This window comes from Janibacter sp. YB324 (genome assembly GCF_014217915.1).
In the GTDB taxonomy this organism is placed as follows: Bacteria; Actinomycetota; Actinomycetes; order Actinomycetales; family Dermatophilaceae; genus Janibacter; species Janibacter indicus.
The window spans coordinates 1,300,573-1,751,995 of record NZ_CP060120.1 but is presented as its reverse complement, the minus strand read 5'-3'; the positions used below and the strand labels follow the sequence as shown (position 1 = coordinate 1,751,995).

Below are 451,423 nucleotides of genomic sequence, written 5' to 3'. Positions count from 1 at the left end.
CGCCAAGAGCGCCACGCAGCCGATCGTCGGCGAGCTCGTCGAGGGCACTCCGCCCCCCACCAAGAAGGCGACGGCCAAGAAGAAGAGCGCTGCGAAGAAGGCCACAGCGACCAAGAAGAAGGCAGCCGCGGCGAAGACCCCAGCGAAGACGCCGGCGGCCAAGAAGGCGACGGTCTCGAGCAAGGCGACCGCAGCAGCCCGCCGCGCCAAGAAGGCCGGCTGACAGAGCGGGAAGGTGAGGAGGGGGTCGGCGCACATCAAGCCGAAGTCCGGCACGTCAACCCGCGCCTGCGGGGGAACGAAGGGACTTCGGCGGGCGCCGACCCCCTCCTCGCCGCCCCAGCCAAGGGAGCGGCGAGGAGGGAAGAGGATCAGTCCTCGCCGAGGTAGGCCTTGCGCACCTCGTCGGAGTGGAGCAGCTCGTGGCCGGTGCCCTGGGTGACGATCTTGCCCACCTCGAGCACATAGCCCTTGGTCGCGAGCTTGAGTGCCGCACGGGCATTTTGCTCGACGAGCAGGATCGTCGTGCCCTGGGACTGCAGGGTCTTCACCGTCGCCATGATCCGCTTCATCATGATCGGCGAGAGACCCATGGAGGGCTCGTCGAGCATGAGGAGCTTGGGACGCGAGAGCATCGCGCGGCCCATGGCGAGCATCTGCTGCTCGCCACCGGAGAACGTGCCGGCCGGCTGGTCCCGACGTTCTCCGAGGATCGGGAAGAGCTCGTAGGCGGCCTGGATGTCCTTGCCCACCTCCTTGTCCCGGCGACCGAAGGCACCCAGACGCAAATTCTCCTCAACGGTCATCCGAGGGAAGATCCGTCGACCCTCGGGGGAGTGGGCCAGGCCCATGCCCACGATCTGGTGCGCGGCGGTGTTGTCGATGCGCTCCCCGCGGAAGAGGATCTCGCCACCGCTCGGCCGGAGCAGCCCGGAGATCGTGCGCAGCGTCGTCGTCTTGCCGGCGCCGTTGGTGCCGATGAGGGTGACGACCTCGCCCTCGTCGACGCTGAATGAGATGCCCTTGACGGCGACGATCTTGCCGTAGGAGACCTCCAGGTCCTTGACCTCGAGCATTGCGCTCATCGGCCCTCCTCCTCGTCCGTGGCCGCGCTGAAGGTCGTCTCGACCTCGAGAGGGGCGACCTCTTCGTCCTCGTCCTCGGCCCCACCGATGTAGGCCTCGATGACCCGTGGGTCTGACTGGACCTCACCGGGGGTGCCCTGGACGAGGACCTCACCCCGCACCAGGCAGAGCACGCGGTCGCAGAGGTTGAAGATGAAGCGCATGTCGTGCTCGATGACGACGACCGCCAGGCCGGAGTCGCGGATCTTGAAGATCAGCTCCATGGCCTGCTCGGTCTCGCGCGGGTTCATGCCGGCGGTCGGCTCGTCGAGCAGCAGCACCTTGGGATCGGTCGCGAGGGCGCGGGCGATCTCGAGGCGGCGCTGGTCGCCGTAGGGCATGTTGCGAGCGAGCAGGTGAGCGCTGCTGCCCAGGCCGACGTACTTGAGCAGCTCGTGCGCCTTCTCGGTCGTCTCCCGCTCCTCGCGGCGGAACTTCGGACCCCGGATGATCGAGGTGAAGGCTCCGGACGAGGTGCGGCAGAAGCGCCCGACCATGACGTTCTCGAGGGCGGTCATGTTGCCGAAGAGACGGATGTTCTGGAAGGTACGCGCCATGCCGGCCCGGACCACGGCCCGAGGCTTCGGCGGGATCTGGGTGCCGAAGAGCGAGACCTGACCCTCGGTGGGCTTGTACATGCCCGTGAGGCAGTTGAAGAAGGTCGTCTTGCCGGCGCCGTTGGGGCCGATGAGGCCGACGATCTCGCCCTCGCGGACCTCCATCGACACGTCGCCCACGGCCACGAGACCACCGAAGCGCATGGTGACGTTGCGGGCATCGAGGATGACCCCGGCGTCCCCCTTCGCCGGCGGAGCGGTCGGGGTGTCGGTTGCGGTGCTCACTTGGCTGCCTCCAGCTCGTCGATGACCAGTGTCCCGGCCAGCTCCTCGTCGTCGTCGTGGAACTCCAGCTGTCGACGCTTGTTCGCGATGAGCCCCTCCGGGCGGAACCGCATCATGATGACGAGCACGAGCCCGAACATCAGCAGCCGGTACTCGTCGAGGTCACGCATCTTCTCGGGCAGGAACTTCAGGATCGCCGCGCCGATGAGGACGCCACCGACCGTGCCCATGCCGCCGAGGACGACGGCGGCGAGCAGGAAGGCGGACTCGAGGAAGATGTAGCTGTCCGGTGAGACCGCCTGGTCCATGTGGGCCTTGACCGTGCCGGCCATGCCCGCGAGCGAGGCACCACCGGCGAAGGCGAGCAGCTTGAGCCCGAAGACGTTGACGCCCATGGCCTCGGCGGCCCGCTCGTCCTCACGGATGGCCACCCACCCACGACCGATGCGCGAGTTGTTGAGGTGGGAGAAGACGACGATGACGAAGACGATGAGCGCGATGAGCACGAAGTAGTAGTTGCCCGCCCGCGGGATGTCGATGCCGAAGAACGTGTGCGTGTCGCCGAAGTTGAACCCGAAGAAGTTCAGGTCGGGGATGGCGTTGATGCCGTTGGACCCACGGGTGATCATCGGGCCCGACGTGCCGTCGAGGTTGAACATCGCCAACCGGAAAATCTCACCGAAGGCGAGGGTGACGATGGCGAGGTAGTCGCCCGAGACCCGCAGCGTCGGGGAGCCGATGATCAGGCCGAGGATGCTCGAGACGAGCCCACCGATGATCATGACGACGAGGAAGGGTGGCTTCCAGCCGATCGTCGCGAAGGCCGACATCGACATCGAGGCCCCGACGTAGGCACCGGCACCGAGGAAGGCGATGTAGCCCAGGTCGAGCAGGCCGGCCAGGCCGACGACGATGTTCAGACCCAACGCGGTGGCCGCGAAGATCAGGACATTGCCGGCGATCGTCAGGTTGGCCTCGGAGCCGCCTTGGGTGAAGGGGAAGGCGAGCGCCACGACGAAGGTTGCCAAGGTGAAGACCCGGCGGTGCCGCCCGGTGACCCCGCCGAGCCATGCCCCGAGGTTGGAGCGGGTGATCGTCAGGGTGGCGCCGATGAGGGCCAGGACGAGCAGCAGCAGGACCCACGGCTCAGGACGCTTGAGGGCGTACTGGGCGACGTAGAGGGCGGCACCGAGGAGCAGCGCGATGATGATGATCTCGAGCCAAGCCGGCAGCTCGACGACGGCCGGGTCGAGGACCTTGGTCTCCGCGCGCAGGTAGCCGCCCGCGGTGATGAGGAGCGAGGCGACCAGTGCGACCCAGACCCCTTCGTTGGCATTGATCAGGCCGGAGGTCTCGATGGTGATGGCCAGCAGGGACACGGCGGAGAAGGCGACGCCGGTGATGCCGAGCGTGCGCAGGCCGCGCGCGGGGTCGATGTACTCCGACCAGCTGCTGAGCGGCCCGGCGGCCACGAGCGCGAGCAGGAGCGCCAGGGCGCCCAGGAGCATCGCGTAGACCTGCAGCGTGACCGGCCAGAAGCGGATGGAGATGTCGCCGAAGATGGGCTCGTAGCTCCACGAGAGCAGCCCGGAGACGATGAGCAGGACTGAACCGACGACGGCGAGGATGCCGCCGAGCCGGGGATTGCGAGACAGCGTCGTCATGCGCGGTCCACCACCTTTGCGCCCATGATGCCCTGCGGTCGGAAGACGAGGACGAGGATGAGGATGGAGAAGGCCCAGATGTCCTTCCACGGCGAGCCGCCGGGCAGGTACTGGATGGCCATGGCCTCGAGGACACCGAGGACGAGGCCGCCGACGACGGCGCCCTGGATGTTGCCGATGCCGCCGAGGACGGCGGCGGTGAAGGCCTTGAGGCCGTAGATGAAGCCCATCTTGAAGTTGATGTTGGTCGTCTGCAGGCCGTAGGCGACGCCGGCGATCGCGGCCAGCGCGGCGCCCACGGCGAAGGCCGTGACGATCATCCGGTCGACGTTGATGCCCATGAGGCGAGCGGTGTCGGGATCCTGGGAGACGGCCTGCATCGCGCGGCCCGTGCGGGTGCGGTTGATGTAGTACCAGAGGCCGACGGCGCAGATCGCCAGGCAGGCGATGGTGAAGAGCGCCGGCCGCTGGAGCGTGACCCCGCCGAGGTTGAAGGCCTCACCGGAGATCCCGTCGACCCGGGGGAAGACGACCTTCTGCTTCGCCGACGGGAAGTCGAAGGGGTTGACGTCGGAGACGAAGAGGGTCGGGTCGTTGTAGCCGACCCGGACCAGCTCCTGCAGGAAGACGGAGATGCCGATGGCCGTGATGAGCGGGGCCAGTCGTGGCGCGCTGCGCAGCGGACGGTAGGCGACGCGTTCCATGACGACGGCCACGGTGACCGAGGCGGCGACGGCCCCGATGAGGATGAGCGGCAGCGTCCACAGGGCGGTGGTGCCCGGGAAGAGGATCAGCGAGGTCGACAGGGCGCCGAAGGCGCCGATCATGAAGATCTCGCCGTGCGCGAAGTTGATGAGCTGGATGATGCCGTAGACGACGGTGTAGCCGACGGCGATGAGTGCGTACAAAGACCCGATGGTCAGACCGTTGACGATCTGCTGGGCGACTTGTTCCACGTGTCCTCCTGGGCGTGGCCGCAGGTCGTGCGGCCACCACGGGGCGTCGAGGGGTGGGCGACGGATGGCGAAGGGGGCTGGCAGGGGTGGGGCGGGGTGCGTCAACACCCCGCCCCACCTGCGGTCAGACCGTGCAGGTCATGACCGCATCGATCACTTGAACTCCTCCGTGAGGACGTCCGTCCACTCGCCGTCCTTGACCTCGTAGGCGGTGAGGACTCGCGTGGTGTTGTCGCCGTACTCGTCGAAGGAGACCTTGCCGGTGACTCCGTCGAACTCGACGTCGGCCATCGCGTCGATCGTCGCCTGACGAGCGTCCTCGACGGTGTCGGCGTCCTTGAGCGAGACCTTCATCGCCTCGATGATGGACTGGCCGGCGTCGTAGGCGTAGGCACCGTAGGCCTCGGCCGGGTCGCTGTAGCCGGCAGCCTCGTAGTCCTCGAGGAACTTCTTGCCGGCGTCCAGGCTCTCCGTGGGAGCGCCGACCGAGGTGGCCAGGTCGCCGTCGGACCCGTCGCCCGCGAGCTTGATGAACTCGGGCGAGAAGATGCCGTCGCCACCCATGAGCGGCACCTTGAGGCCACCGGCCTTGAGCTGCTGGCTCAGCGGGGCGGCCTGCGGGTACTCACCGCCGTAGTAGACGGCCTTGGGGTCCTTGGCCTTGAGTGAGGAGACGACGGCGTCGTACTTGTCCTCGTCGGGGTTGATCGTCTCGGCGGCGACGACCTTGCCCCCGAGCTTCTTGTACTCCTTGGTGAAGGCGTCGACGAGGCCCTGGCCGTAGGTCTTCTTGTCGTGGACCGTCGCCAGCTCCTTGATGCCGGCCTCGTTGTAGAGGTAGCGAGCGGCGAAGGGGCCCTGGACGGTGTCGGTCGTGCACACGCGGTAGTAGCTGGCGTAGACGCGCTCGGGCGAGTCGTCCGGCTTGGCGCCCCGGGTGAGGGTCGGGTTGGTGTTGGCCGGCGAGACCATGGTGATCTTCGCCTTGTCGAGGATCGGCTGGACCGGGCCGGCCACCGAGCTGTTGAGGGTGCCGACGACACCGATGACCTCGTCGTCCGAGGCCAGCTGGGAGGCGGCGTTCTTGCCGACCTCGGGCTTGCCCTCGTCGTCCTGGGCGACGACCTCGATCTCCCAGTCACCGAGGTCACCGGACTCGTTGGCCTGCTCGGCCGCGAGCTCGACCGAGTGCTGGATGCCGAGACCGAGAGCGGACAGGTCGCCCGAGAGCGGCGAGATGACGCCGATCTTCACGACCTTCTTGTCGCCCCCGCCGTCGCCGTCTCCGGAACCGCCGCTGTCACCGCCGCGGGTCCCGCATGCGGACAGGGCCATGGTGGCGACGAGCATGGTCGCCCCCGTTGAGATGACGGAACGCCTGATCACGTGTCCTCCTGATGAAGAAGTGTGGCCCTTGGGCCGCGGCCGGCGACCTGGGTGTCGCGGGCTGTGGAGGGACAGTAATCCGGTCTGACTGTGTTCTGACCCACATTGGGGGCAGCCGTGTCCTGCTCGTTACCAAGTGGTCGCCCAGACGGGTTACCGGCGGGTCATGCATGGTGCATGCACAGGTGGCGGTGGGACGATCAGGTTCCGTTCACCCCTTCGACTCGAGGCCCGACATGACGACGACGCGACGCACCGCACTGACCATCGCCGCAGCAGGCGGCACCGTGGCCCTCTCGGCCTGCGGCGGGGACGAAGGGGGGAGCGGCGGCAGTGGCGCAGGAGGCTCGGCATCGTCCGGCGACAGCGTGAGCGTCGCGGCCGCCGACGTCCCCGAGGGCGGCGGTCTCGTCGAGGGCCAGGTCGTCGTCACCCAGCCGAGCGCGGGGGAGTTCAAGGCCTTCGACGGCACCTGCCCGCACCAGGGCTGCGCGGTGACCCGGGTGACGACCGAGGCGATCTTCTGCCCCTGCCACGGCAGCGAGTTCGACCTCACCGACGGGTCGGTCCTCAAGGGGCCGGCCACGGAGGGGCTCACCGCCAGGACCGCGACCGTCGACGGCGACCAGGTCACCGTCTCGTAGGGTCGGGGGGTGGCAGACCCCTCGACCTACCGCCCCGCTCCCGGGTCGATCCCGACCGACCCCGGCGTCTACCGCTTCCGTGACGAGCACGGGCGGGTCATCTACGTGGGCAAGGCCAAGTCGCTGCGCTCGCGGCTGTCCTCCTACTTCCAGGACATCTCGGCCCTGCACCCGCGCACCTCGCGGATGGTGCGCACCGGGGCCAGCGTCGAGTGGACCGTCGTCGCGACCGAGGTCGAGGCGCTGCAGCTGGAGTACGCGTGGATCAAGGAGTTCGACCCGCGCTTCAACGTCAAGTACCGCGACGACAAGTCCTACCCCTACCTCGCGGTGACCATGGGCGAGGACTACCCGCGCGCCCAGGTGCTGCGTGGGGCCAAGCGCAAGGGGACGCGCTACTTCGGCCCCTACACCCACGCCTGGGCGATCCGCGAGACCCTCGACCTGCTGCTGCGGGTCTTCCCCGTGCGCACCTGCAGCAAGGGCGTCTTCCGTCGGGCCGAGCAGTCCGGCCGCCCCTGCCTGCTCGGCTACATCGACAAGTGCTCCGCCCCCTGCGTCGGCCGGGTGAGCGCCGACGAGCACCGCGCCATCGCCCAAGAGCTGTGCGACTTCCTCGCCGGTGACACCGCCCGCTTCGTGCGCCGGCTGGAGCGGCAGATGAAGGCGGCTGCCGCGAACCTCGACTTCGAGCAGGCCGCCCGCCTGCGCGACGACGTCGCCGCCCTGACCAAGGCCCTGGAGAAGTCGGCCGTCGTCCTGCCCGACGGCACCGATGCCGACGTCTTCGCGCTCGCCGACGACGAGCTGGAGGTGGCCATCCAGGTCTTCCACGTGCGCGGTGGCCGCATCCGCGGCCAGCGGGGGTGGGTCGCGGAGAAGGACGCCGAGGACCTGCCCGAGCTCGTCGAGCACCTGCTCCAGCAGGTCTACGGCGGCGAAGGGGGTGAAGGCGTCCCCCGCGAGGTCCTCGTCCCGGTCCTGCCGGCCGACGCCGACGGCGTGGCCGCATGGCTGGGCGAGCGCCGGGGGAGCGCGATCAGCCTGCGGGTGCCGCAGCGCGGGGACAAGCGCTCGCTCATGGAGACCGTGGCGCGCAATGCCGAGCAGTCGCTGGCCCGGCACAAGGTCGCCCGAGCGGGTGACCTCACCGCGCGCAGCCAGGCCCTCCAGGAGCTGCAGGAGGCTCTCGGGCTGGACGATGCCCCCCTTCGCATCGAGGGTTACGACATCAGCCACGTGCAGGGCAGCGATGTCGTCGGGTCGATGGTCGTCTTCGAGGACGGACTCGTGCGCAAGCCCGAGTACCGGCGCTTCATCGTCCGCGGTGACGTCGACGGACGCACCGACGACACCGCCGCGATGCACGAGGTGCTCACCCGGCGCTTTCAGCGGCACCTCAAGGACCGCGAGCGCGATGCCACCGACCCCGAGACGGGCGAGGCGCGGCGCTTCGCCTACCCGCCCAACCTCGTCGTCGTCGACGGCGGTGCCCCGCAGGTCGCGGCGGCGCAGCAGGTGCTCGACGAGCTGGGGGTCGACGACGTCGCGGTCGTCGGCCTGGCCAAGCGGCTCGAGGAGGTCTGGGTTCCCGGCGACGACCACCCGGTGATCCTCGCCCGCAACAGCGAGGCGCTCTACCTGCTGCAGCGGCTGCGCGACGAGGCCCACCGCTTCGCCAACACCTTCCACCGCGAGCGGCGCAGCAAGTCGATGACCCGCAGCGCGCTCGACGGCATCCCGGGTCTGGGGGAGGCGCGACGCAAGGCCCTGCTGGCACGCTTCGGCTCGGTCAAGCGGGTGCGCGCCGCGACGGCGGACGAGCTTGCGGAGGTCCCCGGGATCGGACCTGCCCTCGCACAGCGAATTGCGGCAGAGTTGGCGGGGAGGACGACCGAGCCCGCCGTCAACCTCACCACGGGCGAGGTCCTCGACGAAGGAGAGCAGCAGTCGTGAGCGAAGCAGCCAGCATCCCACCCCAGGGCCAGGGGTGGGGCACCCCAGAGGTCGTCGTGGTCACGGGCATGAGCGGTGCCGGGCGGTCGACGGTGGGCAATGTCATGGAGGACCACGGCTGGTACGTCATCGACAACCTGCCGGTCACCCTCCTGCCGGACCTGCTGCGGCTGTCGTCGGAGCGGGCCCAGGACCTCGCCGCCTCCGGGCAGCCGGTCCGGGTCGGCATCGTCCTCGATGTGCGCGCCCAGGGCTTCGACACCCTGACCGCGGCCCTCGCGACGCTGCGCGATCGCGGCTGGCTCACCCACCTGCTCTTCCTCGAGGCGACCAACGAGTCGCTCGTGCGGCGCTTCGAGAGCGTGCGTCGCCCGCACCCGCTCCAGGGCACGGGCCGCCTCCTCGACGCCATCGTCAAGGAGCGGGAGGTCCTCGCCGACGTGCGGGCCACCGCCGAGACGGTCGTCGACACCTCGGGCCTCAACGTCCACCAGCTCAGCCGCAAGATCAGCCCGATCTTCCAGGGGGAGACGAGCGAGCGGCTGCGTCTGGCGGTGCTCTCCTTCGGCTTCAAGTACGGCGTGCCGCTGGACGCCGACTTCGTCTTCGACATGCGCTTCCTGCCCAACCCCTACTGGGTCCCGGAGCTGCGGGCGCACACCGGCCGTGAGACCCAGGTCTCGGAGTACGTCCTGTCGCAGCCGGGCGCCATGGAGTTCATCGAGAGCGTCGACGTCCTCCTCGCGCCCGTCATCGCCGGGTACCTCCGCGAAAACCGGCGCTACGTCACGCTCGCCGTCGGGTGCACCGGCGGCAAGCACCGCTCGGTGGCGGTGGCCGAGGCGCTCGCGACGCGGTTGGCGTCCTCCGACGTCGCGACCTTCGTCGTCCACCGCGACCTGGGGCAGGAGTGAGCGTGGCCGACCCCCTGCGCTCCGCCGATGTCGTCGCCCTCGGCGGCGGCCACGGGCTCGCGGCGAGCCTGTCCGCCCTTCGCCTCGTCTGCGAGCGGGTGACGGCCATCGTCACCGTCGCCGACAACGGCGGGTCCTCCGGACGACTGCGCGAGGACTTCGACGTGCTCCCGCCCGGTGACCTGCGGATGGCGCTGACCGCGCTGTGCGACGACGGCGAGTGGGGACAGACCTGGAGCGATGTGCTCCAGCACCGCTTCACCGGCGACGGGGACCTGGCCGGGCACGCCTTGGGCAACCTGCTCATCGTCGCGCTCTGGCAGCTGCACGATGACCCCGTGACAGGCCTCGACCTCGTGGGGCGACTGCTGAGTGCCCGCGGCCGGGTCCTGCCGATGGCGGCGGTGCCCCTGGAGCTCGTCGCCGAGGTCAGCGGTCTGGACGCCACGGACCCCGCCCGGCTGGAGACGGTGCGCGGTCAGGTGGCGATCGCGCGCACCACCGGGCTCGTCGAGTCCATCGCGCTCGTCCCCGACAACCCGCCCGCGCGGCCGGAGTCCGTCGCGGCCGTCGACGCGGCCGACCACATCATCCTCGGGCCCGGGTCGTGGTACACCTCCGTGCTCACCCACCTGCTCGTCCCGCAGCTGCGGGAGGCGCTGGTGCATGCGCGGGCGCGCAAGGTCCTCACCCTCAACCTCGAGATGCACACGGCCGAGACGCGCGGCTTCTCGGCCACCCGGCACATCGAGACCCTGCACGAGACCGCGCCGGACCTCACGGTCGACGCCGTCCTCGCGGACCCGCAGACGATCGACGACCGCGACCGTCTCACCCGGGCCTGCGCGAGCCTCGGCGCCGAGCTGGTCGTCGCCCCCCTGGCTCGCCTCGACCACCCGGGGCAGCACGATGCGCTGCGGCTCGCGGCCGCCTATCGTGACATCCTCTCGTGACCGCGCACCCGTGATCACGACAGGCACACCGGAAGGAACCCACCGATGGCGATGACCGACAAGGTCAAGGACGAGCTGAGCAGGTTCGAGGTGACCAAGACCTGCTGTCGCAAGGCCGAGGTCGCCAGCCTGCTGCGTTTCGCCGGCGGTCTGCACATCGTCAGCCGCAAGATCGTCGTCGAGGCCGAGCTGGACACGGCCCATGCAGCGCGCCGCCTGCGCAAGGACATCGCCGAGCTCTACGGCTACCCGTCGGAGCTGATGGTGCTGGCGGCGGGTGGCCTGCGCAAGGGCAGCCGCTATGTCGTCACCGTGGGCGAGCACGGACCGGCCCTCGCCCGGCAGACCGGCCTCGTCGACGCCGAGGGGCGTCCGGTCCGTGGCCTGCCACCCCGGGTCGTCGGGGGTTCGGTGTGCGACGCCGAGTCCGCCTGGCGCGGAGCCTTCCTCGCCCACGGCTCCCTCACCGAGCCCGGGCGCAGCTCGTCCCTCGAGATCACCTGCCCCGGCCCCGAGGCCGCCCTCGCGCTCGTGGGCGCGGCACGGCGGCTGGGCATCCCGAGCAAGGCCCGCGAGGTCCGCGGCGTCGACCGCGTGGTCATCCGCGACGGTGATGCGATCTCCGCGATGCTCACCAGGCTCGGCGCCCACGAGGCGGTCATGGCCTGGGAGGAGCGCCGGATGCGTCGGGAGGTGCGGGCCACGGCCAACCGGCTGGCCAACTTCGACGACGCCAACCTACGTCGCTCGGCGCGCGCGGCGGTGGCCGCCGGGGCGCGCGTCCAGCGGGCCATGGAGATCCTCGGCGACGACATCCCCGACCACCTGCGCGAGGCCGGTCAGCTGCGACTGGAGCACACCGGCGCCTCGCTGGAGGAGCTCGGCCAGCGGGCCGACCCCCCGATGACCAAGGACGCCGTGGCCGGGCGGATCCGCCGGCTCCTCGCCATGGCCGACAAGCGCGCCGAGGACGAGGGCATCCCCGGCACCGAGGCGTCGCTGACCTCGGACATGCTCGACGGCTGAGGCCTGGAGCTGACCGGGGGGGGGGCCACCGACGAGACGGTGTGACGCAGGCCATAGGGTGGGTGCTGACCGGGTCGCTCCGGCGACTGCACTCGCACCACTGACGTGGAGGTACCCAGCGTGACAGTTCGAGTTGGCATCAACGGATTCGGCCGGATCGGCCGCAACTTCTTCCGCGCCGCCAAGGCCTCCGGGGCGGACATCGAGGTCGTGGCCTTCAACGACCTGGGTGACGACGCGACCCAAGCCCACCTGCTCGCCTACGACTCGATCCTCGGACGCTACGACGGGAGTGTCTCGGTCGTCGACGGGGGCATCGAGGTCGACGGCACGGTCGTGACCTCGGTGGCCGAGCGGGACCCGGCCGCGCTGCCCTGGGGTGACCTCGGGGTCGACGTCGTCATCGAGTCGACCGGCTTCTTCACCGACGCGACGCAGGCACGCGCGCACATCGAGGGCGGGGCTCGCAAGGTCGTCATCTCGGCCCCGGCCAAGCACGAGGACATCACCATCGTCATGGGGGTCAACGACGGCCTCTACGACCCCGAGCAGCACACGATCATCTCCAATGCCTCGTGCACGACCAACTGCCTGGCGCCGATGGCCAAGGTGCTCAACGACGGGCTGGGCATCGAGCGGGGGCTGATGACGACGATCCACGCCTACACCGCCGACCAGAACCTCCAGGACGGCCCGCACAAGGACCTCCGGCGCGCCCGGGCGGCCGCGCTCAACATCGTCCCGACGTCCACCGGCGCCGCCAAGGCGGTCTCGCTCGTGCTGCCCGAGCTCAAGGGCAAGCTCGACGGCTACGCCCTTCGCGTCCCGACGCCGACCGGCTCGGCGACCGACCTGACCTTCCAGGCCAGCCGGGAGACGTCGGTCGAGGAGGTCAACGAGCTCATGCGCGCGGCGGCCGAGTCCGGACCGCTCGCCGGCAAGCTGGTCTACACGCAGGACCCGATCGTCTCCAAGGACATCGAGACCGACCCGGCCAGCTGCATCTTCGACTCCGGCCTGACCAAGGTCCTCGGCACCCAGGTCAAGGTCGTCGGCTGGTACGACAACGAGTGGGGCTACTCCAACCGCCTCGTGGACCTCGCGGCCCACGTCGGCGGCTCGCTCTGAGACGATGCCCCCACACCACCACCCGCATCGCCCGAAAGGCCACCGTGAAGACCACTGCTGACCTCGGGGACGTGCGCGGCAAGCGCGTCCTCGTCCGATCCGACCTCAACGTGCCGCTCGACGGCGAGACGATCACCGACGACGGGCGCATCCGTGCCTCCCTGCCGACGATCTCCGCCCTGGCGGACGCGGGCGCTCGGGTCGTCGTCTGCGCCCACCTCGGCCGCCCCAAGGGCGCGCCCGACCCGCAGTACTCGCTGGCTCCGGTGGCGTCGCGGCTCGGCGAGCTCCTCGGGGCGCCGGTGGCCTTCGCCACCGACACGGTCGGCGAGTCGGCTCGCGCGGTCGTCGATGGTCTGGCCGACGGTCAGGTCGCCCTCCTCGAAAACCTGCGGTTCAACGCGGGCGAGACGAGCAAGGACGAGGCCGAGCGCGGCGCCTTCGCCGACGAGCTGGCCGCACTGGCCGACGCCTACGTGTCCGACGGCTTCGGCGTGGTCCACCGGGCGCAGGCCTCGGTCTACGACATCGCGACCCGGCTGCCGGCGGCGATGGGCGGTCTGGTGCGGGCCGAGGTCGACGTCCTGCAGCGACTGACCCGCGACCCCGAGCGCCCCTACGCGGTCGTCCTCGGTGGCGCGAAGGTGAGCGACAAGCTCGGGGTGATCGACAACCTCCTCGGCACCGCGGACCGGCTGCTGATCGGTGGCGGCATGGTCTTCACCTTCCTCAAGGCCCAGGGCCGCGAGGTCGGCACGAGCCTGCTCGAGCAGGACCAGCTGGCCACGGTGAGCGAGTACCTCGAGCGCGCGCAGCGTGACGGGGTCGAGATCGTGCTGCCGACCGACGTCGTCGCGGCCACCGCCTTCTCCGCCGACGCCGACCACGAGGTCGTCGCGGCCGACGCGATTCCCGCTGACCGGATGGGACTGGACATCGGTCCCGAGTCCGCGCGGCTCTTCGCCGACAAGCTCGCCGACTGCCGCACCGTCTTCTGGAACGGCCCCATGGGGGCCTTCGAGATGGCGCCCTACGCCGCCGGCACCGAGGCCGTGGCCCGGGCGCTGGTCGAGGCGACGAAGGGGGGAGCCCTCACCGTCGTCGGTGGTGGTGACTCCGCTGCCGCGGTGCGTCAGCTCGGCTTCGCCGACGAGGACTTCGGGCACATCTCCACCGGTGGTGGCGCCAGCCTCGAGTACCTCGAGGGCAAGAGCCTGCCGGGCCTCGCCGTCTTCGACCAGGCCCAGGAGGGCTGACATGGCCACGTCGCGGACCCCGCTCATGGCGGGCAACTGGAAGATGAACCTTGACCACCTGCAGGGTACGCACCTGGTGCAGAAGCTCGACTGGACCCTGCGGGACGCCAAGCACGACTTCGGCGCCGTCGAGGTCGTCGTGGTCCCTCCCTTCACCGACCTGCGCTCGGTCCAGACGCTCGTCGAGGGTGACCGGCTCGCCCTTCGCTACGGGGCGCAGGACGTCAGCCCGCACGACTCCGGGGCCTACACCGGCGACATCTCCGCGGCCTTCCTCGCGAAGCTCGGCTGCGCCTACGTGGTCGTCGGGCACAGCGAGCGCCGCGACGGTCACGGCGAGACCGACGAGGTCGTGGCGAGCAAGGCGGTCGCCGCCTACCGGCACGGGCTCGTTCCGATCGTCTGCGTCGGCGAAGGCCTCGAGGTGCGTCAGGCCGGCGAGCACGTGGCCCACGTCCTGGCGCAGGTCGAGGGCAGCCTGACCGGCGTCACCGCAGAGCAGGCCGCGACGCTCGTCATCGCCTACGAGCCCGTCTGGGCCATCGGCACGGGCGAGGTCGCCACCCCCGAGGACGCCCAGGAGGTGTGCGCGGCCATCCGCGGCAAGCTCGCCGAACTCTATTCCGCCGAGACCGCTGACCGGGTCCGCATCCTCTACGGCGGCTCGGTGAAGTCGGGCAATGTCGCGAGCATCATGGCCGGCGCGGACGTCGACGGTGCACTCGTCGGAGGTGCTTCGCTCCAGGCCGAGGAGTTCGCCTCGATCTGCCGCTACCAGCAGCACCTCACCGCGTGATCGAGGGGGCCAAGCGCGGGGGACCGCGTGTCGCACCCCGGCCTGGCCCACCATCCATGTGACAGAGGTATCCTGACCCGGGCGTCAGCCGGTGACGCCGCACCCGAGACCCGACCGACAAGGACCTGATCGCGTGAACGCCGTCCGCATCGGACTGCAGGTGATCCTCGTGATCACCGGCCTGATCCTCACCCTGCTCATCCTCATGCACAAGGGGAAGGGCGGTGGCATGTCCGACATGTTCGGTGGCGGCATGTCCGCGTCGCTGGGCAGCTCGTCCGTCGCCGAGCGCAACCTCACGAGGTTCACGATCGTCATCGGCCTCGTCTGGTTCACGGCCGTCGTCGGCATCGGCCTCATCGACCGCTTCGACGCCTGACGCGTCACGCACCCACAGGAGCTTCGCATGGCAGGTGGAAACGCGATCCGCGGCAGCCGCATCGGCGCCGGTCCCATGGGCGAGGCCGAGCGCGGCGAGGCCGCCCCCCGGACCTTCGTCTCCTACTGGTGCGCCAACGGCCACGAGGTGACGCCCTCCTTCGCCGTCGAGGACGGCGTGGAGATCCCCGAGCAGTGGGAGTGCAAGCGCTGCGGCCTCCCCGCGGGCAAGGACAAGGACAACCCGCCGGCTCCGCCGACCGCCGAGGTCTACAAGACCCATCTGGCCTACGTCAAGGAGCGCCGCTCCGACAGCGAGGGCGAGGCGATCCTCGAGGAGCGCCTCGGCGAGCTGCGCGACCGCGGCCTGATTCGCTGAGCCACGGCCCCGACTCACCCCCGACCGGACAGACCTGAATCCGCATTGCCCTACGGCAATGCGGATTCAGGTCTGTCTGACGTGGCTCCGGTCCGACTGGACAGCGGGTCCGGGCGTCAGGTGAGCTGGGAGGCGGCGGCATCGTCGACGAGCCACAGCGTGCGCTCGAGCCCGTGGACCTGGGCGGCGCTGCTCTCTGCAGGCGAGGCGCCGGCGACCCCCTTCGCCACGGCCTCGGCCTTGTCCGCACCCGAGACGACGAACCACACCTCGCGCGACCTCGACAGGCAGCCCATCGTGAGCGAGACCCGGGTCGAGGGCGGCTTGGGCGAGTCGTGGACCGCGATGGCCAGGGCGTCGTCGCGCAGCTGCGCCGGGTGACCGGGGAAGAGCGAGGCCACGTGACCGTCGGGCCCGACCCCGAGGAGGACGACGTCCCACGCACCACCGCCCGAGACCCGCAGCGCCCGCTCGTAGGCGGCTGCCGCCGCTTCGGCTGACTCGGAGTCGCCGGGCCCGGGCACGTGGTGGACCTTCGCCGGGTCGAGCGGGAGCCGGGCGAGGCCGGCATCGGCGTTCTGGGTGTCGTTGCGGTCGACGTCACCCGAGGGCAGGTAGCGCTCGTCGCCCCACCACAGGTGCACGCGCGACCAGTCGACGACGGAGACCGCCGGGTGGTCGGCGAGAGCGGTGACGAGGGCGGAGCCCATGGATCCGCCGGTGAGCGCCACGTGCGCCGTACCGCGCAGGGCCAGGGCCTCCTGCACCGCGGCCAGCAACCGACCCGCGATCATCTGGGCCGTCGTCTCGGCGTCGGGGTGGACCAGGACGAGGGAGTCGGTCACGACGGCTCCTCCTCGAGACGGTCGCGCACCGCGCTCTTGACCGCCTCGGTGCTCCGGTCGGCATCCTCGGGCGATGCCTCGACCATCGCGCTGCGAATCGCGTCGCGGGAGGCCTCGGCGAGCTGCTCCGCCGTGCGGCGGGCATCGCTGGGGGAGGGCACGATGCCGTCCTCGACCGCGTCGGTCATCGTCATCCGGCGGCGGGTCACCTTGGGCAGGCCGCGCGTGAGCGCGTCCTCGTAGACCTCGTCGGGGTCGAGGCGACGCAGCTCGTCGGCCAGGCACTCGGCGTCCGACCGGGGCGCGAGCGCGATCGCACGACGCGGCTGCCCGGCCTGGTCGAGGGTCGCGGTGTCACCGGCAGGGGGACGCACGAGGTCGATGGGGCCGGAGGCGCGTTCCAGCCGCACGCTGACGATGCCGGTGCCGGTGCGGGACCTCACGATGGCCACGGGGCACCGCAGGCGGTGCTGGAGCCACCCCGCGAGAAGGTCGGCGGAGGGCGAGTCGGTGCCACCGACCACGGTCGCTGCGCTCACCTGCTCGAAGGGGGCACGGTCGAGCGTCGTGGCGAGCAGACCCCGCCACAGCGTGATCCGGCTCCATGCCAGGTCGGTGTCGCCGGGGGCGTAGGTCTTGGCCAGTCGCTTGAGGGTCGCCGAGGTGTTGTCGGCGGCGGCGCAGTCGGTGATCCGTCGCTGGGCCATCGCGCCCACGGGGTCCTGCGAGGCGTCCTTGGGAGCCTCGGTCGGCCACCACGCGACGACGGGTGCGTCGGGGAGCATCAGCGGCGTGACGACGCTGCGCGCGTGCCGGGTCAGCTCGCCGAAGAGCCGCAGGACGACGACCTCGGAGGCGCCGGCATCGCCGCCGACCCGGATCTGCGCGTCGAGCCGTGCCTTGCCGCGGGCATTGGCGAGGATGACGCAGATGATCCGCGCGGGGTGCTGGTGGCTCGCGGAGTTGGCGACCGCCAGGGCCTCCTCGGCGTCGTCCTCGGGGACGACGACCACGAGGGTGAGCACCCGGCTGAGCGCCATCGCGCCGACGTCCTCACGGATCTCGATGAGCCGCTGGCTGATCTTCGAGGTGCTGGCATTGGGCAGGTCGACGATCACGGCATCCTCCAGGTGCGTCCGTCACGCTGCATCATCTCGTCGGCGGCCGCCGGGCCCCAGGTCCCGGCCGGGTACTGCTCGACCGTGGCCCTGCTCCTGGCCCAGAAGCGCTCGATCGGGTCGAGGATCTTCCACGACAGCTCGACCTCCTCGTGGCGCGGGAAGAGCGGGGGGTCGCCGAGCAGGACGTCGAGGATGAGCCGCTCGTAGGCCTCCGGGCTGGACTCGGTGAAGGCGCGCCCGTAGCCGAAGTCCATCGTCACGTCGCGCACCTCCATCTGGTTGCCCGGGACCTTGGCGCCGAAGCGCATCGTGACGCCCTCGTCGGGCTGGACGCGGATGACGACAGCGTTCTGGCCCAGCTCCTCGGTCTCGGTGTCGGTGAAGGGCAGGTGTGGCGCCCGCTTGAAGACCACGGCGATCTCGGTGACGCGACGCCCCAGGCGCTTGCCGGTGCGCAGGTAGAAGGGCACCCCGGCCCATCGACGGGTGTCGACGTCGAGTCGCATCGCGGCATAGGTCTCGGTCGTCGAGTCGGCGGCGACGCCGTCCTCCTGCAGGTAGCCGATGACCTTGTCACCGCCCTGCCAGCCCGCGGCGTACTGCCCGCGGACGGTCGCGGACGCGAGGTCGTCGGGCACGCGGACGGCGGCGAGCACCTTCTCCTTCTCGGTGCGCAGGGCCGCGGCGTTGAAGCTCGTCGGCTCCTCCATGGCGGTCAGCGCGAGCAGCTGGAGCAGGTGGTTCTGGATGACGTCGCGGGCGGCGCCGATGCCGTCGTAGTAGCCGGCCCGGCCACCGATGCCGATGTCCTCGGCCATGGTGATCTGCACGTGGTCGACGTAGTGGCTGTTCCACACCGGCTCGAACATCTGGTTGGCGAAGCGCAGTGCGAGCAGATTTTGCACCGTCTCCTTGCCCAGGTAGTGGTCGATCCGGAAGATCGAGTCGGGCGGGAAGACCTGCTCGACGATGGCGTTGAGCTCCTGGGCGCTCTCGAGGTCGTGCCCGAAGGGCTTCTCGATGACCACGCGTCGCCACGAGTCGTCGGTCGGTGTTGCCAGGCCGGAGCGCTGCAGCTGCTCGCACACCGTGGAGAAGAACCCCGGCGGGATCGACAGGTAGAAGGCGTGGTTGCCGCCCGTGCCGCGGGCCTCGTCGAGCTCGTGCACGGTCTGCGCCAGCAGGTCGAAGGCCGCCGGATCGTCGAAGGTGCCCGGTACGAAGCGGAAGCCCTCGGACAGGCTGCGCCAGACCTCCTCGCGGAAGGGGGTGCGTGCGTGCTCGCGGACCGCGTCGTAGACGACCTTGCCGAAGTCCTGGTCGGCCCAGTCACGGCGAGCGAACCCCACGAGTGAGAACCCCGGCGGCAGCAGACCACGGTTGGCCAGGTCGTAGATCGCCGGCATGAGCTTCTTGCGGGCGAGGTCGCCCGTCACGCCGAAGAGGACCAGGCTGCAGGGCCCGGCGATGCGCGGCAGGCGCTTGTCGCGGGGGTCGCGCAGCGGGTTGCTGTCGGGCGTGACCCGTGCCGGGCTCATGCGCGGCCCCCCGCGAGGGCCCGGGTGACCCGTGCCAGACCCGCGTCGTGGTCGGTGAGGTGCAGGACCAGCACCGGACGACCGTGGTCGGCGAGGACCTGTGCGTCACCCCCGGCCTGGGCCGCGATGAACTCGCCCAGCGTGAAGTCCCGGCCCGGCACGGGCAGGTCCTCCCGCGGGGTGTCGGTGACCTGCAGGTAGACGCCGGTCGCCGGACCACCCTTGTGGTACTGGCCGGTCGAGTGCAGGAACCGCGGCCCCCAGCCGAAGGTCACCGGCCGTCCGACGCGCTCGGCCAGGGCGTCGGCCACCCGCGCGAAGGGGGCGTCGCCCTCCCGGTCGAGGTAGGCCATGACCGCGACGTAGCCGTGCTCGGGGTCGACCTGGGCGAGGAGGGCGGCGACCGCCGCGTCGACGTCGGTCGCGTCACCGAGCCAGTCACCACCGAGGTGGCGCACGCTGACCGGGCCGTCGGCGAAGTCATCGCTCACCTCGTCGCCGCCGGAGCCGGACATCAGGTCCCGGGCCGCCTGCTTGGCGCTCTCGACGTCGGGCTGGTCGAAGGGGTTGATCCCGAGGAGCCGTCCGGCGACGGCCGTGGCGACCTCCCACAGGAGGAACTGCGCGCCGAGGGAGCCCCCGACGTCGACGGTCGACGCCGCGACCGGGGCGCTGTCGTCGCCGTCGTCGGGCACGAGCCGCACGATCGTCGCGTCCGGGGGAGGGGTGCTCCCGCCGGGGCGGGCGAGGACGACCGGCAGCAGCCCGGTGCCGTCCTTGCCGGTGGACTCGGCGATGAGCTGCTCGGCCCAGGCGCCCAGCCCACGAGCCTCGGTGCCGTGGTCGACGAGGTAGAGCTTGTCGCGAAGGGGGGAGGTCCCGCCGATCGCGGACCCCAGCCGCAGTGCGGGGTTGGCCTCGTCGTCCTCGGCGAGCAGGTCGGCGACGGCCTCGGCGTCGTCGAGGAGGGCCTCGATGTCGGCCCCGGCCAGGCCCGAGGGCACGAGACCGAAGGCAGTGAGGGCCGAGTAGCGGCCGCCGACGTCGGGATCGGCGCCCACCACCCGGTAGCCGGCCTCGCGGGCCTGCTCGTCGAGCGGGCTGCCCGGGTCGGTGACGACGACGACCCGGCCGGCCGGGTCGATGCCAGCGTCGGTGAAGGCCTGCTCGAAGACCCGTCGCTGGGAGTCGGTCTCGACCGTGGAGCCGGACTTGCTCGACACGACGACCACGGTGCGCTCGAGCTCGCTGACCGCGGCGCGCACGACGTCGGGGTGGCTGGAGTCGAGGACCACGAGGGGGAGTCCCTCTGTCGCGCAGATGACCTCCGGCGCCAGCGAGGAGCCGCCCATGCCGCAGAGCACGACCCGGTCGACGCCCTGCTCGCGCAGCTCGTCGCGCAGGGCCGAGACCTCTCCGACGAGGTGGCGCGAGGTGCGTCCCAGGCCGACCCACGACAGGCGCTTGCCGGCCTCCTCCTCGGCGGCAGGCCCCCACAGCGTGGCGTCCTGCGCGAAGATGCGGCCCGCGACGCCGTCGGCGACGAGGGACGGGACGTGGGCGGTGACCGCGTCGGCCGCCGCCCCGGCCGCTGCGACGGAGAGGCTGGTCACTTCGAGGTCGCCTTCGCCAGCTCGGCGCTGACCCCGTCGAGCAGCTCGCCCCAGGCCTTCTCGAACTTGTCGACGCCCTCGACCTCGAGCTTGTCGGTGACCTCGGTGTAGCTGATGCCGAGGGCCTCGAGCCGGTCGAGCACCTCCTGGGCCTGCGCGTAGCCGCCGGTCACGGTGTCGCCCGTGACCTCGGCGTGGTCGATCGTCGCGTCCAGCGTCTTCTCCGGCATGGTGTTGACCGTGTCGGCCGCGACGAGCTCGGTGACGTAGAGCGTGTCGGGGTAGGCCGGGTCCTTGACCCCCGTCGACGCCCACAGCGGGCGCTGACGGCGCGCCCCTTCGGCCTCGAGGCGCTGCCACCGCGGCGTGGCGAAGACCTCCTCGTAGGCCTGGTAGGCCAGACGGGCGTTGGCGAGTGCCGCCTTGCCACGCAGGGCCTTGGCCTCGTCGGTGCCGATCTCGTCGAGCCGTGCGTCGATCTCGGTGTCGACGCGGGAGACGAAGAAGGAGGCCACCGAGTGGATCTTCGAGATGTCCTTGCCGGCGGCCAGGGCCTGCTCGAGGCCCTCGACGAAGGCGTTCATCACCGCGCGGTAGCGCTCGAGGCTGAAGATCAGCGTGACGTTGACGCTGATCCCCTCGGCCAGGGTGCGGGTGATCGCCGGCAGGCCGGCCTCGGTCGCCGGGATCTTGATGTGCACCTGCGGCCGGTCGACCGCCGCGGCGAGCTCCTGGGCGGAGGTGGCGGTGGCCTCGGGGTCGTGGGCCAGTCGCGGGTCGACCTCGAGGGACACCCGGCCGTCGACACCGTCGGTCGCCTCGAAGATCGGGGCGAAGAGGTCGCAGGCCTCGCGCACGTCGTCGGTCGTCAGCGCGAAGACGACCTCGTCGACATCCTTGCCCTCGGCCGCCAAGGCGTTGAGCTGCTCGGTGTAGGCGTCGCCGTCGGCCAGCGCTGCCTGGAAGATCGACGGATTGGTCGTCACGCCGACGATGCCGGTGGTGTCGATGAGCTCCTGGAGGTTGCCCGAGCGCAGCCGCTCACGGCTGAGGTCGTCGAGCCAGACGGAGACCCCGGCCTCGCGCAGCGAGGCGATCGGAGCGGGTGCGGTGGGGAGCTGGTTGGCCATGACGGTCATCCCTTCGCGTTCTTGATGGAGGCCTTGGCCGCCTTGACGACGGCGGCCGGGGTGATGCCGAACTTGTCGTAGAGGGTCGCCGCGTCGGCCGACGCGCCGAAGTGGTCGATGCCGACGATCTCGCCGGCATCACCGACGATCTCGCGCCAGCCGAAGGGAGTCGCGGCCTCGACCGAGACGCGGGCCCGGACGGTGGCCGGCAGGACCTTGTCCTGGTAGGCCTTCGTCTGGGCGTCGAACCACTCGCGGCACGGCATGGAGACCACGCGGGTTCCGATCTTCGCCTTCTCGAGGGTGGTGCGTGCCTCCATCGCGACGGCGACCTCGGTGCCGGTCGCGACGAGGATGACGTCGGGGACGTCGGTGCTCGACTCGGCGAGGACGTAGGCGCCCTTGGCCGCTCCCTTCGCCGAGGCGTACTCGCTGCGGTCGATGGTCGGCGTGCCCTGGCGGGAGAGCGCCAGCGCGGCGGTGGAGCGGTTCTTGAGCACCTGGCCCCAGCAGACGCTGACCTCGTTGGCGTCGCCCGGGCGGACGACGTCGAGGCCGGGCATGGCCCGCAGCGCGGCGAGGTGCTCGATCGGCTGGTGCGTCGGGCCGTCCTCGCCGAGGCCGATGCTGTCGTGCGTCCACACGTAGGTGACCGGCAGCTGCTGCAGCGCGGCCAGGCGGACGGCCGGACGCATGTAGTCGGAGAAGACGAGGAAGGTGCCGCCGTAGACGCGGGTCAGGCCCTCGAGGGCGATGCCGTTCATCGCCATGCCCATGCCGTTCTCACGGATGCCGAAGTGGAGCGTGCGGCCGTACTCGTCGCCCTTCCACGTGTCGGTCTGCTTGCTCCTCGGCGTGAAGGAGGGCTGACCGTCCATCGTCGTGTTGTTGGAGCCGGCGAGGTCTGCGGAACCGCCCCACAGCTCGGGCATGACGTCGGCCAGGGCGGTGAGCACCTTGCCCGAGGCGGCGCGAGTAGCCAGACCCTTGTCGGAGGCCTCGAAGGTCGGCAGCGCCTTGTCGAGGCCCGCCGGGACCTTGCCGGCGACGACCCGGTCGAGCAGCTCGGCCCGCTCGGGGTTGGCCTTGCGCCACGCGGCGAAGCTCTTGTCCCACTCCTTGTGGGCCGCCTTGCCGCGCTTCTTGACCTCGCGCGTGTGGTCGAGGACGGCCTTCTCGACGGCGAAGCTCTTCTTCGGGTCGAAGCCGAGGAGCTCCTTGGTCGCGGCCACCTCGTCCTCACCGAGCGCGGAGCCGTGCGAGGCGCCGGTGTCCTGCTTGGTCGGCGCGGGCCAGGCGATGATCGTGTGCAGCACGATGAGCGTCGGGGCCTTGGTGTTCTTCTTCGCCTGCTGGGTCGCGGCGAGCAGGGCGTCGATGTCCTCGACGTAGGTCGCGCCGTCACCGGTCTTGCGCCAGTCGACGTCGATGACCTCCCAGCCGTAGGCCCGGTAGCGCGCACCCACGTCCTCGCTGAAGGCGATGTCGGTGTCGTCCTCGATGGAGATCTGGTTGGCGTCGTAGATGACGTTGAGGTTGCCGAGCTCCTGGTGGCCGGCGAGCGAGCCGGCCTCCGCGGAGACGCCCTCCTGCATGTCGCCGTCGGAGGCGAGGCACCAGATCGTGTGGTCGAAGGGGGAGGTCCCGGCCTTGGCATCGGGGTCGAAGAGCCCGCGCTGGCGGCGCTGCGCCATCGCCATGCCCGTGGCGGAGGCCAGCCCCGACCCGAGGGGGCCGGTGGTGATCTCGACGCCCGCGGTGTGGTGGACCTCAGGGTGGCCCGGGGTGAGGGAGCCCCAGGTGCGCAGGGACTTCAGGTCGCTGAGCTCGAGCCCGTAGCCGGAGAGGAAGAGCTGGACGTACTGCGTCAGCGAGGAGTGCCCGACCGACAGGACGAAGCGGTCGCGGCCCAGCCACGCCGGGTCGGCCGGGTCGTGCGTCATGACCTGCTGGTAGAGCAGGTAGGCGACGGGGGAGAGGCTCATCGCGGTGCCGGGGTGGCCGCTGCCACACTCCTGGACCGCGTCGGCGGCGAGGAGTCGGCCGGTGTCGACGGCGCGGACGTCGAGGTCGGACCACTTCGCCTTCTTCGCCACCGGCAACGGGAGGTCCTTCGACCGGGACGACGTGCCCGCCGGACCGTCGGGGTTGGCCGAGGCCACGGTGCGGGTGGTGCCCTTCGGAGCAGCGCTACCGGCTGCCTTCCGTGCGGGAGCCTTGGGGGAGGTGGCGGTGTCCGTGCTCAACGGATGACCTTTCTGCTGCGGGAGCGTGCGTGCTGTCGCCCACACTAGTCCCGTCCCGGGGGGTGGTGACGAGTGCAACCCGGGGGCCGGAGCACCCTTCGACACGGGTAGACTCCCCAGAGGTCGCGGCCCCGCCCGACCATGTCCCACCCCCTTCGGCAAAGGCAGTCCGTGACCACTCTCGAGTCGACGCGCGAGCTGTCGCCGGCGACCCGTCCTTGGCGCCGCACCGTGGCCGCCTACGTGGCGCTCACCAAGCCGCGCATCATCGAGCTGCTCCTCGTGACGACGGTCCCGGTGATGTTCCTCGCCGAGCGTGGCGTCCCCTCGCTCGCCCTCATCGTGCTGACCCTCGTCGGCGGCAGCCTGAGCGCCGGTGCGGCCAACACCTTCAACATGGTCTATGACCGTGACATCGACGCCCAGATGGGCCGCACGCAGAACCGGCCGCTCGTCACCGGCGAGGTCACGCCCCGGGCGGCGCTGGTCTTCGGCCTGGTGCTCACCGCGCTGTCCACCGCCTGGCTGTGGCTGCTCGTCAACCCTCTCTCGGCAATGCTCTCGCTCGCCGCGATCGTGCTCTACGCCGTCGGCTACACGATGATCCTCAAGCGGCGCACCCCGCAGAACATCGTGTGGGGCGGCATCGCCGGCTGCATGCCGACCCTCATCGGGTGGTCGGCCGTGACCAACTCCGTCGGCTGGCCGGCGATCATCCTCTTCCTCGTCATCTTCTTCTGGACCCCGCCGCACTACTGGCCGCTGTCGATGAGCTTCACCGACGACTACGCCAAGGCCGGGGTGCCGATGCTGCCCGTCGTCGAGCAGATGACGACCGTCGCGCGCCAGATCGTCGCCTACTCCTGGGTGATGGTCCTCACCTCGCTGGCCCTCGTCCCGGTCGCCGACATGGGCTGGGTCTATCTCGTCGCCGCCCTCGTCTCCGGTGGGCTCTTCGTCGCCGAGGCCCACCGGCTGCTCGCGGCCGCCGGGCGTGGTGCCAAGCAGTCGGTGCTCAAGCCGATGCGGCTCTTCCACTTCTCGATCACCTACGTGACACTGCTCTTCCTCGGCGTCGCGATCGACCCCCTGCTGCACCTGCCGCTGCCCGGCCTCTCCTGACCCCCTTGGCCCCGCACGACCCGCGTGGTCGGGTCGTGCTGCTCTGGTCGCTGACGAAGGGAGCAGGTCGGCACTGGCCGACGTCCTTCGTCGTGGCGCGGTCCAGTTGTCGTGCTCGACTTCGGCGTGAGTCGCGCCGACCCACCCCTTCGTCAGCTGGGTCGAGGTGATCGCGTGTCGATGAGCCGGTCGGGGATACCTCTCCCCGCCTGCGCTCAGTCGGCCGGCAGGGGCTCCGTCGTGCGGGAGAGGACGATCGCGCGGGTGATGGCGACGACGAGGAGGCTGGCGCCGAGCATGTGGGCCAGCACGAGGACCTCGGGCAGTTTCGTCAGGTACTGGACGTAGCCGACGAGGCCCTGGGCGAGGGTGACCCACAGGACGACCCACCAGGCGCGGGCGGGACCGGCGGCCCGCTCGGTGAGCTTCGCGCCGAGCCAGACGGCGACGCAGATGCCGACGAAGAGCATCACGGCGTCCGCGTGCAGCCACGAGATGGTGCGCGGGTCGAAGCCGGTGCGGGCCGGCGTCTCGGCATCGCCGGAGTGCGGGCCGGAGCCGGTGACGACGGTGCCGAGCGCGAGCACCGCGACGGCGACGGCGACGAGCAGCCACTGCAGTCGGGTGACGAGCGGGTGGAGCAGCGAGTGCGTGCGGCCCGAGGGCTGCTGCTGGCGCCAGTAGAGCCAAGCCGAGACGGCGATGAGCACCATCGAGCACAGGAAGTGGAAGGCGACGATCCAGGGGTTGAGCCCGGTGCGGACCGTGATGCCCCCGACGATCGCCTGGGCTGCGATGCCGACCATGACGACCCAGGTGCCGGTGATCAGCTCGCGCCGGTCACGGGCCCAGCGGTAGAGCGCGATGAGCAGCGCGAGCGCCACGAAGCCGAGGAGCCCGGTGAGCGTGCGGTTGCCGAACTCGATGAGCTTGTGGATGCCCTCCTCCTGCTCGACCGTCGGCACGTAGGAGCCGGGGACGCACTCGGGCCAGGTCGGGCAGCCGAGCCCGGAGCCGGTGAGCCGCACCAGGCCGCCGGTGACGACGATGCCGATCTCGACGATCAGGTTGAGCAGGAGCAGGCGCGGCAGCCACGTGCGGGCGGTCTGGGAGAGGGTCTCGGGCACGCCACTACGGTATGTCGTAGCCGGGTGTGCTCCGACCACAGGGTCCGAAGGGGGTCAGTCCCGCCAGCGGAAGGTGCGCACGACGGCGAGGCTCAGCACGACCCCCCAGGCGACGAGCACGAGCCACGGCACGAGCGGGACGCCTGCACCGGTGAGACCGTCGCGGAAGGCGTCGCCGAGGGCACCCGACGGAAGCCACCGCACCACGGCGTCGAGACCGACGGTGTCGCCCGGCAGGAGCAGGCCGCCGGCACCGGCGAGCAGGACCCAGACGAGGTTGGCCACCGCCAGCACGGCCTCGGCCCGCAGGACCCCGGCCAGCAGCAGGGCGAGGGCGACGAAGACCCACACACCCAGCGCCGCGCTCACGGGGGTGATCAGCAGGCCCAGCGGGTCGGGCCGCCAGCCGGCGACCGCGGCGACCAACCCGAGCACGAGGAGCTGGCCGACGACGACCCCGGCCACCGCCAGGGCCTTGCCCGCGAGCAGGCCGTCGGTGCCGACGGGTGAGGTCGCGAGCATTCGCAGCACGCCGTAGCGGCGGTCGAAGCCGGTCTGGATCGCCTGGCCGGTGAAGGCCGTCGACACCACGGCGAGCGCGAGCACGCCGGGGGCGACGAGGGCGATGCGGGGTGCGGGCAGCTCCGGGTAGGGGCTCGCCAGGAGCGCGAGGAGGGCGAGCACGGGCAGCACGAGCGCGACGAGGATCTGCTCGCCGTTGCGCACGAGGATCTCGGCCTCGAAGCGCGCCTGGGCGCGCACCCGGCGGCCGCGCGGCTCTGCGGGGGAGAGGGACTCAGTTGCCACGCAGGCCTCCGGTCAGGGCGAAGTAGGCGTCCTCGAGCCGTCCGCCGGCGGCGATCGCCGCCGGGGTGTCGTCGGCGACGACCCGCCCGCGGTCGAGGATGACGACCCGGTCGGCCAGACGCTCGGCCTCCTCGAAGCCGTGCGTCGTCACCACGAGGGCGACCCCCTCGTCGCGTCGCTCGCGCAGGAGGTCCCACACGGCCAGTCGAGCGTGCGGGTCGAGCCCGGCGGTCGGCTCGTCGAGGAAGGCGACCTCGGGGTCGCTGAGGAGGGCGGCGGCCAGGGCCACCCGCTGGCGCTGGCCTCCGCTCAGGCGGCGGACCGGTGTCCGGGCGAAGGGGGCGATGTCGAGTCTCTCGACGAGCTCCGGACCGCGGTGGGTCCGGTAGAGCCGGCCGAGGTGGGCGAGCAGGCGGCTGGCCGGGACGCTCTGCGGCAGCCCGCCGTCCTGGAGCATGACGCCGACGCGGGCACGGTGGTCGGCGGAGGCCTGCCAAGGATCGGTGCCGAGGACGCGGCAGCGGCCGCCGTCGGGCTGCTGGAGGCCTTCGAGGCACTCGATGGTCGTCGTCTTGCCGGCACCGTTGGGCCCGAGGACGCAGGTGATCTGCCCCGTCGAGGCACCCCACGAGGCCCCGTCCAGGGCGACGGTGTCACCGAAGACGCGGCGCAGGTCCTCCACGACGACGGCACGATCCACGAGAGGGGAGTCTAGGCAGCCGGACCCCGGGTGTGGGGTGAGGCATACCTTTGTTGTGTCCACGGCCGAATTACATAACATGGATGTGTGGTTATTGCTCCGCGGGACCTGCGCGCGTCGGACACCGACGCGGCGACCCGCGATGCCCGCACCCGGGACCGTGTCCTGGCGACGATCAGCGAGCGCGGTCCCATCACCGCCGCCGACTTGGCCAGCCACCTCGGGCTGACCGCCACCGGCGTGCGGCGACACCTCGACCAGCTTGCCGAGTCCGGCGCCGTCACCAGCCGCGCACCCCACACCGGCAAGCGCGGCCGCGGGCGCCCCGCCCGCGAGTGGGTCGTCGGCGACACCGGCCACGACCGACTCCCCTCCGACTACGACGAGATCGCCGTCGACGCGATCCGCTTCGTGCGCGAGAGCATCGGACCCGACGGCGTGCGCGCCTTCGCCGACCAGCGCATGAGCGCGCTCGAGGCACGTTGCGCCGCACAGGTCAAGGCCGCGGGCGACGACCCCCGGGCTCGCACCGAGGCCCTCGTCACCGCCCTTCGCTCCGAGGGCTACGCTGCCAGCGCCCGCACGGTCGGCGACGACGTCGTCGTCGGCCTCCAGCTGTGCCAGGGCCACTGCCCGGTCCAGCACGTCGCCGCGCAGTTCCCGGAGCTGTGCGAGGCCGAGACCGATGCCTTCAGCCGACTCCTCGGCGTCCACGTCCAGCGCCTGGCCACCCTGGCCCAGGGCGATCACGTCTGCACCACCTTCGTCCCCACCGCGGGGGCGCGTCCCCACACAGAGAGGTCCACCCGATGAGCACCAACATCGAAGAGCTCAACCCAGGGCTCAAGGACATCGGCAAGTACGAGTTCGGCTGGGCCGATGCCGACACCGCCGGTGCCAGCGCCAAGCGTGGCCTCAACGAGGCCGTCGTGAGCGACATCTCCGACCGCAAGGGCGAGCCGCAGTGGATGCGTGACCTGCGCCTGAAGTCGCTGCGGCTGTTCGACAAGAAGCCCATGCCCAGCTGGGGCAGCGACCTCACCGGCATCGACTTCCAGAACATCAAGTACTTCGTGAAGTCCACCGAGAAGCAGGCGGCCTCCTGGGAGGACCTGCCCGAGGACATCAAGAACACCTACGACAAGCTCGGCATCCCCGAGGCGGAGAAGCAGCGCCTCGTCGCCGGTGTCGCGGCGCAGTACGAGTCGGAGGTCGTCTACCACCAGATCCGCGAGGACCTGGAGGAGAAGGGTGTCATCTTCGTCGACACCGACACCGGCCTGCGCGAGCACGAGGACCTCTTCCGCGAGTACTTCGGCACCGTCATCCCCGCCGGTGACAACAAGTTCTCCGCGCTCAACACCGCAGTCTGGTCCGGTGGCTCCTTCATCTACGTCCCGCCGGGCGTCCACGTCGACATCCCGCTGCAGGCCTACTTCCGGATCAACACCGAGAACATGGGCCAGTTCGAGCGGACGCTGATCATCGCCGACGAGGGCTCCTACGTGCACTACGTCGAGGGCTGCACCGCCCCGATCTACAAGACCGACTCGCTGCACAGCGCCGTCGTCGAGATCGTCGTGAAGAAGAACGCGCGAGTGCGCTACACGACGATCCAGAACTGGTCCAACAACGTCTACAACCTCGTCACCAAGCGCACCACGGTCGCCGAGGGCGGCACGATGGAGTGGGTCGACGGCAACATCGGCTCCAAGGTGACGATGAAGTACCCCGCGTGCTTCCTCCTCGGCGAGCACGCCAAGGGCGAGACGCTGTCGATCGCCTTCGCCGGCGAGGGCCAGCACCAGGACGCGGGGGCCAAGATGGTGCACGCGGCGCCCAACACCTCGAGCTCGATCGTCTCCAAGTCGGTCGCCCGCGGTGGCGGTCGCACCTCCTACCGGGGCCTGGTGCAGGTGCTCGAGGGAGCGACCAACAGCAAGTCCAACGTCGTCTGCGACGCCCTGCTCGTCGACACGATCAGCCGGTCCGACACCTACCCCTACGTCGACGTCCGCGAGGACGACGTGCAGATGGGTCACGAGGCGACCGTCTCCAAGGTCTCGGCCGACCAGCTCTTCTACCTCATGTCCCGCGGGCTGAGCGAGGAGGAGGCCATGGCGATGATCGTGCGCGGCTTCGTCGAGCCCATCGCGCGCGAGCTGCCGATGGAGTACGCCCTCGAACTCAACCGCCTCATCGAACTCCAGATGGAAGGAGCCGTCGGCTGATGAGCCTTCTGGCTGACTCGGGCCCCAAGGCCCACACCCACTCCGCCGACACCCTGGTCCCCGACCAGTCCCGCGCCGAGCGCACGCGCTCGTGGTCGGTGGCTGACTTCGAGCTGCCGACCGGCCGCGAGGAGGACTGGCGCTTCACCCCCGTCGGGCGCCTCACCGACCTGCTGGCGGACGCCGGCGGGTCCGCCGAGCTCGACGTGACCCACCACCTGCCGGAGGGCGTCACCCGCTCGGTCGTCCCCGCCGACGAGGCCCGCGCGCTCGGTGCGCCGGCCCCCGGTGACCGCGCCGCGGCGGTCGCCGCGGCCGGTGGTGACGTGACGATCATCGACATCCCGGCCGAGGCCGAGCTCACCGAGCCGGTGCGCATCTCGCTCACCGGCACCGGCGGTGACACCGTCCGCGCCCACCACGTGGTGCGTGTCGGGCACTTCGCCCGGGGCACGATCGTCGTCGAGCACTCCGGCACCGCCGACTACACCGAGCTGCTCTCGGTGCTCGCCGGCGACGGCTCGCAGCTGACGATCGTCTCCCTCCAGGACTGGGAGGACGACGCGCAGCACCTGGGCCAGCACGACGTGGTCGTCGGTCGTGACGCGAGCGTGCGGCACATCGCCGTGACGATCGGCGGTGGCATCGTGCGCCTCAACACCAACGCGACCTACGCCGGTCCGGGTGGCTCCTTCGAGGGCCTGGGCGTCTACTTCGCCGACGCCGGCCAGCACCTCGAGCACCGGCTCTTCGTCGACCACGAGGCGCCGCACTGCTCGAGCAATGTCGAGTACAAGGGCGCGCTGCAGGGCGAGACAGCCCACACCGTGTGGGTCGGCGACGTGCTGATCCGCGCGGCCGCCGAGGGCACCGAGACCTACGAGCTCAACCGCAACCTCGTCCTCACCGACGGCGCGCGGGCCGACTCCGTGCCCAACCTCGAGATCGAGACCGGCGAGATCGTCGGCGCCGGGCACGCCTCGACGACCGGGCGTTTCGACGACCAGCAGCTCTTCTACCTGCAGGCTCGCGGCATCCCCGAGGACGAGGCCCGTCGCCTCGTCGTGCGCGGCTTCTTCAACAGCATCGTCGCGCGCATCGGTGACGCGGAGATCAGCGACCGGATCATGGCCGCGATCGACGTCGAGCTCGAGGGCGGTGCGGCATGAGTGCCGTCGCCGAGCCCGACTACATCCGCGTCTGCAGCCTCGACGAGCTGACCCCGGGTGAGGCGGCCAAGGCCGACATCGGTGGCCGCCTCGTGGCGATCGTGCGCACCGACGACGGCACCGTGCACGCCGTCGACGACACCTGCACCCACGCCAACGTCTCGCTCTCCGAGGGCGAGGTCGACGGCTGCGCCATCGAGTGCTGGCTGCACGGCTCGCGCTTCGACCTGCGCACCGGCGCCCCCAGCCACCTGCCGGCGACCGTGCCCGTCGCCGTCCACACCGTCCAGGTCACCGAGGCCGGCGACGTGCTCGTCGCCCTCGCCGACTGACCTCCCCCCCTTCGACCGAAAGAACCGACATGGCAACGCTCCAGATCACCGACCTGCACGTCAGCGTCGAGACAGAAGACGGCCCCAAGGAGATCCTCAAGGGCGTCACCCTGACCATCCGGTCCGGCGAGACCCACGCGATCATGGGCCCCAACGGCTCCGGCAAGTCCACGCTCGCCTACTCGATCGCCGGCCACCCCAAGTACACCGTCACCTCCGGCGAGGTCACCCTCGACGGCGAGGACGTGCTGTCGATGTCCGTCGACGAGCGCGCCCGCGCGGGCCTCTTCCTCGCGATGCAGTACCCCGTCGAGGTCCCGGGCGTCACGGTGAGCAACTTCCTGCGCACCGCCAAGACCGCCATCGACGGCGAGGCCCCCAAGTTGCGCACCTGGGTCAAGGAGGTCCGCGGCACGATGGACGAGCTGCGCATGGACTCCTCCTTCGCCGACCGCAACGTCAACGAGGGCTTCTCCGGTGGTGAGAAGAAGCGCCACGAGATCCTCCAGATGGAGCTGCTCAAGCCGAAGTTCGCCGTCCTCGACGAGACCGACTCCGGCCTCGACGTCGACGCGCTGCGCGTGGTCTCCGAGGGCGTCAACCGCGCCAAGGAGTCGACCGACGCCGGTGTCCTGCTCATCACGCACTACACGCGGATCCTCCGCTACATCAAGCCCGAGTTCGTCCACGTCTTCGTCGACGGCAAGATCGCCGAGGAGGGCGGCCCGGAGCTGGCCGACCAGCTCGAGGCCGAGGGTTACGACCGCTTCATCGCGACGGGGGAGCCCGCCACGACCGCAGGGGCCTGACCATGACGCCGCAGCTGATCCCCGAGGGCGAGCTGGCCGCGATCCGCGGTCAGTTCCCGATCCTCGAGCGCACCGTGCGCGGGGGCAAGCCGCTGGTCTACCTCGACTCCGGTGCGACCTCGCAGAAGCCGCTCGCCGTCCTCGACGCCGAGCGCGACTTCCTCGTCACCGCCAACTCCGCGCCGCACCGTGGTGCCCACGCGCTGTCCGAGGAGGCCACCGAGGCCTACGAGAGCGCCAGGGCCGACATCGCCGGGCTCATCGGCGCCCAGCCGCGCGAGGTGGTCTTCACCAAGAACGCGACCGAGGCGCTCAACCTCGCCGCCTATGCCTTCTCCAACGCCGAGGCGGGGTCCCCCCTTCGTCTCGGTGAGGGCGACGAAGTGCTCATCACCGAGGCCGAGCACCACGCCAACCTCATCCCGTGGCAGGAGCTGTGCCGACGCACCGGCGCGACCCTGCGCTGGATCGGCGTGACGACCGAGGGCCGGCTCGACCTCGACCAGCTCGACGAGATGGTCACCGAGCGGACCAAGGTCGTGGCCTTCACGCACGCGTCCAACGTCCTCGGCGCCATCACCGACGTCCCGCGGGTCGTCGCCGCCGCCCGCGCCGTCGGAGCCATCACGGTCCTCGACGCGTGCCAGTCGGTGCCGCACCTGCCCGTCGACGTCACCGAGCTGGGTGTCGACCTGCTCGCCTTCTCCGGCCACAAGATGTACGGCCCGAGCGGCATCGGCGTGCTCTGGGGTCGCTACGACCTGCTCGAGCAGATGCCCGCCTTCCTCACCGGCGGCTCGATGATCGAGATCGTGCGCATGGAGGGCAGCACCTACGCCCCGCCGCCCACGCGCTTCGAGGCCGGTGTGCCGATGACCAGCCAGGCCATCGGTCTGGGCGCCGCCGTCCGCTGGATGCGTGACATCGGCGTCGAGCGCATTGCCCAGCACGAGCAGGCGCTCACCGCGCGGCTGCTCGACTCGCTCGCGCAGCGCCCGTGGGTGCGTCTCGTCGGCCCCGCCGACACCGACCACCGCGGCTCGGCCGTCTCCTTCGTCGTCGACGGGGTGCACGCCCACGACGTCGGCCAGGTCCTCGACGACCAGGGCGTCGCCGTGCGCGTCGGCCACCACTGCGCGTGGCCGCTGCACCGCAGCTTCGGCGTCGCGGCGACCACCCGCGCCTCGCTGGCCGTCTACAACACCCCCGCCGAGATCGACGCGCTCGTCGCGGCGCTCGACCGGGTGCCCGAGATCTTCGGCATCGATCGGGGGGCCGCCTGATGGACCTCTACCAGGAGCTCATCCTCGACCACTCCAAGCGCAAGGTCGGCCATGGCCTGCGTGAGGGGCACGTCGCCGAGGTGCACCACGTCAACCCGACCTGTGGCGACGAGGTGACGCTGCGCGTCCACCTCGACGGCACCGGCCCCGACGCCCACATCACCGACATCTCCTACGAGGCCATGGGCTGCTCGATCTCCATGGCGAGCACCTCGATCCTCGCCGAGGAGGTCACCGGTGAGGTGATCCATGACGCCATGGACGTCCACGCCGCGATGCGGCACATGCTGACCAGCCGTGGTCAGGACCCGGGCGACGAGGAGGTCATCGGCGACGGTGTCGCCCTGGCCGGTGTCGCCCAGTACCCGGCACGCGTCAAGTGCGCGCTGCTCGGCTGGATGGCCCTCACCGACGCCCTGGCCCAGGCCGGCGTCGACGTCCCCAGCACGACCGAAGGAGAGTCCGCATGACCGCCCAGGCACCGACCCCGAGCAATGTCGCCGATGTCGAGGAGGCCCTGCGCGACGTCGTCGACCCCGAGCTCGGCATCAACGTCGTCGACCTCGGTCTCGTCTACGGCATCACCGTCGACCCGCAGAACCACGCAGTCATCGACATGACCCTCACCTCCGCCGCCTGCCCGCTGACCGACGTCATCGAGGACCAGGTCGACGGGGCGCTGTCGGACATTGTCGCCGACGCCCGGATCAACTGGGTGTGGATGCCGCCGTGGGGCCCCGACAAGATCACCGACGACGGTCGCGAGCAGCTGCGCGCGCTCGGCTTCAACATCTGAGCCACTCCTCACGATGACCCGCACGGTCGAGGTCGACCGGGCTCGGCTCGACCGGTGGGTCGAGGGCTTCGGTGCCCGGCACGACGGCGTCACGCGCGCCGACGGGCCGGGCACCGTCGTGCTCACCGGCGGTGACGGCGCCACGGCGACGGGGGAGCGCTTCGAGCACCAGCGGATCGGTCTGGTCCTCGTGCGGCGCGGCGGGTACGCCGTGGGCCGTGACGAAGGGGGTGACCTCACCGCCCACACGTGCGGCACCGCCTACGTCCAGTCCCGGACGAAGAAGGGCGGGTGGAGCCAGCAGCGCTACGCCCGGCGTCGCGGCAACCAGGCCGACGGGGTGCTCGACAAGGTGCGGGAGATCTCCCTTCGTCATCTGGGGCGGGACGCGGTCGACGCCCTCGTCCTCGGAGGCGACCGGCGGATGGCCGAGCAGGTGCTCGAGGACCCGCGCCTGGCGCACCTGCGCGACCTGCCGCAGCGCACCCTGTGGGACCTGCCCGACCCGCGGCTTGTGGTGCTCCAGGAGGCCGCGCGACGATCCCGGTGCGTGCGGCTGCAGATCAGCGACTGAGCCTGCGCAGGGGAGCGCGTCGGCGGGTGTAATCTGCGCGCGTAGGCGAGGACGGGGAGAGCCTTGCCACATTCCTTCGGGGGAAGCACCGTGCGCTCTTCACGTACTGCCGTCATGTCCACCGTCGCCCTCGTGGCGGCCCTGCTGACGGGGACCGCCGCCGTGGCGGCACCACCGCCAGCGGCGACCACCGCGCCGCAGGCGCAGCAGGCACCGCCGGACCCCGTCCCGCCCGCCGCCAAGGGCACGCCGATGACCCAGCGCGCCACGGCCCAGCAGCAGCGGGTCGCCGACTCGGTGGCCGACGAGTCGCTCCAGACCGCCGAGCAGCCGGCGCAGCCCGTGGCGGCGGCGCCGGCCACGGCCGACTCGCTCGAGGCGCGCACGGTGCGGATGACCTCCAACGGCGCATGGACCTGGTACTCCGACCCGCGGGTCCTGCAGACCTCGCGTTACACCTACTTCGCCTACGTCACCAGGGCGGGCTCGGTCATGCTCACCTCGCTGAGCAAGGCCGACCAGCGGATGGCCACGACGACGCTGAGCCAGTACCAGCTGCGCGACGACCACAACGTCCCTGGCCTCGTCGAGACGGCTGACGGGCGGATCGCGGCCTTCTGGGGAGGCCACGGCAAGGCGCCGGTGCAGTACCGCGTGAGCAACACCGCGGGTGACGTCACGAAGATGTCGGCGGTGCGCAAGCTCAAGGGCTCGAGCATGGAAAATGCGAAGTCGACGTACGTCCAGGTCTTCCGGATGCGCGGCGTGAGCAACCAGTACCACGTGCTCACCCGTCGCTACTCCGACCAGAACTGGGTCGTCTCGACGAGCAAGGACCTCGTCAACTGGTCCGCTCCCGTCCAGCTCTTCAAGAACTCCGGGGGCGGGCTGCGCACCTGGCCCTACCTCGAGGCGGCCTCCTCGGGCTGGAAGCAGATGCATCTGGCCGTGAGCGACGGGCACCCGGCCCAGGACGTCAACAACTCGCTCTACCACTTTACCTACGACGCCGCGACCAAGAAGCTGGGTCGGACCAACGGCACGGCCGTCGCTCGCCCCGCCTACCCGCGCTCGGGCACCCAGATCTACGACGGACGCAGCCTCGACGGTCGGGTGCGCGTCTACGACTTCGGACTGCGCTCCGGTGGCTATCCCACGGTCGCCTTCACCACGACCGACCGGACCACCGGGAGCAGCGGCTACACCTACAAGTGGGCGACCACCGTGAGCGGCTCGTGGACCACCCGGACGGTCGCGCGGCAGGAGGAGTACCCCGAGGGCATCACGCTCGACGCGCGAAACGCCAACACGGCCTACGTCATCACCCGCGCGGGCGAGGAGACCCAGCTGTCCGAGCTGTCGACGAGCGACCGGGGCGCGTCGTGGCTCTCCCGGCCCATCGCCCTCCAGCGGGGCGTGCAGCGCACGCCTGCGGCGCCCGCGGGTGCGGTGGGGCCCTTCTCGGTCATGTGGATGACCGGCTCCTACACCGACTGGACCGACTACTCGACGGGCATCGTCGCCGAGACGACCGGGCGGACGCCGATCGAGCTGCGGGCCACGTGGCCGAAGACCTGGGCCACGGGTGGGGGCGTCTCCGCCCGGGTCAAGCAGGGCATTGGGGGGCCGGCTGCCAGCGGCATCAAGACCTGGCTGCTCGTCAAGAAGCCCGGCGAGCCGCAGCAGTACATCAAGTCGGCGCGGACCAGCTCGACCGGCTACGTGAAGTTCAGCATCAACCGCTACTACCCGAAGGGCACGACGGTGTGGGTCTTCGCCCCGACGGAGGGCCAGTGGGGCGCCGGCAAGTCGGAGGGCAGGAAGAAGTAGCTCGGGAGGCTCAGATGTTGTTGGGGTCGGCGACCTCGAAGGTGTCGCACGAGCCGACCGAGTCGGCCTTCATCCCGCGCAGCAGCCAGGCCTGACGGGCCTTGGCCGAGCCGTGGGTCCAGCCCTCGGGGTTGACTCCGCCACCGGACTTCTTCTGGATCTCGTCGTCGCCCACCGACTTGGCCGCGCCCATGGCATTGCGCACGTCGGCCTCGCTGATCTCGGTGATGAGGACCTCGCCGTTGGCGTCCTTGGTCTGCGTCGCGTGCTTCATCCACATGCCCGCGAAGCAGTCGGCCATGAGCTCGACGCGCACCGCGCCCGAGTCGGCGCCCTGCGGGTCCTTCTGCGACTCCTCGAGGACGCCGTAGACGTTCTGGATGTGGTGGCCGTACTCATGGGCGAGGACGTAGAGCTCGGCGAGGGTCCCGTCCTCGGCGCCGAGCTGGCTCTCCATGATGTCGAAGAAGTCGGTGTCGATGAAGATCTTTTCGTCCAGGGGGCAGTAGAAGGGACCGATCTGGTTGCTCGCCGTGCCGCACTGGGACTGCGTCTGCCCCTGGTAGACGACCGTCTGCTTGGGCCCGCGGAAGTCCTGACCCGCGTCGTCGAGGGCCTTGGCCAGGTCGGGCTGGTCGCTCCAGAAGTCGTAGAGGCTGTTCTCGCCGAGGACCATCAGGCAGCGGCGCTCCTTCTTGGCGTCGGCCCCGGTCTTGCAGTTGTCCTGCACCCAGGTGTCCTCGCCCGATGCGCTCTCCTGGGGTTGGCCTCCGACACCGAGGTCCGAGGGATTGGCGCCCATGAGCAGCGCGACGATGACGACGATGACACCGACGATGCCGCCACCCCCGGCGATGACCGGGCCACGGCCCCCGCCGCCACCCCCGCCGCCCATGCGCGAGGTGTCGAGCGAGGCGTTGTCGTTGATGCTCATGTACTGACCTCCATCAGGAGCGGGCCCGGACCGCCGCGACCAACCGATGCGGGAACGCGCGGTCGCGCGACTTACACTAGCCGCCGACCGAGCCCTCGCACGTGCAGGAGAACCACCCGTGATCACAGCCAGCGGCATCGAGCTGCGCGCCGGGTCCCGGATCCTCCTGGAGGGAGCGAACTTCCGGGTCGCCCCCGGCGACCGGGTCGGCCTCGTGGGACGCAACGGCGCCGGCAAGACCACCCTGACCAAGGTCCTGGCAGGGCAGGGTCAGCCGGCGGCCGGCAGCGTCACCGCGAGCGGCGGGATCGGCTACCTGCCGCAGGACACCCACGCACCGGGGACCTCACCGTCACGGCCCGGCAGCGCATCCTCTCGGCACGCGGGCTCGACCGGATCGTCACCGACCGCCGGACGGCCGAGCAGCGGATGGCCAGCGCCGACCCGGAGACGCTCGAGCGGGCGATGGCGCGGTTCGCCCGTCTGCAGGAGGAGTTCGAGTCGGCGGGTGGGTACGCCGCGGAGTCCGAGGCCGCGAGCATCGCCTCGGCGCTCGGCATCGACGAGGCCCGGCTCGACCAGAGCCTCGAGACCCTCTCGGGTGGTCAGCGCCGTCGGGTGGAGCTCGCCCGCATCCTCTTCTCCGGCAACGAGACCCTGCTGCTCGACGAGCCGACCAACCACCTCGACGCCGACTCGATCGCCTGGCTGCGCGACCACCTGAAGAACTACAAGGGCGGGCTGATCATCATCAGCCACGACGTCGACCTGCTCGAGGTCGTCGTCAACCGCGTCTTCCACCTCGATGCCAACCGGTGCGAGATCGATCAGTACAACATGGGCTGGAAGAACTACCTCCAGCAGCGCGAGACCGACGAGCGGCGGCGCAAGCGCGAGCTGCAGAACGCGCAGAAGAAGGCCGGCGCCCTGCTGGATCAGGCCGAGAAGATGCGGGCCAAGGCGACCAAGGCCACCGCGGCGCAGCAGATGATCAAGCGCGCCGAGCGCATGCTCGCCGGCGTCGAGGGGGAGCGGACCCAGGACCGCGTGGCCAAGTTGCGCTTCCCCGACCCCGCACCCTGCGGGCGGACCCCCCTTCGCGCCTCCGGCCTGTCCCGCTCCTACGGCAGTCTCGAGATCTTCACCGACGTCGACCTCGCGATCGACCGGGGGAGCAAGGTCGTCGTCCTCGGGCTCAACGGTGCCGGCAAGACGACGCTGCTGCGGATGCTCGCCGGGGTCGACGCACCGGACACCGGACAGGTCGAGCCGGGGCACGGGCTCAAGCTCGGCTACTACGCCCAGGAGCACGAAAATCTCGACGTCGACCGGTCGGTCCTGGCCAACATGAAGTCGGCCGCGCCGGACCTCGGTGAGACCGAGGTGCGCAAGGTGCTCGGCTCCTTCCTCTTCACCGGCGACGACGTCGACAAGCCGGCCGGCGTGCTCTCCGGCGGGGAGAAGACCCGGCTCTCGCTCGCCCTCCTCGTCGTCTCCAGCGCCAACGTCCTGCTCCTCGACGAGCCGACCAACAACCTCGACCCGGCCAGCCGCGAGGAGATCCTCGGGGCGCTGTCGACCTTCAAGGGCGCGGTCGTCCTCGTCACCCACGACGAGGGCGCCGTCGACGCCCTGCAGCCGGAGCGGATCCTGCTGCTGCCCGACGGTGTGGAGGACTTCTACAGCGCGGACTACCGCGATCTGGTGACGCTCGCCTGATCGCCCTCGTGCGGCCTGCTCCAGCAGGTGAGACGCATAACAGGCGGTTATGCAATCCATAAGGTGGCTCGTAGGATGGGCGGGTGACTGTGACGACCCGCCCCACCCGCACGAAGTCCACCGGCGCCTGGGCAGACGGCGACCGGACCCCGCTGAACCACAACGAGGAGTTCAAGCAGGAGGACGACGCGCTCAACGTGCGCGCCCGGATCGAGGACGTCTACGCGCAGGGCGGCTTCGCCTCGATCGCCCCGGACGACCTGTCCGGTCGCTTCCGCTGGTGGGGCCTCTACACCCAGCGCAAGCAGGGCCTCGACGGCACGCACACCGGCGAGGACGGCCTCGACGACGAGTACTTCATGATGCGCGTGCGCAGCGACGGCGGTCGGATGAGCACCGAGCAGCTGCGCACCGTTGCGGGGATCAGCACCGAGTTCGCCCGCGACACCGCCGACGTCTCCGACCGGCAGAACATCCAGCTGCACTGGGTGCGCATCGAGGACGTGCCGGAGATCTGGCGCCGCCTCGAGTCCGTGGGCCTGTCGACCACCGAGGCCTGCGGCGACTGCCCGCGCACGATGCTCGGCTCTCCGGTCGCCGGCATCGACAAGGCCGAGATCATCGACGGCACACCGGCCATGGAGATCATCAAGCGCGAGTACATCGGCAGCCCCGAGTTCTCCAACCTGCCGCGCAAGTACAAGACGGCGATCTCCGGCTCGCCGGTCCTCGACATCGCCCACGAGATCAACGACATCTCCTTCGTCGGCGTGGAGCACCCCGAGCACGGGCCGGGCTTCGATGTGTGGGTCGGTGGCGGCCTGTCCGTCAAGCCGATCTTCGCCCAGCGGCTCGGCGTGTGGGTGCCCGTCGAGGACGTGCCGGCCGTGTGGCACGGCGTCACGTCGATCTTCCGCGACCACGGCTACCGGCGCCTGCGCAACAAGGCCCGCCTGAAGTTCCTCATGGCCGACTGGGGCGCGGAGAAGTTCCGCCGGGTCCTCGAGGACGACTACCTCGGCCGCCGTCTCGTCGACGGGCCCGAGGCCGTCGCGCCGAAGGGGAGTCGCCGTGACCACGTCGGCATCCACGAGCAGGTCGACGGCCGCGTGTGGGTCGGCGCCGCGCCGATCGCCGGTCGCATGACGGGCACGAAGCTCACCCGTCTGGCGGATCTCGCCGAGGCGGCCGGCTCCCAGCGGATCCGCTTCACGCCGCACCAGAAGATCCTCGTCCTCGACGTCGAGCCCGACCGGGCCGACGCGCTGGCCACGGACCTCAAGGAGATCGACCTGGACGTCCACCCCAGCGAGTGGCGCCGCAATGTCCTCGCGTGCACGGGTCTGGAGTTCTGCAAGCTGGCCCTGACCGACACCAAGAACCGCGCCCGGTGGACCGTCGAGGAGCTCGAGAAGCGCCTGACCATCGACGTCCCCTTCAGCATCCACTTCAACGGCTGCCCCAACAGCTGCGCCCGCAGCCAGGTCGCCGACGTGGGCCTCAAGGGCATGCTCGACAAGCGCGAGGACGGCACCCACCAGGAGGTCTTCCAGGTCCACCTCGGCGGCGCCTTGGCCGAGGAGACCGCGCTGGCTCGCAAGACCCGCGCCCTCAAGGTCGTCGGCGACGACCTGCCCGACTACATCGAGCGCCTGGCGCGCACCTACCTCGCCCAGCGTGACGAAGGGGAGTCCTTCGCCCTGTGGGTGCGCCGGGCCGATGAGGAGGACATCCGATGACCACGCACCTCGAGACCGACCGCCTGCGCGACCTGGCCCGCGAGGGCGAGGAGCTCTTCACCGCACTCGAGGCCGAGCTGGGCGACACCCACGAGGGCCGAGTCGAGATCGGCCGACGGGCCCTGGCCTGGGCGCACGAGACCTTCGGTGACGGCCTGACGGTCGCCAGCTCGATGGGCGACGAGGTGCTCGTGCACCTCGTCGGCACCACCCTCGAGGGCGCCGACGTCTTCTTCCTCGACACCGGCTACCACTTCGCCGAGACCCTCGGCACGCGCGACGCCTACGAGGCGATGCTGCCGATCCGGCTGCGCACCATCTACCCCAGGCTCACCGTCGCCGAGCAGGACGCCGAGCACGGCCCCAGGCTGCACGACCGGGACCCCAACCTGTGCTGCGCCATGCGCAAGGTCGAGCCGCTCAACCGTGCCCTCGAGGACCACGACGCCTGGGTGACCGGCATGCGCCGCGAGGACGCCCCGACCCGCACCGACATCACCGTCGTCGGCTGGGACGAGCGTCGCGGCATGGTCAAGCTCAACCCGATCGCCGCCTGGACCCAGGACGACGTTGACCAGTACGCAGCCGAGCAGTCGGTCTTCCTCAACCCCCTGCGGCAGAGCGGCTACGCCTCGATCGGCTGCGCCCCGTGCACCCGGCCCGTCGCCGAGGGCGAGGACGCCCGGGCCGGCCGCTGGTCGGGCACGGACAAGGTCGAGTGCGGCCTGCACACGTGAGCGCGTGACGACGGTCCTGCTCGCGCACGGTTCGCCCGACGCGCGCCACTCGGCGACCCTGGAGCGGCTGCGCTCCCGGGTCGCCGAGCCCTTGGCGGCGGCCGGCCGGGGGAGCACCCACCTCGTCTACATCGAGAACGACCACCCACGACCGGAGGAGCTCGGGCCCCGGCTCGATGGCGACGTCACCGTCGTCCCGATGCTCATCACGCCGGCCTTCCACGCGCGGGTCGACGTGCCCGCTGCCGTCCGGGCGCTCGGCGTGACCGGAGCGAGAGCACAGGTCGTCGGTGCGCTCGGCGGTCACCCGCTGCTCCTGGACGCGGTCGACGAGCGGCTGCGCGCCGCGGGCCACGACGAAGGGAGCGCCACCCTGCTCGTCGCCGGCGGGTCCAGCTCCGGTCAGGCCGGTCAGAGCATCCGCACCCTCCTCGACGCCCACCCCCGGCCGGGGTGGCTGAGCATGACCCTCGCCGCACCCCGTGCCGGCGCGACGAGCGGGCGGGTCGTCGTGCCGGCGACCCTCGCGGAGGGCGTGCTCCACGACAAGGTCGCGGCTCTCGCCGAGGCGACGGGGTCCCCCTTCGTCCCGGGGGGACTCGCGGACACCGAGGCCGTGGCCCGGCTGGTGCTGCACCGCGTCCTGGGCTGACGGCCGACTTTGCGTGCACGGGAATCCCGTGTGCGGCACCGTGGTTGACGTCCCGGAAGGACGAGGAGACCACGACGATGATGACCAACAGTGCCTGGGGGCTCATGCAGTCCATGAGCTCGGGCGACAAGGCGCGCTCGACGCCCCTGCCCAAGGGCACCGCCCGACGCGTCCTCGGCTATGCCAGACCCTTCAAGGGCACCATCGCGGCCTTCCTCACGCTGGTCGCCATCGGCTCGATGACCGTCGTCGCGGTGCCGCTGCTGCTCCAGCGGCTCATCGACGACGGCGTCACCCCGCAGGACCGTGGGGTGGTCATCACGCTGGCCCTGCTCGTCGCGGCCATCGCGGTCGTCGAGGCCGTGACCAGCCTCGTGCAGCGCTGGATGTCCGCGCGCATCGGGGAGGGGCTGATCCACCACCTGCGCACCGAGGTCTTCGCGCACGTGCTGCGCCAGCCGATCGCCTTCTTCACCCGCGCGCAGACCGGCGCGCTCGTCACCCGGCTCAACAGCGATGTCATCGGGGCCCAGCAGGCCTTCACGACCGTGCTGTCGTCGGTCGTCAGCAATGTCATCTCGCTGGTGCTCATCCTCGGAGCGATGTTCGCCCTCTCGTGGCAGCTGACGCTGGCCTCGCTGGTCCTCGTGCCCTTCTTCGTCCTGCCGGCCAAGTGGATGGGTCGGCGCCTGGCCGGCCTGTCCGCCGAGCAGATGAACCTCAACGCCGACCTGGGCAACCAGATGACCGAGCGGTTCAACGTCGCCGGTGCGCTCCTCGTCAAGATCTTCGGCCAGCCGGCGCGCGAGATCGAGCAGTACGACGTGCGGGCGGCACGGGTGCGCGACATCGGGGTGCGCATCGCCGTCAACCGGGGCTTCTTCTTCGTCATGCTCACCGCGCTCGCCTCGCTGGCCACGGCGATGGTCTACGGGGTGGGGGGCCTCATGGCCGTCGAGGGCACGCTGACGGTCGGCACCCTGCTGGCGCTCGCGGCGCTGCTCGCCCGGCTCTACGGGCCGCTCACCGCGATCTCCAACGTCCACGTCGACGTCCTCACGGCGCTCGTCTCCTTCGCCCGGCTCTTCGAGCTGCTCGACATGCCCTCGAGCATCCGCGAGGCACCCGACGCGCAGCCGCTGCCCGAGGGCGAGGCCCTGTCCGTCGAGCTCGACGACGTCCACTTCACCTATCCCGGTGCCGACGCGATCTCGCTGCGCTCCCTCGAGGGCGCCACGACCGGCGACCGCGAGCAGGGTGGCCCGGTGCTGCAGGGCGTGACCCTGCGTGCCGAACCGGGGCAGCTCATCGCGCTCGTCGGGCCGAGTGGTGCCGGCAAGAGCACGATCACCTCGCTCGTGACCCGCTTCTACGATCCCACGAACGGGTCAGTGCGCATCGGCGGGCGCGACCTGCGCGAGGCCACGATCGAGTCGGTGAGCTCGACCGTCGGCATGGTGACCCAGGAGGCCCACCTCTTCCACGACACGATCCGGGCCAACCTCGCCTACGCCAAGCCCGAGGCGACCGAGGAGCAGATGTGGCAGGCGCTGCGGGCGGCACAGATCCACGCCCTCGTCGCGGCGCTGCCGGCCGGTCTCGACACCGTGGTCGGCGACCGTGGTCACCGCCTGTCCGGGGGAGAGAAGCAGCGCTTCGCCATCGCCCGCCTCCTGCTGAAGTCGCCCGCCGTGCTCATCCTCGACGAGGCGACCGCTCACCTCGACAGCGAGTCGGAGGTCGCCGTGCAGCGTGCCCTGGACACCGCCCTCGAGGGCCGGACGGCGATCGTCATCGCCCACCGGTTGTCGACGATCCGGGTCGCCGACCAGATCCTCGTCGTCGACGGTGGGCGGGTCGTCGAGCGCGGCACCCACGAGCAGCTGCTGTCTGCCCGCGGGATGTACGCGATGCTCCACGCCACGCAGTTCGACGGGGAGGCCGACCCGGTCGAGGTCGGGTGACGAGACGTCGGCCGATGCCGACATCGGGGGTGGCCTCAGCCGTCCTCCTCGTCCCAGATGCGCACCTTCTTGGGCCGGGGGGCGCGGCTGACGCCCTCCTGCGCCTCGCGTCGCAGGGCGAGAACGACGAAGACCCAGCCGGCCGGGATGACCAGCCACCACTGGATCGCATAGGCCATGTGGGGCCCGGTGTCGGTGTCGGGGACGGCGAGGGGGTCGGGTCGCTCGCTGAGGGGGTCCTCCGACTGGAGCGAGACGTAGCCGCCGAGGAGGTCGGTGCCGACCTCGTCGGAGACCTCCTCGAGGTTGATGCTGGCGACCTGCCCGCGCGGCATGTCGCGCTCAAGGCTCTTCTCGCCCAGGCGGATCCAGCCGGTGACGGTCACCTCGCCGGTGGGCGCGGCGGGGACCTCGGGGGCGACGTCCGCCCCCTTCGGGCTGTTGGGGACCCAGCCGCGGTCGACGAGGAGGGTGCCGCCGCCCTCGAGCCGAAGGGGGAGGAGCACCTCGTAGCCGTAGGTGCCGTCGAGCGGACGGTTGCGGACGAGGACCTGGTGACCGGTGTCGTAGGTGCCGGTCGCGCGCACCCGGGTCCACTCGTCGTCGATGGCGACCGGATCGTCGGTGAGGACCTCGGTGACGGGCACGGGGTCCGCCTCGTAGTGGCTCTCGATCCGCTCGGCACGCGCGGACCTGTCCTCGTAGCGGCCCCACTGCCACTGGCCGAGCCACAGGCACGCCAGGGACGCGAGGACGACGAGGAGGAACCACCCGAGCCACCTCGGGGTGAGGGCGAGACGAAGCATCAGCCGGCGTCGTCCGGGATCTCGTCGAGGGCGCAGGTCGTCACCGGGAAGCCGCGGATGGCGAGGTGCTCGCGCAGGACCTCCTCGTGCTCGGCGCAGGCGAGCCAGACCTTGCGACGCGACTCGTCGTGGATGCGGGGGTTGCGCCACAGCACGGCCCGGGTCGCGGCGTCGCGGCAGGCCTTGCGGCTGCACACCAGCTCGTCGGTCGGCATCAGGCGTCCAGCTGCCGGCGGTGGTCGGTCACGGGCTGGAAGGCCTCGTCGGCCACGCGGGGGCGCACGGCGTTGACGAGGACGACCGCGATGTAGGGCAGGACGACGGCGAGACCGACGCACACCCACCGCAGCCACCCCTCGAAGAAGTAGGCGCCGACGAAGCACGCCGTGCGCAGCGCCATCGTCGCGAGGTACTGGCGCATCCGACCGGCCTGCTCCTCCTGGAGCGAGATCGGTGCGGTGGTCACCGAGGGAACGGACGCGTGCGGCACGCCCCCAAGGGTACGCCGCGAGTCTGGACGTTCTGCGGACCGGTTCGGGCTACCCGACGGTAGTGCTCTAGCGTCGACGGTGCGTGATCTGACCCACACGCGGCCACCGACGAAGGAGAGACATGACATCGCGGCGAGTGCTCGTCACGGGAGGCAACCGAGGCATCGGGGAGGCGATCGCGCGACGGCTGGTCGCCGACGGTCACCGGGTCGTCGTGACGTCGCGATCGGGCGACCCGGTCGAGGGTCTGGACGTCGTCGCCTGCGAGATCACCGACACCGCGTCGGTCGACGCCGCCTTCACCGCGGCGAAGGAGAAGCTCGAGGGGGACGTCGAGGTGCTCGTCGCCAACGCGGGCATCACCAAGGACACCCTGCTCATGCGCATGACCGACGAGGAGTTCTCGTCAGTCGTGGACACCAACCTCCACGGGACCTTCCGGTGCGTGCGCCGCGCGGCCACGCCGATGGTCAAGGCCCGCTTCGGCCGGGTCATCCTGCTCTCCAGCGTCGTCGGCCTCTACGGGTCGCCCGGGCAGACCAACTACGCCGCGTCGAAGTCCGGCCTCGTCGGCATCGCCCGCTCGATGACGCGCGAGCTCGGTGCCCGCGGCATCACCGCCAATGTCGTCGCGCCCGGGTTCATCGAGACCGACATGACGGCCGAGCTGCCCGACAAGACCAAGGCCGAGTACCAGGCCGCCATCCCCGCCCGCCGCTACGGGCAGGCCGACGAGGTCGCCGCCGCGATCTCCTTCCTCGCCTCCGACGAGGCGTCCTACATCTCCGGCGCGGTCATCCCCGTCGACGGCGGCCTCGGCATGGGCCACTGAGCGCTTCGCCACCGCTCTCCTCGCACCCCCTTCGAAAGGCAGCTAGATGCTCACCGGCAAGACCTTCCTCATCACCGGCGTCCTCATGGAGTCCTCGATCGCCTTCCACGTCGCCAAGCTCGCCCAGGAGCAGGGTGCGCAGGTGATCCTCACCAGCTTCGGCCGGACGATGAAGATCACCAGGACGATCGCCAAGCGTCTCCCGCAGGAGGCTCCGGTCATCGAGCTCGACGTCACGAGCGAGGAGGACCTCGCCGCCCTGGCCGGCCGGATCGGTGAGCACACCGAGCGCCTCGACGGCGTACTCCACTCGATCGGCTTCGCGCCCGAGGGCGCCTTCACCTTCCTCGACGCGTCGTGGGAGGACGTGAGCACCGCGATCCACGTCTCGGCCTACTCGCTCAAGGCGCTCGGCGTCGCGGCGCTGCCGATGATGACCGAGGGCGGGTCGATCGTGGGTCTGACCTTCGACGCGAGCTTTGCCTGGCCGGTCTACGACTGGATGGGCGTGGCCAAGGCGGCCTTCGAGTCGACCAACCGCTACCTCGCCCGTGACCTCGGCCCGAAGGGGGTCCGCTGCAACCTCGTCGCCGCCGGCCCGATCCGCACGACCGCGGCGAAGTCGATCCCCGGCTTCGAGACCTTCGAGAACTCGTGGGACGACCGGGCGCCCGTCGGCTGGGACGTCAACGACCCGGTGCCCACGGCCAAGGCCTGCACGATGCTGCTGTCCGACTGGTTCCCCGCGACGACCGGCGAGATCCTGCACGTCGACGGTGGCGTGCACGCGATGGGGGTCTGACCCCCTCTTTCGGTCCCTGAGGAAGGCCGTCCGCGGCCGCCTCGAAGGGTCGGCTTCCGGACGAAGGGGGACGTCGGCACCCGCCGAAGTCCTTCGTTGTCGTGTGGCTGAGTTGTCGTGCTCGACTTCGGCTTGATGTGTGCCGACATCCCCCTTCGACCTCCCGCAGCGTGTCGCGCGGCAGTTCAGGCCCTCGGGGGGACCTGAGGCCCCGGACCTCGCTGCTCCCGACGCGAACTGCAGTCCGACACGCGGTCAGGCGAGGGGGTGGCCGCCCTCGTCGTCGGGCTGGGGGAGAGGGGTGATGCCGAGGAGGCCGAGGACCCGGCGGAGGTCGGGCTCGTCGATGGCGGCGTCGGCCTGCTCACGCACGGCGGGCTTGGCGCAGAAGGCGATGCCGAGCTGGGCGGCGGCCATCATGTCGAGGTCGTTGGCCCCGTCGCCGACCGCGACCGTGCGATCGCGCTCGATCCCCGCCGAGGCCGCGAGGCGGGTGAGGAAGTCTGCCTTGGCCGCACGGTCGACGACCTCGCCGAGGACCTTGCCCGTCAGGTGCCCGTCGACGATCTCGAGGGTGTTGGCCCGTGCCGTGGGGATGCCGAGCTCTCGGGCCAGGTCGTCGACGACCTCGGTGAACCCACCGCTGACGAGACCGACGGTGTGCCCTGCCTCGACGAGGGTCGTGACCAGCGTCCGCGCACCCGGCGTCAGTCGCACCGCCGCACGCACCCGGTCGAGGACCTCGACCGGCAGCCCGGCGAGGGTGGCCACCCGCGCGTGCAGGCTCCCGGCGAAGTCGAGCTCGCCGCGCATCGCGGCCTCGGTCACGGCGGCGACCTCGTCACGAGTGCCCGCGTGCTCGGCGATGAGCTCGATGACCTCGTCGCGGATCAGGGTGGAGTCGACGTCCATGACGAGCGCGAGCGGGCCCTCGCCCGGCAGCTCGACGGACGACGGGGAGTCGGTGCCGGGGCGGGAGGTCATGCGGCGCAGTCTAGGTCTCGTCGAAGACGTGTCCCTTGCCGACCACGGTGATGCCGGACTCGGTGACCTGCAGGCCGCGCGCCAGGTCCTGTTCGCGGTCGTGGCCGAGCCGGATCCCGGCGGGCAGCCGCACGCCCTTGTCGACGATCACCCGGTGCAGCTGGGCGTGCCGCCCGACGTCGACGCCGTCGAGCAGGACGCTGTCGATGACGTCGGAGTAGCTGTGCACGAAGACCCCGGGGGAGAGCACCGAGTTGTGGACGTGCCCGCCGGAGACGACGACGCCGGGTGAGACGACCGAGTTGGTCGCGCCGCCGGCTCGCTCGGTGTCGGCGTGGACGAACTTCGCGGGCGGGTAGGGCCCGTGGTGGGTGTTGATCGGCCAGCTGTAGTTGTAGAGGTTGAAGACCGGGTGGATCGACGTCAGGTCGAGGTGTGCGTCGAAGTAGCTGTCGATCGTCCCGACGTCGCGCCAGTAGCCGCGGTCGCGGTCGGTCGACCCCGGCACGGTGTTGTCGGCGAAGTCGTAGGCGTAGGCCGTGCCACGGGAGACGAGGTCGGGGACGATGTCGCCACCCATGTCGTGCCGGCTCTCGGTGTCGGCGTCACGGTTGACCGCGTCCATGAGCGCGTCGGCGGAGAAGACGTAGTTGCCCATCGACGCGTAGACCTCGTGGGGCGCGTCGGGCAGCCCGACCGGATCCGTCGGCTTCTCCCGGAAGGCGGTGATGCGGCGGCCGTCGTCGGCGACCTCCATGACGCCGAACTGGTCGGCCATGGCGATCGGCTGTCGGATCGCGGCGACAGTGCAGTCGGCGCCCGTCTCAAGGTGCTGCTCGACCATGTCGGAGAAGTCCATGCGGTAGACGTGGTCGGCACCGACCACGACGACGATGTCCGGGCGCTCGTCGGTGATCGCGTTGAGCGACTGGTAGATCGCGTCGGCGCTGCCCGTGTACCAGCTCTTGCCGCGTCGCTGCTGGGCGGGGATCGGGGCGACGTAGTGCCCGAGCGGGGAGGCGAGGCGCCAGGCCTGGCTGACGTGCCGGTCCAGGCTGTGCGACTTGTACTGCGTCAGCACGATGACCTTGGCGTAACCCGAGTTGACGACATTGCTCAGGGCGAAGTCGACGAGCCGGTAGATCCCACCGAAGGGGACGGCGGGCTTGGCCCGGTCGGCGGTGAGCGGCATGAGCCGTTTGCCCTCACCACCGGCGAGGACGATCGCCAGGACACTGGGCTGACCTCTGCGGACCATGGTCCAAACCTAGTGGCTACGGGGCGGGTCGTCCCCCCTTCGGCCCTAGGCTGGTCACGTGCGCGTCGACATCCTCAGCAAGGAGTACCCACCGGCCGTCTACGGCGGTGCCGGGGTCCACGTCGCCGAGCTGACGCGGGCGCTGCGCGAGCGGGGCGACACCGACGTGCGGGTCCGGTGCTTCGGCGAGCCCCGGGACGAAGGGGGGACCACCGGTTATCCGGATCCGCCGGGTCTGGCGGGGGCCAACCCCGCCCTGACGACGATGGGCGTCGATCTGGCGATGGCGGCCGACTGCGCTGGGGCCGACCTGGTCCACAGCCACACCTGGTACGCCAACTTCGCCGGCCACACCGCCGCACTGCTGCACGGGGTGCCGCACGTCGTCTCGGCGCACAGCCTCGAGCCGCTGCGCCCGTGGAAGGCCGAGCAGCTGGGCGGCGGCTACGCCCTGAGCTCGTGGGTCGAGCGCACCGCCTACGAGGGGGCGGCCGGCGTCATTGCCGTCAGCCACGGCATGCGCGCGGACATCCTGCGCAGCTACCCGTCCATCGACCCCGAGCGGGTGCACGTCGTCCACAACGGCATCGATGCCGGGCTGTGGCAGCCGGCACCCGACCCGGAGGTCGTGCGACGCCACGGCGTCGACCCCGACCGCCCGTCGGTCGTCTTCGTCGGGCGGATCACCCGGCAGAAGGGACTGCCCCACCTGCTGCGTGCCGCCCGCGAGCTGCCCCCGGAGGTGCAGCTCGTCCTGTGCGCCGGAGCCCCCGACACCCCCGAGATCCTCGCCGAGGTCGAGGACCTCGTCGCCGAGCTGCGAGCCACCCGTGACGGGGTCGTGTGGATCTCGCAGATGCTGCCGCGGGCCGAGGTCATCGCGCTGCTCACCGCCGGCACGGTCTTCGCCTGCCCCTCGGTCTACGAGCCGCTCGGCATCGTCAACCTCGAGGCGATGGCGTGCGAGCTGCCCGTGGTGGCCACGGCGACCGGCGGCATTCCCGAGGTCGTGGACGACGGCGTCACCGGGTGGCTCGTCCCCATCGAGCAGGTCGACGACGGCACGGGGGCGCCCGTCGACAGCGCGCGCTTCGAGGCCGATCTCGCGGCGGCCCTCGTGCAGGCCGTGGCCGACCCCGAGCGCGCGCGATCACGTGGGGTCGCCGGCCGCGAGCGGGCGGTCGAGCACTTCAGCTGGACGAGCATCGGCGACCGGACCATGGCGGTCTACGAGAGCGTGCTCGCCCAGTCCTGACGGGTCAGCTCGGCGACGACCTCGCCCAGCTCGGCGCCGGGCAGCGGCTCCTCCCACTCACGCACCTCGATGCGCACCTCCCGCATGCCCAGGCGCCGCATGACGCCGCGGGAGCCGGTGTTGACCACCATCGTCTCGGCGCGCACGACGTCGAGCCCTGGGTCGGTGAAGCCCTCTGCGACAACGGCCCTCGCGCCCTCGACCGCCAGGCCCTGTCGCCACCACGACCGGGCGAGGCGGTAGCCGAGCTCGGCCACGCCCCCTTCGCGCGGCCACAGGGACCACCACCCGACGGGACGCTCGTCGACGTGCCCCACCCACATGGGGCCGGGGACCAGCGGCGTCCAGAACTCCAGTGCCTCCTCATGGGTGCGGGCCCGGCCGATGATGTGCCGCAGAACCTCGGGGTCGGCATCGAGGTCGGCGAGGAAGGGGAGGTGCTCGCGGCCGACCGGGTCGAGGCGCAGCCGAGCGGTCCGCAGGACCCGCATCAGCGGCTCGGGACCCAGCCGGCCATCGTGGCGCACGCGGCATTGGTCGCGTCGGCGAGGCAGCGCTCGCTCTCGCGCCCCAGGGCACGAAGGGCGGTGGCGCGGGCCTCGTCGCCGGCGGCCGTGATCGCACCCGAGGCCTGCAGCCCCAGCTCGGTGGCGATGGAGACGGTGCCGGCCAACCCGATGACCTTGCGGGCGCGCTCGGGCAGGGCATCGGGGAGAGCCCAGTCGGCCCCGAGCCGGTCGTCGGCGAGGTCGCGTGCCAGGTCGTCGGCCCAGGGGGTGCCCCCGATGGCATCGAGCTCGTCGATCGCGGCGAGGAGGGTGCGTCGCAGGTGTCGCTCGAGCTGGGAGGGCGCGAGCGCCTCGATGCGGTGCGGAGGGATCGGATCGGCGTCGTGGGCCATCCAGTCGATGCGCACCCCCCGGGCGCCCTCGGAGCCGAAGGTCGACGTCGACGGCACGAGCAGCCCACCGAGGCCGGCGACGTAGAGGGCCTCACCCGCCTCCACGGCGGCGTCGGTGGCCACCGGTCCGCAGCGGGGCAGGCCGGCCAGGTCACCGGGGCCGGGGAGGGCGACGAGGACGGCTGCCTCGCCGAGGTCGCGCCACAGCCGCAGCTGCTCGACGAGACCCTCGGTGTGGTCGATGTCGGGCAGGGCCCGCTCGACCGCCTGGGTCAGGGTCACGCCACCGGCCCAGGCGTGCGTGACCCACGCGGCGACACGGACGGAGGCGGGCAGCTCGGGCATCTGACAGATGGTAATCCGCGACGGTTAGGGTCGGACCATGAGTGATGTCCTCGCCCTCGCCGGCGCCACCGTGGTCCGCGGGGAGTCGACCCTGCTCTCGGAGATCGACTGGGAGGTCGAGGAGGGGCAGCGCTGGGTCGTCCTGGGGCCCAACGGCGCGGGCAAGACGACGCTGCTGCAGCTGGCTGCCGCGCGCATGCACCCCACCCGAGGTGTCGTCGGTGTCCTCGGCGAGGTCCTCGGCGCGGTCGACGTCTTCGACCTGCGGCCGCGCATCGGTCTGGCCTCCGCGTCGCTGGCCGAGCGCATCCCGCCGCGCGAGCGGGTGTCCGACGTCGTCGTCACCGCCTCGTGGGGTGTCGTCGGTCGTTGGCGCGAGTCCTACGACGGACTCGACCACGCCCGCGCGGTCGAGCTGCTCGAGGCCCTGGGCGCCGGGCACCTCGCCGACCGGACCTACGGGACGCTCTCCGAGGGCGAGCGCAAGCGCGTGCAGATCGCCCGCGCCCTGATGACCGACCCCGAGCTGATGCTCCTCGACGAGCCGGCCGCTGGTCTCGACCTCGGCGGACGCGAGGACCTCGTCGGTCGCCTCGGTCAGATCGCGGGCGACCTCGAGGCGCCCGCCCTCGTCATGGTGACCCACCACGTCGAGGAGATCCCCCCGCACTTCACCGACGTGCTCCTCCTGCGCGAGGGCCAGGTCGTCGCGCAGGGCCCGATCGAGATCACGCTCACCGAGGCCAACCTCTCGCAGACCTTCGGTATCGACCTCGTGCTCGAGCAGCACGGTGACCGGTGGTCGGCGCGGGCGCGCACCTGACGCCCGCCGTCCGGGCTCGACCGGGACCGATCCCACCGGCCGCTCGGACACGCTGCGGTCACGGTGGGCGGGTCCCACCCCCCTTCGTCAGGAGCGGTTGACATGATGGGGGCCAGACACGAGACGGGGGCATGACGATGGAATGGCTCGGCGACAACCTCTGGCTGGCCTGGCTGGGGCTGGCCTTCGTGCTGATCGCGATCGAGGCGGCGACGGTCGACTTCGTCTTCGTCATGCTCTTCGGCGGCGCCCTCGTCGGAGCCCTGGCTGCCGCAGTCGGCGCGCCCGTGGTGCTGCAGATCGTCCTGGCCGTCGCCGTGGCCCTGCTGCTCATCGCGGTGGTGCGCCCGATCGTCAAGCGTCAGTTCAGCGACCCCGCGGCATCAGCCGACATCGGCTCGGCGGCCCTGGCCGGGCGCACCGCGCGGGTCCTCGAGACGGTCACCGAGACCGACGGCCGCGTGCGGCTGGCCGGTGAGACGTGGAGCGCGCGGGTGCCCGACGGCGCCGCGTCCTGCCTGCCCGGCGACGAGGTGCGCGTCGTCTCCATCGACGGCGCCACGGCGATCGTCACCAAGAGCCCCTGACCCGACCCTCCGTCTGAAAGGACCCCGCCCATGGAAGGCGCCGGTATCCTCATCTTCCTCGTCGCACTGCTGGTCTTCGCGCTCGTCATCCTCTTCAAGACGGTGCGCATCGTCCCGCAGCAGACCTCGCTGATCATCGAGCGGCTCGGCCGCTACTCGCGCACGCTCGAGGGCGGCATCCACATCCTCGTGCCCTTCGTCGACAAGGTGCGGGCGAGCATCGACCTGCGCGAGCAGGTCGTGAGCTTCCCGCCCCAGCCGGTGATCACCTCCGACAACCTCGTCGTCAACATCGACACGGTCATCTACTACACGGTCATCGACTCCAAGCGGGCCGTCTACGAGATCGCCAACTTCATCCAGGGCATCGAGCAGCTGACCGTCACCACCCTGCGTAACGTCATCGGCTCCCTCGACCTCGAGCAGACGCTCACCAGCCGCGACCAGATCAACGGCCAGCTGCGTGGGGCGCTCGACGAGGCGACCGGCCGCTGGGGCATCCGCGTCAACCGCGTCGAGCTCAAGGCGATCGACCCGCCGATGTCGATCCAGGAGTCGATGGAAAAGCAGATGAAGGCCGAGCGTGACCGTCGTGCGGCCATCCTCAACGCCGAGGGCGTCAAGCAGTCGCAGATCCTCACCGCCGAGGGCGAGAAGCAGTCGGCCATCCTGCGGGCCGAGGGCTCGGCCCAGGCCGCGGTCCTCGAGGCCCAGGGCCAGTCGCGCGCGATCAAGCAGGTCTTCGACGCGATCCACCGCGGCAAGCCGACGCAAAAGCTGCTCGCCTACCAGTACCTGCAGGTCCTGCCGCAGATCGCCACGGGCGACGCCAACAAGATGTGGATCATCCCGAGCGAGCTCACCGACGCCCTGCGGGGCATCGGTGGTGCCCTCGGTGGCGGCGACGGTGACGGGCCCAAGGGTGGACTCGACGCGGAGGAGTGGGTCGACCCCGGTCCGGAGGCCACCAACGTCTTCGACCAGACCGCGCTCGAGGACCCGGGCGAGGCCCTCGCCCAGGCGCGTGGTCAGGCGGGCCAGGCCAGCCGTGAGGCGAGCGAGCACGCGACGCCCGCCTCGCGGGTGCAGCCGGCCAAGGGGCCGGGTGTGCGGCTGCCCGAGGCGACCGACCCGCCGGAGGCGACGGCGGCCCCGGCCCCGGCCGAGCCGCAGCCGGAGGCGACCGACCAGCCCGACGAGGGGCCCGACGCGGCCCGCTGACCACACTGCGACCCCGCTCCACGACACCCGGTCCGCCCTCACTAGGGTTGGCCGGGTGTCGTGGCTGGAGATGGGTGCAGTGGTGCTCGCGGGGGTGTGGGCGGGAGCGATCAACACCCTCGTCGGGTCCGGGACCCTCGTGACCTTCCCCGTCCTGCTCGCGCTGGGGACACCAGCGGTCACGGCCAACGTCTCCAACTCCATCGGCCTGGTCGCCGGGGGAGTGAGCGGCACCATCGGATACCTCCCCGAGCTCAAGGGCATGGGCCGACGGGTCGCCCAGCTCGTGCCGATGTCCGTGCTCGGCGCGATCACCGGCGCCCTGCTGCTGCTGTGGTTGCCGCCCGAGGCCTTCGAGGCGATCGTGCCGGTGCTCATCGGCATCGGGATCCTGCTCGTCATCTTCGGCCCCCGCTTGCAGGCGTGGACGAAGTCGCGGCACGAGGAGGGCGGCTCGATGCCGACCAGCCACCTCGTCGCGCTCATGGCGGGCGTGCTCGTGGCCGGCGTCTACGGCGGCTACTTCGGCGCCGCACAGGGTGTCATCCTCATCGGCCTGCTGTCTGCCTTGTCGACCGAGCCGCTCCAGTCCCTCAACGGTCTGAAGAACGTGCTCGGCACCTTCGTCAACGCTGTCGGCTCGCTCGTCTTCATCATCACCGCGCCCGAGCTCATCGACTGGCGTATCGCCCTCCTCGTGGGCATCGGCGCGATCACCGGTGGCGTGCTGGGTGCGAGGTACGGTCGGCGGCTGCCCCCCAACGCCCTGCGGGCGGTCATCGTCGTCGTCGGCGTTGCGGGCCTGGTGAAGTTCGTCTTCTTCCCGTGACCGAGCTCCTGGACCCCACGCTCCTCGCCCTCGGTATCGTCGTCGCCATCGGGGCGATGGTGCAGTCGACGATCGGCTTCGGGATCGCGGTGGTCGCGGCCCCCGCCGTCGTCATGGTCCGGCCCGATCTCATGCCGGCCTCGCTCATCGTGTGCGTCTTCTTCCTTCCCCTGCTGCAGCTGCTCGGTGGTGACCGGGAGATCGCCTGGCGCCACCTGCGGTGGGCTCTGGGTGCCCGAGTCCTCGCCACACCGCTCGGGGTCGCCCTCGTCGCGGTGGCGTCAGCAGACGCCATCGCCCTCACCGTGGGCGTGCTCATCCTCGTGACCGTCGCCGCGTCGGTGTGGGCCGTGGACATCCGGCTGGACCCGCGCAACTCGGCCCTCGCCGGCGCGATCACCGGCGTCTCGGGGACCGCCGCCTCGATCGGTGGTCCCTTCTTCGCGCTCGTCCTGCGGCACGAGCGTCCGGAGCTGCTCCGCGGGACCCTGGCGGCCTTCTTCCTCGCCGGCACGGTCATCGGGATGACCGGTCTGGCCATCGGCGGGCAGGTCGACCGGGAGGACCTGCTCGCCGGGCTGGTCTGGGCTCCCTTCGTGCTCGTGGGGCACCTGCTGGCGGGGCCGGTGCGACGGCGGATCCGGCCCCAGGCGGTGCGCCGGGGCGTGCTCGTCTTCTGCGTCATCGCGAGCATCGGGGTCATCTCCCGTGCCCTGATCTAGCCTGCTCCCGTGCCGATCACCATCACCGATCCGTCCGACGAACGGTTGCGCGACTTCGTCGGGCTCACCGACGTCAAGCTGCGCCGTGTCCTGGAGCCGGCCGGCGGTCTCTACCTCGCCGAGAGCGAAAAGGTCATCCGCCGGGCGCTGGCCGCGGGCCACCGGCCGCGGGCGCTGCTCATGGGGGAGCGGTGGCTCACCGACCTGGCCGATGTCGTGGCGCAGGCCGAGGACGACGGCGTGCCGGTCTACACGGGGACGGCCGAGGTCATCGAGGGGATCACCGGCTACAACCTGCACCGGGGCGCTCTTGCCTCGATGCACCGGCCCGCGGTGCCCTCGGTGGAGTCGGTGCTCGACGGCGCCCGACGGGTGCTGATCATCGAGGACGTCGTCGACCACACCAACGTGGGTGCGATCTTCCGCTCGGCGGCCGCCCTCGGGACCGACGCGGTCCTCGTCACGCCACGATGCGCCGACCCCTTGTACCGCAGGGCGATCCGCGTCTCCATGGGCACGGTCTTCCAGGTGCCGTGGACCCGGATCGAGCCGTGGCCTGCCGGCATCGCGGACCTGCGGGAAGCTGGGTGGACCGTCGCGGCGCTGGCCCTGGACGACGACGCGGTCTCGCTCGACGAGCTGTCCGCCGACCCGCCGGAGCGACTCGTCCTCGTGCTGGGCACCGAGGGCGACGGGCTGGCCCGGCGTACCCTCGGGCACGTGGACGTGACCGTGACCATCCCGATGGCCGGGGGAGTCGACTCCCTCAACGTCGCGGCGGCGGGTGCCGTCGCCGCGTGGGAGCTGAGGGTCCGCGACTGACGACCGGCCCGGCTTACCCCGAGGACGGGTCGAGGTGATCTCGACCGTCTATCCGGTCGCATTCATCTCGACCCGCCGCGCAGCGTGGGGTGCGGCAGCGTCAGCTGCGGTACATGCCGGTGATGACGGCGCGCCCGATCGTGTGCTGGAGGTAGTTGAAGGCCGCCACGGTGCACGAGACGGAGTCGTCGATGCCCAGGTCGTCGGTGTCGAGCGCGTGGACGGCGAAGACGTAGCGGTGGGCGATGTCGCCCTGCGGCGGGGCCGCGCCGCCGAAGGCCTTGGTCCCGTAGTCGGTCGCGGTCATGAAGGCACCCTCGGGCAGCTGTGCTCCGCCCTCGACCCCCGCGCCCTCGGGCAGCGAGGTGGTGTCGGCCGGGAGGCCGACGACGGTCCAGTGCCAGAAGCCGGCGGGGGTCGGCGCATCCGGGTCGAAGCAGGAGACGGCGTAGCCCTGGGTCCCCTCCGGGGCACCCGACCAGCTGAGCTGGGGGCTGAGGTTGCCGCCGGAAAAGCCCCAGTCGTCGAAGACCTGGGCCTCGGGGAGGTCGCCGCCGTCGGTGAAGCTCTCGCTCGTCACCTCGAAGGTCGCGGTGGGCGGGAGCAGGTCGTAGGGAGCCGGTGCGGTCGGTCGCGTGAGGTCCATGTACCCGACCCTAGGGCGTCATGGGCCAGCGTCAAGACGACCGTCAGCGCACGAGGCGGTCGAGCAGTCGCTGCACTTCGGCCGCGGGGTCGTCCGTGAGGCCGCTGTGCACGGGACCGGGACGCACGACGGTCGAGCGGGGCGCGCTCAGCCAGCCGAAGCGTCGGCCGTCGTCGCCGAGACGGGGCAGGCCGCCCCCTTCGCGACCGGAGGCGACGTCGCAGACGGTCTGCAGCGCGGCGTCGAGCTCGTCGAGGTCGAGGTCCGGGGCGAGGGCCCGCACCCGGGCCGCGTCGACCGCGAAGGCGGCTTCGAGGTGCTCGGCGGCCTGGCTGCGCAGGACGATGCCGACGTTGACGAACTCCTCGCGCTCGGCGCGAGGGACGCAGCGCAGGACGACGTACTGGTACGGGACGCGGGTCACCGGTCACCTCCGGGGGAGCCAGGCAGCGGGGTGGTCGCGGCGGGCCATGAGGTGGGCCACGTAGGCCTGGCGGACGGACTGCGGCGAAGGGAGGTGCTCCCCGGTCTCGAGCCACGCGTCCGGGACGAGGTCGACGATGCCCGTGAGCACCTCGTCGGTCAGCAGGGCAGCGAGGGTCTCGTGGGCCGACGTCAGGTCGCCGACGAGGTCGCCGAGCACGTGGTCGCTCGCGTCGAAGGGCTGGGCGGAGAAGCGCTCGGCGTCGGGAGATCGGCGAGCCCAGGAGTGGTGGAAGTAGAGCGCGGCGCCGTGGTCGATGACCCAGGGGCGGCCGCCCCAGACGAGCAGGTTGGGGTTGGCCCACGTGCGGTCGATGTTGGCGGTGTAGGCGTCGAGCCAGACGATCGGCGCGGCCTGCTCTGCCGTCGCGGGACGGCTGCCGTCGTAGCCGAAGGAGCCCGGCAGGTAGTCGAGGCCCAGGTTGGTGCCCACGGAGGCGGTGAGCAGGTCCTGCACCTCCTCGTCGGCCTCGTAGCGGGCGATGTCACGCGGCAGGTCGACGACGGCCAGGCGGGGGACCGGGATGTCCAGGGCGCGGGCGATCCCGCCGACGAGCACCTCGGCCACGAGGACCTTGAGCCCCTGACCGGCGCCGCGGAACTTCACGACGTACATCCCGAGGTCGTCGGCCTCGACGAGACCGGGGAGGGAACCCCCTTCGCGCAGGGGGACCGCGAATCGGGTGGCGGTGACGGTCTCGAGCACGGGCCAAGCCTATGCACGGGTTGCCCTCGGCCCGACTTCAGGCAATGGTGGAAGGCATGCTTTCAGGACGTCGCCCACCCCACGACTACCTCGGCACCGTGATCGGTACGCCGGACCCCCGGGGTCTCGCGCGCTTCTACGCCGAGGTCCTCGGCTGGACGATCCACAGCGACGAAGAGGACTGGGCGACGATCGCGCCGGAGCGAGCCCACGTGTACCTGGGCTTCCAGCTGGAGCGCAACCACATCGAGCCGAAGTGGCCGGCGCTCGAGGGCGAGCAGCAGATGCAGATCCACCTCGACATCGAGGTGAGTGATCTCGAGGCGGCGGTCGCGGCCGCGCTGCGCCTCGGCGGGCGCCTGTCGGAGCACCAGCCCCAGGAGGAGGTGCGGGTCATCATCGATCCCGCCGGACACCCCTTCTGCCTCTACGTCGGCGCCCCCGAGGAGGCCGCCCAGACCCCGGTCTGACCCGCTGACCGGTGGTCGGCGAGGCCGTGGCGGAGCGGATTTCGCACTCACGACATCCGCGTGTAAAGTTTCACGTCGTTGCCCCGGTGGTTCCCAGACCGCCGGATGCACCACTCGTCCGGGTGGCGGAATTGGCAGACGCGCTAGCTTGAGGTGCTAGTGCCCGTATTAGGGCATGGGGGTTCAAGTCCCCCCTCGGACACAGATGAGGGGTTCGCCAAACTCGCGAACTTCCCTCACGAAACCCCAGTCAGATTGAGAATCTGGCTGGGGATTCGTGGTTCAGGGACCTATTTGGCTGGGGACCAGCTCTGCGCAGGACGAAGCGGCCCTGACCGGGTGGTCAGGGCCGCTTGGGACTGCTGCACCGATAGGTGACAGTGGGTAGTCACGCAGCCCGGTCGGCTGATGTGGTCATGGCTGTCTCGTATTCGATGGGCGTCAATCGGCCAAGGCGGTCTTGTCGTCGTCGGCGGCGGTAGGTGCGTTCGATCCAGGTGACGATCGCGATCCGCAACTCGTCGCGGGTGTCCCAGCGGCGTTGGTTCAGGACGTTCTTCTGCAGGAGCGCGAAGAAGGATTCCATGGCGGCGTTGTCGCCGCAGGCGCCGACTCGACCCATGGACCCCAGGAGCTGGTGGTGGCCCAGGCGGTGGACGTATCGGCGGCTTCGACATTGCGCGCCTGGGTCGCTGTGCACGATGCACCCGGCCACGTCGGCGCCGTCAGCGGCGCGGCGTAAGACGGCTGAGTTCAGCGCGGTGACAGCCAGGTGCGACGTCATGCGTGAGTCGATGCTGTAGCCCACGATTCGCCCGGAGCAGGCATCCTTGATCGCGCACAGGTACAGCTTGCCCTCGCCAGTCCAATGCTCAGTGGGGGCACCTCCCTGGACGCAGTGCTTGGCGGAATGTCGGTCAGCCACACCTGATTCGGTGCCGTCGTGCTGGTGAAGTCGTGGCGGACGCGGCCCGCCTCGCCCTCGACCGCGAGGCGGTCATCGTGCACCGGCAGTCCGGGCCTGGGCCGGGCTGAACAACTTCAGTACCCGGCACGTCACCGACACAGGCACCCGGATCCGGGCGCTCTTGTCGGCCAGCTCGCGGACGAGCGGGAACATCATTTTGGGGGCAGGTTCGCCTGCGACAGGTATGCCGCCGCGCGCCGCAGGACCTCGTTCTCTTGCTCCAGCAACCGGTTACGGCGCTTGAGCTCACGAAGCTCGCCCGCCTGCTCGCTTGTGATAGCCGACGCGTTCCCGTCCTCGACATCGGCACGCTTGAGCCAGTTCGTCAGGCACGACTGACTGATCCCGAAGTCAGCAGCGATCGGCGTCAACTGCTGACCCGGCTGACGATTCCTCGCGACCCGAACCACGTCATCGCGGAACTCTTTGGGGTAGGGCTTGGGCACGGTGTCCATCCTTCCAGCAGCGCCCCTCGACGCCACAGATCAGATGTCACCTATCGGCGCAGCAGTCCCAGACACGTCACATGGCCTGTGCTGCGGGCGTGTCGAGTGGGCCCTCCAGGGGCGACGCAGGAGCGTCGACGCGACGTGCTGAGAGGTGGTTCCAGTCGAGCACTAGCACACCGGCTACAGGCATGGCGATAGGTCAGGAACGGCGTCGCTCCCTACGCAGGAGGGAGCGCAGAGTCTCGGCGTTCGCGTAGCCGACTCGTAGCGCGATCTCGGCGGGGGTGAGGTCCGTGGTTGCTGAGAGGTGCCGAGCTCGTTCGATGCGAAGCCGTTGGACGAAGCCGAGCGGAGTGAGGTTGAGCGCCGCACGGACTCGTCGTTCGAGGGTGCGCCGGCTGGTGCCAAGTGACTGCGCGACGAAGGCGACGTTGAACGGTTCGTCCAGGCGGGCGCGCACGAAGCGTTCGAACTCGACGACGATCGGGTCCTCGTGCCGGAGATGTTCGTAGGCGACGAAGGCCGCCTGCGACGGGCGCTCGTCGATGATGAGGAGCTTGGCGACATGTTGGGCCAGGTCGGGGCTGATCGATCGCACGAGTGAGAGCGCGAGGTCGATGTGGGCGAAGGCGGCGCCGGCGGTGACGAGGTTCCCGTCGACCACGACCATGGTGTCGAGATCGAGGGCGACGGTCGGATAGCGCTTCAGGAACTCCGGCCCCAGGAACCAGCTGGTCGTCGCCCGCCGATGATCCATCCGTCCGGTCTCGGCGACGGCGAACACGCCGGTGCACGCCGCGGCGATCCGGGTGGTCGCGTCGTCGAGGCGCCCGAGCGAGGCGATGACCGAACGAACATCTCGGCTCTGTAGGGCGTCGTTGGTAGCGGCGGCAGTGAGGGTTCCAAGCGCAGGGACGACGACCACGTCGAACTCTGCGGACTCCGACAGCGGGTGGTCCACCGACAGGGTCATCGATGCCGTCGTGGTCACTGTCCGTTTCGGTCCGAGGATGGCGAGTTCGATCGGGTCGATCCGCGGGTCGACATCGCCGCGGGCTCCGTCGGCCACCCGCACGATGTCGATGACCGACGCGACAGCCGAACCGAAGCAGCCGTCGACCGCGATGAGTCCGATACGCATGGCGCAAACAATAGCAATACTGCCGTATACGCCACTCCCCATCGGCCCTCGCTCGTCATACGCTGAACTCGTCCCACGAAGAACCCCGATTTCAAGGAGAGTCCCTCATGTCCACACCCGCATCACTTCCGTATGCCTTCGTCGCCAAGATCGTCGCGGCCGATGGACAGCACGACGCGCTCGCCGATCTGCTCGCCGGCGCTGTCGCGCTCGCCAACGAAGAAGTAGGAACGATTGTCTGGTTCGCGGTCAGGACCCACGCCGACACTTTCTGGATCTTCGATGCATTCCCCGACGAGGCCGCTCGCGACGCCCACGCCAACGGCGCCATCGTCGCAGCCCTGACGGACAATCAGCACCTCCTCGGCGCAGCACCCGAGATCATGGCGGCCGACGTCCTCGCGTCCAAGCTCCCGTAGTCCGCCAACGCACGTCCGCAACGCGAACACAACACGAGCGCTGTCGGTCACAAACTCAACGGGCGGCTCTGGAGCGGCTCGAGCCACAAAGCGCACGCCACATTCGAAGGAGCAATTGATGCCATCTATTCCTACATTGTCGTTGGACGACGCCAAACGTGTCATCGCGGCAGCAGAAGCTGAATCCAGCACGCAGGGTCAGCCCAGTAACATCGCCGTCGTCGATGCCGGCGGCAACCTCGTCGCTCACGTACGGATGGACGGAGCGTGGCTGGGCAGCATCGACATCTCGATCAACAAAGCTTTCACGGCCCGAGCGTTCGACACAGCCACCAAAGACCTCGCCGACCTCGCCCAACCCGGTGAGCAGTTCTACGGCATCAACGCCTCCAACGACGGTCGGGTGATGATCTTCGCCGGTGGCATCCCGCTCGAGCGCGACGGCCAGGTCGTCGGCGCCGTCGGCGTCAGCGGAGGAACCGGCGTCCAAGACCAGGCCGTCGCCGAAGCCGCCGCCAGCGCCTTCTGAGGATCCGCACCGAACCTGGCCCCCGGCCGGCACGGGGCTGGATGCGTGCGTCGTCGACGTAGACGGTCACGGCTCGGACCTGACGGCCAACCAGCACCTCCTCGGCGCAGCACCCGAGATCATGGCGGCAGACGTCCTCGCGTCCAAGCTCCCGTAGCCGTCGGTGTCGGGCAGAGCCAATGAGGCCAGCGCATCGCGCGACCACCAGACCCGAACAGCCCCTGCCCTGCGTTTCCGCAGGTCAGGGGCTGTTCACCGGAGCCGCCTGTGGGAATCGAACCGACGACCTCATCACGTCGGCTTTGCGTCTATCGCTTGATGTGCCCACTGGGCGAACGAGCCGCTGACCTGCGCAAACGCCGAGCGTGGGGGACGCCGCCATCCGGTGGTGACCGACGACGACCGACCAGTACCGACCGCTTCACCGGAGCTTGCGGCGGCGTCGAAGTCGAGCAAGCTCCATTCCTTTGGCTCACCTAGCTCACCGCGCCCTCCTCCTCGCCGGTCCCGTCGTCGTCGAAGACGTTTCAGGGGTCGTCTCAGATGACGGTGTAGGTCGGCCGGGCGCGTCCGTCCGCAGATTGACGTCGAGGTCTCCTGGGCGGAGGTCGCCGAGATTCCCTTCACCGCGTTCACCTCGAGGAAGAAGGCCGAGCAGGTCGGTGGCCGGCTCGTGGTCCGCCGGATCCCGGACCTCAACCCGGCAGGCAAGGACGGACAGGAGACGCTGTTCGACACCTGGCGCTTCCACGCGTTCTTCACCACCACCGACCCGGGCGTGGCCAACACCGTGGCCGCGGACAAGACCCACCGCGGCCACGCGATGATCGAACAGGTCCACGCCGACCTCAAGAGCTCCGCGCTGGCACGCCTGCCGTCCGGGAAGTTCACCGCGAACGCAGCGTGGCTGGTGCTCACCGTGATGGCGTTCAACCTCACCCGCGCCGCCGCCACCCTCGCCGGACCAGGCCTCGCACGCGCGATTACCGCCACGATCCGCCGCAAGCTCATGGCCGTCCCGGCTCGGATCGCGTCCTCAGCCCGATGCGTGACCATGCATCTACCAACCGGCTGGCCATCGTGCTGTGGTCACGCTCTGCTGCGGTGGAAAGCGCAGTCTCGTGTCCGCGAATAACGCGCGTTCCGAGCGGCGAGCTCGCCCGCTGCCAGATCAAGCGTGAGGCTCCTCACCTATGCCGGTTGGAACAATAATGGGAGGCGGGAGTGCTGTAGGAGACATGGCTGATCTCTTCGAATCCCTGACCGTTGGCGCTTGGACGCTCCCGAACCGGCTCGTGATGGCACCGCTGACCCGCAACCGCGCCGAGGGCACTGTGCCGGGCGACCTCGCGGTGGAGTACTACTCCCAGCGCGCCTCGTCCGGCCTGATCATCACCGAGGGCAGCCAGCCCACCGCCGAGGGCTAGGGCTACTTGAACACGCCCGGCTTCCACACCGAGGAGCAGCTGGCCGGGTGGCGCCGAGTGGCCGACGGCGTACACGCAAACGGCGGCCGCATCGTCGCACAGCTGATGCACGTCGGTCGCATCTCCCACCCCGACAACACTGGCGGTGAGGAGATCATCGCGCCGAGCCCGGTGGCGGCTCCCGACGAGATGTTCACCGCCGACGGGATGAAGCCGTACCCGACCCCACGAGAGATCACCGTCGAGGAGATCCCCTCAATCGTCGAGGGCTACGTGCAGGCCGCCCGCAACGCGATCGACGCCGGGCTCGATGGCGTCGAGGTGCACGGGGCCAACGGCTACCTCATCCACCAGTTCCTCGCGCCCGGCTCCAACCATCGCACCGACCAGTACGGCGGATCGCCCGAGAACCGGGTTCGCTTCGCCCTCGAGGTCACGCGTGCGGTCGCCGACGCGATCGGCGCTGACCGGGTCGGCGTCCGCATCTCGCCGGCCCACAACATCCAGGGCGCCACCGAGGAGAATCCCGTCGACGTCGCCGCGACCTACCGGCTCCTGGTCGCGGGCCTGGCTCCGCTCGGCCTGGCCTACCTGAGCATTCTCGCCGACCCGAAGCAGGACCTGGTCCAAGAGCTGCGCCGCTCCTTCGGCGGCGTCGTCGTCGCCAACGACGGCTTCGGCAAGATCACCACGCGCGAGTCGGCGCAGGAGATCTTGGACAAGGGCCTCGCCGACGCGGTCGCAGTCGGGCGACCCTTCCTGGCCAACCCGGACCTGCCCGCCCGGTGGCGCACCGGCGCGGAGCTCAACGAGCCGAACCCCGACACCTTCTACGGCGGTGGCGCCGAGGGCTACACCGACTACCCGTTCCTCGACAGTTGATCTGACCCGAGCGGAACTTCCAGGTACCTCCGACCTTCGCCCCGACCTAGGTCATCGGCATTCGGAACGTCTCGACTCGCCGTCCGGGTGCACGATGACGTCAGCGACCTCGGCATAGAGCACCGCAGTCTCGCGCGAAAGCCGTGGGGTGTGGTCCGAGTGGGCCGAGCGGTTCGGTCTCGAGCTGGTCTCGCCGGATGGCGTGATCTCGGTGATGCGGCTGAGCCGGTACCGCAGTGTGTTGCGGTGGATCGAGAGCGTAGCTGCTGTGTCGTCGTACTGGCCTCCATGATCGAGATGCGCCGCCAGCGTGGGCGCGAGATCGGTGCCTTGCTGTCGTCGTAGCACAGCAGGTCGCCGAGCCAGTCGCTGATGACGCGTTCGCCCTCATCGGCGTTGCCGCCGAGGGCGAGGAGCCGGTCCACCCCCAGATCGGCAGAGGCGATGAAGCCGTACGGATCGCGGGACTGCTGACGAGCCCTGAGCGCTCGTTGGGCTTGCTCATAGGCTCGTGGGATCTCCTCCGGCGAGCTGGTCGGCTCCCCCATGGCGATCACACCGTTGGTGTCGCCGTACGCGCGCGACAAGTCGTCGAACAAGCGGCCGATGTCGACACCTTGGTGGGCGAGGACCACGACCAGACCCTGGTTCCGGACGACCAAGCAGGGCAGCCGCTGATGAGGCATGGCCGTCCGGAGATGATCGACGTCCCGGTCGTGACACCGGGGACCCGTGTCGAAGGACCACGCACACACGATCAGGTCGTGTGGAACGCCGAGGTCGTGGCCCTGGGCCGATGCTCGGTCTGCGGCAACGTCGGCCGGGATCCCTTCGAGGAGGTCGTCGAGGAGGTCTCGACTCAGTCGGTTCTCCATCTCATTCATCGCTGCGGCATGGGCCCTCAGCAGCCCCAGAGCGACGCTGGCGTACTGCAAAGCGAATGTTGCGTCGTCTCGCCCTTGGCCCGCACGCATCTCCAGTTCGATCGTGCCGAGTTCTGGGCGTCCGCCGATCACCGCCTCGAGCGAGGCTCGCTCGCCGACCGGGGGTAACTCACCGGCCGCCGTGGTTCGTGTCGTCTCGTGTGCGAAGCGGTCATGCAGGACGACGGTGGAATCTGTGAATCGGCTCAATGAGGTGGCCACGTCCAGCTCCGTTCGCGTCGCGGCGAGGCGGGTGAACTCCTCGTGCACCGCCTCCCGATGGTTCAGGGCGGCCACGCTGCGCGCCGTCTCGGTGTTGGCCGCGTCCAGTTCGAGGGCGCGGCGGCGGTCGCGTTCGTGCAGCTCCGCGTCCACGAGCGCCGCTCCGAGGAGGTGGCCTAACCGTGCGATGACGAACATCTGTTCGGCGTCGGGCTCAGTGGCGTGTCTCAGGACCAGCTGACCCGGTGAGCCGGACAACGCCGCGACGGCGGTCGTACACGTCCAATGGTCGCCGTGATTCTCGATGAACGCGCGTTCCCCGGGCCCCAGGCTCGACGTCGTCGGGTGCCCGGGGGCCAGGTGGTCCACTTCTGATGTCGTTGGAACGTGACGTGAACCAGCTGGCAGCCGGTCACCGACTCCACCGCGTGGGCCAGCACTTCGATGACCTCGTCCACGTCGTGACGGTCCAGCATCAGCATGGACATCACCAGGAGCAGGGTGTTCTCCAGTACGAGACCGGACAGCCAGATTCGGGGGTGCACCCTCATGGCCTCGAAGACGACGCCGGTGCCCACAGCGTCTATGTCGTAGAGGCACAGGATCGACTGGGGGTGCCGAGGGGCGAAGTCGTTGAGCCGGGCCTCGTAGGCGAGCAGGTCCGCGACCGAGGTTCCACCTCCACGTGATCCCTCGCTCCTCCGCGAAGGACAAGGACGGGTTGACCATCCCGTGGCAGCCCGGCGTGCCCGGTGATGCCGACGCGATCGCCGGGATCGGCGGTCGACTTGCTGTCGCTCTGCGGTAGGGGCTAGACGACTGGTCTAATACTTGGTAGGGTCGAGTCATGCTCGATGCCCGGGAGAACATCCTCGACGCCGGCCAGCGCGCCGTCGCACACAAGGGGTGGGCCGCCGTGGGGCTGACCGAGATCCTCGGCGCGGCCGGGGTGCCCAAGGGATCCTTCTACCACTGGTTCGCCTCCAAGGACGCCTTCGGTGAAGCGATGCTCCAGGCCTACTTCGCGACCTACCTGGCCGAGATGGACGCCACCTTCGCGCATGAGGACGAGACGGCGGTCGGCCGACTGATGAACTACTGGCAGGGCTGGCGCCGTACGCAGTCGCTGAACGACTGTGAAGGGAAGTGCCTGGCGGTCAAGCTGGGAGCAGAGGTCGCCGACCTCTCCGAGCCGATGCGCCGCGCCCTCGAGCAGGGCACGGGAGCGATCGTCGAGCGGATCGCCGCGATGCTCGAGGCGGGGGCCATCGACGGCTCGGTCGTCGCCTTCCGCGACTCCAAGGCCGTCGCGCAGTCGCTCTACGGCCTCTGGGTCGGCGCGAGCGTCCTGACGAAGATCCATCGTGAGCCGACGCCCATGGATGACGCGCTCGCGCACACAGAACGGGTGCTTCGCCCGGCATGAAGATCTTCTCGCGCGGACGACCGGCCGCGCGGGCCACAAGGAGACGACCGGTCTACTGGAGGAATCATGAAGGTGCTCATCGTCCTGACGTCGCACGACCAGCTCGGCGACACCGGCAAGAAGACCGGCTTCTGGCTGGAGGAGCTTGCCGCCCCCTACTACCGGTTCAAGGAGGCCGGGTACGACATCACGCTCGCCTCCCCCGGCGGCGGTGAGCCGCCGCTGGATCCGAAGAGCAACGAGCCCGAGTTCCAGACCGACGACACGCGGCGCTTCGAGGCCGACTCCGAAGCCGTCGCGGCGCTTGCGAGCACGGTTCGGCTCGCGTCGGTCTCGGCTGCCGACTTCGACACGGTGTTCTACGCCGGCGGTCACGGACCGCTCTGGGACCTCGCGGAGGACCAGGATTCGATCCGCCTGATCGAGACGGCACTACGGGCGGAGAAGCCGGTGGCCCTGGTCTGCCACGCCCCCGGCGTACTGCGGCACACCACCCACGAGGACGGCACACCCCTCGTGAGTGGCAAAAAGGTCACCGGCTTCACGAACTCCGAGGAGGTCGGGGTCGGGCTGGACAAGGTGGTGCCGTTCCTGGTCGAGGACGAGCTGGTCCGCCTGGGCGCCGACTACTCCAAGTCCGACGACTGGGCGCCGTACGTCGTCGAGGACGGGCTGCTCCTCACCGGGCAGAACCCGGCCTCGTCGGCCGCGACCGCGGACGCGCTGATCGCCAAGCTCGGCGCGTAGAGCGGCTCGAGAGCATTGAACACGAGTGCCTTGCCCCGGCGACTGTAGCGACGGAGTCCGCCATGCTGTCCCGTCCGGGTTCCCGGCGGCATTTCGACGTCCGTCGACCCCAGCGAGGGGAGCGTACTGGCCACTGGCGACGGGCTAAACGCGAAGGACGCGCAGAGGCTGTCCACTGCTCTCGACCGGGCACTGTGGCAGGGGGGCGTCGAGGAGCACCTGCGGCAGGATCGGCCCCTCGCTCTTCGGAGCGGGGGGCCGTCGTCGTGTCGTCGCGCCGTGGTGTGGCCGCTCTGGTAGGACGGACGATCACGCGAAGGGAGAGTGACGATGACCGACCCCCGCATCGAGCACGCGGCTGAGGTGGTCCGGCGTGCCGTGGCCGAGGTGACCTTCCTCGGGCTCGACGAGAGCCTGGCCGTGGCGGAGGCGCTGCGCGATGCCGGGTGCCTGCCCGACCCGGCGGTGGCCTGGGAGCAGGGCTTCGAGGCCGGCCGCGAGATGGCCCGGCAGTGGGGCGACGCGCAGTGGTGGACCCTCGGCGAGGAGCCGCCCAACCCGTACCTGGCCCCCTGAGGCCACGGTGCCCGGCACCCGGGCCGTAGGCCCGCACGTAGGGTGGCGACATGAGCGAGATTGAGGGTGGTGCCCCCACCGCGCCCGAGCAGGAGGTCGTCCGGATCTGCCGTGACCTGCTGCGGATCGACACGAGCAACTACGGTCCCGGCCAGGACGGCCCGGGCGAGCGGGAGGCGGCGGACTACGTCGTCGCGCAGCTGCGTGAGGTGGGCCTCGAGCCGCAGGTCTTCGAGTCCGAGCCGGGCCGCACGACGGTCTCCGTGCGCATCGCCGGAGCCGACCGCGACCGCGGAGCGCTGTGCATCCACGGCCACCTCGACGTCGTTCCGGCGCACGCCGAGGACTGGAGCGTTCCCCCCTTCGACGCCGTGGAGCGTGACGGGTGCCTCTGGGGCCGCGGCGCGGTCGACATGAAGGACATGGTCGCGATGATGCTCGCCTGCGTCCGCCACCTCGCCCGCACGGGGACGGTCCCGCCGCGCGACCTGCTCTTCGTCTTCTTCGCCGACGAGGAGGCCGGGGGAGTGCTCGGCAGCCAGTTCATGGTCCGGGAGCACCGCGAGGTCTTCGACGGCGTCACCGAGGCGATCAGCGAGGTCGGCGGCTACAGCGTCACCGTCGACGACGCGAAGGGAGAGCCCCGCCGGGCCTACCTCCTCCAGACCGCGGAGAAGGGCATCGCCTGGCTCAAGCTGGAGGCCAAGGGCACGGCCGGGCACGGGTCGGTCCCGACCTCGGACAACCCGATCGTCCACCTCGCCGAGGCCATCGCCCGGATCAACGCCCACAAGTGGCCCCGGGAGTTCATCGCCAGCGTCCGTGGGCTGCTCGACGGCCTGTCCGAGATCACCGGGGTCGGCTACAGCGACGAAGACGCCGAGGCGCTGCTCGAGCGCATCGGTCCGGCCGCGGGCTTCGTCCGCGGGGCCCTGCAGGACACGGCCAACATCACCATGCTCGACGCGGGGTACAAGCACAACGTCGTCCCGCAGACGGCGACCGCGGCCCTGGACTGCCGCTTCCTGCCGGGCCACGAGGAGGACCTCATGGTCACGATTCGTGACCTCGCCGGCGAGCACGTCGACGTCGTCGTCGAGCACCGCGACATCTCCCTGGACTCGCCCTTCGAGGGCGACCTCGTCGAGCGCATGCGGGCCGCGCTGCTCGCCGAGGACCCGGAGGCGACGATCCTGCCCTACTGCCTCTCGGGCGGCACCGACAACAAGGCCCTCGAGACGCTCGGGGTCACCGGCTACGGCTTCGCGCCGCTGCAGCTGCCGGCGGACCTGCCCTTCGCCCCGATGTTCCACGGGATCGACGAGCGGGTGCCGCTGGAGTCGCTGGAGTTCGGTGCCCGCGTGCTGTGGCGGCTCGTCGAGGACTGCTGAGCGGGGCGGGCGACGGCGGGGGCGCCGTCAGAGTGACGGCAGCCCCGGCGGGCGCGGCACGCGGATGATCTTGCGGCGCAACCACGCTCGCTGCTTGCCGCTCATGTAAACCACGGTGCGGTGCAGCTCCCACCTGCCGTACTCGGCATGGTCGGCCAGCTCCTGGCGGATCGCGGAGCGTGCGGCACCGCGGGGGAAGACGATCGTGCGGAACTCGTACTCGGGCATCGGTGCCATTGTCGCCCATGAAAGGTAGCGTCATGCCCATGAGCGACCCGCGCCCCGCCCTGAACCAGCTGATCGCCGCCTTCGAGCGCCACCTCGAGGCCTCGTCCCAGCGCCGTGGCGAGGACGACCCGACCGTCGTCGCCGCCTACGAGGACCTCGCCGACGCCTTCGAGGCCTACGACGACGCGCTCCACGACGCGACCGGCGAGATGACCCCGCTCGTCGTCGTCGACGAGCAGTTCATGGTCGATGACGACGACGAGTCCGATGACTACGACGACGACGAGGACGACCAGTCCTACTCGGGGCTCGACGACGAGGACTATGACGCCGACGACCGCTCCTGAGACCTCGTCGGGCGAGGCCTGACCTCAGAGCCAGCCGGAGCGCTTGAAGAGGCGGTAGAGCCCGAGGCAGATGAGCACCATCGCCAGCAGGGCCAGCGGGTAGCCGTAGTACACCTCACGCCCGGCGACCTCGATACTCGCCGACAGTTCGGGCATGCCCTCGAAGTTCATGCCGTAGATGCCGGCGACCATCGTCGGCAGGGCCGCCATCGCCGCCCACGCAGAGATCTTGCGCATGTCCTGGTTCTGCTGCACCCCGACCTGGGCGAGATGGGCGTTGAGCACGTCCGACAGCAGCCGGTCCTGGGACTCGGTGTTGTCGACGACGAGCGAGACGTGGTCGTAGACGTCGCGGAAGAGCAGGCGCAGCTCCTCCGTCGGCACCGGGGTACTCGGACCGACGAGCTGGGAGAGCGGTCGGGCGAGGGGGAGTGCGGCCCGCTTGAACTCGAGCACCTCGCGCTTGAGCGCGTAGATCTCCTCGGTGCCGACGACCCGGTCGGGTGAGAAGACCCGTGCCTCGATGTCGTCGAGGTCGATCTGCAGCTCGTCCTCGATGTCGAGGTACTGGTCGACGACGAAGTCGATGATCGCGTGGAAGACACCCCACGGGCCGTGCTGCAGGGCCTCGTGGTCGTGCTCCTCGAGCTGGCTGCGCAGCCCGGCGAGGGGGCTGGCCTCACCGCGGCGGATCGTCACGATGTAGCCGGGCCCGAGGAAGAGCATGATCTCGCCGGACTCGACGTCGGAGGTCTCCTCGACGTAGCGCAGCGGCCGCAGGACCACGAAGTGCCCGTCGCCGTAACGCTCGATCTTGGGACGCTGGTCGCCCGTGACCGAGTCCTCGATAGCCAGGGCATGCAGCCCGAGCTGCTCCGACACCTCGTCGAAGGTCTCGGCCGACGGGTCGCGCATGCCGATCCAGAGGTAGTCCTCGCTCGCCTCGGACCGGATCTCGTGGAGGGTCGCTCCGATGTCGGTGCACGGGAGTCTGCGCCCTGCGCTGTAGCGGGCCTGGTCGACGATCATCCGGGCATCGTCTCAGGGCCGGGGGCGCCGGGCCCTAGGGTGTGGGCGTGGCGTACTGCATCCTCATCCGGCACGGGCGGTCCACCGCCAACAGCCAGGGCATCCTCGCGGGCTGGACCCCGGGTGTCGCCCTGGACGAGACCGGGCGGGGGCAAGCCTCGGGCCTCGTCGACCGGCTGGGGGAGACCCCCTTCGTCCACCTGGCGACCTCACCGCTCCAGCGCTGCCGCGAGACGGCCGCTCCACTGCTCGAGGCCCACGGGCTCGAGGCGCAGGTGCACGACGGGCTGGGCGAGTGCCGCTACGGCGCGTGGACCGGCAGGAGGCTCAAGGAGCTCGCCGACGAGCCGCTGTGGCGGGTCGTCCAGGACACCCCGAGCCGGGCGACCTTCCCCCCGGGTGAGGACTTCTCCGGGGAGTCGATGCAGGCGATGTCCGACCGTGCCGTCGCCGCCGTCCGCGAGATCGACGCCGCGGTGACCGAGGAGCACGGCGCGCACGCCGTGTGGGCCGCGGTGAGCCACGGCGACGTCATCAAGGCGGTGCTCGCCGATGCCGTCGGCACACCGCTCGACGACTTCCAGCGGCTGCACGTCGACCCCGCCTCCATCTCGGTCGTCCACTACACCTCGACGCGGCCGATGGTGCTGCGCACCAACGACACCGGCTCCGCAGTGCTGCGTCCGCCGAAACCGACGCAGGACACCCCGGCGACGGGCGACGCGGCCGTCGGCGGCGGCGCAGGACTAGGGTCGACACCATGACCGTCGTCGAGTTCGATCCCCCGGAGCGCTTCATCCTGGGCACCGTCGGCCCCGCGGGCCAGCGGACCTTCTTCCTCCAGGCAAGCGATGCCACCCGTCGGGTGCAGGTCTCCCTCGAAAAGCTGCACGCCCAGGTCCTCGCCGAGCGCATCGGCGAGCTGCTCGATCAGGTCGCCGGCCTCGAGGCGACCGTCGCGGCGGCTGCGGAGGCCGCCGACAACGCACCGCTCGACACACCCATCGCGGAGGACTTCCGCGTCCAGGCGCTGGCCCTCTCGTGGGACGGGGAGCGTCACGTGGTCCTCATCGAGGCCCACGACCACGATCCGGACGAGATCGACGAGGGCGAGGCCACCCCCGCGCTCAACAGCCTGCGGGTCTCCCTCGGTCCCGCGCAGGCGCGAGCCTTCGCCCGCCGCTGCGAGACCGTCGTGCGCGCCGGTCGACCCGCCTGCCCCTTCTGCGGTGGCGCCGTCGACGCCGACGGGCACATCTGCCCGCGGGCCAACGGCTACAAGCGCTGACGGTGGCGGCGCCCCCTTCGCTCGTCGGCGGGGACCTGGTCGTCCTCGGCCGGCACCCCCTCGCGAGCAATGCCGTCTTCGTCGCCGAGGTGCGGGGCCCCGACCAGCCCACGGTGGCCGTCGCCTACAAGCCGGTGGACGGCGAGCGACCGCTGTGGGACTTCCCCGACGGCAGCCTCGCCGCACGTGAGGTCGCGGCGTCGCGGATCGATGCGCTCGGCGGCTTCGACCTGGTGCCGCCGACCGTCTGGCGCGACGGGCCGGCCGGCGCCGGTGCCGTGCAGCAGTGGATCGGCGAGATCACCAGCCTGTGCCCGACGCCCGTCACAGTGACGCGCCCCGACGAGGTGCCCGACGGCAACCTCGTGGTCCTCGAGGGCGAGGACGAAGGGGGCGCACCGGTCCTGCTGTCGCACCCGGACGACCCGCGCCTGCGCTCGATGGCCGTGCTCGACGCGGTCCTCAACAACTCCGACCGCAAGGGCGGTCACGTCCTCGACCACGGTGGGCGCCTGTGGGGCATCGACCACGGCGTGAGCCTGCACGAGGAGCCCAAGCTGCGCACGGTGCTGTGGGGATGGGCCGGTGAGCCCCTGCCCGACGGCGATCTCGCGCGTCTGGCCCGGCTCGACGCCGAGCTGGCGCGACCCGAGGTCGAGGCCGAGCTGGCCGGGCTGATCACGCCCACCGAATTCGACGCGCTCCGCCGCCGGGTGAACCGGTTGCTGGCCAGGCGCACCCACCCCGTGCCGCACGGTGACTGGCCGCCGATCCCGTGGCCGGCGCTGTGAGTGCCACCTCGTAGGCTGTCCGCGTGAGAGCCTGGCCTGCCCCCCACCTGCCCGTCGTCCCCGGAGAGCCGATCTCCCTTCGCCTGCACGACGTGGCACGCGACGAGGTGGCTCCCGTCGAGCCCGAGGGCGCGGCCCGCCTCTACGTGTGCGGTGTGACGCCCTACGACACCACCCACATGGGCCACGCGGCGACCTACGTGACCTTTGACCTCGTCGGGCGTGCGCTGCGTGACGGCGGACGTCCGGTGACCTACGTGCAAAACGTCACCGACGTCGACGACCCGCTCTTCGAGCGCGCCGCGCGCGACGGTGTCGACTGGCGCGATCTCGGCAGCGAGCAGATCGCGCTCTTCCTGGAGGACATGACGGCGCTCGGGGTCATCCCGCCCGATCACTTCATGGGCGTCATGGAGTCGATGCCCCAGATCATCGAGGCCGTGCAGCGCCTCGTGGACCGCGACGTGACCTACGAGGTCGTCGAGGACGGGGTGCGTGACACCTACCTCGACCTCACCGCCGCCGGCGGACTGGGCGAGCTCAGCCACCTCGACCGCGAGACGATGCTCGCCTTCTCCGCCGAGCGGGGCGGCGACCCGCAGCGCCCCGGCAAGCGTGATCCGCTCGATCCGATGCTCTGGCGCGGCGAGCGCGAGGGCGAGCCGGCCTGGGACGCAGGCGAGCTCGGGCGCGGCCGACCCGGTTGGCACATCGAGTGCACGGCCATCGCCATGGAGCACCTCGGCGACCACGTCGACGTCCAGGGCGGCGGGACCGACCTCGTCTTCCCGCACCACGAGATGTCGGTCGTCCAGGCCGAGGCCATCACGGGGGAGCGGCCCTTCGCCCGGCACACGGCGCACCAGGCGATGGTCGCCTACGACGGCGAGAAGATGAGCAAGTCCAAGGGCAACCTCGTGCGGGTCTCGACCCTGCGCTCAGAAGGCGTCGACCCGATGGCGATCCGGCTCGTCCTGCTGGCGCACCACTACCGCGGTGAGTGGGAGTGGACGGCGCAGGACCTCACGCAGGCCCAGGAGCGGCTCGAGCGCTGGCGTCGTGGACTGTCGACGGACGGCGGTCCCGATGCGACGGGGACGATCGCGCAGATCCGGGCCGCGGTGGCCGACGATCTCGACACCCCGGCCGCTCTGCGCGCCGTCGACACGTGGGTCGAGCAGTCGCTGGCGACGACCGGCGACGTGCGCTCCGCACCTGGTGAGCTGGCCCGGGCGATCGACGCCCTCCTGGGGATCCGTCTCTGACCCGACCGGCGAAGGGGGGTCAGCCCGGGTTGTCGGTGCCGTCGCCGCGGCGGCGAAGGTAGCGCTCGAACTCCTTGGCGATCGCGTCACCGCTCGCCTCCGGCAGCTGCGAGGTGTCCTGGGCGCTCTCGAGCGCGGAGACGTACTCGGCGACGTCCGCGTCGGTGCTCGCCAGCTCGTCGACACCCCGCTCCCAGGCGCGCGCCTCCTCCTCGAGGTCACCGTGGTCGATGACCGTGTCGAGGAGGTCCTCGAGCTGGACGAGCAGGGCGAGCGAGGCCTTGGGGCAGGGGACCTGCGAGGCGTAGTGGGGGATGCTCGCCCACGCCGAGATCGAGACCATCTCGGCCTGGTGGGCGCCGTCGGCCACGACCCCGGTGATCCCCGTGGGGCCTTCGTAGCTCGAGGGCTCGAGGTCGTGCTTGTAGACGACCGTCTCGTCCTCGCTGGAGCAGAAGACGGGGATCGGACGGGAGTGGGCCACGTCGGCGAGCAGGGCTCCGAGGGTGATGACGGTCGTCACGCCGTTGGCCGCAGCGAGGTCGAGCAGCTCCGTGGTGAAGGCCCGCCATCGGAAGGAGGGCTCGATGCCGGTGACGAGCAGGACGTCACGGCCCAGGCTGTCGGGGGAGGCGAGCATGACCCTCGTGGTGCTCCAGTGGATGCCTCGCCCCTGGCCCTGGTTGGTCACGCGGGGCCGGGTCACCTGGAAGTCGTAGTAGTCCTCGGGGTCGATCGCCGCGACCGTCTCGGCCTCCCAGAGCAGGCCCAGGTGCTCGACGACGCGGGAGGCGGCCTCGCCGGCGTCGTTCCAGCCCTCGAAGGCGCAGATCATCACCGGGTCGTGCAGCTCCGGCAGGTCCTCGATCTCGATCACGAGCACCACCCTACGACGCGTAGCCTTGGCCCCTGTGAGCACCGAGCCTGCTGCCCTGCCCGCCGCCGTCCTGTGGGACATGGACGGCACGCTCGTCGACACCGAGCCCTACTGGATCACCGCCGAGCACGAGCTCGTCGAGGAGTTCGGCGGCACGTGGACCCACGAGCTGGCCGTCCAGCTCGTCGGCAACCCGCTGCTCGTCTCGGCGCAGTTCATCCTCGACAACTCGCCCGTCGACCTGCCTGCCGAGGGGGTCGTCCACCGCCTGCAGTCCCGGGTCGTCGAGCAGATCGCGCAGGAGGTGCCCTGGCGCCCCGGGGCTCGTGAGCTGCTCGCGGCCTGCCGTGAGCTCGACATCCCCCAGGCGCTCGTGACGATGTCGTGGACCGAACTCGCCGGGGCCGTCGTCGACGCCACCGAGCCGGGCTCCTTCGGCCTCATGGTCACCGGGGACGTCGTCACCCACGGCAAGCCCCACCCCGAGCCCTATCTCACCGCCGCCGCGCAGCTGGGTGTGCACCCGGCCGCCTGCATCGCCATCGAGGACTCGCCGACCGGCGTGCGCTCCGCGACGGCCGCCGGTGTGCCGACGCTCGCCGTCCCGCACATCGTCGAGATCCCGGCCATCGAGGGCTCGGTGCACGTCGACAGCCTGGCGGGGCTGACCCCCTTCGACCTGGTGCCGCTCACCACCGGCGCCGAGGAGCACGCGCGCACCTGAGCCTGCATTGCCCTACGGCAATGCAGAGTCCTGGCCATCGCTCGCCGTGGCTTCGGGTGGTGCCGAAGGGGGATAGGGCGGCGGTGTCCCACCGAAGGCCGGGCACAGCGGCTTGAAGTCGCACCAGCTGCACAGGCGCGACGGGCTGGGCCGGAAGTCCCCGGTCGCACTGGCCTGCTGGATGGCGCTGGACACGGCGCGCACGTTGCGCTCCAGCGCGAGCAGGTCGGCCTCGTCGGGGGCATAGCGGATCACCTGGCCGTCGCGCAGGTAGACCAGCTGGAGCAGGTCCGGCACCCGACCCGTGGTGCGCCAGTGGACGAGGCCGTAGAACTTCATCTGGAACAGGGCCTTGCCCTCGAAGCGCTCCGAGGGGGAGCGGCCGGTCTTGTAGTCGACGATGCGCACCTCCCCGGTAGGTGCAACATCGACGCGGTCGATGATGCCCCGCAGGGTCAGCCCCTCGAGCTCGACCTCGACCTTGACCTCACGTCGAGACGGCTCGAGTCTCGACGGGTCCTCGAGGGTGAACCAGCGCTCGATGAGTGCGGCCGCCTCGGCAAACCACAAGTCCTCGGTGCGCGACTCGTCGTCCGCGATCATCTCGGCGAGCTCGGGCCGCTCCTGGACGAGAGCCTGCCAGCGCCCCGGCACGAGCCCGACCGCGGCCTGCGGGGTGCGCTCGGCGGCCGGCAGCTCGAAGAGCTCTTCGAGGACGGCGTGCACCAGCGTGCCGCGTGCGGCGGCCGGGGAGGGCGCCTCGTCGAGCCGGTCGATCGACCGGAAGCGGTACAGCAGCGGGCACTGCTTGAAGTCGGCCGCGCGCGACGGCGAGAGACTCGGGCTCACTCCGGGGCGTAGCCGAGGTTGGGTCCGAGCCAGCGCTCGGCTTCGGCCATCGTCCAGCCCTTGCGCCCGGCATAGCTCTCGACCTGGTCCTTGCCGAGGCGCCCCACGACGAAGTACTGGCTGTCCGGGTGACCGAAGTACCAGCCGGAGACCGAGGCGCCCGGCCACATGGCCATGCCCTCGGTGAGCTCGATGCCGATCTCGTCGACGTCGAGCAGCTGCCACAGGGTGCGCTTCTCGGTGTGGTCGGGGCAGGCGGGATAGCCCGGTGCCGGCCGGATGCCGTCGTACTGCTCCTTGATCAGCTGCTTGTTGTCGAGGTCCTCGTCGGGGGAGTATCCCCAGATCTCGGTGCGGATCCGCTCGTGCATCCGCTCGGCGAAGGCCTCGGCGAAGCGATCTGCCAGGGCCTCGAGGAGGATCGCGTTGTAGTCGTCGTTGTCGGCCTTGAACTGCGCGATGCGGTCCTGGACGCCGATCCCGCCGGTCACGGCGAAGGCACCGATCCAGTCCTTGATGCCGGTGTCGCGGGGTGCGACGAAGTCGGCGAGCGAGCGGTTGGGCACCCCCGGCCGGTGCTTGCCCTGCTGTCGCAGCATGTGCAGGGTGTGCGCGACCTCGGATCGCGACTCGTCGGTGTAGATCTCGATGTCGTCGCCGACGGAGTTGGCCGGGAAGAGGCCGATGACGCCCTTGGCCGTCAGCCACTGCTCGGCGATGATCCGGTCGAGCATCTCCTGGGCCTCGTCGTAGAGCTTGCGCGCCACCTCGCCCGTCGACGGGCTGTTGAGGATGTCGGGGAAGGACCCCTTGAGCTCCCAGGCGTTGAAGAAGGGCTGCCAGTCGAAGTACTCCCGAAGCTCCGCCAGGTCGTAGTCGGCGAAGACCTGGCGCGTCGGCGTGACCCCGGCCAGGTGCGGCTGCTCGGCCGACCAGTCGATCGGGGTGCGCGCCTCGAGCGCCTCGTCGTAGGAGAGCATCGGCCGGTCACCCTGCTTGGCGGCGTGCCGCTCGCGCAGCGAGGCGTAGTCGGCAGCGATCTCGCCGAGGAGCTTGTCCTTGCCGGTCTCGCTGAGCAGCTGGCTGACGACGGGCACCGAGCGCGAGGCGTCCTTGACCCACACGACCGGTCCTTCGTACTGTTGGTCGACCTTGACCGCCGTGTGCGCCTTGGAGGTCGTCGCCCCGCCGAGGAGGAGCGGGATGTCGAACCCCTGACGCTGCATCTCGGAGGCGACCCCGACCATCTCGTCGAGCGAGGGGGTGATCAGGCCGGACAGGCCGATGACGTCGGCGTCGTGCTCGCGGGCCGTCTCGAGGACCTTTTGCGTCGGGACCATCACCCCGAGGTCGATGACGTCGTAGTTGTTGCACTGCAGGACCACGCCGACGATGTTCTTGCCGATGTCGTGCACATCGCCCTTGACCGTGGCCATGACGATCAGACCCTTGGAGCGCGAGGCATCGCCCGGCTTCTTGGACGCCTCGATGTAGGGGATGAGGTGGGCGACGGCCTTCTTCATCACCCGGGCGGACTTGACCACCTGCGGCAGGAACATCTTGCCCTCGCCGAAGAGGTCGCCGACGACGCCCATGCCGTCCATGAGCGGCCCCTCGATGACCTCGAGGGGCTGGCCACCCTCGGCGTCGATCTCGACGCGCAGCGCCTCGGTGTCCTCGACGACGTGGGCGTCGATGCCCTTGACCAGCGAGTGTGTGATCCGCTCGCGAAGGGGGAGCGAGCGCCACTCGAGCGTCGCCTCCTCGGCCTTGGCGCCGGTGCCGCGGTGCTCCTCGGCGATCTCGAGGAGGCGTTCGGTCGAGTCCTCGCGCCGGTTGAGCACGACGTCCTCGATCCGCTCACGCAGCTGCGCGTCGAGGGTGTCGTAGGGGACGAGGGCGCCGGCGTTGACGATGCCCATGTCCATGCCCGCCTCGATGGCGTGGTAGAGGAAGACCGCGTGGATCGCCTCACGCACGGGGTTGTTGCCGCGGAAGCTGAAGGAGACGTTGGAGACACCGCCGGAGACCAGTGCGTGCGGCAGGTTGGCCTTGATCCACCGGGTCGCCTCGATGAAGTCGGTGCCGTACTCGGCGTGCTCCTCGATGCCCGTCGCCAGGGCGAAGATGTTGGGGTCGAAGACGATGTCCTCAGCAGGGAAGCCGACCTCCTCGGTGAGGATCGTGTAGGCCCGCTGCGCGATCTCCTTGCGACGCTCGAGGTTGTCCGCCTGGCCGTCCTCGTCGAAGCCCATGACGACGACCGCGGCGCCGTACTTGCGGCACAGCCGCGCCTGCTCCACGAAGGCCTCGACACCCTCCTTCATCGAGATCGAGTTGACGATGGGCTTGCCCTGGGTGCGCTTGAGCCCGGTCTCGATGACCTCCCACTTCGAGGAGTCGATCATCAGCGGCACGCGCGAGATGTCGGGCTCGGAGCCGACGAGGTTGACGAAGGTGCCCATGGCGGCGACGCCGTCGAGCATGCCCTCGTCCATGTTGATGTCGATGACCTGGGCGCCGCTCTCGACCTGCTGCTGCGCGACGGCGAGCGCCGCGGGGTAGTCGGCCGCCTCGATGAGCTTGCGGAACTTCGCCGACCCGGTGACGTTGGTCCGCTCGCCGACGTTGACGAAGAGCGAGTCGGCCGTGACGTTGAAGGGTTCGAGACCGGACAGGCGCAGCGCCGGCTCGACGTGGGCAGGGACGTGCGGCGTGGCACCGGCGGCCCCGCGGGCGATGGCCGCGATGTGCTCGGGGGAGGAGCCGCAGCAGCCGCCGAGGAGGTTGACCAACCCCGACGTGGCGAACTCCGCGACGAGCTCGGCCATGTACTCGGGCGACTGGTCGTACTCGCCGAAGGCATTGGGCAGGCCGGCATTGGGGTAGGCCGAGACGAAGGTGTCGGCGACCCGGCCGAGCTCGACGACGTACTGGCGCAGCTCCTCGGCGCCCAGGGCGCAGTTGAGCCCGATGGCCAGCGGCTGCGCGTGGCGCACGGAGTTCCAGAAGGCCTCGGTGGTCTGACCGGTGAGGGTGCGCCCGGAGGCGTCGGTGATCGTGCCGGAGATGATGACCGGCCAGCGGCGGCCGTGCTGCTCGAAGAGCGTCTCGAGCGCGAAGATCGCCGCCTTGGCGTTGAGCGTGTCGAAGATCGTCTCGACGATGAGCAGGTCGACCCCACCCTCGACGAGACCGCTCGCCTGCTCGAGATAGGCCTCGACGAGCTCGTCGAAGGTGATGTTGCGCAGGCCGGGGTCGTTGACGTCGGGCGAGATCGACGCGGTGCGGTTGGTCGGGCCGAGGGCGCCCATGACCCACCGGGGTCGCGTCGGGTCCGCGGCCATCGCCTCGTCGGCGGCACGGCGCGCCAGACGCGCGGCCTCGAGGTTGATCTCGTGCGCGAGGTCGGCCATGCCGTAGTCGGCCAGCGAGATGCGCTGCGCGTTGAAGGTGTTGGTCTCGACGAGGTCGGCGCCCGCGGCGAGGTACTGGTGGTGCAGGTCGACGATGAGCTCCGGCTGGGTGAGCACGAGCAGGTCGTTGTTGCCCTGAAGGTCGCTGCCCCAGTCGGCGAAGCGCTCGCCGCGGAATTCGGCCTCCGACAGCCCCTGCTGCTGGATCATCGTCCCCATCGCGCCGTCCATGATGAGGACGCGCTCGGTGAGCGCCTCCCGCAGCTCGGTGGTCGCGTCGGGGCGCAGGTCGGTGTCGGTCACCGGGTAGATCCTTGTCCGAAGGGGGTGGGTGGACCTGCCATTATCCCCATCCGGTCCTCTCGCCTAGGGTCGTGTCCATGGCGGCCCCCCACGACGACACTCCCCGCGGGATCCGCCTGGCGACGATCGGTGGTGTCCCGGTCTACCTGGGGTGGTCCTGGCTGATCATCGGTGGCCTCATCGTCTTCCTCATCGGCCCGGGCGTCGCCAGCACCCATGGCCCGGTCACCGGCTACGGCGTCGCCGTGGTCTACGCCCTGTCGCTGCTGCTGAGCGTGCTGGCCCACGAGGCGGCCCACGCCGTGACGGCGCGGTCCTTCGGGCACACCGTCCACCGCGTGGTGGCCGACCTTTGGGGCGGGCACACGGCCTTCGAGGCCTCGCGCGCGACCCCGGCCACCCAGGCGGCGGTCGCCGTGGTCGGTCCGTTGGCCAATGCCCTGCTCGCCCTCGCGTGCTTCCTCGCCTCGGCGGCCCTCGACACCGGGCTGGTGGCGTCCGTCCTCGGCGGGATCGCCTTCGTCAACGCCGCCCTGGCCGTGCTCAACATGCTGCCCGGCCTGCCGCTCGACGGCGGCCAGATCGTCGAGTCGCTCGTGTGGGGCGTCACCGGTGACCAGGGCCGGGCCCGGGTCGCCGCGGGTCTCCTCGGCCGGGCCATGGTCATCGTCATCGTCGTCGCGATCGTGGGTCTGCCGCTGCTGCGCGGGCAGCAGCCGTCGCTGTCGACGATGGTCTGGACGATGCTCATCGCCGCCTTCCTGTGGTCCGGCGCCAGCTCCGCCATCGCCCACGGCCGGGCGCTGGGCCAGCTCTCGGGCCTCGACGTCGCCGCGTTGATCGAGCCGGCCGCCGCGATCCGTGCCGACGCGTCGGTGGCCGAGCTGACCTCCCTTCGTGCCCTGCCCGTGGTCACCACGCCCGACGGGGTGCCGATCGGTCTCGTCGACCACGACGCGCTGCGGGCCGTGCCGCCGGCAGCCGTCGCGACGACCCCGGTCTCCGCCGTCGTGTCCACGGCCCCGGAGGGCTGGGCGGTCGACCTGCCCCCGGGCCGCGAGGCCGTCGAGCTCGTCCACGCCTTCCAGTCCTCACGCTCGCGGGTCGTCGCCGTGAGCGAAGGGGGAGTGCTCCGGGGCATCGTGCGCGTCGAGCGGGTCAACGCCGCCCTGTCGCGCAACTAGACTCGCCCACCATGACCGCCACCGGATCCGCCTACCGTCGCGGCCCCTTCCGTGAGGGTGACCGCGTGCAGCTGACCGACCCCAAGGGGCGGATGCACACGATCACCCTGACGCCGGGCAAGCAGTTCCACACCCACCGAGGGCACGTCAAGCACGACGACCTCATCGGGGCGCCCGACGGGTCGACGATCACCAACACGGCTGGCACCGAGTACCTCGTGCTGCGGCCGCTGCTGTCGGACTACGTCATGTCGATGCCGCGGGGCGCGGCCGTCGTCTACCCCAAGGACGCCGGCCAGATCGTCCAGATGGCCGATGTCTTCCCCGGCGCGACCGTCGTCGAGGCGGGCGTGGGCTCCGGTGCCCTGTCGATGTCGCTGCTGCGCGCGGTGGGCGACACCGGGCGGGTGCACTCCTTCGAGCGCCGGGCCGACTTCGCCGAGATCGCCCGGGCCAATGCGCGCGCCTTCTTCGGCGAGGACCACCCGGCGTGGACCGTGAGCGTCGGCGACCTCGTCGAAGAGCTGCCGGGCGCCGTCGAGCCGGGCAGCGTCGACCGGGTCGTGCTCGACATGCTCGCGCCCTGGGAGTGCCTCGAGGTCGTCGCCGAGGCCTTGGCGCCCGGTGGCGTGCTCATCTGCTACGTCGCGACGGCCACCCAGCTGAGCAAGGTCGCCGAGGCGATGCGCGACTTCGGCAACTTCACCGAGCCCGAGGCGTGGGAGTCGCTCGTGCGCGGCTGGCACCTCGAGGGACTGGCCGTGCGCCCGCAGCACCGCATGCACGGGCACACCGGCTTCCTCATCACCACCCGCCGGCTCGCCCCCGGGGTGACCCCGCCGATGCGCAAGCGCCGCCCGGGCAAGGGCTACGCCGCCCAGGAGGGCGACGAGACGACGACGCCGGCCGAGGTGCCGCCGGGCGCCGACGACGCCGAGTGGACCTCGGAGGCGCTGGGGGAGCGGGTCGCGTCGGAGAAGAAGATGCGCAAGCTCGCCCGAGGGGTGGTCCCCCCTTCGCCGCGGTGAGTCGACAGGGGAGACTGGAGCCGCGCCGACACGACCGGCCGAAGGGAGCACGACGATGACGACCGAGTTCACGCCCCAGGACCTGCGGGCCCTGCAGGACAAGCTGACCCAGCAGAAGTCCCAGATGGCCACCGTCGCCTCGCAGAACGAGCGCCTCGTGCGCACGCTCAAGGACGCCCGGCAGCAGATCGTCACCCTCCGCGAGGAGATCGAGCGGCTCGCCCAGCCCCCGTCGTCCTATGCCGTCGTCGTCGACGTCCACGAGCAGGACAACACCGTCGACGTGCTCTCCGGCGGGCGCAAGATGCACGTGGCCGTCTCGCCGGCCGTCGAGCCGGCCGAGCTCGGGGTCGGCCGGGAGGTGCGGCTCAACGAGGCGATGAACATCGTGTCCGTCCACCCGGAGGACGTCGCCGGCGAGGTCGTCGTCGTCAAGGAGGTCCTCGAGGACGACCGCCTGCTCGTGCTCATGCGCCAGGACGAGGAGCGGGTCGTGCGCAGCGGGGGTCGGGTCACCGGCAAGCAGGTGCGCGTCGGCGACGCCGTGCTCGTCGACCAGCGCAGCAACATCGCCGTCGAGAGGATCCCGCGGGCCGAGGTCGCCGACCTCGTCCTCGAGGAGGTCCCCGACCTCGACTACGACGACATCGGTGGCCTGAGCACGCAGATCGAGGCGATCCGCGATGCCGTCGAGCTGCCCTACCTGCACGCCGACCTTTACGAGCGGCACCAGCTCAAGGCACCCAAGGGGGTGCTCCTCTACGGACCGCCCGGCAACGGCAAGACGATGATCGCCAAGGCGGTCGCGGCCTCGCTGGCCCGCAAGGTCGCCGAGCGCACCGGGCAGGACAGCGCCACGGCCTACTTCCTCAACATCAAGGGGCCCGAGCTGCTCAACAAGTACGTCGGCGAGACCGAGCGCCACATCCGGCTGATCTTCCACCGGGCCCGCGAGAAGTCGAGTGACGGCACCCCGGTGGTCGTCTTCTTCGACGAGATGGACAGCCTCTTCCGCACCCGCGGCTCGGGCGTCTCCTCCGACGTCGAGACGACGATCGTCCCGCAGCTGCTCGCGGAGATCGACGGTGTCGAGGGCCTCGACAACGTCATCGTCATCGGCGCGACCAACCGCGAGGACATGATCGACCCGGCCATCCTGCGGCCCGGCCGCCTCGACGTGAAGATCAAGATCGAGCGCCCCGACGCCGAGGGCGCGCGCGACATCTTCAGCAAGTACCTCACCGCCGACCTGCCGCTGCACCCCGAGGACCTCGAGGAGCACGACGGCGACCGGCAGGCCACCGTCGAGGGGATGATCGAGGCGGTCGTCGAGCGCATGTACGCCGAGAGCGACGACAACCAGTTCCTCGAGGTGACCTACCAGGGCGGCGACAAGGAGATCCTCTACTTCAAGGACTTCAACTCCGGCGCGATGATCCAGAACATCGTCGACCGCGCCAAGAAGGCCGCGATCAAGGACCTCATCACCACCGGCGCCGAGGGCCTGCGGGTCGGGCACCTGCTCGACGCGTGCATCGCGGAGTTCAAGGAGAACGAGGACCTGCCCAACACGACCAACCCCGACGACTGGGCGAAGATCTCGGGCAAGAAGGGCGAGCGGATCGTCTACATCCGCACGCTCATCGGCGGCAAGTCCGGGGCCGCCGAGCCGGGCCGCTCGATCGACACCGGCTCGCGGACGGGGCAGTACCTCTAGTCACGGCAGGGCGACGAGCGTCGCCGCGAATACCAGGGCCAGCACGAGACCGCAGAGGGCGCACAGGGTGCCCAGCGCGGCGCCCCCGAGGCGTGGCAGCCAGCGGGCCCGGTCGACGACGAGCGCCACGACCGTCCCCAGCAGGACTGTCCCGACGCCGACGGGGGCGGCGAAGAAGGCCACGAGTGCGAGGGAGTCCTGCGGGGTAAGGGTGCATCCGAAGCCCAGCCCCTCGCACTGACCGCCGGCGTTGGCGTCGGGCGCGACGACCCAGGCGAAGCCTAGCCCTGCGGCCGAGGGTCCTCGGGCGTCCGCGGCTGCCGGATGTCGAGCTCTTCGGCGACCCGGTCCCGGTCGCCCGGCGGGACGACGCCGCGGCCCCGTGTCCGGTCGGACGGGCCGTGCAGGTCCTCGAGGCCGAGCGGGTCACCCACCCGGGTGTGCTCGACCGGCGGGCGGACGCGCCCGCGGCGCGGATCAGTCCTCCGCGTCGGCTCGGGTCGCCGTCGGTCCACGGCCCAGAGCACCAGCCGCCACCCGACGAGCGTGACGCCGAGGAAGACCGTGGCGACGATGACGAAGGGCAGGGCCGTGCCCTGACCGACCATGTCCCGCAGGGCCATCCCGCCGAAGACCGTGGCGATCCAGACGGTCAGGCCGTGCCACCAGCGGGTCGGCCAGGTCTGGCTCGAGGCGGCGACGACCACCCAGCCGACGGCCAGGCCAGCGAGGAAGGGCCAGGCGGTGTCCCACCACCCGGAAGGATCGAGGGGCTCGTCGTGGGTGCGTCGCCCGATGAGGGTGAAGACCGCGACGACGAGCGCGTCCAGCCCGGCCGCGAGTGCGGTCCGTCGACCGGGCGACATCAGGGGCTCGTCACGCTCACGCACCGGCGCTCCTCCCCACGAGGTGGCGACGGATCTCGGTGACGAGCTCGTGCCGTGCCTGGGCGCCGCTGCGTGCCACCCCGGGGAAGCTTGCGAAGCCGTGCGGCAGCCCGAGGTAGTTGGTGACCCGGACCTCGACCCCGGCAGCCCGCAGGGCCTCGGCGTAGCGCAGCCCGTCGTCGCGGATCGGGTCGAGGTCGGCGGTCTGGACCAGGGCCGGCGCCACCCCAGAGGCATCACCGAAGAGCGGCGAGACGATCGGGTCGTCGTGGGCGACGGCGTCGTCCGCCTCGCCGACGTAGTGCGCGCGGAAGGCGATGATCTTGGCCTCGGTGAGGATCGCGCCCTCGGAGTGCTCACGGATCGACGGGGAGGCCATCGTCAGGTCGGTGGCCGGGTAGATCAGCGCCTGGTGACGGATCACCGGCTCTTTCGACTCCGTCCGCAGATCACGAAGCTCCTGGGCGACGATCGCCGACAGGTTGCCCCCGGCGGAGTCGCCGCACAGGCCGATGCGGTCGCGGTCGACCGCGTGATCGGCGTGCTCGTGGAGCCAGCGGACGACGTCGATCGCGTCGTGGCTCGCCGTCGGTGCCCGGTGCTCGGGCGCCATCCGGTAGTCGACGCTCACGACGACGGCGTCGAGCTCGGCCGCGAGGTGTGTGCACAGCGGGTCGTACATCCGGGTCGACCCCTGCACCCAGCCACCACCGTGGAGGTAGACGAGGAGGGGGCGGTCCTCCCTTCGGCCGGCCGGGGTGTACCAGCGAAGGGGGATGCTCGCGCCGTCGCGGACCGGCGCGCTCCCGTCGTCGATGGTCACGTCCGCGTGCACCCGTCCGGTGATCCAGGCGAAGGGGGCCGACGTCGGGTAGACCTTGGCGCGGGCGTCCCGGATGTCCTCGAGCGTGGCGTCGACGATCGAGACCCGACCGATGTTGTCGAGGAAGGTCGTCAGGGCCGCGACGAGTGGGGGCAGGCCGGGGTAGGGACGCTTCATGGCCGCTCCTCGTGCAGGTGGTGGGCGACCTCGCCGATGAGCTCTTCGAGCGCCGGCTGTGCGGCCGGAGCCAGCCCCGGGAAGGTCTGGTAGCCGTGGGGCGCACCGCGATAAGTCGTGTGGCGGACCTCGACCCCGGCGTCGCGCAGCGCCTGCGCGTAGGCGTCGCCGTCGGGACGAAGGGGATCGACCTCCGCCGTCTGGACGAGAGCCGGCGGCAGCCCGGTGAGGTCGCCGAAGGCGGGGGAGACGATCGGGTCCCGGTCGTCACCCTCCTCGCCGAGGTAGAGGCTGCGGAAGGAGCGCATCATGTCGGGTGTGAGGACGGGGTAGCGCTGGGTGAGCAGCTGGAGGTCCTCGGTCTCGCGGTCGGAGAGGTCCGGCGCCGGGTAGACGAGGGCCTGGTGCCGCAGGCCGGTGAAGCCCTCGTCGCGCAGGGACTGGGCCACGACCGCGGCGAGGTTGCCGCCGGCCGAGTCGCCGGTGACCCCGACGGCGTCGGTGCGCGCGCCGATCTCGGCGGCGTGCTCGATCGCCCAGCGGGTGGCGTCGAGGCAGTCGTGCGCCGCCAGGGGAGCGCGGTGCTCGGGGGCCATGCGGTAGGCGACCGTGACGACGACGACCTGCGCCTGAGCGGCGATGCGCGTGCACAGCGGGTCGTAGACCCCCATGTGACCGAGGACGAAGCCGCCGCCGTGGAAGTGCATGAGCAGGGGCAGCGGGTCGTCGGCCTCGGGCCGGTGGACGCGGATCTTCAGCTGGTGGCCATCACGGGCGCTGATCCGTCGGGTCTGCGAGGTCACGCCGCGCTCGGGGCGACCGAAGAACCACGTGTAGGGCGCCCGCATCGGGATGTTGGCGCGCATCCGGGACAGCTGCGCCGCCGTCATCTCCTCGGCCGGGACCCCCTTGCGCGTCAACCAGCCCAGCACCCGCGTCCGCCACGGCATCCACGTCGAATTCACGGCCCCATTCCAACACCCTCGGTGGTCGAGGCGCGACTGGCCGGGAAAGGCGCTCATGACCGGGAAACCCGCGCATGGCCGGGAAACCCGGTGATGGCCGCGCAATTGCGCGGTCATCACCGGAGATCCCGGTCATCTCCGGGCATCCCGGCCACCCCGGGGAGCGCGGGCGCGCGGGCGAATGTCGGTGGTGCCCCCGAGCCCGCTGCACGAGCATGGCCGTCATGAGTCCGACGACCCCGACCCTGCACACCCCGACCCTGGTGACCGAGCGGCTGCGGCTGCGCCCGGTGGAGGACGAGGACGGCGACTTCCTCTGGGAGCTGATGTCGTCCCCCTTCGTGCTGCGCTACTGGGACGAGCCGCCGTGGACCGATCCGTCGCGGGCCCAGAGGTTCGTCGACCAGTCGCGGAGCGCTGCGTCCGAAGGGAGTGGCGCCCGGGTCATGGTCGAGAGGGTGGCGGACGGTGCCCGCCTGGGGTGGTGCGGGGTGAGCAGCTGGGACCCGACCTTCCGCAGCGCGGAGCTGACCCTGTGCTTCGGGGAGGCCTCCTGGGGCCACGGCTACGCGACCGAGGCTGCCTCGGCCCTGCTCGACTGGGCCTACGAGGTGCTCGACCTCAACCGGGTCCAGGCCATGGCGGACACCCGCAACACCGCCTGCGGCCGCGTCCTGCACAAGCTGGGCTTCGTCCACGAGGGCACGCTGCGGGAGGACTGCGTCGTCGAGGGCGTCGTCTCCGACTCGTGGGTCTTCGGGCTGCTCGCGAGGGACCGGACCTAGGGTGGGCCCATGAGCGTGCGGCGGATCATGGGCATCGAGACGGAGTACGGCATCGCGGTCCCGGGCCAGCCCTGGGCCAACCCCATGACCGCCTCGGGAGTCGTCGTGACCACCTATGCCCGCGCCCACGGGCTGCGGGCCGGACACGGGGCGTGGGACTACAGCGACGAGCACCCCCTCATCGACGCGCGCGGCTTCGAGATGCCACGCGCCCGCGCCGACATCTCCCAGCTGACCGATGCCGAGGACCCGACCCTGGCCAACGTCGTGCTCGCCAATGGCGCCCGGCTCTACGTCGACCACGCCCACCCCGAGTACTCCTCGCCGGAGGTCACCTCCCCCCGGGACGTCGTCGTCTGGGACCGGGCGGGCGAGCTCGTCATGCGTGAGGTCGTCGAGCGCCTCGCCGACAGCCCGCCGGGCATCAACCTCTACAAGAACAACACCGACGGCAAGGGGGCCTCCTACGGCACCCACGAGAACTACCTCGTGAGCCGGGCGACCCCCTTCGACCGGATCGTGGGCGGCCTGACGCCCTTCTTCGTCGCCCGCCAGGTGATGTGCGGCGCCGGGCGCGTCGGCATCGGCCAGGAGAGCGAGCGCACCGGCTACCAGATCTCTTCCCGCAGCGACTTCTTCGAGGCGGAGGTGGGGCTGGAGACGACCTTCAAGCGGCCGATCATCAACACCCGGGACGAACCCCACGCCGACCCCGACGTCTGGCGCCGACTGCACGTCATCATCGGCGACGCCAACCAGGCCGACGTGGCCAACCTCGTCAAGGTCGGCTCGACCTCCCTCGTGTTCCGGCTCATCGAGGCCGACGCGATCGACCGCGACCTCGCGCTGCTCCACCCGGTCACCGCGCTGCGCACGATCTCCCACGACCCGACGTGCCGGGCCACGGTCCGCCTGCGGGACGGTCGCGAGCTCACGGCGGTGCAGATCCTCACCGAGTACCTCGAGATGGCGAGCGCCTTCGTCGAGCGTGAGGGCAGCGACCCGGCCACCGCAGAGGTGCTCGGTCACTGGGAGCGGCTGCTCGGGCTCCTTGCCGGCGACCCGATGGACGCGGCCGCGGACATCGACTGGGTCGCCAAGCTCGCTCTCCTGCAGCGCTATCGCGACCGCGACGGCATGGAGTGGGGTGACCCGCGGCTCGCGGCCATCGACATCCAGTGGTCCGACGTTCGCCCGGCCAAGGGCATCTTCCACAAGCTCGAGGCGGCGGGGCGGATCACCCGCCTGACGACCGACGAGGAGGTGCGCCGGGCCGTGGCGGAGCCGCCCGAGGACACGCGGGCTTGGTTGCGGGGCCGGGTCGTCGAGCACTTCGGCGACGCGGTGGTCTCGGCGTCGTGGGACTCGCTCGTGCTGCGTCTGCCCCGCGCGGGGCGTGTGGCCCGGGTCCCGCTCCTCGACCCGCTGGCGCACGGCCGGTCCGCCACCGAAGACCTCGTGTCAGCAGGTGACGTGGACGACCTCGTGGCCGGTCTCGGGGCATAGGCTCGGGGCACGACCCGACGCGACAGGAGCAGACGATGGCGCAGGAGCAGATCCGACCCCAGAGCAGCGGCGGGGGCGACGACGCCCAGCCCGACGACGGCTTCGGTCAGGTGGGCGCGACCAACGCCGCCCGCGACGAGGACATCGACTCGGTGCTCGACGAGATCGACGGGGTGCTCGAGTCCAATGCCGAGGAGTTCGTCAAGGGCTTCGTGCAGAAGGGCGGCCAGTGAGCCGCGATGCCGCGCAGGGGCGCCTGCCCGCCGCTTACCTGGCGGCCGGCGGGTCCTCCTTCACGGACTTCGTCGCCCAGCACGACCCGCGCCTGCTCCCCGGAGCCGGCGCCGCTGGCGCCACGACGGGGCAGCCCCTCGAGGCGCCGCACGCCACGACGATCGTCACCCTCGCCTGGCAGGGCGGCGTGGTCATGGCGGGTGACCGCCGTGCGACGCTCGGCAGCCTCATCGCCAACCGCGACATGCGCAAGGTCTTCGCCGCCGACGAGCGCTCGCTCGTGGGCATCGCCGGTGCGGCCGGCGTCGCCGTGGAGATGGTGCGCCTGTTCCAGGTCGAGCTCGAGCACTACGAAAAGATCGAGGGCGTGGTCATGTCGCTCGAGGGCAAGGCCAACCGCCTCGCCGCGATGCTGCGTGGCAACCTCGGTCTGGCGATGCAGGGGCTGTCCGTCGTCCCCGTCCTCGGGGGCTTCGACGCCGAGCGCCGCGAGGGGCGCATCTTCTCCTACGACGTGACCGGTGGGTGCTACGAGGAGCAGGAGCACCACAGCGTGGGCTCCGGCTCCTTCTTCGCCCGTGGCGCGCTCAAGAAGCTCTGGCGGCCCGGCCTCGATCGCGCCGCGGCCGTCCGGGTCGCGCTCGAGGCCCTCTACGACGCAGCCGACGACGACTCGGCGACGGGCGGGCCCGACGTGCACCGCCGGATCTGGCCGGTCGTCGGCGTGGTCGACGCGGGCGGGGTCGACTTCGTCGACGAGGCCGAGAGCGAGCAGGTCGTCGAGACGATCCTCGCCGACCGTCGTGGTCAGGCGGGCCCGCGATGACCCAGCCTCCCTTCTACGTCTCGCCCGAGCAGGTCATGGCCGACCGGGCGGAGTTCGCGCGCGCCGGCATCGCCCGCGGCCGTTCGGTCGTCGTCCTCGGCTACGACGAGGGCATCCTCCTCGTCGCCGACAACCCGAGCAGCCGCTCACTCAACAAGCTCAGCGAGATCTACGACCGGATCGCCTTCGCCGCCGTCGGCAAGTACAACGAGTTCGAAAACCTGCGGGTGGCCGGCATCCGCTACGCCGACTTGCGGGGCTACTCCTACGACCGATCCGACGTCACCGCCCGAGCCCTGGCCAATGCCTACGCGCAGACGCTGGGCACCGTCTTCACCCAGGACCAGAAGCCCTACGAGGTGGAGATCGTCGTCGCCGAGGTGGGCCGGCTCCTCGCGGACGACCGGATCTACCGGCTGGCCTACGACGGCTCGGTGACCGACGAGCGCGGCTGGGTCGCCATCGGCGGCGACAGCGAGCGGCTCAACGACGCCCTCGGCTCCCGCTGGGTGCCCGGCATGGACCTGCACGATGCCTTCGACGTGGCCCGCGACGTCCTGTCGCTGCGGGACGAAGGGGGAGACCTCCTGCCCGACGCCGCCCTCGAGATCGCGGTGCTCGAGCGGACCGCGACGCGGCGCTGCTTCCGCCGGGTGAGCGCCCCCCTTCGCGCCGACGGTTAGCCTGCAGACGTGGAGCGACGCATCTTCGGGATCGAGACCGAGTTCGGCATCACGGCCGTCTCCGACGGCCAGCGGCGTCTGACGCCCGACGAGGTGGCGCGCTACCTCTTCCGCAAGGTCGTCACCTGGGGCCGCTCCAGCAATGTCTTCCTGCCCAACGGCTCCCGGCTCTACCTCGACGTCGGCAGCCACCCGGAGTACGCGACCGCCGAGTGCGACGACCTGCCCACCCTCCTCGCCCACGACCGGGCGGGGGAGCGCATCGTCCAGGACCTCGTCGACGACGCCCAAGGGCGCCTCGAGGAGGACGGGGTGGCGGGGGAGATCTACGTCTTCAAGAACAACGTCGACTCCGCCGGCAGCTCCTACGGCTGCCACGAGAACTTCCTCGTCGCGCGCACCTCCAACTTCTCGGCCGTGACCGACGGGCTGCTGCCCTTCCTCATCACCCGCCAGCTCGTCGCCGGCACGGGCAAGCTGATGTCGACCGGCCGGACCACGCAGTTCTCCGTCAGCCAGCGCGCCGACCACATCTGGGAGGGGGTCTCCTCCGCGACGACCCGCTCGCGCCCGATCATCAACACCCGCGACGAGCCGCACGCCGACGCCGAGCACTACCGCCGCATGCACGTGATCGTCGGCGACTCGACGATGACCGAGACGACGACGCTGCTCAAGGTCGGCTCCGCCCACCTCGTGCTGCGCATGCTCGAGGACGGCGTCGCGCTGCCCGACATGACCCTCGACAACCCGATCCGGGCGATCCGCGACATCAGCCTCGACCGCACCGGCCGGACCCCGGTGAAGCTCGCCGACGGCCGACGCATGAGCGCCCTGGAGATCCAGGGCGAGTACCTCGCCCGGGCCCTCGAGTACGCCGACCGCGAAGGCGTCGACGACCCGGTGAGCCGTCAGGTGCTCGACCTGTGGCAGCGCACCCTCGACGCCATCGCGGGCGATGACCTGTCCGCCGTGGCCACCGAGATCGACTGGGTCATCAAGTACCGCCTCCTCGACGCCTACGCCGCCAAGCACGGACTCGACATCTCCGACCCTCGGCTGGCGCAGCTCGACCTCGCCTACCACGACATCAACCCGCAGCGCGGAGTCCACCACCTGCTCCAGCGGGCCGGTCGCATCGCGCGCGTGGTGAGCAACGAGGCCATCGCCGAGGCTGTCGACACCCCGCCCCAGACCACCCGGGCCAAGCTGCGGGGCGACTTCGTGCGCGCCGCCCGCGAGCACGGCCGCGACGTCACCGTCGACTGGGTGCACCTGAAGATCAACGACGAGGCGCAGCGCACCGTGCTGTGCAAGGACCCCCTCTCAGCGGTCGACGCCCGCGTCGACAAGCTCATCGAGATCCTCTCCTCGCGGCCCACGCCGAGCGGACCCTGAGTCAGGCACCACCCAGACTCCGTGGTTAGGGTGAGCCAGATCGTTGTCCCCGACACATTGAGGTAGACCGTGCCGAAGGCTTCCCGCCTGACCACCGCCGTCGCGGCATCAGCCGCTGCCGTCCTCGCCCTGAGCGCCTGCGGAGGCGACTCCGACGACTCGTCGGACTCCGGCCAGGACGACAAGAAGTCCTCGGCCTCGTCCTCGCCGGGTGTGACCCTCGCCGAGCCCAAGGAGGAGGACTCCAAGGCTGTCGAGGCGATCGAGGTCACCGAGGCCAAGGGCAAGAAGGGCCCCTCGATCACGCTTGCCGACAAGCCGGTGAGCGTCTCCGAGACCACCCGTGACGTTCGCGAGGAGGGTGACGGCAAGGAGCTGTCCGACGACGCCTACGTCGAGGTCGACCTCGCGATGTTCTCCGGCAAGGACGGCAAGGTCATCGAGGGCTCCGAGACCTACACCAGCTCGCCGATCGTGCTCGACCTCGGCAACGCCGAGGCGCTGCCGGGCCTCGTCAAGTCGATCCAGGGGCAGAAGGTCGGCGCGAGCGGCGTCTCCGTCATGCCGCCCAAGGACCTCTTCGGGGACAAGGGCATGCCCGAGTACGGCGTCGACGGCAAGGACAACCTCGTCCTCGTCTACGACGTGCGCGGCCAGCTCCCCGACAAGGCAGAGGGCAAGCAGAAGTCCGTCGACAAGGACCTGCCCCAGGTGAAGTACAACGAGGGCAAGCCGGCCGACATCACGATCCCCAAGGGCGCGACGAAGCCGAAGAAGCTCGTCACCGAGACCCTCATCGAGGGCAAGGGCAAGACCGTCAAGAAGGGCGACACCGTCTACGTCAGCTACACCGGCGTCACCTGGGACGACGGCAAGGTCTTCGACTCCTCCCTCAAGGACGGTCGCGGTCCCTTCTCCTTCCCGGTCGGCCAGCAGAGCGTCATCCCCGGCTGGGACAAGGCCGTCGAGGGCGCCAAGGTCGGCGACCGCCTGCTCGTCGTGGTCCCGCCGGACCAGGGCTACGGCAAGGAGGGCACGCCCGACGGGTCGATCAAGCCCAACTCGACCCTCGTCTTCACCATCGACGTCCTCGGCGCACCCTGACCCGCTTCGAGACGCTCGGCCGCTGACGGCCTCGCTCCTCAGGGAACGAGCTGTACCTCCCACCCCACGACAAGGAGACCCACATGCCCTTCGACCCCACCACGACCAAGCCCGAGATCGACTTCCCCGAGGGCGAGGCGCCCACCGAACTCGTCGTCGAGGACATCACCGTCGGTGACGGTGCCGAGGTGACCGCCGGCTCGCCGATCCAGGCGCACTACGTCGGTGTCGCCTTCTCCACGGGCGAGGAGTTCGACGCCTCGTGGAACCGCGGCGCACCGCTGGCCTTCACCGCTGGCATCGGCCAGGTCATCAAGGGCTGGGACGACGGCCTGCTCGGCATGAAGGAGGGTGGCCGTCGCAAGATCGTCATCCCGCCGCACCTGGGCTACGGCGACCGCGGCGCCGGCGCCGCGATCAAGGGCGGCGAGACGCTGATCTTCGTCGTCGACCTCGTCAAGGTCGGCTGACCCGCCACTTCTCCACCCGAGAACCCTGCATTGCCCTACGGCAATGCAGGGTTCTCGTCGTCCGGAGGGGGACGGGAGTGGGCTAGGGCAGGAGGGCGGCGGCGTGGCGGCCGGCCAGGGCAGCCGTGGCGAAGGGGGTGACGTCCTGCGTCGCGCTCCGGCCCATGCTCGACAGCGGCACCGGGCTCGTCGCAAGGTCGTCGCTGACTCCCGCACTCGGGAGCGCCACGACCCGCGGCGTCCCGCTCGAGGCCGTGACGGCGGCGTCGAGCTGGGCCCGCACCTGCGGCCACGGTGCGGTGGCGTCGTCGGGCACGACGACGTCGGCGCTGCCGAGCAGGACCCGTGACAGGACCGTCGTGGTGTGGTGGGAGAGTCCGAGGTGGCGTTCCCGCGGGTCGCTGGCGGACACCCGCGGCACGACGACGGCCCGACCGCGCAGCACGTGCACGGCGTTGAGCACGTCACCCGTGGCCAGCCCCGACCAGCCCCACGTCGTCGACGAGCCGGCATTGCCGGGGCCCTGCGCGACGACCGCGACGTCGCAGCCGAGCACGTGCCTCGCGGCGAGCAGGGCCGAATGCACGGTGATCGCCTCGTGCTCCCCGCCGAAGGCCTGCCCCGCCGTGATCGTCGTGTCGAGCCAGGCGGCGTCGACGACCCCGGCCACGAGGTCGGACTGGGCGAAGGGGAGCGCTGCCGTGTCCGTCATGACGTAGGCCACGCGTGCGCCCGGCCGGGCAGACCGGAGGCCGGCGAGGACCGCCGGCAGGGCCGAGTGCAGCTCGGCGACGACGACCGGCATCCCCTGGAGGTCGCCGGCGGCGACGGCGGGGTGCTCGCGCATCGCCTCGTGGTGCGGCGACTCCTGCTCCTCGAGCGCCAGCACCATCTGCTGCAGCGGCGTGTAGCGGGCCTTGACGATGTGGCCGGGGGCCGGAGGAGGGTCGGCCGGGAGACGGGTCGCATTGGCGACGACGAGCGCGTGACCGCCCGTGCCCAGCCCGCGACGCAGCGCGGAGACGTTGAGCAGGACGGTGTCGCCGACCTCGGGGGTGCCCACGAGCTCCGGCAGGGCGAGGGCGGGTGTGTCGACGCCGTCGACCTCGACGGTCAGGCGCACCGCGCCACGCCGGGCGCGGCCGATCTCGCGGACCGCGCCGCTGCGCCAGTGGATCATGTGCGGCAGGTTAGCCTCAGGACGACGAAGGGAGCGACGTGGCAGCACCCAACACGCCCGCGGCCAAGACGGAGCGACTGCTCAACCTCACGATGACCCTGCTCTACGCGCGCATGCCGGCACCCAAGCAGCGCATCCGGCAGATGGTCGAGGCCTACCAAGCGATCGAGTCCGACGAGGCCTTCGACCGGATGTTCGAGCGTGACAAGGAGGACCTGCGGGCCATGGGCATCCCCCTGGTCACCGAGGACATCGGGGTCTTCGAGGACGAGCAGGGCTACCGCATCGACCGTCGCGACTACGCCCTGCCGCCCGTGGAGCTGGCCGCCGACGAGCGTGCCGTCGTCGGGCTGGCCAGCCGCGTGTGGGCGCACGCGACGATGGCCGGCACCGCCGCGACCGCCTGGCGCAAGGTGGCTGCGGGCGACGAGGTCGGGGAGGACCCCTTCGTCGGGCTGGAGCCGCAGCTCGGCGGGACCGAGCCGGCCTTCGAGCCGCTCAAGGACGCGGTGCTGTCGTCGACCGCCGTCCGCTTCGACTACGCACGTCCCGGCACAGGCGGCTCCCGGCCCCGTCGCGTCGAGCCGTGGTACCTCACGGCCTGGCACGGCCGCTGGTACCTCGTCGGGCACGACCTCGACCGTGAGGCCGCCCGCGTCTTCCGGCTCAGCCGCATCACCTCGTCGGTGACGACCACGGGTGACGCGCTCACCGTGCCCGTGCCGGACGACGTCGACCCGGTCCGGATGATCGCCGCCACCGACCCGAGCCCCGCCGAGACCGTCCCGGCGCGCCTGCGCGTGCGTGTCGGTACCGGTCACGGTCTGCGTCGTCGGGCCCATGAGGTCGTGCGCATCGACGACGACTGGGACCGTGTCGACGTCCCGGGTGCTGACCTCGACGGCTTCGTCAGCGAGGTCGTCAGCCACGGCGGCGATGTGGTCGTCGAGGAGCCGAGCGAGCTGCGCGAGGCGGTCGTCGCTCGCCTGCGCGCCGTCGCCACAGCCCACGAAGGGAGCGCCCGATGAGCCGTCCCAAGGTCGAGACCGCGACGAGCCGCGTCGAGCGGCTGCTCACCATGGTCCCGTGGCTCGTCGGCCGCCAGGGCATCGAGATCTCCCGGGCGGCCGAGGGCCTCGGCATCACCGAGGACCAGCTGAAGAAGGACCTCGACCTGCTCTTCATGTGCGGCTACGGCCCGATGACCGACGAGCTCATCGAGGTCAGCTACGAGGGCGGACGGGTCTTCGTCAGCAATGCCGACACCATCGCCCGGCCGCTGCGCCTGAGCGTCGACGAGGCGATCTCGCTCATCGTCGGGCTGCGCTCACTGTCTGACCTCGAGGCGGGGGAGTCCGGTGCCGTCGAGCGGGCCCTGGCGAAGCTCGAGGAGGTCGCCGGCTCGATCCCCGGCGTCGAGCGCGTCATGGTCGTCGACGACGACACCGAGGCCGGGCGCACCCGCTCGGTCCTCCAGGACGCGCTCTCGGCCGGTCGCCGACTCCACCTGACCTACCACGTGCCCAGCCGCGACGAGCGCAACGAGCGCGACGTCGACCCGATGCGCCTGGCCCGGGTCGAGGGGCACTGGTACCTCGAGGGGTGGTGCCACCGGGCGCAGGACGTGCGGCTCTTCCGCACCGACCGGATCGAGTCGGTCGAGGTGCTCGACGTGCCGTCCGAGCCACCCGCCGACGCCGTGCGACGCGACCTGAGCGCGGGCGCCTACCAGCGTGGAGAGGGCGACCTGCCCGTCACCCTGCGCCTGGCGCCGTCCGCCCACTGGGTCGCGGAGTACTACCCGGTGACATCTCGCGAAACGTCCGGTGAAGACCTCGTCGTCACCCTGCCGACGAGCAACGAGGGTTTCCTGCGCCGGCTCGTGCTGCGTCTGGGCGGCGCGGCCGAGGTCGTCGAGCCCGAGGCGCTGCGCACCGCGGTCACGGCACACGCGACGCAGGCTCTGGCCGCCTACGACGTCGGCTGAGCCCCGTCCGCAGGCCATGAGACCGACGCCGACCGTCCTACCGCAGCGCGTATGCTCGAGGGGAACGGCGAGATCAATCGAAGGGAACTGTCATGGGCTTTCTGCCCGGCGGCGCTGAGTGGATCCTCATCGCCCTCGTCATCCTCCTGCTCTTCGGCTTCAAGAAGCTGCCTGATGCCGCCCGCAGCATCGGCAAGTCGGCCCGCGTCTTCAAGTCCGAGGTCAACGAGATGAAGGAAGAGGACCGGCAGCGCGAGGAGGCCAAGAAGGCCCGGGACACCGGCCGCACTCCGACCGCTGACGGCAACGCCGTCATCGACGAGGCCAAGCCCCGGACGGACAACCAGTCCGGCCCGGTGTCCTGACCCCACCCCCTTCGCCCGCCACCCGCATGGCTCGTAGCCTCCGCACGCCCAAGGACCCCGAAGGGCGGATGCCGCTCAAGGAGCACCTCCTCGAGTTCCGCAACCGGCTGATGATTGCCGCCGCCGCGATCGTCGTCGGGGCGATCATCGGGTGGATCATCTACGACCCCGTGAAGATCGGGCCGTGGACGTACGGCGGGGTGTGGAAGCAGCTGACCTATCCCTTCGACGAGTACAAGGCGGCCAACCCCGAGAGCGTCGTCACGCTAAACTTCGGCAATGCCACGTCGGCCTTCTCCACCCAGCTCGGGCTGTCGATCTTCACCGGGGTCATCCTCTCCAGCCCCATCTGGCTCTGGCAGATCTGGGCCTTCATCCTCCCGGGGCTCACCAAGCGCGAGAAGCGCCTGTCGCTCGGCGTCTTCGGCACGGCCCTGCCGCTCTTCCTCGCGGGCTGCTTCTTCGCCTACCAGACCCTGCCCAAGGCGCTGCTCATCCTCTTCGGCTTCACCCCGGACGACGGCAAGTCGAGCAACATCCAGCAGGCGAGCGACTACTTCACCTTCATCACCCGCTTCATCCTCGCCTTCGGGCTGGCCTGGCTGCTGCCGGTCTTCCTCGTCGGCCTGTGCGCCATCGGCGTGCTGCCCGGCCGCACCCTCAAGAAGTCCTGGCGGATGGCGGTCCTGCTGATCTTCATCGCCTCGGCCGTCATCACCCCGACGCCGGACCCCTTCACGATGTTCCTGCTCGCGGGGCCGCTGTGCGTCCTGTACTTCATCGCCCTCGTGATCTGCCTCTGGATCGACAAGCGGCGCATCGAGCGGGGCGAGGAGCCCGACTGGTCGGACCTCCCGGACGACCAGGCCTCGCCGCTGACCTAGGGTCGGGTCCATGACCCGGGTGACCGCCGAACGCATCGGCCTGCTCGTCAACCCCACCGCCGGCAAGCACCGCGGGGAGCAGATCGGCACCCGTGTGGCCGACCTCCTCGAGGCCGGCGGGCGCGAGGTCGTCGACCTCACCGGTCTCGACGCCTCCCGGGCCGAGGCCAAGGCGCGGCAAGCCGTGGCCACGGGCGACATCGACATGCTCGTCGTCGCCGGCGGCGACGGGGCCGCCGGGCTCGGGGCCAACATCTGCGCCGACACCGACGTCCCGCTCGGCATCGTGGCGGTCGGCACCGGCAACGACAACGCCCGCGAGCTCGGCCTGCCGGTGCAGGACGTCGAGGCATCGGTCCAGCGAATCCTCCAGGGCTCGGTGCGGCGCATGGATCTGGGGCGGGTGAGCGGCCCCGACGGCGAGCCGATCCGCGACTACCTGGGCGTCCTGTCCTGCGGCTTCGATGCCGTGGTCAACGAGCGGGCCAACCGCATGTCCTGGCCCCGGGGTCCGCAGCGGTACAACCTCGCGATCCTGCGCGAGCTCCCGGTCTTCGGCGCCATCCACTACGACCTGACGATCGACGGTGTCGAGCGCGAGGTCGACGGGATGCTCGTGTGCATCGCCAACGGCCGGGCCTTCGGCGGCGGCATGAAGGTCGCCCCGGCAGCCGACATCGACGACGGTCTGCTCGACGTCGTCATCGTCCACGACATCCCCATCCCGACCTTCCTGTCGGTCTTCCCCAAGGTCTTCTCCGGTACCCACACGACGCACCCGGCCGTCGAGATCGTGCGGGGCGCGCGGGTGAGCATCGCGACCGAGCGGATCGTCAGCTACGCCGACGGCGAGCGCGTCGCACCCCTGCCGGCCACCGTCGAGGCGGCCCGCGGCGCGCTGTCGATCGTGCGCTGACGCGCTGGCATAGCGTGGGGTCATGTCCTCGCCCGCCGAACGCTATGCCGCCTCCCGACGCCGTCGCGAAGGGGAGCTGACCGACTTCGCCGAGGGGGTCGGGTTCGAGCTCGACACCTTCCAGCGCGAGGCCTGCGAGGCCGTCGAGGCCGGTCACGGCGTGCTCGTCGCGGCACCCACCGGCGCCGGCAAGACGATCGTCGGCGAGTTCGCCGTGCACCTGGCGCTCTCGCGCGGGCAGAAGGCCTTCTACACGACGCCGATCAAGGCCCTGAGCAACCAGAAGTACCACGAGCTCGCGGCCCGCCACGGCTACGACCGGGTCGGTCTGCTCACCGGTGACGTCTCGGTCAACGGCGAGGCCCCGGTCGTCGTCATGACGACCGAGGTCCTGCGCAACATGATCTACGCCGGCTCCTCGACCCTCGACACGCTGGCCTTCGTCGTCATGGACGAGGTGCACTACCTCGCCGACCGCTTCCGAGGCGCTGTGTGGGAGGAGGTCATCATCCACCTGCCCCGCTCGGTCCAGGTCGTCTCCCTCTCGGCGACCGTGAGCAACGCCGAGGAGTTCGGCGCCTGGCTCGCCGAGGTGCGCGGCGGCACCGAGATCATCGTCTCGGAGGAGCGTCCGGTCCCGCTGTGGCAGCACATGCAGGTGGGGCGCGAGGTGCACGACCTCTTCGTCGACGACGGGTCCGCCGGCACCCCGGCCAAGGTCAACCCCGAGCTGCTCGACGCGATCCGGGCCCGGGTCCGTGGCACCGACGACGACGGGCGCGGGCGAGGCGGACCGCGAGGTGGCCGCGACCGACGCGGCGGTCACCGCCGGGACGGCGGCCGGGGCAGGGGCGGTCACGGGCCGGGGCCACGTGGCGGTGGCGGACGCTTCGGCGGGGCCGCCTCGCGCACCGAGGTTATCCGGGAGCTCGATCGCGACGGGCTGCTGCCGGCGATCACCTTCATCTTCAGCCGGGCCGGGTGCGAGGGCGCCGTCGGTCAGCTGCTGGGCAACGACGTGCGTCTGGTGAGTGAGCGCGACGGCGAGCTCAACCGACGCACGGTCGAGGAGCGGGCTGCCGTCCTCGAGGGGGAGGACCTCGACGTCCTCGGGTACCACCAGTTCGTCGCGGGCATCTCCCGCGGCTTCGCCGCCCACCACGCCGGCATGCTCCCGCTCTTCCGCGAGATCGTCGAGGAGCTGTTCACCGCGGGACGCATCCGGGCGGTCTTCGCGACGGAGACGCTCGCCCTGGGGATCAACATGCCCGCGCGCACGGTGGTCCTGGAAAAGCTGGTGAAGTTCAACGGCGAGTCGCACGTCGAGATCACCCCGGCCGAGTACACCCAGCTCACCGGGCGGGCCGGCCGGCGGGGCATCGACGTGGAGGGGCATGCCCTCGTCGTGTGGTCACGGGGGCTGGACCCGATGTCCGTGGCCGGTCTGGCATCGACCCGGACCTACCCCCTTCGCTCCAGCTTCCGGCCGACCTACAACATGGCCGTCAACCTCGTCGCCCAGGTGGGCCGCCAGACGGCCAAGGAGGTGCTCGAGACCTCCTTCGCGCAGTTCCAGGCCGACCGCGCCGTCGTCGGGCTGGCGACCAAGGTGCGCGAGCAGCAGGAGTCGCTCGAGGCCTACAGCGAGGCCATGCACTGCCACCTGGGCGACTTCCGCGAGTACGCCGCGCTGCGGCGGCGCATCTCCGACGTCGAGAAGGAGGGCTCGCGCAAGCGCAATGCCAACCGTCGCGCCGAGATCGCCGTCTCGCTCGAGGCCCTGTCCGTCGGCGACATCGTCCGCATCGGGGGCCGCCGGTCGGGCATCGCGATCGTCGTCGCCCCGCCACGCTCCTACAAGGGCGAGCTGACGGCACCGACCGTGCTCACCGAGCACCAGCAGATCCGCCGGCTGACCGCCGCCGACCTCGACGGTCCGGTCACCCCCTTCGGGCGTCTGGCCGTCCCCAAGGGGTTCAACCCGAAGTCGGCGAAGCAGCGGTCCGACCTCGCCGCCACGTTGCGGATCAAGGCGCCCCACGAGGACGCCCCGAGTGTGCGGGCGCACGCCGTCGAGAGCGCGAAGGGGGAGGACGAGCGCCTCGAGCAGCTGCGCCGCGAGCTGAAGTCGCACCCCTGCCACCAGTGCCCGGAGCGCGAGGAGCACGCCCGCTGGGCGGCGCGCTGGTGGAAGCTCAAGCGGGAGACCTCCGCCCTGCAGCGCAAGGTCGAGCACCGGACCAACTCCGTGGCGCAGACCTTCGAGCGGATCTGCGTCGTGCTGACCCGCATGGGCTACCTCGGCGACGACGGCGAGAGCGTCACCGACCTCGGCACCCGTCTGCGCCGGCTCTACACGGAGAAGGACCTGCTCGCGGCCGAGTGCCTGCGCGGGGGAGCGTGGAAGCGCCTCGACCCCGCCGAGCTGGCGGCCGTCGTCTCGATGCTCGTCCACGAGCCCCGGCACGACGAGCACGACCCCTTCCCGAGGATGCCGACGGACAACGTCTCCGACGCGTGGCAGGACATGGTCCGCCGCTGGAGCGAGCTCGAGGACCTCGAGCAGGCCAATGCCCTGCCCGCGACCGGCGAGCCCGACGGGGGATTGGCCTGGGCGGTCCACCGGTGGGCCAGCGGGCGCCGGCTCGACGAGGTGCTGTCGGGGTCGGACCTCACCGCAGGTGACTTCGTGCGGCGGTGCAAGCAGGTCGTCGACCTGCTCGACCAGGTGGCCGACGCCGCGCCCGAGCCGCACCTGCGGGGCGTGGCCCGCACGGCCGTCGACAAGGTGATGCGCGGGGTCGTCGCCGCCGACCGGCTGGACTGACCTCCCCTTCGGCCTCAGCCCCGCAGGGCGGTCGCGATCCGGTCGAAGGGGGAGGTCAGGCCGTGGTCGACCGCGAGCCGGCTCATCGTGGCCGGGTCGGCGATGTCGGACGGCAGGCGCAGGTCGACGTCGGGGATCGGCACGTCGTGGGCCACCCGCACCACGAGCGGGGCGACGTCGAGGTAGTCGCTCGCGGCCTCGAGGTTGGCGCGGCGCGCCCCCTTGATCCGGGGGTCACCGGAGGCGACGGCCTCGCGCACCCCGGCGAGAGATCCGAAGTCCGCGATGAGCGCGGCCGCGGTCTTGTCGCCGATGCCCTTGACCCCCGGCAGCCCGTCGCTGGTGTCGCCGCGCAGCGCGGCCATGTCGGCGTAGGCGTCACCCGAGGCGACGGCGTACTTGTCCGCGAGGAAGGTCTGGGTCACGACGTCGGGGTCGCGCACCCCACCACGGGCGGTGTAGATGACCCGCGTGCCCGAGGCGTCGTCGACGAGCTGGAAGAGGTCGCGGTCGCCCGTGACGACGTCGACCGGCATCTGCCCGCGGTGCGCCATGGCGAGCGTGCCGATGACGTCGTCGGCCTCGTAGCCGGCGGCGCCGATGCGGGGGATGCCAATGGCAGCGAGGGCCTCGGCGATGACCGGCACCTGCGGGCTGAGCTCGTCGGGGACCTCCTCGCCCTCCGCGGGGTCGTCGGCGACGCGGTGCGCCTTGTAGGTCGGGATCGCGTCGACCCGCCACTGCGGCCGCCAGTCGTCGTCCCAGCACGCCACGACGTGGGTGGGGCGGTAGCGGGTGATGAGCGTGGCGATCATGTCGAGGAATCCGGCCACGGCATTGGTCGGGATGCCCGACGGCACCTCGGCCCTCGCCGGCACGCCGTAGAAGGCGCGGAAGTACAGGGAGGCGGAGTCGAGCAGGAGCAGGCGGGGCGCCGAGTCGGACATGCCCTGACCCTACGGCTCTCGCTTATGCTTCATCCATGGAAGCGGCGGATCGACGGATCATCGACCTCCTGCGCGAGGACGGACGCATGAGCTACACCGACCTGGGCAAGGCCATCGGGTTGTCGACCTCTGCCGTGCACCAGCGGGTGCGGCGCCTCGAGGAGCGCGGGGCCATCACCGGCTACGCGGCCGTCGTCGACCCCTCCGCCGTGGGCACGCCGCTCACCGCCTTCGTCTCGGTGACGCCTCTCGACCCGCGCGAGCCCGACGACATCCCCGACCGCCTGCGCGACATCCCCGAGATCGACGCGTGCTACTCGGTGGCCGGCGACGCCAACTACCTCCTGCGTGTGCGGGTGGGCACCCCGCAGGACCTCGAGGAGCTGCTGGCCACGGTCCGCAACCGCGGTGGCGTCTCGACCCGCACGACGGTCGTGCTCTCGACGCCGTGGGAGTGATCTCGCGGCTCCCGGTACGTCTGGCCCTGGCCCTCGTCGGGGGCCTGTGCCTGTGGCTCTCCTTCCCGGACCACGACCTGGCCCTCATGGCGGTCGTCGGGGTGGCGCTCATCGGCATCGCCATGTGGGACGTCACCGCGCGCGTGGGTGCGCTGCTCGGGCTCGTCGCGGGGCTCGGCTGCTTCGTCCCCACCCTCAGCTGGTCGGGCATCTTCGTCGGGACCTTCCCGTGGATGGCCCTGGCCGTCACCGAGTCCCTCTACGTCGCCGCGATGGGCGCGGTCCTCGCCGCGGTGCAGCGGCCCCTGCTGCGCCGCGGGCACCCGCTGCCGGCCGCGCTGCTCGTCCCCGTGATGTGGGTGCTCCAGGAGTGGGTGCGGGGCACGCTGCCCTACGGCGGCTTCCCGTGGGCCCGCATCGCCTTCAGCCAGGCGGACACTCCCTTCGCCCGGTGGGCCGCGGTCGGGGGAGCGCCGCTCATCACGCTCGCGGTCGCCCTCGTCGCGGTACCGCTCGTCCTCGTCGTCGTCACCCGCCGCCCGCCGTGGGTGGCCCTCGGGCTGGCCGTCGCGGCCACGGCCGGCGCCTTCGTCGTGCCCGTGCCGACGAGCGGCGACGCGAGTGCCCGGGTCGGGCTGGTCCAGGGCAACGTGCCGCGGACGGGCCTGGACTTCAACGCCGAGCGTCGCAAGGTCCTCGACAACCACGTCGTCGGGACCGAGCGCCTCGCCGAGCGGCACGACGACCTCGACCTGGTCATCTGGCCGGAGAACTCCTCCGACATCGACCCCCTGCGCAACCCCGACGCCGCAGCCCAGGTGCAGCGGGCTCTCGAGGCGGCCGGTGTACCGGTCATCGTCGGGGCGATCCTCGACGAGCCGGCCCCGGCGGTGTCCAATGCCTCGCTGTACTACCGGCCCGGGGGAGGGGAGCCGGAACGCTACGTCAAGCAGCACCCCGTCCCCTTCGCCGAGTACGTGCCCCACCGCGACTTCTACCGGCTCTTCAGCTCCAAGGTCGACCTCGTGCGGGTCGGCTTCGCGAAGGGAGACCGCAACGCCGCCTTCACCGTCCCCGGCCGCGATGGTGACTTCTCCGCCGTGCCGACGATCTGCTTCGAGGTGGCCTACGACGGTCTGATGCGTTCGGCCGTCAAGGACGCGGAGGCGAAGGGGGACCCCAGCCTCCTCGTCGTGCAGACCAACAACGCCACCTTCGGCTACACGGCCGAGTCCACGCAGCAGTACGCGATCTCCCGGATCCGGGCCATCGAGCACGGCCGCAGCGTCGCCCACGTGTCGACCGTCGGCGTCTCCGGGTTCGTCAACCCCGACGGCAGCACGACGCCGACCACCGAGCTCTTCACCGCCGCCCAGCCCGTCGACGACGTCGTGCTGCGCAGCGGCTTGACGCTCTCCGACCGGCTCGGGCCGTGGGTGGAGTGGGCCTGCGGCCTCGGCCTGCTCGTCGCGGTGGGGTGGCGGCTGCGCCACCGGGCGACGGGTAGTGTCGGAGGCGAGCCACGGACCGACCCGAGCCCGACCGAGCAGACCGAGGAAGCCACCACCGGTGCCTGACCAGCCCCACACCCAGCGACCGCCGATCGAGCGGGTCGCGGTGCTCATCCCGACCTACAACGAGCGCGACAACCTGCCGCTCATCGTCGAGCGGGTCCGCGAGTCGGTGCCTGCCGCCGATGTCGTCGTCCTCGACGACAACTCTCCCGACGGCACCGGCGAGGTCGCCGATGACATGGCCGCAGCCGACCCGCAGGTCATGGTGATCCACCGCCAGGGCAAGGAGGGCCTCGGTGCCGCCTACCTCGCCGGCTTCCGGTGGGCGCTCGAGCGCGGCTACGACGCCATCGTCGAGATGGACGCCGACGGCTCCCACCGCCCGGAGCACCTGTCGCACATGCTCGACGTCGCGGCCGACGCCGACCTGGTGATCGGCTCGCGCTACGTGCGCGGCGGCAAGATCGTCAACTGGCCCGCCGACCGCAAGGCCATCTCGATGGCCGGCAACCTGTACATCAAGCTCGTCCTGGGCATGCCGGTCAACGACGCGACCGCCGGCTACCGCGTCTACCGCGCCGAGACCCTGCGCACGATCGGCCTCGACGAGGTCGAGAGCGCCGGCTACGTCTTCCAGACCGACCTGACGGTCCGCACGGTGCGTGCCGGGCTGCGCGTGGTCGAGGTCCCGATCACCTTCGTCGAGCGAGAGATCGGCGACTCCAAGATGGACGGCGACGTCGTGCGCGAGTCGATGACCCGGATCACCCGCTGGGGCCTGGCCCACCGGTGCCAGCAGCTGCGCCGACTGGTCGATCGAGAGCCGACATGGCACCGGTTGTGATCTTCGGGTCCGGGCCGACGGGGCCCGGACCCGCACCGCGCCGCCGCCGTCGGGTGGCCTGGGTGCCGCTGGCCATCGTGCTGTGGCTCGTCGTCGAGGTGCTCGCGGTCTACGGCGTCGCTCGACTCATCGGCGTCGGCTGGACGCTCCTGCTCTTCGTCGCGCTGTCCGCGCTCGGCGTGTGGCTGCTGCGACGCGAGGGGCGCCGGACCTGGCAGTCCCTGCGGGTCGCCCTGCGCAGCGGCGAGATGCCCTCGCGCGAGATCGCCGACGCGATCCTCGTCTTCCTCGGGGGCGCGCTGCTCACCCTGCCCGGTTTCGTCTCCGACGTGCTGGGCCTCGTGCTCGTGCTGCCCTTCACCCGGCCGGTGGCCCGCATCGGGCTCGAGGCCGTCATCGCCCGGCGGCTGCTCGCCGCCGGGATGCCGGTGGCCCCGGGGGAGGCGCGGGTGCGTCGTCGGCGGCGCCACGACGGTGGGGACGACGACGTCGTCGAGGGCGAGATCGTCGACGACTGAGGGGTGCGCACGACATGACGAAGGGGGCGGCCCACCGTGATCGGTGGGCCGCCCCCTTCGAGGCTCGCTGGCGCTCGCTCCTCAGTGCGGCGCCTTCGTCGTGCTGGGACTCAGGCGCTGCGCTTGCGCGGCTTCTCGCCACGGGAGGCTCGCAGGAGCTCCAGACGCTCCTCGAGGAGCTCCTCGAGCTCGGGGATCGAGCGGCGCTCGAGCAGCATGTCCCAGTGGGTGCGGACGTGCTTGGCCGGCTTGAGCTCCGGCTCGGGGCCGTCGAGGAGCTTGCCGAGCTTGCCGCAGCGGCACTCCCAGGTGCCGGGGATGTCGGCCTCGACGGAGAAGGGCAGCTCGGTGCGGTGGCCGTCCTCACAGACGTAGGTCGTGATCTGACGGTCGCTCGGGACGACGTTGTCCGTCGTCTCCATGCTGAAGCTGACCATGCGCGTTCCGCGCAGCGTGCGCTCTGCCATGTTGCAAGTCTCCTGGTGTCTCTCGCGATGTCCGCGCCCCTGCCGCGCGGGCCCCTCGTCACATGACAACGCTCAATGAGCATCGTCTGTTCCGGCTGCTCGCGTCGTTGCGGTGCCGTGGCCCACGGCGGGCCTTCCGGATGGGCCCGATCTGGCGGTCGGCTCGCGGCGCAACCTGGGGCGACCCCACAGGATAGCGCCTCCCCACCGTGTCGCGCACATCGAGGCGCTCGGGGCGGTTAGCCTCGCCTCGTGACCGATGTGACGACACCCCCCGTGGAGCCGACGACCGCGCTGCGAGCCGAGCCGCAGGGCGGCTTCGGCCGGATCCTCGGCTGGGCGATGTGGGACTGGGGCTCGCAGCCCTTCAACACCGTCATCACCACTTTCGTCTTCTCCGTCTACCTGACCAGCTCGAGCTTCGGTCCGACCAACACCACGTCGACGGCGCTGGCGATCGCGACCGCCCTGTCCGGGCTGTTCGTGGCGCTCCTGGCACCGGTCCTGGGGCAGAACTCCGACCGGTCCGGTCGGACGGTGCGCAACCTGCGCGTGCAGACCTGGGTGCTCGCGGCCGTGTCGGCCGCGCTCTTCCTCGTCCAGCCGGACCCGAGCTTCCTCGTCCTCGGGCTGGTCCTGCTGGGCGCCGGCTCGATCATCTCCGAGATCGCGAGCGTCAACTACAACGCCTCGATCGAGCAGGTCGCCTCACCGAGCAACGTGGGTCGGGTCTCCGGCTTCGGCTGGGGGATGGGCTACCTCGGCGGCATCCTCGTGCTGCTCCTGCTGTACTTCGTCTTCATCCAGCCCGAGGTCGGGCTCTTCGGCGTCACCGACACCGACGGCCTGGACATCCGGGTCTCCATGGTCGTGTGCGGCCTGTGGATCCTGCTCTTCACCCTGCCGACCTTCTTCGTGCTCAAGGACAAGCCGCGGGAGAAGGCACCGCGGGTCGGGGTCGCCGAGTCCTACCGACTGGTGTGGGCCTCCCTTCGCAGCCTGTGGGCTCGCTCGCCGCACACCGTCTACTTCCTCGGTGCCTCGGCACTCTTCCGCGACGGCCTCGCGGGAGTCTTCGCCTTCGGCGCCGTGCTCGCCGCCGGGACCTTCGGTATGTCTGCCGGGGACGTCATCATCTTCGGCGCCGCCGCCAACATCGTCGCCGGCGTCGCCACGATGCTCTTCGGCCTCCTCGACGACGTCCTCGGGCCCAAGCGCGTCATCCTCATCTCGCTCGTGGCGCTCGTCGGGCTCGGGCTGGCGATCTTCGTGCTCCACGACGGTGGGGCCACGGTCTTCTGGACGCTCGGGCTGGCGATGACCGCCTTCGTCGGTCCGGCCCAGGCGGCCTCCCGCAGCTTCCTCGCCCGGGTCATCCCCGAGGGGCACTCCGGTGAGATCTTCGGCCTCTACGCGACGACCGGGCGCGTGGTGTCCTTCCTGTCGCCGGCCGCCTTCGCCCTCTTCATCTGGCTCGGTGCCGTCATCACCGGCGACGACAACACCCAGTACTGGGGGATCCTCGGGATCGCGGTCGTGCTCATGGCCGGCCTGGCAGTGCTCATCCCGGTCAAGACCCCGCAGGAGCAGGTCGGCTCGCACCAGGCCTGATCAGCCGGCGTACTCCCAGTGCCAGGGCTCGGGCAGCGAGCCGCCGGCGGCCGCCCACGACGGGTGGAACCACCCGTAGAGCGGCGCATTCTGCTGCATCCACGCATGGGCGGGGTGGCCGAAGGAGTTGACGCCACCACACAGGTCGAGCGCCTTGCCGAGACCGTGGTTGCTCCTGCCCGGTGTGGCCGCCCACCCGCCACGCTGCTGCTTGGTGACGACCTGCTCGGCGTAGGAGCGGTAGCTGTCGGTGATGCACAGCAGGTGGCCGGTGTCGCGTTGGTAGGCCTTGCTCATCGCGTTGAAGGCCGCGGCGGCATCGGGGCGCAGCGACTCGCCGGGCCCGCCGAGCAGCGGGCACAGCCCGCTCGGGGGGATCTGGCCGTTGGGGTAGGTGCCCATGTTGGTCGAGCAGGGCTTGGACCCCTCGAACTGGCTGACGTCCTGACCAAGCTCCTTGAGCGCGGAGGTCAGGCGGTCGCTCGCCCCCTGGGCGCGGTCGTCGGGCTGGCTGATCAGGGCGTTGACGATCGGGCCGGCCTCCTTGAGCTCCTCGGCGTGCTTGCGCCGCAGGGACTCCAGCTCGCTCTTGCGCTCCTTGAGCACCGCGTCGGCGCGCTCCTTGGCCCGGTCGGCACGTCGCTTGGCGCTCGCGGCCTTCTTGAGCGCCTTGTCCTTCTTCTTCGTCAACGACGCCTTGGTGACGGTGTCCTCGCGGACCAGGTCGACGGTGCGGATGCGCTCGTCGGTCAGATAGCTCAGGTCACCGGCCGAGTCGCCCGAGGTCTTCGAGCCGTCGGTCAGCGTGCCGATCATCGTCATCGTGTCGCTGTAGCCCCCGGCCTGGGTGTAGGTGTCGAAGGCCCAGCTGCGCAGGTCCTTGCGGCCCTTGGCCAGGCGGTTGCGGTACTTGTCGAGCTCGCGCTGCGCGGTGTCCGCCTCCGACTTCGCGGCGGTGTACTCGTCGCGGGCCTTGGCCTTCTTCTGCAACAGGCTGTTGGCCTTGGTCGAGTAGGACTTCAGCGACTTCACCGCAGCGGCGATGTCCTTGTTGTTCTTGACCAGGTCGGCGGTCAGGCGGTCGGCCTCGGCGATCTGGTCCTCGAGGTCCCCGGAGGAGAGCGGGGTGTCGTTGGCATCGCCCACGGGAGAGCTCTCGTCCACCGACCAGGCCGTGCTGGGATCGGCGGCCGTGCCGTCGTCGGTGGGCTCGGTCGTGGGAGCCGTGGTCGGCTCGACCGTCTCGGTCACGGGAGTCGTGGGGTCGACAGGCTCGGCCGACGCCGACGAGGCGGCAAGACCGGTGGCCAGACACAGCGCGATGGCCGCGCTGGTCGCGCCGCCGCGGCGGCGGATGCCAGATCGCATGAGTTCTCCTGGGAAGGGTCAGACCCGGGTCATCCTAGGCCCGCCGCGGCGTCACGTACACGTCCGCGTGACCGCGGCCTCGTCGAGCGGGCTCGCGGTCAGTCGGTGGACGCCGCCGACCTGCCCGAGGTGGTCTTCGTGGTCGTCGCCTTCTTCGCCGACCGGCTGGCGGGAGCGGTCTTGCGGGCGCGGGTGCGCAGACGCACCTGCCGCTGGGAGCCCTCGGCGCGGGTCTCGAGGTAGGGCTGCTCCTCGACGAGGCTGGAGAGCTTCTGGTGGCCGAAGGTCCGTGGGTCGAAGTCCGCGTGCGCCCGGCTGAGGTGCTGACCGACGAGTCCGAGCGCGCTCCAGCCGTCGTCGCCCGAGGTCGCGTTGATCGCCTTGGTCAGCGCGGACTGAAGGTTGATCGTCGTCTCGGGCTCGCCGCCGTCCTCGGCAGGGGAGGGGGACCTCCCTTCGTCCTGGCCGGAGTCGTCGTCACGGGCCTGCTCCTGCAGCAGCTCAAGGAAGATGAACTGGTCGACCGCACGCCGCAGCGACTCCGGGGTCTTGCGCAGACCGAGTCCGTAGACCCGCTTGCCGGACTCGCGCAGTCGCGTCGCCAGCCGGGTGAAGTCCGAGTCGGACGAGACGAGCGCGAAGGCCTCGACGTTGCCCTGCCACAGCAGGTCCATCGCGTCGATGATCAGCGCGCTGTCGGTGGAGTTCTTGCCGACGGTGTAGGCGAACTGCTGGACCGGCTGGATGGCATTGCGGTGCAGCTCAGGCTTCCACCCGCCGAGCTGCGAGGTCGTCCAGTCGCCGTAGGCCCGCTTGACGGTCGGGGTGCCGTACTTCGCAAGCTCCTCGAGCACCGCGGCGGTGTGCTTGGCGGAGACGTTGTCGCAGTCGATGAGGACGGCGATGCGGGTCGAGCTGCTGGGGTCGTCCATGCCCGCAACCTACCCTCTGGTGCAGGAGCGCGAAGGGGGACATACTGCAGCCGGACGACGGGCCCGGGGGAGTGACATCGGGCGCCAGATCCGCCACACCCACCTCTCTTCGCAGGAGTCCTGTCATGCGCCTGTCCCGACGCACCATCGCCCTCTCGTCCGCCATCGCTGCCGCCGCCGTCGCGACCGGTAGCGCCGTGTCCGCCGAAACCACCTCGACGCCGCCCCAGATGTCGACCATGACCTACGTCGGCATCTACGACGGGGCCTTCGCCGGCTTCCCGGGCACCACCCACCGGGTGTCCGTGCTGATGAAGCGCGGCACCACCGCCGACTTCGGCAAGAACCAGCAGAACTACGTCAACATCGAGTCCTTCCGCTGCGCCAGCGGGGTCGCCGTGCCCCCGACGGGTTCCGCCCCGGCCGGGTGCGAGCTGGCGGCGACGACCCCGATGCGCAACTCCGCCTCGTCGGCCTACGTCTCGAGCACGGGTCGCTCGGCCAACATGAGCGGGACCTTCGCCGCGCGCTCGGGCAAGGCGCGCACCCTGAAGAGCACGCTGCGCTTCTATGCCGCCGACCCCGGCGGTGAGCACTCCTTCGGCCCGGACCTGACCGTCCGCAACGGGTCCGGTCGGGTCACCGGGTTGCTCGGAGGGAAGACCCCGACGAGCGCGTCGGTCCTCGTGACGACCTTCGGGGCCTGAGCGAGGGCTGGGCCACCGGTCACGTCGAGTAGCGACCGGTGCCCCAGCCGAACTCACGCCTTGGTGCGGCGGCGCTGTCGGGGGACCGGGCGGACGACGAGCACCGGGCAGGGAGCGGTGCTCTGCACCCGCTGTGCCGTGCTGCCGATGAAGACCTTGTCGGTCAGTCCGCGGCTGCCACTGGCCACGACGATCAGCTCGATGCCCGACACCTTGGCCGCTCGGATGATCTCGGAGGAGGGCATGCCGCTGCGCACCCGGGTGCGCACCCTGGTCGTCTCCGACCAGTCGTCGAACTCCCCGGCGATGACCGCGACCGCTGCCTCCGCCTCCGCCTTGAAGGAGCTCCCCGTGAGTTGCCTGGGGGCCTTGGCGTCGGCCGAGATCTCGTCGACGAAGGAGACGCTCGCCAGAGGCCTGGTGACCGCCAGGACGAGGATCTGCTCGACCTTGCCCGGGTCCGCGAAGGACTTGAAGTGGCGGGCGGCCCGTAGGGACTGCCGGGAGCCGTCGGTGGCGATGAGCACGTGCATGTCAGCTCTCCAGATCGGTGGTGGGGGTGCCGCCGCCGAGCAGCCGCTCGGCGATGAAGAGGACGACGCCGACGCCGAGCAGCGCCGCGCAGTACAGGAGCGACCCGGGGTCGTCGTAGATGACGTAGCCGAGGATGAGGAAGTTGGCGACGACACCGATCGCGAGCAGGACCCGTGGCGCCCTGAAAGTCTCGTCGGTGCGGTCATGACGATCGAGCTTGACCGCCGAGACGATGACGAGGGCGTAGATCAGCAGCGTGAAGACGACCGTGACATTGGCCAGCTGGGCCAGGTCGGCTCCGGAGACGAGCAGCGCGGCGATGACGACGACGGAGAAGAGGATCGCCAGCCACGGCACCTGCCGACTGCTCACCGTGGCGAAGGGGGCGGGGACGACGTCCTCGCGCGCCATGCCGTAGAGGATGCGGGACTCCGTCACGAGGCAGACGAGGCAGGTGTTGGTGATCGCGACCATCGCGATGATCGCGAAGATGATCGTCAGCACGGCCACGGAGAGCGGCAGGATCCCCGTCTTGACGACCTCGAGCAGCGCGGCGTCGGACTCGGCGAGCTGCTGGATGGGGACGGTGACCGCGGCGGTGACGGCGATGAGGACGTAGAGGACGCCGGCGGTCGCCATGCCTCCGATGAGCGCTCGGGGGAAGTCGCGGCGAGGGTTGCGCGTCTCCTCGGCGAGATTGGCCGCGTTTTCGAAGCCCGTCATCGCGAAGAAGGCCAGGGCCACGCCCGCGAGCAGGCCGAGGGCAGGGTTGCTGTCGGTCGAGAACTCGGTGATCCGCCCGAACTCGACCTTGCCCTGGGCGGTCGCGACGACCCCGATGACGAGCACGATGATCAGGCCGGTGACCTCGACGAAGGTCATGATCATGTTGGCGACGACCGACTCGGTGATGCCGATGAAGTTGATGATCGCCAGTGCGACGATGAAGGCCAGGGCCACGACGAGCGCCGGCGCCGCCTCCCACACCTCGCCGAAGTACTGGGCGAACCCGGTAGCGAGGGAGCCAGCCGCCGCATAGCTCGCGGACAACATGCAGAAGGTGATGAAAAAGGTGAGGGTCTTGTTCTTGAAGGCCTTGTTGACGTAGAGGGCGGCTCCTGCGGCCTGCGGGTACTTCGTCACCAGCTCCGCGTAGGCGAGCCCGGTGATCGTGGCGACCGTGACCCCGACGGCGAAAGCGGCCCAGAAGGCGCCGCCCACCGCGCCGGCGACGAGGCCGATGAGGACGTAGATGCCGGATCCGAGGACGTCTCCGAGCACGTAGAAGTAAAGGAGGCGACCGCTGACCCCTTGCTTGAGCTCGGAGTCCTCGTTGACCGCTGGTGTGCCTTCCGGTCCGGTCGTGTCGACGGACATGCCTTGGCCTTCCTCGTGAGCGGCCACCGGTGCGGCGGCTTCGTCTGTGATCCACACCACAGCCGATGAGGCCCGCTGTCAAACGGAAGGTGTCCCCAGCGTGTCGTCAGTCGTCGCCGGACGGTCGTGAGCGGGCCCGCTTGATCTCGCCCCGCCGGGTCTTGGCTGCCAGCCGCCGCCGTTGCGACCCTCGGGTCGGTTTCGTGGCCCGACGCGAAGGGGGAGGAGGTGCCAGCGCCTCGCGCAGCAGCGCGGCCATCCGCTCACGTGCAGCACTGCGGTTGCGTCGCTGCGCACGGTGCTCCGACGCGTCGACGGTGAGGGTGGTACCCACGAGACGGGTCGACAGGCGCGCCAGCGCCCGCTCGCGCTGACGGTCGGTCAGCGCGCTCGTGGTGGCGAGGTCGAGGGAGAGCTGGACGCGCGAATCGGTCGTGTTGACCCCTTGGCCGCCGGGTCCGCCGGCCCTGCTGAACTGCTCGGTGAGGTCGCCCGCGGGCACGACGAGGCCGGCGGGGATCCCGGGCCCGGGGGGCACGCGCAGCTCGCTCACCCCACGAGGGTCTCATTCCGACCGGGTGTGCGGGTCACGCGCGAGCCGCACGAGGCCCTCGGTGCGCTGGTCCAGCGGCAGGTCGCGCTCGCGCTCTCGCACCAGCGGGATGACTTCACGGCTGAAGCGCTCCACCTCCTCGCGCACGCGGAGGAAGCCCGTGAGGACGAGGTCGATGCCGACCTTCTTGTGCTCGACGATGCGCTCGGCCACCTGCTCCGGCGTGCCGATGAGGCCGGTGCGGAGCGCCAGGCGGTTGCCGGAGGTGGACTGGGCCGTCGCGGCCAGCTTCGCGAGGATGTGCGGCGGCCACTGGCCGGGGTGGACGGCGGCGCCGTAGGCGGCGAAGTAGCGCACATGGGTCAGGGCGTAGTCGCAGCCGACCCGCTCAGTCGTGCGTGCCGTGTCGATGTTGTCGGCGGGCGAGTGGTCGGTGGGGTGCTCGATGTCGGAGACGACGAGGCCGCCGGACAGGGCTGGCACGCCCGTCGAGCTCGTGGCCAAGCGCGGATGACCCGCACCGACCGCCTACGGTGAGGCCATGCGCCTGACCGCGGCCGTGCGCGCCTCCGCACGCGACCCACTCCTGCAGGTCGCCAAGACCGCCCTGGCGACCATCGTCGCCTGGATCGTCTGCGACCTGCTGATCACCGACGGTCCACCGCCGGTCTTCGGGGCGATCGCCGCGATGCTCGTCGTGCAGCCGAGTCTCAACCAGTCCCTGACGAAGGGGGTCGAGCGCAGCGTCGGCGTGGTGGCCGGCGTCTTCCTGGCGACCGGCATGGGGGTCGTGCTCGGGACGTCGTCGTGGGTGGTGCTGCTCGCGGTGAGCGCGGCACTCGTGCTGTCGTGGGCGCTGCGGCTGACGAGCGGATCGGGGATCCAGATCGCGATCACCGCGCTGCTCGTCCTCACCCTCGGAGCATCGACACCGGACTACGCCACGATCCGCATCGTCGAGACGATGATCGGCGCCGTCATCGGCATCGTCGTGCACCTGCTGCTCGTCCCTCCGGTCGCGCTGGCGCCGGCGCGTACGGCGCTCGATCTGCTGGGGGAGGAGACGGCAGAAGCCCTCGAACGTCTGGCCGATGCGCTCGTCTCCCGCAAGACGCGACCTGGCCGCCTGCTCCTGCTCCACGACGCCCGACGGCTGCACCCCCTTCGCGACGAGGCGACGGAGGCCATCGACGCGGCGGAGGACTCGCTGCTGCTCAACCCGCGCGCCGCTCGCTACCGCGGAGAGCTCGGGGCGCTGCGCGACACGCTCGACATGCTCACCAGGGTCGGTACCCAGGTGCGGGGGATGACCCGGGCCTACGTCGACCACTACGACGAGGGCGTCCGGGAGGAACCCCTGGTCCTCGGCATCTCCGAGGAGCTGCAGCGGGCCGCGCACGACACCCGGCTGAAGCTGCGCCTGGCCGTGCCGCGGACGTCGGACGCGCTGGAGGACACCGCGCCCGCGCTGACCGAGCCGCTCGACACGAGTGCACCGCAGGGGATGCGGTGGGTGCTCGTGGGTTCGCTCATGGAGGACCTGCGGCGCATCCGGCACGAGCTGGGCGCCGACGGTCGTGGGGGGCAGGGCCACTCGAGCAGCTCCGACTGAACTGACATAATGTGGATTATCGGCGTTTGACACATAGTTCTTCGCCGAGTGGCGTCAATATCAACGACCCAAAGTACGGTCGCTGGTGGACGGCCACGCCCGGAGTCAGAGGACGCAGATGCATTTGAAGTACAGGAAGTACCACGGGTGCGGCAAGTGATCTTCCCCAAGCGACGCAGCGCCGGCGACTGGACAGAACTACGAGCCCGCTCCGAGAAGAAGGACCTGTGGGTCGAGCCTCAGTGGCGCGGCAAGCCCGAGCTGGGGCCTTGGGTGACCGGCGACGGGCAGCGCGTCGTTGACGTCATCGCAGATGGGCACTGCGACTCGCTGCCCTACGACGTCTGTTTCGAGCAGTCCCCCGACTGCGAGGGCACCCGGCGCGGGGACATCCTCTGGCTCGGGGGCTTGCCGATCGGCATCGTCTCCAGCCGGTTCATCCGCGAACTCCACAAGCTCGACGTCGCAGGGTGGTCCACCTACCCTGTGGCCATCAAGGACTCCGCCGGCCAAGAAATCGAGGGGTATCACGGGCTCGTGGCAGACGTCACGGGCAATAGTGAACTCGTCTCCGGGGCCTGGAAGGCGGGTCGGCAAGTGCCGGTGTACCTCGCCACAGACAGGGTCGTCGGCGCTCTACTAGCCGCGGGAGTAGACGGGTTGGACTTCTCCACGGCCACCAAGCGGCTCCCCCGCCGATAACCCAGTCGCGGCGGCCGCCTCCGGGTCTATTCGGCCGGGAAGCGCCCGCTGTCACGCGTGGGGTCAACGACTCGCCACTCCCTCTATACGCCGCTCAGCGCCAGCACTCCGCGCGGCATACCGATGCGTGTTCTAGGCATCGTGTCGACCAGCACCAGAAGCCATGCGGCTCGATCCACTCGCGTGTCTCGTCGATGACATGGTTGGGCTCGTCCTGCGTGAGCTCACTCCACGAACCGTGGCTGCACGATGACGGCACCACGCGGCCCCAACCGATCACGTGCCCGGAGCGCATTGGGCGGCCAGGCCTCGGTGACGACCAGCGCGACGGAAGGTCGCCGGCCTCGTCGATCACCTCTCCCCCGCCGGTGTCGATGTCGAGGGCCGAATCCGAAGCGGCGAGTGCAGCCTCGATCAATTTGACATAACTCCACGGCGGGCGCTCCTCGGTCGCCCGACCGTCGAGCCAGTCAAAACCCCAGCCCGTGACGTCGACGCCGACCGCTTCGGCGACCAGGTCGTCGAAGGAGTGCACCAGGCAGGATCAGTAGCCGTCAGGCGTGAAGTCGACCTGCGTCGGCGGGGCCAGCGCCTCCTTGGAGACCTTGCGTCGCGCGGCCGTGTAGAGGTTGATCACGGCCTCCGGGTCGTGGGTCCGACCCTGGGTGATGGCGGTGAGGATGCCGGCAGCTTCGGCCTCCATCGTGCGTCCGTGGCTGCGGGCCACCTCGCTCAGACGCGTCTCGACGTCGGAGCCGAGGTCGTGGATCTCGGGTGTCATCTGGATCACATCCCTTCCTCGACCACGGTACCGCCGCCTCTCGCGCCAGTCACGCGCGACACCACCCACGGGTGTCATGGTCGTCAGGCACCGTCCACGTCGAAGACCGACCAGCAGATCTCGTTGCGCCGCGTCATGTCGTCGAGCACCAGATCGCGGACCGCGTCGGGGAGTCGCTGGCGCTGCCACGAGCACTCGGCCAGCCGGGTCTCCTCTCCCCCACCCGGGGGCGCGTCGGCCACGACCGCCTTGATCGCGTAGGCGGCGGCCCCGAGGTCGTGCTCGGCGACATGGCCGACACAGGCCGCCTGCCCGGCGGCGTAGGCGGCGAAACGCGCGGCCCCCGTGAGCGGTCGCGCCGCCCCCATGGCATGGCCCCCGAGTGCCCGTGCGGTCATCATCGGCATCTCGCCCCTCGCCCAGGCCCTGGCTGCCTCGATCGCCTCACGTGGCCGATGGTCCTCGGGCGCCACGTCCTCGAAGAGCGGCAGGACGTGCTCGGCGCAGTCGGCGGCCCAGCGCGCGAGCAGCTGGTGGTGGTCGTCCGTGAGGGTCCCGCCACGACGGACGGTGATCATCCGCGGGTCACGGACCGGGGGCAGGATCACTGCTCGACCAGCCCTTCCTCACGAAGGGTGGCGAGCGCCGCGCGGACGTCGGCGCGACCCCCTTCGTCGAGAGGCATGACGGGACGGGGCAGGCAGGGGTGGGCCACGGCCCCGAGCTCCTCTGCGAGCGCGGCGACGACCCGATAGCTGCCGTGGGCACCGAAGAGTCGCCACAGCGGGTCGAGCTGCCCCGAGATCCGCTGGGCCTCCTGCGCGTCACCGGCGGACGTCGCGTCGACGATCGCGCGGCAGGGCCCCGGCAGGGTGCCGGCGAGGACGCTGTACCAGGCGTCGCAGCCCGCGACCAGCGCATCCGCGGCCACGGCGTCGCCACTGATGCCGATGGCCACCCCGGGCGCGACCGCGGAGCGAAGGGAGCCCACCCTCGCCCTGACCACGTCCACTCCCCCGGTGACCGGTGGGATCTTGATCGCCTCGACGTGCGGGAGCCGGCTGATGCGGGCGTGCAACTCGTCGCTGAAGCTCACGTGGGTCGTACCGGGATTGTCGTAGACGACGACGGGCACCGAGACGGCCGACGAGACGTCGGCGAAGAGCGTGAGGACCTCGTCGTCGGTCAGGGCCTGGTAGGTGACCGGCGCGAGCAGCAGCGCGGCGGCACCGGCGGCCTGCGCGTCGTCGGCGTGGCGCAGCACCTCGCGCGTGCGCACATGGCCGATGCCTGCGAGGACGGGAACCTCACCGGCCGCGGCCACCGCGAGCTCGACGGCCTGGCGGCGCTCGTCACGGTCGAGGTAGGCGTAGCTGCCGGTCGAGCCCAGCGCCGTGATGCTGTCGACGCCCGCCGTGGCGAGGCGCTCGACGATCCGGACGAAGGCCCGCTCGTCGACGGCGTCGTCGGCGATCGGCGTGAGCGGGAAGGCGCTGAGCCCGATGAGGAGGCGGGACGTGGTCATGCCCCAAGTCCACCATCGGGGTCCAGCCACGGCGACAGCACGGCCCGGATGGCTTGGCTGTCGTGGGCGCTGGCCCGCCAGGCCGCGCGCACCTCTCGGGTGGGTGCAGTGGCACGCCGGCGGACGACGACGCCGTCGGGACCTCGGGCCGCGCCAGCCGCGGGACGAGGGCCAGGACGTTGCTGGAGGCGACGAGTGCCAGCTGGGTCGAGAAGTCGTCGGCGACGTGCAACCGCACCTCGCCGCCTTCCGGGCCGGACGACTCGATGAGGCGCGCTCGATCAATGACGAACTGATGCCGCGCGCTCTCGGCCTCATGCGACCAAGACCGGGCGCAGCGACGGCGAAGGCCGCGCTGGCCCCGGCAGGGGTCATCTCATCGGCAGCGGCCCGGCTGCCGATGGTCGAGGAGCCGCCGCCCGGGGCCGTGCACCAGTGGCTCACCGCACGCCACTCCCCCGCTGCGTGAGCCCCTGGCAGGGTCTCGGTCAGCCGCGCAGGTCGACGACGGTGAGGCCGGTGACCGCTGCGATGTGCTCGAAGTCGGAGTCACGATGGGCGACGGCGATGTCGACGCGCAAGGCGATGGCAGCGATGAGGCAATCGTTGATCGACCGGATCGGGCGCCCGTCGGAACGGCAGGCGTGGAAGACGTCAACCGCACCGCGATGGTCGAGCGCGGGCTTCAGGCGCGCCCAGCTCTGGCTGAGGAGCAGCCGCTCGAGGCGAGCCGTCGACGCCCCATGACGAGCCCCGGCCAGCAGCTCCATGAGCACGGGCTCGGTGGTGAACAGGTCGCTGCCGAGACGCTCCCGCACATATCGGGTGGAGGGCGAGTCGGTGCCGCGCAGGTACTCGACCCACACGGAGGTGTCGACGAGCGTCACACCGGCTCCACCGGGTCGCCCCTCAGCTGATCGAGGTCGCCCTCCCAGCCGCTGCCCTCCATCGCCAGCATCTCCTCGCGGGTCATGACCGGCCCCACGAGACGTCGCAGGGCGAAGTCGACCGCCTCACGCTTGGTCGCCAGACCGTAGCGACGCATGGCCTCGGCGATGAGGTCGTCGTCGATCTCGATGTTGGTGCGACCCATACACCAAGGATACACCTCGATCATCTGCGGTCCCTGACCAGCCGCCGGACCTCGACCTCGTAGCGGCTGGCCGCCCCGGCCGGGGTGCGGAAGAAGCGGCGCCGCAGGCTCCCTTCGACCCGGACGCGATCACCGTCGGCCAGCCGCCGCGCCGCCCGACGCGTGCCGGCGGTCCAGCAGGCCAGGTCGATCGTGTCGACCGGCTCGCCCTCTCCCCGCGCGACGACGACCCGCCACGTCACCAGCTCGTCCCCGCTCGGCAGCTCGCGGATGCTCGCCTCACCACTCAGCCGCCCGGTCAGCGCGACCTCGTTGGTCTCCTCGATCGCCTCGGTCGTCGACCCGCTCATGGCACTCCCCTCGTCGTGTGTCCGTCCACCGTGGCCCAGCGAGCGGCCGACCGAGGTGTCGCACCCGGACCTGTGGACGGGCACAGACGTGCGTCGTCGTGTGGGGACGAGCGCAGGTCACGAAGGGATGACGACGACAACCACTCGGCGCGCCCAGACGTCTGACGAGGCATGGAGATCACACGCCGTACCGTCCTCGGCGCGGGGGCCGCGCTCCCCCTCGTCACCGCTCAGGGAGCGTCGGCCGGACCGAGCCCCGGTGACTGGGCAGACCTGAATGCGGCCCTCCGCGGGAGCGTGTCCCTGCCGGGCACCTCCGACTACCGCAGCCGCGCCCCGCTCTTCGACCCGCACTGGGACTTCCGGCGTCCAGCCGCCGTGGCCCGGGTGCTGTCCACCCGCGACGTCGCCACCTGCGTGGGCTTCGCCCGAGACCACGGGCTGCGGGTCACCGGTCGCTCCGGGGGGCACTCCTACGTCGGTGCCTCGGCCACGACCGGCGCCCTCGTCGTCGACACCCGCAGCCTGCGGTCGGTCGACCTCACACCGGACCGGACCCAGACGACCGTCGGGGCGGGCGCCGGCCTCTACTCCGTCCACGAGGCCCTTGCCGCACAAGGGCGCTCGATCCCCACCGGCACCTGCCCCACGGTCGGCACCGCCGGGCTCACCCTGGCGGGGGGGACTCGGCGTCGACAGCCGGCGCTACGGCCTGACCGCGGACCGCCTCGTCCGTGCCACCGTCGTCGACGGCCGCGGTCGGATCCGCACCGTCGACGCCTCCCACGACGCGGACCTCTACTGGGCGCTGCGCGGCGGCGGCTCCGGCGCGGCCCTCGTCACGTCCTTCACCTACCGGACCATCCCGGCGACATCGATGGGCTTCTTCTCGCTGAGCTTCCCCGCGTCGTCGGCCGCCACCGTGGTGCGCCGGTGGGCGGAGTGGGTCGCCGAGCAGCCGAGCGACACCTGGGCCAATGCACACGTCGACACCGCCGGGTCGTCGCTGTCCGTGCGGGTCTTCGGCGTCTGCCCCGCCGGACGGCAGGACTCCCGGGCGCTCTCCCTTCGCCGCGCCATCGGCATCACCCCCACCCGCACGAGTACGACGTCACGTGCCCACCTCGACGCCATCCGCTACCTCGGCGGCGGGTCGACGACGCCCCGCACCCGCTTCGTCGCCGGCTCCGACATCGTGCGGGTCATGACGAGCGGCACGGCTGAGGTCGTCGTCTCCGCCATGCGCTCGGCAGCCTCTCGGGGCCTGGCCGCCTCGGCGATCCTCGACCCGCTCGACGGCGCAGTGGGCTCACCGTGGGCGACGGCCACGCCCTTCCCGTGGCGCAACCACACCGCCAGCGTCCAGTGGTACGTCGGCCTGCCCACGAGCGCCACGTCGACCCACTACAGCCGCGCCCGCTCGTGGATCGCCCACGCCCACGACCTCATGGGAACACGCAGCTCGGGTGGCTACCTGGGCTATCTCGAGGCCGGCCGGCCCCAGCGGGAGTACCTCTCCGGCAACGCGACCCGGCACACGCAGGTCCGGGCCACCTACGACCCGGACGGCACGATCCTCTGACGCCCGATTTCGTCGTGGCGCTCTCCGCAGGTACTCTGCGACCGGCGAAGGGGAGTATCCCGGCACGCCACGATCGTCACTACGGAGCCTCGGCTCCCGGTCGTGGAGGCGCGCACAGCGCGGGAGAGACGTTCGCGGAGTTGTCCGCCGTCCCCAACCCCGAAGGGTTCTTCCGTGTCCGCATACCAGATCTTCGAGATCGCTTCGCTGACGGTGCTCAGCGCGATCCTGATCCTCGACCTGCTCCTGGTCATCAAGCGTCCCCACGTGCCGTCGATGAAGGAGTCGAGCGCTTGGGTCGCCGTCTACGTCTCCCTCGCCCTGGTCTTCGCCGGCGTGCTCTTCGCCATGGGCGACACCCAACGCTCCGGCGAGTTCCTCACCGGTTGGCTGCTGGAGTACTCGCTCTCGATCGACAACCTCTTCGTCTTCATCATCCTGCTGGGCAGCTTCGCGGTGCCGCACGCGCTCCAGCAGCGGGTGCTGATGATCGGCATCCTCATCGCCATCGTCCTGCGAGGCATCTTCATCCTCGTCGGCGTGCAGGTCATCGAGTCCTTCGCCTGGGTCTTCTACCTCTTCGGCGCCTACCTCGTGTACGTCGCCTGGAAGCAGGCCTTCGGCCACGACGACGAAGGGGGCGCCCCCGACAACCTCGCCATCCGCACCCTCAAGCGCCGCCTGAACTTCACCGACGAGTGGCACGGGGCCAAGGCCGTCGTGCGCAAGGACGGGGTGCGCTTCTTCACCCCCTTCGTCCTGGTGATCCTTGCGCTGGGCACCGTCGACCTCGTCTTCGCCATCGACTCGATCCCGGCGATCTTCTCGGTGACCACCGACCCCTTCCTCGTCTTCGCGTGCAACATCTTCGCGCTCATGGGTCTGCGCCAGCTGTACTTCCTCCTCGGCGGGCTGCTCGAGCGCCTCGTCTACCTCCACTACGGCATCGCCGCGATCCTGGGGTTCATCGGCGTCAAGCTCGTCCTGCACGCCATGGAGGCCAACGAGGTGAGCTGGATCAACGGCGGCGAGCCGATCACGTGGGTGCCGCACATCGAGACCTGGCACTCGCTCGTGGTCATCCTCGTGTCGATGGTCGTGGCCGTGGTCGCATCGCTGTGGCGGATGCGCTCGCTCGACCGGGCGGACGTCCGCGACGACGACCACGAGAAGGTCGACGTCTGAGCGTCGCGGCTGATCTCCCGCACCGGTGGCCCCCGGTGCGGGAGACTGCCGCTGTGACCCCTGCCAACCACCGCAAGAGCCCCCGCGCGAGCGACACCCCGCCCGTCGACACCGCCCCCGCCACGGGCCACCGCTGGCCGGCCGGGGCGGTGGTCACCGGGGCCGGGCGCGGTCTCGGCCGCCAGATCGCCACCATGCTCGTCGAGCGCGGCCACCACGTGCTCGTCACCGACGTCGACGACACTGCAGCGCAGCAGGCAGCGAGCGAGCTCGGCGAGCGGGCCACGGCCCTCGCCCTCGACGTGCGTGACGACGCGGCCGTGCGGGGCGCGCGCGACCGGATCATCGCCATCGCCGGTCGCCTGGACGTTTGGGTCAACAATGCCGGCGTGCTCTTCACCGGGCCCGCGTGGGAGCACGACGCACGGCAGCGCCGTCTGATGCTCGAGGTCAACGCGATCGGGACGATGAACGGCACCCTGGCCGCCATCGAGTCGATGCGGGCCAGCGGTGGCGGACAGGTCATCAACATCGCCTCGCTCGCCGGCCTGACCGCGGTGCCCGGCGAGGGGGTCTACGCCGCCTCGAAGCACGCGGTCATGGGGTTCAGCCTGAGCACCATGGCCGACCTGCGCGCAGCGAAGGTCAAGGACGTGCACATCTCGTGCATCTGCCCCGACGGCATCTGGACCCCGATGCTCCACGACCGGCTCGACGACCCCGGTGCCGCGCTCTCCTTCTCCGGCAAGCTCCTCCAGCCCCACGAGGTGGTGACCGCGGTGGGCAAGGTCCTCGACGAGCCGCGGCTCGTCACCGCCCTACCCGGGTGGCGAGGGGCCGTGGTCCGGTTCGGCGACCTCTTCCCGGCGCTCGGGCTGGCCCTGACCCCCTTCGTCGTCCGGCAGGGCGAGCGGACCCAGCGTCGGCTGCGCAAGCAGCAGCAGGGCCGCCGGCGGCTCGGCCGGCGCTGAGCCCGTCGGTGTCGGGGCGGAGCGTGACGCCCGATCACTTCGCCTTGGCGGCTGCCTTGGCGAGGTCGGGGGTGACCTCCTCGACGGCCAGGGCGATCTTCGACAGGCGGTCGAAGACCTTGTCGTCGCGCGCCGCGCGGACGTTGAGGATGAGGTCAGGCTCGATCTGCTCGATCTGCTCGTAGTTGGACGTCGTGCCTCACCTCCTCGCTCCCAGCGCCACCGGCCGGCGCTGAAGATGAGGCGGTCCTAACTCTCGTGACCCACGTAGGCCGCAAGGTGCGTTGCGGTGAGGGTCTCCCCCTTCGCCACGAGATCCGCAGGCGTGCCCTCGAAGACGACCCGGCCACCGTCGTGACCGGCACCGGGCCCGAGGTCGATGATCCAGTCGGCGTGCGCCATGACGGCCTGGTGGTGCTCGATGACGATGACCGACTTGCCGGAGTCGACGAGGCGGTCGAGCAGGGCGAGCAGGTTGTCGACGTCGGCGAGGTGGAGGCCGGTCGTCGGCTCGTCGAGGACGTAGACCTCGCCCTTGTCCCCCATGTGCACGGCGAGCTTGAGGCGCTGACGTTCGCCGCCGGACAGCGCCGTGAGCGGCTGGCCGAGGGTGAGATAGCCCAGACCCACGTCGACGAGACGGGTGAGGATCTTGTGCGCGGCCGGCAGGGCGGCCGGGCCCTCCTTGGCGAAGAAGGCCTCCGCCTCGCTCATCGACATCTCGAGGACGTCGGCGATGTTCTTGCCGGCGAGCTCGTACTCGAGCACCGCCTCCTGGAAGCGGCGCCCCTCGCAGTCCTCGCACGGTGACTCGACCGTGGCCATGACCCCGAGCTCGGTGAAGATCACGCCTGCGCCGTTGCACGTCGGGCAGGCGCCCTCGGAGTTGGAGCTGAAAAGCGCCGGCTTGACGCCGTTGGCCTTGGCGAAGGCCTTGCGCACCGGCTCGAGCAGCCCGGTGTAGGTCGCGGGGTTGCTCCGCCGCGAGCCCTTGATCGCCGACTGGTCGACGACGACCTCGTCGCGGTGGTCGAGACCGGAGTGGATCAGCGAGCTCTTGCCCGACCCGGCGACGCCCGTCACCGCGACGAGGACCCCGGTCGGGATGTCGACGTCGACGTCCCGAAGGTTGTGCGTGCTGGCACCCCGGATCGCGAGCGCCCCTGTGGCGGAGCGGACCTCGTCCTTGAGCGAGACCCGGTGGTCGAGGTGGCGCCCGGTGAGGGTGTCGCTGGCCCGCAGCTCCTCGACGCTCCCCTCGAAGACGATCTCTCCCCCCTTCGACCCCGCCATGGGGCCGAGGTCGACGGCATGGTCGGCGATGGCGATCGTCTCCGGCTTGTGCTCGACGACGAGCACGGTGTTGCCCTTGTCGCGCAGGCGCAGGAGCAGATCGTTCATCCGGTCGATGTCGTGCGGGTGGAGCCCGATCGTCGGCTCGTCGAAGACATAGGTGACGTCGGTGAGCGAGGACCCGAGGTGACGGATCATCTTCGCCCGCTGCGCCTCTCCCCCGGACAGGGTGCCGGCGGGACGGTCGAGGGAGAGGTAGCCCAGACCGATCTCGGTGAAGGAGTCGAGCAGGTGCTGCAGGCCGGCGAGCAGCGGCTCGAAGCCGGGCTCGTCGAGCTCACGCACCCAGGCCGCCAGGTCGTTGATCTGCATCGAGCACAGGTCGGCGATGCTCTTGCCGTTGATCTTCGACGCACGCGCCTCCGGCGTCAGGCGGGTGCCCTCGCACTCGGGGCAGGTCTGGAAGGTCACCGCCCGCTCGACGAAGCGGCGCACGTGCGGCTGCATCGCCTCCGGATCCTTGGAGAGCATCGACTTCTGGATCTTGGGGATGATCCCCTCGAAGGTGAGGTTGACGCCCTCGACCTTGATCTTCGTCGGCTCGCTCCACAGCATCGTCTCGAGCTGCTTCTTGGTGAAGTCCTTGATGGGCTTGTCCATCGGCAGGCCCATGCCGGCGAAGAGTCGGCCGTACCAGCCGTCCATCGAGTAGCCGGGGACGGTCAGCGCGCCGTCCTCGAGCGTCTTGGTGTCGTCGTAGAGGGCGGTGAGGTCGATGTCGCTCACCTGGCCCATGCCCTCGCAGCGCGGGCACATGCCGCCGAGGTACACCTGCTGCTTGACCGTCTTGCGCTCGGTGCGGGTGCCCTTGTCCGTCGTCATCGACCCGCTCGCCTTGCGCGTGGGGACGTTGAAGGAGAAGGCCGTCGGCGGGCCGACGTGGGGCTGGCCGAGGCGCGAGTAGAGGATGCGCAGCATGGCGTTGGCGTCGGTCGCCGTGCCGACGGTCGAGCGCGGGTTGGCCCCCATGCGCTCCTGGTCGACGATGATCGCCGTCGTCAGCCCCTCGAGGTGGTCGACGTCGGGCCGCGCCAACGAGGGCATGAAGCCCTGGAGGAAGGCGCTGTAGGTCTCGTCGATGAGCCGTCGCGACTCGGAGGCGATCGTCCCGAAGACGAGCGAGCTCTTGCCGGAGCCCGAGACGCCGGTGAAGACCGTCAGGCGCCGCTTGGGCAGGTCGACGCTCACGTCCTTGAGGTTGTTCTCCCTCGCTCCCTGCACCCGGATGAGGTCGTGGCGGTCGGCGGCGTGCGGCATGCGAGCTCCAGACGAAGGGGGTGGGTGGGCCACCTGTGATCCAACCAGATCGCCCGACGACGTCGTCGAAATCCGGTGGCGGCCCGCGACCTCACCCTGCTGTGCTGGTGCGATGACGAGCAGCGACGTGTGGACCGCCGAGCAGGCGCAGCGCTACGACGACCCGGCGGGTACCGGCATGTCCGCGCCGGCGGTGCTGGATCCCGTGGTGGACGCGCTCGCCGCACTCGCGGGTGGAGGGCCCGTGCTCGAGCTCGCGATCGGCACCGGTCGTGTCGCGGTCCCGCTGCTGGCGAAGGGGGTCCCGGTCACCGGGATCGAGCTGTCCGCCCCGATGGTCGACGTGCTGCGGACGAAGGTCTCTGCGGAGGACCTGCCGGTGGTCGTCGGTGACATGGCGACGGTGCGCGCCGACGGGGAGTTCACCCTGGTCTTCCTCGTCTTCAACACCATCGGCAACCTGCGGACGCAGGACGAGCAGGTCGAGTGCTTCCGCAACGCCGCACGTCACCTCTCCCCCGGAGGCCGGTTCGTCGTGGAGGTCGGCGTCCCTCCCCTGCGTCGGCTCGTCCCGGGCCAGGTGGCGGTCCCCTTCGACGTGTCCGACGGCCACGTCGGGTTCGACACCTTCGACCCGGTGACCCAGCAGGCAACCTCGCACCACCTGACCCAGCGGCCCGACGGCGGCTACCGCCGGGGCACCCACAACTACCGCTACGTCTGGCCCAGCGAGCTCGACCTCATGGCCCGCCTCGCTGGGCTCGAGCTCGAGAGCCGCCACGAGGACTGGAGCGGGACCCCCTTCGGCCCCGACAGCGAGTCCCATGTCAGCGTGTGGCGCCGCCCATGATGAGGTGGGCAGCATGTCCGGGCCGTCCTCGCTGGACCCCTCGTGCCGCACACGGGAGCAACGACCCCCACTCCTGAGCGTCAGACCTCGGCGAGGGCGACCTCGACGAGGTGGGCGGCGGTGCGCTCGCCGGCGGCGATGGCCCGCTCCTGGTCGCCGCGGAGCATGCCGGTGATGGCCCCGAGGTAGGCGACGACGACCTCGTCGGCCAGCCGCACCCCGCGCTCCCCCGGCACCACCTGGGCGGCGAGCGACTCGATCCGCTCGTGGAGGAGGGTGTCCTCGGCCGTGAGCATCTCGGCCACCGCCGGCGCCGGGTTACCCGTCGCGGCGGCCGTCCCACTGAAGGCGCACCACCGCTCGTCGAGGCGTTCGCGCTGGTAGGTCCGCAGCGCCGGGAAGATCGCGAGCAGCCGGTCGGTCGGCGTCTCGGCGGCGGCGACCGCGGCGTCCCAGACCTCGGTCCACTCCCCCAGCCGACGCTCGAGGGCCGCGGCGATGAGCCCGTCCTTGTTGCCGAAGTTGGCGTAGAGCGTGGCGGGAGAGGCACCGGCGCGACGCAGGATGACGTCGACGGGCGTCAGCACGACGCCCTCGACGAACATCAACTCGTCGGCTGCGGTGAGCAGCCGCTCCCGCGCCGGACGACGGCGCTCCGTGGTGGCCATGCCGCCAGCCTAAACGTAACGCGCGTTTCACATGGAACTGAAACGTACGTTACGGTCGGTGCCGACCCACGCCACCGACAGGGAGCCACCGATGACGACCTTGCACATCAACGGGCACTGGCGGACCGCCGCGTCCGGAGAGACCCGTGAGATCACCTGCCCCGCCGACGGATCCGTCGTCGCGACGGTCGACGAAGGGGGTGCCGCCGACGCCCTCGAGGCCGTCCGCGCCGCCCGGGAGGCCTTTGACTCCGGCCCTTGGCCGAGCACGCCGGCGCCCGAGCGCGCCGCCCTCCTGCACCGCCTCGCCGACCGACTCGAGAGCGAGCTCGAGGAGGTCGCCCGCCTCGAGGCCCTCGACACCGGCAAGCGCATGGTCGAGACCCGGATCGACATGCAGGACATCGTCGCGGTCTTCCGGCACTTCGCCGGCCTGGCCCAGGCCGAGGCCGGCCGGGTCGTCGACCCCGGCATGCCCGACGTCTCCTCAAGGGTCGTGAGCGAGCCCGTCGGTGTCTGCTCCCTCATCACCCCGTGGAACTTCCCGCTGCTGCAGACGGCGTGGAAGGTCGCTCCGGCTCTGGCCGCGGGCAACACCTTCGTCCTCAAGCCGAGCGAGCTGACGCCCCAGACCTCGATCTGGCTCGTGCGCACCCTCGCCGAGCTCGGTCTGCCCGACGGCGTCGCCAACCTCGTGCTCGGGCCCGGCGCCACCGTGGGCGCCGCGATGACCGAGGCCCCCGAGGTCGACCTCGTCTCCTTCACCGGCGGCCTGCACACCGGCCGCACGATCATGGCCGCGGCCGCCCCGACGGTGAAGAAGATCGCCCTCGAGCTCGGCGGCAAGAACCCCAACGTCATCTTCGCCGACGCCGACCTCGACGCCGCGATCGACAACGCGCTCACCGCGATCTTCCTCGACTCCGGCCAGGTCTGCTCCGCGGGCTCGCGCCTTGTCGTCGAGGAGTCGGTGCACGACGAGGTCGTCGACGAACTCGTCCGCCGCGCTCAGGCGATCCGCCTCGGCGGCCCCTTCGACGAGCGCGCCGAGACCGGCCCGCTCATCAGCGACGCCCACCGGGACAAGGTCGAGGCCTACGTCGCCGCGGGTCTGGCCGAGGGCGCGGTTCTGCGCTGCGGCGGCGAGCGCCCCGGTGGCGACCTCGCGGGTGGCAGCTACTACCCGCCGACGATCCTCGACGGCTGCACGAGCGAGATGACGTGCGTCCAGGACGAGTCCTTCGGGCCGGTCCTCACCGTCGAGACCTTCTCCGGCGAGACCCGCCAGGCGGCGGAGGACGCCGCGGTCGCGATCGCCAACGACACGATCTACGGCCTGGCCGGCGCGGTGTGGACCCAGGACGCCGGGCGCGCCGAGCGCGTCGCCCGCCGACTGCGCCACGGGACCATCTGGATCAACGACTTCCACCCCTACGTCCCAGCGGCGGAGTGGGGCGGCATGAAGCAGTCCGGCATCGGGCGCGAGCTCGGCCTGGCCGGCCTGCACGAGTACCAGGAGACCAAGCACATCTGGCACAACACCCGCCCGGCGCGCGCCGGGTGGTTCGACGACGCCACGACCGAGGGAGAGGACGCATGAGAGATCGCTACGACTACGTCATCGTCGGAGGTGGGTCCGCCGGATCCGCCCTCGCCAACCGCCTGAGCGCCGACGAGGGGACGAGCGTCCTCGTCCTCGAGGCCGGCCGCGCAGACTTCCTCGCCGACCCGCTGATCCACATGCCCGCCGCGCTGATGTTCCCCTCGGGCAACCCGCTCTACGACTGGGCCTACGAGACCGAGCCCGAGCCGCACATGGGCGGCCGCCGGGTCCCGCACGCCCGCGGCAAGGTGCTCGGCGGCAGCTCGAGCATCAACGGCATGATCTTCCAGCGCGGCAACCCCGGTGACTTCGACACCTGGGCCTCCTTCGACGGGATGGAGGCGTGGGACTACGCCCACTGCCTGCCCTACTTCAAGCGCATGGAGACGACGATCGCCGGCGCCGACGCGTGGCGCGGCGGAGCCGGCCCGCTCAAGCTCGAGCGCGGCCCGGCGGACTCGCCCCTCTTCCAGGCCTTCTTCGAGGCGACGACCCAGGCCGGCTTCGCCCGGACCGACGACGTCAACGGCTACCGCCAGGAGGGCTTCGCCCCCTTCGACCGCAATGTCTACAAGGGCAGCCGGATGTCGGCGTCACGCTCCTACCTGCGGCCGGTCCGTGATCGCAAGAACCTCGACGTCACGACGCTGGCCATGGTCACCGGGTTGCGCTGGCAGGGCACCCGCGTCACCGGCGTGGACTTCGTGCGCGGCGGCCGCAGCCGGCACTCGGTCGACGCCGGCGAGGTCATCCTGTGCGGTGGCGCCTTCAACTCACCGCAGCTGCTCCAGCTCTCCGGTGTCGGCAACCCCGACGTGCTCGGCGCCGCGGGTGTGCAGACCCGCGTCGAGCTGCCCGGCGTCGGCGAGAACCTGCAGGACCACCTCGAGGTCTACCTGCAGCACACGAGCTTGCAGCCGGTGTCCATCTCGCCGTGGCTGAAGAAGTGGAAGGCGCCCTACATCGGCGCCGAGTGGCTCTTCCTCAACCGCGGCGTCGGCGCCTCCAACCACTTCGAGGGCGGCGGCTTCATCCGCACCAACGACGAGGTCGCCTACCCCAACCTCATGTTCCACTTCCTGCCGATCGCCGTGCGCTACGACGGCACGGCTGCCGAGGGCAAGCACGGCTACCAGGTGCACATCGGGCCGATGAACTCCGACGTGCGCGGCCACGTCCACATCAAGAACGCCGACCCGCGGACCAAGCCGGCCATCCTCTTCAACTACCTGTCGACCGAGCGTGACCGCCGCGAGTGGGTCGAGGTCGTGCGCGCCGCGCGGCACATCCTCTCGCAGCCGGCCTTCGCCCCCTTCGACGGTGGCGAGATCTCGCCCGGGCCCGACGTGCAGACCGACCAGGAGATCATCGACTGGGTCGCCAAGGACGCCGAGACGGCGCTGCACCCGTCGTGCTCGGCCAAGATGGGCACCGACGAGATGGCGGTCGTCGACCCCGGCTCGATGCGGGTTCACGGGACGCAGGGGCTGCGCGTCGTCGACGCCTCCGTCTTCCCGACCATCACCAACGGCAACATCTACGCCCCCGTGATGATGGTCGCGGAAAAGGCGGCCGACCTCATCGCCGGCAACACGCCACTCGCGGCGGAGCACCCGCCGGTCTACCGCGCCAAGCAGGGCATGCCCCTCTACCCGCAGGGCGACCCGCGCAACGACGCCTGGGATGCGCGCACCGAGATCCCCAGCGCCCTGGCGGCAGTGCGTGATGCCCAGCCGAAGGGGGAGGCCCGATGAGCACGGTCATCGACCCCGAGCTGACACGGGACCGGGTGACGCAACCCCAAGCCAAGAAGTCGGTCCTCGTCGTCTCCGTCGTCGCGACGGTCGTCGTCGCCGCCTGGGCCCTCATCGCCCCGAGCAACGCCGAGGCCACCCTCGGCAGCGTCGTGGGATGGATCTCCAACTGGTTCGGCTGGTTCTACATCCTGCTGGCCACCGCGATCCTCGTCTTCGTCGTCTACGTCGGCATGCGCTACCGCCGGATCCGACTGGGCGACGACGACGACCGTCCCGAGTACTCGACCTTCGCGTGGGCCTCGATGCTCTTCGCGGCCGGCATCGGCACCGACGTGATGTTCTTCGCCGTGGCCGAGCCCGCGAGCCAGTACCTCGCTCCCCCGCAGGGTCAGGGCGAGACCGTCGACGCGGCCCGCGAGGCCACGGTGTGGACGCTCTTCCACTACGGCATCACCGGCTGGGGCATGTACGCGCTCATGGGTGTGGCGCTGGGCTACTTCGCCCACCGCAAGAAGCGGCCCCTCGCCGTGCGCTCTGCGCTCTACCCCCTCGTCGGCAAGCGGGTGCGCGGACCCATCGGCGACGCCGTCGACATCGCGACCGTGCTCGGGACGATCTTCGGCGTCGCGACCTCGCTCGGCATCGGCGTCGTCATGCTCAACGTCGGCCTCGGCGTGATGTTCGACGTGCCGCAGGGCATCCCCGCCCAGATCGGTCTCGTCGGCCTCGCCGTCGTCACCGCGACCGTGTCGGCGACCACCGGCGTCGACCGCGGCATCCGGCTGCTCAGCCAGCTCAACGTCCTGCTCGCGATCCTGCTCGCGCTGTGGATCCTCGTCACCGGCGAGACCGCCTTCCTGCTGCGCGCCATCACGATGAACGTCGGCGACTTCGTCTCGATGTTCCCCGGGATGACCCTGGACACGATGGCCTACGACCACCCGACCGAGTGGATGTCGCTGTGGACCCTCTTCTTCTGGGCCTGGTGGATCGCCTGGGCCTCCTTCGTCGGGATGTTCCTCGCGCGCATCTCCAAGGGCCGCACGATCGGGCAGTTCATGCTCGGCACGCTGACGATCCCCTTCAGCTACATCGTCATGTGGGTCTCGATCTTCGGCAACAGCGCGGTCAAGCAGATCGCCGACGGCGACGCGGCCTTCGGCGAGATGGCGGTGAACCAGCCGGAGCAGGGCTTCTACGCCCTCCTCCAGCAGTACCCCGGGGCGCTCTTCCTCGTCGGTCTGTCGACCTTCGTCGGGCTGCTCTTCTACGTCACCTCCGCCGACTCCGGCGCCCTCGTCATGGCCAACCTCAGTTCGGAGCTGCCGGACAGCGAGACCGACGCCCGCCCGTGGCTGCGGATCCTGTGGGCCGGTACCACTGGCGTGCTGACGATCGCCATGCTCGTCGTCGGCGGCATCGTGGCGCTGCAGTACGCGACGATCGTCATGGGACTGCCCTTCGCGATCGTCATGGTCCTGGTGATGATCGGCCTGCACCGGGCGCTCGAGGCCGAGCGCACCCAGACGACGGCCGCCCGCCTCTCGCTCGCCTCGCACCTCGTCGGTCGCGAGGGGGCGCACCAGGGGTCGTGGCGTCGCCGGGTCGCCAACACCTTCGGCACCGTGAGCCTCAAGCGCGCCAACCAGCGCCTGGCGAGCGTCGTCGTCCCGGCCCTGCAGGAGGTCGCCGACGCGATGACCGACGAAGGGAGGACCGCCACCGTCGAGGTGCACGACGGTGGCCCCGACCGGCCGGGGTCCGCCCGGCTCGTCGTCGGCGAGGGGGCCGCTCCCTTCGTCTGGTCCGTGCAGGTGCGCCAGGTGGCGGCGCCCAGCTTCGGCGCCCGGATGATCGAGGCCGACGACCGCACGGCGCGTCTCGAAGTCGCCCTGCCGACCGGTGGTGGCTACGACGTCTTCGCCTACGACCGCGAGGAGGTCTGCCACGACGTGCTCGACCACCTCGAGCGTTGGTCCGCCGCGGGGGTCCTCGCCGACCAGGTCTAGACGGACCCGCTCGCCACGAGAGGGCCGCGACACCACCCGGTGTCGCGGCCCTCTCGTCTGCCCGATTGCGTTACATAGGCTCCCTATGTAACGTGACGGGACGTGCCCGACGACTCCATCGACCAGACCGCGAGCGACCTCGTCACCTACGCCGCCCGTCTCGTCCGCGCCTCCCGCCAGCACATCCACCACACCCCGCCCGCCGGGATCCGGGTGCTCTCGCTCGTCGACGAGCACGGGCCCACCGGCATCGGACGACTGGCTGAGCTCGACCGCACCTCGCAGCCGACGATGTCCGGAGCCGTCGCGACACTCGTCGAGCGGGGCTGGGTGACCAAGGAGCCCGACCCGGCCGATGCCCGCGCCACGAGGGTCACCCTCACCGCCCCCGGACGCCGCGCGCTCGCCGTCGTCCGCGAGCGCAGCGCCGCCACCGTCTCCCGGGTCATCCGGGAGCACCCCACCCTGACCCCCGAGGACCTCGCGACCGCCGTCACGGTGCTGCGCGAGGTCATGGAGGCCAGCTCGTCCCAGCAGGAAGGTCAGCAGTGACAACCCCAGCAGCACCCGCCGAGGCCACCCCGTCGATGTGGCGGCAGCCACGCGCCGTGTGGGCCGTCGCCTTCGCGTGCGTCATCGCGTTCATGGGCATCGGCCTCGTCGACCCGATCCTCAAGCCGATCGCCGACGAGCTGGGCGCATCGCCCAGCGAGACCTCGCTGCTCTTCACGAGCTACATGGCGATCATGGGCGTCGCGATGCTCGTCGCCGGCTTCATCTCCTCGCGCATCGGCGCCAAGCGCACCCTCATCACCGGGCTGGCGCTCATCATCGTCTTCTCCGCGCTCGCCGGCATGTCCGACAGCATCGGCGCCATCGTCGGCTTCCGTGCCGGCTGGGGTCTGGGCAATGCGCTCTTCGTCGCGACCGCGCTGTCGACGATCGTCGTCGCCTCGGCCGGCAGCGTCGGCCAGGCGGTGATCTTCTTCGAGGCCGCGCTCGGCCTGGGCATCGCCGTCGGCCCGATCGTCGGCGGCCAGCTCGGCTCGATCTCGTGGCGGGCGCCCTTCTTCGGCGTCGCGGTCCTCATGGTCGTCGCCGTGGTCGTCACGTCCGTCCTCCTGCCGGCCACTCCCCCGTCCGGCGCCAAGACCTCGCTCGCGGCACCACTCAAGGCCCTGCGCCACCCGGGCCTGCTCACCGTGGCGCTCACCGCGCTCTTCTACAACATGGGCTTCTTCACCCTGCTGGCCTTCACCCCCTTCCCGCTCGACATGAGCGCCTCGCAGGTCGGCTGGGTCTTCTTCGGCTGGGGGCTGCTGCTCGCGATCACGTCGGTCAAGACCGCCCCGTGGCTCCAGCGGCGCTTCGGCACGATCCCCTCCATCACCGGGGCCCTGACGCTCTTCGCCCTCGACCTGGCGATGATGGCGCTCCTCAACGACTCCAGGGCCGCGCTCGTCGTCGGGGTCGTCCTCGCCGGCGCCTTCCTCGGGGTCAACAACACCCTCATCACCGAGGCCGTCATGGGCTCGGCGCCGGTCGAGCGCCCGGTCGCCTCGTCGGCCTACTCCTTCGTCCGCTTCTCCGGAGGTGCCGTGGCCCCGTGGGCGGCCGGCCGGCTGGGCGAGGAGGTCAGCCTCAGCGCCCCCTTCTGGATGGGCACCGTCGCCGTGCTCGTGGGCGTCGCGATCTTCACCTACGGCTCGCGCTTCCTGCGGGGCGAGGAGGCCCCGGCCACGCACAGCGACGCCGAGGGCGAGGCGGTGCTCGTCGGCGGCGCCGACTGAGGGGCCCTTCGAGACGGTCGCTGCGCGACCTCCTCAGGGACCGGGGAGGGCGTCCTACCGCAGGTCGAGGAACATCACGTGCAGTCCGACGGGACCGTGCTCCGGGTGGTCGAAGGCCCCGGCACGGTACCGATGACGTCGAAGCCCAGGGAGCGCCACAGCCCCACCGCGCGCTCATTGGTCTCCACGACGGCGTTGAACTGGATCCCGGAGTAGCCCTCGTCGCGGGACCACCCGATGACGTGCTCGCCGAGCGCCCGGCCCACGCCCCTGACGCCGACATCCGGGTCGACCATGAAGGACCCGGTCGCGATGTGCGACCCGCGACCCGGGCGGTTGGGGCCCATCTTGGCCGAGCCGGTCACACGGCCACCGACCTCTGCGACGACCGTGCGGCCGGGGGCCGGCTCCATCCACAGGCCGCGCGCCTCGTCCGACGACAGGTCGAGCGGGTAGGCGTAGGTCCTGCCCTCGGCCACGATGCGCGACCAGAAGGGGAAGATCTGCTCCCAGTCGTCGTCGGTCGCGGGTCGGATGGTCAGGTCGTGGCTCGTCACGTCGACAGCATCGCAGGCCCGGTCGTGGCAGGCTGCTCCGGTATCGCAACGACGCGACCGCAGGAGGTTCGACGCATGACCCAGCCCGCACTCCCTTCGTACTCGTCCGGCACCTCGGACACGCCCCTGCTCGGGGACACGATCGGCGACAACCTCGCCAGGACCGTGGCGCGGCACGGTGACCGCGAGGCCCTCGTGGACGTCCCGAGCGAGCGGCGCTGGACCTACCGGAAGCTGCTCGCCGACGTCGACGCCCTCGCCAAGGGCCTGCTGGCGCAGGGCGTCTCCGCCGGCGACCGGATCGGGATCTGGGCGCCCAACTGCGCCGAGTGGACACTGCTCCAGTACGCCACGGCGCGCGTCGGCGCGATCCTCGTCAACATCAACCCTGCCTACCGGGCCCACGAGCTGACCTACGTGGCGCGGCAGTCCGGCCTGCGGATGCTCGTGAGCGCCCAGCAGCACAAGACCTCCGACTACCGCGCCATGGTCGAGGAGGTGCGCGGCGAGCTGCCCGACCTGCGCGACGTGGTCTACATCGGCGACCCGTCGTGGGAGGAGCTCGTGGCCAGCGGGGCCGAGGTCCCCGACGAGGCCATCACCGAGCGTGGCGCGACCCTCACCCCCGACGACCCGATCAACATCCAGTACACCTCGGGCACGACCGGCTTCCCCAAGGGCGCGACGCTCAGCCACCACAACATCCTCAACAACGGCTACTTCGTCGGCGAGCTGATCCGCTACACCGAGGCCGACCGGATCTGCATCCCGGTGCCCTTCTACCACTGCTTCGGCATGGTCATGGGCAACCTCGCGGCGACTTCGCACGGCGCCTGCATGGTCATCCCCGCGCCGTCCTTCGAGCCGGCGGCCACGCTCCAGGCCGTCATCGATGAGCGGTGCACCTCCCTCTACGGCGTCCCCACGATGTTCATCGCCGAGCTCGGGCTCGCGGACTTCGCCGACTACGACCTGTCGAGCCTGCGCACCGGGATCATGGCCGGGTCGACCTGCCCCGTCGAGGTGATGAAGCGGGTCGTGGCCGAGATGAACATGGCCGAGGTGGCGATCAGCTACGGCATGACCGAGACCTCCCCGGTCTCGACGATGACCCGCGTCGACGACGACCTGGCCCGCCGCACCGAGACGGTGGGTCGGTCCATGCCGCACATCGAGTCCAAGGTGGTTGACCCGGTGACCGGCGTGACCCTCCCGCGCGGCGAGACCGGCGAGCTGTGCACCCGCGGCTACAGCGTCATGCTCGGCTACTGGGAGCAGCCGGACAAGACCGCCGAAGCCATCGACGCCGCCCGGTGGATGCACACCGGCGACCTCGCGACGATGGACGAGCACGGCTACGTCGAGATCGTCGGGCGGATCAAGGACCTCGTCATCCGCGGCGGCGAGAACGTCTACCCCCGCGAGGTCGAGGAGTTCCTCTACACGCACCCTTCCATCGCCGACGTGCAGGTCATCGGCGTGCCCGACGAGCGCTACGGCGAGGAGCTCATGGCCTGGGTCGTGCTCAGGGAGGGCGCCGAGTCCCTCACGGTCGACGAGGTGCGCGAGTTCGCCACCGGCAAGCTCGCGCACTACAAGATCCCGCGCTACGTGCACGTCACCGATGCCTTCCCCATGACCGTGACCGGCAAGGTGCGCAAGGTCGAGATGCGCGAGCAGGCGCGCCATCTCCTGCAGGACTGACCGACGACGAAGGGTGGCACCCCGGTCACCGGGGTACCACCCCTTCGAGACGGCGCTGGCGCGCCTCCTCAGGGCACCGCCTTCGTCATGGGTCGGGAGATCAGGCCTGCTGGTCACCCGACGAGGTGGGTCCCGACTGCGCCTCGGCCTTGGCCGAGAGCTTGTCGAGCGTGCGGGCCGCCGCGTCGCGACCACCGAGGCCGAAGGCCAGGGCCGCGGCCGCGGCGCCACCGACGACGAGCGCACCGAAGCCGAGCTCGATGATCGAGTCGGCGATGCCCATGTACTTCAGGCCCATTGCGACGAAGAGCACGATCGTCGCGTACTTGACGATCGTCGCGCCGACGCCGGTGAGCAGCTTCGCCAGGAGGTTGGCGATGAAGAGACCGGCCGCGATGATCGCCGCCCCGAAGATCACCTTGCCGCCGAGGCCGAGGACCTCGCTGAGGAAGGTCGTGATCTGCGGGAAGTCGAGCAGCTGGGCCGCCATGACCGCGAAGAAGAGCACGATCGCGATCTGGACGATCTTGGCGACGACCGGCGCGACCTTGGTCTCGGCCGGCAGGACGTCGAGCTCGGCGATCTGGCGGTCGAGGCCGACGCCGTCGAGGACCTGCTCGACGATGTCACCGGCGAAGCGGGCGATGAAGATGCCCAGGGCCAGCATGATGCCGGCGGCGATGATCACGGGGACGGCGTCGAAGATCGACTGGAGCATCTGCTCGGCCGGACGGGAGATCGACTCGATACCCAGGATCTGCAGCGAGGCGATGGTCACGACGATCATGATCAGCGCGTAGACGACCGTGGCCAGGGTGCGCGGGATCGACGCCGCGGGCCCCTGCCCACCGGACTGCTGGAACTGCTGGGTCTGCTGCTGCGGCGGAGCCGGCTGCCCCGGCGGCGGGGGCGGCGGGCCGGCCGGCGAGACCTGCGGCGCGCCGGGGAGCGAGCTCGTCGTCGAACCGGCCTTCTTCAGCCAGCGGTCGAAGGGCAGCGCGGAGAGCGCGGTCTGCACCAGCTGACGCACGACCTTGGCCAGCAACGCACCGACGAAGAAGACGACGCCGGCACCTATGAGGTTGGGCAGGAAACCCAGGACCCCGTCGGCCATGCCCTGGATCGGCGTGAGCACCTGGCTCAGACCGAGGACCTGCAGGATGGCGACGAGGCCGAGCATCCACACGACGAGCGACCCGATGGAGCCGAGGGTCGTGCCGACGGAGGCGCCGTCGGCACCCGCCCGCTGCAGCGCCGGGATCTTGCTGGAGAGCTTGGTGAAGAGCGACTTGACGATCATCGCGACGAGCCATGTGATGACGAGGATCGCCACGGCGGCCAGCGCCTTGCCGAGCAGCCCTGGCCAATCGACCCCGTCGAAGAAGCCGGAATCCATGATGTCCTCCCAGTTTGTCGAGACATTCAGGTGTATTGCCCTTCGACCGTACTAACCATCCGCCGTCGGTGCCGGATGAGAGACCTGACGATGCCGGATGGTTAGGTGAACCCCATGCGCTGCTCACACCACGAGGCCGGTGAGTGCCGCTCGTGCACCCTCATGGGCCTCCCTTACGAGCGGCAGGTCGTCGACCTCGAGCGCGAGATGCGCGAGCTCCTCACGGACGCCGTCCCCCCGGACGTGTGGCGGGCCCCCTTCGTCGGGCCGGAGTCGGCCTTCCGCAACAAGGCGAAGCTCGTCGTCGCCGGGACCCGCGACGCACCGACCTTCGGCATCCTCGATGCCGCCCAGCGGGGCGTCTCCCTGCCCGAGTGCGGGCTCTACGAGCCGCACCTCGCGGCTGCACTGGACCGGCTCGTGCCCGCCGTCGCCGAGCTGGGCCTGACCCCCTTCGACGTGCCGGGTCGCCAGGGCGAGCTGAAGCACCTCATCGTGACCGGCTCGCCCGACGGCGAGCTCATGGCGCGCTTTGTGCTGCGCTCACCCGGGCAGATCGGCCGGATCCGGCGAGGTCTGGAGGCGCTGCGCGCGGCGGCACCGGGCCTGCGGGTCGTCTCGGTCAACCTCCAGCCGGAGCACAAGGCGGTGCTCGAGGGCGAGCAGGAGATCGTCCTCACCGAGAAGGAGACCCTGCCGATGCGGTTGGACGACATCGTCTTCCACCTGCGGCCGCGCAGCTTCTTCCAGACCAACACCGTGGTCGCCGCCGGGCTGTACCGCCAGGCCCGGGCGTGGGTCGACGAGATCGCGCCACGCAGCGTCCTCGACCTCTACTGCGGGGTCGGCGGCTTCGCCCTCAACGCCGCGATGGCGAAGGGGGCGGACGCACGCCGTGTCGAGGGGGTCGAGGTGGCGCCCGACGCGGTCGCGAGCGCCCGCCGCTCGGCGACCGAGCTCGGCGTCGCCGCCGACTTCCGGGTCGGCGACGCCCGGGTGCTGGCGGAGGTCGACCACGAGCTCGTCGTCGTCAACCCGCCCCGTCGCGGGATCGGCCCCCAGCTGTGCGCCGCGATCGAGGCCGCCGCACCACGGCACGTGGTCTACTCCAGCTGCAACGCCCGCAGCCTGGCGCACGATCTCGCCGCGCTCCCGGGTCACCGGGTGGTCGAGGCGCGGCTGTTCGACATGTTTCCCCAGACCCGGCACCACGAGGTCATCGTGCTGCTGGAGCGGCGCTGATCCCGTCGGTCCGGACGACCCGGGCCGCTCCGTCCCGAGGTCGGCGAAGACTTCCTCGAGCACCAAGGGACCGGCCGGCAACAGGGCTGCGCGCCGTGGGTCAGGCTCCTGAGCCGGCGATGATGGCGAAGAGCCCGACGAAGTACACCCCGAAGCAGAGGAAGATCATCGCGAAGAGGGCCGTGCCGACGATGCCGAGGATCTTGCCGATGTTGGCGTGGTCGCGGTTGGACCAGCCCGCCTGCGGGTTGGCGTCGATCTCCTTGAGGGCCATGTGGCCGAGGATCCAGGCGACGATCCCCAGACCGGGCACGACGACGATGCCCAGGATCCCGAGGACCAGGGCGGCGGTCGCCGTGCCGTGCTGGCGCACGGGCTGGAAGGGGTAGGGCGGCGGCATCTGCGGGGGTGGCTGCGTCATGGTGACCCCACCGTAAGCGCGCCGCGCCGCGTCGGCCACGGGGAGCACTCCCCACAGCGAGGACGACGTGCGCGCCTGCGTCGCCGCCCGGGCCGAGGTCCTCGGCTCCTGACGGGTGGTCGCCCCCTTCGTCACTCGAAGGGGGTGGCGTCCCCCGCCCCGTAGCGGGCGATCTCGGCAGCGCCCGACGACAGGTCGACGACCGTCGTCGGCTCGGTGCTCACCTCGCCCGCGTCGATGACGATGTCGACCTGGTGGTCGAGCTCCTCCTTGACGTCCCAGCCGAAGGTCGGGGTCCGCGACTCCCCCGGCAGCAGGAGGGTCGAGATGAGCATCGGGTCGCCCAGCCCGGCGAGCAGCGCCTGCGAGAGCGGGTGGTCGGGGATGCGCACGCCGACGGTCTTCTTCTTCGCGTGGAGCAGTCGGCGGGGCACCTCCTTGGTCGCCGGCAGGATGAAGGTGTAGGGCCCGGGCGTGGCCGCCTTGACCGCGCGGAAGATCGCGTTGTCGACGTGCACGAGCTGCCCCAGCTGGGCGAAGTCGGCGCACAGCAGCGTGTAGTGGTGCTTGTCGTCGAGGCGGCGGATCTCGCCGATCCGGTCCTTGATCGCCTGGTCGTCGAGGCGGCCGCCGAGGGCATAGCCGGAGTCCGTGGGGAAGGCGACGAGCGCGCCCTCACGCAGTCGCTCGACGACCTTGCCGACGGTGCGGGGCTGGGGGTTGTCGGGGTGGACTTCGACGAAGGTGGCCATGGGTCCACCGTAGGCGTGACGAACCACGCCACGCGAGGGCCCCGACTCGCCCGGATCCGGGGCGTCTGCTGCGAGACTGGACGAGCCACAGGTCGTTGCTGCATTCTTCAACGACTTTTCCTTCGTCCCAGGGGAGCACATGACGGACAACGAGCTCGACCTCAACGGTCACTGGACCATCGACCCCGGCCACAGCCGCATCGGCTTCTCGGCCCGCCACGCGATGATCTCCACGGTCCGCGGCTCCTTCAACGACGTGACCGGCGACGTGCGCGTCGACGTCGACGACCTCGACGGCTCGACCGCCAAGGTCACCCTCAAGGCCGCGAGCGTCGACACCCGCAACGGCCAGCGCGACGACCACCTGCGCAGCCCCGACTTCTTCGACGTCGAGCGCTTCCCCGACATCACCTTCGTCAGCACCAACATCGAGGAGATCCGCGAGCGCGCCTACATCGTGAGCGGCGACCTGACGATCCGCGACGTCACCAAGCAGATCACCATCCCCCTCGAGCTCGGTGGCGTCATGGTCGACGCCTTCGGCGCCGTCCGTGCCGGCTTCGAGGGCTCGCGCCGGGTCAACCGCCGCGACTACGGGCTGGAGTGGAACATGCCGCTCGACAAGGGCGGCGTGCTCGTCTCCGAGAAGATCGACCTCGAGTTCGAGATCTCCCTGGTCAAGCAGGACCAGTAGTCACCCTCGCGCGCCGAGCTCCGTGGCGAGCTCGGCCGCGAGTGCCTTGGCCGTGCGTCCGACCCCGATGAGGGTTGCCGACGCCGGTCCGGTCCAGTCGCCATAGCCGACGAAGCAGACCCGCCCGTCGCGCACGGAGCGGTTGCCGCTGACCTCCGGGATGCCGGCGGAAGTGCGCAGCCGCAGCGAGCGCAGGTGGCGCAGTGCGGGCCGGAAGCCGGTGCACCAGATCACCGTGTCGACCTCGATCCGGTCGCGCCCGATGACGGCTCCCTCAGGGACCATCCGGTCGAACATCGCCCGCACGCGCAGCGCTCCCCGCTCCCGGGCGCGGCGCACCTGGGGCAGGACGACGATGTTGCCGACGAAGGCCGCCTCCGCGGCGTGCGGGTCGCGCAGCCGGGCGCTCGCCTCGTCGAAGAGGTGGCGACCGTCGACGTCGTCGGGCAGGAAGCGCAGCCGCCGTGCCGTGACGAGCGAGACCCGGTCGGCGGTCTCGACGAGGTCGGCGGTGATCTGCACCCCGGAGTTGCTGCCACCGACCACGGCGACGCGCTGCCCCGCGAAGTCCTCGGGACCGCGGTACTGCGCGCTGTGCAGCTGGCGCCCGGCAAAGGTGTGGGCCCCCTCGACCATGGGGACGAAGGGGGCCGCCCACGTCCCCGTGGCACTCACGACGTAGCGCGCCGCGACCTCGCCGTGGTCGGTCTCGACGAGGAGCCGGTCGGCGGTGCTCCGTACGTCGTCGACACGCACCGGTCGCTCCACGGGCAGTTCGTAGCGCGCCTCGTAGTCACGCAGGTACGCCCGCACGTGCTGCACGGGCGGGAAGGTGTCGGGGTGCGGTGGCATGGGCCAGCCGGGAAGGGAGGAGTAGGCCGACGGCGAGAAGAGGCGCAGGGACGGCCACGTCGAGGCCCAGGCTCCACCCGGATGGGCGCGATCATCGAGCACGACGTGGTCGATGCCGACGCGGCGCAAGTGGTAGGAGGTCGCCAGACCCGCCTGACCACCACCGAGGACGGCGACGTCGACCTGTCGGGGCATACGACCTCAGGCGTCCTCGGCCGTCATCTCCACGGGGACCCCGATCTGCACCGTCCGCGAGACGGTGCACAGCCGGTCGCGTGACTGGGCCACCGAGCGCGGGAAGGCCGACCGGGCGCGGTCTCCCCCTTCGCCCTCGGGGAAGCCCAGTCGGAAGGTGACGGCCAGGTCGCTCATGTGGTTGCCGTCCTCGGGGGTGGAGACCTTTTCGCCCTCGGCGACGACGTGGAAGGACTCGGGCTCGGCGCGGCGTGAGGTGATGTGGTCGACGTCGACGGAGCTGCACCCGGCGAGCGCGGCGAGGAGCAGCTCCACGGGCGTGAAGTCGTCGGAGGAGCCGTCGCCGATGGTGATCGTGCCGCCACGAGCATTGCGGATCTCGTAGCGCCCCAACCCGATTCGGGTCAGCTCGACACTGCGGTGGCCGGGGCCCGTCCCGCCCGTGGGCTCATCGCTCGTCATGGTCAGCCTCCAAGTGGTCGGTGCGGCCGCCGCTCACGGCCCGTGGGCCATCCTGACAGACCGGGCCGTCACTAGTCTGGGCCGCATGGCCTCCCCCACCCCCGCGTCCCCGCCCGCCGGTCGACTCGTGCTGCTGCGGCACGGCGAGACCGAGTGGAGCCGCGACGGACGGCACACGGGCAGCACCGACCTGCCCCTGACCGACGAGGGCCGGGCCCGCGCCACCCAGGCTGCCGCTCGGCTCGAGGAGCGCGGCATCCGACCGGTCCTGACCCTCACCTCCGACCTGCGGCGAGCGCGTGACACCGCAACCCTCGCCGGTCTCGGGGCCTCGGTCGACACGGACCTGCGCGAGTGGGACTACGGGGCCTACGAAGGTCGCTCGACGGCGCAGATCCGCGATGAGCTCGGCACCGACTGGGACGTCTTCCGCGACGGAGTGCTCCCGGGGGTCACGCCGGGCGAGACCGTCGAGGAGGTCGCGGCCCGGGCCTCTCGGGTGCTGGCCCGAGTGCGAGCGCACCTGCACGAGGGCGACGTCGTGCTCGTCGGCCACGGTCACACCTCGCGGATCCTGGCGACCGTGTGGCTGCGCACCTCTCCCAGGCTCGCGGCCCAGCTGACGCTCGACGCCTCCCGGCTGGCCGTGCTCGGCCACCACCGCGAGGACCCCTGCATCATCAGCTGGAACTGCTGACGACCTGCCGCATTGCCCTACGGCAATGCAGAGTCCCGGCCTGCGGTGGCTGCATTGCCGTAGGGCAATGCAGCCACAGGGGCTAGGGCAGGGGCCAGGTGTGCACCGGGGCGTTGGTGTGCATGTGCTCGGTGTAGAGCCCGGTCATCTCGGCCAGGGCGGCAGCCCGGTCCAGCCCGCCCTCCTCGAGTCGCCGCACGCACTCGCTCTGCCACACGGCGCCGTTGACGCCGGAGGTGCAGCGCCCCTCGATGACCGACAGGTAGCGGGTGATGACGCTCTCGGCCACACCCCAGTCCTCCAGGCCGCGTCGGGCCATCGGCAGCAGGTGGCGCAGGACGAGCTCGTCGGCTCCGAGCTCGCCGAGACCGGGCCAGTAGAGCCGGGCGTTGATGCCGTCGCGGGCCGCCGTCTCGAAGTTGGCCTCCGCGGCCGGGAAGGACATGCGCGTCCAGATGGGCCGGTCCTCGTTGGCCAGCGTGCGCACGCAGCCGTAGTAGAAGGCGGCATTGGCCAGGGTGTCGATGATCGTCGGGCCGGCGGGCAGGACCCGGTTCTCGACCCGGACGTGCGGGTGCCCCTTGCCGGGGTCGTAGATCGGGCGGTTCCACCGGTAGACGGTGCCGTTGTGCAGGTTGAGCTCGCCGAGCTCGGGGGTGCCCCCGGCGTCGAGCACGGCGACCGGGTCCTCCTCCGTCGCCTCGGCGAGCAGCGCAGGGAAGTAACGCACGTTTTCTTCGAAGAGGTCGAAGATCGAGGTGATCCACCGCTCGCCGAAGAAGACGCGCGGACGCACGCCCTGGTTCTTCAGCTCGATCGGCCGGGTGTCGGTCGCCTGGGCAAAGAGCGCGACCCGGGTCTCGGCGTGCAGCCGCCGTCCGAAGAAGAAGGGCGAGTTGGCGGCGAGCGCCAGCTGCGGCGCCGAGATGATCTGCGCAGCATTCCAGTGGTCGGCGAACTGCGTCGGACCGACCTGCAGGTGCAGCTGGACCGAGGTGCACGCCGACTCCGGGGCGATCGAGTCGGCGAAGGTGTGCAGCCGCTCCCCCGTGGGTCCCTCGATGTCGAGGACGATGTCCTCACCACGGGCGACGAAGATCGAGTCGTTGAGCGCCGTGTAGCGGTTGTTGTCGCTGATCCACTCGCCCTGGAAGTGCTCGGGCCGGATCGTCGGCAGGATCCCGATGGCGATGATCCGCGCCCCGGCCTCCTCGGCCTTGGACTCGGCGCGGTTGAGCGACTCGCGCAGGCTCTCCTCGAGCCGCAGGGCCGAGTCACCCGGCAGCGGCCGCGGCGCGACGTTGAGCTCGATGTTGAACTGCGCGAGCTCGGTCTGGTACTCGGGGTCGGCGATCGCCTCGAGCACCTCGTTGTTGACGAAGGCCGGCTGCTGCCCGTCGTCGATGAGGTTGAGCTCGATCTCCAGCCCGGTGAGCGGCACCTCCTCGTCGAAGGCGCGCTCGTTGAGCATCCGCTCGAAGACGTCGAGGTTCTGCTGGACCTTCTCCCGGTAGCGCTGACGCTCCTCGCGCGAGTAGCTCTGCGCGGCGACTTCCTTGCCCATGGGGTGCCCCTCCCGGTGTCGGCTGGTGCTGAATCTACCCACGGCACGCGTCGCGGGCGAGTATCAGACCACGGTCGGATGCGCCGCCCCCTCCGCCCTGCCTACGCTCGCCCGGTGACCACCGAGACGATCACCCCGAGGCGGGGCCCGACCGCGCGCGTGCGGTCGTGGTTCGCCGCGCACACCGGGCTCGTCGACCTCGTCATCGCCGGGTCCATGTGGGTCGTCACGTCCCTGGGCTACGCCATCTCCTACGCCGGCCTGCCGGTCGGCGCGGTCGAGATGCTCCTGCTCTTCGTCGTCGCATCGCTGCAGACGCTGCCCTTGGCGTGGCGACGCACCCGCCCGGAGCTCGGCTTCGGCCTCGTCGTCCTCGGCCATGTGGCCCAGCTCGTCGTGGCGGACTCACCGATGCCGTCGAACCTCTCGTCGCTCATGGCCGGCTACGCGGTGGCCGCCTACGCCCCGCGCCGGTGGGTGCGCCGCCTCGGCCTCGTGGCCGCCGTGGCCTCCGGGCCGCTGGCCGTGTGGGACTGGTACGCGTACGACGGGGCGAGCGTGCTGGCCCTGGTGCTCATGACGACCCTCTTCAGCGGGCTCGCGCTCGTGTGCTGGCTCTGGGGTGACCTCACCCGCAAGCGCCGCGAGCTCGTCGCCCGCCTCCAGGAGCAGAACCTCGCCCTGCGGCGCGACCGCGACCAGCGGGCCCGGATCGCCGCCCAGGACGAGCGCACCCGCATCGCCCGTGAGATGCACGACGTCGTCGCGCACTCGCTGAGCGTCGTCGTCGTCCAGGCCGACGGTGCCGCCTACGCGGCGGAGCACGGTGGGGGCTTCGACCGGGAGCAGGCCGTGCGCGCGCTCGAGACGATCGGGGCGACCGCCCGCGAGGCCCTCGCCGAGACCCGGCACCTCGTCGGGGTCCTGCGCACCACCGATGACGAAGGGAGCGCCCCGCACCCCGTCGAGTACGCCCCCACGGAGGGTCTCGGCGACCTGCCGGACCTCGTCGACCGGGTCGCCGCCACCGGCATCGACGTCGACCTGGACCTCGCGCCGGGGACGGCCGCGGTCCCCCGGGACGCCGGGCTCGCCGCGTACCGCATCGTCCAGGAGTCGCTGACCAATGTCATCAAGCACGCGGGCCCGGCCGCCCGCGTCGCGGTGCGCGTCACCACGGGCGACGTGCTGGGCGTCGAGGTGCGCGATGACGGCCGCGGCGCGGCGGCCACCGACGACGGGGACGGGCACGGCATCATCGGGATGCGGGAGCGCGCGACGAGCGTCGGCGGGTCGTTGACCGCCGGCCCGGTGCCCGGCGGTGGCTTCGCGGTCAGGGCGACACTCCCCCTTCGCCACGAGGAGGCACGATGACCGACGAGACCATCCGGCTCGTCCTCGTCGACGACCAGGCCCTGGTGCGTGCCGGGTTCCGCATGGTGCTCCACGCGCAGCCCGACATGGCCGTCGTCGGCGAGGCCGGTGACGGGCGCGCCGCGCTCGACCTGCTCGCCACGACCCCCGCCGACATCGTCCTCATGGACGTGCGCATGCCGCGCATGGACGGCGTGGCGGCCACCGAGGCGATCGGGGGCATGGACGAGGGGCCACGGGTCATCGTCCTCACGACCTTCGACCTCGACGAGTACGCGCACGCCGCGCTGCGGGCCGGTGCCAGCGGGTTCCTCCTCAAGGACGCCGGCCCCGAGGAGCTGCTCGCCGCGATCCGGGCCGTCGACCGCGGTGACTCGGTCATCGCCCCGAGCACGACCCGGCGGCTCATCGAGCGGTTCTCCCCCCACCTGCGCGGGGCGGGCTCGCCGGCGCCCGACCCGACCGCCGACCCCCGACTGGCCGAGCTGACCCCCCGCGAGCTCGAGGTGCTGAGGGCGGTCGCCCGGGGGCTCACCAATGCCGAGATCTCCGCCGAGCTCCACCTCGCCGAGGCGACCGTCAAGACGCACATCGGACGCATCCTCGCCAAGGCGCACCTGCGCGACCGGGTGCACATGGTGCTGCTCGCCCACGAGACCGGGCTCGTGGACGTACGACCACGGTCGTAGGCGGGGCCGGTCCGGCGGGCCGAGGTCCAGACCACGGACCGATGTGCCGGCAGCGTTGGCGCACAAGGCTGGTCACCATGACCACGACGCAGACACCCGCCCTCCACCCACGCCACGCGACCGAGGCCGTCGCGGCCCGCACGACGGGCCTGCGCAAGGTCTTCGGCCACGGCGACTCGGCCGTCACGGCCCTCGACGGCGTCGACGTCGACATCGCCGCCGATCGCCTCACCGCGATCATGGGACCCTCCGGGTCCGGCAAGTCGACGCTCATGCACTGCCTCGCCGGCCTCGAGCAGCCCACCTCCGGGCAGATCCACGTCGGCGACACCGACATCACCCGGCTGTCCGACCGGCAGCTGACGCTGCTGCGGCGCGACCGGATCGGCTTCGTCTTCCAGTCCTTCAACCTGCTGCCGATGCTCACCGCCCGGCAGAACGTCCTGCTCCCCCTCACCCTCGCGGGCCGGTCCGTCGACCGCGAGCGGCTCGAGCACGTCACCCGGGTCCTCGGCATCACCGACCGGCTCGAGCACCGGCCGAGCGAGCTCTCCGGCGGGCAGCAGCAGCGGGTCGCCGTGGCCCGCGCGCTCGTCACCGCGCCCGACGTCGTCTTCGCCGACGAGCCGACGGGAGCCCTGGACTCGCGGACCTCGGCGCACCTGCTCGCCTTCCTGCGCTCCAGCGTCCACGAGCTCGGGCAGACCGTCGTCATGGTGACCCACGACCCCCGGGCCGCGAGCTACGCCGACCGGGTGCTGCTCCTCGCCGACGGTCGCCTCGCCGGGTCCCTCGACGACCCGACCGAGGACCGGGTGCTCGCGGCCATGAAGGGTCTGGGTGAGTGACGTGCTCCAGCTGACCCTCGCCTCCCTTCGTCACCAGTCGCGACGGTTCCTCGCACCCGGCCTGGCCGTCGTGCTGGGTGTCGCCTTCATCGCCGCCACGCTCGTGCTCACCGGGACGCTCCAGAGCTCGATGCGCACCTCCGTGGCCGGTCACTACGCCCCCTACGCCAGCGTCGTCACGCCGAAGGGGGACGACGCGGACTCCCCGTCGCTCCCCGCGGGGATCGTCGACGAGGTCTCCGAGGTCGACGGCGTGACGTCGGTCGACGCCGTCCGCGAGTCGTGGACGATGGCGAGCACGCCCGCCGGCCAGCGGGGTGCCTTCGTGACGACCGGAACCTCCACCCACGCCCCCGGGGTCGTCGAGGGCCGCGCGGCCCGCGCCTCCGACGAGGTGACCCTCTCGACGGCGACGGCGAGCTCCTTCGGCAGCCGGGTCGGCGACGAGGTGACCTTCGCCTCCGGCGACGACGGATCGCCCGTGCGCGCCGAGGTCGTCGGCATCGTCGACGTCGCCGACCACCCGGTGTACGGCAGCGGGACCCCCGTCGTCTTCACGACGGCAGCCGGCGTCACCGACCTCACCGGGCTCACCGGGTGGACCGAGATCGACGTGCGCGGGGGCGACGAGGCCGCGACGACGCGGGCCCTGCGCGACGCCCTTCCCCTCGACGCCGACGTCGCGTCCACCACCGAGGCGTCGGACGACCTCGTGAGCCGGGTGACCGGCGGCACCGACGTGCTCGGGGTGCTGCTCACGGCCTTCGCCGCCATCGCCCTCTTCGTCTCGGCCATCGTCATCGGCAACACCTTCGGCATCCTCCTCGCCCGCCGGGCCCGCGAGACCGCACTGTTGCGGGCGGTCGGGTCGACGCGCGGGCAGGTCGTGCGCTCGGCCCTCGTCGAGGCGCTCGTCGTCGGGCTCGTCTTCTCCGCCGTCGGGGTGCTCGCCGGCATCGGCCTGGCGTCGGCGCTGGTGGCGGCGGGCAATGCCTGGGCCTCCAACTACTTCCCGACCCTCGTGCTCGACGTCCCGGCGAAGGCGGTCCTCCTCCCGGTCCTCGCCGGCGTCGTGGTCGTCGTGTGCGCGGCCCTGCGCCCGGTGCTGCGCTCCTCGCGGGTGGCGCCCCTCGCCGCGCTGCGACCCGATGCCGCGATCACGGCCCGCTCCCGGGCGGGTCGGCTGCGCGTCGCAAGCGGTGTGGTGCTGATCGTGCTCGGCGGCGGCGCGCTCGCGGCCGCGGCGGCGAGCCACCAGGTGCTGCCGGGGGTGCTCGGCGGGTTCCTCTCCTTCGCCGGGGTGCTGCTCGTCGGCAGCGTGCTCGTCCCGTGGCTCGTGCGACTCGTCGGGTCGGTGGCGGCGCGCCCCTTCGGCCCCGCGGGGCGGCTCGCGGTCGACAACGCCGTGCGCAACCCTGCGCGGGCGGCGGGCACGACGGCGGCCCTGCTCGTCGGCGTCACGCTCGTGTCGATGACGGCCGTCGGTGCCGCGACGGCGAAGTCCGCCCTCACCGAGGTCATCGACGCCCAGTACGCGGTCGACGTCGTCGTCCAGGGCGACGACGTCACCGACGCCCAGACATCACGCCTCGCCGGGGTGGAGGGCGTCGCCGGGGACGCCGCGGTCGAGACGACGACGGTGCGCGTCACCGGCGCGGGCGAGCGTCGCGACGTGCAGGTGGCTGCGCTGCCGCCGGGTATCGACGACGTCGTCCGCGACCCGTCGGCCGTGACCCACCCGGCCACCGACGAGGTCGTGCTGTCGGAGGAGCAGGCGCTCGAGGCCGGGATCGCGTCGGGCGACGAGGTGACTGTCAGCGGTCCGCGCGGCCGCGCGGAGCTCACCGTCGCGGTCGGGCAGGGCATGGGTGCCGGCTGGCTCGTGGACCCCACCGTCCTTCGCGAGCTCGACGACAGCCCCACGACCGGCGCGGTCTTCCTCCGGCTGGCCGACGATGCAGACGTCGACCGCACCGTCGAGGGGGTCCAGCAGGTCGCCACCCAGATCGAGGGCAGCGAGGTCGGTGGCGGGGCGCAGGTGCGCCAGACCCACACCGAGACGCTCGACCTCGCGCTGGCGATCGTGCTCGCCCTGCTCGCGATCTCGGTCGTCATCGCGGTCGTCGGCATCGCCAACACCCTGTCGCTCAGCGTCATCGAGCGCACCCGGGAGTCGGCCCTGCTCCGGGCGCTCGGCCTGACGCGGGGCCAGCTGCGGCGCATGCTGGCCGTCGAGGCGGTCCTCCTCGCCGTCGTCGGCACCCTGCTGGGCGCGGTCCTCGGGGCGGGCTACGCCTGGGTCGGCGTCACCGCGCTGCTCGGCGAGTTCACCGACGCGCCGCTCGTGCTGCCGTGGTCGCAGCTGCTCGCCGTGGGCGCCGGTGCAGTCATCGCCGGCCTGCTGGCCTCCGTGCTGCCCGCGCGCCGGGCCGCCCGCGTGGCACCCGCCGCGGCGCTCGCCGCGGACTGACCGTCGCGGTGACCGGGGGTGGGACCGCGCAGGGGGCGGTCCCACCCCCCTTCCAGGCTCGTGCCTCGCACCTCGGCACCGCCTTCGTCATGGCGAAGGGGGTGTCGCGCCACCGGGTTGTCGGCGGTGCCTCATAACGTGGCGGTCATGAAGCTGATCCACACCTCCGACTGGCACCTGGGGAGGGCCTTCCACGGCGCCGGCCTGCTGCCGGCACAGTCGGACTACGTGGACCACCTCGTCGAGACCGTGCGGAGCGAGGCGGTCGACGCCGTGCTCGTCTCGGGTGACGTCTACGACCGGGCACTCCCGCCGCCCGAGGCCGTCGAGCTGCTCTCCGAGGCGGTGACCCGACTCATCGACGCGGGCTCCCAAGTCGTGCTCTCCAGCGGCAACCACGACTCCGCGATCAGGTTGGGCTTCGCCGCCGACCTCCTGCAGCGGGCCGGGCTGCACATCCGCTCCGACGTGCGCTCGATCGGATCTCCCGTGCTCGTCGGCGACACGGCCGTCCACGCCATCCCCTACCTCGAGCCGACCGCCACGACCGTGACCGACGAGCTCGGCGTCGCCGAGCGCTCGCACACGGCCGTACTCACCGCCGCGATGAAGCGGGTGCGCGCAGATGTGGCGAGTCGGGGTCCCCGCACCGTCGTCATGGCCCACTGCTTCGCCAGCGGCGGCGCGGCGAGCGACTCGGAGCGCGACATCACGACCGGTGGCGTGGCGATGGTCCCCGCGAGCACCTTCGACGGGGTGGCCTACACCGCCCTCGGTCACCTCCACCGTCCCCAGCGGGTGGCCGAGACCGTCCGCTACAGCGGGTCGCCGGTGGCCATGTCCTTCAGCGAGGCCGGCCAGACCAAGGGGTCCCTGCTCGTGACGCTCGACGAGCGCGGAGCGACCACCGTCGAACAGGTTGCCGCGCCCGTCCACCGCGAGATCGCCCTCGTGCGCGGCACTCTCGACGAGGTGCTCACCGACGCGCGTCACGAGGCGGCGGAGCGGGCGTGGGTCCAGGTCACCCTCATCGACCCGATCCGTCCCGTCGGTGCCTACGACAGGCTGCGACGACGCTTCCCCCACCTGCTCCAGCTGGGCTTCGAACCCAGTGGTGACGTCGTGCCCGTGCACAGCTACGCCGCCCGGGTCCGGCGGCGCGAGCCGCTCGAGGTGTGCTGCGACTTCGTGAGCGACGTGCGGCGGGGAGCCACCGCCGACGACGAGGAGCGCCGGTTGCTCTCCGATGCCCTCGAGGCCGGCCGGCGCGACCGTGACCGGGCCGAGGAGCACGGGGCTCCTCGGCGTCGCCGGCGAGGCGTCGCGTGAGACTGCACCGCCTGCGGGCCAGCGCCTTCGGGCCCTTCGCCGGCACGATCGAGCTCGACCTCGAGACCATCGGGGCGGGCGGCCTCTACCTCATCCACGGCCCGACCGGCTCGGGCAAGACGAGCCTCCTCGACGCGATCTGCTTCGCGCTCTACGCGGGCGTGCCCGGCGACCGCCAGAGCACCTCGCTGCGCAGCCAGCACGCCGCAGCCGATGTCCCCACGGAGGTCGAGCTCGAGCTGACCTTGGGCGAGCGTCGGTTGCGGGTGGTCCGCCACCCCGCCCACGAGCGTCCCAAGCGCCGCGGCTCGGGCACGACCACGGAGCCCGCCGGAGTGCGCCTCGAGGAGCGGCGTGCTGCTGGCTGGCACACCGTGAGCACCCGCATCGACGAGACGGCCCAGGTGCTCGACGACCTGCTGGGCATGGGGCTCGAGCAGTTCCGTCGGGTCGTCATGCTGCCCCAGGGAGACTTCGCCGCCTTCCTGCGGGCCACCGACGAGCAACGTCGCGAGGTCCTCGAGCGGCTCTTCGACATCTCCGACTACGCCGGCGTCGAGGAGGAGCTGGTCCGACGCCGGCAGTCGGCCGAGGCGACGCTCAAGCAGTCACGGGCCCAGCTGTCGACCCACGTGACGCACCTCGTCGACGTGCTCTCGGCCGTCGAGGAGGAGCTGCCCGAGCCCGACGCCGCGTGGGCCGACCTCGACGCGATGCAGCTGCCGGAGGCGCTCAGCGCGGTCGGCGAGGCCTTCGAGCGGGTGGTCGCCGAGGCGATGACCCGTGTCGACCAGGCCGACACGGCCGCCGGGGCCGCGCGCGAGGCTCTTGATGCCGAGCGGCGACGCATCGACCTGCGGCGTCGTGGTGCTGCGGCCCGCAGCCAGGTGGCCGACCTCGAGGCGGTCGCCGACGCGCACGCCACCCGGCGACGCACCCTCGAGGAGGCGAGGGCGGCCGCCGCAGCTCTCCCCCACGTCGCGGCCATGGCGCGCGCGGAGTCCGCCCTCGCCGCGGCACGGCAGTCACGCGAGGAGGCCGTCGCCGCGCTGCCCGAGGGGCTGCGCACCCGGTGGGCCACGTGGATCGACGCGATCGACCTCCCGGAGCCCGACGAGGGGTCCGACGGGCCCGTGGACGGCGGCGAGGACGCCGGGGCGCTCGCCGAGGGCACTCTCTGCCTCGAGCGCGCGCGCCACGAGGCCGTCGCTCTGCGGCGCAGATCGGGGGAGCTGCCCATCCTCGCGGAGCGACTCTCCCGGTCTCGAGCCACGCTCTCGCGGACCGAGGAGCTCGTCACCCGGCTCACGGAGGAGGCCGAGGCCGACGACGTGGTGCGCGAGCGACTCCAGCACGACCGGGAGCGACTGACCGCGTCCGCTGCCGAGCTCGACCGGCTCGACGCGCTGATCGCGGCCCGCCGTGGGGCGAGGGCCGTCGAGTCGGACCTGCGCCGCGCGACCGACGAAGCCCTAGCGGCGCGCGAGCACGTCCAGGAGCTGCGCGCAGGCGTCCAGGAGCTCGTGGCGGCCCGTCTCGACAACATGGCGGGAGAGCTCGCGGGGCTGCTCTCCGAGGGCGACCCCTGCTCCGTCTGCGGGTCCACCGAGCACCCCCGGCTCGCGCGGTCGACCCGGGTCGTCACCCCGGAGGACATCGAGGCCGCGCGAGTGGTCGCCGGTGACGCCGAGGGGGTCCACGAGGCCGCCCGTCAGGCACGGGGAGAGGTGGCCGCGCAGCTGGAGGTCGCTCGCGCCGAGGTGCTCCGCCTCGCCGCGGTCGGCGCGTCCGAGTGCGGCGAGTCCGACGAGCCCGACTGCGAGTCCGCCGCGGCAGCGTCCGATGCACCGGCCGACCTCTTCGAGGTGTCGCCCGCCGAGCTCGCAGTCCGCGAGGAGCTCGCGACAGAGGTGTCCGAGCTGCGCACCTCGGTCAGTGGGGCCGCTGAGGTCGAGCGTCGCGTCGAGGAGCGGGCCGCCCGGCTGCTGCGTGCCCACGCATCCGGGCGTGAGGCCGCCGACGAGCTCGCCTCGCTGCGGGCCCGCCGCGACCAGCTCTGCGAGCAGCTGGCCGAGGCTGCCGACGCGATCGGCGCGGCCGTGGCGGAGCACGCGACCACCTGCGCCTGCGTCGACCCGGCCGACGCGGGCCTCGACGAGGTGAGCCGACCTCCCTTCGAGCGCGTGGACCGCCCGGACGAGGTCGAGGCGACCCGGCGATGGGTCGGTGACCTCGTGGACCATGTGCGACGGGTCGACCAGGTACACGCCCGGGCCGTGACGCATGCAGAGACCCTCGACGCGGCCACGATCGACGAGCGCCGGGCACGAGCAGGGGTGGCCCAGGCGGCTCGCCACCTGTCGGACGCCCTCGTGGAGCACGGCTTCGACGACGCTGACAGTGTGCGGGCAGCGGCTCGCCCGAGGACCGAGGTGGCTGAGCTCGACAGTCGTGTCCGATCGCACGAGCAGCAGCTGGCCGCGGCACACCAGGTCCTCGCCGAGCCGGACGTGGTGGCCGCGCTCGATGCCGAGCCTGCCGACGTCGATGAGCTGGCAGCCACTGCCGCGCGAGCCAAGCACGAGGCCGACGACGATCGCCGCCACCAGGCGAGCACGGCCACGGTGCACCGACAGCTCGTGCGTGTCTCCCAGCTCGTGATCGACGAGTGCGCGCTCATCGGACCCGCCGCCGCCGAGGCCGAGCTCGTGCGGCGGATGGCCGACCTCGTCACCGGGACGAGCGCCGACAACGACAAGCGCATGCGGCTGAGCACCTATGTCCTCGCCGCGCGACTGGAGCGCATCGTCGAGCTGGCCAACTCACGCCTGTCGGCGATGGCCGACGGTCGCTACGAGCTGGCGCACGACGACACGTCCGCCAGGGGCCAGCGGCGCGGGGGCCTGGGCCTCCTCGTCCGCGACCTGTGGACCGGTCAGGACCGGGCGACGGCGACCCTGTCCGGAGGTGAGTCCTTCACCGCCTCCCTCGCCCTGGCGCTCGGGCTCGCAGACGCGATCCGTGAGGAGTCGGGGGGGATCGAGTTCGGCACGCTCTTCGTCGACGAGGGCTTCGGCAGCCTCGACCAGGACAGCCTCGAGCAGGTGCTCGACGTCCTCGACGGCCTGCGCGACGGCGGTCGCAGCGTCGGCGTGGTGAGCCACGTCAGCGAGATGCGCACCCGCATCCCCACCCAGGTGCGCATCGACAAGTCGCACCACGGCTCGACCGTCACGATCACGGGCGTCCCGGGCGCAGCCTGACCCCTCCGCCCGGGTCGAGGTGGCCGCGACCGGATAGACGGTCCCCATCACCTCGACCCGCCCGCGAAGGGGGTCGACTCAGTCCTCGAAGGCCTCCGGCGACGGGCAGGAGCAGACGAGGTTGCGGTCACCGTAGGCACCGTCGATGCGGGCGACCGGGGGCCAGTACTTGTCTGCTGCGTCGACGCCGACGGGGAAGACGGCGGTGGACCGGTCGTAGGAGTGGGTCCACTCCCCCGCCAGCTCGGCCGCCGTGTGCGGAGCATTGCGCAGGACCGAGGCCTCGACGTCGCCGGAGGTACCCACCTCGTCGATCTCGCGGCGGATGGCGATCATCGCGTCGCAGAAGCGGTCGATCTCGCCCTTGTCCTCGGACTCGGTCGGCTCGACCATGAGCGTGCCCGCGACCGGGAAGCTCATCGTCGGCGCGTGGAAGCCGTAGTCGATGAGTCGCTTGGCGACGTCGTCGACGGTGACCCCGGTGTCCTTGGTCAGGCCACGCAGGTCGAGGATGCACTCGTGGGCCACGACGCCACCCGGGCCGCTGTAGAGCACGGGGTAGTGGTCGCCCAGACGTCGGGCGATGTAGTTGGCGTTGAGCACGGCCACCTGGGTCGCCCGCGACAGACCGTCACCTCCCATGAGCCGCACGTAGGCCCACGAGATCGGGAGGATGCCCGCGGACCCGTAGGGCGCCGCACTGATCGGGCCGACGCCGGTGGCCGGGCCCGCTGCCTCCGCCAGAGGGTGGTTGGGCAGGTAGGGCGAGAGGTGCTCGCGCACCGCCACCGGGCCCACGCCCGGACCGCCGCCGCCGTGCGGGATGCAGAAGGTCTTGTGCAGGTTGAGGTGGCTGACGTCCGCGCCGAAGCGCCCGGGCTGCGCGAGCCCGACGAGGGCGTTGAGGTTGGCCCCGTCGACGTAGACCTGACCGCCGGCGTCGTGCACCAGGGCGCACAGCTCGCTGATCGTGTCCTCGAAGACGCCGTGGGTGCTGGGGTAGGTCACCATGATCGCCGAGAGGTCGTCGCGGTGCTGCTCGACCTTGCTGCGCAGATCGTCCATGTCGATGTCACCGCCCTCGGCGGTCTTGACGACGACGACCTTCATGCCGGCCATGACCGCGGACGCGGCATTGGTGCCGTGGGCGCTGGCGGGGATGAGGCAGATGCGCCGCTCCGCCTGGCCGTTGGCCGCGTGATAGGCGCGGATCGCCAGCAGACCGGCGAGCTCTCCCTGCGAGCCGGCGTTGGGCTGCAGCGACACCGAGTGGTAGCCGGTGACCTCGCTGAGCCAGCCGCTCAGCTGCCCGACGAGCTCGCGGATGCCGACGGTCTGGTCGTCGGGAGCGAAGGGGTGCAGACCGGCGAACTCCGGCCAGGTGATGGCGACCATCTCGGTCGTGGCGTTGAGCTTCATCGTGCACGAGCCGAGCGGGATCATGCCGCGGTCCAGCGCGAAGTCCCGGTCGGACAGCCGCCGCAGGTAGCGCAGCATCGCCGTCTCACTGCGGTGGGAGTGGAAGACCGGGTGGGTCAGGTAGTCGCTCGTCCGCACCAACGCCGCGGGCCAGTCAGGGCTGACGCGGGGAGCGTGCGTGGAGTCGACCTCGTCGGCCACGGCACCGTCACCGGAAGCGCCGAGCGCGCCGGCCACCGCAGCGACCTCGCTCGGGTCGGTGGTCTCGTCGACGGAGACCAGGACGGTGTCGGCGTCGGCTTGCCAGATGTTGACCCCCGCGGAGAGCGCTGCCGCGACAGCGTCGGCGGCGCCGCCGGGGATGGTCACGCGCAGGGTGTCGAACCACGGACCCTCGGCCACGTCGACGCCCGCCTCGCGCAGCCGCGCCGCGAGCCCGACCGCGGTGCCGTGCACCCGCTCGGCGATCGCCCGCAGTCCGTCGGGGCCGTGGTAGACGGTATACATCGAGGCCATCACCGCGAGCAGGACCTGCGCGGTGCAGATGTTGCTCGTCGCCTTGTCGCGACGGATGTGCTGCTCACGCGTCTGGAGGGCGAGGCGGTATGCCGGACGGCCGGCGGCGTCCACGGAGACCCCGACAAGGCGACCGGGCAGGGTCCGCTCGAGGCCGGCCCGGACGGCCATGTAGCCGGCGTGGGGACCGCCGAAGGCCATCGGCACACCGAAGCGCTGGGTCGTGCCGACCGCGACGTCGGCGCCCCACTCCCCCGGTGCCGTGAGCAGCGTCAGGGCGAGCAGGTCGGCGGCGGCCGTGACGAGTGCCCCGACCTCGTGGGCCGCGGCCGTCAGGGCGCGCCAGTCGCCGATGATGCCGTCGGCGCCCGGGTACTGGACGAGGACGCCGAAGACGTCACGATCGCCGGCGGCCGCGCGCAGCGCGTCCACGGTGTCGACGCCGGTGAGGTCGGCGACGACCACGTCAATGCCCAGGGGCACCGCACGGGTGCTGATGACCGCCTGCGTCTGCGGGAAGGTGTTGGCGTCGACGAGGAGGACCGCGTCCTTGGCGGCCTTGCTCGAGCGTCGCATGACGGTCATCGCCTCGGCTGCGGCGGTGCCCTCGTCGAGCAGGGAGGAGCCCGAGGTCTGCAGCCCGGTGAGGTCGGCGACCATCGTCTGGAAGTTGAGCAGCGCCTCGAGCCGGCCCTGGCTGATCTCGGGCTGGTAGGGCGTGTAGGCGGTGTACCACGCGGGGTTCTCGAGGACATTGCGCTGGATGACCGACGGCGTCACCGTGCCGTAGTAGCCCAGGCCGATCATCGACGTGTGCACGGTGTTCTTGGCGGCGAGGGCGCGCAGCTCCTCGATGACCGCCAGCTCGCTCGGGGCCGCCTCGATGCCGAGCGCATCGGTCTGGCGGATCGCACCGGGGACGGCCGCATCGCAGAGCGCGTCGAGCGTGGGCTGGTCGATCAGGCCGAGCATCTGCTCGACGTCGTCCGCACGGGGGCCGACATGACGGCCGACGAACTCGGACAGGGGGGACGAGGCGCTCATGAGGCTCCCTTGGACGTGGGTGGACACGAAGTCAGCCTCCCCATCTGTCACGCGCAAGCGCTCCAGAGGTGCCTGATCCACGAGGTCCTGGCGCCTGAGAGGTTCCGGGGAGTTTGCCCCTTCGGCGCCCCGCAACCGACAGGTGCGAGGACTCTCCCCCGCGGGGTGAGCAGCGGCCACAGGCTATCAGCGGCCACGCTGAGGGGACGGCGTCAGGCGAGCTTGGCGCGGCGGCGTGCCGAGAGCTCATCGCCGGGCAGCTCGGTGGGCGCCTCGTCGTCGCCGCCCATGCGCTCGCTCGGGATCTCGAGCAGCGAACCCTCGACCTCGCGCCACACGCGGCCCACGGCGATGCCGAAGACCCCCTGGCCTCCCTGGACCAGGTCGATGACCTCGTCCGCGGACGTGCACTCGTAGACGCTCGCGCCGTCGCTCATCAGGGTGATCTGGGCCAGGTCCTCGACCCCGCGCTCACGCAGGTGCTGGATCGCGACACGGATCTGCTGGAGGGAGACACCGGTGTCGAGCAGTCGCTTGACCACCTTGAGCACCAAGATGTCGCGGAAGCCGTAGAGCCGCTGGCTGCCGGAGCCGGCGGCGCCGCGCACCGACGGCTCGACGAGCCCGGTGCGGGCCCAGTAGTCCAGCTGGCGGTAGGTGATGCCGGCGGCGCTGCACGCGGCGGGACCGCGGTAACCGATGTCCTCGGACAGCTCGGGCAGGTCGTCGTCGAAGAGCACGCCCTGGGCGCGAACCGGGGTCTTGCCCTCGTCCGTCGTGGCGTCCACTGCGCCCTCCTGCTTCACCGTCGGCCCGGCCGAAGCGACCGGGAATGACACCGGTGTGCTCCCGGTGATGTCTTCGACGCTACGGCGACCTCCCCCGGGGGTCAAACATCTCGCCCGTGAGGAGGGCGCGTGTCGGTAACGATCAGGTCGCGGAGCTAGTCCTCGCCCGGCGCCTCGAAGTCCTCCGGGGACACCTCGTCGAGGAACTCCTTGAACTTCGCCACCTCGTCCTCCTCCTCGTCGGACGACTCGATGCCGACCTCGTCGAGGACCTCGTCGGTGGTCACCACCTCGGCGCCGGTGCGCAGCGCGAGGGCGATCGCGTCCGAGCTGCGCGAGGAGATCTCCGTGCCGTCGTCGAGGACGAGGGTGGCGTGGAAGACCCCCTCGAGCACGGCGTCGATGCGCACCGTCGTCAGCTGGCGGTCCAGTGCGTCGATGACGTTGACGAGCAGGTCGTGGGTCAGTGGCCTCGGCGGCTCGACCCCCTCCTGGGCGTAGGCGATCGACGTGGCCTCCGCGGCCCCGATCCAGATCGGCACGTGACGACCGCCGTCACGCTCCCGCAGGAGCACGATGGGCTGGGAGGTGGGCATCTCCACGCGGACACCGAGGACGTCGAGCGGCTTCACCCCCCAACCGTATCCCTCCGGGTCAGGTGCCGTCCTCGAGGCCACGTCGCACCAGCGCGACGTGGAGCTCGAGGCAGTCCTCGACGACCTGTCGCTGCACGCTCTCGTCGTCGAGCCCGGCGGCGTCGGCGCCGCGGCCACGCAGGGCCTGCTGACCCAGGACGTGCTCGGAGAGACCGAGCTCCCGCTCGGCGGCGCTCTTGAAGGGACGCAGGTGGCGCACGTCGATGCCCGCGTCGACGAGTGCCCCGCAGGCGCGAGCCACCTCGAGGTCGGCGGCGTCGAAGTGGTCGCGGGACTTGGGCAGCAGCCCGTAGGCGATCAGCTCACGGAAGGTGCCGGTGTCGATGTCGGCGGCGTGCTGCAGCTCGGTGGCCGTCAGCCGAAGGGGGCGGCCACGGTCACGTGGACCGAGCCGCCCACCCGCGGGCTGGTCGTGTGTCGGCGCCACGACCGCCCCGTCGTCGGCGACGTCGAGACCCCGGTCGAGGGCGTCGAGACGCTCCCTGATGACCTTGAGCGGCCAGAAGCGGTCCCGCTGGGCCGTGAGGACGTAACGCAACCGGTCGACGTCGTCGGCTGAGTACTTGCGGTAGCCCGACGCCGTGCGGGCCGGCGTCACCAGGCCCTCGCTCTCGAGGAAACGCACCTTGCTGATCGTGATGTCGGGGAAGTCGCCCTCGAGCCGAGCGATCAGGGCCCCGATCCCGATGCGGTCGTCAGGCAATGTCAGCTGGCGGAGCTGGCGTAGTAGACGAGGCGGAACTTGCCGATCTGGACCTCGTCGCCGGTGCGCAGCGCAGCCTGGTCGATGCGCTCCTTGTTGACGTAGGTGCCGTTGAGCGAGCCCACGTCGCGCACCCCGAAGCCCTGCCCGTCGCGGGAGAAGACCGCATGCTTGCGCGAGACGGTCACGTCGTCGAGGAAGATGTCGCTCTCCGGGCCACGACCGGTGGTCACCTCGGCGTCGTCGAGCAGGAATCGCGCCCCGGTGTTGGGACCACGCAGCACGATGAGCAGCGCCGTGCCGGGGTTGAGCGCGTCGACCGTCGCCTGCTCGTCGCGGGTGAGGTGGTAGTCCGAGTCCGGCAGGTCAGCCGGCAGGCTGCTCCCCACGCCGGTGAACTGCTGGGTCGCCGGGTCCTGTCGTGCGGGCTGGTTGTCGTTGTTGCCGCTCATCCAGCGCTCCCTCCTGTCGTGTCCGTGGTCAAGCCTACGTGACCGGCCCCACGTCGGGCCGGTCACGGTCGTGCGCGTGCGTCAGCCGATCTCGGCCTGGTAGGCGGCCGCGTCGAGCAGACCGGAGGTGTCGGCACCGTCGCCGAGCTGCAGCTCGTACATCCAGCCCTCGCCGTAGGGGTCGGAGTTGACCAGCTCGGGGGTGGCGTCGAGGGCGTCGTTGACCGCCGTGACCGTGCCCGGGAGGGGCGCGTAGAGGTCGCTCACCGACTTCGTCGACTCGACCTCGCCGCAGGAGCCGCCGGACTCGACGGTGTCACCGACCGCAGGGAGGCTGACGTAGACGACGTCGCCGAGCGCCTCCTGCGCGTAGTGGGTGATGCCGACGCGCACCGTGCCGTCACCCGTCTCGCGCACCCACTCGTGGTCGGTCGTGTACCGCAGGTCCTCGGGGTAGGTCACGTCGCTCATCTCTCTCCTCGTCGAGCCCGGGTCAGTTCGAGCCGTCGGTCGGCTCCGGGACGGGCTGAGCGTAACGAGGCGACGAATCCGTGTGCAATGCCTCGACGTTGATCGACTCGTACTCCCGGATCGTCAGCTCTCCGCCCTTGCTGCGCACCGACTCCGACACGCCACCGGGAATCTCCATCGCCGAGCTCATCGTCTGCGGGTCACCGATGACCGTGAAGGTGTAGGGGTTGTCGAGCGTCTTGCCGTCGGCGATGACCCCGTCGTCGCCGTCGCGGAACCAGGTGCTGGCCACGATGCGCACGTCGCCCACCTGCATCGCCTCGGCTCCGGCGTCGCGCAGCTCCTGCACGGCGTCGAGCAGTGCGGCCGCGTCGACCGCACCGTCGGCGTCCTCGATCGTCAGGGTGATGCCCGGGCCGGTGGCGCGCTCGGTGCCCGCGAGGATGCCGAGGGTGTCGGCCCGCTGCTGCGCCGCCGCGATGGCCTCGGGCGAGTTGCCCTCGCTCGAGGCCAGCCCGTCGCGGGTCGTCTCGAGCTCGTTGATCTCGTCGTCGAGCCGGGTGCCGTTCTGCGTCACGTCGTCGAGGATGCGCACCAGCTCGTCCTGCCGCAGGTCCTCGAGGCCCTGCGACTGCGTCTGCCGCACCTGGGTGGCAATCGCGAAGCCGAGCAGGCAGGCGAGCAGCAGCGCGAAGGCATTGGCCCGCGTGGCCCTCGGCCGGGCCATGAGGTAGACCCGCCGCCAGGCGCTCGTCGACGCCACGGTCTCGTCGCCCTCGGGCTCGGGCGTCTCGGGTGTGGTGCTCATGCCTTGAAGAGGTGTCGTCGGATCGAGGCCACGTTGGAGAAGATCCGCACGCCGAGCACGACGACGACACCCGTCGACAGCTGCGAACCGACGCCGAGCTGGTCGCCGAGGAAGACGATGAAGGCGGCGACGACGACGTTGGACAGGAAGCTGACGACGAAGACCTTGTCGTCGAAGATGCCGTCCAGCGTCGCCCGCACGGCGCCGAAGACGGCGTCGAGGGCGGCGATGACCGCGATCGGCAGGTAGGGCTGCAGCCAGATCGGGACGTCCGGCTGCAGGACCAGGCCGAGGACGATCCCGACCACGAGTCCGAGGGCGGGGATCACGAGGTCTCCTTCTCGAGTGGAACCACCTTGGGCGGGGTGCGTCCCTCGGGGACGACCGTCGCCTCACGGGTGCTGACGTTGACGGCGCTGGGCAGGTGGAGCTCGTCCTGCGTCGTCAGGGAGGTCTGGATGCCGTAGTTGGACTCGAGGCCGGTGAGGTAGGACCCGGCGACGCTCTCGGCGAAGCGCGTCTGCATCTGGCCGGAGTCGCCGATCGCCTCGATCGTGTAGGGCCTGGTGAGCGGCCGAAAGTTGACGAGGATCGCCTCGCCTGCGAAGCGGATCGCGGTCCTGGAGGTGAGCCGCTGGCCGTTGATGCTGATGGCCTCGGCCCCGGCGTCCCACAGACCGTTGGTGATCAGCTGCATGTCCTTGGACTGGACCCGGCCCTCGTTGCTCACGTTGGTCCGGGGGTCCCCGTCGGCGCTCGTGCCCCCACCCGGCGCGTCGTCGAGGGTGATGCGCAGGCCAGGGCCCTGGACCGCCACGAGTCCGCTGGCGACCCGGCGCGCGTCGAGCTCCGCCTGGCGGGTGCCGACGAGGTCGGGGTCCAGCCGTGCGGTCGCGGCGTCGACCTCGCGTTGCAGGGTCCGCGCTCGACGGTCGCTCTTGTCGACCTCGGCCTGCTTGTCCTCGATCTGCTGGATGAGCTGGGCCCGGGCCTCGGAGCGGGCCCCGTCACGATCGCGAAGGGCGGCGGTGCTGATGCCGATGACCAGCCCGATGAGCAGCAGCCAGACGAGCAGCAGCGGCCGGCGGGTGCCGGTCGACGCCGGCAGCCCCTCGGCGCGGCGCTTGTCCGCGGCCGCGGCGTAGCCCGGGTCCAGGGGACGCTCGAGCATCGAGATGAGCAGGGTCATCGAGGCATCGCGGCGACGCTCGGGGTGGGCGACCCCCGACGCGTCGGCGTAGTCGACCTCGTCCTCGCCGAGGTCCTCCTCGTCCATCCGCTCGGGAGCAGGGCGCCGGCGGCCGCCGTCTGGTGCGTCAGGTCGCACGTGCTGCTCCTCTCGTCCGACGCGCAGTGGTGACCTCGAGACCGTAGATGGCGATCGAGATCCAGTACAGCCACACACCCCACCACGCGAAGGCCCAGCCGAGTGGGAGGGCGAGGTCCGCCAGCGTGCCGCGCCCGTCGGCGAGCAGCAGGAGGGGGAAGGCGTACAGGAGGTTGAACGTCGCCGCCTTGCCCACGAAGTGGACCGGGATCTGCGCCCGCACCTGCCGACCGGCAACGAGCAGCAGCACGGCCAGCACGGCGTCCCGGGCGACCAGCAGCACGACGAGCCACCACGGGATCACGTCGCGCCAGGCGAGTGCGACCACCGTGGTGAAGATGTAGAGCCGGTCCGCGAGGGGGTCGAGCAGGGCACCGACGCGGGAGGTCATGCCGAGGGCTCGCGCGAGCTTGCCGTCGAGGTAGTCGGTGATGCCCGAGGCCATGAGCGTGATCAGCGCCAGCCCGTCGCGCCCGGTGAGGATGGCCCACAGGAAGAGCGGGACACCGAGCAGCCGCAGCACCGACAGCGCATTGGGCAGGGTGAGGACCTCGTCGACCCGCCAGGGGCCCTCTCGCTCCTCGACCGCACCCACGTCGCCAGCGTAGGCGCTGCGGTCGATGCCAGAGTGGACCCATGGACCGCCGCGTGCTCACCCTCGACGAAGCCACCTGCCGGCGCCGCACGAGCATCAAGTGGCGGCTGCACCCCGAGGACGTCCTGCCCCTGTGGGTCGCCGAGATGGATGTCCTGCCGGCGCCCGGCATCGCCGACGAGCTCGCCCGGATCACGCGCGACGGCGATCTGGGCTACCCGGTCAACGAGCCCTACCTCGAGGCACTCGCGGACTTCTACCGCGAGTCCGGCGCCGACGTGGACCCGGGCCGCATGCGCCCGGTGGCGGACGTCATGTCGGGCATGAAGGCGGCGCTCGCGGTGATGACCGACCCGGGCGACCCGGTCTACATCACGGTTCCGGTCTACCCGCCCTTCCACACGGTCGTCGCCGAGCTCGGCCGCCGTCTCGTCACCGTCCCCCTGACCGAGGAAGGTCGCCTCGACGCCGCGGCCCTCGAGGAGGCCTTCGCCCGGGACGGGCGCGGGGCCCTGATGCTCGCCAACCCGCACAACCCGACGGGCGTGGTCCCGACCGCCGACGAGCTGCGCACGGTTGCCGAGGTCGCCGACCGCCACGGCGTCCGGGTGGTCAGTGACGAGGTCCATGCTCCGCTGGTCCTGCCGGGCGCCTCCTTCACCCCCGCTCTGGCGGTCCCCGAGGCGCAGGGGTGGCTGTCAGTGATCTCGGCGGCGAAGGGGTGGAACCTCGCCGCGGTCAAGGCGGCCGGCATCGCTGCGGGCACGGCCGCCGACGGCCTCCTCGCGGCACTGCCGGAGGGTCTTGGCTACACGACGAGCCACCTCGCCGTCCGGCTGCACACCGTGGCCCTCGAGCAGGACCGCTCGTGGCTGGTCGACCTCGTCACCGACCTCGATGCAAACCGCACCCTGCTGGCCCAGCTGCTCGAGCGTCACCTGCCGTCGGTGCGCTGGCGGCCCGTCGAGGCGACCTACCTGGCCTGGCTCGACCTGCGCGAGCTGGACCTCGGGGACGACCCTGCGGTCCGGCTGCGGCAGGACGCCCGGGTGGCCCTGATGTCCGGACCCCCCTTCGGCGCCGGCGAGGGTCACGCGCGGCTGAACTTCGCGACGTCACCGCAGATCCTCGAGGAGGCCGTGCTGCGGATCGCGGCCAGCCTCCAGTGACCGAAGGGAGGGGCCCGGCCACGCTCCCTTCGCGAAGGTCACGAGGTGGCCCGGATCACGATTCGACGAATACCGTTGCAGCGCAACGGAATTCGAGGCCCGTGCCGAACCCTGATTTGATCTGTCAGCAGGTCACGTTAAGTTGAAACAGGTGACCGCTGACGACGAGACGACCCTCCCGACCGACCAGCAGTCCCCCTTCGTGCTGCGCCGACCGACCCTCGAGGACGGTGGCGCGATGTGGCGCGTGGCGCGGGACTCCCAGACGCTCGACCTCAACTCCTCCTATGCCTACCTGCTGTGGGCGCGGGACTTCGCCGCGACCAGCGTCGTGGCCGAGCGCGACGGCGCGGTCGTCGGCTTCGTCAGCGGATACGTCCGCCCCGACTCCCCCGGCACCCTGATGGTGTGGCAGGTGGCCGTCGACGCCGACCAGCGGGGCCACGGCCTCGCCGGGGCGGATGCTCGACCACCTGGCAGCCGAGGTCCCCGGCGTGACGATGCTCGAGACGACCATCACGGACGACAACGAGGCCTCGCGCGCGCTGTTCGCCCGCTTCGCCCGCACCCGTGACGCCCAGCACGAGGAGACCGACCTCTTCGTGAAGGCCCACTTCCCCGACGAAGGGCACGACCCGGAGGTGCTGCACCGCATCGGACCGTTCTGACCCGGCCCCACGACAGCTGAGCCCCAGTCCCCCTTCGACCAAAGGACCTGACATGACCAACCCCGCCACCGAGATCTTCACCCAGCGCGAGTCCGAGGTGCGCAGCTACTGCCGCAACTGGCCCGTCGTCTTCGACACCGCCAAGGGCGTGCACCAGACGACCGAGGACGGCGAGGTCTACACCGACTTCTTCTCCGGCGCCGGCGCGCTCAACTACGGGCACAACAACGACGTGCTCAAGGAAGCCCTCCTCTACTACGTCTCCCGCGACGGCGTGACGCACTCGATGGACATGCACACCAAGGCCAAGCGCGACTTCCTCGAGACCTTCACCGAGGTCATCCTCGAGCCGCGAGGCCTGACCCACAAGATCCAGTTCCCCGGGCCGACCGGCACCAATGCCGTCGAGACCGCGCTCAAGACCGCGCGCAAGGTCACCGGCCGCGAGGAGATCGTCTCCTTCACCAATGCCTTCCACGGCATGACGCTCGGCTCCCTCGCCGTCACGGGCAATGCCTTCAAGCGCGCCGGTGCCGGCACGCCGCTCTACCACGCGACCTCGGCCCCCTACGACGACTACATCGTCGGCGAGACCTCCGACTTCGCCTGGCTCAAGCGCATCTGGGCCGACAGCGGCTCGGGCCACAACCTGCCCGCCGCGGTCATCGTCGAGACGGTCCAGGGCGAGGGCGGCCTCAACGCCGCCCGCGGCGAGTGGCTCAAGGAGCTCGAGGCCCTGTGCAAGGAGCACGGCGTCCTGCTGATCATCGACGACGTGCAGGCCGGCTGCGGCCGCACCGGCACCTTCTTCTCCTTCGAGCCCTTCGGTCTCGACCCCGACATCATCACCCTCAGCAAGTCCATCTCCGGCTACGGTCTGCCGATGGCACTGACACTGATGAAGCCCGAGGTCGACGACTGGGAGCCCGGCGAGCACAACGGCACCTTCCGCGGGCACAACCCGGCCTTCGTCACCGCGACCAAGGCGCTGCGCACCTATTGGACCGACGACGCCCTGGAGCGCAACATCGCCGACCGCGCCGCCCAGCTGCGTGAGCGGCTCAAGGTCCTCGCCGGCCTCGCCGAGGGCAGCGAGGTCCGCGGCCGCGGTCTGCTGGCCGGCGTCGCCTTCGCCGACCACGAGGTCGCCGAGAAGATCGCCAAGGCCGCCTTCGCGCGCAAGCTCCTCGTCGAGACCTCGGGTCCCGACAGCGAGGCGGTCAAGGTCATGCCGCCCCTGACGATCACCGAGGAGGAGATGGCCGCCGGCCTCGACCAGCTCGAGGACGCCGCCCGCGAGGTCCTCGGGGCACCGGCTCGCACCGGCGCCTGATCCCCCTTCGCCCCACCGAACTGCACCACGAGACAAGGAGATCCGCATGAAGGTCCTCAACGTCAACGACCTCGACGGCACCGAGTACGACGTCACCCACGGCAACTGGCAGAGCCGCCGGATGGTGCTCGCCAAGGACAAGGTCGGCTTCAGCTTCCACATCACGATCCTCAAGGCCGGGACGTCCTCGGAGTTCTGGTACGCCAACCACGTCGAGGCCGTGTACGTCTACCAGGGCAAGGGCACGCTCCTCGACCGCGACACCGGCGAGGAGTACGTCCTCGAGCCCGGCGTGATGTACATGCTCGACGACGCGGACAAGCACACCGTGACCGTCGAGGAGGACATCCACTGCGCGTGCGTCTTCAACCCGCCGGTCACCGGTCGCGAGGTCCACGACGAAAACGGCGTGTACCCGGTCCTCACCGAGGACTGAGCACTCCCCCGGCCCAGGCCGACGAAGGGGGCGGACCCGGTGTGGTCCGCCCCCTTCGCGCTCTCCCGACGAGGACGGGATCAGTGGTGACGCAGGGCGTCGATGAGCTCAGCCTTGTCCATCGACGACCGCCCCTCGATCTCGAGCTCTCTGGCGCGCTCGCGCAGCTCGTCGACGCTCCAGTCGTCGTACGACCCGGACTCGCCACCGCGGCGCCCGACCTCTGAGCGTGAGCTGTTGGCCGCGGCGTTGGCGATCCTCGCCGCCTTCTCCTTGCTCGCTCCGTCGTCGCGCAACTCCTCGTAGAGCTCGTCGTCCTTGACGCTCGGGCCTGGTGTCCGCTCGGGCATGGTGTGCTCCTCTCATGGTCACGTCAGACAGTCCTACCCCCGCCCCCGAGTGACATGCACCGGGCGGCATGATCCACCTGCGGTGGGGTAGATGGGCAGCATGCACCACTCCACCGCCGGACCGCACGCCGACCCGACCCAGGGGGCGCGGTGACCGCTCAGCCAACGGCACCCAGCACGTCGAGCATCGCGGCGTTGAAGGCCGGCAGGTCGTCAGGCTTGCGGCTCGTCACGAGCGAGCCGTCGGTGACCACCTCCTGGTCCACCCACGTCCCGCCGGCATTGCGCACGTCGGTCTGCAGGCTCGGCCACGACGTGAGCGTGCGGTCGCGGACCGCGTCCGCCTCCACGAGCATCCAGATGGCGTGGCAGATCGCCGCGCCCGGCGCCCCAACTGGAACGACGTGCTGCAGGAGTTCCGGGTCCTGAAGACCGGGGTGCAGGTGCTTGGGCACCGGCTTCCTCGAGTTCCCGGCCGCCTACATGATGGGCGCCTGCGTCATCGGCATGATCGCGATGCTCTTCGTCAAGGAGACCGCCGGCGGTCGCTGAGCCACGACCGGAGCACGAAGGGAGGTGACCGCGGCGAGTCCGCCGATCACCTCTCTTCGTCGATCTCTAGACTCTCCCTGTGACCGGTCCTGAGTCGCGCTCCGCCGCGCAGCCCCGCCTCCTCGCGGAGGCGGCGCGCATGCGCGCGCACATGCGCACGGTGCGCCACCCCGGGACCAACGGCTGGATCAGCACCTGGGGCACCAATGCCCACGGGGAGATCGCCGGCTGCCCGCCGCCGAGCGGCTGACGTGCCACACGTCGCCACCAGCCCCCCTCCCCTCGCAAGACAGGTCGTCACGCATGTCCCAGACCCCCCGAACCACGAGCCGTCTGGCTCCCCACGAGCTGTGGCGCGGCGTGCACGCCACGGCGCAGAGCGACGCCGTCGGCGGAGCGCTCCTGCTCGGCGCGACCGTCGTCGCCCTCCTCCTGGCCAATACTCCCGCCGCTGATATCTACACCGCGGTCCGCGACTTCACCGTCGGCCCGCACGCCCTTCACCTCGACCTGACGATCGGCGAGTGGGCGGCCGACGGGTTGCTCGCGATCTTCTTCTTCGTCGTCGGCCTCGAGCTCAAGGAGGAGTTCGTCGCCGGCAAGCTGCGCGACCCGCGGCAAGCGGCGCTACCCATCGCCGCGGCCTTCGGCGGCGTCGCCGTGCCGGCCCTGGTCTTCGCCGGCATCGCCATCTCGTCCGACTCGGAGGGAGCGCTGCGCGGGTGGGCCATCCCGACCGCAACGGACATCGCCTTCGCCGTCGCGGTCCTGGCCGTCGTCGGGCGGTACCTGCCCCCAGCGCTGCGCGTCTTCCTGCTCACCCTCGCGATCGTCGACGACCTCATCGCCATCACGATCATCGCCGTGGTCTACACCGAGGGCCTGCAGTTGCACTGGCTCCTGCTCGCCCTCGTGCCCCTTGCGGCCTTCGCGGTCCTCGTCCAGCGCGGCGTCATCACCTGGTGGGTGCTCGCGCCGCTCGGCGTCCTGACCTGGGCGCTCGTCCATGCGTCGGGGATCCACGCCACCGTCGCCGGCGTGCTCTTGGGCTTCACCGTCCCCGTCGTGGCGACTCAGCGCGCCCGGGTGCAGAGCTCGACCGACGAGGACGGCACCCCCATCTACGACGGACTGACCGCCTACTTGGCCGACCAGTGGGGAGTCTTCACCACCCTCGTCGCCGTCCCGGTCTTCGCCTTCTTCTCGGCAGGCGTCACCGTCGGCGGGCTCGAGGGCTTCCGCACCGCCATGCAGGACCCGATCACCCTCGGCATCATCGCCGGCCTCTTCCTCGGCAAGCCGATCGGGATCACCGCCACGACCTTCCTGCTGAGTCGGCTGCCGGCCTTCCAGCTCGACGACTCGCTGCGCTGGCCGGACATCATCGGGATGGGCTTCGTCGCCGGCGTCGGCTTCACCGTCTCGCTCCTCGTCGGCGAGCTCGCCTACGGCGCCGCGAGCGTCGCCGACGAGCACGTCAAGATCGGCGTGCTCCTGGGCTCGCTCGTCTCGGCGCTCGCCGGGGGCGGCGTCCTCGCGATGCGCAGCCGGGCCGCCAAGGCCGCCGGGGCGCAGCCGGCCTGACCTGCTCGCTCTACCTCAGGCGGCCAGAGCCGTGAGCAGCTGGCTCTCGGCCGTCTCGAGGTAGGCGAGCAGCGACTCCTCCGCCTCGGCCCAGCGGCCGGCGTCGAGGAGCTCGACGAGCTCACGGTTGTGAGCGAGGTAGGGCTGGTGGAAGGTGCGGGGGTCGTCCATCGCCGCGAAGACCAGCCGCATCTGCGCGAGGACCTGTCGCATCGCGTCGTCGAGCCGGCGGATCCCCGCCAGCGCGGTGAGCTCGGCATGGAAGTGCATGTTGGCCGAGCCCAGCGCCCGCCAGTCGCCGTCGGCCGCGGCGCGCCCCCCTTCGTCCACGGCGGCACGGACGCCGGTCAGGTCGCCGCCCCGCTCGGCCAGGCGTCGGACGGCAGCGGTCTCGAGGACCCGGCGGAAGGCGTAGAGGTCACGCACGTCAGTGGCCCCCAGCGAGCGGACGAAGACGCCGCGGTTGAACTCGCGGACGACGAGTCCCTCGTGGCCGAGCAGGTGGAAGGCCTCGCGAAGGGTGTTGCGCGAGACGCCGAGCGCTCGCCCGATGCGCTCCTCCGACAACCGCACCCCCGGGCGCAGATCGCCCTCGATGATGCGGGTGCGCAGCGCATCGGCCACCTTGTCGGTCGCGCTCGCGCGCCCCATCTGCTCGCGCTGCGCCTCCAGCGCCGCGACCCAGTCGTCCGCCATCCCGCTCACCCCTTCGTCACCGGCCTGCCGCGACTCTAGCCGATAAGGGCTATTGCAGGATTGTTGAACAATCGCTAGTTTGGCGGATCGGGAGCACACTGAGGTGGTCCCGTGAGCGACAGGAGAACCCCGATGACGCAGGCTCCCAACCCCGACACCCAGGACGACGGATCGGTGATGCCGCCCTCCGGCACGGCCGCGACGGCCACGAAGGGGGCTCTCCTCGGGGCGATGTTCCTCATGGCCACCAGCGCGATCGGCCCGGGCTTCATCACCCAGACCACCGTCTTCACCGCGCAGCTCGGCGCGGCCTTCGCCTTCGCGATCGTCATCTCGATCATCGTCGACGTCGCCGTGCAGCTGAACGTCTGGCGCGTCGTCGGCATCTCCGGCCTGCGCGCCCAGGACCTTGCCAACAAGGTGATCCCCGGCTTCGGCTACGTGCTGGCCGGACTCGTCGTCTTCGGCGGGCTCGTCTTCAACATCGGCAACATCGGCGGCACCGGACTGGGCGCCAATGCGATGCTCGGCGTGGACGCCAAGATCGGCGGCGCCATCTCCGCGCTCGTCGCCATCGGCATCTTCGTCAGCAAGCGTGCCGGCGTGGCCATGGACCGGATCGTCGTCGTCCTGGGTGTGCTGATGATCGCGATGGTCGCCTACGCGGCCGTCGCGACCGAGCCGCCCTACGGCGAGGCGCTCAAGCAGACCGTGCTGCCCGACAAGGTCGAGTTCCTCATCATCACCACCCTCATCGGCGGCACGGTCGGCGGCTACATCACCTACGCCGGCGCCCACCGCATCGTCGACTCCGGCATCACCGGGCCCGAGCGCGTCGCCGAGATCAGCCGCGGCTCGATCACCGGCATCCTCGTCACGGGCGTCATGCGGGCGCTGCTCTTCCTCGCGATCCTCGGTGTCGTCGTCGGTGGGGTCAACCTCGTCGGCGTCGACAACCCGCCCGCTGTGGCCTTCGAGGCTGCGCTTGGCAAGGTCGGGCTGCACATCTTCGGCGTCATCCTCTGGGCCGCGAGCATCACGAGCGTCATCGGGGCGTCGTACACCTCGGTCAGCTTCCTGACGACCTTCAGCGAGTCGATCAAGCGGCACGCCCAGTGGGTCGTCATCGGCTTCATCGTCTTCTCCGCGGTCATCTACCTCTCCCTCGGGCAGACCCCGGCGACGCTGCTCGTCCTCGCCGGTGCACTCAACGGCCTCATCCTCCCCTTCGGCTTCGGCATCATCATCTGGGTGGCGCTCATGCGCCGCGACCTGCTCGGCGGCTACCGCTACCCCAAGGTCCTGGCCTACGTCGGCCTCGTCGTGTGGCTGCTGACGATCTACCTCGGCTACGAGTCCTTCAGCGGGATCGTCGACCTCTGGCAGCAGTGAGGCCCGGGACCGACCGCGACCTACGACGACAGGAGCAGATGATGCAGATCGACCTCAACGCCGACCTCGGCGAGAGCTTCGGCAGGTGGTCCCTCGGCGACGACGACGCGATGCTCGAGGTGGTGACGAGCGCCAACGTTGCCTGCGGGTTCCACGCCGGGGACCCCACGGTCCTGCGGCACAGCTGCGAGGGCGCGGCGGCGCGCGGGGTCGCCATCGGGGCCCAGGTCGGGTATCGCGACCTGGCCGGCTTCGGGCGCCGCTTCATCGACGTCGTGCCGGCCGAGCTCACCGACGACGTGCTCTACCAGATCGGGGCGCTCGAGGCCTTCGCCCGGGTCGCCGGGACGCGGGTGCGCTACGTCAAGCCGCACGGCGCGCTCTACAACGCGATCGTGCACCACGAGGAGCAGGCGGCCGCGGTCGTCGCCGCCGTCGTCCAGTACGACCGCAGCCTGCCCGTCCTCGGGCTGCCGGGCTCGGCGTGGTTGCGGCTCGCCGAGGAGGCCGGGCTGACGACCGTCGGCGAGGCCTTCGCGGACCGCGCCTACACGCCCGATGGCACACTCGTCTCCCGCCGCGAGCCCGGCGCCGTCCTGCACGACCCCGACGAGATCGCCCAGCGATGCGTGCGCATCGCGACCGAGGGAGAGGTCGTCGCGGTCGACGGCAGCGTCGTCCCGGCACCCGCCGGGTCGCTGTGCGTCCACGGCGACAGCCCCGGCGCGGTCGAGATCGCCCGACGCGTCCGGGCGGGGTTGGACGCGGCCGGGGTGGGCGTGACCCCCTTCGCCGGGGAGCCGACGTGAGGCTCATGCCGGCAGGTGACACGGCCCTGCTCGTCGAACTCGCTGATCTCGACGAGGTGCTCTCCTTGTATGCCCGACTCGACGAGGACCTTCCCGACGGGGTCGTCGACCTCGTCCCCGCCGCGACGACCCTCCTGCTGACCATCGACCCGCGGGTCACCGACGTCGAGGGGCTGGCGCGCCGGGTCTCGGGTATCACCGTCGGCAGCCACGAGCGGACGACGACGGGCGAGGTGGAGATCCCGGTCGTCTACGACGGTGCGGACCTCGCCGAGGTCGGTCGGATCACCGGGCTCGGTGAGCGCGGCGTCGTCGAGGCGCACACCGCGAGCACGTGGACCGTCGCCTTCTGCGGCTTCGCGCCCGGCTTCGGCTACATGGTCGGCGGCGACGAGCGACTGCACGTGCCGCGCCGCGACAACCCGCGCACGCGGGTGCCGGCGGGATCGGTGGCGATCGCCGGCGAGTTCGCCAGCGTCTACCCCCGCGAGTCCCCCGGCGGCTGGCAGCTCATCGGCCGCACCGCGCTCGAGGTCTGGGACATCGGCCGGGAGCCGCCCGCACTCCTCGTGCCCGGCACGACCGTGCGCTACGTCGAGGTGTCGTCGTGAGCACCGGGGCAGTGACCGGGACGCGAGCGCTCGAGGTGGTCGCCACCGGGCCCCAGGCGACGGTGCAGGACCTCGGCCGCGTGGGTCTGGCCGGACTCGGGGTCGGCCGCTCCGGTGCCGCCGACCCCGCCTCGCTGCGGCTCGCCAACAGGCTGCTGGGCAACCCCGAGGGCACCGCCGCACTCGAAGTCACCTTCGGTGGCCTCGAGGTGCGGGCCCGCGGAGGCATGTGGGTCGCGGTCACCGGCGCGACGACCCCCGCGACCGTCAACGGGCGGCCGGTGGGGCACGCCGCCGTGACCTGGCTGCCGGACGGTGCCTCCCTTCGCCTGGGGGCGGCGACGGCGGGGCTGCGCAGCTATGTGGCAGTCCGCGGCGGCATCGACGTCGACCCGGTCCTGCGCTCGCGGTCCACCGACACGCTCGCGGGCCTCGGGCCCGCGGTGCCCTCGCCCGGCACCCTGCTCCCGGTGGGGCGGGCTCCCTTCGCGGCACCGGTCGTCGGCGTGGCCCCCGTGGCCACGCCGACGACGGGCGAGGTCCGGCTGCGGGTCGTGCCGGGTCCGCGTGACGACTGGTTCGTCGCGAACGCCCTCGACACGCTGGTGGGCGGCGCCTACGAGGTGACCTCGGAGAGCGACCGGGTCGGCATGCGTCTGTCCGGCCCCCGCCTGGAGCGGGCCCGCGACGGCGAGCTCAAGAGCGAGGGCATGGTCCCGGGCGCCCTGCAGGTGCCCCCGTCGGGTCAGCCGACGCTCTTCCTCGCCGACCACCCCGTCACCGGCGGCTACCCCGTGATCGGGGTCGTCGTCGCGGCGGACATCGGGCGGGCGGCCCAGGCCCAGCCCGGCCAGCAACTGCGTTTCGAGATCGAAGGGAGTGTCCGCCGTGGCTGACCTCGTCCCGGCCACCCTGTCCCCCACCGAGGCCCGCGCGCGGTTTCGCGACGGGCTGTCGGTGCCGACGTCCGGGTGGAGTGCCGGCTGGACCCAGGCCAACCTCATCGCGGTGCCGCGTGAGCAGGCCTACGACGTGCTGCTCTTCGCCCAGCGCAACCCCAAGCCCTGCCCCGTCCTCGACGTCACCGAGCCGGGCGAGGTGGCCTGCGAGATCTTCGACGGCGACCTGCGCACCGACCTGCCGGGCTACCGCGTGTACGAGCACGGCGAGCTCGTCGACGAGGTGACCGACGTGCGCGACCTGTGGCGGCCGGACCTCGTGGCCTTCCTCATCGGCTGCAGCTTCACCTTCGAGGCGGCCCTGCTCGAGGCCGGCGCCCCCGTGCGGCACATCGAGACCGGCAGCAATGTGCCGATGTACCGCACCAACCGTCCGTGCCGCTCGGCCGGGTCGATCGGCGGCCCGCTCGTGGTGTCGATGCGGCCGATGCCCGCCGATCAGGTCGCCACGGCCGTGCGGGTGACCTCCCGCTACCCGGCGGTGCACGGCGCCCCGGTGCACATCGGCGACCCGGCCGCCCTGGGGATCCGTGACCTGGCGGCGCCCGACTTCGGTGACCCGGTGCCGGTGCACGAGGGCGAGGTCCCGGTCTTCTGGGCCTGCGGTGTGACCCCGCAGGCAGCGATCATGCAGTCTCGCCCGCCCTTCGCCATCGGGCACGCTCCCGGGATGATGGCGATCACCGACGCGCGCGACTCCGACTACCTCGTGCCCTGACACACCGGGGGTGCCGCGGAGACCGACGGTGCTCCGTACGGTGGGCCACCCGCGAAGCGGTCCCTCGGCCCACGCCCTACGCCGTTGCTCCGCACGACGATTCGCCCCGTCGCACGGAGCAACGGCATAGCCGACCGTCGGGGCACCCGCGCCGCCGACGCCGGCGTCACTCGTCGAACCAGAAGCCCCGGTCGCCGAACCAGCTGCCGTAGCCGCCCGCATCGCTCCCGCGCCCGGGGTGCCGCGCGCCGAGGTAGGAGCCGACGACCGCAGCACCGAGGTCGTCGAGCTCGGGCGCCACGACCCGGCCGTCCGCCCGCCGGGCGAGTGACTCGATGAAGCGCGCGAGACCGGGGTCCTCGCCCAGCCTGAAGAAGGTCGTCTGCGCCCCGAGCCGGCTCACCGCGTCGAGCTCGCGGACCGTCCTGGCGATCGTCAGGGGGTGCGGCGGGTAGTCGAAGAAGGTCTCCCCGTGCGGCTCGAGGTGCGCGGTGGGCTCGCCGTCGGTCACGACGAGCAGCACGGGCTGCGCGTTGGGGTGCTTGCGGAAGTGCCGGTGCGCCAGGAGCAGCCCGTGGTGGAGGTTGGTTCCCTTGTCCCAGAAGGCGTCGAGCGCGGTGAGCTCCTCGATCTCCATGACGCGCGCGTGCCGCCCGAAGGCGATCAGCTGCAAGTGGTCACCGCGGAAGCGGGTGCGGATCAGGGTGTGCAGCGCCAGCGCGGTCCGCTTCATCGGCACCCAGCGTCCGTCCATGGCCATCGAGAAGGAGGTGTCGACGAGCAGCGCGACGGCGGCCTGGGTGCGCGCCTCCGTCTCGGCCACCTCGATGTCATCGGTCGTGATGAGCCGACCACCGTCGGCGCCGGCACCCGCCCGGCGCAGCACGCCGTTGAGCACGGTGCGCGGGATGTCCCACGGCTCGGTGTCGCCGAAGGCCCAGGGCCGGGTCGCGCCCGAGCGCTCCCCCGCCGCGCCCGCCTGTCGCAGATCGCGCTGGCCCTGACGGCCGGACATGCGCTGCGCGATGTCACGGAGCAGGGCCTTGCCCAGCTGACGCATGGCCTTGGGCGTCAGCCGCAGGTGTCCCTCGGAGTCCCGGCGCAGCGCCCCGCTGCCGCGCAGGGCCTGCTCGAGCTCGCGGAGCGCACGGGCCTCGACAGCGGCGTCCTCACCGAGGAGCCGAGCGAGGGCGTCGAGGTCGATGTCGTCGAGCCGTGCTCCGCCGTAGGTCTGCGACACCTGCTCGGCCAGGGCATCGAGGCTCGCGATGTCCTGGAGCATCCCGGTCCCGTCGCCCAGGCCCAGCCCCTGGTCACCGCCGAAGCGCTCCGACCCGCTCCAGTCCTCTCCCGGACGCATGGCCTGCAGGTTGCCGTCGAGCCGCCCCAGTGCCTCCATCAGGTCGGGCGAGCCGAAGGCCTGCGCGGACAGCTCCATGAGCTCCTGGCGCTGCTCGGGCGTCATCGAGGCGAGCATCCGCTGGGCTGCGGCGGCTCGCTGGGCCATCGCGTCGACGAGCTCGTCGATGTCCTGAGGCCCTTCGGGGAAGAAGTCCCCGTGCTGGGCCATGAAGTCGTCGAAGTCCTGCGGCGTGTCCTCGCCGCGCTGGTGCTTCTCGAGCAGGGAGTTGAGATCGCGCAGCATCTCTCCGACAGCAACGCGGTCCTCGTCCGTGGCCCCCTCCAGCGCCTGCTTCATGCCGGCGAAGCGCTGGTCGAGCACCTCCCGACCGAGCAGGTCCTTGATCTGCTCGTAGTCGGCCCGCGCCTGCGAGGACTGCCACGGGTAGTCCTGCAGCTCGCTCACCGCCGCGGCCGTGGACGAAGGGAGCCCGTCGAGCCTCATCTCGGCGAAGGACCGGTCGGTCTCGTCCATCCGCACGTCACGGGCGAGCTGCTTGCGCTCCTCGAGCACCGCGCGGTCGAGCAGCTCGCGCACCTGCTGGAGGGTGCCGTCGAGGTTGTGCCGCTGCAGCATCTCCCGCCGCTGCTCGTGGATGCGTCGGGACAGCTCGTCGAGCCCGATCCGGTCGGACGTGCCCCGGCGCAGCAGCTCCTGCAGCGCCCGCTCGGGCGAGGAGCCACCCATGACCCGCTCGCCGATGTCGTCGAGCGCCTCGGCGATGTCGACGGGCGGGGCAAGCGGGTCACCCCCGGCGTAGCGACGAAATCGACTGCGGCTACTGGCCATACACGGTCTCGCCCCCAGCAGAGTCCTTGCCGACCTTGCGCGCCAGGTAGAGGCCCTCGAGCGCGAGCTCGGCGGCTGCGGCCTGCTCGCCGTCGCTCGTGGCCCCGAGCCGGTCGAAGAGCTCCTCGTAGACCTGCGCCTCCCCCAGCGCCGGCAGTGCGTCGAGGACGTCACGCGCCGTGACCTGCTCGCCGGTCGCGACCTCCGCGCCGTCCTCGATCGCGGCCACGAGCGGGCCGAGGTCGATGCCGCGCAGCAGGTGACGGACGGTGTCGGCCACGGCCGTGCGCAGCAGGTGGGTGAGCACCTCCTGCTCGCGGCCCTCCTCGCCGCTCTCGAACTCGATCTTGCCGCCGAGGACCTCGACCGCGGTCTCGAGGTCGACGATGCGGGCGACGGCCTCCCCTTCGTCCTGACGTGCCGCGCGGTGCAAGGCCGACGCGGCGATGGTCTCGGCCCCGGCGATGGTGAAGCGGGCGCTCACGCCGCTGCGCTGGTCCACGGACGAGGAGGCCCGTAGGTTGCGGGTGAACCGGGCGAGGATCTCGAGCAGGTGGTCGGGGACCTCGGCGACGAGGTGCGCCTCCTGCCGGGTGACGGCGACCTCGGCCTCGAGCTCCTGCGGGTAGTGCGTGCGGATCTCGGCGCCGAAGCGGTCCTTGAGCGGCGTGATGATCCGCCCGCGGTTGGTGTAGTCCTCGGGGTTGGCGCTCGCGAGGACGAGCACGTCCAGCGGCAGGCGCAGGACGTAGCCGCGGATCTGGATGTCGCGCTCCTCCATGACGTTGAGCATCGCCACCTGGATCCGCTCCGCGAGGTCGGGCAGCTCGTTGATCGCGACGATGCCGCGGTGGCTGCGCGGGATGAGCCCGAAGTGGATCGTCTCGGGGTCGCCGAGCGAGCGTCCCTCGGCGACCTTCATCGGGTCGACGTCGCCGATGAGGTCGGCGACGGAGGTGTCGGGGGTGGCGAGCTTTTCGACATAGCGCTCGTCGCGGTGCATCCAGGTCACGGGCAGGTCGTCGCCGAGCTCCTGGGCCCGGCGCCGCGAGGCGTGCGTGATGGGCTCGTAGGGGTGCTCGGCGAGCTCCGAGCCCTCGATGACCGGGGTCCACTCGTCGAGCAGCCCGGCGATGGTGCGCAGCAGGCGGGTCTTGCCCTGACCGCGCTCGCCGAGCAGGACGATGTCGTGCCCGGCGAGCAGTGCCCGCTCGACCTGCGGGATCACCGTGTCCTCGTAGCCGTGCAGGCCCGGCCAGGGGTCCTCACCGGCACGCAGGCGGGCCAGGAGGTTGTCGCGGATCTCGACCCGCAGCGGCTTGGCCTCGTGGCCGGCGGCGCGCAGTTCGGCGACGGTCGAGATGGTGGGGGCGGCAGTCGTGGTGCTCACCCTCCGCAGGCTAGCCCCCTTCGCTGTGGGCAGATCTGCTGCAGGCGGAATCCTGCCGGCATCCGGACGACCCAGCGCGACGGTGGAGGTATGAGCGAGACACCTACCCCTTCCCCCTTCGACGACCGGGCCCGACGCGAACTGCTGCGGCAGCGCGTCCTCGTCCTCGACGGCGTCCTCGACGACGACAACGGCACGCTGCTGATGTCCCAGCTGATGTCACTCGCCGCCGACGACCCGACGAACGACATCGCCCTGTGGATCCACTCCCCCGGTGGTTCCGTCCCCGCGATGCTCGCCATCCGCGACATCATGCGGCTCGTGCCCAATGACGTGAGCACGCTGGCGCTCGGGATCGCCTGCAGCGCAGGCCAGTTCCTCCTCTCGGCCGGCACTCCGGGCAAGCGGCGGGCGCTCCCGCACTCACGGATCCTGCTGCACCAGGGGTCGGCCGGCATCGGTGGCACGGCCGTCGACGTCGAGCTGCAGGCCGACGACCTGCGGCACACCCGCGACACGGTGCTCGGTCTCATCGCCGACGACACCGGTCAGCCGCTGGAGCGGGTCTTCGAGGACTCACTGCGCGACCGCTGGTACAGCGCGCAGGAGGCGCTCGACTACGGGTTCGTCGACGAGATCGTCACCAGCTACGCCGACGTCGTGCCGGGGGGCCGCACACCCACGGGCTTCCGCGGCGGCCTCGTCGGGAGCACCCGATGAGCACCTACCCGATCCCCAACGTCATCGCCCAGCACCCGCGGGGTGAGCGGGTCCTCGACGTCTACTCCCACCTGCTCGCCGAGCGCATCATCTACCTCGGCACGGCCATCGACGCGGGCGTGGCCAATGCCCTCATCGCCCAGCTCATCCACCTCGAGGCGGTGGCCCCTGAGAGCGACGTGCAGCTCTACATCAACTGCGAAGGGGGTGACCCCAGCGCGATGCTCGCGGTCCACGACACGATGCGCTACATCCGCCCCGATGTCGCGACCACCTGTGTGGGACAGGCGATCTCGGTCGGGGCCGTGCTCCTCGCGGCGGGCGCGCCGGGCAAGCGGTCGGCGCTCTCCCACGCCCGGGTCGTGCTGCACCAGCCGTCGGCCCAGGGCCGGGGGCCTATCCCCGACCTCATCCTGCAGGCCGACGAGCTCGTTCGGGTCCGGGCCGACATCGAGGGCATCCTCGCCCGGGCCACGGGGCGGACGACGGAGCAGCTCCGGGCCGACACCGACCGCACCCGGGTGCTCACCGCCGCGGCAGCGCTCGAGTTCGGGATCGTCGACGAGGTGATCGACGTGCGGTGAGCTCAAGCGGCCAGGGCGAGGGCGGAGGCGCTCCCCCTCGTCCTGGTCGGTTCCTGCAGTGACTCGGCGACCGAGAGGGTGAGGTCGAGCAGCGTGACGTCGAGTGCCCCCGCGACCGCGGCGATCATCTCGCTCGACGGCTCCTTGCGCCCACGCTCGATCTCGGAGAGGTACTGCATCGAGATGCCGGCTCGCTCGGCCGTCTCGTCGAGGGTGTCGCCCCGCTCGTGCCGCAAGCCGCGCAGGCGCTCGCCGAGGGCCTCGCGCCACAGTGGCTCGGCTGCTCGTCGTCGTCGCTGGAGCAGCGCCCGCTCGAAGGGGGTCGCCTCGCGGTGGGTGGTCTGGGCTGACTCGGCCATGCCTCAGCGTAGGACTGGCCGGCGGCGCTGCGGTGAGAGTTCCGCTCCCGGCAGAATCCGGGGGTCGAGTCGCGTCAGCGTGCCCGCGCTGTCGACCCGCGGAGCACGAGCTCGGGCTGGACGAGGAACTCCGCGCGGTGGGCCGTGCTGCCGCCGATCTCGTCGAGCAACGCGTCGACCGCTGCGGTCCCCATCGCCTCGACCGGCTTGCGCAGCGTCGTGAGTGCGGGATGGGAGAAGGCCGCCATCGGGCTGTCGTCGAAGCCGACGACGGAGACCTCCTCGGGCACCGAGAGCCCACGGGCACGGATGCCACGGACCGCGCCCAGCGCCATGATGTCGCTGCCGCACACGATCGCCGTGCACCCCCGGTCCAGGAGCGCACCGGCGGCCGCCTGCCCACCCGCCAGGGTGAAGAGCGAGTGCTCGACGTGGCCTGCGTCGAGGCCCCTGCGGCGCATCGCGTCGGCGAACCCGGCGACCTTGCGGGCGACGGGGACGAACCGTTCGGGCCCCAGCGCGAGACCCACTCGCTCGTGGCCCAGCTCGGCGAGGTGGCTCACGGCCATCTCCATGGCCGCGGCGTCGTCGGCCGAGACGAAGGGGGCCGAGATCCGCTCGCTGTACCCGTCGACGAGGACGAAGGGGATGCCCTGCGCCGCGATCTGTGCGTACCGCTCGTGGTCGGCCGTCATGTCGGCGTGCAGGCCGGAGACGAAGATGATCCCGTCGACGCCGCGCGCGATGAGCACCTCGACGAGGTCGTCCTCCGTCGACCCGCCCGGGGTCTGTGTGCCGAGCACCGGGATGTAGCGGTGTCTCGCGAGGGTCTGCTCGATGACCTGGGCGATCGCCGGGAAGATCGGGTTGCTCAGCTCCGGCATGATCAGCCCGACGAGACCGGCCTTCGTCTCCTTGGGCCGGCGGGGTCGCTCGTAGCCGAGCACGTCGAGCGCAGCCAGGACGGCCTGTCGCGTCGACGCGGAGGGGCCCGCCCGACCGTTGAGGACGCGCGAGACCGTCGCCTGGCTGACCCTGGCGTGGGCAGCGACGTCGGCGAGACGGGCTCCCGGGCGCGACTCGGTCATCTAGCCCAGCCACCACGCGGTCGTGTCAGCCGGCAGCACGGCCTCGTCGCCGTCGACCGCGAGCTCCGCCGATGCGAGCAGGAGGCCCCCGGGCAGCGGGAGGCGGACCTCCTCACTCGTGAGATTCGTCGTGACGACGACGGGCGCGCCGTCCTCGCCGCGCCGGACCAGGGCGAGGACGCCGTCGGGCGCGTCGAGCCACTCGACCTCGTCGCCGGCTCCGAGCGAGGGCTGCTCGCGGCGCACGTCGAGGGCGGAGCGGTAGAGCTCGAGGGTCGACCCGGCGACCCCGGTCTGGGCCTCGACGCTCAACTCGCGCCACGCGTCCGGCTGCGGCAGCCAGCTCGGGCCGCCCTCTCGTGGGCCGAAGCCGTAGGGCTGGCTCGTCCCGGACCACGGGATGGGCACGCGGCAGCCGTCCCGGAAGCCTTCCTGCCCGGCCGCCCGGTGGAAGGAGGGGTCGGCGCGGACCTCGTCGGGCAGGTCGGTGACGTCAGGCAGGCCGAGCTCCTCCCCCTGGTAGATGTAGGCGGAGCCGGGCAGGCCGAGCATGAGGAGCGTCGCGGCCCGGGCGCGGCGCAGGCCGAGGACCGGGTCGCCGGGCGTCACCATCTGGGTCCCCGAGCCGGGTGGGTTGCCCAGACGGGTCGTGTGCCGGGTGACGTCGTGGTTGGACAGGACCCAGGTCGCCGGGGCGCCCACCCGCCGCATCGCCTCGAGCGTCGTGTCGACGACCTCGCGAAGGGCGCAGGCGTCCCAGTCCGTCGCGAGGTAGGTGAAGTTGAAGGCCTGGTGCATCTCGTCGGGGCGGACGTAGCACGCCGACCGCTCGATGGTCGGGGTCCACGCCTCGGCGACGAGAACTCGCTCACCGGGGTACTCCTCGAGGACACGCCGCCAGTCGCGGTAGATCTCGTGGACACCGTCCTGGTCGAAGAAGGGCATCGGTGCGTTGCCGAGCAGGCCGACCTGACCGGTCCGACCGATGTCCGGCAGGCCGGGTGCCTTGACGAGGCCGTGGGCGACGTCGACGCGGAATCCGTCGACCCCGAGGTCGAGCCAGAAGCGCAGGACGGAGCGGAACTCCTCGCGCACGACCGGGTTGTCCCAGTTGAGATCCGGCTGTTGTGGGGCGAAGAGGTGCAGGTACCACTCGCCGTCCTCGACGCGGGTCCACGCCGGCCCGCCGAAGATCGACTCCCAGTCGTTGGGCGGCAGCTCGCCGGCCTCGCCCAGCCCCTCGTGGAAGTGGAAGAGCGCGCGGCTGGCGGAGCCGGGCCCCTCGGCGAGGGCCCGCTGGAACCACTCGTGCTCCTCGGAGCAGTGGTTGGGGACGATGTCGAAGATGACCCGCAGCCCGAGCTCGTGGGCATCGCGCACGAGCCCCTCCGCGTCGGCGGCGTCACCGAAGACCGGGTCGACCTTGCGGTAGTCGGAGACGTCGTAGCCGGCGTCGGCCTGGGGTGAGGCGTAGAAGGGCGAGATCCACACGGCGTCGACGCCGAGGTCCCGCAGGTGGGGCAGCCGTGCGCGGATGCCGGCCAGGTCACCGATGCCGTCACCGTCGCTGTCGGCGAAGCTGCGCGGGTACACCTGGTAGATGACGGCGCCGCGGTACCAGTCGGCCGCGTCCTCGTGGGCGAAGGGGGCGGCCGAGGCGGGCGCGGTGGGTGCGGTGGGTGCGGGATGGGTCATCGGTCTCTCTCGGTCGGGGTGAGTGCCGACCGACGGTAACGCAGCCGCAAGTTGCCGTGCAAGAGATCTGCAACTTGCTGCAAGCGCGTGTCGCGAGCCCTCAGGACCCCGCCCACGCGAGGTAGCGGTCCACCCGCTCGGGTCGGAGCACCTCACTCAGGGCCAGCTGGGCGCAGCCGACGACTCCGGCCTCCTGCCCGTGCGTGCTCGGCAGGATCTCGAGGTCCCGCGTCGCGAGTGCCGTCGCCTCCGCGTAGAGGGTCTCGCGCAGTCCCGCGACGAAGAAGTCGTAGCCCGCAGCCATGTCGCCACCGACGACGACCGCCCCGGGGTTGAGCAGGTTGACGACCCCGGACAGCACCTCGCCGACCCGCCGTCCGCTCTCGCGCAGCTGCCGACGCGCGGCGGCGTCGCCCTCGATGGCCCTGGCGACGAGCTCGCGCACGTGGGCCACCGGACGGTCCGCGGCCACCGTGTCCTGGACGAGCGCCCAGCCGCCCGCGACGGCTTCGAGGCAGCCCGTGCCACCGCACCGGCAGGCGCGTCCCGCCGCCGCCGGGGTGCGGGTGTGCCCGATCTCCCCGGCCGCGCCGAGAGCGCCCCGCAGGAGGCGCCCTCCGCCGAAGATGCCGACACTGATCCCGGTCGAGGCCTTGAGGGCGACGAAGTCGTCGAAGCGCCGACGGTGGCCGTCGGCCTCCGAGAGGGCGAGGACGGTCGCGTCGTTTTCGACGCGTACCGGGGCCTCCCCGTAGGCGTCGAAGAAGGGGGCGAGCGGCACGCCGTCCCACCCGGGCATGATCGGCGAGGACAGGCTCATGCCGCGCTCGGTGTCGACGGTGCCGGGCAGGCTGACCCCGATGCCCCGGACTCGTTCCGGCGGCACGTCGATCGATGCGAGGAGCTCCTCGAGTGCCCCGAGGATCCGCGGCATCATCTCCTCCGGCGATGCCCCGTCGGCGTGGTCGAAGGCCGTGGCGGCGAGGACCTCGCCGTCGAGGGCACACACCGCGGCCTGGGTCCGGCTCCGTCCGAGCGGGACGGCGAGGACGACCCCGAAGTCCGAGTTGAAGGTCAGGCGCGCCGGCGGGCGGCCACCTCCCGAGGGTTCGACGACTGTCTCGACGAGCAGCCCGGCCCTGAGGAGCGCGGACAGCCGAGCGGTCACGGCGGTGCGGGAGAGCCCGGTGACCCGACCGACATCGCCACGGGTCGTCGCTCGCCCTTCGCGGATGAGTGCGAGGACCTCCCCGGCAGTGGCGGGCGCGGAGGGGGCAGGCACCGCGTCATTCAACCACGCAGGACTTTAGTTCTTTCGAATACTGACTTTTGTATTGCCAGCGTTCATAAGTTTCCCTAGGCTCACCGCCCATGAACGTGACCGCGCCTCTCGAGGCCACCGACTTCGTCATCTTCGGAGGCACGGGCGACCTCGCCCTCCGCAAGCTGCTCCCCGCGCTGCTGCTCCGACTGCGCGACGGCCAGCTGCCCACGCGGACGCGCGTCGTCGCCGTCTCGCGCGCCGGTCTCGACGACGCCGGCTACCGCGACAAGGTGCGCGGCGCGCTCCCGGAGTTCGTCCCCGGCGTCACGTCGGGCGAGATCGACGACTTCGCCGCGCGGCTCGAGCACGTGTGCCTCGACGTCGACGAGCCGGACGACTGGCACGCACTCGGGGATCGCCTCCGCGAGCGGGCGAACCCGGTCCGGGTCTTCTACCTCGCCGTCGGGCCGGCCCTCTTCGGGACGATCTGCCACCGCCTCGACGAGATCGGGCTCGTCCAGCCGAGCAGCCGTGTCGTCCTCGAGAAGCCGCTCGGGCACGACCTCGCCTCTGCCCGGGAGATCAACGACTCCGTCGGCGAGGTCTTCGCCGAGTCGCAGATCTTCCGGATCGACCACTACCTCGGCAAGGAGAGCGTGCAGAACCTCCTCGTGACGCGCTTCGCCAACTCGGTCTTCGAGCCGCTGTGGCACGCCACGGCCATCGACCACGTGCAGATCACGGTCGCCGAGTCGGTCGGTGTCGGGAGCCGCGGCGGCTACTACGACAGTGCAGGCGCGATGCGCGACATGCTGCAGAACCACCTGCTCCAGCTCCTCTGCCTCGTCGCGATGGAACCCCCGACCCAGGTCGCCGGTGAGTCGGTGCGCGACGAGAAGCTCAAGGTCCTGCAGGCCCTCACGCCGTTCGAGGACCTCGACGGCGCGTGCGTCCTCGGGCAGTACACGGCCGGTCTCGTCGACGGCGCGGCCGCCCCCTCCTACGTCGAGGAGGTCGAGGCGCCGAGCCGGACGGAGACCTTCGTCGCGCTCCGGGCGGAGGTCCGCAACTGGCGCTGGGCGGGCGTCCCCTTCTACCTGCGCACCGGCAAGCGGATGCGCGAGCGCTGCTCCGAGATCGTCGTCGCCTTCAAGCCGACCCCGCACCCGATGTTCCCCGGCAGCGAAGGGACGCAGGAGCCGAACAGGCTCGTCATGCGCCTCCAGCCCGACGAGAGCGTCAGGCTCCACCTCGTCGCCAAGGAGCCCGGACCCGGCGGGATCCGCGTCCGCCCCGTCTCGCTCGACCTCAACTTCTCCCAGGCCTTCGGCGCACCCTCCCCCGACGCCTACGAGCGACTCCTCATGGACGTCGTGCGCGGCAACACGACGCTCTTCATGCGCCGCGACGAGATCGAGGCGGCCTGGCGCTGGGTCGAGCCGATCATCCGTGGGGTCGGTGCCCGCCGACCCCGCCCCTACGCGGCCGGCACCGACGGCCCCGCCGCGGCCGACCTGCTGATCGAGCGTGACGGACGCTCCTGGAACGAGGACGTGACCCGATGAACCCTACCCTCCACCCCGTCATCGACGACGTGACCACCCGACTCCGCGAGCGGAGCGCGACGACCCGCCGGGCCTACCTGTCACGGGTGCGTGCCGCCGCCGACCGCGGACCCGCCCGCGGCCGGCTCGGCTGCGCCAACCTGGCCCACGGCTTCGCCGGAGCACCTCGGGAGGCGAAGGGGGACCTGCGCGGCCTGGTCAAGCCCAACATCGCGATCGTCACGGCCTACAACGACATGCTCTCCGCGCACGCCCCCTTCGCCGGCTACCCCGAGACGCTCAAGAAGGCGGTGCTCGGGGCGGGCGGCATCGCGCAGGTCGCCGGCGGCGTGCCCGCGATGTGCGACGGGATCACCCAGGGACGCGACGGCATGCAGCTCTCGCTCTTCAGCCGTGACGTCATCGCGATGTCGACCGCTGTGGCGCTCTCGCACGACATGTTCGACGGCACGCTCCTGCTCGGCGTGTGCGACAAGATCGTGCCGGGCATGCTCATCGGTGCGCTGTCCTTCGGCCACCTGCCGACCCTCTTCGTGCCCGCGGGTCCGATGACCTCGGGACTGCCGAACGGTGAGAAGGCGCGGGTGCGGCAGGAGTACGCCGAGGGCAAGGTCGACCGGCGCGCCCTCCTCGACGCGGAGGCCAGCTCGTACCACTCCGAGGGCACGTGCACCTTCTTCGGCACAGCGAACAGCAACCAGCTCCTCATGGAGGTCATGGGCCTGCACCTGCCGGGAGCCACCTTCGTCAACCCCGGCACGCCACTGCGGGAGGCGCTGACCGTCGAGGCCGGGCGCCGGGTCACCGAGCTCGCGCTCGCCGGGCAGGCGCCGCTCGGGGAGGTCGTCGACGAGCGGGCGGTCGTCAACGCGTGCGTCGCGCTCCTCGCAACGGGCGGCTCGACGAACCACACTCTCCATCTCGTGGCCATCGCGCGGGCCGCCGGCATCATCCTCTCTTGGGACGACCTCGCCGACCTGTCGACGGTCGTGCCCCTCCTCGCCCGCATCTACCCCAACGGCTCCGCGGACGTGAACCACTACGCGGCGGCGGGCGGGCTCGCCGTCACCGTGCGCACCCTCCTCGAGCACGGACTGCTCCACGAGGACGTCCTCACCGCGGATGGCCGGGGCCTGCGGCGGTACACCCGTGAGACGCGGCTGCGCGACGGCGAGGTGGTGCGTGAGGAGGGACCGGCAGAGAGCCTCGACGAGTCCGTGCTGCGGACGGTGGACGCCCCCTTCGCCACGGACGGCGGTCTGCGGGTCATCGAGGGCAACCTCGGTCGCGGCGTCGTCAAGGTCTCCGCGGTCGCGCCGGAGCACCGGAGCGTCACCGCACCGGCGCGGTGCTTCGACGACCAGCACGACCTGCTGCGCGCCTTCGAGGAGGGCAGCCTCGACGGCGACCTCGTCGCCGTGGTCCGGCACCAGGGTCCGGCGGCCAACGGGATGCCGGAGCTGCACAAGCTCACGCCCGCGCTCGGGGTCCTCCAGGACCGAGGCCACCGGGTCGCGATCGTCACCGACGGCCGGATGTCCGGCGCCTCGGGCAAGATCCTCGCGGCCATCCACGTCACGCCCGAGGCCAGCCTCGACGGCCCGCTCTGCCGCGTGGTGGACGGCGATCTCGTCACCGTCGACGCGGATGCCGGGACCTTCTTCGTCCACGACGACATCAGTGCGCGGGAGGCGCACCTCGTCTCCCACGACTTCACGGGCACCGGCCGTGAGCTCTTCGACAACATGCGCGCGTCGGCCGGCCCGGCCGACGAGGGCGCGTCCTTCTTCTTCTCAGGTGGTCACGCATGAGCCTTCTCGACATCTCCCCCGTCATCCCCGTCGTCATCCTCGAGGACGCCAGCCGGGCGGTCCCGCTCGCACGGGCCCTCGTCGCGGGCGGCATCGACATCATCGAGCTCACCCTGCGCACCTCGTCCGCGCTCGAGTCCATCGAGCGGATCGCCGAGGAGGTGCCCGAGATCACCGTCGGGGCGGGCACGGTCGTCGACCCGGCGCAGGCGGGGCAGGCTGCAGCGAAGGGGGCGAGCTTCCTCGTCTCCCCGGGCGCCACGGACCCCCTCCTCGACGCGATGACGGAGACCGGGCTGCCCTTCCTCGCCGGCACCGCGACCGTGAGCGAGATGCTCGCCCTGCGCGAGCGCGGCATCCGCGAGGCGAAGGTCTTCCCCGCGCGGGCCTCGGGTGGTGCTCCCTTCCTCCAGGCGGTGCACAGCCCGGTGCCCGACATGCGCTTCTGCCCCACGGGTGGGATCGGCCCGGCCGACGCCGCCGACTACCTCGCGCTCCCCAACGTCGGCTGCGTCGGCGGCTCGTGGATCACCCCCGCGGCCGTGGTCGAGGTCGCTGACTGGGGCGAGATCACCCGCCTCGCGAGCGAGGCGCTCGCGGTGGCCGGGACCATCCGTGCCTGAGCACGTCGTCGGGGTCGACGTCGGCGGGACGACGATCAAGTCCGCCCTCGTCGACGCCGGCAGCGGCATCCTCATGGGACAGCGATTCGTCGCCGACACCCCCCGGCCGGCCACGCCGGCGGCGATCTCCGAGTGTGTGGCGGAGATCGTGCGGGCGTTGGCACCGACCGACGCCACCCCCGTCGGCATCGCCCTCCCGGCCGTCGTCCGGCGCGGGGTGGTCGAGACGGCCGCGAACATCGACCCGTCGTGGATCGGGTACCCCGTCGAGGACTCGCTCCACACGGCACTGGCGCGCCCCGTCACGGCCGTCAACGACGCCGATGCCGCCGGCATCGCCGAGACCAGGCGGGGCGCCGCGGCGGCAGGCTCCGGTGTCGTCGTCGTGACGACCCTCGGCACCGGCATCGGCAGCGCCCTCCTCGTCGACGGCACCCTCGTGCCGAACACCGAGCTGGGTCACCTGCCCATGTCGGGCCGCCCCGCCGAGCACCTCGCCTCGACCGCGGCCCGGGAGCGGGAAGGGCTCTCGTACGTGAAGTGGGCGGAGCGGCTCACCGCCTACTACGGGCTCCTCGAGAGCCTCCTCACCCCCGACCTCATCGTCGTCGGCGGGGCGGTGAGCGCATCGGCCGACCGGTTCCTCCCGCACGTGCGCACCCGCGCCCCGATCGTCCCGGCAGCGCTCGGCAACGACGCGGGGGTCATCGGCGCCGCTCTGGCAGGCCGACGGGTCGCCGACCAACCCGTGGTGATGCCCGCGGCCGGATGACGATGGGGTCCTCAGTCGGGCCGGGCTCGTCGGTGACCTTCACGGCTTCATCCTGATGCCGGGAACGGTCCGATCGACGGTGTAGGCGTGTGCTGCGGTGATGTGCCGCTCCTGACGATCGATGACAGCGGCCACGTCCGTGGACTTGAGGATGTCGTCGAACTGCTGGCGGGAGTCGGCTCCGATGACCAAAGCCGCGTGGTGGCGGCGGTGCGCAGGGCCCGCGTGGTTCACGCCCGGGGTGCTCCACATGGCTGCGATGTAGCGCATGAAGGTGTACGTGCGCAGATCCTGGGCGCCGGCCCCGTGCAACGCTCGTCCCAGCTCGTCGTGGATGAAGGTGCGGAAATCACGGGACCGGGTGCCCTTGCGCTGCCGGATCATGACGACGGTCCGATGCCCGACGCTGTCGTCGAGTCGTTCGGTCCACCACCGCCCTCGAGACTGGCCGGTCTGGTAGCCGATGACGGTCTCGAAGGGGTTCTGCTCGTCGAAGTAGACAGCCTTGGAGTGCGGGATGTTGCGGACGGCTCCGACGACACCCGCGAAGCGGAGCTCGGCGATCCCGTCGTAGTCCTCAGGACTGATGGTGCCGACCATCCCGGTCGCCGGCCGCACGGTCGGCGAGCAGTTCTCCGGTGGTCGTCGCCGAGGTGTCGACCCGAACGGCGCCCTCGGTGGTCTGGACCCACCAGGCGTCGGCGGTTCGAAGGATCGAGATGCTCATGAGGTTGCCACTTGTCTCACCATCGCCGAGGCGGTGCGAATGATTGGCTGGAGTCGGTCGAGCTTCTACCGGCACCGTACGAAGTAGGAAGGCCGAACTGCCGACGAGGTTGGTCACGTCTCGAGGTCGCGCGCCAGCCTCGCGACCTCGTCGTCGGTGAGCACGATCTCGAAGTGCTGCCCGCCGATCTCGAAGACCACCCGGGTCGGCCTGTCGTCGTCGCCGTCACCATCCGGAGACCGCGGCGACAGCGGGATGACGTCACCCATCGCTGTCGACCTCATGGCCGTCAGCGCGGATGATCGTGAGCATCCTGCTCGCCGGCCACACCTCGGTGCCCACGACCTCCTCGAAGGTCACGACGAGCACCGGGTCGCCCGAGGAGTTCTGGCCGCCGTCCTCGACGCTGGCCACGGTCAGACCCAGCCGGACGACCTCGTCGCCGGATCGCAGGTCCGACACGGCGACGCCGAGCACCTCACCGGGGGTATCCTCCGGCACTTCGTCCCAGCTGTCCCATACGTCTCGGAACCACACGGCCAGCGCACGATGCAGTGCGGTGCCGGGTTCCACGTGGCGGGTGATCGTCTCGTCGCCGTCAAGGGCCTCGACTCGGGCATCTGCGATGCGACCGCCCGGCGAAATGTCGGCGTGGGCCACGATCATCGGTCCGGCGGTTCCGGGCTCAGGCTCCACGATGCTCGCCATGAGAGAGCACCCCAGGGACGTCGTCGTCGACATGTCGAGGATGACCTCGTCGGGGGCGTCGGCAGCAGAGATGGTGGCCTCGAGTCGCTCGAGCTCGGTCGCCAGCAGCGCAGAAAGGTTCTCGGTCATCCGATCACCGTGCCACCGTGGGATGTCTCAGAAATCCCCTGTGTCCGGATCAGTGCGAATGAGACACCGAGACGGCCCGGTCGCGGCTGCTGCCGACCGGGACCGCGATGTCTCGTCAGAGATGACCACGAGACACGGCAGCCAATGTCCGGTTGGCCTCATCGAGGCGGTGGGAGGCTGTCGACATGGCCACCTTCAGTCCTCGGGTGATGCGCCTGCTCTCGACGGAGTTGACAGACACCCCACTACGGCAGATTGATGCATTGTTCGACGACCATGGCATCCAGCTCGGGCCACCGCAGCCAAGCGAGCGTGACGAGAGCGTCAGGCGTGAACGGATGCGCAGATACTTGTCCACACTCGACCTGGAGACCGCACCCGATGCGGGCAAGCTGGCGGCCGTGCTCAGCGAGCTACTGCAGCAAATTGTGGGGGAGACGACCGATGCAGAGTCGATGGACAGCGCGCGACGAGACAAGTGGGTACGGATCCTGCGCGCGGACGGATTCGATGTCAACGAGGCAACGGGCGAGGTGCGTGTCGCGCGGCTGGCAGGGGCTGCTCTGACTGAGCACGCTCTCAATGCCCTGGAAGACCCCGACGCGATTCTTGACCATCTTCGCCGTTTGGGGGACAGCGTTGATTCAGACCCGCGCCTGGCGATCAGCACCGCCAAGGCGCTGATCGAATCCACCGCGAAGTGCGTCCTGACTGCGCGAAACCAGACGTACACCCGTGCCGCCAAAGTCCCGGCACTCGTGAATGCCGCGCAGGAGTCGCTCGGGCTCGCGGCGAAGTCCGTGAGCGACGAAGATCGGGCCCCTGCGCCAAGCGCTGCAATCGCTGGTCACCCTCACACAGAGCGTGACCGAGATCAGGAATCAGGTTGGCGTCGACCATGGCGCTGAAGAAGTGCCCGCTTGGGTTCGGCCTCGACATGCTCGTCTCGTCGTAGGTTCCGCGCACGTGTGGTGCCAGTTGATGCTGGAGACGCTCGCGGACCCGTCGGCACCTTGGCGGCGTGATGGTCATGGCATCACCGTCACTGAGCCCTGAGCAACGTTCCGCGAGGCAGACGACGCTGTCGGTAGCTGGTGCCAACATGAACCACATGACCGCTACAGCTCCGGCCTGGCGCCCATGACCCTCAACACCGATGCCGTCCCCTTGGGCGAACGAGCGTGGCAGGGAATCCTGGACCACGTCGTGGCTGTCGGCGACGCGGCTGAGACGACGTACCTAGAGGCGAAAAGCACGCTGGATCTCACCAGCAAGGCCGGGACGGCGAAGGTGGCGAAGTTCCTGCTGGGGGCAGCCAATCGACTTCCGCACGAAGCGATCCGACACTTTCACGGATACGCCGTCCTTGTGATCGGTGCGGAGGCAGGCACGGCCCGTGGAGTGCGGCGCGGCCTCGAGGCGCACGAGCTCGAGGACCGACTGCGGCCGTACCTCGGATCGCAGTTCCCACCGTTCGAGTTCGGCCGGCTCAACGTTGATGCCGAGCATGAGGTGCTGTTCATCATCGCGCAGCCACCGCAGGACGGTCAGCCGCCCTTCCCATGCCACAAGACCTACCAAGGCGATGACCGTCGCGACAACCTCGAAGACGGTGCGGTGTACGTGCGTGGCGCCAGCAACACCAGGCCAGCTCGCAGCGGTGATCTCCTGGCGCTCGTCCAACGCGCGAAGGGCGGCGCGAAGCCCCCGCTGGACCTCGACGTGCAGATCGTCGGACCGGTCAACCGAGTTGATCGTGTCGAGGAGGTGCTGGAAATCCTCTATGACGGGGAGGACGAGCGGTTCCGAAGGCAACTAACGGGCCGCCCAGCTTCTCCGCTGGCATTCCAGCCGCTCGCGTTTGGTCGTCAGCCGCTATCGCCAGAAGAACGTGCTGAGAGGCTCGCAGCGTGGCGGCTGGATCGAGGCTCGAATATTGCTCGTGGCCGTGAGTACCTCCTGGGCGTCGGACTGGCTGGATCCGGCATCCGCGTCACAAGTCACGGACGGTACGTTGCCCGGCCGCAGATCGTCTTGACGTTCCATCGTTGCGAAGCGTTCGACTTCCGCGACGCCGAGGATGCCGTACTCGACAAGGTGCTGGAACCGGTTGTGCGAGCTCGCGATCCGTTCAGCGGTGCAGCACGCCTTGACGCGCTCAGGCTCCGTCCTCATGCCTATCCCGTGGCCTGGGAGAACATAACTGAAGACGTCGAGGTCGTCCTGAGTCCGGCCTCTCTGCGGCCCGACACGCCATGGTCGACCCAGGGGGACGATTACGTGGTTGTTGCGCGTGACCTCGAAGCGAGCACCGTTGCGGTGACCTGGACGCTCACCGAGGAGGACAGCGACGTGGTGACCCGAGGAGAGATCGCGGTGCCAACTCGGGCGGTCGTCATGGCTTCCGACTTGCTCTTTCAAGTCTTCCCCGTAGACGCCGGTGATGGAGACGGCGGCTCCGCCAAATGAGACCTGTCAGGAGTTCATCGCGGCAGGTATTGCCCAGTGCCACCGGCAGCGCGACCATTGACGCATACAGGGGGTGACGATGGCCACGATCAAGGTGACTCAGGACCAGGTCGACAACGCTCGGCTGCTGATGGCTCTGGATCGGGCGGACGGGCGCCAGAGCGAAGAGTGGATCATCCGTTTGGCAAGTGCCCGGTCGGCACCGCCCGAGTTGACCAACCAACAGCACGAATCGTCGAGTCCCGACGATCGGCACCGCCCGGCGGCTGACTGAGCATTCACGGACCCTCGGCACGACAGGAAAGCCCGACAGCCGGAGCTGTCGGGCTTCATGGATGTGACTGGCTAGTTGATGACCTTCCCGGCCGCGATGAGCTCGCGAACTCGCCGCTGCTGCGCATAGTCGCCGAAGTGGTCGACTGCCGAGAGGAGGTCGATCTCCTCCTCCAGCGCGAAGCGGATGCCCTCGTGCCGGTCGGCGGAGCCACCGAGCACGCTCATGCCGCCCATCTCGTCCAACTGCGAGAGCTGCAGGAACGACCGGTGAACGAAGTCCGTGGTCAGGCCGTCCTCGGTGTCCACGACGTCGGGCACGTAGTCCAAGCCCGGCATGAGGCCCATGGCCTGCGTGTCGTAGCCGAGCCGGTCGAGTTGGGTCGTGTGCATGGTGATCTCTCCTCTACATCAGGGCGGCCACGTCTTGATCGCGGCACTTCTTCAGACCCTCGATTAGACCCGGGCCGGGCGTTCGCCCGGCCTCATGTAGCCGGGGAGGACGCCTTCCTCATAGAGGCATTTCACCGATGTCACATTCTCTCAAGGAGCGCCGGCAGATGCCACCGCGACGCTCCGTAGAGTTGGCCCAGCTCGAGGTTGCTCCACGGCGCTCAGGAGGAAGCCGATGTCAGTCGCCCAGCAGGACGTCGATGCCTTAGTCGCCTACTGCAGGAACACACTCGGAGAACAGGAGCTCTGGATCGAGCCAGAGGGGTACCCGAGCAGTCTCGCGTTGTGCTTGATCGACTCGATCTACTCGACCGGATCGCACTACCGATCAGTGGTCAACGTGGTGAACCGATATCGGACAGCCCATGGACACAACGACGGCGCCGCCGCCCTTCTGCAATCGATGGCCGCGGCCGGTGGCGCTCGTGCATGGGCGGAGACCGTCGCGGACAACCTGAAGCCTGCGCACACGAAGCCCGGTGCACTGCTGAAGGCCGAGGTGATCCAGCAGGCCGCCCAGCTCATGGTCGACCACGACATCGACACTGTTGAGGACTTGGTCGCGGTGGTCAGGGCGAGCCCCACGGACAACCCCATCCACAACGCATGGAAGAAGCTGCCGAGCCAGCGCTCCGGTGTGACGTACTCCTACCTGCTGCTGCTCGCGGGCCTGCCGTCGGTGAAGCCGGACCGCATGATCCTGAGGTTCTTGCAGCAGGCGCTTGGAGCCGAGGTGGTGCTCACCACCAACCACGCGATCGAGTTGGTCATGGCTGCCGCGCAGGTGCTCGAGGTCAGCCCGCGAACCCTGGACCATGTCATTTGGCGAGCAGCTTCCGGTCGCGAACTCACCGCCTGACAGCGGTCGGCGCGTCGTCGGATAGCTGCGCAGGGTCGGCCGGGCTCAGCGAGCGACGAGCCTCTGCGCCGATCGGTCGTACTCGAAGTTCACGATGTCGCCGGAGATGATCAGGTGGATCGCCTGATTGATGACGTCGAGCGGGACGACGTACCACTCGGTGGGGTCATACCTTCGGCCCTTCCGGTCGGCCTGGGTCAGGTCCAGTCTTACGTCAGCGAAGACCCTGTGCAGCAGGTTCTCGAGCGCCGATGCCCGCATGTTGTAGGTGCGGTAGCTAGCTACGACTTCCACCGGGGCCATCAGGTAGGTCGGCGACGTCTCGGCGTTCTTGATCCGCGCCTCGACGGTTCCTCGCGTGAAGCCGATCTTGTGCAGGTTGTCGATCTGGGCGATCTGCGGATCATCGCTGAGCGACCGGAGAACGTAGATGTTGCCGCTGGCTGTGTCGCCCTCGAGGATCTCCTCGGCGTCGCTGAGGCCAGTCTGGACGACCGACTGACCGTCCTGCTCAAACAATCGGATCGACAGCGACTGCCGGTACATCGAGGACTCGGTGCCGTTCTCGAAGATGACGCGGAGCCGCTGCTTCTGCTCGGGCTTGCCGCCGACGATCATCTCGCGGGTCTCGCCGACCTCCGCGACGAAGAGCATGACCCCGTTGAGGACGAAGAACCGGCCCTCCGTGACGGTGCGCAGACCCTTGAACTGCGCGATCTGGGCAGTTCCGTCCGCCAGTTCGGCGTGCTTGGTCTTGAAGAGGTGCTCGAACCGGTCGAAGTCGAGACACTTCTTGCGCTTGGCGACCGAGTCGGCCTCCTCGGGCGCCTTGCGCACCGGGAGGTCTGACACGTCCAGCAGCCCGGACTCGTCGTCGAGGAGGTCGAGTTCGTCGTCGCCGAGCAGGTCATCGATCGATGCGGGGGCCTCCGGTGTCTCCAGCAGACCGAACTCGTCCAGGGGCTTGAGGGCCGCGATCTTTTCCTCGTTGGCGAGTATCCCGTCGAGGCGGGCTCCGAGCTTCCGTTCGGCGATCTCGCGAGTCGTGGAGTCAGGCACGCGGCCGTGCGTCCGTCGGAACTCGACCACCTCCAGGAATGCCCGTTCCAGACGGTCGGCCGCCGTGACCTTGGTCGGCTTCTGAGGTGCGTCCAGAAGGCCATCGACGTCTGATTCCAGCAGAGCATCGATGCTGGTCGGCGCAGCCGCGTCAGCAGCGTCCAGATTGGTCTCGCTCATACCTCGTCTGCCTTCTCGGTCGTCCGCTGGGCTGCCTCGCGCTCCTGCTTCTTCCTCTGTAGGAACAGCACGATCTCGGCGTATCTCTTCTCCGTCGGCTCGTCCGATCGCACGTTCGGGCGTCGACCGTTCACCTTCGCCCACTGCTGGACCTTCGGCCAGGCGGCCAGGGCTTCCTCCTCGGTGATCTCGACCCGGGTGGCCGTGATCGCGTCGGAGATGATCCGCAGGACCGATGGTGTGACGGACTTCGACATGACCTCGAAGGCGCGCTGGAACGGGTTGACCGAGTCGATCAGGTTGATGTTGATGTCGTCGATGTTCACGAACTTCTCGGACATCTTGATGAACCGCTTGTCGCCGACCTGGCGCACTTCGCCGTTCTTGATTACGGAGTCGACGACGACCTGCTGGCGCAGCTCCTCGACCTGCGACTCGTCCAGGTCGGGGTACCGCTCGCGGATGATCTTGGGGATCAGCACCTTGTTGGTCGTCTCCGGGTCGACCGACCCGGCCGCCGCTTTCGCGAACGTGTCGTCCTGCAGGATGGTCGCCTTGAGGTCGTTGAGGTCGGTCTCGACGATCTGCTTCACCCGCGGTGTTGACGGCTCCTTGAAGCCCTTGATCTTGATGACCCCGGGTGGGGTGGCGTCGTCGTCCGCCGAGCGCTTCGTCTTGAACTCGAAGTTCTGCGCCAGGACCTGTTCCATGAGCAGCGAGGCGGTGATCGCCTTGAGCATGTTGTTGACGGACACCTTCACCTCGCTCTGGGAGGCGTCCGGCTCGGCGATCAGATTGGTGAACTGAGCGTGGTCCTTGCCCGGCGAGTCGCGGGTGACACGCCCGATGATCTGGATGACCTCGGTAAGCGACGCGCGGTAACCGACGGTGAGGGCGTGCTGGGCGTACGGCCAGTCGAAGCCCTCCTTGGCCATTCCGAGAGCCAGAATCACGTCGACGGCGCCAGAGTCCTTAGATGCAACCGTCGACAGGTAGTGCAGCGTGTCAGCGCGCTTCTTCTGATCGGTGTCGTCGACGAGGTCGGCCAGGCGGAGCATTGCTCCGGTATCGGCCCGTCGGATGGTGATGATGCCGGTGTCGCTGTCGGTGGACTCGACGTGGCCGATCGAGTCGATGATGAACCCGACCTCCTCGATCTTGTCCTTGGTGGACTCGCCCGAGTTCACGTTCGGGATGTGGATGATCGTCTTCTTGTCCAGGTCCAACACCTCGCTGATCGCGTCGGTGTAGCGCCCCTGGTAGAAGTGGTGCCCGATGCCGAGCGAGTGCAGGTGCTCGTACCCGTTGAGCTGGTCATAGTAGTTAAATGTCACCGGTGTGAACCGGGCCTCGTCCTCGGCCGACAGCACCGGCACCGAGTCGCCACGGAAGTACGAACCGGTCATCGCTACGATGTGCACGTCGGAGCCGTTCATGACCTCACGCAGGAGTGCTCCGAGGCGGCTGGACTCGGTGTCGGCGGAGACGTGGTGGAACTCGTCGATCGCGAGCACGGTGCCGTCGAAGGCGTCGGGCGCCAGCTTCTCGAAGGAGAACCGCAGGGTCGCGTGCGTGCAGACCAGGACGGCATCCGGACCGTTGAGGAAGTCGATGAAGGCGCCGACCTTGCCCTGCGACGAGCCAGGGTCACACAGGTTGTGCTCGGGCTTGACCTCCCAGTCGGCGAAGAACCCGAACTTGGTCAAATTGGTCGAGGCGAAGGACCCACCGATCGACCGCTCCGGCACCGCGACGATGACCTTCTTGCGACCCTGGTTGTAGAGCTTGTCGAGCGCGATGAACATCAGCGCACGGGACTTGCCCGACGCCGGCGGGGCCTTGATCAGCAGGTGCTGGGCGTCGCGCTTGGCGAAGGCGCGCTGCTGCATCTCGCGCATGCCCATGGGGTCGACGTGCACCGAAGCACCCGTCTGGGCATAGGTCACATCGACAATGTTGACCGGCTTCTTGATCGCGTTCACCTGCGTGCACCCCTGGTCTTCTTCGCGGGAGCCTTGGCGGCCTCCTCGGCAGTCATGGCTTCATACATACCGAAGAGGTGCGACAGCCGTTGCTCGTCGGTCTCGTAGCCGCGCTTGGAGTAGATCGAGTCGACTAGCGCGTCGACCTCGGCATGGGCCTGACGGAGGTCATCCGGCATGAGGTCCGGGTCGTACAGCTCCGCCAGGGTTCGCTCGCAGTGGTACTCGCGAACGTCGAGCACCCGAAGAGCCACCGTGGTCAGTCGATCCTTCAGCCCATCGGTGAGCGGCGGCACTGGAAAGTTGTTGTACACGATGGTGTTCGAGTATTGGTAGTCGAGTCGCATACGCCCAGAAACCGCGCTCACCCAGGCCATGTGCATTCTCGAAGTGAGCAGTGCGAATACCCACGGTTCGGCGTCGTAAACGGCGAAGCCCTTGTTCGAGATGACCACGTCCGGCCCGAGGAAGCCGATCGGGATGTAGGTACGCCGCTCGGACGAGATGCTTGGGACGATAATGGAGTTGGTGGGCTTGTAGCGAACTTCGCCGAAGCGATACGGAATTTCCGCAAGCTTCTTAGTCGAAGGTCGGTCGCTCACGCTTCGGTTCTGCTCCACGCGATCGATCCGGCCCGCTATTTCGGGGATCGAATAGGCTTCGTCAAGTTCCGACGACTCGATCCACAATGCGTACCTGTCAGTGCTTGAGATGAATTCACTGGCGCCCATGAAGCGCTTAATGAACTTCGCCGCCCGCGGCGCTCCCTGTAGGAGGAGAGCCCGATCTGCTTCTGAGAGAACAAGGGCACCACCCTCGTTGGGCATACTCCCGAAGGACATGGGCGGGAGGATCGAGATCGGCGTCGTTCGCTTTAGTACGAATATGTTCTCGCCGTCGGCAAGGTACCCGTTGATGTTGGTGGCGGTGATTTGGAGATCTCCGGTGTACAAGTACTTCGGCGCACGCGATGCGTTTCGCAGGCTGATGACCGAGACGGTGACGCCCGCATTACGCTTGGCATTGTTTTCCCACTTGAAGGATGTGTACGCGTATCCAATCTCGACGCCTCGGGCGAAGATCATAGGAAACATCAGTCCGACGTGCTCGCCCTGAGATACGGAGTTCGTGGTCACAAACGCCAGTTCTGCGCGCGTGCCTTCAATGTAGTCGACACCCTTGACGAACCAGAGGGCGATGTAATCGAGGTTCTTGCTGTATGGACGGCGTCCGAACACAAACGGGTAGTCTGCCTTCATTTCTGCCGATTGGGTTTTTGCGCCCTTGTAGGGCGGATTTCCGATGATGTAGATCTCGGTCGAACCATCGTTCGGGCAGACCAAGTCCCAGTCGATCCGAGTCGCGTTCCCTGCCTGGATCTGTCCGGTCTCCTTGAGCGGGATCAGCGGGATCGAGACGTTGAACTTTTCCTTGAACTCTGTGTTCATCTGGTGCTTGGCGATCCAGAGCGAGAGGATCGCGACCTCGACGGCGAAGTCGTCGATCTCGATGCCGAAGAAGTTCTCGATATTGATCTTGGACTCGGCGAAGAGCACCTGGTGCTTGGGGTCGAGGTCGGCGAGACGCTCGAGGATCGCGTGCTCGATCTTGCGCAGTTCCTTGTAAGCGATGACCAGGAAGTTGCCGGATCCACAGGCGGGGTCGAAGACCTTGATCGCGCTGATCCGCTCCAGCAGGGCCTCGAGTTTCCTGACGCTGTCGAACCCGGAGTCCAGCTGCTCCCGGATGCCGTCGAGGAACAGCGGCTCGATGGTCTTCAGGATGTTCGGCACTGACGTGTAGTGCTGACCAAGGTCCGAGCGCTTGCCGGGCGAGACGATCGCTTGGAACATCGAGCCGAAGATGTCGGGGTTGATCTCGCTCCAGTTCAACGTGCCGAGTTCGATCAGCCGGTCGCGGGCGGCCTTGGTGAACGTCGGCACCTCGAGGCCAGCGCTCAACGTGAAGAGCCTGCCGTTGACGTAGGGGAACGAGGCCAGGTGGCGCGGCTTGTCGGCCGGGTCCTCGGTGTCCAGCGCGGTGAAGAGCGCGGCCAGGAAGTCGTGGACGTCCGAACCGTCGGCCTGGGTGTGCGAGCCGACGGCGTTGGTGAACTGAGTCTCGGTGAAGATGCCGGTGTCCTCGGCGAAGAAGCAGAACAGCAGCCGGGTGAAGAAGACGTTGAGGGCGTGGCGCCCGCTGGTCCCGTTCATCAGCCCGGGGTTGGCGGCGAGCAGCTCGTCGAAGAGCTTGCCCATGCGCTCGGCGGCCTTGACGTCGGCGTGGGACTCGGCGACGTATTGGGCCTTTTCCATGCCGGCCCAGGGCAGGAAGAAGGTGAAGTGCTGGTTGATGTCCCGGATCGGGATCATCAGGTTCTCGCCGGTCTTGATGTCGACCGCGAGGAGCTCGTTGTAGTCGGTGACGATGACGAAGCGGGTGCTGTACCGCACCACCGCGGGGGAGGTCTTCAGCTCGTCGATGACCGCCAGCGGGTCATCGGTCGTCTCCTTGAAGTAGACGACGTTCTTCTGCGCGACCTCGGTCTCTGGGTCCACCGCAACGCTGAGGGAGCCGTTGCGCAGGCGCGTGACGTTGCCCTGCGGCTTCCCGTAGGCCAGGAGCAGGTCGAAGATGAACTCGCGGTCGTAGGACTCGCGACCGCCCAGGGGTGCGACGCGCTCCTCGATGGCCTTCAGGTTGAGCCGTGCCACGCCAGTCCCTTCGTCAAGCACCCGATCGTGCACTCGACACTCTAAGGTCGGTCGCTCAGCTCGTTCAGCAGGCGCTCCGGTCACCGACAGCCCATCCCATGCGGGGCTGTCCGTCTGCCCTGCGGTAGGGGTGCCGTCGAGGCAACGCGAAGGCCCCGACACCGTGTGGTGTCGGGGCCTTTCGCTGATCTTGCGGTGACTCCAGCGGTGACATCGGTCCGATCTGGACCGACCTCACCGCCTCGGTGACCGCGTATCCGTTGGTAAACCAACGAACTCGGTCGGGCTGACAGTGTGCTGGCTCAGGACATCGGAATGGGGTGTCTCAAGTCATCGGAATAGGGGTGTCTCACGACATCGGCATGGTGTGGGTCCTGATGCTGGGGCATGTCGAAACGTCGTCTCGTGATCACCGCGGTCCTGGCCGGCCAGTCACAGTCCGAGGTTGCCCGGACCTATGGCGTCTCTCAGGGCTGGATCAGCAAGCTGATGGCCCGCTACCGCGCCGAGGGCGAGCAGGCCTTCGAGCCTCGCTCCCGTCGCCCCGCAACCTCCACGAACGCGACCCCGCAGGCCACGGTCGACCTCGTGCTGCAGCTACGTGACCAGCTGAGCGCGCGGGGCCTGGACGCCGGCGCCGAGACCATCGGCTGGCACCTGCGTCACCACCACGACGTCACGACCTCCCGAGCCACGATCAACCGCATCCTGACCCGAGCAGGACGCGTGGTGCCCGAGCCGAAGAAGCGCCCGAAGTCCTCCTACATCCGCTTCGAAGCCGAGCAGCCCAACGAGACCTGGCAGTCCGATTTCACCCACTACCGTCTGGCCACCGGCCGCGACGTGGAAATCCTCACCTGGCTGGACGACCACTCCCGATGCGCCCTGCACATCAGTGCCCACACCCGAGTCACCGGCCCGATCGTGCTGGCCGCGTTCCAAGCCACCATCGACGAACACGGTTGCCCCGCAAGCACGCTGACCGACAACGGGATGGTCTTCACCACCCGACTGGCCGGCGGCCGCGGCGGCAAGAACGCCCTCGAAACCCACCTGGCCACCCTGGGCGTGACCCAGAAGAACTCCCGACCCGCACACCCCACGACCTGCGGCAAGGTCTGTGAGTCTGTTGCGTGGTGCTGCACCGGCCGGTCTGACCCCGGCCAAGGTGTGACCACGGTGTCCTGCGTTCGATTTGTCGGCCGGTTCCGGTGCAGCGCCGTGGAGCGCGCCGGCCAGACGGATCTGACCTGATAGGAGCTTGGACTAGAAGCCCCGTCACAGACCTGTCGCCCGTCCGGCCGGTTCGCCCCATCCGTCAGATCAGCCCTAACGGAGGAGCGAATCCCAGCATGACAATCTCAGCGGTCACTGTCATCGGTGGCGTCGATACCCACAAGCACACTCACTACGCGGCAGTGGTCGACGACCATGGCCGGCTACTCGGACATCAGGAGTTCCCCGCCAATGATGCGGGCTATCGAAGCCTGCTGGGTTGGATGCGCGAACACGGCCAGATCCAGGCGATCGGCGTGGAGAGCACCGGCTCCTTCGGCGCCACCCTCACTCGAGCGCTGACCCGGGCCGGACAGCGGGTGGTCGAGGTGAACCGTCCGAACCGGCAGGCGCGGCGCATGGACGGCAAGTCCGACCGCCTCGATGCCGAGCAGATCGCGCGAGCAGTTCTCGCTCAGACCTCGACCGCGATTCCGAAGGCCAAGTCCGGGACGGTGGAGGTGATCCGGACCCTGCGGGTGACAAGAGCCAGCGCCGTCAAGGCCCGCACACAGGCCTTCAACACGCTCTGGGGGGTCATGATCGGCGCACCATCGCCACTGCGCGACGACCTGGTCAACCTGACCAAGCGCACGCTGGTCAACAAGTGCGCTGGCTTGCGCCCCGAGTCCGACGACCTCCTCTCGCTCAACAACGACCCCGATCGCCTCCTCATGGCAGCGGTGAAGACCTCCCTGCGGGACCTCGCGCGGCGCTGGAAGATCCTGGATGAAGAGATCAAGGCGCTCAACCGGCAGATCGACGTGATGGTCCGAGCCACCGCACCGCAGCTGCTGGACCTGCATGGCGTCGGGGTCGAGATCGCCGGCCAGTTCCTGGTCACCGCCGGCGACAACACCGACCGAATCCGCAATGAAGCCGCCTTCGCCAAGCTCTGCGGCGTCGCACCTCAACCCGCCAGCAGTGGGCGGACCACCGGACGGCACCGCCTCAGCCGCAGCGGCGACCGAGCAGCCAACAGCGCCCTCTACATCGTCACGATCGTCCGAATGCGACACCATCAGCCCACTCGTGACTACGTCGAACGACGCACCGCCGAAGGCCTGAGCAAGCGCGAGATCATCCGCTGCCTCAAGCGCTACATCGCCCGCGAGGTCTTCAACAACCTGCCACGCTCCACGCTCATCGAACCCCGGCTCGAGATCGTCCACGCTGCCGCTTGACGAACATAGGAGCATCGAACGCTTCCAGCAGACGATGAAGAAGTGGCTGCGCGCCCAACCCGAACAACCCGCCACCGTCCAGGCCCTGCAAACCCTGATCGACGAGTTCCGCGACGAGTACAACAACCGGCGACCCCACCGATCCCTACCGCACCGCGCCACCCCTGCCACCGCGTACACCGCCCGCCCCAAAGCCGCCCCCGGCACCCCCACCGCGACCCACGAACGCGTACGCACCGACAAGATCGACAAATCCGGCGTCGTCACCCTGCGCCACCACGGACGCCTGCACCACATCGGAGTCGGCCGACCCTACGCCGGAACCTACGTCCTGCTCCTCGTCCAAGACCTCGAGATCCGCATCATCAACGCCGCCACCGGCGAGATCCTGCGCGAGCTGACCCTCGACCCCACCCGCGACTACCAACCCACCGGCCGAAAACCCGGCCCACAAAAGCAATAGCCGGACCTACAAAAACGTAGGTCCGGCTATGCCGATGTCCTGAGACATCACACGGTCGGGCTGACAGGATTTGAACCTGCGACCCCTTGACCCCCAGTCAAGTGCGCTACCAAGCTGCGCCACAGCCCGTGGCTGCTCCCCTGCGGGAGCGAACGCCACAATATCCCACGCCACCGGCAGTCACCGAATCGGCCCCCGCCCCTTCGCGTCACGCCTGGAGGACGTGCCCGACTGGCAGGATCGAGGGCATGGATCCGACTCTCCCGCAGGCCTGGACACCGGCCATGACCCACGACCTGTGGGTGGGTCTCGGGGTCCTCACGGCCGGGATCGTCCTCGCCCTCGAGAAGCGTCGCCGGCGCGTCGACGACGAACGGATCTGGGTGCTCGTCGCGATGGCCGTCGCCTTCGGCGCGGTCGGTGCGCGCCTGGGCACGTGGCTGCAGCACCTCCAGCCCGGCGCCAACGACGGCCTCGTCCTGCACTGGGTCTACGGCAACCGCAGCATCCTCGGCGGGCTCGCCTTCGCCTACGTCGCCGTGCTCGTCGGCAAGCGCCTCACCGGCATGCGCTGGCGCACCGGCGCGCTCTTCGCCCCGGCGGTCGCCGCGGGCATGGCCGTCGGGCGGATCGGCTGCCTGCTGACCGAGGCCCCGGGGACCCCGACGGACCTGCCGTGGGGTGTCACGGTCAGCTCGGCCACCGACGCAGCCGCCTGGGGCGTGCCGGTCGGCACGACCCTGCACCCCTCCTTCGTTTACGAGATCGCCTTCCACCTGCTCGCGCTGCTCGCCCTGTGGATCTGGCGCGACCGGCTCGCGGACGCCGCCGACCTCTTCACGATCTACATCACCGGCTACGCCCTCTTCCGCTTCGCCGTCGAGATCGTGCGCGGCAACGAGGTCGTCTGGCTGGGACTGACCCGACCGCAGCTCGTGCTCGCGGTCACCCTCCCGCTGCTCATCTGGCGTAGCGTCATCGCCATCCGCCGACCTCGAGGAGGAGATCGTGAGCCAGCCACCGTCGTGGGGTGAGCCGCCACAGATCCCGCCGCATCGGCCGCCCTCTCCCCCGTCCCCACGCACGGGCCTCGGACTGGGGGCGGGCGCCGGACTCGGGGCCCTCGTCGGGATCCTCGGGCCGATCCTCATCGCCCTCGCGGCGTGGGGAGTCAACTCCCTCGTCCACGGGCAGGCGGGGGCCGACCTCACGGGGATGGCGATCATCGCGATCCTCATCATCCCCGTCGGACTCCTCATCGGGGGGTGCGTGCTCATGGTCCCCGACTCCACCCGCGGCTGGGGCGTGGGGGCGCTCGTCGCCTCCGGCGTGTGGCTCCTGTCCAGCGCCGGGGTGTGCACGGTCTTCTTCTTCGGCGCCCTCGCCACCTACAACGGCTGAGGAGTTCTCCTGCCATGACGCCACGCCCCACCCTCCAGCCCGACGCGGGGCCGGGACGCCCCCTTCGCGGCGACCGGATCCACCGCTACGTCAATGCCTTCTGCCCCACCTGCCACCACGAGCAGCCGGAGCGCGACCTCGCCGACGTGCGCCGGCTCAGTGGCTGGCTGGCCGAGCGCGAAGGGAGGATCTGGCTCGAGCGCGGCTGTCCCGAACACGGCCTCGTGCGCACCCTCTACGACGAGGACCCGCAGATCCTCGCCTACCTCGAGGAGTGGACGGCCCCGACGAAGTCGCACGTGCCCGACGTCGTCGGCAACTTCGCACCGGTGCCCTCGGCCTACCTCGACGGCCTGCCCGAGATGCAGACCCAGCACACCTGCATCCTCCTGGAGGACGTCACCGAGCAGTGCAACCTGCGCTGCCCCACGTGCTTCGCCGACTCGGCCCCCGCGCTGCAGGGCGTCGCCTCCGTCGAGGAGGTCCTGGCCAGCGTCGACGCCCGCCTGGCACGCGAGGACGGGCGGCTGGACGTGCTCATGTTGAGTGGCGGCGAACCGACCCTCCACCCGCAGCTCGAGCGGCTGCTCGACGAGCTCGTCGCCCGGCCCGTCGTGCGCATCCTCATCAACTCCAACGGCCTGCTCATCGCCCGCGACGACGCGCTGCTGGACCTGCTGCGCCGTCACCGGCAGCGGGTCGAGGTCTACCTGCAGTACGACGGGTCGAGCGCCGAGGCCTCGATGCACCACCGCGGCGGTGACCTGCGCGCCCATAAGGACGCGGCGATCCGCCGGCTGAGCAAGGCCGGGGTCTTCACGACGCTGACGATGACCGCCGCCCTCGGCGTCAACGACGACGAGATCGGGCACGTCATCACCAGGGCGCTGGACACCCCCTTCGTCTGCGGGGTGTCGATCCAGCCGATCTTCGGCTCCGGCCGGTCCTGGGCGATCGACGCGACCGACCGGCTCACCCACACCGGCGTGCTCGCCCGGATGGGCCCGCAGACCGATGGTCGGGTGACCTGGCGCGACCTGACCGCGCTCCCCTGCAGCCACCCGCACTGCGCGTCGGTCGGCTACCTGCTCAAGGACGACTCCGACACGTGGCGCTCGCTCACCGCCATCGTCGGGCACGACCAGCTCAAGGAGTGGCTGGACCTCGCTCCGGAGAGCTTCGCCAACCGGATCACCGATCAGGCGATCCCCGAGCAGATGCGCGCGGTCGTCAAGGACGCCGTCCTCGGCCTGCTCAGCGAGCAGACCTCCCTGTCCCACCCCCAGGTCGGCGACCTGTGGAAGGCCGTGTGCCAGACCTGCGACCTCGGCCTGTCGACGCTCACGACGCTGGTCACCTCACGCCTGCCCGGTCAGCACGAGCGGCTGCGCCGCCTCATGGGCGAGCGGGTCAAGCGGATCAGCGTCAAGCCCTTCATGGACATCGAGACGATGATCGAGGAGCGGCTGACGCAGTGCTGCGTGCACGTCGGCACCCGCGGGACGAAGGGAGACCAGTGCGCCCCCTTCTGCGCGGTCCAGGCGTGGGCTCCCTTGGCCCGGCAGAAGGTCGGTGTGCGTTCGCTGCCGATCAGCGTCGGCGGCGCTTCTCCCGCACCCGCACGCTGATCTCGATCGGCGTCCCCTCGAAGCCGAACTCCTCGCGCAGACGACGCTCGAGGAAGCGCCGGTAGCCGGCCTCGATGAAGCCCGAGGCGAAGATGACGAAGCGCGGCGGACGGGTCGAGGCCTGGGTCGCGAAGAGGATCCGCGGCTGCTTGCCCGAGCGCACCGGGTGCGGGTGTGCCGAGGCGATCTCGCCGAGCACGGCATTGAGTCGCGAGGTCGGCACGCGGGTGTCCCAGGAGTCGAGAGCCGTGTCGAGAGCCGGCGTCAGCCGGTCGACGTGGCGACCGGTGAGCGCCGACATGTTGACTCGCGGCGCCCACTGCGTCTGCACGAGCTCGCGCTCGATCTCGCGCTCGAGGTAGAAGCGCCGCTCCTCGTCGAGCATGTCCCACTTGTTGTAGGCGATGACGAGCGCGCGCCCGGCCTCGACGACCTGGCTGATGATCCTCAGGTCCTGCTCGGTGATCGACTCGTGCGTGTCGACGAGGACCACGGCGACCTCGGCCTTCTCGAGTGCAGCCTGGGTACGCAGCGAGGCGTAGAAGTCGGCGCCCTTGGTCTGGTGGACCCGCCGACGGATGCCGGCGGTGTCGACGAAGCGCCACGGACGCCCGCCGAGCTCGATGATCTCGTCGACGGGGTCACGCGTGGTCCCGGCGAAGTCGTCGACGACGACCCGCTCCTCCCCCGCGAGCTTGTTGAGCAGACTCGACTTGCCGACATTGGGCCGGCCGATGAGGGCCACGCGACGCGGACCCCCTTCGGGCATGGCCTTGCCCGACGCGGAGACCTCCGGCATGACGTCGAGGACGGCATCGAGTGCGTCGCCGCTCCCCCGCCCGTGGAGGGCGGAGACGGGCATCGGCTCGCCCAGACCGAGGTTCCACAGGGCGGCGGCGTCGGCCTCGAAGCGCTGGTCGTCGACCTTGTTGGCGACGAGGACGACCGGCTTGCCGGATTTGCGCAGCAGGCGCACGACCGCCTCGTCGTCGTCCGTCGCGCCCACGACGGCGTCGACGACGAAGACGACGACATCGGCCATCTCGATGGCGACCTCGGCCTGCTCGGCGACGCGCAGGTGGATGCCCTCGGCGCCGATCTCCCAGCCGCCCGTGTCGAGCAGCGTGAAGCGCCGGCCGGACCACTCGGCGTCGTAGGCGACCCGGTCACGGGTGACGCCCGGCGTGTCCTCGACGACCGCCTCACGGCGGCGCAGGACGCGGTTGACGAAGGTCGACTTGCCGACATTGGGCCGGCCGACGATGGCGACGACCGGCAGCGGTCCGGCGGCCTCCTCGGCGGCCTCCGGCTGGAAGCCGTCGATGATCGCGCGGTCCTCGGGCGTCAGCTCGAAGTCCTCGAGCCCGGCACGCAGCACCCGCTCGACGCCCTCGGCGCTCTCGTCGTCCCCGTGGGATGCGGTGGGTTCGGTGGTGTCCACGATGCTCCTGGTCAGTCGGTGGTGACGGCCATTGTCGCAGCCGTGGGCGGCCGCGGCCGCCGATGTCGAAGGGGGTGTCAGCTCGCTCGCGCAGCAGCGACGACGTCCATCACCGCGGCGACCGAGCCCTCGAAGTCGAGATCGGACGTGTCGACGACGGTCACACCCTCCGCGGCCTCGGTGAACTGCGAGACGGTCGAGTCGTCGCGGTCGCGGCGCACGACCTGGTCACGGGTCGCGGCGATGGCCGCCTCGTCGGTGGCGCCGTGCACCTCGAGCGAGCGGCGCCGCAGCCGGGCCTCCTCGCTCGCGGTGAGCAGGATGCGCACCTGGGCGTCGGGCGCGATGACGGTCGTGACGTCGCGTCCCTCGGCGACGCACGCACCGTGGCGCGCGGCGATGTCGTCGATGAGCGCGCGCTGACGTCGCTGCATCTCGACGCGCACCTCGGGCACGGTCGCGACGGTCGAGACGAGAGAGCTGATCTCGCTGGTGCGGATCGCTACGGCGACGTCGGTGCCGTCGACGGCGACCGTCGGCGCCTGCGGGTCGTCGCCGATCTCGAGCGGCAGGCCGAGGGCGGCCGCGATGATCGCGTCGGCGTCCCCGAGGTCGACCTCGGTGTGCCGGCACCACCACGTCAGGGCCCTGTACATCGCACCGGTGTCGAGGTAGCCGGCGCCGAGCCGGGTGGCGACGGCACGCGAGACGCTGGACTTGCCGGATCCCGAGGGTCCGTCGATGCCGATGACGAAGGGGGCGGGCTGGCTGGTCACGAGGGGTCAGCCTAGTCGCCGCTCAGGAGTGGATCTGCCACCCGCGGGTCTGCAGGGCCTCGGTGAGGGGTCCCGCAGCAGCCGGGAGCACGGAGATCTCCGCCACGCCGAAGGGCAGTCCGAGCCCGTGGTCGAGGCGCAGGTCCTCCATGTTGACCCCCTCCTCGCCGATCTCGGTGAGCAGCCGCGCGACCTCGCCCGGGCGGTCGTCGACGACGACCCGCACCACGGCGTAGGCAGCCGGCGGCGCACCGTGCTTGCCCGGGATGCGGGCGTGGCCGGCATTGCCGTCGGCGATGCTGCGGGCGAGCACCGCGCGGGCGCCGGGGGCGTCCGCGACGTGCGGGTCCGTCGACAGGGCCTCGAGGGCCTCGACGATCCCGACGAGGTCCTGGGACATCGCGCGCAGCACCTGTGCGACGGCTCCGGCATTGCCGGAGAGGATCTGGGTCCACAGGCCGGGGTCGCTCGCGGCGATCCGGGTGACGTCACGCACGCCCTGGCCGGCCAGGCCCACGGCCTGCTCGCTCAGGTGCTCCAGCCGGGCCGCGACGAGCGAGGCGGCGACCTGCGGTGCGTGGGAGACGGCGGCCACGGCGGCGTCGTGGTCGGCGGGGCTGAGGGTCGTGACCGCGGCGCCCGTGGCCTGGGCGAGCCGGGAGACGACCTGCGTGGCGGCCGGGTCGCTCCCTGCGTGCGGGCAGAGCACCCACGCCCGGCCCTCGAAGAGGTCGGCCCGCGCACTGATCGCGCCCGAGCGCTCGCGGCCGGCCATCGGGTGGCTGCCGACATAGCGCTCGATGGCCACGCCGGCGCGCACGAGATCGGCGAGGATCACCTGCTTGACGGACGCGACGTCGGTGACGACGGCCTCGGGCCACCGCTGCAGCGCGGCGACGACGAGCCGAGGCGTGACGTCCGGCGGCGCGGCCACGACGACGACACCGGGGGCGACGTCACCGGTGATCCGTCCTGCCCCGAGGTCACGGGCCAGCGAGACCGAGGTCTCCGACTGGTCCTCGAGCGTGACGTCGGCACCGGCGGCGGTGAGCGCCAGCCCGATGCTCGCGCCGATGAGGCCGGTCCCGATGACGTGCACGGGGGGCAGAGCGGAGGCCGCTCCCTTCGCCTCGGTGGAGGCGGTCACAGCCCCGCAGCCTTGTAGAGGTCGCTGATCTCGCGCTGGCTGAGCGGCCGCCAGCGGCCGGACTTCGTCGACCCGAGGGTGATCGGCCCGACCTGGGTGCGCACGAGCGAGATGACCGGGTGACCGACGTGCTCGAGGAGGCGACGCACGATGTGCTTGCGCCCCTCGTGGAGGATCACCTCGACGATCGCCTTGCCCGGCTTGGAGTCGACGATGCGGAAGGAGTCGACCTGGACCGGCCCGTCGTCGAGCTCGACGCCGGCGCGCAGCGTCTTGCCGAGGTCTTTGGGCACCGGCCCGGGGATCTCGGCGATGTAGGTCTTGAGCACGCCGTGGGCGGGGTGCTGCAGCCGGTGGGCGAGGTCGCCGTCGTTGGTGAGGATGAGCAGGCCCTCGGTGTCGGCGTCGAGGCGCCCGACGTGGAAGAGCCGCTCCGGGCGGCCGGCGACGTAGTCGCCGATGTTGAGCCGGCCGAGCTCGTCGGACATCGTCGTGACGACGCCCGCAGGCTTGTTGAAGGCGAGGTAGACCCGCGACTCGTCGAGCTGGATCCGCTCGCCGTCGACGTGGACGGTCTGGCGAAGGGGGTCGACGCGCACCCCGAGCTCGGTGACGACCTGACCGTCGACCTCGACGCGGCCCTCGGCGATGAGCAGCTCGCAGGCGCGGCGGGAGCCGACGCCTGCGGCGGCCAGCACCTTCTGCAGGCGGGTGCCCTCGGGGTCGTGGACGTCGATCGTCGGCAGGCGCGGCGGCTCCGGGGCCAGGTCGGGCTGGCCCTTGCGGCTGCGACCGGTGGTCCCCCGGTCGGGCTGGGGGCGTCGGCCGGGGCGCGGGGGCTTCTTCGGTCCGGTGCCTCGGGGGGCACCCTGGGGGCCTCCGGGACGGCGGTTGCGGGGTGGGGTCATCAGCGGGCCTCGTTCACGAGTTCGTCGAGCACGGATGCGTCGGGCAGGTAGGGGGCGATGGGCGGCAGGTCGTCGAGGGAGTTCAGGCCCATGCGCTCGAGGAAGTAGGGCGTCGTCCCGTAGAGCGTGGCACCGGACTCCTCGTCCTTGGTCACCTCGATGATCAGGCCACGGGTGAGCAGGGTGCGCACGACACCGTCGACGTTGACGCCGCGGACGGCGCTGATCCGCGCCCGGGAGATGGGCTGGCGGTAGGCGACGACGGCGAGGGTTTCGAGGGAGGCCGCGGTCAGCCGCGACTGCTGGCCGTCGAGGACGAAGCGCTCGACGACCGGGGCGTAGGCGTGGTGGCTGTAGAAGCGCCAACCTCCCCCGACGTTGCGCACGGTGAACCCGTGGGTGCCGTCGCCGTAGTGCCGCTCGAGGTCGTCGAGGACCTCGCGGATCTCCTCGACGGGCAGCTCCAGGGCAGAGGCGAGCGCGTGGTCGGTCACCGGCTCCTCGACGACCATGAGCACGGCCTCGATCGCCGCGCGGGCACCGCCGGGCAGCTCGCCGACGTCGAAGGCGACCTGCACGTCGTCGCCGGTCTCCGCCTCCGAGGCTGCGGCGTCGTCCTGCGGCTGGTCCGGCAGGGTCTCGGGTTCAGTCATCGTCGTCCTCCACGTCCGCTGCGTCCTCCTGCTCCGGCGAAGGGGGCGCAGCCTCCCCTTCGTCGAACTCGGCCCCGACGTCCACGGTGCCCTCGTCGCTGCCGGTCCAGCTCACCTCGAGGTCACCGAGGGCCTCCGGCTGGTCGAAGACGACCTGCTTGTCACGGAAGAGCTCAAGCAGCGCGAGGAAGCGGGCCACGACGACGAGGGTGGAGTCGGCGTCGCGCACCAGCGCGCGGAAGGACGTCGTGCCCTCGCTGCGCAGTCGGTCGACGACGACGACCGCCTGCTCGCGCACGCTGACGGCCGGCGCGTGCAGATGGGTCAGCCCGACGGTCTCGGGCTCCTTGGGGGTCAGGGCCCGGGCGGCGATCAACGCCAGCTGCTCGGGCGTGATGCTGATGACCAGCTCGGGCAGCAGCTGCGCCAGGTGCGGCTCGAGGCCGGCCTGGCGGGCGGTCATGCGCCCGGTCGCCTGCATCGTCTCGCCGAGGTGGGCGGCGACGTCCTTGAAGGCGCGGTACTGCAGCAGGCGCGCGAAGAGCAGGTCGCGGGCCTCGATGAGCTCGAGGTCCTCTTCGTCACCGTCGCCGGTGTTGGGCAGCAGGCGGGCGGCCTTGATGTCGAGCAGGGTCGCCGCGACGAGGAGGAACTCGCTCGTCTGCCCGAGGTCCCAGGAGGGTTCGCTCGCCTGCAGCGCCCGCAGGTGGGCCATGAACTCGTCGGTGACGCGCGCCAGCGCGATCTCGGTGATGTCGAGCTGGTGCTTGCTGATCAGACCGAGCAGCAGGTCGAAGGGACCCTCGAAGTTGTCCAGGTGAACGGTGAAGGCCTGCTCTGCACCACGCTTGGTGATGACGCCGCCGGGGACGGCCTCCACGGTCGTCAGGGGGCGCCGCCGCGCGAGATGAGCTCGCGGGCCAGCTGACGGTAGGCGTTGGCGCCCGAGTGGCCGGTGGCGTAGGTGGTGATCGGCTCCGCGGCGAGCGTGGCGTCGGGGAACTTCACCGTGCGGGAGATGACCGTGTGGAAGACCTTGTCGCCGAAGTGCTCGACGACCGAGCCGACGACCTCGCGGCTGTGGAGCGTGCGTCCGTCGAACATCGTCGCGAGGATGCCGTCGATCGTCAGGCCGGGGTTGAGCCGGTCGGTGATCTTGTCGATCGTCTCGACGAGCAGGGCGACGCCACGCATGGCGAAGTACTCGGTCTCGAGCGGGATGATCACGCCGTGGGCGGCGGTGAGCGCGTTGACCGTGAGCAGGCCGAGCGAGGGCTGGCAGTCGATGAGGACGACGTCGTAGTCGTCGACGACGGGGCGCAGCACCCGGGTGAGGATCTGCTCGCGGGCCACCTCGCCGACGAGCTGGACCTCGGCGGCCGACAGGTCGATGTTGGCCGGGGCGACGTCGAGGCCCTCGACCGAGGTGTGCTGGATGATCTCGGTGATCTCGTGCCCGCGGCTGACCAGCAGGTCGTAGATCGTGAGGTCGAGCGTGTGGGTGGGCACGCCCAGCCCGACGGACAGGGCGCCCTGGGGGTCGAAGTCGACGAGCAGGACCCGGCGGCCGGCCTCGGCAAGCGCGGCGCCGAGGTTGATCGTCGTGGTCGTCTTGCCGACGCCGCCCTTCTGGTTGCACATCGCGATGATGCGGGCCGGGCCGTGCGACGCCAGGGGCGGCGGCTCGGGGAAGGAGGGCATGGGTCGGCCGGTCGGACCCGGCTGGGCCATGTCGTGCTCGAGGTCGAGCGGCGGCGTCACCTCGGATGCCACAGTCGGATCACTCCATCGGGTCTGGCGGTCGGTCAGCCTCTCGCTGATCAGCGCCGACACTATCAGCGGGCGCGGGGGTGGCTCTGTGCGTAGACCTCGCGCAGCTGGTCGACGGTGACCATCGTGTAGATCTGCGTGGTCGTCACCGAGGCGTGCCCGAGCAGCTCCTGCACGACCCGCACGTCGGCGCCGCCCTCGAGCAGGTGGGTGGCGAAGGAGTGTCGCAGGGTGTGCGGCGAGACGTGCCCGGAGAGGTTGGCCCGTCCGGCCGCCGTGGTGATGACCTCCCAGGCGCTCTGGCGGGACAGGCGGGCGCCGCGGCGGTTGAGGAAGAGCGCCGGGCCCGCCTTCCCCTTCGCCGACAGCTCGGGTCGGCCGCGCACGAGCCAGGCCCGCACCGCGTCGACGGCGTAGGAGCCGAGCGGGACGACACGCTCCTTGCCGCCCTTGCCGAGAAGCCGCGCGGCACCGATGTCGAGGTCGAGATCGTCGAGGTCGAGGCCCACTGCCTCGGAGATGCGCGCCCCGGTGCCGTAGAGCACCTCGAGCAGGGCCTGGTCGCGCAGCGGGATCGCCCCGTCGCCGACACCGGCCGCGTCGATGAGTCGGGTCACCTCGTCGCGGCCGATGGCCTTGGGCAGGCGCGAAGGGGGTGCTGGCGGCGCCACGTCCTGGGCCGGGTTGTGCGCGGTCTCCCCCTCGAGCGCGAGGAACTTGTGCAGCCCGCGCACGGCCACGAGCGTGCGTGCAGCGGAGGTGGCGGCCAGCGGTGGGTGCTCGTCGTCCCCGGTGCGAAGGGAGGCCAAGAACCCTGAGACGTGCAGCTCGGTGACGTCGCCGGGAGCGGTGATGCCCTGCTCGGCGAGGTGCGCGACGTAGCGCCGGGCGTCACGGGTGTAGGCCGCGAGGGTGTGGGCGGAGACCCCGCGCTCGACGTCCAGCTGGGTCAGCCAGGTGCGCACGGCCCGCTCCATGGGCGTGCTGCTCACCGGGGCCGGCCTTCCGTGGAGGGTGCGTGTTGTGCCGCGGGCACGCCATTGTGCCCACGGGTGGCAGGGCCACGGATGGGGAGTGTAATGGCCTGCATGAAGCTTTATGCGGATCTGCCCGCACGTCGAACCGGACAGCTCGTGGCCGACGCGCTCATGCTCGCCTGGGTGCTCGTCTGGGCCCGGATCGGCGTGGCCGTGCACGACACGACGATGCAGCTGGCCGAGCCGGGGCGCAGACTGGAGTCTGCGGGCAGTGGGTTCAAGGAACGGCTGGAGTCCGCCGGCGACAACGTCGACGACCTGCCGATCCTCGACGACCGGGTGGCCGACCCCTTCCGCGACGCCGCTGGCGCCGGGACGAGTATCGAGGACGCCGGCCACAACCTCGTCGACGCGGTCGAGCGCCTGGCCACCACCCTCGGCTGGGTCACCGCCCTCACCCCGGTGCTCATCGTCGGCACCTTCTGGCTCGCCGCCCGCCTGCGGTTCGTCCGACGCGCCACGGCGGCCCAGTCGCTCGTGGACCACGTCGACGACCTCGACCTCTTCGCCCTGCGAGCCATGGCCAACCAGCCGCTGCAGCGCCTGTCCCGGATCAGCCCCGACCCCGCCGGCGCGTGGCGCCGCGGCGATGCCGACGTGATCCACGAGCTGGCCTTGCTGGAGCTCGCCGACTGCGGACTGCGCCCGCCCCCGGGCGCGGGGCACCGCGGCCCAGGCCACAGCGGCCCAGACGCCAGCGGCTCCAGGACCTGACGCGCCCGGTCGGTCGGCAGGGCAGTGGCCGTCCGAGCCGTACGCCGTTGCTCCGAACCACGGGCCAGAGTCCGCGCAGACGGACAGTAATGGCCATCCCAGCCCATACGCCGTTGCTCCGAACCACGGGCAAGGATCCGCACAGTCCGACAGCAATTGGCCGCCCCAGCCCATACGCCGTTGCTCCCTAGGACGGACCACGATTCCGCGCATCACGGCAGTCCTGATCCTTGGTTGGTCGGTCTGCCGCGTGGTCCAAGGGCGTTCGAGCTGATGCCCGTAGCCGCCGAACCCCGCCCGTCGTACGGAGCAACGGCGTAGTGGATGGAGCCGGTGGGTGCCTGCCGGCGACGGCCCAGCCGCTCGTCGTCCGGAGCAACGGCATAGTGGCTGGAGCCGGTGGGACCTGCCCGCGACGGCCCAGTCGCCCGTCGTACGGAGCAGTGGCGGCAACTGTTCGTCCCCAGTCGGGTTCGCCTCGCCGCTGCCGTCCACAGGCACGTGGTCGGTCCCCACCGCATGACCCGGAGGGCGAAGGATCGGAGCATGACCAGCTCACCGGACCCGGACCACTCCCCCGCACCAGACGCGCCTGACGAGAGTCGACGTCCATCGGGCGGAGCGTCACAACCCGAGACGACCTGCCCCCTGCCGTGCACGACCTGCGCCGCGCCGGGTGACTGCGAGGACTGCCTCGACTGCCTCTACTGGCCGGCAAGAGTCGATGACGAGCCAGAGCCGGTGAGCACCCCGCGAGGCTACGCCCACCCCAGCAAAGCAGCTGAGCTCGACCGCGCACGAGCCGGCCTGGGCATCGCCGATCGGGTGGGCCTCCTGTCGCGGCGCCACCGTCGGCTGCACCACCTGAGCCAACGTGACATGGCCGCCGAGATCGGGTGGAGCCGCTCCTCCCTGGGCAGGTTGGAGAGCGACGCGGGGGCACTGACGGTCGCCAAGGTCGACGGGCTCCTGCGGCACATCGGCTTCCGACTGGCCCTGCTGCCAGTGGACCCGGCTCCGCCCGACCCCGAGGAGCCAGACCCTGAGCCTCCCGACCCCGTGGCAACGGCGATGCCCATCCCCCGCCCGCCCGGTCTCGTCGGAGCGGAGCCGCCGAGCACGTGGTGGGGCGCCGAGGACCTGCTGGCGCGCGATGCCGGATCCCGGCGCCCGCCACCTGACGCACAGGTCACGTGGCACACGGCGCAGGAGCTGCGCGAGGACTCGACCCTCAAGGGGCGCGCGTGGACCTGGCGACGACCCCAGCGAGGGTCTGCTGCGTGACCTGCCGCGCGGCGCTCAGCCCTCGAGCGCCACGACCTGAGGTCGCAGGTCCTGCGCCGGGCACTCCCAGGACGCCGCATCCGCGTCACTCTGCTCGCCGGACCGGATGTCCTTGACCTGGTCGCCGTCGCCCTCGGCCGCGCCGGGGAACCACACGTACGGGATGCCCCGGCGCTCCGCGAAGCGGATCTGCTTGCCGAACTTCGCCGCCGCCGGCGCTACCTCGCAGGGGATCCCCCGCGCACGCAGCGCCGTGGCCACCGCCACGGACCGGGCCCGGGTCTCCTCGTCGGTCACCGCGACGAGGACCGCCGACGGCGACTTCCGCGAGGCACCGACGAGTCCCTTGCCGAGCAGCAGGCCGAGCAGTCGCGAGAGACCGATCGAGATCCCCACACCCGGGTAGGTGGTGCGCCCGTCACTGGCGAGCTCGTCGTAGCGGCCGCCGGAGCAGAAGGAGCCCCACGACTCGTAGCCGACCAGCTGTGTCTCGTAGACCGTGCCGGTGTAGTAGTCGAGACCGCGGGCGATCCGCAGGTCCGCAACCATCGCCCCGGGCGCTGCCGCGGCGCCGGTCTCGATGACCGCCGCCAGGGCGGCGAGCCCCTCGTCGAGCACCTCGTGCTCGACGCCCAGGGCACGGACGCGCTCCACGAAGGAGGTGTCCTCGGTCCGGATCGCCGCAAGGTCGAGGCAGGCCTGCGCCTGCTCGGGCGTGCGCCCGGCCTCGACGAGCAGCTCGACGACCTTGTCGGGCCCGACCTTGTCGAGCTTGTCGACGATGCGCAGCGTGCCGGCGACGTCGTCGATCCCCAGCCCGCGGTAGAAGCCCTCCGGGATCTTGCGGTTGTTGACCTGGATGACCATCCGCGGGATCGGCAGCTTCGCGAAGATCTCCGCCATGACGAGCGGCATCTCGGCCTCGAAGTGCGGCGCCAGCTCCCCGGAGTCGACGACGTCGATGTCGCACTGGGTGAACTCGCGGTAGCGCCCCTCCTGGGGGCGCTCGCCACGCCAGACCTTCTGGATCTGGTGGCGGCGGAAGGGGAAGTTCAGCCGGCCCGCATTTTCGACGACGTAGCGCGCGAAGGGCACGGTCAGGTCGAAGTGCAGGCCCAGCTGCCCCTCACGACCGGGGGCGGACCCCCCTTCGTCATCGGCGAGACGGTGGATCCCGTAGATCTCCTTGTCGGCGTCGCCGCCCTTGCCCAGCAGCCGCTCGACCGGCTCCACGGCACGGGTCTCGATCGACGGGAAGCCGTGCAGCTCGAAGGTCGAGCGGATGACGTCGATGAAGTGCTGCTCGACGACCCGCTGCTCCGGCAGGTACTCGGGGAAGCCCGACAGGGGGGTGACCTTGGTCGGTCGGGGGGCGGTGGCGCGGTCGTTCATCACAGTCCTTGCAGGTACGGGTTGGTCGCCTTTTCGCGGCCGAGCGTCGTCGCCGGTCCGTGTCCGGGCAGGACGAGGCTGGAGTCCGGTCGCGGATGGACGACACGACGAAGGGATTCCTGCATCGCTGCGTCCGACCCGCCCGGGAGGTCGGTGCGCCCGATCGAGCCGGCGAAGAGCACGTCCCCGGTGATCAGGGTGCGGTCGACCTGCGCCTCGTCGGGGATGCCATCGGGTACCCGGCTCATCCCGAAGACCACGGACCCCTCGGTGTGCCCGGGTGCGTGCGCGACCTCGAGCTCCAGACCGGCCACGGTCAGCCGCTCGCTGTCGGTGATCTCGACGACCGTCTCGGGCTCACGCCAGGTGACCTGCTTGCCGAACTGCTGCTCGAGCATGCCGCTCAGGGCCGGGCCGAGCGACGAGCTCGACAGCGGGTCGGCGAGACGGTAGCGGTCGTCGGCGTGGATGTAGGCAGCCAGCTCGCCGCCGCAGACGGGGGTCACCGAGAAGACGTGGTCGACGTGACCGTGGGTGAGGAGCACCGCCGCCGGCTTGAGCCGGTGGGTGGTGAGCACCTCCCGCAAGGTCTCCTCGATGCCGATCCCCGGGTCGACGATGACGCACTCCTCGCCCGGGGCGTCGGCGAGGACGTAGCAGTTGGTCCCGAAGGCCTGGGCCGGGAAGGAGACGGTGAGCACGTCCCAACCCTACGTGCGCCCCCGCACGCGCTACGGGAATGGGTAACCTCGAGCCTGTGAGTGACGACACCAACGCCCCGCGCCCCGCTGCGCCCTCCCCTGCGGCCCTGGCCCGCATGGCTCCCCACCCCTCCGTGACCCCGGCCCCCGAGGTGCCGGCGGTCACCACCGACCACTCCGCCTCGGCCGCCTTCGGCCGCGCGGACGAGGAGGGCCGGGTCTTCGTGCGCGAGGGCGACGGCGAACGCGAGGTCGGCTCCTACCCCGGCGCCACCCCCGACGAGGCCCTGCAGTACTTCGCCCGCAAGTACGACGAGCTCTTCGCCTCCGCCACCCTCCTGCGCCAGCGTCTGGACTCCCACGACGTCTCCGCCAAGGAGATCGCCGACGGGCTGAAGTCGCTGCGCGAGCACGCCGAGCAGCCCAATGTCGTCGGTGACCTGCCGGCACTCGCCACGGTCATCGGCGAGCTCGAGGAAGGCCTGACCGCCAAGCGGCAGACCGAGACCGCCGAGCGCGCCGAGGCCAAGAAGGTCGCAGCCGCCGAGCGGGAGAAGATCGTGGCCGAGGCCGAGCAGATCGCGGCCCAGCCCGTCGACAAGGTCCAGTGGAAGCAGTCCACCGCGCGCATGCGGGCCCTGCTCGACGAGTGGAAGGCCCACCAGCGGGGCAAGGTCCGGCTGGACAAGGACGTCGAGAGCGCGCTGTGGCAGCGCTTCTCCAAGGCGCGCAACGGCTTCGACAAGGCCCGGCGTTCCCACTTCGCCCACCTCGAGCAGTCGCGCGGCGAGTCCAAGGCGATCAAGCAGGACCTCGTCGAGCAGGCCGAGCGCCTGTCGACCTCGACCGACTGGAATGCCACCGCTGGCGCCTACAAGCGCCTCATGGACGAGTGGCGCCGCGCCGGCCGGGCCGGCCGCGCCGACGACGACCGGCTGTGGGAGCGCTTCCGCACCGCCCAGGACACCTTCTTCAACGCCAAGGACGCCGAGGCGGCCAAGGAGGACGAGGCGCACCGGGGCAACCTCGAGGTCAAGGAGTCGCTGCTCGCCGAGGCCGAGGCGCTGCTCCCGGTCAAGGACCTCGACAAGACCAAGGCCGCGCTGCGCGGCATCCAGGAGCGCTGGGAGGCCGCCGGCAAGGTGCCGCGTGCCGACATCGACCGCATGGAAAAGGGGATGCGCCGCGTCGAGCAGACGGTGCGCGAGGCCGAGGACAAGAAGTGGGCCTCCTCCAACCCCGAGCTGTCCGCCCGCGCCTCGTCAATGGTCACCCAGCTCGAGGCCAAGGTCGCCGAGCTGCGAGCAGAGGTGGAGGAGGCCGAAGGGCCGCGGCGACGCCTCCCGCGCGGCGAAGCTGCGCGAGCAGCTCGACGCCCAGCAGGCCTGGCTCGACCAGGCTCGCAAGGGCCTCGACGAGTTCGGCGGCTGACTTTCACTCGGGCGGCGAGGAGGGATGGCGCAGGCTCACCCCTTCTTGCTCGACCCACCCGTGATGCGGAAGCAGTCGAAGACCGACTCGATCCGCTTGACCTGGTCCACGACGTGGCTCAGGTGGGCGACATCGCCCATCTCGAAGGTGAACCGTAGGACGGCCACCCGGTCGCGGGAGGTGTGCACGGCAGCCGAGAGGATGTTGACGCCGCTCTCGGACAACACCCGAGTGACATCGGAGAGCAGCCCCGCCCGGTCGAGGGCCTCGACCTGCACCTGCACGAGGAAGAGGCTCGTGCTGCTGGGGGCCCACTCGACCTCGATGAGCCGCTCGGCCTCCTTCTTCAGCGACGAGGCATTGGGGCAGTCGACCCGGTGGACCGAGACGCCGTTGCCCCGGGTGATGAAGCCCATGATCTCGTCGCCCGGCACGGGCGTGCAGCACTTGGCGAGCTTGACCCACAGGTCGTCGACGCCCTTGACGACCACACCCGGGTCGTTGGTGCTGCGTGGTCGACCGATCGGGCCGGGCATCGTCGCCTCGGCGAGGTCCTCGGTCGCCCCGTCCTCTCCCCCGGCCGTGGCGATGAGCCGGGAGACGACGTGCTGCGCCGAGACGTGCCCCTCGCCGACCGCGGCGTACAACCCGTCGACGTCCTGACGACGCAGCTCGCTCGCGACGGCGGTGAGGCTCTCGACGGTGAGGATGCGGTGCAGCGGGAGGTTCTGCTTGCGCACGACCTTGGCGATGGCCTCCTTGCCGGCGTCGACCATCTCCTCACGGCGCTCTTTGGTGAACCAGTGCTTGATCTTGTTGCGGGCCCGCGCCGAGCGCACGAAGTTGAGCCAGTCGCGCGACGGCCCCGCCCCCTCGGCCTTGGAGGTGAGGATCTCGACGGCGTCACCGTTGTCGAGGGGCGAGTCGAGCGGGACGAGCCGGCCGTTGACCCGGGCACCGATGCACCGGTGACCGACCTCGGTGTGCACCGCATAGGCGAAGTCCACCGCCGTCGCCCCGGCCGGCAGGGCGATGACCTGTCCCTTGGGGGTGAAGGCGTAGACCTCCTGGGTGGTGATCTCGTAGCGCAGCGAGTCGAGGAACTCGCTGGGGTCGGAGGTCTCCTTCTGCCAGTCGAGCAGCTGGCGCAACCACGCCATCTCCCCCACCTGGCCGTCGTCGACGCGACCGCCGTCCGGGCTGCCCTGGTCCTTGTACTTCCAGTGCGCCGCGACGCCGTACTCGGCCCGCCGGTGCATCTGGTGGGTGCGGATCTGGATCTCGACCGGCTTGCCCTGCGGCCCGATGACCGTCGTGTGCAGCGACTGGTACATGTTGAACTTCGGCAGCGAGATGTAGTCCTTGAAGCGTCCGGGCAGGGGGTTCCACCGGGCGTGCAGGGCGCCGAGCGCCGCATAGCAGTCGCGCACCGTGTCGACGAGGACGCGCACGGCGACGAGGTCGTAGATCTCCCCGAACTCTCGGCCGCCGACGATCATCTTCTGGTAGACGGAGTAGTAGTGCTTGGGACGGCCCGTCACCACGGCCTTGATCCGCGCCTCGCGCAGGTCGGTGACGACCTGGGAGCGCACCGTCGTGAGGTACTCCTCCCGTGCCGGCGCCCGCTCGGCGACGAGACGGACGATCTCCTCGTAGACCTTGGGGTAGAGCGTGGCGAAGGAGAGGTCCTCGAGCTCCCACTTGATGGTGTTCATGCCGAGCCGGTGCGCCAGGGGCGCGTAGATCTCGAGCGTCTCCTGCGCCTTGCGCTGGGCCGAGGCAGGTGAGACGTAGCGCCAGGTGCGCGCATTGTGCAGCCGGTCGGCGAGCTTGATGACGAGCACCCGGATGTCGCGCGCCATCGCGACGATCATCTTGCGCACCGTTTCGGCCTGGGCGTTGTCGCCGTAGGTGACCTTGTCGAGCTTGGTCACCCCGTCGACGAGCTTGGCCACCTCGGCGCCGAACTCCTCCTCGAGGTCCTCGAGGCTGTAGTCGGTGTCCTCGACGGTGTCGTGCAGCAGTGCCGCAGCAAGCGTCACCGGCGTCATGCCGAGCTCGGCGAGGATCGTCGTCACCGCGAGCGGGTGGGTGATGTAGGGGTCGCCGCTCTTGCGCACCTGGCCGCGGTGCGCCCGCTCGGCGACCGCATAGGCGCGCTCGATGATCGAGACGTCGGCCTTGGGATGGTTCTGCCGCACGATCTGCAGCAGGGGGTCGAGCACGCCGGGCGTCGCGGCCCGGCCGCTGCCGATGCGCGCCAGCGAGGCACGCGCCAGCGACCGCGGTGAAAATCCGCTGCTGCCGGTGTTGCGCTCGCTCATGGAGTGAGCCTAGACCGTGACGAGGCTCCGGACGTCACGACCCGTCAGGCCGGTGCGTCCACCGAGTGCGGCGATCTCGGCGAGCACCTCGATGCCGGGCACCTCTGCGCCGCAGGACTCGAGCAGCCGGCAGGCGGCCGCCGCGGTGCCACCGGTCGCCAGGACGTCGTCGACGACGAGCACCCGGGCGCCGGGCGCGATCGCGTCGTCGTGCACCTCGATCCGGGCACTGCCGTACTCGAGGTCGTAGTCCAGACCCACCGTGCGGCCGGGCAGCTTGCCCGCCTTGCGCACCGGCACGAAGCCCACGCCCAGGTGCACGGCCACGGCCGCGCCGAAGATGAAGCCCCTCGCCTCCAGACCGGCGACGGCATCGACCCGGCCGGCCCAGGGCCGAGCGTGCTCGGCGACGACGTCGGCGAAGAGCGCCGCATCCGCGAGCAGCGGCGTGATGTCCTTGAAGGTCACCCCCGGCTCGGGGAAGTCCGGGATGTCGCGCAGCGCGCCGAGGATGCGGTTGCGCAGCGTCGCGTCGACCTCGCGCGTCGGCAGGGTCACCCCTTGCCCCGGCGGTTGCGCGCGGTCTTCTTCGGCTGGTTGCGCGGTCCGGACTGCGCGTACTTGTGCACCTTGCGGCCGGTGACCGTCTGGCCCTCGCCCGACTCCTCCGACGACGAAGGGGAGTTCCCCTCGGTGGTCGAGGTGGCACGGGAGGGCGCCTCGGTGACGGCCGAGCCGTCGTCCGCACCACCAGCCGCCGAGCCTGCCGCAGCGCCGGCGCCGGCGCTCACCCTCGCCGGCACGCGCTCGCGCACGGCGGAGGCCTTGTGGTGCTTGCCCGCGGCCTTGTCGAGCGCGACGACGTCGGCGTCCTTGCGGCGCAGGTCGACGAGCAGCGGGGTGGCGATGAAGACCGAGGAGAAGGCACCGACGGTCATGCCGATGAAGAGCGCGAGCGACAGGTCGAGCAGCGTGCCGGGGCCGAGCTTGGCGAAGCCGATGATGAGCACGGCGACGATGGGCAGGACCGCGATGACCGTGGTGTTGATCGAGCGGACCAGGGTCTGGTTGACCGCGAGGTTGGCGGCGTGGGCGAAGGTCGAGCGCTTGTTCTGGAAGGCCGCCCGGGTGTTTTCCTTGACGTGGTCGAAGACGACCACGGTGTCGTAGAGCGAGTAGCCCAGGACGGTGAGGAAGCCGATGAGCGTGGCCGGCGAGACCTCGAAGCCGGTCCACGTGTAGATCCCGACGGTGATGAGCATGTCGTGGGCCAGCGCGACCATCGAGGCGACGGCCATCTTCCAGTTGCGGTAGTACAGCGCCATCAGGGCCGTGGTGATGACGAGGAAGACGACCAGCGCCCGCAGGGCCTGCTGGCTCACCGAGGCACCCCACGAGGGGCCGATGAAGTTGGAGCTGACCTCGGACTGGGCCACGCCGAAGGTGCTGGCCAGCTCGCGGGCGACCTCGCGCGACTCGTCGCCGTCGAGCTCCTCGGTCTGCACCCGGATCGTGTCGCCGCCGATGGTGGTGACATTGGCCGAGGCGGAGCCACCGGCGACCTCACGGACGGCCGAGGTCGCGTCGTCCTCGTAGGAGGCCGGCGCCCCCTGGGTGACGACGCGGAACTCCGAACCGCCGGTGAACTCGAGGCTGAGGTTGAGCCCCTGGACGACGAAGCCGAGTGCGGCGACCGCCATGATGACGGCCGAGGCGATGTACCAGGTCTTGGACTTGCCGACGAAGTCGATCGACCGGTCGCCGGTGTAGAGGTCGTTGCCCCACTGCGCCATGCGACTCATCGGGCGCCCCCTTCGGCCGGCACGGCGACCGGGTTGTCGATGTCGAAGTTGCCGCGGCCCTTGTATCGGACCTTGGCCTCACGCAGCGTGTCGACGTCGAAGCCCGACCACTTGTGACCGGAGGCGAAGAACTTGTTGCGGGCGAGGATCGTCAGCAGCGGGTGCGTGAAGAGCCAAAAGATCGCGAGGTCGATGAGCGTCGTCAGGCCCAGGGTGAAGGCGAAGCCACGCACACCCGAGCTGGCGAGGACGTAGAGCACGACAGCGGCAATGAGGTTGACGCCGTCGGCGACGAGAATCGTGCCCTTGGCCCGGGCCCAGCCGGCCTCGACCGCGGCCCGCAGGTTCCTCCCTTCGCGCAGCTCGTCCCTCACTCTCTCGAAGTAGACGATGAAGGAGTCGGCTGTCACGCCGATGGCGATGATCAGACCGGTCACGCCGGCCATGTCGAGGCGATAGTTGTAACCCCACGCCAGCAGCGCGATCGCCAGATAGGTGATGCCGAAGGCCACGAGCATCGAGCCGATGACGACGACCGAGAGCGCACGGTACTGCAGGAGCGCGTAGAGCAGCACGACGAAGAGGCCGATGAGGCCGGCGATGATGCCGTAGCGCAGCTGCTCGGAGCCGAGGGTCGGGCTGATCTCCTGACGGCTCTGCACGTCGAAGGACAGCGGCAGGGCACCGAACTTCAGCGACTTGGCCAGCGACCGGGCCTCGTCGATCGAGAAGCCGGAGATGCTCGCCTGGCCGTTGGGGATGGCCTCGTTGAAGCCCGGGTCGATGAGCACCTTGGAGTCGAGGACGGCCGCCAGGGCGTTGTAGGAGCCCGGCGGGTTGGTCGGGCTGGCCGGGTTGAGCCCCGGCAGCTTGACCATCTGCTTCGAGACGTCGCCGTACTCCTTGCGGCCCTTGCTCGTGAGCGTCAACTGGATCTCGGGCTCGTTGGTCTGCTGGCCCTGCGGGCCGACCCGATAGCCGGCCTCGGCGTCGGCGATCTCGGTGCCGGCGACGACGACCGGACCGAGGACGTACTTGAGGCTGCCGTCGTCCTTGCACGCGACGATCGCCTCGTCGGTCTTGCCGACGGGCTGGTCCTCCGGAGGCTTGGCGCAGTTGAGGTCCTGGAACTCGCGCCAGAGCTTGGTCGAGATGTGGTTGGGGTCGGTCGCGCTCGTGGGCTCGCCCGTGGGCTTCCAGGAGTCGGCCGAGGGGTCGGTGCCGGTCGGTGCGGCCGTCGAGCTGCTCGACGGGGCCGAGGCGGACGAGCTCGGCGACGACGTGCCCGACCCGCTGCCCGACGAGCTCGGGGTGGGTTCGGCGGTGCGCTCCTGGTTGCGCGAGGCCGGCGTCGAGCTGCTCCGGCTCGCGCTCGGCTGGGCGCTGGAGCTGCTCGAGCTCGAGGACCCCGAGCCGGAGGACCCCGACCCGGAGGAGCTCGAGGCGGACGGCTGCGGCTGGGCAGCCTCGGGGTCACCGATGTCGGTGGCGAGCACCGGGCGGAACTGCATCTGCGACGACGCGGCGATCGCGTCCTGCTGCTCCTTCGTCGGCACACCGGGCATGGCGACGACGATGTTGGACGAGCCCTGCGTGGTCACCTCGGCGCCGGAGGTACCCTGCGCGTCGATGCGCTGGACGATGATGTCGCGGGCCTCCTCGAGCTGCTGCTGGGAGACCGAGCCGCCGTCGGTGCTGCGCGGCGAGAGGATGAACTGAAAGCCGCCCTCGAGGTCGAGCCCGAGCGCGGGCGTCCACGAGGCGTCCCTCTTCCACACGCCGTAGCCCAGCGCGCCGGTGAGCATGATGATGAAGGCGAAGAGCCACATCAGGGTGCGCTTGGCGTTGTCCTTGCGGGCGACGTCCTGGGTGCGTCGGCGCTCGGCCATGTCAGTCCCGCCCGTCGGTGTCGGTGGTGACGTCCCCGCCCGGCGCGACCTTGGCGCCGATGGCGCGTCGGTCGAGGGTGAGCACGACGCCCGGGGCGGCCTCGAGGCGCACCCGGTCGTCCTCGACCTCGGTGATCCGCCCGAAGATGCCCGAGGTCGTCACGACCTCTTCCCCGACCTGCAGGGAGGCGGAGAAGTCCGCGAGGGTCCTCTGCCGACGCCGCGCACTCCACAGCATGAAGCCGATGAGGACGAGCGGGAGGATCAGCAGGATCAGGCTGGCGGTCTGCGAGCCTTGGTTCATGGGTGCGGACTTCCTGGGTCGGGACTGGTCGGTCGGCTGACGTCGCAGTGGCTCGGGGTCTCCCGAGCCAGTGGCCGAGTCTAGGTCAGCGCTGTTGCCCTCACCAACGGACACGGCGGGGCGTGGGGTTCCGTCGTGGGCTCAGCCGAGTCGACCGGTGTCGGGGCCGTCGACGAAGGGGAGGCCCACCTGCTCCCCCGCTGGTGGCGTGAGCCCGAGGTGCTGCCAGGCCGCCGGGGTGGCGATGCGGCCGCGCGGGCTGCGGACGATGTAGCCCTGACGCACGAGATAGGGCTCGGCGACGGTCTCGACGGTGTCGGTCTCCTCCCCCACGGCGACGGCCAGGGTCGACAGGCCGACCGGCCCACCGCCGAAGCGCCGGCACAGGGCGTCGAGCACGGCCCGGTCGAGCCGGTCGAGCCCGGCCTCGTCGACGTCGAAGAGCGCCAGCGCGGCCTGCGCGGCGTTGACGTCGACCTGCCCGGTGCCGTGGACCTGGGCCCAGTCACGGACCCGTCGCAGCAGGCGGTTGGCGATGCGGGGTGTGCCGCGGGAGCGCAGCGCGATCTCGGCCAGGGCGTCGTCGTCGGCCGTGACCCCGAGCAGTCGGGCGCTGCGCGCGAGGATCCGCTCGAGGTCGGCGACCTCGTAGAAGTCGAGGTGGCCGGTGAAGCCGAAGCGGTCGCGCAGGGGTGCCGGCAGCAGGCCGGCGCGCGTCGTCGCCCCGACGACGGTGAAGGGCGGCAGCTCGAGCGGGATGGCGGTCGCGCCCGGGCCCTTGCCGACGACGACGTCGACCCGGAAGTCCTCCATCGCCAGGTAGAGCATCTCCTCGGCGGGCCGGGACATGCGGTGGATCTCGTCGAGGAAGAGCACCTCGCCCTCGGCGAGCGAGGAGAGCACCGAGGCCAGGTCGCCGGCGTGCTGGATCGCCGGGCCCGAGGTGACCCGGATCGGCTGCTCGAGCTCGGCGGCGACGATCATCGCCAGGGTCGTCTTGCCCAGCCCGGGCGGCCCGGACAGCAGCACGTGGTCGGGCGGGGCGCCGCGGCGTCGGGCGGCCTCGAGCACGAGACCGAGCTGGTCGCGCACCTTGGGCTGGCCGGGGAACTCGTCGAGCCGACGCGGCCGCAGCGCGGCCTCGACGGTGGTGTCGTCGTCGGTGCCGCCCGCGTCGACGATGCGGGCGGTCGCGTCGTAGGAGCCGTCGCCGGCGCGGGGGTCCTCGTCGTCGGCGACGCGCATCTCGGAGCTGAAACCACTCATCGGGCGAGCACCTGCAGCGCGGCGCGCAGGGCGCCGGAGACGTCACCCGGGCCGTGCTCGTCGGCGACCGTGGCCACGGCCTCGGTGGACTGCTTGGCCGAGTAACCGAGCCCGACGAGCGCCTCGGACACCTGCTCCTGCCAGGCCGCGGCGGGCGCGGCAGCAGCCGCGGCCCCAGCGGCACCGCCGGGCACCTCGGGCAGCTTGCCCCGCAGCTCGAGGGCGATGCGCTCGGCACCCTTCTTGCCGATGCCGGGGACCTTGGTGAGGGTCGCGATGTCGTCGGCCGCGACCGCGGCCGCCAGCTCGAGGGGGCTGAGCACGGACAACAGCGCCATGGCCACCCGCGGGCCGACCCCGGTGACCGTCTGGGCCAGCTCGAAGGTGTCGCGCTCGTCGGCGCTGGCGAACCCGTACAGGGTCATCGAGTCCTCGCGCACGATCATGCTCGTCGCGAGCTCGACCGGCTGGCCGACGCGTGCCGAGGCGGCCACGGCAGGTGGGGTGTGGACGAGCAGGCCGATGCCGTGGACGTCGACGACCACCCGGTCGAGCCCGACGTGCCGTGCGGCGCCGGTGACCGAGGCGATCATCGGGCGACCGACCGCAGACGCGCCCGCTCGCTCGCCGCTGCGAGCTCCCGGCGGGCCGAGCCGGCGCCCCGCCACTGGTGACAGATGGCCAGCGCCAGCGCATCGGCCGCGTCGGCGGGTCGGGGGGCCTCGGAGAGGGAGAGGATGCGGGTGACCATCGTCGTGATCTGCGCCTTGTCTGCCCGGCCGGAGCCGGAGACGGCTGCCTTGACCTCGGTGGGCGTGTGCAGTGTGACCGGCAGCCCCCGTCGGGCCCCGGCGAGGTGGACCAGCCCGCTGACCTGGGCGGTCGTCATGACCGTGGGCACGTGGTCCGCGGCGTAGACGCGCTCGAGGGCGATCGCATCGGGCTCGAAGCGGTCGAGCCAGGCGTCGAGCTCGTCCTGGACGTAGGCCAGACGGTCACCGGTGGACCGCTCGCTCGAGGTCCGCACCACGCCGACCGCGACCATGCGCAGGGCGCGGGCCTCGCCCTCGACGACCCCCAGGCCGCACCGGGTCAGCCCGGGGTCCACGCCGAGCACTCGCACCGTGGCCTCCTGGGATCGACTCGAACACGTGTTCTGGTCGAGGTTACGTGTCGGCGGCGCACCCGGCGCCGCCGACACGCCGGGTCAGGAGTCGTCGGCCTCGAGCTCGGCGAGGACCTCGTCGGAGATGTCGCCGTTGGTGAAGACGTCCTGGACGTCGTCGCTGTCCTCGAGGGCTTCGACGACGCGGATCATCTTCTTGGCGCCGTCCTTGTCGAGCGGGACCTGCATGCTCGGCAGGAAGGAGGCCTCGGCCGAGTCGTAGTCGACGCCGGCCTCCTGCAGCGCGGTGCGGACGGCGACGAAGTCGGTCGCCTCGGACACGATCTGCCACGAGTCGCCGAAGTCGTTGATCTCCTCGGCGCCGGCCTCGAGCACGATCTCGAGCAGGTCGTCCTCGCTCTTCTCCGCCTTGGGCACCATGACGACGCCCTTGCGGTTGAAGAGGTAGGCGACCGAGTTGGGGTCGGCGAGGTTGCCGCCGTTGCGCGACAGGGCCGTGCGCACCTCGGTGGCGGCGCGGTTCTTGTTGTCGGTGAGGCACTCGATGAGGATGGCGACACCACCGGGGGCGTAGCCCTCGTAGGTGATGTTCTCCCAGTCGGCGCCACCGGCCTCGGCGCCCGAGCCGCGCTTGACGGCGCGGTCGATGTTGTCATTGGGGACCGAGCTCTTCTTCGCCTTCTGGATCGCGTCGTAGAGCGTGGGGTTGCCGGTGGGGTCGCCGCCACCGGTGCGCGCCGCGACCTCGATGTTCTTGATCAGCTTGGCGAAGAGCTTGCCGCGCTTGGCGTCGATCGCCGCCTTCTTGTGCTTCGTGGTTGCCCACTTGGAGTGGCCGGACACGTTGGTCTCCTCGATGTGGCTGGCAGGTGGTCCGAGGGTCGATCCTACGCGGCGCGCCGCACCATCTCGACGAAGAGCGCGTGGACGCGGTGGTCCCCGGTCACCTCGGGGTGGAAGCTCGTGGCCAGCAGGTGCCCCTGCCGCACGACGACGGGACGGGACTCCCCCTTCGCCTCGATGCTCGCGAGCACCTCGACGTCGGGACCGGCCTGCTCGACCCACGGAGCGCGGATGAAGACCGCGCGCACCGGTCCGCCGGCGAGGCCGGCCACCTCGAGATCGGTCTCGTGGGAGTCGACCTGACGGCCGAAGGCATTGCGCCGCACCGTGATGTCGAGACCGCCGAGGGTCTGCTGCTGCGGGTGCCCGTCGAGCAGACGGTCGGCGAGCAGGATCATCCCGGCGCAGCTGCCGTAGACCGGCAGCCCCTCCGCGATGCGGGAGCGAAGGGGGTCCCGCAGCCCGAAGACCCGGGTGAGCTTGTCGATGGTCGTCGATTCCCCGCCGGGCAGGACGAGTCCGTCGACCCGCTCCACCTCCTCGGGTCGGCGGACCGCGATCGTCCTCGCTCCCGCCGCCTCGAGCGCGGCCCGGTGCTCCCGCACGTCGCCCTGGACGGCGAGGACGCCGACGGTGGGTGTCGTCACCAGCCGCGCTCGGCGAACTGGATCGAGCGGGCCGGCTCGTCGACGTTGATCCCGACCATCGCCTCACCGAGCCCGCGGGAGACCTTGGCCAGGGTGTCGGGGTCGTCGAAGAAGGTCGTCGCCCGGACGATCGCCTCGGCGCGCTGTGCAGGGTTGCCGGACTTGAAGATCCCGGAGCCGACGAAGACTCCCTCGGCGCCCAGCTGCATCATCATCGCGGCGTCGGCCGGGGTGGCGATGCCACCGGCGGTGAAGAGGACGACCGGGAGCCTGCCCGCCGTCGCGACCTCCTTGACCAGCTCGAAGGGGGCCTGCAGCTCCTTGGCCGCGACGTAGAGCTCGTCCTCCGCCAGCCCCTGGAGGCGGCGGATCTCCTGGCGGATCTGGCGCATGTGGGTCGTGGCGTTGGAGACGTCGCCGGTGCCGGCCTCCCCCTTCGAGCGGATCATCGCCGCACCCTCGGTGATGCGGCGCAGCGCCTCGCCGAGGTTGGTGGCCCCGCAGACGAAGGGGACGGTGAAGTTCCACTTGTCGATGTGGTTGGCGTAGTCGGCCGGGGTGAGGACCTCGGACTCGTCGATGTAGTCGACCCCGAGGGACTGCAGCACCTGGGCCTCGACGAAGTGGCCGATGCGTGCCTTGGCCATGACGGGGATCGAGACGGCCTCGATGATGCCGTCGATCATGTCGGGGTCGCTCATCCGGGAGACGCCGCCCTGGGCACGGATGTCGGCCGGCACCCGCTCGAGCGCCATGACGGCGACGGCGCCGGCGTCCTCGGCGATCTTCGCCTGCTCCGGCGTGACGACGTCCATGATGACGCCGCCCTTGAGCATCTCGGCCATGCCGCGCTTGACGCGTGCGGTGCCGGTCTCGGTCTGGGTCTCGGTGGTCATGTCGTGCTCCTCGTCGGGCCGCGCGTCGCGACGTCCATTTGATCTAGGCCAAAACGTAGCACGGCACAGGACAATGTCCCGGTCCGCGTCCGCAGAGCGGTCGGGACCACCTAGACTCACCCGTGATGAGCACCCAGACGCCGCAGATCTCCGGCGGCACCGCGGCCGAGATCGCCGACAGCGTCCGCGGCCTCGTCGAGCGCGGCCACCTGGCCCCCGGCGAGGTCCTCCCGCCGGTCCGTGCCCTCGCCGAGCAGCTCGGCGTCAACCGCAACACCGCCGTCGCCGCCTACCGCGACCTCGCCCGCTCGGGGGTCGTCGTCTCGCAGGGACGCGCCGGGACCCGGGTGGCGCGACGCAGCCGGGTGCCCCAGGAGGGCTTCGCCGCGGCCGGCGCGCTCCGCGACGTCGGCACGGGCAACCCCGATCCGCACCTCATCCCCGACCTCGCGCCCGCACTGGCGAGCGTCGCCGATCGCGGCCCCGTGCTCTACGGCGAGCCGACAATCGACCGGGACCTCGGGTCGTGGGCGCTCGACTGGATGGCCCCCGACGTGCCGGTCCCGGCCTCGGACGTGCGGCTGACCCTGACGAGCGGCGCGGTCGATGCCGTCGAGCGCCTGCTCGCGCAGGCGCTGCTGCGCGACGACGCCGTGGCGCTCGAGGACCCGTGCTTCCTCGCGAGCATCCATCTCGCCCAGCTCGGCGGTTACCGGGCGGTCCCGGTCCCGGTCGACGCCGAGGGCATGACGGTCGAGGGGCTGCGCCACGCCCTCGACCAGGGGGTGCGGGCGGTCGTGTGCACCCCGCGGGCCCAGAACCCCACCGGCTCCTCGCTGAGTGCCGCCCGCGCCGCGGCGCTGCGCGAGGTGCTCGCCGACCACCCCTACGTCCTCGTCATCCAGGACGACTACTTCTCCTACCTGTCCCAGCAGCCCTTCCACTCCATCGTCGGCCCCGATCACCGGCGCTGGGCGCTGGTGCGCTCGGTCTCGAAGTTCGTCGGCCCCGACATGTGCCTGGCCGTCACGGCCTGCGACGCCGACACCGCCGCCCGCCTCGAGATGCGCCTGAGCCCCGGGACCACCTGGGTCAGCCACCTGCTGCAGCGGATCACCCACGCGGTGATCACCGACCCCTCCGCGCTCGCACTCATCGAGCGCGCCGGGAAGCACTACGCCGAGCGCAATGCCGCCTTCGCCGCGCTGCTCACCGAGCGTGGCCTGCCCACCTCTCCCGGTGACGGCGTCAGCCTGTGGGTCCCGCTGCCGGTCGCGGCACGGGAGGTCGCCGATCGGCTGACCCGGCGTGGCTGGCTGGTGCGCACGGGAGACGAGTTCCGCCTGGCGGAGGGCGCACCCCCTTCGCAGCACCTGCGCCTCACGGGGCACGACCTCGACGAGGCCTCGGCCGCGACCCTCGCCGACGACATCGTCGCCGCCGCGACCGCCACGGCCTGAGCCCGACGTCAGGGCAGCTGGTGGCCGGGCCCGCTCGGTGACGGCGGCTCGACGTGGCCCGGTGTCGTCTCCGCGGGTCGGTACCCGGCCCCACCACGAAGGGGAGGCCGGCGGGCCCGCTCGCCGCGCACCGCGAGCAGGAGCGCGGCGACGAGTGCGGCGAGCAGCAGGGGGAGGCAGCACAGCACCCCGAGGACCAGCGACGACATGCCCCGATCATGACGGCTGTGCGGCGCTCAGGCTCCCGGGAGCGTGTCGTCGAACTCCACGGTCTGCGGCAGGTCGGCGTGGCCGGCCAGTCGGAACAGGCGCACCACCCGCTTGGCCCGCACCCGCTGGACGTCCTTGACAGCGTCGTTGTGGAAGCGACGGGCGAGCTGCACCCGCAGGCCCGCCTCGCGGACGCGCTCGAGCGCAGCGGCTCCGGGGTCCCCCTGCGTCTCGATGTCGCGGGTGACCTCGGGTGGCAGCGCCGCGTGCAGGATCTCGGTCAGCTCGCTCTCGACCGACTCCCGGCCGGCGAAGTGCTGTCCCTCGAGGAGGTCGGCCTCGAAGGTGCGCTCGTTGACCCGCTCCAGCGACTCGCTCGCCGCGGCCGCCAGGAGGAAGCCCGTCGCCGGGTCGAGGGCACCGGAGTTGGCCAGCTCCAGGCTTGACTCGGCCCGCCGCACGACGTGCGCGTCGAGGGCCGACAGGGCGCCCTCGACCTTGGCGTGCAGCCGATCGAGCCGCGCGGCGCTGTAGGAGAGGTACCAGGCGAGGAGGAGCAGGACGCAGAGCGTCAGGGCGATCCAGCTCAAGGTCTCCATGGCTCTCCTGCCCGGCCACGCGGCCCGCGGTCACCGATCCGGCCCAGTCCCGGCCGCAGCCGGGTCACCTCGCGGGGGTGCCCCGCGTCGAGGACGGTCTCGTAGACGGCGATGATCTCGCGGGCGACGACGTCCCAGTCGAAGGCCCGCGCGCGCTCCCGCCCCAGTCGCGAGAGGGTCGCGCGTCGCTCTGGGTCGCCGAGCAGCTCGACGATCCGGGCGGCGAGGTCCTCGGGGCGCTCGCTCGCGAAGAGGGCTCCGGCCATACCGGCGCGCCCCGCGTCGAGGACCCTCTGGAAGGCCGCCAGGTCGCTGGCGAGGACGGGTGCGCCGGCCGCCATGGCCTCGACGAGGACGATCCCGAAGCTCTCTCCCCCGGTGTGGGGCGCGATGTAGAGGTCGGCGGACGCCAGGGCCGATGCCTTGTCCTCGTCGGACAGGGCTCCGAGGAACTCGGTGGCCGCCGCGACCCCCTCGGGCAGCTTGGCCCGGGCCGCCTCGGCGCTCCCGGGGCCGACGACGAGCAGCCGCGCACCGGGCACGGTGTCGAGGACCGCGGGCATCGCCTCGGCGAGGACCGGCAGACCCTTGCGCGGCTCGTCGATCCGACCGAGGAAGACGATCGTCGGGCGTCCGGGCGCGCCGGTCCACCGCGGGTCACGCTCGGCGCGGGCGAAGGCGCTGGTGTCGACGCCGTTGGGGATCACGACGGCGTCCCCACCGATGTGGGTGGTGACCGTGCGCCGCGCGTCCTCGGAGACGGCGATGCGCCCGTGGATCTTCTCCAACGACGGCCGCAGGAGCGGGTAGGCGGCCTGCATGACGCGTGAGCGGACGTTGGAGGTGTGGAAGGTGGCGACGACGGGGCTCGTGGCCGCCCACAGCGCGAGCACCGACAGGCTGGGCGCGAGCGGCTCGTGGATGTGCACGACGTCGAAGTCGCCTTCCTCGAGCCACCGGCCCACGCGGGCCGACGCGACCGGACCGAAGAGCAGCCGGGCGGTCGAGCCGTTGTAGCGGATCGGCACGGCCCGCCCGGCCGGGACGACGTGCTCGGGCAGGACGGTGCCCTCGTCGGCAGGGGCGAGCACCGACGGCTCGTGACCGTGCCGAGCGAGGTAGTCGGCGAGGTCGCGGATGTGGAACTGCACTCCCCCGGGCACGTCGAAGGAGTAGGGGCTCACCAGACCGACCCTCACGCGGCGCTCCGGTCCGCGGTCGTGGTCGCTCGGTCGCGTGCGGGGTCGAGGTCGTCGACGAAGACCCGCTGCATCATGTGCCAGTCGGCGGTGTGCCGGGTGATCGCGCTGCCGAAGGCGTCGGCGCAGGCCTGGGTCGTGCGCGCGACCGCGTCGCGCGAGCCGGCGGGCGCGACGGTGACCGCGTCGTGGACCGTCACGACCATGCCCCACCGGCGACCGACCCGCTCGTGCCGCAGGGTGACCGGGTAGAGCGGCAGGCCGGTCTCGACGGCCAGGGCTGCCGGACCGGCTGCCATCCGCGCGCGGTGGCCGCACAGGTCGACCTCGACCCCGCTCGCCGACAGATCGCGGTCGGCGAGCAGCGGCATGACGACCGGCTCCCCCGTCGCGAGCTGTGCCCGCAGCCGCTCGTAGGTGCCCCGCTCGGCCGGGTGGATGACCATGCCCAGCTGCTCGCGGTAGTCGAGGAAGGCCCGGAACATCTCCTCGGGCTCGAGCCGCTCGGCCACCGTGACGACGGTGCCGAGGTGACGGGCGCACCACACCCCCGCCAGGTCCCAGTTGCCGGTGTGGCCGAGGAAGGCCAGCACCGGTCGCCCGGCGAGCAGGTGCGACTTCAGCTCGGGCAAGGCGCCCTCGAAGCGCACGAGGGAGTCGACGTCGGTGCCGCTCACGGACGGCAGCCGGAAGGCCTCGACGTAGTAGCGAAGGGAGGCTCGCACCCCCTCGGCCACGAGCGCCTCGAGCTCCTGCGGCCCCAGCTCCGGACGCACCCGGGCGTAGTTGGCCCGCAGCCGCTGGACGGAGCTGCCGTTGCCCGCCACGGTCCGGTCGGCGGCGAGGTCGAAGAGCGCGTAGGCCGCGCGGGTCGGCAGCAGCCGCAGCACCCGCCAGGCCAGGAGGAAGGCGAGGACGGTGGCGCGCTGCCGCAGCCGGGTCACGGTCCCGAGGGTGTGGTTCCGGCGGCCTCTGCGGCGATGACCTGCTGGCGCACGAGGAGGACCCGCTGGAGGATCGTGACGAAGCTCGCGACGGCGAGCAGGCCGAGCACCACCGTGAGGACGATCTCGGGCAGGCCCAGCCCGACGAGACCGGTCGTCACGAGCGCAGCCACCAACCGGTCGGCTCGCTCGGCGATGCCGACATCGGCCCGCATGCCCAGGCCCTCGGCCCGGGCGCGGGCGTAGGAGACGACGCTGCCGAGGACGAGGCAGGCGAGAGCGAGCCAGGCCTTGAGCCGGTCGTCACCACCCTGGAAGTACCAGATCGTCAGGCCGGAGAAGATCGCCGCGTCGCCGATGCGGTCGAGCGTGGAGTCGAGGAAGGCGCCCCACTTGCTCGAGTGCCCGAGCTCGCGCGCCATGATCCCGTCGATGGTGTCGGAGAAGACGAAGGCGGTGATGACCAGGACACCGACGAGCAGCTGACCCCGCGGGAAGAAGACGAGCGCCCCGAGGCAGACGCCGAGCGTGCCGAGGATGGTGACGACGTCTGGGCTGATGCCCAGGCGGAGCAGCAGGCGCGCCACCGGGGTGAGGATCCGGGTGACGGCTGCGCGCGCGTATCGGTTGAGCATGGCGGGTCAAGCGTAACTGCGCGGGGCCGGTGCTCCTGACGGCGCACCGGAGTGTGATGCAGGCCCCGTCGGCTCAGCTGCCGGCGTCCGGCCAGGCCACCGCCAGGGCGGCGCGCGCGTCCTCGAGGAGGATCGGCAGCGCCTTGGTCTGCGCGACGATCGGCAGGAAGTTCATGTCGCCGCCCCACCGCGGGATGACGTGCTGGTGCAGGTGGGCCGCGACGCCCGCCCCGGCGACGGCGCCCTGGTTCATGCCGAGGTTGAAGCCGTGCGGGTTGGAGCTGGCCTGCAGCGCCCGGATCGCCGCCTTGGTCAGGGCGGTGAACTCCAGGGTCTCCTCGTCGGTGAGGTCGATGTAGAGCGAGACGTGCCGGTAGGGGCAGACGAGGACGTGACCGGCGTTGTAGGGAAAGAGGTTCATGACGACGAAGCAGGTTTCGCCCCGGTGGACGATGAGGCCCTCGGCGTCGTCCTTGTCGGGAGCGACGCAGAAGGGGCAGCCGTCCCCGGCCTCGTCGCTGGGCCGCTCCCCCGTCACGTAGGCCATCCGGTGGGGCGTCCACAGCCGGTCGAAGCCATCGGGCACGCCCACGAGGGAGCGATCGTCCTCGGTCGGGTGGTCGTGCTGCGTCATGGGCCCGATCCTGTCACGCCCCACGGCGAAGGGGAGTTCTCCCCCTTCGCCACGAGGTCGGGTCGCGGCAGGATGGCGACATGCACCCAGGACTGCAAAATGTCGCCAACCGCGCCGCCTACTACGCCACCCTCCGCCAGACGCTGCTCGCCGAGACGCTCGAGGAGCAGGTCGGCGATCACCAGATCGCCGGCGACCTGCAGGAGGGGACGCTGCAGTTCGTCGGCGCCGAGCGCACCCTCACCGCCCGCTCCCACCTCATCGCCTCGGTCGCCCCTGGGCCGAAGTCGTTGCTCTGGGGCTGGGCGCACCCCCAGGGTGGCGGCGAGGTGGCCGGCCGGGTCAAGGAGCTCGGAGAGCGCTTCGGCATCACCGACCTCACCTCGCCGGAGCTGCCCTTCGACGCCGGCGACGACATCGCGGGGACGACGGCCCACCTGGGCCACCTCGCGGCCTGCGTGGGCGTCGAGGCGACGCGCCTCTCCCCCTACTACACGGTGAATGCCGACGGCGGCACCCGACTCGTCATGATGCTCGAGGGCATCGACGTGCCCGAGCCGAGCCTCATGCAGGTCGCCTCGCGCATCGAGCCGGTGCTCACCAGCGGCATCATCACCGACCACCGCTCGGCCGTGCTGGGTCTCGCGGAGCACCGCGAAGGCTTCTCGGTCGACGACCAGGGGCAGCAGCTCGTGCTGTCCGACGAGACCGGGTCGGTCACGTTCAGCCTCGACGACCGCCAGCGCATCACCAACGCGAGCATGAGCCTGCAGGGCGCCGCGGGCTGAGGTCAGGCCCGCGGCGGGGTCCACTCGCGCAGCCGGCCGGTCGGGTCGCCGAAGCCGGTGGCGTCGAAGAGCGGTCGCCCCGCGTCGCTCGAGTTGAGCCGCACGAAGCGCACCCGCTCGGCGGTCGCCGCCTCCTGCACCGCGTGCAGCAGGCGCCGGCCCAGCCCCTCGCGGCGTCGGTCGGCGGTGACGAAGACCTGCTGGACGTACCACCACTCCGGCCGCCCGGGGTGGCTCAGCGTCGGCAGCTTGCGCACCGGGTGGACGAGGACGCACCCGACCGGGCGACCGTCGGGCTCCTCCGCGATCCAGCCCCGCTGCGCGGCGAAGTCGGCCAGGAGGGCATCGGCATACTCGGTGAGGAAGCCGGGCCGTGGCGTGCGCCCGGCCTCACGGTCCTGCTGGAGGCGCAGCGCGCCGAGCGAGAGCGCGTCGTCGCGCTCGATCGGGCGGATCCGCGTCGTCATGCCCGCAACATAACCAAGAACGAGCATTTCTTTAGGGAAACGCGGCCCGGAGGCTGCATTGCCGTAGGGCAATGCAGCCTCCGGTGGGCTCGATCCCTCAGATCGTGCCGGCGGGCGCGGCGTCCGGGCCGGGGTTGGTCAGGCTCGGCGCCGACATCACCTGGTCCTTGGCCTCGACGGCCGCGAGGACGCGCGCGATCGCGGTCTCGATCGGCAGCCCGTTTTCCTGGGACCCGTCGCGGTAGCGGAAGGAGACGGCGTTGTTGCTGCGGTCCTCCTCGCCGGCGATGAGAGTGAAGGGCACCTTGGACTTGCTCGCATTGCGGATCTTCTTCGGGAAGCGGTCGTCGCTCTCGTCGAGCTCGACCCGGATCCCCTGCGCCCGCATCTGCTGCAGCACGTCCCAGAGGTAGTCGTTGTACTCCTCGGCGACCGGCACACCTAGCACCTGGACGGGCGAGAGCCACACCGGGAAGGCGCCGGCGTAGTGCTCGACGAGCACACCGATGAAGCGCTCGGTCGAGCCGAACTTCGCCGAGTGGATCATCACCGGCTGCTGACGGGAGCCGTCGGCCGCCTGGTACTCGAGCGCGAAGCGGTCCGCGGACGGCTGGTTGAAGTCGTACTGGATCGTGCTCATCTGCCAGGTGCGGCCGATCGCGTCACGAGCCTGCACCGACACCTTGGGGCCGTAGTAGGCCGCGCCGCCCGGGTCGGGCACGAGCTCGAGACCGGTCTCGGAGCACACCTGCTCGAGGACGGACGTCGCCTCGGCCCAGTCCTCATCGCTGCCGATGAACTTCGAGCTCTTGTCGCCCCCTTCGTCGCGGGTCGACAGCTCGAGGTAGAAGTCGTCGAGACCGAAGTCGCGCAGCAGCCCGAGGATGAAGTCGAGCAGGTGACGGATCTCGTCGGGCGCCTGCTCCTTGGTGACGTAGGAGTGGCTGTCGTCCTGCGCGAAGCCGCGCACCCGGGTCAGGCCGTGGATGACGCCGGACTTCTCGTGGCGGTAGACGTGCCCGAACTCGAAGAGCCGCAGCGGCAGCTCGCGGTAGGAGCGCTGCTTGCTGCGGTAGATGAGGTTGTGCATGGGGCAGTTCATCGCCTTGAGGCGGTAGTCCATGCCGTCGACGTCGAAGGGGGGATACATGCCTTCGCCGTAGTACGGGAGGTGGCCGGAGGTGTGGAAGAGCCCCTCCTTGGCGATGTGGGGGGTCCCGACGTACTCGAAGCCCTCCTCGATGTGCCGCTGGCGGACGTAGTCCTCCATCTCGCGCTTGATGACCCCGCCCTTGGGGTGGAAGACGGGCAGGCCGGAACCGATCTCGTCGGGGAAGGAGTAGAGGTCGAGCTCGCGGCCGAGCTTGCGGTGGTCGCGCTTCTCGGCCTCCGCGAGGCGGTCGAGATAGGCCTTCAGCTCGTCCTTGGTCGGCCAGGCCGTGCCGTAGACGCGCTGCAGCTGCGGGTTCTTCTCGCTGCCGCGCCAGTAGGCCGCGGCGCTGCGCATGATCTTGTAGGCATTGCCGATGACCTTGGTGCTCGGCACGTGCGGGCCGCGGCACAGGTCACCCCAGGCACGGGTGCCGTCGCGGCGGACGTTGTCGTAGATCGTCAGCTGGGCGCCGCCCACCTCGACCGAGGCGCCCTCCGCAGCGTCCTCGGAGGCGCCGCCCTTGAGGCCGATGAGCTCGCACTTGTAGGGCTCGCCGGCCAGCTCGACGAGCGCGTCGTCGTCGCTGATCTCGCGGCGAACGAAGGTCTGGCCCTCGTTGATGATCCGCTGCATCGCCTTGTCGAGGGCCTTGAGGTCCTCGGGGGTGAAGGGCTCCTCGACGTCGAAGTCGTAGTAGAAGCCGTCGCGGATCGGCGGGCCGATGCCGAGCTTGGCGGAGGGGTTGATCTGCTGCACGGCCTGGGCCAGGACGTGGGCCGTGGAGTGCCGCAGCACGTCGAGGCCGTCCTGCTCCTGCGCCGTGACCGGCTCGACGACATCGCCCTGGGCGAGCTCGTGCGCGAGGTCCCGCAGCTCGCCGTTGACCCGGGCTACGAGCACGGCCCGGTCGCCCTCGAAGACGTCCGCGGCAGTAGTGCCCTGGTCCACCGATCGCTCGTCTCCGGCGACGTTGATGGTGATCTGGGCAGACACGGGTGGCTCCTGTGGGACGGTTCGCGGTGCCCGGCCGGGCACCCGACGAACTCTATCCCCGCGAAGGGGGCGGCCCCCAACGCATTCCCCCGCTGAGTACCAGAGCCCATGTGCCACCCCCTTCGTCGTCCCTACCTTCGAGTCATGCTCACCAAGGACGCTCGACTGCTCCCGCACACCGCCTGCTGGTTCGGCGTGCTCAGCCTGCTCGCCGTGCTGTGCTTCCACTTCCCCGAGCTGCTCACGAGCCAGGAGTTCCGCCCCGTCTACACCTCGGGGTTTGCTCGTGGCCTGCTGCTCGTCGGCATCATCGGGGCCTTCGTCATCGGCACGGTCGCCGTGCTCGCCGGGCAGCGACGGCCCATCGCCTTCACCGGTGTCGTCGCGGCCACGGTGGCCGTGCTCCTGGGTGGCTCCTCGATCCCGCTCGGCGAGATCGAGCCGACCCCGTGGTCGCTCGGGGTCGACTGGTTCATCCTCTCGCTCGTCTTCTCCGCGCTCGTCTTCATCCCGCTCGAGCGCTGCCTCGCCCACCGGCCGCACCCCGTGCTGCGCCGGGGCTGGCGCACCGACGTCTGCTACTTCTTCCTCAGCCACGTCCTCGTCCAGCTGATCCTCATCGTCGTCACGACGTCGACGACGACGGTCGCCGCCGCCATCGCGGTCGACCCGGTCAAGGAGCTGGTCGTCGGCCTGCCCCTGTGGCTGCAGGTCCTGCTCGCCGTCTTCGTCGCCGACCTCGCCCAGGCCGTGCTCCACCGCGCCTACCACCGGGTCACGAGCCTGTGGCGCTTCCACGCGGTGCACCACTCCAGCCGCGACCTCGACTGGCTCGCCGGCTCCCGCGTCCACCTCGCCGAGACGGTGCTCACCCGCAGCATCGTCCTGCTGCCGCTGATGGTCCTCGGCTTCTCGACGCCGGCCATGAACGCCTACGTCATCATCGTCGGTCTCCAGGCCGTCGTGGCCCACGCCAACATCGGTGTCCGCTTCGGCTGGCTCGAGTACCTCGTCGTGCTGCCGCGCTACCACCACTGGCACCACGCCCGGCACCTCGACTACTGGGACCGCAACTACGCGATCCACCTGCCGGTGGTCGACATGCTCATGGGCAGCTTCAAGCTTCCGCGTGACGGCAGCTGGCCGGAGGAGTACGGCGTGCTGCGGCTCGAGACCGTGCCGGAGGGCATCGTCGAGCAGCACCTCATGCCCTTCCGAGGGGACCGCGAGTACGACCGTCACGTGGCCTAGGCCGCTGCTGGTTGACTGGCCGACGTGCACATCACCCGGATCGGCCTCACCCCGCTCAAGGGCGCCCGCCACGCAGACCTCGACCACCTCCGGCTCGACCCGTCGGGACCGCTCGGTGATCGGCTGTTCTGCCTGCTCGAGGTCGACGAGGACCGGGTGCTGCGCACCGTGGAGAACCCCACGATGGTGCTCGTCTCCGCGGCCCGGGACGGCGCGGTCCTCACCGTCACCACGCCGAAGGGAGGGACGGTCGTCGGCGAGCCCGTGCCCACCGGGGACGTCGTCGAGGCGGACTACTGGGGGCGACCTGCTCGGCTCGAGGTCATGACCTCGGACCACGCCGAGCTCCTCGGGGGAACACCTCGACCGCCCGGTCCGCCTGGCCGGCATCCGGTCCGCGGGCGAGGTCGTCTACGGCGGGTCGGTCAGCATCGTGACCACCGGCGCCCTGCGCGAGCTCGGCGAGGTGCAGGATGCGCGGTTCCGCGCGACGCTGACGATCGCGGCCGACCGCGACCCCGAACCGGGCAGCCTGCTGCGCCTGGGCGAGGCCGTGGTGCGGGTGCGTGGTGCGGTCCCCCGCTGCCGGGTCGTCGACATCAACACCGAGACCGGTGAGCTGGACACGAGGCACCTGCACACGCTGGCGCGCCGCGACCGACCGGAGGGCGAGGTGCCCTTCGGCATCGACGCCGACGTCGTCACCCCGGGCGTGGTGCGTCGAGAGGACCCCGTCGCCCTGATCTGAGAGTGTGGGCGGGGCACACCACGGCGCACCCACGAGAGGCACGACCATGCACGTCATCTGGGGCCTGGGCGGCATGCTCGGCCTGCTCCTCATCGCCGCCGCGCTGTCGACCAACCGTCGCGCGATCCGGCTGCGGACGGTGCTGCCGGCGCTGGCGATCCAGGTCGGCTTCGGGGCGCTCGTGCTCTTCGTCCCGTGGGGCCGGACCGCGCTGCGGTGGGCCTCCGACGGCTTCCAATCCGTCATCGACTCGGCGACCGAGGGGATCAGCTTCCTCTTCGGCCCGCTGCTGCCCGACGAGGGCGTCGTCTTCGCCCTGCAGGTGCTGCCCGTCGTCGTCTTCTTCGCCTCGCTCACCGGTGTGCTCTTCCACCTGGGCTGGCTCCAGGTCGTCGTGCGGGTGCTCGGCGGCGGCCTGCAGCGGGTCCTGGGCACCGGCAAGGCCGAGTCCACCAATGCCGCGGCCAACATCTTCCTCGGGCAGACCGAGGCGCCCCTGGTCATCCGGCCCTACGTCGCCGGCCTGACCCGCTCGGGGCTCTTCGCCGTCATGGTCGGTGGACTGGCGTCGGTCGCGGGCTCGGTCCTCGTCGGCTACTCGCTGCTGGGCGCCGACCTCGACTACCTCATCGCCGCGAGCTTCATGGCCGCACCCGGCGCCCTGCTCATGGCCAAGATCCTCGTGCCCGAGGAGCCGGACAACGTCGCGTCCGGCACCGAGTTCGACGAGGCCGAGGTCGAGGCGGCCAAGCACACACCGAGCGAGCTCGGTGAGGTCACCGAGCACCGCAACGTCATCGACGCCGCAGCCGCCGGCGCCGCCGACGGGGCGAAGCTCGCGATCAACATCGGCGCGATGCTCCTCGCCTTCATCTCGCTCATCGCCCTGCTCAACGCCATGATCGGCGGGGTCGGCGGCTGGTTCGGGCACCCCGACCTGTCCTTCGAGACGATCATCGGCTACGTCTTCGCGCCGATCATGCTGATGATCGGCGTCCCGTGGCACGAGGCCGTTGACGCCGGGTCCTTCCTCGGGCAGAAGGTCATCGTCAACGAGTTCGTCGCCTTCACCAACTTCGGGCCCGAGGTCGAGTCCTACAGTCCGCGCACGCAGGCGATCGTCACCTTCGCGCTCACCGGCTTCGCCAACCTCAGCTCGCTCGGCATCCTCCTCGGCGGGCTCGGGTCGATGGCCCCGAGCCGCCGCAAGGACATCGCGAGCCTGGGCATGCGCGCGATCCTTGCCGCGACCCTGGCCAACCTCATGAGCGCGACGATCGCCGGGATCATGCTCGGCTGACCTTGCGCCGGGCGCAGCCCAGCGCAGGGTCAGCCCGGGCGTGCTCAGCCCGCCTCGGTCGTGCCCTCGTAGAGCCCGATGTGGTTGCCGTCGGGGTCGGCGAGCACGGCGAACCAGCTCGTCTCCGAGATCGGTGCCTTGTCCATGACGACCGACCCCCCGCTCTCCGTCGCCTTGGCGAGGACCTCGTCGATCGAGTCGACCTCGACGTAGGAGCGAGGATGCTCGAAGCCCTCGCCCCTGGGGGCCAGCCCTCCCCCGCTGATCTGGTTGGGGGCCTGCCACATGGGATAGCCCTCGAAGCCGGGGATCTCGGCGATCTGCCAGCCGAAGAGCCCGCTGTAGAAGGCCGCGCCCGCCGTGAGGTCGCTGACCGGGATGTCGATGTGCGTGATGTCTCCGTGTGCCATCTGCAGAGCATGGCACTGCGGTGTGACAGCCACCACACCCGCGAGGTGAACGGTCCGGTCAGCCGCGGCGCCCTCACCTCCGCGACACCCTCGACCCCGTGGCTACCCACGAGTTGCATGCGGCCATGCAGCCCCCTTCGGGCGTCACCGTCGACGCCCCGGACCCCTTCGCGGACCCGACGACACCGGTCCCGCCCGGATGGATCGCCCGCCTCGGCCTCGTCGTCCTCGCCGCGGCCGGGTCGGTCCCCGTCATGATCCTCGGCTGGTGCCTCGTCCAGGCCGGGCTCAACGGCACCCTCGCCGCGCTCACCGCCGCCGTGCCCGATCTCGTCCCCGTCGAGCAGCGCGGGCTCGTGAGCGGCGTCGTCGGCATGACCCAGACCCTCGGCATCGTCGTCGGCACCGGGGTCGCGACCCTCGTCTCCGGCACCACCGGCGCCAACCTCGTCCTGGCCGTGCTCGCGGTCGCCGCGGTCACCCCCTTCGTGCTGCGCTCCCTCGACCGGCCACTCCCCCGCGGCCACCTCCCGAGGACGCCCGTGCGGCAGTTCCTCGCCGGCTTCTGGATCTCGCCGCGACGCCATCCCGACTTCGCGTGGGCCTGGGCCACGCGCTTCCTCGCGACGGTCGCCAACTCGATCTGCACGATGTACTTGCTCTTCTTCCTCACCGATGCCGTCGGCGTCGCCGACCCCGAGCTCGGCGTCCTCGTGCTCACCCTGCTCTACGCCGCGTGCCTCATCGTCTCCGCGGTCGTCGCCGGCATCTGGTCCGACCGGATCGGCCTGCGCAAGCCCTTCGTCACCGCCTCGGGCGTCGTCATGTCGAGCGCGGCGGTCCTTCTCCGGACCCGGGGCTGACCACGGCGACGACGACGGCCCGTGTCCCCCCTGCGGGACACGGGCCGTCGTGACCTCGGCGGTCAGGCCAGGGTGAGCACGAGGTGCTCCGTCTCGGGCTTGCGCGTGCTGCGCAGTCCCGCGACGACCTCCTCGCCGGTGGTGTCGATGACGAAGTCGACCTTGGCCGGCAGCAGCACCGGCTTCTTGAACCACACGTGGCTCGTGCACGGACCGCTGGTGCGCGGCCCGATGGCGCCGAGGACCCGTGCGTAGGTCCACATGCCGTGGGCGATCGCCTTGGGGAAGCCCATGGCCTTCGCCGTCACGGCGCTCATGTGGATCGGGTTGATGTCACCCGACACGAGCCCGTAGGTGCGACCGAGGTCGCCGGGCAGCGACCACTTCGCGGCGGCCTGGCCCGTGGGGATCGAAGGGGGCTGCGCACCCCGGTCCGCCTCGGCGTCACCCTTGCCTCGGGCCAGGTAGGTCGAGCGACCCTCCCAGACACGCTCGCCGGCGACGTCGACCTCGGTGACGAGGTCGACGACCTTGCCCTTGGGGTGAGCCCGCAGGTTGTCGGCGGAGACGGTGATGTCCAGGGCCTCGTCGAAGCGGACCTCACGGTGCACCGTGATGACGTTCTCGACGTGGACCAGGCCCATGAGCGGCAGGGGGAAGCCCTTGCCCGACATCAGCTGCATCTGCAGCGGGAAGCCGACGACGTGCGGGTAGGTGTGCGGCAGCACGTCGCTGTTGTTGAAGCCGCAGATGCGCTGGTACTCGAGCAAATCGGACCGGTCGATCTCGTGGCCCTCCAGGCGCAGCCGGGTGTCGGGCAGCGACGAACCGCCGCCCTTGCCCGGCAGCGCCGCCTTGGCGTAGATCGGCCCGAGCGCCGGGATGCTCTTGACGGTCGTGACGGCCATCAGGCGCCCAGCAGCATCTGACCGCACACGCGCACGGTGTTGCCCGTGACGGCGCGGTTGCTGTCCCACGCGAACCAGCCGATCGTCTCGGCGACGTCGACCGGCAGACCACCCTGCGACAGGGAGTTGGTCAGGCGGCCGATCTCGCGCGTCGCGAGCGGGATCTTGGCCGTCATCTCGGTCTCGATGAAGCCGGGGGCGACGGCGTTGACCGTCACACCCTTGGCGAGGACCTGCCGGTCCTTGGCCAGGCTCGAGGTCATGCCGATGACGCCGGCCTTGCTCGCCGCGTAGTTGGCCTGACCGCGGTTGCCGGCGATGCCGGCGATCGAGGCGACGTTGACGATGTGGCCGCCCTCGTTGATGGCGGGCACGAGCGCCTCGTTCATCTTGAGGATCGACAGCAGGTTGACGTTGAGCACCGAGCCCCAGCGGTCGGCGTCGGTGTTGACGAGCAGCTTGTCGCGGGTGATGCCCGCGTTGTGCACGACGATGTCGAAGCCACCGTGCAACCGGCTCGCGTGCTCGACGATCTTGGCCCCCGCGTCCTCGGCGGTGACGTCGACCTGCAGGGCAGAGCCACCGATGCGGTTGGCCACCTCGGCCAGCGGGCCGCCGGCTGCGGGGATGTCGACGCACACGACGGTCGCGCCGTCACGGCTGAGGACCTCGGCGATCGCGGCACCGATGCCGCGCGCAGCGCCGGTGACGACCGCGACCTTGCCCTCGAGCGGGGCGTCCCAGCTCTCGGGCACAACGATGTCGCCGACGGCCTCGCCGACGTGCACGACCTGCGCCGAGACGTAGGCCGAGCGGCCGGAGAGGAAGAAGCGGACGGTCGCCTCGGCGTTGGCATCGGCACCCTCGGCGACGTAGACCATGTTGGCCGTGCCGCCGGCACGCATCTCCTTGCCGACCGAGCGCACGATGCCCTCGAGCGCGCGGCGGGCCGCGGCCTCGGCGACGTCGTCGGTGTCCGCGACCGGACGGCCGATGACGATGACCCGGCCGGTGGGGGCCAGGGTCTTCAGCGCCGGGGCGAGGATGCCGCGCAGGGTCTCCAGGTCCGCGGGGGTGCGGGCCTGGGTCATGTCCACGACAACACCGGCGACCGAGGTCGACGGAGAGGTCGCGATCTGCACGCCGTCGGCCTGCAGGGCCTCGGTGAGCAGAGCGGCGACCGGGGCGTCACCGTGCCCGGCGAGCAGGACCGCGCCGCCGATGAGCGGGGCGCCGGCCTTGTGGCGACGCAGCTTGGTCGGACGGGGCAGGCCGAGGGTGTTGGCGATCTGCTTTGCCCAGACCGGAGCTGACGAACTTGCCGTACTCGAATCCCATGTGGGTGTTCTCCTTGAGTCGGTGCGGGGAAGGCTCAGGCGCCCTCGAGGATGGCCACGACGCCCTGTCCACCGGCGGCGCAGATGGAGATCAGGCCACGGCTGCCCGGGCCCTTGGCGTGCAGCATCTTGGCCAGCGCGGCGACGATGCGGCCACCGGTGGCGGCGAAGGGGTGACCAGCGGCGAGCGAGGAGCCGTTGACGTTGAGCTTGTCGCGGTCGATGGACCCGAGCGGGGCGTCCAGGCCGAGCTTCTCGCGGCAGAAGTCCTCGTCCTCCCACGCGGCGAGCGTGGAGAGCACCGTCGCGGCGAAGGGCCTCGTGGATCTCGTAGTAGTCGAAGTCCTGCAGCGTCAGGCCGTTGCGCTCGAGCATGCGCGGGATGGCATAGGCGGGGGCCATGAGCAGGCCCTCGGCACCGTGGACGTAGTCGACCGCGGCGGCCTGGCCGTCGACGAACCACGCGAGCGGGGTGAGGCCCTGCTCCGCGGCCCACTCCTCGGAGCCGAGCAGCACCACGGACGCGCCGTCGGTGAGCGGCGTCGAGTTGCCGGCGGTCATCGTCGCGTCGTCGCCCTTGCCGAAGACCGGCTTGAGCTTGGCGAGCTTTTCCATCGAGGAGTCGGCCCGCATGTTCTGGTCCTTGGACAGACCCATGAAGCTCGTGACGAGGTCGTCCTGGAAGCCCTCGTCGTAGGAGCGGGCGAGGTTGTGGTGGCTCTTCATGGCGAGCTCGTCCTGCGCCTCGCGGGTGATGCCCCACTTCTTGGCCGTGATGGCCATGTGGTCACCCATCGACAGGCCGGTGCGCGGCTCGACGTTGGCCGGGGTGGCGATGCCGAGGTCCGTCGGGCGGATCTTGGTGAGCGCCAGGGCCTGCGCCTTGGCGCCCTTGGCCCGGTTGACCTTGAGCAGCTTCTTGCGCAGCGACTCGGTGACGGTGATCGGGGCGTCGGAGGCGGTGTCGACGCCACCGGCGATGCCGGACTCGATCTGGCCCAGCTTGATCTTGTTGGACACGAGGATCGCGGTCTCGAGGCCGGTGCCGCAGGCCTGCTGCAGGTCGTAGGCGGAGGTTGTCGGCGCGAGGGCCGAGCCGAGGACGGCCTCGCGGACGAGGTTGAAGTCGCGGGAGTGCTTGATGACCGCACCACCGGCAACCTCGTCGATGTGCTTGCCACCGAGGTTGTAGCGGGCGACGAGCCCGTCCAGGGCGGCGGTGAACATGTCCTGGTTGGACGCCTCGGCGTACGCGGCGAACTGGCGGGCGAAGGGGATGCGGTTGCCACCGAGGACGGCGGCGCGACGCGGCAGGTTGTTAGCCACCACAGGTCTCCTGGGTCGTGTTGGTGTCAGTCGGGGACGGCGTCGTGCGCCGCCTCTCCCACCACTGACTTTATGCGATACGGACGGTAGCAGGTACCCCTCGTCCCTGATACCGTCCCGCCTTGTGAGTGACACCACCGACGGCCGCAGCGCCCGCTGGGAGGTGCATCGTCAGGAGCGTCGCAAGGCGCTCGTCGAGTCGGCGATCCGCACCATCCGCAGCCGGGGCGCCACCGTCGGCATGGACGAGCTCGCCTCCGACGCCGGCACCTCCAAGACGGTCTTCTACCGGCACTTCACCGACCGACGCGGCCTCTACCAGGCCGTCGCCGCCCGGGTCGACGAGCTCATCCTGCGTGACATCGGCAAGGTCCTCGGTCGCCGGACGGGCGGGTTCGGCTCCGGGCTCGACGCGCTCGACGTCGACCCGCGCTCGGTGATCCACGCCGCGATCGACGCCTACCTCCAGCTCGTCGAGCGCGACCCCGAGGTCTACCGCTTCATCGTCTCCGCGCCGATCGTCGGCACCTCGACCGGCGGCAACGCCGCCGAGGTCGCCGCCAGCGCCACGGGTCGGATGGCGGGTCAGATCAGCGACCTCGTGGCCGCCGCCCTCGTCGAGCGCGGCAACGACCCGGCCCCCGCGATGCTGTGGGGCCAGTCGATGGTCGGCCTGGTGCGAGCCGGCGCCGACGCGTGGCTCGCAGGCACCGCGGGCGAGGTCTCCCGCGAGGAGGTCACCGCCCAGCTGACCGACCTGGCCTGGTCGGGTCTGAAGATCGCCTGGAAGCAGCCTACCGACGCGTAGGGTCGCGCCCATGGACCCCATCGACGCGGCTCCCGTCACGGCACTGCGCGAGATCCTGCGGCTGCCGACCGTGGCCTCCGCGGACCCGGAGACGACCGACCCCGCTCCCTTCGTCGAGCTGCACTCCCGCCTGCGCGAGCACTTCCCCCTGACCCATGAGGTGGGCGAGGTCATCGACGTCCCGCCGCACGCGCTGCTCATCCGGGTGCCCGCCGACCCGACCTCGCCGACGGCCACCGCCGACCCCGTCGTCCTCATGGCCCACATGGACGTGGTCCCGCTCGGCGACGAGAGCCTGTGGACGCACCCGCCGCTGGCGGCCGAGGTCGTCGACGGCGTCATCTGGGGCAGAGGGACCCTCGACGACAAGGGCCAGCTCGTCGCCGTCATCGCTGCCGTCGAGTCCGTCCTGGCCGACGGGCAGCGCCCCGCCCGCGATGTGTGGCTCTCCTTCGGCAGCGACGAGGAGGTCATGGGCAGCAGCGCCCGTCGTGCCGTGGAGACGCTGCGCGAGCGGGGCATACGCCCCTGGTTCGTCCTCGACGAGGGCGGAGCCGTCGCCTCCGAGGCCTTCCCCGGGGTCACGCGGCCCCTCGGGGTCGTGGGCGTTTCGGAGAAGGGGGTGCTTTCCCTTCGGCTCACGGCCAGCGGCCGCGGCGGTCACGCTTCGCGACCGGCGAAGGGGGGTCCCGCCGCCCGCGTCGCCACGGCGATCACCCGGCTGGAGCGCCATCCCTTCCCCGCCCACGTCTCCCCCGCGACGCTCGAGATGCTCCGGCGTCTCGCGCCCCACCTGCCGCGCCCCCTGCGACCGGTCGTCGAGCGGGCCGACCGCTTCCCCGGCGCCCTCGCCCGGCTGCTCGTCGCCGCCGGCCCCGAGGCCGCCGCACTGGCCCGCACGACCGTGGCGGTCACGACGCTCACCGGGTCCCCGGCGATCAACGTCAGCCCGACCTCCGTCGTCGCCGGGCTCAACCTGCGCATCGCCGTCGGCGAGACCACGGCGGACGCCACCGACCGGATCCGGCGGGTCGTCGGGTCCGACATCGACGTCGAGGTGGCCGACGCGCACGAGCCGAGCCCGCTCTCGCCGGTCGACGACCCCGCCTTCGCCCTCCTCGAGCGGACGATCACCGAGGTCTTCGCCGAGGCGGTGCCGGTGCCCTACGTCATGTACGCCGCGACGGACGCGCGCCACTTCACGACGATCTGCGAGCGGGTCTACCGCTTCGCGCCCTTCCGGATGAGTGCCGCCCAGCGCGAGGCGATCCACTCCTACGACGAGCGCCTGGCGGTCGAGGACTTCCTCGACGGGATCCGGTGGTACCGCGCGCTGCTCGACGGCCTGGCGGGCGAGCGGTGAGCCCGACGATCTGGCGGATCGTCGGCTTCCTCGCCGCCGTCGAGATCGCCTCCGGCATCCTGCAGGGCTACTACACGCCGATCTACAGCGACATCGCCGACCACCTCCGCATCGCCGACGGCGACGTCAACTGGTTCGAGGCCGCCCAGCTCATCGTCGCGGCACTGGCCGTGCCCGTGCTCTCCCGGCTGGGCGACCTGCACGGTCACCGTCGGGTGCTCGTCGTCGCGACGATGATCACCGCCGTCGGCGGGTGGGTCGTGGCCCTGGCCCCCGGCTTCTGGACCTTCCTCGTGGGCTGGGCGATCCAGGGTGCCTACACCGTCTGGCTCCCCATGGAGATCGCGATCCTCCACGAGCGCTCTTGCGAGCACCCCGACCGCCCGGCGCTCGTCAGGCGCGGCGCCGCCCTCCTCGTCATGGCACTCGAGGTCGGCGTCATCGCCGGCGCGCTGGGGGCCGGTGCGCTCCAGCCGGTCCTCGGCATGACCGCACTGCTCGCCGTGCCCGCCGCCGCGACGACGATCGCCCTGGTGGCCATCCTCCTCGGAGTGCGCGACGAGTCGGCTCCGGCCACCGGCCGCCTCGACCTCGTCGGCACCGCGCTGCTGAGCACTGGGCTGCTGCTCGTCCTGGGTGGGCTCGTCGTGCTGCGCCTGCAGGGCCTGGGCAGTCCCCCGGCCTGGCTGCTCGTGGCCCTCGGCTGCGCCGTGATGTGGCTCTTCGTCCGCGTCGAGATGTCGAGCAGCTCGCCGCTCCTCGACGTGCGTGCCCTCGCCGCCCCGACGATGTGGCCGGTGCAGCTGGCCGCGGCCCTCTTCGGCATGAGCGTCCTGGGCGCGCAGATCCCCCTGTCGACCTTCGCCCGGACCGACCCCGCGGAGGTGGGCTACGGACTGGGCGTCGACGCCGCCGCGATCGCCAACCTCATCGGCCTCTACGTCGTCGCGATGGCCGTCGGGGCGCTGCTGTCCCCCTTCGCCGCCCGTCGTCTCGGGGTGCGGGGCATGCTCGTCGGGGCCGCCGTGCTCGTCGCCGTCGGCTACGCGACCTTCATCCCGCTGCACGACGCGCTGGCGCACGCGATGCTCGCCATGGGCATCGCCGGCCTGGGATCGGGGGCCCTCGTCGCCTCGCTCCCGGCCGCCGCGGCCGCGGCCTCGACGCACGGGGGCACGGCCGAGGCGGCGGGCCTGACCAATGCGACCAAGACCGTCGGCGGGTGCCTGGCCTCGGCGCTCTTCGCCGTGGCCCTGGCGTCCACCGGCAGCATCTCCGACCCGACGGAGGGGCACGCACCGCTCTCGGGCTACCTCACGGTGTGGGGCATCTGCGCCGGCTCCGCCCTGCTCGCCGCGATCGCCCTCTCCCGCCTGCCCGCGACGGACCGCGAGCTCGAGCCCGTCGAGGTCTGAGCCACCCCGAGGCCGCATTGCCCTACGGCAATGCGCACACCCACGACCACCGCGCGCCCTCCCCCCCCTTCGCCCGCGTCGCCGATCCGGCGGGTCAAAGACGTCTCGCGTGCCTGAAGACGCCGGACGTCTTTGACTCCGAAGGCCCGGCCGCCACCCGTCGAGGTCTGAGCCACCCCGAGGCTGCATTGCCCTACGGCAATGCAGGTCGAGCGGCTACGCAGAGACGTCTGACGGGGCTCGCGGTGGCGGCCGCGTGACGCGGTCGCCACCGTCCCCCACGCCCGCGGCGACCGGGGATCTGCGAGCATGCGCAGCATGAGCGCCGAGCAGACCAAGGACCCCGTCGCCGAACAGATCCGCGCCGTCCTCGACGGTCGGTGGGAGGCGATCCGTCAGCAGCTGCGAGCGGACCCGCGCTTCCCCGTGGCCGAGCCCGACCTGCGGCTCGACCTCGAGCAGCACCGGGCGCGCACCCTGGAGCTCGTCACCGCCCTCACCGACAGCGAGCTCGTCCGGGCGACCCTGCCGGTCGAGCTCGGTGGCACGGGTGACGTCGGGGCCTCGGTCACCGGGCTGGAGATGATCGGCCACGGGGACCTGTCGGTCTTCGTCAAGGCGGGCGTGCAGTTCGGCCTCTTCGGTGGGGCCATCGCCAACCTCGGCACCGAGCGCCACCACCGCGAGTACCTGCCCGGCATGGCCGACCTGTCGCTGCCCGGGTGCTTCGCGATGACCGAGACCGGCCACGGCTCCGATGTGCAGTCGATCCTCACCATGGCCACCTACGACCCCGAGACCGACGAGCTGGTCGTGCACTCCCCTTCGCCCGCTGCCCGCAAGGACTACATCGGCGGCGCGGCCCGCGACGCCCGGCTCGCCGCGGTCTTCGCCCAGCTCGTCGTCGGCGAGGAGCAGCACGGCGTGCACTGCGTCCTCGTCCCCCTGCGCGACGAATCGGGCCAGCCGATGCCCGGCGTGACGATCGGCGACTGCGGGACCAAGCTCGGCCTCAAGGGCGTCGACAACGGCCGGCTGATGTTCGACCAGGTGCGCGTCCCCCGCGCCAACCTGCTCAACAAGTACGGCGACATCGACGACCAGGGCCGCTACTCCTCGCCCATCGAGAGCGTCAACCGGCGCTTCTTCACCATGCTCGGCACGCTCGTGCGCGGCCGGGTGACGGTCGCCGCCGGCGCCGGTGCGGCCACCCGCAGCGCCCTCACCCTCGCGGTGCGCTACGGCCTCCAGCGCACGCAGTTCACCTACCCCGACGGCGAGCACGAGGTCGTCGTCATGGACTACCGGGCCCACCAGCGCAAGCTTTTGCCCCGGCTCGCGAGGTCCTACGCGCTGGCCCTCGCGCAGAACGCCCTGACCGGCAAGCTCGCCGACATCAGCACCGGCGCGATCACCGACGAGTCCTCGCAGCGCGAGCTCGAAGCGCGCGCCGCCGGGCTCAAGGCGATCACGACCGAGCACGCCAACGACACGATCCAGGCCTGCCGGGAGGCGTGCGGCGGTGCCGGCTACATGGCGCTCAACCGCTTCGCCGACCTCAAGGCCGACACCGACGTCTTCGCGACCTTCGAGGGCGACAACACGGTGCTGCTGCAGCTGCTCGCCAAGGGCATGCTGACCGACTACAGGAGCGACTTCCAGGAGCTCGACACCCGCGGCGCGATCCTCTTCGGTGCCCGCCAGGTGACGACCTCGGTCATCGAGCACACGATCGGCGGGTCGATCATCCAGCGACTGATCTCCGGCGCCCCGGGCAAGGACGGCGACAACGCCCTCGAGGACCGCGGCGGTCAGCTCGCCGTCTTCGAGGACCGCGAGTCGCACCTGACCGAGACGCTCGCGATGCGCCTGCGCCGCGCCGGCGAGGAGGGCGCCGACTCCTTCCGGGTCTTCAACGAGGCCCAGGACCACCTGCTCGAGTCGGCCCGGGCGCACATCGACCGGATCGCGCTCGAGGCCTTCGTCACTGCGATCGAGGAGGCCCCCGACGGGCCCGGTCGCGATCTGCTCAACCTCGTGTGCGACCTCTTCGTCTTCAGCACGGTCGAGGCCAACCGCGCGTGGTTCATCGAGCACGGTCGGCTGAGTGCCAGCCAGTCGAAGGGGGTCGTCGCGCGCGTCAACGAGCTGTGCGGGGAGCTGCGGCCCCACGCGGCGACGCTCGTCGGTGGCTTCGGCATCCCCGACCACTGGCTGACCACGGAGATGATGGCGGACCTGGCGAGCTTCTAGGCCGGACCGGCCACCGCTGGGCAGGAGGTCACCGGGTGCGGGCGACTCTCCCTTCGTCCCAGACGGGACCGTCGGTCTCCCGGACCCGCCCGTCGGCCCCGTAGACGAGGAAGCGGTCGAAGCCGCGGGCGAACCACCGGTCGTGGGTCACGGCGAGGACGGTGCCCTCGAAGGCGTCCAGCCCCTCCTCGAGGGCCTCGGCGGACTCGACGTCGAGGTTGTCGGTCGGCTCGTCGAGCAGGAGGAGCGTCGCTCCGGAGAGCTCGAGCAGCAGGATCTGGAAGCGCGCCTGCTGCCCGCCCGAGAGCGACTCGAAGGTCTGCTCCCCCGCGTGGGCGAGCTCGTAGCGGTCGAGGACCCGGCTCGCGGCCTCGCGGCCCAGACCCGAGCGGTGGTCGTCGCCGCGGTGCAGGATCTGCAGCAGGGTGCGGCCGATGAGCTCGGGGTGCTCGTGGGTCTGGACGAACCAGCCCGGGCGCACCCGCGCTCCCAGCCGGGCACGGCCGGTGTGTGCGACGGGCGCGATGACGGCCTCGCCGACGGGCAGGTTGTCCACCTCGGGGTCGCTGCCACCGGCGGCGAGCAGCCGCAGGAAGTGCGACTTGCCCGAGCCGTTGGAGCCGAGCACCGCGACCCGCTCGCCGTACCAGACCTCGAGGTCGAAGGGCTGCATGAGGCCGGTGAGCTCGAGCCGCTCGCAGACGACCGCGCGCTTGCCGGTGCGCCCTCCGTGCAGCCGCATGGTCACCTTCTGCTCGCGCGGTTGCTCGGTCGGCGGGCCGTCGGCCTCGAAGCGCTCCAGCCGGGTCCGCGCCGACTGGTAGCGCGTGGCCATGTCGGAGTTGTACTTGGCCTTCTGCTTGTACATGAGCACCAGGGCCTTGAGCTTGGCGTGCTCCTCGTCCCACCGCTTGCGCAGCTCCTCGAAGCGCGCGAAGCGCTCCTGCCGCGCCTCGTGGTATGTCCCGAACCCGCCGGGGTGGGTCCACACGCGGTTGCCCGCGCTGCCGAGCTCGACGGTGACGACACGGGTGGCGGTGTTGGCGAGCAGCTCGCGGTCGTGGCTGATGAAGAGGATCGTCTTGTCGGAGGCGCGGATCTGCTCCTCCATCCAGATCTTGCCCGGCACGTCGAGGTAGTTGTCGGGCTCGTCGAGCAGCAGCACCTCGTCGGGTCCGCGCAGCAGGTACTCGAGGACGAGCCGCTTCTGCTCGCCGCCGGAGAGCGTGCTCAGCTCGCGGTACTTGCACCGCTCGAAGGGGACACCCAGCGCGGCCGTCGTGCACACGTCCCAGACGACCTCCTGGTCGTAGCCACCGGCGTCCGCGTAGTCGCTGAGGGCCGTGGCGTAGCGCATCTGGGTGCGCTCGTCCTCGGTCTCCATGAGGGCCAGCTCGAGCCGGTCGACCTCGGCCGCCGCATCCCGAACCGCCTGCGGGGAGACCGACATCAGCAGGTCGGCGACGGTGGGTCGATCCCCCAGCCCGGCGCCGACGTGCTGGCGCATGATCCCGAGCCCACCGGTGCGGGCGACGGATCCCGCGTGCGGGGTCAGCTCGCCGGTGACGATGCGCAGCAGCGTCGTCTTGCCGGCGCCGTTGGCCCCGACGAGCGCGACCTTGGCGCCCTCACCGACGCGGAAGGAGACCTCGTCGAGCAGCACGCGCCCGTCGGAGAGCTCGTACCTGACACCGGCGACGTCGACATGTCCCACGAAGGGGGATCCTCCCCGATCCGCCCGGTGTCACCAAGCGGATATCCGCACCTCACGCTCCCTGAGGAGGCCGCCCGCGGCCGTCGCCCCGGTCCCTGAGGAGGCCGCCCGCGGCCGTCGCCCCGGTCCCTGAGGAGGCCGCCCGCGGCCGTCGCCCCGGTCCCTGAGGAGGCCGCCCGCGGCCGTCTCGAAGGGTCAGCGCACCTCGAGGATGCGGTGCTCCTTGATCGACATGACGAGCGCGATGATCCAGCCGATGACGGTCCAGCCGAGGAGCAGGTTGACCCAGAAGACCGACCACGCGTTGCGGTTCCCGCGCACGGCTGCGATGGCCCACGGGAGCATGTAGCCGGCGGTGACGATGGCGACGATGATCGCCACCGGGGCGCTGACGACTCGGGTCTTCTGGTCGGTGACGATGCGTGCCATGACCCCAGCCTAGGGTCAGAGCCTGATCGTGCCCTCCACGAGCGAGGTGACCGCACCACCGACCCGCACCTCGCCGCCCTCGTCGGCGGTCAGGGCCAGCACGCCGGCGCGCCCGATGCAGCCGCCCTGGGTGACGGTCCAGCGGCGCGGGACCTCCCCTTCGCCCGCGAGCCACTGGGCGATGCCGGCGTTGAGGCTGCCGGTCACCGGGTCCTCACCGACGCCGAGACCGGGGACGAAGGCCCGCGTCTCGTAGAGGTGCTCGCCGCCCTCCTCGTGCCAGCCGATGACGCCGACCTTGGCATCGGGTGCCTGGGACCAGTCCGGCCGTAGGTCGCGCACGTGCTCGGCCGAAGGGAGGCGCACCGCGGCCCAACCCGGGCCGTTGTCGACCCACTGGTGGGCGACGACGTCGGCGCGGTCGACGCCCAGCGCGCCGACGAGACGGTCGAGGTCGGTGTCGTCGAGCGGACCGGTGCGCACGAGGGGCGGTGCCGTGAAGGCCAGCTCGCTCCCGGAGCGGTGGACGTCGACGAGACCCGCGCCGCACTCCTGGACGACGCGGTCGCTCTGTCGTGGGGTGCCGCCGTGGGCCAGCCAGGCGTGCGCGGTCCCGAGCGTCGGGTGACCGGCGAAGGGGAGCTCGCCGCCGGGGGTCATGATGCGCACCCGGTAGTCGGCCTCGGGCGTCGTCGGCGGCAGGACGAAGGTCGTCTCGGACAGGTTGGTCCAGCGCGCGACGTCCTGCATCGCTGCGTCGTCGACGCCCTCGGCGTCGAGGATGACGGCGAGCGGGTTGCCGGCGTACGGCCGGGTCCCGAAGACGTCGACCTGGGTGAAGGCACGGGAGCGGAGCATCGCAGTCCTCTCGTCGGGGTGCCCCCATCCTCCCCGGCCGGGCGGTGCTCGACATCATGGGGGCATGAGCGCCGACTCCGTGTACCTCGACCACAACGCGACGACGCCGGTCGCCCGCGAGGTCGCCGAGGCCGTGTGGCCGCACCTCACCGGGGACTTCGGCAACCCGTCGAGCGCCTCGGTGCAGGGTCGGCGTGCTCGGGCGGCGGTCGACCACGCCCGCGAGCAGGTCGCGGCACTCGTCGGTGCCGAGCCGGACGAGATCGTCTTCACCTCGGGTGGGACAGAGGCCAACAACATCGCGATCCGGGGCGCCGCTCGGCACCTCGCGACCCGCGTGGCCGTCACCTCGTGCGTCGAGCACCCTGCGACGGCTGCGCCCCTGGCGCACCTGCTGGAGCACCACGGCTGGCGGGTGCACGAGCTGCCGGTCGACGGCGCGTGCCGGGTCGTGCTGGACGAGATGCCCTCCGGCGCAGTCGGTCTCGGCACGCTGATCCTCGCGCACAACGAGACCGGCGCGCTCCAGCCCGTGCCCGACTTCGCCGAGCGGGTCCACCGGCTGGGTGGTCTGGTCCACGCCGACGCGGCCCAGGCTGTCAGCAAGATCCCGGTCGACGTCGACGATCTCGGGGTCGACCTGCTCTCGATCGCGGGACACAAGCTCTATGGACCGAAGGGGGTCGGTGCCCTCTACGTGCGGCCCGGCACCCGCGTCGCGCCGGTCGTCCTCGGTGCCGGGCAGGAGGGTGGCCTGCGGCCGGGGACGGAGAACGTCGCGCTGATCGTGGGCCTCGGCGTGGCCGCCGAACTGGCCGCGAAGATGCTCGCGACCGAGGTCGAACGCCAGTCCGCCCTACGAGAGGCGTTGTGGGACAAGCTCGCCCGTGCCGTGCCGGGACTGGTGCGGGTGTCGCCCGAGCAGGCCTGTCTGCCCAACACCCTGATGGTTGCCCTGCCGGGCCGCGTCGGTGCGCACGTCCTCGAGGCGGTCGGCGACGTGTCAGCCTCGACCGGCAGCGCCTGCCACGCGGGCGTGCACTCCCCCAACGCCGCCCTGCTCGCCATGGGACTCGACGCCGACACCGCGCTCGGTGCGCTCCGCCTCTCCCTCGGCCGGTCGACGAGCATTGCGGACGTCGAGTCCGCAGCCACCGCACTGGCCCGGGGACTCGGCGGATGAGCGCGCCCGCATGGCTTGGCCCGGTGGTGCGGTCCTACCGCATGACGCCGGCCCCCTTCGACATCGCGGTCGCGGTCGTCGTCAGCTTCGCCCCTTGTGCGGCTCTCCTCTCCGAGGGCGGCCGGGAACGGTGGGCCTGGGCCTGAACGCCCACGGCATCGCCATCCACCGGATCGGGGAGCCACCAGATCCACTACCCACTACCGCTCGATCCACCACCTCCTGCTCCGGGTGACGGCTTCGTCCTCTTCGCCTCACGCCACGCGGAGGAGATCGCGCAGGAGCTGCGGGTGGCCCTCGTCGCCCACGGGGTGCCCCAGCACCTGGCCTGGTGGTCGGCGTCCACAGGACCGCTCGAGCCGGGCGGTTTCGTCAGCGCGGCGCGCGACGAGATGCCCGGCTACCGGGCCGACTGGCGTCCCTGAGCGACCGTCAGCCGCCACAGTGACGTGACCTCGGCGCGCCGGGCGGCGTGCAGGGAGTCCTTGGCGTCGCTCGCCCGCTGGTGTCGGGGCACCGTCTCGAGCCGGTCGACGACCTCGAGCCCCGCATCGTCGATGAGCCCCAGCAGCTCTTCGCGGGCCCGCAGGCCGAGGTGCTCGGCGAGGTCGGAGATGACCAACCAGCCTTCGCCGCCCGGCTCGAGGTGCTCGGCCAGGCCGGAGAGGAAGCGCCGCAGCATGTCCGAGCCTGGGTCGTAGATGCCCGCCTCGAGGTCCGAGGTCGGCTCCCCGGGCAGCCACGGCGGGTTGCACACGACGAGGTCGGCCCGACCGTCCGGGTAGAGGTCCGCCTCGACGGCCTCGACCCGGTCGCCGACGCCCAGCCGCTGGGCGTTGTCACGGGCACAGGCCACGGCCCGCGGGTTGATGTCGGTGGCGACGACCCGCTCGACGCCCCGCTGGGCCAGGACGACGGCGAGCACTCCCGTGCCGGTGCCGAGGTCGAAGGCGGTGCGCGGGACCGGCTGCGCCAGAGGCGCATTGGCCACGAGGTCGATGTACTCGCCGCGGACCGGGGAGAAGACGCCGTAGGCCGGGTGGATGCTCGCCCCGAGCGCCGGGACGTGCACCCCCTTCGTCTGCCACTGGTGGGCACCGATGACGCCGAGGAGCTCGCTCAGGGCAACCACCATGGGGCCGGTACCGGGGCCGTAGGCGGCCCAGCAGGCTTCGCGCACGTCGGGGGCCCGCCGCAGGTCGAGGGACCGATCGGGCCCCAGCTCGACGACGAGGTGCGCCAAGAGGGTGGCCCGCTGGGTGCGCTCGGCCCGGTGCCCGGCGAAGGTCACCTCGCCCCGCTGCCGTCGCGACGCGCGGCGCTCGATGCGGCGGTCCATGGCCTTCAGCAGCTGACGGGCGTTGTGGTAGTCACCGCGCCAGAGGATCGCGGTACCGCGGGAGGCGAGCCGCATCGCCGCGTCGGCGGTCATCGTGTCGTCGGCGACGACGACTCGCTCCGGGACGGGCGCCCCGCTCTCGGAGTGCCACTCGGCCTCGTGGTCACGGTCGCGGTCGACCCAGCGGATGGTCTCCATGGTGCGGCGAGTCTACGGTCGGGACCTCACATCCGGCGGGGCCGGCGCGACTACCGTGCGATGACGATGAAGATTCCCTTCGAGCAGGCCGTCGAGCAGCACGGTGAGACCGTGCTGCGGGTCTGCCGCGCCGTCCTCGGGCCCGGCCCGGACGCCGACGACGCGTGGTCCGAGACGTTCGTGGCCGCGCTCACCGCCTGGCCCGACCTGCCCGAGGCGACCAATGTCGAGGCCTGGCTGGTGCGCGTCTCGCAGCGCAAGGCGATCGACGTCACGAGGGCGCGTGCCCGGCACGCCGTGCCCACCGACCAGCTCCCCGAGCGGGTGTCGCGGCGGGGCAACCCCGGTGACGATGCGCACCGCGTGTGGTCGTCCGTGGCGGCCCTGCCGGAGCGGCAGCGCCTGGCGGTCGCCTACCACTACCTCGGCGGCCTGCCGCACGCCGAGACGGCCGAGATCATCGGCGGCACGCCGGAGGCCGTGCGCCGGGCCGCCTCCGACGGCATCAGGAGCCTGAGACGACAGCACTCCGGCGAGGACGCGACAGGAGCACCACGATGAACCCCACGACCTTCCCCATCGAGCCCGGCGCCATGGCCGACCTGCGCGCGCGCCTGGCCGAGCGTGCCGACGAGCTGACCCTGCTCGACATCGCCTACCGCACGATCGACTCCCCCGTCGGCCCGCTGCTGCTGGCCGCCACCGAGACGGGCCTCGTCCGCGTCGCCTTCGAGCGCGAGGGCTTCGACACGGTGCTCGAGTCGCTCGCGACCCGGGTCAGCCCCCGGGTGCTGCAGGCGCCGCGACGGCTGGACACGGCCGCCGCCGAGCTCGACGAGTACTTCGCTGGCACGCGACGGGCCTTCGACCTGCCTCTGGACCTCGCGCTCTCCTCGGGCTTTCGCCAGGTGGTGCAGCGCTACCTGCCGCACATCGGCTACGGGCACACGCAGACCTACACGGAGGTCGCCGAGACCGTGGGCAACCCCCGGGCGGTCCGCGCGGTCGGCACGGCGTGCGCGACCAACCCGCTCCCGGTCGTCGTGCCCTGCCACCGCGTGCTACGCACCGACGGCAGCATGGGCGGCTACCTCGGCGGTCTCGACGCCAAGCGGACCCTGCTGGAGCTGGAGCGCGCGGCGTGAGCGACGCCCGTGAAGCCGGAGCGGTAGACATGGTCGTGCCACCCGATGCCCACCGAAGGATGCACGCGTGAAGGCACCCGCTCCCACCGACGACTCGAGCCCCGCCGACGACCCCGGCATCGTCGTCGGCGACGACGGTCTGGCCCGCCCGGTCTGGGCGAGCGTCGACCCGATGATGCGCGAGTACTACGACACCGAGTGGGGCATGCCCGTCCGCGACGAGCAGGGCATGTACGAGCGCATCAGCCTCGAGGCCTTCCAGGCCGGCCTGTCGTGGGCGACGATCCTGCGCAAGCGTCCGGCCTTCCGGTCGGCCTTCGACGGCTTCGACCCGGACGTCGTCGCCCGCTACGGGGACGACGACGTCGAGCGGCTCATGGCCGACGCGGGCATCGTGCGCAACCGCGCCAAGATTCACGCCACCATCACCAACGCCCAGGCCACCATCCGGCTGCGGGACAAGGGCGGGCTCGCTCCCTTCGTCTGGTCCTTCCAGCCCTCGGAGACACCGACCCCGCGGACCTTCGACGAGGTCCCGACGAAGTCCGCCGAGTCGCTCGCGCTGTCCAAGGCGCTGCGCAAGGAGGGCTTCGCCTTCGTGGGGCCGACGACGATGTATGCGCTGATGGAGGCGGTCGGGATCGTCGACACCCACCTGCTCGGGTCCCACCGGCGCGGCACCTCGGCCGTCTGGCCCGGCTGAGGCACGCATGACGAAGGCCCGAGACCTGCGGGCAGAATCTCGGGCCTTGGGACTGCTGCACGGATAGGTGACATCTGATCTGTGGTGCCGAGGGGCGCTGCTGGAAGGATGTTCACCGTGCCTAAGCCCTACCCCAAAGAGTTTCGTGATGACGTGGTCCGGGTCGCGAGGAATCGGCAGCCGGGTCAGCAGTTGAAGCAGATCGCTGCTGACTTCGGGATCAGCGAGTCCTGCCTGACCAACTGGCTCAAGCCGGCCGATGTCGAAGACGGTAACGCGCCGGCCGTCACGAGCGAGCAGGCCGCCGAGCTGCGTGCTTAAGCGTCGTAACCGGTTGCTGGAGCATGAGAATGAGGTGCTGCGGCGGGCGGCGGCGTACTTGTCGCAGGCGATCCTGCCGGGAAAATGATGTTCCCGCTCGTCCGTGAGCTGGCCGACCAGGGCGCCCCCTCACCGGGACGATGAGGTTGGTCGAGAGCTGCGGCGCTGTGTACACGGGAGCTACCGACGCCACACGGCGCACCTACAACCAAGTGTGGTGGAGCAGGATCTACATCAGGATCGAGGAGTACGCCAACGAGCCAAGCGCCCGCGGCGCCTACACGCCGTTTTTCGAGGCTCTGGAGACGGGAGTGCGATGGGTCCACGAGCAAAGGTCACAAACCACGAAAACAGGACATGCGCCCCATCGAGAGCCTGCGACTCTCGGCGACGCGCATGTCCTGGGTTCGAACAATGAACCTTTGGTGGACGTAAAGGGACTCGAACCCCTGACCTTTCGCGTGTGAAGCGAACGCTCTAACCAACTGAGCTATACGTCCGTGGTGCTCCCCGAGCCAGCGTCCCGGCCGGGCAACCTGAGCAGAGTACCCGGCGGGCTCCCTTCGGTGCCAATCGGTCCCGCGGCGTGTCGCTCCCTTCGAGACGGCCGCGGGCGGCCTCCGGGTCCTGAGGAAAGAGTCCGCGAAGCGGGCGATTGTCTCGAAGGGCAGGGATCGACTCAGGCCAGGTGCAGGCCCGGGACCTGCAGCAGCAGGTCGAGGACCTGCTCGGGCAGCCATCCGGGGACCCCGGTGACGAGCAGCGCGAGGTAGAAGCAGAACCAGCCGAAGGCCGCCGAGAGCAGCAGCATCGGGATCTTCGCCTTCCACGGCAGGGCGCGCGTGTACTGCTCGAAGGCCTTGACCTCGGCCTTGACGAACTGCGTCACGCGACGGGCCCAGATGAACTCCGTGCTCCACAGGAAGAGGCCGACGAAGATCACCGCCCACCCCGGCCCCACGAGCGGGACCATCGGGATGCCGGCGATGATGAGCAGCAGGCCGAGCGTCGCGATGACGACCCGGTAGACCGGCCCGATGACCGGATGGGTGCGCAGCGCCCGTCGCCAGCGGATCGGGTCCTCGTGCGCGTCGATCCGGCCGTCCTCGCCGAAGCGGTCCAGCAGCTCCTGACGCACGATCGCGTGCTGCTCGCGGCGCACGTCACGGTAGGCCCGTCGGGCCCCCGATGCGTCCTTGCCCTGACCAGCCGTCTCGCTGGTCGTGTTCACGTCCCCCGCCATGGTCTCCACTCCGGTCAGGGGTTGATCTCGGTCGCGGACGCCGCGGCCCAGGCCTGCTGGACGCGGGTGGTCACGGGGCCGGGCGCCGGCAGCTCACGATCGTCGACCCGGTGGACCGGGTGCACGTCGCGGGTGGTGCCGGTGAGAAAGGCCTCGTCGCAGGTCTCGAGGACGGACATCGGCAGGGCCTCCTCGACGACCTCGATGCCGGCGGCGCGGGCCCACTCGATGGTCAGCTCACGGGTGATGCCGGCCAGGGGGGCGCTGCTCAGTGCGGGAGTGCGCACCACGCCGTCGACGACGACGAAGATGTTGCTGCCGGTCGCCTCGCACAGCTCGTCGCGGTTGTTGCCGAAGATCGCCTCCGACGCCCCGCGGGCCTTGGCGTGCGCGAGTGCGATGACGTTGTCGGCGTAGGAGGTCGTCTTGAGCCCCGCCGTCGCGGCGCGCTCGTTGCGCGTCCACGGCACGGTGGCCACCGCCACGCTGGGGGCGAAGGGGGGAACCTCCGCCGCGGTGACGATGTAGGTCATGCCGCTGTCGCCCCGGTCGGAACCGAGCGGCCCCAGACCCGCGGTGATCGTGTAGCGAAGCCGGCCGAAACCGATCGTGGGGCCGGCCCCGAGGACCGCGGCGACACCCTCCTCGATGACCCCGCGGTCGGCGGGCGGCAGGCCCAGCCCGGCGAGGGTGCGGCCGAGACGGGCGTAGTGCCGGTCGGCCGCGAAGACCTGCCCGTCGACGATCTTGCACGTCTCGAAGGCGCCGTCGCCCACGGTGACCCCGTGGTCGAGGGCGGCAAGCGCCGGCTGGTCCGCCGCGACGAGCGCCCCGTCGACCCAGACGCGTACCTCGTTGCTCATGTCACCACTCTTCCAGATGCCAGCCCGACGAGGACACGGGCCTTGAGCTCGCACTCACGCCATTCCCCCTCCGGGTCGGATGCCCATGTGATGCCCGCCCCGGTGCCGAAGCGCAGCCGACGCACCCCGTCGGGGTCCGTCGCAGTCCAGAACGTGCGGATCCCCACGGCGAGTTCCCCGCGCGGACCGTCAGGATGATCGGCGTCGACCCAGCCCACCGCACCGCAGTAGGGACCGCGCGGCACCGGCTCGATGTCGGCGATGGCGGTGAGGGCGCTCGACTTCGGGGCCCCACTCACCGACCCGGGCGGGAAGCTCGCGTCGAGCACCTCCGCCCACGTCGTGCCGGACCGCAGGTCGCCGGCGACATCGCTCACGAAGTGCACCAGCCCGGGGTGCTCCTCCGGCCCGCAGAGCCGCTCGACGACGACGCTGCCGGGAGCACACACGTGCTGCAGGTCATTGCGGACGAGGTCGACGATCATGACGTTCTCCGCGACGTCCTTGGTGAGCATCTGCTCGACCGTCGGCGCGGTCCCCTTGATCGGGCTCGACACGATCCGGTCCCCCGTGCGGGTCAGGTAGCGCTCGGGCGAGGCCGTGACGACGTCGACGCCGGCGGAGGGCACGTGCACGACCCCGGCGAAGGGGGCGGGGTTGCCGGCCGCGAGCCGCGCGGCGAGATCGGGCAGCCGGGCGTCGTCGGGCAGCGGCGCCGAGAGCACCGTCGTGAGGTTGACCTGGTAGACCGTGCCGGCCGCGATGCGGCGGCGGACCTCCTCGACCCCTGCGACGTAGGTGGCTCGGTCGAGCGACGGGCTCCAGTCCGTGACCGCCGGCCAGCGGGCCTCGTCACCGGGGGCGCTCACCCCTTCGTCCCGACGCGCGAAGCGCACGGCGGTCAGCTCGCCCTCGAAGGTCACGACGACGGCCCACCGGCCACGCTCGAGGTCGGCCGGGTCGTGGCTGACCTCGACCGGGTCCCACCACGTCGCCGACCCGAAGCGCGCGAACTCCACGCGACGAGGATAGGCGGCGGGTCAGTCGGCTTCGCGCTCCGCGTCGAGGGAGACGACGAGCCGCGTGCCGGCGGTACGCCGGTAGGAGATCTCGAGCAGCTCGGCGACCTCGTCCCAGTCGGTGCCGTCGTCGAGGTCGAGACCGACCCAGCCGCTCGGCCCGAGGTAGGCCGGCCGGTAGCAGCGGGGGTCCTGCAGGAGCGCGCGGGCCTCCTCCTCGTCCGGCTGGACGACGAGCGAGGTGCCGTGCTGCTCGTACTGCCCGTCGACCTTGATCGAACCGCCGTAGTAGGCGAAGACCTTGGTCGTGAAGAAGGCGGGGTGCCCGTGGCTGACCTTTTCGTCGCTGCCGGGCAGGGCGAGGGCCAGCCCGCGGACGCGCGCCAGCAGCGGATCGTCGTCGTCGAACATCAGGGGATGCGCCATGCGCTCCACAGTAGGCCCGGCCCTCCTACCCCGTGGCGGTCCGCACAAGCGGCAATCCAGCGGCAACCTTGCCGCCATCACTGGAGTCCACCGCGGCCACAGACTTACCGTTGGGTACGCACAAGTACATCGCTCCGGGGGGAGATCGTCGAAGGGGGCCGTTCCCGACGCCGGGAGCGGCCCCCTTCGACATGCCGGGGGGTGTGGTCTGCGCCCCACCGGAGCCGCCGCTGGTGCACCCTTGGACCATGAGTCGGGCAGCACGGGGAGGCGCGTGGCTACGTCGGGTCCGCCGCGAGGAGGGCCTGACCCAGGGCGCCCTCAGCGACCGCTCAGGGGTGAGCGTGCGGACCATCCGTGGCCTCGAGCGCGGTGAGATCCTCACCCCGCAGATCGCCACGCTGCAGCAGATCGCGGTCGCGCTCGGCCTCACGCCCCAGGAGCAGACCGAGTTCATGCACGCCTGGGCGACCGAGCGGCTCATCACCTTCGAGGAGCTCCTCGACCCCGGGCTCAGCGAGCTCGAGCAGATCGACGCCCTGACCCGCCTCTCGCTGGGCACCTACCGCGTCATCAGCCAGGTGTGGCGCACGAGCGTCGCGGCCAACCGCCGCATCACCCGCACCAGGTGCCAGACCTCCATCGCCGCCGTCGAGGACGGCCTCGAGCGGGTCTTCAGCGTCCAGGGCGGCGACGAGACGACGTGCGCGGCCGACATGCGCTTCGTCCCGCTGCTCGGGTGCACCCTGCTGGGCCGGCAGGACTTCCCCGACAGCAATGTCGTCGTCTTCGAGGTGGGTCTCCCCCGCCGTCTGGCGAAGGGGGAGATGCACGCCTACGCCTACCAGATCATCGACGAGGTGGCACCGGACGCCGACCTGGGTGACAGCGACGGCTTCGTCTGGGGTCCGCCCCACACGGCCCGGTCGGTCGTCGTGTCGGTGGAGTTCGAGGTTCCACCGGCCGCGATCACGAGGGTCGAGTGCCCACCCGGGGGTCAGCTGGTCCTCGGCGGGGCCGTGACCCTCGACGACGACCGTCGGGCGTCGATCGTCCTCGAGGACGCCGGCCCGGGCGCCTTCGGCTTCACCTGGCAGTGGTGAGCCGGCGAGTAGGTCGGGCCGGCGGGCGCCGGACCCACGGCCCGGTCACCGTCGGCGGCGCGGCTCCGTGGGTGGCCACTCGCCGTCGTCGCTGCCGTCGTCGGCGGAGAAGAGCAGGTTCTGCAGCTCGACCTGCACCTCCTCGACCCGGGGCACGTCGTGCAGCTCCATGCCGGCCTTGTCCGTCGCGTCGGAGATGACGAGCGTGCCGCAGCCGAGCATGCGGTCGAGCAGACCCTTTTCGATGGCGACGTCGTTGATCCGATAGAGCGGGATGTCGCGCCCCCTCTTGGTCAGCAGGCCGTAGCGGTTGCTCACCCGACGGTTGGTGAAGACATAACGCGTGGAGTTCCACCGCCAGACAGGGACGAGGACCCCGGGCACGGCCAGCGCCAGGGCGAGCACGGCGACGGCGAGCACGATCCACGTGCCCTGGTCGCTGTCGCGGCTGAGCACCGCGGCCGCCGCCACGAAGGCGACGAGGAGGACGAGGATCAGCAGTGGCCCGACGAGGGCCTTCCAGTGGGTGCGCAGGTCGAGCCGGATCTCCTCGCCGTCGGCGAGGTGCTTGTCCTTGAGGGCCATGGGCGCATCCTGCCACCGCCGAGGCGGACGGGGCCGGTTGCGGCTGACGAGGACAGCTCAGCAAGAGCAACTGCCCCTTCGCAAGAGTTTGAAACCCATGCGAAGGGGCAGTTTCTCGGGTCACCCGGAAATCGTGGGGCGCCGAGCACGACGAAGGCCCCGGACCGCTCTCGCAGTTCGGGGCCTTCGGGGGTGCTGGTGGGCGATACTGGGTTTGAACCAGTGACCTCTTCCGTGTCAAGGAAGCGCGCTACCGCTGCGCCAATCGCCCGGGTCATGCAGCTGACTGCATGGTCGAGGTGGAGACGGGATTTGAACCCGTGTAGACGGCTTTGCAGGCCGTTGCCTCGCCTCTCGGCCACTCCACCACCGAAGGTGGCTATCAACCTTCTGAGCGGATGACCGGGCTCGAACCGGCGACCTCAACCTTGGCAAGGTTGCGCTCTACCAACTGAGCTACATCCGCACGCCCCGCCAGGTCGCGTTGTAACGCGGGGCACGAGGAGAAACATTAACCCATGGACCGCCGACTCTCCCAACCGACCCCCTTCGGCGTGGCGCAGGGCACCGAGCGGGCACGACGAAGGCCCCGGACCGCTCCCGCAGTCCGGGGCCCAAGGACCTCCGGTGGGCGATACTGGGTTTGAACCAGTGACCTCTTCCGTGTCAAGGAAGCGCGCTACCGCTGCGCCAATCGCCCGGGGACGGCGCCACCGGGGTGGCGCCATCAGAGCGGATGACCGGGCTCGAACCGGCGACCTCAACCTTGGCAAGGTTGCGCTCTACCAACTGAGCTACATCCGCACTCGCGGTCGGCATCGCTGCTGACCGCGCTGGGCGAGATTAGCCCACCTCGGGCACAGATTCCAAACCCGAGGGTCCGGACCTCCCCTCGCCACCCTCGCGCGGGGTCGTATCGTGCGGTCATGCCGACGCACGAGGTCACCAACCAGGTCCCGCCCTACGGGGGTCACGACGTCTTCGCGAGCGATCCCGTCGTCGCACAGGGCGTCGATCGCTGGGTCCCCGACGAGCACCTTGCCGTGACCACCAGCGAGCTGTCCGCGCTCGGCCGACTCGCCGGATCCGACGAGGCCGCCGAGCTGGCCGACCGCGCCCAGCGCAACATCCCCCGCCTCGTGACCCACGACCGCTGGGGCCACCGCATCGACGAGGTCGAGTTCGACCCCGCGTGGCACGCCCTCATGGGGCACGCAGCGGCGGCCGGCCTGACGGCGGTCCCGTGGACCCGACCGTCCGGCAGCGGGGCGCACGTGACCCGCGCCGCGGCCTTCCTCACCTGGAGCCAGGTCGAGCCGGGGCACATCTGCCCGATCACCATGACCAACGCCGCGGTCCCCGCCCTTCGCCACTCCCCCGAGCTGGCCGACCGGTGGACGCCCAAGCTCGCCTCCCGCGACTACGACTTCGGCCTGCGCGAGGTCGGCACCAAGGCGGGCGCCATCGCCGGCATGGGCATGACCGAGAAGCAGGGCGGCTCCGACGTCCGGGCCAACTCCACCCTCGCCGTGCGCACCCCCGGTGGTCCGCTGACCGGCGAGACCTACCGGCTCACCGGGCACAAGTGGTTCTGCTCCGCACCGATGAGCGATGTCTTCCTCGTCCTGGCCAAGACCGCCGAGGACGCCCCGCCGAGCTGCTTCCTCGTGCCGCGGGTGCTCGAGGACGGCACGCGCAACCCCTTCGCCCTGCAGCGGCTGAAGGACAAGCTCGGCGACCGGTCCAATGCCTCCTCGGAGATCGAGCTCGACGGCACCTGGGGCGCGCTCGTCGGCGAGGAGGGGCGCGGGGTGCGCACGATCATCGACATGGTCTCGGCGACCCGGCTCGACTGCGTGCTCGGCTCCGCCGGCACCATGCGCGCGGCGCTGACGCGGGCGGTCCACCACACCCGGCACCGTCGGGCCTTCGGGGCGCTGCTCGTCGACCAGCCGCTCATGCGCAACGTGCTCACCGACCTCGCGCTCGAGTCGGAGGCGGCCACCCTCCTCGGGCTGCGACTCGCCCACGCCCTCGACGAGGACGACACCGAGCTGACCCGGCTCGGCGTCGCGGTCGGCAAGTACTGGGTGTGCAAGCGGACCTCTCCCTTCGTCGCGGAGGCCCTGGAGTGCCTCGGTGGCAACGGCTACGTCGAGGAGCACGGCTTGGCCCGGCTCTACCGGCAGGCGCCGCTCAACTCGATCTGGGAGGGCTCGGGCAATGTCAACGCCCTCGACGTCCTGCGCGCGATCTCCCGCGAGCCCGCGTCCCTCATGGCGCTGCTCAAGGAGGCCTCCGTCGCCCGCGGGCACCTCGCCGCGCTGGACACCGCGCTCGACGACCTCGAGCGCGACTGCGCCGGGCTCGCTGCCCTCGACGGGGTCGAGGTCGCCGCGGGCGCCCGACGGCTCGTCGAGCGGCTGGCGGTCACCCTGCAGGCGAGCCTGATGGTGCGGCACTCCCCCGCCGAGCTCGCCGAGGCCTTCGTGGCCTCACGCCTCGACGGCCGCCGCGGCGAGAGCTTCGGCACGCTCGACGCCGGCCTGGTGATGGCCGCCGGCGCCACGGCCATCGAGCGGGCCACGGTCACCGCCTGAGGCACTGGAGCGTGTGTCCGGTCTGCATTGCCGTAGGGCAATGCAGACCGGGAGTGTCAGGTCTTCTTGAGCCGCTTCAGTTCGGCCGCGACGTCGAGGTCGGCCACGGGCCACTGCGGGTCGAGCTGCTCGAGGTGCTCCTTGAGCAGCTGCATCACGGCCAGCCGCGCAAACCACTTGCGGTCTGCGGGCACGACGTACCAGGGCGCGACGTCGGTCGAGCACTTGTCGATGACGGCCTGGTAGGCCTCCTGGTAGTCGGCCCAGTGCTCACGCTCGTCGATGTCGCCGGGGTTGAACTTCCAGTGCTTGTCGGGACGCTCGAGGCGCTCGGTGAGTCGCGACTTCTGCTCGTCCTTGCTGATGTGGAGCATGACCTTGATGATCGTCGTGCCCTTGTCGGCGACGCTCTCCTCGAAGGTGTTGATCTGCCCGTAGCGGCGCGACCACTGGGCCCGCGGGACGAGGTCGTGCACGCGCACGATGAGCACGTCCTCGTAGTGGCTGCGGTCGAAGACGCCGATCATGCCGGGCTCGGGCAGCGCCTTGCGGATGCGCCAGAGGAAGGGGTGCTTGCGCTCCTCGGCAGTCGGCGCCTTGAAGCTGGTGATGTCGACGCCCTGGGGGTCGACCGCGCCGACGACGTGCCGCATGATCCCGCCCTTGCCGGCGGTGTCCATCCCCTGCACGACGAGCAGGACGCTGCGAACGCCGCCCCCCTTGGACTCGGCGAAGAGCCGCTCCTGCAAGTCGGACACGACGTCGGTCAGCTCGGCGAGGGCCGCCTGCCCGGCCTCCTTGTCCCCGTCGAAGCCCGGCGTGCTGCGCGGGTCGATCGACGCGAGGTCCGTGCCGGGGTCGGCGCGCAGGGCCTCGCTGAAGGACGCGGCAGACGACTTCTTGGCTGACTTCTTGTCCTTGACCATTACCGCATCATGTCAGCACCGCGGCTACTGGGGCAGACTCGACGCCATGCGGATCCTCAGCGCGGACGCCCCCGCGGCCGATGTCACCCCCGGCTCCCCCGTCGACGACGACCTGCTCGACCGGCTCTACGCCCACCCCGGCCCCCTGCTGCGGTTGAACTTCGTCAGCACCCTCGACGGCGCCGCCACCGGCCCCGACGGACTGTCGGGCTCGATCAACTCCCCCGCCGACCACCGGGCCTTCACCGCGATGCGACGCGCCGCCGACGTCGTGGTGGTCGGTGCCGGCACCGCCCGAGCCGAGGGCTACGGGTCGGCGGGGCTGCCCCTCGTGGTCGTCTCGCGCCGGGGTGTGCTCCCCGAGACCCTGCGCGGCGCCGAGCGGGTCGTCCTGGCGACGACCCGCGCCTCCGGCATGGACGAAGGGGAGGACCGCTGGCTGTGCGGGGACGAGACGGTGGACCTGGCGCAGGTCCTCGAGCGCGCGCGGTCCGCCTTCGGACCCCACGTGCTGTGCGAAGGCGGCCCCTCGCTCGCCGCGGACCTGGCCGCCGCCGGCCTCGTCGACGAGCTCGGGCTGACGTGGACGCCCCGGCTCGTCAGTGGCCACCGGGTGGAGCACCCGCGCATCCTCGACGGCGAGGGGCTCTCCCTTCGCCTGACGTCGCGGCACCTGCTCGAGGAGGACGGGACGCTCCTCGGCCTGTGGCGCCTCACGCGCTGAGCGGGTCTAGCGCACGAAGTCCACGACCGTGTCGGTCCACCGTCGCGGGTCGACGTTCCACTCCTTGCAGTGGCGAGCCAGCGACCACGGGACGAAGGTCACCAGGTCGGGGCGGGCCGCGGCGAGCGCCTCGCTCGGGCCGACGGGCACGAACTCGTCGTCGCGCGAGTGGATGAGCAGGATCTGGTGCTGGAGCTCGTCGGCCCGCTTGACCCAGTTGGTGCGAGCGACGTCGACGCTCTCGGAGACCCCGACGAGCCGGCGGGCCCAGTGCTGGCCCATGAGGGCGCTGCCGAGGTGCGAGACGGGCGCCGGGACCCGGTGCAGCTCGGCGTGGTGGCGCAGCACGTCGCCCCAGTCGACGACCGGGCCGTCGAGCACCGCCCGTGACACGTCGGCTGCCAGCGGCGACCGGTCGAGGAACTGCAGGACGATCGCCCCGCCCATGGACCAGCCGACGAGGACGATCTCGCGGGCGCCGCGGGCGAGCGCCAGACGGACGGCGTCCTCGATGTCGCGCCACTCCGACAGGCCGAGGTTGTAGCGGCCGTCGGGGCCGCGGGGGGCATCTCCGTCGTTGCGGTAGCTGGGCACGAGGCAGGTCAGGCCGGCGGCGTGGAGCGCCGGGATGGCGCGCAGCGTCTCGTGGCGACGGGCACCGCGGCCGTGGACGAGCACGGCCCACCGGTCGCCGCTGCCGCCCGGGACGACCCAGGCGGGCATCGGTCCGAGCTGGGCCGGGACGGCGACGTCCTGGGTCTCCAGCCCGAGGTCGGCGCGCGGGTCGCGGCCGTAGTAGTAGCCGTTGAAGCGGGCCGGCCCGGGCTGCAGCACGCCCTCGTCGACTTCGAGCAGCTCGCGGCGCACCCGCTGGCGGCGGTGGTCGACCTCGAGCACGCTGCCGATGCGGGCGTGGCCGCGGCCGCCGTCGAGCCACAGCCCGTAGCGGCCGGGCACGAGCAGGTCGGGGGTGCCGGAGAGGGTGACGCTGTCGGAGTGGATGACGTGGATCTCGGTGTCGTCCGGCCGCACGAGGTCCGGGGTGAGCACCTTGCGGGCGAAGTAGGTGCCGGCGCCGACCCAGACGGACCCGGCACCGACGAGGGCGGATCCCGTGGCGACCGCGCCATAGGTCAGGGCGCGCTCGGCAGCCGTCCGTTGTGTCACGGCGTCATCGTCTCAGATGTCGTGCCCCACGGGCAGAATGTGGTGAGTGACGCCACTTCCCGCTGACCTGCTCCTCGACCCGATGCTCGCCAAGGCTGTCAAGGACGTGCCGGCTGCCGACGCCGTCGAGGGGGGCTACAGCTACGAGCCGAAGTGGGACGGCTTCCGCTGCCTCGTGCGCAAGGACGGCGACGACGTCGAGCTCATCAGCCGCGGCAAGAAGCCCCTGACGCGCTACTTCCCCGAGCTCGTCGCGGCGATCCGTGAGCACCTGCCCGGCAGCGCGGTCGTCGACGGCGAGGTCGTCGTGCGCAGTGGCGAGCCGGGCGCGCAGCGCCTCGACTGGGAGGCGCTGGGTCAGCGGATCCACCCCGCCGAGTCGCGGATCACCAGGCTGTCGCAGGAGACGCCCGCGGAGCTGATCGCCTTCGACCTGCTCGCCGTCGGTGACGAGGACGTGACGGACTCCCCCTTCGCGGAGCGGCGGGAGCGGCTCGAGTCGCTCTTCGACGGCATGGCGAAGGGAGCGCCGCTGCACCTCACGCGGGTCACCCGTGACGCCGACGAGGCCCGCGACTGGTTCACCCGCTTCGAGGGCGCCGGGCTCGACGGGGTCGTCGCCAAGGCGCTCGCCTCGCCCTACTCCCCCGGCAAGCGCACGATGCTCAAGATCAAGCACAAGCGCACGGCGGAGGCGGTCGTCACCGGCTATCGCGTGCACAAGTCCGGCCAAGGCGTCGGCTCGCTGCTGCTCGGGCTGTACCAGGACGGGCAGCTCTTCAACGTCGGCGGCATCGCCGCCTTCACCGCGAAGCGCCGGCTCGAGCTCGTCGACGAGCTCGAGCCGCTCGTGCGGCGTGACGCGGAGGGCAACGTCGAGCACGCCGAGACGGACCGGTCCCGGTTCAGCTCGGGCAAGGACGTGAGCTTCGTGCCACTGCGGCCCGAGCGGGTCGTCGAGGTGGCCTTCGACCAGCTCGAGGGGTGGCGCTTCCGGCACACCGTGCAGTTCCTGCGCTGGCGGCCCGACCGCGAGCCCGAGTCGTGCACGCTCGATCAGATCGACCGGGCCGCGGCGTACGACCTGGGCGAGGTCCTCGACTGACGCGGTGACGTCGACGCCTCGGCACGCGACGAAGGCGCGCGCCCGGGGCTGGGCCCGACGTCGTTGCGCGAGCGACCCGGCTAGCCTGCCGAACATGGGGATCACCAAGGACAACCACAACGTCACCGTCGACGGCCGCCCCGTGCGCGTCGTCGGCACCACGGGCCTGGTCAAGGCCACTTGGGAGCTCTTCGAGGGGGACGAGCTGCTCGCCTCCACGACGATGGTCTCGGGCAGCGAAGACCTCGTCGGCACCCTCTCGACCGGCACAGAGGTCACCGCCGCGATCACCCAGTCGATGGTCGGGCCCAGCCGGGTCGTCGTCTCCGCGGCCGGTGAGACGGTGGCGGAGTTCGACGGCTTCGTCGCCTGAGGGGCGCTGCTACTCCTCGACCCGGTTGCCGTCCTCGTCCCAGTGCTCGGCGACCTTCTTGCTCGGCTGCACGCGAGGCGGCTCGCCCGGCATCTTCGGGTAGTCGGGCGGGAAGTTGAGCTCGCCGCCCGGCAGGGTCTCCCACAGGTCGAGGAGCGGCTCGAGCGAGTGGGCCGTGTCGTCCATGTCGGCCCACGGGTCGCCGTCGGCCAGGTGGTCGAGCACGGTCGTGATGTTGTGCTCGGCGGGGTCGGTGACCTCGGCGATCTGCTCCCACGTCATCGGCGTGCTCACGGGTGCACCGGGTCGGGCGCGCAGGCTCCAGGCGCCGGCGATGGTGCGGTCGCGGTTGTTCTGGTTGAAGTCGACGAAGATCCGCTCGCCGCGCTCCTCCTTCCACCAGGCCGTCGTCACCCCGTCGTCACGCCGCTCGAGCTCGCGGCCGAAGCCGATCGCCGCGTGCCGCAGGTCCTCGAAGGACCATCGCGGCTCGATGCGCACGTAGACGTGGATGCCGCGGTTGCCGCTCGTCTTGGGGTAGCCCCGCATGCCGAGGTCCTCGAGGAGCTCGCGCGCGACTCCGGCGACGCGCTGCACGTCGGCGAAGGTCGTGCCCGGCTGCGGGTCGAGGTCGATGCGCAGCTCGTCGGGGTGGTCGACGTCGGGCCGGCGTACCGGCCACGGGTGGAAGGTCAGCGTGCCCATCTGGGCCGCCCACACCAGGGCCGCCGGCTCGCTCGGGCACAGCTCCTCCGCGGTCCGCCCGCTCGGGAAGGTGATGCCGACCGTCTCGATCCACTCGGGCGCTCCCCGGGGCAGCCGCTTCTGGTAGAAACCGTCGGCGTCCTTGTCACGCGGGCCGACGGCCAGCCGCATGCCCTCGCGCCACCCGTCGGGCCAGCGCTCCATCGCCGTGGGGCGCTCGCGGATCTGGCGCATCATCGCCTCACCCACGGCGGCGTAGTACTCGCACACCTGCAGCTTGGTGATCTCGGGGGTGCGGTCGGTGGCCTCGTAGATCACCCGGTCGGGGCTCGAGACGCGCACCTCCCGGTCGCCGGCGGGCACCATGACGGCGGGGGTCTTGGCCATGCGGTCAGCGTATGGGCTGCCACCGACGAAGGGGGGCGGCTCCCCCCTTCGTCCCGTCGGGTGATCGTCACGCGACGTTCACCCGCTCGCGCTGCGCGCAGCACCCGGCGGTTCTAGTGTGCCCGTGGCCACACCCACCCCTTCCCAGGAGCCCACATGCCCTCCCGTCGTCGCCGCGTGCTCGCGGCACTGACCATCGCGCCGCTCGGCCTCACCGGCCTCGCGGTGCTTGCCCCGAGCGCCTCCGCCGCCTCCCCCGACCTCGTCATCTCCGAGGCCTACGGGGGTGGCGGCAACTCGCGCGCCACCCTCCGCAGCGACTTCGTCGAGCTCGCCAACCGCGGCCAGGCCGACGTCGACCTCACCGGCTGGACGCTGCGCTACTACTCGGCCAGCGGCACCACCCCGCAGACGACCACGCTCAGCGGCGAGGTGAGCGCCGGCGGGCGCTACCTCGTCAAGCAGGCCGACGGCGCCAACGCCTCGCTTCCCGCGCTGCCGACGCCGGACGCGACCGGCACCGTGGCGATGTCCTCCTCGGGTGCCCGTGTCGAGGTCGTGCGCCCCGACGGCCAGGTGGCCGACCGTCTCGGCTGGGGGGCCGCGACGACCGCTGAGGGCGCACCCGCCGACGCGACCGACAACACGACCTCGGTCGCGCGGACCGACGTCTGCGCCGACACCGACAACAACACCGCGGACTTCGCGGTGGGTGCTCCGACGCCGCAGAACTCCTCGACCCCGCCGGTCGTCTGCGAGCCCGACGACGGCGAGGAGCCGCCCGTCGACGAGCCCGAGACGATCGCCGAGATCCAGGGCCGGCACCACCTCTCCCCCTTCGACGGCGCCAAGGTCAACGGTGTCGAGGGCGTCGTCACCGCCGTCTCGTCCTCCGGCTTCTGGCTGCAGAGCACGACGCCGGACGACGACGAGGCGACCTCCGAGGCCGTCCTCGTCTACACGCGCTCGACGCCGACCGTCGCCGTGGGCGACACGGTGACCGTCGACGGTGTCGTCGACGAGTTCCGCCCCGGCGGCTCCAGCGGCTGGGACAACCTCACGACGACCGAGATCGTCTCGCCCGTCGTGACGAAGACCGGCACCGGCGACGTGCCCGAGCCGGTCGTCCTCGGCGAGGACCGCACCGCGCCGCAGCAGACGATCGACGCCGAGGACCCCAAGAGCGTCGAGTACGACGACGCGGCCTTCCGCCCCGACCGGGACGCGATCGACTTCTACGAGTCGATGGAGGGCATGCAGGTCGGCGTGCGCGACGCCGAGGTCGTCGGGCCGACCGGCTACGAGATCCCCGTCGTGCCAGGCAGCGCCGTCGAGGCGACGCGTTCGTCGGCCGGCGGTGTCGTCTACGGCGGCTACGACCAGCCCAATGCGATGCGCGTGCTCGTCGACGACGTGCTGCTGCCGAGCGGCTCGCTGCCCGACGCCGATGTGCGTGACCGCCTGCCCGGCCTGGTCGCCGGGCCGCTCGACTACTCCTTCGCCAACTTCAAGCTGCTCGCCACGCAGGTCCCGACGATCGAGGACGGCGGGCTCGAGCGTGAGGTGACCCAGCCGCAGCACGACCGGGAGCTGTCGGTCGCCTCCTTCAACGTGGAAAACCTGGCGCCGGGCAACGACCAGAGCAAGTTCGACCGGCTCGCCGGTCAGGTCGTCACCAACCTGCGCAGCCCCGACGTCATCGCCGTCGAGGAGGTCCAGGACAACAGCGGCCCGACCGACGACGGCACCGTCGACTCCTCCGCGACGACCGACAAGCTCATTGCGGCCATCGAGGCCGCCGGCGGGCCCACCTACGAGGCCCACTGGGTCGACCCGCAGGACAAGGCCGACGGTGGTCAGCCCGGCGGCAACATCCGCAACGTGCTGCTCCACCGCACCGACCGCGACATCGACTTCGTCGAGCGCAGCTCCGGCGCCGCCGACCACGCGACGAGCGTCGCGAAGGACAAGAAGGGCCCCTACCTCACCGAGTCGCCCGGTCGCGTCGCGCCGTCGTCCGAGGCCTTCGCCGGCTCGCGCAAGCCCCTCGTCGGCGAGTACCGCTTCCGCGGTGAGCGCGTCTTCGTCGCCGCCGTGCACTTCAGCTCGAAGGGGGGCGACGACCCGCTCTTCGGTCGCTGGCAGCAGCCGGTGCGCTCGAGCGAGGAGGCCCGTCACGAGCAGGCGCGCGAGGTGCGAGCCCTGGCCGACGACCTGCTGGCCGCCGACCCGGAGGTGAAGTTCGTCGTCGCCGGTGACGTCAACGACTTCGAGTTCAGCGAGACGAGCGACATCCTCGCCGACATCGTCGAGGGCTCGGGCACGACGGCGATGACCGACCTGCCGCGCACGCTGCCCGCGTCGGAGCGCTGGACCTATGTCTACGACGGCAACAGCCAGGTGCTCGACCACATCTTCGTCTCGCCGGCTCTGGCGACGCTCGACTCGAAGAAGAAGAACGCCGGACCCTTCCGCCCCGGCAAGGGGCACCGGCCGGCCTTCACCTACGACATCGTCCACACCAACTCGCCCTTCGCCGACCAGGACAGCGACCACGACCCGCAGGTCGTGCACCTGGACCTGAAGAAGTGAGCTGATCTCCCTTCGCCCCACGGCGTGCGACGGCCCCCGGATGATCCCCGGGGGCCGTCGCGTTGCATGATGAGCAGACCGATCGACGAGGAGCCTGACGATGATGGAGCCCACCGGCCGCGACTACGCGGTGACCAAGTCCGACGAGCAGTGGCGCGAGGAGCTGTCGGCCGACGAGTTCTCCGTCCTGCGGGCCGCGGGCACCGAGCGGCCCTTCACCGGTGAGTACACCGACACCAAGACCGAGGGCGTCTACGCCTGCCGTGCCTGCGGCACCGAGCTCTTCACCTCGGACACGAAGTTCGACAGCCACTGCGGCTGGCCGAGCTTCTACACCCCGCTCGCCGAGGACCGGGTCGAGTACATCCAGGACGACTCGCTCCCCGGCCGCCCCCGCATCGAGGTTCGCTGCGCCAACTGCGGCAGCCACATGGGCCACGTCTTCGAGGGCGAGGGCTACGACACCCCGACCGACCAGCGCTACTGCATCAACTCGATCTCGATGACGCTGCGCCCCGCTCAGGGCTGAGGGGCTGGTACCTCACCCGCCCCACAATTTCCGGGTCACCCGAGAAACTGCCCCTTCGCAGGAGTTTGAAACTGCTGCGAAGGGGCAGTTTGTCTTGTCAACCTCAGGCGGCCGCAGCGAGGGCATCCCGCACCGCGCGCACGATGCGCTCGGCGTGGAAGAGGTCAGCCCAGGTCACGCGGATGACGACGTAGCCGAGGGACCTGATCCGGTCCTCGCGCTTCTTCTCCCGGAAGAGCGCATCGGGCCCACCATCCGTGTACTTGACCTTGCCGTCGAACTCGAGGAGCACGTGGGTGCCCTCGATGCCCAGGTCGACACGGGCGACGACCACCCCGTCACCGTCGGCGATGCGCACCTGCGAGTCGACGCGGTAGCCGGCACCACGCAGGATCGCGCGAGTGACGCTCTCTCCCAGCGACTCCGCCCGCCCATCGGACCAAGCAATGGCGCATCGAGCCCGGGACGAGCGGGGCCACGCGGCGATCTCGCCCAGCCCCGCTTGCAGCGCGTCGGTGTCCGTGGCGCCGGTGTGCAGGGCCGCGTCGATGGACGCGATCCCAGCCGGGATGCCGTGGTCCATCGTCAGCTGGAGGAGCGAGGTCGGCAGATCCGTCGCCGGCCCCCAGTCGGTCTCCACCGACGCATGACGAAGGGGGCGTATCCGCAGCTGCGCAGTCCGCGCCTCCCTGACGATCGGTCGCGCAATGTCGCCCGGCAGCGCCGGCACCTCGAAGAGCGGGATGCCATGAGCGGCGACGGCGGGCGCTCCGACGAGCACGGCGTCCTCGTAGGAGCGCAGTGCTGCGCGGGCCACGAGGTGACGCTGCTCGTCGACCGTGAGAGGGCCGGGTGACGTGTACACACCACGACAGACCCGGACGATGAGCCGACGGTGCACGGCGGCGGCGATGACGCGGTCACGCACCCCCGCGCGCACGGCGTCCTGGCGCGTGAAGAGACCGTCGGGCAGCCGCAGCAGATCGGCGAAGAGGTCGCTGGTGACGTCGATCATGGGACCACGGTGCTGGTCCCGCGGCCCGGCTGACCCTCCCTTCGTCCGGCTGTGGACGAGAGCCACACAGCACCGAAGGGTGTGGACGCGGCCGGCTCAGCAAGAGAAACTGCCCCTTCGCAAGGGTTTCAAACCCTTGCGAAGGGGCAGTTTCTCGGGTGACCCGGAAATCGTGGGGCAGGTGGGACCTGAGCCGCCGCGCCGCGTCAGCGCAGGCCGGCCACCAGGGCCTCGACGCTCACGCGCGGGCCGGTGAAGAAGGGGATCTCCTCGCGCACGTGCAGGCGCGCCTTGGAGGCCCGCAACTCGCGCATGAGGTCGACGATGCGGTGCAGCTCGTCGGCCTCGAAGGCGAGAATCCACTCGTAGTCGCCGAGGGCGAAGGCGGGGATGGTGTTGGCGCGCACGTCCGGGTAGTCCTTGGCCATCGCCCCGTGCTCGGCGAGCATGAAGCGGCGGTCCTTGTCGTCGAGGACGTACCAGTCGTAGGAGCGCACGAAGGGGTAGACGCACACGTAGTCGCGCGGCTCCTCCCCCGCCATGAAGGCCGGGACGTGGCTGCGGTTGAACTCCGCCTGGCGGTGGACCGCGGCGTTGGACCACACCGGGTCGAGGTGCGCGCCGAGCTCGGTGCGCAGCAGTCGCTTGTAGGCGTCCTGCAGCAGCTCGATGTCGTCGGCGTGCCACCACACGAGGATGTCGGCGTCGGCGCGCAGGCCCGCGACGTCGTAGACGCCACGGATACGCACGCCGCCCTCGGTGAGCTCAGCGAAGAGCGCCTCGACCTCCTGCGTGATCGCCGCGCGGTCGTCGTCACCGACGGGCGTCACGAGCGCGAAGGCGCTGAACATCGCGTAGTGCACGCTGCTGTTGATCGCCTCGAGCTGCTCGCGCGTGGGCTTGGCGGGGACGGGCCGGGTGGTCATCGGTGCTCCTGTCGAGGGGTGGACGAAGGGGGAAGTGCGTCGAGGATCGTCGTGGCCGTGGCGGCGGCCCCGGTGAGGACCGCGCCGATGCCCACACCGTCGTAGGCCGCCCCGGTGACCTCGATCCCGGGCAGGTCGGCCACCGCGGCGCGGACCGCGGCGACCCGCTCAGTGTGCCCGAGGTCGTACTGCGGCAGCCCGCCGCCCCAGCGCTGCACGTGGTGGTCGACCGGCGTGGGCAGCGGCGAGCCCACCGCCTCGCCGATCTCGGCGAGCGCCGCGGCGACGAGCTCGTCGTCGTCGCGCTGGAGGGAGGCGACCTCGCCCGCGCGCCCTGCCGAGGCGCGCAGCAGGACGACCTCCCCGCCGGCCTCGCGGACCCAGGCCCACTTCGAGGCGCTGAAGGTGCTCGCCTTGATCGCCTTGCCCTCGAGGGCCGGCACGAGGAAACCGCTGCCCGGAAGCTGCGGCGTGGTGGCCGCGGGCAGCGCCATCGTCATGACCGCCATCGAGGCGTACTCGATGCCGGCGAGCGCGGACGACGCGGCCGGCGCGTGGCCGGCGAGCAGGCGAGCGGTCGGGGTCGCGGGCGTGGCGAGGACGACGTGGTCGGCGTCGTGGACGACGGGCGCGGTGGTCGCCCCGGCGATGACCTGCCAGCCGGTGGGCGTGCGCTGCAGGCGCCGCACGAGGCTCCCGGTCCGGATCCGACCGCCGGCGGCGACGACGGCATCGGCCAGGGCGTCGGCGAGCCCCCCGATGCCCCCGCGCAGCCCCATGACGCGTGGTCGCGGCGGGGTCCCCGGCGGCGGGAGCAGCCCGTAGACGGCCTCGGTCATCGACCGGCCGTCGGCGAGCGCCGCCCACAGCAGCGGCATCGTCGCGCGCAGCGACAGGCGGTCCACCCGCCCGGCGTAGACGCCGCCGAGGAGCGGCTCGACGACCCGGTCGACGACGGCACGGCCGTGGACGTTCGCGACCGCCTCGGCGACGGTGACGTCGTCGCGGTCCACGACGAAGGGGGTCGGCTGCGTGGCGCGGGCGACCTCCCCTTCGTCGAGGAGACCGGAGGGGTCGCAGTCGTGACCGGGGACGCCCATGAAGGTGCGGGCCGGCACCGGGTGCCGTCGGCCGCGGGACCAGATCGAGGCGGGCACCGGCTCGGGGTGGACGATCCGGTCGGCCAACCCCAGCCCGGTGACGAGCTCTCGGGCGGCGACGCTGCTGGCGACGACCGACTCGGCGCCGACGTCGACCCGCACACCGCCGACCTCCTCGCGGCGGACCTTGCCACCGGGGCGGTCGCCCCCGTCGAGGACGGTGACCTCGAGGTCGGGGCGGGAGCTCAGGAGGTGGTGGGCCGTGGCCAGACCGGCGAGTCCGCCACCCACGACGACGACCGAAGGGGGCATGCCCCCACTCTCCCACCGCCGCCCGCGTCGGGAGGAACCGGCCCGCACGGAACCGTCCGCACGGCGGCCCCGTCACACCCATGACAGCGAAGGGAGCAGACCCGACGCACGACGCAGGGGTGATCGAGATGAGCAACACACGAGGGACGACACGGTGGACGACGGCACGCTGGGCGGCGCTGGTCGCCGCGGGCGGGGTGACCCTGGCGGGCTGCGCCGGCGGTAGCGACAGTGGCAGCGACGTGGCACCCAGCATGTCCACGACCCAGAGCTCCGGGGACGGGCAGAGCGAGTCGGCCGCCGGTGGAGCGGCGCCGGGCTCAGCGCAGGACGCGTCAGGGCGGGACTCGTCAGGGCAGAGTGACCAGCAGCGGTCCAGCGCCAAGGCATCGGACACGACGCCGGCCGGGACGCACGTGGCCCGTTCCGCGGAGCTGTCGCTGACCGTGGGGGACGTCGACCAGGCCAGCGCCAAGGTGCGCTCGACGGCCAGGCGTGCCGGCGGCTATGTCTCGAGCGAGGACTCGCGGGCTGATGACGGGTCGCGCGGCGACTGGGCGGAGATCACCGTCACCGTCCCCGTCGACGAGCTCGACGCGACGATCACCAAGCTTGCCGACGTCGGCGAGGTGACCCACCGTTCGGCCGAGGCGGAGGACCTCACCTCGCAGTACACCGACACCGACGCCAGGGTGCGCACGATGACCGCCTCGGTGGAGCGACTGCGCAAGCTCATCGACTCCGCCGACGACCTCGACCAGATCGTCTCGCTCGAGAGCCAGCTGTCGACGCGCGAGGCGGACCTCGAGGCGCTGAAGAGCCAGCAGAAGTCGCTCGAGAAGCGCACGACGACGGCCCCGATCACAGTGAGCCTGACGACCGAGGACGCACCGGCCGACGAGCCCGAGGAGGAGCGCACCGGCTTCCTCGCCGGGCTGGGCTCCGGGTGGTCGGCGTTCACCGACGCACTGGCCGTCGGCATGACCGTGCTCGGCGCGGTGACCCCCTTCGCCGTGACGCTGGCGATCCTCGGAGCGCCGCTCGTGTGGTGGGTGCGCCGCCGTCGGGCGGCTCGTCCCGCAGCCACGCCTGCGACCCCGACCGCGGAGGCCTGAGCCCCGAGCGGCTCAGCGCGCGCTGACCTCGTGGACCAGCTCGACGACCCGGGTGAGGACCACGGGGTCGGTGTCGGGCAGGACGCCGTGGCCGAGGTTGAAGATGTGGCCGGGGGCGGCCCGGCCCTCGTCGAGGATGCGCCGCACCTCGCGCTCGACGACCTCCCAGGGGGCGAAGAGCAGCGCCGGGTCGAGGTTGCCCTGGACCGGCTGGTCCCCGCCGACCCGCTCGATGGCCTCGGCGAGGTTGACGCGGTAGTCCACGCCGATGACCTCGGTGCCGGCAGCGGCCATGTCGGGCAGCAGCTCGCCGGTGCCGACGCCGAAGTGGATCCGCGGGACGCCTGCGTCGGCCAGCGCGGCGAGGGTCGCCTGGGTGTGCGGCAGGACGTAACGGCGGTAGTCGGCCTTGGAGAGGAAGCCGGCCCACGAGTCGAAGAGCTGCAGGGCGCTGGCGCCCGCCTCGACCTGGACCTTGAGGAAGGCGGCGGAGATCTGCGTCAGCCGGGCGCACAGGTCGTTCCACAGCTCGGGGTCGCCGTGCATGAGCGACTTGGTCAGCTCGTGGTTGCGGCTGGGCCCGCCCTCGATGAGGTAGGAGGCGAGGGTGAAGGGGGCACCGGCGAACCCGATGAGCGGGGTCGGGCCGAGCTCGAGGACGATCCGCCGGACCGACTCGGCGATGTCGGGGATCATGTCGGCGGTCAGCTCGGGGATCCGGTCGAGGTCCTCGCGAGAGGCGAAGGGCTCGTCGAGGACCGGTCCGACGCCCGGCTCGATGTCGATGTCGACGCCGGCGGCCTGCAGGGGGACGACGATGTCGGAGAAGAAGATCGCGGCGTCGACCCGGTGCCGGCGCACCGGCTGCAGGGTGATCTCGGTGACCAGGTCGGGCGTGCGGCAGGCCTCGAGCATGTTGGTGCCGCGTCGGACCTCGCGGTACTCGGGAAGGGAGCGACCGGCCTGGCGCATGAACCACACCGGGGTGTGCGGGACGGTCTCCCCGCGGGCCGCGCGGACCAGGGGGCTGTCGGAGGGCGAGGCAGAGGTGGTCACGGGCCGCATCCTCCCATGCCCGTCCGGCGTGCCCTCCCGCGCTGGCGGCCGTCGGCGACCTACCCTCGCAGGGTGGCCACCCGAGAGATCTCCGACGCCCAGTCGCCGGACTTCGCGCACGCGCTGCGCAGCCTGCACGAGTCGCGGCTGCGCCCCGAGGTGCGCCTGACGGAGGTGCCCGCGCCCAGCCGCCTGGCACCCCACGCCGTCGCCATGACCGCCGACATCGTCGACGCCTCCGACGGCGAGGACCTGGCGACCGGGCGCTTCGTGCTGCTGCACGACCCGAGCGAGCCGGAGCCCTGGGGCGGCGCGTGGCGCGTGGTGACCTTCGCCCGGGCCGAGCTCGAGCCCGAGGTCGCCGGTGACCCGATGCTCGGCGCGGTCGGCTGGTCCTGGCTCACCGACGCGCTTCAGGCGCACGGGATCGCGCCCGGCAACCTCGCCGGCACCGTGACCCGGGTCGTCTCCGAGTCCTTCGCCGACCTCGAGGAGCGCGAGCCCGACGTCGAGATGGAGATCCGCGCGTCGTGGACCCCGGCCGACTCGGCCGTCGGTGTGCACCTGCAGGCCTGGGTCGACATGCTCGGCACCGTCGGCGGGCTCCCGCCCCTGCCCGCAGGCGTCACGGCTCTCCCGGGGCGCCGCCGGTGAGCGACGAGCCCGTCACGGACGAGGCAGCGGAGGCGCCCGCTCCGCTGCCGGTGCTCACCGAGCCCGCCGAGGGCGTCCCGCCGGTCATCACGAGCGAGTCCGAGCTCGACGACTGCGCGGCGGCGATCGCCGCGGGCGTCGGACCGGTGGCGCTCGACGCCGAGCGTGCGTCCGGATATCGCTACGGGCAGAGCGCCTACCTCGTCCAGGTACGTCGCGAGGGCGCCGGGACCTGGCTCATCGACCCGGTGACCCTGCCCGACCTGACACCTCTCGACCGGTCCATCGGCACCGGTGAGTGGATCCTGCACGCGGCCACCCAGGACCTGCCCTGCCTGCGCGAGGTAGGTCTGGTGCCACGGCAGATCTTCGACACCGAGCTCGCCGCGCGCCTGCTCGGGCTCCCGCGCGTCGGGCTCGCCGCCGTCATCGAGCACTACCTCGGCATCAGCCTGGCCAAGGAGCACTCCGCGGTCGACTGGTCGACCCGACCGCTGCCCGAGCCGTGGCTGCGCTACGCGGCGCTCGACGTCGAGGTGCTCGGCGAGCTGCGCAACCTCATGGGCGCGGACCTGGCCTCCCAGGGCAAGGGCGAGTGGGCGCGACAGGAGTTCGAGGCGCTGCTGTCCTGGCGCCCGGCCTCCAAGGAGGACCCGTGGCGACGCACCTCCGGCCTGCACAAGATCCGTCAGCCGCGCGTCCTCGCCACGGTGCGCGAGCTCTGGTACGAGCGAGACCGCATCGCGCGCGACCGCGACACCTCGCCGGGTCGGGTCATCCCCGACACCTCCCTCGTCGACATCGCCCTCGCCGACCCGCACGCCCCCGCTGACCTGCCTCGCGGCCACCGGGCGATCCAGCGCAGTCAGCGGGCCTGGCTCGACGCTGTGGCCCGGGCCCGCAAGCTCCCCGACGCCGAACTGCCGCCGGCCTCGGTCAAGGCCGACGGCCCTCCCCCGCAACGCTCCTGGCCCAGCCGCGACCCGCTCGCCGCCGAGCGGCTGGCCACCACCCGCGAGACCCTCGGCGCCTTCGCCGAGGCACACACGGTCCCGATCGAAAACGTCTGCTCCCCCGACCCGCTGCGCCGGGTCGTGTGGAGCCCGCCGGCCGAGCGCACCCCCGCGGCCTTCGCCGCCGCCCTCGCCGACCTCGGCGTGCGCCCCTGGCAGCGCGAGATCGTCGCCCCGATGCTCGCCGACGCCTTCGCCGCCCACCCCGACGCCTGACGGGCACCCGCGGGGTCGCGACCCCGCTTCCGGTAGAGGTTCCAGCGACCGGATAGTCGGACGCGCTTACCTCGACCCGGCAGTCGAGGGCGGCCCGCGGGAGCGGGTGGAGGTACCAGCGACCGGATAGTCGGACGCGATCACCTCGACCCAGCAGTCGGCGGGTGAGGGGCAGGTCGGAGGGCACCGGGGTCTCGAGGCTCGGCCGTGGACGGCCTCCCACCTCGACCAGCGAAGGGGGAACGTGGGCGGGGTCACGCGAGGCGCACCTGTCGCAGGTGAGCAAGCGCTTAGTAGCCTCAGAGGCGTCGGGTGGAACCGCCCGGCTGCTCCTGCACCACGACAGAGAGGCCCACCGTGCCCCGCACTTCACGCGAGGTCGTTTTCGTCGACGGCGTCCGCACGCCCTTCGGCAAGGCCGGGGAAAAGGGCATGTACGCCCAGACCCGCGCCGACGACCTGGTCATCAACTGCATCCGCGAGCTCATGCGCCGCCACCCCGAGCTCCCGCCGGAGCGGGTCGAGGAGGTCGCGATCGCGGCGACGACCCAGATCGGCGACCAGGGCCTGACCCTGGGCCGCATGGCGTCGCTCCTGTCGGGCCTGCCCAACACCACCCCCGGCTACTCCGTCGACCGCATGTGTGCCGGCGCGATGACCGCGGTGACCAACATCGCCGGCGCCATCTCCTTCGGCTCGATCGACGTCGCCGTCGCCGGTGGCGTCGAGCACATGGGCCGCCACCCCATGGGTGAGGGCGTCGACCCCAACCCGCGCGTCGTCGCCGAAAAGCTCGTCGACCCGTCCGCACTCGTCATGGGCAAGACGGCCGAAAACCTGCACGACCGCTACCCCACGCTCACCAAGGAGCGGTCGGACGAGTTCGCCGTCAACAGCCAGCGCAAGCTCGCGCAGGCCTACGAGGACGGCAAGATCCAGCCCGACCTCGTCCCGACCGCCACCCGCCACGCTGACAAGGGCTGGGGCCTGGCCACGGCAGACGAGCCCCCGCGCCCGCAGACGACGCTCGAGTCCCTGCAGAGCCTGAAGACCCCCTTCCGCCCGCACGGCAAGGTCACGGCCGGCAATGCCGCCGGTCTCAACGACGGTGCCACGGCCTGCATCCTCGCGGCCGAGGAGACCGCCCAGGAGCTGGGCCTGCCCGTCGGCATGCGCCTCGTCGAGTTCGCCTTCGTCGGCGTCGAGCCGGAGGTCATGGGCTACGGCCCCGTCCCCGCCGCGGAGAAGGCTCTGGCCAAGGCCGGCCTGACGATCGACGACATCGGTCTCTTCGAGCTCAACGAGGCCTTCGCCGTGCAGGTGCTCGCCTTCCTCGAGCACTTCGGCATCGCCGACGACTCCGACAAGGTCAACCGCTACGGCGGCGCCATCGCCACCGGGCACCCGCTCGCCTCCTCCGGCGTGCGCCTCATGACGCAGCTGTCCCGGCAGTTCGCCGAGGACCCGAGCGTCCGCTACGGCATGACCGCCATGTGCATCGGCATCGGCATGGGTGGCGCCGTCATCTGGGAGAACCCGCACCACGCCGACTACGGCAAGGAGAACTGAGCATGAGCGAGCCCAAGCCCGAGGTCGTCACCCGCGCCCTCGTCCAGGACGTCCAGCTCCCCGCCGACGGCGGGACGCTGGCCCTCGTCACGCTGGACAACGGCCACGACCACACCAAGCCCAACACCTTCGGCCTCGAGGGCATGGCCGGCCTCAGCGCCGCCGTCGCGACGCTGCAGCAGCGCGCCGAGGCCGGCGAGATCGTCGCGGTCGCCGTGACCGGCAAGCCCTTCATCTTCGCGGTGGGCGCCGACCTGTCCGGAGTCCCGGGTGTCGCCTCCCGCGAGCAGGCCCTCGAGATCGCCCGCGCTGGCCACGCCGCGTACGCGGCGGTCATGGACCTTCCGGTGCCGACCTTCGCGTTCGTCAACGGTGCAGCGATGGGCGGTGGCGTCGAGCTGTCGCTGGCCTGCGACTACCGCACGATGAGCAAGGCCGTGCCGGCGATCGCGCTGCCCGAGGTCTTCCTCGGCCTCGTCCCCGGCTGGGGCGGCTGCTACCTGCTTCCCCGCCTCATCGGCCCGGAGAAGGCCCTCAAGGTCATCGTCGAGAACCCGCTCAACACCAACCGGATGCTGAACGGCCCGGCCGCGGCGAAGCTGGGCCTCGCCGACGCGCTCCTCGACGGCGCCGACTTCCTCGAGCAGTCGATCATCTGGGCCGCCGGTGTGCTCTCCGGCGAGACGAAGGTCGAGCGCGAGCCGGTGAACGACGACGCCGCCGTGTGGGAGGCCGCTGCCGCGGCCGCCACGCAGCTGGCCGACGCGAAGACCGCAGGAAAGTCCCCTTCGCCCTACCGCGCCATCGAGCTCGTCAAGGCCGCGCGCACCGCCGAGCGCGATGCCGCCTTCGCCGCCGAGGACGAGGCCCTGGCCGACCTGCTCATGGGTGACGAGCTGCGCGCCGGGCTGTACTCCTTCGACCTCGTGCAGAAGCGCGCGAAGCGACCTGCCGGCGCCCCCGACAAGGCGCTCGCGCGCCCGGTCGGCAAGGTCGGCATCGTCGGCGCCGGCCTCATGGCCAGCCAGCTGGCGATGCTCTTCATCCGCTCGCTCAAGGTGCCGGTGGTCATGACCGACCTCGACCAGGAGCGGGTCGACAAGGGCGTCGCCTATGTCCACGGCGAGATCGACTCCTCCCTGGCCAAGGGCAAGATCACGCAGGACAAGGCCAACCAGCTCAAGGCCCTGATCACCGGGTCCACGAGCAAGGAGGGCTTCGCCGACGCCGACTTCGTCATCGAGGCCGTCTTCGAGGAGATGGGCGTCAAGAAGAAGGTCTGGGCCGAGGTCGAGCAGGTCGTCACCCCCGAGTGCATCCTCGCCTCCAACACCTCGTCGCTCTCGATCACCGAGATGGCGTCCGAGCTGCAGCACCCGGAGCGGGTCGTGGGCTTCCACTTCTTCAACCCCGTCGCCGTCATGCCGCTGCTCGAGATCATCCCGGGCGAGAAGACGGACGACGCGGCGCTCGCGACGGCCTTCGCCACCGGCAAGGGCCTGAAGAAGACCTGCATCCTCGTCAAGGACAGCCCTTCCTTCATCGCCAACCGACTGCTCGGCCGCTTCATGGGCGAGTTCTCCAAGATCGTCGACGAGGGCACTCCGGTCGAGGTCGCCAACGAGGGCATCGCGGGCCTGGCCCCGATGCCGCCGCTGGTCCTGGTCGGCCTGGTCGGGCCGGCGATCGCGCTGCACAACAGCGAGACGCTCCACCGTGAGCTCGGCGAGCGCTTCTACGTCTCGCCCAACCTCAAGGCGCTCGTCGAGGCCGGTAAGCGCTCCTACGACGACGAGGGCGTGGCCGAGCTGCTCACCGCCCCCGAGTCGCCGGTCGAGCTGACCGCGCAGCAGGTCCGCGAGCGGGTCCTCGGGGTCCTCGCCGAGGAGGTGCGCACGATGCTCGACGACGGTGTCGCACAGGCCCCGATGGACATCGACCTCGCGATGATCACCGGCGCCGGCTTCCAGTTCTGGAACGGTGGCCTCACGCCGCTCCTGGACCGTGAGGGCGTCTCGGAGAAGGTCACTGGGCAGCGCTTCCTGCCGAAGGGTGTGGCCAGCGTTCCGGCCTGATGCGTTGGCAGCATGACGAGGCCTGACCGGCTTCCGGCATGTCGAAGGGGAGGTCCCGACGACGACCTTCGCTTCTCGTGGTCCTCGCAACTCCCGCGTCCGAGGAGTTGCGAGGACCACGGTCGTTTCGACGTGAAGAAGGGCCGAGGGCCCGGCGGTGACCAACGCCGTCGTGGTGATCGTCGTGGGCGTCAACGGCGACGGGCAGCGCGAGGTCTTGGACCTGCAGGTAGACACCAGGGAGACAGGCGGCATGGAACGAGTTCTTCGCCGACCTGACGCGGTCCAGGCACAGTTCAAGCCGTGCGATGCTTACGCTGTCATGGGACCTGGTTATAGGGTCCAGATGGGCATCTCGACCGAGACGCTGTCGCGAGGGGACGTCATGAGATGAGTGCGGATCTGGGTACGTCGAGCGTCGTCCCCCTCTCCCGCATCCCGAAGATCGTCGGGGTCGTCCAGGCGGGTGGTCAGGGCTCCCGGATGGACGTCCTCACGCGTGAGCGCGCCAAGCCCGCCCTCCCCTTCGCCGGCAGCTACCAGCTCGTCGACTTCGCACTGAGCAACTTCGGCAACAGCGGCATCCCCGACGTGTGGGTCTCGGTGCAGTACGAGGCGTCCTCGCTCGACCGCCACCTCGCCGGTGGGCGGCCCTGGGACCTCGACCGCACCCGCGGCGGCTACCGGCGGCTCGTGCCGGAGGAAGGGCAGGCCAGCGGGTCCGAGGGCTTCAGCGCCGGCAACGCCGACGACCTGCTGAAGATGGGTGCCCAGCTGCGTGAGGCGGGCGCCGAGGTCGTCGTCGTGACGAGCGCCGACCAGGTCTACCGCCTCGACATGCGGGCCGTCGTCGCCCAGCACCTCGAGCGCGGGTCCGAGGCCACGATCGTCACCGTCGAGGTGCCGCTCGCGCAGGCCAAGCACAAGACGGTCGTCGACGTCGGCCGGGACGGCGTCGTGCAGGGGCTGACCGACAAGCCCACCGGCCCGCCGCACGGGACGATCGCCGCCGAGATCTTCGTCTACGACGTCCCGGTGCTGCTGCGCACGCTCGACGCGGTCCGGCACGAACGGGCGCAGGCCGACCCAGGGCTCACGGAGGGGATCGGCGACTTCCCCGACCGCCTGCTCCCGCGGCTCGTCGAGGGCGGGAAGACCCACGCGTACGCGCTCACGGGCTACTGGCGCGACCTCGGCCGCCCCTCCGCCTACCTGGCCGCGCACCGCGAGCTGCTGCGCGGACGAGTCGACGTCTTCGACGACCCGGCGTGGCCGATCCTCACCCGGTCGCCGGAGATGCCGCCGCCGATGATGCACGCGGGTAGCCTCGTCGAGGACTCGATGATCAGCCCCGGGTCGCACGTGCACGGCACCGTGCGCCGCAGCGTCGTCGGACCGGGCTGCGTCGTCGAGGCGGGAGCGGTGGTCGAGGACTCGGTGCTCATGCACCGGGTGCGGGTCGCGTCCGGTGCACAGGTCTACGCCTCGGTCGTCGACGACTCGTGCCGGGTCGGCGAGGACGCGCAGGTCGGGGCCCAGCCGAAGCGCTGGCCGCCCTCGGACTCCGCCGTCGTGCTCGTCGGTCGTGAGTCGCACGTGGCGAAGGGGGTCTTCCTCGAGCCGGGAGCCCGCCTCGAGCCCGGCACGACTGCGAGCTGAACGAGCCCCCACTCCTTCGGTGTTCCTGAGTCGTGGACTCCGCATAGGCCAGATATCGTCACTGGCCCGTGTGCGGACCCGGGGACGCTGCGTGAAGCCCTGTGCTCACGCGAGCAGTGAAGGTTTCACGGGGCTGCTCTAGGTAGACTCCCCGCATGGAAAACACGGCACCAGGTCGCCTGGTTCCCGGTCACATTGCACGCAGTTTACGGACGGAGTCCGGATCGGCGATGTTTCTGGCGCTCGTGACCGTCATGGCGCTCGTCTGGGCGAACTCGCCGTTGTCTGAAAGCTATTTCGAACTGTGGCATCAGGAAGTCGGTTTCGATGTCGGCCCCGCCGGCATGCATATGAATCTGCATCATTGGATCAACGACGGCCTGATGGTGATCTTCTTCTTTGTTGTCGGATTGGAGGTTCGACAGGAGTTCGCGCACGGGACTTTACGGGATCGCAGCCGTGCTCAACTCGCTGCGGTGGCGGGAGTTGCAGGTGTCGCTCTTCCGGCTCTGGTCTATGTGCTGGTCGTCAGCGTGTCCGGCGGGAGCGGACTTGGCGGATGGGGTGCGGTCGTCGGAACCGATACAGCATTCATGCTGGGCGCACTCGCCATAGTGGGTCCACGACTGTCTGGCCAGTTGCGTGTCTTCCTCCTCACCCTGACAGTGGTCGATGACTTCCTAGCGGTATCGATCATTGGAATTGTCTATAGCGATCAGATCAAGCTTGTCCCCTTGTCGATCGCTCTCGCCTGCCTCATCGGCTTGTGGGGACTCGGCCGCTCACAGCAGTGGAATGCCGCACCTTATGTGATCCTTGTGATTGTCATGTGGTTCGCCACTGTCTCTTCCGGGGTGCACGCCTCACTCGCCGGCATGCTCGCCGGTCTACTGATCCCCGCCTACCCCACTCAGCGCCAAGAGGTAGTCGCCGCCCGCCAGTTCTTCCGTGACTTCTGGCAGTCGCCCAGCGCCGCGTCGGCGCGCAGTGTCAGCCGTGGCCTGGCCCGGGGGATCTCGGTGAACGAGAGAATGCACGAAGTTCTTCGCCGCCCCACTGCACTGCTTGTCGTGCCGATCTTCGCTCTCGCCAATGCCGGCGTCGACCTCAGGGGTGAACTCCTGGCAGATTCCTTCGGATCATCCGTGACCTGGGGGGTCATTGCTGGCCTCGTACTCGGCAAGCTTGTCGGAATTGGCGTTGCCACTCTCCTGGCGGTCAGGATGGGCCTTGGTCGACTCCCGGAAGGAGTGGGTATGGGCAGCGTCTTCGGCGGTGCAGCACTTTCAGGCATGGGTTTCACCGTCTCTCTGCTCATCATCGGACTTGCTTTCGGCTCGACAACCGACCTCGGGCGACAGGCGACGGTTGGGGTGCTGGTGTCCATGGTGCTCGCCGTCGCCCTGGGCTGGTTGATATTCAAGATCGCCGCTCAGCGGTGGGGCGAGGAAAGTGCAGATCTCCCCATGGTGCTCGACCCCCCAGTCGACCCCGAAGTTGACCACATCCGCGGCCCGGAGGACGCCCAGCTGACGCTGGTCGAATACATCGACTTCGAGTGCGAGTACTGCGCACACGCCACTGGCTCCTGGGAAGATCTGAGTGGGCACTTCGGTCACGATCTTCGTTACGTCGTGCGGCACCTTCCCCACCACCCACATGGGCCGCTGGCTGCAAAAGCATCTGAAGCAGCCGCGAACCAAGGCGAGTTCTGGACATGGCTCGACTACGTATTCACCCATCAGGACGCGCTCGAGCGAGAGCACCTCATTGGTTACGCGGAAGACCTCGGACTGGACGTCGATCGCTTCGTGCAGGACATGGACAGCGAGGCTATCGCAGAACGAGTCAACCGCGATCTCGTGAGCGCCGATAACAGCGGCGCCCACGCCACTCCAACCTTCTTCGTCGAAGGTCACCGCTTGCTGGGTGACTATGACGCCCGGACGTTGACTGCGGCACTCGAGTCCAGCAGGCGCGGCGCACGAACCCAGTTGGCCTCTGTCTGAGACGGATCGGGACGACACAGCTGACTCGCCTATTCGTGATCTCGGCGGCCGCGGCGTGGTTTGCCAGAGGTCAGTCGGAGGGCCTCGCCGGGAAGGGCGATTACTGGCACATGACGCCCGCCCACGGTTGATAACGTGGCTCTTCGCGCTTGAGCGGGGTGCCAGGTAGTTGATGGGGCTCGTGGCCCCGACATGCTGTTGGTCTCTCACAACGCGACAACAGCGAGGCCACGAGCATGAACGAGGGTACGTCAGTGCTGCTCGGGCTGGAGGACGAGTTCACCGTCCTGCAGCTCGAACGAATCGATGCCGACACGGTGCGTGTCGTCATCGAGGTCATCGACCCGGAGGGCGCCTGCCCCGAGTGCGGGGTGCTCACCTCAAGGATCACGGAGCGGCCACTGGTTCGAGTCAAGGACTTGCCTGCCTCCGGCCAATGAACCGATCTGTGGTGGCTCAAACGGCGCTTGGTGTGCCGCGAACCGGCCTGTGGGACAGCGACATTCACGCAGCAGTCCCGCGCTGTGCCGGCACGGTCGCGGCTCACGACCCGGCTACGAGATAAGATCGGTTCGGCGATCGCGTCGGGCAACCGCGCCGTCAGCGAGGTCGCTAGCGAGTACCAGGTGGCGTGGTCGACCGCGCACCGGGCGCTCATCGCACTGGCCAACCAGTGGCTGCCCGAGCCGGAACCCACCCGCGTGCTCGGCATCGACGAGACCCGCGCCCGGTCGGTGCGCTGGGTGCTCGAAGAGGCCGGCTGGACACGGTCGAACCCGTGGATGACCTGGGGCCTGACCCCGGTTCTTGGACACGCAGAATCCAGCACCTGGTGCTGGGGAAGCGAGATGATTCGAGAATCATGGCCAGGAAGAACTACTCCGAGGAGTTCCGTCGTCAGGCAGTCGACTTGTACGAGTCCACCCCGGGCGCCACGGTCCGCGGCATCGCCGAGGATCTCGGCATCGTGCGGGGCACGCTGCGGCACTGGCTCGAGGCGTACGGGACCGGGAAGAAGACCGCTGCTGACGGGACGTTGACCTCCAGCCCGCTGCAGTCCAAGCCGTCGAAGAGTTCCTCGACGCCGGCTGATGAGACGTCGGAGCAGAAGATCGCCCGGCTCGAGGCTCGGGTCGACGAGCTCGAGGTCGAGACGACGAAGCTGACCACCGAGCGGGAGATTCTTCAGCGGGCGGCCAAGTATTTCGCCGGGGAGACGCGCTGGTGAGTCGCTTCCAGTTCGTCGCTGACAACTCCGCCACCTTCGCCGATCGCGGCGGGGTGAAGCGACTGTGCGAGCTCGTCGAGGTCGAGCGCTCGTCCTACTACGCCTGGCTCAAGGCTGCCCCGACACGCGAGGGGCGTGCCCGGGCTGATGCCGAGCTCGCGGAGCGGATCAGGGCCGTCCATGCCGAGGACAACACCCAGGGTGCGCCTCGGATCACCGCCGAACTCAACGACAACGCGCCTGCCGGTGCACGGGTGAATCACAAGCGCGTGGCCAGGGTGATGCGGCTGGAGGGCATCCGCGGCTATGTGAAGAAGCGTCGCGTGCGGACCACGATCCCCGAACCCTCGGGGCAGAAGTACCCAGACCTGCTGAACCGGGACTTCACCGCTCCTGCGCCGAACCGACGCTACGTCGGGGACATCACCTACCTGCCGTTGGCCGACGGGACGAACCTGTACCTAGCGACCGTGATCGACTGCTACAGCCGTCGGCTGGCCGGGTGGGCGATCGCCGACCACATGCGCACCGAGCTGGTCGAGGACGCTCTCAACGCCGCTGCCGCGACCCGCGGCAGCCTCAAGGGCGCGATCTTCCACAGCGACCACGGGTCGGTCTACTGCTCGAAGGCCTACGCCAAGCTCTGCAAGAAGCTCGGCATCGCCCAATCCATGGGAGCCGTCGGGTCGTCGGCCGACAACGCGCTCGCCGAGTCGTTCAACGCCACGATGAAGCGCGAGGTCCTCCAAGACGCCGCCTGCTGGAGTGACGACCTGACCTGCCGCCGGCAGGTCTTCAGGTGGCTCGTCCGCTACAACACCCGCCGCCGTCACACTTGGTGCGGCTACCTGTCCCCGTCCACCTACGAGGCCCGCCGGGCCGCTACGCTGCCGACCGCCGCGTAATCACACCCTGTGTCCAAGAACCGGGGGTAGGGCCCCCCGTTCGTCAACGCCGACCCCACCCTGCCCGGACACCTTCTCGGGCTGACCCCGGGACGCTCCGGGGCGTGCGTGATCGACTGGCTCGCGCTGCAGACACCCGCGTTCCGGGCCGGCATCGACCTGGTCGTGATCGACCCGTCCGCGCCGCACGCGGGCGGGATCCGCACCGCCCTACCGGACGCGCGGATCGCAGCGGATCGCAGTCGACAAGTGGCATCTCGTCGCCCTCGCCAACCTCATGGTCACCCAGGTCCGTCAACGGATCACCCGGCAACTGCACGGCCGCCGCGGCACCGCCACCGACAAAGTCTGGGCCAGCCGGCAACTGCTGCTCACCGGCTACGAGCACCTCACCGTGAAGCAAAAGGCCCCCGGTTCAACGCCGCCCTCGCCGCCGAGGATCCGACCAACGAGATCGCCGCCGCGCATGCCGTCAAGGAACGCCTGCGCCTGCTGCTGGCCGAACACCAGCCGCACCAGATCCGGCGCAGGCTGTACGAATTCTACGACGCCGCCGCCCGCGCCGACATGGAGGAAACCAGCCGCCTGGCGACCACGATCGACACCTGGCGGCCAGCGGTGCTCGTCGCGCTCACCGAGGACGTGACCAACGCCCGCACCGAGGGCTTCAACCGGATCATCAAGCAAACCAAGCGTGTCGGATGCGGCTCCACCAACATGGACAACTACCGAAGGCGCATCATGGTCCACATCGCCCTCACCCGAGGGCAGAGACCAGCAGCATGAAATCAGCACACGCCCCGCTCATGCGGAGAGCCATTTATTTCTGCAGTAAACGCCCGGCCCGTCTTCGGCGCCTCGTGCCACACATGCCTTCCCGCTCGGGTTGCGGCGGGCCATAATTCGCCTTTCACGTTCCCGGCTTGCCGTCTTCGGAGCTGGGCCTTGACACCCCTGCACCGGGTACCCCCGCATCAGTACCGCACCTGCCGCTGGGCAGTCGATGCATCACCTGTCCGAACGGAATCGACCGGCCCCACGCTGATGACTGCTCCCACACCGCCGAAGCACTTCAACCGATCCGTCACTGCAGCATCGAGAAGCCGTCCTCGACACCGGCAGGTCCCGGGCCCGCTGGCTGTGATGTCTTCGCGATGGCGGCGTCGGCGGGGAGAGGATTTCGCAGTGAGCAGCACCGCTCTCTCCGGGATCGAGGCGACCACCGAATCCAGCCCGCGGTGCTGCACGAAACCTTGGGGGCTCCATCGAGCCAGTGGCAATCCGGCCCGTGGTTGCCTCACCATGGAGCGGTGACTGCTGAGCGTTGCCGATCCACCGCCGATCCTGCCGAACCCCATTCCGATGCCGAGCTGCTCATCGGCCTGGTGGTCTCACCATCCCTGAGTGCGATGCTCGGCCCCGAGGTCACCACCTCGGTGCGCAAGATTTTGGTGCAGCGGTATCCGGGAGTGCGCTGGCAACTGAAGATGGCCGAAGACCGGCTGGTCGATCCACCCACCGAGACCTTGGACCTGCTGGAGGCGGCCCGAAACCGCGTGCTGGAGGAGAACTGGGATTTGGCCGTGGTGCTCACCGAGATCCCCCTAAAGACCGGCCGACGTCCGGTGCTCACCCAGCTCAGCCCCGTGCACGGGGTAGGACTGGTCTCCGTCCCAACCCTGGGAGCCGTGCACGTGCGGCAGAAGGTGCAAGAGACCACCGTGCACGTGGTCGGGCAGCTCCTGGGCTACGACGCCGAAGACCTCAACGCCCAGCGGGATCTTGCTCGAAGAGCCCACCAGCTGTCCACCGATCTCGACGAACGCCCGGACGACAACGTCGTGCAGTTCACGGCCCGAGTGCTGAGCGGCAACGTGCGGTTGTTGCTGGGCATGATCCGCGCCAACCAGCCTTGGGCCTTCGTGGCCCGGCTCTCCCGGGCGATGGTCGCGGCAGCGGCCACCGGCATGCTGACATTGGTGGCCTCGGACCTATGGGTACTGGCCATGGCCTACGGGCCGGTGCGCCTGGTCCTGCTGGCGGTGATGGCGATCGGGGCGGTGAGTGCCACCCTGATCCTGGGAGCCAACTTGTGGGAGCGCCCACGGCGGCGAGCCCAACGTGAGCAGGTGATCCTGTTCAATTTGGCCACCACCGCGACCGTGGCCATCGGGGTTGTAGTGTTCTACCTCGGCTTATTCATCCTGTCCTGGGTCGGCGCGCTGCTGCTCATCGACGAGCAGGTATTGGCCGGTGTCGACGGTCACCCAGTGAACGCTTTGGACTACGCGAAGATCAGCTGGCTCACCGCCAGCCTGGCCACCGTGGGCGGAGCACTAGGAGCTGGACTGGAGGACGACGATGTGGTGCGCGCCGCTGCCTACACCCGGTCCAGCACCTGACACAGCCCCAGCACAGAAGAAACTGAAACATCTACGCGTTGATGCCACGTCTATGCAGGTGTCATTGCCGGTCGCGATGACTTGGTGGGCTCAGCGCAGTGCGCTGCCTCGTACTCGGCGGGTGGGGGCCCTACCCCCGGTTCTTGGACACAGGGTGTGATTACGCGGCGGTCGGCAGCGTAGCGGCCCGGCGGGCCTCGTAGGTGGACGGGGACAGGTAGCCGCACCAAGTGTGACGGCGGCGGGTGTTGTAGCGGACGAGCCACCTGAAGACCTGCCGGCGGCAGGTCAGGTCGTCACTCCAGCAGGCGGCGTCTTGGAGGACCTCGCGCTTCATCGTGGCGTTGAACGACTCGGCGAGCGCGTTGTCGGCCGACGACCCGACGGCTCCCATGGATTGGGCGATGCCGAGCTTCTTGCAGAGCTTGGCGTAGGCCTTCGAGCAGTAGACCGACCCGTGGTCGCTGTGGAAGATCGCGCCCTTGAGGCTGCCGCGGGTCGCGGCAGCGGCGTTGAGAGCGTCCTCGACCAGCTCGGTGCGCATGTGGTCGGCGATCGCCCACCCGGCCAGCCGACGGCTGTAGCAGTCGATCACGGTCGCTAGGTACAGGTTCGTCCCGTCGGCCAACGGCAGGTAGGTGATGTCCCCGACGTAGCGTCGGTTCGGCGCAGGAGCGGTGAAGTCCCGGTTCAGCAGGTCTGGGTACTTCTGCCCCGAGGGTTCGGGGATCGTGGTCCGCACGCGACGCTTCTTCACATAGCCGCGGATGCCCTCCAGCCGCATCACCCTGGCCACGCGCTTGTGATTCACCCGTGCACCGGCAGGCGCGTTGTCGTTGAGTTCGGCGGTGATCCGAGGCGCACCCTGGGTGTTGTCCTCGGCATGGACGGCCCTGATCCGCTCCGCGAGCTCGGCATCAGCCCGGGCACGCCCCTCGCGTGTCGGGGCAGCCTTGAGCCAGGCGTAGTAGGACGAGCGCTCGACCTCGACGAGCTCGCACAGTCGCTTCACCCCGCCGCGATCGGCGAAGGTGGCGGAGTTGTCAGCGACGAACTGGAAGCGACTCACCAGCGCGTCTCCCCGGCGAAATACTTGGCCGCCCGCTGAAGAATCTCCCGCTCGGTGGTCAGCTTCGTCGTCTCGACCTCGAGCTCGTCGACCCGAGCCTCGAGCCGGGCGATCTTCTGCTCCGACGTCTCATCAGCCGGCGTCGAGGAACTCTTCGACGGCTTGGACTGCAGCGGGCTGGAGGTCAACGTCCCGTCAGCAGCGGTCTTCTTCCCGGTCCCGTACGCCTCGAGCCAGTGCCGCAGCGTGCCCCGCACGATGCCGAGATCCTCGGCGATGCCGCGGACCGTGGCGCCCGGGGTGGACTCGTACAAGTCGACTGCCTGACGACGGAACTCCTCGGAGTAGTTCTTCCTGGCCATGATTCTCGAATCATCTCGCTTCCCCAGCACCAGGTGCTGGATTCTGCGTGTCCAAGAACCGGGGTCAGGCCCCTGGGGCGTTGCCGAGGCGGGTGTGCGGGCGGGCGCCGTTGTACCTGTCGATCCGGGATCCGCACCGCCCTGCCGGACGCGCGGATCGCAGTCACAAGTGGCATCTCGTCGCCCTCGCCAACCTCATGGTCACCCAGGTCCGTCAACGGATCACCCGGCAACTGCACGGCCGCCGCGGCACCGCCACCGACAAAGTCTGGGCCAGCCGGCAACTGCTGCTCACCGGCTACGAGCACCTCACCGTGAAGCAAAAGGCCCCCGGTTCAACGCCGCCCTCGCCGCCGAGGATCCGACCAACGAGATCGCCGCCGCGCATGCCGTCAAGGAACGCCTGCGCCTGCTGCTGGCCGAACACCAGCCGCACCAGATCCGGCGCAGGCTGTACGAATTCTACGACGCCGCCGCCCGCGCCGACATGGAGGAAACCAGCCGCCTGGCGACCACGATCGACACCTGGCGGCCAGCGGTGCTCGTCGCGCTCACCGAGGACGTGACCAACGCCCGCACCGAGGGCTTCAACCGGATCATCAAGCAAACCAAGCGTGTCGGATGCGGCTCCACCAACATGGACAACTACCGAAGGCGCATCATGGTCCACATCGCCCTCACCCGAGGGCAGAGACCAGCAGCATGAAATCAGCACACGCCCCGCTCAAATGCGGAGAGACGATAACGTTGGCTCATGACCCCGACCTCCGCGCAGACTGATGAAAACTCAAACTTCATTCAACCGGACGTTCGAGTGCGCGGCGCCCGCGAGCACAACCTCAAAAACATCGACCTGTCAATACCGCGTGATGCCATGGTGGTGTTCACCGGCGTCTCTGGCTCGGGCAAGTCCTCGCTGGCCTTCGGCACGCTATATGCGGAGTCCCAGCGACGTTACTTGGAATCGGTTGCACCGTATGCCAGGCGCCTCATCGACCAGGCGGGAGTCCCCGAGGTGGACTCCATCACCGGAATGCCGCCCGCCGTGGCATTGCAGCAACAACACGGCGGGCGCAGCACCCGGTCAACGGTCGGAAGCATCACGACGCTCTCCAGCCTGGTTCGCATGCTGTACTCCCGCGCGGGTACATATCCGGATGGGCAGCCGATGCTCTATGCAGAGGACTTTTCGACCAATACTGTCGAGGGCGCTTGCCCGGAATGCCACGGAATCGGTCGGGTCTACGACGTGCCAGAGGACACGATGGTCCCCGATCCGGCACTGACGATCCGAGAGCGCGCCATCGCCTCGTACCCCACGGCGTGGCATGGGCACCAACTGAGAGATGTCCTCGTCGGGCTTGGTTACGACGTCGACGTGCCGTGGAAGGACATCCCGAAGAAGGACCGCGACTGGATCCTCTACACGGATGAAACCCCTTACGTTCCCGTTTACTCACGACTCACCCTTGCTGAAGCGCGTGAAGCCATAGACGCCGGAGTCGAGCCAAGCTATTCCGGAACCTTCGTAGGAGCGCGTCGCTATGTGCTTGACACATTCGCGAATACGAAGAGCAAATCGATGAAACGCCGTGTTGCTCAGTTCCTCACATCGGCCCCGTGTCCCGCATGCCATGGCAAACGTTTGAAGCCGGAAGCGCTATCGGTGACATTTGAGCAGCTCGACATCGCCGACTTCTCACAGCTGCCCTTGCATGAAGTCTTGTCTGTCATCGAAGCCGCAGTCGTCGCGGCGGAAAGCGCAACTGACGGTGCCGGTGACGAGTCTCACTCGTCGGGTGAGGCCCTGGACGAAGTCCCGCGTCGCGAAGCACATGAAGAGCGCGTGGCAGCCGGAGGGTCAGCCCATTCCGCGGCTTCTGATGTCCGAACCCAGAACCAATCAGTCGAAAAGCTGGCCGCAACCATCCGCTTGGGGACCGGACTCGTCGATCGGATCCGTCCGATCATCGATCTCGGCCTGGGCTACCTGTCGTTGGATCGCACGTCCCCGACCCTTTCAGGCGGAGAACTTCAGCGTCTGCGTTTGGCAACCCAGCTGACTTCCGAACTTTTCGGCGTCGTCTACGTGTTGGACGAACCTTCCGCCGGGCTCCATCCGCAAGACGTCAGTGCGCTGTTGGACGTCCTCCAGGGACTCAAGAAGCGCGGTAACAGCCTCTTCATCGTCGAGCACTCCGTCGACGTGATGCGGCGTGCGGATTGGCTTGTGGACATCGGGCCCGCCGCAGGTGAACGCGGAGGGCGTGTCATCTACAGCGGCCCGACCGAAGGACTGGCTGACGTCGAGGAATCCGCCACCCGAGACTACCTCTTCGGCGGCAACGGGTTCCCCCTTCATGAGCCAAGGAAGCCACACGGGTGGTTGCGTCTCGAGAAGATCTCGCGCAACAACCTGCGGAGCATCTCCGTCGAGATCCCGTTGGGTGCACTCACAGCAGTCACAGGTGTGTCGGGGTCAGGCAAATCCAGTCTCGTCAGCCAAGTTCTCCCGACCTTGGTCAGTGAGCATCTCGGACGCCCCATCACAACTGATGAGCCAGTGCCCGACGGCGATGACATGCTGCTTTCCGATGTTTCCCAGGAGCTCGAGGGTTCTGTCGCGGGTGACCTCACTGGAGTTCGCCGGGTAGTAACCATCGACCAGAAACCGATCGGACGCACACCTCGGTCGAACGTCGCAACCTACACAGGCCTGTTTGACCACGTACGTCGCCGATTCGCCGAGACCCCGGAATCTCGTGCACGCGGCTACAAGACCGGGAGATTCTCATTCAACGTCGCCGGCGGCCGTTGCCCGACCTGCGAGGGAGAGGGATCAGTCATGGTTGAGCTGCTCTTTCTCCCTTCCGTGTACACGGAATGCCCGGAATGTCATGGCACCCGCTACCAGTCGAGCACTCTCGAGATCCTCTGGCACGGACGAAACATCGCGGAGATCCTCGCTATGAGCGTTGAGGATGCGCACGAATTCTTCGAGGGAGAGGCCGACATCATGCGCTCCCTGACCACGCTCCTCGATGTCGGACTCGGTTACCTACGTCTCGGCCAACCCGCAACCGAGCTCTCTGGTGGTGAGGCCCAGCGAGTCAAGCTGGCCAGCGAGCTGCAGCGGGCTCAAAGCGGCGACACGCTCTACGTCCTCGATGAACCAACTTCCGGATTGCACTGCGCCGATACCGACCGGCTCGTAGCTCACCTGCAAACACTCGTGGACGCCGGGAACACCGTGGTCATGGTCGAGCTCGACATGCGAGTCATCGCACAGGCCGATCACGTCATCGATCTCGGGCCCGGTGCTGGGGGCGACGGCGGACAGGTCGTCGCGGCCGGCACTCCAGCAGAGGTCGCCGATTCGTCCACGAGCGCTTCAGCACGTTATCTGGCCACTGCGCTCGAAGAGGCTGCTGCCGTCTCGAGGGTGGACACAGTCGTTGCCTGAGGCAGCTGCGCGTGTGATGACATCTCGCTCCGGTCTGTCCATGCTCGCGGCACCGCACGTCCTGCACCTCGCGTGCCGATCGCGCTGACCGGCGACACGCGGGGAACGACGACGAGCGACGCCTATCTCATATATGGGGTTACCGTGGTTGGTATGTCTGATGACTACCTCGCCCGAATCGGCACGACGATCAAGGAGGCGCGTCACCGCGCTGGCCTGTCCCAAGCCGACCTCGCCACCAAGCTCGAGACGAGCCAGAGCGCCGTCGCGCGCATCGAGGCCGGGGGGCAGAACCTCACCCTCGACAGCCTCGCGCGGATCAGCGAGGCGCTCGACACCGAGCTCGTCGCCCTCACCCGTACCTCGAGCGGCGGCGCCGTACACCTGAAGGTCGAAGGCGGCCGCCGGCTGTCCGGCGCGATCGACGTCAAGACGAGCAAGAACGCCGCCGTTGCGCTGCTGTGCGCCTCGCTGCTCAACAAGGGGACGACCACCCTGCGCAACCTCGCCCGCATCGAGGAGGTCAACCGGATCCTCGAGGTCCTCGACTCCATCGGCGTCAAGACCCGCTGGCTGCCCGGCAGCTCCGACCTGGAGATCATCCCCCCGGAGCAGATCAACCTCGACGCCATGGACGAGGAGGCCGCGCGACGCACCCGCACGGTCATCATGTTCCTCGGCCCCCTGCTCCACGAGTTCGACAGCTTCCGCCTGCCCTACGCAGGTGGCTGCGACCTCGGCACGCGCACCGTCGAGCCGCACATGACCTCGCTGACCCACTTCGGCCTCGACGTCGAGGCGACCCACGGCTGGTACGAGGCCAAGGTCGTCGGGCAGGGCAGCCAGGACAAGACCTTCGTCCTCACCGAGCGCGGCGACACCGTCACGGAGAATGCGCTCATGGCGGCCGCCCGTCACCCGGGCCGCACGACGATCCGCAATGCCTCGCCCAACTACATGGTCCAGGACCTGTGCTTCTTCCTCGAGAAGCTCGGCGTCCGCGTCGAGGGCATCGGCACGACCACACTCGTGGTCACCGGCGTGAGCGAGATCGACGTCGACGTCGAGTACTCGCCGAGCGAGGACCCGATCGAGGCGATGAGCCTGATCGCGGCCGCCGTAGTCACCAAGTCGGAGATCACCATCCGCCGCTCCCCCATCGAGTTCCTCGAGATCGAGCTGGCGACACTCACCGGCATGGGCATGCAGTACTCCCTCTCGGAGGAGTACCTCGCCCACAACGGCCGCACCCGCTTGGTCGACATCACGACCCATCCCGGGCCGCTCAAGGCATCGATCGACAAGATCCACCCGATGCCCTTCCCGGGCCTCAACATCGACAACCTGCCCTTCTTCGCGCTCATCGCCAGCTGCGCCGAAGGCACGACGACGATCCACGACTGGGTCTACGACAACCGCGCCATCTATCTCACCGAGCTCAACAAGATCGGTGGCCGGGTCACACTCATGGACCCCCACCGCGTGCTCGTCGAGGGCCCGGTCCGCTGGCGCGCCAACGAGGTCACCTGCCCGCCCGCGCTGCGGCCCGGCGTCGTGGTGCTGCTGGCGATGCTCGCCGCGCCGGGCACGTCCTACCTGCGCAACGTCTACGTCATCAACCGTGGGTACGAGGACCTCGCGGAGCGGCTCAACGCGCTGGGTGCCAGCGTCCAGCCCTTCCGCGACATCGGCTGACGACCCGAGCGCACGAGGAGAGGGCCCCACCGGATCACCGGTGGGGCCCTCCCTTCGTCACAACGCCCGAGGAGATCGCGGTGACCCCGTCAGAGGTGGGCGCGCAGCCGCTCGACGATCGGCTCGGGGGTCAGCCCGACGCTCTCGAGCACCTGGGCCCGCGAGGCGTGGTCGATGAACTCCTTGGGCAGGCCGAAGCGGTGCACCGGCGCGGCGACCCCCGCCTCGTCGAGGACCCGGGAGACCTCGGCGCCGACGCCACCGGAGACGTTGTTGTCCTCGATGACCGCGACCCGACCGGACCGACGGGCGAGGTCGACGAGCGCTGCCGGCACCGGGAGCACCCAGCGCGGGTCGACGACGAGAGCCGAGTGGCCCTCTGCCGCAAGCTTTTCGGCGACGGTCGTGGCGGTGCCGGCCATGGAGCCCACGGCGACGAGGAGGATCTCGGCGTCGACCTCCGGGTCGCCGGCGAGCACGTCGAGCCCGTCGACGACGGCACGCGCCTCGATCGGGTCGGCGACGCTGCCCTTGGGGAAGCGGATGAGCGTCGGGCCGTCCTCGACGTCGACGGCCTCACGCAGCGCCACCCGGATCTGGTGGCCGTCGCGGGGGGCCGCGAGGCGCAGCCCGGGCACGAGGGAAGCGAGCGACATGTCCCACATGCCGTGGTGGCTCGCCCCGTCGGGGCCGGTGACCCCGGAGCGGTCGAGGACGAAGGTCACCCCGGCCTTGTGCATGGCGCAGTCCATGAGCAGCTGGTCGAAGGCGCGATTCAAGAAGGTCGCGTAGATCGCGACGACCGGGTGCATCCCGGCGAAGGCCAGGCCCGCGGCCATGGTCGTCGCGTGCTGCTCGGCGATGCCGACGTCGAAGATCCGGTCGGGGTGGGCCTGGGCGAAGGGCTGCAGGCCCACGGGCATCATCATCGCGGCGGTGATCGCCACGACGTCGGGGCGCTGCGCCCCCAGGGCGAGCATCTCGTCGCCGAACTCGTCGGTCCACGAACGACCCGCGATCTCCAGCGGCAGCCCGGTCTCGGGGTTGATCTTGCCGACGGCGTGGAACTGGTCGGCCTCGTCGCCGACCGCGTGCTCGTAGCCGCGCCCCTTCTGCGTGATGACGTGCACGAGGACCGGCCCGCCGAAGGCCTTGGCGCGGCGCAGCGCCTGCTCGACGCTCGCCTCGTCGTGCCCGTCGACGGGGCCGAGGTACTTGATGCCGAGGTCCTCGAACATCCCCTGCGGGGCCCAGAAGTCCTTGGCACCCTTCTTCATCGAGTGGAAGGCCTGGTAGGCGGCCCGCCCGACGACCGGCGTGCGGTTGAGCTTGTCCTTGCCCCAGTCGAGCACCTGCTCGTACTGACGGTTGGTGCGCAGCATCGCGAGGTGGTCGGCGAGCCCGCCGATCGTCGGCGCGTAGGAGCGCTCGTTGTCGTTGACGACGATGACCAGCGGCAGGTCCTTGTCGGCGGCGATGTTGTTGAGCGCCTCCCAGGCCATGCCGCCGGTGAGCGCGCCGTCGCCGATGACGGCGACGGCGTGACGTTCCTCGCCGCGCAGGCGGTAGCCCTTGGCGATGCCCTCGGCCCACGACAGCGACGTCGACGCGTGGCTGTTCTCCACGACGTCGTGCTCGGACTCGGCGCGGCTCGGGTAGCCCGACAGGCCGCCACGGGTGCGCAGCGCGCTGAAGTCCTGCCGCCCGGTGAGCAGCTTGTGCACGTAGGACTGGTGACCGGTGTCGAAGACGACCGTGTCGTCGGGCGAGTCGAAGACCCGGTGCAGGGCGATGGTCAGCTCGACGACCCCGAGGTTGGGCCCGAGGTGCCCGCCGCTGCGGGAGACCTCGGCGACGAGGAAGCTGCGGATCTCCTGCGCGAGGGTGTCGAGCAGCTCCTCCGGGAGCCGCTTGAGGTCGGCGGGAGAGGTGATCGTCTCGAGGACTGCCACGCTGGGCTTCCTTCCGGTGTCGGGGACCGCCCGAGTCTACGTCTCGTGGGCTGGGTAGTGGCTGTGACCTGCCCAGCCTGTCACCGCATCGGACGAAGGGGGTCACAACCGGTCGACGAAGACGCTCCCGTCGAGTGCCTCCCGGATGAGCAGGATGCTCCGCTGCGCCGAGCGCAGCCGCAGCCCCTCGTGCTCGAGGCAGACGAGCAGTGCGTCGACGGTCCCCTCGGGCAGGGCCTCGGCGAGGTCGACCCGCACCGTGCGATAGGCCTGCCGCATCGCCTCGACCTGGGCGGCGACGTGCTGCTCGGCGAGCCAGGCCAGTGCCGCCGGGTGCCGCCTCAGGACCGCGTGCCCGCGGTAGTCCGGCGGGCACAGGTCGAGCAGCCACGAGACCGCAGCCGGCTGCCACCCGCGAACCCCGGGCGGCGGGACCCGGTCCGGCCAGCCCGGCGGTCCCCCCTTCGCCCCGGCCGCGGCCGTGCGCGCACCCGGCGACCCGGGCAGCGCCGTACGCACCGGCGGACGCGCAGACTGCTCGAACATGTGTTCGATGATACGCGCTCTCCCGGACACGACGAAGGGGGCGACCACCCGCAGGTGGCCACCCCCTTCAGCGGTGCGTCGGAGATCAGCCGACGAGCGAACGCAGCACGTACTGCAGGATGCCGCCGTTGCGGTAGTAGTCCGCCTCACCGGGCGTGTCGATGCGCACGACCGCGTCGAACTCCACGGTCTCCCCGCCGTCCTTGGTGGCCGTCACCTTGACCGTCTTGGGCGTCGAGCCGTTGTTGAGCTCGGTGATGCCCGCGATGTCGAAGGTCTCGGTGCCGTCCAGGCCGAGGGAGTCGGCGCTCTGCCCCTCGGGGAACTGGAGCGGGATGACGCCCATGCCGATGAGGTTGGAGCGGTGGATGCGCTCGTAGGACTGGGCGATGACGGCGCGGACGCCGAGCAGGCGCGTGCCCTTGGCCGCCCAGTCACGCGACGAGCCCGAGCCGTACTCCTTGCCCGCGAGGACGACGAGCGGGACGCCGGCCTCGATGTACTTCTCCGAGGCCTCGAAGATCGTCGTCTGCCCGCCGTCGCCGAGGAAGTCGCGGGTGAAGCCACCCTCGACGCCGTCGAGCAGCTGGTTCTTCAGGCGGATGTTGGCGAAGGTGCCGCGGATCATGACCTCGTGGTTGCCGCGGCGCGAGCCGTAGGAGTTGAAGTCCTTGCGCTCGACGCCGTGCTCGGCGAGGTAGACGCCCGCCGGGCTGTCGGCCTTGATCGCACCGGCCGGGCTGATGTGGTCGGTCGTGACCGAGTCACCCAGCTTGGCCAGGACGCGCGCGCCGGAGATGTCCTCGACGGCGTCGAGGTCCATCTTCATGCCCTCGAAGTACGGGGGCTTGCGCACGTAGGTCGACTCGTCGGCCCACTCGAAGGTGTTGCCCTCGGGGGTCTCGAGCGAGGTCCAGCGCTCGTCACCGGCGAAGACGTCCGCGTACTTCTCGGTGAACATCTCCTGCGTGACCGCGGTGTCGATCGTGCTCTGGACGTCGGCCGGGTTGGGCCAGATGTCCTTGAGGAAGACGTCGTTGCCGTCGGCGTCCTGGCCGAGGGCCTCGGTCTCGAAGTCGAAGTCCATCGTGCCGGCGAGGGCGTAGGCGATGACGAGCGGCGGCGACGCGAGGTAGTTCATCTTCACGTCGGGGTTGATGCGCCCCTCGAAGTTGCGGTTGCCCGAGAGGACCGAGGTCACCGCGAGGTCGTTGGCGTTGACCGCCTCGGAGACCTCCTCGATGATCGGGCCCGAGTTGCCGATGCAGGTCGTGCAGCCGTAGCCGACGAGGTGGTAGCCGAGCTTCTCGAGGTAGGGCCACATGCCAGCCTTCTCGTAGTACTCGGTGACGACCTTGGAGCCGGGCGCCATCGACGTCTTGACCCAGGGCTTGACCTGCAGGCCGCGCTCGACGGCGTTCTTGGCCAGCATCGCGGCGGCCATCATGACCGACGGGTTGGACGTGTTGGTGCAGCTGGTGATCGAGGCGATGACGACGTGGCCGTGGTCGATCTCGACCTCGGCACCGTCGATGACGGCCGTGGCCGGATTGGTCGCCCGGTCACCGTTGGTGCGCGGCTCCGAGCGCGACGGGTGGCCGGCGCTCTCGGACGCCTCGAGCGCGTCGTGGCTCGGGGCGTCGGACGCGGGGAAGGTGCCGGCGAGCTCGGTGTCGACCGAGGACTTCTCGATGCCGTTGCCGTCGACGACGTAGTTCTTCAGGTCGCCGCGGAACTGCTCCTTGGCCTTGCTGACCTCGATGCGGTCCTGCGGGCGCTTCGGGCCGGCGATCGAGGGGACGACCGTCGACAGGTCGAGCTCGAGGTACTCGGAGAAGCGCGGCTCGACGGCCGGGTCGAGCCACATGCCCTGCGTCTTGGCGTAGGCCTCGACGAGCGCGACCTGCTGCTCGGAGCGTCCGGTGAGGCGCAGGTACTCGAGCGTGACGTCGTCGATGGGGAACATCGCCGCGGTGGAGCCGAACTCGGGGCTCATGTTGCCGATGGTGGCGCGGTTGGCGAGCGGTACCTCGGCGACGCCCTCGCCGTAGAACTCGACGAACTTGCCGACGACGCCGTGGTCGCGCAGCATCTCGGTGATCGTCAGGACGACGTCGGTCGCGGTGGCGCCGGCCGGGATCGAGCCGGAGAGCTTGAAGCCGACGACGCGCGGGATGAGCATGGAGACGGGCTGGCCGAGCATGGCCGCCTCGGCCTCGATGCCGCCGACGCCCCAGCCCAGGACGCCCAGGCCGTTTTCCATCGTCGTGTGCGAGTCGGTGCCGACGCAGGTGTCGGGGTAGGCGACGCCGTCACGGGTCATCGTGACGCGGGCCAGGTGCTCGATGTTGACCTGGTGGACGATGCCGGTGCCCGGGGGGACGACCTTGAAGTCGTCGAAGGCGGTCTGGCCCCAGCGCAGGAACTGGTAGCGCTCGTTGTTGCGCTCGTACTCGAGGTCGACGTTGTGCGCGAAGGCACCGGGGGTGCCGAACTCGTCGATCTGCACCGAGTGGTCGATGACCAGCTCGGCGGGCGCGAGCGGGTTGATCTTCGTCGGGTCGCCCCCGAGCTCGGCGACGGCCTCGCGCATGGTGGCCAGGTCGACGACGCACGGCACGCCGGTGAAGTCCTGCATGATCACGCGGGCGGGCGTGAACTGGATCTCGGTGTCAGGCTGGGCGTTCTCGTCCCAGGAGCCGAGCGCGTTGATGTGGTCGGCGGTGACGTTCTCGCCGTCCTCGGTGCGCAGCTGGTTCTCCAGCAGGACCTTGAGGCTGTAGGGCAGGTTCTTCGAGCCCTCGACCTTGTCGATCCGGTAGATCTCGTAGGACTCGTCACCGACGGTGAGCGTGTCCTTGGCGTTGAAGGTGTTCGAGCTGGCCACAGTCGACTCCTCTGTCGTGGTTATCTTGACGTCAAGATAAAACTATCACAGCGCCCGCGGACGCGAACCCACGGGCACGCTCACCGTCACTCTTCCCCACGGCCCCCTCCCCTGTCACGGGGTGGGCGGCGCCCCCTTCGCCTCGAAGGTGGCCACGCACTCGACGTGGTGGGTCATCGGGAAGGCATCGAAGGCTCGCAGGTCGGCCATCTCGTAGCCGAGCTCCGCGAGGTAGGCCGTGTCGCGCCCCAGCGCCGCCGGGTCGCAGGCCACGTAGACGAGGCGCCGCGGGCGAAGGGAGATCAGCGCCTCGACCACCTGGCGGCCGGCCCCCGTGCGCGGCGGGTCGAGGACGACGACGTCGGCGCTCGGCGGCAGCAGGTCGGAGCGTGCCGGGCGGCGCGGCCCCCGGCGACGACCCTTGCGGGGCACACCGAGCAGGTCGTCGACCCGACCCGGGACGACGAGCGCCCACGGCTGGCCGGCGAGGTTGTCGCGCAGGTGCTCCGTCGCCCGACGGTCGGACTCGACCGCGATGAGCTGTCCCTGCGGACCGACCGCCTCGGCGAGCGGCAGGGACAGCAGGCCGACGCCGCTGTAGAGGTCGAGGACCCGCTCCCCCGGGCGCACGTCGGCCGCGTCGAGGACGGCGGCGACGAAGCTGCGGGGAGCATCGCGGTGCACCTGCCAGAAGCCGCGCGCGTCGACGTGCAGCGCGCGCTCCCCCGCCGGCGTCACGACGGTCTCGGTCAGGGTGATCGGTGGCGTCGGCGCGTCCTGCGGGACCTCGACGACGACGGTGTCCGCCTCGCCGGAGGGCACGACGACATCGAGCGCGCCGATGCCATCGAGCGCTGTCGGGGTGCCGTCGGTCTCGGCGAGGGTGTCGGCGAGCGCCGTGTCGATCTCGGCCACGGCGATCGGGCAGCCGGTCACGGGGACGACGTCGTGGCTGCGGTGGCGCCGCAGCCCGACTCGCCCGTCGGCCACGGCGAACTCGACCCGGGTGCGGTAGCTCAGCCCGTCGTCGTCGGCGAGCGGCTCGACGACGACCTCCCGCTCGACTCCCCCGAGCCGACTCAGCTGCTCGGCGACGACCGTCGCCTTGAGCTCGCGCTGGTGGGCGGTCTCGACGTGCTGGAAGTCGCAGCCGCCGCACCCTCCGGGCCCGGACACCGGGCAGCGGGGCGCGACCCGGTGCGCGGAGGCCTCGAGGACCTCGATGGCATCGGCCCGCAGGAAGCGGTCACCGGGACCCCCTTCGGTGATGCGGGCACGCACCCGCTCACCCGGGAGGCTGTGCCGCACGAAGAGCACCCGCCCCTCGTGACGGGCCACGCAGTGCCCGCCGTGCGCTACGGGGCCCACCTCGACGTCAACCTCGTGCCCCACGGTCAGCTCGTCTGCGCTCGGCCTCGTCATGCTCCACCTCGTCGTACGTCGCCCGCGACCGGGCCGTCCATGCGTTCCTCGGCGCCCTCGGAGCTCGCGAGCTGCCAGGGCACCGAGGACACCATGACACCCGGGGTGAAGAGGAGGCGACTGCGCAGCCGCAGCGCCGACTGGTTGTGCAGGGCCTGCTCCCACCAGTGACCCAGGACGTACTGCGGGATGTAGACGACGACGAGGTCCCGGGGGTTGCCCGAGCGGATCGACTTGACGTAGTCGACGACCGGGCGGGTGATCTCGCGATAGGGCGAGTCCAGGGCCTTGAGCGGGATCGGGATGCCCCGACGGTCCCACTCGCCCTGCAGCGCACGGGTCGCGTCGTGGTCGACCTCGACGGTGATCGCCTCGAGCCGGGAGGGACGGGTCGCGGAGGCATAGGCCAGGGCCCGCAGGGTCGGTCGGTGGATCGTGCTGACGAGGACGATCGCGTGCACGCGCGAAGGGAGCATCTGGTGCTTGGTGTCCCCCTCCGGGACCGCGAGCTCCTGGCTCACGTGCCGGTAGTGCCGACTGATCGCCCCCATGAGGAGGAAGAGCCCGGCCATCGCGGCCATGGCGAACCCGGCCCCGTGGGTGAACTTCGTCAGCACGACCACGACGAGGACGGTCCCGGACATCGCCGCGCCGACGGCGTTGATCGCCCGGCGGCGCATCATCCGTCGCTGCTCCGGGACGTCCTTCTCCACCGCCAGGTGACGGTTCCAGTGCCGGACCATGCCGATCTGGCTCAGCGTGAAGGAGACGAAGACGCCGACGATGTACAGCTGGATGAGCTTGGTCACCTGGGCGTCGTAGATGACGATGAGCAGCGCCGCCGAGGCGGCGAGCAGGATGATGCCGTTGCTGAAGGCGAGCCGGTCGCCACGGGTGTGCAGCTGGCGCGGCAGGTAGCCGTCGCGGGCAAGGATCGAGCCGAGGACGGGGAAGCCGTTGAAGGCCGTGTTGGCCGCGAGCACGAGGATCAGGCCGGTGACGACCGAGACGAGGACGACCCCCGCGGGGAACCCGTCGAAGACCGACATCGCCACCTGGGCCATGACCGTGTGCTGGACGTAGCCGTCGCCGACCGGCACGCCGTCGCGCAGCAGCTGCTGGCCCGGGTCCTCGGCGACCTTGACCCCGGTCCACGTCGCCAGCGCGATCATCGACAGAAGCATCGTCACCGCGATCGCGCCCATGAGGAGCAGGGTCGTCGCCGCATTGGCGCTCTTGGGCTTGCGGAAGGCGGGCACGCCGTTGCTGATCGCCTCGACACCGGTCAGGGCGGCACAGCCGGAGCTGAAGGCCCGCAGGAGCAGGAAGGCCATCGCGAGGGTGCCCAGCTGCTCCATGCCCGGCTCGGGGGCGAGCGTCAGGTCGGCGCTCTCGGCGGGCGGCAGCGTCCCGGCCGTGCGGCGGACCAGCCCGACGAGGGCCATGCCCACGACCGTGAGCATGAAGAGGTAGGTGGGGATCGCGAAGGCCTTGCCGGACTCCCTCACGCCGCGCAGGTTCATGCCGGTGAGGGCGGCGATCAGGACGAGCGCCGTGAGGACCTCGTGCCCGCGGATCCACGAGAAGGCCGCCGCGGCGTTCTGCACCCCCGAGGAGATCGACACCGCCACCGTCAGGACGTAGTCGACGAGGAGCGCGCTCGCGACCGTGAGCCCGGCCTTGGGGCCCAGGTTGGTGCTCGCGACCTCGTAGTCGCCTCCGCCGGAGGGATAGGCGTGGACGTTCTGCCGGTAGCTGGCGACGACGACGACCATGACGGCGACGACGGCGAGCGCGACCGGCCACGAATGGGTGACCGCGAGGGCACCACCGGCGAGACCGAGCGTCAGCAGGATCTCGTCCGGGGCATAGGCGACCGAGCTGAGCGCATCGCTCGCGAAAACCGGGAGAGCGAGCTTCTTGGGAAGGAGGGTCTCGCCGAGCCGATCGCTGCGCATCGCGCGACCGACGAGGAGACGCTTGATGAGTCGTCCTGATGACACCACCCGAGTGTAGGCCCGCCTCGGGAGGGGTACCGTTCGAGCCGTGCACTTCGTCATCATGGGCTGCGGCCGTGTCGGCGCCTCGCTCGCGCGTTCCCTCGAGCGCATCGGCCACGACGTCGCCGTCGTCGACCAGGACCCCAGCGCCTTCCGCCGCCTCGGCAGTGACTTCAACGGACGCCGGGTCGCCGGGGTCGGCTTCGACCGCGACACCCTGCTGCAGGCGGGGATCGAGGACGCCTACGCCCTTGCGGCCGTCTCGAGCGGCGACAACTCCAACATCCTCGCCGCTCGGGTGGCGCGTGAGACCTTCGGCGTCGAGCACGTCGTCGCGCGCATCTACGACCCCGACCGGGCGCAGGTCTACCAGCGCCTCGGCATCCCGACGGTCGCGACGGTCCGCTGGACCGCCGACCAGGTCCTGCGGCGGATGCTGCCCCAGGGTCAGGCCACCGAGATGACCGATGCCTCCGGCCGACTCGTCGTCGCCGAGATCCAGGTCTCGTCGGCCTGGGTGGGTCGCCGGCTGACGAGCCTCGAGGAGGCCACCGGCGCCCGCATCGCCTACATCACCCGGCTCGGCGAGGGCATCCTGCCCCGGCCCGACACCGTCCACCAGGAGGGCGACCTCGTCCACCTGGTCATCCCCCGCGACCGGGTGCCCGACGTCGAGCGGATCCTCGACGGCCAGCCCCCGCAGGAGGTCTGAGTCATGCGCGTCGTCATCGTCGGAGCCGGGTCGGTCGGCCGGTCCATCGGCCAGGAGCTCCTGCAGAACGGCCACAGCGTCCTGCTCATCGACAAGGACGCCAACGAGAGCCGGGTCGCCAAGCTCGCCGAGGCCAGCTGGCTCTCCGGCGACGCCTGCGAGATCTCCACGCTCCAGGAGGCCGAGGTCCACACCAGCGACGTCGTCGTGTGCGCGACCGGTGACGACAAGGCCAATCTCGTCGTCTCCCTGCTCGCCAAGACCGAGTTCGGCGTGCCCCGCACCGTCGCCCGCGTCAACAACCCCAAGAACGAGTGGATGTTCGACGAGTCCTGGGGTGTCGACGTCGCGGTGTCCACGCCGCGCCTGATGACAGCCCTCGTCGAGGAGGCGGTGAGTGTCGGCGACCTCGTGCGCATCTTCGACTTCCAGCAGGGCAGCGCCGCGATGGCCGAGATCACCCTGCCGGCCGACAACCCCAATGTCGGTCGCCGCGTCGGCGACATCGACTTCCCCGTCGACACCCTGCTCGTCGGCATCATCCGCGACGGTCGCCCGATCGGTCCGACGGCCGACGACGCCCTCGAGGCGCACGACGAGCTCCTCCTGCTCACCACCGCCGAGGCCGAGCCCCAGCTCGAGGCGATGATGCGGCCAGGAGCGACACCGCGGCGCCGCTCCTCCTGACGTCCCGGAGAGCGAAGGGGGATCAGGCGCGGCCGACGTCGACCGGCTGGACCAGCTCGTCGTCGGGGTCGATCGGGGTGTGCCCCTTGAGCAGCATCGCGCCCATGACGGCGACGGCGCCCACCCACAGCGGCCAGCCGAGCACGACCTTGGAGATGGTCAGCCCGGCGACATTGCCCGCGAGGTAGAGCGGACCCATGATGCCGACCCGGATGACGTAGACGGCCACGAGCACGAGGGTCAGGCGGCTGCACACCCGCACGGCGGCGGCATTGCGTCGCCAGCGGAAGGGATCGCCGGCGGCCACCGCGGCCTGGTCCGCGACACCGACCATGAGCCCGACGACCGGCCAGCGCACGAGCACCGACACCAGCGACCCGATGAGGTAGGCGAGCGAGGTGAGGATCCCGGGCAGGAAGGCGTCCTCGGCATTGCCCGAACGGAGCGCGAAGAAGGCCGCGAGCGCGGTCGCAAAGACCCCGCCGAGGACGTACTGGAGGGTCTGGCGCTGCACCAGACGGACCACCGCGAAGGCCACGGTGAGCACGGCGGCCGCGCCGATCGCAAGGTTGCGCTCGCGGGTCGCCGACCAGACGATGACGAAGGCCAGCATGGGCATGGCCGCCTCGAGCGAACCCCGCAGCCCGCCGAGCGCCTCGCCGAGTCGGTGGCGGATCAGGGCCTCGACCGTGGGGTGGATCGGTGCGGCGATCGGCTCCGGGCCCTCAGCCGCCATGGCCGGGCAGGATCTCGTAGGCGGGGTTGTACATGACCGGCGTGCCCTTGGGGCGGCACACGAGCCCGGTCGCCTTGACGTAGACCCCCGGGTTGATCCCGCCGATGCTGCGCCGGCCGAGCCAGACGAGCTGCACCGTGCCGGACCCGTCGAAGACGTCGGCGACGAGCGCCGGGACGGTGACCTTGGGGCGAAGGGTGACGGCTGTGACCGTGCCGGCGACCGTGACGACCTCGCGGTCGGTCTCGTCGGTGATCGGTCGACACCCGTGGGCGCTGGCGGCGTCGCGCAGCTCGTCGGCCGCGACCTCGTCATCGGAACGCCCCAGGTCGACCAGACGCCGCAGCAGCGAGGCCATCAGCGCACCTCGGTGATCTCGGGACCGCGCTCGAAGGGCTTGAGGTCGTCGACCGGGGCCTCGGCCTCCGGCTCGGCGGCAGCGGGTCGCTGCTGGCCCACCGGCATCTGCAGGGGCAGCATCTCGCGCGGTGCCCGCGGGTCGTCACCGCGTACGACGACCGCCGTGCGCACGACCTCGTCGAAGCGGGCGCGCTCGCCCTCGTCGACGGCAGCGGACCCGGAGTAGACGGCGCGCAGGAACCAGCGCGGGCCGTCGACACCGGCGAACACGGCGGGGGCGAAGACGGTGCGGCCCTGCGGGCCGGGCTGGGCCAGGCGGCTGCGCAGCTCGTCGCCGAAGGGACCGGGGACGCTCTCCACCGTGCCGCCGCTGCCGGAGATCATCTCGGCGATCTCCTCACGGATCTCGTCCCAGATGCCCGCCGAGCGCGGGGCGGCGAAGACCTGCAGCTGGACGGCGCCGTGGTCGTCGGCGACCTGCACGGCCGTCACGTCGTCACTCTGCTGGTCCACCTCGAGACGCACCTCGGTGCCGGGCGTGGGGGTGAGCAGGAGCGCGCCCAGGTCGAGCAGTGCGCTGACGTCGGTGACGTCGTTGGAGTCGCGCGGGCCGGTAGCGGCGTCGGCGTCGGCCTCGTCGGCCGGTGCGGCAGGGTCGACGGCGTCGGTCGTCGGGTCCGGGGCGGTGCTCGCCTCGTCAGCTGCGGCAGCGGCCTTCTTCTTGCGCCCGAACATCACTCACGTCCTGTCGTCGACTCCGGGCCGAAGCCCCCAGTGGATCCGTGCCCAGTCTCTCCCCGTGGGCTGGGTGGAAGCGAATCGGAGAGCTCGAAGAGCCCCTCGGCGACCTCCTGGAGCACCAGCTGGGCGATCCGGTCACCCACACGGACGGTGAAGGACTCCCGCGGGTCGAGGTTGACGAGGTTGACGAGGACCTCGCCGCGGTAGCCGGAGTCGACGGTGCCGGGGGCGTTGACCACGGAGATGCCGTGGCGGGCCGCGAGCCCCGAGCGCGGGTGCACCAGCCCGACCCAGCCGTGCGGGATCGCGAGGCTGACGCCGGTGGGCACGAGCGCCCGCTCCCCCGGTGCGAGGGTCACCTCCGCGACCGAGGTGAGGTCCGCGCCCGCGTCGCCGTGCTGGGCGTAGGCGGGCGCGACGGCGTCCCGGTGCACGAGGCGCACCGGGACGGTGATCTGACGGGCTCCGTCAGTCACGGGTCAGGCAGCGCACTCGGTGCAGACCGGACCGTTCTTGCCGTCGCTGGCCAGCTGACTGCGGTGGTGGACGAGGAAGCAGCTCGTGCAGGTGAACTCGTCCGCCTGGCGCGGGACGACCCGCACCGACATCTCCTCGCCGGAGAGGTCGGCGCCGGGCAGCTCGAAGCCCTCGGCCATCTCGGTCTCGTCGACGTCGACATTGGCGGAGGTCGCGTCACCGCGACGGGACTTGAGCTCCTCGATGGAGTCCTCTGACAGGTCGTCGTCGGTCTTGCGAGGGGCGTCGTAATCGGTCGCCATCTCTCCTGATTCCTTGGGGGTTAGCAGGGCTGAAAACGTGATGCGCCGTCATCAACGCAGCAGGTGCTGAATTTGTGCCCGGCGCGCCGGATTGTGCCCCATCGGCGGGGCGAACGCCACCTCTTTGGGGTCAGCGCCCGGATTCTGGTCCGACGGCGCCGACGGCCGCGGCCAGCACGGCACTCATCTCGGCGTGCACGCCGGGAGCCCCGGCGAGGGTCATCCGCTCCCGCGGGGCCCCGCCGGCGAGGTCGGTGACCACGGCTCCGGCCTCGGTCGCGACGAGCCACCCGGCCGCCATGTCCCAGGGGTTGAGGCCACGCTCGTGGTAGACGTCGAGACTCCCATCGGCGATGCGGCACAGGTCGAGGGCCGCGCTGCCGAGCCGCCGGATGTCCCGCACCCGCGGCAGGACGTGGGTGAGGACTGCTGCCTGCCAGGCCCGGCGGTCGGCGTCGTAGCCGAAGCCGGTGCCGCACAGCGCGAGCTCGAGCGGGGTCTCGCCCACCTGCAGCCGGCGCGGCTCCTCGTCATCGACGCCGCGCCACGACCCGCCGCCGAGCCAGGCGCGATAGCGCTCCCCCGTCACGGGGTTGACGACCGCACCGGCCACCGGTCGCCAACCGCCGTCGACCGTCGGGTCACCGACGACCGCGGCCACCGACACCGCATAGGCGGGGATCTCGTAGAGGTAGTTGACGGTGCCGTCGATCGGGTCGACGACCCACGTGATGCCGGAGGTGCCGACGCGACCGCCGCGCTCCTCCCCCGCGAAGCCGTCGTCCGGACGCAGCTGCCCGAGCCGGGCGAGCAGGTGGTCCTGGCTGCGCTGGTCCATCACGGTGACGACATCGGTGCGCGAGCTCTTGGTCTCGGCGACACCCAGGTCACGGGGCCGCTCGACGGTGATGAGCTCGCCCGCCTCGACCGCGACCGTGAGGGCGATCGCGGCGAGCTCGGCCGGGTCGACACCGGCGGGCAGGGTCGGCGTGGGTGTGGCGGTCACGTCAGTCCGATCCGCACGACGCCGGCAGGGCCTCGCGCAGGTTGGGGCAGCAGCCGACCGGGCACACAGACGGGTGGGAGTCGAGGTCGCGCCACACCGCCCGGACCGGCTCCTCGCCGCGTGCCTGGGCTGCCCGCTCGAGCATGAGGTCGACGAGTCCGCGGACGAAGTCGCCGTCAGCCCCCGGGGTCGGCACACGGGTCATCCCCAGGCCGACCTCTGCCGCGGTCTCGGCGGCCTCGACGTCGAGGTCGTGGGTGACCTCCATGTGGTCGGAGACGAATCCGATCGGCACGACGACGACATGCCGCAGCCCCTCGTCGGCGAGCTCGCGCAGGCGGTCGTTGACGTCCGGCTCGAGCCACGGCGTGCGCGGCGAGCCCGAGCGCGAGCAGAAGGCCAGGCCCGCCAGCAGGTCGGTGCCGAGGACCGCGTCGACCTCGGCGGTGATCGCCGCGGCCAGCTCGGCCTGGTCGGCGGAGTAGGCACGCCCGTCACCGTCCCCCGGCCCCGAGGTCTCGTCCATCGCGTCGGGGATCGAGTGCGTGACGTAGAGCAGGGCGACCCCGTCGGCACCGACCTGCTCGACGGCGCCGCGGGCGGCGTCGAGCGTGTGGCGGGCGAGCGTCGCGGCGAAGCCGGGGTGCTCGCCGAAGGGCCGGACCTTGTCGACGACGAGAGCCTCCCTCCCTTCGACCGCCTCGGCCAGGCCCTCGCGGTACTGTCGGCACGAGGAGTAGCTGCGCCAGGCGCTCGTCGGCACCACGAGGACGCGCCGGGCGCCGCCGGCCTCCAGCTCGTCGAGCGCCTCCGGGACGAAGGGGGTGGAGTTGCGGTTGCCCAGGGCCACCGGCAGGGGGCACTCGCGGGCCGTGAGCTCGGCGGTCAGGTCGGCGACGAGCCGCCGGTTGAGCGCGGGCAGCGGGCTGACGCCGCCGACCCGCTCGTAGTGCGCGCCCACCTCGACCAGGCGCTCGTCGGGCACGCCGCGACCGGCGGTCACCCGGCGGAGGAAGGGCAGGACCTCGTCGGGCCCCTCGGGACCACCGAAGGACTGGACGAGGACCGCGTCGTAGGGGCGAAGGGGGTGCTCGGTCACTGGGTCGGGCATGGACACAAGGTAACCCCGCGGCGTGTGCGTCACCGGATCGGGCGCGGCAGGTGGCAGAGTCGTGCCGAGCACGAAGACGAGAGGGATTGTTGATGCGCGACCTGCGACTCATCGGGGTGCATGACGACGGCGAACACCTCGTGGTGACCGACGATGCCGGCGAGGAGTACCGCCTGCGCATCGACGAGCCCCTGCGCGCCGCTGCGCGCCGCGATCGCCCGCGGCTGGGCCAGCTGCAGATCGCGATCGACAACAACGTGCGCCCGCGCGAGGTGCAGGCCATGATCCGCGCCGGTGCGAGCGCCGACGAGGTCGCCGCCCGCACCGGCTGGGACCTCGACAAGATCGCCCGCTTCGAGGGACCCATCCTCGCCGAGCGCGAGCACGTGGCGACCCGGGCGCAGACCGTGCGCATGCGCGGCACCAACCAGGCCGGCTCCCCCGAGACCCTCGCCCAGCGCGCGGCGACCCGCCTCACCGGGCGCGGTGTCGAGCCCTCCTCGGTCGAGTGGGACGCCTTCCGCGACGCCGAGGGCCAGTGGACCGTCTCCGCGGTCTTCGCCGCAGGCGGTCGCGACCGCACGGCCACGTGGTGGTTCGACCTCGCCGGCATGAGCGTGGTGGCCAAGAACGACGAGGCCAAGTGGCTCTCCGAGGCCGACACCCCGCAGGCGGGCCCGGTCCCGACCCCCGTGCACCGGCCGACCGCGGTCTTCGACGTCGAGGTCGAGGAGACCAAGGCCGAGCGGGCGACCCGGGCCAACACCGACGACCTGATCAACTCCATGCGCGAGCACTCCGGCGCCAAGAGCCGTCGCCGTGGCGGCGGTCGCCGCAAGCGCGCGAGCGAAGCCGCCGCCGCGCCGGCGCACGACGACGCCCTGCCTCTCGAGGAGCTGCCGCCCCCGGCGCGCGGCACCCACCCGCGTGACGAGCAGCCGGCCGAGCCGACGCAGACCCAGCCCACCCCCGAGCAGGCGCCCGGGCAGTCCTCGGCCGGCTCCGAGCCGACTCAGGCACAGGCCGAGGCGCAGCCGGCTCCGGCCACCGACGGGCCCACTCCGGCGTCCGCGACACCGGACGAGTCCAAGGACGACACGCCTGTCGAGCCCGAGGACATCACGCTCGACGAGGCATCTGGCCCCGCGGGCGACGCGGCCGACTCGGAGTCCACCGACACCGGGTCCGGCTCCGACACCGACTCGGACGACCTGGCCGCGTCCGAGGGCACGGCACCGCAGGCCGAGGCAGAGACCGAATCGGCGCCGCAGCCCCAGGAGTCCTCGCCCAAGGGTCGTGGCCGCAAGGGCCGCAAGGGCGTGCCGAGCTGGGACGACGTGATGTTCGGGACGACCCGGGACTGACCGCCCCGGGCGTCACCCGGGCGGCGGGACCGGGCAGGCGTCGAGGTCGAAGGGCAGGACGTCCGCCGACTGGGCCGCGGTCTGGGCCGCACGCGAGTTCATCCGCCGCATGTGGTGGCGGCGGCAGAGCACCTCGTACTCCACGTGGCTCTCCCGGGCGGGCTCCGCGGTGTCCCCGACGACGACCTGCTCGCCCTCGACGACCATGACCCCGTCGACCACGCGGGCATTGTGCGTCGCCCGACGGCCGCACCAGCACAGCGCCGACACCTGCAGCACCTGGGTGCGGTCGGCGAGCTCGATGAGCCGCTGGCTCCCCGGGAAGAGTTCGGTGCGGAAGTCGCTCGTGATCCCGAAGGCGAAGACCTCGATGTCGAGCTCGTCGACGATGCGCGCGAGCTGGTCGACCTGCTCACGCGTGTAGAACTGCGCCTCGTCGCAGATGAGGTAGTCGACCCGCGCACCGGCAGTGAGCGAGGCGACGACCGTCTCCCAGAAGTCGAGCTCCTCGGCGACCTCGACCGCGCTCGTCGACAGACCCAGGCGCGAGGAGAGCACTGCCTCGCCCGAGCGGTCGAGGCGGGTGAAGATGATGCCAACCCGGCCCCTGGCCCGGTGGTTGTGGTCCATCTGCAGCGCGAGGGTGGACTTGCCGCAGTCCATCGTGCCGGCGAAGAAGCTCAGCTCGGCCACGTCAGTGCTCCCGGGGGTCGAGGACGAGCCACGGGATCGCAACCTCGTCGGTGGTGATCGACCCGTGCACACCGAGTAGGGCCCGCAGCTCCGGACGGTGGCGACGCGAGTCGACGACCGCCACCGGCCCGGTCATCGCGGCGATGACATCGCCGATGCGGGGCCGGACGAGGTCGCTGACCGGACCGAACCACCCGCGGGCGATGGCGTCGTCGGCGTCGAGGACGACGGCGTCGTCGCCGAGGCGTCCGCGCCAGACCGCGAGGACGTCCTCGCGAGCCCCGGGCACGACGTGCAGCTGCAGGCAGCGGGGCTCCCCCGCGACGTGCCGCACGCCGGCGTCGAGCTCGGCGTCGTGCGCCATGTCGGGTCGCGCGTCCAGCGGGACGTCGACCATGCCGTGGTCGGCCGTGATGTGCAGGGTGGTGTCGGGCGGCATCAGCCCGGCGAGGCGGGCCAGCTCGGCGTCGACGGCCTCGAGCTCGTCGCCCCACTCCAGCGACCCGACGCCGTGCACGTGACCGACCTTGTCGAGGTCACCCCAGTAGAGGTAGACGAGGGAGCGAGACTGTGCCCGAAGGGCGCTCACCGTCGCGTCGACCCGAGCCGCCAGGCTGGAGGCGGCGGTGAAGCGGCCGCCTCGCAAGGCGGCCTCGGTGAGACCGGAGCCGTCGAAGAACCCCGGCCCGACCCGGGTCACCGAGACCCCGGCGTCGTGGGCGGCCTCGAAGACCGTGGGAGCCGGTTGCCAGCGCCGCGGCTCGGGGCCCTCCTCCCAGGACAGCTCGTTGAAGACGGTGTCGCTCTGGGGGTCGTAGGCCTCGTAGCCGACGAGCCCGTGCGCCCCGGCGAGCGATCCGGTGCCGAAGGTGCCCATCGAGGTGGCCGTCGTCGACGGGAAGCCGCAGTCGAGGGTCACCGCAGCCTGCGGGTCCTGCAGCAGGCGGCGCAGGAAGGGGGCGTGGCCACCGCGACGGGCGAGCAGTGCCGCGCCGAGACCGTCGACGAGGACGACGACGGCCCGACGGGTGGGACGAAGGGGGCGGTCCCCCGGCCCGGCGAGTCCGGGCACCCCGAGGCTCGTCGCGACGGCGGGCAGCAGCCGGTCCAGTCGCGGCGTGGCCGGCAACAGCGACGAGTGCTGGTGGTCGTGGAGGGTCATGCGGCGGTTCAGTGCCCGATGCTCGCCGACAGGTCGCGGGGCGAACTCGATGGCGCGGTCGAGCGCCTCACGGCCTTCGGCCTCCGCGCTGATCCGCAGGGCGATGTCGTCGCTCGTGATGGTGCCGTCGTAGCCGTGGTCGCCGCCCTCGCAGTCCGGGTCGTTGCACTGCGCGGGCAGCAGGTCGACGCGGCTGACCGCGCCCCAGCCGATGGTGAGCGTGACCTCGCTGCCGAGGGACCCGGGCACATAGCTCGAGGGGTCACCGACGACGTGGGTCAGCATGACGCCGCGCACCGAGGCGAGCGGGATGCACTCGGTCGTGGCCGTGGCGATCTCGTGGGCCCCGGAGAAGTGGTCCGGGAAGTCGTCGGCGTGGGCGACGACGAGCCGGGTGCCGGTGCGGGCGAAGACCGTGATGTGCCGCCGCACGGCGTCCTGGTCGAAGGTCGTCTCCTGGTGCACGAGGTGACCGTGCACGTCCTCGGACCCGACCGCGGCCTTGATGACGTCGGCGACGAGGGCCGGGTAGTAGCCCGCGCGCTCGATGTCGGCCATGAGGGCGTCCGGGAGCGAGATCGCCGTGAGATCAGCAGGTGCGGGCATGTGGGCCATTGTGCCCCAGCGTCAGGTGAGGCTCCGCGCGCCGGTGTCGATCCGGCGACGGGTCACCGGCGCGATCATGACGTCGGCGCCGAGCACCGTGGCGCCCTCGGGATGGGCGACGACGGGGTTGAGCTCGACGGACGACAGCTCGAGGAAGTCGTCGGACATGATCGACAGCCGCCCGAGGATGTCCTCGAGCGCCGCCCGGTCGACCGGCGCCGCGCCGTCGTGCCCCATGAGCAGTGGGGCGAGCTTGAGGTCCTCGACGAGCTCGCGCACGTCGACGTCGGTGAGCGGCGGGATCCGGTAGGCGATGTCGTCGAGCAGGGTCGTCGGCGCGCCCGCGATGCTGAAGGAGACGACCGGCCCGAAGAGGGGGTCCTCCAGCGTCGAGAGCACCGTCGAGACCCCCGGCCGGGCCATCCGCTGCACGACGAAGTAGTTGGCGTCCATCGGCGCCAGCCGCCGGTCCAGAGCCTCGAAGGCCGAGCGCACCGCGTGCGCGTCGTGCAGGTCGACGCGGATGCCCTCGAGGAGGGCCTGCCCACGCACCAGCGGGGAGAGTGACTTGACGACGACCGGGTAGCCGACCTCCTCCGCGATGGCGACGGCCTCGTCGGCGTCAGCCGCCTCGAACCGGGGCCACACGTCGATGCCGTAGGCGGCGAGCAGCTCACGGGACTCGTCGCTCGTCAGGGCCCGGCCCTCCGGGTCCTCCTCGAGCACCCGGTCGAGCAGCGCCCGCGCAGCCCACCGGTCGATGCCGTCGCGCACGACGGTCTCGCCCTTGTCCTTGTCGCGCCACTGCCCGTAGTCCGTCGCCAGGGCCAGGGCCCGGATGGCCTCCTCGGGCATCGGGTAGAGCGGCACGGCCTGGCGCGGGGTGTCGTCGGCGACCTCACCGGTCTCGTGGAGGAAGGCGGCGTCACCCCCTTCGTCGACGCCGCGCAGACCGAGCAGCGTCGCCACGCACGGCTTGTCGGATCGGGAGGCGGCGTGCCGCAGGGCCTCGACGACCTCCTGGTCCAGGGCACCGACGGGCGGGATGAAGCAGACGATGACGGAGTCGACGTCGGGGTCACCGAAGGCGGCGTCGACCGCTCTCTGGAACTCGCGCGCCGAGGCCTCGGTCGGGATGGCGACCGGACCGTGCACGACCTCGAGGCCGCGCTCGGTGGCGTTGTCGGCGCACAGCGCGGCCAGCTGGCTGGAGTTGCCGACGATGGCCACGCGGCGCCCCGCCGGCAGCGGCTGGTGGACGAGCAGTTGCGCGACGTCAAACATCTGGTGGACGTTTTCGCAGTGGATGACCCCGGCCTGCTGCAGCATCGAGCCGAAGACGTGCGGCTGGACCTTGGGCTTGCGGACCTTGTGCCCGGGGGGCGCGCCGTAGGTCGCCGACGCCGGCTTGACGACGATGACCGGCTTGTTGGAGGCGAGGTGGCGGGCGACACGGGAAAACTTGCGCGGGTTGCCCATCGACTCGAGATAGAGCCCCACCGCGTGGGTGCGCTCGTCGTCGACCCAGTACTGCATGAGGTCGTTGCCGGAGACGTCGACCCGGTTGCCCGCGGAGGCGAAGACCGAGATGCCGAGGTTGCGTCGCGCCGCCGAGTCGAGGTTGGCGATCGCGAGCGCGCCACTCTGCGAAAACAGGCCGAGGTGGCCCGGGCGCGGGATGACCGGGGTCAGGGTCGCGTTGAGACTCACCGCGGGGTCGTTGTTGATCAGGCCGAAGGAGTTGGGTCCGAGCACCCGCATGCCGTGGGTCCGGGCGAGCCGGAGCACCTCCTGCTGCCGCGCGGCCCCGGCCTCGTCGACCTCGGCGAAGCCCGAGGAGATGATGAGCAGGGTCTTGACCCCCGCCGCGGCGCACTCGAGGACGACCTGGGTCACCCGCTCGGCGGGCACCGCGATGACGGCGAGCTCGACTCCCCCGTCGATCTCGCCGACCGTGCGCACGGCCGTCAGGCCGAGGATCTCCCCCGCGTCCGGGTTGACGGCGTGGACCTGACCGGTGAAGCCGCCGTCGAGGACCTGCTTGAGCACCTGGTGGCCGATGGCCCGCTCACGCCGGCTGGCGCCGATGACCGCCACCGAGGTCGGATGGAGCATGGCCCGCACGCTCTGCGACTCGGCGCGGTGCTCGCGGGCGAAGCGCACCGACAGCGACTCGGCGGTGGGCTCGATGGCGAAGTGGAGGGTGACGACCCCGTCCTCGAGGCGGCGGCTCACCTGGTAGCCGGCCTCGGAGAAGACGGAGAGCATCTTGCGGTTGTGCGGCAACACCTCCGCCTCGAACTCGGTGATGTCGCCGGCGTGGGCGATGGCCGCGAGGTGCTCGAGCAGCACCGACCCGATGCCCTTGCCGTGGTAGTCGTCGGAGATGTTGAACGCGACCTCGGCAGTGTGCGGGCCCACCCGGTCGTAGCGCCCGATGCCGATGATGTCGTCGCCGATCGTCGCGACGAGCGCCATCCGGTCGTGGTAGTCGACCTCGGTGAAGCGCTTGATGTCGCGGTCGCTCAGGGTGCGCATCGGCGCGAAGAAGCGCAGATAGATCGACTCGTCGGACTGGCGCGAGTGGAAGTGCCGGATGCCGTCGGCATCGGACGGCTTGATCGGCCGCAGTCTGCAGACCGAGCCGTCCCGCAGGACGACGTCGGCCTCCGCCAGCACCGGGTACCCCGGTGGGAGCTCCGTCATGTCCCCAATCCTGCCACGGGCCCCCGTGCCGCCCCCGCGGCAGGTCACGTGTGTCGGTCCCGGCCCGACAGCGGCGAAGGGGGAAGATGGGTGGGCTCATCAGCACCAGCCCACGAGGAGTCACCGCCCGCATGGCCCGCCGTCCCGCAGCCTCTCCCCCCGCCGACGTCCCGGAGCGGATCGTCGACATCGACGTCGCGGACGAGATGCGCAATGCCTTCCTCGAGTACAGCTACTCGGTGATCCACGCGCGCGCCCTGCCCGACGCCCGTGACGGCCTCAAGCCGGTGCACCGCCGCATCCTCTACTCGATGAGCGAGATGGGCCTGCGCCCCGAGCGCGGTCACGTCAAGTCCTCCCGCGTCGTCGGAGAGGTCATGGGCAAGTACCACCCCGCACGGCGACTCGGCGATCTACGACGCCCTCGTGCGCATGGCCCAGCCCTTCTCCATGCGCCTGCCCCTCGTCGACGGCCACGGCAACTTCGGCTCGCTCGACGACGGCCCGGCCGCCAGCCGCTACACCGAGGCCCGGATGGCCCCCGCGGCGCTGCTCATGGTGACCGGGCTCGACGAGGACACCGTCCCCTTCGTCCCCAACTACGACGACCAGCTGCTGCAGCCCGAGGTGCTGCCCGCGGCCTACCCCAACCTCCTCGTCAACGGCACCACCGGCATCGCCGTCGGCATGGCGACCAACATGCCGCCGCACAACCTCGTCGAGGTCATCGGCGCGGCCCGGCACCTGCTGACCCACCCCGACGCCAGCCTCGACGACCTGATGAAGTTCGTCCCCGGCCCGGACCTGCCCGGTGGCGGGCGGATCATCGGCCTCGACGGGATCCGCGACGCCTACCTCACCGGGCGCGGCAGCTTCCGTACCCGCGCGACGACGCGCATCGACAAGGTCTCGCCGCGCCGCCAGGGCATCATCGTCACCGAGCTGCCCTACCTCGTCGGCCCCGAAAAGGTCATCGAGAAGATCAAGGACGCCGTCCAGGCGAAGAAGCTGCAGGGCATCGCCGACGTCAAGGACCTCACCGACCGCGAGTCCGGGCTGCAGCTGGTCATCGAGATCAAAAACGGCTTCAACCCCGAGGCGGTCCTTGAGCAGCTGTACAAGCTGACCCCGATGGAGGACTCCTTCTCCATCAACAACGTCGCGCTCGTCGACGGGCAGCCCCGGACCATGGGGCTGAAGGAGCTGCTCACCGTCTACGTCGACTTCCGTCGGGACGTCGTGCGGCGCCGCAGCGAGTACCGCCTGGCCAAGCGCCGCGAGCGGCTGCACCTCGTCGAGGGCCTGCTCATCGCGATCCTCGACATCGACGAGGTCATCCAGGTCATCCGCAGCAGCGACGACGCGTCGATCGCGCGCACCCGCCTGCAGGAGGTCTTCGACCTCTCCGAGGTCCAGGCGACCTTCATCCTCGACCTGCAGCTGCGCCGCCTGACGAAGTTCTCCAAGCTCGAGCTCGAGCGTGAGCAGAGCGAGCTGCTCGAGCAGATCGCCGCGCTCGAGGAGATCCTCGGCGACGACAAGGTGATGACCCGGCTGATCTCCGGCGAGCTCGCCGACGTCGCCAAGAAGCACGGCGACCCCCGCCGCACGGTCCTGCTCGAGTCGGCCGGGCAGCCGGCCGCGGCCTCCACGCCGCTCGAGGTCGCCGACGACCCGTGCTGGGTGCTGCTGTCGAGCACCGGTCTGCTCGCCCGCACCAGCGACGCCGAGCCCCTGTCCACCGAGGGCGGGCGGTCCAAGCACGACGCGATCGTCGCGGCGGTGCGCACCACGGCCCGTGGCGAGGTGGCCGTGGTCACCTCGGCCGGGCGGATGGTCCGGCTCGGGGCCCTCGAGCTGCCCACCCTGCCCCCGTCCAACGGCGCCCCCACCCTCTCCGGCGGCGCGCCGCTCGCGGCCTACGTCGACCTGCCGGGTGACGAGACCCCGCTGACGCTGATGAGCCTGTCGAGCGACTCGCCCGGCCTGGCCCTGGGCACCGCCCGGGGCGTGGTCAAGCGGGTGACGACCGACTACCCCAAGGGCCACGCCTGGGAGGCCATCTCGCTCAAGGACGGCGACCGCGTCGTCGGCGCCGTCGAGCTCAAGACCGGTGAGGAGGAGCTCGTCTTCGTCACCAGCCAGGCCAGCCTGCTGCACTTCTCCGCCGCCGACGTCCGCCCGCAGGGCCGCTCCGGTGGCGGCGTCGCCGGCATCCGGCTCACCGACGACGCCCACGTCGTCTTCTTCGGTGCGGCCGACCTCAACCACGACAACATCGTCGTCACGGTGTCGGGTTCCTCCGACGCGCTGCCGGGCACCGACGCCGGCTCGTGGAAGGTCACCTCCTTCGACGAGTACCCCGGCAAGGGTCGCGCCACCGCCGGTGTCCGCGCGCACCGCTTCCTCAAGGGCGAGGACGTGCTGATCACCGCCTGGGTGGGCCGCGCCGGCGCCCGTGCCGCGCAGCCCAACGGCGTGGCGATCACCCTGCCCGACGCCGACGCCCGCCGCGACGGCTCCGGCACCCCCGCCTCCGCCGTGATCGGTGGCATCGGCTCCCTCTGAGCCCCCTGTCCCGCATTGCCCTACGGCAATGCAACCTCTCGACATCAAGACTCTGCATTGCCCTACGGCAATGCGGGATCGACCCTGCATTGCCGTAGGGCAATGCACCGTCACGGCGTCCACGCAGAGCGAAGGGGGCGGCACCGGATCACCGGTGCCGCCCCCTTCTCCTCGTGGAGCTCAGTCGTGGTCGATGTGCTCGGGGTCGCGCATGTAGGTCTTCTTGGCGTAGACCGCGCGGTTGATGAACCACGTGACCACCCACAGCAGGATACCGAGACCGAGCAGGATGCCGGCGATCTCGTACTGCTGCTGCTGCTCCTCGCTGCGGGCCCAGGGCCCGACGAGGAAGGCGCAGGTGAGCGCGGCGATGATCGGCAGGAAGGTCGGGGTCTTGAAGTGGTCGCGACCGACGTCGTCACGACGCAGCACGAGGACCGCGATGTTGACGACGGTGAAGACGGCCAGCAGGAGGAGCGAGGTCGTGCCACCCAGGAGCGCGACGACGGGGCTGTCGCTGCGCAGCACCACGTAGCTGATCAGGCCGTAGGCGATGAGCGTGGTGAAGAGGATGGCCACCCACGGCGTCTGGCGGGTCTTGTGGACGACGCCCAGACCGGGGGGCAGCACCTCTTGTCGCGCCATGCCGTAGACGAGTCGCGAGGCCATGAGCATGTTGATCAGCGCGGAGTTGGCGACGGCGAACATCCCGATGAAGGGGAAGATCTTGTCGAAGGGCAGGTCGGGCGCACCAGCGGCGACGACCTGGGTCAGTGCCGACTGCTCCCCGCTCACCAGCTCGCCGACGGGCACGAGCGCGACCGCGGTGATCGAGACGAGGACGTAGATGACTCCGGTGATGCCCAGACCGGTGAGCATGACCTTGGGGAAGATCTTCGACGGCTCGTGGGTCTCCTCGGCCATGTTGACCGAGTCCTCGAAGCCCACCATGGCGAAGAAGGCCAGCGCGGTCGCCATGGAGATGGAGATGAAGACGCTCTTGTCACTCGGGCTCTCGAAGACCACGGTGCGCGAGAAGTCCGCGCGACCCTGGGTCACGGCGTAGAGGCCGATGAAGATGATGAGCAGCAGGCCGGAGAGCTCGACGAGGGTGAGCACGACATTGGCCTTGACCGACTCCCCCACGCCACGCAGGTTGATCAGCGCGATGATCGTCATGAAAGCCAGGGCGATGACCAGCAGCGGGGTCGACCCGTTTTCCCAGTCCTGACCGAAGCCGTCCCGCAGGAAGCCGGCGAAGGCGTTGGAGGCGGTCGAGGCCGAGGTGATGCCGGAGCACATGACGGCGAAGGCGACGATGAAGGTCAGGAAGTGGATCCCGAAGGCCTTGTGGATGAAGGTCGCGGCGCCACCGGCCTTCGGGTACTTCGTCACGAGCTCGAGGTAGGAGAAGGCCGTCATCGTCGCGACGATGAAGGCCGCGAGGAAGGGAGCCCACGCGGCACCGCCGACCTCCGCGGCGACGTCGCCGGTCAGCGCATAGACACCCGTACCGAGGATGTCTCCCACGATGAAGAGGAGCAGGAGCTTGGGGCCCATGACCCTCTTGAGCTCGGTCTTCTCCTCACCGGCTTCGTGGTCCGAGGTGGCGACGTCGGACATGGGTCCTCCCTGGGTCGGGGTGCGCGGGGGGCGCACCGATCCCCTAACCGTGACCCAGAGCACGTCCACGTGCAACCACCGACGCGGCGACGCGCCGAGATCGTGTCCAAACGGGCCCCGTCGTGCCGGCCCGCCCGGCCTCAGGCGTCGATCCGCTCCCGGTCGAGCTGATCGGCCGAGGAGACGATGAAGTCGCGCCGCGGGTCGACGTCCTTGCCCATGAGCAGCTCGAAGACCTCCTCGGCGATCTCGAGGTCCTCGGTCGTCACTCGTCGCAGCATGCGGTGCCGCGGGTCCATCGTCGTCTCGGCGAGCTGGTCGGCGTCCATCTCGCCCAGACCCTTGTAGCGCTGGATCGGCTGCTTGATGTTCTTGCCCCGGGAGTTGAGCGACGACAGCCGTTTGCGCATCTCGGCCTCGGAGTAGGTGTAGATCAGCTCGTTCTTCTTCGAACCGGGGTTGACCACCTCGATGCGGTGCAGCGGCGGAACCGCGGCAAAGACCTTGCCGGCCTCGACGAGCGGGCGCATGTAGCGGAAGAAGAGGGTGAGCAGCAGGGTGCGGATGTGGGCGCCGTCGACGTCGGCGTCGGTCATGATGATGACCTTGCCGTAGCGGGCCGCGTCGAGGTCGAAGCTGCGCCCGGACCCAGCACCGATGACCTGGATGATCGAGGCGCACTCGGCGTTCTTGAGCATGTCGCCGACCGCGGCCTTTTGCACGTTGAGGATCTTGCCGCGGATGGGCAGCAGCGCCTGGAACTCGCTGTTGCGCGCCTCCTTGGCCGTGCCCATGGCCGAGTCACCCTCGACGATGAAGAGCTCGGTGGCCTCGACGTCGCTGCTGCGGCAGTCGCGCAGCTTCGGCGGCAACGACGAGGTCTCCAGCGCGTTCTTGCGGCGCTGGGTCTCCTTGTGCAGCCGCGCGGAGATGCGCGACTTCATCTCGGCGACGACCTTTTCGAGGAGCTGGGTCGCCATCTGCTTGTCGCCGCGCTTGGTCGACGTCAGCTGCGAGGTCAGCTCGGTCTCGACGACCTTGGAGACGATCTGGCGCACGGCGTTGGTGCCGAGCACCTCCTTGGTCTGGCCCTCGAACTGGGGCTCGGCCAAGCGCACGGTGACCACGGCGGTCATCCCGGCGAGGACGTCGTCCTTGTCGACCTTGTCGTTGCCGACCTTGAGCTTGCGGGCGTTGACCTCGAGCTGCTTGCGGAAGACCTTGAGCAGGGCCTGCTCGAAGCCGGCCACGTGGGTGCCGCCCTTGGGCGTGGCGATGATGTTGACGAAGGAGGAGAGCTTGGCGTCGTAACCGGTCCCCCAGCGCAGCGCGATGTCGACACCGCACTCGCGCTCGACCTCCGTCGGGGTCATGTGGCCCTTGTCGTCGAGGACCGGCACCGTCTCGGTGAAGGTGCCGGTGCCCTCCAGCCGCCAGACGTCGGTCACCGCCGCGTCCGGCGCGAGGAAGTCGACGAACTCGCTGATGCCGCCGTCGTGGTGGAAGACCTCCTCGAGCGACTCGTCGCCCCGCTCGTCGCGCACGACGAGGGTCAGGCCGGGCACGAGGAAGGAGGTCTGACGGGCCCGGGCCGCGAGCGCCTCGCGGTCGATCGCCGCACCCTTGAGGAAGATCTGCGGGTCGGCCCAGTAGCGCACCCGGGTGCCGGTGACACCGCGCTTGGCCTTGCCGACGACCTCGAGCTCGCTGCCCTTGTCGTACGGGACGAAGTCGTGGTCCGGCGACTTCGCCCCCTTCGCCCCGGCGTTGTCGGAGAAGGTGCCGGGCTCGCCGCGGCGGAAGCTCATGGCATAGGTCTTGCCGCCGCGGTCGACCTCGACGTCCAGGCGCGAGGAGAGGGCGTTGACCACGGAGGCGCCGACACCGTGGAGACCACCCGAGGCGGTGTAGGAGCCACCGCCGAACTTCCCGCCGGCGTGCAGCTTGGTGTAGACGACCTCGACGCCCGTCAGGCCCGTGCGCGGCTCGATGTCGACCGGGATGCCGCGGCCGTTGTCGCGGACCTCGACCGACCCGTCGGCGTGCAGCACGATCTCGATCCGGTCGCCGTGGCCACCCAGCGCCTCGTCGACGGCGTTGTCGATGATCTCCCACATGCAGTGCATGAGGCCGCGCTGGTCGGTGGACCCGATGTACATGCCGGGCCGCTTGCGCACGGCCTCGAGGCCCTCGAGCACCTGCAGGTGGTGCGCGGTGTAGTCCTGGGCGGACTTGCTGCTCGCGGTCTTCTTCGCGGTGGTGGCTGCCGGAGGCACGAAGGGGGCCTGTCCTTGCGTCGTCGGGTGGTGGGCTCCTCGCAGGGTAGACCGCCCCACCGACGACCCCCGGGAGGCAGCGCCGGTGTCCCCGCAGCGGTGTGCGCTCGGTCACGGCACGCGGAAAGGGTGCAGCGCGGGAAGGCTTTGGCGTGTTTGACTGTTGACTCGGACGTCCACGGAACGACGCATGAAATGAGGCACCACGTGAACGCGACTCTGGCCAGCCCCCTGACCGCAGCCGACCGCTGCGACCGTTGCGGAGCCAAGGCCTACGTGCGCGCTCGGCTCCACGCCGGGGGCGAGCTGCTCTTCTGCGCCCACCACGGGCGTGAGCACATCCCCGCGCTGAAGGACCTCGCCGAGATCGACGACGACTCCGCCCGGCTCGACGAGAGCACCCCCGCCTCGGCCCCGGTCGAGGAGCGCTGAGCGGGCTCCCGCCGTGCTGACCCTCGCTGCCGAGGCCACCCACGACCCGACGTCGATCGCCCTGGCGGTCGGCATCGTCATCTTCGTCGTCGGTGTCCTCGGCATCGTCATCCCAGTCCTGCCGGGTCTCCTGCTCTGCGTCGCCGCCGTCCTCGTGTGGGCCGGCTTCACGGGCGGCACGACGGCCTGGGTGACCTTCGGCATCGTCGCGGTGATCTACGCCGTGACCCTGCTGCTGCAGTTCCTCATCCCGGGACGCCGGATGAAGCGCGAGGGCGTCGGCGGCATGACCCTGGCCCTCGGCGTCGTCGGCGCGATCATCGGGCTCTTCGTCATCCCCGGCATCGGCCTGCCCATCGGCTTCGTCGTGGGGATCTTCGCGGCGGAGTACGTGCGCTTCCGCGACCTCGACCGCGCCTGGCAGGCGACGAAGTCGGCCCTGCGCGGGGTGCTGCACAGCATGGGGATCGAGCTGTCGGCCGCCGCGCTCATCGCCGTCGTGTGGGTCGGCGGGATCCTCGTCCACTGACCCGTCGCTGCTCGAGGTGGCCTTCGGCGGGACCTACCAGCCCTGACCCTGCTGGCGCCGCTCCTCCCAGCGCGCCTCCATGCGCTGCATGAAGCTGCCCTGGTGCTTGCTCCTGGGCGAGCGCCCCTTGCCCGGGCGGGATGCTCCCTTCGACCGCGGGGTGCGGGCGCTGCGGACGGACCCGTCGGCACCGACGACCCCCAGACCCGGCCCGTCGCCGGAACGACCCGGGGTCAGCGCGAGGGCGACCGAGGCGACGATGAGGGCGAAGCCGGCGACGCCGACCCAGATGCTCGTGTTGATGCCGAGCAGGACCAGCCCGAGGCCCGCGAGGGCACCGACGATGCCCAGGGCCATGCGGCGGCGGTCTCCCCCGGGGCCACGCACGCCGTTCATCTGCGAGGCGAAGCGAGGGTCCTCGGCCCGGATGGCCTCTTCCATCTCCTCGAGCATCTGCCGCTCGCGCTCCGACAGCGCCACGGTGACCTCCTGACCAAGCCTGTTGTCGGGCGGGCTCTCTGCCCGCGGGGTGCACACGGCGGGCTCGCCGCCGTGGTCTCCTCATGATAGGTCGCCTCAGCGCCCTGCGGTAGGTGGGCGCTCCCGTCGACCTCGATCGGAGATCAGGCTCGCCGGGCGGACACTGCCCGCACCGAAGCGGGCGCTCGCCCGGTCGACCGCCCGATCGGCGTCGCGCCACCCGTGCTCCGGCTCGTCGAGCGCCACCTGGACCGGCGTCGACGAGGCCTCGGAGAGCTGCTCGACGCGCACCCCGACCAGACGGACGCGGGCGCGCTGCAGGCCGAGGGCGTCGTAGAGCTCACGGGCCAGCGCCGCGATGTCGCGGGAGACGTCGGTGGCATCGCGAAGGGAGCGTGACCGCGAGATCGTCGTGAAGTCGGCGAAGCGCACCTTGATGCTCACCGTGCGTCCGACGAGATCGGCGGACCGCAGCCGCGAGGCGACCTTGTCGCTCAGGGCCAGCAGGGTGCGGTGGACGACGTCGGGGTCGTCGACGTCGTGGTCGAAGGTGCGTTCGTTGCCGATGGAGCGCTCGCGGCGGACCGGCTCGACGGACCGCGGGTCGCGGCCCCAGGCGAGGTCGTGCAGGTGGCTGCCGGTGGCCTCGCCGAGGGCTCGGACCAGGGTCTGTCGCGGGGTGTGCGCGATGTCGGCCACGGTGCGCAGGCCGAGGCGGGAGAGCGCCTCCTCGGTCTTGTCCCCGACACCCCAGAGGGCTCCGACGGGCAGCTGCTGGACGAAGGTGACGACCTCGTCGGCCGGGATGACGAGCAGCCCGTCGGGCTTGGCCAGGCCGGAGGCGAGCTTGGCGACGAACTTCGTGCTCGCGACACCCACCGAGCAGGTGATGCCCTGCTCGTCGGCGACGGTGTCGCGGATGCGCTGGGCGATCGTCGCGGGTGAGCCCATGAGGCGCACGGCACCGGCGACGTCGAGGAAGGCCTCGTCGCTGCTCAACGGCTCGACGAAGGGGGTGATGTCGGCGAAGGTCGCCATGACCGCAGAGGAGATGCGCGAGTAGAGCTCGTGCTCGGGCGGCAGGACGGTCGCCTGCGGGCACAGCCTTCGGGCGCGGCCCATCGGCATCGCCGAGGTGACCCCGAAGGCGCGCGCCTCGTAGGTCGCCGAGAGGACGACCCCGCGGTTGCCCCCACCGATGATCACCGGGGTGCCGACGAGCTCGGGGTGGGCGATCAGGGAGGCGGACGCGTAGAAGGCGTCCATGTCGACGTGCAGGATCGTGCACCCGGTGTCGTCCGGGGGGCCGTGGCCGACCCGCGGTGGGGGCCGGTACTGACGCCGGCTCATCGGGGCCTCAATCGCGGCGGGCGACGAGGTGGACCGCCGCGCCCAGCCCGGACAGCCCGGTGCGGCCCTCGTCTGCGGCAGCGATCTCCTCGAGCTCGAGCAGGGCCGCCCGCTCGGCGTCGGAGTCGACGAAGGCGCTCGGGACGAGGTCGCTGAAGAGCCGCACGCCCCGGGCCTCGAGGGTGCTGAAGCCGGCGCGGGTGAGCATCTCGGCGAGCTCGTCGCGGTCGAAGCGGCGCGGGATCGGGTCGTCGTCGCCCCAGCGGCCGTCGGCGCTCGTGAGCGCCTCCTTGGCCTGGTCGAAACGCCCGGCGATGGCCCGCGCGAGGACGGCGGCGACGCGCTGGGCGGTCACGAGGGAGAGGTGGCCCCCGGGGGCGAGGACCTCGGCGATGCGGGCCAGCGTGGCGGTGGGGTCCTCGACGTACTCGAGGGTGCCGTGGCAGCACAGCAGGTCGATGCTGCCGGGCTCGACCGTGCCGGCGAGGGTGTCGGCATCGCCCTGGACGGCGCTGATGCGGGAGGCGGCGTCGGACTCGGCGACCCGGCGGCTCAGCGAGGCGAGGGCGTCGGGGCTCGGGTCGACGACGGTGACGGTGTGCCCCTGCTCGGCGAGGGCGACGGCCAGGCCACCGGTGCCGCCGCCGAGGTCGAGGACGCGCAGGGGCCGCGAGAGCTCACGCTGGCGCGACTCGCTCAGGGCACGGACCTGGGACCACACGGCTGCCGTACGGACATTGCCCTCGACCCCGCTGCCTCCACGGCGCCATGCTCGCTCGTCGCTCATGGCCCCAACCCTAATGGGGACGAGTGACACCCCTCGGGTGGATGTGTCCGGGTGGGGTGGGTTCACCCGGGTACATCCACCCGTGGGCAGCGCGAAGGGAGCGAACGTCAGGATGCTGGCGACGACCGGATGATGCTCCAGACGTCGAGGTCCTTGCGCACGTCGCCGATCCACTGCCAGGAGCGCAGCCCCCCTTCGCGTTGGTACCCGCACGCCGCGGCCGCGCGCCACGAACCGTCATTCCATGGCTCGACGTGCAGCTCGATTCGGTGGACCTCATCGTGACCCAGGGCCCATTCTGTGAGCCCGGCGAGGGCCGCGGTGAGATAGCCGCGGCGACGAAACGGCGGCGCCACCCAGTAGCCGGTCGTGGTCCGGCCGGCGTCGATGTCACGGGTCCACAGCCCGATCTGGCCCACGGCGTGGCCGTCGGCGGCATCAGCGATCGCGAAGGAGTATCCCTGCCCCTCGGGCAGCCGGTCGTGCTGCCGGCCGATGTAGGCCAGCGCATCCTCTCGCGTACCACTCGTCGTGACTGTCGTGATGAGCGGGATGAGCGGGATGAGCGGGTCGTCGGCGACCGAACGGACGAGATCGACGTCGCCGTCCTCGAAGGGGCGCAGCAGCACCGGCGGGCAGACGAGCCGGGTCATGGCGGTGGGCAGCGAGGTCATCTCGTCATTGAAATACAGATCGCGAGTCCCGACACGCGATCTGTATTTCAATCGGGGCGAAGGGGGCTGACCCGGCCGGTCTGCACCCTCAGTGCCCGGAGCTGCCGGGCGAGGAGTGCCACAGCTTGCGCGGGGGCTCGACGCCGGTGCCGGCGGGACGGGTGTCGGCCCACGGCGACTGCCGGAAGCCCGAGGCGTGGACGAGCACCCGGTGCCCCTCGGGCTGCTGGTGCGCGGCGTCGCGGGCTCGGGCGAGGTCGTCGGCTTCGTCGAGCGCGGCGTGCACGGCGGTGATGCCGCCGCGCTGCCAGGCCTCCCACGGCGTCGACAGCTCCCACGCGCCGGAGGCGAGCACCGAGACCCCCCGCGGCCCGGCCCGGCGGATCGTGCCGCGCACGAGGAGCAGCCAGGAGTGGAAGATCGTCGCCGCGTAGGGCCCCTGGACGTCCTCGAAGAAGGTCGCGTCGACCGGCCCGGTCGCGTCGTCGACGGTGAGGAAGACGACCCGGCGCCCGGAGCGGATCGGTGGGGTCTGGGTCGCGACCTTGACCCCCGCGGCGAGGATCTGGGCACCACTGCGCACCGAGAGCAGGTCGGCGCTGCGGGTCACCCCGAGCGCCTCGAGCATCGGCGCGTAGAAGTCCATGACGTGCCGCGAGGCGTCAAGCCCGAGGATCTCCAGCTCGGCACCCACCTGGTCGGGCACGCTCATCTCGGGCAGGCCGACGCCCTCGCCGAGCACCGGGGAGTCGCCGAGGTCGAGGGTCAGCTGGCTCGCGACCGGGGTCGGCGTCGTGCTCGTGCGCACCTGCTGCTCCCCGGGTCGCCCCGCGGCCCACGCCGGCGCCTCGACCGCCCGGGTCCGGGTGCCCCGGCCACCAGCACCCCGCCCCCGCGAGCGCCCGGTCGCCGCCCGGGACCAGCGGTCGAGCTCGGCGACGTGGAGCAGCAGGTCGCGTCGGGTCAGCCGCCCCCGGTGGCCGAGCCCCGGCCCACCGCGGTCGGCGCCGGTGCCGTGGACGGAGTCGAAGGCCCCGACGAGGACGAGCCGCTCGACGACCGGCCGGCTCACCCGGGCCCGCTGCCAGAAGTCGGTGAGCGAGTCGAAGGGGGCCCCGGCGACGACGCGGGCGATCTCCCCTTCGCTCATGCCCTTGACGTCGGCCAGCGAGAGCCGGATCGCCCACGTCGACCCGTCGGGCAGGTCGGGGTCGTCCGGTCGGGGGCCGGGGACGGGGGCGCGCTCGACGCGGTACTCCCCCGTGCTCGCGTTGACGTCGACGCCGAGGATCGTCACGCCGAGCGAGCGGGCCTCCTCGAGGAGCAGCCGCTTGGGGTACATGCCCGGGTCGTGGGTGAGCACGCCGGCGAGGAAGGCCGCCGGGTGGTGCGCCTTGAGCCAGGCCGACTGGTAGGTCGGCATGGCGAAGGCCGCCGCGTGCGCCTTGCAGAAGCCGAAGGACGCGAAGGCCGCGAGCACCGCCCAGATGCGGTCGACGTCCTCCGGCGGGTACCCGCGCGCGGCCGCAGCCGGGCGCCACCACGCCTCGATGCGTGCCTGCCCGTCGGGACTGCCCATCGTGCGCCGCACCTCGTCGGCCTGGGCGAGGGTCGCCCCGGTCGTCTCGGCGATGATCCGCAGCATCTGCTCGTGGAAGACGACGACCCCCTCGGTCTCGGCGAGCGCGGGCACGAGCCGGTCGTGGAGGAACTGCGGCCGGCTCCACCCGTGCCGGGCCTCGAGGAAGGGTCGGATCATGTCGGACTTCACCGGGCCGGGGCGGAAGAGCGAGATGTCGATGATCAGGTCGTCGAAGACGGTCGGCGCGAGCTTGCCGATGAGCTCGCGCTGCCCCGGGCTCTCGATCTGGAAGCACCCGAGGGTGCGGGTCGTGCGGATCATCGCGAACGTCGCCGGGTCGTCGAGCGGCACGTCGGACCGGTCGTCGAGGTCGACCCGCTCCCCCGTGACCCGCTCGACCTCGCCGACGGCATGCGCCATCGCCGACTGCATCCGGATGCCGAGGACGTCGAGCTTGAGCAGCCCGAGCGCCTCGACGTCGTCCTTGTCGAACTGGCTCATCGGGAAGCCCAGCCAGCTCGACTCGACCGGGGTGCGGTCGAGCAGCCCGCCGTCGGAGAGCACCACCCCGCACGGGTGCAGAGCAATGTGTCTCGGTAGCCCGTCGAGCCGCTCGACGAGGTCGAAGAGCGTCGTGAGCCGCCCGCCGTCGAGGCTGCGGGTGCGCAGCTCGGGCAGCTCGGCCATCGCCGAGCGCACGTCGCGGGCCCGGATGTGCGGGAAGGCCTTGGCGATCTCGTCGACCTCGGCCGGCGACACGCCGAGTGCGGCGCCGACGTCGCGGATCGCGTGCCGCGCCTTGTAGGTGTCCATCATCGACACGCACGTCACCCGGTCGCGGCCGAAGCGCTGCAGGACCAGCTCGTACATCTCGGTGCGGCGGGCCGACTCGACGTCGATGTCGATGTCGGGCAGCTCGGCCCGCAGCGGCGAGCAGAAGCGCTCCATGAGCAGGTCGTGCCGGATCGGGTCGATGGCACTGATGCCGAGCAGGTGGTTGACCAGGCTGCCGGCCCCGGAACCACGGGCGGCGACCCGCACCCCGGCGCCGGTGATGATGTCGACGACCTCGGCGACGGTGAGGAAGTAGGTCGGGTAGCCCAGGGCCTCGACGACGTCGAGCTCGTCGGCCAGCCGCTCCTCGACCTGCCGCAGCACCGACGGCGGCGCGTCGGGGTAGCGCGCGCCGATCGCCGCCCGGCAGCGCTGCGCGAGCACCGCCTGCGGGTCCTCGTCGGGGCGCAGCCCGAGCACGTGCGCCTCGGGCAGGTGGACCCGGCCGATGCCGAGGTCCTTGCGGTCGTCGAGCGCGCACCCCATCGCCGTGCGCGCCGTCTCGTCGAGCAGCGCCGCGGCCCGTTGCCGGGGGCTGGCGCAGGCGAAGCCCCCGGCACCCCCGCCGAGAACCGCCGCGACCCGCTCGGCGCGCGCGGCCATCGTCGCGTCGTCGGCGAGGTGCCCGGCGGTCGTCACCCGGTCGAGGTGGCGGGTGTCGAGGACGACGAGGCGGCGGGTCGCGTCGAGGACGTCGGCGGTCGCCGCGTCATGCGGGTGCAGGTGCCGCACGGCGGCGGTGAGCACGGCCGGCACGTCGCAGGCATCGGCGAGCCCGAGCAGGTGGGCGGCGTGGCCGGTCGACGCGGCCGTGCCCGGCGGGCCGCCGTGGTCGACGACCTCGATGGCCACGGCCCCCGGCGGCAGCAGCCGCTGCCAGGCCCGCAGCCGCTCACGGGCGACGTCGGGCCGGCGGGCGAGCAGCGCGGCACCGACGTCGGAGGTCGGGCCGAGCAGGAGCAGCAGCGGGGCCGGCTCGTCGGGCCCCGGCGCCGCCGCGTGCCGGGCGAGCATCGCCGCGGTCGCGACGGCCTCGCCGCGCTCACCCGTGAGGTGCACCTCGCTGACGAGCCGGCACAGCCGTGCCCAGCCGACCCCGTGCGGCACCCCGGCACCCGCCCCGCGGGCGAGGACGGTGACGCGCGGGTGCCTCGGGTCGACCTCGGCTCCCCCGCGCACCGGGGTCCGCCGCCGGTCCGGGGCGCGCCCGCCACCGTCGACGGCGAGATCGACCCCGAGCACCGGGGCGATGCCCGCGGCGGTCGCGGCCCGGACGAAGCGCACCGCCCCGTAGAGCCCGTCGCGGTCGGTGAGGGCGAGCGCCGGCTGCCCGAGCTCCGCGGCCCGGGCCACGAGGTCCTCCGGTGTCGTCGTGCCGTGCCGAAGGGAGAATCCCGACGCCACGTGCAGGTGGGCGAAGCTCACCCGGCCTCCCCCCTTCGCCGCATGTCCTCGAGGTCGCGCGAAGGGGGGATGGCGACGAGGTCGGCGGTGACCCGGACCGGGGGCAGGCCGAGCACGCCGGAGACGATCCGCACGAAGTCCTCCCCCTGGCGGAGCAGGTCGTCGACCTCCCGGACCGACATCGGCCCGGACGCCCCGTGGCCGGGGAGGGAGCCCCCTTCGGGCAGGACGGTCGCGAAGAAGTCCGCCCACTCGGTCAGCTCGGGCGCGACCCGCGGCAGCAGGCGCCACACGTCGACCGGGCCGTGACCCCGCGGGCCGGCCAGGTCACGGACGGTGAGGACCGCCGCGGCGGCACGCAGCACCGCGACCCGGGTGCCGGCGCTGCGGGCGGCGACCGAGCGAGCCATGTGCGCGCCGGACAGGCTCTCGCCGGCGGCGGTGAGCAGGTCGAGCGCGGCGTCGAGCCGCTCGGGGTGCAGGACGGGGACGGCCACCACGACGACCGCCTCAGTCCTGGGTCCGCAGGAGCTGCCACCCGGCGGACCCGCCCGACGCGACCTCGCCGTCGACACCGAGGTCGTAGACCCCCGGCGCACCGGCCCGGCCGCGCTGCGCGCTCACCCGCCACACCTCGCGGGCGAGCGGCACCTGCGCCAGCGCCCCCTCGCCCGAGCGCCACCACGCGTGCCGCTCCTGCCAGTGGTCGACGACCTCCGTCACCCGGTAGAGCCGCCCCCTCCAGAGGAACTGCTCGGGGACCGCACCACCGACCGGTCGCGGGTCGCCCACCCGCACCTCGATGGCCTCCTCGACGAGCCTGACCATGACCACTCCCTTCGCTCGAACACCTGTTCGAACACAGTACGCCGGGGGGCCGACACCCCGTCAACCCGGTCGACGTAGGCTGGTCACGACCCGGTGATCCGACCACGGAGCACCGACACCACCGCCCCCTTCGTCACTGGAGCCCACGTGCCGCACCCGTTGGACCGGGCCGACCTGCGCTCGCGGGTCCAGACCCGCATCGACGTCGAGCTCGACCGCTGGGCCGACGAACTCGCCGAGATCGGGCCCGACGTCGTCGACCTCACCGACCCCGTCCGGGCCCTGCTGCAGGGCGGCAAGCGGCTGCGGGCCGGCTTCGCCTACTGGGGCTGGCGGGCCGCCGGCCGCGACGACCACGAGGGCGCGATCGCGCTGGCGGCGGCGATGGAGCTCTTCCAGGCCGCCGCTCTGGTCCACGACGACGTCATGGACGACAGCGAGACCCGCCGCGGGGCCCCGGCGATGCACCGGGCCCTCGCCCGCGCGCACTCCGAGCGCGCCTGGCACGGCGACCCCGAGCGCTTCGGCACCGCCGGCGCGATCCTCGCCGGCAACCTCTGCCTCGGCTGGTGCGACGACCTCTTCGCCGACTCCGGCCTGCCGCCCGAGTCGCTCACCGCGGCCCGACCGGTCTTCGAGCGGATGCGCGGCCAGCTCATGGGCGGCCAGTTCCTCGACATCGTCACCTCGATGCGGCCGTGGCACGGCCTCGCCGACGACGAGCGCATCGAGTGGGCCCGCAAGGTGATCCGCTACAAGAGCGCGAAGTACTCCATCGAGCACCCGCTGCTCATCGGCGCGACCGCCGGCGGCGCCTCCGCCGCCGACCTCGACGCGCTCTCCCGCTACGGCCTGGCGCTCGGCGAGGCCTTCCAGCTGCGCGACGACGTACTCGGCGTCTTCGGCGACCCCGAGGTCACCGGCAAGCCCGCGGGCGACGACCTGCGCGAGGGCAAGCGCACCGTGCTCATCGCCCGGGCCCTCGCCGGCGCCGACGACGTGACGACAACCCGCATCGACCAGTGGCTCGGCGCTCCCGACCTGGGCACCGACGAGGTCGAGGCCTTCCGTGAGCTGCTCGTGGCCACCGGCGCGCTCGAGGGTGTCGAGCAGGACATCGCCGCGGGGGCACAGGTCGCCCGCGAGGCCCTCGCCGCGGCGGTCGGCGTCGGCGGCGAGGCCCGTGAGGTGCTCGCCGAGCTCATCGACGCGACGACGGCCCGCAGCACCTGAGGCCTACGCCTCCTCCATCGCCCGGCGGCGCACCTCGGTCTTGAAGCCGGCACGGATCGCCGCGATCGGCGTCGGCCCGCCGGGCAGGGTCTCGTCGTGGGCAAACATCCACTCGACGATCTCCTCGTCGTCGAAGGCATTGTCCGACAGCACGGTGAAGGTCCCCGCGAGCTCGGGCAGCGGCCCGTCCTCGCCGAGGAAGTCCACCGGCACCGACAGCACCTTGCGCTCCCCGCGGCGCACCGCGACGAGCTGGCGCTCGTCGAGCATCCGGCGCACGTCGCTCAGACGCACGTCGAGCCTCTCGGCCACGTCGGGGAGGGTCAGCCAGTCGATCTGCGCAGGGGTCTCGTCCACGCCCGACAGTGTGTCAGCCGCTCCCCGAGATCCCGCGCGAAGGGGGCGCGTCGCCGTTCATCCGGCCTCCTGAGGAGATCTTCGGTACCGTCGGTGCCGAATCAACATACGTCACACCAGTCACACGCACCCCATGCCACCGGGCGTCCCCTGCGCCCCGTACATCGGAGTCCCCCTTGGTCCTTCCGCTCATCGTCCCCGTCCCGGCCACTCCCGTGGCCCCGGCGATCGACCTGACCGCCGAGACCACCACGCACGTCACCTCCTCCGCCGGGTCGCGCCACCACACCGTGCGCTCCGGCGAGACGGTCTACGACATCGCCGCGCGCTACCGCGTCTCCCCCGCCGCCCTGCTCTCCCGCAACGGCCTGTCCTCGAGCGACTTCATCCACCCCGGCCAGAAGCTCACGGTGCCCGGCCGCGCATCGGGCGGGTCCTCCCCTTCGTCCTCGGCCAAGCCCGCCCGCTCCGGGGCGACCCGCGGCTACACCGTCCGCAGCGGTGACACCCTCTCCGGCATCGCCGCCCGCCACGGCATGAGCGTCGACCGGCTGCGCAGCCTCAACAACCTGGAACGGGGCTTCATCCACCCCGGCCAGCAGCTGCGCGTCACCGGCACCGCCGCCAAGCCCGCCAAGCGGGCCACGAGCCGACCCGCCGCGACGGGGTCGCACACCGTGCGCTCCGGCGAGACGCTCTCCGGCATCGCCGCCCGCCACGACATGAGCGTCACCCGCCTGGCCAAGCTCAACGACCTGAGCACCCGCGACTTCATCCACCCGGGCAGCACGCTCAAGGTCACCGGCTCCTCGAGCCCGGCGAAGAAGGCATCGCGACCGGCGAAGAAGAACAACACCTTCGCCGGTCGCACCTACGCCGACCACATCGTCGACGCCGCCGACCGCAACCGCTCGACCCTGGCCGCCCGCTCGGTGCCCAGCCGCGACGCGACCAAGGACAAGATCACCCGGATCTCCCGCCAGCACGGCGTCGACCCCTCCCTGGCCCTGGCGATCTCCTACCAGGAGTCCGGCTGGGACCAGCGTCGGGTCTCCGTCGCCAACGCCGTCGGCGCGATGCAGGTCATCCCGAGCTCCGGCGAGTGGGCCTCGCAGATGGCCGGGCGCGACCTCGACCTGCTCGACACCGACGACAACATCACCGCCGGCGTCCTGCTCCTCAAGGTCCTCACCCAGCAGGCCGACACGACCTCCGAGGCCATCGCCGGCTACTACCAGGGCCTCGCCTCGGTGGAGAGCAACGGCATGTACGGCGACACCCAGCAGTACGTCGCCAACGTCAAGGCACTCCGAAGCCGGATGTGACGGGCTGACGCAGGGGGCGAACCTAGACTTTGGGCGTGACCACCGCATCCACGCACCCGCTCGTCGGCGATCTCGTCGACGGTCGCTACCGCGTGCTGCGCCACCTCGCCGACGGCGGGATGGCCACGGTGCTGCTCGCCACCGACACCCGGCTCGACCGGGAGGTCGCGCTCAAGGTCATGCGCCCAGACCTCGCGGCCGACGAGACCTTCGTCTCCCGCTTCCGCCGCGAGGCCCGCTCCGCCGCGCGGCTGAGCCACCCCAACGTCGTGCCCGTCTTCGACCAGGGCGAGGACGGCGGCCAGGTCTTCCTCGCGATGGAGTACGTCGAGGGACGCACCGCGCGTGCGGTGGTCGACACCGAGGGCGCGCTCACCGTCCGTGCCGCGCTCGACGTCCTCGAGCCGGTGCTCACCGGTCTGGCGGCCGCCCACGAGGCCGGCTACATCCACCGCGACGTCAAGCCCGAGAACATCCTCATCCCCGAGCGGGGCGCGATCAAGGTCGCCGACTTCGGCCTGGCCCGGGCCGTCACCTCGCAGACGACCACCGCCGAGGACGGGGTGCTCTTCGGCACGGTCGCCTACCTCTCCCCCGAGCAGGTCGAGCGCGGCATCGCCGACGCCCGCAGCGACGTCTACGCCGCCGGGCTGATCCTCTTCGAGCTGCTCACCGGGCAGCGGGCGATCGACGGCGAGTCGCCGATCCACGTCGCCTTCCGGCACGTCCACGGCTCGGTGCCGCGCCCCTCCGAGCGGGTCGAGGACCTGCCGGGCGAGCTCGACGACCTCGTCGCCCTGGCCACCGCGCGCGACCCCGACGAGCGCCCCCGTGACGCGGGCGCCTACCTCGCCGAGCTGCAGCGGGTGCGCGCCGGCCTGACGCCCCAGGAGCTCGACCGTCGACCGCACGTCGTCGCCGGAGGAGCCGCGGCCACGGCCTCGCCGCAGGGCCGGCCGGCGGGTGGCGCAGCGGCCACCGTCGCCCACCCACGCCCCGAGCGCACGCGCGCGATCGACACCGGTGCCGCGGGTGCAGCAGCAGGTGGCGCCGGCGCAGCGGGTGGCGCCTCGACCACTGCAGCGGAGCCCCCTTCGTCCCGGCGGGGGTGGCGCCGCGCGCTCGTCGCACTCCTGCTCGTCGTGGCGCTCGCCGCCGGCGGTGGCTGGTGGTGGACCCAGGAGGGCCCGGGCAGCACGGTTGTCGTGCCCGACGTCACCGGCCTCTCCCGCGCCGACGCGGAAGCCAGCCTCACGCAGGACGGCGACCTGGGCTACGTCGAGTCCTCGGCCTTCGACGAGCAGGTGCCCAAGGGCGAGGTCATCACGTCCAACCCGCCGACCGGCACCGAGCTGTCGAAGGGGTCCGACGTCACCGTCGTCGTGTCCAAGGGGCCCGAGCGCTACGAGGTCCCTGACCTCACCGGCCGCACCGCCGCCCAGGCCAGGACCACGCTCGAGCGACGCACCCTGACGGTCGGTGCGACGACGCAGGCCTGGGACGACGACGTCGCCAAGGGCCGCATCGTCTCGACGACGCCCGCCCCCGGCACCGAGGTCAAGCGCGACGCCAAGGTCGCCCTCGTCGTCTCCAAGGGCCCCGAGCCGGTGGCCGTGCCGACGGTGACCGGTCAGGGCGCCGAGGCGGCGACCGGCGCGATCGAGGAGGCCGGGCTCGAGGTCACCCGCGCCGACGACGCCTACTCGACGAGCGTGCCCAAGGGCTCGGTCATCAGCCAGTCCCCGAGCAGCGGCATGCTCCTGCCAGGTGAGACCGTGACGATCACCGTCTCCAAGGGCCCGGAGATGGTCGCCGTCCCGTCGGTCGAGGGCCTGAGCCGCTCCGCGGCGACGACCAAGCTGGAGGCCGCGGGCTTCAAGGTCGCGGTCCAGACCTTCCTCGGTGGGCCGCTCGACGAGGTGCGCGCCTCACGCCCGAGCGGCGGCACCGCCCCCAAGGGCTCGACGGTCACGATCCTCGTCGTCTGACGCACTCAGGTGGTCGCCCGACGAAGGGAGTCAGACCGCCGGCGCGTAGTGCGAGGCGTCCCCCGTGATCGAGCGGCTGCGCTCGCCGTCGATGCCGACGGGCACCTCACGGCGACGGTGACCCGCTCGAGACGGCGGGGCAGCCCGTCGTAGTTGTCCGGCGCGTAGCGCTGGGTGATCTGGTGGTCGAAGATGACGAGCTGGTCGGGCTCCCAGACGACCCGGACGACATTTTCCGGGCGGGTGACATAGCTCTGGAGGAGGCACAGGATGTCCCGGCTCGCGGTCTTCGACAGCCCGACGAAGCGGGAGACGAAGCCACCGAGGTAGAGGCCCCGCTCCCCCGTGCGGGGTGGTTGGCGGATCGACGGTCGACGAAGGGAGGCTCGTCGCCGGTGGTGGGAGTGCTGGGTCGCCGGGGGTCTGCATTGCCGTAGGGCAATGCAGGTTCAGGTCGGCCGGGCTTCGCATTGCCGTAGGGCAATGCAGGTTCAGGTCAGCGACAGAGGGCGCTGTTGACCCGCAGGAGGTCGACGTGGCGCCGCAGCGCCGGACGCAGCGACCGCGGTGCGGTCGTGACGGTGGTGCTCATGGGTGTCCGTCCTGTCATGAGGCCGGTGAGTGCCTCGCGCTTGCTCCGGCCACGACGACCGGAGCCAGGTCCTCACCCGGAGCACCCCACCGCGAGTGGAGGGTTGCCGCCCAGCAAGCCGGGGCTTGACGCTGGATCTCGTGACCTGAAGAAGAACCTACGCAGATCCATCTCCTACTGCAAAGGAAGGAGTTAACTGTCTCGCCATCCGGACCTCTCGAGTCCCCTTGCCCCGCAACGGGGCCCGGCTGACTCGACAGGTGGTTGTGTGGTCAACCGGTAGCGCCGGGTGCCGGCAGCGCCCCATGAGCGTCGCCGGTGCCCAGGGCTACCGGTTCAACACACAACCATCAGCACCACGAAGGGAGTGCCGCAGCGAGCGCGACGAAGGGTGGGGTCGACGCGAATCAAGAAAAAGTCCGGACTGCCTGCGCCCCCATGAGAGGCAGACCACGCGGTCCGGACTTTTCCCCAGCGTCGACCCCACCCTTCGGCGGGCACCCCGGTCTTCGACAGGACGGGCGAGAGGGACTCAGCCCTCGCTGAGCATCTCCGCGGTGAGGAAGGCCAGCTCCAGACTCTGCTGGTGGTTCAGGCGCGGGTCGCAGACGCTCTCGTAGCGCTTGTTGAGGTCCTCGTCGAGGATGCGCTCGGCGCCGCCGAGGCACTCGGTGACGTCGTTACCGGTGAGCTCGACGTGCAGGCCGCCCGGGACGGTACCCAGGGAGCGGTGCACCTCGAAGAAGCCACGGACCTCGTCGACGACGTCCTCGAAGTCGCGCGTCTTGAAGCCGGACGCGGACTCGAAGGTGTTGCCGTGCATCGGGTCGCAGATCCAGGTGATCATCGCCCCGGAGTCGCGGACCTTTTCGACGATGGCCGGCATGGCCTCGCGGATCCGGCCGGCCCCCATGCGGGTGATGAAGGTCAGGCGGCCGGGCTCACGCTGCGGGTCGAGCAGGTCGATGATCCGCAGCAGCTCGTCGGGGTCGGCCTTGTCGGAGACCTTCATGCCGATGGGGTTGCGGATCCGGCTGACGAAGTCGAGGTGCGCGTGGTCGATCTGCCGGGTGCGCTCGCCGATCCACAGGAAGTGCCCCGAGGTGTCGTAGAGGTTGCCGGTGCGCGAGTCGACGCGCGTCATCGGCCGCTCGTAGTCGAGCAGCAGCGCCTCGTGGGCGGACCAGAACTCGGTGGCCCGCATGGCCTCGAAGTCGACACCGCAGGCGGCCATGAAGCGCATCGCCTTGTCGATCTCGCGGGCCAGGCCCTCGTAGCGCCGGTTGGCGGCGTTGGAGACGAAGCCGACGTTCCAGTCGTGGACGCGCCGCAGGTCGGCGAAGCCGCCCTGGGTGAAGGCGCGCACGAGGTTCAGCGTCGCGGCGCTCGTGTGGTAGCCGCGCAGCAGGCGCTGCGGGTCCGGCTCGCGCGACTCGGGGGTGAAGGCGAAGTCGTTGACCATGTCGCCGCGGTAGGCGGGCAGGGTCACGCCGTCACGGGTCTCGGTGTCCTTGCTCCGCGGCTTGGCGAACTGCCCCGCCATGCGGCCCATCTTGACGACCGGCATGCCGGCGCCGTAGGTGAGGACGGCGGCCATCTGGAGCACGGTCTTGATCCGGTCGCGGATGTTGTCGGCGGTGGCGTGGACGAAGGTCTCGGCGCAGTCACCGCCCTGTAGGACGAAGGCCTCGCCGACCGACGCCGCGGCCATCCGGTCGCGCAGGTCGTCGCACTCGCCGGCGAAGACGAGCGGCGGATAGGTCGCCAGGCTCGCCACGGTCTCGTCGAGGGCGGCGCGGTCGGGCCAGCTCGGCTGCTGGGCGGCCGGCAGGTCGCTGTCGATGGTTGCGGCGGTCATGGGCGCAGGGACTGCAGTGGTCACCCGTCAAGGATAGGCCGCGACCCTCTTCGCCCCGGCACCCGTCCAGCCACAGGACGAAGGGAGGTCACTCCGGCTGGTCGAGGCCGCGGCTGATGGCGAAGCGGGTCAGCTCGACGCGGTTGTGCAGGTGGAGCTTGCCGAGGATGTTCTGCACGTGGTTTTGCACGGTGCGGTGGGAGATGACGAGGTCGGCGGCGATCTCCTTGGCCGTCATGCCCATGGCGACGTAGCGCAGGATCTCGGTCTCGCGCTCGGTGAGCTCGGGCACCGGCGAGGCCGACTCCTCCTCGGCCACGGCAGGTGCGGTGCGGGCCCGGCTGCGCATCTCGCGGAACTCGCCGAGCACCAGCCCGGCGAGCCCCGGGGTGAAGACGGCCTCCCCCGCCCCGGTGGCCATCACGGCGTCGCGGATCTCCTGCGGCGAGGCGGACTTGACGAGGTAGCCGCTCGCGCCGGCCTTGACCGCGGCGAGGACGTCGTGCTCCTCGCCGCTCGCGGAGAGGATGAGCACCTTGGTCGTCAGGTCGTTGATCGCCGTGCACACCTCGTCACCGCGCAGTTGCGGCAGGTTGAGGTCGAGCACGAGCACGTCGGGAGTGGTCGCCCGGGTGCGCCGGACGGTCGACGGGCCGTCGGCCGCGGTGCCGACGACCTCGAAGCCGGCGTCCTCGAGGTCGCGCACGAGGGCGTCCCGCCACAGCGGGTGGTCGTCGGCGACGAGGACCTTCAGGGGGGCGGTGGGCTCGCTCATGGGGCCGAGCCTGCCATGTCGCCCGTCGGCACGGTGAGCGTGACGGTCGTGCCGCCGGTGCCCGGCGAGCGCCAACTCGCGTCGCCGCCGAGGTCGAGCATGCGGCCGCGGATCGAGCTGCTCGCCCCGAGCCGCCCCTGCTCGGCCGCCTCGACGAGTCGGTCGGGGGCCATCCCCACGCCGTTGTCGCGGACGACGACCTCGAGACCGGTCTCGTCGGCGTCGAGCAGCACCCAGGCCTTGGCTCCCGCGCCTGCGTGCCGCTCGACGTTGTCGAGTGCCGCGGCGACGGCGGCCTCGACCTCACGGGCGGTCGCGGCCGGCACGGTGACCGGCCCGGCGGGCAGCACGACGTCGACCCGCGCCGAGCGAAGGGAGGCCAGCCCCGCAGCGAGGTCACGCACCTGCGAGCCGGAGTCCGCGGACGTGGAGGGCGACGAGGCGTCGATGGCCGCCGCCGGCTCGACGCGCGTGATGAGCGTGCGCAGCGAACGTTCCTGGTCCGCGGCGAGGTCGGCCAGGGCCTCCCCTTCGCCCCCGAGCTGACGACCGCGACGGTTGATCATCGCCAGCGCCTGCAGCACGCCGTCGTGGACCTCGCGCCCGATGCGCTCCCGCTCGGCCAGCCGCTCACTGGCCGCGAGAGCCTGCTCGAGACGCTTCTGGCTCTCGCGGGCCAGCTGCACGGCCAGGCCGACGAGGATCCCGAGGATGTAGAGCAGGAAGATGTTGTGCCAGGTCAGCTGGCCGGGGTGCTCGGCCTGGATGAGGTTGGCCGTGGCGATGACGGTGGCCGCCAGGACGCCGCCGCGGATCCCGCTGAGCAGAGCGCCGGCCATCACCGAGGCCGCGCTCCACACCCCCGGGACCGTGGAGATGCCGGCGCTCACCTCGACGGGGTCGTAGACCTCGCTGGTCAGGAAGATGCCGATGCAGGCGATGGCCAGCTCGACGGCGATGGCCACCCACGTCGGTCGCGGCAGCAGCGGCGCGGCGACCGACCACGCGAGCGCGACGACGAAGAAGACGACGATCGGCCACCACAGGATGACGTGCTCGCGGTGGACGCCCACGAGGATGCCGGCGTAGACGAGCGCGACGAAGCGGTAGAGCGCCAGTCCCCGGCCCCCGGCGCTGTCGATGAGCGGCGACGGGTTGTAGTGCCGCCGCAGCGCGCTCGACCCGGGGTCGATGACCACGGCCTACAGACCGTCCTTGCCGTCGGCGGACCAGGGGTCGTTGCCGTCGGCGCGCTCGAGCGCGTCCTCGAGCTCGGGCACGGCCCGCCCGGGCCGGGCGGCCTCCTGCAGCTCGCGTGCGCGACGACGAGCCTTGGTGAGCAGCTTTTCCTTCATCGACGTCGCGTACATGTCGACGTACTCCTGGTCGGACAGCTGCATCAGCTCGTACATGATCTCGTCGGTGACGGAGCGCAGGACGAAGCGATCGCCCTCCATGCCCTCGTAGCGGGAGAAGTCGAGCGGTGCACCGATCTTGACGCCGATGCGTCGGATGTTGGGGATGATCTGGCCGGTCGGCTGCGCCTTGTCGGTGTCGATCATCGCCACGGGGATCACCGGGACGCCGGCCGTCAGGGCCATGCGGGCGACGCCGGTGCGGCCGCGGTAGAGGCGCGAGTCGGGCGAGCGGGTGCCCTCGGGGTAGAGACCGAGCAGGTCGCCGGTGTCGAGCACGCGCAGGCCGGCGTTGAGTGCCGCCTCGCTCGCCTTGCCGCCGCTGCGGTCGATCGGCAGCTGCCCGACGCCGCGGAAGAAGGCCGCGGTGAGCCAGCCCTTGATGCCGGGGCCGGTGAAGTAGTCGCTCTTGGCGAGGAAGGTGACTCGGCGGTCGACGACCAGCGGCAGGAAGATCGAGTCCGAGAAGGACAGGTGGTTGCTGGCCAGGATCGCCGGCCCCTCCTTGGGAATGTGCTCGATCCCCTCGACCCACGGCCGGAAGAGCACCCTGAGCACGGGCCCGATGAAGACCCTCTTGAGCATCCAGTACAGCACTGCCGCATCACCTCCAGATCGCTGCGAACTCTACGGTAACGAGCGGGTGGATGGCGCGTGCGAGACTGTCCACGAGCGAGCACCCCGAGACACGGCGACGGAGCACGAGATGGTCGAGCGTCAGCACCCCGACGAGGAGGACGTCGACGCGGCCTTCGCCTCGATCGTCGCCCGCTGGGACGACGAGCTGCCGACCGAGGACCTGCCCGACCACGAGCACCCGGGGCCCCCGGTCGACCCCACCCCGACCGCGCGCCGGCAGAGCACCGGCGACGTCCGCGGCGCACTGCGTCCCCGCGACCCCCGGCCCGACACCGACGAGCCCCGCTCCCCTGCCGCCGACGAGCCGGCCGTCCCGTGGCGGGTCGACCCGACCCACTCCGTCGCCGACGCCCTGCTGTCCTCCGACGACGACCCGGGTCAGGCCGACGACGGTGAGGGCTTCACCCCGTCTCCCCCGGCCCCGTTGCCGCCGCGCACCGACCGCCTCTTCTGGGGGGCGCTGCTCGGCCTCGTCCTGGGGCCCCTCCTCCTCGTCTGGCTGGTCGCCACCCGCCCCGACTCCGGAGGATGGCTCACCGCCGTCGCGATCGCGCTCGTCGTGGGCGGCTTCGCCTGCCTGGTCCTGCGCCAGCCGAGCAACCGCGACGACGACCCGACCAACGGCGCCCGGGTCTGACGCACCCGCTGCGCTCCCGGCTCGCCGGCTCGTCCGTCAGCCGGTGACCGTGACCCGCGGCCCGGTCAGCTCCGTGGTCTCGACATCAACCCACACCGGTCGGTGGTCGGTGCCGGCCGTGAGGTCCTCCGCCACCCACGGCACGTCGCGGTGCGGCAGCACCCGCACGTCGGGCGTGGCGAAGACGACGTCGAGCACGTGCTCGGGCCGCCTGGAGGGGAAGGTCGGCTCGAGCGGGCTCACCGGCCGCATCGCCCCGCCGAAGAGCTGCCAGGCGGCCCCGTCGTCCTGCTCGTTGAGGTCACCGGCGAGCAGCGCCGGACCGGGCTGGGCGGCGAGGTGCGCCATGATCTCGCGGGCGTGCTCGAGGCGCTCGTCGCCGTCGAGCCCGAGGTGGACGCTGGCGACGGACACCGCCGTGCGGCCGAAGGGAGCCACCCGCGTCACCGCGAAGCCGCGCCGGTCGCGCCGGGTCCGGTACGGCAGTCGGTGGTGAGTCACGGAGACGACATTGGTGCGCAGGTGGGTCAGCACGCTCGTCTGCCCGGCGCGCTGGTCGCGCCCGGACCACACGAGCCCGCAGCGGCGGGCGAAGTCCGCGATCCGGTGGTCGACCGGCCCGATCCACGGCACCTCCTGCAGGCACAGCACGTCGGGGTCGATGGCCCGGACCGTGCGGGCGAGCGCCGCGACGTCGTCCTGCAGCGCACGCACGTTGTAGGAGGCGACGCGCAGGCTCACACCTGCTCCTCGGCCCCCAGTGACGCCGCCCCGATGAGCCCCGCGTCCGGACCGAACCGCGCCGCGACGATGCTCGCCGCCGGGCGGTAGCCGCGACCGGTCAGCTGGCGCGCGAAGGTGTCGCGGGCCGGGTCGAGCAGCAGGTCGCCGGCGGCACTCACGCCACCACCGATGACGAAGATCTCCGGGTCCAGCGCCGCCGCGAGGTTGGCGATGCCGACCCCGAGCCAGTGCCCGATCTCGGCGAGCAGCTCCACCGCCGTGGCGTCGCCGGCCTTTGCCGCCTCGGTGATCATCGGTCCGGTGAGTGAGGCCGGGTCGCCCCCGACGTGGGCGAGCAGGTCGGTGGCCATCGGGGAGTTGGCCATCGCCAGGCCACGGGCCTCGCGCACCAGGGCATTGCCCGAGGAGTACTGCTCCCAGCAGCCACGGTTGCCGCACTCGCAGCGCTGTCCACCCGGCACGACCTGCATGTGGCCGAACTCGCCGGCGATGCCGTAGCGACCGCGCACCAGGTGGCCCCCGACGATGATGGCGCCGCCGATGCCGGTGCCGAGGGTGATCATCACGGCGTGCGTCGCCCCGCGGGCGGCCCCGAAGCGGTGCTCGGCCCACAGGGCGGCGTTGGCGTCGTTGTCGATGGAGATCGGCAGGTCCAGGCGCTGGCCGAGGGCCTCGCGCAGCGGTTCGTTGCGCCACGACAGGTGGGGTGCGAAGACGACCGTCGAGCGGTCGGCGGCGACGAAGCCGGCGGCCCCGACCCCCACGGTGCTCGGCGCCTCGACCTCGGCCTCGTCGGCGAGGCGGCGCAGCTCCTCGATGACCTCGACGATGGTGTCCTCGACGACGCGCGGCGCGTTGGACCGGTCGGGGGTGTCGCGTCGGGTGCGCACGAGGATGCGCCCGTCCGCGTCGAGGACACCGCCGGACACCTTGGTGCCGCCGATGTCGATGCCGATGCTCGTGGTCATGCGTGGGCCTCCCGGGCCAGGGTCGCGGCCCCGACGATGCCGGCGTCGTTGCCGAGGGTCGCCGGGACGATCTGCGGCGCGGGGCGGTGGCCCCGTCCGATGAGGTGTCGCGCGAAGGACGCGCGCGCCGGATCGATGAGCAGGTCCCCCGCGTCAGCGACGCCGCCGCCGACGACGACCAGACGTGGGTCGAGGACCGCGCAGATCGAGGCCAGGCCCTGCCCGAGCCGGGCACCGAGGTCCTCGAGCAGCTCGATGCTCGCCCCGTCGCCCTGCTGCGCCAGCTCGGTGACGTCCTGACCGGTGAGGGCCTCGGGGTCGCCGCCGCACCGCTCGCGCAGCGCGGCCCCGATGGGCGAAGGGGAGGTCACCAGCTCGCGCGCGGAGCGCACCAGGGCGGTGCCGGAGGCGAAGACCTCGAGGCAGCCGGAGTTGCCGCAGCCGCACCGCGGGCCGCTGGGGTCGAGGGCGACGTGCCCGATCTCGCCACCGATGCCGAAGGCCCCCTGCAGGAGCCGGTCGTCGACGATGCAGCCGCCGCCGACCCCGGTGCCGACGGTGACGAGCACCATGTCGTCGCAGTCGCGGCCGGCGCCGTGGCGGTACTCGCCCCAGGCGGCGGCGTTGGCGTCGTTGTCGACGACGACGTCACGCTCGACGAGCGCGCCGACCTCCTCAGCCAGGTCGAGGTCGCGCCAGGGCAGGTTGGGGGCGAACCACACGTGTCCGCGCCGGGAGTCGACGAAGGCGGCACAGGCCATGCCGACCCCGACGACCTCGTCGGGGGCCTCCTGCTCGAGGGACCGCACGAGCCCGGCGGTCGCCTCGATGATCGCCGCGGTGTCGTCCGCGGGGGTGGCGACCTGCTGCCGCTGGGTGATCCGCCCGCGCTCGTCGACGAGCGCCCCGGCGATCTTGGTCCCGCCGATGTCGATGCCGATGGCCGTCGTGCTCATGCCCCGCTCACTCCTTCGTCGGCCGCACCGGCCTCGTCGTCGTGGACCTCGACCCGCTCCCCGCGGGAGCGCAGGGGGACGTGCGGGGGCGCCTCGTCGAGCTCGACCCCGAGCGCTCCGCTCACGGCCGCCGAGCCGAAGGCCGCCCGGGTGAGCGCCTCGGCGAGCAGGCTGGCACCGGTCATGGCGCGCCGGGTCGTCGCGTCGTCGAGCCGGCGCAGGTCCTCGCCGAGGCCCTCGAGGTCGACCTCGGAGAGCACCCGCAGCAGCTGCACGACGACGTCCTCGGCGTCCGGTGTCTGCTCCTGGTCAGCCACGGGGCCACACCGCCTCGTCGGGGGTCATCGTCACGGTGAGGACCCCGCCGGCGACGCCCGCACGCGCGATCTCGCAGCGCCGCAGGACCGAGGGCAGCAGCACCCGTCGGCTGCGCCCGGCGCACCCGAGGACGAGCTCGTCGTCGTGCCGGACGAGGTCGAGGTCGGCCGCCCGCACGCCCGGCAGGTCGATCACCAGGTGCCAGGCGCCGCTGCCGTCGTCCGGCCGCTCGACGCGCAGCCCGTGGTCGGGGGCCGGGTCGGTCAGGTGCTCGACGCCCGCACCTCCGGGTGGGTGGACCGCGGTGAGGCGACGCCCCATGAGCGCGAGGAAGACCTCGGCGTCGGCTCGCCGGGCCGCGCCGACGGGACCGGCGGGTGCGGCGAGGTGCAGGGCGGTCTGCGCCGGGTCGGCGAGCGCCGTGTCGAGAGCGTCGAGCAGGGCGGCTCCCTCGCGCAGCGCCGCGAGCACGGGGGCGTCGGGCTGCGGGAGCGTGCCGATGCCGTCGGGTGCCACGAGCACCTCCCAGCGCGCGATGACGGGGACGAAGGCGCTCATCGCTCGAGCCACCCGCTGGGGTGCGTCGAGCAGTCGGGCGACCTCGACGTCGACCTCGACGACGATCTCGTGGTCGTCGGCCGCGGCCTGCTCGAGCTGGCGAGCCAGCCGCAGCAGCGCCGGCAGCTCGGCCGGCAGGATCCGCGCGATGAGGTCGGCGACGACGGGCGAAGGGAGGTCCAGTGCCGTGAGCAGCCGGTCGAGGAGGTCCTCGACCGCCACGACGACCGGGTCGGGCGCGCCGTGCTGGGGCGCGGGTCGCACGACCGCGTGGTGCGGGGTCAGTGCGGCGAGCACCCGGGAGGCGACGTCGGGTCCGTGGTCACCGCCACCGACGACGAGGTGGGCGCGCACGGTCCTCTCAGGCCTCGGCGCGCTTCTTGAGGTCACGCAGCGCGGTGTCGACGATGACCTTCTCGGCCTTGCGCTTGAGCATGCCGAGCATCGGCACCTTGAGGTCGACGGTCAACTCGTAGATGACCTCGGTACCGCCGTCGGCCGTGGCGCTCAGCGTGTAGGAGCCGTCCATCGCCTTGAGCATCGTCGCCTCGACGAGGGTCCACGAGGCGACACCCTGACCGTCCTCGGCGACGTCCCACGTGTAGTCGAGGGTGTAGGTGTCCTGGATCGGGCCGGCGTCGAGGCTGAAGGAGGCGGTGTCGGGCCAGCCGTCGCCGTCCTCGGTGAGGATCTCGACCTGTCGGATCTCCTTGGCCCACTCCGGGTAGGCCTCGAGGTCGGCGATGATGTCAAGGACGTCGCCGGGCGAGGCGTCGACGACGGTGCTGGAGCGGGTGCTGTCGGCCATGCGGGCGAGACTATCGCGTGCGACCCTCGAGCCGGTCCTTGATGTGGTTGAGCCCGCTCTTCCACCGGCGCCGGTGCTCCCGAGACCACCGCGCGGCGCCGCGACCGTGCTCACCGTGGACGAAGTGGTGGACGATCGTGCCGCCGTGCCCGGCCTCCAGCCAGATCTCCATCCGCCCGACGACGTCACCCTGCACGCGCCAGCGCACCCCCTTCGCCCCGCGGTCCTGCACGACCTCCCGGTGCAGCCCCGGCCACAGCCCGTCGAGCACCCCGGGGGCATCGAGCTCGGCCCGCACCACGTGCGGCGCAGCGCGCACATAGGTCTCGTCGACGATGTCGACGAGGGGTACCTGACGACGCAGGAGCACGGAGGGTCCTTCCGGTGACTCGGTCGTGGACGGGGGCGAGGAGAACAGTATGGCCACCATCACGGGCACGACCTCCTGACGCACCCCGTCGCGCGGGTAGGCTCCACGCGAGCCAGCCTCCCCGCAGGTGCAGCCGGACGGCGAACGAAGGAGATCCCCGTGAACGACAGCACGATGCCCCGCCTCATCGAGGGCAACCCCACCGACTCCCTGGCAGACCTGCCGGGCCGCAACGCGGACAAGGACCCGCAGCGGGTCGCCTTCAGCGTCAAGGAGTCGGGCGCGTGGCGTGACGTGACCGCCGCGCAGTTCAACCTCGAGGTGCGCGCCCTCGCCAAGGGCCTCATCGCCCAGGGCCTCGAGCCCGGCGACCGCCTCTCGATCATGGCCCGCACCCGCTACGAGTGGACCGTCCTCGACTTCGCGACCTGGGTCGCCGGCGGTGTGCCGGTGCCGATCTACGAGACGAGCTCCGCCGAGCAGGTCGAGTGGATCGTCAAGGACTCCGGCACCCGCTTCCTCGTCGTCGAGACGACCAAGCACGCCGCGGTCGCCGACGAGGCCCGCGCCAACCTCACCGGTCTCGACCAGGTCTTCATCATCGACAACGGCGACCTCGACACGATCGTCGCCGCCGGCTCGGACGTCACCGACGAGCAGCTCGAGGAGCGCATCGCCGGTCAGGATCGCGCGACCATCGCGACGATCATCTACACCTCGGGCACGACCGGTCGCCCCAAGGGCTGCGAGCTGACCCACGACAACTTCCTCGGCCTCACCGAGAACACCATCGCCAAGCTCGGCGACGTGCTCAACAAGGACGACGCGTCGACGCTGCTCTTCCTCCCCCTCGCGCACGTCTTCGCCCGCTTCATCGAGGTCCTCGCGGTCACCGCCGGCCGCCGGATGGGCCACAGCGCCGACATCGCCAACATCCTCGACGACTTCCAGGCCTTCCGGCCCACCTTCATCCTCGCCGTGCCGCGCGTCTTCGAGAAGATCTACAACAAGGCCAACGAGACCGCCGTCGCCGGAGGCAAGGGCAAGATCTTCGCCCGCGCCTCCGATGTCGCCATCGCCTGGTCCGAGGCCCAGGACACCGGCTCGGTCCCGCTGAAGATCAAGGTGCAGCACGCGGTCTTCGACAAGCTGGTTTACAGCACGCTGCGGGCCAAGATGGGCGACAAGGTCGAGTACGCCGTCTCCGGCGGCGCCCCGCTCGGCACCCGTCTGGGGCACTTCTTCCGCGGCATCGGCGTGACGATCCTCGAGGGCTACGGCCTCACCGAGACGACCGCCCCCGCGACGGTCAACATCCCGGGCAAGGTCAAGATCGGCACCGTCGGCCCGCCGCTGCCCGGCGTCTCGCTGCGCATCGCCGACGACGGCGAGGTCCTCATCAAGGGCGTCAACGTCCTGCACGGCTACCACGACAACGAGAAGGCCACCCTCGAGGCGCTCCAGGACGGGTGGTTCAGCACCGGTGACCTCGGCGAGCTCGACTCCGACGGCTACCTGAAGATCACCGGCCGCAAGAAGGAGATCCTCGTGACCGCGGGCGGCAAGAACGTCGCCCCCGGTGTCCTCGAGGACCGCCTGCGGGCGCACCCGCTCATCAGCCAGTGCCTCGTCGTCGGCGACGGCAAGCCCTTCATCGCCGCGCTCGTGACGATCGACGAGGAGATGCTGCCGGGCTGGGCCGCCAACAACGGCCTCGGCGCGCTGACCGTCGAGCAGGCCCGCACCAACGAGACCGTCCTGGCCGAGATCCAGGGCGCCGTCGACGAGGCCAACAAGGCCGTCTCCAAGGCCGAGTCGATCCGCAAGTTCTCGGTGCTGTCCGAGGACTTCACCGAGGACAACGGCACCCTCACCCCGTCGATGAAGCTCAAGCGCAACATCATCATGCGCGACTTCGAGGACGAGGTGGAGGCGCTCTACGGCAGCTGACCGACCGGCCGGCCGGTGCGCGGGTCAGCCCGCGTGCCGGCGCAGGTCGTCGTAGTCCGAACGAGGCTCGTGCACCGCACGGGCCTCGTTTGCCGTCTCGGCGCTCACCAGGCCCGCGGCGATGAGCCGCGAGACCACCTCGCGCTCGCGCCGGTCGAGCGGCAGCAGCTGTGGGTCCGGGTCAGCGAGGGTGGCCGGGCTCCCCAGCGCCGTCACCATGCAGTCGGCGCAGCCGACGTCCCGGACCGGGCAGGTGCCGCAGTCGATCGTCAGCGGCAGTGGTCGACGGGTCATGTCCGTCACCTCCTCGTCGTCGCCGGGTCTCTCCCGACACCGACCACGCTAGGAGCGACCCCCGACAGCCCTCCCGACGCGGGTGGTGAGTGGGACCGACGCGGGAGCGGGCGAAGGGTGGGGCGGCGACGTCAAGCCGAAGTCCGGCACGACAACAGGCGGCCGCAGGAGGACGAAGGGACTTCGGCAGTGTCGCCCCACCCTTCGTCCGCGACCAACCCGCCTCCGTTCGTCCGCTCGCGTGTCTCCGCGTCAGCAGACGGTGAGGCGGCGGCCGTGGCCGTGGGTCCAGCCGACGGCCGAGCCGTCGAGGCCGAGGCAGAAGTCGCTGCCCTCCCCCGCGCAGGTGGCGGTCGCGGTGACGTCGGGCAGCACGGAGGCGCCCTCGTTGGAGACCCAGTGGGCACGGCCGCCCGCGGCGCGGACGCGGGCGACGACGTCGTGGGCCAGCTGCTGCCACTGCCTCCGGCCCGCGTCGTCGAGGTAGGCGATGACCGCCGAGTGGAAGAGGACGAGGGTCGCGTCGGGTGCCTGGGACCGCGCCCGGTCGACGACCGCGTCGAGGTCGGCGAGCAGGTCGCCGCGGGTGATGTCGACGGGCGCGTCGGCGACCACCCGGCAGGCCGCGGCCAGCCGGGTCCGGCGGTCCTCGTGCTCCGGCCACACGAGCGTCTCGAGCCAGCGTGCCGTGTCCGGCACGGACAGGTCGAGCGGGTTGAGGTCGATGCCGCCGCGCCAGACGACCTCCGGGAGCGAAGGGGGGATCGCCGCCGGTCCACGCACGGTGCAGTCGAGGACGACCGGTGAGGGACCCGACGACGGGTCGACCCGGGCGACCTGCGCCCCGGCGTCGTCGAGGTAGCGGTAGGACCAGCGGTCCGGGTGCAGGCACAGGCCGGCGCTGGCACCGACCTCGAGGAGGGCCAGCGGGCCCGCGAGGCCTCCGAGCACCGGCAGCAGCGTCGCGCACCGAGCGACCTCGTTGGTCTGGGTGGACCGGGCGAGGACCGTCTCGCGCACCTGCGGCCACCGCGTCAGGAGGGTCTCGCGCAGGGCGCCCGGGTCGGCGTAGCCGGACGGCGTCACCGCACGGTGCCACCGGGCGGCCGCGAAGACGAGATTGGGCTGGCGCTTGGCGCTCGGCAGCTGCTCGAGCAGGGCGAGGACCTCCGGGTCGTCGGCGACGCCGGCGGCCCACAGCTCGAAGGTGCGCGACTCCCCCTTCGCCTCCTGCTGGGCGAAGTGCCGGTAGAAGTCGACCACGTCCGCCAGATCATCCATCGCGCGCATGCGGGCACCCTCCCACGCCGCGCCTCACGGACGTTGTCGGGGGCGGCACCTACGGTCGTCGGCATGGAGGTCGTCCAGGACAGGCTCGGTGATCTCGGCACACCGCTGGCCGAGGTCACCTTCGTCGTCGTCGACCTCGAGACGACGGGCGGGTCGGCCCGCGACTGCGGCATCACCGAGATCGGTGCGGTCAAGGTGCGCGGCGGCGAGGAGCTCGGCGAGCTGCAGACCTTCGTGAACCCCGGCGAGCCCATCCCGGCCTTCATCCAGTCGCTCACCGGCATCACCGACGCGATGGTCGCCGACGCACCCCGGGCCGGTGAGGCGGTCGCGAGCTTCCTCGAGTTCGCCCGCGGTGCGGTGCTCGTCGCGCACAACGCCGGCTTCGACATCGGCTTCCTCAAGGCGGCCTGCGCCGCCCACGACCTGCGCTGGCCCGGCCACACCGTCCTCGACACCGTGCGGCTGGCGCGGCAGGTCGTCTCCCGCGACGAGGTGGCCAACCACAAGCTGGGCACCCTCGCCCGTTACTTCGGCGCGAGCACGACACCCGACCACCGTGCCCTGCACGACGCCCGCGCGACCGTCGACGTGCTGCACGGCCTCATCGGGCGCCTCGGCTCGGTCGGGGTGCACACGCTCGAGGAGCTGAGCTCCTACACCTCCCGGGTCAGCGACGAGTTGCGCCGCAAGCGCCACCTCGCCGACGGGCTCCCGTCGGCACCCGGCGTCTACGTCTTCAAGGACGAGCGCGGCGAGCCGCTCTACGTCGGCACCTCCGTCGACATCCGCGCGCGGGCCCGCAGCTACTTCACCGCCTCCGAGCAGCGTCGGCGCATGGGCGAGATGGTGCGCCTGGCCACCGAGATCACCCCCATCGTGTGCGCGACGACGCTCGAGGCCCAGGTGCGCGAGCTGCGCCTCATCGCCGCCCACAAGCCGCGCTACAACCGCCGCTCGCGCCACCCCGAGCGGGCCTGGTGGCTCAAGCTCACCGACGAGACCTTCCCCCGGCTGTCGATCGTGCGCTCGGTCGGCCCCGACGACCTCGCCCATGCCGGCCCCTTCGGCACCCGCGCCTCGGCCGAGGAGGCCATGGCCGCGCTCCACGACGCCGTCCCCCTGCGCCAGTGCCTGACCCGGCTCTCCCCGCGACGTCCGACGTCGGCCTGCGCCCTCGCCGACATGGGCCGGTGCTCGGCGCCGTGTACCGGCGAGGTGCCCGTCGAGGACTACGCGGTGACCGTCGCCGAGGCCGCCGCCGTGCTCGTCGGCGACTCCCGGGCCGCGGTCGCCGCGCTGCGCGAGCGGATGGCCGCGCTCTCCTCCCAGGAGCGCTTCGAGGAGGCCGGGGCCCTGCGTGATCGCCTGGCCGACCTCGTGCGCGCGGCCTCCCGCAGCCAGCGGGCCACCCCGCTCGCCTCGACCGCCGAGCTCGTGGCCGCGCGGCGGACCGCCCACGGCGGGTGGGACCTCGTGTGCGTGCGCCACGGCCGCCTCGCCGGCAGCTCCCACTCCCCCGTCGGCGCCGACCCGATGCCCTACGTCGCCGCGCTGCGGGCCAGCGCCGAGGTCGTCGCCCCGCCGACCGGCCCGGGCACCAGCGCGCTGCCCGAGGAGACCGAGCTCGTCCTGCGCTGGCTCGAGGCCGAGGGCACCCGGCTGGTCGACATCGACGGCGAGTGGACCTGCCCGGTCGGGGGTGCCGCCGCGGCCCATCGCGAGCTGGCCCCTGCTCTAGGGTGGGCCTCGTGATCACAGCCATCGTCCTCATCCACGCTGACACCGCCCGCATCCCCGAGGTGGCCGAGACCGTCGCCGACCTCGACGGCGTGAGCGAGGTCTACTCCGTGGCGGGCGACGCCGACCTCATCGCGATGGTCCGCGTGCACGAGCACGAGGAGCTCGACGACGTCATCGCCGGCCGCCTCAACAAGGTCCCCGGCATCGTCGACACCTCGACACACATCGCCTTCCGCGCCTACAGCCGACACGACCTCGACGCCGCCTTCAGCATCGGCCTCGAGTAGTCAGGGACCGCAGCAGCCAGCCCGCGAGCGGTCGGGCCCTCGAGCGATCCGGCAGGGGCGTCAGGCGCCCTGGCCCTCCGTGCGCGTGGCACTCACCCAGCGCTGCAGCTGCTCGGCGGCCCGACCCGAGTCGAGGACGGCCTCGACCGTGTCCATGCCCGCCCGGATCGCAGCCACCGGCTCGCCGGGCTGCTCGTCGCCCTGCTGGGCCAGGCCGACCGCGGCGCCGGCGTTGAGCACGACGGCGTCACGGACCGGCCCCCGCTCCCCGGCGAAGAGCCGCCGCGCCACCTCGGCGTTGACGTCGGCATCGCCACCGCGCAGGGACTCCAGCGGGCTGCGGGTCAGGCCCAGCTCCTCGGGTGTCACGTGCACCTCGCGGACCTCGCCGCCGGCGACCCACCAGACGTGGGAGCCGTCGGCGACCGTCAGCTCGTCGAGCCCGTCGTCGCCGCGGAAGACCAGCGCCCGGGTGCCGCGCTCGGCGAACACCCCGGCCATGAGCGGTGCGATCCGGGCGTCGGCCACGCCCACGACGGAGTAGGTCGGCCGGGACGGGTTGGTCATCGGGCCGAGGACGTTGAGGGCGGTGCCGATGCCCAGGTCGCGACGCGGGACGGCGGTGTGGCGGAAGGACGGGTGGAAGGTCTGGGCGAAGCAGAAGGTGATGCCGGCCTCGTCGGCCACCCGGCCGACGTCCTGGGGGCTCAACGTCAGGTTGACCCCGAGGGACTCGAGCACGTCGGCGGAACCGGACGTGGACGACGCGGCGCGGTTGCCGTGCTTGACGACCCGCACCCCCGTCGCGGCGATGCAGATCGACGACATCGTCGAGATGTTGACCGTGCCGGCCATGTCGCCGCCGGTGCCGACGATGTCGAGGGTCGGGCCCGAGACCTCGATCGGCAGCGCGTGCTCCAGCATGACGTCGGCCAGCGCCCGCAGCTCGGTGACGGTCTCCCCCTTCGCCCGCAGGGCCACGAGGAAGCCGGCGATCTGCGCCGGGGCGGCGTCGCCCGACATCATCTCGCGCATCGCCCACGAGGTCTCGTCGGACCCGAGGTCACGCCCCGACAGCAGCTGGGTGAGGACGCCCGACCAGGTGGGGGTGTCCGCCGCGCTCATCGGGCGGCCACACCCCGGGCGAGATCGGCCACCGCGTCGGCGAGGGCGATCGCGTCGATGGGGTGGGAGACGGCAGCGTCGGCCATCGACCAGGTGGCGAGCCACCCGTCCTGGGGCCGCCCGGTGACGACGAGGACCGGGGGGCAGTCGTGGATCTCGGACTTGAGCTGACGGCACAGGCCCAGCCCGCCGAGCTTGGCCGCCTCGCCGTCGAGCACGAGCACGTCGGCCTCACCGGCCTCGACGGCCTCGATGACGGCAGCCGGTGTGGCGCACTCGCGCCACGCGCTCACCTCGACGTCACGGGCCGGCCGGCGGCCCACCGCGGCGCGCACGGCGTCACGGGTGGTGATGTTGTCGCTGTACAGGAGCACCCGCACGGAGACGGAGGGGCCCTCTCCGGCAGAGGCTGCCGGGGCGGAGGGGGTCGCTGACAAGGTACCGGTCATGCTCCAGAGCGTAGCGGTGACCCACCCCACGAGACTCGCGGAGGGGGGTGGCGCACATGCGCTCGCAGTTGAGGACATAATGGGCCCGTGGCCACTGCAACCTCCCTGCCTTCAAACGTGTCCGGGCACACCGCCGCCGACCCCGCGATGGGTCCGGTCAGCCGCCCCAACATGGTGTCCGTCGGCACCATCGTCTGGCTGTCCAGCGAGCTGATGTTCTTCGCCGCGCTCTTCGCGATCTTCTTCACGGTCCGGTCGCTGCGTCCGGACCTGTGGGAGCACAACATCGAGCTGCTCAACGTGCCCTTCGCGGCCGCCAACACCCTGATCCTCGTGATCTCGTCGGTGTGGTGCCAGCTCGGTGTCCTCAAGGCGGAGCACGGGCAGAAGTCGCGGACCGGGTCGCTGCTCAACATCGCCGGCTGGGGCATGCGTGAGTGGTATGTCCTCACCTACATCTTCGGTGCGGTCTTCGTCTCCGGTCAGGTCCTCGAGTACGCCACCCTCGTCTCCGAGGGCGTGACGATCTCGACCGACTCCTGGTCCTCGATCTTCTACCTGACGACGGGCCTGCACGGCATCCACGTCACCGGTGGCCTCATCGCCTTCCTGCTGATCATCGGGCGGACCTACACGACGCGCACCTACAGCCACGCGCAGCAGACCGGTGCGGTCGTCACGTCCTACTACTGGCACTTCGTCGACGTCGTGTGGATCGCCCTCTTCGCCGCCATCTACCTCCTCGGCGCGTGATCGACGTGCGCCTCCCCCTGCCCCGTACCCGTCGTTCCCAGAGGAGCGGACCCTCCATGCCCACCCTCTCTCGCCGTCACCCCGCGGCGATCGCCCTGCTGATCATGCTCGGCCTCTTCGTCACCGGCACGGCCTATGCCGCCGTCGCCCCCCAGCAGACCGAGGCCACGGTCACCAGCTCCGACAGCGTCGCCAACGGCAAGAAGCTCTTCGTGGCCAACTGCGCGACCTGCCACGGCGCCAACGGCCTGGGCATCAAGGACGCCGGCCCGAGCCTCGCCGGTGTCGGTGCGGCGTCGGTCGACTTCCAGATGGGCACCGGCCGCATGCCGATGGCCGCCCCCGGCGTGCAGGCCCCCTCCAACATCAAGGTGAAGTTCACCGACGAGGAGATTTCGGACATCGCCGCCTACGTCTCCACCCTCGGCGCCGGCCCGTCCGTGCCCGACGCGGAGTACACCGACGGCTCGAAGGGCGACCCGGGCAAGGGTGGCCAGATCTTCCGCGTCAACTGCGCCATGTGCCACAACAGCGCCGGCGCCGGTGGCGCCCTCACCCGCGGCAAGGACGCCCCCAAGGTCAGCGACGTCTCCGGCAAGCACATCTACGAGGCCATGGTGACCGGCCCGCAGAGCATGCCGGTCTTCAACGACACCAACATCTCCCCCGAGGGCAAGCGCGACGTCATCGCCTACATCGAGGCGCAGCAGGAGGCCGGCAACCCCGGCGGCAACCCGCTCGGCAGCCTCGGCCCGGTGCCCGAGGGCCTCTTCGCCTGGACCATCGGCTTGGGGCTCCTCGTGGGCTTCGCCGTCTGGCTCGGCCAGAAGTCCGCCTGACAGACCTGACAACTCGCCACACAGACAGGACCGACAACAGATGAGTGAGCACACCCCGACAGGGGCAACGCCGCAGGAGCCCTCCGGCTCCGAGCCGGCGCGCCTCGACCAGGGCCACGTGCAGGGCTCCGGTGGTATCCCGGAGCGGTTCAGCAACCCCGGGCTGCCGCCCCACGTGCTGCGCAACGCCGACCGTGACGACAAGGCGGCCAAGCGGGCCGAGCGTCAGGTGGCTGCGCTCTTCACGCTGTCGATCCTCGGCACGCTGCTCTTCGTCGTCTCGTACTTCATCGTCGACGTCGACGACACCGTGTGGGTGCCCTTCACCAACGAGATGAGCCTGGCCAACCTGCTCCTCGGCCTCGGACTGGCCTTCTCCCTCCTCGGCATCGGCCTCGGCGCGGTCCACTGGGCCAAGACGCTCATGCCCGACACCGAGGTCGTCGAGATGCGTCACCCGATGCGCTCCGCGGAGGCCGACCGTCAGGCCTTCGTCGACACGATGCTCGACGGCGCCGAGTCCTCGCAGCTGACGCGTCGTCCGCTGCTCAAGGCGACCTTCGCCGGGGCCATGGGCCTCTTCGCGCTCCCCCTCGTCGTCCAGCTCGTCGGCTCGCTCGGCCCGCTGCCCAAGAACGACCTCTCGGTCACCTTCTGGAACGGCGAGAAGGGCGAGGACGGCACCTACACGCCGAAGAAGCGGCGCCTGCACAGGGACCCCGAGGACACCCCGATCAAGCCGGGCGACGTCACCATCGGATCGGTCTTCCACATCCAGCCCGAGGGCCTGCTCGAGCGTCCCGACTTCCTCGACGAGATGAGCAAGGCCTCCGTCCTGCTCATGCGCCTGAACCCCGAGGACTTCCAGGACACCGACAAGGGCCGCAAGGCCCGCGAGTGGGGCTACCAGGGCATCGTCGCCTACTCCAAGGTGTGCACCCACGTCGGCTGCCCGGTCGGCCTCTACGAGCAGACGACGCACCACCTGCTCTGCCCCTGTCACCAGTCCACCTTCGACGTGACCAACGACTGCGAGGTGATCTTCGGTCCCGCCGGGCGCCCCCTGCCGCAGCTGAAGATCACCGTCGACAGCGAGGGTTACCTCATCGCTGACCAGCCCTTCCAAGAGCCGGTCGGCCCGAGCTTCTGGGAGCGTGGTTGATCGTGACCGCCAATGCCCGTCCCGCAGACGGCCTGCGCACCGGTGACGCACCGGCAGGGCCCTCCTACTCTCCCGGGGTGAAGAAGGTCGGCGGCGTCGCCGGCTGGATCGACGACCGCACCGGTGCCGCCAAGGGCATCGGCTACCTCATGAAGAAGGTCTTCCCCGACCACTGGTCCTTCATGCTCGGCGAGATCGCCATGTACTCGATGATCGTGTGCATGCTGACCGGGGTCTTCCTGACCTTCTGGTTCGACCCGTCGATGGCGCACACCACCTACGAGGGCAGCTACGCGCCGCTCAAGGGTGTCGGCATGTCCCGCGCCTACGCGTCGACCCTCGACATCTCCTTCGACGTCAAGGGCGGCCTGCTGATCCGCCAGATCCACCACTGGTCGGCGCTGCTGTTCATCGTCGCCCTGTCGGTGCACATGCTGCGCGTGTTCTTCACCGGCGCCTTCCGCAAGCCCCGTGAGCTCAACTGGGTCATCGGCTGCGTCCTGTCCCTCCTCGCGCTCGTCGAGGGCTTCGCCGGCTACTCCCTCCCCGACGACCTGCTCTCGGGCACCGGACTTCGCGCCGCCCAGGGCTTCATGGTCGCGGCGCCGGTCATCGGCAGCTACCTGAGCTACGCCCTCTTCGGTGGCACCTTCCCCGGTGACGACATCATCCCGCGCCTGTACTCCGTGCACATCCTGCTGCTGCCGGCGCTGCTCATCGCACTCTTCACGGTGCACATCGTCCTGGTCGCGCTGCAGAAGCACACGCAGTACCCCGGCCCCGGCAAGACCAACGACAACGTCGTCGGTTTCCCGGTCATGCCGGTCTACGCGGCCAAGGCCGGTGGCTTCTTCTTCATCGTCTTCGGTGGCATCGCCCTGATCTCGGCGCTGGTCCAGATCAACGCCGTGTGGGTCCACGGCCCCTACGAGCCCAACGCCACCACGGCCGGCGCCCAGCCGGACTGGTACATGGGCTTCCCCGACGGCGCGCTGCGTCTGCTGCCGGGCGGCATGGAGTTCGAGACCTTCGGCTTCACGTGGGCCTGGCCGGTCATCGTCGGTGCCCTGCTGGTCATCCCCGCCTTCTACGGCGGCATGATCGCCTACCCCTTCATCGAGGCCTGGATCACCGGTGACAAGCGCGAGCACCACCTGCTCGACCGCCCGCGCAATGCCCCGACCCGCACCGCCTTCGGCATGGCCGCGCTGACGCTCTACGGCGTGCTGATGTTCGCCGCGAGCAACGACATCATCGCGATCAAGTTCGGGATGTCGATCAACGACATCACCCAGATCCTGCGTGTGCTCACCTTCGTGGGGCCGGTCATCGCCTTCTGGGCGACCCGCCGGATCTGCCTGAGCCTGCAGCGGCACGACCGTGACCTCGTCCTCCACGGACGCGAGACCGGGCGCATCCAGCGCGGTGCCGGCGGTGACTTCCACGAGGTGCACGAGCCCCTCGACGAGTACACCCGGTGGACCCTCGTCCAGCACGAGGCGCCGGTCCCGCTCGAGCTGGAGTCGGCCACCGACGCCAACGGCGTCGACAAGAAGGGTGCCCGCAAGCGCAAGCTGCGCGCCAAGCTGCACGACTTCTACTTCGGCGGTGCGGTCCAGCCGGTCACGCCCGCCGAGCTCGAGGCCGCGCACCACGACCACGGCCACGAGGCCATCGAGTCGGGAGACAAGGTCTCCACGCACTGACCTCGGTCAGCGACGACGAAGGGCCCCGGAGGATCATCCCTCCGGGGCCCTTCGTCGTTCCCGCACCGTGACCCGGGACGAAGGGAGGATCCCCCCGGTGCGAGGATGGCCCGGAGATGCTCACCCGACCCGCCGCCGGTGCCCGACACCCGCGCCCCGCCCCGCTCGCCGTGACGACCGTCCTGCTGGCGCTCCTGGGCATGTTCGGTCCCTTCTCCATCGACACCCCCTTCCCCGCCTTCCAGGAGATGGGCGCCGACCTCGACGTCTCCGAGGCGTCGATGCAGCTCGTCGTCAGCGCCTACCTCGGCGCCTTCGCCGTGATGAGCCTCTTCCACGGACCGCTGAGCGACGCCGTCGGACGCAAGCCCGTCATGGTCACCGGTGCCGCCGTCTACGCCCTCGCGTCGATCGGGTGTGCCCTGGCGCCGTCCCTGCCGGTCCTGCTGGGCTTCCGGGTCCTGCAGGGCATGTCCGCCGGAGCCGGCACGATCGTCTCGCGCACCGTCGTGCGCGATCTCTTCGAGGGGGCACGGGCCCAACGGCTGATGAGCACCATCGCGATGATCTTCGGCATCGGTCCGGCCCTGGCGCCGATCGTCGGGGGCTGGCTGCTCCTCCTCGGGCCCTGGCCCCTCGTCTTCTGGTTCCTCAGCCTCTTCGGCACGGTGATCGCGCTGTCGGTGCTCGTGCTGCTCCCCGAGAGCCACCCGCGTGAGCGACGCACTCCGCTCGACGTGCGGTCGATCGTCTCGGGTGTCGTCGACGTGGCGCGCATGCGGCACTTCCAGGTCCTGTCCGCTGCCTCGGCCTTCTCCTTCGCCGGGCAGTTCCTCTACATCGGTGCCGCGCCGATCTTCGTCGTCACGCTGCTCGGCCAGGGACCGCAGGACTTCTGGGTCTTCTTCGTGCCGATGGTCGTCGGCATGGTGCTCGGCTCCTTCACCAACGGGCGGCTCGCGGAGCGGGTCAGCGGGGACCGGCTCATCGTCGGCGGTCAGACCGTGGCCCTGACCGGTGCCGTGGCCGGCGTGGCCCTCGCCGCCGTCCCCGCCACCGCCGCACTCCCCTGGGCCGTCGTCGGCCCGACGGCCATCGCCTTCGGCACCGGCATCTCGATGCCGGTCTACCAGCTCGCCCTGCTCGACGCCGTGCCGCACGCCCGGGGCACGGCCGCCTCGGTCTCGACCTTCCTCATGCTGATGCTCAATGCCACGCTCACCGGGCTCGTCGTCCCCGTCGCCGCGTCCTCGCTGCTGAGCCTGGCGCTGACGAGCCTGGGCCTGCTCTGCCTGGGGATCGTGCTCTTCCACGTGCACCGCCGGCACAGTCGCCCGGTGCGTGCCCAGCCCGTCATCCCACCCACACCGGAGGTGACCTGACCATGGTCGAGATCAGCGAGCACGACTTCGAGCTGGCCGTGCGCGACGCGCTCGACGAGGTCCCGCCCCAGCTGCTGGACCTGCTCGACAACGTGGCCTTCTTCGTCGAGGACGAGCCGGGCCCGGAGCACGCCGACCCGGGGCTGTCCGACGAGGACAACGCCGAGCTGCTCGGCATCTACCTCGGCACCCCGCTCACCGAGCGCGACGGTGGCTGGGCCGGCTCCCTGCCGGACCGCATCGTGCTCTTCCGCGGGCCCCTGACCAGGATGTGCGATGACCTCGACGACCTGCGCGAGGAGATCGCCGTCACCATCGTCCACGAGGCCGGACACCACGTCGGCATCGACGAGCAGCGCCTGCACGAGCTCGGCTGGGGTTGAGCCTCGCTCACCTGCCGCGAGGTCAGGCCGTGGCGCTCTGCTCCTGCCACTGGGCGTAGGAGTACTGCCACACCCCGATGCCCTCGGTGGGCAGGAACTCACGACTCGAGCCGGTGAAGTCGACGGGGTCACCGGGCAGCGAGTTGTCGTAGAACCACTCGGCATTGCCCGGGGCCATGTTGACGCACCCGTGGGAGACGTTGGAGCTGCCCTGGGAGCCGACCGACCACGGGGCGGAGTGGACGAACTCGCCGGTCCAGGTCACCCGGACGTTGAAGGCGGTGTCGACCTTGTAGTAGCCCGGCTCGCCCTTGTCGATCCCGATGGTCGAGGAGTCCATCGTCATCTCGCGCTGCTTGTTGATGACGACCTTCATCCCCGAGCGCGTCTCGGTGTCCTTGCCCGGCTTGCCGCTGCTCACCGGGAAGGACTTGACCTGCTGGCCGCCCCGGCTGACCGTCATCCGGTGGTTGGCGATGTCGACCTTGGCCATCTGCTCACGACCGATGGTCATCGTGCCGGAGTGGTCCTCGGCAACCCACTTGTCCTTGCCCGTCTGGAATCCGGTGAGCGGCGCGTCGACGGTGACCTTGGTTCCGGGGGCCCAGAAGTCCTTGGGGCGCCACATCAGCTGTCGGTTGTCGAGCCACCCCCACGAGCCCTCGACCTGCGGGGTCGTCTTCACCGACACCGCCTCCTCGATGGCCTTGCGGTAGGAGGCCTCGGTGACCTCGGAGTCGAACTGGATGCTCACCGGCATGGCCACACCGACCGTCTGACCGTCATAGACGATGCCGTAGGTCGCCGTGACCTCCGGCTCGTGCGTGGTGAAGGTCGACTTCTGCGTGGAGGTGCCACCCTCGGGGCCCTCGGCGGTCACCGCCACCGTGTAGGTCGTGCCGGGCTTCATCCGCGAGCTCGACGTCCAGGTCTGCCCCTGGACCTCGCCTTCGACACTCGCCTCGCCCGGTGCGCTCACCCGCACCTCGTCGAGCGTGCCGCGCATGACCTGCACGCTGATCTCGTCGTCGGGCATGACGCCCTTGGCGCCTTGGCCGGGGTTGACCTTGACCTCGGCGGGGGGCAGGTCACGGGTCGTCGAGCTCGACGAGCTGCTCCGACCATCACTCGCCGACGGCGTGGCCGCGTCTCCCCCGGCGCAGGCGGCGAGGGCGAGAAGGGCGATGAGAGTGAGTGCGCAGATGCGCAGCGGTCGGATGATTCGACTCACGAGACGGTGCACCCCCAGTGCATGACGCGGGTATCGGCCCGGTGCCGGTCACCCGACCCCGGACGTGCTGAAGGGGCCCCGGACCGATGTCCGTGGCCCCTTCGGCCGAGTGTACGCCCCGTCAGTGGGCGTGCTCACCCTTGTAGTACTCGAAGACCCAGCCGCACAGGGCCCAGACGCCGACGAGCGCACCGAAGGCCGAGACCCACAGGCCGACCGCGACACCGAGGAAGACCAGGGAGCCGGCGAGGGAGAGCCACAGCGGCCACCACGAGTAGGGCGCGAAGGTCCCGTAGGGGCCCTCGGCCTGCTCGATCTCGCCGTCCTCGTCGTCATCGGGACGGAAGGGCAGCTTGCGGGCGGTGTTCCACAGGAAGAAGGCGATCATGAAGCCCAGGCCCGCGGAGAGGAAGAGCGTCACCCAGCCGACCGGCTCGACCCAGTCGGTGACGATGCCGTAGCCGACGGCCACGACGGCGAAGAAGGCGCCGACGACGGCGAAGAGCTGGATCTCGGACTTCATCGGGTGCCCTCACCGTCGGTCGTGGAGGTCGTGGAGGTCGCCGACGTCACGGCCGCCGCACTCTGCTGGACGCGCGAGCGGATCGCGGCCGGGGCGTACTCGGGGTGGTTCATGTCGAAGGTCGGCCGCTCCGAGCGGATCGGCGGGATCGACGTGAAGTTGTGCCGCGGCGGCGGGCAGGAGGTCGCCCACTCGAGGCTGTTGCCGTATCCCCACGGGTCGTCGACCTCGACGAGCTTGCCCGTCGTCTGCGTCTTCCAGACGTTGTAGAAGAAGGGCAGGAAGCTCACCGCGAGGATCAGCGAGCCGACCGTGGAGATCTGGTTGGCCAGCTGGAAGCGGTCCTCGGGCATGTAGTCGGCGTAGCGGCGAGGCATGCCCTGGACGCCCAGCCAGTGCTGGATGAGGAAGGTCATGTGGAAGCCGATGAACAGCAGCCAGAAGTGGATCTTGCCCAGGCCCTCGTCGAGCATCTTGCCGGTGAACTTGGGCCACCAGAAGTACATGCCGGCGAAGAAGGAGAAGACGATCGTGCCGAAGAGCACGTAGTGGAAGTGCGCCACGATGAAGTAGGTGTCGGTGATCTGGAAGTCCAGCGCCGGGCTGGCCATGATCACACCGGTCAGACCACCGAAGAGGAAGGTCACGAGGAAGCCGATCGTCCAGATCATCGGCGTGTCGAAGACGAGCTTGCCGCCCCACATCGTGCCGATCCAGTTGAAGAACTTCACACCGGTCGGCACCGAGATCGCCATCGTCATGATCGCGAAGAAGGGCAGGAAGATCTGACCAGTGCCGTACATGTGGTGGGCCCAGACCGAGACGGACAGCGCCGCGATGGCGATCGTCGCGAAGACGAGCGTCTTGTAGCCGAAGATCGGCTTGCGGGAGAAGACCGGCAGGATCTCGGAGGCGACGCCGAAGAAGGGCAGCGCCAGGACGTAGACCTCGGGGTGGCCGAAGAACCAGAAGAGGTGCTGCCAGAGCAGTGCTCCACCGCTCTCCGCAGCGAAGATCTGACCGCCCCAGGCACGGTCGACGCCGAGGCCGATGAGGGCCGCCGCGAGGACCGGGAAGGCCATGAGGATCAGGATCGAGGTGATCAGGACGGTCCAGGTGAAGATCGGCATCCGGAACATCGTCATGCCGGGCGCGCGCATGCAGATGATCGTGGTGATGAAGTTGACGCCACCGAGGATCGTGCCGAAGCCGCTGAGGGCCAGACCCCAGACCCACAGGTCGCCACCGACGCCGGGGCTGTAGGTCGGGTCGGACAGCGGGGTGTAGGCGGTCCAGCCGAAGGAGGCCGCGCCACCGGGGGTGAACAGGCCCGCACCGGCGATGAGGCCGCCGAAGAGGTAGAGCCAGTAGGCGAACATGTTCAGTCGCGGGAAGGCGACGTCAGGGGCACCGATCTGCAGCGGCATGAGCGCGTTGGCGAAGCCGGCGAAGGCGGGCGTCGCGAACAGCAGCAGCATGATCGTGCCGTGCATGGTGAACATCTCGTTGAACTGCTCGGGGTTGTCCACCACCTGCAGGCCGGGGGCCCACAGCTCGAGCCGGATGACGAGCGCCATGAGGCCTCCGAGGAGGAACCAGATGAAGCTCGTGATCATGTAGAGGTTGCCGATGACCTTGTGGTCGGTCGTCGTGATGTGCCGGAAGAACTGGGATCCGGCCTTTTCACGGCGGGCGATGGTGCGCTCGGAGAGCTCGGTCTCCGAGGTGTTCCTGGCGAGTGCGCCGGATGCGGTTGACATCAGTTCTCCTCGGAGGTGCGGGCGGCGTCGTCCTCGGGCAGCAGGTCGCGGTCGCGCTCGAGGATCTCCTCGCGGTTGAGGCCGTTGTCGAGCAGACCGGTCTGGCCCTTGTCCTCGAGCTCCTGCATGTGGGCGTCGTACTCGTCGCGCTCGACGACCTTGACGTTGAAGAGCATCTGCGAGTGGTAGGCGCCGCACAGCTCGGCGCACTTGCCCTGGAAGGTCCCGGTCTGGTTGGGGGTGACCTGGAAGCGGTTGACCATGCCCGGGTTGACGTCCATCTTCTCGAGGAAGGCGGGCACCCAGAAGGAGTGGATGACGTCGCGGGAGGTCAGGACGAACTCGACGCGCTCACCGACCGGCAGGTAGAGGGTCGGCAGCTTTTCTTCAGCGCCCTCCTTGCCGTCGAGCTCGGCCATCTGGCCGGCCTCGTGGACGTCGTCGTCGACGTAGTTGAAGTCCCAGCTCCACTGCTTGGCCGCGATGTTGATCGTGGTGTCGGGCTCCTGGGAGACGTCCTGCAGCTTGGTCGTGGCGTCCTGGGTGTAGTAGAAGAGCGCACCCACCATCAGCATGGGGACCACGGTGTAGAGGATCTCCAGCGGGACGTTGTACTGCAGCTGGACCGGCAGCGAGCCGTCGTCGTCCTTGCGGCGACGGTAGGCGGCCATGCACCACAGGATCAGGCCCCAGACGAGGACGCCGACGGCGAGTGCCGCGACCCAGGCCCAGATCCAGAGGTTCTCGACGAGCGCGGCCTCCTCGGTGATCCCCTCAGGGAGGTAACCGTTCTTGGGGTCGGTGTTGACACCGACCGCGCTGCACGCGGACAGGGCCACGACGGCAATGACGAGTCCGATGGCACCGATTCCGCGGCGTGTACGCCGGGAGGGGCTCGAAGACACAGGCAAGGGGCACCTACTACTGGTCCGAAGTTTTCAGAAGACGTGGATCACGTTACCGCAGGACACCAGCCCGATAGTCGAAGGGGGGCACTAGTCTCATCGCGTGGCGCGAGAGGGAGATTCGGTCCAGCAGGACCCCGCTGACCCGACTCCCCCGACGGGGGTCGGCGGGCTGCTCGACGGGGTCCCCGGACCGCTCCTCCCCGAGGCCCTCCAAACCCTCCTCGCGGCACATGACCTCGCGTGGGCGGACAGCACGTCCCGCCACTCCGCAGGCCGTCGTAGCCGTGCCCTGCTCGACCGGGCGCGCGCGGTCCTCGCCGAGGGTCTCGGGGTGCGTCCTGACGAGGTCACGCTCCACGCGAGCGGCGACCAGGCGGCGCGCGCGGCGCTGGCGGCACTGGCACGCGGTCGCAGACGGTTCACCGCTCCCCCGGTCACCTCCGCCGTGGAGCACTCCGCACTCCTGCGCTGGCTGCGCGCCGGCGAGCCACCGCCCACCGAGGTCCCTGTCGGACCGACCGGCTCGGTCGACCTCGACGACTGGAGCGCGGCGGTCACCCAGGACACCCCCTTCGCCGTCCTCCAGTCCGCAAACCAGGAGGTCGGCACCCGGCAACCGCTGGCCGCGGCCCGCGCTGTGACCCTCGAGCACGGTGTTCCGCTGCTCGTCGACGCCCGGGCGAGTCTGGGCCGCGACGACGTGCCGAGCGACTTCGACGTGCTCGTCGGCGACGCGACCTCGTGGGGCGGCCCACGCCTCGGCGTGCTCGTCGTGCGCACCGGCACCCGGGTGGCCCCGCACCACCCCCCGAGCCCCCACGAGGGCGGCCTCGCGCTCGACCCGGTCCACGTCCCCACGGCCCTCGCGGCCGCCGAGGCCTGGCAGCAGACCGCTGCCGCCCGGCCGGCCGAGGAGGCGTCGGCGCGTCACCTCGTCGCCCGCATCCGGGAGGTGGCCGGGGCGATCCCCCAGGTCGACGTCGTCGGCGACCCCGACGACCGGCTGCCGCACGTGTGCACCTTCAGCGTCCTCTACGTCGCCGGCGAGACGATCGTCGACGAGCTGGCCCGGCGCGACCTGTCGGTGGCCTCCGGCTCCGCGTGCACGGCCGACACGCTCGAGCCGAGCCACGTCCTCGCGGCGATGGGTGCCCTGACCCAGGGCAATGTGCGCATCACCCTCCCGCTCGCTGCGGTCTCCCCCGCCCGCGAGGCGGCCGTCGAGCGGCTCTGCGCCGCCCTGCCCGAGGTCGTGGCCGACTGCCGCGCGCGACTCGGCATCACCGACCTGTGACTCAGATGCTGCCCCGGACCATCGCCGCGAGGTCGAGCGCCGGCGCCTGCAGGGCGTGCTCGAGCCGCGTGAGGTACTCGCGGCGGTGGACCTCGACGACCCCGAGCGTGCCGAGGTGGGGCGTGCGCCACTGGACGTCGATGATCCGGCGGGGGTCCCCGTCGGCGCCGACGAGCCGGTCGAGCCCGACGAGCGCCGCCTTGGAGGCATCGGTGACGTGGTGGAACATCGACTCCCCCGCGAAGAGTCCGCCGATCGCCACGCCGTAGAGGCCACCGACGAGCGCCCCGTCGTCGTCGCGCACCTCGACGCTGTGCGCCCACCCGAGGGCGTGCAGCTCGGTGTAGGCGCTGCGGATCGCGTCGGTGATCCAGAAGCCGTCCCGGTCCGGGTCGGCGCAGGCGGCGAGCACACCGGCGAAGTCCTCGTCGACGGTCACGGTGAACCGGCGCAGCGAGCGGCGCAGCGACCGGCTCACGTGGACGGTGCCGGGCTCGAGCACGCCGCGCCACCGGGGGCACCACCACCCCATCGGCGGGGTCCCCCCTTCGCCCAGACCCATGGGGAAGATCCCGTGACGGTAGGCGGCGAGGAGGGACGCCGGGTCGAGCCGACCGCCGACGCCGACGACCTCACCCACGTCACCGGGGGCGGTCTCGGCAGCCTGCAGCCCGGCGCGCAGGTACCCCTCCCACAGGGCCGAGGAGCCCGGCGGCTCGATCGGCGGGAAAGGGGCGGGGCTCATCGGCGCGACGGGTCGCGTCAGGGGCGCGGGCAGGTGATGTGCCCGGCGATGAGGTCGGCGCTCTCCTGCCCGTAGGCCTCGGCCAGGCGCTCGAGGAAGCGGCCGGTGCCGATCTCGTACTCCTGGGTGCCGACGGTCTCGATGACATAGGTCGCGAGCATCGAGCCGAGCTCGGCCGACTCCCGCAGGGGCAGACCCTCGGAGACCCCGGTGAGGAAGCCGGCGCGGAAGGCGTCGCCGACGCCCGTCGGGTCGGCCTTGGTCACCTCGCGCGCGGCCGCGACGACGATCGGCTCGTCGAGGCCGCGCCCGGTGATGCGCACGCCGTCCTTGCCCAGGGTCGTCACGCGGTAGCCGACGCGGGAGGTGATCTCCTCGTCGCTCCACCCGGTCTTGCGCTCGGTGAGGTGCGACTCGTACTCGTTGGTGATGAGGTACTCGGCGCCGTCGATGAGGTCGCGGATCAGCTCGCCGTCGCCGAAGGCCAGCTGCTGGCTGGGGTCGGCGACGAAGGGGATGCCGCGGGTACGGCACTCGGCGGTGTGGCGGCGCATCGCCTCGGGGTCGTCGGCGCCCACGAGGACGAGGTCGAGCGCGCCGACCCGGGCGGCGATGGGCGCGAGCTCGATCTCGCGGGCCTCGGACATCGCCCCGGCGTAGAAGGTCGCGATCTGCGCCATGTCGTCGTCGGTCGTGCAGACGAAGCGCGCGGTGTGCTGGGTCTCGGAGACGTGGACCGAGTCGCAGTCGACACCGTGGCGCTCGAGCCAGCTGCGGTAGTCGGCGAAGTCCTCACCGACCGCGCCGACGAGCACCGGCCGCTGGCCGAGGTTGGCCATGCCGAAGCAGATGTTGGCGGCGACCCCGCCGCGGCGGATCTCGAGCTTGTGCGCGAGGAAGCTGACCGAGATCTTGTCGAGCTGGTCGACGACCAGCGAGTCGGCGAAGCGACCCGAGAAGGTCATCAGGTGGTCGGTGGCGATGGATCCGGCGATGGCGATGGGCACCCGGCCACCCTACGACGAAGGGCCTCCCCGCCGGTCCGGCGGGAAGGCCCTGTGCGTCGCGAGAGCGTCGGTCAGCTGAAGCTGTCGCCGCAGGCGCAGGAGGAGCCGGCGTTGGGGTTGTCGATCGTGAAGCCCTGCTTTTCGATCGTGTCGGCGAAGTCGATGGTCGCGCCACCGAGGTAGGGGGCGCTCATCCGGTCGACGACGACCTCGACACCGCCGAAGTCGCGCACGAGGTCACCGTCGAGGGCGCGCTCGTCGAAGTAGAGCTGGTAGATCAGACCGGAGCAACCACCCGGCTGGACGCCGATGCGCAGGCGCAGGTCGTCGCGACCCTCCTGCTCGAGCAGCGACTTGACCTTGCCGGCGGCGACGTCGGTGAGGATGACGCCGTGGCTCTCGGCGGCGTCGGTGGTCTGGGGGGTGGTGGCCTGGGTGTCCTGGACGCTCATGCGATGTCCTCACGGCTCGGGGTCTCGATGGGTGACGGGGTCCGCCACGACGGGGTCAACACGGCTGGTGGGCTGGTTGTTCCCGCACGTCCACCATACGTCAGGGGCGAAGGGGGGTCACCGTCGCGGTGACCACGTGGCGGCCACCCGCTCGGCCCGGTCGGCGAGGGTGCCCACCGGGTCGGCCATGACCGGGGCGAGGTCGGCGTGCTTGTCCGCCACGGCGTAGCTACCCGCCAGGCCCATGGCCATGGCCTCGCGCCGCCCGATGAGGACCTGGCCGGCGAGCGCGACCGCGGGGGTGGCGTGGGCCGAGGCGAGCTCGGCGACCCCGGCGACGACCTTGCCCTGCAGGCTCTGCCAGTCGAGGCACCCCTCGCCGGTGATGACGAGGTCGGCGGCGGCGACGAGCCGCTCGAGACCGACGGCCGACAGCACGGTCTCGACCCCGCTCACCCGGCGACCGCCGAGGAGCAGCAGGGCGTAACCGACCCCGCCGGCGGCGCCGGCGCCGGGCTCTCGGTCGAGACGGCGCTCGCGTCCGGTGAGCAGGTCGGTGCCCGGGGGCAGCACCCGCCGAACGACGTCGGCGAAGTGCCCCAGCGCGCCCTCGAGGACCTGCGCCTCCTCGGGCGTGGCGCCCTTCTGCTCGGAGAAGACGGCGCTCGCGCCCTGCAGGCCGAGCAGCGGGGAGGCGACATCGGTCGCGGCGACGAGCTCGACCCCGGCGAAGCGCTCGCGCGCAGCGGCCAGCCCGGCGAGGTCCGGCTCACGGACGGCGATGAGACCCGCTCCCCCGCCACTCAGCGCCTCGCGCGGCCGGGCGCCGAGCGCCGCGAGCATGCCCGCGCCCGCGTCGTTGGTGCCCGACCCGCCGAGGCCGACGACGATGCGCTGCACGTCCTGGGCCAGGGCGGCGTCGAGCAGCTCGCCCAGCCCGTGCGTCGTGGTGACCCGAGGGTCACGCTCGGTCGCGTCGAGCAGGTGCAGGCCGATCGCCTGGGCCGACTCCACCCAGGCCGTGCGGGTCCCCCCTTCGTCGGTGGTGATGTGCAGGACCGCCGGCACGGAGCCGCCGCGGGGGCCGCTCACCGTGACGATCGTCGAGTCACCGGGGCGGCTGGTGGTGATGACGTCGAGGAAGCCGGGGCCACCGTCGGAGAGGGGCACGAGGGTCAGCAGGTCGTCGGGGGCACGCCGGCGCCAGCCGGTGGCCATCGCCTCGGCCGCCTGCGTGGCGGTGAGGGTGCCGGTGAAGCAGTCGGGCGCGATGAGCACGTGCACGCGTGGACTCTACCGAGGCGCTCGGCGCCGCTGTGGGATCATGCCTGCCGTGAGCGCCCCGACGCAGTCCTCGCCGAAGCCCCTCTCCCTGCTCGTCCTCGGGCAGGGCACCGACCCGCACTCCGAGCGGGGCGTCGAGTGCCCGGGCGACCTGCCCGCGCCCTCCGACCCCGACCTCGTGGCGCGCGCCCGCGCGGCCAAGGAGGCACTGGGCGACCGGGTCTTCGTCCTCGGGCACCACTACCAGCGTGACGAGGTCATCGAGTTCGCCGACACGACCGGCGACTCCTTCAAGCTGGCCAAGGAGGCGGCAGCGCGGCCCGACGCGCCCTACATCGTCTTCTGCGGCGTGCACTTCATGGCCGAGTCGGCCGACATCCTCACCAGCGACGAGCAGACCGTCGTGCTGCCGGACCTCGCCGCCGGGTGCTCGATGGCCGACATGGCCGCACTGCACCAGGTGCAGGAGTGCTGGGACGAGCTCGTCGAGGCCGGCGTCGCCGAGTCGACGATCCCGGTGACCTACATGAACTCCTCGGCGGCGATCAAGAGCTTCACCGGGCGCCACGGCGGGACCATCTGCACCTCCTCCAACGCGCAGACCGCCCTGACCTGGGCCTTCGACCAGACGGGCGGGGTCGACGGCACCGGCAAGGTGCTCTTCCTGCCCGACCAGCACCTCGGCCGCAACACCTGGGCGCGCGACCTCGGCCGCGACCTCGACGACTGCGTCGTGTGGAACCCCCACCTGCCGATGGGCGGCCTGACGCCCGAGCAGATCCGCGACGCGCGGATGATCCTGTGGCGCGGGCACTGCTCGGTGCACGGGCGCTTCACGGTCGACGCCGTCGAGACGGCCCGGCGCGAGATCCCGGACGTCAAGGTCATCGTCCACCCCGAGTGCCGTCACGAGGTCGTCGAGCTGGCCGACGAGGTCGGCTCGACCGAGCGGATCATCAAGGTGGTCTCGCAGGCGCCGGCCGGCACGAAGTGGGTCGTCGGCACCGAGCTCAACCTCGTCCAGCGCCTGGGCCAGATGTTCCCCGACCAGCAGATCAGCTTCCTCGAGAAGAACGTCTGCTACTGCTCGACGATGAACCGCATCGACCTGCCCCACCTCGTCTGGGCGCTCGAGTCGCTCGTCGAGGGCCGCGTCGTCAACCCGATCACCGTCGACCCCGACGTCGCCCACTGGGCCAAGGTCGCGCTCGACCAGATGCTCGCGCTGCCGGGCGAGACGTCGAAGGACTGAGGCGGCTCCGGCGTCACATCGGCCCCACGATTTCCGGGTCACCCGAGAAACCCTCTCCTCGCAGGAGTTCCAAACCCTTGCGAAGGGAGGGTTTCTCTTGTCGAGTGCCCCTGACAGGCTGGGCCGGTGGACGACGCCCAGCTCCTCGCCCGGACCGCCGACAACCGGCGGCTCTTCGCCGATGTCCTCGACTCCCTCGGTGAGGGCCACGCTCGCGACGCCACGCTGTGCACCGACTGGGACGTGCGCACCCTCGCCGGACACATGCTGCAGCCGGTGCACGTGCCGTCGTGGCGCTTCCTGCTGACGGCCGCCCGGCACCGGTCGATGGCCAGCGCCTGCGACGTGCACGCGGCCCGGCTGGGTGACCGTCCGCTCGCGGAGATCGCGGCCGAGCTGCGGCACCCCGCCCGCACCGGGTCGAAGCCCTGGTACATCGGCTGGGCCGGCCCCTTCACCGACTCGTGCATCCACCTGCGTGACCTCGCCGAGCCGCAGGGTCTGGACGCCACCGTCCCCCTGGAGCACTGGCAGGCGGCTCTGGGGATCATCGTCTCCCCGCGCGGCCGCGAGTCCTTCGTCCCGACGCCGGGGCTCCTCGACGGCCTGCGGTGGGAGGCCACCGACACCGACTGGGTCCACGACCCCACGGACGAAGGGGGCGACCCCGGCCCCACGGCCACCGGCACCTGCGAGGCGCTCGCCATGGTCATGAGCGGCCGGCCGGCCTACCTCGACCGGATCGGCGGGGACGGGGCCGCGAAGGTACGCGAGCGCCTGGGCGGCTGACCTCCCCTTCGCCCGCGCCGGCACGCGGTCAGGCGGAGCGGACCATCCCGGTCTCGTCGAGCAGGGGGTTGTGCGCGACGGGAACCCGCTCCCCTTCGCTCGGCGGGCCGGGGGGCGTGGCCCCCGGGGCGAAGGGGGATCCGCCCAGCTCCTCGCGACCGTGCGGCTCCAGCCAGTTGGCCAGGTCCGGGCCCGCGGGCACGATCCCCGTCGGGTTGATGTCCCGGTGGACCTCGTAGTAGTGGCTCTTGATGTGCACGAAGTCGGTCGTGTCACCGAAGCCGGGCGTCGTGAAGAGGTCGCGGGCATAGGCCCACAGGACCGGCATCTCCGACAGCTTGGAGCGATTGGCCTTGAAGTGGCCGTGGTAGACGGGGTCGAAGCGCGCCAGGGTCGTGAAGAGGCGCACGTCGGCCTCGGTGATGTGCTCGCCCATGAGGTAGCGGCGGGTCGACAGCCGCTCCTCGAGCCAGTCCATCGCGGTCCACAGCCGGTCGTAGGCGGCCTCGTAGGCGGCCTGGTCGCCGGAGAAGCCACAGCGGTAGACGCCGTTGTTGACCTCGGTGTAGACCCGCTTGTTGACGACCGCCATCTCCTCGCGCAGGTGCTCGGGCCACAGGTCGGGCGCCCCCTCGCGGTGGTGCTCGCGCCACTGGGTCGACAAGTCCTCGGTGATCTGCGGGAAGTTGTTGGTCACGACCTGGCCGCTCGGCACGTCGACCATCGCGGGGACGGTGATCCCCTTCGGGTAGTCGGGGAAGCGCGCGAGGTAGGCGTCCTTGATCCGCGGGATCTGCAGGACCGGGTCGAGGTGGCCGGGGTCGAGGTCGAAGGTCCAGCTGTCGGCATCGTGCGTGGGGCCGGTGATCCCCATCGAGATGACGTCCTCGAGGCCGAGGAGGCGGCGGACGATGATCGCCCGGTTGGCCCACGGGCAGGCCCGGGAGACGACGAGGCGGTAGCGCCCCGGCTCCACCGGCCAGCCGCTCGACCCGTCCGAGGTGATCCGGTCCTCGATGTAGGTCGTGTCGCGGGTGAATTCCTTCTCGACGTAGCTGCCCTGTGTCATGCCACCACTTTAGTTGAAAGTTGAACTTATTTCCAGTGGTGACACCGGGGGTCTCCCCCATGGCGCACCTCCCCCGTCGCTCGCCATGGTGGTTCCGTGCGAGCAGCGACCCGTTCACGGTACGGCGGACCCGACGTCCTTCGCCACAAGACGATCCCCGACCCCACCCCCGGCCCGGGCGAGCTGCTCGTCCGGGTCCACGCGACGACGGTCAACCGGACGGACACCGCCTACCGCTCCGGCCGGCCGTGGATCAACCGGCTCGTCTGCGGGTGGCCGCGACCGCGGGTGACGGTGCTCGGATCCGAGTACTCCGGGGTGGTCGAGGCCCTCGGCGAGGGCGTCCCGGTCCTGCACCTCGCGGCCGCCTCCCCCGTCACGCGGCGGCTGGGTCGGCGGCACGTGCGCTTCCCCTACCCCCACGCGACGACAGAGGTGGCCGCCGACCTCGAGCGACTCCTCGCTAGCAGCGCGTACCGGCCGGTCGTCGATCGCACCTACGGCTTCGACGAGCTGTGCGCGGCCCACACCCACGTCGACACCGGTCGCAAGGTCGGCTCGGTCGTCGTCAGGGCACCTCAGGCCAAGCGCGCTGCCACCTGATCGAAGGCGGCCTCGTCGAAGGCGACGACCCGCACCTCCTCGACCGTGGTCCGCGCGGCCCTGATCGTCTCGACGGCAGCCGCGATCGCGTCGTCCTTGGGCCAGCCGTAGACACCGGCGCTGATGAGCGGGAAGGCCACCGAGCGCGCGCCCAGCTCGTTGGCAACCTCGAGGCTGCGCCGGTAGCAGGAGGTGAGGAGGGACCGGTCGCGTTGTCCCGCTGCGTGGTTGGGCCCGACCGTGTGGATGACCCAGCGCGAAGGGAGGTTCCCCGCGGTCGTCCACCCGGCGTCACCCGTCGCCAGGCCGTCGGGGAAGCGGGAGATGCAGTCCTCGAGGATCGCCGGGCCTCCCGCACGATGGATCGCACCGTCGACTCCCCCGCCCCCGCGCATGGCGGTGTTGGCGGCGTTGACGATCGCGTCGACCTGCTGGGTCGTGATGTCTCCCTGCACTGCGGTGAGCGTCGGCATGGGGCCAGTCTCCACCCGCTGAAGACCCGTGGAGATGTGGCGAGATACGGGCGGATTAGCGGGGACGAACTGCTTGGTCCCCACCAGCGGGGACGAACGCACCCTTGCCATAACCCTTCCCTAGCCGGAATACTTGTGGCATGGAGTTGGATGACTACGTCCCGGTGGCCATGGCGGCGCGGCACCTCGGCCTGTCCGACCGTCGCGTCCGGCAGCTCATCGAGTCCGGCGCCCTGCCCGCCCGGAGGATGGGACACGCGCTCCTCGTCCCCGCGTCGGCCGTGGCGTCGATGAAGGTCCACCAGTCTCGTCGCCGCAGGCCCCTGTCCCCACGGTCGGCCGCGACCCTCCTCGGCGCTCTCGACGAGCTCCTCGGAGCTCCCTCTCCGTTTCTCGACGCTGCCACCGATCGCGATCGCTCACGGGCGCGGGCCCGCGCCCGCCAACTCGTCGACGATCCTGAAGCCATGGCGCTCCTGCGCGCTTGGATCCCACCTGGGGGTCGGCGTCTGGCTCTGGTCCACCTCGGATCCCCGGAAGCAGTTGCCGATGATCCGGGAGTGGCCGTGACGGGCATCAGTCACCCGTTGTCGGGGATGGCACCCGCAGGTGAGTTCGAGGGCCACGTCGCCCCCACCGAGGTCGACGACGTCGTGGCACGCCACCGGCTGGTGCCACCACCGACCGGTCAGCCGGCCAACGTCGTCCTCCATGTCGATGAGGCACCCGTGACCCCCGCCCGAGTGCTCCTCGCCCTGGCCGACTGGGCCTCGCCGCGAGAGGACGAACAAGCACTCCGGATGCTCCGCGGTGCGGCTGGCAGCGACTCATGACCGCCCTCGTCGTCGCGCCCACCCTCCTGCGCGCGCATGAGCAGTCGTGGCACGCCCTGCTGGAGCTGGCGCGGCGATTTCCCGGCGGTTGGACGGTGATCGGAGGACAGATGATCCACCTCCACGTGTGGGAGCGGGGCGGCATCACGGCGAGGCCCACCGACGACGGCGACGCCGGGTTGAATGTGCGTGCCGATCCGGGTGTGGCTTGAAGAGTGACCGGTGCCCTCGCCGACATGGGTTTTTCTCCCGGCACCACGTCCCCCGACGGGCCACAAGTTCGGTGGATCAGGGGCGAAGCCACTGTCGACGTACTCGTCCCCGCCGCGACAGGAGCCGAGCGGCTGGATGTCGCTGGACGTCCCATCCTCGCGTCCCACGGGGTCCAGCAGGCCCTGGACCGCACGACCACTGGGACGCTTCGCGTGGGCACCGTCGAGGGCGCCGTTCCTCGACCGAGACTGGTGGGTTGCTTGGTCGCCAAGGCCGCGGCACTCGCCAACGACGACCCGCGACCAGCGCGACACCTCCACGACCTCGCCGTGCTGTTGCATCTGCTGCGGTCTCGCGATCTTGACCTCGACCCCCTGACACCACGCGACGTGCATCATCTGCACCCGGCTCTTCGGCGCTTGGACGATCCCTTCTCGGGCGTCAGCCTCACGCCAGATGCACGCGTGGCGATCGCGGTGCTCCGACAGGCTGCGCCCGGACCGTAGGGGCACTCCGTCGGACGATCCGGCGACTCACCCCCAGGCCTCCGCGTTGGCCATCACCGCGACGACCTCGTCGACCTCGCGCTGCCAGACCTCCTCGGGCACCGGCGGCAGGATGTCGTCCCACTCGACGGCGAAGGAGCCGATGACCTGCGGCAGGCGCGCCGGCCGGACCATCGCGAGGGTGTGCAGGTGGGCACTCCCGTCGCCCCACTTGCCAAGGTGGACGCGACCGGCGTTGGGCAGGGCGAGCATCGCGTTGTGCAGGCGGTGCACGAGCCGCCCCCACTCCCCCGCGAGGTCCTCGTCCATGTCGCCGAAGTCCATGTGCTCGCGGGTCTGCAACCACAACGCCAGCAGACCGCCGCGCCCCTCGCGATCGGCCGAGAGCACCCAGCGCTCGTTGCTCCAGACCACCCCCTCGTCGGGGTGGTCGCAGCGCCAGCAGTCGCGGCCCCCTTCGCCGTCGCGGACGCGGTCGACGTCGGTGGGCGGGTCGAGCTCCTTGGCCACGATCCGACTACCGTCGGCCACCCATGGGAAGGCCGGCCACTCCACGAAACCCAGGTCGGGGACATCCGTCCGCGCTCTGGTCAGCTCGTAGATCTCCTCCGCGCTCTGCGGCACGGGTCAGCCCCGTGGCATCGCGCCGAGGCGGGCGAGCAGCAGCGCCTCGGCGACGCACACCTTCTCGAACTCACCCAGGTGCAGCGACTCGTTGGCCCCGTGGGCGCGGGTGTCGGGGTCCTCGACACCGGTGACGAGGATCGCGGCGTCGGGGAAGCGCTCCGCAAATGCCTGGACGAAGGGGATGGAACCGCCGATGCCCACGTCGACCGGGTCGGTGCCCCAGGCGTCGGCGAAGGCCGCCCGAGCCTGGTCGTAGACCGGCCCCTGCGCATCGGCCGCGAAGCCCCAGCCCTGCTCGTCGAGCTCGACCTCGACGGTCGCACCCCACGGGGCGTGCTCCTGCAGGTGGCGCTGCAGCGCCTCCCACGCCTCGGCCGGGTCCTGGGTCGGGTTGAGCCGCAGGTTGATCTTGGCGCGGGCGCTCGCGGCGAGGACATTGCCCGCCTCGTCGACGGCGGGCGCGTCGATGCCGATGACCACGGCGGCCGGCTTGGTCCACAGCCGCGAGGGGATCGAGCCGGTGCCGATGAGCTCGGTGGCGTCGAGCAGCCCCGACTCCTCGCGCAGCCGCGCCTCGTCGTAGTCGATCTCGGGCGCGTCCTCGTGGACGAGCCCCTCGATCGCGACGTCACCCTGGTCGTCGTGCAGGGTCGCCATGAGCCGGCACAGCGAGGTGATCGCGTCGGGGCAGGCGCCGCCGAACATGCCGGAGTGCACGCCGTGGTCGAGGGTGCGCACGGTGACGACGGCGCGAAGGGAGCCGCGCAGGGTCGTCGTGAGCGCGGGCGTGCCGATGGCCCAGTTGAGCGAGTCCGCGAGGACGATCGCATCAGAGGTCAGGCGGTCGCCATGACGCTCGAGCAGCCGCGGCAGCGACTCGCTGGCGATCTCCTCCTCGCCCTCGACGAAGATCGTCACACCGACCGGCAGGTTGCCCGAGTGGGCGCGCAGCGCGGCGACGTGCGCCATGACGCCTGCCTTGTCGTCGGCGGCGCCGCGGCCGTAGAGGCGACCATCGCGCTCGACCGGCTCGAAGGGGTCGGAGTCCCAGTCGTCGAGGTCACCGGGCGGCTGCACGTCGTGGTGCGCGTAGAGCAGCACGGTCGGCGCGCCCTCGGGGCCGTCGACGTGCCCGATGACGGCGGGGCGTCCCCCTTCGCTCACGATCTCGACGTCGAGGCCCTCCGCGCGCAACAGCTCGGCGGTGCGCTCGGCGGAGGCCTGGACGTGGGCCTGGTCGAAGGAGTCGAGGCTGACGCTCGGGATCCGGGTGAGGTCCTCGAGGTCGGCGCGCACCTGCGGCATCAGCTCGCGCACGCGGGCGCGCAGGGTCTCGATCTGGTCTGCGGTAAGGGTGGTGTCGGTCACGCGGCAGACGCTATCGCGGACGACCGGCTCCGACCGACCGGCGCGGTGCACCTAGAGTTCTCCTCGTGTTCGGACGCAAGAAGGACGAGAAGCCCGCCTCCCCGGTGCAGGAGCGCCCCCACCGCGAGGGCGCCAAGAACCGGCCCACGCCCAAGCGGCGTGACCAGGAGGCGGCACGCAAGCGTCCCCTCGTCACCAACGACCGCAAGGCGGCCAAGAGCGCCGACCGCGAGGCCCGTCGTGAGGCCTCGATGAAGATGCGCGAGGCCATGGTCACCGGCGACGACCGGCACCTGCCCGCGCGCGACAAGGGGCCCGTGCGGCGCTTCGTCCGCGACAGCGTCGATGTGCGCTTCAACCTCGGCGAGCTGCTCCTGCCGCTCATGCTCGCGGTGCTCGTGCTCAGCCTCTTCGCCGGGACCTGGGCGACCTACGTCTTCCTCGGCGTCTACGTCCTCATCCTCATCGCCGTCGTCGACGTGTGGCTGCTGTGGCGCCGCACCAAGGTCAAGATCCTCGAGCGCTTCGGCGCCGACACCCCGCTGCGCGGCCTGGGCATGTACCAGAGCATGCGGGCCTTCCAGATGCGCCGCACGCGCATGCCCAAGCCGCAGGTCGAGCGCGGCGCGAGCCTCTGAGGCCCTCGCTCAGCCGGCCGACAGCGGCATCGGGCCGTAGACGACCTCGGCCTCGCGCAGCAGGCTGACCTGGGCCACGCCGGCGTCGGCGAGGTCCTGCCAGGACTCGGTGAACCACGCCTCGGCGTCGGCCTGCGTCGGGAAGGGCACCGAGTGCTCGGACGCCAGCGGCTGCCCCGCCTCGTCCTCGAGGCGCCAGCGGTAGGTCTCGGTGAACTCCTCGCTCATGCCTTGACCTGCACCTCGACGAAGGGGGGCTTGGTCACCGTGGCAGCGACCTCGCGGCCGCGCACGTCGATGACGACCTCGTCGCCCTCGGCGACCGACCGCTCGAGCAGCGCGAGCGCGATGCCCTGCTTGAGCGTCGGACTGAAGGTGCCGGAGGTGACCTCACCGACCTCGGCGCCGTCGACGAGCACCGCGCAGTGGCTGCGCGGGATCCCGCGGCCGGTGACGAGCAGGCCGCGCAGCAGGCGCGAGGACTTGGCCACGCGCTGGGCGACGAGCGCGTCCTTGCCCCAGAAGGACTCCTTGTCCCACCCGACGGCCCACGCCGAGCGCGCCATGACCGGCGTGATCTCGGGCGACAGGTCGTTGCCGTGGAGCGGGTAGCCCATCTCGGTGCGCAGGGTGTCGCGGGCACCGAGGCCGCAGGGCAGCCCGTCGAAGGGAGCCATGGCCTCGACGAGCGCGTCCCACAGCTCCAGGCCGGCGGCGGCCGGGGCGACGAGCTCGTAGCCGCGCTCGCCGGTGTAGCCGGTGCGGCAGACGGTGATGTCGTGCCCCTGCCACTGGGCGTCGTCGTAGGACATGTAGTCGTGGTCGACGGGCAGCCCCATCGAGGTGAGCACCTCGTCGCTCTGGGGCCCCTGGACGGCGAGGACGACGTAGTCCTCGTGCAGGTCGGTGACCTCGACGCCCTCGGGCGCGGCCTCCTGGAGCATCGCGACGACGGTCGCGGTGTTGGCGGCGTTGGGGATGAGGAAGACGTCGTCGTCGCTGCGCAGGTAGGCGATGAGGTCGTCGACGACACCACCGGACTCGTTGCAGCACAACGTGTACTGCGCCTTGCCCGGGCCGATCCGGCCGAGGTCGTTGGTCAGCGTGGAGTTGACCAGCTCGGCCGCGCCGGTGCCGGAGACCCGGGCCTTGCCCAGGTGGCTGACGTCGAAGATGCCGACCCGCTCGCGCACGGCCGTGTGCTCGGCGACGACCCCGCCGCCGGGGTACTCGATGGGCATCTCCCAGCCCCCGAAGTCGGCCATCTTGGCGTTGAGCGCGACGTGGCGCTCGTGGATCGGTGAGGTGCGCAGGGCGTCACTGGCGGTCATGGCCCAGACGCTACCGTCTCGGCATCCGGGATAGCCTGCCCGTGGTACATCCACCGTCCTCCCGCCCGAAAGGTGCCCTTCACGTGCCCTCGCTGATCCTCGGTTCCCGTTCCCTCGCCGCCTGGTCCGGCCGCACCCTCGTCCTGGGTGTCACCGGCTCGCAGCCGACCGCCGTCGCGAGCGCGGACCTGCCGAAGTCCGCCGCAGCGCACCTGGAGGCGGTCCTGCCGGCTCTCGAGGTGAGCACCACGGTCGGCGCCACCACCACCATCCCCGCGGTCCCCGGCCTCAAGGCCACCAAGGTCGTGCTCGTCGGGCTGGGCGAGGAGCAGGGCGAAGGGGGGACCGACTCCCTTCGTCGTGCCGCCGGCTCCGCCGTCCGCGCCGCGGGCAAGGGCTCCGTCGCCATCGCCCTCCCCCACGACGACGACGCCGACCTGGCCGCCATCGGCGAGGGCGCGCTGGCCGGTGACTACACCTTCACCGCGCACAAGTCCGCTGCGGGCGAGCAGGAGGAGCGGGAGGTCACCGTCTTCTCCGCGCTCGACCGCAAGGCCGCCCCCAAGGAGGTCCTCAAGACGGCCGCGACCATCGCGCGCAACGTCGCCTGGGCCCGCGACCTCGTCAACACCGCGCCCAACCTGCTCTACCCGCAGTCCTTCACCGAGCAGGTGCAGCAGGTGGCCAAGGCCTCCTCCGGCAAGCTCAAGGTCGAGGTGCTCGACGACAAGGCGCTCGTCGAGGGCGGCTTCGGCGGCATCGTCGGCGTCGGCCAGGGCAGCAGCCGCCCGCCGCGCATCGTCACCCTCTCCTACAGCCCGCGCGGCAAGAAGCCGCACGTCGCGCTCGTCGGCAAGGGCATCACCTTCGACACCGGCGGCGTGTGCATCAAGCCCTCCGCCAGCATGGCCACGATGAAGTCCGACATGGCCGGCGCCGCCGCCGTGGCCGCGACCGTCGTCGCCGCCGCCGAGCTCGAGCTCGACGTCGCGGTCACCGGCTACCTCTGCCTCGCCGAGAACATGCCCGGCGGCAACGCACAGCGCCCCGGTGACGTCGTCACCATGCGCAACGGCATGACCGTCGAGATCCTCGACACCGACGCCGAGGGCCGCATGGTCCTCGCCGACGGCATGTCCCTGGCCGCCGAGTCCGGCCCCGACCAGATCCTCGACGTCGCCACCCTCACCGGAGCCTGCGTCGTCGCCCTCGGCCCGCACATCTTCGGCGTCATGGGCAACGACGAGGAGCTGCGCACGGCGATCACCGAGGCCGCCGACCGCGCCGACGAGCCGAGCTGGCCGCTCCCGCTCCCGACGGCCCTGCGCGCCGGCCTCGACTCCCCCACCGCCGACATCGCCCACAAGGGCGACCGCATGGGCGGCGCCCTCACCGCGGGCCTGTTCCTGCAGGAGTTCGCCAAGGACGCCGACGGCGAGCTGATCCCCTGGGCCCACCTCGACATCGCCGGCCCCTCCTTCAACGAGGGCGGCGCGACCGGCCACCTGCCCAAGGGCGCCACCGGCGTCGCCGTCGGCACCCTCCTGGAGCACCTCGCCAACCTCGCCTGACACCCGGTCCCTGAGGAGGTCGCCCCGCGACCGTCTCGAAGGGCCCGCCCGCCGCAGCCACGGGGGCTGGGGGTGGCCCTAAGGAAAGTCCCGACTCCTGCCGCACGCATCTCACGAGGCGTAGCAGGGTCGGGACTTTCCCATGAGTCGGGCCGACCCCCACCCCCGTGTCTGCTCAGCAGGTCCGCCCGGGACCGAGGTGACGGCCCCGGGGAGCGGGCGCAGGGTGGGGGTCGGCCCGACTCATGAAGAAGTCCGGCTGCCCGCATGACGTGACGTGTCATGCCCAGCGGCCGGACTTCTTCTTAGGGCCACCCCCAGCCCTGCGACCGCGGACCCAGCCACCTCCCCAGCCCTACGACCGAGGCACAGGACGGCATGCGGACCCCTTACGCTGGGGCCGGTCCGTGACCCCGGACACACCCCCGTGCAAAGGAGCATCTCGTGGCAGACCCCGCGACCTCGACCCCCTTCGATCTCGTGATCCTCGGAGCCGGCAGCGGCGGCTATGCCTGCGCCCTGCGCGCCGCCCAGCTCGGGATGAAGGTTGCGCTCGTCGAGGAGGACAAGATCGGCGGGACCTGCCTGCACCGCGGGTGCATCCCGACCAAGGCGCTGCTGCACGCGGCCGAGCTGGCCGACGGTGCCCGCACCGGGGCGGCGCACGGGATCCTCACGAGCTTCGAGGGCATCGACACCGCGGCCCTGCACGCCCGCAAGGACAAGGTCGTCGGTCAGCTCCACAAGGGTCTGACGGGTCTCATCGGTCAGGCCGGCATCGAGGTCGTCGCCGGTCGCGGGCGACTCGTCAACGCCTCCACGGTCTCGGTCGAGACCGTAGAGGGCGTCCGGACGGTCAGCGCGAAGACCGTGGTGCTGGCGACCGGTTCGTACGCCCGCACGCTCCCGGGAGTCGAGCTCGGCCCCCGCGTGATGACGAGCGACCAGGCGATGAACCTCGAGGCGATCCCGCAGCGCGTCGCGGTCCTCGGCGGTGGCGTCATCGGCGTCGAGTTCGCGTCGATGCTGCGCAGCTTCGGCGCCGAGGTGACGGTCGTCGAGGCGCTCGACCGGATCGTCGCTGCCGAGGAGCCGTCGATCTCCAAGCACCTGACGCGTGAGTTCAAGAAGCGCGGCATCACCGCGAAGACGTCCACCCGGGTCGCCTCCGTCGAGGCCGACGACGAGCGCGCCGTGGTCCACCTCGAGGGCGGCGACGCGCTCGAGGTCGACCTCGTCCTCGTCGCCGTGGGGCGGGGCCCGTGCAGCGAGGGCCTCGGCTTCGAGGAGGCGGGGGTGACCGTCGACCGTGGCTTCGTGCCGACGGACGAGCGGCTGCGGACCAGCGTCGAGGGCGTGCGTGCCGTCGGCGACCTCGTGCCGGGGCTGCAGCTGGCCCACCGCGGCTTCGCCCACGGCATCTTCGTCGCCGAGGACCTCGCCGGGCTCGACCCGGCGCCGGTCGACGACGTGACGATCCCCAAGGTGACCTACTGCGACCCCGAGATCGCCTCCGTCGGGCTAGGGACGGACGCGGCGAAGGGGGCCGGTCACGACGTCGAGACCGTCACCTATCCCTTGGGCGGCAACGGCCGCAGCATCATCCGGGGCACGACCGGGTCCGTGACCCTCGTGCGGGCCAAGGACGGTCCGGTGCTCGGCGTGCACATGGTCGGGCTCGGTGTGAGCGAGCTGATCAGCGAGGCCCAGCTGGCCGTCGGGTGGGAGGCCCACCCCGAGGACATCGCCCCCCTGGTCCACGCCCACCCGAGCCAGGGCGAGGCCTTCGGCGAGGCGGCCATGCTCGCCGCCGGGCGGCCGCTGCACGCGCACGCCTGATCCCGCGAGGGCGGCGGCGCGTCGGACGCATCCCGACGCCCGCCGTCCTAGTCTGGTCCGCACACCCTTCAGCGACCCCGGAGAGACATGAGCCCCGACCCTCGTTCACTGCCCCGCGCCGCCAAGCGCCTCACCAAGCAGACCGCAGCCAAGGTCGGCGGGGTCGACGAGGTCCGTGGCCGCCTCGACGAGACCAAGGAGCGACTGGAGCGTGCCCGTCAGGAGCGTGATCGGGCCCGTGAGCAGCGCGACGAGGCGCGCGAGCAGGTCTCCTCGCTCAAGGCCGAGGTGCGCCGGGCCGAGCAGCGTCGTGACGCCGCGAGCGAGCGTGCCAGCGGCCTCGGCTACGCCCACCGCGGGCTCCTCGCCGCCGCGGGCGGCCACCGCCTGCCGAGCGAGCTTGGTCCGGCGCCCGGCAAGGCACCCGAGGCCGAGGTCCGCAGGGAGCAGGAGCGCGAGCTGAAGTGGCTCAATACGCGCGCCAGGTTCGCCACGACGCTGGCGACCGGGCGCGGGTTCGAGGCCGCGGTGACCGACCTCGTGCGCGGCGCCCAGGGCTCGCCCCAGGTGACCGTCGCCCGGCAGATCGCCCAGTGGCTCTACGACAACGAGCCCACCCGGCAGGCGGGCGCGCTCGCGACCGGTCTCATCGCGCACCAGATGGGTCTGCCGAAGTTCGCCTGGGAGCGGCTGTCGACGCTGCCCGACGAGGTGTGGCTCGAGCACGCGCCGAGCGAGTACGTCCTCCTCGCGGGTCAGCACGACGCCACACTCGCCCGCTCGGCCGTGGAGCGCGCCCTGGCGCACACCGGGCCGCTGAGCGCGCACACGTGGCTCACCCTCACCCGGCGCGCCATGGGCCTGGGGCTGGGTGACCTGTGCACCCGTCTGGCCGAGCGCTTCGACACGGCCGCCGCCGAGGACCTCGCCGGCGGCGAGCTCTCCGAGGACGAAGCGACGGTGCTCGAGATCGACCGCACCTGGATGGCGCGCTGGGCGCCCCGCATCGCTGCCGGACCGGCCTCCCCTTCGCCCGCCGCCGAGGGCAATGTCTCGATCGGCGTCATCGGCTACGACCAGCCCGACCCGCGCAACACCTCGAGCAACATCGGGGACTACGTCCAGACCATCGCGTCGATGTCGCACCTCGTGCGGCACACCGGGGCGCGCTTCGACGACAGCGACCTCGGGCGCTTCGCCCGGGACCTGCAGGCGCGGGTCCCGGCGGACCTGCGGGTCGACTCGCCCGAGGCGCAGGTGAGCGTGCACCAGGTCGACCGCGACGCCTCGAGCTACTCACAGGTGCCCGAGGGCACGTGGATGATCGCCTTCGGCTGGTACGCCCACAAGCTCGGCGGCGTGCGCCACGACTTCCCCTTCCCGGAGCACCTGCGGCCGATCTACGTCTCCTTCCACCTCAACAAGCGGGCACTGCTCACCGACGAGACCATCGAGCACCTCAAGGCCCACGCACCGATCGGCTGCCGCGACCACTCGACCGTCGACCTGCTGCTCGGCCAGGGCATCCCAGCCTTCTTCTCCGGGTGCCTGACGACGACGGTGCGCTACGTGCGCCCCGACGAGACGCCCGCGCGGCCGGCCGATGCCCCGACCGTGTGGATCGACCTGCCCGCTCCCAAGGGGGCCCTGCGCGTGCGCAACGAGCGCCCCGACGTGCGCGCTGCCGGCATGGTCGACAACCTGCGCACGGCGCTGTCGAGCCTCGACGACTACGCGAGTGCCTACGGCAAGGTCGTCACCGGGCGACTGCACGCCTACCTGCCGGCCCGCAGCCTCGGGTGCGCCGTCGACTTCTCGCCGCGCAACCCCTCCGACATCCGCTTCGCCGGTCTGGCGCCGCTCACCGACGACGAGGTCTTCGAGATGGGCAAGGGCATCGCCGACCTGCTCGAGCCCGTCATGGCCGCGATCCTGCGCGGCGAGGACGAGGCCACCGTCCGGGAGGCGTGGACCGAGGTGACCGTCGAGCGCGTCGCCGCCGCTCGGGCTCGCCACGAGCAGGAGGTGGAGCTCCCTTCGCTCGTGGACATCGACGAGGCAGTCGCCACGATCCGCGCCGGCCGTGTCGACGTGCCGCGCACCCAGGACGCACCGGCCGGTGACGAGATGGAGATCGTCCTGGCCCTCGACGGCAACCTCAAGGACCAGTTCCTCGTCGTCGTCGACGGGCTCGTCGAGCACGCGAGCCGGCCGATCCACCTCAACGTCCTGGTCCGTGAGCACGAGCAGGCCGACTTCGACCGGGCGGCCGCGCTCTTCCCGACGGTGTCCTTCACGTGGTGGCCGTGCGACGAGGTGACCTACGGCGACATCCACGCGATGATCCCGCACATCACCGTCTCGACCATGGACCGCCTGGTGCTGCCCGAGCTGCTGACCGACGTCGACCGGGTCGTATACCACGACATCGACGCACTGCCCGTGGCCGACATCGCCGAGCTCTACGAGACGGACCTGCAGGGCACGGCGATCGCCGCCCGCGACTCCGAGGCCAGCTCGATGCAGAGCGGCTACACCAACATCTTCAACCCCGCCTCGCTCAAGGAGCTGGCTCCGGGCATGGGGTCGGAGCTCATCCGCCGCGAGACCCGTCGGCACCGCTTCGACTTCGTCGGCTTCAACGCCGGGATCATGGTGCTCGACCTCGCCCGGATGCGCGCGGACAACTTCTGCGAGCGCTTCCTGCCGTATGCCAACAACTTCGGCATGCACGACCAGCACATCCTCAACGTCTACGTCGGCGCCGACCGGCTGAGCCTGGCCCCCGGGTGGAATGCCCGCCCCTCCCAGGAAGACGTCGTGGACCCCAAGATCATCCACTGGGCCGGCGGCCAGAAGCCGTGGGTCGACGGCTATGTCTCCTACCAGTCGTCGTGGCGCCGCCACGAGGACGAGCTGCGTCGTCGCGAGGCGGAGATCTCTGCCTCGCGACGCGGGCCCCGTGGACAACAGCACACCGACTCGTGAGAGTCTGTGACGAATCCCATCTCGATAGAAGGAGCAGAGGCGCATGTCTGAGCGGGTTGCCATGCCGGCACTGGGTGAGTCCGTGACCGAGGGCACCGTGACGCGATGGCTCAAGAACGTGGGCGACACGGTTGAGGTCGACGAGCCGCTGCTCGAGGTCTCGACCGACAAGGTCGACACCGAGATCCCGTCGCCCGTCGCGGGCACGATCCAGGAGATCCTCGTCGAGGAGGACGAGACCGTCGAGGTCGGTGCCGACCTCGCCGTCATCGGTGACGGTGACGCCCCGGCCTCCTCCGACTCGGGCGACGACTCCGCACAGGAGCCGGCCGCCGAGGAGTCTCCTGCCGAGGAGTCCGCCACCGAAGAGGCCCCTGCCGAGGAGCCCGCCACCGAGGAGCCCGCCGAGCAGGAGGCACCGGCCGCCGAGGCCTCGTCCTCGGGCGACGGCGAGGGCACCACGGTGGCCATGCCGGCCCTCGGCGAGTCCGTCACCGAGGGCACCGTCTCGCGCTGGCTCAAGGCCGAGGGTGACACGGTCGAGGTCGACGAGCCGCTGCTCGAGGTCTCGACCGACAAGGTCGACACCGAGATCCCCTCCCCCGTCGCCGGCACCCTGACCAAGATCCTCGTCCAGGAGGACGAGACCGTCGGGGTCGGCGCCGACCTGGCGATCGTCGGTGGCTCCGGTGGCGGTTCCGCCCCGGCTGCCGAGGAGCCGGAGGAGGAGCCGAAGGCCGAGGCCCCCAAGGAGGAGCCCAAGGCTGAGGAGTCGAAGGCCGAGGCCCCCAAGGAGGAGCCGAAGCAGGAGGCGCCCAAGGAGGAGCCCAAGGCCGAGGAGTCGAAGGCCGAGGCCCCCAAGGAGGAGCCGAAGCAGGAGGCGCCCAAGGAGGAGCCCAAGGCCGAGGCCCCCAAGGAGGAGCCGAAGCAGGAGGCGCCCAAGGAGGCCCCGAAGCAGGAGGCGCCCGCCGCCTCCGGTGGTGACGCCGCCGCCTACGTGACCCCGCTGGTGCGCAAGCTCGCCGCCGACAACGGCATCGACCTCTCGCAGGTCGAGGGCACCGGCATCGGCGGCCGCATCCGCAAGCAGGACGTGCTCGACGCCGCCAAGGCGAAGAACCAGCCGCAGGAGGCTGCTGCTCCGGCCGCTGCCGCTCCGGCTGCGGCTCCCGCTGCTGCGGCTCCCGCGGGCGTCCCGGCCGGTCTGGAGTCCAACGTCCCGCAGTCCAAGCGCGGCACCCGCGAGAAGATGACCCGCCTGCGCAAGGTCATCGCCGAGCGGATGGTCGAGTCGCTGCAGGTCTCCGCCCAGCTGACGACGGTCGTCGAGGTCGACATGACCAAGGTGGCTCGCGTGCGCGACGCCGCGAAGGCCGACTTCGCCCAGCGGGAGGGCACCAAGCTCTCCTTCCTGCCCTTCATCGCCCAGGCCACGGCCGAGGCCCTGAAGGCGCACCCGGGCATCAACGCCAGCGTCGAGGGCGATGAGATCGTCTACCACGGTCAGGAGAACCTCTCGATCGCGGTCGACACCGAGCGCGGCCTGCTCACGCCGGTCGTCAAGAACGCCGGTGACCTCAACGTCGCCGGTCTCGCCCGGGCGATCGCCGACGTCGCCGACCGCACACGCAACAACAAGATCACGCCGGACGACCTGTCGGGCGGGACCTTCACCATCACCAACACCGGCAGCCGGGGTGCGCTCTTCGACACCCCGATCCTCAACCAGCCGCAGGTCGCGATGCTCGGCACCGGCGCCATCGTGCGTCGCCCGGTCGTCATCACGACCGACGACGGTGGGGAGACGCTGGCGATCCGGTCGATGATGTACCTGGCCCTCACCTACGACCACCGGGTCGTCGACGGCGCCGACGCGGCCCGCTTCCTCGGGACCGTCAAGGCCCGTCTGGAGGAAGGCCGCTTCGAGGCCTGAGATGACCTCACGACAACAGCGCGTCGCCATCACCGGAGCATCCGGGCTGATCGGCGGCGCGCTGTCGTCGTCTCTGGAGGCTGACGGCCACGAGGTGGTCCACCTCGTGCGACGCCTGCCGAAGGGGGACCACGAACGTCCGTGGGACCCGTCGCGTCGGCAGCTGGACCCGGCGGTCCTCGCCGACGTCGACACCGTCGTGCACCTCGCGGGCGCCGGTGTCGGCGACCGACGCTGGACCCCGACCTACAAGATGCTCATCCGCACCTCACGGGTGCACGGGACGGACCTCGTCGCCCGCGTCGTGGCCGCCGGCGCCGGACCGACCCGGCTCGTGACCGCGTCGGCCGTCGGCTTCTACGGCGACCGGGGCGACGAGGTGCTGACCGAGGCCTCTGCCCCCGGCCGCTCCTACCTCGCCGGTGTCGTGCGCGACTGGGAGGCGGCGGCCGCCCCGGCCCGCGCAGCCGGGGTCCCCGTGGCCCACGCGCGCACCGGCATCGTCCTGGCGACACATGGCGGGGCGTTCGTGCCCATGCTGCGCGTCGGCCGGCTGGGGCTCGGCGGGCCACTGGGCTCGGGCCGTCAGTGGACGCCGTGGATCTCGCTCGACGACGTCGTGGGTGCCTACACGCGCCTCGTCGAGGACGCCTCGATCGTCGGCCCGGTCAACCTCGCCGCGCCCCACCCCGTCCGCCAGCGCCACCTGGCGCGTGAGATCGGGCGGCGGCTGCACCGGCCCGCGATCGTGCCGGCCCCCCGGGCCGCGATGCGGGTGGCGCTCGGCCAGTTCGCCGACGAGGCGCTGGCCTCAGCCCGTGTGCTGCCGCAGCGGTTGCAGGAGCTCGGCTTCGAGCATCGGCACCGGGTCGTCGAGGACGCTCTCGACGACCTCATCGCCTGACCCGGGTCGCACCGCTCACGGCCCGTCGGGTGCCCGCACGTCGCGCACCCGCCACCGCTGACCGTCCCAGGCCAGGACGAGGTCAGCCTGCTGACCCCGCCGGGCCGGGCGCTGCTGCCGCGACCCGTCGCGGGCCACGACCTCGTAGGCGCTCTCGTCGACGACGGTGCTCAGCACCGCGGTCGAGCCGCTCGTGCGCTGCAGGCTGGCCGTGCGCACGGTCATCTCGACGCCGCGGTAGCGGTGCCCGCTCGACTCGAGGCTCTCGATGAGCTCGTGGTCGCGCACGGCGGCCGGCGACCCCGGCTCGTCGAGCGCTCGGAGCACCACGGGGTCGAGGTCGGTGACGACGGACTGGCGCATCGAGGTCAGCTCCTGGGCCAGACGCACCGGTGCCTCGCGCGGTGCGCCGCGGTCGGTGAGCACCTGCTGGCCCGAGGGAGAGGTGACGGCGGCGGTCGACGGGGCGGCACCCCCTTCGTCATCGGCGGCAGCCAGCTGGCGCCACGGGACGACGACCGCGAGGGCCAGCGTCAGCGCGACCACGACGGCAGCGGCGACCCGGCGACCACCCGGCGTCTCGGCCGCCGATCGGGCGATCGCCCGGGTCTGCGAGGCCTCGTGGTCGACGGTGAGGTCCACGGGCTCGTCACGGCGACGTGGCGCCGCGTGACGACCCCGACGCGAGGACGCCGGCGGGACCTCGACATCGCTGTCGACGGGCGGTCGTCGCTGCCACCACCGGCGGCGGGGCTCGGGCTCGCCGGCGGAGGCCAGCTCGAGCTGCCACCGCGGTGTCTCGACCGCGTCCTGGGCGGCGGCCTCGCGGATGCGCCGTGTCAGACCCGAGGCGACGTCGCCGGGAGAGGTCATGCGCAGGGGTTGGGCGACGGCCGCGTCGAAGACCGCGACCGCCACCTCGTCGGCCTCCGGTCGGGCCGCCGGGTCACCGGCAAGGCAGGACTCGACGGCCTCGACCAGCTCGGCGTCGCCGGCCAGGTGCGAGCGCAGGTCGAGCCGGTCGGCGACGTGCCCGGGAGGAGCCCCGACGAGGCAGAGCCAGGCGAGCGCCCCGAGCGCGTGGACGTCACTCGCCCGGGTGGGCTCCTCGCCGTCGAGGACCTCTGGGGCGACGTAGCCGTCGGTGCCGTGCACGTCGCCGGGGGCTTCCCCGGTGAGGCGGGAGAAGCCCAGGTCCGCGAGGACGGGACGACCGGTGCTGTCGAGCAGGACATTGCCCGGGCTGAGGTCACCGTGGACGACACCGAGATCGTGCAGGCCCGCGAGGGCGCGCGCGATCGGGGCGATGACGGTGACCGTCTCCCCCGGCGTCAGGTGCCCGCGCTGGGCCACGACCTGACCGAGGCTGCCGCCCGAGAGCAGCTCGAGGACGAGCGCGGTCGCTGGACCGTCGTCAGTGTCGACGTCGAGGACCTCGTGGAGGGTGACGACGTGCTCGTCAGCCGCGTGCTGGAGCAGCGTCCACTCACGCAGCGCGTCGTCGTCGGCCCCACCCCGCAGCAGCTTAACCGCCACCAGCTCGTCGTCGACCTCGCGCCGGGCCCGCCAAACCGTCGACGTCGAGCCGGTCCCGAGCAGGCGGGTCAGGCGGTAGCCGGGGACCTGGGGCGGGATCTCGTCCATGCGCCCCAGCCTGTCCCAGATCGCCGATCCGGCCGCCGAGATTTCCACAGGGTGCCGCGGCGTAGGCTGGCGGCCATGCGTTTCGAGGAGCTCGGCTTCGCGCCAGACACCGTCGACTACCTGACCGCGTGGGAGCACCAGAAGCGGGTCCATGCGGCCGTCGTCGCCGGCGAGCTCGAGGACACGACCCTGCTGCTCGAGCACACGGCCGTCTACACCGCCGGCAAGCGCACCGAGCCCCACGAGCGACCGATGGACGGCACGCCCGTCATCGACGTCGACCGCGGCGGCAAGATCACCTGGCACGGCCCAGGCCAGCTCGTCGGCTACCCGATCGCCCACCTGCCGGGCCGACGTGACGTCATCGCCCACGTGCGCCGTCTCGAGGAGATGATGATCCGGGTCGCCGCCGACGTCGGCGTCACCGCGACCCGGGTACCGGGGCGCTCGGGCATCTGGGTGCCCGGCATCGACGGTGCCCGCGACCGCAAGCTCGGCCAGATCGGCATCCGCGTCTCGCGCGACGTCGCCATGCACGGCTTCAGCCTCAACGTCGACTGCGACCTGTCGTGGACGCAGACGATCGTCCCCTGCGGCATCCCCGATGCCGACGTCTCCACACTGGCCCTCGAGACCGGTCGCGAGATCACGGTGGCCGACATCCTCCCTTCGGCCAGAGCCCACCTGCTCGAGGTGATGACCGAGGACCTGCCCCTGACCACGGGGGCTGCATCGGCACAGCGGGTGGAGGCGTAGTCTGGAGTGACTCCGGACACCACCGGGGTCACCGAGATTGCCAGGAGAGCTGCGTGACCGTCGCACCCGAAGGACGTCGTCTGCTGCGCGTCGAGGCGCGCAACGCCGAGACCCCGATCGAGCGCAAGCCGGAGTGGATCCGGACCACCGCCAAAATGGGCCCCGAGTACAACCAGATGCGTGGCCGCGTCAGTGGCGCCGGCCTGCACACGGTCTGCCAGGAGGCCGGCTGCCCCAACATCTTCGAGTGCTGGGAGGACCGCGAGGCGACCTTCCTCATCGGCGGTGACGTGTGCACCCGGCGCTGCGACTTCTGCGACATCGCGACCGGCCGCCCGACGAGCCTCGACATGGACGAGCCGCGCCGCGTCGCCGAGTCCGTCCAGGAGATGGGCCTGCGCTACTCCACCGTCACGGGCGTCGCCCGCGACGACCAGCCCGACGGTGCCGCCGCGCTCTACGCCGAGACGATCCGACAGATCCACGCCCTCAACCCCCACACCGGCGTGGAGATCCTCCCGCCCGACTTCGGCGCGAAGCCGGAGCTCGTCGGCCAGGTCTTCGACGCCCGCCCCGAGGTCTTCGCCCACAACCTCGAGACCGTGCCGCGCATCTTCCGCAAGATCCGGCCCGCCTTCACCTACGAGAAGTCGCTCAAGGTGCTGTCTATGGCCCGCGAGGCCGAGCTGGTCACCAAGTCCAACCTCATCCTCGGGATGGGCGAGGAGGACCACGAGATCGAGGAGGCGATCCGCGACCTGCACGAGGCGGGCTGCGACATCCTCACGATCACCCAGTATCTGCGCCCCTCCAAGCTGCACCACCCGATCGACCGGTGGGTCAAGCCCGAGGAGTTCGTCCACTGGAGCGAGCTCGCCGAGGGGATCGGCTTCAAGGGCGTCATGGCCGGGCCGCTCGTGCGCTCGAGCTACCGTGCCGGACGGCTCTACGCGACCGCGATGCGCAAGTGGGGTCGGCCGATCCCCGAGCACCTCTCGCACCTCGCCGAGGCCATCGACGAGCCGGCCCGCCAGGAGGCGGCCACGCTCGTCGCCACGTCGCGCGCCCAGGCGATCCTCGACCAGCCGGCCACCGGCACCGAGGGCTGACCGGGGCACCCAGCGAGAGCAACTAGACTCTCTCCTCATGGCCAAGAAGAGCGACCAGCCCGCCAAGCCGAAGCGCGAGAACCCCTTCAAGCGGATCGCCTCGGTCTACAGGACGATCAAGGCGATCGACCCCCAGGTCACCCTGTGGATGCTCCTCGCCTTCGTCGTCGTGCTCGGCGTCGGCACGCTCATCGGCCTGCTCGTCGGCCACGTCATCCTCGCCCTGATCGTGGCGATCCCCTTCGCGCTGCTCGCGGCGATGATCGTGCTCTCCCGTCGCGGTGAGCGCGCGGCCTTCGCCCAGATGGAGGGCCAGCGTGGCGCCTCCATCGGCGGCCTGTCGGCGCTGCGTCGCGGCTGGTACTACGACCAGGAGCCGGTCGCCGCCGACGCGACAAAGCCCAGCGAGATCAACACCGCCGCCGTGGTCTTCCGCGCCCTCGGTCGCCCGGGCATCGTCCTGCTCGGCGAGGGGCCCAAGCACCGGGTCGACAAGCTCTTCGTCAAGGAGACCAAGAAGGTCTCGCGGGTCGCCCCCGGTGTCCCCGTGCACACCTTCATCGTCGGCACCGGTGAGGGCGAGCTGCCCCCGCGCAAGATCCGCATGACGCTGACCAAGCTGCGCCCGGCGCTGTCCAAGGAGGAGATGTCGGTCGTCAACAAGCGGCTGAAGTCCCTCCCCGGCATCCGTCAGGGCGTCCCGGCCGGGGTCGACCCGAGCCGTGCCCGGATGAACCGCAGCGCGCTGCGCGGCCGCTGACCCACCCGCGGCGCCGGCCCGCGGCGCCACCACCGTCGACCCTCGGGAGACCGCTCGTGACCGCTGCCGCCACCGCCCACGCCGAGGACCTCGCCGCCTTCGTCGACGCCTCCCCGTCGAGCTACCACGCGGCCGCCGAGGTGGCCCGACGCCTCGAGGACGCCGGCTTCACCGCTCTCCTCGAGACGGATGCGTGGCCGCAGGCCCCCGGGCGCTACCTCGTCGTGCGCGAGGGGGCGGTCATCGCCTGGGTCGTGCCGACCTCAGCGACGGAGACGACACCGGTGCGCATCTTTGGCGCCCACAGCGACTCCCCCGGCTTCAAGCTCAAGCCGCAGCCCACGACCGGGCGCCTCGGGTGGCTGCAGGCGGGCGTCGAGGTCTACGGCGGCCCCCTGCTCAATTCGTGGCTCGACCGTGAGCTGCGCCTGGCCGGCCGGCTCGTCCTCGACGACGGCACCGTCGTGCTCGCCGACTCCGGCCCGCTGCTGCGGCTGCCACAGCTGGCGATCCACCTCGACCGCCAGGCCAACGAGCGCTTCGCGCTCGACAAGCAGACGCAGACCCAGCCGGTGTGGGGCGTGGGTGCCACGGAGTCCGCCGACCTGCTCGCCGAGCTGTCCGCCACCGCCGGTGTCGACGCCTCGCGGGTCCGCGGCTACGACCTCGTGACGGCCGACAGCGCCCGCGGCGCCGTCTTCGGCAAGGACGACGTCTTTTTCGCCGCGGGTCGACTCGACGACCTGGCGAGCGTCCACGCCGGCACGGTCGCGATGGCCCGGATCGGCAACGACCTCGCCGCAGACCACATCCCGATGCTCGCGGTCTTCGACCACGAGGAGGTCGGCTCCGCGACCCGCTCCGGTGCGGGCGGTCCCTTCCTCGAGGAGGTCCTCGAGCGCATCGGTCTCGCCCTGGGTGCCGACCGCGGTGAGCGGATGCAGGCGCTGGCCTCCTCGTGGTGCGTCTCCAGCGACGTGGGCCACTCGGTGCACCCCAACTACCCCGAGAAGCACGACCCGCAGGTGCGTCCGGTCCTCGGCTCCGGGCCGATCCTCAAGCTCAACGCCAACCAGCGCTACGCGAGCGACGGCGTCGGCTCCGCGGCGTGGCGCGGCTGGTGCGCCGACGCCGGTGTGACGAGCCAGGACTTCGTCTCCAACAACACCGTCCCGTGCGGGTCGACCATCGGCCCCATCACCGCGACCCGACTGGGCATCCGCACGGTCGACGTCGGCATCCCGATCCTGTCGATGCACTCGGCGCGCGAGCTCGCCGGCACGAGCGACCTGCTCGACCTGTCGCGGGTGGCGCAGACCTACTTCGGCGGCTGATCCCCTCGACGGGTCACCGGCGGGTCACCAGCCGGTCGGCAGGTCCGCCGGCCGGAAGGCGTAGAGCGCCCGCAGCCGTGCTCGGGTGAGTGCGCGATAGCCGGCCGCCGCCTGCGTGGTGCGCTCGTCGGGTCGATAGCCGGCGAGCACGCCCGCCTCGACGTCACGGGCACTCCCCTGGTCGGTCCAGCCCTGCTCGACCCGCAGGTCGAGGTGGGCCAGGAGGTTGCCCAGGTCGAGCGCCGGGTCCCCGAGCCCGAGGGTGTCGACGTCGAGCATCCCGACCTCGAGCGCCCCGTCGGCGCCGACGTCGACGAGCAGCTGCTTGTCGTGCAGGTCGCGGTGGAGCAGGCTGCGGCGGCCGTCCCGGCCCGCACCGACGACGACGGCGGCAGCGCGGGCCGCGTCCTGGTGGAGGGCCTCGAGTCGACCTACCGGCAGCGCGCGATGGTGACGGGCGAGATCGAGCAGGCCGCGGGTGGCGTCGACCTCCGCGCCGAGGTCGTGCCCGGCGACCCCGTCGACCTCGCCGGCGTCGTGGAGCCGGCGCACGGACTCACCGACCGCCACGCCCACCGCCTCGCCGACCGGCTCGGCCACGTCGGCGGCCGGCCCGTCGACCACCGGCCCGTGCAGCAGGTCGTGCAGGGTGCGTCCCGGCAGGTGGCTCAGCGTGATCGTGCCGCACCCCTCGTCCCAGCCGGTGACGACCGGGGCACGCAGTCCCGGCACGTCGGCGGCCACCTGCATGCGCCGCACGAGGTCACCGGCCCGCCGCGGGCGAGCCGCCTTGGTCCACAACGGACCCGCGGCCGACTCCCCCCGCACCACGGCTCGCCGCTCCGGCCGGTGCACGACGAGCTCGGCGCCGCCGGCGACGAGCCGGGCGAGCGAGACCAGACGAGCGTCCGCGCCCCCGTGCTGCAGGACGAGGTGCTCGCCCCGCCTCTCGACCATGCCGGGCGCCACCGCCTGCGTCACATCAGCCGTGCGCGCGGCCGCAGCGCCGTCGGGCAGCCACTGACCGATCACCCGTCGACCGGCCTCACGCAGATCGAGGTGCAGCCGGTCGGGCCGCGGGTGAGCCCGCTCGAGCTCCAGCCCGAGGTCGGCGCAGCCGGCGACGACCTCGGCGAAGTCCGTGCTCACCACCGCCACCTCCCCAGCTCCTCCGCGGCCCCCAGCACCTGGGCGGTCACCTCCGGCCACATCGGGTGACCGGCGCGGAAGGGCTCCAGCGCTCGGGCCAGCAGCTGCAGGGCGATCCGCGGTCCCAGGTCGTCGCCGAGCCCGGTCGGCCCCGTCGCCGCGTGTCCGGCGACAAGGGGTGCGGCGGCCCGCGTCACCACACCCGGTGCCGCCTGCGCGCAGAGTCCGTCCGACAGGCGGTCGAGGACGAGCACGGCGAGCAGGCTCGCGATGTCGTCGAGCGGGTTGCCCCGGCCGGCCCGGTCGAGGTCGATGAGCCCGAGGTCGTGACCGTCGGCCACCACCTGGTCGAGCGAGAGGTCTCCGTGGACGAGCCCCACCGGCCCGGGGCGAAGGGAGCCGCGCGCGGTCGACTCGATATCGGCAGCGGCGTCGGCGGCACCCGGCAGGACGGGCTCCAGCGCACGCAGCGCACGATGGGTGCCCACCGGCGGCTCGACGCACGGAGCCGCGCGGTCCACCCCCTTCGTGTGGAAGGCGCCGAGGCAGGCACCGAGGCGACGCAGCTCCGGCTCGCCCACCGTCGCACCGAGGGCGCTGCCGGGCAGGTGCCGCAGCACGATCAGCCCGGCGTCGTCGCGCTCGAGCACCTGCGGCAGGCGAAACCCCGAGCCGCCGCCACCGTCGGCGAGCACGGTGGCGTGGCCGGCGAGCGCCCGCGCGTACCCGCTCTTGGCATACACCCGCAGGACGCGGGGACCGCTGCGCCCCACCCAGCGGCGGGCCGGCTTGTGGGCCAGCGTGTGCGTGCCGCCCGGCCAGGCGCGGACGCGGGTGCGCAGGGCCTTGAGGTGGCGGTCGGTGCGCGCGTCGACGACGAGCAGCCCGGAGTCGGGGTCGTCGAGGAGCACGTCCTCGGCGGTGACCCGACGGACCGCCTTGTGCCGCTTCTCCTCACGCGCCGGGCCCCACGCATAGCCGATGGCCGACCGGCCGTCGACGTCGAGCAGCGCGGTCGCGCTCGTCCCCGGCTTGTACCGCAGGTGGCCGCGGGTGACCGGCGTCCCGAGACGATCTGCCAGTTCGTCGGTCCCCAGCAGCAGGCGAAGGGAGCCCACCGCCGGGTCGTGCGCAGCCAGCCGCGCGTGGGCGTCATGTGCGGGCACCGCTCGCCACCTCCTCCAGCTCGTCGGCGTGCCGGGCGAGGACCTCGTCGGGGCGGCCCGAGTCGGCGACCCGGCCACCGTCGATCCACAGCACCCGGTCGGCGGCGCGGGCCGCGTCGAGGTCGTGGGTGATGACGATCGTCGTGCGCCCGGCGGTGAGCCGGTCGAGGGCGGCGGTGACCTCCTCCTCGGTGGCCCCGTCGAGGCCGGTCGTCGCCTCGTCGAGGACGACGACGGGCGCGTCCCTGACGACGGCCCGGGCGATGGCGATCCGCTGTCGCTGCCCACCCGAGAGGGTCGTGCCGCGCTCGGAGACGACGGTGTCGTAGCCCTGCGGCAGCGCGATGATGAACTCGTGCGCACCAGCGACCCGCGCCGCCTCGACGACCTGCTCGTCGGTCACCGACCCCGCCCCGCCGGGGGCGCCCATGGCGATGTTGTCGCGGATGCTCGTGGCGAAGAGCAGGCTCTCCTGCAGGACCATCGCGACCTGGCTGCGCACGTCGTGGACCGTGAGGTCGCGCAGGTCCCAGCCGTCGAGTCGCACCGTGCCCGAGTCGGGGTCCTGCATGCGCAACAGCAGGCCGGCGAGCGAGGACTTGCCGGCGCCCGACGGACCGACGATCGCCACCCGCTCCCCCGCGGCCACCCGCAGGTCGACCCCGCTCAGCACGGCGTGACCGGGCACGTAGGACAGCCAGACGTCCTCGAGCTCGACGTGGCCGCGCAGCCGGCGTCCGGAGCGGGCCCAGGAGGCGTCGCGCACGCGGGGCTCCTGCTCGAGCAGGTCGACGACCCGCTCCGCGGACGCAGCGGCCTGGGCGATGCGCCCGGTGTACTTCGCGAGGTCCCGCATCGGCTTGAAGGCCGCCTTGAGGTAGGTGACGAAGACGACGAGCTCGCCGGGGGTGAGCGCGCCCGCGAGGACGCGTTGGGCGCCGACGTAGAGCACGAGCGCGGTCGCCACGCCGACGAGCACGTCGGTGGAGCGCTCGAGGCCGGCCGACAACTTCTTGGCCTTGACCCCGTCCTTGAGCGTCTTGACGTTGTCCGAGGCGAAGCGCGACTGCATCTCGGGCTCGAGGGTGTAGGCCTGCACGACCTTCATCGACGAGAGGGTCTCGGTCGCGAGCGTCGCCAGGTGACCCTCCGCCTTGCGCTGCTTGCGCGAGACGGTGTGGATGCGGCTGGTCGCGGTGCGGCCGGTGAGCAGGAAGACCGGGAAGACGACGAGCATGCACAGCGCGAGCTGCCAGTCGAGCACGAGGACGACGACGAGCATCGCGGCGAGGGTCGCAAGATTGCCGACGAGCGGCAGGGCCGCGGTGACGGCCACCTCCTTGAGCCGGCCGACGTCGCTGGTGATCCGCTGCACGAGGTCACCGGTGCGGGCCCGGTCGTGGAACCCCAGGGAGAGCCGCTGCAGGTGGGCAAAGGCGTCGGCGCGCACCGAGGTGAGCAGCCGGTTGCCGGCGAGCGCGAAGCAGACCGTCATCGCGTAGCTGGCGAGGGCGCGCAGCAGCACGACGACGAGCAGCCCGAGGCAGGCGAGCACGAGGACCTGCTGCAGGTTGTCGGGCTGCTCCTGCGACAGGTCGGCACCGAGATGGCCGATGACGCCGTCGATGACGAACTTCATCGGCCACGGCTCGAGCAGCCGCATGACGACCTCGAGGGCCATCGCGACGCCGCCGCCGGCGATGAGCGTGCGCTGGCGCCGCAGGTGGGCTCGCACGTGCGGGACGAGCCGACGCAGCCCGGGGACCGCCTCGCGGATGCCCTGCGGCTTGCGCGGCTTGGGCAGGACGGGAGCGGTCATGCGCTCCGCCCGAGCAGGTCGTCGGCGAGCGAAGGGGGTCGCACCGGCACCGTGGTGAGGATCCGGGAGACGACGAGGCTCCAGTCGTGCCGGCTCACGGCCGCCCGACGTCCGAGGTCGCCCAGCTCGGCGCGGAGCGCGGCGTCGCTGCGCAGCCCGGCGAGCGCGGCGGCGAGCTCGGTCTCGTCCCCGGGCGTGACGAGCACCCCGAGATGGCCTCCGTCGAGCACCTCGCCGACGGGGCCGATGTCGCTGGCCACGACGGGCAGGCCGGCCGCGAGGTACTCGTAGAGCTTGAGCGGGGAGAAGTAGAAGTCCGGCAGCTGCGGGTAGGGCGCGACGGCCAGGTCCATCCGGGCGAGCTCCTCGGGCATCCGCTCGGGGGCGACGGCACCGACGAGGTCGACCCGGTCGGCGACAGCCAGGCGCTCGGCCTGCGCCTCGATCGCCGCCCGCTGCGGGCCGTCGCCGACGAGCCGCAGCCGCGTCCCGTCGTCGGTCCGGGCGAGCCGGGCGAAGGCCTCGACGAGCACCTCGACCCCGTGCCAGGGCTTGAGCGTGCCGACGAAGCCGATGACGAAGGGGGTCTGCTGGTCGAGGTGGGAGGCCGCCCGCGGCTCCCCACGCTGGTCGAGGTGGGAGGCCGCCCTCGGCTCCCCACGCTGGTCGAGGTGGGAGGCCGCCCGCGGCTCCCCGCGCTGGTCGAGGTGGGAGGCCGCCTGCGGCCGACCCTCGAGACCCGGCCGGATGTAGCGGGTGTCGACGCCGTTGGGCACGACGGTGACGTTGCGGTTGTCGGTGCGGTCGAGCACCCAGCGGGCGACCGGCTCGGACACCGCGACGACGGAGTCGGCCGCGTCGAAGGCCCGCCGGGCGATGGCCTCGGCGCCGACCCGGTCGGCGAGCACCCGGTGCTGCGCCTGCTCGTCGACGAGCGGCGAGTTGACCTCGAGGACACCGGGGACGTCGCAGGCCCGGGCCCAGGTCATCGCGGCGTCGGACCACAGCGAGTAGCGCTCCATGACGAGGTCGAGTGGGGTGTCGGAGTGCACCCGGGCGAGGACGTCGGCAGCGGCGCGTGCGGACCGTCGGGCGGACTCCTCACGCTCGCGGCCCGGGGTGCCGGTGATCCGGGGCAGCTCGTGGACGACGACACCGCCCAACCCCCGGGGCAGGTCGCCACCGAGGCGCGCGGTGACCAGGTGCACCTCGGTGCCGCGACGGAGGAGCTCGCGCACGACCGCCTGGACGTGGACCGAGGCACCCTTGCTCCCGAAGACGGGGACGCCCGGGTCGGTGGAGACGTATGCGACGCGCTTCATGCCACGGCCCTCCCGCCCTCGTGTCCGCATTGCCGTAGGGCAATGCGGTCTCCCTCGGTCGTGCGGTCTCCCTGGGAGGCGATGGCGGCGGCGAAGAGCGCCTGCAGCGCCCGCGCGTGGTCGCGGAAGTCGAAGTCGGCCTCGAGCAGAGCGCGAGCGGCGAGGGCGCGCTCGGCGGCCGCGTCCGGGTCGTCGAGGGTCGCGGCGATGGCATCGGCGAGGGCCGCGGCGTCGGCCTCGGGCACGAGCAGCCCGGTCTCCTCGTGTCGGACGATCTCGGGGATGCCCGTGACGGGCGTCGAGACCGCCGGCGTGCCCAGGGCGAGCGCTTCGAGGAGGACGGTCGGCAGGCCGTCGCGGTTGCCGTCCTCGCCGATGACGCAGGGCGCGGCGAAGACGTCTGCGGCAGCGACGATCTCGCGCACCCGCGACTGCGGCAGCGCCCCGTGCATCGTCACCACCTCGTCGAGTCCGAGGTCGCCGACCTGCTGGCGCAGGGTGGCCTCGAGCGGGCCCGTACCGACGAGGTCCACGCGGACGTCGCGGCCCGCCGCGACGAGCCTGGCCACGGCGGTGAGCAGGTCGCCGAAGCCCTTCTTCTCGACGAGGCGACCCACCGCGGCGATGCGGGTGGGGCCGGGGGTCTCCCCCTTCGCTGCGAAGGGGAAGGCCGTCAGGTCGACGCTGTTGTACAGCCGGACCACGCGGTCCGCGTCGGCACCGAAGGTGGAGCGCAGGTGGGTGCGGTTGAACTCGCTGACGGTCACCGTCGTGTGCGCCTCGCGCAACTTCGTCGCCAGCGAGGCGTGGTCGACCTCGTCGTGGAAGATGTCCTTGGCGTGGGCGGTGAAGGACCACGTGACGCCGGTGAGCCGGGCGGCCAGACGGGCGACGTCGGCGGCGATCGAGCCGAAGTGGGCGTGCAGGTGCTCCAGGCGCGAGCGCCGCACCGCACCGGCGAGCTCGACGGCGGCCAGGGCGACGTCCTCGGGCGCGGCGAGCAGCTCGTCGAGGTGGTCGGCGACCGTCGGCACGTCACGCGCGGCCTCCTGCAGCGCGGACCAGAAGAGGCTCGCCTTGTGCTCCCGGGAGAGGTAGGTGACCGGCGCCTGCACGTGCGCGAGGGCCTCGTGGAAGCGACCGTCGATCGGCAGGCGAAGGGAGAAGACCTCGACGTGGGTGCCCGCGGCCTCCTGCTGGAGGATCTCGTGGACGATGAAGGTCTCGGAGAAGCGCGGGTACATCTTCAGCACGTAGCCGACGCGGGGGGCGGGTGTCGTGGTCATCAGCTGGCCATCTCCTGCAGGTCGTCGAGGTGGGGTGCCGTGGCGGGCTGGAGCCCGGCGACGAGGTCGGGGACGCGACGCAGCCCGTCGAGGGCGACCGCGTCGTGGTCGCGGGTGGAGCTCGAGGTCACCGCGGCGGTCAGCCAGGCGCCGAGCTGCTCGGGGGTGACGTCGTCGGGGTGCACGGTGTCGACGAGGCCGAGGTCCTGCAGTCGCTCGGCGCGCACGAGCTGCTCCTGGCGGGGGCGGACACGCGGCACGACGAGGGCAGGCACGTCCTCGGCGAGGACCTCGCAGACGGTGTTGTAGCCGCCCATGGACACGACGGCCTCGGCGCCGCCGATGAGGTCGAGGGTGTTGGTGACGAAGTCACGCACGAGCAGGTCGTCCCGCTCGGCGGCGATCGCAGTGAGCCGGCGGCGCAGCGAGGGCTGCATGTAGGGGCCGGTGACGATGACACCGGTGTGCCCGTCGGGGTAGCCGGCCCGGGCGAAGGCGAGCGCGGTGTCGTAGCCGTCCTGCCCGCCGCCGACCATGCACAGCACGTAGGGCCTGGGGACCGGACGCCGCTTCGGCTCGTCGCGCGGGGCGAGCAGCCCCTCCCCGCGGCCCTCGGCGAGATAGCCGGTGTAGCGGACCTTGGCGGCGACGGCGCGCGGCAGGTCGTAGTCGGCGACGACGTCGACGACCGACCGGTCGCCGTAGACCCAGACCTCGGCGTAGTGGTCGCGGATCGCCTGGGTCGTGCGCGCCTCGCGCCATTCACGGATCGCGGTCAGCGGGTCGTCGAGGACGTCACGCAGGCCGAGGACGATGCGCGGTCGCTCCCCCGTCGTGTGGCCGCGCACGTCGTGCAGCGCCTCGAGCGCCTGCTCGAGCTCCCCGTCGAGGCCGCGGGCCACCTTGTCGACGACGACGACGTCAGGGGCGAAGGCCACGAGCGCCGAGGTGATCAGGTCGGAGCGCAGGGCGAGCACCGCGGACAGGTCCATGGCGAAGGTCCCTGCGGCGTAACCCCCTTCGCCGTCCTTGGCCACGGTCGGGACGGTGACGACCTCGGTGTTGGGCGGCAGCGGCAGCGACGTCGCCTGTGGGGCACCGGTGAGGACGAGGACGTCCGTGCGCGGTTCGGCCGCCACCATGGCGGCGGCGAGGGCGAGGTTGCGCCGGATGTGTCCCAGTCCCTGGGTGTCGTGGGAGTAGAAGGCGATGCGGCGCCGGGGTGTCGTGGTCACGCGGACAACAGTGGGTGCCCGTCGTGAGGTGAACGTGAAGTGGAGATGAGGAAGCCCTCATCCGTCGCGGTTCAGCGGGAGGCGCGCACGATCCGCGTGCCGGCGGCGCGGTCGTGCAGGCCACGGCCGTCGTCGGAGATGACGATCATCGCCGGGATCGCCAGGCACAGCAGGGCGGCCCGCACGGCGGCACGAAGGGGGGTGACCCACTCCCCGGCCATCGGCACCACGCGCAGCCCGAGGAGCCGGTGACCGAAGGTCGCACCTCCCAGGGTGACACCGGCGAGGTTGAGCAGGAAGAGCAGGGCGAGCGGGGCGAAGGAGAAGGCCTCCGGCGACAGCTCGACGACCCGGCCGATGAGGCCGTGGGTGATGAGCAGGCAGGCGACCCAGTCGACCACGATCGCGACGAGGCGGCGCCCCAGCGGGGCATGGTCACCCCCTTCGTCCGGGGTGGGGGCGGGACGGCCGGTGCTGCTGCTCACCGGGGCAGCCTATGCGGCGGTCGTGGACGTTCCTGAACCGTGGGGCCCGCGACCGCTAGGGTTGGTCTCAACCCGTGGGACGCCAGTCTCACGTAACACCGGTGAAACATTCGGGTCATGGTCGGGAAACCGGCCCTGCCTACAGTCGTCACCAACAGTTGACGCGGCAGGTCAGAGCGGCCCGCCGCCCCCACCCCAGGAGGATGGTTTGTTCAGCTCCCCTGACGAGGTTCTTGAGTTCATCAAGGCCGAGGACGTCAAGTTCGTCGACATCCGCTTCTGCGACCTGCCGGGCATCATGCAGCACTTCAACGTGCCGGCCGAGTCCATCGACGAGGACTTCTTCACCGAGGGCCAGATGTTCGACGGCTCCTCGATCCGCGGCTTCCAGGCCATCCACGAGTCCGACATGAAGCTCGTCCCGGACATCAAGACCGCCTACCTGGACCCCTTCCGCGAGGAGAAGACGCTCATCGTCAACTTCTCGATCGTCGACCCCTTCACCGGTGAGCAGTACAGCCGCGACCCGCGCAACGTCGCGGCCAAGGCCGAGGCCTACCTCAAGTCGACCGGCATCGCCGACACCGCCTACTTCGGCGCCGAGGCCGAGTTCTACGTCTTCGACGACGTGCGCTTCGACACCCAGCCGCAGGGCTCCTACTACTTCGTCGACTCGATCGAGGCCAAGTGGAACTCCGGTCGCAAGGAGGAGGGCGGCAACCAGGGCTACAAGACGGCCATGAAGGGCGGCTACTTCCCCGTGCCGCCGGTGGACCACTTCGCCGACCTGCGCGACAAGATCTGCCTGAACATGAAGACCGTCGGCCTCGAGGTCGAGCGCGCCCACCACGAGGTCGGCTCCGCGGGTCAGCAGGAGATCAACTACAAGTTCAACACCCTGCTCCAGTCCGGCGACGACATCATGAAGTTCAAGTACGTCGTCAAGAACACGGCCTGGCAGGAGGGCCGCACGGCCACCTTCATGCCGAAGCCGATCTTCGGCGACAACGGCTCGGGCATGCACACCCACCAGTCCCTGTGGAAGGACGGCGAGCCGCTCTTCTACGACGAGCAGGGCTACGGCGGCCTGTCCGACATCGCCCGCTGGTACATCGGTGGTCTGCTCAAGCACGCCCCCGCGCTGCTCGCCTTCACCAACCCGACGGCCAACAGCTACCACCGCCTGGTCCCGGGCTTCGAGGCCCCGATCAACCTCGTCTACTCGGCCCGCAACCGATCGGCCTGCATCCGCATCCCGATCGCGGGCAACTCCCCCAAGGCCAAGCGCGTCGAGTTCCGCATCCCGGACCCGTCGAGCAACCCCTACCTGTGCTTCGCCGCCCAGCTGATGGCCGGCCTCGACGGCATCAAGAACCGCATCGAGCCCCCGGAGCCGGTCGACAAGGACCTCTACGAGCTGCCGCCGGAGGAGCACGAGGCCATCGAGCAGGTCCCGACCTCGCTCCCCGAGGTGCTCAAGGCCCTCGAGGCCGACCACGAGTTCCTGCTCGAGGGCGATGTCTTCACCCAGGACCTCATCGACACCTGGATCCAGTGGAAGTACGAGAACGAGGTGCTCCCCCTGCAGGTGCGCCCGCACCCGCACGAGTTCGAGATGTACTTCGGCATCTGAGCCGACTGGGCAAGCGACAGGCCCCAGATCCCCGGTATTCCGGGGATCTGGGGCCTTCGTCATGCTTGCCCTGTGTCCAAGCGGTAGCCCTGGGAGCCGGCGGGCCCCCATCAGTGCTGCCGGCTCCCACGGCTACCGGTTCAGCACACAACCTTCAGGGTGGAGCCGTGCGAGACCGGCTCTGTCCGGGTCGTGAGGGGCAACTGACACGATGCACGCATGAGCCGCATCACCTGCCCGGTCCTCGCCACCCGCGTCACCACCGCCGAGGAGGCGGCGCAGCTGATCCACCCCGGCGACAACGTCGGGATGAGCGGCTTCACCGGCGCCGGCTACCCCAAGGCGCTGCCGACGGCGCTGCACGACCGGATCGTCACGGCGCACGCTCGGGGCGAGGACTTCCGCATCGGGCTGTGGACCGGCGCGTCCACCGCACCAGACGCCGACGGCGTCCTCGCCGAGGCGAAGGGAGTCTCCTCCCGCCTGCCGTACAACTCCGACCCGACGATGCGCCGACTCATCAACTCCGGCGAGGTCGACTACGTCGACGCGCACCTGAGCCACTCCGCCCAGCACATGTGGTTCGGCTTCTACGGCAACCTCGACGTCGCCGTTGTCGAGGTCACCGCGGTGCTGCCCAACGGCCTGCTCGTGCCGAGCAGCTCGGTCGGCAACAACAAGACCTGGCTCGACCAGGCCGACCGGGTGATCCTCGAGGTCAACCACTGGCAGCCGCGCGAGTTCGAGGGCTTCCACGACGTCTACTACGGCACCCAGCTGCCGCCGCACCGTCGCCCGATCCAGCTGACCGACCCGATGCAGCGGATCGGCGACCCCTACCTGCGGGTCGACCCGGCCAAGGTCGTCGCCGTCGTCGAGACCGACCGGCCCGACCGCAACTCCCCCTTCAGCCCGCCCGACGAGACCTCGCGGGCGATCGCGGGTCACGTCGTCGACTTCCTCCGGCACGAGGTGCGGGCCGGGCGGATCCCCCCTTCGCTCCTGCCGCTGCAGTCCGGCGTCGGCAATGTCGCCAATGCCGTGCTCGCGGGCCTGGACGACAGCGAGTTCACCAACCTCGTCGCCTTTACCGAGGTGCTCCAGGACGGACTGCTCGACCTCCTCGACAGCGGGACCGTGCGGGCCGCGTCGGCGACCTCCTTCGGGCTCTCCGACGTGGGCGTCGAGCGCTTCCTCGCCAACATCAGCAGCTACAAGGGACGGATCCTGCTGCGCAGCGAGGAGATCTCCAACCACCCCGAGCTCGTCCGACGCCTCGGCGTCATCGCGATGAACGGCATGATCGAGGCCGACATCTACGGCAACGTCAACTCCACGCACATCGCCGGCAGCCGGATCATGAACGGCATCGGCGGCAGCGGCGACTTCACCCGCAATGCCTTCCTCAACTTCTTCCTCACCCCCTCCACGGCGAAGGGGGGCAAGGTCTCCGCCTTCGTCCCGATGGCCAGCCACGTCGACCACACCGAGCACGACGTGCAGATCATCGTCAGCGAGCACGGGCTGGCCGACCTGCGCGGCCTCTCCCCGCGCAAGCGGGCGCCGCGGATCATCGACCACTGCGCCGACCCCGCCTTCCGCCCCGCGCTGCACGACTACCTCGCCCGCGCGCAGGCCGCCCGGCCCGACGCCGTGCACACCCCGCACCTGCTCGGCGAGGCGCTGAGCTGGCACGAGCGCTTCCTCGAGACGGGGAGCATGCTCGAGAGCTGAGTGGATCCGGCCCCTTCGAGATGTCCGCGGGTGGCCTCCTGAGGGACCGAGAGGAGACGGCCGCGGTCTCGAGGCTCGTCGCAGAGCTCCTCGGACCTCGACCAACGTGAGGGTGAGAGACTGCTGCCAGTGAGCAGTGTGTGGACCGCGCGAGGGATGCCCTCCCTCCTCCTGGCGACCTTCCTGGGGTTCAGCGGGTTCGCCGTCCTCATGCCCGTGGCGCCCCTGTGGGCGGTGCACGGCGGTGCCGACGAAGGCGGCGCCGGTCTGGTCAACGGCGTGCTGCTGCTCGTCACCGTGCTCACCCAGTTCACCGTCCCCGGACTGCTGCGCCGCTTCGGCTGGGGGCCAGCGCTCGCCGCCGGCCTCGCCCTGCTCGGCGCCCCGTCGCTCGGTCTCATCGCGAGCGATGCCCTGCCCGCCGTCCTCGCCCTGTCCGCCGTGCGCGGCGTGGGCTTCGGCATCCTCACCGTCGCGGGCAGCGCGGCGGTCGCAGAGCTGTCCGACCCCAAGACCCGAGGCAAGGCCGTCGGTGCCTACGGCCTGGCGATCGCCGGGCCCCAGGTCGTGCTGCTGCCCCTCGGCTCGTGGGTGGCGGAGACGATCGACTTCGTGCCGGTCTTCACCATCGGCGCCGCTCCCCTGCTCGGGATCCCCGCAGCCTTCGCCCTCGGGCGCGTCCTCGACGACTTCCCCTCCTCCGGTGACCACGACGCTGACGCGGGCGGGCCGAGCACCGCCCGCGCCGCGATCACCCTGCTCCGACCGATGGTCCTGCTGCTCGGCGTGACCATCGCCGGCGGCGCGGTCCTCACCTTCGGCCCGCAGATGGTGCGCGACCCCGCGGTCGTCATCCCGGCGCTGGCCCTCATGGAGCTCATGGCGGCGATCTTCCGATGGTGGATCGGTGGCGTCGCCGACCGGCACGGTGCTGAGCGATTCGTCGCCCCCTTCGTCATCATCACGGTGCTCGGGGTCGGCGCGATCGCCTGGGCCGTCCACGACCAGTCCGTCCCGGTCCTGCTGCTCGGCGCGCTGCTCCTCGGCAGCGCCTACGGAGCGCTGCAGAACCTCACCCTCCTCATTTCATTCGCCTCGGTCACCCGCCGGCACCTCGGGCTGGCGAGCTCGATCTGGAACGTCGGCTTCGACCTCGGCTCGGCCATCGGCTCGGTGGTCGTCGGTGCGATCGCGGTCGCCGCGGACTTCCCCACCGCGCTGGCCGCGACCGGGGTCTTCGCGCTGCTGACGTTGCCGCTGGCGGTGCGGCGACGGGGTCTCGAGGCTCGTCGCTAGCGCTCCTCACACCTCGACCACCGCTCGCGGACGGTGGCCCAGGTCCAGCGGTACCTCAACACGCAGCTGTAGCCCTTCGAGGCCACCCACCAGGTCTCGAGGCTCGTCGCAGAGCTCCTCGCACCTCGACCAACGTGGGCGAAGGTGGGGAGAGCTCCCCCTCCCCCGGGCTGGCCTCCGCGTGAAAGGATCGCGGCAGACCAGCACCACGAAGGGGATTGGGTTGAGCACAGGGGCGCAGCAGTTCATGAACGCTGCCCGGCAGGTCGCGGACGCGGCCGGCATGGGCGGGGCCGTCGACCAGGTCATGGAGCGGGCGCAGGGCGCCGGCTTCGACCTCAACGCGCGGGACTTCCCCGCGGCCCGGGGCGAAGGGGGGTCCGCCGGCACCCGGATCAACGCCGAGCACGTCTCCCTCGACAACGCGGCCGAGGCACTCAGCCGCAGCCGCTACGAGATGAGCCAGACCGGCCCGGTGCACGTCATCACCCCGATGGTCATGCCCAAGGGTGGTCGCCTCACGGCCATGCTGCCCGTGCTCGCGCTCGCGGCGCTCGGCGTCGTCGGGCTCATCGTGCTCATCCCCTTCGGGATGAGCTTCGCCGTCTTCGGGCCGCACTACTGGCTGCTCGTGCTGCTGGCCGCCGCCTTCCTGTGGTGGCGCCAGGGCATGGTCATGGTGCCCGAGGGCTGCACCGCGCTGATCTCGCGCTTCGGCAAGGTCGAGGCCGAGGTGGGCCCGGGGCGGGTGACGCTGTGGAACCCGTGGAAGCGCGTGTCCTACATCGTCAACACCACCCGGGAGTACCCCTTCAACGCGCCGATCCGCTCGGCCCCGACGAAGTCCGGCGTGCAGGCCTCGGTCGACCTCTTCCTCCAGTTCCGGATCGTCAGCGCCCGCGAGTTCGTCTTCGTCCTCGGTGCCGTGCAGGGCTTCCAGGACAAGCTCAACAACGCCATCTCCGAGACGACCCGCTCGCTGATCTACGAGCAGGAGGCCTCGGGCATCTACGACCTCGTCGGTGAGAGCACCGCGCGTCTGCTCGAGCAGCTCAACGCGCAGTTCGCCCCGGCGGTCGAGCTGACGACGGCCAACATCACCCACGCCGAGCCCTCGGCGCAGGAGTACCGCATGGACCTCGCGGCACCGGAGATGATCCGGGTGGCCAAGGAGGCCTACACCTACGACTACGAGCTGGGGCTGAAGAAGGAGCAGAACGAGGGTGACCTCAACAAGGACCTCGCCTCGCTCAACGAGAACCTCTCCGCCATCCAGGCCGACATCGCCCGCTACCAGGCCCAGATGGACACCGCCCTCGAGCGAGAGACCAACCGGGCCAACGCCGTGGCGCGCCAGCGCTTCGTCGAGTCGGAGTCCGAGGCCAATGCCAATGCCGCGCTGCTCGAGGCCCAGGCCCTCGACATCCGCGCGCTGAGCGCGGCTCTCGCGCCGGAGATCCTCGACTACCGCTACCAGCAGGACATGCTCGACAAGATGGAGGGCGTCTCCGGGTCGCTGCCGCAGATCGTGCGGGTCGGCGAGGAGTCGGAGGGCGTCGACTACCTGCAGATCGCCCGCCAGCTCGTCGGCGGTCAGGCCGCGCAGCTCTTCACCCCCGAGGACATGGAGGCCATCCGCGCCCGCCAGGCCGACATCGCCGCCCGCGTCTCCGAGCGCGAGGCCGACATCGAGCAGCTGCTGCAGGTGCCCGAGGAGAGCGATGTCGAGATCCTGCCGGTCACCGAGTCCGACCTCGACGCCGAGGGCGCGCAGCGTCTCGACGAGATCCGGCAGTCGGTGACCGACGAGAGCGTCACCGAGGCCATCGGCGCCGTGCAGGAGGAGGCGACCCCGCCCCCTTCGGCCCCGGAGGACACCAACCCGCGGTCCGACCTGCAGGACGAAGGGGAGGACCCGCCGCCCCCGCCGCCCGGCCTGGCAGCGCCCGCCCCGGGCGCCCCGCCGGTGCCGCCGGCACCCCGCGTGGCCCCGGCCCCGCGCGTCCAGGTGACCGACATGTCGACGGAGGGTGAGCGCAGTGAGTGACCAGGTGATGGAGCAGGCGGTCCGCGCGGTGCGCGGCCAGGGCATGAGCTCGATCAAGGAGGTCGTCTCCGGGTGGGGCGACGTCGCGCGCTACCTGCGCGGCGGTGACTCCGGCTCGCTCGTACCGGTCGTCATCCCCAAGGACAAGCGCGGGATGCGCTGGACCTCCCTCGTGTGGTTCGGCGTGTGGGCACTGCTCAGCGGTGTCCTCCTCGCCGCGACCGACCACGGCGCCCTCGGCGGGCTGTCGATCTTCGTCGCGATCCTCGCCTTCATGCTGTCGGCCCTGTGGTGGTGGCGCAGCTCGATCATCGAGATCGAGGAGGGCACGATCGGCGTGCTGACGAAGTTCGGCGCGATCACCGGACCCGGCCTCTCCCCGGGCCGCCACTACCTGTGGCACCCCTGGGCGCGGGTCGCCTACGTCGTCGACGTGACGACCGAGATCCCTTACACCGCACCGGTGCTCAGCTCGCCGACCCACGAGAACGTGCCGCTGAAGTCGATCGAGTTCTTCCTGCGCTTCCGCATCGTCGACGCGATCCGCTTCGTCCAGACGATCGGCGCCGGCAACTTCGACCTCGTGCTGAGCAACTCGGTGCAGGACGCGATCCGGCAGCGCAGCCGCCAGGTGCGCACCGAGCAGGCCTACGACCTGCGCGGCAGCGACGTCAAGGACATGCAGGACCTGCTCAACCGCCAGCTGACCCGCTACGGCGTGCAGATCATGGGCTGCAACATCCCCGACGTGCAGCTGCCCGACCAGTACCGCGAGCACCTCGCGACGCGGGAGCGGGTGGCCAAGGAGCTCGTCGCGTACGAGAAGGAGTGGGAGCTGACGCGCAAGCGCCGCATCGACACCCTGCTGCTCGAGATCGAGCGGTCGAAGAAGGTGCGCGACGCCAAGGTCGTCGAGGTCCAGGCCTCGCTCAACAAGGCGCGCAAGGACGTCGCCCAGATGCTCGAGGAGCGCGAGACCGAGGCGCAGAAGGTGCGCTACGAGATCGAGACCCGCGCCCGCACCAACCTCGTTGCGGCACAGGGCGAGGCGAAGGCCCAGGAGCAGCTGGCCACCGCCTACCGCGACAACCGCGCGGTGCTCGGCTACGAGCTGGCCCGTCGTCGCCTCGACGTCGGCGCGACCCTCGCCGAGGACGCCCCGCGCCCGGTCATCGTGCACACCGACGCCGGCGCCGGTGACAGCTCCGCGCTGTCGACGCTGCTCATGGCCCAGCTGCTGCCGCAACTGCAGTCGGGTGGTGGCGCTGCGCCGCGGCGCGCTGCGCGGCGGGTGGGCGGAGCCGTCGACGAGGTCGCCGAGCGCGCCGCCGAGGCCGTGCGAGAGCAGACGGACGGCTGACCCCACGCTGGCTGAGGAGGCCGACCCCGGGCGCGTCTCGAAGCCAACCCTTCGAGACGGCCGCGGGCGATCTCCTCAGGGAGCTGTGGTGGCTCAGAGGGTGCGCACGAGCTTCTTGTTGGCGAATTCGTCGAGCCCGAAGCGCCCCAGCTCGCGACCGACCCCGGAATTCTTCACCCCTCCGAAGGGCATGTCCGGCGCGCTCTTGATGAGTGTGTTGATTCCGACCATCCCGACGTCGAGCTGGTCCGCGACATCCCGGGTGCTCTTGCTCCCGCTACCGAAGACGGCTGCACCCAGGCCGAAGGGAGAGTTGTTGGCGATCGCCACGGCCTCCTCTGCGGACGCGGCCCGGTAGAGCACCGCGACCGGTCCGAAGAGCTCCTCCTGGTGGGCGCGCATCGTCGGGTTGACGCCGGACAGGACCGTCGCCGGGTACCATGCGCCCTCCCCCAGCGGGGTCTCGCCACCGAGGTGGACCGTGGCTCCCTTCGCCACGGCGTCGTCCACCTGTTCCGCGAGATCGGCGCGACCACCGACGGAGGACATCGGGCCCAGCTTGGTGTCGGGGTCGGCGGGGTCACCGTGCGTCCAGGCCCGGGCCTCGTCGAGGAAGGCTTCGACGAAGTCGTCGTAGACCGCGTCCTCGACGATGATCCGTTTGGCCGAGGTGCAGGCCTGGCCGGCGTTGGCGAAGCGACCGGTCGCGGCGGCCGACGCCGCACTCGGCAGGTCGGCATCCGCGAGCACGATGCACGGGTCGGACCCGCCGAGCTCGAGGACGCACTTCTTCATGTGTTCACCGGCGACCTTGCCGACCGCCTGGCCCGCGCGCTCGGACCCGGTGAGCGAGACCCCCTGGACGATCGGGTCGGCGATCATGTCCGCGATCTGCTCGTTGCTCGCAAAAACGTTGCGGTACACGCCCCGCGGCGCCCCTGCGTCCTCGATGATCTGCTCGATCCGCAGGGCCTGCTGCGGGCAGTTGCTCGCGTGCTTGAGCAGGATCGTGTTGCCCAGCAGGAGATTGGGCGCGACGAAGCGGGCCACCTGGTAGTAGGGGAAGTTCCACGGCATGATCCCCACCAGCGGGCCGATGGCATCGGTGCGCACGACCGCTGAGCCGGCACCGGCGATGTCGAGCACCTCCTCCTCCAGGAACGTCGGCCCCTGAGTCGCGTAGTACTCGTAGATCGACGCCGCGAGCGCAACCTCGCCCTTGGCCTGGGCGACCGGCTTGCCCATCTCCGTGCTCATGAGGAGAGCGAGCTCGTCCGCGTGCTCGCGGTGACCGTCGGCGATGCGCTGCAGGAGCGCGGTCCGCTCGTCGAGCGGCACCCGTCGCCACGCGGTGTAGCCGGCCTGGGCGGATGCGAGCGCAGACTTCACCTCCGCGTCGCTCATCGTGTCGAACTGCTCGAGCACCTCACCCGTCGCGGGGTTGGTCGTCGCGTACTGGCTCACTGTGCTGCTCCCTTCAGGACGATGCGGCCGGTCACGCCACCGCGGGTGAGGCGGTCGAGCGTGCCGGTGACCGAGGCCAGATCCAGTTCCCCCTCGGTGACGGGGATGCGCGGGACCTTGCCCTGCTTGGCCAGGTCGACCACCTCCTCGAGCTCGCCGAGAGACCCGACGAAGCTGCCCTCGATCCGCAGCATCTTCAGCGCCAGGAGCGCGGTCGGGATGGTGACATCGCCACCGAAGAGTCCGACCTGCACCATCTTGCCGCCCTTGACGAGTAGGTCGAAGGCCGTCGGCGCCGTCTGGCTGTTGTTGACGAAGTCGATGACCGCGTCGACCGGGCCACCTACCGCCTCCGTGACGGACGCAACCAGATCGCTGCCCGAGACCACGGTCGTGGTGGCACCGAGCTCACGGGCAGCGGCGAGGTTGTCCTCGGACATGTCCACCGCGCAGATGTTGCGGTGCCCCAGGGCCGAGAGGGTCGCCACTGCCGTCAGGCCGACGCCGCCGACCCCGATGACGACGACGGGAGCATCCTCGGGCAGCGGCAGGACCTTGCGGGCCGCGCTGTAGGCCGTCAGACCGGAGCAGGCCATGGTGGCGGCCCAGCTCGGGTCGACACCCTCGATGTCGAGAAGGTAGCGCGGGTGCGGCACGAGCACGTGGTCGGCATATCCACCCGGGCGGGCGACGCCGATGTTGCGCCCTTGGGCGCAGGCGTTCTCCCGCCCGGCGAGGCAGACCGCGCACTCGCCACACCCCGTCCACGGATAGACCAGTCGGGTCTCCCCCTTCGCCACGCCCGTGGCCTGTGTCCCGACCTGCTCGACGACGCCGACGACCTCATGGCCCATGACGAGCGGGTAGGGGATCCCCCGATCGACCATGCGCATCTTGCCGCGCGCACCGAGGTCGTAGTACCCCTCACGCAGGTGGGTGTCGGTGTGGCACACACCGGAGTGCGTGACTCTCAGGAGGACCTCGGTCCCCTGGGGCTCGGGTGTCGGGATCTCGATCTGCGACATGTCGGTGCTCGCGTCGGAGACGACGGCGTACGTCTGCATGGTCAACCTCGTGGTGTGGGTCCGGGACGGGACGTGGCGAAGGGGGGTGGGGTTCAGCTGGTCGTGTAGCCGCCGTCGATGACGAGCTCGGCTCCGGTGATGAAGGACGCGTCGTCGGAGGCGAGGAAGGCGACGCCGGCGGCGATCTCGTCAGGCGTGCCCTTGCGGCCCAGGGGCGTGGCGGCCAGCAGGGCCTCGGTCACCTCGTCGGGCACGACGTGGGTCACCATGTCGGTGTCGATGACGCCGGGGTGGACCGAATTGACCCGAATCGGCAGCCCGGCCAGCTCGACGGCGGCCGTCTTGCTCAGGAGCCGCACGGCCCCCTTCGTGCTGCTGTAGGCGGCGGCGCCACCGCTGCCGATGAGGCCGAAGATCGACGAGATGTTGATGATCGAGCCACCGCCGGCGCGCTTCATCGCGGGTACGGCGGTCTTCATCCCGAGGAAGACACCGGTCTGGTTCACCGCCACGACGCGGTTCCAGGTCTCGAGGGAGGTGCCCTCCACACCGTTCATGTCGAGCATGCCGGCGTTGTTGACGAGGACATCGAGCGTGCCGAAGGTCTCCTCCGCCGTGGCCACGGCAGACTCCCAGCCGGCCGGGTCACTGACGTCGAAGGGGTGGGTGACCGCCTCCGTGGGCAGTTCCTCCGCGAGGGCGTCGAGCTCGGCCTGACGGGCCGGCAGGTCACACAGCACCAGTCGGGCTCCTTCCTGCGCGAACCGCCGGGCCTCGGCGGCGCCCTGGCCCATCGAGGCTCCGGTGATGAGGGCGACCTTGCCGTCGAGCTTTCCAGTCATGACGTACTCCTTGTGTTCGTTGATCGATGAGGGGTGGTGCGGTGGGGTCAGGCCGGGACGCTGTCGGTGGCCTCGGTGAAGGCGAAGCCCCGGAAGTCGTTGTCCTGGATGTCCTGCAGGGTTCCGCGGTAGTTGCCCAGACCCCCCATGTAGAAGAGGACGGACTTCTTCTTGCCGGGGATGTTGGCCCCGAAGATCCACGACTCGGCCTTGGGGAAGACGGTCATGTTGGCGATCTCGGTGCACGTGGCCGTCCACTCCTGCTCCGCCTCGTGGGTCGCCTCGACGACGGCTCCGCCCCGCTCCTCGGCGTCGCGGATGACGTCGGTGATGAAGTCCACCTGGGTCTCGATGCTGGGAACGAGGTTGGTGAAGGGCCCGTTGGGACCGAGGATCATGAACATGTTGGGGAAGTCCGCGGTCGTCACACCGAGGTAGCTCTTCGGCGCGTCCGCCCAGTGGTCGTTGACGTGCGTGTCGCCCCGACCTCTCAGGTCCAGCGAGCGATAGTTGCCGTCGACGGCGTCGAAACCGGTGGCGAAGACGAGCACGTCGAGCTCGTGCTCGACCCCGTCCGAGGTGCGCACACCACGAGGGGTGATCTCCTCGATGGGGGTCTCCTTGATCGAGACGAGGGAGACGTTGTCCCGGTTGAAGGTCTCGAAGTAGCCCTCGTTGCACAGCGGACGCTTGGCGTAGAGGTCGGTCGGCGTCAGCTTGCGGGCGGTCTCGGGGTCGTCGACGACCTCACCGATCTTGGACCGGATGAAGGCTGCTGCAGCCTCGTTGGCCTTCTCGTTCGTCGCGATGTCGCAGAAGGTGCCGAACATGAAGCGGAAGCCGTTGCCCTTGTCCCAGTTCTCCTGGAAAACGCGCTGCTGCTCCTCCTCGGAGACGCTGTCGAACTCGACCGTGCTCTCCTCGAAGCCGAAAGCAGTCGCGGAGCCACGCACCTGGTCCCACACGCTGTCGAAGTTGCGCTTGATCTCCTCGACCTCGGCCGGGTCCATCGGGCCGTTGCCGGAGGGGACGACGTACTGCGGCGACCGCTGGAAGACCGTGAGGTGACCGGCGACCTTGGCGGCCGCGACGATGAACTGCGTTCCCGTGGAACCGGTCCCGATGACTCCCACCCGCTTGCCCGTGAGGTCGAGGTCGGCGGGCCAGGCGTTGGTGTGCACCATCGTGCCCTCGAAGGAGTCCGCGCCAGCGATGTCGGGGATGTTGGTCTTCGCCAGAAGTCCCAGTCCGTTGACGAGGTAGCGCGCCGTGACCTGCTCCCCGCTCGCCGTGGTGACGACCCACAGGTCACGGTCCTCGTCGTAGCGCGAGCCGGTGATCTCCGTGTTGAGCTGGATGTCCTGGCGCAGCTCGTAGCGATCGACGACGTGGTTGAGGTAGTCGAGGATGTGGTCCTGGTCGAGGTAGCGCGTCGTCCAGTCGTACTCCTGCAGCAGGTCCTTGTCGAACGAGTAGCGGTAGACGAAGCCCTCGGTGTCGGACTTCGCGCCGGGGTACCGGTTGAAGTACCACGTGCCGCCGATGCCGCCGCCCTTCTCGAAGGCCTTGACTGTCAGGCCGAGCTCGTTGCGCAGCTTGTGCAGCATGTAGATGCCACCGAACCCGGCGCCGATGATGACGGCGTCGTAGTCGGCCTCGGTGTGCGTGCCGCTGGTGGGGTGCTGGATGGTCGTGGTGCTGGTGCTCATGTCGGGTCTCCTTGAGTGGTTCTCGGGCGAGGGGCCCGGGTCAGCCGCGGTACCAGGCGGCGATGCGGGCGATCTCCTCGTCCGCTGCGGCGGTGCGTCCGGCGTTGACAGGGAACACGTGCTGCTGGCCGTCGACCACGGAGAGGGTCACGTCGACACCGGCCGCCTCGGCCAGGTCCGCGAGACGGGTGGCGTTGTCGAGCAGCGACTCGTCCCCGCCAGCGTTGATGTAGAGGCGCGGGAATGCGGCGAAGTCGCCGTACAGGGGATTGGCCAGGGGCTCGGTCGGGCTCGTGGTGTCCCCGAGGACCCCGGCGATCATGCCCGCGAGCAGCGGCTCGCTGATGAGCGCGTCGGTGGCGTCATTGGTCTTGAGCGTCTCGCCCTTGTTTTCCATGTCCAGCCACGGGGAGAAGGCGATGACTCGGCCGGGTACCGGCTTGCCCTGCGCCTTGAGCGAGAGTGCGGTGGCGACGGCGAGGTTGCCGCCAGCCGAGTCACCGATGCTCGTGATGTCCTCCGGGGCGATGCCACGGTCCGTGAGCTCGAGGAAGGCCGAGACGGCGTCCTCGAGGCCGGCCGGGTGCGGGTGCTCGGGCGCCCGGCGGTAGTCGAGCACCAGGGCGACGACCCCGAGCGCCTTGGCCACGTGGCCGGCGAGCTTGCGGTGGCTCGATGCCGAGCCGACGGCGAAGCCGCCACCGTGGGTGAAGAGCAGGATCTGCTGGTCGTCGGCGCCGGCCGGGCGGACCCAGATGCCCGGGACTCCTCCCACCGTCTCGTTGGCGTAGGTGACGTCCTCCGGCTCCGTGGTGGGGTGACCCCACTCGTCGAAGATGCTCCGGAAGAGCCGCATGCTCAGCTCCGGGTTGGCCGTCATGATCTCGGTCCAGTCGGCGTACAGGTCCTTCAGCGGGTCCTGCTGGGCACCGGGGTTCTGGGCGTTCATCGCAATGCTCCTTTGCATCGGTGGGGTATGCCGAGGGACGTTGACACGACGGCTGTCGGCGTGGGTGTTCCGATCTGGAACAGCCCTCGGGAACACGCGTTGGGCCCCGGATTCTCGGCACCACGTGCCCGCACAGATACACAGAACGCATCAATCGGAGACCAACCGGTATCGCCATGTGGCCGCCGCACTGTTCCGTTCGCCCACCCGCGTGGTCATAGTGGGTTCATGGCCCCAACGACCCCCTCGCCGTCCTGGCGTCGCACGCACCTGGCTGATGACGTGCTGCGCGCGGCCAAGGAGGATCTCGTCGTGCGTGGCGTCGGACCGTACGGAGCGGACCCCGCGCCGGGCCTGCCCGTCGAGATCGACCGCAGCTGGCGTCGCTCGGTCACCGCGGGCGCCACCCGGGCCATCGGGAGGATCACCTACGTCGACGAGGTGGACACCGAGAGCGAGCTGTGCCGAGCGGCCAACCCCGTGCTCGACCGGCTCGAGGAGACGCTCGCCGACATGCAGGTGGCGATCTTCCTGTCCGACCGCACCGGACAGATCGTCGCGCGCCGAGCTCCCGGCCGCACCGAACGCACGCGCTTCGACGCGGCCCACGCTGCCGAAGGATTCGACTTCTCCGAGGAGAGCATCGGCACCAACGGCCTGGGGACGGCGATCCACGAGAGCGGAGCGGTCTTCGTCCGCGGGCCGGAGCACTACAACGAGGCGCTCGAGCACCTCGCGTGCGCCGGGACCGGCATCCGGCATCCCGGGACCGGACGCATCATCGGGTCGCTGGCGCTGGCCGCGCCCGCGGACACCGCCGAGATGATGATGGTCGCCATGGCCCGTGAGGCCGCCCGTCGCATCAGCGAAGGGATGCACACCACACCGGGCGCCCGGGAGGCGGCACTCAGCCAGAGCTTCCGTCGGCTGCGGGACAAGGGCCCGGTCATCGTGCTCAACAGCGACACCGTCCTGACCAATGTCACCGGCCTGTCCTTCCTCGACGTCGAGAGCCATGCCCGCCTGTGGGAGACCCTGCTGTCGCAGGACTGGGCCACCGGCTCCCGGGTCATCGACCTCGACCTGCGCGCTGTGCCGGGGCAGGTCCTCGCGCACCGTCTCGACGACCTGGGTGAAGGGCCGGCCTTCGCCGTGGAAGTCGTCGACCGTCCGGACGCGCAACCCCCGCGTCGGCGCCCGCGCCTCGACCGGAGCACGGACCGCGACCTCACCCAGTTGCGCAGCACCGCCGCGCGCAGCGCAGGTGCCTTGTCGGTCACCGGCCCGCCGGGGTCGGGCAAGTTGCACCTCGTGCGCAGGTGGGTCGAGGGCGAAGGGGGCGGACCCCCCTTCGTGCTTGAGTGCGGCGAGTTGGCGACGCGGCCGGACTGGCGCAGCGAGGCCGCGGACGCGATGGCCGCCGGACACACGGTGGTGCTGCGTCGGCTGGAGGACCTCGAGCAGGCCAGCGCCAGCGGAGTGCGCACTCTGGCCGACCACTCGCTCTCCCCCACGGGCCGACGTCCCGACGGTGGCCGTCTCGGTCGACTGGTGCTGACCGCCGACCCGGCGAGCTGCCCGCCCTGGAGCCGACGCGTGCTCGACCAGGTGACCGAGGGCGTGAGGGTCGCGCCGTTGTCCGGCCGCGCCCCGACGATCCCCTGCCTCGTCGAGACGATCCTCGCCGAGATCGACAGGCCCCGGCGACCGATCCTGTCGGCCGCCACCATGCAGGTGCTGCTGCGCTGGGACTGGCCCGGAGAGGTCACCGAGCTGCGTCGAGTCCTGTTGGACCTCGCCGCCGAGCGGCCCGGTGAGTCGATCAGCCCCTACCACCTCCCTGAGCGCATGTGGGAAGCCGCCAACCGAGCGTCGCTCTCCCGCATGGAGATCGCCGAACGCACGGAGATCATCGCAGCGCTCCGACAGGCGGAGGGCAACCGGTCGCGCGCGGCGGCGCTGCTCGGGATCGGCCGCACGACGCTCTATCGCAAGTTGGCTGCACTGGGCATCGAGGAGGAGGGCCTCTCAGGGACCTCTGCGGGATGAGCGGCCAGCTCGCACGATCAGGTACGGCGCATGGCGAGCAGTCGCTCGCGCACCGCGTCCTGCGCGGGGTCGTCGTCCTGGGGACGCCACGCCACCCGCAGATGCACGTCCGGGATGTCATCGGTCAGGGGCACGAAGCGTAGGTGCGGGTCGCGGGCCGTCGCCGCCACGGACGCCAAGGTCAGGTGGACCCCCATCTCGGCACTGACGAGCGCGAGCGCCGTCTGCGTGTCCGGCGCGATCTGGACCACCTCGGGGAGGAACCCGGCATCACGGGCCAGTCGCTGCAGCCGCTCCGGCAGGACCGACCCGACGGACAGCGGCAGCGAGACGAAGTACTCGCCCTCGAGATCGGCCACCGCGACCCCTTCGGAGCCGGCCAGGCGATGGGTGCGGGGCACGGCCAGGGACAGCGAGTCGGGCATGACGACCTCTGCGCGCAGCCCGCTCGGGATGACGTCCCACCGCCCGAGCGCCAGATCCGTCTCGCGCGTGCGCAACAGTTTGAGCGCGGGGAGGGCGAACTGCTGGCTCCGCAGCTCCAGATGGATGCCGGGACGCTCGGCGCGCAGGGCACGGGCCATCTCGGCCACCACCGCGTGGGTGGAGATGCCCGCGAAGGCGATCCGCACGAGCCCGCTCTCCCCTTCGGCCGCCGAGCGCACCGCAGCCTTGGCGCGTCGGATCCCGCCGAGCACGTCCCTGGCCGGACCGACGAGGGCGCGACCGCTGGCCGTCAGCTGGACGCTGCGAGTGTTGCGGTCGAAGAGCGAGGTCCCCAGCTCACGCTCGAGTTGCTTGATCGTCCGGCTCAACGGAGGCTGGGCGATGTGCAGGCGCTCGGCGGCCCGGCCGAAGTGCAGCTCCTCGGCGACGGCGAGGAAGGCCCGCAGGTGGGCGACGTCCATGGGGTGACCTCCGGGAGACATCCGTCATCTATTGCGTGTCAGGTATCAACGGTACTGGACTTTATATTGGACGAGGATCAATCGATGGGCCACGGTTGTCCCATGTACACAGGCAACCCCGACGTCCCCGACGATGTCTTCGCCGACGTCCTCGCCACCGTGACCGACTTCGTCCGCACGCGCATCGTGCCCCGTGAGATCGAGATCATGCAGGCGGACGCGATCCCCGACGACCTGCGCGCCGAGATCGCGCAACTGGGTCTCTTCGGTTACGCGATCCCGCAGCAGTGGGGCGGGTTGGGGCTCGACCTCGTCCAGGATGTCGAGCTGGCGATGCAGTTCGGCTACACCTCACTGTCGGTGCGTTCGATGTTCGGCACCAACAACGGGATCGCCGGGCAGGTGCTCGTCGGCTTCGGCACCGACGAGCAGCGGGAGCGGTGGCTGCCGGGCATCGCCTCCGGCGACGTCGTCGCCTCCTTCGCCCTCACCGAGCCGGGGGCGGGATCCAACCCGGCCGGACTGCGGACCAGTGCCACAACCGATGGCGACGGGTGGATCCTCGAGGGATCGAAGCAGTTCATCACCAACGCGACCACCGCCGATCTCTTCGTCGTCTTCGCGAAGCTGTCCCCTGCTCCCGAGGAAGGCTCGGGTATCGCCGTCTTCCTCGTCCCGGCGGACGAGAAGGGGGTCGAGGTCGGGGCCAAGGACGCCAAGATGGGCCAGGAGGGGTCGAGCACCGCGGAGGTCACCTTCCACGGGGTGCGTCTCGGCTCGGAGGCACTCGTGGGCGGCGACGCCGCCGCCGGGTACCGCGCCGCGATGACCTCGCTGGCCCGTGGCCGGGTGCACATCGCCGCGCTGGCCGTCGGGTGTGCTCAGCGCGCCCTCGACGAGTCGGTGGCCTACGCGGTGTCGGCGACCCAGGGCGGCACGACCATCGGCGACTTCCAGCTCGTCCAGGCCATGCTCGCCGAGCAAAAGGTCGGCGTGGAGGCCGGCCGGGCGCTCGTGCGTGACGCGGCCCGTCGGTACGTCAGCGGGGAGGACCGCCGGGTCGGTCCGAGCGTCGCGAAGCTGTACTGCACGGAGATGGCCGGCCGGGCCGCGGACCTCGCGGTGCAGGTCCACGGTGGCGCCGGGTACATGCGTGAGGTGCCCGTGGAGCGGCTCTACCGCGACGTGCGGTTGCTGCGCCTCTACGAGGGTACGAGCGAGATCCAGAAGCTGATCATCGGTGGCTCGCTCGTCAAGGCCGCGAAGGCGCAGGCCCGCTGATGCGCCCGCTCGAGGGGTACACGGTCGTTGCGCTGGAGCAGGCCGTCGCCGCCCCGTTGGCCACGCGCAATCTTGCTGACCTCGGCGCCCGGGTGATCAAGATCGAGCGGCCCGAAGGGGGCGACCTCGCCCGCGGGTACGACCACGTCGTCGAGGGGACCGGCGCCCACTTCGTCTGGCTCAACCGCGGCAAGGAGTCGCTGGCGATCGACGCGAAGTCTCCCGATGGCCTGGCCGTCGTGCAGCGGCTCATCGACTCCGCGGACGTCTTCGTGCAGAACCTCGCTCCCGGTGCCGCTGCCCGACTCGGTCTGGCTGCCGACCAGCTGCGCGCGCGGCGCCCCGAGCTCGTCGCCGTCAACCTCAGCGGCTACGGCACGGAGGGGCCGATGTCCCAGCGCAAGGCCTATGACATGCTCATCCAGGCCGAGGCCGGGCTGATCTCGATCACCGGCACGCCCGAGGACCCGGTGAAGACCGGGATCCCGACGGCCGACATCGCCGCCGGGATGTACACGGCCCAGTCGGTGATCGCGGCGCTGCTGCGCCGCGAGCGCTCCGGTGAGGGCGCGAGCATCGAGATCTCGATGCTGGACTCGACGCTCGAGTGGATGGGGCACGCGCTCTACACCCAGCTGCACACCGGTCGACAGCCCGCCCGGATGGGGGTCAGCCACACGGCGATCGCGCCCTACGACGCCTACCCGACCCGTGATGGTCAGGTGCTCATCGGCGTGCAGACCGACGGTGGCTGGCGCGACCTCGTGACGCGGGTCCTCGATGCACCAGAGCTCGCGGACGACCCGCGCTTCACCACCAACGTCCAGCGCGTGCGTCACCGCCAGGAGTGCGATGCCGAGGTCGCCCGCCGCACCCGGACGTGGACGACGAATCAGCTCGATGCCCGCCTCGCCGAGGCCGGCGTCCCTGCTGCCCAGATCAAGCAGCTGGCCGACGTCGTCGAGCACCCGCAGCTGCGCAGCCGTGACCGGTGGCGACCTGTCGAGACGGAGTTCGCCCGGATCGACGCGCTGCTGCCACCGGCGACCTTCGGTGACGTCGAGGCGCGGATGGGCCCGGTGCCTGCGCTCGGCCAGCACTCCCGGGCGCTGCTCTTGGAGGCCGGGCTCACCGAGGCCGAGGCCGACCGTGCGCTGAGCGCTGGCGTCGCCACCCAACCCAGCTCACCCGAGCCGGCTCACGTCTGACCGGCAGCGCTCCCCCCTTCCCCCCACCGAAAGGATCTCGACCATGACACCACTGCTGCAGGACAAGGTCGCCGTCGTGACCGGCGGCGCCCAGGGCATCGGCGAGGCGATCGCCCGCACCTTCATCGACCACGGCGCACGCGTCGTCATCGGCGACAGGGACGGCGCTGCCGCCGCAGCCACGGCCGCAGCGCTCGGTGAGGGCCGAGCCATCGGCGTCGCGTGCGATGTCACCGACGGCGAGCAGGTGAGCTCACTGATCGCCCGAGCCGTGGAGGCCTTCGGCGCACTGGACGTCATGGTCAACAACGCGGGCATCACCCGCGATGCGACGATGCGCAAGATGAGCGAGGAGCAGTTCGACCAGGTCATCGACGTGCACCTGCGTGGATCGTGGCTCGGCACCAAGCACGCGGCCGAGGCGATGCGTGACGGCGGCCGTCCGGGAGCGATCATCAACATGTCCTCCATCTCGGGCAAGGTCGGCTTCTTCGGACAGACCAACTACTCGGCCGCCAAGGCGGGCGTCGTCGGGCTGAGCAAGGCCGCCGCCAAGGAGCTGGCCCGTCACGGGATCCGGGTCAACGCGATCCAGCCCGGGCTCATCGCCACCGACATGACCCGCGCCATGCCCGAGGACATCTGGGAGACGAAGCTGGCCGAGATCCCCATGGGACGCGCCGGCAGCGTCGACGAGATCGCGTCCGTGGCGCTCTTCCTCGCCAGCAATCTCTCGTCCTACATGACGGGGACGGTCCAAGAAGTGACCGGCGGGAGGCTGATGTGAGCACCCACGGCAACGACATCGTCGTCTGCGAGCCGCTGCGCACCCCGATCGGTCGGTACGGCGGTGCCCTGCGTCCGCTCTCCGCTGCGGACCTCGGCGCCCAGCTGCTCACCGCACTCGTGGAGCGCACCGCACTGCCCGCCGAGGCCATCGACGACGTCATCCTCGGCCACGCCTACCCGACCTCCGAGGCTCCGGCCATCGGGCGCGTCGTGGCTCTCGATGCCGGGCTGCCCGAGTCCGTACCGGGCATGCAGCTCGACCGTCGCTGCGGGTCTGGCCTGCAGGCCGTGCTCACTGCGGCGGGATCCATCGCCGGTGGCGGCATGTCCCTGGCCGTGGCCGGCGGCGTCGAGTCGATGAGCACGGTCCCCCACTACACGCTCGACGTGCGCTGGGGCTCCTCTGCGAGCACCACCCTGCACGACGCCCTGGGTCGCGGCCGGGTCACCGCCGGCGGACGCCACCACCCGGTCCCCGGCGGCATGCTCGAGACGGCGGAGAACCTGCGCCGCTCCTTCGGCATCAGCCGCGAGGATCAGGACCGGCTCGCCGTCGAGTCACAGCGCCGCGCCGCAGCAGCGCAGGCCAGCGGCGTCTTCGACGAGGAGATCGTCCCGGTGACGGTGCCGGGTCGACGCGGTGAAGTCACCGTCGACGTCGACGAGCACCTGCGGCCCGACACCACGCTGGAGAGCCTCAGCGCCCTCGAGCCCATCCTGCGACGCGATGATCCCGAGGCCACGGTCACGGCCGGCAACGCCAGCGGCCAGAACGACGCCGCCGCGCTGTGCATCGTCACCACCCGGTCGCGAGCGGAGGAGCTGGGGCTCCAGCCGCTGGTCCGACTGGTCTCGTGGGCCCTCACCGGACTCGACCCGGCCGCGATGGGGCTGGGGCCGGTCAGCTCCAGCGAGCAGGCGCTGGCACGCGCCGGACTGACTCTCGCGGACATCGACCTCATCGAGCTCAACGAGGCCTTCGCCGCCCAGGTGCTTGCGTGCGCGACTGCCTGGGGCCTGGGCGAGGCGGACTGGGAGCGAATCAACGTCCACGGCTCCGGGATCTCTCTCGGCCACCCCGTCGGCGCAACCGGCGCCCGGATCCTCACCACCCTGTCCCGGGAGATGCAGCGCCGCGGAGCCCGATACGGGCTGGAGACCATGTGCATCGGCGGCGGCCAAGGTCTGGCCGCGGTCTTCGAGGCCGCGTGATGGGCGTGCCGCACGAGCCGGTCGTCATGGACGTCACGGACCTGTCCCGGCAGATCGGTGGCCGCATCGGGCCGGGGCCGTGGCACCGGATCGACCAGGACCGGATCGACCGCTTCGCCCTGGCCACCGGCGACGACCAGTGGATCCACGTCGACCCGCAGCGGGCGGGCTCATCCCCCTTCGGCGGCACGATCGCCCACGGCTACCTGACCCTGTCGCTGCTGCCGAAGCTGCAGAACGAACTACGACAGGTCACCGGCATCTCCGCGGCGGTCAACTACGGACTGGACTCGCTTCGGTTCCCCACGCCCGTGCCGGCCGGATCCCGGGTGAGGCTGACCCTCACCATCACCGGTGTCCAGCCACGGCCGGACGGATCAACTCTGCTGCGCTCGCGGGCCGAGATCGAGGTCGAGGGCCACGACCGGCCCGCATGCGTGGCCGACACTCTGACGCTCCTGCGTCCGGCCTGACACCACACGGACCGGGGGCGCCCCGGGCACGTCCCACCGCTGGCAGAGGAGGCCGACCCCGGGCGCGTCTCGAAGCCAGCTCTTCGAGACGGCCGCGGGCGGCCTCCTCAGGGAGCGAAGAGTTCGCGGGCGTCGAGGACGGCGATGACGCGCCGCCCCCAGCGGAGGTTCTCCTCCTCGAAGCTGATCCCCCGCAGCAGCGTGAGGTACTGGCCGACCGGCTCGCCCGAGGCGAGGAAGTCCTCCTCGCTGCGGCCGGCGAGGGTGCGCTCCTGCACGAGGCGGTACGTCGCGAGCTTCGCCTCGAAGGCCTCCATGCGCTCGACGACGTGCTCACGGATCGCCTCGGGGTCGCCGGACTCGAGCGCGGCGACCTGGACGAGGAGCTCGTCGCGGACGGCGAGCGGCTTGGGCGAGCGAAGGGTGTGGGCCCGCAGTGCCTTGCGACCGGCGGCGGTGAGCCGGAAGACCCGCTTGTCGGGTCGCTTGGACTGCGCGACGTGGCGGGCGGCGACCAGACCGGCCTCCTCGAGCTTGTCGAGCTCGCGGTAGAGCTGCTGCGGGCTCGCGGTCCAGTAGTTGGCGACGGACACGTCGAAGGCCTTGGCCAGGTCGTAGCCCGACGACTCGTCGTGGGCGAGAGCGGTGAGGATCGCGTCCTGGAGGGCCATGGGGCGATGGTACGTCGCCCCTTCCACTTACTCACTTTGTTGAGTAGGTTGGGCGGCATGTTCCGAGACGCGGTGGAAGCCAAGGACCTCGACGCGGTCGACGCGCTGCTCGCGGAGGACGTCGTCTTCCGCAGCCCGGTCGCCCACACCCCCTACCCCGGCAAGGCGATCACGAGCGCGATCCTGCGCGAGGTCGTGGAGGTCTTCGAGGACTTCCGCTACGTGCGCCAGCTGCGTGACGGGTCGGAGGAGGCCTACGTCTTCGAGGCGAAGGTCGACGGGCTCGAGATCACCGGCTGCGACTTCCTCACCCTCGACGACGAGGGCAAGGTCGTCGAGTTCATGGTGATGACCCGCCCGCTCAAGGCATCTCAGGCGCTCGCCGCCCGGATGGCCGAGCGCTTCGAGGCGATCAAGCAGGCGGCTGCCAGCCGGTGAGGTCCGGCCGTTTGGCCGCGACCCCGTCACCCGACGAGCGTCCGGTGAGCCGCCGCCCGACCCACGGGCCGACGTGCTCGCGCACCCAGACCGCCTCCGTGCGCACCGACCGACGCGGCGGATCCCCCTGCGGCACAGGGGCCCACGCGTCGACCCCGGGCACATCCAGAGCGTCCGCGGCGGCCATCGCCAGACGCTCGTGCCCGAGCGGCGACAGGTGCAGCCGGTCGTCGGCCCAGGCCCGCCGGTCCTCGAAGATCGTCCCCGTCGTCACCGCAGGCGGCTCCATGCCGTGCTCCGTGGACAGCCACGTGTAGATCTCGTTGAGCACGACCCGCCGTCGCGCGAGGAGCCGGCCCGCGGGCGAGACCGACCGGATGTCGGGGATCGGCACGACGACGAGGCGCGCCCCCTTCGCCGTGAAGGGGGCGACGATCTCGGCGAGCGTCGCCCGCAGCGTGGCGGCGTCGAAGCGCGGACGCAGCAGGTCGTTCATGCCCGCGGTGAGCGTCACGACGTCCGGCTCCATCGCCAGCGCGGGTCCGACCTGCGTAGCGAGCACCTCGTGGGCACGCAGGCCACGCACCGCGAGGTTGGCGTAGTCGACCTCCCCGCGGTGCGCGGCGAGCAGCGCCGCGAGCCGGTCGGTCCAGCCCCGCGGCGTGCCGTCGGGCCACGGCTCGTCGCCGATGCCCTCCGAGAGGCTGTCGCCGATGGCCACGTAGCGCAGCGGCTGTCCCGTCATGCGATCAGACCGCAGCGGCGACGCGGGTGCCCTGGTCGATCGCTCGCTTGGCGTCGAGCTCGGCGGCGACGTCGGCACCACCGATGAGGTGCACGGTGACCCCCTTCGCCTGGAGCTCGTCGTGGAGGGTGCGGTTGGGCTCCTGCCCGGTGCACAGGACGATCGTGTCGACGTCGAGGACCTGCGGCGTGCCGTCGATGGTGACGTGCAGGCCGTCGTCGTCGATCCGCTCGTAGGTGACGCCCGGGACCATGGTCACGCCGCGGGCCTTGAGCTCGGTCCGGTGGATCCAGCCCGTCGTCATGCCGAGGCCGGCGCCGACCTTGGAGGTCTTGCGCTGCAGGAGGGTCACCTCGCGCACTGCCGACCGGTGCGAAGGGGAGGTCAGCCCACCCGGCGTGGTCTCGGCCTCATCGATGCCCCAGGTCTGCTGGAAGGCCGCGATGTCGAGGCTCGCGTCGTCGCCGGGGTCGGTGACGAAGGCCGCGACGTCGAAGCCGATGCCGCCCGCGCCGAGGATCGCGACGCGCTCCCCCACCGGGGCGCCGCCGCGCAGCACGTCGAGGTAGCCGACGACCTTGTCGTGGTCGACTCCCGGCAGCTCGGGGACGCGCGGGGTGACGCCGGTGGCGATCGCCACCTCGTCGTAGCCCTCGAGATCGTCGGCCTCGACACGGGCGCCGAGCTTGACGTCGACGCCGGTGTCGGTGAGCTTGTGCCGGAAGTAGCGCAGGGTCTCGTCGAACTCCTCCTTGCCGGGGACGCGCCGCGCGACGTCGAGCTGACCGCCGATGTCGTCGGCCGCGTCGAAGAGCGTGACGTGGTGGCCGCGCTCGGCGGCGGTCGTCGCGAAGGCCAGGCCGGCCGGTCCGGCACCGACGACGGCAATCCGCTTCGCCAGCCGGGTCGGACCGATGACCAGCTCGGTCTCGTGGCAGGCGCGGGGGTTGACGAGGCAGGAGGTGATCTTGCCGGCGAAGGTGTGGTCGAGGCAGGCCTGGTTGCAGCCGATGCAGGTGTTGATCGTCTCGGGGGCACCGGCGGCGGCCTTGTTGACCAGCTCGGGGTCGGCGAGGAAGGGCCGGGCCATCGAGATCATGTCGGCGAAGCCGTCGGCGAGGAGCTGCTCGGCGACCTCGGGGGTGTTGATGCGGTTGGTCGCGACGAGCGGGACGGTGACGGCGCCCATGAGGCGCTTCGTCACGCCGGCCCACGCGGCACGCGGAACCTGGGTGGCGATCGTGGGGACGCGGGCCTCGTGCCACCCGATGCCGGTGTTGATGATGTCGGCCCCGGCGGCCTCGACCTCGCGGGCCAGCTCGACGACCTCGTCGTGGGTCGAGCCGTCGGGCACGAGGTCGAGCATCGACAGGCGGTAGACGAGGACGAAGTCGTCGCCGACGGCGGCGCGCACGCGGCGGATAATCTCGAGCGGGAAGCGCATGCGGTTGGCGTAGGAGCCGCCCCAGCCATCGGTGCGCTGGTTGGTCCGCGTGACGATGAACTGGTTGATGAGGTAGCCCTCGGAGCCCATGATCTCGACGCCGTCGTAGCCGGCCTGCTGGGCCAGTCGCGCACACCGGGCGTAGTCGTCGATGGTGCGCTGGATGTCGGCCTCGGTCATCTCCCGCGGGACGAAGCGGCTGATCGGCGCCTGGATCGGCGACGGCGCGACCATCTGCGGGTGGTAGGCGTAGCGGCCCGTGTGCAGGATCTGCATCGCGATCCTGCCGCCCTCGGCGTGGACCGCGTCGGTGATGAGCCGGTGGTCGGCGACGTCGGCCTCGCTCGTCAGCGTCTTACCCCCGGGCAGCGGGGCGCCCTCGTCGTTGGGGGCGATGCCGCCGGTGACGATGAGGCCGGCTCCCCCCTTCGCCCGCTCGGCGTAGAAGGCGGCCATCCGCTCGAAGCCGTCGGGCTGCTCCTCGAGGCCGACGTGCATCGAGCCCATGAGGGTGCGGTTGCGCAGGGTGGTCCGCCCGACGGTGATCGGCGCGAGCAGGTGCGGGTAAGAGTGGGGCATGTCGACGACTCCAATGGTCAATTTGTTGTCTAGGTGGAGTCTGCCACGAGGATGGCGTCGACGAAAGGTGCGGTGACTCAGCCGACGCCCTGGTCGACGAGGCGCCATCGCTCGTCGTCGCCGTTGCGCGCGAAGACATAGCCCCAGCTCGTGCGACTCGTCGCGGCGAAGGACCCGTCGGACTGGAGGACCCGGAACTGCACCGGCACGTACTGCACCTGCCGCCAGTCGCCGAGGCGGGTGCCGGTCCGGTTGTAGGCACGGGCGTTGCCGATGCTGTCCTCGGCGACGATGAGGTCCCGCTGGCTCAGCAGGTCGACGTAGGACGGCACGAAGTACTCCGCCCGCTCCTCGGAGACGATCGCCCGCATCGTGTCGAGGTCGCGGGCATTGGAAGCGTCGATCCACGCCTGGGCGACCTCCTCCGGCGTCGCCTGCGCCGTCGGCACGGGCACCTGCCCCCGTGGTGCGACGAGCACATAACCCCCGACCCCACCCAGCACGACGGCCGTCACGACCACCACGATGAGCCACTGCCAACGCGACATCGCGTCCCCCTTCGATCCCCTGGGGGCACGGTACTCCGATGGGCCCGCGACAGCGGGGATCTGACGAGCCGCCCATCCGCATAACATAAGTGAAAATGCTTTCCCCTATGTAAGATCGTCACATGGCTCGCGCAGGCGACACCTCGATCACCTGGGAGACCCTGCCGTGGGATCGCGACCCGCGGCAGGCCCTCTCCCGCAGCCAGCGCGCCCGGATCACGTCGACGTACCAGGCCGCGATCCCCCGACGTATCGCGACGCTCGCTCCCACGATCACGGCGGAGGCTGCTGCGGCAGCCGATGACGCGCGGGCCGAGATCTCTCGCTTCGACGCCGAGCTGTCGACCCTGCTGCCGGGTACCGAGCTGGCCCCCCTCGCCTCGGTCCTGCTGCGCACCGAATCGGCCTCCTCCTCGCAGATCGAGGACGTCACCGCCGGGGCACGGGCGCTGGCCATGGCGGAGCTGGACCTGGCCCGCCCTGGCAGCAATGCCCAGCTCGTCGCGGCCAATGTCGAGGCCATGCGCCGAGCCGTCGAGCTCGCCGAGGAGATCTCGCCGGCGTCGATCCTCGCCGTGCACGCGGCCCTCATGCACGGGACGCCGTCTGCCGACCCGGGCACCTTCCGCGACCAGCAGGTCTGGGTCGGCGGCTCGTCGGTCTCCCCCCATGGTGCGAGCTTCGTCGCCCCGCACCACGACCGGGTCCCCGCAGCGATCGACGACCTGTGCGCCTTCATCGAGCGCACCGACGTGCCCCTCCTCGTCCAGTGCGCGATCGCGCATGCGCAGTTCGAGACGATCCATCCCTTCGTCGACGGCAACGGTCGTGTGGGGCGGGCCCTCGTGCACGCCATGCTCCAGCGCGCCGGCGCGACGACCCGTGCCACCGTCCCGGTCTCCGCCGGCCTCCTCGGCGACACCCGCAGCTATGTCGACGCCCTCACGGCCTACCGCGCGGGCGACGCCTCCCCGATCGTCACCCGGTTCGCCGACGCCGCCTTCGCCGCGATCGGCAACGGCCGTCGGCTGGCGCACGACCTCGTCGAGATCCACGAGACGTGGACCGACCGGATCACCGCGCGGCGCACGGCCGCGATCTGGCGGGTGCTCACCCTGCTGCTGCGGCAGCCCGTCATCACCTCGGCGACGATCCAGACCGAGATCGGCCTCTCGCAGCCGGCAGCCGATGCCGTGATCGCCCGGTTGCGCGACCACGGCATCGTCAGACGCGCGAGCGGCAGGCAGCGCTACGTCGCGTGGGTCGCACCTGAGGTGACCAGCGCCCTGGACGCATTCGGCGAGCGGGCTCGACGCGGCTGACGTGGCCTGACGAAGGGGGCGACGCTGCGGTCACACCGCCGACGCCACCGCCAACAGCGCCGAGGCCGCCGGGCTGAGGCGAGCACCCTTGCGCCACACCGCTGTCAGTGGACGGTCGAGGTCGAGGGTCGTGGGCGCGACGACCAGTCCTCCGGTGTCCACCTCGGCGGCGACGGCCCGCTCCGACACGACCGCCGGCCCCAGGCCGGCGCGGACCGCACCGAGCAGCGCGGCGGTCGAACCCGCCTGCAGCGCCACCGTCGGCCGCTGCCCGAGCGCCCGCTCGAAGGTGCTGCGTGTCCCGCTGCCCTCCTCGCGCAGCACCCACTCGGCAGCGCCGAGTGCGGGCGCGGTCAGCGGGGAGCGCCGGCGCGCCCACGCGTGACCGGGTGGCACCACGACGACGAGCCGGTCGGTGCCGACGACGCGGTGCTCGAGACCCGGGGTCGTCATCGTCGTCTCGACGAAGCCGATGTCGACGAGCCGGCTGCGGACCATGTCGGCCACCCGGTCGCTGTTGACGACGTGCAGCTGCGGGTGGACCTCGAGCCGCTCGCGCAGCTCGCCGAGCCAGCGCGGCAGGATGTGCTCGGCGATCGTCAGGCTCGCGGCGACGCTCACCTCGCCCCGCCTGGCCCCGCGCAGCGAGGCCAGACCCGAGCGCATCGTGTCGACCTCGCGCAGCACCTGCCGTGCCCAGGCGACGACCGCGCGCCCGTCCGTCGTCAGACGCGAGCCCCGAGGGCTGCGCTCGAGAAGGGTCAGCTGCCAGCGCGCCTCGAAGGCCCGCACCCGGGCGCTCGCTGACGGCTGGCTCAGCCCGCGCGCCCGAGCGGCCGCGCTCAGGCTGCCGGCGTCGTCCACCGCGACGACGAGCCGCAGCGTCTCGATGTCGAGGTCGGGCAGGTCAGCCATAGTCCAAGACTATGACCTGGGGCGTGACCGGGGTCTACTGGGCGGCCTCGACGACCGGCACCGTGGTGGTCATGCAGACGATGACCGCACGGCCCCCTTCGAGACGCTTGCTGCGCAAGCTCCTCAGGGAGCGAGGGTCGGCAGCGACGCTCGTCGCACCGCTGGCCGCTGCCGCAACGGCGTTGGCCCTGAGCACGGTGGTCCCGCTGCTCGGCCCCCTGCTCATCGCCCTGGTCATCGGGGTGGTCGTGGTCAACAGCCGTCTGGGCAGCCACCCGGCGATCGCCGATCACGGCGCCGCCACTCGGTTCCTCCTCCGGCTGGGCGTGGCCGCGCTCGGGCTGCGCCTCCCCTTCGCCGACATCGTCTCGATCGGGCCGAGCGGGCTCGTCGTCATCGCGGCGACGGTGGTCGCGACCTTCACGGGCACGCGCTACGTCGGTCGGCGGCTCGGCCTCGAGTGCGGACTGGTGACGCTCGTCGCCACGGGCTTTTCCATCTGCGGCGCCGCGGCCATCGCCGCCGTCGAGGACACCGTCCGAGCCAGGCAGCAGCACGTCGCCCTGGCCGTCGCCATGGTGACGATCTATGGCTCGGCGATGATCGTCGCCGTGCCCTGGCTCGCCGGGGTCATCGGTCTGAGCGATGAGCAGGCGGCGATCTGGGCCGGCGCGAGCATCCACGAGGTCGCGCAGGTGGCCGCGGCGGGCTCGCTCATCGGCACCTCCGCCGTGGCGCTGGCCATGACGGTCAAGCTCGGCCGGGTCGCCCTGCTCGCACCGCTGACGGTCGTGCTCGCCCGCACCACCCCCGGGGCGAAGGGAGCGACCGCTCCCCTGGTCCCGTGGTTCATCGTCGCCTTCGTCGGCGCCGTCGCCGTCCGCACGAGCGGCCTGCTGCCACAGGGGGTCCTGTCGGTCACCGACGTGCTGACGACGCTGCTGCTCGCAGCCGGCATGTACGGCCTCGGCTTGGGCATCCGCGCCCGTGACCTGTGGCCGCTGCCGGTGCAGGTGCTCACCCTCGCGACGATCTCGACGATCATCGCCGCAGGCACCTCGCTGGCGCTGGTCCTCGCGCTCACCTGAGGGCATGGCGCAGCGACGTCTCGCAGCCCTCTAGGCTCGGGCCCCGGTCGCCGTCGAAGGAGGGGCATGAGCCAGTACCGTCTCGCGGAGCACGCACCTGCCGCGACGCCCGCGCCCGGCACGACCACGTGGATCACGCTCGTGGCACTGCTGTCGGCGGGGTGGGCGACCAACCACTTCGCGGCGATGCTGCCCGTCCTCGCCGAGGTCGCGCACATCTCCAAGCCGGGGCTGGACGCCGCCTTCGGTCTGTATGCCCTGGGTCTGCTGCCGAGCCTGCTGCTCGGCGGCGGGCTGTCCGACCGGCACGGCCGACGCCCGGTCGTGGTCACCGGCCTGACCCTCGCGGGCCTGGGCAACCTCGTCATGCTCGCCTGGTCGACGCTGCCCGGCATCACCGTCGGCCGCCTCGTCGTCGGGCTCGGCGTCGGCATGGTCGCCAGCGCCGGCACGGCGTGGGCGGCCGACCAGGACGAGACGAAGGGGGCGGCCCGCGCCGGGGTCCTGCTGACGAGCGGCTTCGCCGTCGGTCCCGTGGCCACGGCCCTGATCGCGTGGGTGGCGCCGGAGCGAGCTGGTGCGCACCTCGCCTTCGCCGTCCCGGTGCTGCTCACCGGGGTGTGCGCGCTGCTCTGCCTGCGGGTGCCCGACCGCGGTCCCGCGGGGGCGGCGGCGCGACGGGCCACCGCCGGCGACACTCCCCCGACGCTCGTGACGGAGGAGCCCCGGCTGGGACCTGCCCTCGCGGCGTCGCTGCCGATGGCGCTGTGGGTCTTCGCCTGCGTCACCGTCTCGATGATCGTGCTCACCGAGCGGATCGACGAGCAGTACGCCGGACCCCTGCTGCCAGCCGTAGCCGCGGTCCTGTCGCTCGGCACCGGCGTCCTCGCGCAGGTGGGGATGCGTCGTGTCGGCGGGTGGCGCGGCCTCGGCGTCGTAGGCGCCGCACTGGCGACGACCGGCTACGTCAGCGCGGGGGCGGCAGGCGCGCAGGTCGGGCTGGCGACCTTCGTGGTGTGCTCGGTGATCCTCGGCTGCGCCTACGGCCTGTGCCTCGGGCAGGGGCTGCGCGACGTCGAGCGGCTGGCCCCGCTCGCCAGCCGCGGCGTGGCGACCGGCCTCTTCTACGTCGTCTCCTACTCGGGCTTCGCCCTCCCCTTCGTCCTCAACACCTACGAGGACCGCCTCGGCGCGTCGGCCCCGATGTACGTGCTGGCCGCGCTGGCGGCAATCACCGCCCTGGCGCGGTTGCGGCAGATGCGCCAAGGCGGCGCCCCGCGCCCTGCTCCTCAGTAGGCAGCCACCGCAACGTCGGTCGCCGCGAAGTCGTCGCCCTTGAAGAGGAGTGCATCCCTGCGGTCGGTGGCGAGCGCGTAGGCGAAGCAGTCCCCGAGGTTCAGGCCAGCAGGGCTCCCACTCCCTCGGCCGAAGTCACGGTGCGCCTCCCGAGCCAACACCGCCTGCTCGGGGGTGAGTGCCACGACCTGCACCTCCAGCGCGTCGAGGAGCTGGTCGAACCTGCGCCGGGTGGCGGGAGCCGACCGCCGGTCGATGACGATGCCGCACTCGACGTAGGTGGCCGCGGACATCTCCACAACCGTCGCGTCGCCCATGGCCCGCAGGAGTCGGTCAGCCTCGGGCTCGCCCAGGATTATCGCCATCATCGCCGAGGTGTCGACGATCATGCGGGCAGCCCGTGCTCGTCGTACATCGCCTCGAGATCAACCTTCATGGCCGCGCGGTCGGCATCCGTCCACGAGTCGCGCATCGCGCCAGCAATCTCTCGGGCCCGTTCCACCCGACTCCCCGCAGGGTTCGTCCCCCCCGCGGCGTCGAGCCCGGCGAGGTACTGCTCGAGAGCCGCCTCCAGCGCACTCACCTGGGTTGCCCCCGTGCGCCGCGCAGCTTCTCTGGCCAACTCGTGGACCCGCTCGTTCTTGATGTTCAACGCCATCGCTACACCTCCTACCCAAGAAACTACACCCTTACACCAGGGCGATGGATCGCATCACGCCCCCGTCAGATCGAGCGCCTCCCGCTGCAGGCTCAGGGCCGTCAGCCGGGCTCGTAGGGCGACTGCAGCGTCAACTGATCGAGGGCTCCGAGTGGGGCGATCCCCGCAAGCTGCCAGACGCGGGTGACCGGGGCGTCGGCCAGCTCGATGTCCGCGGGGAAGCCGGCGAGCGGTACTCGCTCATCACCTTCAGAGCTCGTCGCCGGTTCGCTCGGTCTCGGCCAGGCGCGGGGCACCGTCGCCTCAGGCCCCTACAGCGGATGCCGCCCGCCTCAGCGCCGCCAGCGCCGTATCCCATGGGATGCGTTCCTGCTCAAGGCGCGCGTGCCCTTCGCGTATCAGGCGATCGCGAGCGGTCCCCTCGTCGCGAGTGAGATTCGTGAGCGAGCCTGTTGCCGGTGTCGGGTCGCTCACCCACAGGTCCCGATGCGCGAGGAGGGTCTGCTCGTCCATGAGCACTGACTGGACCTCGGGTAGGTGACTGCGCAGTCGGTGCAGGATCGCGAAGCCGTCGCTGTCCAGGTCACCCCAATAGATGACCGGTGCCGTCCGCACCCAGGGCAGTTCCCCGATGACATCCACGGCGTACCCCGATCCGTGCACCACCACCGCGCCCGGCCATGGCGGCATGGCCAGGACCGACTCGAGGTTCTCGAAGACGAAGGTCACGCGCTGCCCCGGGCCCAACCCACGTAGCTGTTCACGACTTGCCGCGAAGTCACTGACCCCACCGGGCACCAGGTCCGGGTCGAGCACCCGCACGCGCACGAGCGGATCAGAGGCGACGATGCCGAGTGCCTCACGGCCCCCGGCGGCCAGAACCAAGGCACTGACGAGACCGCGGTTGGCGCCGAACCACTTGCTGTCCACGCCCCGGATCGGTAGCTGCCGCGGGCGCATCCCCTCGACATCGTTGTGCAGCAACCATGCGCTGGCGGCGAGGATATGGTTGAACCGCTCCGGCGAGACGTCCGTGAGGGTCGCCCCGTGACGCCGGATGGTGGCGGTGATCTCGTCCGACTCGCCCAGCGCGTCGCGTACCCGTGACACCCGGCCCGTCAACGTCCGCCATCGCCGGGAGGTCTCCCCCCTCGCGAAGGAGGCCACGGCGGAGGGATCCTGCAGACGCAGCCGAACCGGGACACGCTGCCGCCCGATGCTCCGCCACGCACGCGTCTCCCACTCCACGCTCACGCCAGCCGGCAGTTCCGCGGCGTCCCACTCGCGCACCCACGACTCCGCAGCCGAAGCGTCCACGCGCGCGACGCGCTCCGTCGGCGGGTGCAGGGCGATGGTCATCGCCGGTACCGGCACGATGGACGTCGCCCATGTCGTCATCGCCCGTCGGAGGCGCTGCTCTGCGCGGTCGCGCGCCTCGCGCACGGTGATCACGGCGCGCCTGCCCGGTCCCACTGCAGTTGGGCGACGAGCGATCGCTGCCGTGTAGGGTTCTCGATGGACGTCGCCCCGTCGACGTAAGGCTCGATAGTCTGGAGCAGCTTCTGCGGAGTGGCCAGCACCATCTGGAAGCCGAACTCCACGAAGATGTCCAGCGCCATCCTCGTGTAGCGCGTGTCTGCCTTGTCGAAGGCCTCGTCGAGCACGATCGTGCCGTAGCGCGGGTAGACGTCGTCGATGGCCGCGAGCTGATAGCGCAGCGCGGCCGCGAGGCAGAAGATCACCAACTTCTGCTGCTGCCCCCCGGACATCGCCGCGCCGGAGTCATACGTGGCTCCGACGACGCCCGCGTCATCCACCTCCCTCGCGAGGAAGGTCACGTGCTGGCGCGTGTCCAGGCAGGTCTGGCGCCATGTCCGGTCGACCGGATCGCTCGAGTCCAGTCGCCGCATGACCTCCGCAAGAGTGGCGAAGCGCGACTCGGCGCTCTCGAGGTCGTCGTCGGTCCAGCTGTTGTCCGTGATCGAGCGCAGGTCCTGAAGGAACCGCGAGGCTGTCTCAGGCCGCCGGGTCTTCACCTGCAGCTGGAGATGGACGCCGGTGTCGAAGAGAGAACGCCGCAGGCTGTCGTTGATCGGCGCGACCCGCTCGGCGATCTCGTGGGGCGCGGTCTGGATTTCGTTGACCAGGTCACCGATGAGGTCGCGGGACCGTTCGCGCAGGAGCCGGAGGAAGTCCGCCTCGTGCTCGGGCAGACCGCGCGCCACGATCGAATCGAGCAGGTCGAGGAACCCAGCGCGGTCATCGACCGTGGCGGTCAGCTCGGCGGAGGCTTCCGGCCAGGTGCTCATGAACGTCACCTCGGAGGTCACGAGACTTTCGGCGGCCTCACTCACGTCGGCGAGCGCACGGTCTCGCTCCGCTTGCAGGGTGCGGACGACGACCATGCCACGCTCGGGCAGCTGTGCGCGGGTCAGTCTCCGCCTATCGCGGAAGCGCTCATCGAGCTCCGCCCGAAGACTCTCCTCCACCTCCGGGACGTGACCAGCGTCGATGGCGGTCTGGATCTCGTCGATCACCCGATCCACGTCGCGCGCCTCGGTTCGGGCGGACTCCACCTGGACCCTGACGTCGACGGACGCCTGCTGCGCCTCGCCATGCTCGGCTTCGGCCGAGCGAAGTGACTCCAGCGCATCGTGCAGGCCGCTCGCCCGGGAGGTCAGGGCGCTGAGCTGCTTGTCGACGGCGTCAACGGTGGCGTGCGCACCGTCCCTGTCGATGTCGCTCCACGTCTGGTTGCGGACCACTCTGAGGACGCCGCGGCGGTGCGACTCGTGATCACGCTGCTCCTCGAGACCTCGGATGACCGCCTCTGCCTCATCCACTCGCCGCTGTGCCGCAGCGCGGTGCTCGATGAGGGCGTCGAGGAGAGCTGTGGGGTCGCCGAGGACCCACCGCTTGCGGTCGTCGACCGGCCAACGGTCGTCCTTCTCATACCGGGTCTGCGAGGAGCGGACCTGGCCGTTGATCGTCACCGAACGCGGGTGATCCCCCATCGCGTCGGGGTGGTCGACGCAGGTGTAGTCATATCGCTCGGAAAGTCGACGCAGCATCCACTCGCGGAAGGCGCCCTCCCGCACGTCGACCCGGTTGACGAGGGAACGCGGGTCCGTCGCTGGCCGCAGCGCCGAACTGTCGTCCCGCACCTCCTCGATGACCACGCGGGTGCCCAGCCGGGTCGCGTCGACCCACCGCCGCGCGGCCACCAAGTGCGGTGTGCGGACAAGCATCGTCAGTGCGAAGGGCCGCAGCACGCGCTCGATCGCGCCCCGCCACTGCTCGTACTCCGACCGGACGTCGAGCAGCTCCGCGGCGAAGGGCAGGGAGGCCTCCGGGACCGACATCTGATCGGCGAGTGACTGGCGAACGTCGAGCAACGCGCGCGGCACTCCGCTCCGGGACGTGCGCGCCGACTCGATCGCCCGGTCGGCAGCCCGCAGATCGGCCCGCGCGGTGGCCAACTCGGCCTGTTGCTCGTGACTCGGACCTGCCGCGGGGCCAGCCTGCTCGAGCGTCCGGTCGATCGTCGCCATCAGCTCGGCGTAGTCCTGGCGAGAGGTCGGTGCGCCCTCCACACCGACCCCGCGCAACTGCTCGTCGAGCTGTTGCCAGCGCTCGCTCACCGAACGAGCATGCTGCTCGGCGCCCCGGCGCCGGTCCCGCAGAACCTCGACCTGCGCGCCGCCCCGCTCGTGCGCCGCGGCCTCCGCAGCCCGGACCCTCTCCTGCGCCTTGTTGAGGCTCTCCTGCTTCATGCGCGCGTCGTCCTCGAGAGCGATCAGTCGGGCCCGTAGGTCGGCCCGCTCCTCGGTGGCCAGTCCGAGGGTGCGACGTCGACGATAGGGCTCCTCGGCGTCGATGAGTGCCGTGGCGTGTCGGGCGATCTCGTCCGCTGCCTCGTGGGCCTGCGCATGAGTCCGGAGCTGGAGGAGGTGATCGCGTTGCTTGCGCAGCTGGACGACGCGGTCGTGAGCCGCCCGCAGCTCGCCGAACTGTGTCGTCGCCGTCTCCGCGAGGTCGAAGGTCGTCGGCCGCTCGAGCATGTGGTCGCGGAAGAGCTGGTCGAGACTGTCGAGATGCTTTGCCGCCTGGGTCTTGTGCAGCAGCTGGAGGGCACCCTCGGAGTCCATCCCGAGGATCGAGCGCATCCGGGCGTAGAAGCGACCGTGGGCGTGGTTGCTCGTGACGAGCGCATCAGGGTGGGCCTGCTGGAGTCTGCGGGTCTGCAGACCGTCGACCGCGAACTCCTGCAACTCGCCGAGGTCGACCTCAGTCCGCTCGAGGAGACACAGGTCGTTGATGTCGGCGGAGGTCGAGCTCGTGGCTCGCGCGAAGAACAGGCGCGCCAGAGACAGCACTCCACTGGCACCGTCCTCGAAACGGAGCACGATGCCGCTCCACGTGGCCCTGGGGCGCAGGTAGGCGCTGACGATCCGGTCCTCGTGCTCGTCCACGGTGCGTGACCAGGCACCGCGGACATAGGTCAGGGTGTCGCGCTGGTTGCCCCGCTTGACCGACCCCTGTGCCGCTTGGTTGAAGCGCAGCCACTTGTCGGGGGTGAGCACTGTGGCGATCGCGTCGAGGAGTGAGGACTTACCCGACCCCGAGGGGCCGGTGATCAGATGTCCCCGTCGGGCGACCGGCACGCGATAGATGGCGCCGTGGAAGGTACCCCAGTTGGCTACCTGCACCTCGGCAAGGCGCCACTGCCCCTCGAAGGAACGTCCGGCATCCAAGATCATGGGGTGAGACCCCCGTCGTCGGCAGTCGGCTCCTCGGCCGACTCGTCGGCAACCAGCCTGTCGTACTGCTCCTGCAGCGCCGTGGCGAGGTCGTGGTCGACGATGAACTTCACCACCGGGGAGATCTCGACACGCTCCTCGTCGACGGGGTGCAGGACGCGGTAACGATTGGCCATGCGCCCCCAGGCAGCGTTGAGACTGCGCTGGAAGGTCTGGGCATCACCGGTGCGGTAGACGAAGAGTCGCTCGAATACCTCGTCCCTCCCGACGATGACGCGCGGCTCTCCCACGGCGGCGAGCAACAGCTGGCGCAGGGTGAGCAGCATGATCGAGTCGATGAGGCTCAGGCTCTCGGTCCGCAGCGCGCTCGGAGCATCGATCTCGGGCACGGTCACCTTGCGCGTGAAGGCGAACTCATCCCGCCGGTCGATGACCAGGTCGAGGAAGAGGTCATGCAATCGCGAGCGGATGGCGGTCTCGTCCGCGACGAGCGCAGCCCAGAGCTGAGGGCGGCGCCTGCCGGAGAGGTAGGGACCCTTGAGGACCTCGAGCAGCGCCCGCCGCGAGGGTTCACGGAGGGAGCCGAGGTCGCCGTCCCAGAGCGACTCGGTGGCACCGGGCTCGGTCATGACGTCATCACTCATACGATGGCCTCCTGGAAGAGGTGCTGTGACACAACGGCTCGGCGCTCGATGTCGTCGACGCCGCGCCAGATCAACTGCTCGACCTCACGGCCATCGACGTGACCGTACGTTGAGGCGAGCGAGAGCAGAACGACGACGCTCCCAAGCCCCTGAGTGGCGGGTCGCCGCCGGAGGACGTCTCCCACCGAGACGGGTGAAGTGACCGCCAGCTCGGCATTGACGTTGTCGATGAGCTCGGCGAAGTCGATCTCGCCCTCCCGCGCAATGGCGCGGAGCGCCT

The 451,423-nt window shown here is 71.0% G+C and carries 428 protein-coding genes, 8 tRNA genes, 16 pseudogenes and 2 riboswitches (2 of these 454 running past the window's edge); of the genes and pseudogenes, 224 read left to right on the top strand and 228 right to left on the bottom strand.

Annotated features, from left to right (window positions below):
* On the top strand, positions 1 to 223 hold the end of the coding sequence (gene uvrA, locus H7A72_RS08515) for an excinuclease ABC subunit UvrA (protein ID WP_370543522.1). It extends 2,888 nt beyond the left edge of the window; the window shows 223 of its 3,111 coding nt (coding positions 2,889-3,111); its start codon lies beyond the left edge, outside the window; it ends in the stop codon at positions 221 to 223.
* 148 nt (positions 224 to 371) lie between these two features.
* Here uvrA and H7A72_RS08510 read toward each other — a convergent pair whose 3' ends face one another.
* The 5 genes from H7A72_RS08510 to H7A72_RS08490 all read right to left on the bottom strand — a co-directional run bounded on the left by H7A72_RS08510 (position 372) and on the right by H7A72_RS08490 (position 5,936).
* Positions 372 to 1,085, bottom strand: coding sequence for an ABC transporter ATP-binding protein (locus tag H7A72_RS08510; protein ID WP_084451676.1), 714 nt, complete (start codon positions 1,083 to 1,085; stop codon positions 372 to 374).
* Complete coding sequence (locus H7A72_RS08505) at positions 1,082 to 1,966, bottom strand: ABC transporter ATP-binding protein (protein ID WP_084451674.1); 885 nt, start codon at positions 1,964 to 1,966, stop codon at positions 1,082 to 1,084. The genes H7A72_RS08510 and H7A72_RS08505 overlap by 4 nt, the downstream gene beginning before the upstream one ends.
* Complete coding sequence (locus H7A72_RS08500) at positions 1,963 to 3,630, bottom strand: branched-chain amino acid ABC transporter permease (RefSeq protein WP_084451672.1); 1,668 nt, start codon at positions 3,628 to 3,630, stop codon at positions 1,963 to 1,965. The genes H7A72_RS08505 and H7A72_RS08500 overlap by 4 nt, the downstream gene beginning before the upstream one ends.
* Entirely contained in the window at positions 3,627 to 4,586 is a 960-nt protein-coding gene (locus H7A72_RS08495) for a branched-chain amino acid ABC transporter permease (RefSeq protein ID WP_185220253.1), read from the bottom strand. Before H7A72_RS08495 ends, H7A72_RS08500 begins: the two co-directional genes overlap by 4 nt.
* Before the next feature lie 153 nt (positions 4,587 to 4,739).
* Positions 4,740 to 5,936, bottom strand: a complete 1,197-nt coding sequence (locus tag H7A72_RS08490) for a branched-chain amino acid ABC transporter substrate-binding protein (RefSeq protein WP_223277581.1) — start codon at positions 5,934 to 5,936, stop codon at positions 4,740 to 4,742.
* A gap of 272 nt (positions 5,937 to 6,208) precedes the next feature.
* Between H7A72_RS08490 and H7A72_RS08485 the strand changes: the two genes are divergently transcribed.
* The 10 genes from H7A72_RS08485 (at position 6,209) to H7A72_RS08440 (ending at position 15,402) form a co-directional block, all read left to right on the top strand.
* Positions 6,209 to 6,616, top strand: coding sequence for a Rieske (2Fe-2S) protein (locus tag H7A72_RS08485; protein WP_185220252.1), 408 nt, complete (start codon positions 6,209 to 6,211; stop codon positions 6,614 to 6,616).
* A 9-nt stretch (positions 6,617 to 6,625) separates the two neighbouring features.
* Entirely contained in the window at positions 6,626 to 8,572 is a 1,947-nt protein-coding gene (uvrC, locus tag H7A72_RS08480) for an excinuclease ABC subunit UvrC (RefSeq protein ID WP_185220251.1), read from the top strand.
* Between the two features lie 68 nt (positions 8,573 to 8,640).
* A complete protein-coding gene (gene rapZ / locus H7A72_RS08475) occupies positions 8,641 to 9,486 on the top strand; it encodes an RNase adapter RapZ (protein WP_143445567.1) in 846 nt (281 codons plus the stop codon).
* A 2-nt stretch (positions 9,487 to 9,488) separates the two neighbouring features.
* Positions 9,489 to 10,439: a uridine diphosphate-N-acetylglucosamine-binding protein YvcK gene (gene yvcK / locus H7A72_RS08470; RefSeq protein WP_185220250.1), complete on the top strand. Its 951-nt coding sequence runs from the start codon at positions 9,489 to 9,491 to the stop codon at positions 10,437 to 10,439.
* 45 nt (positions 10,440 to 10,484) lie between these two features.
* Entirely contained in the window at positions 10,485 to 11,465 is a 981-nt protein-coding gene (gene whiA / locus H7A72_RS08465; protein ID WP_084451662.1) for a DNA-binding protein WhiA, read from the top strand.
* Between the two features lie 120 nt (positions 11,466 to 11,585).
* The gene (gene gap, locus H7A72_RS08460) at positions 11,586 to 12,593 is read left to right on the top strand and encodes a type I glyceraldehyde-3-phosphate dehydrogenase (RefSeq protein WP_084451661.1); all 1,008 of its coding nucleotides are present in this window, start codon (positions 11,586 to 11,588) and stop codon (positions 12,591 to 12,593) included.
* A gap of 44 nt (positions 12,594 to 12,637) precedes the next feature.
* On the top strand, positions 12,638 to 13,849 hold the full coding sequence (gene pgk / locus H7A72_RS08455; RefSeq protein WP_185220249.1) for a phosphoglycerate kinase: 1,212 nt from the start codon (positions 12,638 to 12,640) through the stop codon (positions 13,847 to 13,849).
* Position 13,850: 1 nt separating this feature from the next.
* Positions 13,851 to 14,645 (top strand): triose-phosphate isomerase, encoded by a 795-nt coding sequence (tpiA, locus tag H7A72_RS08450; protein WP_084451659.1) that lies wholly within the window; start codon positions 13,851 to 13,853, stop codon positions 14,643 to 14,645.
* Positions 14,646 to 14,778: 133 nt separating this feature from the next.
* Positions 14,779 to 15,024 (top strand): preprotein translocase subunit SecG, encoded by a 246-nt coding sequence (gene secG / locus H7A72_RS08445; protein ID WP_072624685.1) that lies wholly within the window; start codon positions 14,779 to 14,781, stop codon positions 15,022 to 15,024.
* Positions 15,025 to 15,051: 27 nt separating this feature from the next.
* Entirely contained in the window at positions 15,052 to 15,402 is a 351-nt protein-coding gene (locus H7A72_RS08440) for an RNA polymerase-binding protein RbpA (protein ID WP_072624684.1), read from the top strand.
* 116 nt (positions 15,403 to 15,518) lie between these two features.
* Here H7A72_RS08440 and pgl read toward each other — a convergent pair whose 3' ends face one another.
* From pgl to tkt, 6 genes are read right to left on the bottom strand one after another with little or no spacing between them, the layout of a single operon-like run.
* A complete protein-coding gene (gene pgl, locus H7A72_RS08435) occupies positions 15,519 to 16,247 on the bottom strand; it encodes a 6-phosphogluconolactonase (RefSeq protein WP_185220248.1) in 729 nt (242 codons plus the stop codon).
* On the bottom strand, positions 16,244 to 17,365 hold the full coding sequence (locus tag H7A72_RS08430; protein ID WP_185220247.1) for a glucose-6-phosphate dehydrogenase assembly protein OpcA: 1,122 nt from the start codon (positions 17,363 to 17,365) through the stop codon (positions 16,244 to 16,246). Before H7A72_RS08430 ends, pgl begins: the two co-directional genes overlap by 4 nt.
* The gene (zwf, locus tag H7A72_RS08425; RefSeq protein WP_185220246.1) at positions 17,362 to 18,906 is read right to left on the bottom strand and encodes a glucose-6-phosphate dehydrogenase; all 1,545 of its coding nucleotides are present in this window, start codon (positions 18,904 to 18,906) and stop codon (positions 17,362 to 17,364) included. Before zwf (H7A72_RS08425) ends, H7A72_RS08430 begins: the two co-directional genes overlap by 4 nt.
* Positions 18,903 to 20,519 (bottom strand): glucose-6-phosphate isomerase, encoded by a 1,617-nt coding sequence (locus tag H7A72_RS08420; RefSeq protein WP_084451652.1) that lies wholly within the window; start codon positions 20,517 to 20,519, stop codon positions 18,903 to 18,905. Before H7A72_RS08420 ends, zwf (H7A72_RS08425) begins: the two co-directional genes overlap by 4 nt.
* Positions 20,516 to 21,658 carry a transaldolase gene (gene tal, locus H7A72_RS08415; RefSeq protein WP_185220245.1) on the bottom strand — a complete coding sequence of 381 codons (1,143 nt, stop codon included), beginning with the start codon at positions 21,656 to 21,658 and terminating at the stop codon, positions 20,516 to 20,518. The genes H7A72_RS08420 and tal overlap by 4 nt, the downstream gene beginning before the upstream one ends.
* The gene (tkt, locus tag H7A72_RS08410; protein WP_370543576.1) at positions 21,655 to 23,811 is read right to left on the bottom strand and encodes a transketolase; all 2,157 of its coding nucleotides are present in this window, start codon (positions 23,809 to 23,811) and stop codon (positions 21,655 to 21,657) included. The genes tal and tkt overlap by 4 nt, the downstream gene beginning before the upstream one ends.
* Positions 23,812 to 24,066: 255 nt before the next feature.
* Between tkt and H7A72_RS08405 the strand changes: the two genes are divergently transcribed.
* Positions 24,067 to 25,017 carry a heme o synthase gene (locus H7A72_RS08405; protein WP_185220243.1) on the top strand — a complete coding sequence of 317 codons (951 nt, stop codon included), beginning with the start codon at positions 24,067 to 24,069 and terminating at the stop codon, positions 25,015 to 25,017.
* Between the two features lie 215 nt (positions 25,018 to 25,232).
* On the opposite strand, the gene H7A72_RS08400 is transcribed toward H7A72_RS08405, so the two are convergent.
* From H7A72_RS08400 to H7A72_RS08390, 3 genes are read right to left on the bottom strand one after another with little or no spacing between them, the layout of a single operon-like run.
* Positions 25,233 to 26,144: a heme A synthase gene (locus tag H7A72_RS08400; protein WP_084451644.1), complete on the bottom strand. Its 912-nt coding sequence runs from the start codon at positions 26,142 to 26,144 to the stop codon at positions 25,233 to 25,235.
* Between the two features lie 54 nt (positions 26,145 to 26,198).
* Complete coding sequence (locus tag H7A72_RS08395) at positions 26,199 to 26,951, bottom strand: ABC transporter permease (RefSeq protein WP_084451642.1); 753 nt, start codon at positions 26,949 to 26,951, stop codon at positions 26,199 to 26,201.
* On the bottom strand, positions 26,941 to 27,651 hold the full coding sequence (locus H7A72_RS08390) for an ABC transporter ATP-binding protein (protein ID WP_084451640.1): 711 nt from the start codon (positions 27,649 to 27,651) through the stop codon (positions 26,941 to 26,943). Before H7A72_RS08390 ends, H7A72_RS08395 begins: the two co-directional genes overlap by 11 nt.
* 87 nt (positions 27,652 to 27,738) lie before the next feature.
* Between H7A72_RS08390 and H7A72_RS08385 the strand changes: the two genes are divergently transcribed.
* The 10 genes from H7A72_RS08385 to H7A72_RS08340 all read left to right on the top strand — a co-directional run bounded on the left by H7A72_RS08385 (position 27,739) and on the right by H7A72_RS08340 (position 36,675).
* Positions 27,739 to 28,464, top strand: coding sequence for a metalloregulator ArsR/SmtB family transcription factor (locus H7A72_RS08385; protein ID WP_084451638.1), 726 nt, complete (start codon positions 27,739 to 27,741; stop codon positions 28,462 to 28,464).
* Positions 28,461 to 29,882 carry a Fe-S cluster assembly protein SufB gene (gene sufB / locus H7A72_RS08380; protein WP_084451636.1) on the top strand — a complete coding sequence of 474 codons (1,422 nt, stop codon included), beginning with the start codon at positions 28,461 to 28,463 and terminating at the stop codon, positions 29,880 to 29,882. The genes H7A72_RS08385 and sufB overlap by 4 nt, the downstream gene beginning before the upstream one ends.
* Entirely contained in the window at positions 29,882 to 31,051 is a 1,170-nt protein-coding gene (sufD, locus tag H7A72_RS08375; RefSeq protein WP_084451635.1) for a Fe-S cluster assembly protein SufD, read from the top strand. Before sufB ends, sufD begins: the two co-directional genes overlap by 1 nt.
* Positions 31,048 to 31,383 (top strand): non-heme iron oxygenase ferredoxin subunit, encoded by a 336-nt coding sequence (locus tag H7A72_RS08370; protein ID WP_084451633.1) that lies wholly within the window; start codon positions 31,048 to 31,050, stop codon positions 31,381 to 31,383. Before sufD ends, H7A72_RS08370 begins: the two co-directional genes overlap by 4 nt.
* A 29-nt stretch (positions 31,384 to 31,412) precedes the next feature.
* Positions 31,413 to 32,192 (top strand): Fe-S cluster assembly ATPase SufC, encoded by a 780-nt coding sequence (sufC, locus tag H7A72_RS08365; RefSeq protein ID WP_072624670.1) that lies wholly within the window; start codon positions 31,413 to 31,415, stop codon positions 32,190 to 32,192.
* 2 nt (positions 32,193 to 32,194) lie between these two features.
* On the top strand, positions 32,195 to 33,475 hold the full coding sequence (locus H7A72_RS08360) for a SufS family cysteine desulfurase (protein ID WP_185220242.1): 1,281 nt from the start codon (positions 32,195 to 32,197) through the stop codon (positions 33,473 to 33,475).
* A complete protein-coding gene (sufU, locus tag H7A72_RS08355; protein WP_084451629.1) occupies positions 33,475 to 33,945 on the top strand; it encodes a Fe-S cluster assembly sulfur transfer protein SufU in 471 nt (156 codons plus the stop codon). The genes H7A72_RS08360 and sufU overlap by 1 nt, the downstream gene beginning before the upstream one ends.
* On the top strand, positions 33,942 to 34,271 hold the full coding sequence (locus H7A72_RS08350; protein WP_072624667.1) for a metal-sulfur cluster assembly factor: 330 nt from the start codon (positions 33,942 to 33,944) through the stop codon (positions 34,269 to 34,271). Before sufU ends, H7A72_RS08350 begins: the two co-directional genes overlap by 4 nt.
* 13 nt (positions 34,272 to 34,284) lie before the next feature.
* The gene (locus H7A72_RS08345) at positions 34,285 to 34,845 is read left to right on the top strand and encodes an acVLRF1 family peptidyl-tRNA hydrolase (RefSeq protein WP_185220241.1); all 561 of its coding nucleotides are present in this window, start codon (positions 34,285 to 34,287) and stop codon (positions 34,843 to 34,845) included.
* A 114-nt stretch (positions 34,846 to 34,959) separates the two neighbouring features.
* The gene (locus H7A72_RS08340) at positions 34,960 to 36,675 is read left to right on the top strand and encodes a BNR-4 repeat-containing protein (protein ID WP_185220240.1); all 1,716 of its coding nucleotides are present in this window, start codon (positions 34,960 to 34,962) and stop codon (positions 36,673 to 36,675) included.
* A gap of 10 nt (positions 36,676 to 36,685) precedes the next feature.
* Here the strand turns inward: H7A72_RS08340 and H7A72_RS08335 are convergent, their stop codons facing one another.
* Complete coding sequence (locus H7A72_RS08335; RefSeq protein ID WP_185220239.1) at positions 36,686 to 37,609, bottom strand: neutral zinc metallopeptidase; 924 nt, start codon at positions 37,607 to 37,609, stop codon at positions 36,686 to 36,688.
* Between the two features lie 118 nt (positions 37,610 to 37,727).
* On the opposite strand from H7A72_RS08335, the pseudogene H7A72_RS08330 reads away from it, so the two are divergent.
* The 5 genes and pseudogenes from H7A72_RS08330 to H7A72_RS08310 all read left to right on the top strand — a co-directional run bounded on the left by H7A72_RS08330 (position 37,728) and on the right by H7A72_RS08310 (position 44,420).
* Positions 37,728 to 39,328, top strand: a pseudogene (locus H7A72_RS08330) (ABC-F family ATP-binding cassette domain-containing protein).
* 89 nt (positions 39,329 to 39,417) lie between these two features.
* The gene (locus H7A72_RS08325) at positions 39,418 to 41,067 is read left to right on the top strand and encodes a nitrite/sulfite reductase (RefSeq protein ID WP_143445566.1); all 1,650 of its coding nucleotides are present in this window, start codon (positions 39,418 to 39,420) and stop codon (positions 41,065 to 41,067) included.
* A complete protein-coding gene (locus H7A72_RS08320) occupies positions 41,064 to 41,804 on the top strand; it encodes a phosphoadenylyl-sulfate reductase (protein WP_084451617.1) in 741 nt (246 codons plus the stop codon). The genes H7A72_RS08325 and H7A72_RS08320 overlap by 4 nt, the downstream gene beginning before the upstream one ends.
* 4 nt (positions 41,805 to 41,808) lie before the next feature.
* Positions 41,809 to 42,456 carry a sirohydrochlorin chelatase gene (locus tag H7A72_RS08315; protein ID WP_084451615.1) on the top strand — a complete coding sequence of 216 codons (648 nt, stop codon included), beginning with the start codon at positions 41,809 to 41,811 and terminating at the stop codon, positions 42,454 to 42,456.
* A gap of 80 nt (positions 42,457 to 42,536) precedes the next feature.
* The gene (locus H7A72_RS08310; protein ID WP_185222342.1) at positions 42,537 to 44,420 is read left to right on the top strand and encodes an ABC transporter ATP-binding protein; all 1,884 of its coding nucleotides are present in this window, start codon (positions 42,537 to 42,539) and stop codon (positions 44,418 to 44,420) included.
* Positions 44,421 to 44,455: 35 nt separating this feature from the next.
* On the opposite strand, the gene H7A72_RS08305 is transcribed toward H7A72_RS08310, so the two are convergent.
* The 3 genes from H7A72_RS08305 to H7A72_RS08295 are packed head-to-tail and all read right to left on the bottom strand — an operon-like array spanning position 44,456 to position 45,716.
* Positions 44,456 to 45,226 carry an SURF1 family protein gene (locus tag H7A72_RS08305; RefSeq protein WP_185220238.1) on the bottom strand — a complete coding sequence of 257 codons (771 nt, stop codon included), beginning with the start codon at positions 45,224 to 45,226 and terminating at the stop codon, positions 44,456 to 44,458.
* The gene (locus tag H7A72_RS08300) at positions 45,226 to 45,441 is read right to left on the bottom strand and encodes a hypothetical protein (RefSeq protein ID WP_185220237.1); all 216 of its coding nucleotides are present in this window, start codon (positions 45,439 to 45,441) and stop codon (positions 45,226 to 45,228) included. The genes H7A72_RS08305 and H7A72_RS08300 overlap by 1 nt, the downstream gene beginning before the upstream one ends.
* Positions 45,441 to 45,716 carry a DUF3099 domain-containing protein gene (locus tag H7A72_RS08295; RefSeq protein ID WP_072624657.1) on the bottom strand — a complete coding sequence of 92 codons (276 nt, stop codon included), beginning with the start codon at positions 45,714 to 45,716 and terminating at the stop codon, positions 45,441 to 45,443. Before H7A72_RS08295 ends, H7A72_RS08300 begins: the two co-directional genes overlap by 1 nt.
* 122 nt (positions 45,717 to 45,838) lie before the next feature.
* Between H7A72_RS08295 and fabG (H7A72_RS08290) the strand changes: the two genes are divergently transcribed.
* Together fabG (H7A72_RS08290) and fabI are read left to right on the top strand one after the other, a co-directional pair.
* Positions 45,839 to 46,549 (top strand): 3-oxoacyl-ACP reductase FabG, encoded by a 711-nt coding sequence (fabG, locus tag H7A72_RS08290; protein ID WP_084451609.1) that lies wholly within the window; start codon positions 45,839 to 45,841, stop codon positions 46,547 to 46,549.
* 46 nt (positions 46,550 to 46,595) lie between these two features.
* Positions 46,596 to 47,351, top strand: a complete 756-nt coding sequence (gene fabI / locus H7A72_RS08285; RefSeq protein WP_185220236.1) for an enoyl-ACP reductase FabI — start codon at positions 46,596 to 46,598, stop codon at positions 47,349 to 47,351.
* Between the two features lie 255 nt (positions 47,352 to 47,606).
* On the opposite strand, the gene serB is transcribed toward fabI, so the two are convergent.
* Complete coding sequence (gene serB, locus H7A72_RS08280) at positions 47,607 to 48,335, bottom strand: phosphoserine phosphatase SerB (RefSeq protein ID WP_185220235.1); 729 nt, start codon at positions 48,333 to 48,335, stop codon at positions 47,607 to 47,609.
* A gap of 10 nt (positions 48,336 to 48,345) precedes the next feature.
* Positions 48,346 to 49,593: a glucose-1-phosphate adenylyltransferase gene (glgC, locus tag H7A72_RS08275; protein ID WP_185220234.1), complete on the bottom strand. Its 1,248-nt coding sequence runs from the start codon at positions 49,591 to 49,593 to the stop codon at positions 48,346 to 48,348.
* Between the two features lie 58 nt (positions 49,594 to 49,651).
* Here glgC and glgA point away from each other — a divergent pair, with 58 nt between their 5' ends.
* Positions 49,652 to 50,848: a glycogen synthase gene (glgA, locus tag H7A72_RS08270; RefSeq protein WP_185220233.1), complete on the top strand. Its 1,197-nt coding sequence runs from the start codon at positions 49,652 to 49,654 to the stop codon at positions 50,846 to 50,848.
* Here the strand turns inward: glgA and H7A72_RS08265 are convergent.
* A complete protein-coding gene (locus tag H7A72_RS08265) occupies positions 50,821 to 51,375 on the bottom strand; it encodes a GNAT family N-acetyltransferase (protein ID WP_223277579.1) in 555 nt (184 codons plus the stop codon). The genes glgA and H7A72_RS08265 overlap by 28 nt on opposite strands.
* Positions 51,339 to 52,094 carry a hypothetical protein gene (locus tag H7A72_RS08260; protein ID WP_084451600.1) on the bottom strand — a complete coding sequence of 252 codons (756 nt, stop codon included), beginning with the start codon at positions 52,092 to 52,094 and terminating at the stop codon, positions 51,339 to 51,341. Before H7A72_RS08260 ends, H7A72_RS08265 begins: the two co-directional genes overlap by 37 nt.
* Before the next feature lie 37 nt (positions 52,095 to 52,131).
* Between H7A72_RS08260 and H7A72_RS08255 the strand changes: the two genes are divergently transcribed.
* The 6 genes from H7A72_RS08255 (at position 52,132) to H7A72_RS08230 (ending at position 57,098) form a co-directional block, all read left to right on the top strand.
* A complete protein-coding gene (locus H7A72_RS08255; RefSeq protein ID WP_084451598.1) occupies positions 52,132 to 52,917 on the top strand; it encodes an ABC transporter ATP-binding protein in 786 nt (261 codons plus the stop codon).
* A gap of 131 nt (positions 52,918 to 53,048) precedes the next feature.
* Positions 53,049 to 53,504 (top strand): NfeD family protein, encoded by a 456-nt coding sequence (locus H7A72_RS08250; protein WP_185220232.1) that lies wholly within the window; start codon positions 53,049 to 53,051, stop codon positions 53,502 to 53,504.
* Between the two features lie 30 nt (positions 53,505 to 53,534).
* On the top strand, positions 53,535 to 54,725 hold the full coding sequence (locus tag H7A72_RS08245; protein WP_185220231.1) for an SPFH domain-containing protein: 1,191 nt from the start codon (positions 53,535 to 53,537) through the stop codon (positions 54,723 to 54,725).
* A 55-nt stretch (positions 54,726 to 54,780) separates the two neighbouring features.
* Positions 54,781 to 55,554: a sulfite exporter TauE/SafE family protein gene (locus H7A72_RS08240; RefSeq protein WP_223277578.1), complete on the top strand. Its 774-nt coding sequence runs from the start codon at positions 54,781 to 54,783 to the stop codon at positions 55,552 to 55,554.
* Positions 55,551 to 56,276: a sulfite exporter TauE/SafE family protein gene (locus tag H7A72_RS08235; protein ID WP_185220230.1), complete on the top strand. Its 726-nt coding sequence runs from the start codon at positions 55,551 to 55,553 to the stop codon at positions 56,274 to 56,276. The genes H7A72_RS08240 and H7A72_RS08235 overlap by 4 nt, the downstream gene beginning before the upstream one ends.
* A 9-nt stretch (positions 56,277 to 56,285) precedes the next feature.
* A complete protein-coding gene (locus H7A72_RS08230) occupies positions 56,286 to 57,098 on the top strand; it encodes an RNA methyltransferase (protein ID WP_185220229.1) in 813 nt (270 codons plus the stop codon).
* A 100-nt stretch (positions 57,099 to 57,198) separates the two neighbouring features.
* Here the strand turns inward: H7A72_RS08230 and H7A72_RS08225 are convergent, their stop codons facing one another.
* From H7A72_RS08225 to H7A72_RS08215, 3 genes are read right to left on the bottom strand one after another with little or no spacing between them, the layout of a single operon-like run.
* A complete protein-coding gene (locus H7A72_RS08225; RefSeq protein ID WP_185220228.1) occupies positions 57,199 to 57,744 on the bottom strand; it encodes a YbhB/YbcL family Raf kinase inhibitor-like protein in 546 nt (181 codons plus the stop codon).
* 43 nt (positions 57,745 to 57,787) lie between these two features.
* Positions 57,788 to 58,168, bottom strand: a complete 381-nt coding sequence (locus H7A72_RS08220; protein WP_084451589.1) for a DUF3037 domain-containing protein — start codon at positions 58,166 to 58,168, stop codon at positions 57,788 to 57,790.
* Positions 58,169 to 58,171: 3 nt separating this feature from the next.
* On the bottom strand, positions 58,172 to 58,933 hold the full coding sequence (locus H7A72_RS08215; RefSeq protein ID WP_185220227.1) for a HipA family kinase: 762 nt from the start codon (positions 58,931 to 58,933) through the stop codon (positions 58,172 to 58,174).
* Between the two features lie 56 nt (positions 58,934 to 58,989).
* On the opposite strand from H7A72_RS08215, the gene H7A72_RS08210 reads away from it, so the two are divergent.
* Entirely contained in the window at positions 58,990 to 59,403 is a 414-nt protein-coding gene (locus tag H7A72_RS08210) for a VOC family protein (RefSeq protein WP_084451585.1), read from the top strand.
* 116 nt (positions 59,404 to 59,519) lie between these two features.
* A tRNA-Leu gene (locus H7A72_RS08205) sits at positions 59,520 to 59,605 on the top strand.
* 186 nt (positions 59,606 to 59,791) lie between these two features.
* Here the strand turns inward: H7A72_RS08205 and H7A72_RS17165 are convergent.
* A pseudogene (locus tag H7A72_RS17165) lies at positions 59,792 to 60,825 on the bottom strand (IS3 family transposase).
* A gap of 193 nt (positions 60,826 to 61,018) precedes the next feature.
* Positions 61,019 to 61,960: a GlxA family transcriptional regulator gene (locus H7A72_RS08190; protein ID WP_185220225.1), complete on the bottom strand. Its 942-nt coding sequence runs from the start codon at positions 61,958 to 61,960 to the stop codon at positions 61,019 to 61,021.
* A 107-nt stretch (positions 61,961 to 62,067) separates the two neighbouring features.
* On the opposite strand from H7A72_RS08190, the gene H7A72_RS08185 reads away from it, so the two are divergent.
* The 5 genes and pseudogenes from H7A72_RS08185 to H7A72_RS08165 all read left to right on the top strand — a co-directional run bounded on the left by H7A72_RS08185 (position 62,068) and on the right by H7A72_RS08165 (position 65,217).
* Positions 62,068 to 62,379, top strand: a complete 312-nt coding sequence (locus H7A72_RS08185; RefSeq protein WP_050670096.1) for a putative quinol monooxygenase — start codon at positions 62,068 to 62,070, stop codon at positions 62,377 to 62,379.
* Positions 62,380 to 62,521: 142 nt separating this feature from the next.
* Entirely contained in the window at positions 62,522 to 62,908 is a 387-nt protein-coding gene (locus tag H7A72_RS08180) for a heme-binding protein (protein WP_255494227.1), read from the top strand.
* Positions 62,909 to 62,987: 79 nt separating this feature from the next.
* Positions 62,988 to 63,065: pseudogene (locus tag H7A72_RS08175) on the top strand (antibiotic biosynthesis monooxygenase); the annotation flags it as partial.
* Positions 63,066 to 63,500: 435 nt separating this feature from the next.
* A pseudogene (locus tag H7A72_RS08170) lies at positions 63,501 to 64,043 on the top strand (transposase); the annotation flags it as partial.
* Positions 64,044 to 64,146: 103 nt separating this feature from the next.
* Positions 64,147 to 65,217: pseudogene (locus H7A72_RS08165) on the top strand (alkene reductase).
* 51 nt (positions 65,218 to 65,268) lie between these two features.
* Here H7A72_RS08165 and H7A72_RS17160 read toward each other — a convergent pair.
* The 3 genes and pseudogenes from H7A72_RS17160 to H7A72_RS17150 form a co-directional block, all read right to left on the bottom strand.
* Positions 65,269 to 65,565: a helix-turn-helix domain-containing protein gene (locus tag H7A72_RS17160; protein ID WP_223277901.1), complete on the bottom strand. Its 297-nt coding sequence runs from the start codon at positions 65,563 to 65,565 to the stop codon at positions 65,269 to 65,271.
* A gap of 140 nt (positions 65,566 to 65,705) precedes the next feature.
* A pseudogene (locus H7A72_RS17155) lies at positions 65,706 to 66,092 on the bottom strand (hypothetical protein); the annotation flags it as partial.
* Positions 66,093 to 66,589: 497 nt separating this feature from the next.
* Positions 66,590 to 67,021: an MEDS domain-containing protein gene (locus H7A72_RS17150; protein ID WP_185222339.1), complete on the bottom strand. Its 432-nt coding sequence runs from the start codon at positions 67,019 to 67,021 to the stop codon at positions 66,590 to 66,592.
* 188 nt (positions 67,022 to 67,209) lie between these two features.
* Between H7A72_RS17150 and H7A72_RS08150 the strand changes: the two genes are divergently transcribed.
* The 4 genes from H7A72_RS08150 to H7A72_RS08135 all read left to right on the top strand — a co-directional run bounded on the left by H7A72_RS08150 (position 67,210) and on the right by H7A72_RS08135 (position 70,502).
* Positions 67,210 to 67,788 (top strand): TetR/AcrR family transcriptional regulator, encoded by a 579-nt coding sequence (locus H7A72_RS08150; protein WP_185222230.1) that lies wholly within the window; start codon positions 67,210 to 67,212, stop codon positions 67,786 to 67,788.
* 66 nt (positions 67,789 to 67,854) lie between these two features.
* The gene (locus H7A72_RS08145; RefSeq protein WP_185222229.1) at positions 67,855 to 68,535 is read left to right on the top strand and encodes a type 1 glutamine amidotransferase domain-containing protein; all 681 of its coding nucleotides are present in this window, start codon (positions 67,855 to 67,857) and stop codon (positions 68,533 to 68,535) included.
* Between the two features lie 330 nt (positions 68,536 to 68,865).
* On the top strand, positions 68,866 to 69,111 hold the full coding sequence (locus H7A72_RS08140) for a hypothetical protein (protein WP_084452081.1): 246 nt from the start codon (positions 68,866 to 68,868) through the stop codon (positions 69,109 to 69,111).
* 50 nt (positions 69,112 to 69,161) lie between these two features.
* Positions 69,162 to 70,502 carry a M20/M25/M40 family metallo-hydrolase gene (locus H7A72_RS08135; RefSeq protein WP_185222228.1) on the top strand — a complete coding sequence of 447 codons (1,341 nt, stop codon included), beginning with the start codon at positions 69,162 to 69,164 and terminating at the stop codon, positions 70,500 to 70,502.
* 27 nt (positions 70,503 to 70,529) lie between these two features.
* On the opposite strand, the gene H7A72_RS08130 is transcribed toward H7A72_RS08135, so the two are convergent.
* Positions 70,530 to 70,730 carry a DUF5703 family protein gene (locus H7A72_RS08130; protein WP_185222227.1) on the bottom strand — a complete coding sequence of 67 codons (201 nt, stop codon included), beginning with the start codon at positions 70,728 to 70,730 and terminating at the stop codon, positions 70,530 to 70,532.
* A 38-nt stretch (positions 70,731 to 70,768) separates the two neighbouring features.
* On the opposite strand from H7A72_RS08130, the gene H7A72_RS08125 reads away from it, so the two are divergent.
* A complete protein-coding gene (locus H7A72_RS08125; RefSeq protein WP_370543569.1) occupies positions 70,769 to 71,077 on the top strand; it encodes a primosomal protein in 309 nt (102 codons plus the stop codon).
* A gap of 24 nt (positions 71,078 to 71,101) precedes the next feature.
* Here the strand turns inward: H7A72_RS08125 and H7A72_RS08120 are convergent, their stop codons facing one another.
* Positions 71,102 to 72,106, bottom strand: coding sequence for a magnesium and cobalt transport protein CorA (locus tag H7A72_RS08120; RefSeq protein WP_185222225.1), 1,005 nt, complete (start codon positions 72,104 to 72,106; stop codon positions 71,102 to 71,104).
* A 47-nt stretch (positions 72,107 to 72,153) separates the two neighbouring features.
* On the opposite strand from H7A72_RS08120, the gene H7A72_RS08115 reads away from it, so the two are divergent.
* Genes H7A72_RS08115 through mshC form a run of 4 tightly spaced genes read left to right on the top strand, consistent with a single transcriptional unit; the run spans position 72,154 to position 75,450 of the window.
* Positions 72,154 to 72,870: an MSMEG_4193 family putative phosphomutase gene (locus tag H7A72_RS08115; protein WP_185222224.1), complete on the top strand. Its 717-nt coding sequence runs from the start codon at positions 72,154 to 72,156 to the stop codon at positions 72,868 to 72,870.
* A complete protein-coding gene (locus H7A72_RS08110) occupies positions 72,867 to 73,394 on the top strand; it encodes a DUF3090 domain-containing protein (protein ID WP_185222223.1) in 528 nt (175 codons plus the stop codon). Before H7A72_RS08115 ends, H7A72_RS08110 begins: the two co-directional genes overlap by 4 nt.
* A 2-nt stretch (positions 73,395 to 73,396) precedes the next feature.
* A complete protein-coding gene (locus H7A72_RS08105; protein ID WP_223277874.1) occupies positions 73,397 to 74,185 on the top strand; it encodes an SCO1664 family protein in 789 nt (262 codons plus the stop codon).
* A 23-nt stretch (positions 74,186 to 74,208) separates the two neighbouring features.
* The gene (gene mshC, locus H7A72_RS08100) at positions 74,209 to 75,450 is read left to right on the top strand and encodes a cysteine--1-D-myo-inosityl 2-amino-2-deoxy-alpha-D-glucopyranoside ligase (RefSeq protein WP_185222222.1); all 1,242 of its coding nucleotides are present in this window, start codon (positions 74,209 to 74,211) and stop codon (positions 75,448 to 75,450) included.
* Between the two features lie 19 nt (positions 75,451 to 75,469).
* Here the strand turns inward: mshC and H7A72_RS08095 are convergent, their stop codons facing one another.
* Positions 75,470 to 76,327 carry a PAC2 family protein gene (locus tag H7A72_RS08095; protein ID WP_185222221.1) on the bottom strand — a complete coding sequence of 286 codons (858 nt, stop codon included), beginning with the start codon at positions 76,325 to 76,327 and terminating at the stop codon, positions 75,470 to 75,472.
* A 34-nt stretch (positions 76,328 to 76,361) separates the two neighbouring features.
* Between H7A72_RS08095 and H7A72_RS08090 the strand changes: the two genes are divergently transcribed.
* Positions 76,362 to 77,051 (top strand): HAD family phosphatase, encoded by a 690-nt coding sequence (locus H7A72_RS08090; protein ID WP_255494291.1) that lies wholly within the window; start codon positions 76,362 to 76,364, stop codon positions 77,049 to 77,051.
* Between the two features lie 12 nt (positions 77,052 to 77,063).
* On the opposite strand, the gene H7A72_RS08085 is transcribed toward H7A72_RS08090, so the two are convergent.
* Positions 77,064 to 77,900 carry a PD-(D/E)XK nuclease family protein gene (locus tag H7A72_RS08085; protein WP_185222220.1) on the bottom strand — a complete coding sequence of 279 codons (837 nt, stop codon included), beginning with the start codon at positions 77,898 to 77,900 and terminating at the stop codon, positions 77,064 to 77,066.
* A complete protein-coding gene (gene metH, locus H7A72_RS08080; protein WP_370543575.1) occupies positions 77,897 to 81,547 on the bottom strand; it encodes a methionine synthase in 3,651 nt (1,216 codons plus the stop codon). The genes H7A72_RS08085 and metH overlap by 4 nt, the downstream gene beginning before the upstream one ends.
* A gap of 149 nt (positions 81,548 to 81,696) precedes the next feature.
* Here metH and H7A72_RS08075 point away from each other — a divergent pair, with 149 nt between their 5' ends.
* The 3 genes from H7A72_RS08075 to arc are packed head-to-tail and all read left to right on the top strand — an operon-like array spanning position 81,697 to position 85,548.
* Positions 81,697 to 82,803: a site-2 protease family protein gene (locus tag H7A72_RS08075; RefSeq protein ID WP_185222219.1), complete on the top strand. Its 1,107-nt coding sequence runs from the start codon at positions 81,697 to 81,699 to the stop codon at positions 82,801 to 82,803.
* Between the two features lie 11 nt (positions 82,804 to 82,814).
* On the top strand, positions 82,815 to 83,831 hold the full coding sequence (locus H7A72_RS08070; RefSeq protein WP_084452065.1) for a tRNA (adenine-N1)-methyltransferase: 1,017 nt from the start codon (positions 82,815 to 82,817) through the stop codon (positions 83,829 to 83,831).
* 55 nt (positions 83,832 to 83,886) lie between these two features.
* Positions 83,887 to 85,548, top strand: coding sequence for a proteasome ATPase (gene arc, locus H7A72_RS08065; protein WP_185222218.1), 1,662 nt, complete (start codon positions 83,887 to 83,889; stop codon positions 85,546 to 85,548).
* On the opposite strand, the gene H7A72_RS08060 is transcribed toward arc, so the two are convergent.
* The 4 genes from H7A72_RS08060 to H7A72_RS08045 all read right to left on the bottom strand — a co-directional run bounded on the left by H7A72_RS08060 (position 85,549) and on the right by H7A72_RS08045 (position 88,400).
* Positions 85,549 to 85,731, bottom strand: a complete 183-nt coding sequence (locus tag H7A72_RS08060) for a hypothetical protein (RefSeq protein ID WP_185222217.1) — start codon at positions 85,729 to 85,731, stop codon at positions 85,549 to 85,551.
* A gap of 98 nt (positions 85,732 to 85,829) precedes the next feature.
* The gene (locus tag H7A72_RS16650; protein ID WP_223277862.1) at positions 85,830 to 86,438 is read right to left on the bottom strand and encodes a DUF3054 domain-containing protein; all 609 of its coding nucleotides are present in this window, start codon (positions 86,436 to 86,438) and stop codon (positions 85,830 to 85,832) included.
* Positions 86,431 to 87,435 carry an alpha/beta hydrolase gene (locus tag H7A72_RS08050; RefSeq protein WP_185222216.1) on the bottom strand — a complete coding sequence of 335 codons (1,005 nt, stop codon included), beginning with the start codon at positions 87,433 to 87,435 and terminating at the stop codon, positions 86,431 to 86,433. The genes H7A72_RS16650 and H7A72_RS08050 overlap by 8 nt, the downstream gene beginning before the upstream one ends.
* Positions 87,432 to 88,400 carry an alpha/beta hydrolase gene (locus H7A72_RS08045; RefSeq protein WP_185222215.1) on the bottom strand — a complete coding sequence of 323 codons (969 nt, stop codon included), beginning with the start codon at positions 88,398 to 88,400 and terminating at the stop codon, positions 87,432 to 87,434. The genes H7A72_RS08050 and H7A72_RS08045 overlap by 4 nt, the downstream gene beginning before the upstream one ends.
* 224 nt (positions 88,401 to 88,624) lie before the next feature.
* Here H7A72_RS08045 and H7A72_RS08040 point away from each other — a divergent pair, with 224 nt between their 5' ends.
* The 8 genes from H7A72_RS08040 to H7A72_RS08005 all read left to right on the top strand — a co-directional run bounded on the left by H7A72_RS08040 (position 88,625) and on the right by H7A72_RS08005 (position 95,406).
* Complete coding sequence (locus H7A72_RS08040; RefSeq protein ID WP_084452117.1) at positions 88,625 to 89,185, top strand: GNAT family N-acetyltransferase; 561 nt, start codon at positions 88,625 to 88,627, stop codon at positions 89,183 to 89,185.
* Positions 89,186 to 89,194: 9 nt separating this feature from the next.
* Positions 89,195 to 90,691, top strand: a complete 1,497-nt coding sequence (dop, locus tag H7A72_RS08035) for a depupylase/deamidase Dop (protein WP_185222214.1) — start codon at positions 89,195 to 89,197, stop codon at positions 90,689 to 90,691.
* A 35-nt stretch (positions 90,692 to 90,726) separates the two neighbouring features.
* Positions 90,727 to 90,924, top strand: a complete 198-nt coding sequence (locus H7A72_RS08030; protein ID WP_084452055.1) for a ubiquitin-like protein Pup — start codon at positions 90,727 to 90,729, stop codon at positions 90,922 to 90,924.
* Positions 90,921 to 91,751, top strand: a complete 831-nt coding sequence (gene prcB / locus H7A72_RS08025; protein WP_185222213.1) for a proteasome subunit beta — start codon at positions 90,921 to 90,923, stop codon at positions 91,749 to 91,751. Before H7A72_RS08030 ends, prcB begins: the two co-directional genes overlap by 4 nt.
* Entirely contained in the window at positions 91,748 to 92,434 is a 687-nt protein-coding gene (gene prcA, locus H7A72_RS08020) for a proteasome subunit alpha (RefSeq protein WP_185222212.1), read from the top strand. Before prcB ends, prcA begins: the two co-directional genes overlap by 4 nt.
* Positions 92,435 to 92,443: 9 nt before the next feature.
* Positions 92,444 to 93,832, top strand: a complete 1,389-nt coding sequence (pafA, locus tag H7A72_RS08015; protein WP_185222211.1) for a Pup--protein ligase — start codon at positions 92,444 to 92,446, stop codon at positions 93,830 to 93,832.
* 69 nt (positions 93,833 to 93,901) lie between these two features.
* The gene (locus H7A72_RS08010; RefSeq protein ID WP_185222210.1) at positions 93,902 to 94,936 is read left to right on the top strand and encodes an FKBP-type peptidyl-prolyl cis-trans isomerase; all 1,035 of its coding nucleotides are present in this window, start codon (positions 93,902 to 93,904) and stop codon (positions 94,934 to 94,936) included.
* Positions 94,937 to 95,019: 83 nt separating this feature from the next.
* Positions 95,020 to 95,406 carry an FKBP-type peptidyl-prolyl cis-trans isomerase gene (locus H7A72_RS08005; protein WP_185222209.1) on the top strand — a complete coding sequence of 129 codons (387 nt, stop codon included), beginning with the start codon at positions 95,020 to 95,022 and terminating at the stop codon, positions 95,404 to 95,406.
* An 82-nt stretch (positions 95,407 to 95,488) separates the two neighbouring features.
* On the opposite strand, the gene H7A72_RS08000 is transcribed toward H7A72_RS08005, so the two are convergent.
* A complete protein-coding gene (locus H7A72_RS08000) occupies positions 95,489 to 96,586 on the bottom strand; it encodes a DUF3866 family protein (RefSeq protein ID WP_185222208.1) in 1,098 nt (365 codons plus the stop codon).
* A gap of 38 nt (positions 96,587 to 96,624) precedes the next feature.
* On the opposite strand from H7A72_RS08000, the gene H7A72_RS07995 reads away from it, so the two are divergent.
* The 6 genes from H7A72_RS07995 (at position 96,625) to H7A72_RS07970 (ending at position 103,565) form a co-directional block, all read left to right on the top strand.
* Positions 96,625 to 97,614 (top strand): YafY family protein, encoded by a 990-nt coding sequence (locus tag H7A72_RS07995; protein WP_185222207.1) that lies wholly within the window; start codon positions 96,625 to 96,627, stop codon positions 97,612 to 97,614.
* Entirely contained in the window at positions 97,611 to 98,573 is a 963-nt protein-coding gene (locus H7A72_RS07990) for a YafY family protein (protein WP_185222206.1), read from the top strand. The genes H7A72_RS07995 and H7A72_RS07990 overlap by 4 nt, the downstream gene beginning before the upstream one ends.
* Positions 98,574 to 98,665: 92 nt before the next feature.
* Positions 98,666 to 98,938 (top strand): Sec-independent protein translocase subunit TatA, encoded by a 273-nt coding sequence (tatA, locus tag H7A72_RS07985; protein ID WP_185222205.1) that lies wholly within the window; start codon positions 98,666 to 98,668, stop codon positions 98,936 to 98,938.
* A 26-nt stretch (positions 98,939 to 98,964) separates the two neighbouring features.
* Positions 98,965 to 99,822, top strand: a complete 858-nt coding sequence (gene tatC, locus H7A72_RS07980) for a twin-arginine translocase subunit TatC (RefSeq protein WP_223277861.1) — start codon at positions 98,965 to 98,967, stop codon at positions 99,820 to 99,822.
* 10 nt (positions 99,823 to 99,832) lie between these two features.
* Positions 99,833 to 100,738, top strand: a complete 906-nt coding sequence (locus tag H7A72_RS07975; RefSeq protein ID WP_185222204.1) for a YegS/Rv2252/BmrU family lipid kinase — start codon at positions 99,833 to 99,835, stop codon at positions 100,736 to 100,738.
* A 22-nt stretch (positions 100,739 to 100,760) separates the two neighbouring features.
* Entirely contained in the window at positions 100,761 to 103,565 is a 2,805-nt protein-coding gene (locus H7A72_RS07970; protein WP_185222203.1) for an RNA helicase, read from the top strand.
* Between the two features lie 14 nt (positions 103,566 to 103,579).
* On the opposite strand, the gene H7A72_RS07965 is transcribed toward H7A72_RS07970, so the two are convergent.
* Positions 103,580 to 104,512 (bottom strand): 5'-3' exonuclease, encoded by a 933-nt coding sequence (locus H7A72_RS07965; protein WP_072624605.1) that lies wholly within the window; start codon positions 104,510 to 104,512, stop codon positions 103,580 to 103,582.
* 35 nt (positions 104,513 to 104,547) lie between these two features.
* Here H7A72_RS07965 and H7A72_RS07960 point away from each other — a divergent pair, with 35 nt between their 5' ends.
* From H7A72_RS07960 to H7A72_RS07945, 4 genes are read left to right on the top strand one after another with little or no spacing between them, the layout of a single operon-like run.
* Positions 104,548 to 104,970, top strand: coding sequence for an Lrp/AsnC family transcriptional regulator (locus H7A72_RS07960; protein ID WP_072624604.1), 423 nt, complete (start codon positions 104,548 to 104,550; stop codon positions 104,968 to 104,970).
* Entirely contained in the window at positions 104,961 to 106,547 is a 1,587-nt protein-coding gene (lnt, locus tag H7A72_RS07955) for an apolipoprotein N-acyltransferase (protein WP_223277860.1), read from the top strand. Before H7A72_RS07960 ends, lnt begins: the two co-directional genes overlap by 10 nt.
* Positions 106,540 to 107,328 (top strand): polyprenol monophosphomannose synthase, encoded by a 789-nt coding sequence (locus tag H7A72_RS07950; RefSeq protein WP_223277857.1) that lies wholly within the window; start codon positions 106,540 to 106,542, stop codon positions 107,326 to 107,328. Before lnt ends, H7A72_RS07950 begins: the two co-directional genes overlap by 8 nt.
* The gene (locus H7A72_RS07945; protein ID WP_185222202.1) at positions 107,313 to 107,846 is read left to right on the top strand and encodes an FxsA family protein; all 534 of its coding nucleotides are present in this window, start codon (positions 107,313 to 107,315) and stop codon (positions 107,844 to 107,846) included. Before H7A72_RS07950 ends, H7A72_RS07945 begins: the two co-directional genes overlap by 16 nt.
* Positions 107,847 to 107,956: 110 nt before the next feature.
* Here the strand turns inward: H7A72_RS07945 and H7A72_RS07940 are convergent, their stop codons facing one another.
* Positions 107,957 to 108,313, bottom strand: coding sequence for an RNA polymerase-binding protein RbpA (locus H7A72_RS07940; RefSeq protein WP_185222201.1), 357 nt, complete (start codon positions 108,311 to 108,313; stop codon positions 107,957 to 107,959).
* Between the two features lie 252 nt (positions 108,314 to 108,565).
* Between H7A72_RS07940 and H7A72_RS07935 the strand changes: the two genes are divergently transcribed.
* Positions 108,566 to 109,924, top strand: coding sequence for an MFS transporter (locus H7A72_RS07935; protein WP_223277855.1), 1,359 nt, complete (start codon positions 108,566 to 108,568; stop codon positions 109,922 to 109,924).
* On the opposite strand, the gene H7A72_RS07930 is transcribed toward H7A72_RS07935, so the two are convergent.
* Together H7A72_RS07930 and H7A72_RS07925 are read right to left on the bottom strand one after the other, a co-directional pair.
* The gene (locus H7A72_RS07930) at positions 109,925 to 111,292 is read right to left on the bottom strand and encodes a M15 family metallopeptidase (RefSeq protein WP_072624600.1); all 1,368 of its coding nucleotides are present in this window, start codon (positions 111,290 to 111,292) and stop codon (positions 109,925 to 109,927) included.
* A gap of 98 nt (positions 111,293 to 111,390) precedes the next feature.
* Positions 111,391 to 112,224, bottom strand: coding sequence for an NYN domain-containing protein (locus H7A72_RS07925; protein ID WP_072624599.1), 834 nt, complete (start codon positions 112,222 to 112,224; stop codon positions 111,391 to 111,393).
* A 125-nt stretch (positions 112,225 to 112,349) separates the two neighbouring features.
* Between H7A72_RS07925 and H7A72_RS07920 the strand changes: the two genes are divergently transcribed.
* Entirely contained in the window at positions 112,350 to 112,931 is a 582-nt protein-coding gene (locus H7A72_RS07920) for a hypothetical protein (RefSeq protein ID WP_185222200.1), read from the top strand.
* A gap of 53 nt (positions 112,932 to 112,984) precedes the next feature.
* Here H7A72_RS07920 and H7A72_RS07915 read toward each other — a convergent pair whose 3' ends face one another.
* From H7A72_RS07915 to H7A72_RS07900, 4 genes are all read right to left on the bottom strand, one after another.
* Positions 112,985 to 113,464 carry a universal stress protein gene (locus H7A72_RS07915; RefSeq protein ID WP_185222199.1) on the bottom strand — a complete coding sequence of 160 codons (480 nt, stop codon included), beginning with the start codon at positions 113,462 to 113,464 and terminating at the stop codon, positions 112,985 to 112,987.
* Position 113,465: 1 nt separating this feature from the next.
* Positions 113,466 to 114,842 (bottom strand): APC family permease, encoded by a 1,377-nt coding sequence (locus tag H7A72_RS07910; protein WP_185222198.1) that lies wholly within the window; start codon positions 114,840 to 114,842, stop codon positions 113,466 to 113,468.
* A gap of 106 nt (positions 114,843 to 114,948) precedes the next feature.
* On the bottom strand, positions 114,949 to 115,395 hold the full coding sequence (gene arfB, locus H7A72_RS07905) for an alternative ribosome rescue aminoacyl-tRNA hydrolase ArfB (protein ID WP_185222197.1): 447 nt from the start codon (positions 115,393 to 115,395) through the stop codon (positions 114,949 to 114,951).
* A gap of 12 nt (positions 115,396 to 115,407) precedes the next feature.
* Positions 115,408 to 115,878 carry a hypothetical protein gene (locus H7A72_RS07900; protein WP_223277853.1) on the bottom strand — a complete coding sequence of 157 codons (471 nt, stop codon included), beginning with the start codon at positions 115,876 to 115,878 and terminating at the stop codon, positions 115,408 to 115,410.
* A gap of 58 nt (positions 115,879 to 115,936) precedes the next feature.
* Between H7A72_RS07900 and H7A72_RS07895 the strand changes: the two genes are divergently transcribed.
* The gene (locus tag H7A72_RS07895; protein ID WP_185222196.1) at positions 115,937 to 117,007 is read left to right on the top strand and encodes an aromatic acid exporter family protein; all 1,071 of its coding nucleotides are present in this window, start codon (positions 115,937 to 115,939) and stop codon (positions 117,005 to 117,007) included.
* 156 nt (positions 117,008 to 117,163) lie between these two features.
* Positions 117,164 to 117,709, top strand: a complete 546-nt coding sequence (locus tag H7A72_RS07890; RefSeq protein ID WP_185222195.1) for a hypothetical protein — start codon at positions 117,164 to 117,166, stop codon at positions 117,707 to 117,709.
* Between the two features lie 94 nt (positions 117,710 to 117,803).
* Here the strand turns inward: H7A72_RS07890 and H7A72_RS07885 are convergent, their stop codons facing one another.
* The 4 genes from H7A72_RS07885 to H7A72_RS07870 all read right to left on the bottom strand — a co-directional run bounded on the left by H7A72_RS07885 (position 117,804) and on the right by H7A72_RS07870 (position 120,015).
* Positions 117,804 to 118,244, bottom strand: coding sequence for a hypothetical protein (locus H7A72_RS07885; protein WP_185222194.1), 441 nt, complete (start codon positions 118,242 to 118,244; stop codon positions 117,804 to 117,806).
* Between the two features lie 9 nt (positions 118,245 to 118,253).
* Positions 118,254 to 118,499, bottom strand: coding sequence for a hypothetical protein (locus tag H7A72_RS07880; RefSeq protein WP_185222193.1), 246 nt, complete (start codon positions 118,497 to 118,499; stop codon positions 118,254 to 118,256).
* 74 nt (positions 118,500 to 118,573) lie between these two features.
* Positions 118,574 to 119,098: a putative immunity protein gene (locus H7A72_RS07875; RefSeq protein WP_072624586.1), complete on the bottom strand. Its 525-nt coding sequence runs from the start codon at positions 119,096 to 119,098 to the stop codon at positions 118,574 to 118,576.
* Complete coding sequence (locus H7A72_RS07870) at positions 119,095 to 120,015, bottom strand: dihydrodipicolinate synthase family protein (RefSeq protein WP_185222192.1); 921 nt, start codon at positions 120,013 to 120,015, stop codon at positions 119,095 to 119,097. The genes H7A72_RS07875 and H7A72_RS07870 overlap by 4 nt, the downstream gene beginning before the upstream one ends.
* Positions 120,016 to 120,118: 103 nt before the next feature.
* On the opposite strand from H7A72_RS07870, the gene H7A72_RS07865 reads away from it, so the two are divergent.
* Positions 120,119 to 120,484, top strand: coding sequence for a hypothetical protein (locus tag H7A72_RS07865; RefSeq protein ID WP_185222191.1), 366 nt, complete (start codon positions 120,119 to 120,121; stop codon positions 120,482 to 120,484).
* Positions 120,485 to 120,503: 19 nt separating this feature from the next.
* Here the strand turns inward: H7A72_RS07865 and H7A72_RS07860 are convergent, their stop codons facing one another.
* The 3 genes from H7A72_RS07860 to H7A72_RS07850 are packed head-to-tail and all read right to left on the bottom strand — an operon-like array spanning position 120,504 to position 121,458.
* Positions 120,504 to 120,902, bottom strand: coding sequence for a PIN domain nuclease (locus tag H7A72_RS07860; protein WP_072624583.1), 399 nt, complete (start codon positions 120,900 to 120,902; stop codon positions 120,504 to 120,506).
* Positions 120,899 to 121,108: a type II toxin-antitoxin system VapB family antitoxin gene (locus H7A72_RS07855; RefSeq protein ID WP_185222190.1), complete on the bottom strand. Its 210-nt coding sequence runs from the start codon at positions 121,106 to 121,108 to the stop codon at positions 120,899 to 120,901. The genes H7A72_RS07860 and H7A72_RS07855 overlap by 4 nt, the downstream gene beginning before the upstream one ends.
* Before the next feature lie 20 nt (positions 121,109 to 121,128).
* Positions 121,129 to 121,458, bottom strand: coding sequence for a single-stranded DNA-binding protein (locus tag H7A72_RS07850; protein ID WP_084451932.1), 330 nt, complete (start codon positions 121,456 to 121,458; stop codon positions 121,129 to 121,131).
* A 171-nt stretch (positions 121,459 to 121,629) separates the two neighbouring features.
* Here H7A72_RS07850 and H7A72_RS17145 point away from each other — a divergent pair, with 171 nt between their 5' ends.
* The 4 genes from H7A72_RS17145 (at position 121,630) to H7A72_RS07830 (ending at position 125,196) form a co-directional block, all read left to right on the top strand.
* Entirely contained in the window at positions 121,630 to 122,682 is a 1,053-nt protein-coding gene (locus H7A72_RS17145) for an FAD-dependent oxidoreductase (protein WP_185222189.1), read from the top strand.
* Complete coding sequence (locus tag H7A72_RS17140) at positions 122,663 to 123,040, top strand: hypothetical protein (RefSeq protein ID WP_185222188.1); 378 nt, start codon at positions 122,663 to 122,665, stop codon at positions 123,038 to 123,040. Before H7A72_RS17145 ends, H7A72_RS17140 begins: the two co-directional genes overlap by 20 nt.
* A 174-nt stretch (positions 123,041 to 123,214) precedes the next feature.
* Positions 123,215 to 124,225 (top strand): TerC/Alx family metal homeostasis membrane protein, encoded by a 1,011-nt coding sequence (locus H7A72_RS07835; RefSeq protein WP_185222187.1) that lies wholly within the window; start codon positions 123,215 to 123,217, stop codon positions 124,223 to 124,225.
* 53 nt (positions 124,226 to 124,278) lie between these two features.
* Entirely contained in the window at positions 124,279 to 125,196 is a 918-nt protein-coding gene (locus H7A72_RS07830; protein ID WP_223277852.1) for an SDR family oxidoreductase, read from the top strand.
* Positions 125,197 to 125,445: 249 nt separating this feature from the next.
* Here the strand turns inward: H7A72_RS07830 and H7A72_RS07825 are convergent, their stop codons facing one another.
* Entirely contained in the window at positions 125,446 to 127,806 is a 2,361-nt protein-coding gene (locus tag H7A72_RS07825) for an excinuclease ABC subunit UvrA (protein WP_185222186.1), read from the bottom strand.
* A gap of 112 nt (positions 127,807 to 127,918) precedes the next feature.
* Here H7A72_RS07825 and H7A72_RS07820 point away from each other — a divergent pair, with 112 nt between their 5' ends.
* Positions 127,919 to 128,656 carry a class I SAM-dependent methyltransferase gene (locus tag H7A72_RS07820; RefSeq protein WP_185222185.1) on the top strand — a complete coding sequence of 246 codons (738 nt, stop codon included), beginning with the start codon at positions 127,919 to 127,921 and terminating at the stop codon, positions 128,654 to 128,656.
* 80 nt (positions 128,657 to 128,736) lie between these two features.
* Here H7A72_RS07820 and H7A72_RS07815 read toward each other — a convergent pair whose 3' ends face one another.
* Positions 128,737 to 129,324: a TetR/AcrR family transcriptional regulator gene (locus H7A72_RS07815; protein WP_185222184.1), complete on the bottom strand. Its 588-nt coding sequence runs from the start codon at positions 129,322 to 129,324 to the stop codon at positions 128,737 to 128,739.
* A 91-nt stretch (positions 129,325 to 129,415) separates the two neighbouring features.
* Between H7A72_RS07815 and H7A72_RS07810 the strand changes: the two genes are divergently transcribed.
* From H7A72_RS07810 to H7A72_RS07790, 5 genes are all read left to right on the top strand, one after another.
* Positions 129,416 to 130,924: an aldehyde dehydrogenase family protein gene (locus H7A72_RS07810; protein ID WP_185222183.1), complete on the top strand. Its 1,509-nt coding sequence runs from the start codon at positions 129,416 to 129,418 to the stop codon at positions 130,922 to 130,924.
* Complete coding sequence (betA, locus tag H7A72_RS07805) at positions 130,921 to 132,681, top strand: choline dehydrogenase (RefSeq protein WP_185222182.1); 1,761 nt, start codon at positions 130,921 to 130,923, stop codon at positions 132,679 to 132,681. The genes H7A72_RS07810 and betA overlap by 4 nt, the downstream gene beginning before the upstream one ends.
* On the top strand, positions 132,678 to 134,693 hold the full coding sequence (betT, locus tag H7A72_RS07800) for a choline BCCT transporter BetT (protein WP_185222181.1): 2,016 nt from the start codon (positions 132,678 to 132,680) through the stop codon (positions 134,691 to 134,693). Before betA ends, betT begins: the two co-directional genes overlap by 4 nt.
* 102 nt (positions 134,694 to 134,795) lie before the next feature.
* Entirely contained in the window at positions 134,796 to 135,245 is a 450-nt protein-coding gene (locus H7A72_RS07795) for a MarR family winged helix-turn-helix transcriptional regulator (protein ID WP_084451914.1), read from the top strand.
* Positions 135,246 to 135,280: 35 nt separating this feature from the next.
* A complete protein-coding gene (locus tag H7A72_RS07790) occupies positions 135,281 to 136,483 on the top strand; it encodes an MFS transporter (RefSeq protein ID WP_143445585.1) in 1,203 nt (400 codons plus the stop codon).
* 74 nt (positions 136,484 to 136,557) lie between these two features.
* On the opposite strand, the gene H7A72_RS07785 is transcribed toward H7A72_RS07790, so the two are convergent.
* Positions 136,558 to 137,040, bottom strand: a complete 483-nt coding sequence (locus H7A72_RS07785; RefSeq protein ID WP_370543568.1) for an N-acetyltransferase family protein — start codon at positions 137,038 to 137,040, stop codon at positions 136,558 to 136,560.
* Between the two features lie 75 nt (positions 137,041 to 137,115).
* Between H7A72_RS07785 and H7A72_RS07780 the strand changes: the two genes are divergently transcribed.
* Positions 137,116 to 138,744, top strand: coding sequence for an AMP-binding protein (locus H7A72_RS07780; RefSeq protein ID WP_185222180.1), 1,629 nt, complete (start codon positions 137,116 to 137,118; stop codon positions 138,742 to 138,744).
* 100 nt (positions 138,745 to 138,844) lie between these two features.
* Here H7A72_RS07780 and H7A72_RS07775 read toward each other — a convergent pair whose 3' ends face one another.
* Positions 138,845 to 140,140 carry a mechanosensitive ion channel gene (locus tag H7A72_RS07775; protein ID WP_185222179.1) on the bottom strand — a complete coding sequence of 432 codons (1,296 nt, stop codon included), beginning with the start codon at positions 140,138 to 140,140 and terminating at the stop codon, positions 138,845 to 138,847.
* Between the two features lie 114 nt (positions 140,141 to 140,254).
* Between H7A72_RS07775 and H7A72_RS07770 the strand changes: the two genes are divergently transcribed.
* The gene (locus tag H7A72_RS07770; RefSeq protein ID WP_185222331.1) at positions 140,255 to 141,382 is read left to right on the top strand and encodes a methyltransferase domain-containing protein; all 1,128 of its coding nucleotides are present in this window, start codon (positions 140,255 to 140,257) and stop codon (positions 141,380 to 141,382) included.
* Positions 141,383 to 141,482: 100 nt separating this feature from the next.
* Here the strand turns inward: H7A72_RS07770 and H7A72_RS07765 are convergent, their stop codons facing one another.
* Both H7A72_RS07765 and H7A72_RS07760 read right to left on the bottom strand, forming a co-directional pair.
* Positions 141,483 to 141,803, bottom strand: coding sequence for a DUF4190 domain-containing protein (locus tag H7A72_RS07765; protein ID WP_185222178.1), 321 nt, complete (start codon positions 141,801 to 141,803; stop codon positions 141,483 to 141,485).
* Positions 141,804 to 141,934: 131 nt separating this feature from the next.
* The gene (locus H7A72_RS07760) at positions 141,935 to 142,555 is read right to left on the bottom strand and encodes an L-threonylcarbamoyladenylate synthase (RefSeq protein WP_185222177.1); all 621 of its coding nucleotides are present in this window, start codon (positions 142,553 to 142,555) and stop codon (positions 141,935 to 141,937) included.
* A gap of 139 nt (positions 142,556 to 142,694) precedes the next feature.
* On the opposite strand from H7A72_RS07760, the gene H7A72_RS07755 reads away from it, so the two are divergent.
* The gene (locus tag H7A72_RS07755; RefSeq protein ID WP_084451900.1) at positions 142,695 to 143,249 is read left to right on the top strand and encodes a YceI family protein; all 555 of its coding nucleotides are present in this window, start codon (positions 142,695 to 142,697) and stop codon (positions 143,247 to 143,249) included.
* Here the strand turns inward: H7A72_RS07755 and H7A72_RS07750 are convergent, their stop codons facing one another.
* Together H7A72_RS07750 and H7A72_RS07745 are read right to left on the bottom strand one after the other, a co-directional pair.
* Complete coding sequence (locus tag H7A72_RS07750; RefSeq protein WP_185222176.1) at positions 143,250 to 144,296, bottom strand: ArsO family NAD(P)H-dependent flavin-containing monooxygenase; 1,047 nt, start codon at positions 144,294 to 144,296, stop codon at positions 143,250 to 143,252.
* Between the two features lie 6 nt (positions 144,297 to 144,302).
* Positions 144,303 to 144,758: an OsmC family protein gene (locus H7A72_RS07745; RefSeq protein ID WP_084451898.1), complete on the bottom strand. Its 456-nt coding sequence runs from the start codon at positions 144,756 to 144,758 to the stop codon at positions 144,303 to 144,305.
* Positions 144,759 to 144,843: 85 nt separating this feature from the next.
* On the opposite strand from H7A72_RS07745, the gene H7A72_RS07740 reads away from it, so the two are divergent.
* A complete protein-coding gene (locus tag H7A72_RS07740; RefSeq protein WP_185222175.1) occupies positions 144,844 to 145,455 on the top strand; it encodes a histidine phosphatase family protein in 612 nt (203 codons plus the stop codon).
* 82 nt (positions 145,456 to 145,537) lie between these two features.
* On the opposite strand, the gene H7A72_RS07735 is transcribed toward H7A72_RS07740, so the two are convergent.
* Positions 145,538 to 147,019, bottom strand: a complete 1,482-nt coding sequence (locus tag H7A72_RS07735) for a glutamate--cysteine ligase (RefSeq protein ID WP_084451896.1) — start codon at positions 147,017 to 147,019, stop codon at positions 145,538 to 145,540.
* Between the two features lie 114 nt (positions 147,020 to 147,133).
* Between H7A72_RS07735 and H7A72_RS07730 the strand changes: the two genes are divergently transcribed.
* From H7A72_RS07730 to H7A72_RS07705, 6 genes are all read left to right on the top strand, one after another.
* Positions 147,134 to 148,393, top strand: coding sequence for a sensor histidine kinase (locus tag H7A72_RS07730; RefSeq protein WP_185222174.1), 1,260 nt, complete (start codon positions 147,134 to 147,136; stop codon positions 148,391 to 148,393).
* Positions 148,390 to 149,082 (top strand): response regulator transcription factor, encoded by a 693-nt coding sequence (locus H7A72_RS07725; RefSeq protein ID WP_084451894.1) that lies wholly within the window; start codon positions 148,390 to 148,392, stop codon positions 149,080 to 149,082. Before H7A72_RS07730 ends, H7A72_RS07725 begins: the two co-directional genes overlap by 4 nt.
* Before the next feature lie 77 nt (positions 149,083 to 149,159).
* Positions 149,160 to 149,930, top strand: coding sequence for an ABC transporter ATP-binding protein (locus tag H7A72_RS07720; RefSeq protein WP_084451893.1), 771 nt, complete (start codon positions 149,160 to 149,162; stop codon positions 149,928 to 149,930).
* On the top strand, positions 149,923 to 152,400 hold the full coding sequence (locus tag H7A72_RS07715) for an ABC transporter permease (protein WP_185222173.1): 2,478 nt from the start codon (positions 149,923 to 149,925) through the stop codon (positions 152,398 to 152,400). The genes H7A72_RS07720 and H7A72_RS07715 overlap by 8 nt, the downstream gene beginning before the upstream one ends.
* A 147-nt stretch (positions 152,401 to 152,547) precedes the next feature.
* A complete protein-coding gene (locus H7A72_RS07710) occupies positions 152,548 to 153,729 on the top strand; it encodes an exonuclease SbcCD subunit D (RefSeq protein WP_185222172.1) in 1,182 nt (393 codons plus the stop codon).
* Positions 153,726 to 156,992, top strand: a complete 3,267-nt coding sequence (locus tag H7A72_RS07705; RefSeq protein ID WP_185222171.1) for an AAA family ATPase — start codon at positions 153,726 to 153,728, stop codon at positions 156,990 to 156,992. Before H7A72_RS07710 ends, H7A72_RS07705 begins: the two co-directional genes overlap by 4 nt.
* Before the next feature lie 78 nt (positions 156,993 to 157,070).
* On the opposite strand, the gene gcvP is transcribed toward H7A72_RS07705, so the two are convergent.
* From gcvP to H7A72_RS07655, 10 genes are all read right to left on the bottom strand, one after another.
* Positions 157,071 to 159,971, bottom strand: a complete 2,901-nt coding sequence (gcvP, locus tag H7A72_RS07700) for an aminomethyl-transferring glycine dehydrogenase (RefSeq protein ID WP_185222330.1) — start codon at positions 159,969 to 159,971, stop codon at positions 157,071 to 157,073.
* A gap of 72 nt (positions 159,972 to 160,043) precedes the next feature.
* Positions 160,044 to 160,140: riboswitch (glycine riboswitch) on the bottom strand.
* 43 nt (positions 160,141 to 160,183) lie between these two features.
* A complete protein-coding gene (locus tag H7A72_RS07695) occupies positions 160,184 to 160,759 on the bottom strand; it encodes a MerR family transcriptional regulator (protein ID WP_094078824.1) in 576 nt (191 codons plus the stop codon).
* Between the two features lie 155 nt (positions 160,760 to 160,914).
* On the bottom strand, positions 160,915 to 161,391 hold the full coding sequence (locus H7A72_RS07690) for a bifunctional nuclease family protein (protein WP_185222170.1): 477 nt from the start codon (positions 161,389 to 161,391) through the stop codon (positions 160,915 to 160,917).
* 22 nt (positions 161,392 to 161,413) lie between these two features.
* Positions 161,414 to 162,118: a MerR family transcriptional regulator gene (locus H7A72_RS07685; protein WP_223277850.1), complete on the bottom strand. Its 705-nt coding sequence runs from the start codon at positions 162,116 to 162,118 to the stop codon at positions 161,414 to 161,416.
* 2 nt (positions 162,119 to 162,120) lie between these two features.
* Positions 162,121 to 162,570, bottom strand: a complete 450-nt coding sequence (locus tag H7A72_RS07680) for an FHA domain-containing protein (protein WP_185222169.1) — start codon at positions 162,568 to 162,570, stop codon at positions 162,121 to 162,123.
* 81 nt (positions 162,571 to 162,651) lie between these two features.
* Positions 162,652 to 163,041: a glycine cleavage system protein GcvH gene (gene gcvH, locus H7A72_RS07675; RefSeq protein WP_084451883.1), complete on the bottom strand. Its 390-nt coding sequence runs from the start codon at positions 163,039 to 163,041 to the stop codon at positions 162,652 to 162,654.
* A gap of 22 nt (positions 163,042 to 163,063) precedes the next feature.
* Positions 163,064 to 163,849, bottom strand: coding sequence for a DUF881 domain-containing protein (locus tag H7A72_RS07670; RefSeq protein WP_185222168.1), 786 nt, complete (start codon positions 163,847 to 163,849; stop codon positions 163,064 to 163,066).
* Positions 163,846 to 164,178: a small basic family protein gene (locus tag H7A72_RS07665; protein ID WP_072624550.1), complete on the bottom strand. Its 333-nt coding sequence runs from the start codon at positions 164,176 to 164,178 to the stop codon at positions 163,846 to 163,848. The genes H7A72_RS07670 and H7A72_RS07665 overlap by 4 nt, the downstream gene beginning before the upstream one ends.
* The gene (locus H7A72_RS07660) at positions 164,175 to 165,176 is read right to left on the bottom strand and encodes a DUF881 domain-containing protein (protein WP_185222167.1); all 1,002 of its coding nucleotides are present in this window, start codon (positions 165,174 to 165,176) and stop codon (positions 164,175 to 164,177) included. Before H7A72_RS07660 ends, H7A72_RS07665 begins: the two co-directional genes overlap by 4 nt.
* On the bottom strand, positions 165,166 to 165,771 hold the full coding sequence (locus tag H7A72_RS07655; protein ID WP_084451878.1) for a CDP-alcohol phosphatidyltransferase family protein: 606 nt from the start codon (positions 165,769 to 165,771) through the stop codon (positions 165,166 to 165,168). Before H7A72_RS07655 ends, H7A72_RS07660 begins: the two co-directional genes overlap by 11 nt.
* A 41-nt stretch (positions 165,772 to 165,812) precedes the next feature.
* Between H7A72_RS07655 and H7A72_RS07650 the strand changes: the two genes are divergently transcribed.
* From H7A72_RS07650 to H7A72_RS07635, 4 genes are all read left to right on the top strand, one after another.
* Positions 165,813 to 166,940, top strand: a complete 1,128-nt coding sequence (locus H7A72_RS07650; RefSeq protein ID WP_084451876.1) for a MalY/PatB family protein — start codon at positions 165,813 to 165,815, stop codon at positions 166,938 to 166,940.
* A gap of 151 nt (positions 166,941 to 167,091) precedes the next feature.
* Entirely contained in the window at positions 167,092 to 167,514 is a 423-nt protein-coding gene (locus tag H7A72_RS07645) for a GNAT family N-acetyltransferase (RefSeq protein ID WP_223277849.1), read from the top strand.
* A gap of 146 nt (positions 167,515 to 167,660) precedes the next feature.
* Positions 167,661 to 168,941, top strand: a complete 1,281-nt coding sequence (gene ectB, locus H7A72_RS07640; protein ID WP_185222166.1) for a diaminobutyrate--2-oxoglutarate transaminase — start codon at positions 167,661 to 167,663, stop codon at positions 168,939 to 168,941.
* A gap of 46 nt (positions 168,942 to 168,987) precedes the next feature.
* A complete protein-coding gene (locus tag H7A72_RS07635; protein WP_072624544.1) occupies positions 168,988 to 169,377 on the top strand; it encodes an ectoine synthase in 390 nt (129 codons plus the stop codon).
* An 80-nt stretch (positions 169,378 to 169,457) separates the two neighbouring features.
* Here the strand turns inward: H7A72_RS07635 and H7A72_RS07630 are convergent, their stop codons facing one another.
* Together H7A72_RS07630 and H7A72_RS07625 are read right to left on the bottom strand one after the other, a co-directional pair.
* On the bottom strand, positions 169,458 to 169,727 hold the full coding sequence (locus tag H7A72_RS07630) for a Rho termination factor N-terminal domain-containing protein (RefSeq protein ID WP_072624543.1): 270 nt from the start codon (positions 169,725 to 169,727) through the stop codon (positions 169,458 to 169,460).
* A gap of 158 nt (positions 169,728 to 169,885) precedes the next feature.
* Positions 169,886 to 170,182 carry a DJ-1/PfpI family protein gene (locus H7A72_RS07625; protein WP_185222165.1) on the bottom strand — a complete coding sequence of 99 codons (297 nt, stop codon included), beginning with the start codon at positions 170,180 to 170,182 and terminating at the stop codon, positions 169,886 to 169,888.
* Positions 170,183 to 170,358: 176 nt separating this feature from the next.
* Between H7A72_RS07625 and H7A72_RS07620 the strand changes: the two genes are divergently transcribed.
* Positions 170,359 to 170,529, top strand: a complete 171-nt coding sequence (locus H7A72_RS07620) for a hypothetical protein (RefSeq protein ID WP_164513578.1) — start codon at positions 170,359 to 170,361, stop codon at positions 170,527 to 170,529.
* A gap of 53 nt (positions 170,530 to 170,582) precedes the next feature.
* Positions 170,583 to 171,863, top strand: a complete 1,281-nt coding sequence (nhaA, locus tag H7A72_RS07615) for a Na+/H+ antiporter NhaA (RefSeq protein WP_223277848.1) — start codon at positions 170,583 to 170,585, stop codon at positions 171,861 to 171,863.
* Between the two features lie 15 nt (positions 171,864 to 171,878).
* On the opposite strand, the gene H7A72_RS07610 is transcribed toward nhaA (H7A72_RS07615), so the two are convergent.
* The gene (locus H7A72_RS07610) at positions 171,879 to 172,559 is read right to left on the bottom strand and encodes a GntR family transcriptional regulator (RefSeq protein WP_072624540.1); all 681 of its coding nucleotides are present in this window, start codon (positions 172,557 to 172,559) and stop codon (positions 171,879 to 171,881) included.
* A gap of 132 nt (positions 172,560 to 172,691) precedes the next feature.
* Between H7A72_RS07610 and H7A72_RS07605 the strand changes: the two genes are divergently transcribed.
* The 5 genes from H7A72_RS07605 to H7A72_RS07585 are packed head-to-tail and all read left to right on the top strand — an operon-like array spanning position 172,692 to position 177,048.
* Complete coding sequence (locus H7A72_RS07605) at positions 172,692 to 173,951, top strand: NRAMP family divalent metal transporter (RefSeq protein ID WP_370543574.1); 1,260 nt, start codon at positions 172,692 to 172,694, stop codon at positions 173,949 to 173,951.
* 38 nt (positions 173,952 to 173,989) lie between these two features.
* A complete protein-coding gene (locus tag H7A72_RS07600; protein WP_223277898.1) occupies positions 173,990 to 174,760 on the top strand; it encodes a LamB/YcsF family protein in 771 nt (256 codons plus the stop codon).
* Positions 174,761 to 174,765: 5 nt separating this feature from the next.
* Positions 174,766 to 175,371, top strand: coding sequence for an allophanate hydrolase subunit 1 (locus H7A72_RS07595; protein ID WP_223277897.1), 606 nt, complete (start codon positions 174,766 to 174,768; stop codon positions 175,369 to 175,371).
* Entirely contained in the window at positions 175,368 to 176,267 is a 900-nt protein-coding gene (locus H7A72_RS07590) for a biotin-dependent carboxyltransferase family protein (protein WP_223277844.1), read from the top strand. Before H7A72_RS07595 ends, H7A72_RS07590 begins: the two co-directional genes overlap by 4 nt.
* Positions 176,260 to 177,048, top strand: coding sequence for a putative hydro-lyase (locus tag H7A72_RS07585; RefSeq protein WP_223277842.1), 789 nt, complete (start codon positions 176,260 to 176,262; stop codon positions 177,046 to 177,048). Before H7A72_RS07590 ends, H7A72_RS07585 begins: the two co-directional genes overlap by 8 nt.
* Positions 177,049 to 177,214: 166 nt before the next feature.
* On the opposite strand, the gene H7A72_RS07580 is transcribed toward H7A72_RS07585, so the two are convergent.
* Together H7A72_RS07580 and H7A72_RS07575 are read right to left on the bottom strand one after the other, a co-directional pair.
* Positions 177,215 to 179,239: a VWA domain-containing protein gene (locus H7A72_RS07580; protein ID WP_185222162.1), complete on the bottom strand. Its 2,025-nt coding sequence runs from the start codon at positions 179,237 to 179,239 to the stop codon at positions 177,215 to 177,217.
* Positions 179,229 to 180,629 (bottom strand): AAA family ATPase, encoded by a 1,401-nt coding sequence (locus H7A72_RS07575; RefSeq protein ID WP_185222161.1) that lies wholly within the window; start codon positions 180,627 to 180,629, stop codon positions 179,229 to 179,231. Before H7A72_RS07575 ends, H7A72_RS07580 begins: the two co-directional genes overlap by 11 nt.
* Positions 180,630 to 180,719: 90 nt before the next feature.
* On the opposite strand from H7A72_RS07575, the gene H7A72_RS07570 reads away from it, so the two are divergent.
* Complete coding sequence (locus tag H7A72_RS07570; RefSeq protein ID WP_084451863.1) at positions 180,720 to 181,349, top strand: ClpP family protease; 630 nt, start codon at positions 180,720 to 180,722, stop codon at positions 181,347 to 181,349.
* The gene (locus H7A72_RS07565; protein WP_084451862.1) at positions 181,346 to 181,933 is read left to right on the top strand and encodes a ClpP family protease; all 588 of its coding nucleotides are present in this window, start codon (positions 181,346 to 181,348) and stop codon (positions 181,931 to 181,933) included. Before H7A72_RS07570 ends, H7A72_RS07565 begins: the two co-directional genes overlap by 4 nt.
* A gap of 2 nt (positions 181,934 to 181,935) precedes the next feature.
* On the opposite strand, the gene H7A72_RS07560 is transcribed toward H7A72_RS07565, so the two are convergent.
* From H7A72_RS07560 to H7A72_RS07545, 4 genes are all read right to left on the bottom strand, one after another.
* Positions 181,936 to 182,292 carry a helix-turn-helix domain-containing protein gene (locus H7A72_RS07560; protein WP_084451861.1) on the bottom strand — a complete coding sequence of 119 codons (357 nt, stop codon included), beginning with the start codon at positions 182,290 to 182,292 and terminating at the stop codon, positions 181,936 to 181,938.
* 74 nt (positions 182,293 to 182,366) lie between these two features.
* Positions 182,367 to 183,380: a LacI family DNA-binding transcriptional regulator gene (locus tag H7A72_RS07555; RefSeq protein ID WP_084451860.1), complete on the bottom strand. Its 1,014-nt coding sequence runs from the start codon at positions 183,378 to 183,380 to the stop codon at positions 182,367 to 182,369.
* Positions 183,381 to 185,075, bottom strand: a complete 1,695-nt coding sequence (locus tag H7A72_RS07550; RefSeq protein WP_185222160.1) for a glycoside hydrolase family 13 protein — start codon at positions 185,073 to 185,075, stop codon at positions 183,381 to 183,383.
* 100 nt (positions 185,076 to 185,175) lie between these two features.
* Positions 185,176 to 186,357, bottom strand: a complete 1,182-nt coding sequence (locus H7A72_RS07545; protein ID WP_185222159.1) for an ROK family transcriptional regulator — start codon at positions 186,355 to 186,357, stop codon at positions 185,176 to 185,178.
* A gap of 89 nt (positions 186,358 to 186,446) precedes the next feature.
* Here H7A72_RS07545 and zwf (H7A72_RS07540) point away from each other — a divergent pair, with 89 nt between their 5' ends.
* From zwf (H7A72_RS07540) to ppgK, 4 genes are read left to right on the top strand one after another with little or no spacing between them, the layout of a single operon-like run.
* Positions 186,447 to 187,904 (top strand): glucose-6-phosphate dehydrogenase, encoded by a 1,458-nt coding sequence (zwf, locus tag H7A72_RS07540; protein WP_185222158.1) that lies wholly within the window; start codon positions 186,447 to 186,449, stop codon positions 187,902 to 187,904.
* The gene (gene edd / locus H7A72_RS07535) at positions 187,901 to 189,715 is read left to right on the top strand and encodes a phosphogluconate dehydratase (RefSeq protein ID WP_185222157.1); all 1,815 of its coding nucleotides are present in this window, start codon (positions 187,901 to 187,903) and stop codon (positions 189,713 to 189,715) included. Before zwf (H7A72_RS07540) ends, edd begins: the two co-directional genes overlap by 4 nt.
* Positions 189,712 to 190,338: a bifunctional 4-hydroxy-2-oxoglutarate aldolase/2-dehydro-3-deoxy-phosphogluconate aldolase gene (gene eda, locus H7A72_RS07530; RefSeq protein WP_068312821.1), complete on the top strand. Its 627-nt coding sequence runs from the start codon at positions 189,712 to 189,714 to the stop codon at positions 190,336 to 190,338. The genes edd and eda overlap by 4 nt, the downstream gene beginning before the upstream one ends.
* Positions 190,331 to 191,110 carry a polyphosphate--glucose phosphotransferase gene (gene ppgK / locus H7A72_RS07525; RefSeq protein WP_185222156.1) on the top strand — a complete coding sequence of 260 codons (780 nt, stop codon included), beginning with the start codon at positions 190,331 to 190,333 and terminating at the stop codon, positions 191,108 to 191,110. The genes eda and ppgK overlap by 8 nt, the downstream gene beginning before the upstream one ends.
* A gap of 39 nt (positions 191,111 to 191,149) precedes the next feature.
* Here the strand turns inward: ppgK and H7A72_RS07520 are convergent, their stop codons facing one another.
* From H7A72_RS07520 to H7A72_RS07505, 4 genes are read right to left on the bottom strand one after another with little or no spacing between them, the layout of a single operon-like run.
* Positions 191,150 to 191,710 (bottom strand): hypothetical protein, encoded by a 561-nt coding sequence (locus H7A72_RS07520; RefSeq protein ID WP_185222155.1) that lies wholly within the window; start codon positions 191,708 to 191,710, stop codon positions 191,150 to 191,152.
* Positions 191,688 to 191,954 (bottom strand): hypothetical protein, encoded by a 267-nt coding sequence (locus tag H7A72_RS16645; protein ID WP_223277840.1) that lies wholly within the window; start codon positions 191,952 to 191,954, stop codon positions 191,688 to 191,690. The genes H7A72_RS07520 and H7A72_RS16645 overlap by 23 nt, the downstream gene beginning before the upstream one ends.
* Positions 191,951 to 192,106, bottom strand: coding sequence for a hypothetical protein (locus H7A72_RS07510; protein WP_185222154.1), 156 nt, complete (start codon positions 192,104 to 192,106; stop codon positions 191,951 to 191,953). The genes H7A72_RS16645 and H7A72_RS07510 overlap by 4 nt, the downstream gene beginning before the upstream one ends.
* Complete coding sequence (locus H7A72_RS07505; RefSeq protein ID WP_185222153.1) at positions 192,099 to 192,674, bottom strand: hypothetical protein; 576 nt, start codon at positions 192,672 to 192,674, stop codon at positions 192,099 to 192,101. Before H7A72_RS07505 ends, H7A72_RS07510 begins: the two co-directional genes overlap by 8 nt.
* A 185-nt stretch (positions 192,675 to 192,859) precedes the next feature.
* Between H7A72_RS07505 and H7A72_RS07500 the strand changes: the two genes are divergently transcribed.
* The 4 genes from H7A72_RS07500 (at position 192,860) to H7A72_RS07485 (ending at position 195,417) form a co-directional block, all read left to right on the top strand.
* Positions 192,860 to 193,582: a hypothetical protein gene (locus tag H7A72_RS07500; RefSeq protein WP_185222152.1), complete on the top strand. Its 723-nt coding sequence runs from the start codon at positions 192,860 to 192,862 to the stop codon at positions 193,580 to 193,582.
* Positions 193,539 to 193,730, top strand: coding sequence for an abortive infection family protein (locus H7A72_RS17135; RefSeq protein ID WP_370543567.1), 192 nt, complete (start codon positions 193,539 to 193,541; stop codon positions 193,728 to 193,730). Before H7A72_RS07500 ends, H7A72_RS17135 begins: the two co-directional genes overlap by 44 nt.
* Before the next feature lie 84 nt (positions 193,731 to 193,814).
* On the top strand, positions 193,815 to 195,143 hold the full coding sequence (locus H7A72_RS07490; RefSeq protein ID WP_185222151.1) for a hypothetical protein: 1,329 nt from the start codon (positions 193,815 to 193,817) through the stop codon (positions 195,141 to 195,143).
* A gap of 79 nt (positions 195,144 to 195,222) precedes the next feature.
* The gene (locus H7A72_RS07485; RefSeq protein ID WP_185222150.1) at positions 195,223 to 195,417 is read left to right on the top strand and encodes a hypothetical protein; all 195 of its coding nucleotides are present in this window, start codon (positions 195,223 to 195,225) and stop codon (positions 195,415 to 195,417) included.
* A 71-nt stretch (positions 195,418 to 195,488) separates the two neighbouring features.
* On the opposite strand, the gene H7A72_RS07480 is transcribed toward H7A72_RS07485, so the two are convergent.
* The gene (locus H7A72_RS07480) at positions 195,489 to 195,809 is read right to left on the bottom strand and encodes a hypothetical protein (protein WP_185222149.1); all 321 of its coding nucleotides are present in this window, start codon (positions 195,807 to 195,809) and stop codon (positions 195,489 to 195,491) included.
* Between the two features lie 235 nt (positions 195,810 to 196,044).
* Between H7A72_RS07480 and H7A72_RS07475 the strand changes: the two genes are divergently transcribed.
* A complete protein-coding gene (locus H7A72_RS07475) occupies positions 196,045 to 196,728 on the top strand; it encodes a hypothetical protein (RefSeq protein WP_185222148.1) in 684 nt (227 codons plus the stop codon).
* A 45-nt stretch (positions 196,729 to 196,773) separates the two neighbouring features.
* On the opposite strand, the gene H7A72_RS07470 is transcribed toward H7A72_RS07475, so the two are convergent.
* From H7A72_RS07470 to H7A72_RS07460, 3 genes are read right to left on the bottom strand one after another with little or no spacing between them, the layout of a single operon-like run.
* Positions 196,774 to 197,967 (bottom strand): GIY-YIG nuclease family protein, encoded by a 1,194-nt coding sequence (locus H7A72_RS07470; RefSeq protein WP_185222147.1) that lies wholly within the window; start codon positions 197,965 to 197,967, stop codon positions 196,774 to 196,776.
* Entirely contained in the window at positions 197,964 to 199,949 is a 1,986-nt protein-coding gene (locus H7A72_RS07465; RefSeq protein ID WP_185222146.1) for a DEAD/DEAH box helicase, read from the bottom strand. Before H7A72_RS07465 ends, H7A72_RS07470 begins: the two co-directional genes overlap by 4 nt.
* A complete protein-coding gene (locus H7A72_RS07460) occupies positions 199,946 to 202,663 on the bottom strand; it encodes a DNA methyltransferase (protein WP_185222145.1) in 2,718 nt (905 codons plus the stop codon). The genes H7A72_RS07465 and H7A72_RS07460 overlap by 4 nt, the downstream gene beginning before the upstream one ends.
* 405 nt (positions 202,664 to 203,068) lie before the next feature.
* On the opposite strand from H7A72_RS07460, the gene H7A72_RS07455 reads away from it, so the two are divergent.
* The 3 genes from H7A72_RS07455 to H7A72_RS07445 all read left to right on the top strand — a co-directional run bounded on the left by H7A72_RS07455 (position 203,069) and on the right by H7A72_RS07445 (position 205,585).
* On the top strand, positions 203,069 to 203,917 hold the full coding sequence (locus tag H7A72_RS07455; RefSeq protein WP_370543566.1) for a DDE-type integrase/transposase/recombinase: 849 nt from the start codon (positions 203,069 to 203,071) through the stop codon (positions 203,915 to 203,917).
* A gap of 98 nt (positions 203,918 to 204,015) precedes the next feature.
* A complete protein-coding gene (locus H7A72_RS07450; RefSeq protein WP_084451329.1) occupies positions 204,016 to 205,122 on the top strand; it encodes an IS110 family transposase in 1,107 nt (368 codons plus the stop codon).
* A gap of 34 nt (positions 205,123 to 205,156) precedes the next feature.
* On the top strand, positions 205,157 to 205,585 hold the full coding sequence (locus H7A72_RS07445; RefSeq protein WP_255494288.1) for an integrase core domain-containing protein: 429 nt from the start codon (positions 205,157 to 205,159) through the stop codon (positions 205,583 to 205,585).
* A 55-nt stretch (positions 205,586 to 205,640) separates the two neighbouring features.
* Here H7A72_RS07445 and H7A72_RS07440 read toward each other — a convergent pair.
* Positions 205,641 to 205,714 (bottom strand) — tRNA-Pro (locus H7A72_RS07440).
* A 119-nt stretch (positions 205,715 to 205,833) separates the two neighbouring features.
* Here H7A72_RS07440 and H7A72_RS07435 point away from each other — a divergent pair.
* Genes H7A72_RS07435 through H7A72_RS07425 form a run of 3 tightly spaced genes read left to right on the top strand, consistent with a single transcriptional unit; the run spans position 205,834 to position 208,614 of the window.
* Entirely contained in the window at positions 205,834 to 206,619 is a 786-nt protein-coding gene (locus tag H7A72_RS07435) for a prolipoprotein diacylglyceryl transferase (protein ID WP_223277834.1), read from the top strand.
* On the top strand, positions 206,594 to 206,986 hold the full coding sequence (locus H7A72_RS07430; protein ID WP_185222144.1) for a hypothetical protein: 393 nt from the start codon (positions 206,594 to 206,596) through the stop codon (positions 206,984 to 206,986). The genes H7A72_RS07435 and H7A72_RS07430 overlap by 26 nt, the downstream gene beginning before the upstream one ends.
* Positions 206,987 to 207,000: 14 nt before the next feature.
* Positions 207,001 to 208,614, top strand: a complete 1,614-nt coding sequence (locus tag H7A72_RS07425; RefSeq protein WP_185222143.1) for a radical SAM protein — start codon at positions 207,001 to 207,003, stop codon at positions 208,612 to 208,614.
* Here the strand turns inward: H7A72_RS07425 and der are convergent.
* The 8 genes from der to H7A72_RS07385 form a co-directional block, all read right to left on the bottom strand.
* Positions 208,577 to 210,058: a ribosome biogenesis GTPase Der gene (gene der / locus H7A72_RS07420; protein ID WP_185222323.1), complete on the bottom strand. Its 1,482-nt coding sequence runs from the start codon at positions 210,056 to 210,058 to the stop codon at positions 208,577 to 208,579. The two genes, H7A72_RS07425 and der, sit on opposite strands and share 38 nt — an antisense overlap.
* A gap of 74 nt (positions 210,059 to 210,132) precedes the next feature.
* Positions 210,133 to 210,831, bottom strand: a complete 699-nt coding sequence (gene cmk / locus H7A72_RS07415; protein ID WP_185222142.1) for a (d)CMP kinase — start codon at positions 210,829 to 210,831, stop codon at positions 210,133 to 210,135.
* 22 nt (positions 210,832 to 210,853) lie between these two features.
* Entirely contained in the window at positions 210,854 to 211,978 is a 1,125-nt protein-coding gene (locus H7A72_RS07410) for a prephenate dehydrogenase (RefSeq protein ID WP_185222141.1), read from the bottom strand.
* Complete coding sequence (locus tag H7A72_RS07405) at positions 211,975 to 212,886, bottom strand: pseudouridine synthase (protein ID WP_072624531.1); 912 nt, start codon at positions 212,884 to 212,886, stop codon at positions 211,975 to 211,977. The genes H7A72_RS07410 and H7A72_RS07405 overlap by 4 nt, the downstream gene beginning before the upstream one ends.
* Positions 212,886 to 213,539 carry an SMC-Scp complex subunit ScpB gene (gene scpB / locus H7A72_RS07400; protein ID WP_185222140.1) on the bottom strand — a complete coding sequence of 218 codons (654 nt, stop codon included), beginning with the start codon at positions 213,537 to 213,539 and terminating at the stop codon, positions 212,886 to 212,888. Before scpB ends, H7A72_RS07405 begins: the two co-directional genes overlap by 1 nt.
* The gene (locus tag H7A72_RS07395) at positions 213,532 to 214,419 is read right to left on the bottom strand and encodes a ScpA family protein (RefSeq protein ID WP_185222139.1); all 888 of its coding nucleotides are present in this window, start codon (positions 214,417 to 214,419) and stop codon (positions 213,532 to 213,534) included. The genes scpB and H7A72_RS07395 overlap by 8 nt, the downstream gene beginning before the upstream one ends.
* A gap of 5 nt (positions 214,420 to 214,424) precedes the next feature.
* Positions 214,425 to 215,270 (bottom strand): ParA family protein, encoded by an 846-nt coding sequence (locus H7A72_RS07390; protein WP_084452806.1) that lies wholly within the window; start codon positions 215,268 to 215,270, stop codon positions 214,425 to 214,427.
* 104 nt (positions 215,271 to 215,374) lie between these two features.
* Complete coding sequence (locus H7A72_RS07385) at positions 215,375 to 216,286, bottom strand: site-specific tyrosine recombinase XerD (RefSeq protein WP_185222322.1); 912 nt, start codon at positions 216,284 to 216,286, stop codon at positions 215,375 to 215,377.
* Positions 216,287 to 216,442: 156 nt separating this feature from the next.
* On the opposite strand from H7A72_RS07385, the gene H7A72_RS07380 reads away from it, so the two are divergent.
* Together H7A72_RS07380 and H7A72_RS07375 are read left to right on the top strand one after the other, a co-directional pair.
* Positions 216,443 to 217,060, top strand: coding sequence for a hypothetical protein (locus H7A72_RS07380; RefSeq protein ID WP_223277831.1), 618 nt, complete (start codon positions 216,443 to 216,445; stop codon positions 217,058 to 217,060).
* Positions 217,061 to 217,801: 741 nt separating this feature from the next.
* Positions 217,802 to 218,344 carry a helix-turn-helix transcriptional regulator gene (locus H7A72_RS07375; RefSeq protein ID WP_185222137.1) on the top strand — a complete coding sequence of 181 codons (543 nt, stop codon included), beginning with the start codon at positions 217,802 to 217,804 and terminating at the stop codon, positions 218,342 to 218,344.
* A gap of 15 nt (positions 218,345 to 218,359) precedes the next feature.
* Here the strand turns inward: H7A72_RS07375 and hisS are convergent, their stop codons facing one another.
* Together hisS and H7A72_RS07365 are read right to left on the bottom strand one after the other, a co-directional pair.
* Positions 218,360 to 219,736, bottom strand: coding sequence for a histidine--tRNA ligase (gene hisS, locus H7A72_RS07370; RefSeq protein ID WP_185222136.1), 1,377 nt, complete (start codon positions 219,734 to 219,736; stop codon positions 218,360 to 218,362).
* Positions 219,736 to 220,437 (bottom strand): MBL fold metallo-hydrolase, encoded by a 702-nt coding sequence (locus H7A72_RS07365; RefSeq protein ID WP_185222135.1) that lies wholly within the window; start codon positions 220,435 to 220,437, stop codon positions 219,736 to 219,738. Before H7A72_RS07365 ends, hisS begins: the two co-directional genes overlap by 1 nt.
* 38 nt (positions 220,438 to 220,475) lie before the next feature.
* Here H7A72_RS07365 and H7A72_RS07360 point away from each other — a divergent pair.
* Positions 220,476 to 221,528: pseudogene (locus tag H7A72_RS07360) on the top strand (DUF349 domain-containing protein); the annotation flags it as partial.
* Between the two features lie 375 nt (positions 221,529 to 221,903).
* Here the strand turns inward: H7A72_RS07360 and H7A72_RS07355 are convergent.
* The 11 genes from H7A72_RS07355 to pdxS form a co-directional block, all read right to left on the bottom strand.
* On the bottom strand, positions 221,904 to 224,192 hold the full coding sequence (locus H7A72_RS07355) for a bifunctional (p)ppGpp synthetase/guanosine-3',5'-bis(diphosphate) 3'-pyrophosphohydrolase (protein WP_185222134.1): 2,289 nt from the start codon (positions 224,190 to 224,192) through the stop codon (positions 221,904 to 221,906).
* A gap of 9 nt (positions 224,193 to 224,201) precedes the next feature.
* A complete protein-coding gene (locus tag H7A72_RS07350) occupies positions 224,202 to 224,750 on the bottom strand; it encodes an adenine phosphoribosyltransferase (protein ID WP_223277830.1) in 549 nt (182 codons plus the stop codon).
* Positions 224,747 to 225,994 (bottom strand): protein translocase subunit SecF, encoded by a 1,248-nt coding sequence (gene secF / locus H7A72_RS07345; protein ID WP_223277829.1) that lies wholly within the window; start codon positions 225,992 to 225,994, stop codon positions 224,747 to 224,749. Before secF ends, H7A72_RS07350 begins: the two co-directional genes overlap by 4 nt.
* Complete coding sequence (gene secD, locus H7A72_RS07340) at positions 225,991 to 227,883, bottom strand: protein translocase subunit SecD (RefSeq protein WP_185222133.1); 1,893 nt, start codon at positions 227,881 to 227,883, stop codon at positions 225,991 to 225,993. Before secD ends, secF begins: the two co-directional genes overlap by 4 nt.
* Before the next feature lies 1 nt (position 227,884).
* Positions 227,885 to 228,187, bottom strand: coding sequence for a preprotein translocase subunit YajC (gene yajC, locus H7A72_RS07335; RefSeq protein ID WP_185222132.1), 303 nt, complete (start codon positions 228,185 to 228,187; stop codon positions 227,885 to 227,887).
* Between the two features lie 141 nt (positions 228,188 to 228,328).
* A complete protein-coding gene (ruvB, locus tag H7A72_RS07330) occupies positions 228,329 to 229,453 on the bottom strand; it encodes a Holliday junction branch migration DNA helicase RuvB (protein ID WP_223277828.1) in 1,125 nt (374 codons plus the stop codon).
* Positions 229,450 to 230,046 carry a Holliday junction branch migration protein RuvA gene (gene ruvA, locus H7A72_RS07325; RefSeq protein ID WP_185222131.1) on the bottom strand — a complete coding sequence of 199 codons (597 nt, stop codon included), beginning with the start codon at positions 230,044 to 230,046 and terminating at the stop codon, positions 229,450 to 229,452. The genes ruvB and ruvA overlap by 4 nt, the downstream gene beginning before the upstream one ends.
* Positions 230,043 to 230,576, bottom strand: coding sequence for a crossover junction endodeoxyribonuclease RuvC (ruvC, locus tag H7A72_RS07320; RefSeq protein ID WP_072624520.1), 534 nt, complete (start codon positions 230,574 to 230,576; stop codon positions 230,043 to 230,045). Before ruvC ends, ruvA begins: the two co-directional genes overlap by 4 nt.
* An 84-nt stretch (positions 230,577 to 230,660) precedes the next feature.
* Positions 230,661 to 231,422 (bottom strand): YebC/PmpR family DNA-binding transcriptional regulator, encoded by a 762-nt coding sequence (locus tag H7A72_RS07315; RefSeq protein ID WP_185222130.1) that lies wholly within the window; start codon positions 231,420 to 231,422, stop codon positions 230,661 to 230,663.
* Between the two features lie 44 nt (positions 231,423 to 231,466).
* Positions 231,467 to 232,069 carry a pyridoxal 5'-phosphate synthase glutaminase subunit PdxT gene (pdxT, locus tag H7A72_RS07310; RefSeq protein ID WP_185222129.1) on the bottom strand — a complete coding sequence of 201 codons (603 nt, stop codon included), beginning with the start codon at positions 232,067 to 232,069 and terminating at the stop codon, positions 231,467 to 231,469.
* On the bottom strand, positions 232,066 to 232,965 hold the full coding sequence (gene pdxS / locus H7A72_RS07305; RefSeq protein WP_185222128.1) for a pyridoxal 5'-phosphate synthase lyase subunit PdxS: 900 nt from the start codon (positions 232,963 to 232,965) through the stop codon (positions 232,066 to 232,068). The genes pdxT and pdxS overlap by 4 nt, the downstream gene beginning before the upstream one ends.
* A 125-nt stretch (positions 232,966 to 233,090) precedes the next feature.
* Between pdxS and H7A72_RS07300 the strand changes: the two genes are divergently transcribed.
* Positions 233,091 to 234,425: an aminotransferase class I/II-fold pyridoxal phosphate-dependent enzyme gene (locus H7A72_RS07300; protein WP_185222127.1), complete on the top strand. Its 1,335-nt coding sequence runs from the start codon at positions 233,091 to 233,093 to the stop codon at positions 234,423 to 234,425.
* An 8-nt stretch (positions 234,426 to 234,433) separates the two neighbouring features.
* On the opposite strand, the gene H7A72_RS07295 is transcribed toward H7A72_RS07300, so the two are convergent.
* The 6 genes from H7A72_RS07295 to H7A72_RS07270 form a co-directional block, all read right to left on the bottom strand.
* Positions 234,434 to 234,634 (bottom strand): hypothetical protein, encoded by a 201-nt coding sequence (locus H7A72_RS07295; protein WP_185222126.1) that lies wholly within the window; start codon positions 234,632 to 234,634, stop codon positions 234,434 to 234,436.
* A gap of 27 nt (positions 234,635 to 234,661) precedes the next feature.
* Complete coding sequence (locus tag H7A72_RS07290) at positions 234,662 to 235,234, bottom strand: hypothetical protein (protein WP_185222125.1); 573 nt, start codon at positions 235,232 to 235,234, stop codon at positions 234,662 to 234,664.
* Positions 235,222 to 236,433 carry a glycosyltransferase family 4 protein gene (locus H7A72_RS07285; protein WP_185222124.1) on the bottom strand — a complete coding sequence of 404 codons (1,212 nt, stop codon included), beginning with the start codon at positions 236,431 to 236,433 and terminating at the stop codon, positions 235,222 to 235,224. The genes H7A72_RS07290 and H7A72_RS07285 overlap by 13 nt, the downstream gene beginning before the upstream one ends.
* On the bottom strand, positions 236,430 to 237,377 hold the full coding sequence (locus H7A72_RS07280; protein WP_223277827.1) for a phosphatidylinositol mannoside acyltransferase: 948 nt from the start codon (positions 237,375 to 237,377) through the stop codon (positions 236,430 to 236,432). Before H7A72_RS07280 ends, H7A72_RS07285 begins: the two co-directional genes overlap by 4 nt.
* Complete coding sequence (gene pgsA, locus H7A72_RS07275; RefSeq protein ID WP_185222123.1) at positions 237,374 to 238,012, bottom strand: phosphatidylinositol phosphate synthase; 639 nt, start codon at positions 238,010 to 238,012, stop codon at positions 237,374 to 237,376. The genes H7A72_RS07280 and pgsA overlap by 4 nt, the downstream gene beginning before the upstream one ends.
* Before the next feature lie 73 nt (positions 238,013 to 238,085).
* The gene (locus H7A72_RS07270; RefSeq protein ID WP_185222122.1) at positions 238,086 to 238,646 is read right to left on the bottom strand and encodes an HIT domain-containing protein; all 561 of its coding nucleotides are present in this window, start codon (positions 238,644 to 238,646) and stop codon (positions 238,086 to 238,088) included.
* An 80-nt stretch (positions 238,647 to 238,726) separates the two neighbouring features.
* Here H7A72_RS07270 and H7A72_RS07265 point away from each other — a divergent pair, with 80 nt between their 5' ends.
* On the top strand, positions 238,727 to 239,434 hold the full coding sequence (locus H7A72_RS07265) for a DUF6882 domain-containing protein (RefSeq protein ID WP_185222121.1): 708 nt from the start codon (positions 238,727 to 238,729) through the stop codon (positions 239,432 to 239,434).
* A gap of 2 nt (positions 239,435 to 239,436) precedes the next feature.
* On the opposite strand, the gene H7A72_RS07260 is transcribed toward H7A72_RS07265, so the two are convergent.
* Both H7A72_RS07260 and thrS read right to left on the bottom strand, forming a co-directional pair.
* The gene (locus tag H7A72_RS07260) at positions 239,437 to 239,901 is read right to left on the bottom strand and encodes a GNAT family N-acetyltransferase (RefSeq protein ID WP_185222120.1); all 465 of its coding nucleotides are present in this window, start codon (positions 239,899 to 239,901) and stop codon (positions 239,437 to 239,439) included.
* A gap of 97 nt (positions 239,902 to 239,998) precedes the next feature.
* Positions 239,999 to 242,047: a threonine--tRNA ligase gene (gene thrS / locus H7A72_RS07255; protein ID WP_185222119.1), complete on the bottom strand. Its 2,049-nt coding sequence runs from the start codon at positions 242,045 to 242,047 to the stop codon at positions 239,999 to 240,001.
* Between the two features lie 144 nt (positions 242,048 to 242,191).
* On the opposite strand from thrS, the gene H7A72_RS07250 reads away from it, so the two are divergent.
* The 4 genes and pseudogenes from H7A72_RS07250 (at position 242,192) to H7A72_RS07240 (ending at position 245,346) form a co-directional block, all read left to right on the top strand.
* Positions 242,192 to 243,298: a sterol desaturase family protein gene (locus H7A72_RS07250; RefSeq protein ID WP_223277826.1), complete on the top strand. Its 1,107-nt coding sequence runs from the start codon at positions 242,192 to 242,194 to the stop codon at positions 243,296 to 243,298.
* Positions 243,299 to 243,322: 24 nt separating this feature from the next.
* Positions 243,323 to 243,532, top strand: a pseudogene (locus tag H7A72_RS17130) (MOSC N-terminal beta barrel domain-containing protein); the annotation flags it as partial.
* Between the two features lie 199 nt (positions 243,533 to 243,731).
* On the top strand, positions 243,732 to 244,046 hold the full coding sequence (locus H7A72_RS16635; RefSeq protein ID WP_223277825.1) for an MOSC domain-containing protein: 315 nt from the start codon (positions 243,732 to 243,734) through the stop codon (positions 244,044 to 244,046).
* Positions 244,047 to 244,092: 46 nt separating this feature from the next.
* Entirely contained in the window at positions 244,093 to 245,346 is a 1,254-nt protein-coding gene (locus H7A72_RS07240; protein ID WP_185222116.1) for a NupC/NupG family nucleoside CNT transporter, read from the top strand.
* 44 nt (positions 245,347 to 245,390) lie between these two features.
* Here the strand turns inward: H7A72_RS07240 and H7A72_RS07235 are convergent, their stop codons facing one another.
* Positions 245,391 to 245,756, bottom strand: a complete 366-nt coding sequence (locus H7A72_RS07235; RefSeq protein WP_072624505.1) for a VOC family protein — start codon at positions 245,754 to 245,756, stop codon at positions 245,391 to 245,393.
* 98 nt (positions 245,757 to 245,854) lie between these two features.
* Here H7A72_RS07235 and H7A72_RS07230 point away from each other — a divergent pair, with 98 nt between their 5' ends.
* A complete protein-coding gene (locus H7A72_RS07230; protein ID WP_185222115.1) occupies positions 245,855 to 246,619 on the top strand; it encodes an MFS transporter in 765 nt (254 codons plus the stop codon).
* 62 nt (positions 246,620 to 246,681) lie between these two features.
* On the opposite strand, the gene H7A72_RS07225 is transcribed toward H7A72_RS07230, so the two are convergent.
* The 3 genes and pseudogenes from H7A72_RS07225 to H7A72_RS07215 form a co-directional block, all read right to left on the bottom strand.
* Positions 246,682 to 247,527 carry a MaoC/PaaZ C-terminal domain-containing protein gene (locus tag H7A72_RS07225; RefSeq protein WP_084452733.1) on the bottom strand — a complete coding sequence of 282 codons (846 nt, stop codon included), beginning with the start codon at positions 247,525 to 247,527 and terminating at the stop codon, positions 246,682 to 246,684.
* Positions 247,527 to 248,768: pseudogene (locus H7A72_RS07220) on the bottom strand (3-oxoacyl-ACP reductase); the annotation flags it as partial. The gene H7A72_RS07225 and the pseudogene H7A72_RS07220, both read right to left, overlap by 1 nt.
* Positions 248,769 to 248,899: 131 nt before the next feature.
* Positions 248,900 to 250,190: pseudogene (locus H7A72_RS07215) on the bottom strand (acetyl-CoA C-acetyltransferase).
* 124 nt (positions 250,191 to 250,314) lie between these two features.
* On the opposite strand from H7A72_RS07215, the gene H7A72_RS07210 reads away from it, so the two are divergent.
* From H7A72_RS07210 to H7A72_RS07195, 4 genes are all read left to right on the top strand, one after another.
* Positions 250,315 to 250,998, top strand: a complete 684-nt coding sequence (locus H7A72_RS07210; RefSeq protein WP_185222114.1) for a TetR/AcrR family transcriptional regulator — start codon at positions 250,315 to 250,317, stop codon at positions 250,996 to 250,998.
* Positions 250,999 to 251,008: 10 nt separating this feature from the next.
* Positions 251,009 to 252,361, top strand: a complete 1,353-nt coding sequence (locus H7A72_RS07205) for a M20/M25/M40 family metallo-hydrolase (protein WP_185222113.1) — start codon at positions 251,009 to 251,011, stop codon at positions 252,359 to 252,361.
* Positions 252,358 to 253,776 carry an MFS transporter gene (locus H7A72_RS07200; RefSeq protein WP_185222112.1) on the top strand — a complete coding sequence of 473 codons (1,419 nt, stop codon included), beginning with the start codon at positions 252,358 to 252,360 and terminating at the stop codon, positions 253,774 to 253,776. The genes H7A72_RS07205 and H7A72_RS07200 overlap by 4 nt, the downstream gene beginning before the upstream one ends.
* Positions 253,777 to 254,094: 318 nt before the next feature.
* Positions 254,095 to 256,029: an acyl-CoA dehydrogenase gene (locus H7A72_RS07195; protein ID WP_223277824.1), complete on the top strand. Its 1,935-nt coding sequence runs from the start codon at positions 254,095 to 254,097 to the stop codon at positions 256,027 to 256,029.
* 28 nt (positions 256,030 to 256,057) lie between these two features.
* Here the strand turns inward: H7A72_RS07195 and H7A72_RS07190 are convergent, their stop codons facing one another.
* The 3 genes from H7A72_RS07190 to H7A72_RS07180 all read right to left on the bottom strand — a co-directional run bounded on the left by H7A72_RS07190 (position 256,058) and on the right by H7A72_RS07180 (position 259,030).
* The gene (locus H7A72_RS07190; protein WP_185222110.1) at positions 256,058 to 257,743 is read right to left on the bottom strand and encodes an ABC-F family ATP-binding cassette domain-containing protein; all 1,686 of its coding nucleotides are present in this window, start codon (positions 257,741 to 257,743) and stop codon (positions 256,058 to 256,060) included.
* A 195-nt stretch (positions 257,744 to 257,938) separates the two neighbouring features.
* Positions 257,939 to 258,172, bottom strand: coding sequence for a superinfection immunity protein (locus H7A72_RS07185; protein ID WP_068316049.1), 234 nt, complete (start codon positions 258,170 to 258,172; stop codon positions 257,939 to 257,941).
* A 15-nt stretch (positions 258,173 to 258,187) separates the two neighbouring features.
* On the bottom strand, positions 258,188 to 259,030 hold the full coding sequence (locus tag H7A72_RS07180) for a PhzF family phenazine biosynthesis protein (protein WP_185222109.1): 843 nt from the start codon (positions 259,028 to 259,030) through the stop codon (positions 258,188 to 258,190).
* 64 nt (positions 259,031 to 259,094) lie between these two features.
* Between H7A72_RS07180 and H7A72_RS07175 the strand changes: the two genes are divergently transcribed.
* The 3 genes from H7A72_RS07175 to H7A72_RS16885 all read left to right on the top strand — a co-directional run bounded on the left by H7A72_RS07175 (position 259,095) and on the right by H7A72_RS16885 (position 260,638).
* A complete protein-coding gene (locus H7A72_RS07175) occupies positions 259,095 to 260,213 on the top strand; it encodes a cysteine desulfurase family protein (RefSeq protein ID WP_185222108.1) in 1,119 nt (372 codons plus the stop codon).
* The gene (locus H7A72_RS07170) at positions 260,210 to 260,359 is read left to right on the top strand and encodes a hypothetical protein (RefSeq protein WP_185222107.1); all 150 of its coding nucleotides are present in this window, start codon (positions 260,210 to 260,212) and stop codon (positions 260,357 to 260,359) included. The genes H7A72_RS07175 and H7A72_RS07170 overlap by 4 nt, the downstream gene beginning before the upstream one ends.
* 144 nt (positions 260,360 to 260,503) lie before the next feature.
* A complete protein-coding gene (locus H7A72_RS16885) occupies positions 260,504 to 260,638 on the top strand; it encodes a hypothetical protein (protein ID WP_255494287.1) in 135 nt (44 codons plus the stop codon).
* On the opposite strand, the gene H7A72_RS07165 is transcribed toward H7A72_RS16885, so the two are convergent.
* Positions 260,614 to 261,750 carry a class I SAM-dependent methyltransferase gene (locus tag H7A72_RS07165; RefSeq protein WP_185222106.1) on the bottom strand — a complete coding sequence of 379 codons (1,137 nt, stop codon included), beginning with the start codon at positions 261,748 to 261,750 and terminating at the stop codon, positions 260,614 to 260,616. The two genes, H7A72_RS16885 and H7A72_RS07165, sit on opposite strands and share 25 nt — an antisense overlap.
* Before the next feature lie 66 nt (positions 261,751 to 261,816).
* On the opposite strand from H7A72_RS07165, the gene H7A72_RS07160 reads away from it, so the two are divergent.
* The 4 genes from H7A72_RS07160 to H7A72_RS07145 all read left to right on the top strand — a co-directional run bounded on the left by H7A72_RS07160 (position 261,817) and on the right by H7A72_RS07145 (position 263,919).
* The gene (locus H7A72_RS07160; protein ID WP_185222105.1) at positions 261,817 to 262,311 is read left to right on the top strand and encodes an RNA polymerase sigma factor; all 495 of its coding nucleotides are present in this window, start codon (positions 261,817 to 261,819) and stop codon (positions 262,309 to 262,311) included.
* Positions 262,308 to 262,895 (top strand): methylated-DNA--[protein]-cysteine S-methyltransferase, encoded by a 588-nt coding sequence (locus tag H7A72_RS07155; RefSeq protein WP_185222104.1) that lies wholly within the window; start codon positions 262,308 to 262,310, stop codon positions 262,893 to 262,895. Before H7A72_RS07160 ends, H7A72_RS07155 begins: the two co-directional genes overlap by 4 nt.
* Before the next feature lie 67 nt (positions 262,896 to 262,962).
* Entirely contained in the window at positions 262,963 to 263,598 is a 636-nt protein-coding gene (locus H7A72_RS07150) for a DNA-3-methyladenine glycosylase I (protein ID WP_223277823.1), read from the top strand.
* 117 nt (positions 263,599 to 263,715) lie between these two features.
* Positions 263,716 to 263,919, top strand: coding sequence for a transposase (locus H7A72_RS07145; RefSeq protein WP_185222103.1), 204 nt, complete (start codon positions 263,716 to 263,718; stop codon positions 263,917 to 263,919).
* Between the two features lie 423 nt (positions 263,920 to 264,342).
* Here the strand turns inward: H7A72_RS07145 and H7A72_RS07140 are convergent.
* From H7A72_RS07140 to H7A72_RS07120, 5 genes are all read right to left on the bottom strand, one after another.
* Positions 264,343 to 264,419, bottom strand: a tRNA-Val gene (locus H7A72_RS07140).
* 179 nt (positions 264,420 to 264,598) lie between these two features.
* Entirely contained in the window at positions 264,599 to 265,150 is a 552-nt protein-coding gene (locus tag H7A72_RS07135) for a PGPGW domain-containing protein (RefSeq protein WP_185222102.1), read from the bottom strand.
* 26 nt (positions 265,151 to 265,176) lie between these two features.
* The gene (locus H7A72_RS07130) at positions 265,177 to 266,025 is read right to left on the bottom strand and encodes an aminotransferase class IV (protein ID WP_185222101.1); all 849 of its coding nucleotides are present in this window, start codon (positions 266,023 to 266,025) and stop codon (positions 265,177 to 265,179) included.
* Positions 266,022 to 267,044 carry a chorismate-binding protein gene (locus H7A72_RS07125; protein ID WP_185222100.1) on the bottom strand — a complete coding sequence of 341 codons (1,023 nt, stop codon included), beginning with the start codon at positions 267,042 to 267,044 and terminating at the stop codon, positions 266,022 to 266,024. The genes H7A72_RS07130 and H7A72_RS07125 overlap by 4 nt, the downstream gene beginning before the upstream one ends.
* A 21-nt stretch (positions 267,045 to 267,065) precedes the next feature.
* On the bottom strand, positions 267,066 to 267,470 hold the full coding sequence (locus H7A72_RS07120; RefSeq protein WP_185222099.1) for an MmcQ/YjbR family DNA-binding protein: 405 nt from the start codon (positions 267,468 to 267,470) through the stop codon (positions 267,066 to 267,068).
* Positions 267,471 to 267,718: 248 nt separating this feature from the next.
* On the opposite strand from H7A72_RS07120, the gene H7A72_RS07115 reads away from it, so the two are divergent.
* Positions 267,719 to 268,573: a helix-turn-helix domain-containing protein gene (locus H7A72_RS07115; RefSeq protein WP_185222098.1), complete on the top strand. Its 855-nt coding sequence runs from the start codon at positions 267,719 to 267,721 to the stop codon at positions 268,571 to 268,573.
* Positions 268,574 to 268,618: 45 nt separating this feature from the next.
* Here H7A72_RS07115 and H7A72_RS07110 read toward each other — a convergent pair whose 3' ends face one another.
* The 6 genes from H7A72_RS07110 to H7A72_RS07085 all read right to left on the bottom strand — a co-directional run bounded on the left by H7A72_RS07110 (position 268,619) and on the right by H7A72_RS07085 (position 269,962).
* Positions 268,619 to 269,158: a PH domain-containing protein gene (locus tag H7A72_RS07110; RefSeq protein WP_185222097.1), complete on the bottom strand. Its 540-nt coding sequence runs from the start codon at positions 269,156 to 269,158 to the stop codon at positions 268,619 to 268,621.
* 196 nt (positions 269,159 to 269,354) lie between these two features.
* Positions 269,355 to 269,429, bottom strand: a tRNA-Val gene (locus tag H7A72_RS07105).
* A 26-nt stretch (positions 269,430 to 269,455) separates the two neighbouring features.
* Positions 269,456 to 269,526 (bottom strand) — tRNA-Cys (locus H7A72_RS07100).
* A gap of 25 nt (positions 269,527 to 269,551) precedes the next feature.
* Positions 269,552 to 269,624: transfer RNA gene (locus H7A72_RS07095), tRNA-Gly, on the bottom strand.
* 162 nt (positions 269,625 to 269,786) lie between these two features.
* Positions 269,787 to 269,858, bottom strand: a tRNA-Val gene (locus H7A72_RS07090).
* A 31-nt stretch (positions 269,859 to 269,889) separates the two neighbouring features.
* Positions 269,890 to 269,962: transfer RNA gene (locus H7A72_RS07085), tRNA-Gly, on the bottom strand.
* A 122-nt stretch (positions 269,963 to 270,084) separates the two neighbouring features.
* On the opposite strand from H7A72_RS07085, the gene H7A72_RS07080 reads away from it, so the two are divergent.
* Entirely contained in the window at positions 270,085 to 271,758 is a 1,674-nt protein-coding gene (locus tag H7A72_RS07080; protein WP_185222096.1) for an acyl-CoA dehydrogenase family protein, read from the top strand.
* 56 nt (positions 271,759 to 271,814) lie between these two features.
* On the opposite strand, the gene H7A72_RS07075 is transcribed toward H7A72_RS07080, so the two are convergent.
* Entirely contained in the window at positions 271,815 to 272,684 is an 870-nt protein-coding gene (locus H7A72_RS07075) for a polyphosphate kinase 2 family protein (RefSeq protein ID WP_185222095.1), read from the bottom strand.
* Positions 272,685 to 272,730: 46 nt separating this feature from the next.
* Between H7A72_RS07075 and H7A72_RS07070 the strand changes: the two genes are divergently transcribed.
* Positions 272,731 to 273,408: a dihydrofolate reductase family protein gene (locus tag H7A72_RS07070; RefSeq protein WP_185222094.1), complete on the top strand. Its 678-nt coding sequence runs from the start codon at positions 272,731 to 272,733 to the stop codon at positions 273,406 to 273,408.
* Between the two features lie 6 nt (positions 273,409 to 273,414).
* Here H7A72_RS07070 and H7A72_RS07065 read toward each other — a convergent pair whose 3' ends face one another.
* On the bottom strand, positions 273,415 to 274,575 hold the full coding sequence (locus H7A72_RS07065) for a S9 family peptidase (RefSeq protein ID WP_084452686.1): 1,161 nt from the start codon (positions 274,573 to 274,575) through the stop codon (positions 273,415 to 273,417).
* A gap of 46 nt (positions 274,576 to 274,621) precedes the next feature.
* Between H7A72_RS07065 and H7A72_RS07060 the strand changes: the two genes are divergently transcribed.
* Together H7A72_RS07060 and H7A72_RS07055 are read left to right on the top strand one after the other, a co-directional pair.
* Positions 274,622 to 275,680 (top strand): ATP-dependent DNA ligase, encoded by a 1,059-nt coding sequence (locus H7A72_RS07060; protein WP_223277822.1) that lies wholly within the window; start codon positions 274,622 to 274,624, stop codon positions 275,678 to 275,680.
* Positions 275,681 to 275,774: 94 nt separating this feature from the next.
* Complete coding sequence (locus tag H7A72_RS07055) at positions 275,775 to 276,053, top strand: hypothetical protein (RefSeq protein ID WP_084452682.1); 279 nt, start codon at positions 275,775 to 275,777, stop codon at positions 276,051 to 276,053.
* A 9-nt stretch (positions 276,054 to 276,062) separates the two neighbouring features.
* Here H7A72_RS07055 and H7A72_RS07050 read toward each other — a convergent pair whose 3' ends face one another.
* On the bottom strand, positions 276,063 to 277,145 hold the full coding sequence (locus tag H7A72_RS07050; protein ID WP_084452680.1) for a DNA polymerase domain-containing protein: 1,083 nt from the start codon (positions 277,143 to 277,145) through the stop codon (positions 276,063 to 276,065).
* Positions 277,146 to 277,301: 156 nt separating this feature from the next.
* Here H7A72_RS07050 and H7A72_RS07045 point away from each other — a divergent pair, with 156 nt between their 5' ends.
* Complete coding sequence (locus tag H7A72_RS07045; protein WP_185222093.1) at positions 277,302 to 279,737, top strand: lamin tail domain-containing protein; 2,436 nt, start codon at positions 277,302 to 277,304, stop codon at positions 279,735 to 279,737.
* Between the two features lie 103 nt (positions 279,738 to 279,840).
* Positions 279,841 to 280,266: a peptide-methionine (R)-S-oxide reductase MsrB gene (gene msrB, locus H7A72_RS07040; protein ID WP_185222315.1), complete on the top strand. Its 426-nt coding sequence runs from the start codon at positions 279,841 to 279,843 to the stop codon at positions 280,264 to 280,266.
* A 103-nt stretch (positions 280,267 to 280,369) separates the two neighbouring features.
* On the opposite strand, the gene H7A72_RS07035 is transcribed toward msrB, so the two are convergent.
* The 3 genes from H7A72_RS07035 to hemG all read right to left on the bottom strand — a co-directional run bounded on the left by H7A72_RS07035 (position 280,370) and on the right by hemG (position 283,619).
* Entirely contained in the window at positions 280,370 to 281,281 is a 912-nt protein-coding gene (locus H7A72_RS07035; protein WP_185222092.1) for a type IV toxin-antitoxin system AbiEi family antitoxin domain-containing protein, read from the bottom strand.
* A gap of 206 nt (positions 281,282 to 281,487) precedes the next feature.
* Positions 281,488 to 282,207 (bottom strand): hydrogen peroxide-dependent heme synthase, encoded by a 720-nt coding sequence (hemQ, locus tag H7A72_RS07030; protein WP_072624474.1) that lies wholly within the window; start codon positions 282,205 to 282,207, stop codon positions 281,488 to 281,490.
* Positions 282,204 to 283,619, bottom strand: coding sequence for a protoporphyrinogen oxidase (hemG, locus tag H7A72_RS07025; protein ID WP_185222091.1), 1,416 nt, complete (start codon positions 283,617 to 283,619; stop codon positions 282,204 to 282,206). Before hemG ends, hemQ begins: the two co-directional genes overlap by 4 nt.
* 128 nt (positions 283,620 to 283,747) lie before the next feature.
* Here hemG and H7A72_RS07020 point away from each other — a divergent pair, with 128 nt between their 5' ends.
* Positions 283,748 to 284,734 carry a DUF4349 domain-containing protein gene (locus H7A72_RS07020; protein ID WP_185222090.1) on the top strand — a complete coding sequence of 329 codons (987 nt, stop codon included), beginning with the start codon at positions 283,748 to 283,750 and terminating at the stop codon, positions 284,732 to 284,734.
* A 12-nt stretch (positions 284,735 to 284,746) separates the two neighbouring features.
* Here the strand turns inward: H7A72_RS07020 and hemE are convergent, their stop codons facing one another.
* Complete coding sequence (hemE, locus tag H7A72_RS07015; protein ID WP_072624471.1) at positions 284,747 to 285,799, bottom strand: uroporphyrinogen decarboxylase; 1,053 nt, start codon at positions 285,797 to 285,799, stop codon at positions 284,747 to 284,749.
* A gap of 63 nt (positions 285,800 to 285,862) precedes the next feature.
* On the opposite strand from hemE, the gene H7A72_RS07010 reads away from it, so the two are divergent.
* From H7A72_RS07010 to H7A72_RS06955, 14 genes and pseudogenes are all read left to right on the top strand, one after another.
* Complete coding sequence (locus H7A72_RS07010; RefSeq protein ID WP_223277821.1) at positions 285,863 to 286,444, top strand: DUF3000 domain-containing protein; 582 nt, start codon at positions 285,863 to 285,865, stop codon at positions 286,442 to 286,444.
* Complete coding sequence (locus H7A72_RS07005; RefSeq protein WP_185222088.1) at positions 286,441 to 287,673, top strand: HRDC domain-containing protein; 1,233 nt, start codon at positions 286,441 to 286,443, stop codon at positions 287,671 to 287,673. Before H7A72_RS07010 ends, H7A72_RS07005 begins: the two co-directional genes overlap by 4 nt.
* Before the next feature lie 357 nt (positions 287,674 to 288,030).
* A complete protein-coding gene (locus tag H7A72_RS07000; protein ID WP_084452664.1) occupies positions 288,031 to 289,242 on the top strand; it encodes a thiolase family protein in 1,212 nt (403 codons plus the stop codon).
* A 2-nt stretch (positions 289,243 to 289,244) separates the two neighbouring features.
* On the top strand, positions 289,245 to 291,317 hold the full coding sequence (locus H7A72_RS06995; protein WP_185222087.1) for a 3-hydroxyacyl-CoA dehydrogenase NAD-binding domain-containing protein: 2,073 nt from the start codon (positions 289,245 to 289,247) through the stop codon (positions 291,315 to 291,317).
* Positions 291,318 to 291,462: 145 nt separating this feature from the next.
* Positions 291,463 to 291,595, top strand: a pseudogene (locus H7A72_RS06990) (transposase); the annotation flags it as partial.
* 112 nt (positions 291,596 to 291,707) lie between these two features.
* Complete coding sequence (locus H7A72_RS06985; protein ID WP_185222086.1) at positions 291,708 to 292,976, top strand: glucose-1-phosphate adenylyltransferase family protein; 1,269 nt, start codon at positions 291,708 to 291,710, stop codon at positions 292,974 to 292,976.
* A 155-nt stretch (positions 292,977 to 293,131) separates the two neighbouring features.
* On the top strand, positions 293,132 to 294,985 hold the full coding sequence (nhaA, locus tag H7A72_RS06980; protein WP_185222085.1) for a Na+/H+ antiporter NhaA: 1,854 nt from the start codon (positions 293,132 to 293,134) through the stop codon (positions 294,983 to 294,985).
* Positions 294,986 to 295,221: 236 nt separating this feature from the next.
* Positions 295,222 to 295,425 (top strand): hypothetical protein, encoded by a 204-nt coding sequence (locus H7A72_RS06975; RefSeq protein ID WP_185222084.1) that lies wholly within the window; start codon positions 295,222 to 295,224, stop codon positions 295,423 to 295,425.
* A gap of 30 nt (positions 295,426 to 295,455) precedes the next feature.
* Positions 295,456 to 295,629 (top strand): annotated as a pseudogene (locus H7A72_RS17125) (ISL3 family transposase); the annotation flags it as partial.
* A gap of 218 nt (positions 295,630 to 295,847) precedes the next feature.
* Positions 295,848 to 297,118, top strand: a protein-coding gene (locus H7A72_RS06970; protein WP_185221984.1) for an IS3 family transposase whose coding sequence is annotated in 2 segments (ribosomal slippage) — positions 295,848 to 296,193 and positions 296,193 to 297,118 — 1,272 coding nt in all. Because the reading frame shifts where the segments join, the coding sequence is not laid out codon by codon here.
* Positions 297,119 to 297,178: 60 nt separating this feature from the next.
* A pseudogene (locus H7A72_RS17120) lies at positions 297,179 to 297,346 on the top strand (transposase); the annotation flags it as partial.
* Positions 297,347 to 297,395: 49 nt separating this feature from the next.
* Positions 297,396 to 297,467: pseudogene (locus tag H7A72_RS17115) on the top strand (hypothetical protein); the annotation flags it as partial.
* On the top strand, positions 297,467 to 297,904 hold the full coding sequence (locus H7A72_RS17110; RefSeq protein ID WP_370543573.1) for a transposase: 438 nt from the start codon (positions 297,467 to 297,469) through the stop codon (positions 297,902 to 297,904). The pseudogene H7A72_RS17115 and the gene H7A72_RS17110, both read left to right, overlap by 1 nt.
* 524 nt (positions 297,905 to 298,428) lie before the next feature.
* Positions 298,429 to 299,520 carry a hypothetical protein gene (locus tag H7A72_RS06955; RefSeq protein ID WP_185222083.1) on the top strand — a complete coding sequence of 364 codons (1,092 nt, stop codon included), beginning with the start codon at positions 298,429 to 298,431 and terminating at the stop codon, positions 299,518 to 299,520.
* 160 nt (positions 299,521 to 299,680) lie between these two features.
* Here H7A72_RS06955 and H7A72_RS06950 read toward each other — a convergent pair.
* A protein-coding gene (locus tag H7A72_RS06950; RefSeq protein WP_185221984.1) for an IS3 family transposase occupies positions 299,681 to 300,951 on the bottom strand; the annotation gives its coding sequence in 2 pieces (ribosomal slippage) (positions 299,681 to 300,606 and positions 300,606 to 300,951; 1,272 coding nt in all).
* A gap of 197 nt (positions 300,952 to 301,148) precedes the next feature.
* Here H7A72_RS06950 and H7A72_RS17105 point away from each other — a divergent pair.
* The 4 genes and pseudogenes from H7A72_RS17105 to H7A72_RS06935 form a co-directional block, all read left to right on the top strand.
* Positions 301,149 to 301,220 (top strand): annotated as a pseudogene (locus tag H7A72_RS17105) (hypothetical protein); the annotation flags it as partial.
* Entirely contained in the window at positions 301,220 to 301,657 is a 438-nt protein-coding gene (locus H7A72_RS06945) for a transposase (RefSeq protein WP_370543573.1), read from the top strand. The pseudogene H7A72_RS17105 and the gene H7A72_RS06945, both read left to right, overlap by 1 nt.
* 48 nt (positions 301,658 to 301,705) lie before the next feature.
* Positions 301,706 to 304,414, top strand: a complete 2,709-nt coding sequence (locus tag H7A72_RS06940) for an excinuclease ABC subunit UvrA (RefSeq protein ID WP_185222081.1) — start codon at positions 301,706 to 301,708, stop codon at positions 304,412 to 304,414.
* A gap of 153 nt (positions 304,415 to 304,567) precedes the next feature.
* Positions 304,568 to 306,109 carry a UDP-N-acetylglucosamine 1-carboxyvinyltransferase gene (locus tag H7A72_RS06935; RefSeq protein WP_185222080.1) on the top strand — a complete coding sequence of 514 codons (1,542 nt, stop codon included), beginning with the start codon at positions 304,568 to 304,570 and terminating at the stop codon, positions 306,107 to 306,109.
* Between the two features lie 89 nt (positions 306,110 to 306,198).
* Here the strand turns inward: H7A72_RS06935 and dxs are convergent, their stop codons facing one another.
* The 5 genes from dxs to H7A72_RS06910 all read right to left on the bottom strand — a co-directional run bounded on the left by dxs (position 306,199) and on the right by H7A72_RS06910 (position 314,874).
* The gene (dxs, locus tag H7A72_RS06930; protein ID WP_185222079.1) at positions 306,199 to 308,061 is read right to left on the bottom strand and encodes a 1-deoxy-D-xylulose-5-phosphate synthase; all 1,863 of its coding nucleotides are present in this window, start codon (positions 308,059 to 308,061) and stop codon (positions 306,199 to 306,201) included.
* A gap of 102 nt (positions 308,062 to 308,163) precedes the next feature.
* A complete protein-coding gene (locus H7A72_RS06925; RefSeq protein ID WP_223277820.1) occupies positions 308,164 to 308,607 on the bottom strand; it encodes a hypothetical protein in 444 nt (147 codons plus the stop codon).
* A gap of 85 nt (positions 308,608 to 308,692) precedes the next feature.
* Positions 308,693 to 311,494, bottom strand: coding sequence for an aconitate hydratase (locus tag H7A72_RS06920; RefSeq protein WP_185222078.1), 2,802 nt, complete (start codon positions 311,492 to 311,494; stop codon positions 308,693 to 308,695).
* Between the two features lie 114 nt (positions 311,495 to 311,608).
* Positions 311,609 to 312,916 (bottom strand): class I SAM-dependent RNA methyltransferase, encoded by a 1,308-nt coding sequence (locus tag H7A72_RS06915; RefSeq protein WP_185222077.1) that lies wholly within the window; start codon positions 312,914 to 312,916, stop codon positions 311,609 to 311,611.
* Positions 312,913 to 314,874 carry an APC family permease gene (locus H7A72_RS06910; protein ID WP_185222314.1) on the bottom strand — a complete coding sequence of 654 codons (1,962 nt, stop codon included), beginning with the start codon at positions 314,872 to 314,874 and terminating at the stop codon, positions 312,913 to 312,915. Before H7A72_RS06910 ends, H7A72_RS06915 begins: the two co-directional genes overlap by 4 nt.
* An 88-nt stretch (positions 314,875 to 314,962) precedes the next feature.
* On the opposite strand from H7A72_RS06910, the gene H7A72_RS06905 reads away from it, so the two are divergent.
* Together H7A72_RS06905 and H7A72_RS06900 are read left to right on the top strand one after the other, a co-directional pair.
* Positions 314,963 to 315,628, top strand: a complete 666-nt coding sequence (locus H7A72_RS06905; RefSeq protein WP_185222076.1) for a TrkA family potassium uptake protein — start codon at positions 314,963 to 314,965, stop codon at positions 315,626 to 315,628.
* A 3-nt stretch (positions 315,629 to 315,631) separates the two neighbouring features.
* Positions 315,632 to 316,315, top strand: a complete 684-nt coding sequence (locus H7A72_RS06900) for a TrkA family potassium uptake protein (protein ID WP_185222075.1) — start codon at positions 315,632 to 315,634, stop codon at positions 316,313 to 316,315.
* A gap of 22 nt (positions 316,316 to 316,337) precedes the next feature.
* On the opposite strand, the gene H7A72_RS06895 is transcribed toward H7A72_RS06900, so the two are convergent.
* The 7 genes from H7A72_RS06895 to H7A72_RS06865 form a co-directional block, all read right to left on the bottom strand.
* A complete protein-coding gene (locus tag H7A72_RS06895) occupies positions 316,338 to 317,051 on the bottom strand; it encodes a DUF3159 domain-containing protein (RefSeq protein WP_185222074.1) in 714 nt (237 codons plus the stop codon).
* Complete coding sequence (locus H7A72_RS06890; RefSeq protein ID WP_072624450.1) at positions 317,041 to 317,409, bottom strand: OB-fold nucleic acid binding domain-containing protein; 369 nt, start codon at positions 317,407 to 317,409, stop codon at positions 317,041 to 317,043. The genes H7A72_RS06895 and H7A72_RS06890 overlap by 11 nt, the downstream gene beginning before the upstream one ends.
* Positions 317,409 to 318,146, bottom strand: coding sequence for a DUF3710 domain-containing protein (locus H7A72_RS06885; RefSeq protein ID WP_185222073.1), 738 nt, complete (start codon positions 318,144 to 318,146; stop codon positions 317,409 to 317,411). Before H7A72_RS06885 ends, H7A72_RS06890 begins: the two co-directional genes overlap by 1 nt.
* Positions 318,146 to 318,628: a dUTP diphosphatase gene (gene dut / locus H7A72_RS06880; RefSeq protein WP_185222072.1), complete on the bottom strand. Its 483-nt coding sequence runs from the start codon at positions 318,626 to 318,628 to the stop codon at positions 318,146 to 318,148. The genes H7A72_RS06885 and dut overlap by 1 nt, the downstream gene beginning before the upstream one ends.
* Positions 318,629 to 318,631: 3 nt before the next feature.
* Positions 318,632 to 318,931 carry a DUF4193 domain-containing protein gene (locus H7A72_RS06875; protein ID WP_068317285.1) on the bottom strand — a complete coding sequence of 100 codons (300 nt, stop codon included), beginning with the start codon at positions 318,929 to 318,931 and terminating at the stop codon, positions 318,632 to 318,634.
* A 130-nt stretch (positions 318,932 to 319,061) separates the two neighbouring features.
* Positions 319,062 to 319,937: an inositol monophosphatase family protein gene (locus H7A72_RS06870; protein WP_185222071.1), complete on the bottom strand. Its 876-nt coding sequence runs from the start codon at positions 319,935 to 319,937 to the stop codon at positions 319,062 to 319,064.
* Position 319,938: 1 nt separating this feature from the next.
* Positions 319,939 to 321,048: a ferrochelatase gene (locus tag H7A72_RS06865; RefSeq protein WP_185222070.1), complete on the bottom strand. Its 1,110-nt coding sequence runs from the start codon at positions 321,046 to 321,048 to the stop codon at positions 319,939 to 319,941.
* A gap of 92 nt (positions 321,049 to 321,140) precedes the next feature.
* Here H7A72_RS06865 and sepH point away from each other — a divergent pair, with 92 nt between their 5' ends.
* On the top strand, positions 321,141 to 322,412 hold the full coding sequence (sepH, locus tag H7A72_RS06860; protein WP_185222069.1) for a septation protein SepH: 1,272 nt from the start codon (positions 321,141 to 321,143) through the stop codon (positions 322,410 to 322,412).
* Positions 322,413 to 322,424: 12 nt separating this feature from the next.
* On the opposite strand, the gene H7A72_RS06855 is transcribed toward sepH, so the two are convergent.
* The 3 genes from H7A72_RS06855 to H7A72_RS06845 are packed head-to-tail and all read right to left on the bottom strand — an operon-like array spanning position 322,425 to position 327,579.
* Positions 322,425 to 323,105: a thymidine kinase gene (locus H7A72_RS06855; RefSeq protein WP_072624444.1), complete on the bottom strand. Its 681-nt coding sequence runs from the start codon at positions 323,103 to 323,105 to the stop codon at positions 322,425 to 322,427.
* Position 323,106: 1 nt separating this feature from the next.
* Positions 323,107 to 324,873: a DUF5998 family protein gene (locus H7A72_RS06850; protein WP_223277819.1), complete on the bottom strand. Its 1,767-nt coding sequence runs from the start codon at positions 324,871 to 324,873 to the stop codon at positions 323,107 to 323,109.
* Positions 324,874 to 324,894: 21 nt separating this feature from the next.
* On the bottom strand, positions 324,895 to 327,579 hold the full coding sequence (locus H7A72_RS06845; protein ID WP_084450445.1) for a bifunctional GNAT family N-acetyltransferase/acetate--CoA ligase family protein: 2,685 nt from the start codon (positions 327,577 to 327,579) through the stop codon (positions 324,895 to 324,897).
* A gap of 131 nt (positions 327,580 to 327,710) precedes the next feature.
* Between H7A72_RS06845 and H7A72_RS06840 the strand changes: the two are divergent.
* Positions 327,711 to 330,147, top strand: a pseudogene (locus H7A72_RS06840) (DNA topoisomerase (ATP-hydrolyzing) subunit A).
* Between the two features lie 180 nt (positions 330,148 to 330,327).
* On the opposite strand, the gene H7A72_RS06835 reads toward H7A72_RS06840, so the two are convergent.
* Complete coding sequence (locus H7A72_RS06835) at positions 330,328 to 331,770, bottom strand: APC family permease (protein ID WP_084450447.1); 1,443 nt, start codon at positions 331,768 to 331,770, stop codon at positions 330,328 to 330,330.
* 140 nt (positions 331,771 to 331,910) lie between these two features.
* A complete protein-coding gene (locus H7A72_RS06830) occupies positions 331,911 to 334,046 on the bottom strand; it encodes a type IIA DNA topoisomerase subunit B (protein ID WP_084450448.1) in 2,136 nt (711 codons plus the stop codon).
* Positions 334,047 to 334,253: 207 nt separating this feature from the next.
* On the opposite strand from H7A72_RS06830, the gene H7A72_RS06825 reads away from it, so the two are divergent.
* Entirely contained in the window at positions 334,254 to 334,478 is a 225-nt protein-coding gene (locus tag H7A72_RS06825; protein ID WP_223277818.1) for a hypothetical protein, read from the top strand.
* 13 nt (positions 334,479 to 334,491) lie between these two features.
* Entirely contained in the window at positions 334,492 to 335,007 is a 516-nt protein-coding gene (locus tag H7A72_RS06820) for a DUF456 domain-containing protein (protein ID WP_084450450.1), read from the top strand.
* A 33-nt stretch (positions 335,008 to 335,040) separates the two neighbouring features.
* On the opposite strand, the gene H7A72_RS06815 is transcribed toward H7A72_RS06820, so the two are convergent.
* The 7 genes from H7A72_RS06815 to H7A72_RS06785 all read right to left on the bottom strand — a co-directional run bounded on the left by H7A72_RS06815 (position 335,041) and on the right by H7A72_RS06785 (position 342,946).
* Positions 335,041 to 335,487 carry a DUF3040 domain-containing protein gene (locus H7A72_RS06815; protein ID WP_185222068.1) on the bottom strand — a complete coding sequence of 149 codons (447 nt, stop codon included), beginning with the start codon at positions 335,485 to 335,487 and terminating at the stop codon, positions 335,041 to 335,043.
* Positions 335,488 to 335,583: 96 nt separating this feature from the next.
* On the bottom strand, positions 335,584 to 336,837 hold the full coding sequence (gene dinB / locus H7A72_RS06810; protein WP_185222067.1) for a DNA polymerase IV: 1,254 nt from the start codon (positions 336,835 to 336,837) through the stop codon (positions 335,584 to 335,586).
* Between the two features lie 7 nt (positions 336,838 to 336,844).
* Entirely contained in the window at positions 336,845 to 337,624 is a 780-nt protein-coding gene (locus H7A72_RS06805) for a bifunctional 2-polyprenyl-6-hydroxyphenol methylase/3-demethylubiquinol 3-O-methyltransferase UbiG (RefSeq protein ID WP_185222066.1), read from the bottom strand.
* Between the two features lie 107 nt (positions 337,625 to 337,731).
* Positions 337,732 to 338,298, bottom strand: a complete 567-nt coding sequence (locus H7A72_RS06800) for a GNAT family N-acetyltransferase (RefSeq protein ID WP_223277817.1) — start codon at positions 338,296 to 338,298, stop codon at positions 337,732 to 337,734.
* Positions 338,299 to 338,386: 88 nt separating this feature from the next.
* Entirely contained in the window at positions 338,387 to 342,139 is a 3,753-nt protein-coding gene (locus H7A72_RS06795; RefSeq protein WP_185222065.1) for a DNA polymerase III subunit alpha, read from the bottom strand.
* Positions 342,136 to 342,615 (bottom strand): SAV_6107 family HEPN domain-containing protein, encoded by a 480-nt coding sequence (locus tag H7A72_RS06790; RefSeq protein ID WP_185222064.1) that lies wholly within the window; start codon positions 342,613 to 342,615, stop codon positions 342,136 to 342,138. The genes H7A72_RS06795 and H7A72_RS06790 overlap by 4 nt, the downstream gene beginning before the upstream one ends.
* 13 nt (positions 342,616 to 342,628) lie before the next feature.
* The gene (locus H7A72_RS06785) at positions 342,629 to 342,946 is read right to left on the bottom strand and encodes a DUF6504 family protein (protein WP_185222063.1); all 318 of its coding nucleotides are present in this window, start codon (positions 342,944 to 342,946) and stop codon (positions 342,629 to 342,631) included.
* Between the two features lie 147 nt (positions 342,947 to 343,093).
* Here H7A72_RS06785 and H7A72_RS06780 point away from each other — a divergent pair, with 147 nt between their 5' ends.
* The gene (locus H7A72_RS06780) at positions 343,094 to 344,179 is read left to right on the top strand and encodes a polyprenyl synthetase family protein (protein WP_185222313.1); all 1,086 of its coding nucleotides are present in this window, start codon (positions 343,094 to 343,096) and stop codon (positions 344,177 to 344,179) included.
* A gap of 3 nt (positions 344,180 to 344,182) precedes the next feature.
* On the opposite strand, the gene H7A72_RS06775 is transcribed toward H7A72_RS06780, so the two are convergent.
* Complete coding sequence (locus tag H7A72_RS06775; protein WP_084450456.1) at positions 344,183 to 344,536, bottom strand: Rv2175c family DNA-binding protein; 354 nt, start codon at positions 344,534 to 344,536, stop codon at positions 344,183 to 344,185.
* A gap of 176 nt (positions 344,537 to 344,712) precedes the next feature.
* Here H7A72_RS06775 and H7A72_RS06770 point away from each other — a divergent pair, with 176 nt between their 5' ends.
* Both H7A72_RS06770 and pknB read left to right on the top strand, forming a co-directional pair.
* Positions 344,713 to 345,861: a LysM peptidoglycan-binding domain-containing protein gene (locus tag H7A72_RS06770; RefSeq protein ID WP_185222062.1), complete on the top strand. Its 1,149-nt coding sequence runs from the start codon at positions 344,713 to 344,715 to the stop codon at positions 345,859 to 345,861.
* Positions 345,862 to 345,896: 35 nt separating this feature from the next.
* Positions 345,897 to 347,849, top strand: coding sequence for a Stk1 family PASTA domain-containing Ser/Thr kinase (gene pknB, locus H7A72_RS06765; protein WP_185222061.1), 1,953 nt, complete (start codon positions 345,897 to 345,899; stop codon positions 347,847 to 347,849).
* Positions 347,850 to 347,854: 5 nt separating this feature from the next.
* Here pknB and H7A72_RS06760 read toward each other — a convergent pair whose 3' ends face one another.
* The 5 genes from H7A72_RS06760 to H7A72_RS06740 all read right to left on the bottom strand — a co-directional run bounded on the left by H7A72_RS06760 (position 347,855) and on the right by H7A72_RS06740 (position 353,086).
* Positions 347,855 to 348,214, bottom strand: a complete 360-nt coding sequence (locus tag H7A72_RS06760) for a TauD/TfdA dioxygenase family protein (RefSeq protein ID WP_370543572.1) — start codon at positions 348,212 to 348,214, stop codon at positions 347,855 to 347,857.
* Between the two features lie 258 nt (positions 348,215 to 348,472).
* A riboswitch (SAM riboswitch) is annotated at positions 348,473 to 348,587 on the bottom strand.
* A 386-nt stretch (positions 348,588 to 348,973) separates the two neighbouring features.
* A complete protein-coding gene (locus H7A72_RS06755; protein ID WP_185222312.1) occupies positions 348,974 to 350,299 on the bottom strand; it encodes a class II 3-deoxy-7-phosphoheptulonate synthase in 1,326 nt (441 codons plus the stop codon).
* Positions 350,300 to 350,387: 88 nt separating this feature from the next.
* On the bottom strand, positions 350,388 to 351,074 hold the full coding sequence (locus H7A72_RS06750) for a response regulator transcription factor (protein WP_185222060.1): 687 nt from the start codon (positions 351,072 to 351,074) through the stop codon (positions 350,388 to 350,390).
* Positions 351,071 to 352,273, bottom strand: coding sequence for a MacS family sensor histidine kinase (macS, locus tag H7A72_RS06745; protein ID WP_084450460.1), 1,203 nt, complete (start codon positions 352,271 to 352,273; stop codon positions 351,071 to 351,073). The genes H7A72_RS06750 and macS overlap by 4 nt, the downstream gene beginning before the upstream one ends.
* A gap of 3 nt (positions 352,274 to 352,276) precedes the next feature.
* Positions 352,277 to 353,086: a 1-acyl-sn-glycerol-3-phosphate acyltransferase gene (locus H7A72_RS06740; RefSeq protein WP_084450461.1), complete on the bottom strand. Its 810-nt coding sequence runs from the start codon at positions 353,084 to 353,086 to the stop codon at positions 352,277 to 352,279.
* Between the two features lie 109 nt (positions 353,087 to 353,195).
* Here H7A72_RS06740 and H7A72_RS06735 point away from each other — a divergent pair, with 109 nt between their 5' ends.
* On the top strand, positions 353,196 to 353,765 hold the full coding sequence (locus H7A72_RS06735; RefSeq protein WP_084450462.1) for a hypothetical protein: 570 nt from the start codon (positions 353,196 to 353,198) through the stop codon (positions 353,763 to 353,765).
* A gap of 36 nt (positions 353,766 to 353,801) precedes the next feature.
* Here H7A72_RS06735 and H7A72_RS06730 read toward each other — a convergent pair whose 3' ends face one another.
* Genes H7A72_RS06730 through H7A72_RS06700 form a run of 7 tightly spaced genes read right to left on the bottom strand, consistent with a single transcriptional unit; the run spans position 353,802 to position 358,487 of the window.
* Entirely contained in the window at positions 353,802 to 354,506 is a 705-nt protein-coding gene (locus H7A72_RS06730; RefSeq protein WP_185222059.1) for an endonuclease/exonuclease/phosphatase family protein, read from the bottom strand.
* Positions 354,503 to 355,477 carry an ROK family glucokinase gene (locus tag H7A72_RS06725; RefSeq protein ID WP_185222058.1) on the bottom strand — a complete coding sequence of 325 codons (975 nt, stop codon included), beginning with the start codon at positions 355,475 to 355,477 and terminating at the stop codon, positions 354,503 to 354,505. The genes H7A72_RS06730 and H7A72_RS06725 overlap by 4 nt, the downstream gene beginning before the upstream one ends.
* Positions 355,474 to 356,433, bottom strand: coding sequence for an ROK family glucokinase (locus tag H7A72_RS06720; protein ID WP_084450465.1), 960 nt, complete (start codon positions 356,431 to 356,433; stop codon positions 355,474 to 355,476). The genes H7A72_RS06725 and H7A72_RS06720 overlap by 4 nt, the downstream gene beginning before the upstream one ends.
* Entirely contained in the window at positions 356,430 to 356,750 is a 321-nt protein-coding gene (locus H7A72_RS06715) for a hypothetical protein (protein ID WP_084450466.1), read from the bottom strand. Before H7A72_RS06715 ends, H7A72_RS06720 begins: the two co-directional genes overlap by 4 nt.
* The gene (locus tag H7A72_RS06710) at positions 356,743 to 357,663 is read right to left on the bottom strand and encodes a hypothetical protein (protein WP_185222057.1); all 921 of its coding nucleotides are present in this window, start codon (positions 357,661 to 357,663) and stop codon (positions 356,743 to 356,745) included. The genes H7A72_RS06715 and H7A72_RS06710 overlap by 8 nt, the downstream gene beginning before the upstream one ends.
* A 7-nt stretch (positions 357,664 to 357,670) precedes the next feature.
* A complete protein-coding gene (locus tag H7A72_RS06705) occupies positions 357,671 to 358,117 on the bottom strand; it encodes an SRPBCC family protein (RefSeq protein ID WP_185222056.1) in 447 nt (148 codons plus the stop codon).
* A 10-nt stretch (positions 358,118 to 358,127) separates the two neighbouring features.
* Positions 358,128 to 358,487: a hypothetical protein gene (locus H7A72_RS06700; protein WP_084450469.1), complete on the bottom strand. Its 360-nt coding sequence runs from the start codon at positions 358,485 to 358,487 to the stop codon at positions 358,128 to 358,130.
* 159 nt (positions 358,488 to 358,646) lie between these two features.
* On the opposite strand from H7A72_RS06700, the gene H7A72_RS06695 reads away from it, so the two are divergent.
* Positions 358,647 to 360,437, top strand: coding sequence for a long-chain fatty acid--CoA ligase (locus H7A72_RS06695; protein ID WP_370543563.1), 1,791 nt, complete (start codon positions 358,647 to 358,649; stop codon positions 360,435 to 360,437).
* A gap of 24 nt (positions 360,438 to 360,461) precedes the next feature.
* Here the strand turns inward: H7A72_RS06695 and H7A72_RS06690 are convergent, their stop codons facing one another.
* Together H7A72_RS06690 and H7A72_RS06685 are read right to left on the bottom strand one after the other, a co-directional pair.
* Positions 360,462 to 360,731, bottom strand: a complete 270-nt coding sequence (locus H7A72_RS06690; RefSeq protein WP_223277815.1) for a hypothetical protein — start codon at positions 360,729 to 360,731, stop codon at positions 360,462 to 360,464.
* A gap of 252 nt (positions 360,732 to 360,983) precedes the next feature.
* The gene (locus H7A72_RS06685; protein WP_223277814.1) at positions 360,984 to 362,021 is read right to left on the bottom strand and encodes a DUF2332 domain-containing protein; all 1,038 of its coding nucleotides are present in this window, start codon (positions 362,019 to 362,021) and stop codon (positions 360,984 to 360,986) included.
* Positions 362,022 to 362,084: 63 nt separating this feature from the next.
* On the opposite strand from H7A72_RS06685, the gene H7A72_RS06680 reads away from it, so the two are divergent.
* Positions 362,085 to 363,776, top strand: coding sequence for a DEDD exonuclease domain-containing protein (locus H7A72_RS06680; protein WP_185222055.1), 1,692 nt, complete (start codon positions 362,085 to 362,087; stop codon positions 363,774 to 363,776).
* Positions 363,773 to 364,051 carry an Lrp/AsnC family transcriptional regulator gene (locus tag H7A72_RS06675; RefSeq protein ID WP_072626174.1) on the top strand — a complete coding sequence of 93 codons (279 nt, stop codon included), beginning with the start codon at positions 363,773 to 363,775 and terminating at the stop codon, positions 364,049 to 364,051. Before H7A72_RS06680 ends, H7A72_RS06675 begins: the two co-directional genes overlap by 4 nt.
* Before the next feature lie 60 nt (positions 364,052 to 364,111).
* Here the strand turns inward: H7A72_RS06675 and trpD are convergent, their stop codons facing one another.
* Positions 364,112 to 365,176: an anthranilate phosphoribosyltransferase gene (trpD, locus tag H7A72_RS06670; protein WP_185222054.1), complete on the bottom strand. Its 1,065-nt coding sequence runs from the start codon at positions 365,174 to 365,176 to the stop codon at positions 364,112 to 364,114.
* Positions 365,173 to 365,625, bottom strand: a complete 453-nt coding sequence (locus H7A72_RS06665) for a hypothetical protein (protein WP_185222053.1) — start codon at positions 365,623 to 365,625, stop codon at positions 365,173 to 365,175. The genes trpD and H7A72_RS06665 overlap by 4 nt, the downstream gene beginning before the upstream one ends.
* A 147-nt stretch (positions 365,626 to 365,772) precedes the next feature.
* Between H7A72_RS06665 and H7A72_RS06660 the strand changes: the two genes are divergently transcribed.
* The 6 genes from H7A72_RS06660 (at position 365,773) to H7A72_RS06635 (ending at position 371,850) form a co-directional block, all read left to right on the top strand.
* On the top strand, positions 365,773 to 366,378 hold the full coding sequence (locus H7A72_RS06660) for a heme-copper oxidase subunit III (RefSeq protein ID WP_185222309.1): 606 nt from the start codon (positions 365,773 to 365,775) through the stop codon (positions 366,376 to 366,378).
* 56 nt (positions 366,379 to 366,434) lie between these two features.
* On the top strand, positions 366,435 to 367,217 hold the full coding sequence (locus tag H7A72_RS06655) for a c-type cytochrome (RefSeq protein WP_084450474.1): 783 nt from the start codon (positions 366,435 to 366,437) through the stop codon (positions 367,215 to 367,217).
* Between the two features lie 40 nt (positions 367,218 to 367,257).
* Complete coding sequence (locus H7A72_RS06650; protein WP_084450475.1) at positions 367,258 to 368,379, top strand: ubiquinol-cytochrome c reductase iron-sulfur subunit; 1,122 nt, start codon at positions 367,258 to 367,260, stop codon at positions 368,377 to 368,379.
* Positions 368,380 to 368,381: 2 nt separating this feature from the next.
* A complete protein-coding gene (locus tag H7A72_RS06645; protein ID WP_084450476.1) occupies positions 368,382 to 370,085 on the top strand; it encodes a ubiquinol-cytochrome c reductase cytochrome b subunit in 1,704 nt (567 codons plus the stop codon).
* A gap of 116 nt (positions 370,086 to 370,201) precedes the next feature.
* The gene (locus tag H7A72_RS06640; protein WP_185222052.1) at positions 370,202 to 371,467 is read left to right on the top strand and encodes a multidrug effflux MFS transporter; all 1,266 of its coding nucleotides are present in this window, start codon (positions 370,202 to 370,204) and stop codon (positions 371,465 to 371,467) included.
* 2 nt (positions 371,468 to 371,469) lie between these two features.
* Positions 371,470 to 371,850 (top strand): metallopeptidase family protein, encoded by a 381-nt coding sequence (locus H7A72_RS06635; protein ID WP_084450478.1) that lies wholly within the window; start codon positions 371,470 to 371,472, stop codon positions 371,848 to 371,850.
* Between the two features lie 22 nt (positions 371,851 to 371,872).
* Here the strand turns inward: H7A72_RS06635 and H7A72_RS06630 are convergent, their stop codons facing one another.
* From H7A72_RS06630 to coxB, 4 genes are all read right to left on the bottom strand, one after another.
* Positions 371,873 to 373,081, bottom strand: coding sequence for an Ig-like domain-containing protein (locus H7A72_RS06630; protein ID WP_223277813.1), 1,209 nt, complete (start codon positions 373,079 to 373,081; stop codon positions 371,873 to 371,875).
* A 121-nt stretch (positions 373,082 to 373,202) separates the two neighbouring features.
* Entirely contained in the window at positions 373,203 to 373,604 is a 402-nt protein-coding gene (locus H7A72_RS06625) for a cytochrome c oxidase subunit 4 (RefSeq protein WP_084450479.1), read from the bottom strand.
* On the bottom strand, positions 373,601 to 375,364 hold the full coding sequence (gene ctaD, locus H7A72_RS06620) for a cytochrome c oxidase subunit I (protein ID WP_185222051.1): 1,764 nt from the start codon (positions 375,362 to 375,364) through the stop codon (positions 373,601 to 373,603). Before ctaD ends, H7A72_RS06625 begins: the two co-directional genes overlap by 4 nt.
* A complete protein-coding gene (gene coxB / locus H7A72_RS06615; protein ID WP_223277892.1) occupies positions 375,364 to 376,212 on the bottom strand; it encodes a cytochrome c oxidase subunit II in 849 nt (282 codons plus the stop codon). The genes ctaD and coxB overlap by 1 nt, the downstream gene beginning before the upstream one ends.
* A 160-nt stretch (positions 376,213 to 376,372) precedes the next feature.
* Between coxB and H7A72_RS06610 the strand changes: the two genes are divergently transcribed.
* Positions 376,373 to 377,566, top strand: coding sequence for a cysteine desulfurase family protein (locus tag H7A72_RS06610; RefSeq protein WP_223277812.1), 1,194 nt, complete (start codon positions 376,373 to 376,375; stop codon positions 377,564 to 377,566).
* Position 377,567: 1 nt separating this feature from the next.
* Here H7A72_RS06610 and aat read toward each other — a convergent pair whose 3' ends face one another.
* The 4 genes from aat to H7A72_RS06590 all read right to left on the bottom strand — a co-directional run bounded on the left by aat (position 377,568) and on the right by H7A72_RS06590 (position 381,054).
* Positions 377,568 to 378,311 carry a leucyl/phenylalanyl-tRNA--protein transferase gene (aat, locus tag H7A72_RS06605; protein WP_084450481.1) on the bottom strand — a complete coding sequence of 248 codons (744 nt, stop codon included), beginning with the start codon at positions 378,309 to 378,311 and terminating at the stop codon, positions 377,568 to 377,570.
* A gap of 17 nt (positions 378,312 to 378,328) precedes the next feature.
* Positions 378,329 to 379,318 (bottom strand): carbohydrate kinase family protein, encoded by a 990-nt coding sequence (locus H7A72_RS06600; RefSeq protein WP_084450482.1) that lies wholly within the window; start codon positions 379,316 to 379,318, stop codon positions 378,329 to 378,331.
* A gap of 71 nt (positions 379,319 to 379,389) precedes the next feature.
* On the bottom strand, positions 379,390 to 379,770 hold the full coding sequence (locus H7A72_RS06595; protein ID WP_185222049.1) for an iron-sulfur cluster assembly accessory protein: 381 nt from the start codon (positions 379,768 to 379,770) through the stop codon (positions 379,390 to 379,392).
* A 117-nt stretch (positions 379,771 to 379,887) separates the two neighbouring features.
* Positions 379,888 to 381,054 carry a glycerate kinase gene (locus tag H7A72_RS06590; protein WP_185222048.1) on the bottom strand — a complete coding sequence of 389 codons (1,167 nt, stop codon included), beginning with the start codon at positions 381,052 to 381,054 and terminating at the stop codon, positions 379,888 to 379,890.
* Between the two features lie 40 nt (positions 381,055 to 381,094).
* On the opposite strand from H7A72_RS06590, the gene nadA reads away from it, so the two are divergent.
* Both nadA and H7A72_RS06580 read left to right on the top strand, forming a co-directional pair.
* Positions 381,095 to 382,306, top strand: a complete 1,212-nt coding sequence (gene nadA, locus H7A72_RS06585) for a quinolinate synthase NadA (RefSeq protein WP_143445476.1) — start codon at positions 381,095 to 381,097, stop codon at positions 382,304 to 382,306.
* A 126-nt stretch (positions 382,307 to 382,432) separates the two neighbouring features.
* Positions 382,433 to 383,095: a maleylpyruvate isomerase family mycothiol-dependent enzyme gene (locus tag H7A72_RS06580; protein WP_185222047.1), complete on the top strand. Its 663-nt coding sequence runs from the start codon at positions 382,433 to 382,435 to the stop codon at positions 383,093 to 383,095.
* Positions 383,096 to 383,123: 28 nt separating this feature from the next.
* Here the strand turns inward: H7A72_RS06580 and H7A72_RS06575 are convergent, their stop codons facing one another.
* A complete protein-coding gene (locus tag H7A72_RS06575) occupies positions 383,124 to 384,164 on the bottom strand; it encodes a glutathione S-transferase family protein (protein ID WP_185222046.1) in 1,041 nt (346 codons plus the stop codon).
* A gap of 96 nt (positions 384,165 to 384,260) precedes the next feature.
* Between H7A72_RS06575 and H7A72_RS06570 the strand changes: the two genes are divergently transcribed.
* The gene (locus H7A72_RS06570) at positions 384,261 to 384,767 is read left to right on the top strand and encodes a zinc-binding dehydrogenase (protein WP_185222045.1); all 507 of its coding nucleotides are present in this window, start codon (positions 384,261 to 384,263) and stop codon (positions 384,765 to 384,767) included.
* Here the strand turns inward: H7A72_RS06570 and H7A72_RS06565 are convergent.
* Positions 384,743 to 385,240: an O-acetyl-ADP-ribose deacetylase gene (locus H7A72_RS06565; protein WP_185222044.1), complete on the bottom strand. Its 498-nt coding sequence runs from the start codon at positions 385,238 to 385,240 to the stop codon at positions 384,743 to 384,745. The genes H7A72_RS06570 and H7A72_RS06565 overlap by 25 nt on opposite strands.
* Before the next feature lie 140 nt (positions 385,241 to 385,380).
* Here H7A72_RS06565 and H7A72_RS06560 point away from each other — a divergent pair, with 140 nt between their 5' ends.
* Both H7A72_RS06560 and H7A72_RS06555 read left to right on the top strand, forming a co-directional pair.
* Positions 385,381 to 386,073 (top strand): helix-turn-helix domain-containing protein, encoded by a 693-nt coding sequence (locus H7A72_RS06560; RefSeq protein ID WP_084450489.1) that lies wholly within the window; start codon positions 385,381 to 385,383, stop codon positions 386,071 to 386,073.
* Positions 386,070 to 386,285: a hypothetical protein gene (locus H7A72_RS06555; RefSeq protein WP_185222043.1), complete on the top strand. Its 216-nt coding sequence runs from the start codon at positions 386,070 to 386,072 to the stop codon at positions 386,283 to 386,285. Before H7A72_RS06560 ends, H7A72_RS06555 begins: the two co-directional genes overlap by 4 nt.
* A gap of 534 nt (positions 386,286 to 386,819) precedes the next feature.
* Here H7A72_RS06555 and H7A72_RS06550 read toward each other — a convergent pair.
* Together H7A72_RS06550 and H7A72_RS06545 are read right to left on the bottom strand one after the other, a co-directional pair.
* On the bottom strand, positions 386,820 to 387,416 hold the full coding sequence (locus tag H7A72_RS06550; protein ID WP_072624388.1) for a hypothetical protein: 597 nt from the start codon (positions 387,414 to 387,416) through the stop codon (positions 386,820 to 386,822).
* Positions 387,417 to 387,419: 3 nt separating this feature from the next.
* Complete coding sequence (locus H7A72_RS06545) at positions 387,420 to 388,787, bottom strand: dipeptidase (RefSeq protein WP_185222042.1); 1,368 nt, start codon at positions 388,785 to 388,787, stop codon at positions 387,420 to 387,422.
* Between the two features lie 65 nt (positions 388,788 to 388,852).
* Here H7A72_RS06545 and H7A72_RS06540 point away from each other — a divergent pair, with 65 nt between their 5' ends.
* Positions 388,853 to 389,425 carry a DUF3043 domain-containing protein gene (locus tag H7A72_RS06540; RefSeq protein ID WP_084450493.1) on the top strand — a complete coding sequence of 191 codons (573 nt, stop codon included), beginning with the start codon at positions 388,853 to 388,855 and terminating at the stop codon, positions 389,423 to 389,425.
* Positions 389,426 to 389,434: 9 nt separating this feature from the next.
* Here H7A72_RS06540 and H7A72_RS06535 read toward each other — a convergent pair whose 3' ends face one another.
* Both H7A72_RS06535 and gcvT read right to left on the bottom strand, forming a co-directional pair.
* Entirely contained in the window at positions 389,435 to 389,653 is a 219-nt protein-coding gene (locus tag H7A72_RS06535; protein WP_072624385.1) for a hypothetical protein, read from the bottom strand.
* The gene (gene gcvT / locus H7A72_RS06530; protein ID WP_084450494.1) at positions 389,650 to 390,756 is read right to left on the bottom strand and encodes a glycine cleavage system aminomethyltransferase GcvT; all 1,107 of its coding nucleotides are present in this window, start codon (positions 390,754 to 390,756) and stop codon (positions 389,650 to 389,652) included. The genes H7A72_RS06535 and gcvT overlap by 4 nt, the downstream gene beginning before the upstream one ends.
* An 83-nt stretch (positions 390,757 to 390,839) precedes the next feature.
* Between gcvT and H7A72_RS06525 the strand changes: the two genes are divergently transcribed.
* The 5 genes from H7A72_RS06525 (at position 390,840) to H7A72_RS06505 (ending at position 399,991) form a co-directional block, all read left to right on the top strand.
* Positions 390,840 to 392,327 (top strand): leucyl aminopeptidase, encoded by a 1,488-nt coding sequence (locus H7A72_RS06525; RefSeq protein WP_185222041.1) that lies wholly within the window; start codon positions 390,840 to 390,842, stop codon positions 392,325 to 392,327.
* 444 nt (positions 392,328 to 392,771) lie between these two features.
* A complete protein-coding gene (gene lpdA, locus H7A72_RS06520) occupies positions 392,772 to 394,166 on the top strand; it encodes a dihydrolipoyl dehydrogenase (protein ID WP_185222040.1) in 1,395 nt (464 codons plus the stop codon).
* An 87-nt stretch (positions 394,167 to 394,253) separates the two neighbouring features.
* Positions 394,254 to 397,154 carry a glycosyltransferase gene (locus H7A72_RS06515; RefSeq protein WP_185222039.1) on the top strand — a complete coding sequence of 967 codons (2,901 nt, stop codon included), beginning with the start codon at positions 394,254 to 394,256 and terminating at the stop codon, positions 397,152 to 397,154.
* A gap of 43 nt (positions 397,155 to 397,197) precedes the next feature.
* A complete protein-coding gene (gene sucB / locus H7A72_RS06510) occupies positions 397,198 to 399,087 on the top strand; it encodes a 2-oxoglutarate dehydrogenase, E2 component, dihydrolipoamide succinyltransferase (RefSeq protein ID WP_185222038.1) in 1,890 nt (629 codons plus the stop codon).
* A 1-nt stretch (position 399,088) separates the two neighbouring features.
* Positions 399,089 to 399,991, top strand: a complete 903-nt coding sequence (locus tag H7A72_RS06505) for a TIGR01777 family oxidoreductase (RefSeq protein WP_084450499.1) — start codon at positions 399,089 to 399,091, stop codon at positions 399,989 to 399,991.
* A 15-nt stretch (positions 399,992 to 400,006) separates the two neighbouring features.
* Here the strand turns inward: H7A72_RS06505 and H7A72_RS06500 are convergent, their stop codons facing one another.
* Positions 400,007 to 401,635: a serine/threonine-protein kinase gene (locus H7A72_RS06500; protein WP_159451169.1), complete on the bottom strand. Its 1,629-nt coding sequence runs from the start codon at positions 401,633 to 401,635 to the stop codon at positions 400,007 to 400,009.
* A gap of 75 nt (positions 401,636 to 401,710) precedes the next feature.
* Here H7A72_RS06500 and lipB point away from each other — a divergent pair, with 75 nt between their 5' ends.
* From lipB to H7A72_RS06480, 4 genes are read left to right on the top strand one after another with little or no spacing between them, the layout of a single operon-like run.
* The gene (gene lipB, locus H7A72_RS06495) at positions 401,711 to 402,391 is read left to right on the top strand and encodes a lipoyl(octanoyl) transferase LipB (RefSeq protein ID WP_185222037.1); all 681 of its coding nucleotides are present in this window, start codon (positions 401,711 to 401,713) and stop codon (positions 402,389 to 402,391) included.
* 53 nt (positions 402,392 to 402,444) lie between these two features.
* Positions 402,445 to 403,500 carry a lipoyl synthase gene (gene lipA, locus H7A72_RS06490; protein WP_185222036.1) on the top strand — a complete coding sequence of 352 codons (1,056 nt, stop codon included), beginning with the start codon at positions 402,445 to 402,447 and terminating at the stop codon, positions 403,498 to 403,500.
* A gap of 37 nt (positions 403,501 to 403,537) precedes the next feature.
* Positions 403,538 to 404,260, top strand: coding sequence for a DUF4191 domain-containing protein (locus H7A72_RS06485; RefSeq protein ID WP_084450502.1), 723 nt, complete (start codon positions 403,538 to 403,540; stop codon positions 404,258 to 404,260).
* Positions 404,261 to 404,316: 56 nt separating this feature from the next.
* The gene (locus H7A72_RS06480; protein ID WP_185222035.1) at positions 404,317 to 405,594 is read left to right on the top strand and encodes a M18 family aminopeptidase; all 1,278 of its coding nucleotides are present in this window, start codon (positions 404,317 to 404,319) and stop codon (positions 405,592 to 405,594) included.
* Between the two features lie 24 nt (positions 405,595 to 405,618).
* Here H7A72_RS06480 and H7A72_RS06475 read toward each other — a convergent pair whose 3' ends face one another.
* The 7 genes from H7A72_RS06475 to H7A72_RS06445 all read right to left on the bottom strand — a co-directional run bounded on the left by H7A72_RS06475 (position 405,619) and on the right by H7A72_RS06445 (position 414,056).
* Positions 405,619 to 406,743, bottom strand: coding sequence for a phosphotransferase (locus H7A72_RS06475; RefSeq protein WP_185222034.1), 1,125 nt, complete (start codon positions 406,741 to 406,743; stop codon positions 405,619 to 405,621).
* Entirely contained in the window at positions 406,740 to 407,909 is a 1,170-nt protein-coding gene (locus tag H7A72_RS06470) for a phosphotransferase (RefSeq protein ID WP_185222033.1), read from the bottom strand. The genes H7A72_RS06475 and H7A72_RS06470 overlap by 4 nt, the downstream gene beginning before the upstream one ends.
* Entirely contained in the window at positions 407,896 to 409,728 is a 1,833-nt protein-coding gene (locus H7A72_RS06465) for an ABC transporter ATP-binding protein (RefSeq protein WP_185222032.1), read from the bottom strand. Before H7A72_RS06465 ends, H7A72_RS06470 begins: the two co-directional genes overlap by 14 nt.
* Positions 409,725 to 411,050 carry a glycosyltransferase family 4 protein gene (locus H7A72_RS06460; protein ID WP_185222031.1) on the bottom strand — a complete coding sequence of 442 codons (1,326 nt, stop codon included), beginning with the start codon at positions 411,048 to 411,050 and terminating at the stop codon, positions 409,725 to 409,727. The genes H7A72_RS06465 and H7A72_RS06460 overlap by 4 nt, the downstream gene beginning before the upstream one ends.
* On the bottom strand, positions 411,047 to 412,336 hold the full coding sequence (locus tag H7A72_RS06455) for a glycosyltransferase (protein ID WP_185222030.1): 1,290 nt from the start codon (positions 412,334 to 412,336) through the stop codon (positions 411,047 to 411,049). The genes H7A72_RS06460 and H7A72_RS06455 overlap by 4 nt, the downstream gene beginning before the upstream one ends.
* Positions 412,336 to 413,571 carry a glycosyltransferase family protein gene (locus H7A72_RS06450; RefSeq protein ID WP_084450508.1) on the bottom strand — a complete coding sequence of 412 codons (1,236 nt, stop codon included), beginning with the start codon at positions 413,569 to 413,571 and terminating at the stop codon, positions 412,336 to 412,338. The genes H7A72_RS06455 and H7A72_RS06450 overlap by 1 nt, the downstream gene beginning before the upstream one ends.
* Positions 413,572 to 413,642: 71 nt before the next feature.
* Positions 413,643 to 414,056, bottom strand: coding sequence for an RDD family protein (locus H7A72_RS06445; protein WP_084450509.1), 414 nt, complete (start codon positions 414,054 to 414,056; stop codon positions 413,643 to 413,645).
* A 208-nt stretch (positions 414,057 to 414,264) separates the two neighbouring features.
* Between H7A72_RS06445 and glnA the strand changes: the two genes are divergently transcribed.
* From glnA to H7A72_RS06420, 5 genes are all read left to right on the top strand, one after another.
* Complete coding sequence (gene glnA / locus H7A72_RS06440) at positions 414,265 to 415,689, top strand: type I glutamate--ammonia ligase (protein ID WP_084450510.1); 1,425 nt, start codon at positions 414,265 to 414,267, stop codon at positions 415,687 to 415,689.
* Between the two features lie 219 nt (positions 415,690 to 415,908).
* The gene (locus tag H7A72_RS06435; RefSeq protein ID WP_185222029.1) at positions 415,909 to 417,423 is read left to right on the top strand and encodes an acetyl-CoA hydrolase/transferase family protein; all 1,515 of its coding nucleotides are present in this window, start codon (positions 415,909 to 415,911) and stop codon (positions 417,421 to 417,423) included.
* 156 nt (positions 417,424 to 417,579) lie between these two features.
* Positions 417,580 to 418,719 carry an MFS transporter gene (locus H7A72_RS06430; RefSeq protein ID WP_185222028.1) on the top strand — a complete coding sequence of 380 codons (1,140 nt, stop codon included), beginning with the start codon at positions 417,580 to 417,582 and terminating at the stop codon, positions 418,717 to 418,719.
* Between the two features lie 223 nt (positions 418,720 to 418,942).
* The gene (locus H7A72_RS06425) at positions 418,943 to 420,766 is read left to right on the top strand and encodes an SPFH domain-containing protein (RefSeq protein WP_223277811.1); all 1,824 of its coding nucleotides are present in this window, start codon (positions 418,943 to 418,945) and stop codon (positions 420,764 to 420,766) included.
* The gene (locus tag H7A72_RS06420) at positions 420,759 to 422,126 is read left to right on the top strand and encodes an SPFH domain-containing protein (protein WP_223277810.1); all 1,368 of its coding nucleotides are present in this window, start codon (positions 420,759 to 420,761) and stop codon (positions 422,124 to 422,126) included. Before H7A72_RS06425 ends, H7A72_RS06420 begins: the two co-directional genes overlap by 8 nt.
* 93 nt (positions 422,127 to 422,219) lie before the next feature.
* On the opposite strand, the gene H7A72_RS06415 is transcribed toward H7A72_RS06420, so the two are convergent.
* Genes H7A72_RS06415 through H7A72_RS06395 form a run of 5 tightly spaced genes read right to left on the bottom strand, consistent with a single transcriptional unit; the run spans position 422,220 to position 428,115 of the window.
* Positions 422,220 to 423,590: an NAD-dependent succinate-semialdehyde dehydrogenase gene (locus tag H7A72_RS06415; RefSeq protein WP_185222027.1), complete on the bottom strand. Its 1,371-nt coding sequence runs from the start codon at positions 423,588 to 423,590 to the stop codon at positions 422,220 to 422,222.
* Entirely contained in the window at positions 423,587 to 424,654 is a 1,068-nt protein-coding gene (locus H7A72_RS06410) for an alcohol dehydrogenase (protein ID WP_185222026.1), read from the bottom strand. The genes H7A72_RS06415 and H7A72_RS06410 overlap by 4 nt, the downstream gene beginning before the upstream one ends.
* A 53-nt stretch (positions 424,655 to 424,707) precedes the next feature.
* Positions 424,708 to 425,457: an SDR family NAD(P)-dependent oxidoreductase gene (locus tag H7A72_RS06405; protein WP_185222025.1), complete on the bottom strand. Its 750-nt coding sequence runs from the start codon at positions 425,455 to 425,457 to the stop codon at positions 424,708 to 424,710.
* A 47-nt stretch (positions 425,458 to 425,504) separates the two neighbouring features.
* On the bottom strand, positions 425,505 to 427,166 hold the full coding sequence (locus tag H7A72_RS06400) for an NAD(P)/FAD-dependent oxidoreductase (RefSeq protein WP_185222024.1): 1,662 nt from the start codon (positions 427,164 to 427,166) through the stop codon (positions 425,505 to 425,507).
* Between the two features lie 40 nt (positions 427,167 to 427,206).
* A complete protein-coding gene (locus H7A72_RS06395) occupies positions 427,207 to 428,115 on the bottom strand; it encodes an alpha/beta hydrolase (protein WP_223277809.1) in 909 nt (302 codons plus the stop codon).
* Positions 428,116 to 428,343: 228 nt separating this feature from the next.
* Here H7A72_RS06395 and H7A72_RS06390 point away from each other — a divergent pair, with 228 nt between their 5' ends.
* A complete protein-coding gene (locus H7A72_RS06390) occupies positions 428,344 to 430,164 on the top strand; it encodes a sigma-54-dependent Fis family transcriptional regulator (protein WP_185222022.1) in 1,821 nt (606 codons plus the stop codon).
* Positions 430,165 to 430,181: 17 nt separating this feature from the next.
* Here the strand turns inward: H7A72_RS06390 and H7A72_RS06385 are convergent, their stop codons facing one another.
* Positions 430,182 to 431,072 (bottom strand): LysR substrate-binding domain-containing protein, encoded by an 891-nt coding sequence (locus H7A72_RS06385; RefSeq protein WP_185222021.1) that lies wholly within the window; start codon positions 431,070 to 431,072, stop codon positions 430,182 to 430,184.
* Positions 431,073 to 431,174: 102 nt separating this feature from the next.
* Between H7A72_RS06385 and H7A72_RS06380 the strand changes: the two genes are divergently transcribed.
* From H7A72_RS06380 to H7A72_RS06360, 5 genes are read left to right on the top strand one after another with little or no spacing between them, the layout of a single operon-like run.
* Positions 431,175 to 432,353, top strand: a complete 1,179-nt coding sequence (locus H7A72_RS06380) for an acyl-CoA dehydrogenase family protein (RefSeq protein WP_185222020.1) — start codon at positions 431,175 to 431,177, stop codon at positions 432,351 to 432,353.
* Positions 432,353 to 433,561: a CaiB/BaiF CoA-transferase family protein gene (locus H7A72_RS06375; RefSeq protein WP_185222019.1), complete on the top strand. Its 1,209-nt coding sequence runs from the start codon at positions 432,353 to 432,355 to the stop codon at positions 433,559 to 433,561. Before H7A72_RS06380 ends, H7A72_RS06375 begins: the two co-directional genes overlap by 1 nt.
* A gap of 43 nt (positions 433,562 to 433,604) precedes the next feature.
* Positions 433,605 to 434,348: a 3-oxoacyl-ACP reductase FabG gene (fabG, locus tag H7A72_RS06370; protein ID WP_185222018.1), complete on the top strand. Its 744-nt coding sequence runs from the start codon at positions 433,605 to 433,607 to the stop codon at positions 434,346 to 434,348.
* Positions 434,345 to 435,562: an acetyl-CoA C-acetyltransferase gene (locus H7A72_RS06365; protein WP_185222017.1), complete on the top strand. Its 1,218-nt coding sequence runs from the start codon at positions 434,345 to 434,347 to the stop codon at positions 435,560 to 435,562. The genes fabG (H7A72_RS06370) and H7A72_RS06365 overlap by 4 nt, the downstream gene beginning before the upstream one ends.
* Before the next feature lie 5 nt (positions 435,563 to 435,567).
* Positions 435,568 to 436,035: a MaoC family dehydratase gene (locus H7A72_RS06360; protein WP_223277808.1), complete on the top strand. Its 468-nt coding sequence runs from the start codon at positions 435,568 to 435,570 to the stop codon at positions 436,033 to 436,035.
* A gap of 107 nt (positions 436,036 to 436,142) precedes the next feature.
* Here the strand turns inward: H7A72_RS06360 and H7A72_RS06355 are convergent, their stop codons facing one another.
* Entirely contained in the window at positions 436,143 to 436,706 is a 564-nt protein-coding gene (locus H7A72_RS06355) for a PadR family transcriptional regulator (protein ID WP_185222016.1), read from the bottom strand.
* 57 nt (positions 436,707 to 436,763) lie between these two features.
* Between H7A72_RS06355 and H7A72_RS06350 the strand changes: the two genes are divergently transcribed.
* A complete protein-coding gene (locus H7A72_RS06350; RefSeq protein WP_185222015.1) occupies positions 436,764 to 437,144 on the top strand; it encodes a nuclear transport factor 2 family protein in 381 nt (126 codons plus the stop codon).
* Here H7A72_RS06350 and H7A72_RS06345 read toward each other — a convergent pair.
* From H7A72_RS06345 to H7A72_RS06335, 3 genes are all read right to left on the bottom strand, one after another.
* Complete coding sequence (locus H7A72_RS06345) at positions 437,119 to 437,889, bottom strand: SGNH/GDSL hydrolase family protein (protein ID WP_185222014.1); 771 nt, start codon at positions 437,887 to 437,889, stop codon at positions 437,119 to 437,121. The two genes, H7A72_RS06350 and H7A72_RS06345, sit on opposite strands and share 26 nt — an antisense overlap.
* A gap of 4 nt (positions 437,890 to 437,893) precedes the next feature.
* Entirely contained in the window at positions 437,894 to 439,912 is a 2,019-nt protein-coding gene (locus tag H7A72_RS06340; RefSeq protein ID WP_185222013.1) for an NADPH-dependent 2,4-dienoyl-CoA reductase, read from the bottom strand.
* 77 nt (positions 439,913 to 439,989) lie between these two features.
* A complete protein-coding gene (locus tag H7A72_RS06335; protein WP_185222012.1) occupies positions 439,990 to 440,460 on the bottom strand; it encodes a hypothetical protein in 471 nt (156 codons plus the stop codon).
* Positions 440,461 to 440,582: 122 nt separating this feature from the next.
* Between H7A72_RS06335 and H7A72_RS06330 the strand changes: the two genes are divergently transcribed.
* Complete coding sequence (locus H7A72_RS06330; protein WP_084450519.1) at positions 440,583 to 441,782, top strand: Fic family protein; 1,200 nt, start codon at positions 440,583 to 440,585, stop codon at positions 441,780 to 441,782.
* 30 nt (positions 441,783 to 441,812) lie between these two features.
* On the opposite strand, the gene H7A72_RS06325 is transcribed toward H7A72_RS06330, so the two are convergent.
* The gene (locus H7A72_RS06325) at positions 441,813 to 442,697 is read right to left on the bottom strand and encodes a LysR family transcriptional regulator (protein WP_223277807.1); all 885 of its coding nucleotides are present in this window, start codon (positions 442,695 to 442,697) and stop codon (positions 441,813 to 441,815) included.
* 11 nt (positions 442,698 to 442,708) lie between these two features.
* On the opposite strand from H7A72_RS06325, the gene H7A72_RS06320 reads away from it, so the two are divergent.
* On the top strand, positions 442,709 to 443,785 hold the full coding sequence (locus tag H7A72_RS06320; protein ID WP_185222011.1) for a YeiH family protein: 1,077 nt from the start codon (positions 442,709 to 442,711) through the stop codon (positions 443,783 to 443,785).
* A 66-nt stretch (positions 443,786 to 443,851) separates the two neighbouring features.
* Entirely contained in the window at positions 443,852 to 445,081 is a 1,230-nt protein-coding gene (locus tag H7A72_RS06315) for an MFS transporter (protein ID WP_185222010.1), read from the top strand.
* Here H7A72_RS06315 and H7A72_RS06310 read toward each other — a convergent pair.
* The 6 genes from H7A72_RS06310 to H7A72_RS06285 form a co-directional block, all read right to left on the bottom strand.
* Positions 445,075 to 445,470 (bottom strand): type II toxin-antitoxin system VapC family toxin, encoded by a 396-nt coding sequence (locus H7A72_RS06310; protein ID WP_185222009.1) that lies wholly within the window; start codon positions 445,468 to 445,470, stop codon positions 445,075 to 445,077. The genes H7A72_RS06315 and H7A72_RS06310 overlap by 7 nt on opposite strands.
* Complete coding sequence (locus H7A72_RS06305) at positions 445,467 to 445,739, bottom strand: type II toxin-antitoxin system VapB family antitoxin (RefSeq protein ID WP_185222008.1); 273 nt, start codon at positions 445,737 to 445,739, stop codon at positions 445,467 to 445,469. Before H7A72_RS06305 ends, H7A72_RS06310 begins: the two co-directional genes overlap by 4 nt.
* A 303-nt stretch (positions 445,740 to 446,042) precedes the next feature.
* Positions 446,043 to 447,191 (bottom strand): Wadjet anti-phage system protein JetD domain-containing protein, encoded by a 1,149-nt coding sequence (locus tag H7A72_RS06300; RefSeq protein WP_223277806.1) that lies wholly within the window; start codon positions 447,189 to 447,191, stop codon positions 446,043 to 446,045.
* The gene (locus H7A72_RS06295; protein ID WP_185222007.1) at positions 447,188 to 450,499 is read right to left on the bottom strand and encodes an ATP-binding protein; all 3,312 of its coding nucleotides are present in this window, start codon (positions 450,497 to 450,499) and stop codon (positions 447,188 to 447,190) included. The genes H7A72_RS06300 and H7A72_RS06295 overlap by 4 nt, the downstream gene beginning before the upstream one ends.
* Positions 450,496 to 451,143, bottom strand: a complete 648-nt coding sequence (locus H7A72_RS06290) for a DUF4194 domain-containing protein (protein WP_185222006.1) — start codon at positions 451,141 to 451,143, stop codon at positions 450,496 to 450,498. Before H7A72_RS06290 ends, H7A72_RS06295 begins: the two co-directional genes overlap by 4 nt.
* Positions 451,140 to 451,423, bottom strand: partial view of a DUF3375 domain-containing protein gene (locus H7A72_RS06285; RefSeq protein ID WP_185222005.1) — the end only. The gene runs 1,168 nt beyond the window's last position; 284 of the gene's 1,452 nt are visible here — the last part of the coding sequence; the start codon falls outside the window, past its right edge — the gene reads right to left on this strand; the stop codon is at positions 451,140 to 451,142. Before H7A72_RS06285 ends, H7A72_RS06290 begins: the two co-directional genes overlap by 4 nt.

Coding starts and splice junctions, on each gene's coding strand:
- H7A72_RS08510 (WP_084451676.1), bottom strand. CDS start 1,085: ATGAGCGCAATGCTCGAGGTCAAGGACCTGGAGGTCTCCTACGGCAAG.
- H7A72_RS08500 (WP_084451672.1), bottom strand. CDS start 3,630: ATGACGACGCTGTCTCGCAATCCCCGGCTCGGCGGCATCCTCGCCGTC.
- H7A72_RS08490 (WP_223277581.1), bottom strand. CDS start 5,936: ATGCTCGTCGCCACCATGGCCCTGTCCGCATGCGGGACCCGCGGCGGT.
- H7A72_RS08485 (WP_185220252.1), top strand. CDS start 6,209: ATGACGACGACGCGACGCACCGCACTGACCATCGCCGCAGCAGGCGGC.
- rapZ (WP_143445567.1), top strand. CDS start 8,641: ATGAGCGGTGCCGGGCGGTCGACGGTGGGCAATGTCATGGAGGACCAC.
- whiA (WP_084451662.1), top strand. CDS start 10,485: ATGGCGATGACCGACAAGGTCAAGGACGAGCTGAGCAGGTTCGAGGTG.
- tpiA (WP_084451659.1), top strand. CDS start 13,851: ATGGCCACGTCGCGGACCCCGCTCATGGCGGGCAACTGGAAGATGAAC.
- H7A72_RS08440 (WP_072624684.1), top strand. CDS start 15,052: ATGGCAGGTGGAAACGCGATCCGCGGCAGCCGCATCGGCGCCGGTCCC.
- zwf (WP_185220246.1), bottom strand. CDS start 18,906: ATGAGCCCGGCACGGGTCACGCCCGACAGCAACCCGCTGCGCGACCCC.
- tal (WP_185220245.1), bottom strand. CDS start 21,658: ATGACCGTCATGGCCAACCAGCTCCCCACCGCACCCGCTCCGATCGCC.
- sufB (WP_084451636.1), top strand. CDS start 28,461: ATGAGCACCAACATCGAAGAGCTCAACCCAGGGCTCAAGGACATCGGC.
- sufD (WP_084451635.1), top strand. CDS start 29,882: ATGAGCCTTCTGGCTGACTCGGGCCCCAAGGCCCACACCCACTCCGCC.
- H7A72_RS08370 (WP_084451633.1), top strand. CDS start 31,048: ATGAGTGCCGTCGCCGAGCCCGACTACATCCGCGTCTGCAGCCTCGAC.
- sufC (WP_072624670.1), top strand. CDS start 31,413: ATGGCAACGCTCCAGATCACCGACCTGCACGTCAGCGTCGAGACAGAA.
- H7A72_RS08360 (WP_185220242.1), top strand. CDS start 32,195: ATGACGCCGCAGCTGATCCCCGAGGGCGAGCTGGCCGCGATCCGCGGT.
- sufU (WP_084451629.1), top strand. CDS start 33,475: ATGGACCTCTACCAGGAGCTCATCCTCGACCACTCCAAGCGCAAGGTC.
- H7A72_RS08350 (WP_072624667.1), top strand. CDS start 33,942: ATGACCGCCCAGGCACCGACCCCGAGCAATGTCGCCGATGTCGAGGAG.
- H7A72_RS08345 (WP_185220241.1), top strand. CDS start 34,285: ATGACCCGCACGGTCGAGGTCGACCGGGCTCGGCTCGACCGGTGGGTC.
- H7A72_RS08340 (WP_185220240.1), top strand. CDS start 34,960: ATGTCCACCGTCGCCCTCGTGGCGGCCCTGCTGACGGGGACCGCCGCC.
- H7A72_RS08335 (WP_185220239.1), bottom strand. CDS start 37,609: ATGAGCATCAACGACAACGCCTCGCTCGACACCTCGCGCATGGGCGGC.
- H7A72_RS08320 (WP_084451617.1), top strand. CDS start 41,064: ATGACCACGCACCTCGAGACCGACCGCCTGCGCGACCTGGCCCGCGAG.
- H7A72_RS08310 (WP_185222342.1), top strand. CDS start 42,537: ATGACCAACAGTGCCTGGGGGCTCATGCAGTCCATGAGCTCGGGCGAC.
- H7A72_RS08305 (WP_185220238.1), bottom strand. CDS start 45,226: ATGCTTCGTCTCGCCCTCACCCCGAGGTGGCTCGGGTGGTTCCTCCTC.
- H7A72_RS08300 (WP_185220237.1), bottom strand. CDS start 45,441: ATGCCGACCGACGAGCTGGTGTGCAGCCGCAAGGCCTGCCGCGACGCC.
- fabG (WP_084451609.1), top strand. CDS start 45,839: ATGACATCGCGGCGAGTGCTCGTCACGGGAGGCAACCGAGGCATCGGG.
- fabI (WP_185220236.1), top strand. CDS start 46,596: ATGCTCACCGGCAAGACCTTCCTCATCACCGGCGTCCTCATGGAGTCC.
- serB (WP_185220235.1), bottom strand. CDS start 48,335: ATGACCTCCCGCCCCGGCACCGACTCCCCGTCGTCCGTCGAGCTGCCG.
- glgC (WP_185220234.1), bottom strand. CDS start 49,593: ATGGTCCGCAGAGGTCAGCCCAGTGTCCTGGCGATCGTCCTCGCCGGT.
- H7A72_RS08260 (WP_084451600.1), bottom strand. CDS start 52,094: ATGCCCGAGCTGCCCGCCTCCGTCCGTGTCGCCGCGTGGGTCACGCAC.
- H7A72_RS08255 (WP_084451598.1), top strand. CDS start 52,132: ATGAGTGATGTCCTCGCCCTCGCCGGCGCCACCGTGGTCCGCGGGGAG.
- H7A72_RS08250 (WP_185220232.1), top strand. CDS start 53,049: ATGACGATGGAATGGCTCGGCGACAACCTCTGGCTGGCCTGGCTGGGG.
- H7A72_RS08245 (WP_185220231.1), top strand. CDS start 53,535: ATGGAAGGCGCCGGTATCCTCATCTTCCTCGTCGCACTGCTGGTCTTC.
- H7A72_RS08225 (WP_185220228.1), bottom strand. CDS start 57,744: ATGGACCTCACGCGACCGACCGCACCGGCTCCCTACGACCTGCTCCCG.
- H7A72_RS08210 (WP_084451585.1), top strand. CDS start 58,990: ATGCTTTCAGGACGTCGCCCACCCCACGACTACCTCGGCACCGTGATC.
- H7A72_RS08190 (WP_185220225.1), bottom strand. CDS start 61,960: ATGCGTATCGGACTCATCGCGGTCGACGGCTGCTTCGGTTCGGCTGTC.
- H7A72_RS08185 (WP_050670096.1), top strand. CDS start 62,068: ATGTCCACACCCGCATCACTTCCGTATGCCTTCGTCGCCAAGATCGTC.
- H7A72_RS08150 (WP_185222230.1), top strand. CDS start 67,210: ATGCTCGATGCCCGGGAGAACATCCTCGACGCCGGCCAGCGCGCCGTC.
- H7A72_RS08145 (WP_185222229.1), top strand. CDS start 67,855: ATGAAGGTGCTCATCGTCCTGACGTCGCACGACCAGCTCGGCGACACC.
- H7A72_RS08140 (WP_084452081.1), top strand. CDS start 68,866: ATGACCGACCCCCGCATCGAGCACGCGGCTGAGGTGGTCCGGCGTGCC.
- H7A72_RS08135 (WP_185222228.1), top strand. CDS start 69,162: ATGAGCGAGATTGAGGGTGGTGCCCCCACCGCGCCCGAGCAGGAGGTC.
- H7A72_RS08130 (WP_185222227.1), bottom strand. CDS start 70,730: ATGCCCGAGTACGAGTTCCGCACGATCGTCTTCCCCCGCGGTGCCGCA.
- H7A72_RS08125 (WP_370543569.1), top strand. CDS start 70,769: ATGAGCGACCCGCGCCCCGCCCTGAACCAGCTGATCGCCGCCTTCGAG.
- H7A72_RS08120 (WP_185222225.1), bottom strand. CDS start 72,106: ATGATCGTCGACCAGGCCCGCTACAGCGCAGGGCGCAGACTCCCGTGC.
- H7A72_RS08110 (WP_185222223.1), top strand. CDS start 72,867: ATGACCGTCGTCGAGTTCGATCCCCCGGAGCGCTTCATCCTGGGCACC.
- metH (WP_370543575.1), bottom strand. CDS start 81,547: ATGGACGGCGCGATGGGGACGATGATCCAGCAGCAGGGGCTGTCGGAG.
- H7A72_RS08075 (WP_185222219.1), top strand. CDS start 81,697: ATGGCGGCCCCCCACGACGACACTCCCCGCGGGATCCGCCTGGCGACG.
- H7A72_RS08070 (WP_084452065.1), top strand. CDS start 82,815: ATGACCGCCACCGGATCCGCCTACCGTCGCGGCCCCTTCCGTGAGGGT.
- arc (WP_185222218.1), top strand. CDS start 83,887: ATGACGACCGAGTTCACGCCCCAGGACCTGCGGGCCCTGCAGGACAAG.
- H7A72_RS08050 (WP_185222216.1), bottom strand. CDS start 87,435: ATGAAGCGTCCCTACCCCGGCCTGCCCCCACTCGTCGCGGCCCTGACG.
- H7A72_RS08040 (WP_084452117.1), top strand. CDS start 88,625: ATGAGTCCGACGACCCCGACCCTGCACACCCCGACCCTGGTGACCGAG.
- dop (WP_185222214.1), top strand. CDS start 89,195: ATGAGCGTGCGGCGGATCATGGGCATCGAGACGGAGTACGGCATCGCG.
- H7A72_RS08030 (WP_084452055.1), top strand. CDS start 90,727: ATGGCGCAGGAGCAGATCCGACCCCAGAGCAGCGGCGGGGGCGACGAC.
- prcA (WP_185222212.1), top strand. CDS start 91,748: ATGACCCAGCCTCCCTTCTACGTCTCGCCCGAGCAGGTCATGGCCGAC.
- H7A72_RS08005 (WP_185222209.1), top strand. CDS start 95,020: ATGCCCTTCGACCCCACCACGACCAAGCCCGAGATCGACTTCCCCGAG.
- H7A72_RS08000 (WP_185222208.1), bottom strand. CDS start 96,586: ATGATCCACTGGCGCAGCGGCGCGGTCCGCGAGATCGGCCGCGCCCGG.
- H7A72_RS07990 (WP_185222206.1), top strand. CDS start 97,611: ATGAGCCGTCCCAAGGTCGAGACCGCGACGAGCCGCGTCGAGCGGCTG.
- tatA (WP_185222205.1), top strand. CDS start 98,666: ATGGGCTTTCTGCCCGGCGGCGCTGAGTGGATCCTCATCGCCCTCGTC.
- tatC (WP_223277861.1), top strand. CDS start 98,965: ATGGCTCGTAGCCTCCGCACGCCCAAGGACCCCGAAGGGCGGATGCCG.
- H7A72_RS07975 (WP_185222204.1), top strand. CDS start 99,833: ATGACCCGGGTGACCGCCGAACGCATCGGCCTGCTCGTCAACCCCACC.
- H7A72_RS07970 (WP_185222203.1), top strand. CDS start 100,761: ATGTCCTCGCCCGCCGAACGCTATGCCGCCTCCCGACGCCGTCGCGAA.
- H7A72_RS07965 (WP_072624605.1), bottom strand. CDS start 104,512: ATGTCCGACTCGGCGCCCCGCCTGCTCCTGCTCGACTCCGCCTCCCTG.
- H7A72_RS07960 (WP_072624604.1), top strand. CDS start 104,548: ATGGAAGCGGCGGATCGACGGATCATCGACCTCCTGCGCGAGGACGGA.
- H7A72_RS07945 (WP_185222202.1), top strand. CDS start 107,313: ATGGCACCGGTTGTGATCTTCGGGTCCGGGCCGACGGGGCCCGGACCC.
- H7A72_RS07940 (WP_185222201.1), bottom strand. CDS start 108,313: ATGGCAGAGCGCACGCTGCGCGGAACGCGCATGGTCAGCTTCAGCATG.
- H7A72_RS07930 (WP_072624600.1), bottom strand. CDS start 111,292: ATGCGATCTGGCATCCGCCGCCGCGGCGGCGCGACCAGCGCGGCCATC.
- H7A72_RS07925 (WP_072624599.1), bottom strand. CDS start 112,224: ATGGACGACCCCAGCAGCTCGACCCGCATCGCCGTCCTCATCGACTGC.
- H7A72_RS07920 (WP_185222200.1), top strand. CDS start 112,350: ATGCGCCTGTCCCGACGCACCATCGCCCTCTCGTCCGCCATCGCTGCC.
- H7A72_RS07915 (WP_185222199.1), bottom strand. CDS start 113,464: ATGCACGTGCTCATCGCCACCGACGGCTCCCGGCAGTCCCTACGGGCC.
- H7A72_RS07910 (WP_185222198.1), bottom strand. CDS start 114,842: ATGTCCGTCGACACGACCGGACCGGAAGGCACACCAGCGGTCAACGAG.
- H7A72_RS07895 (WP_185222196.1), top strand. CDS start 115,937: ATGCGCCTGACCGCGGCCGTGCGCGCCTCCGCACGCGACCCACTCCTG.
- H7A72_RS07870 (WP_185222192.1), bottom strand. CDS start 120,015: ATGACCACGTCCCGCCTCCTCATCGGGCTCAGCGCCTTCCCGCTCACG.
- H7A72_RS07855 (WP_185222190.1), bottom strand. CDS start 121,108: ATGGGTCGCACCAACATCGAGATCGACGACGACCTCATCGCCGAGGCC.
- H7A72_RS07850 (WP_084451932.1), bottom strand. CDS start 121,458: ATGAGCGGGTCGACGACCGAGGCGATCGAGGAGACCAACGAGGTCGCG.
- H7A72_RS17145 (WP_185222189.1), top strand. CDS start 121,630: ATGGAGATCACACGCCGTACCGTCCTCGGCGCGGGGGCCGCGCTCCCC.
- H7A72_RS17140 (WP_185222188.1), top strand. CDS start 122,663: ATGACGAGCGGCACGGCTGAGGTCGTCGTCTCCGCCATGCGCTCGGCA.
- H7A72_RS07825 (WP_185222186.1), bottom strand. CDS start 127,806: ATGCCGCACGCCGCCGACCGCCACGACCTCATCCGGGTGCAGGGAGCG.
- H7A72_RS07820 (WP_185222185.1), top strand. CDS start 127,919: ATGACGAGCAGCGACGTGTGGACCGCCGAGCAGGCGCAGCGCTACGAC.
- H7A72_RS07815 (WP_185222184.1), bottom strand. CDS start 129,324: ATGGCCACCACGGAGCGCCGTCGTCCGGCGCGGGAGCGGCTGCTCACC.
- H7A72_RS07810 (WP_185222183.1), top strand. CDS start 129,416: ATGACGACCTTGCACATCAACGGGCACTGGCGGACCGCCGCGTCCGGA.
- betA (WP_185222182.1), top strand. CDS start 130,921: ATGAGAGATCGCTACGACTACGTCATCGTCGGAGGTGGGTCCGCCGGA.
- betT (WP_185222181.1), top strand. CDS start 132,678: ATGAGCACGGTCATCGACCCCGAGCTGACACGGGACCGGGTGACGCAA.
- H7A72_RS07790 (WP_143445585.1), top strand. CDS start 135,281: ATGTGGCGGCAGCCACGCGCCGTGTGGGCCGTCGCCTTCGCGTGCGTC.
- H7A72_RS07780 (WP_185222180.1), top strand. CDS start 137,116: ATGACCCAGCCCGCACTCCCTTCGTACTCGTCCGGCACCTCGGACACG.
- H7A72_RS07775 (WP_185222179.1), bottom strand. CDS start 140,140: ATGGATTCCGGCTTCTTCGACGGGGTCGATTGGCCAGGGCTGCTCGGC.
- H7A72_RS07770 (WP_185222331.1), top strand. CDS start 140,255: ATGCGCTGCTCACACCACGAGGCCGGTGAGTGCCGCTCGTGCACCCTC.
- H7A72_RS07765 (WP_185222178.1), bottom strand. CDS start 141,803: ATGACGCAGCCACCCCCGCAGATGCCGCCGCCCTACCCCTTCCAGCCC.
- H7A72_RS07760 (WP_185222177.1), bottom strand. CDS start 142,555: ATGGCCACCTTCGTCGAAGTCCACCCCGACAACCCCCAGCCCCGCACC.
- H7A72_RS07755 (WP_084451900.1), top strand. CDS start 142,695: ATGACGGACAACGAGCTCGACCTCAACGGTCACTGGACCATCGACCCC.
- H7A72_RS07750 (WP_185222176.1), bottom strand. CDS start 144,296: ATGCCCCGACAGGTCGACGTCGCCGTCCTCGGTGGTGGTCAGGCGGGT.
- H7A72_RS07745 (WP_084451898.1), bottom strand. CDS start 144,758: ATGACGAGCGATGAGCCCACGGGCGGGACGGGCCCCGGCCACCGCAGT.
- H7A72_RS07740 (WP_185222175.1), top strand. CDS start 144,844: ATGGCCTCCCCCACCCCCGCGTCCCCGCCCGCCGGTCGACTCGTGCTG.
- H7A72_RS07735 (WP_084451896.1), bottom strand. CDS start 147,019: ATGGGCAAGGAAGTCGCCGCGCAGAGCTACTCGCGCGAGGAGCGTCAG.
- H7A72_RS07725 (WP_084451894.1), top strand. CDS start 148,390: ATGACCGACGAGACCATCCGGCTCGTCCTCGTCGACGACCAGGCCCTG.
- H7A72_RS07720 (WP_084451893.1), top strand. CDS start 149,160: ATGACCACGACGCAGACACCCGCCCTCCACCCACGCCACGCGACCGAG.
- H7A72_RS07710 (WP_185222172.1), top strand. CDS start 152,548: ATGAAGCTGATCCACACCTCCGACTGGCACCTGGGGAGGGCCTTCCAC.
- gcvP (WP_185222330.1), bottom strand. CDS start 159,971: ATGAGCGCCTCGTCCCCCCTGTCCGAGTTCGTCGGCCGTCATGTCGGC.
- H7A72_RS07680 (WP_185222169.1), bottom strand. CDS start 162,570: ATGAGCGGCAACAACGACAACCAGCCCGCACGACAGGACCCGGCGACC.
- gcvH (WP_084451883.1), bottom strand. CDS start 163,041: ATGAGCGACGTGACCTACCCCGAGGACCTGCGGTACACGACCGACCAC.
- H7A72_RS07670 (WP_185222168.1), bottom strand. CDS start 163,849: ATGAGCACCACACCCGAGACGCCCGAGCCCGAGGGCGACGAGACCGTG.
- H7A72_RS07650 (WP_084451876.1), top strand. CDS start 165,813: ATGGACCGCCGCGTGCTCACCCTCGACGAAGCCACCTGCCGGCGCCGC.
- ectB (WP_185222166.1), top strand. CDS start 167,661: ATGACCAACCCCGCCACCGAGATCTTCACCCAGCGCGAGTCCGAGGTG.
- H7A72_RS07635 (WP_072624544.1), top strand. CDS start 168,988: ATGAAGGTCCTCAACGTCAACGACCTCGACGGCACCGAGTACGACGTC.
- H7A72_RS07630 (WP_072624543.1), bottom strand. CDS start 169,727: ATGCCCGAGCGGACACCAGGCCCGAGCGTCAAGGACGACGAGCTCTAC.
- nhaA (WP_223277848.1), top strand. CDS start 170,583: ATGTCCCAGACCCCCCGAACCACGAGCCGTCTGGCTCCCCACGAGCTG.
- H7A72_RS07610 (WP_072624540.1), bottom strand. CDS start 172,559: ATGGCGGACGACTGGGTCGCGGCGCTGGAGGCGCAGCGCGAGCAGATG.
- H7A72_RS07605 (WP_370543574.1), top strand. CDS start 172,692: ATGACGCAGGCTCCCAACCCCGACACCCAGGACGACGGATCGGTGATG.
- H7A72_RS07600 (WP_223277898.1), top strand. CDS start 173,990: ATGATGCAGATCGACCTCAACGCCGACCTCGGCGAGAGCTTCGGCAGG.
- H7A72_RS07595 (WP_223277897.1), top strand. CDS start 174,766: ATGCCGGCAGGTGACACGGCCCTGCTCGTCGAACTCGCTGATCTCGAC.
- H7A72_RS07580 (WP_185222162.1), bottom strand. CDS start 179,239: ATGGCCAGTAGCCGCAGTCGATTTCGTCGCTACGCCGGGGGTGACCCG.
- H7A72_RS07570 (WP_084451863.1), top strand. CDS start 180,720: ATGAGCGAGACACCTACCCCTTCCCCCTTCGACGACCGGGCCCGACGC.
- H7A72_RS07565 (WP_084451862.1), top strand. CDS start 181,346: ATGAGCACCTACCCGATCCCCAACGTCATCGCCCAGCACCCGCGGGGT.
- H7A72_RS07560 (WP_084451861.1), bottom strand. CDS start 182,292: ATGGCCGAGTCAGCCCAGACCACCCACCGCGAGGCGACCCCCTTCGAG.
- H7A72_RS07555 (WP_084451860.1), bottom strand. CDS start 183,380: ATGACCGAGTCGCGCCCGGGAGCCCGTCTCGCCGACGTCGCTGCCCAC.
- H7A72_RS07550 (WP_185222160.1), bottom strand. CDS start 185,075: ATGACCCATCCCGCACCCACCGCACCCACCGCGCCCGCCTCGGCCGCC.
- zwf (WP_185222158.1), top strand. CDS start 186,447: ATGAACGTGACCGCGCCTCTCGAGGCCACCGACTTCGTCATCTTCGGA.
- edd (WP_185222157.1), top strand. CDS start 187,901: ATGAACCCTACCCTCCACCCCGTCATCGACGACGTGACCACCCGACTC.
- eda (WP_068312821.1), top strand. CDS start 189,712: ATGAGCCTTCTCGACATCTCCCCCGTCATCCCCGTCGTCATCCTCGAG.
- H7A72_RS07520 (WP_185222155.1), bottom strand. CDS start 191,710: ATGGTCGGCACCATCAGTCCTGAGGACTACGACGGGATCGCCGAGCTC.
- H7A72_RS07510 (WP_185222154.1), bottom strand. CDS start 192,106: ATGGGTGACGTCATCCCGCTGTCGCCGCGGTCTCCGGATGGTGACGGC.
- H7A72_RS07505 (WP_185222153.1), bottom strand. CDS start 192,674: ATGACCGAGAACCTTTCTGCGCTGCTGGCGACCGAGCTCGAGCGACTC.
- H7A72_RS07500 (WP_185222152.1), top strand. CDS start 192,860: ATGGCCACCTTCAGTCCTCGGGTGATGCGCCTGCTCTCGACGGAGTTG.
- H7A72_RS07490 (WP_185222151.1), top strand. CDS start 193,815: ATGACCCTCAACACCGATGCCGTCCCCTTGGGCGAACGAGCGTGGCAG.
- H7A72_RS07485 (WP_185222150.1), top strand. CDS start 195,223: ATGGCCACGATCAAGGTGACTCAGGACCAGGTCGACAACGCTCGGCTG.
- H7A72_RS07480 (WP_185222149.1), bottom strand. CDS start 195,809: ATGCACACGACCCAACTCGACCGGCTCGGCTACGACACGCAGGCCATG.
- H7A72_RS07475 (WP_185222148.1), top strand. CDS start 196,045: ATGTCAGTCGCCCAGCAGGACGTCGATGCCTTAGTCGCCTACTGCAGG.
- H7A72_RS07470 (WP_185222147.1), bottom strand. CDS start 197,967: ATGAGCGAGACCAATCTGGACGCTGCTGACGCGGCTGCGCCGACCAGC.
- H7A72_RS07450 (WP_084451329.1), top strand. CDS start 204,016: ATGACAATCTCAGCGGTCACTGTCATCGGTGGCGTCGATACCCACAAG.
- H7A72_RS07445 (WP_255494288.1), top strand. CDS start 205,157: ATGAAGAAGTGGCTGCGCGCCCAACCCGAACAACCCGCCACCGTCCAG.
- H7A72_RS07435 (WP_223277834.1), top strand. CDS start 205,834: ATGGATCCGACTCTCCCGCAGGCCTGGACACCGGCCATGACCCACGAC.
- H7A72_RS07425 (WP_185222143.1), top strand. CDS start 207,001: ATGACGCCACGCCCCACCCTCCAGCCCGACGCGGGGCCGGGACGCCCC.
- H7A72_RS07405 (WP_072624531.1), bottom strand. CDS start 212,886: ATGACCCCACCCCGCAACCGCCGTCCCGGAGGCCCCCAGGGTGCCCCC.
- scpB (WP_185222140.1), bottom strand. CDS start 213,539: ATGACTGAACCCGAGACCCTGCCGGACCAGCCGCAGGACGACGCCGCA.
- H7A72_RS07390 (WP_084452806.1), bottom strand. CDS start 215,270: ATGGCCCAGCCGGGTCCGACCGGCCGACCCATGCCCTCCTTCCCCGAG.
- H7A72_RS07385 (WP_185222322.1), bottom strand. CDS start 216,286: ATGGAGCGGGCCGTGCGCACCTGGCTGACCCAGCTGGACGTCGAGCGC.
- hisS (WP_185222136.1), bottom strand. CDS start 219,736: ATGAACGACCGCGCCACCGCCCCCCGACCGACCAAGGTCACCCCCCTG.
- H7A72_RS07355 (WP_185222134.1), bottom strand. CDS start 224,192: ATGAGCGAGCGCAACACCGGCAGCAGCGGATTTTCACCGCGGTCGCTG.
- secF (WP_223277829.1), bottom strand. CDS start 225,994: ATGAGTCGCATGGCGCAGTGGGGCAACGACCTCTACACCGGCGACCGG.
- secD (WP_185222133.1), bottom strand. CDS start 227,883: ATGGCCGAGCGCCGACGCACCCAGGACGTCGCCCGCAAGGACAACGCC.
- yajC (WP_185222132.1), bottom strand. CDS start 228,187: ATGAACCAAGGCTCGCAGACCGCCAGCCTGATCCTGCTGATCCTCCCG.
- ruvB (WP_223277828.1), bottom strand. CDS start 229,453: ATGAGTGGTTTCAGCTCCGAGATGCGCGTCGCCGACGACGAGGACCCC.
- ruvA (WP_185222131.1), bottom strand. CDS start 230,046: ATGATCGCCTCGGTCACCGGCGCCGCACGGCACGTCGGGCTCGACCGG.
- pdxS (WP_185222128.1), bottom strand. CDS start 232,965: ATGACCACCGAGACCCAGACCGAGACCGGCACCGCACGCGTCAAGCGC.
- H7A72_RS07300 (WP_185222127.1), top strand. CDS start 233,091: ATGAGCACCCAGACGCCGCAGATCTCCGGCGGCACCGCGGCCGAGATC.
- H7A72_RS07295 (WP_185222126.1), bottom strand. CDS start 234,634: ATGTCGTCGCTGGTCCTCGGGGTGCTGTGCTGCCTCCCCCTGCTGCTC.
- H7A72_RS07290 (WP_185222125.1), bottom strand. CDS start 235,234: ATGGAGACCTTGAGCTGGATCGCCCTGACGCTCTGCGTCCTGCTCCTC.
- pgsA (WP_185222123.1), bottom strand. CDS start 238,012: ATGCTCAACCGATACGCGCGCGCAGCCGTCACCCGGATCCTCACCCCG.
- H7A72_RS07270 (WP_185222122.1), bottom strand. CDS start 238,646: ATGACGCAGCACGACCACCCGACCGAGGACGATCGCTCCCTCGTGGGC.
- H7A72_RS07265 (WP_185222121.1), top strand. CDS start 238,727: ATGCACCCAGGACTGCAAAATGTCGCCAACCGCGCCGCCTACTACGCC.
- H7A72_RS07260 (WP_185222120.1), bottom strand. CDS start 239,901: ATGACGACGCGGATCCGCCCGATCGAGCGCGACGACGCGCTCTCGCTC.
- H7A72_RS07250 (WP_223277826.1), top strand. CDS start 242,192: ATGCTCACCAAGGACGCTCGACTGCTCCCGCACACCGCCTGCTGGTTC.
- H7A72_RS07240 (WP_185222116.1), top strand. CDS start 244,093: ATGCACGTCATCTGGGGCCTGGGCGGCATGCTCGGCCTGCTCCTCATC.
- H7A72_RS07235 (WP_072624505.1), bottom strand. CDS start 245,756: ATGGCACACGGAGACATCACGCACATCGACATCCCGGTCAGCGACCTC.
- H7A72_RS07225 (WP_084452733.1), bottom strand. CDS start 247,527: ATGGCCGTCACGACCGTCAAGAGCATCCCGGCGCTCGGGCCGATCTAC.
- H7A72_RS07205 (WP_185222113.1), top strand. CDS start 251,009: ATGGACCCCATCGACGCGGCTCCCGTCACGGCACTGCGCGAGATCCTG.
- H7A72_RS07195 (WP_223277824.1), top strand. CDS start 254,095: ATGAGCGCCGAGCAGACCAAGGACCCCGTCGCCGAACAGATCCGCGCC.
- H7A72_RS07185 (WP_068316049.1), bottom strand. CDS start 258,172: ATGGCACGCATCGTCACCGACCAGAAGACCCGAGTCGTCAGCGCCCCG.
- H7A72_RS07180 (WP_185222109.1), bottom strand. CDS start 259,030: ATGCTCCGCTCCCGTGCCTTCACCCAGGTCGACGTCTTCGGGACCCGG.
- H7A72_RS07175 (WP_185222108.1), top strand. CDS start 259,095: ATGAGCGCCGACTCCGTGTACCTCGACCACAACGCGACGACGCCGGTC.
- H7A72_RS07170 (WP_185222107.1), top strand. CDS start 260,210: ATGAGCGCGCCCGCATGGCTTGGCCCGGTGGTGCGGTCCTACCGCATG.
- H7A72_RS07165 (WP_185222106.1), bottom strand. CDS start 261,750: ATGGAGACCATCCGCTGGGTCGACCGCGACCGTGACCACGAGGCCGAG.
- H7A72_RS07160 (WP_185222105.1), top strand. CDS start 261,817: ATGAAGATTCCCTTCGAGCAGGCCGTCGAGCAGCACGGTGAGACCGTG.
- H7A72_RS07155 (WP_185222104.1), top strand. CDS start 262,308: ATGAACCCCACGACCTTCCCCATCGAGCCCGGCGCCATGGCCGACCTG.
- H7A72_RS07130 (WP_185222101.1), bottom strand. CDS start 266,025: ATGAGCAACGAGGTACGCGTCTGGGTCGACGGGGCGCTCGTCGCGGCG.
- H7A72_RS07120 (WP_185222099.1), bottom strand. CDS start 267,470: ATGGCGCATCCCCTGATGTTCGACGACGACGATCCGCTGCTGGCGCGC.
- H7A72_RS07115 (WP_185222098.1), top strand. CDS start 267,719: ATGAGTCGGGCAGCACGGGGAGGCGCGTGGCTACGTCGGGTCCGCCGC.
- H7A72_RS07110 (WP_185222097.1), bottom strand. CDS start 269,158: ATGGCCCTCAAGGACAAGCACCTCGCCGACGGCGAGGAGATCCGGCTC.
- H7A72_RS07080 (WP_185222096.1), top strand. CDS start 270,085: ATGCCGACGCACGAGGTCACCAACCAGGTCCCGCCCTACGGGGGTCAC.
- H7A72_RS07075 (WP_185222095.1), bottom strand. CDS start 272,684: ATGGTCAAGGACAAGAAGTCAGCCAAGAAGTCGTCTGCCGCGTCCTTC.
- H7A72_RS07070 (WP_185222094.1), top strand. CDS start 272,731: ATGCGGATCCTCAGCGCGGACGCCCCCGCGGCCGATGTCACCCCCGGC.
- H7A72_RS07055 (WP_084452682.1), top strand. CDS start 275,775: ATGGGGATCACCAAGGACAACCACAACGTCACCGTCGACGGCCGCCCC.
- H7A72_RS07050 (WP_084452680.1), bottom strand. CDS start 277,145: ATGGCCAAGACCCCCGCCGTCATGGTGCCCGCCGGCGACCGGGAGGTG.
- H7A72_RS07045 (WP_185222093.1), top strand. CDS start 277,302: ATGCCCTCCCGTCGTCGCCGCGTGCTCGCGGCACTGACCATCGCGCCG.
- msrB (WP_185222315.1), top strand. CDS start 279,841: ATGGAGCCCACCGGCCGCGACTACGCGGTGACCAAGTCCGACGAGCAG.
- H7A72_RS07035 (WP_185222092.1), bottom strand. CDS start 281,281: ATGATCGACGTCACCAGCGACCTCTTCGCCGATCTGCTGCGGCTGCCC.
- hemQ (WP_072624474.1), bottom strand. CDS start 282,207: ATGACCACCCGGCCCGTCCCCGCCAAGCCCACGCGCGAGCAGCTCGAG.
- hemG (WP_185222091.1), bottom strand. CDS start 283,619: ATGCCCCCTTCGGTCGTCGTCGTGGGTGGCGGACTCGCCGGTCTGGCC.
- H7A72_RS07020 (WP_185222090.1), top strand. CDS start 283,748: ATGAGCAACACACGAGGGACGACACGGTGGACGACGGCACGCTGGGCG.
- hemE (WP_072624471.1), bottom strand. CDS start 285,799: ATGCGGCCCGTGACCACCTCTGCCTCGCCCTCCGACAGCCCCCTGGTC.
- H7A72_RS06995 (WP_185222087.1), top strand. CDS start 289,245: ATGAGCGAGCCCAAGCCCGAGGTCGTCACCCGCGCCCTCGTCCAGGAC.
- H7A72_RS06985 (WP_185222086.1), top strand. CDS start 291,708: ATGAGTGCGGATCTGGGTACGTCGAGCGTCGTCCCCCTCTCCCGCATC.
- nhaA (WP_185222085.1), top strand. CDS start 293,132: ATGGAAAACACGGCACCAGGTCGCCTGGTTCCCGGTCACATTGCACGC.
- H7A72_RS06975 (WP_185222084.1), top strand. CDS start 295,222: ATGAACGAGGGTACGTCAGTGCTGCTCGGGCTGGAGGACGAGTTCACC.
- H7A72_RS06940 (WP_185222081.1), top strand. CDS start 301,706: ATGACCCCGACCTCCGCGCAGACTGATGAAAACTCAAACTTCATTCAA.
- H7A72_RS06935 (WP_185222080.1), top strand. CDS start 304,568: ATGTCTGATGACTACCTCGCCCGAATCGGCACGACGATCAAGGAGGCG.
- H7A72_RS06925 (WP_223277820.1), bottom strand. CDS start 308,607: ATGTTCGAGCAGTCTGCGCGTCCGCCGGTGCGTACGGCGCTGCCCGGG.
- H7A72_RS06915 (WP_185222077.1), bottom strand. CDS start 312,916: ATGACGAGGCCGAGCGCAGACGAGCTGACCGTGGGGCACGAGGTTGAC.
- H7A72_RS06910 (WP_185222314.1), bottom strand. CDS start 314,874: ATGCGCAGCGATCGGCTCGGCGAGACCCTCCTTCCCAAGAAGCTCGCT.
- H7A72_RS06900 (WP_185222075.1), top strand. CDS start 315,632: ATGCGCGTCGTCATCGTCGGAGCCGGGTCGGTCGGCCGGTCCATCGGC.
- H7A72_RS06895 (WP_185222074.1), bottom strand. CDS start 317,051: ATGGCGGCTGAGGGCCCGGAGCCGATCGCCGCACCGATCCACCCCACG.
- H7A72_RS06890 (WP_072624450.1), bottom strand. CDS start 317,409: ATGGCCTCGCTGCTGCGGCGTCTGGTCGACCTGGGGCGTTCCGATGAC.
- H7A72_RS06885 (WP_185222073.1), bottom strand. CDS start 318,146: ATGTTCGGGCGCAAGAAGAAGGCCGCTGCCGCAGCTGACGAGGCGAGC.
- H7A72_RS06875 (WP_068317285.1), bottom strand. CDS start 318,931: ATGGCGACCGATTACGACGCCCCTCGCAAGACCGACGACGACCTGTCA.
- H7A72_RS06865 (WP_185222070.1), bottom strand. CDS start 321,048: ATGCCCGACCCAGTGACCGAGCACCCCCTTCGCCCCTACGACGCGGTC.
- sepH (WP_185222069.1), top strand. CDS start 321,141: ATGCGCGACCTGCGACTCATCGGGGTGCATGACGACGGCGAACACCTC.
- H7A72_RS06850 (WP_223277819.1), bottom strand. CDS start 324,873: ATGCCCGCACCTGCTGATCTCACGGCGATCTCGCTCCCGGACGCCCTC.
- H7A72_RS06845 (WP_084450445.1), bottom strand. CDS start 327,579: ATGACGGAGCTCCCACCGGGGTACCCGGTGCTGGCGGAGGCCGACGTC.
- H7A72_RS06835 (WP_084450447.1), bottom strand. CDS start 331,770: ATGTCCGACGTCGCCACCTCGGACCACGAAGCCGGTGAGGAGAAGACC.
- dinB (WP_185222067.1), bottom strand. CDS start 336,837: ATGAGCCGGCGTCAGTACCGGCCCCCACCGCGGGTCGGCCACGGCCCC.
- H7A72_RS06805 (WP_185222066.1), bottom strand. CDS start 337,624: ATGAGCGACGAGCGAGCATGGCGCCGTGGAGGCAGCGGGGTCGAGGGC.
- H7A72_RS06800 (WP_223277817.1), bottom strand. CDS start 338,298: ATGACCTCGCTGCCCACCGCCATGACCCGGCTCGTCTGCCCGCCGGTG.
- H7A72_RS06785 (WP_185222063.1), bottom strand. CDS start 342,946: ATGGTCAGGCTCGTCGAGGAGGCCATCGAGGTGCGGGTGGGCGACCCG.
- H7A72_RS06755 (WP_185222312.1), bottom strand. CDS start 350,299: ATGACCGCCGCAACCATCGACAGCGACCTGCCGGCCGCCCAGCAGCCG.
- H7A72_RS06750 (WP_185222060.1), bottom strand. CDS start 351,074: ATGAGCGAGCCCACCGCCCCCCTGAAGGTCCTCGTCGCCGACGACCAC.
- H7A72_RS06735 (WP_084450462.1), top strand. CDS start 353,196: ATGGTCGAGCGTCAGCACCCCGACGAGGAGGACGTCGACGCGGCCTTC.
- H7A72_RS06725 (WP_185222058.1), bottom strand. CDS start 355,477: ATGACCACGAGCATCGGCATCGACATCGGCGGCACCAAGGTGTCCGGC.
- H7A72_RS06720 (WP_084450465.1), bottom strand. CDS start 356,433: ATGAGCACGACGGCCATCGGCATCGACATCGGCGGGACCAAGATCGCC.
- H7A72_RS06705 (WP_185222056.1), bottom strand. CDS start 358,117: ATGGCCGACAGCACCCGCTCCAGCACCGTCGTCGACGCCTCGCCCGGC.
- H7A72_RS06690 (WP_223277815.1), bottom strand. CDS start 360,731: ATGACCCGTCGACCACTGCCGCTGACGATCGACTGCGGCACCTGCCCG.
- H7A72_RS06685 (WP_223277814.1), bottom strand. CDS start 362,021: ATGCGCGCGATGGATGATCTGGCGGACGTGGTCGACTTCTACCGGCAC.
- H7A72_RS06680 (WP_185222055.1), top strand. CDS start 362,085: ATGGAGGTCGTCCAGGACAGGCTCGGTGATCTCGGCACACCGCTGGCC.
- trpD (WP_185222054.1), bottom strand. CDS start 365,176: ATGAGCGCGGCGGACACCCCCACCTGGTCGGGCGTCCTCACCCAGCTG.
- H7A72_RS06665 (WP_185222053.1), bottom strand. CDS start 365,625: ATGACCGGTACCTTGTCAGCGACCCCCTCCGCCCCGGCAGCCTCTGCC.
- H7A72_RS06660 (WP_185222309.1), top strand. CDS start 365,773: ATGGGTCCGGTCAGCCGCCCCAACATGGTGTCCGTCGGCACCATCGTC.
- H7A72_RS06655 (WP_084450474.1), top strand. CDS start 366,435: ATGCCCACCCTCTCTCGCCGTCACCCCGCGGCGATCGCCCTGCTGATC.
- H7A72_RS06650 (WP_084450475.1), top strand. CDS start 367,258: ATGAGTGAGCACACCCCGACAGGGGCAACGCCGCAGGAGCCCTCCGGC.
- H7A72_RS06640 (WP_185222052.1), top strand. CDS start 370,202: ATGCTCACCCGACCCGCCGCCGGTGCCCGACACCCGCGCCCCGCCCCG.
- H7A72_RS06635 (WP_084450478.1), top strand. CDS start 371,470: ATGGTCGAGATCAGCGAGCACGACTTCGAGCTGGCCGTGCGCGACGCG.
- H7A72_RS06625 (WP_084450479.1), bottom strand. CDS start 373,604: ATGAAGTCCGAGATCCAGCTCTTCGCCGTCGTCGGCGCCTTCTTCGCC.
- ctaD (WP_185222051.1), bottom strand. CDS start 375,364: ATGTCAACCGCATCCGGCGCACTCGCCAGGAACACCTCGGAGACCGAG.
- aat (WP_084450481.1), bottom strand. CDS start 378,311: ATGAGCCCCGCCCCTTTCCCGCCGATCGAGCCGCCGGGCTCCTCGGCC.
- H7A72_RS06595 (WP_185222049.1), bottom strand. CDS start 379,770: ATGAGCGTCCAGGACACCCAGGCCACCACCCCCCAGACCACCGACGCC.
- nadA (WP_143445476.1), top strand. CDS start 381,095: ATGCCTGCCGTGAGCGCCCCGACGCAGTCCTCGCCGAAGCCCCTCTCC.
- H7A72_RS06575 (WP_185222046.1), bottom strand. CDS start 384,164: ATGACACAGGGCAGCTACGTCGAGAAGGAATTCACCCGCGACACGACC.
- H7A72_RS06565 (WP_185222044.1), bottom strand. CDS start 385,240: ATGCCGACGCTCACCGCAGTGCAGGGAGACATCACGACCCAGCAGGTC.
- H7A72_RS06560 (WP_084450489.1), top strand. CDS start 385,381: ATGGAGTTGGATGACTACGTCCCGGTGGCCATGGCGGCGCGGCACCTC.
- H7A72_RS06555 (WP_185222043.1), top strand. CDS start 386,070: ATGACCGCCCTCGTCGTCGCGCCCACCCTCCTGCGCGCGCATGAGCAG.
- H7A72_RS06535 (WP_072624385.1), bottom strand. CDS start 389,653: ATGAGCGAGGAGTTCACCGAGACCTACCGCTGGCGCCTCGAGGACGAG.
- gcvT (WP_084450494.1), bottom strand. CDS start 390,756: ATGACCGCCAGTGACGCCCTGCGCACCTCACCGATCCACGAGCGCCAC.
- H7A72_RS06515 (WP_185222039.1), top strand. CDS start 394,254: ATGAGCCCCGACCCTCGTTCACTGCCCCGCGCCGCCAAGCGCCTCACC.
- sucB (WP_185222038.1), top strand. CDS start 397,198: ATGTCTGAGCGGGTTGCCATGCCGGCACTGGGTGAGTCCGTGACCGAG.
- H7A72_RS06505 (WP_084450499.1), top strand. CDS start 399,089: ATGACCTCACGACAACAGCGCGTCGCCATCACCGGAGCATCCGGGCTG.
- H7A72_RS06500 (WP_159451169.1), bottom strand. CDS start 401,635: ATGGACGAGATCCCGCCCCAGGTCCCCGGCTACCGCCTGACCCGCCTG.
- lipB (WP_185222037.1), top strand. CDS start 401,711: ATGCGTTTCGAGGAGCTCGGCTTCGCGCCAGACACCGTCGACTACCTG.
- H7A72_RS06485 (WP_084450502.1), top strand. CDS start 403,538: ATGGCCAAGAAGAGCGACCAGCCCGCCAAGCCGAAGCGCGAGAACCCC.
- H7A72_RS06465 (WP_185222032.1), bottom strand. CDS start 409,728: ATGACCGCTCCCGTCCTGCCCAAGCCGCGCAAGCCGCAGGGCATCCGC.
- H7A72_RS06460 (WP_185222031.1), bottom strand. CDS start 411,050: ATGAAGCGCGTCGCATACGTCTCCACCGACCCGGGCGTCCCCGTCTTC.
- H7A72_RS06455 (WP_185222030.1), bottom strand. CDS start 412,336: ATGACCACGACACCCGCCCCCCGCGTCGGCTACGTGCTGAAGATGTAC.
- H7A72_RS06435 (WP_185222029.1), top strand. CDS start 415,909: ATGAGCCGCATCACCTGCCCGGTCCTCGCCACCCGCGTCACCACCGCC.
- H7A72_RS06430 (WP_185222028.1), top strand. CDS start 417,580: ATGCCCTCCCTCCTCCTGGCGACCTTCCTGGGGTTCAGCGGGTTCGCC.
- H7A72_RS06410 (WP_185222026.1), bottom strand. CDS start 424,654: ATGCAGACGTACGCCGTCGTCTCCGACGCGAGCACCGACATGTCGCAG.
- H7A72_RS06405 (WP_185222025.1), bottom strand. CDS start 425,457: ATGACTGGAAAGCTCGACGGCAAGGTCGCCCTCATCACCGGAGCCTCG.
- H7A72_RS06400 (WP_185222024.1), bottom strand. CDS start 427,166: ATGAGCACCAGCACCACGACCATCCAGCACCCCACCAGCGGCACGCAC.
- H7A72_RS06395 (WP_223277809.1), bottom strand. CDS start 428,115: ATGAACGCCCAGAACCCCGGTGCCCAGCAGGACCCGCTGAAGGACCTG.
- H7A72_RS06390 (WP_185222022.1), top strand. CDS start 428,344: ATGGCCCCAACGACCCCCTCGCCGTCCTGGCGTCGCACGCACCTGGCT.
- H7A72_RS06385 (WP_185222021.1), bottom strand. CDS start 431,072: ATGGACGTCGCCCACCTGCGGGCCTTCCTCGCCGTCGCCGAGGAGCTG.
- H7A72_RS06380 (WP_185222020.1), top strand. CDS start 431,175: ATGTACACAGGCAACCCCGACGTCCCCGACGATGTCTTCGCCGACGTC.
- H7A72_RS06375 (WP_185222019.1), top strand. CDS start 432,353: ATGCGCCCGCTCGAGGGGTACACGGTCGTTGCGCTGGAGCAGGCCGTC.
- fabG (WP_185222018.1), top strand. CDS start 433,605: ATGACACCACTGCTGCAGGACAAGGTCGCCGTCGTGACCGGCGGCGCC.
- H7A72_RS06355 (WP_185222016.1), bottom strand. CDS start 436,706: ATGGCCCTCCAGGACGCGATCCTCACCGCTCTCGCCCACGACGAGTCG.
- H7A72_RS06350 (WP_185222015.1), top strand. CDS start 436,764: ATGTTCCGAGACGCGGTGGAAGCCAAGGACCTCGACGCGGTCGACGCG.
- H7A72_RS06345 (WP_185222014.1), bottom strand. CDS start 437,889: ATGACGGGACAGCCGCTGCGCTACGTGGCCATCGGCGACAGCCTCTCG.
- H7A72_RS06340 (WP_185222013.1), bottom strand. CDS start 439,912: ATGCCCCACTCTTACCCGCACCTGCTCGCGCCGATCACCGTCGGGCGG.
- H7A72_RS06335 (WP_185222012.1), bottom strand. CDS start 440,460: ATGTCGCGTTGGCAGTGGCTCATCGTGGTGGTCGTGACGGCCGTCGTG.
- H7A72_RS06330 (WP_084450519.1), top strand. CDS start 440,583: ATGGCTCGCGCAGGCGACACCTCGATCACCTGGGAGACCCTGCCGTGG.
- H7A72_RS06325 (WP_223277807.1), bottom strand. CDS start 442,697: ATGGCTGACCTGCCCGACCTCGACATCGAGACGCTGCGGCTCGTCGTC.
- H7A72_RS06320 (WP_185222011.1), top strand. CDS start 442,709: ATGACCTGGGGCGTGACCGGGGTCTACTGGGCGGCCTCGACGACCGGC.
- H7A72_RS06315 (WP_185222010.1), top strand. CDS start 443,852: ATGAGCCAGTACCGTCTCGCGGAGCACGCACCTGCCGCGACGCCCGCG.
- H7A72_RS06310 (WP_185222009.1), bottom strand. CDS start 445,470: ATGATCGTCGACACCTCGGCGATGATGGCGATAATCCTGGGCGAGCCC.
- H7A72_RS06305 (WP_185222008.1), bottom strand. CDS start 445,739: ATGGCGTTGAACATCAAGAACGAGCGGGTCCACGAGTTGGCCAGAGAA.
- H7A72_RS06295 (WP_185222007.1), bottom strand. CDS start 450,499: ATGATCTTGGATGCCGGACGTTCCTTCGAGGGGCAGTGGCGCCTTGCC.
- H7A72_RS06290 (WP_185222006.1), bottom strand. CDS start 451,143: ATGAGTGATGACGTCATGACCGAGCCCGGTGCCACCGAGTCGCTCTGG.